The sequence below is a fragment of the Caproiciproducens puteiluti genome (genome assembly GCF_052442865.1).
GTDB lineage: Bacteria > Bacillota > Clostridia > Oscillospirales > Acutalibacteraceae > Caproiciproducens.
Genome location: NZ_CP194790.1, coordinates 1,321,037 through 1,782,409, shown reverse-complemented (window position 1 = coordinate 1,782,409; position 461,373 = coordinate 1,321,037). Strand labels below are relative to the sequence as shown.

Here is a 461,373-nt window from a genome sequence, read left to right as displayed (position 1 = left end):
GAGTTTTCCGGAACTCTCAGCATCGGATTCTTTCAATTAAGATACCGTGCGAAAGGGACCGTAGAAGGGGATATCATCAAAGCTGTTGCCACGACCGATTCCGGAACATTCCAGATAAACGGAACACGGGCGGCATAAGAAAACGCGCGTATAAAAAGACTTCTGAAAACACTGAAAATCCAGAGTTCACAAAAACCGGCACTCTCAGCCTTAAAAGCTGAGAGTGCCGGTTTTCCCTACATTTACAAAAAGGTGAGTCCGGATATTAGACAACAATCTTGGCATATTATTTTTTAAAAGCAAGGTTGGTGTATGTACTTTGACACTGAATATCATCATCGGATTTATTATCCCCTGGATAACAGCGCTGATCTTCATACGGGAAAGAAAGGTACTGTTTCTAATCGCCCCTTTTTCAGCCGCCATGGCCTTTTTGATCAACGATATCGGATTCCTTTATTACTGGAAGCTGTATCCCTTTTATTTAGACAGTCTCGCGTCACTACCGTTTACGCTGGGATTATTCTGCCTTTATCCATGTTTTGCGATTTATCTCATACGTAAATATCATTTTCCCGATCATGCCGTCTTAATCCTGTCCAGTCTTCTGCTGACTTTGGCGGAGGGCTGCGGATTCCTTTCAAAAAGAGTTTATTATCTGAACCAATGGAATATTATAGCGACTTTCCTGTCTTACTATATCGCGATTCTGGGTTCCTATCTATTTTATCGAATACTGAAGAGAAACGGATATCTATAACGGCGGGCTGCATGAACCCGCCCTTATACGTTCTCCCGAAAGAAGCGTTCCAGAGCCGCAGCCGCTTCGGCTTCATCAGGGCCTTCTACGGAAACGCGGATTTTTTCTCCCTGTTTGACCGCAAGCTGCATAACCGCGAAAAGCTTTTTTAAATCGGCGGAGCTTTTGTCTCTGCTGATAGTAACGGAAGAGCTGTATTTTTTTGCTTCCTTTGCAAGGATGCCTGCCGGACGGGCATGGATTCCCATCTCGTCCTGAACGGAATAGTAAAATTCTTTCATAGGAAATCTCCTTTTGCAGTAAAATTGCTATTCATTACAAGCAGGATCCCCGGTGAAGTTACCGCCGGGGATCCTGTGCTGTCATTCTGTAAAATTACTTTACCAGTTCGGTAATGATCGTATAGAGTTTACGGACATCCTCAATCCTGGTATCCCCCGTCTCTTGATCGATGATGGAGGAATAGACATGCGGGATGATTTTCGACACCCCGGCATCCAGAACGATCTGCAGAATTTCACCGAAGTTTTCCGTGGTGATTCCTCCGGTGGGTTCCAGCCCGAAATCCGCGTCGGCACAGGCCTTCGCTACTTCCGTGAGCTCATCCCGTACCTTCAGGCCGCCCATCGGGAAATATTTCAGCGAATCCGCTCCCTGCTCCTTCGCCATGGCGATTGCCGCGGCAACCGGCGCAATCACAGGCTCCAGCTTCCCGCTCACCGGGCCGGTTGAAATGCGTACGTAACCCGGCCTGCCACAGGGGGCCACCATCGCATTCAGGAAAGGCCCCTCCCCGGTCTTGCCACGGGTAAACCCCGTGGCCGTAAAAGTCTGATTGATATGTTTGGGAATGATCTGAGAAGAAATTTCGGCTACTGCGCGCCACTGGTTCGGGTTTCCGGCGCCAAGTCCGACGGAAATATTGTTGTCCACCGCTTTTTGATAAATTTCCATATCCTTGACCGCGCTGGCGACATCGGGATAATTGGCGGACAGAATCCCCACTACCACATGGCCGTCCGCCGCTTCCAGAATCTCCCGGGCGTTGCGTACGGAATTAGTCAGGCAATTCAGCGCGACGCGGCCTTTGTAAAATTGAATTTCGTCCATATTAATCTCCTTTGCTAAGACGTTTGATACTATTGTAGATTGTTTCAAGCTCCTGTGCAGAACGCAGCGGACGGGGATCAATGGCGATTGAGCCTAAATTTGCCTGATAATCGCGGGTATAAATGGCCGGATTCCCTTTTTTCAGCTGTTCCACAACCTCTTCGGCACTGAGTCCGAACTCTTCTCCGAACGTAATCTTGCACCGGTAAATCAGCCGTCCCGCCTCATCCTGTACAATCTGCGTACGGCATCCGGGGATGGAGCTTATTTTTTCGGCAAACTCTTTAAGCTGATCCAGATTGACCGCAGGCTGGTGCTCGCCGGCAAGATATTCTTCCATGGCCTTGAGCAGACCCATAATATTTTCTTTGCCCACCTTCATAGCCCGCCCGATTCCTTTATACTGCAGGCGCATATTGGCAGCAAGCTCTTCCGTTTTGCAGACAACCAGCCCGCTGGTGGGGCCTTCGATCGCCTTGGCCCCGCTGTAACAAACAAAATCCGCACCCAATCGCTTGTAAAGGCTTAAATCTTCCTCCGCGGCCGCGTCCACAATGCAGGCGATCCCCAGAGAATTTGCCAGCTCGATTGCCGAACGGGCATCCACCATTTCTTTCTGTACGCAGTGATGGGACTTTACGAAAAAGATCGCCAGCGTTTTTTCACTGACCGCGGAGCGGATATCTCCCAGCGTGGATTTGTTGGCGTATCCAACCTCCACCACTTTTCCGCCGCCGATTTGGATCATCTCCCCGACCGGCGCGCCGAAGTCCACATTCTGCCCTTTCAGGAGAATGACCTCCCGGCGCTGTGTGTCGGGGAGAAGCTCGTACAGATGCTGTACTTTCTCCAGACTGTCTCCGCAGATCAGGGAGGCGACCGAAAGCGCAATTCCCGCCGAGGCGCTGGAGGTAACACACGCATCCTGTGCGCCGACCATGGAACCGATTTTCTTTCCGGCATATTTCATCAGGTCTTCTATAACGACATAGTGGTCGGCTGCTTCGGCAACCGCCCGCCCCACTGCTTCGGAAACCGTGGACACTCCCAGAATGGTCATGCGCCCGGAAGCGTTGATCACCTCCTGCAGTCCGTTTTGGGTGTAAATATTTGCCATGATATCAGTTTCCCTTCTTTTATGCTTTCGTCCGTTGTATTGCGGCGTTCTTTACAGGATTCCCAGGAAAGCCGCGGCAACGGAGATCACGACGATCGTTCCCAGAATCAGGTTGTAGCGGGGGCCGCGCTTTTTCAGGTAGAAATAGATGAGGAATACCGCAAGCAGCGGCAGCAGACCGGGAACAATCAGATTCAAAATATCCTGAAGTACAATTTTATTTCCGCTCGAGAATACAAAGGTCAGCGGAGTGCTGAGCTTCACATAGCTTGCCGAAAGCGCGCCCATCATGGTAAGCCCGATGACGTTGGCGCTGAAAATAATGGACTGCATCTTTCCGCCGTTCAAAAGGGAGGTTACGGATTTCTTTCCGAGTGTGTAGCCCTGATGAATCAGAACATACGAAACACCGATCGTGATCAGCGGATAAAGAATCAGCGGAAGGAGTCCGCCCATCGGCGAACCGTTGGAAGCAAAGGGCAGGAAAATGGAAATGAGGATCGGCATGAGCGCCGCCCAGATAATGGCGTCTCCAATACCGGCGATCGGGCCCATCAGGCCGGTTTTCAAACCGGTAATCGCATCGTCCGTCACGTCTTTGCCAGTTGCTTTCTCTTCTTCCATCATAATAGCGATTCCCTGAATGACCGCGCCGAACGTACCCTCTGTATTGAAAAACACAAGATGGCGTTTGAGAGCTTTGCTGAGCTCCTCGTCCGTGTCATACAGCTTTTTCAGCACGGGAGTCATGGAAGCGCAGAAGATCAGGCTTTGTAAACGCTCATAGGAATTGGACAGCTCTGCGCCGAGGTAGTAAATCCACATCGCCTTGGTGATGTCTTTTTTCTCCAGCCGGCTGGTTTTCTTTTCGGCGGGCTCTTTCAGGGCCTCTGTTTGTACCGTCGTCATATTGTCCATTTTTACGCCTCCTCCTTAATCTTGAACAGGTTCAGCAGCAAAGCAGTGCAAATCGCAAAGATTGCCATTGCCATGGTGTCCAGTTTCAGATACTGCACGGCGAAAAAGCCGATGATGAAAAAGGGCAGCAGCTTCTTTTTTCCGATCACCATCAAGGTAATCGCGAAGCCCAGTGCCGGAAGAATTCCGCCCATAACCTCGAATGAGTGCATCAGCCAGGTGGGAACAACGGTCATAAATGTTTTGACCGCGTCGACGCCAAGATAATCGATGACAAACACGATCGGAAAACGGATGACAAATCCGAGCAGGGCTGGGAACAGGAACGCAGCCATCAGGATTCCCTTTGTGTTGGCCTGCTCCGCGTAACGGTCCGCCATATGTACCCAGATGGCGTTGGTGGAACGGCGAAGCTGGTCGACGAAAACGCCCAGAACACCGAAGGGAATCGCCAGCGAAATAGCGACCTCCGGTTTCATATTGGCTAGCACGCCCAGCGGGATCGCCACACAGCCCGCAAGCGCGGGATCGCTGGGAACATTGCCGCCGGGAGTGGAAGTAACCCCTAAATAGACCAGCTGCAGCCCCGCGCCGATCTGCATGGACAACGCCATGTTGCCTGTGAGTATGCCGACAAAGATACCGATGACAACGGGCTGGAGCAGCATGGATGAAAAAGTGTAGCCAAGCCGCAGCCGGGAGAACCAGTAATAGATACCCATTGAAATAGCAAGTGGCAAAACGCTCATTGTTGTTTCCTCCTCAAGTATTTAGTTTTGATAATACTTCTTCAAGATTCCTTCCAAGCTCTGGGGAGCATCCTCCGGGATTGTCTGAAAAATGATTTTCACACCTTTTTGCTGCAGTTCGGTAAGAATCTCCACATCCGCATCGTCCAGCGTGATGTTCTGAAAGACCACTTTCCGGTTCGGCGCTCCGCCAAGACCGCCTACCTGGATGTCGCTAACCCGGATGCCTCCGTCATAGACCTCTTTCATTGTCTTGAGATTTGGCAGCAGGAGCAGCACTTTTCCCCCGCCGAATTGGTCCGCATTCCAGCTCTCAATAACATCCTTCTGGGTATAGCAGTTCACCTTGACATCCCGCGGCGCGGCAAGAAGATAAATCTCCATCATGAAAGGATCTTTTGCAAGCTCATCACTGACCACGACGATCTTGTTCGCCCCGGACTGATTGACCCATTTGGTCATGACCTGCCCGTGGATGAGTCTGCTGTCAATTCTGCATAGTACAATTTCAGCCATTTTTTTCCACCTCCTTTTCCTGAAGCGATTTTGTGATCTTTTCAATTACATCCATAACGGAAGTTTCCCCCGTCTCCAAAACAGAATCGAAGTCTATGCTGCCTTCCTCCATCAGCCCGAGACACGCTTCGATCAGAAGCGGGGCATTCAGCCCGGAAAATACCCTGATGTTCTTTTCCCGTCCTACGAGCGCGCCGGCGTTGGTCGTGGTCCCGCCAAACATATCGGTAAGAATCAGCGACCCGTCGGGCATTGCATCGGCAGCTTCCCGGACAAGCGCAAGATATTCCTGAAAGGTAACCTGTGGTCTCAGCGGCACTTCTTTTACGAAATCGACCGCGCCGATCACCATCCTGACCCCTTCCATCAGGGACATCCCCCACCCTCCGTGAGTCAGCAGTAAAATCCGTGGTTTTCCCATAAAACACTCTCCTAACGGCTAAAAATCGAATTGTCATATACTTTATTATTCTGTAATTATTGTAGTACACTACATTACTCGCGTCAATTCACAAATCAGATAAAGAAACCCTTCTGTTTTTGTAATTTACTACAAATCGTAACAATTCAATGTAGGCAATCAAAAAAAACTATGGTATAATAAAAAAATAGTGAAGATCGGCTGCATGACAACGTTTTTAGCGTTCTCAAATAGTATTATTCCCTTTTGTTATGCCAGATCAACTGTAAAATGTTGGATTGCCGACGTAAAATCCTAATTCAAATATGGAGGTACCCATCCGCAATGGCAAAAGAGAACGATTGGTCCAGTCTGATTACACGGATGAACGCAATGTCGAACCAGTTTACAAAGACCGACTGGAAAATTGTCAATTATATTAAAAAGAAAGCGGAGGCTTTTCTGGGCTGCAACGCGCAGGAGCTTGCGAAAGCAATCGGCACATCCGACGCGAGCATCATCCGCTTCACCCAGAAGGTGGGATATTCCGGCCTGAACGAATTCAAATACGTGCTGCAGCAGCAAATTGCGAAACCCGCGGCGGAGACCGGAACGGGAGATTACGCCGCTCTGCTTCAGGACAACATAACGCTCCTGCAGCTTCTGTATCAAACGGTCAAGCCGGAAAATGTGGACTTGCTGCGGAAAAAAATGCTGGCCGCGGAAAGGATTTTTATCGTCGGCCTGGAAATCAATCAGCACGTGGCGGAAATCCTGGCATTTAAATTCGCGAAACTCGGACTGCCGATCTGCGCTGTAACAAACTACGACGTGCTGAAGGTCTACAGAAAAATTTCCACTCCCCGCGACCTGTTCATCACCATCTCTCTTTCCGGGGAGGATGAGCTTCTCTCGGAAACGCTTGCGGATTTCATTAATAACGGCAGTTATATCGTGCTGTTCTCCAACCATGAAAAATCCCTGTGCGCCGCCTACACGGATCTGCTTTTCCTGATTCCGAAGACGGACCTTCTGTCAAGCTCCAACGTAATCTGCCGCGAAATCATCCTGCTCCAGCTGGGAGACATGATTTTTCAGAATTTTCTGGCGAAGGACAGCCCCTCCTACAAAACATTTTTAAAAACGGCTTCTTACGCCGTCCCAGACGACGAAGACGATTAGCAGAAGGATTGCTATAAAAAAGATCGCTGCCCCTGTTGAAGTAAAAGGGACAGCGATCTTTTTATTCTGTTTCACGATTCCAAAGCACAAAACCCGGACTTTAAGCTTCCATCGCTTCGCTGAAAAATTTATTGTGTACCGCCGTGACGGCCTTATCCGCATCGGAGCGGTCGATCAGGACCGAAATCTTGATTTCACTGGTAGCAATCATCTGGATGTTGATGTTTGCTTCAAACAGCGCTTCAAACATCTGGGCAGCCGTGCCGGGATGCGTTTCCATCCCCGCGCCCACAATGGAGACCTTTGCGACATTTTCATCGTACACGACGCTGGTCGCACCGATCAGCTCCACATAGGGATTCAGGATATCGATCGTTTCCTTCAGATTTGCCTGGCTGACTGTAAAGCTGATATCCTTTGTACCGTTTCTTCCGACGGACTGAAGAATAATGTCAACATTAATATTTTTCGCGGAAAGCTTTGAGAAAATTTTGAAAGCGAGGCCCGGTCTGTCGGGTACGCCGATGATTGAAACGCGGGCCACATCCTCGTCTTTCGCAATACCGCTGATCAACATTTTTTCCACTTTCGTTGCCTCCTTAACAATTGTGCCGGGTTTTCTTGTCATGCTGGAAAGGACCTCAAGCTGAATTCCGTACTTCTTTGCCATCTCGACTGAACGGTTATTGAGCACTTGAGCGCCCAAAGTCGCAAGCTCAAGCATTTCATCATAGGAGATGTAGGCAAGCTTTCTTGCGTTTTTCACCTTGCGCGGGTCGGCGGTATAAACGCCCTCCACATCCGTAAAGATCTGGCACAGGTCCGCATTCATCACCGCCGCGATAGCGACAGCGCTGGTGTCCGAGCCGCCCCTGCCGAGCGTCGTCATGTCGTTGTAGCGGTTGATTCCCTGAAATCCCGTTACAATGACGATATTTCTTTTATCCAGCTCCTTCTTGATACGGTCGGGCACGACTCGTTTGATTCTCGCGCTGCCGTAGGCCGAGCTGGTATAAAACCCGGCCTGCCACCCCAAAAGCGAAACAACCGGGTAACCCAGCTTTTCAATCGCCATTGCGAGCAGTGAGGCGGATATCTGTTCGCCCGAAGTAAGAAGCATATCCATTTCTCTTTTGGAGGCATATGGATTGATTTCTTTCGCTTTATCGATCAGATCGTCTGTCGTATCGCCCTGTGCGGAAACGACGACGACAATGTCGTTGCCCTGTGAATAGGTCTTTGTGACAATGTCCGCTACATTAAAAACGCGTTCGGCGTTCGCAACGGAACTGCCGCCGAATTTCTGGACTATAAGGCTCATTCGGTTCCATCCCCCATATTAAAGTAAAAGTATTATTCAATCGATATCTGTGCACCATTTGAATCCGTATTCAGAATTTTAATCTCCCAGCCTGTAATCCCTTTTTCCTCCAGATGATTCGCCGCGTATTTTGCAAAGACATCCGTATCGGAAGCATCGATCATGGAGATAATCGTCGGGCCGGCCCCGCTGACATAAGTGCCGAGCGAACCCAGTTCATAGCTCAGACGGAATACGTCGTCCAAGTGGTCGATCAGGCTGGCCCTGTACGGCTGGTGAATCTTATCCTGTACCGCCACACGCAGGTTTTCCAGCTTCCCGGAAAAGAGCGAGGCCGCCATCAGCGCGGACCTTGAAAGATTGTAAACGGCGTCGCTTCTCGAATACTCTTTTGGAAGCACGGAGCGCGCCTTCTCTGTTTTCAGTTCAAAAGGCGGAATAAACAAAGCAAACCGGATCTTTTCCGAAACGGGAACGCTCACGCTGTAAACCCTTCCCGCTTCCATGGCGGAGGCGGCAAGGCCGCCTTCGATCGCGGGCGTGGTGTTGTCGGGATGCCCTTCGATTTCAGCAGCGAGGTTAATCAGTTCCTGTACCGAAAGAGGGCCTCCCAAAAGGCGGTTCGCGCCGGAAATTCCTGCGACAATGCACGCCGAGCTGCTGCCCAGGCCGCGCGCCATCGGGATATTGTTCAGCTGAACGATTTTAAGACCCGGCAATTTGCGGCCGCACCGCTCATAAACCTGCTTTGCGGCCCAGAAAATCAGGTTGCTGTCGTCCGTCGGCACCTGAATATTGTCTTTGCTGGAAATATCTATGGTATCGGATTCTTCCATCCAAACCTGATTGTACAGGTCCAGCGCAATTCCAAGAGAGTCAAAACCGGAACCAAGGTTTGCGCTGGTAGCCGGTACCTGAATTCTTATCATATCATATCAACATCCTAATCCCAAATAAATGAATTTACAGATCCCCTATGCGGATGGTATTCTTTACCGTCACGCCCAGCGGTTCCAGTTCCGCAAGCTTGGCGACGATTTCCTTTTCCCGCATGACCTCTGTCACAAAAGCGATTTCGCCGCGGACCGGTTTCCTGCGGGACAACCGGGTAACTCCGCCGAAAATCTGATTGATGTTCTTAAAGGCGAGGTCTTCGTCGTCCGTTTCGGCACGGACGAACATGGCAACCTCGTTCAGGAGGTAATCCTCTACATAATCCTTTGAGCCGTCTTCCCAGTAGAGATATTTTCTGGCTCGGAAATGCTTCACGCAGTCAATGACGTCCGCGACAACCGCGCTTGCGGTCGGGAGCTTCCCGGCGCCCTTTCCGTAGAACACGACATCGCCGGTCGAATCGCCGCGCACCATAATCCCGTTGAACACATCGTCAACATTGGCAAGCTGGCTTTCGCGCGAGATGAACATCGGGCAGACAATGATCTGCAGCTTTCCGCTCTCCATCATTTTGACCTGTCCGATCAGTTTGACCACTCCGCCCCAGGCAGAGGCGTATTCCACGTCCGCCAGAGCAATTTTGGTGATGCCCTCGGTGTGCACCTGATCGGGGTAGACGTGCTTGCCATAGGCCAGAGAGGACAGGATGCAGATTTTGCGGCAGGCGTCCTGACCCTCCACATCCGCGGCCGGGTTGCGCTCCGCATAGCCAAGCTTCTGGGCAAGGGCCAGCGTATCCTCAAAAGTCATCTGCTCACGAATCATTTTAGTCAGTATAAAATTGGTGGTACCGTTTAAAATACCCGCAATTTCCACCACGTCGTTTGCAGCAAGGCACTGGCTGATCGGGCGGATAATCGGGATGCCGCCGCCGACACTTGCTTCAAACAGGAAATTCAGATTGTTTTTCTGCGCGATTTTCAGCAGCTCCGCCCCTTTGGCGGCCACCAGCTCCTTATTGGAGGTAACCACGCTTTTTCCCGCTTCCAGGCAGCGTTTCACATAATCAAAGGCCGGGTTCAGCCCGCCCATTACTTCCACCACGATTTTTACTCCCGGGTCATTCAGGATTGTATCAAAGGATTTTGTGAATTTGCTTTCAAACGGACTGCCGGGGAATTCACGCAAATCCAGAATATATTTGATATCGATTCGCTCTTTGGCGCGTTTGGCGATATTCTCCGCGTGATTGGTCAAAACCTCCACCACGCCGGAGCCGACTACGCCGTATCCCATTACAGCTATTTCTACCATATGTAGCACCCCTTACTATTTCTACTGATCTCCAAAAAAACAGATAAGCACTTTAACAGTTTACCACGTTTCAGTGCGACAATCAATTTACAAATTAACCGAAATGCAGATGCCCGCGAACAGGCATCCGCATGAAAATGACAGACCGGTCAGCCGACCGCGACCACAGAATTTCCCGGGGAACGGCCCGGCTTCGACGATTTATCCGGGCGGGAATTCCCCGCGGACGACGTGTGGGACTCCGGCGTTGTGGAAGACGTCGGAGCTTCTGAGGAAGTGTCGGGGTTTTCGTGCGACTCCCCGCCGCTTGAAACGGCGCTTTCTCCGCTTTCCGTACCGGACTCAACGGGATGGGAAACAACAGAGGAAGCCGATCCGGCGTGGATACCGTCACAGATAGCCGGCATATGGCTCTTGTCGTACCAGCCAAGCTGGGTATCCTTGTCGGTAGCCGGGTTCGCCAAAAGCCCGGTCACTGTACAGAACCTGGCCGAAACCACGTTGGAATCGTAGGTAAAGGTCAATTTATCTTTATTCTTCAGATACGACGCCATAATATTCTTCCATGTAGAGGCGGCATAGGTCGTATTGGTCAGATGCGCGGGCGTCAGATAGCCTGTCCAGATACCGGCGACCGCATAGGGCGTTCCGCCGATGAACCAGCTGTCCTTTTCATCGTTGGTGGTACCCGTTTTGCCGAATACCTCCCATCCGCTGATCGCCGCGCCGCGCCCGGTCCCGTGGGCGCCCGTCACGACATTGTTGAGCAGATGATGCATGATGGACGAGGTGGTGGAGCTGATTGCCTGAACGGAAGTCTGATTGCGGTTATCCAGAATCACATTGCCGTCGTGGTCGTCCACATGATAAAAGGTATAGGGCTGATAATATTTCCCGCCGTTCGCGAAAATCTGGAAACCGGCCGTCATCTCGCGCACGGTAACACCTTCGCTCAGACCGCCGATCGCCATAGGCGCGCGGTTGTTGTCCGCGGGAAGCAGGCTGGTAAAGCCCAGCTTTTCTTTCAAGAAATTAAAGCTGACGTTTGGCGTAATGGCGTTTCCCACCTGCGCCGCACTGGCGTTGAGGGAACGCTCCAGCGCCCACTCCAGAGGAATGGGGCCCCAGTATTTTCCGCTTGTGTTCCCCGGCCCCCAGTTTTTCGGGCCGGAGCTGCCGTCGCTGAACCAGTTCGGCAGCGGATTGTCATTCACTAAAGAAGAATAATTGTATTTTCCGGATTCTATCGCCGGTCCGTAAACCGCCAGAGGCTTGATGGTGGAACCCGGCTGTCTTTTAGAGTCCGTAGACAGACTGAACAGACGGTTGCTCTTTTTCTCCCCTCTGGAACCCACCGTGGCAAGCACGCGTCCGGAATAATCCATGGCAAGGTACCCCGCCTGCATCTTGGTATTGCTTCCGAAGAGCTTGTCCGATTTGAATGTATTTTCTGCAATGTTCTGCAGATCGGTATCCATTGCGGCGTAAATCTTCAGTCCGTCGTGGTAAATCATATCCACGGCCTTCTCGCTGGAGCAGTTATAGTGCTCCATCAGGCCGCTCTTGACGTCTTCAAACAGGGTATCCACATACCAGTTCCAAATAGGAACGTTGTCTACGACATTTTCGGCTTTCTTCCCCACAAAGGTCATATGTTCCGATTTTGTCATCGCGGTGTTGTACTCCGCGTCCGTAATCATTCCCTGAGTATGCATCTCGTTCAGTACCGTCTGCTGGCGTTCCTTGTTCTGATCCGGATGGACGAGCGGGGAATATTTTGTCGGGTTCTGCGTGATGCCCGCAATCGCGGCACACTCCGCTATATCGCAGTCCTGAATATTTTTGCCAAAATAAAGGTTGGCCGCGGCCTGAACGCCGTTGCTGCCGCTTCCGAAGGGGACGACATTGAGATAAGCGGCGAGAATTTCCTCTTTAGTATATTTTTGTTCCAGATTCAAGGCGCGGAAGATTTCCTTTACCTTTCTGGTAAGACTTACATCCTTATCTCCCGTAATGTTTTTAATCAGCTGCTGGGTAATGGTAGAACCGCCGTAGCTGCTCCCCTTGGAAAACAGCGTAGTCACCGCGCCGGCCGTTCTGATCCAGTCAACGCCCTTATGATCCCAGAAGCGCTTGTCCTCAATCGCGACAATGGCGTCTTTCATGGACTGCGGTATTTTGTCGTAATCCACCCACACCCGGTTTTCACTGCTGTACAGGCTCTGGTACTGAACGGGATTGGAACTGTCGTCGTTCGGGCCGTTTACATAGATGAAGCTCGTATAATTCAACTGCAGCTTATGCAGGTCGTAATCGACGGATTCACTGCTCAGGCTGAATACAAAGGAAAGCAGCGAGACAGACACAATGATGCCGGTAATGAATAATATAGTGAAAACGGTGGAAAGACTTTTTAACAAAATCCGGCCAACAGACCTGGCTTTACCGTCTTTTTCTCCGTTTCTGGAGCCGACATATTTATTGATATCGGTTTTTCTCATCGGGAACCACCTCCTTGATAAAAATTGATTATCACAGCAAAAAATGAATAATTTTCCAATATTTTCAAATAATACCTATGAGGTGATGCTATTTGAAAAGAAACTGGATTGTGCTGCTGGGTACAACTGTTATTATAATCGGAATGTTAATGTGGGGTTTTTCTCAAACGAGAATAAACCAAATACCTGAAGTTTCAAGCTCAGATATATTAGATAATTCTACCTCAAATGAGGCTTCAAGTCAAGAAAACAGCGAAATTCCGACCATGGCGAGCCGAAGCAGCAGCTTGAACACCTACACGGTAAAGGAGTATGAAGGGCATATCGGAGTCTTTTACAACAACGAGAGCACTCCCTATCAGGAGATCGACGTTGACGTCGCATCGCTGCCACAGGCGGATCAGGTACTTTTAAAAGACGGAATCCGGGTCACGGACGTCGACCGCCTGAACAGTATCATCGAAGATTATGAAAGCTAATATAATGCTTTTCGCCGGTTTTTGTGCTATAATTTGAAGCTGTAAAATAACATTGCAATACAGGAGGCAGCTATGGATTGTTCACCCTTTGTAATCGGTGTTGCCGGCGGCACCGGTTCAGGAAAAACAACGCTTTCGACGAAGCTGAAACAGGCAATCGCCGACGACGCCATCATTTTATCCCATGATTTTTATTACCGCGCAAATTCCGATATCCCATTCGAACAGCGTGTCAAAATGAATTATGACCATCCTAACGCATTCGATACCGATTTGCTGATTGAGGACGTAAAAAAACTGAAAAGCGGCCGGGCGATCGACCACCCGGTTTATTCTTTTGTCACCTACACCAGAACCGGCGAAACCGTACACATGGAGCCGGAGCGCGTGATTATTGTGGAAGGGATTCTGATTTTTGAGAACAAAGACCTCCTGGATTTAATGGATATGAAGCTTTTTGTGGACACGGACGCGGATATACGGCTTCTCCGCCGTCTGACCCGGGACGTGAAAGAACGCGGCCGCAGCCTGGATTCTTTTATGTCCCAGTACATAAATACGGTCAAGCCCATGCATGAACAGTTTGTAGAACCCAGCAAGAAATACGCTGATATCATTATTCCCCAGGGCGGCGAAAACCCTGTCGCCCTGCATATGCTGATCGACCACATCAAGGCGCTGATCCGCAAAACGGATCAACTCGCCGTTACCCGTTAACAAAAAACGCTCCGCGGAAAACCGCGGAGCGTTTTTGTTTGATCTGTTCTGTCAGATATCGGTGGTAACAAAGCCGATGGGATTGCCGCCGGAAGCATTCAGGCGGTGGAACGAATCCTTGAATTCATGATACGGAGTCGAACCGTATTTGGCGACCATAATCACAGAGCCGGCAAGCCCTGCGATATTATCCGCCTCCGGATACCGCACTTCGGAAGGCGTATGGATAATCACATAATCGAACTTTTCGGAAAGCTCCCGGAACAGCCCGGTGAATTTTTCGGAAAACAGTACGTCCGCAGGATTCTGGGATGCTTCCGTGCCGGAAACAAGGCTCAAGCCCTTGACGGAAGTCGTCGAAACCGCCTCTTCTGCGGAGCAGGCTCCGTTCAAGGCATCCGTCAGGGAATGCTGCGATTTTACATTCAGCAGCTTTCCGATTCCGTTTTCACGGAGGTCCGCGTCAATCAGAAGCGTGGTCTTTCCGGAATAGGCCAGCGCGCCCGCCATCCCGGCCGCCACGGAGGCAGCGCCGTTGTGCTCACAGACATCGGTGACAAGGAAGCTGGCCTTTCCCTGTGCACAGTGAACCGCCGCGGCACGAAGCTTGCGGAAGCTGTCTTCCTTCTTTTCGCTTCCGCCTTTCTTCGGGACCGTTCCCAGCAGCGTGGTATCCAGCGCTTCGCTGACATAGCGGCTGTTGCGGATGGTTCTGTCCGTCAGCACGACAATGATGCCGTAGCATACATACACGATAAAACCGATGATGAGGCCAATGATACCGGCCTTGAGCATGGTGGACTTATTGGACTGCGGCTCCGCCGGAATCGCGGGGTCGGTGATGACCGCCGTCAGCTTTGGGGACGGGAACGCGCCGGTAAGCTTTTCCCCCAGCACCTCGGCCGCTGTGTTGGCAATACGGTCCGCCATGGCGGCGTTCGGGGTTTTCGCGGTCAGCTTGACGACCGGAGCCGTATTGACCTGAACCGCGCCGATCGAGGTAATTTCCTTTTCGTCGATGCCAAGCTTTTCGGCGGTCTGGGAAATCATATCCTTGCCCGTCGCAATGGCGATGGCGGTCTGCACCCTGCTGTTCAGAATGCTGGTGTACTGCAGCCGGTAGTCCGTCTGCGCGTCCTCGGGCACCTCACAGGAAATGATCATGGTGGTATCGCAGGTATATTCATTGTGGACAAATTTGAGGGGCATCAGCCCAAACACAATTCCAAAGGCAGCGACGACGATGATAAATTTCAGGATGCTCCTCTTAAAATATTCCAGTATTTCTGAAAAGCTTACGAAAAGTTCCATATTTAACCTCCAAATATCGTTGATCAATCTATATCCATTGAAGCTCCGGCAAAATCAAGGACCTGCTTCATAATGGTTTTCCAGTCATAATTTTTTTCCGCGAATTCGCGTTCCTTTTGCGCTATGGAAGGGTCCCTGCGGCAATTCCGGACAAATTCGATGACGGCGTCCATATCCACTGCCGTCCCGTCGTTGGGCAGCCTGAGCGCAAACGGCGTATCCCGTCCGATTTTCGCGTCGTCGTAGGCATACAGGAAGGGCAGCGCCGCGGCGCAGTATTCGCGCGCTTTTAAGGAAAAGCAGGCGGTCAGCCCCCTGCGGTAACAGCCGAGAGAGGATACCCCCACGTCAACCGTTTTATAAATATCGAAAAGCTCCCTGCCCTTTTTAAAGCCGCAGAACGTCACGTCCTCGGTCAGGCCAAGCCTGTCCACCAGCGCGCGGAATTCGGGCATCTCCGTGGCGTCGCCGCCGACGAGCACAAATTTCAGCGCGGGCACGCCGTCCGGCCTTTTCTTTTTATACTCGCTCATTCCTTCAAGGACCCGGTCGTAGCCCTGCCACCACAGGGTACCGGCAACCCCGAGAAACACGATGTCCTTGTCGACGTCCCCGCAGTGAGGGACGGGCGATATCCCGTCGATGTTGATGCCGTTGTCCCCGTTCATGGCTTTGACTCCGAAAAACGAGTCCGCCCGGTTTCCGTACAGCACCACCGCGTCCACATACCGTTTCAGCCTTCTGCCCGACAGACGGTCGTCCGCCGCCGTCACGGCAACCTTTGCGGCGGTCAGAGCACGGGTTTTCAGCGTTTTGGCATATTGGATGTTGCGGATATAATCCCCCAGATAAGGGTAATTGGGGATTTCGACCACAATGGTTTTTACCCGGTTTTCCCGCGCGGCCCTGCAGATTTTAAGCATGTCGGAGCTGATGCGGTCAAGGCGCAGATAAAGCACATCAAAGCTGTGCTTCTGAACATATTCAAGGGCGATCCGCGTAAGCTGCTTCATGATTCCACCGGAGGAATCAAAGCCGCTTTTCTGCGGCTCGGCGCCGAAGAACTGAAACGTACTCCCCTGCCACATGGAATAGGTCACCTGGTAGCCCAGCTTCTCAAACGCACCGACCTGGCCCTCGATTTTATTTTTCACACCCAGATACAGCGGAGCATCCTCCTGAAAAGTAAGATACATCAGTTTCATTGACTGATCTCCTTGTAAAAGTTCCGGTAGTTTTTCTGCGCATTGAATTTTTCAGCCCATATTCTGCGCGCATTCCGGCACAGACGGTCATAGTCCTCATCCGGCAGTTCTTTCAGTTTCTTCAGTCGGGACAACAGCTCTTCCGGCGAAAAATCCGATGGAAGCAAATAGCCGTTTTCCCCGTCGTACACTGCTTCCCGGGTACCGCCGACATCCGTGGCGATCACGGGAACGCCGAAGGAGCAGATTTCCATAATGGAAACCGGAATGCCTTCGCTGGCGCTTACATTGACAAAGGCGGAAAGGTCATGGGAACGGTAATACTCCATAATGGCGGCGTTGTCCATCTGCCCCTTCCATTCCGTACGGACACAGTCCGGCAGCTTCGACGCCATCCCCTCGATTTCCCCGCGCAGCGGCCCGGAACCGATATGCGTCCAAAGAATCGGAAAATCCGCTTTTTCCAGCGCCTGCACGATCAGATGCAGACGCTTGACCGGGGCTATGAAAGAACAGGATACGATATGCAGACCGTTTTCTCTGGTGCCGCGTTTTTCGCCGTGGTCGGCCGTCCCCAGAAAAGCGGGCGCTATTTTTTCCGCGTACCGGGGATACCCCTTTTGAAGGTACTCCGCGCCCGAAGCGGAACAGGGCAGCACTCTGTCGATCCGGTCCAGCAAAAACTCCCTCATCGGCAGGTAATTCATTTTCGCAAACTCACTGTAAAGGTCAAAGCGGTGGGCGCGGGAAATCTGTTTCACCTTTTTGCCCCGCCGCTTCAAGTCCTGCGCAAGCAGCGCCCCCGCGGCCGCGGCGTCAAACAGCCAGTAGCTGTAGATGGTGACTTCATCGGCAGAGACAAGCTCCGGAATCTGTGCCAGCGCCGTATAAATCTCGTAGGCACGCTTCATAAAGAAGAGCATTTCATGCGCCCTTTGCGAAGTAAATGTCCCGGACTTCATCATACGGAGCAACTCGGCCCATACAAAAGGCCTGAGCATCAAGCCGGCGTAGGCCGACTTACCGCCCGGAACCGTTTTGAGCGGAACACAGGAGATAAAATCGGGCAGCTTCTTTGTAACGGCGGAATCCGGTTTCAGGTTGCAGGGACAGATCAGTACCCGGTCGTATCCGCTGATATAATTGACCTCGTTGAGCAAAAACTCTTCCCCGTTGTCATACGGAAACGAGGTGGTAAGCAACAAAAGCAGCTTCATGGCTGTTCCTCCCATGTCAACCATCCGCCCCGGGCATGGGAAAGCGAGCGTGCGTGCGTTCCTTTCGCAATCAGCAGCGCCGCAAGGTAGATGCCCACAAAGAAGCAGATATAGGTGATGTTAAAAACCTCGGTAACCCACAGAAACGCAAAGTTGCGCGGAAGATATACAAAGTTTTTCAGAGCGAGCAGCCCGAAGGCAACAGTCACCCAGGAACGGGTCAGCAGGGAAGAGAAAAAGCGGAAGATGATGCCGACCATCGCGCTGACCAGGATGACCCCTAAAATGCCGTAGGCGACATAGGCCTCGGCCACATAGGAGGTGCCGAAACCGCCCCCGCTCAGGTAACGGTCCGGATCGACCATAAAGGTCAGGGCATGTCCGAAATTATGGGTGGTGCGGACAAATTCCGTGTTCTGCACCTCGATAATCGGGGTCAGGCCGAACAGGGTTTTCGTAACAATATTATTATGGACGAACAGTTCAAACGGATAGAATAAATACCAGTAGGCTGTGGAAGGGTTGAACAGGTCGATATGGTTGACCGTCTGGACAACGACGCGAAAGCTTGCCCCCTGGGAATCGACAAAGCTGACGAGCATTTCTCCCAGCCCCCTGTCCGTGTTCAGGCCCGCGCGAATCAGCGCCAGAAGCTGAAGCAGGTACACGGCGACAATTCCGAACACGCCCCCGTAGGCAACCGTTCTTTTTTTCAGCACTCTTTTCTCTTTTTCCAGCATAGAGTCCCGCAGGACAAAATAGGCGATCAGCATCAGCGCTTCCGTTACAATCGTATTTCTCCGCCCTGTCAAAAGGGACGCGAGCATATAGGCCCCGTACACGGCAAGCGGCAGCTTCATCTGATTTTTGCCGGGCAGAGTGGCAAGAAAAACCGCAAACGCCGGGACAAAAAACATGGAAAGGCGGCTGATGACGGAAGGAACGCTGGCCGTATTGGTGTAAGAGCTGAGATATCCGTTTCTTAATACCGCCAGACCAGAAGTGAACAGGATATAAAAGAACGGAATGGAGCTGATGTACAGCACAACCGCGCTGATCCGACGGATAATGGGATTCAGGTCGTTTTGGGCGGCGGCATGGATTCCTTTGGTCCGTATCGCGGATTCCCTGCGGTAAAAAAGCGGTCCCACGGCACGGTAAACCCCATAAACGCAAAACAGCGACAGCGCGACAATCTGAAGGGACTGAAAGAGCTTTGGAAAATCATCCGCTTCCAAAAGCATCAGCAGCTTATGGTGATAACCAAACCAGGAAGTATACACACGCCCTAAAAGAAGGATGTTGTAGGCCCCCACAAAGATCAATAACGCAAAATCGCGCCTGATATTGACAATCAGGCTGCTGATAATCGCAATATTCATCATAATGACTGCAAAAAACAGGACGTCGACCGCCGTTTCCGCCCTGCCGAAAACGGTCATCAGATTGGCGGCGAACATCAATAATATCGTAATTCCAAAAAGGATGGTATCTCTCAGAAAATCGGATGTTTTTATTTTTAGCATCGGCACACTTCCCAAACATATTATTGGTTATTATAACATGAATCTCATGTTTTTACCAATTTAATTTGCTTTGCGGCTGTCTGTAAATGCAGCATCCGGGGTAACGTAAACGGTTTTATAGTTTACATAAATAACCATACCGGGTTTTGTGCCCTGCGGCTTGCTGACATTGCGCACCTCCGTATAATCCACGGGAACCTTGGAGGACTCCTTCCCCCTGCTGTGGAAAGCCGCCAGCATGGCCGCTTCATAAATCGCGGTTTCCGTCACCGCGCGCCCCTGCGTCGAAAGGATAGTGTGGGAGCCGGGAATGTTTTTCGTATGCAGCCAAATATCGTTGTTATTGGCCTGCTTCATCGTCAGATGGTCGTTCTGACGGTTATTGCGTCCCACCAGAATGGAAAAACCGTCCGAGGAAACAAATTCGATGGGCCCCATGGCCGCAGGCTGCTTCTGGCGACCCTTCGGCGCGCGGATATAGCCCTGTTCGATCAGTTCGGAGCGGATTTCGGAAAGATCGCGTTCCGTCGCCGCCCGGCTGAGTTCCTCAAACACGGTGTCGATATAGCTGAGCTCCTGCTCAGCCTGCTGAAGCTGAGCGGTCAGCATTTCCTCGGCGGTACGCGCCTTGCGGTATTCCTTATAATATTTCTGCGCGTTCTGGGATGCGGAAAGCGCGGGATTCAGCTTGACCTTGACCAGAGGCATCGATTCCTCATAAAAATTCTGCAGCTCAACCATCGCCGAGCCTTTCGGGATATTGTACAGATTGGCGTTGATCAGGTCGCCGCAGATTCTCAGGTCGTCGCGCTCCGCGCAGTGCGCAAGCTCCGCCCGCTGCAGGTTCATCTTCCGGCTGAGGCGGTCGGAGGTGGTGGTCAGCACGCGCAGCAAATCCTGCGAACGCACCCGCATGCGGTCAATCCGGTCTCGCTCGTCGTAAAACGCGTCCAGAAGGGTGGAAAAATCGTCGTACGGTTTCACAACCGCAGTCAGACCGTACTGCTCAATATTCATAAAAGAGAAGTCCATCGGCTTTTGGACGGGGCTTACCACCATGTGCGGCTTTCCATCCACATTTTTGACCGTATCCGCCATTCTGCCCAAAAAGAATGCAAGCCGTTCCCACTGCTGGGCGGACATCGATTTCGTGCTGATGTCGCTCCCATGGCCGGTCAGATGTTCCAGCTCGCGGCAGACGATCGGAGAGACTCCCTGCAGCGTATTTAAAATGGCTTTTGAAAGCTCCGTATCCGAGGGGATCCGCTGAATTCTTTCGATTATGTCAGGAACGGAGTCCGTTAAAAGGCACAGCTTGTCCTGCGGCGGCGGAAGCTGATACGTCAGTCCCGGCAGCACTAGGCGTTCCGAAGACATTTCCGCGTCCACCCGTTTGAGGGCGTCGATGATTTTTCCCGCTTCGTCGACAAAAATAATATTGCTGTAGCGCCCCATGATTTCCATGACCAGCGTCAGGCGGATTTCGTCCCCCAGCTCGCTGACTGCGTCGAAATCCAGGCAGAGCATCCGCTCCAGTCCGGGCTGACGCACTGCGGCAAGGCGCGCCCCGGCCAGCCTTTTGCGCAGCAGCATGCAGAGCATCGGCGGGACCTTGGGATTTTCCGGGACAGAGCGCGTAAAATGAATTCTGGCGCTGTTGGCCCTAGCGGACATCAGCAGCTTCTGGGTTTCCCGATACGTGCGCAGGGAAAGAACCATTTCCTCCTTGTTCGGCTGGTAGATCTTATCCACCTTTGCGCCGATTGCGTTTTCTTCTATTTCTTTTTTGATATGATGTAAAAATGCTCCGTCAAGAGCCATTGATATTCCTCCCGTGTATATGCATTACAGATATTTCGCGGGGCTGTGCATCCGCTTTGATTCAAAGAAGGCAACGTCGGGGAATTGAATTTTCAGCTTCACCGCAAGCGGTAAAATTACAGGATTTTCCGTATAAAAATGCCCGGCGTCAACCAGAGTCACCCCCATGTTTTCCGCATCCAGCAAAATATTGTGCTTGCTTTCCCCGGTTACGAAGGCCTGACAGCCGGCCTGCGCGGCGTCATAAACCAAATCCGCGCCGCCGCCGCTGCAAAGTCCCACGCGTGTAATCGTACGTTTTCCGTCCGTAAAGCGCAGCCCGTCACAGCCCAGCGCTTCCTTGACAAAACGCGCAAAGGCTTCCGGCGTATATTCACAGCCGGTTTCCCCCTCCAGCGCTTCCGGCAGGCCGGAATCCTCATATTCCCTGAGCGTCCGCACATTCCGTAACCTCAGGCGCTCTGCCAGGCAGGTATTCACCCCGCCAGCCGCCATATCGAGGTTGGTGTGGGCGCAGATTGCCGCGATGCCGTATTGGGCCAGCAGATAGGGCGTGGAATCTGCGGAAAGGCTTTTCAGAGGATGGAAAATGACCGGATGGTGGCTGACAATCAGCTCCGCCCCGAGCTCATGGGCTTCCTGAACAACCGCAGGCGTAATATCCAGCGACAAAACCGCCGAAGACACCCCGGCTTCCCTGTTTCCGACCAGCAAACCCGGATTGTCAAAGCTCATTGCCGACCGAAACGGCGCAAAGCTGTCAATGTAATCGTAAATCTCACCAACGGAAACCATACCTACCGCTCCTCTTTCATTTTCATATCGATTTGTTCCGCCGTACGGATCAGGGCGGCGGCTTCTTCCTGCCTGCCGGAAACGGCAAGTCCCCCAGCCTTTTTTTCAAGCTGGGCGATCACCTTGCGCATGTACGCGCGGTTGTCCTCCGTCGCGGCGTCCAGCTTCCCGATATAGGGGTACAGGCTGTCCGTACCGACTTTCTCGGGAGCATACTGTACCTGCATGGCCGAATAAGCATAGCCGTCTTCCACAGCCGCCTGTTCCCGCAGAACCGCAAAGCCCTCCCCCGCAAGAAATTCACGCAGCTGGGGAACCGACGTCATCGGCTGTAAAATCAGCCTTTTTTCTCCGTCCCGCAGCCAGGACGCGTTTTTAATAATCTGTATCATCATTTCGCCGCCCATTCCGGCGATGACAATATCGTCCGCCTCTACGGAAAAGATCGCTTCCAGCCCGTCTGACAGACGCGTGGAAACAAGCTCTTCCACACGGTAGCGACGGATATTCTGCTGTGCGGACTGAAGCGGCCCCGGGCGGATATCCGCCGCAATGGCGCGGGAAACCAGCCCTTGCTTTGCAAGCCAGATCGGCAGGTACGCGTGGTCGGTGCCGATGTCCGCCAGGGCCGTACCCGGCCGGACCATGGAGGCGCAGAGCTGAAGCCTGCCGCCCAAAGTAAATAAAGGATGAAGTCCCATCCGGCACACCCCTTTGTAAAATGATATTCGCCGGCTTCCCCACGGACAGAAATGCCCGACAGCTTCCCATCGGCATCAGAGGAAACCGGGACAGGGGAACGGCAGCCCTCAAAAAGCACGCACCGTCCCCCATACTTAAGAACCGCCCGGCAACTTGATTGCCGGGCGGCCTTGTTCAGAAATTCTTTTATTTAGACGCGATGTGATCGTTCAGCTTTCTCAGCATTGAGTCCGGATCCACACCGTGAACCAGGCAGGCCTGCTCAAGGGTTTCGCCGCGGGAAGCGGGGCAGCCCAGACAATGCATGCCCATTTCCAGGAAATAAGGCGCCGTGGTTTCGTCAATATCAAGAATATCACCAATAATGGTATCTTTCGTAATAGCAGCCATTGTTAGAATCCTCCAGCTTTTCAATAGATTTCATATATATTATAATACCCGTGTCCAAGCTTTGCAATACATTTCTGATCCGGCGAAAATAAAATACCCCGGAAATCAATCCGGGGTACCTGGTCACGAATAAGAAATATTAGGCTATATGCTTATTCTTCCCTCATCTTTGCAAAGCACTCGCTGCAATATACAGGACGGTCTTCACGCGGCTTAAAGGGGACCTTTGCTTCCTTGCCGCAGCTTGCGCAGATAGCGGTATACATTTCACGCTCTGGCTTGGCAGCATTTTTACGAGCATCGCGGCAGGCTTTGCATCTTTGCGGCTCATTTACGAACCCTTTGGAAGCATAAAATTCCTGCTCACCGGCGGTGAATACAAATTCAGCGCCACATTCCTTGCAGATGAGAGTCTTGTCTTCGTACATTTAATTTACCTCGCTTTGGATAAAGATATTTGCCCATAGACGGATTTGCACCGCCGCCTTTGATTTCCAACGCTCTACTTAAGCTACCCGGGCATATGAAATTAATATACTAAACTAAAGCAACTGTTTTAATTTCAGCCGAACCCGCTGCAGAGCATTATCGACTGCCTTTGAGGAAACGCCGAGTTTCACCGAAATATCGTGATAACTGCAGCCGCCCAAATAAAGCGTCAGCACCTGCTGTTCCAGCTTTGAAAGCAACTGTTTCATCCGCAGCTGCATGGCCGCGTAGCTTTCGCTGTCCATCAACAATGCTTCAGGATCCGAGGCGCAATCTGTCATATCCATGTGCGAACCGTCGTCGCTGAGAGAAACAAAATTATTCAGCGGAAGATTTTTGCGGCTGGCCGCCGTGCGGTAAGCCATAATAATCCGGTTATTAATGCAAACGCCGGCATATGTTTTAAAACCGGCCTTCCCGGCTGAGTCATAAGTACGCGCCGCATTTAAAAGGCCCAAAAGTCCTTCCTGGCACAGATCGTCGGCTTCCAGCATCGCACAGCGAAACGGCGCCGCCTTGACCCTGATCAGCGACATATAACGTGCGGTAAGTTCCACAAAAGCATCCGAATTTCCGCTGTTCACAAGGCAGGCAAGCTGACTGTCGGTATAATCTGCCATTTTATTAAAATGGTTGTTATCAACCAAGCCCAACACCTCATGGCTCACATTAAACTTGAATTCTGCATCTATCATACCTCATTGTGTCTATTAAGTCAACAAATATTTTGCTTTTGAAGCTAAATATTTGTTTTATTTAGTTAAATTTTATAAAAATACCTATTTTGTCGGACAATGTCTGATTTGACCTCCGCAAGATTTTTGATTTACATAGATCAAGCCCTGTTTGTAAAGCAAAAATCCCGATCGGCTAAAATCATCTGACCGCATCAAAAGCACCCGGCATACGGCAGCTGCGCCTGCAAACGTGTTTTGCCCGGAGGTTCCCTCAGAGGGCCTCAAAGCGAAGTGTGCAGAAAACCGTATTGAATGGCCGTAGCCGTGGGTGACATAGGCGGATAGACGCTTTGCATCCGAAAATCCATCGATTTTTTATTTACAAACAAGGCCTGATAAAGGAACATTTTCATTATATCATAAGAATTGTAAAACATCCAGAAAAATCTTAATCAACGCTTTTCCCCGCCCCCCGTTGGAAGCGGAAGCTTTTCCATCAGCACGGCGCGCTTAACGGAGGCTTTTCCGTATTTGTTTCTGACATGTTCCATACGGCTTTCCAGCTGTTCCATTTTTTCATCGCACAGGATACTGTGAAACAGGGATGTCTGCTGCATTTCCGACTCCGGCAAGAGGCCGAAGCCGCTGATGCCCAGCGCCCGCACGGGACAGGGCCATTCGTAGCCCTTCTGAAACAGCTCTTTCGCCGCCCGAGCCAGGTCCATCGTCAGCCGGGTGGGAACCTCCAGCTGCATCTGATGCTGCGAAACATGCAGGCGGTTATCCTTGATGGAAAGCTGAAGGCCCGAAGCGATCACCCCGGCGTCCCTCATGCGGAAAGAGATCTTTTCGGCAAGATACAGCAGTACCGGCCAGACCTCATCGAAGTCGAAGAGATCATGAACGCAGGTGATGCTGTTGCCAATGCTTTTCGGCGCGGAGGAAACCTCGCTTGAGCATACTCCGGAATCATCCAGCCCGTTCGCGTTCCTCCACATATCGTATCCTATTTTTCCGAAGGAGGAAACGATATATTTGGAATCGGTGCGCGCCAGGTCGCCGATCGTTTTAATTCCCAGTGAATTCAGACGTCGGGCGGTCACCCTGCCCACTCCCAGAAGGGAATCCGTCGGAAGGGGCCATACCCTTTCCCTGAAATTTTCTCGGGTAATCACGGTAGTGGCGTCCGGCTTTTTCATATCGCTGCCGAGCTTCGCAAAAATTTTGTTGAAGCTGACCCCGATGGAAACGCCCAGCCCCAGCTCCGATTTTGTACGGTCCCGTATCTGATCCGCTATCTCCGGCCCGTCTCCGAACAGCCGGGTGCTTCCGGTAACATCCAGCCAGCATTCGTCGATGCTGAAAGCCTCCACCTGATTCGTATAGCTGAGATAAATCTGCTTTACCAGATCGGAGAAATACAGATACCGGTCAAAATGAGGTGGAACAACCAGCAGGTCCGGGCATTTTTTCTTCGCCTGCCAGACGGGCTCCGCCGTTTTCACGCCGAAGCCTTTGGCGCGCTCGTTTTTAGCCAGCACGATCCCGTGGCGGTCCTCCACACTGCCGCAGACCGCGACGGATTTTCCGCAGAGTTCGGGATGGTCCCTGCATTCCACAGAAGCGAAAAAATTATTCAGATCACAGTGTAAGATAACCCGCTCCACAACCTATTCCTCCGCATACCGTTTTTCAGTATCCCCAGCCCTATCTTAAATAGGTATTGGGAAATCCGCTTATTTTAATTGTAGAATCAATAGAACACAGAGTATCGAAAAACCTGTCATGCGCCTGGAAATGATGTCAAGGCGCAGCCAACACAGGAACCAAGATGATCCCCAAATTTTGCAGTCGATTTTGTCGACAGTTTCACAGAACAAACGTTTGATATTATTATATACCGAGGAACGGATTCTGTAAAGCGGCCATTTTATTCCAAGTCAGGAATTGCCAACAGAATTCGACAGGAGTATAATCATTTTAAAAGAATAAAGGGAGGAATGGGGATGGTATCACGTTCCTACAGCATGGGGCTGTATGGTCTGGACTCCTTTACCGTGGCTGTCGAAGCCGACATCAGTGTCGGCCTGCCCGGTTTTGACGTGGTCGGACTGCCGGATGCGTCAGTGAGAGAATCCCGGGACAGAGTGCGCTCCGCAATGAAAAACTGCGGGTTTCAATTTCCCGTACATAAAATAACAGTAAATCTTGGTCCAGCCGACAAGCGCAAGGAGGGACCGATTTACGACCTGCCCCTCTTTGTCGCGCTGATGAAGGCAAGCGGCCAGCTTGACGCCGGAGTGGAGGACAGCGTGTTTATCGGCGAGCTGTCGCTTACGGGAGAGGTACGTCCCGTAAAAGGCGTACTTCCCATGGCGATCAGGGCAAAGGAGGCGGGGTTTCAAAAGCTTTATGTGCCGGAAGCGAATTCCGCCGAAGGCGTGGTCGTGGAGGGAATCTCCGTTTACCCTGTCAGGGACCTGACGACGCTGATGAAGCATTTTGCCGGAGGGGAAGAAATTCTCCCCGCCTCGGAAGTACCGGCATCGCGGCAAAATCAGCCTCCTTTGCCGGACTTTTCAGAGGTGCGGGGGCAGAACGAGGCGAAACGCGCGCTGGAAATTGCCGCGGCGGGCGGGCATAACGTTCTCCTGATCGGTCCTCCGGGCTCCGGCAAGAGCATGCTCGCGAAACGGATTCCATCCATTCTTCCCGACATGGCGTTTGAAGAAACCATTGAAACCACCAAAATCCACTCCATTGCGGGTACCCTTCCGGACGGAATTTCCCTGATCACCTCCCGCCCGTTCCGTTCGCCCCACCACACGGTATCGCCCGCGGGTCTGTCCGGCGGTGGAAATGTTCCGCACCCCGGAGAAATTTCCCTGGCGCACAACGGGGTGCTGTTTCTGGACGAGCTGCCCGAATTTTCCCGCGGAGCGATGGAGGTCCTGCGCCAGCCGATTGAGGACGGCAAAGTGACGATTTCCCGCGTCAACGGAACCATCTCCTACCCCAGCGCCGTGATGCTGGTAGCCGCCATGAATCCGTGCCCCTGCGGTTACTTCGGGCATCCGACCAAGGCGTGCACCTGTTCCTCCGGCGCGGTCTCCCGCTATCTTTCCAGAGTTTCCGGCCCGCTGCTGGACAGGCTGGACCTGCACATAGAGGTCCCGCCGGTGGAGTTTGACGAAATCAGCTCTCAGGAAAAAGCCGAAAGCTCCGCGATGATTAAAGAGCGCGTAAACAGCGCCAGAAAGCTGCAAAATGAGCGTTTCAAAGGCACGCCCGTTACCTGCAACGCGAGAATCACGCCGGATATGCTCCAGGAGGTATGCCGGCTGAGCGAGCCGGGACGGGAGCTGCTGAAAAAAGCGTTTGAAAAGCTCGGACTTTCGGCAAGGGCCTATGACCGGATTCTGAAGGTTTCCCGCACGATTGCGGACCTGGATCAAAGCGAAGAAATCGAGCCGCGGCATGTCGCCGAAGCGGTACAGTACCGCAGCCTTGACCGAAAATACTGGACAAAAGAACTCTGACCCCATGAAAAAATCCCTGCAGCCGAGTTTGAACCGGCTGCAGGGATTTTATAATATTGGAATTTAATACTTACTGCTCTGACCGCTTTCGGAAACGGACCCGGCATCAAACGAGGAAGCCGTGCCTCCCATTTCGTCCGGGACGCTGTCAGCGGTATCCCTCAGCTTCAGGAACGCGAGGGATTCTTTGAGCTGCTGCGCCTGTGCGCTCAGTTCCTCGCTGGTCGCCGCGCTTTCCTCCGCAGTGGCGGAGTTGGTCTGTACCACGGCGGAAATCTGATCGACACCCATCGTAACCTGATTGATGGAAGAAGCCTGACCATCCGAGGACTTTGAAATTTCTCCGATCAGGTCCGTGGTCTTTCTCGTGCTTTCAATAATTTTATTGAGAGACTTGGCGGTCTCATCCGCGATCTTTGTACCGTTTTCTACCGCTCTGATCGAGCTTTCAATCAGGTCTGTGGTATTTTTCGCGGCTTCCGCACTCTTGCTCGCAAGATTGCGGACCTCATCCGCGACAACGGCAAAGCCTTTCCCCGCCGCGCCGGCACGTGCCGCTTCCACCGCGGCGTTGAGCGCGAGAATATTGGTCTGGAAGGCGATATCCTCAATCGTCTTAATAATTTTGCCGATCTCCTGGGAAGTTCCACTGATCTGCGCCATGGCTTCCACCATCTGCTGCATATGCTCGTTCCCGACCTCTACTTCGCTGGACGCCTCCAACGACAGCTGACTCGCCAAACGGGAATTGCTGGCATTCTTATTGACCTCGTCCGCAATTTCCGTAATGGAAGCCGAAAGCTGCTCAATGGAACTCGCCTGCTCCGTAGCGCCCTGTGAAAGCGCCTGCGAGGCGGAGGAAACCTGGCCTGCACCGTTCGCCACCTGATCTGCCGATCCGTTGATACCGGAAAAGACATTATTCAGGTTGTCGATAATGGTGTTCAGGGACGTTTTGATCGATACAAAATCGCCCTTATAGTCCTCTGTTACTTCAATCGTACAGTCGCCCATGGACAGGCTGTCCAGAACGACGGCAATCTCTCCTATGTAGCTGGTCAGTGTATCAATCGTACTGGAAAAGGTCTCTGCAAGAGTGCCGATTTCATTCCTGCTTTGAATCACAGGCACTTCGGAGTGGAGATCGCCTTCCGATAGTTTCTCGATACGCTGCACAAGGCTTTCGACCGGCTTGGCGATGGGTCCGGCGATTCTGAAGGCAACCAAAATAGACAGCAAAATGAAAAGAAGCATTAAGCCGACGGTGATGGCGACCGCGGTATAGCATCCGCTCATCATCTCATTGGAATCCGCGCTGACCGCCATGGACCAGCCGTCCGTACCGCTAATCGGAGCATACCCTATCAACTGCTTGGTGCCGTTTAACGTAATGGTCGCGCTTCCCGTTTTTCCTGAAGTCATATTCTTTACGACAGACGCGGCACCCGCGTAGGAACCGTCTTCTTTCGCCTTATTGATATAATTGACGAATTCAAGAACATTTTTTCTGTCCTTATGGGCAACGATCGTACCCGATTTATCAACGATAAACCCGTATCCGGATTTACCGACGGAAATATTGTCGAGCATCTGGCTGAAAGTGTCGCTGCCCAAAGCCGCGTAAACGATGTCGCCGCGATTGCTTCCGTTGTTCACTTTAGCTGCAACATACAGCACAACATTGGAATCGGTCTTTCTGACCACTGGACTGGAAACGTAGGTAGTCCCTGTTTGCTGTGCTGTCTGAAAATAGTCGCTGTCACTGATGTCGGTGCCATCCAGCGTCCTTCCGCTGGAATCCGCAAGACCGACTTCTATGAAATTATACCGCTGGCAAAGCGTCTGCAGCACTGCTTTTCTGGAAGAAACAGGCAGCGTCTCATCCGTGATCTGCTGATTAATGGCGATGGATTCCGCCCTCAGCTTATACATATTGATCGCCTGCTGCACGGCCTGATTATAAGCAACTGAATTGGTGTTGATCAGGGAAACCATATTGCTGCTGGAATTAGAGTAAAGCAAAAAAACGTTTGTCACGCCGCAAACGATGCTGATTGCAACCGCCAGACCTACCATTCCGAGAAGAAGAGTCTTTTTCAAGCTGGTCTTCTTTCTTACCTTGATCTTCTTTTTTCTTTCTTTTTTCACTTAATACCACGTACCCTTCTGAAGTGCTTTTTCTGGAGTGCTTTTCGCTACAGCTCAAGCACGAAAAGTAACGCATTCTCACACACAACCACAATCAAAGAATGCTTTTCCCTATTCTATATCGACAATATTTTGTAAAATTTAATCAATTTAGACAAATATTTTCATTATAAATATTATTTATTTAATTTTTGGATGATTAACCTTGCAATGGAGGAACAAGGCGCCTGTTTTTCAACCGCGCCGATCTCAAACGCCACCATCGGCATTCCGTAGACAACGGAGGACTGTTTATCCTGTCCGATGGTATAGGAGCCCTTCTGCCGCATTTCCAAAAGCCCGTTCGCTCCGTCCTTGCCCATACCGGTCAGGATAATGCCCATGGCGTCCTTACCGGCCGTTCGGGCCACCGAGCGGAACAGGACGTCCACCGACGGGCAATGACCGCTGACTTTTTCCCCTGCGGCGCACTTTACATAATAGCCCTTAAAATCCTTCTCCAGGGTCATATGCCTGTCCCCGGCGGCAATCAGCGCCTGACCCTGTACGACCCGGTCCCCGTCACTTGCCTCCTTGACCGTAAATTTGCAGATTTTGTTCAGCCGGTCCGCATACATTTTGGTAAAACCCGCCGGCATATGCTGCACCACCAGAATCGCCGGTATATCGGCGGGAAGCTGCTGCAGAATTTCGGCGGTAGCCTCTGTGCCGCCCGTGGAGGCTCCGATGGCGATAATATGTTCCGCCGGGTCCTTGCCTGACAGAACGAGCGGGAGGGAAGCGATCAACGCAAGGGAGGGTGTGTGTTTCACCTTTGCGGAAGAAGCGATTTTGATTTTGACGCACAGCTCCTGACAGAAAATAGAAAAGTCGTTGCTGTCGCGCAGGTTCGGCTTTAACACAAAATCAACTGCTCCCGCACTTAAAGCCTCAAAAATTCCAATATCGAGCGAACTGACCAGAACCACCGGAACCGGATGGACGGGAATCAGTTTTTTCAGAAAATCCGTCCCCTTCATATCCGGCATTTCCACATCCATGGTCACGACGTCCGGAGACAGGTCCATGATTTTTTTCTCCGCTTCGGCCACATTGGATGCGCTCCCGATGATTTCAATATTCGCGTCGCTCAGCAGCGCTTTCTGCAGCGCTGTTCTGAAAAAGAGAGAATCGTCTACAATGAGGACCCGGATTCTTCGATTCATCGGCATATTGATACTGATCCTTTCTGATAAACTGACGGTTCAATATATAAAAATTTCGAGGTATCTCTCTGCACAGTCTCGGAATGTCCGATAAAAAGATAACCGCCCGGCTTCAACACGTCGTAAAACTTGTTAATCAGCGCATTTTTGGTCGGCTGGTCAAAATAGATCATGACATTTCTGCAGAAAATCAAATCAAACGGCTGCTGGAACGAAAACGGTTCCATCAAATTCAGCCGTTTAAAAAAGACCTGATTTCTGACTTCTTCCTTCAATTCAAAAAGATTTTCGCCCCGTTTGATAAAATACCTTTGTTCCCATGTCTTTGGAATATCCTTCAGGGATTCCGTTCCGTACAGTCCGTGTTTCGCCGCTTCCATGGCTTTCAGGGAAATGTCCGTCGCCAGAATCCGGAAATCCCAGCCGGCCCTTTTCAGCCCAAAATAATCCATCATCGTCATGATGGCGGTATACGCTTCTTCCCCCGACGAGCACCCGGCGCTCCAAATGCGGATGTCCCTGCGGGCGTTCGTCTTTTCCTGCATCGGCAGGATGGTATTCTTTAAAAAATTGAAATGTGCGGGTTCCCTGTAAAAATAAGTATGGTTCGTCGTAAGCTTATTCAGCATTGCGGTAATTTCGTCGGATTTATTCTGCTTTATCAAATCGAAATAGTCCGAAAAATTATCAATTCCCTTTCCGAGCAGAATGGACTGCATCCGCGATTCTATCAGCTGTCTCTTGTTGGTAAGATTGATCCCGTAATTGCCTTTTATGTAAGCTACGATATCGTTGAACTCTTTATCGGTCAAACGTATCATCGTTTTCCTCCGCGAATTTCATATCTCCCCTGAAACATCAGTTATTGTTGTAAAGATTGAGGATATCCAGAATCAGGCTGATGCTGCCGTCCCCCAGAATGGCGCATCCGGTGATGCCGGTTTCTTTTACATTGTACTGGTTAAGGTAAATCGGCAGGGATTTGACGACCACCTGCTGTTCGCCCAAAAGAGCGTCCGCAAAAATGCAGTACGCCTTTTCGTGCGTCTCCACAAGAATAACGATGCCGCTGTCGATATCGGTGATTTCGCTCTCAATCCCGAAAAGCTTGTGCAGCCTCAGGACCGGATAATACTGGTTGCGGACCATGATGATCTCGTTCATATCGGTGTCATAGTGGAGGCTGGACTGGTCCACCTTGAACGATTGGCGGATATTGTTGATCGGAATCGTGAACACCGTCTCGCCGACAGAGATTTTCATGCCGTTCACAATGGCCAGCGTAAGCGGGATTTTAAAGAGAATTTTGGTCCCCTTCCCGACCTCGCTGATCAGGGAAACGTCTCCGCCGACCTTCTCCACATTCTTTTTTACAACGTCCATTCCCACGCCCCTGCCGGAATATTCCGTCACGACGTCGTTGGTGGAAAATCCGGGCATGAGCAGAAAGCTGTAGATTTCCCGGGTGGAATATTCTTTTTCCGGCTTTTTCAGAAGTCCCTGTCTTTTCGCTTTCTGCAGAACGTATTTCTTGTCGATGCCCTTTCCGTCATCCTGCACCGAAATCAGGATCTCGCCGCCCGTGTTCTGAGCGGAGAGCGTAACGGTCCCTCTGGGCGATTTGTTCGTCTGCGCACGTTCTTCCTTTGTCTCGATCCCATGGTCCATGGCGTTACGGACCAGATGCATGATCGGATCGCCGATATTGTCAATGATGGTTTTGTCCACTTCGGTATCCTCGCCGATCATGACCAGCTGGACATCCTTGTCCAGTTTTTTGCTCATATCGCGCACGATACGGTTCATTTTCTGGAATACGCCGGAAATCGGCACCATCCGGATAGACATTACGACTTCTTGAAGCTCGTCCGTCAGCTTGCGCAGCTGGCGGGACGCCTTGTTAAAGTTATTGTCTACACCCGCGCCGCTCTGGGCGGAAGGAGTCGTTGTCACCATGGACTCGGTAATAACGATTTCCCCCATCAGATCCATCAGGCTGTCCAGCTTGGAAAGATTGACGTTGATCAAATTCTGCTTAACGGAGCCATGATTGGTTCCCTGGGTTTCCTGACCGGCCGCGCTGTTCCCCGAAGCGGTTTTTTCAGCAGATTCTGCTTTTGACGCATCTTCCGGTTTATTCAAAACGGTATAATTTTTGGTATAGACAAAATTTTCTATAATTTTCAGCACGCTTGTCAGGCCCTGCTGCTCTTTAAAGGAAATTAAAAAGCCGTTCCTGATGATTTCTTCGGCGCTGGCGGGATTCCTGTCAATATCCTGCGGAAAATACCGGATATCTTGATAAATATCCCTGATTGCATTCACCAGAATGATTGCGCGAAGGTTTTCCATCTCTGTTTCTTCATCGAAAAACACTCTGACGGAATAGGGATAATCAGGGTCTGCCTGGGCGGGAGCGGCAGATGCCTGAATCTGTTTGGAAGCTTCTTCTGCGGGGATGGCTTTGGACAAAACCGCAGGCTGTTCGGGAACCGGTGCGGGGGCCGGAACCTGAGGCTGGATTTTGGCCTGTTCGGGTTCTTTTTGAGAAATCTTTTTAAGAAAATCGTTAATTTCCTGCTCAAAAGTGCCGATATCTGTTGTGAGCGGCTCATTGTTTTCCATCTTGGATATTTCGTCCTTGATAAAGTCGCTGGAACGGAACATCAGCTCGAAAAGCTCCGCGTTGTGCTTTTCGTCAATGCCGTTTTCGCGTACATAGTAAAACAAATCTTCCGCCTTGTGCGAAATCGTCATCAGACTGTTGAACTGCATCATTGCGGAAGAGCCTTTAATTGTATGCATGATCCTGAAAATCTCATTGATGCTGTCGGTATCGAAAGCATTCGCCTTCTCGCAGTTAATCAGAATTTCATCAAGGTGCTCAAGCAGGTCGTTTGCTTCAAATAAATATACTTCCAGCATGGATTCCATATTGTTGTCCATTAATTTTCACCGCCTAATAATACTTTGTAATATATATATCGTAACAAATTTTATAAAATTAACGCCAATTTATATTTTCGAGGTGATTTTATGCCCGATAACCTAAGAATTACCACACCCGTTACCACAAATGAAAGCCTCCCGAAAATTTCATCCACAAAACAGCCGGAATCCATGGTGCCCATCGACCCTACGAAGGTGCTTCAGCCAAATACCGACAAACAGGGCAACCAGAACAGCAACTTTGATCTGCTGCTGAACCGGAATTCCGTTTTCAGTAAATTTCTGCAGCAGTTGGGCGAAACGCCCGCGCTTTCACAGACTTTGCAGAAAATCGTATTTGAAACCTTCAGCCGCTCGGAAAACGTCCATGACAACAGGCCGGTTTCCCTGCTGATGAAACAGCTCTCCGCCGCAATGAAAATGCAGCCGGACGACATGTTGAAGAACCTCATGTTTCAGGGAAGCAATCATACGAAATTTTCCGGTCCCGTATTCGACGTTCTCCGAAACCTGATGAACGAATATACGGAAAGCGGCCTGGAAAAGCCTCTGGCCGATTTTCTGAAGGCGTTCGACGGGTATTTTTCAATCTCGGAAACCACATCGGCGATCACCCAGAGCCTTGACACCCTCGCCCGTCAGATTCCCGGCGCCTACGGCAAACAGCTGCGGGAGCTGGCAGATCAGTTAATGACCGAGCAGCCTGTCAACAGCCTGGATAGGAACCTCAGCCTGCTGAAGGAGAAAGTTCTTCCCCTTTTAAGCAAATATGTCGCTTCCACCAACGATTTCGGCGCGGCAAGGGACACCATTACCCTTCTGGTCCATCATACCGCCCGCCTGAATACCAGCTCCCATCAGGAAGTCGTGGAGAAGCTTACGGCACTGCTCGACTACTGCAAATACGAGCTCAATCTGCCCGATGACAAAATGAGCCAAATCCGGGCTATGTTTCTGAAGAGCGTCACCAACGCCGCCCAGAAGCCGGAAAACCAGCTGTACGATTCCCTGATGAAGGTCCTTTCCGAAAATCTGCGCCAAGGCCCTTCCGGCGCAAGCCAGTCGGTATACAAGGACACGGTTCTGTCTCTTCTGCTGGACAACAGCGTTTATATGCCCTTCACCCATCTTCTGCTGCCGCTGAATTACAACGGTCAGTTCCTGTTTTCAGAAATCTGGATCGAAAAAGACGACGACAGCGGAAAATCTTCAAAAAGAGGCCGCGGGGAACCGAAGCCGGTCCGGCTCTATCTGTCGTTCGACATCAAGGCTCTGGGAAATTTTGAAGCTTCCATTGTCCTTTCCAACGGAAAGGCCGACATCCAGATGCGCTGCCCGCCCGCTTTAATGAAAAACAGCCGGGAAATCGGCAGCCGGATTTCCGAAATATTTTCTAAAAACGGCCTGTCCGCACAGAGCGTTGAGTTTCTGCAGGAAGGCAGCCCAAGCATAGAAAAGCGGGTTTTAAAAAGAATCTACGAAAGGAAGAATGTCATCGATGTCACAGTATGACCGGACGAATCACGCCGCCGCCCTGCGGTATTCCCAGGATTCCCCGCACAGCGCACCGGTTGTCGTCGCTTCCGGTTCCGGCTATGCGGCGCAGAAAATCATAGACATTGCGCAGGAGAACGGCGTGCCGGTTTACCACGACGACTCCCTCGCTTCCCTCCTTTCCCAGCTGGAAGCGGGAACGGAAGTCCCCCCCGAACTCTATCAGGCCATCGTCGACATTTATCTGTACTTTTTAAACTACTCCTTCGACGCCTCGGGGAAAGGGACGGCTTCTTCGCAGAACAGCCCCGTACCCGCTCCGGAAAAAAGTACGGAAAAACAGATATTTTCCGAGCTGTAATACTAATTATTTTAAAATTAAGCCGATATATATTTATAGGATTTTTTATGTGACCTGATTAGAGTGCTGCCAAAATAATGCCGGGATTGGCAGCACAAAAACTCTTACCGAAACGGCAGCGGTAGAAAAGGTGAAACAATATGGCAGAAACAGCAGTAAAAAATAGAATTACGACCTCGGCCAATGAGAATATGACGACGGAAAAATATCTTACCTTCTTTATTGAAGGACAGCTGTTCGCAATTCCGAGCAGTCAGGTGGTCGAGATCATCCGGATGCAGCCCGTCACCTTCATCCCCAATTTGCCGCCTTTTATCATCGGCGTTATTAATCTGAGGGGGAAAATTGTTCCGCTGGTGGATATCAGGCTGAAGTTCAACAAGACTCCGAAGGAGTATGACGACCACACCAGCATCATCGTGGCTGAGACCGGCGAGCTGAGCGTCGGATTCATCGTTGACAGCGTAAACGACGTCACAAACGTTTCCAAGAACCAGATCAGCGAGACCCCCCGATTCGCAAGGGACACGGCAAACCATTATGTAAAGGGAATTGCTACCCTGAACGAAAACGCGGTAATGCTTCTGGATATTGAAAAAATTCTTTCAGACGGCGAGGAAATCCAGCTCCCCGTTAAGTAATTTTACCGAATATGTTTTGTTTTGGAGGTCCTTTCCATGTATCCGCTTTCTGAACAATATCAGCACTCGCCCTGTGAAATCAAGACTCTTACCAACGAACTGCTCGCTACCGGAATCCTCAGCGAAATCCGTAAGGACTCCGTTAAAATTCAGAACAGCTTTGACATTTTGCCGACCCTGCACTGCAATATGCCTGTGAAAATCAATATTTACAATGAATCTCTGGGCTTCAAAGTACTGATTGGGAAGGTTTTTCTCTCCACCTCGGAAATGATGACGATTACGGACCTGCAAAGCCTTGCCGAATTTGAACGAAGAAGCTTTTTCCGCCTGAAAGTCAGCATTCCGACGCGGGCTTTCCTGCTTCAGGAGGATTCCTCGCCTGAAGAGGAGGAAACGAAGCTGTTCGGCGTAACCGTGACGGATCTGAGTCTGAGCGGCGTATTTATCACAACAAGGGAATATCTTGATATTGGCCAGTCTTTTATCATGACGCTGGATCTGTATGATATGGAGGTCACATTCTGCTGTCAGGTTCAGCGAACCGAGCCCGTGAATTATGCGCTGAACGGGTACGGCTGTTCTTTTCTGGATAATTCAACCCGCCAGTTTGACCTTTTGTGCAAGTTTATTTTTGAAATGCAGAGGGAACAAATCAAAAACTCACGCGAAGAAAAAGGCGAGTCGAAATAAGATACTCATATTTTTATATTGATGATAGGGTGGTAAAAAATGGAGAATGAAAAAAATCTGGCATTATCGGATGAGGAAATCGAAACCAATGAGATGAAGGGCAAGTACCTGACCTTCTGGACCGATCACCAGCTGTTCGGCGTTCCGATCGCGGACGTGGTCCAGATCATTGGCAAACAGGAAATCACACCCATCCCTGACTCCCCCAGCTACGCCAAGGGAGTCATCAATCTCCGCGGCGATATCATCCCTGTGATAGACGTGCGCCTGAGATTTAAGAAAGAAGAAGTGGAATACGACGAGCACACCTGTATTATCGTAACGAAAATTGAAGAGACCCACATAGGGTTCATCGTGGATTCCGTCGATGAGGTTACAACCATCGGCGACGAGAATATTTCGCCCGCCCCAAGGATGTCCAAGGATCGTACCACGGCATACCTGACCGGTATCGGGAAGGTGGACAACAAAGTCGTCATGCTGCTGGACACCAGCAAAATACTGAACGAAGAAGAAATTGAAATTGTCAGTAACGCTGCAAAAACAGAAGCAGAATAAATACATAGAGGGGAACTATAAAAATGCGATTGGATAATATAAAAATCTCTAGGAAACTGATGTTTTCATTTGTCGCGGTGACGGTGCTGTCCATCGTCTGTAGCGGGGCCGCAGTTTATCTGTACCTGAAATCCAGCGCCCTTTTCCCATTGGCCATTGTATTGATTGTGGCAGCCTGCTTTACATCAATCCTTGTTGCCAAGCTTACCTCGGCCAGAATCCGCCGCCCGCTTGCGGAGCTGACACAGGCCGCCGAACAGATGGCCCAGGGAAATCTGAATGTGGACATCCAGTACCAGTCAAAAAATGAAACCGGCAAACTTGCAATAGCATTTTCCGATACCGTCTCGGAGCTGAAACAAAACATCAATGAAATCACGGAAGCTTTAGGCGAAATGGCAAACGGCAATTTTGACATCCAAATTTCCCGTGATTTTCAGGGCGATTTCTTAAAAATCAGGACAGCGCTTGAAAATATTTCCTCCAAACTGAACACCTACATGGTTCAAATCGACCGTTCCGCCGATCAGGTCACGAGCGGCTCCGTACAGGTTGCAAGCGCGGCTCAGGCTTTGGCGCAGGGCGCTACCGAACAGGCCAGTTCCATTCAGGAACTGTCGGCCTCCATCACCGAAATTTCAGAGCAGGTAAAGCAGAATGCCGCCAACGCGGCGGAAGCGAACAGGGCTTCTACCGAAGCTGAAAATAAAATCCAGGGTGTTTCCCACGAAATGAACCAGATGCTGCAGGCGATGAGCGAGATCAGCGAGTCGTCCACCAAGATCAGCAATATCATCAAAACCATCGACGATATTGCGCGCCAGACCAATATCCTCGCTTTGAACGCCGCCGTGGAAGCAGCCCGCGCAGGCGCGGCCGGCAAAGGCTTCGCCGTTGTCGCGGACGAAGTCCGCAATCTTGCGAGCAAGAGCGCGGACGCGGCCAAAGACACCACCGCCCTGATTGAAAATTCGCTTTTGGCAGTCGAAAAAGGCAAGAAAATTACGGACGCCACTGCGGCCACCCTGAACGATGTTATTCAGGCGACCCTGAAATCCACCAATCTGATCACCAGCATTTCAGAGGCTTCCAACGCACAGGCGACCGCGATCAGCCAGGTCACTCTGGGTGTGGATCAGATTTCCGCCGTGGTCCAGACCAATTCCGCCACCGCCGAACAGAGTGCTGCCGCAAGCGAAGAAATGTCCGGCCATGCACGCAATCTGAAAAAGCTGGTCGGCCAGTTCCACGTCAAAGCCGATGCGGACGGCGACATTCCGGAATCCGCCGATACACAGCCTGTGCTGGATATGGCCGTCGGACAGGATTTTTCATTCCCGAAATACTAAGCGATTCCGCTTTCCTGATACAGAGAGGGCATCAGACCATGGTCTGATGCCCTCTCTGCTTTTTGTTCAATAATTTTCCGCCGTTTTTACATCACAGATATTTTCAACAACAATATTCTGTACGTCGCGCTGCATGCATAAATCCATCAGGACATCCGGCTTATTGAAAAGGCGGATCACCGGCCTGGACGGATTATAATCGTTTTGTTTGACAATAATTGCGAGCTCTCCGTTGCTCAGCTTGACGCAAGAGCCAATCGGATAAGGGGCGACCTTGTTCAGAAACGCCCGTACAATGGCAAGGTCGAACGCGATGCCGCTGGAACCCATGATATATTCAATCGCTTCCGCCGGGGTCGACGGCTTTCTGTATGGTCTGAACGAGGTTAAAGCATCATAAACATCGGCCACGGAGATAATCCTTCCGAACAAAGGAATATCGTCGCCGGAAAGGCCGTTGGGATAACCGGTCCCGTCATATTTTTCATGATGCGTAAGCACACCGGCACAGATGACATTGTTGGCCAGATGGTGCTTTAAAAAGAATTCCGCCCCCTTGGCGGGGTGCTGCTTGACAATATTGAATTCCTCCGCCGTCAGCTTGGAGGGCTTTGCAATAATGGAAATAGGTACCGCCATTTTTCCGATATCGTGAAGCAGGGCGCACAGACCAAGGTCATACAGATCCTGTGTTTTCAGTCCCAGCTCCAGTCCAATGGCAATGGAAAGAATGGAGACTCCCAAAGAATGGTTATATGTATAATCGTCATACATCTTCAGGTTTGCAATACTGATTTTAGCCTCTACGTTACATCTTAATGAGTTGACAAGCTTTTTAGAAATATTCATCGTCTGGTTGATGCTGCTGACGTTAATTTTCTGTGCTACCTGGTTGAACATGTCGTATACCTGATGGATATTGCTGAGGGCTTCCTGCCGCAGTTCCCTTTTGACCGGCTGCCTGGCATGTGGCTGCGCCGTGGTGATCGTTCGTTCTTTCTCCTGATCGGTATGAATATAAGCGCCAAGAATATCGAATTCATGCAGTTTTTCAATATATGCCTGTGTTAACATCTGCCCGCATCGCAACATAATGATTTTTGAAGTGATGCTGTTAAACAGATAAATATCTCTGTCCAGGATCATTCCCGCCTTCAATTTGTCAATCGGAACAAAAGTCATATTCTATACCATCCCCTTTATATCTTCAAATTCGGATCAATTGTACCTATGCATCCATATCATACCATATTACAATATATATCGTCAAAAGAAAGTGCTTCTTTAAAGATAATTTTATGATCTTTTATGCTTTTGCTAATTTTTTAGGCTTTTCATACGATATATAAGACAAAGAGGTTGATGTAGAAGGCATTTTCTGTCAGGAGGTAAATTTATGATCAGTACAGCGTCATCGAGTCTTGCATCTTCACTGAATGCAACGGCAACTTCGTCCAAGCGTATGAGCGGTTTGGTATCCGGGCTGGATACGGACACGCTGGTCAAACAGCTGACGTCGGGAACGCAGAGTAAAATAGACAAGCAGGGACAATTAAAACAGATTGCCCTTTGGAGACAGCAGTCCTATAGGGAAGTCACCACAGCTCTGCAGGAATTCCAATCGAAATATTTTTCTTCGGCCACCAGCAGCTCCAGCATTCTGAACTCGGCCTTTTTCAATTCAACATCCATCAAGAACACCTCTTCCTTTTTAAATGTGAGCGGAAGCGCAAGCACCGCTAAAAATATGGTCGTGACCGGCATTACACAGCTCGCACAGCAGGCCGGTTTTGCTTCGAAACACAAGGTGTCGGATCAGACGATTTCCGGCGCCGTAAACGAGGTCTGGCGGCCGAGCACGGTTGCGGGCTCCTCCATTACGGTCAATTATGACGGTAAGGATTATCAGCTTGCCCTTGACAGTGATTTTACGCTGACAAGCGGCGATAGCGCCGCTCTCAGCAAGGTTACGGATGCTCTGAACGCAAAGATCGCCAAAACCGACAAGCTTGCCGGTAACGTAAAATTTACCGTTAACGAAGACGGAAAAGTCACCCTGACGAAGACAGGCTCTTCCAGTGCGGATATTAAAATAACAAGCGGAAGCGACGGCCTTTTAAAAGGCCTTGGCTTATCGAAGGATACCTCCGGCAGCACCGCGATAGAGGGCGGCGATACCGATACGGACAGCTTCTTTAAAAGCACGCTGGCTGCAGGCTCCACGCTGGATATCAAAATCGGGGAGAATACCTATACGCTCAGTATCCCCTCCAACACGTCCATCTCGTCGGACGATTCGCTCGGCACCATGTCTGTGAAAGCCATTCTGGAGGAAGCGATCCGCTCCAACTCCGCTTTAAAGGATAAGCTGAGCGTGGACATTACTGACGGGGTCGTTTCTTTCAGCAGTTCAGCCGGGGATTTAATCATCACAGGCGGAAGTCAGAACCTGTTGCAGGGCCTTGGCCTGAAGCAGGAGGACGGTTCCATCGCCGCCTCCGGTACCTACAACCGTGAAAAGCTGGTAAGCAGCTATCTGGGCGATTCCCTTTCCGGTTCCACCCTGACGGTCAGTCTGGACGGCGTCGACAAATACATCACTTTCAAGGAAAGCGAAAAGAGTCAGTATTCCACGCCTGCCGATTTAGCCACCTATATTCAAAAGAGCCTGACGACCTCCTATGGCAAAGATGCCGACGGAAACAACAAATTTCAGGTTTCTTATGACGACACCACAAAAAGCCTGAATTTTAAAGCGGCAAGCGGTACCTCTGTGATTGCGATTGAATCGAGCGACGTGTCCGGCGTTTTGGGAAAAACCGGAGCGCTGGGGATTTACGCGGGTGAAACGAACCGTCTCAACACCAACAAGGACCTGGAAGACGTACAGGAAAATCTGAACGCTGAAACTCCTTTGAAAGCATCTTCAGACGGTACTTACGGTATTACCATCAACGATAAGACATTCACCTTTAAAAGCACTGATACCATTGACACGATTATGAAAACCATCAATAACGACGCGCAGGCCAACGTAACCATCACTTACTCCAGTGTCAACGATACGTTCAGCGTAGCCGCCAAGAACGGCGGCAGCGGCAGCCGCGTGGACATTGCAAATGTCGGAGACGGCAACCTTGCCACTGTGCTTTTCGGGACTGTGCCGACAAAAGACGAAAATGGAAACTACGTTGAAAATACCAGTGAATACACTCTGCAAAAACCACAGGATGCCAAAATGACGATCAGCTTTGACGGCAACCCGGCAAACGCGATTGAAATCACAAGAACGGAAAACAAGTTCACACTGGACGGCGTCGACTTTGAATTGCTGGCAAAAACGGACACCACCGTTTCCGCAGAAAAACCCATTACTTTTTCCGTCAACAACCAGACGGATGATCTGTACGACAAGATCAAAAGCTTTGTAGAAGATTACAATGCGATTATCAAGCTGTGTAACGATAAGGTCAGCGAGCGCAAGGATACGGACGAAACCTATAATCCTCTGACGGACGCGCAGAAGGCGGACATGAGCGAGGATGAAATCAAGAACTGGGAAGCAAAGGCGAAAAAAGGAATCTTAAACGGCGATTCCATTTTGAGCAACCTCAGCACCGATTTGCGCAGCTCCATGACGGATCAGGTCGCGTCGATGAAAGCGGCTCTTTATGAAATCGGTATCGCGACCAAGGCCAACGATTATTCCGCCAACGGCCAGCTGACAATCGATGAAGACACTTTGAAGAACGCTTTAAACAACAATCCGGACAAAGTAGCCTCCCTGTTTACCAGCGAAGACGGCATTGCGGCCCGGATGCAGAGCGTCATCGACAAAAACATCAAAACCACCGGCGGCGACGGCATCTTAATTGCAAAAGCCGGTGTGGACAACAGTACAAAGGTAGACAACAGCACCCTGACAAAAGAGGTAACCGATTATAACACGAAAATCAAGGAGCTGAAAACGCTTCTCGCAACGCAGCAGGAGCAATATTACGCGAAATTTACCCGTCTGGAACAGTATCTGAGCAACATGAATTCCCAAGCATCTTTGTTCCAGACCAGTACCTCAAGCTGACAGCCTCGATAGAATCAAACCCGCAGGAGGATGAAAATCATGCAGAGCAATCCCATTATGCAGTACAAGGAGCAATCCATCAACACCATGTCCAAGGGAGAACAGCTGGTTACTTTGCTGAACGAAGCGTTAAAGAACCTCCATTACGGTTCGATGATGCTGAAGGACAAGAACTACGCCACGGCTGAAAAGTGTACCGGAAAAAGCAAGAATATTTTCAGCTACCTCTCTTCCGTATTGGACTGGAATTATGAAATCAGCCATGATTTATATGATCTGTACTATTTCTTCAATCAGGAGATCATCAAAGCGGAAGTCAGGCGCGACGCCGCTGTGCTGGATGAATTGGTACCGCTGGTGGAACAAATGAGGGATACGTGGGAAGAAGCGGAAAAACTGAGCCATATCAATAAAAACAGCGGGGTTTGACACCCTTGCCCTGCGGAGGACTTATGTCAACAGAAAATATCATTGCCTGCCTTGACCAAAAAGTGATCTTACTGACTCAAGTCTGGGACCTGACGAAACAAATTGAACTGCGCTGCATGCAGGACGATATTCAGCTGGACGGTCTTTTGGAACAGCGCGGCGTGTTTATTGAACGGATCAATAAGTGCAACGACCTGATTGACCGGCTGACCGCAGAACTCCCGCCGGAGCAGCGGGAACGCATGACAAAGCTCCTGAACGGGAACATAACGCAAGCGGACTGCGGCAACGAAGAGGAACGGCATATCCTGGAGCTCTCCAAAAAGTATCATTTCATCCTGCAGAAAGCGGCCGTGCTGGATCAGTCCGCCCGCGATAAACTCCGGAAGCAGTGTGACGAACTTAGAGAAAAAATCAATCAGGGCCGCCGAAGTGAAGGACAGGACGGCATATTTCAAAACATCAAATAAATATTAAAAAAACAAAGGTTTTCTTTCAATCCGCCTGGAAGAAAACCTTTGTTCTTTTGTCCATGATGTTCCTTCGCATTAATATGTCTTGATCCCATTGGAGAAGGATTTGACCACCATTCTGCCGTCCTCTGTATAAAAATAGACTGTCCTTCCGTAGTTCAGTCCCGTATCTTCCGCACAAATCCTGATTTGCAGCTTACTCAGGGTATTTTTGACCTCCGAAATATTGCGCTGGCCAATATTGCCGAAACTGGAATCATCCGCAACCTCAAACATCTTTGCTCCCCCGGCAATCTTAGCCGTTATCCGCCGGCGGTTGCAGCCCAGCTTTTCCATTTGAAGGAGCATTTCCGGAATACAGGTGTCCGCAAAGCGGAAGCGATTTTCTTTGGGATTGTTAACCGGGTAGGTTGGAAGCATGATATGCCCCAACCCCCCTACTTTCATCACCGGATCATATAAACAGATTCCTACACAGGAACCAAGCGCGTAAGTCACAAGCGAGTCCATACTTTTGGCAACCTTCATATCCGATATCCCGATCGTAAACGTTTCACTCATAGTTGAATACCTAACTTCTCCATTAATCTATTCAGGGACTCGATAGAAGGCACCAGCAGCATGTTTGCCGTAACATTGTCGTTGCCGCTTAAGAAGTCATCTTCAATAAAGATAATTTTATCTGAAACGGAACCCATTTCTATGGCCGGTACGCTGAGGATAGCGCCGACCATATCCACAGTGATCGCGGGCACAGTGGTTTTCAGGTTCATCTCCGAAAGCGTTCCGATAGAACCCGTATACGCCGCGATCATGATATTTCCAATCTCAGAAATGGCGGAAAGCTCCATATCGGATAGCCGGTCACAGCTGACCTCCTGAACGCCCAGCAGGGAAGTCAGGATGGACTTTCCGAAATCCTGCTCAATGATGAACATCATGATTCCCTCGATGTCACCCTTCAGCTTTGACAAAATGCCGATGACGACGTTTTCCGGGCCGCCCAGCAAATTCGCGGCTTCTGAGATATCCAGAATTTTGACGACCGGCGTCATCATGTTTACTTCCGTGTCCAGCATTTTCGCCAGGGATGTAGCGGCATTTCCGGCCCCGATATTGCCGATTTCTTTTAAAACGTCAATGTGCATTTCATTCAGCTGTTCAAGCTTTTGAATGGACATCATAAACCTCCTACCGCCGCACTTCGGCCGTAGCAAAAAATAAGCATCCAGTATGCGGTTTTTATTTGGAAGCTTATAGCGGAAAAATCAGGGCAAGTCTGAAGGAAGAACCGGCGCGAAAACAATGCCATCCGAACCCGCATAGAATTTTGTATTGCTGTAATCATTATTGATATTCATATTAAAAGGCCCAATCGTTAATTTTGTTCCGGTATAAATAATGCTTATTCCAACAATCTTGTAGTCCGACAACTCATTTTTTGCCTCTTTTAACTTTTGAATTTTCGTATCAATGGCTTTTACCGCTTCACCAAGCTGAAATTTTCTCATCATGGCGGCTTTTACCATCAAATTTTCCCTGTTGGGATCCTTTCTGCTTCCTAAAGAAGCCTGAGCTGTTAACTCCGCAAATCTCTTTTGAAATTCTTCAAACTCATTCTGAGCCTGTAATCGTTTCTGTTCCAATTTCTCCACGCTGTCCTCTTCTTTTCCGATTACAAGTTTATCATTAAGCTGTTGGGACTGAAGCGATACCGACGTAGTCGTGTAGGACGGCGCTCCGACATTTTTGACAACCATTTTTTGTCCAGCCTGATAGCTGCCGCCAATCAGCGATGCTCTGCGCCCTTTCAAAATAATGGAGCCCTGCGCGGTCGCCTTGCAGTTCATCAGGATATCTGCATAAATATCGTTCTCAGAAATTAAAATCGCATTTTCAAAATACTTGCCGACGATATTTCCGCCCGCCTTCAAGGTCCCCTTCCCCATTCCGTTCATCCCATTGGAAATAGAGATGGTCCCCTGCGCCTCTATCAAGGCTCCCTCGGCCATCCCGCGAATGGAAATGTCTTTTCCCGCTTTGACGGAAAAGCCCTCTCTTACATCGCCCATAACCACTACCGAACCAATCGCGTTGATGTTGCCGGAGGCGCTGTCCACATCGCCGCGTACATAAAAGACCTCACTGACATTGACCGATGATTTGTTGTACTCAATACAACCATCCACACCGGCAATCAGGCTCAGGCCATCCTCCGAAACAACCGTGTTATTTCCCGTGGGCAGAACCGGAAATCGGCCTGCCGTAAACGGAACGGTATGGCCAAAAATATCCGTACCGTCCGTGCCGCCCTTCGGCGGCGTAATCGTACAGAGAACGGTATCCTTTTGAATATTTTTTACAATATCCAAATCACGGAAATTAATGGTCCCGTCTTCCCTTTCCTTCGGCTTATACTCTTTACTGGTGTCGAAGAAATAATCAATAAAGCCATCGGTGCCGTCAACGGGATAGATACCCTTCGCACAGAGCATCTCGGAAAAGAATTTCCCTTCTTCACAGAAAAGGCGGATCTTCTCTTCATAGACACCATATGTGATCCCCCGCTGAACCAGAACGGCGCTGACATCCTCGTAGGAAACCTTCTGTCCCGGAAACGCCGGTTTGATTTTCAGGTACGCCGCCATATTGTCCGTCGATACTCTGACATCAAACTGGGGCGGCTGTTCTTCCTTGATCTGGTTTTCTTCCAACTGGTTTCCCTCATTCTCGCGCTCAGCAATGACTTCTCTTCCGTTAAAATCAGATTCCGTACTCATTTTAACGACTCCTCCCCCAGATTTTTTTGTGTAGACAGTTTTACCGCAAAGAATTCACAGTCTGCATGATTTCATCCGAAAGCTGTACCATTTTGGAATTAAACTGAAAGGCTCTCTGCATTTCAATAACGGAGGTCATCTGATCCGCGATATTCACTGCAGAATCCTCCAAATAGTTTTGTTTCATTTCCGGGTCGGTGACCGCAGCGGCCGCGCCGGAAAGGTTGCTCAGCTGAAAACAGGTATTCCCGGACCGGACAAGCCCGTCCTCATTTTTCACGGAGAAAACCCCAATGGCCGGAGTATCCTTTTCACTTTCCATGGCGATACGGCTGCCGTTGGCATCCAGCACATAACCGCCGTCCGAAGATACCAGATAACTGGTTCCGTCTTCCACCGAAAGATGGAAATTTCCGTTACGCGTATATTTTACTTCCCCGTTGGACTCCACCGCAAAATAATTGTTGGAGTTTACCAGCGCGTAATCAAGGGCGCGTCCCGTCTGTCGAAGGCCGCCCTCGTTAAAGAGGGTGTCGGTTTTTTCCAGCTTTGTGCCGTGGCCGCTCTTCAGCTGACTGTCTGCTCCCGGTTCCGCGTGGATATTGGTATAAATCAAATCCGCAAAGGAGGCGCTGGAAGGCTTGTAGCCAACCGTAGACACGTTTGCAATGTTGTTTGCCGTGACATCAAAGCCGGACTGCAGGTTAATGGCCCCGGTAGCCGACGTATAAAAAGAACTGATCATCGTTCATCCACCCTTCTGATAGCAAATTATATTTTGGCGATATTGGTGACGGCATCCGATAAAACCTGGTCGTACATTTTGATCGCCTGAGAACAGTTCTGCAAGTTGCGCTGAGCCGAAAGAGCGTCCGTCATTTCCTCGGCGGCATTTACATTGGAACCTTCGATCGTTTTCCACATGATATCCGGATTTTGCACCAGCGCTGCATTGGTACCCGTGAACATTCCGTCACCGGATATCCTAAGGTTATTATAATCGTCAAAATTATAAACGGAGATTTTGTCGACAACATTACCCCCGACCGTCAGGTTTCCCTGCGCGTCGGCGGTAAACTGGTCGGTACCGATCTGAATGGGCCCGTTCTGGCCCATCACGCGGCCGACATTGTCCAGTACAAGATAGCCTTCCGCATCCACGTTAAAGCTGCCGTTGCGCGTATAGACCGTTCCGTTGTTCCCCTGTACCGCAAAGAAGCCCTCCCCCTGAATGGCAAAGTCCAGCGGACGCTCCGTACTCTTGAGGGTACCCTCGGAATGGATGACGTTGGTTTTATCCGCCGCCGTAATCAGGCTCATGGTGCCGATGGGCGTTTTCTGCGAATCGACGCGGTTAATCACCATGCTGCCGAATGTGGAGGTGGTGACTTCCTTCTTTTTATACCCCGGCGTTTCGATATTTGCTAAGTTGTTGCTGACGCCGGTCAGGATCCTGCTCTGTGTCAGCATCCCGGAACCAAGCGCGTAAAATCCTCTGACCATGGCTGTTTCCTCCTACATTCTATTGATTCAGGTATTCCGCCAGAGATTTTTTCAGCTTTCTCAGCGCGCTGGAATGAATCTGCGACACTCTGGAATCGCTGATTCCCATCACGCTGGAGATTTCCTTGATTTTCAGCTGTTCCTTGTAATACAGCGAAATAACCACCTGTTCTTTCTCATTGAGCAGTTCGATATCCCTCGCAAGCACGGCTTGAAGCTCTTTTTCCGCCACAACCTGCTCCGGCCCGTGAATAGAGTCCCCCGACTGGCTGACCTGAATATTTTCAACGCCCTTTTCGTAGATCATCTCTTCAAAGGAAAGCATATTGAGCACGCAGGTCTCCGCCTGCATCTTTTCATAGTCCGGCAGGCTGATCTGCAGAAAATCCGCAATCTCCTGATCCGTAGGATTGCGCCCCAGCCGGTGGTTGAGCATGTTTTCCGCCTCGCTGATATTTTTGGCAATACGTTTGAGCCTTCTGGGGAAACAGTCCTGTTTGCGTATGTAATCAATCATGGCGCCGCGCACTTTTATGGAGGCATAGGTTTCAAACTTCACCTTTTTTTCAAAATCAAATTTCTCCACAGCATCCAGAAGAGCGATCAGGCCTTCATTGACAATATCATCCATATAGTTGAAATACTGGTAGCGACCGACTGTTTTCAACGCTATGCACTTCACGATGTAGCTGTACTGAACAACAAGCATATTCCGCAGCTCGGTGTTTCTTGTCTGACGATACCTGGTCCATAACTCCACTGCTCCTATCTTCTCCGTTTCCGTACTCTTCACTGCAGTCGCCCCCTCCTTTCAAGCTTAAAATTTATCATTGAATCTTTTATTTATTCCAAAGTAACATTGGCAACCGCCTGAATCTGGACATTGGAATTCAGTTCGTTAAACGAAAGGACCACGGCATTGGGATAAAACTGTTCCAGCATTTTGCTGAAATAAATCCTGACCAGCGGGGAGGTCAGCACAATCGGGATATTGATCGCATCCTTCACCTTTGTGATACACTCCATCAGCTTGGAGATGATCTTCTGCGTGGACTGGGGGTCGAGCGAAAGATACGTGCCCTGATCGTTTTTGCTGATGGAATTGATAATCAGCCTCTCAACCTCGCTGTCCAGCGTAATCACCCTGATCTGGCCGCCGTCGGACCATTTGCGGGTGATCGTGCGCTTCAAAGCCTGCCGCACATATTCGGTCAGGACCTCAAGGTCGCGGACAGTGGAGGCGTTGTCCGAAATCGTTTCCAAAATTGTTTCCATATCCCTGATGGGAACGCCCTCCTTCAGCAGATTGCACAGGACCTTTTGAAGGCCGCCGAAGGTAATCTGGTTCGGGATGACATCGTCCACGATGGTGGAACCGGTTTTTTTGATGTTTTCCAGCAGCTGGTTCAAGTCCTGTCTGGAAAGCAGTTCATGCGCATATTTCTTGACGGTTTCGGAAAGGTGCGTTACCACCACGGATAGCGGGTCAATCACGGTATAGCCGTAAATTTCAGCCATTTCCTTTTTGTCCCGGGTGATCCACTTGCTTGGGATGCCATAGGCCGGTTCAATGGTTTCTATGCCGTCGATGGTCCCGGTAAGGTTGCCCGGGTCCAAAGCAAGATAATAGTCAACCAGAATCTCGCCGCGGCTGACCTCCTCGCCCTTGATCTTGATCACATACTGGTTTGGATTCAGCGTACCGTTGTCCCTTAGCCGCACGGCCGGAATGACGATTCCCATTTCCACAGCAAACTGCTTCCGGAAGGTAACCAGCCGTTCAATAAAACTGCTGCCGCTGTTTTCGTCGACCAGCGGAATCAGGCTGTAGCCGAATTCCATTTCGATGACGTCGATTTTCAGCAGGTCGTAGATATTGTCGATGTTTTTGAAATAATCCGTGTCGTCCGCCTGCTGCTGTGCCGCTGCGTGAGCCGTTTCGGCATTGGCGGCCACAGCCGCCGCAAGCTCTTTCCTTTTCCGGAGGTTGAATCCGGCAAACAGCATACCGACCGCCACAATCAGAATCTGCGGGACCGGCATACCGGGGATAAAGCAAAGGCTGATCAGGGTACAGCCGCTGATGATCATAACGACGGGATGGGAGAAAAACTGCCGCGAAACGTCCATGCTCAGGCTGGAATCGGACGCCGCGCGCGTAACGATCATACCGGTCGCGGCGGAAATCATCAGTGCGGGAAGCTGCGATACAAGCCCGTCGCCGACGGTCGCAATCGAATAGACATTCAGCACCTCCTGAAAGGTACTGCCGCCCTGAACCATGCCGATCACGGTACCGGCGATAAAGTTGATAAACGTGATGATGATGGAGGCGATCGCATCGCCCTTTACGAATTTGGTGGCGCCGTCCATGGCCCCGTAAAATTCCGCCTCGCGCTGGATATCCGTCCGGCGCTGACGTGCCGTCGATTCATCGATCAGCCCGGAGCTCAGGTCCGCGTCGATCGCCATCTGTTTTCCCGGCATTGCATCCAACTTGAACCTTGCGGAAACCTCGGAAACACGTTCCGCGCCCTTGGTGATAACCAGGAAGTTGACAATGACGATAATCAGAAAGATGATGAAACCGACGATGACATTTCCCTTCAGTACAAAGCTGCCGAAGGTTTCAATCACCTGTCCGGCTTTTCCGGACTGGGTAAGAATCAGCCTGGTCGAAGAAATGTTCAGCGCCAGACGGAACAGCGTGGTTATGAGCAGCATTGACGGAAAGACGGAAAACTGGAGCGCGTCCTTCACGTACATGGTCATCAGTAAAATCATAATGGAGATCGTAATATTTATGATAAACATCATATCCAGTAAAAAAGGAGGCAATGGAATGATGATAAATCCGACTATGAGGATGACAAATATTGCTACGACATTATTGAGGACCTTCAATATCACCTCATCTCCTTTTTCAATGAATATACCCAAGCCATAATTTCAGCAAGAATCACATAATATTCCTCCGGAATTTCCCGGTTGACAGCAACCGTTTTGTATAAGGCCCTTGCGAGCGGCACATTTTCAGTCATCGGGATATGGTTTTGCTCTGCAATCTCTATAATTTTCAGCGCAACGTAATCCTGCCCTTTGGCAACCACAATCGGGGCGCTGTTTTTTTCGATATCATATTTAAGGGCTATGGCAAAATGGGTCGGGTTCCTGACGATCACATCCGCAGTCGGCACCTGCTGCATCATCCTCTGCATGGAGATTTTGCGCTGCCGTTCCTTGATCTGTCCTTTAATCTGCGGGTCGCCTTCCATCTGTTTGTACTCTTCCTTGATTTCCTGCTTGGACATTTTGATATTCCGCTCATATTCCCACCACTGGTACAGATAGTCGAAGGCGGCGATCAAAATAAAAACCATGGAAAGCTGTATGACAATGTCCATGATGGAATTCAGGATGAACTGCACGGCATCGAAAATATCTTCGAACATCAGCTTCGTAAAATATTTTGCAATGCTCATGAACGACGAGTACAGGATATAGAAAATAACGGAAATTTTGAGCATGGCTTTGACCAGTTCGGTGACGGAACGGATGGAAAACATCCGTTTGATTCCCTGCAGGGGGCTGATCCTGGAAAACTTCATTTTCAGGTTCTCTTTGGACACCTTAAATCTGGTCTGTGCCCCGGCAGCGATCACCCCGACGGCTATGGCGGTGAGCATCATCGGCCCAGCCAGTAAAAAAAGAGTAATCAGCGCATCTTTGGCCACATCCATTGCAAATTCGGCCGAAAGCGCCGGAATCGTCTTTATATAGGCAATGTACCGGGAAAGGAAAAGGGAAAGGGAATGATACATAAAGGGAAAAAGCATCTTTAAGATCAGAAAAAGCGACAGAATGGACAGTGCGCTGACTACGTCGCTGCTCTGGAAAATATTGCCCTTTTTTCGTTCGTCTTCCCTTTTTTTGGGGGTTGCTTTTTCGGTCTTGCTGCTGTCTGGCATATCATCCCCCCTAAAATCAGATCCGAACGGAACCGGAAGCTACAGCAATGACTGAAACACCTGATTGATATTGTCAAACATCAGTAAAATCAGTTTTTCAAGAAAAGATGCCAGAGGCGGCGCCATAATGATGATGATAACGAACCCGAGGATTACTTTCAGCTGGATATTGATGACGAAAACGTCAATCTGGGGAACAGCCCGCATCACCAGGCCCACGGCGATCTCGGTAATCAGCTCCGCCGCAAGGACGGGCAGAGACATTTTCACCGCGTACACCAGGATGAGGGAGAACATGTTGATTAACGGCTCGTACATGGCCGGCTCAAAATGGAGGGAACCGTAGGGAACCATGACGCACAGCTTCACAAAAATCTGAATCAGTGTCAGATGGCCGTTTACAGCGAAAAAGATCAGAATAAACATCGTATTGATAAACGACGCGGAAAGAGGCATGGACACGTTGCTCTGCGGGTCGTAAATCTTCGACATGGAAATACCGATCTGCATGTCCATATTTTCGCCGCTGATGAGCATAACCGACAGAAACAGCTGGATGATATACCCCACCATATAACCGATCAGCAGTTCTTTCAGCAGGCTGACGGACAGGACCAGAAAAGAAGGGATTTCCAGCGTCTGGGCGGGAACAAGGTGGTAGGAAAAAACCGAAAGCATCAGGGTGAGACCGACTTTGAGAACAACCGGAAGATTTTTTCTTCCCAGAATGGGATTGAACAGAATGCAGCCGGACATTCTCATGAAAATGAAAAGCAGAAGAGTAAAATCATAATTCAATTCCATTTTTCGTTTATGACCACACCTTCCTGCCGTTCTGGAAAAGAGGCTGCTTCAGTTTAATTTTGTTATTAAGCTAAATATGTAGATGGTAAAATCATTCATGGTCTCCATCATCCACGGTCCCAGAATTACCAGAATCAGTGCGATGGCCACCAGTTTGGGAACAAAAGTAAGGGTCTGCTCGTGAATCTGCGTGGCCGCCTGAAAGATGGACACGATCAGTCCCAGTAAAACACTGGCAATCAGAATGGGCGCGGACAGCTTGAGCGCCGCAACCATTGCAGCCTGTATCACTTCCGTGATTTGCGATGTTGTCATGCCTGCATCCTCCCACAGTTATTTGAAAGCCAAGCTACATATTGAAGCTGGCCGCCAGCGTTTTGAACAGGAGTCCCCACCCGTCCACAAGCACAAAAAGCAGCAGCTTAAACGGCAGCGAGATCATCGCCGGAGGAAGCATAATCATGCCCATCGACATCAGCGTGCTTGCCACAATCATATCGATAATCAGGAAAGGAATAAAAAGCAGGAATCCGATTGTAAACGCCCGTTTCAGTTCACTGGTCATAAACGCGGGAATCACTACCGTAATCGACAGCTCGTCGACCGACTTGACCTCCTTTGCTTTGGAAAGATTGATAAACAGGTTCAAATCCTCTTTTTTTGTCTGCTTGAGCATAAATTTTTTCATTGGGACGGCCGCCTTATGCAGGAATTCCTCCTGCGTGATTTTCTGTTCTTTGTAAGGCTGGTACGCCTGCGTATTCACTTCATTCAGCACGGGATTCATGATAAAGAGCGAAAGAAACAGCGCGATCCCGATCAACACCTGATTCGGGGGCGTCTGCTGCAGCCCCAGCGCGTTGCGAAGAAAAGACAGAACAATAATAATCCTGGTAAAGCACGTCGTCATAATCAGAATGGAAGGCGCAAGGGCAAGAACCGTAAACATTTCGATAATTTCCAGAGTGTCCATCCCTTTGCCGTTCACATCGACATTGACAGACGCCGCGGAGGCGCCGACCGGGAGCAGAAACATCAGCGCAAGAGAGATCGTAATCAGAATCAGAGCCTTTTTACTGACCTTACTTTTTTTCTTTTTTATCTTCGGAGTCTTCAGTTTTATCGGCTCTTCTGAATATTGCATCGCCTATTTTCACATCCCATCTGCTTTTCAGCGTCGAATTCAAAACATCAAGAAAGGTATCCTTCTGCAAAGATCCGGGGATGTTCAATTCCGTTTCATCCAGTTCTTTCAGAATCTCGATATTGTTGTTTGCAAACCCCACCAGATAGTACCGTTTGCAGACTTCAATAATGACAAGCCCTTTGTCCTGCGTCAGGGCCACCCGCTCCAGCACCTTGATATTTCCCGATTTTGAAACGTTGTTGACCCTGTTTGCCATGAACCTGCTGAATGCATAGCAAAGATACAGCACAAAAACAATCGCAATCAGGGAAAACAGGAGCGGCAGGATATCTGAAAAAAAGCTGAGCAGCGGCAGAGCACCCCAAGCAAAGTTCAACACGGTTCCTCCTTTATTCAGCCGTCGGCGGCATCACCCTAAAATACCGTTGACCGTTTTCATAATGCGGTCCGGCTTGAACGGCTTTACAATAAAGTCCTTTGCACCCAGCTTCAAGGCTTCAACAACCATTGCTTCCTGACCCATGGCGGAACACATGACCACTTTGACGTTTGCGTCCAGCTCCTTTAAATGCTTCAGGGACTCCAGACCATCCATGACGGGCATTGTGATATCCATGAGAATCAGATCCGGCTTTTCCGCGGCGTAGACGGTAAGGGCTTTTTCCCCGTTTTCCGCTTCGAGAATCTCCGTATAACCATTTTGCTGCAAAGTATTTTTAATCATCATTCTCATAAAAGCCGCGTCGTCTACCAACATAATTTTCTTGCTCATTTCTGTTCCTCCTAAAATTACACCTAACGGCGTTTTATATTAATTTCATTATTTCATTATTGCTTAGCACTTCTGTAATTCTTACACCGTAAAAGTCGTCTACCACAACGACATCGCCTTTGGCGATCGGCTTGCCGTTCACGAAGATATCGACCTGAGAACCGGCCTGCTTATCCAGTTCCACAATCGTCCCCGAAGTGAAATCCAAGATATCTTTGATGGGCTTCCTGATGCGGCCGATTTCTACGGTAATTTGAAGGGGAACGGACATAATCATGTTCAGGTTACTGCTCTGATCGCTGGTAAGAATCGAATCGGCTTCGTCAAAGCTTTGATAGGACATTCTTCCCACATTGTAATTCTGTTGATAACCCTGCTGCGGTTCCGGTTTTTCAGCGGGTTCCGGCACCGCCGTTTGTACCGGCTCCGGCCTTCTCGGCGCCGCCGGTGGCTGGGGGGCTCTGGGCGTTTCCGGCTGCGGGACAGGTACCGGCTGCTGCTGCACCGGCTGCGGGCGTTTTTCCTCTGGAGCCGACGAACCGAGGCTAAAGGATGAAATAATTTCTTTCGCGAGGTTGACTGTCATCAAGCTGATAAATTCACTGTTGACCAAGTCCCCGATCATCAGGTTGAATTTAACGGCAACAACCAGTTCATCACTGTTGAAATATTTGCTTTTAAACTGTTCGGAATTATCGATCTGAAAGGAATTTGGCGGGGAAATATTGATCGCCATGTTCAGGAATTGGGAAAGCGCAGTGGCGGAGGCTCCCATCATCAGGTTCATTACTTCACAAATAGCTCCGATACTCATCTCATCCATAACGAATTCCTGATCGGAATAATCGGTATGAAGCAGAAGCCCCACAATTACCTTTACATCCGACTCTTTCAAAATCAGGATGTTTTTTCCGCTCAGGCCGCTGACATAATTGATTTCGACCGCGACGGCCGGCTCCATGGATTCAAAATGGACCTCGGAGGAAGGCTGTATTTCAACATGCGGCGTCGTTATATTGACTCTCTGTTCCAGCATCTCCGAAACGGAAGTCGCAGACGAACCTAAACTGATATTCAGTATCTCCCCTATCGCATCAATTTCCATAGGAGAAAAAGTTTCTTCATTATTCGGCTCCATAGAAATCACCTTTCATCGTTTATTGCAGAGATTTGTCAATTTTAACTGCGTATTTTTTCTTTTTGGTTCCTATTACGCCGGTAAACCACGGCAAATTCTCCACTTCCAGGACAATAGAATCTTTATTTACCTGAGTGTTGAGAGGAATCACATCGCCTACCTGCAGATTCAGCAATTCTCTCAGGCTGATTTCCGTTTTGCCCAATATTGCACACACTGTCAGCGGAGAGCTTTTCAGCCCATGCATAATCGCCGATTTACGCTGGTGCTCCACCTCAGGGTCGTCTTTTTTCGGCGGCTTGACATACTTGGAATTGAAAAAGCGAAATACTTCTTCCAATGAGGAAGCAGGCAAACAGATATTCATATTTCCCTTCAGGTTTTCAAGGGTTATTTCGATTGCAACAATCGCAACCGCTTCATCCGGCTGTATGAGCTGAATTAACCGGGAATTGGTTTCAATCATATCCAGGGTATGATCGATTTCCATATAATTGTTCCAGGCATTATTTAAAAGAGGAGTTACCTGCTTAAACAGATATTCAAGCAGAGAAAGCTCAATGTCCGTATAATCTCTTTCTATCTCGTAGCCCGTTCCATTGCCGCCGAGCATGCGGTCCATGATGGAGAAGGAAATGGGACGCGACAGTTCGATCAATATTTGCTTATCGTCTATTTTATTTTCGGCATTGTGCATTCCGAAGATGGCGACCAGTATGGAATCGCCCAAAGCGTTGTTGAACTCCCGATACTCTTCCTCTTCGACCTGAAGGATTTCCATCTGACAGGTCGACCGGAGCATTCCACCAAGCTGAAGGCTGAACATCCTTGAAAAATTATCGAAAACATTATCCAAAAGCTTCAACTGTTCCCTTGTAAATTTTTTAGGCGACATAAAGTCGTACTCTTTTACCTTGGAAGCCGTCGTCTGTTCTTCTATTTCATTAAAATTAACATGACCACTCTGCAAATTGCCCAACAATTCATCAATTTGCTTCTGTGATAATACTTCTGCCATAAAACCTCCCATTCCCCGCACACAAGGCATACGGAAAATTTAATACTGTCAAGCTAATCATTTACTGCTTACAGCACCTTTACTGTCAGCAGACCCAATGTCCTTATAAACCTCATCCAAAACGGAACTGACCTTCCCCGCTTTGGAAATATAAATTTCGACCCTTCTGTTTTTTGCCCGGGTGGCTTCCGTCCCGTCATGCGGTACGATCGGCCGGTATTCTCCGTAGCCCTCTGAAACCATTTTGGCCGGGTCAATTATATTTTTCAACTGGACATACAGCAAAACATTTTTTGCTCTGTCGGATGACAAAGCGCGGTCAAAAGCCTGTGCGGTGGTGGTGGTTGAGTTACCCGCGCGGGCGGTATGGCCATAGAAACGGATTTCGCCGATCTGATCCGGAATATTCTTAATTCCGTCACAGACAAAGTCCAGGATTTTTTTCCCATCATCCTGCAGTTCAGAACTGTCTCCGTTAAAAAAGATACTATTCTGAAAAGTCATAAAGGTATAATTATCCCCTTTATGTACTTGAACAGAATCCTGAAGCCCATTTTTGTTGACATAATCATTTAAATATTTGTACAGGCTGTCAAAGTCCGTGACCTGGGCGTCGCTATTCCCCGCATTAGAGCTCGCACCCTGTCCGGCTTGGGAGCTCATACTGCTGGTGTCGGCATCAAAATAAGCGCCGCTGTCGGAATTCAGGGCATCCGACTGTATGGCCTGTTCCATAGCCGCGGTCGCCTGCTTATTGGTAGAGAAAGCTTTTACAAGCGTTTGCCATTTGGTAGCGTCAACCGTAGACATAGCAAACAGCATTACAAAGAAAGTCAGCAGCAGCGTTACCATGTCCGCATATGTATCCAACCAGTTCGGGCCGCCGCCGCCGGGATCCGCTTTTTTTCTGGCCATTTTTTCACACTCCTGCATTTATATAATACGCTGAAACTCAGCTTCTGTTTTTTGAACAAAATTACTTCTTCTTATTGCGTTTTAGCTTTTTCCCTTCAGGTACGCCGGGCGTGCTTTGGGAAGGACTCTGTCCTCTGCCGCCGGCTTCGATTCTCTTCTTTTCGCATATGTAAGCGTTTAGTCTTTCCTCAATATGTTTCGGATTATCCCCCGCCTGAATCGCCATAACGCCTTCCACAACAATTTCCTTACACACCATTTCTTCATCATGACGCATATGCAGCTTATGAGCAAGCGGCGTCAATAACAGGTTGGACAGCATGGACCCGTAGAAAGTGGTTACCAGTGCCGTAGACATTCCCTGCGCCATTTTTGTCGCGCCGCCGTCCGCATTCATGTCCAGATTGGCAAGCATATTGATCAATCCAATTAAGGTACCGATCATACCGAATGCCGGGCCAAAGGTGGAGAACTTTTCGTAGAACTGCCATGCATGGGAATGGCGGTCCTCCAGCCCGTCCAATTCGTCGTCCAGGATTTCCTTTACCTTTGCCGGGTCAATGGCGTCGACGATCAGCATCATGCTGTTTTTGAGGAACGGGTCCTGCTCCTGATTCGCCTTATCTTCCAGAGAAAGCAGGCCCTTTCTTCTGGCCTCCTGCGCATAGTCCACAATCGTATCGATGTACTGCTGCGGATCGTACCTGTTCCGTGAAACAACAATTTTCATATGTTTCGGGATATCTTTGAAATAACTAATCGGGAATGCAATAACAGTGGCGGCAATCGCACCGCCAAAAGTAATTGCCATGCTTGGTACGTCGACGAAATTCATGATGGTAGACCAGATGACTCCGGCGGAAGGATCGAAAACGATTCCGAAAATAACCAATCCTAGACCGGCGATCAACCCTATGATACTGGTAAAATCCACATAAACACTCCCTTGAATAAGATGCCTATACGGGAATATCCCGTTGAGGTTAATCCATTAGTTTAACTGTGTTTTGAAATATTTGCCGATTATAATGAATGATTGCATCAATGACATTCTGTCTTTCCTCCGCGACAAGGAAATACTTTCCTGTGGTCAGGGTAATTTTTGTCTCCGGTATATTTTCTATTGTTTCAATCAGATTTGGGTTCAAGGCAAACGAAACACCATTTAGGCCGGTTAGATTTATCATCTCAATTCCCCTTTTTTAACTAACTGACCGTTTCTGAGGCCGCAGTTGACCTCAGAAACGGCAGTCATTAAATTATCTCTTTAAATTGACGAGATCCTCAAGCATTTCATCGCTGACCGTGATGATTTTTGAGTTCGCCTGAAATCCGCGCTCGGTGATGATCATCTGTGAAAACTCATTCGCCAAGTCTACATTGGAGGATTCCAGTGCACCGGTAACCAAGCTTCCGGTTGCGCCGCTGCCCGGAGCATAATAAGTGATTTTTGGGCCGGTTCCCGAACTTTCCGCATTGCTGACCGATTTTAAATAAGAACCGCCCTGAAGGGTAAGACCGTCTGGGTTCGGGATATTTGCCATCGCAATGGTGCCAAGCGTTGTCACGGTACCGTCCAGTTCTCCGGTGATTTTTCCATCGCTGCCGATGGTGATATTTTTATACTTATTGTAATCAGTAATCGTAATTATATCGGGTTTAGCAATTGCATTTGCTTCCTGATCAGTAGCGCCAGTGACTCCACAGATTAATTTCTGATTCCCGTCTACTAGATTGCCTTCACCATCAAACCCGATGGAACCCACCCTTGTGTAGAGGTAACCGTCTCCGTCCTTAACTACAAAATACCCTTCGCCGTCGATATAGCAATCTTTATCGTTCCCCGTGGTCGCCATACCCGAACGGGTATTAATGACATCCACCGTTGCGGCGGTAGAACCGTAACCAATCTGGGCAGGGTTTCCGCCACCGACGCTGCTGGCAGTGTTCGCGTTGGAAGAACCCGAAACTGTCTGATAATAAACGTCCCGGTAGGTTGTTTTGGAAGACTTAAATCCGTAGGTGTTGACGTTGGCGATATTGTTGCCGATGACGTCCATACCGGTCTGGTATGCTTTTAATCCGGCTACTCCGGAAAACAATGATCTCATCATAAGTTTGATCTCTCTCTTTCTTTTTGAAACCGCATGAGCTTCTCTGTCAGTCAAAGCTCAATAACTTCCTCAAGAGGTCCAGTTATAAAATTACGGCTCCGTCAATATTTGTAAATACGTTTTCGGTCATTTCCCGGCCGCTCATGGTGGTTACCACCGTACTGCTGGGAACATTCACGATAAATGCAGTCTGCCCGTTTAAAATCAAAGCGTCCTTGATTCCTTTGGATTTTGCTTTTTCTACCGCACCGTTGATCTGGGAAACGAGCTGCGGGGAAACCGGAATATTTCTGGAATCCATGCGCTGCAGTGCGTGTTTGGAAAAGGTAAGCTGCTGCTGTTCCACAGTCTTGCGGAAAAGCTGCCCGAATTCGCTGCTGCCCGGATCAGCCGCGCCGGTCTTCTGCGTATTCGTGCTGACGGGAGGCACCGTGTAATTCGGATTGATAAACGAGGAATAATTCTTTTTAAATTGAATGTCATCCATGACTGTGCTCCTAACTGTTTCACCCTGTAAAAAGCGGGTTCAAACCGATTCTCCGCCCGTATCCGGTACATCGGGAGTATCCGGATCATCCGGATCGTCCGGCGTTTCGTCGGGTGGTGTTGCGGCATCCGGATTGACGACTTTCATGACGGAGGAAATATCATATGCCTTGCCGTTGACCACAAGGACATTGGAACCGGTAGCAAAGTTGACACTGTCTACAATGCCGGTATCTTCCTGATACTTTCCGTTCGTGTCATAACTTGCGACCACAACCTTTTTGCCGACAAGGGACGCCCCGTATTGCGTATAAGAAATCTGCGAAAGCTCCTGCATTGCCTGCAGAGCGGAAAACTGAGCCATCTGGGAAATATACTCCGTATTGTCCGTCGGGTTCATAACATCCTGATTGGCAAACTGGGCGGCCAGAAGCTGCAGAAAATCATTCAGACCCAGCACAGATGAGTTTTTAGAAGCAGAGGTTTGCGAAGTGCCGGAAGCGGAATTGGTACCGGAAGTGGAATTCGTGCCGTAGGAATAGGCATTGATCTGATTGATTGCCAAACGAAGTCCTCCTTTCATTAAATTTTACAGCGAATAGGCCTGCTGCTTCAGCAGCTGCATAACGGAAAGAAAATCGCCGGTGCTGGTATCGTCGTCCCGTAAACCGACCCGGTGGAGCTGCTGATTGTGCTGCTGTTCTTCCTGTTGCTGCTGCGCCTGATCCTGCCGGCTCTGCTGATCCTGCTGGTACCACGCCTTTTCCTGGGCGGGTTCTGAAATCTGCACCGGCTGGGTGACGGTTGTCTGCAGAAGAGTACGGATGTCGGAGCTGTTCTCCATCAGCATGCTCTGGGTCTTGGGATTCGACGCCTGAATGGAAACAGTCAGCACACCGCTTTGCATTGCCAGCTTCACCGACACTTTTCCCAGATCCCGGGGATAGAGGTCCATCTGAAACTCCGGTTTGCCCGCCTTATAGCTGACAAGGATCTGGTCGGCAACCTGCTTACTGGTTGTCCTGGCGGTATCCGACGGAGCGTCGGAAATTTTGATCACCACATTGCCCGTCCGGTAAAGGTCCGAAAATTGCGCCGTGTTCTGGCTTTGACCGTCTGACGGAGTAGCATCCCTGTCATCAGCAGGAGAAACATTCTTCGGCTGAATTTCAAGCGTTGGATCAGAAGCAGAGAGCGTTTTCTCCGCACCGGGTTTTGCCTGCACCTCTGAAAGAGTCTGCTGCGCCGATAAACTCTTTTCCTGCGGCTGTGCTGAAGACTGGGCAGAAATGGCGGTTGCCGCGTCCGGAACCTGCTGAGAAGAATTGACATCCGGCTGACGATTCATCAGCGGTGCCGTCTGTGCGGGAGCATCGGTACCGGCGATAGTGGGAACCGGAACGGATTGTGTTTGCACGTTTTGGTAGGAAGTCGCCTGTGCGTCGGCTGCGCTTACGGACGAGGCCGCATCTGCCGTCATCTGCTGAGACGCATTGCCGGGCACCGGGATATTCGCTGCCGTCTGCGGGAGGGCATCCGCCGTCAAAAGCGGGGTAGCGGTTTCTGCCTGTGGCTGGACTTGCTGAAGGAGGCCGGAACCGGCCGGCAGCTGCTGAACGGCATCCGCACTCAGAATCGAGTCTGCGGTCATTGCCTGCGGCAAAACCTGTAACGGCTCCGGTAGAACGGACGGGAACTGTCCGGATGGCAGCAGCTGGCTTAAAAGAGAAACATCCGCCGGATTGAAAACCGGTAAATTTCCCTCGGAAACAGCTTTGCCGCCTTTCGCTTCCTCTTCTCCGGGTTCAGTGTCTGTCTGGGCCGTACTTTTCAGCTCCCTGCCAAGGGTCGCCAGCTGCATGAAAGTATCAAAGGCGTTCGTGGGGTTCTTTGTCTGGGATGCTTTGGAATTTTGCGGTACGGTGGAACGTGTGACTTGCTGTATCGTTTTTATCACCTCCTTATCAGAATATTTTATAAATAAAATATTTATAAGCGTTTAAACGGCGCCGCGCGCCTGACCGACATATTCATCTATTGCGAGCTCCTCGCTTTTCTGAATCTGCTTGAGATACTCCGTCAGCTGTTTGTCGCGAAGCTTTTCCAGTCCCGAAATTTCGCTGTTAACGGCCACAATGTCGGCTTTTTTCTGTGCGATAATATCTAAAAGCTGTTTTTTCTGATCAATCAAATGTAAAATTTTCTGATTCAGGGTATTGAAATACGTTTTATATATAAGCATGTCGCCGGCACTCAGCCCATTTTGCAGCTCCTCAAGCATTTTGCGGTTGGTAGCCGTGAACTGATCGTTCAGCGCATAAATTTCTTTTTCCAGTTCGGTCAGCTTCATCTGCAGCAGTGCAAGCTCGTTCTTTTTGACATCGAGCGTCTGCTGTTTAAAGCCGAGTACTTTTTCAAGCGAAAATGCAAACTTTTTCATATCTTACAACTCTTTCATCCTGTTCAGGGTTTCTTCAAACGAAAAGCTCTCATCGGTTCTCTGACACAAAAAAGCATTGATCGCATCTATTTTCTTAACCGCCTCGTCCAGCCTTGGATTCATCCCCGGCTTATAAGCGCCGATCGAAATCAAATCGTAATTCTGGTAATAGACGGACAGAAGGTTCCGGACCTTCGCAGCGGCCTGTTTATGTTCCTCCGACACAATATCGTTCATCAGTCTGGAAACGCTCGCGTTCACATCGATCGCAGGATAGTGGTTTTTATGGGCAAGGGAACGGGTCAGAACGATATGACCGTCGATGATACCCCGGACGGTGTCGGAAATCGGCTCGTTGGTATCGTCTCCCTCTACCAGCACCGTATAAATACCGGTAATGGAGCCTTCCTTGAAGTTTCCGCTTCGCTCCAGAAGCTTGGGGAGCTCGGCATAGATGGAAGGCGTATATCCTCTGGCAACCGGAGGTTCCCCGGCCGCCAGGCCGATTTCCCTCTGTGCCATTGCAAATCTGGTCAGGGAATCCATCATCAGCAGGACATCCTTGCCCTGATCTCTGAAATACTCGGCAACCGCGGTGGCGACCGTAGCGCATTTCACGCGGTACATAGCCGGCTGGTCGGAGGTGGCAACCACCAGAACGGAGCGCGCCAGCCCTTCCTTCCCCAGATCCTTTTCAATAAACTCGGTAACTTCCCTGCCTCTTTCCCCGACAAGAGCGATTACGTTGATATCCGCTTTGACATTTTTCGCAATCATTCCCATAAGAGTGCTTTTGCCGACGCCGCTTCCGGCGAAAATTCCCATTCTCTGCCCCTTGCCGATGGTCAGCATCCCGTCTATCGCCTTGATGCCGAAAGTCAGCTGCTCGCTGATTCTGGGTCTTGCCAGAGGATTGGTGTAAGTGGAATCGACATCGTAATACTGCCGGATATCAAATTCGCCCAGTCCGTCAATGGGCCTGCCCGCGGCGTCGATGGTCCTGCCCACCAGGAAATCCCCCACCGGAACGCGGAGCTTGCTGCCGGTGGAACGCACCAGGCTGCCGGGGCCGATGCCCTTGATATCGCCGTAAGCCATCAGCAGGATATTGCTGTTTTTAAACCCGATGACTTCAGCCATGACTGTTTTTTCATCGTTGGAATTGCGGATGGTGCAGATATCCCCGACATTAGCCTTCAGGCCGGAGGTCTCAATCATCATGCCAACGATATTTTTCACCTTGCCGATATAACAGAGCGGATTCAATTTTTCCAAAACATCGTAGGAATCCTGAAAATTCAACATTTTTCGCTCCATCTTTAAAAATTGACTGCAGTGCTATACTTGGAGTACCTGTTTGATTTTTTCCATCTGCGTATTCACGCCGGCATCGACCATCCGGTCGGGCATTTCTATAATACAGTCGCCGTCGTCCATATCGGGAGAGACTTCAATTTTAACGCTGTCCGAGACATCGCTGAGCGCCTCAACAATGGACTTATCCACCTTCTGAAGCAGCGTTTTCGTGTTTTTGGAGACGAAGATTCTGACCCATTCCTGATTGCGGTAGGCATCCACAGCGTTGATAATCATAGATTGCATCGCTTTTTCATTCATGCTCAGTTCCCGCCGAATGACTTTTTCCGCAATCGAGACGGCCAGCTTTTTAAGATCGGCCTCATATCTCTGCAGAATTTCGGCCTTCCCGGTTTCCACGGTATCCAGCATCCTGGAAAGCTCTTCGGCGGCCGCCCGATTCTCTTCTTCGGCTTTTTGCAGACCGGCCCGGCAGCCTTCCTCATAACCGTCCCGGTACCCGAGCTCCCGTCCCTCTTTTTTTCCTTCGGCAAAGCCCCTGCCGTAGCCTTCTTCCCTGCTTTGCACCAGAACCTGAGCGGCTTCCTGATTCATCTGCTGGGTGGATTCCCGCACCTTGTTCACGGTGTAATTCTGGGCGGCCTCTATAATCTGCTGAGCTTTCTGAAAGGCTTCATTTACAATCTTTCTATGCTGATCCTCTTCCGGAGGCGGATCAGGCGCTTTCGGAACGCTTCCGTTGTTCGCCGGAAAGGCGGTCCCGTTTTTAACCGTAACATACTGGGAAGCTTTGATAACGTTAGGCAATAACCTCATCCTTTCCGCCCTTGCTGATGACTAACTCGCCCTCGCTTTCAAGCCGCCGGATAACACCGACAATACGCTGCTGTGCTTCTTCGACATCTCTGAGCCGGACGTTGTGTGTGAATTCCAGATCGGATTTGATGGTTTCGGTTGTACGGTTCGACATATTTTTGAAGATGACGTCGGAAACCTCCTGATTGGCTCCCTTGAGCGCGAATACCAGATCCTTGGAATCCACTTCGCGCAGGAAACGCTGAATGGACATATCGTCCAGAACGGTGATGTCTTCGAAGACGAACATTCTCTTTTTGATTTCATCGCAGAGCTGTGCGTCCTTGCGCGTCAGTTCATCAAAGATATACTTTTCGTTGGCGCGGTCCATATTGTTCATAATGTCCGCAATATAATTGACGCCGCCGAATTCCATGAAGTCCATAGACATCAGCGTAGAGACCTTGTTTTCAAGGTTGCTTTCCACAATTCTGATAATTTCAGGGGAAGTGCGGTCCATGGTGGCAATCCGTTCCACGACGTCAAGCCGCTTGTCTTTCGGAAGATCCGCAATAATCATGGCCGCCTGATCCGCTCTGGCATAGGAAAGAATCAGGGCGATCGTCTGCGGATGCTCGTTCTGAATCATTGCCATCAGATTTTTGTAGTCGGTTTTCCGGATAAACTCAAAGGCCTTGGTTCTCAGCGACTTGGTGACGCGTTCCAGAAGAGACGACGCCGTCTGGGCGCCATACGCCTTTTCCAGAACATTCTTTGCGTATTCCATGCCGCCTTCCGTAATGACCTTTTGGGTCAGGCAGACCTGATAGAAATCTCCGAGGACATTTTCAATTTCTTCGGAGGGCATGTGGGACATTCTAGCGATTTCATACGTCAGCTGTTCCACTTCGTCTTCTTTCAGATATTTATAGACCCTGGAAGCATTTTCCGCTCCCAACGAGATAATGACAGCGGCGGCTTTCTGCTGTCCGCTCATCTGCTTATCTGCCATTGCCATCGTCCCCTCTCAGCCAGGATCGGATCAGTTGAGCGGCAATTTCAGGATTCTGTGAGGAGAAGTCCTGAATTTCTTTCGTCAAAGCCTGTTCCTTGGACGCTTTTTCAGCACGTGCGTCTTCAATTGCCTGCAATTCAATCTCTTCCTCTTCTTCCTCCGGCTGCTGCTCTTCCTCCTCTTCCAGACGGTCTTTCAGAGAAGCTTCTTCCTGGTTTTCTTCCTCTTCCAGCTGGGCCAGCTCAAGCATCTTTTTCTTCTTGCGTCCGCGCGCAACCATCGCCGCAACAAGGATGACGATCAGCAGGGTGAGCAGCACAACACCGCCGATAATCAGGATCTGGTTTAACGGGAGGCCCGTGGGCGACGGGCCGCTGGTCTGCTGAGCCCCGTCCGGGAAGACGGCGTTGTATACAGCCACCTTATCCGGCTGTATGGCAGCGGCGTAGGCGGCAAGCTTTGCAATCTCCTGCTTCTGGGTGTCGTCCATCATTTCCTTATTGACGGCGACGGAAATCGTCATGTCCGCAACGCTTGCGGCATCCCCCTGAATCTGCTGTTTCACCTGACTCACAAGATATTTGTAGCTTTCGCTGTCTTTCGTGTAAATCGTATCGCCGTTCACGGTCACGCCCGGATAGGTCGTGGTTTCCGTATTGGATTCGGTCCCGGCGGCTCCCCCGGTTGTCTTCTGGCCGCCCCCCGTTTCCTGCTCCTTCTGCGTTTCGGATTCGCTGATAACACCTTTATTGTCCTGTGACGGATTATAAGTGATAATCTCCTGTACCTTTTTGTCCACATCCATCACGCTTTTGGCAGTCACTTTTACATTGTTCTGGCCAAAAAGCGGCGTCAGGACCTTCAGAACGCTTTTCTCAATATCGTTTTCATATTCCTTTTCAATTTCAAGCTTAAACTGTGAAACGTTGACCTGGTTCGTTCCGTCTGTGTCGGAAACATTTAACTCATTGCCGGTGGCCGTATCGATGACCGCCACGTCGTCCGTTTTTAAATTCGGTACGCTTTTCGCGACCAATTGTTTGATTCCGTTGATCTGGGACGATTCCAGCGTTTTCCCCGTCGCCAGCGTTACCGTGACGGAAGCGGTCGGCGTTTCGGAATTTTCATCCCACGCATAGCTGCTGCTGTCGGGAATGCTGATGGTCACATTGGCATTTTTGATGCAGTCCAGTGTTTTGATAACAGCCTCCAGCCTTTGGTTCAGCTGATATTTTTCTATGGTTTTCTTTTCAAAATCAGTGGACATGATATCGACATTATTGGTAAAGAAATCATAGTTCGGCGCCGTCTTCGGATATCCCTCGTTGGCCAGTTCCATCCTCAGGGCATTTTCCTTGTCCTTAGGGACCATGATGGTACCGTTGTCCTCTTTATAACTGATATCCCGATCGCGGAGTTCATTCATAACCTCAACGGCCTCTGTGTGATCCATCCCGGGATAAAGCACGACAAAGGGCTGCCTGTTCAGCAGAATCCCCACAATTACAGAAAGCAGGACAATTCCGCCCAGAACGCTTACGATGATTATTTTTTTCTTCTTTGTTAAATTTGCCCAAAAAGATTTAATTGGGTCAATATATTTTTTAATTTGTATATTCATTGTTTAACCCGCAATCACCCTTCCAGTATACTTTGGCCTAAACACTTATCCTCATGACTTCATTATATGCGTCAAGGGCCTTGTTGCGGAGCTGAACCAGCATCTGCACGGAAAGGGTTGCTTTTGTAGACGCAATGGCGATATCATGCAAATTGTCGGACTGGCCGGTGGTCAGCTTGTAAAGCTCCCCGTCAAGGTCGGCATTGGTCGTTTTTACATTCTGGACAGCATCCTGAAAAAGATCCTGAAACGGAACTCCCGCGGTATTTCCGGAAGAAGATACTTTTCCAGAGCTTTCAGGATCAATGATGGAATTGATTTTTTCGATCGGCGTTATCTGCAATTTACGTTACCTCCCCAATTCCAAAGCCTTTACCGCCATTCCCTTTACGGCGTTAAAGGCGGTCAGATTTGCATCGTACGCTCTGGTGACCGACATCATGTCCAGCGTTTCCTTGATCGGGTCCACGTTCGGCATCATCACATAGCCCTGTTCGTTCGCGTCCGGATTGGTAGGGTCATAAACAGGGGTAAAATCGCTGGGATCTTCCGCAATTTCTGAAACCTTTACCCCTTTGGGTGTCTGTTCCGATTCATTTTCACTCATTTTTCTGTCAAGAATGTGCCGGAAAGAATTTTGTTCCGCCGGTTCATAAACGACGACTTTTCTGCGGTAGGGTCCCCCGTTTTCCGTTTTGGTGGTGGAGGCGTTTGCGATATTCTCAGAAATAACATCCATGCGAAGCCTGCTCGCAGTAAGGGCAGAACCGCTGATATCCAGCGAATTTAAAAAGGCCACACGAATTCCTCCTACTATTTCATTTTAGGAAAGCCCATCAGGACTTCCCGTCCGTAATGGCGTATCTCAGTCGTGAAAAATAATCCGAAAGCTCACGCAGAGAATAATAATAGTTAATCTGCGACCTCGCCAGCTCTATATTCTCTTTTTCCGCGTCCACGTTATTTCCATCCAGCCGTAAGGATTCGTCATCCGATACGCTGGTCTGCGGCGTTGTGCTTTCAATCCGGCTGATCAGATCGCCGCTGTTTTCGCCGCCCTCGGCCATCAGATTTTTCAGCTGGTCCTCAAAGCTGACGGACTTACTCTTATACCCCGGTGTTTCAATGTTGGATATGTTGTCGGAGATTTCCCGCTGCCTCGTCCACAGGCCGTCCAAGTCCTTATTCAATAACGCGGCGGAAACACTGTTAAACCAATCCAAAGCAATCCCTTCTTTCATTCATTAAAGTCATTAAAGTGCGGTCACGAATTTCTCTGAATATTCAGTAAATAATTTCAAAGATATAAATTCGTGACCAAACTTATAAACAATAATAATTGTTTTATATCATATATTTTACCTAATTATATATGCAAATAATGACAAAAGTCAACTGAAATTCGCTTAAAATTCTCTTAATTCGAAATATTTCGATTGTATTTTTTATTTCATAATCATGCAATGATAAATATACTAAAAAAGTATTTATAAATTAAGCTTTTTTTTCTAAATATTTGATGAAACATGCCGATAATTTCTGCAGAGGTGAGTATTGATGATTATTAATAGTGCTGACCATAATTTCAATTATATAACCAGCCAATATCCCGCCAAACAGCCGGGCAGGACCGACACAGACGGCACAGCGGCCGGGCCGGCGTTTTCCGGCAATCTGAATAAGGCGGTAAATGCTTCCAAGATGGATAAAATTGAAATATCGCAAGACGCTGCGCGCCTTTCAAATAACAGTCAGTTTCTTTCGGAAACCAAAGATAAAATCATCGCGGAAATAAATGGAGACAAGGATACGGAAGCCATCAGCAGAATTAAGGAACAGCTGAATGTCAGGCAGTATGCCGTAAACCCTGTGGAAATTGCGAAAATACTTTTGACGGACAATAACGAATGAATATACAAAACAGATGCAAAAAATCAAAGGGCGGGTGAACAGAGAGAATGATAGACAAAGAGCTTGCAGAAAAACTGCTGAAATTCCTTCGCGATTACCTGAATTTTTATAAAAGCTTTCTGGAGATCGAATCTGAAAAATACAACGATTTAGCAAACAACAACGTCACGACCCTGGACGCGCACGTCAGAAAAGAAGAGGCGTTCATGCTCAAGGCCAGGGGGCTTGAATTGGAGCGTGACAAGCTGATCGCAAAAACCGGGAGCCCAGAGTCGACCTTCCGGCAGCTGATCCCGATGTTCGAGCCTTCCCTTCAGCCGCAGGCAAAAAGTATTTTTGACGAACTCTCACAGGTGACGCTGAATCTGAAGGAAATCAACCTTCGCTGCAATCAGCTCACCGAGTTAAAACTGCACAGAGTCGAAAAAGAGATCGGTAAACTGAAAAACAATCCCGAACTGCAACGGATATACTCCTCAAAAGCGGAAGAGGGATCCACTCCCCCAAGCATTCTGTCCAAAAAGGTTTAAGGAGGTATTCCCATGTCGTCAACTTTTTCCGGGTTCTATATTGCCAAAAGCGGAATTCAGGCAGCCCGGGCCAATCTGCAGATAACCGGCCAGAATATGACCAATGTAAATACCACAGGCTACACAAGGCAGCGGGTGGACTCCTATTCGGTCGGTCCGACCGGCAGCAACATGCGTTATTCGGGCGGCAATCTTGCCGTCGGCAACGGCGTGTACTGCAGCGGAACCAGTCAGATCAGAGACCCCTATCTGGATATCCGCTACCGCGCGGAACATGCCTATGTGGGCAAAACCGGCGTCCAGCTGGATACCCTGAGCGACCTTGAGGATATTTTCGACGAATCCTCCAAGGACGGACTCAGCGCACAGTTTTCGGACCTGATCACACAGCTGAATACTCTCGCGTCTTCCCCCACCTATTCCAGCGAGAACATTGTCAAGAACTCTGCCATGCTTCTGACCAAGGCGTTTAACAGCGCATCCCAGCAGCTGTCGAAAATCCGAAAAGAGCAGACAAAGTCTTTGCAGGACGACGCGATTACAAAAGTAAATAATCTTCTAAAAAATATAGCGCACTTGAATCAGGAAATCAAAAGCTCGGAAATTTCCGGCACCTCCGCGCTGGAACTGACCGATCAGCGCAATACCATGATCGACGAGCTGTCAAAGTACGCCAATATTGAGGTTTCTACAGAAACTGTAGATGTCGGCTCCGGACGGTCGGTTTCGGAACTGCATATCGACCTTGTGTCCGGCGATCAGAAATTCAGCCTGGTGGCGAACGGGGATTACAGCGAGTTCAGCATGACAACGGACAGCGGCACGGGCTACGTCACCATGGCGCTGAAAGATACCGCCGGAAACGCCGTCCCGGCAAGGGACTCCGACGGCAACATCATCAAAGATGCCGATGACAACCCCATCGCTATGACCAACGCGGATCTGACGGAAGGAGCGTTTGGCGGATATCTTTCCATGCTGAACGAAAGCGGGGAATTTGACTCCGCCTCCGCGGAACGCGGCCTCGGCTATTATGAGAAGATGCTGGACAAGCTCGCCGTGGATTTCGCGGACACGATGAACCAAGCAAACAGTACAAATGCAAGCGGAGATTACAACAAGCCGCTGTTTACCACCACGGACGGCACGTCTACCGCCGGTATCACCGCTGGGAACATCAGTATTTCCACCGCGTGGAGCACCGCGACCAGCTCTTATATCACCGCCACCAAGCAGACGGGCGACGTGGATACTTCCAGCAAAGGCGACAACGTGCTTTACATGATCACCCAGCTTGGCAAAGACAAAACTTACACGACCAATGCCGACAACACGGGAGGCACGACCCTGTTCACCACATCAATCGATTCCTTTATATCGGACTTATCGGTTTCTGTGCTCGCCCTGCAAAAAAGCGACATCAACCGGCAGAACACTACCTATAATTCCACCCTTACGGAAATCGACACGCAAAGAGCCTCCGTATCCTCTGTTGACATCAACGAGGAAGGCATCAACCTGATTATGTACAACCAGTCCCTCACCGCTTCTTCCCGGTTTATGACGACTCTGGACGAGGCGTTGGATACGATCATCAGTAAAATGGGAATAGTAGGAAGATAATCCCTACGGTTTAAAAGGAGGACGGAAGCTATGAGAATCACCATGGGAATGGTCATGAAGCAATATAACACAAACCTTAATCGCTCACTGAATGCACTGAACGCGGCGAACCAGCAGGAATTGACGCTGCGGAAGTTCGACAAAGCGTCGGAAGACCCGTTTTCGGCTTCCAAGGCATTCGCGCTCCGGCGCGAATATCTAAGGAACCAAAGCTATCAGAGCGAGCTGAACGACGCGGCGGATAAGCTTACAACCGCAAACTCCACCTTTCTGACCGTAAAAAAGGTCCTGACAGAGGCGGGGTCGGGCGAGTGCCTTCAGGCCATCAGCGACACCACTTCCGACACCGGACGGAGTGCAATCGCGAAAACGCTCCGCGGGTATCAGCAAACCATTTTAACACAAATGAACACCCAGTTCGGCGACGGATACCTTTTTGGCGGAGCCGATACCAACGACCCTCCTTTTTCCGTCGGCGAAAGTGGGAATCTGCTGTACCGAGGCATCGATGTCAACACAGGCAAAATTGAAGCAGGCTCAACTCTTAGCTATAACGGAGCACAGATCACGCTGGGCGATACGCAGTTTAACGGCTACAAAATTCAGGTGAACACCGCGGATGGAGCCACTCCTTCCGTTTCGGCGGATACCTCTTCTAAAACATTAACTGTTACTCTGCCGACCGGTGCGAAAAACAGCGATATCCTGACGGCGCTGAAAGGTTCCTCTCCCTTGTCAGCCTCGGATAATCCCTCTGTGACTTTCGATCTTTCAAAAGCCGCAATCTCAGGCGATATGAACTGCCCGGTAGACACTTCGGCCCAGACAGCCACGGCGACGGATACCATCGGGGCGGAAGGCCTGAAGAAGCTTGCCAATGAGCAGACCTTTATCAACATCGGTCTGGGGCTCAATACGGAAAGCGGAAGCACGGCAATCAACAGCCAGAGCGTCTATAACTCCGCTATACCCGGCATATCGATTATTGGCTATGGTACATCGGACGGTACGGAAAGCGGCATTTCCAACAATCTTTACACCCTTCTCGGGCAGATCGCCGACAAGCTTGACGGCGGTGAGAATGCCTCTAATTTTACTTATTCTTACGATGAAATAAAGCCCCTTCTGGACAATTTCAACGACCAGAGCGACGCTGTAATCGACAAAATTGCAGAATACGGTTCAAAATCCACTTTTCTTTCGACAACACTGACTAACCTGACATCCATCGGCGATAAAGTCCTTGAAAAAATCGACAGCACCGAATATATTGATTTTGAAGAAGCCGTTACGGCACAGCTCTATCAGCAGTCTTCCTACAACGCCGCTTTAAAGGTAGGCTCACAGATTCTTCAGCCGACCTTTTTGGACTTTATGGATTAGTAATCACGCAGCAGGCGAGGTGAGTTAAAATGGAACAGCTTTTGGATATCATTCATGTTCCCATTTCTTTTGAAATGAAAGTCCACAATGCGAAACTGGAAATATCGGACGACACTTTTTCCCAGCAGGGGATTGTGGATTTTACGGATTTAACCCCTTACACGTCCAGGCTGTATTTCGATACACATGAGTACAAATACAAAGCAAGATCAACCGCCGCGCAAAACCAAACCGACCAGGTTTCCTACGAAGATCAGATTCTGATGTCCATGAGCGGCACCGCCGATCTTGCAAAGGAAGAGAAATCGCTAATGGAGACACAAAGCAGCACAAGCACATTGAGCTCTCTTGCTTTTCAGCATATTCAGCCTACCATCCAAAGCACAATCGGGATTCCTGCTTACCCTGCCGATTTTGACTGGGACACGCAGAGTCTTTCCGTTCAATACGAAACGGACAGGCAGAATTACGAGTGGCTGTCGAAAAACAGGCCGAAGCTGAAATTCACCCCCGCAAGCGTTGAATTTGTCGTGAAGGAATACGCCCGTGTGGAATTCAAATATCTGGGCAAGCCCCAGTACGTTCCTCCGTCGGCCAGCCCCGACTATCAGCCGCCGAAGATGAATGTGACCGCATAATGCAAAATGGATACAGCCCCCTTCGGGAGGCTGTTTTTTCTGACAGCTAACAAGGAGGAAATTATGGACACGAATCAGGCAGAATTACAGAACACGGAAACCGGAGTTCAAAATATCATTTATTTTGAAGAAGGGATCTTAGGCTTTGAGGATATCAAGGAATATCTTCTGTACCATGAAGAGGAAAATGGGATTATCTGGAGCCTGCAGGCCGCCCACAGCGACATTCCCTCCTTCGTGGTGGTGGATCCCTACCCGATCGTCAATGACTACAGTCCTGTTTTCCCCCAGTCGGAACTGGATTATTTCGGAGAAACGGACGCAGAAAACCTCTGTGTTCTGGTAGTGGCGGTCATCAAACCGAATTTGAGCGAATCCGTCATTAACCTGAAAGCGCCGATTGTGATCGACGTCAACACCAAAAAGGCGAAACAGATTATTTTGGAAAATTCAGATTATCCCATCCGCTATCCATTATTCAGCGACAAAAGATAGGAGGCGTTTCCGATGCTCGTCATCAGCCGAAAAGTCTCCGAATCCATTATCATTGGAGACAACATTGAAATTATTGTATCCGAAATCAGCGGCGACCGCGTCAAAATCTGCATCAACGCGCCAAAGGAAATTCCGATCATCCGCAAAGAGCTTTGGGAGACCCGCGCCATGAATGAGGAAGCCAGCGTGGCGCCTAAAAAGCAGGCCCTTGATCAGCTGAAAAAGGCTTTGCAGAAAAAGCCTGAATGAACTCCCGAACTCCTTCCGTCGCGCCCGGCGCGACACCTCCCTCAAAGAGGGAGGCAAAGGAAAGGAGTCACGAGTTAAGAAAATTTTTCGAAATTCTGCAAAATACCCTAAACTTTTCCAGATTCATACCGAAATATCAGTTGTAAGCAAAAATTTACAATCGCATCTTTTTTCTGCCGCGACAGGGCCCGTCGGGGCAGAGATCCAACCGCACAGCAAAGAACATGGACGTTCTTTCAAAAAGGCGTGACCGGCTTTTTGCCGCACGTACTAAACAAAATTCAGGAGGAAAAAAATTATGCGTATTCAACACAATATTGCAGCCCTAAATGCAAACAGAATGCTGGCCAGCAACAACAACGCCGTCAGCAAGAACCTTGAGAAGCTGTCTTCCGGCTACCGCATCAACAGCGCCGCCGATGACGCCGCAGGCCTTGCGATTTCCGAGAAAATGAGAAGCCAGATCCGTGGATTGGATCAGGCCGAAAACAACGCAAACGACGGTATCTCCCTTGTACAGACTGCTGAAGGCGCTCTGAATGAGACCGCTTCCATTCTGCAGAGAATGAAAGAGCTGGCCACTCAGTCCTCTAACGGTACTTACCAGAACGACGTCGACCGTGAGAACATCAGCAAAGAAGTTACTGCTCTGTCTAAGGAAATCGACAGAATTTCTTCTTCCACTAACTTCAACAAAATCAACCTGTTGGACGGTACTCTCGGTACATCGGAAATCACAGAAACTTCCTCAGTAGCAACAGTTGCAACCGTTCCGGCTACAAAAGGAACATTTACTGTAGTTGCTGCTGCAGCAGCTACAAAGGATTTGGAAACATCTTATGTTGTCAACTATCTTGATTCCAATGGCAAACAGCAAACCACTACTGTTAAGTACACCGATGATGGTTCTCTGGGAGGAACACCGGGTACTCCTGATGCAGGGTCAACCGCACAGACAATTCTCGCCGCTTTAAACTCTAATACAGATATTTCGTCTAATTTCAATGTAAGCATTGATAGCAATAATAAAGTAATTTTTGAGGCAAAAACGGCCGGCGAGGATAAAGCCACTATCCTATCCGCTAAAAACGCTTCTACTGATCTTACTGTTACAAATAACAATACTGATAAAAATGAATCCTCTACCATCACATTTTCTGGCACAGCTGTTGCTGGCGATACTATTTCTATCGCCGGTAAAACCTATGAATTCCAAGCAGAAAGTAATATTTCCAAGGTCAAGGCTGGTAATATCGCTGTTGTTCTCGGTACTAGTGCCACTGATTCAGCAACAAATCTCACAGCTACTTTGAAGGAATACGGCATCAGTTCTGCAAGCAATCTCGCTGGAGTTGTTACGATTGCTGATATGACAGAGGTTGGCGGCAAAGGCCTTACTCTCCAAATCGGCGCAAGCGCTTCTGAAGATCAGCAGGTTTCGCTGAACATTGCTAGCATGAGTTCCAAGGGCTTAGGCATTGACAAGATTTCTGTTGCTAATCAGGATTCTGCAAATGCAGCTATCGACACCATCGAAGCCGCTATCAACACGGTTTCCGGCACAAGAGCCGACCTTGGTGCACTGCAGAACAGACTTGAGCACACTGTAAACAACCTGGGTACCACTAGCGAGAACCTGACTTCCGCTGAGAGCCGTATCCGTGACGTTGACATGGCTGCTGAGATGATGGAAATGACCAAGAACAACGTTCTTGCTCAGGCCGCTCAGTCCATGCTTGCTCAGGCAAATACACAGCCTCAGAACGTTCTGAAACTCTTACAGTAATTCATTCATTATTCCTACAGCATATTACTTCATTTACAAAGCGCCCACGGACAATGTCCGAGGGCGCTTTTCGCGTTGCAGTGTAACTCCCTCCGTCACGCCGGGCGCGACACCTCCCTCTTTGAGGGAGGTGAAGAAAAGGCCCCCTCTCCGAGGGGGCTGGCAGGCGTAGCCTGACTGGGGAGTCTCCGAAAAGAGTCAGCAAAGCCGCTCCTTAACTTTCCTATCAATTGCCTGACATACGCCTTCAAACTGCTTTTGTACCTCCCTATTGGAAAAGCGGAGGACTTCCAGAGAATATGCATTTAAAACGTTGGTTCGAACTTCATCATACTCCATTCCTACTGTGGTATAATGCTGTCCTCCATCCAATTCGATCACTAATCCCGCTTTGTGACAATAGAAATCCGCAATGTAGCCGTCGATGACCTTTTGGCGTTGAAATCTGACCGGATACATCCGCAGAAAATCATACCATAATCTGTTTTCTGTCTCCGTAGCGTTTTTGCGCAAGTCCCTTGCCGCTTGTATCAAGTGATGCTTATAAGGCAAGGACATTAATTTCACCCCGTTTCAAACTCTGTACTCCTTCCGTCGCGCCGGGTACGGACCTAGCTCCCGAACTCCTTCCGTCGCGCCGAGCGCGCCACCTCCCTCAAAGAGGGAGGCAAAGAAAAGGCCCCCTCCCAGAGGGGGCTGGCAGGCGACAGCCTGACTGGAGGAGTCCCCACCTAGTTCCCGAACTCCCTCCGTCGCGCCGAGCGCGCCACCTCCCTCAAAGAGGGAGGCAAAGAAAGGCCCCCTCCCAGAGGGGGCTGGCAGGTGCAGCCTGACCAGGGGGAGTCCGTTCCAAACCTTTAGCTCAGTCCCGCCGCCGCGTTGGGATAGGTGTAATTGTAACGGTTGAACTTCACCGCTTCATAATCGCCGTAATTGTATACGTTCGCTTCGCCGAGCCTTCTGTAGAACAGGCCGGCATAGAACTTGCCGCCCGCCTGATTCCAGCGGATCAGGTCGGAACCGAACGCGTTGGCGTTGGTGTAATTAAGGTCATGGGTCAGGGAGTCGGAGTTGGACAGGTTGATGTATCCGGAATTGACCCAGCCGGTGCTTCCACTGGAAAGCTGTACCTTATACCAGCCGTCCTTCGTGTTGGCGAAGTTGCATTCGGTCACATTGAGCGAAGTACCCGACAGCACACTGCAGACCTCGTTCCCGCTGATACTGGGCTGATCCCTGACGATAGTGTCTTTTGTCACAGTCGCCGCAAGCGTTTCCCCGGAGAAGAGCGCCGGCGGAACCACCGCGTTTTTCATAATCCTTCTGAAATCCATCTCCGCGCTGCTGTTGAAATAGCCTGCGCCGACATTATAGGCAAAGCTGATTAAGCAGTCGGCCTGATTCTGGCTCATCAGGAAATGATTGTTCTGAATCATTTTATTCAGTTCGGTGGTGTAAGAGGAATTATTGATCTTATTGACCAGAAGCGACCATGCTTCCGTCTCCGTCATATTGTTGTAGAAAATCGCATTTGCCCCGAAGGTGCAGCCATACCCGATTGTAGGCACCTGATTCGAAGTCAGCTGGTCGGCGTACACGGTCGAGCTGTAGCCCTCCCATTTGGCAATCAGAGAAATCATCTGGTCGCTGGCCCTGCGCTCCTCGCTGGAAGTCGTAACAAAATCCTGCTGGTTGGAAATATACGCGTTGGTGGTGTAGCCCGCAGAACTCATGCTTCCGTTCAGCGACGAATAAGCGGTAAAGGAATAGGTTCCCGCCGCGCTGAAGGTCGTCGTAGCCGTCCATTTTTTCGTATAGGTGTTCTGTTTGGATTCATCCGTGCAGGAATCGGCATTCAGCGCCTTTTTGCTGCCGTCCGGCATCGTAATGACGAACTGTACGCCGTCGCGCGTGGTATCGGTTACCGCGGTCAGCGTTACCGTCGCGCCCGTACTCGCAATATTCGGAGATGCAAACGCGGTCTTTACCGGTTCCGCATCCGTCACGGTGACATTGCAGGTCGCCGTATAGGTTCCCGATTTGGCCGTGATCACGGCGGTACCGTTGGAAACGGCACAGACATATCCGTTTGAAACCGTGGCGACATTCGGATTGCTGCTTGTCCAGCTGATATAGGTCCCGCTCGGGGAAATGCTGGCCTGAATATACAGCGTCTTCCCTACCGGGATGCTCTGGGCTGTGGTGGAAAGCGAAAGCGCGGTAGTGTTCGTTACGTCGTCGGAATAATGCAGCTGAATGTACTCCGAGCTGACATAGCCCGCAACCCCGCTGGCGGTCTGCACCTTGGTCCAGGCCGAATTGGAAGTATCCAGCACCGTCAGGCTCGTCCCCTTCGGCAGGTTTGCCAGGATTTTAGCGCTTGTATCGGGCGATTCCCTGAGCCGCAGCATATCGGCCGTTACGCTCGCACCCGTAACGGTGTGGGAATCGGAGCCTGTATTATCCCCGGTACCGGTATCCGTTCCGGGGTTCGTATTGGTATCCGTGCCGTTATTGTTGTCCGTTCCGGTCTGTGTGGTGGAGATATTCAGGAATTCCTTGCTGCAATAGCCTTCCTTCCCATCGGAAGTCTTGATTTTCGCCCACGATGCATTGGAATTATCCGTCACCGTTACGGTAACACCCTTGGCCAGCGTAACAACGATGCTGTAGCCGGTCCCCGCGCCGCTGCGTACATTCAGGGAAGCGGTCGTCACCGCCGTGGCAGTGCCGGTGGTTCCCGTGGAAGGCGGGGTATTAGTATTCGTGTTCGTTCCGGTGGAAGTACTGATATTCAAATACTGCTTGCTGCAATAGCCTTCTTTCCCATCCGAAGTCTTGATTTTTGCCCAGACGGAATTGGAATTATCCGTTACTGTAACGGTAACGCCTTTTGCCAGCGTGACAACGATCCCGTAGGTAGTTCCCGCACCGCTGCGCACATTCAGGGAAGAATTGGTTACCCCCGTAACAGTGGCGGTTCCCGTTCCCGTGGAAGGAGGGGTATTGGTATTCGTATTCGTTCCGGTGGAAGTGCCGATTTTCAGATACTGTTTGCTGCAGTACCCCTGTTTGCCGCTGGAGGTCTCCACCTTTGCCCACTGGGCGTTGGAGTTGTCCAGCACCTTTACGGTCGTCCCCTTGCTGATGGTCAGTATTACCTTATAATTGGCACCCGCGCCCTCACGCAGGTTAAGATAGTCCGTAGTCAGCGCAGAAGCCGACGACGCAGTGGAACCGGTATTGGCGGAGCCCGTATTTGTCGTTGTACCGGAGCCGGACGAGGAGGACACGTTTAAAAATTCCTTACTGCAATACCCCTGTTTTCCGTCCGTCGTCTGCACCTTCAGCCAGGAGGGATTGGAGCTGTCAATCACCTTGATGGAAGTCCCCTTCGGAAGGGTAACGATAATTTTGCTGGTGGTGCCCGCGCCCTCGCGCATATTTAAAGACGCCGTGGTGACCGCGGTCGTCCCGGAAGACGAAGACCCGGAATTGGAAGCGGTACCGGAGATGCTGAGATACTGCTTGCTGCAGTACCCCTGTTTGCCGCCGGAGGTCTGCACCTTCGCCCATGTCGCATTGGAGGAGTCAAGAACCGTGACGGTGACTCCTTTGCTGAGTGTCAGAATCACTTTTTTATCCACACCCGCGCCTTCGCGCAGATTCAAATAATCCGTTGTTTGTGCGGTCGCAGCAGCCGCTACGGAAACAGCCGGCGGCAGGGTGATCATAACACCCGCGGCACAGATCAGCGAAACCGCTCCCGCCGCAATCCGCTTTTTCAGACTTTTCAATTCATTCACTCCAATTATGTAGTATTTATAATACAGACCGGCAGCAGGCCCCGACAGGGAAGGATTTTTCCTTCCTATAAAATACACGCGCTGCCTTATCATCAAATCAGCTCTGGCATCCGTTGACATTACTGGTTCGATTATACCCTAAAAACTGGCAATTATCAAGTTAATATGCCAAATGTTAACAATTTCCGCCCCTTTGGAACGAACGATTTTTTCCGGCTGCCGCATCCAATTTTTTAATCTTTTTTTAACAGAAAAAACCGGAAGATATCGGATCCGTCAATTGACATTTTCAGTAAATTGTGATACTTTTAATGAAAGGCAGTTAGTTTTCGCTAACTGAGATGAAAAAACCATAAGGGGGCAATCAATATGTCTGACTATCGTATTAAAAATATTGTTGCAAGAGAAATTCTGGATTCCAGAGGCAATCCAACGGTTGAGGCGGTTGTAACGCTGAACGACGGCACCGTGGGAACGGGTTCTGTCCCGAGCGGAGCGTCCACAGGCTCGTTTGAGGCCCTTGAGCTTCGCGACGGAGATTCTGCCCGCTACGGCGGAAAAGGCGTCTTGAAAGCGGTCGATCATATCAATACAATCATAAACGAAGCTCTCAGCGGATGGGACAGCACCCGGACCGCGGCCATTGACCAAAAGCTGATTGAGCTTGACGGCACGAAAGAGAAGTCCAAGCTGGGGGCAAACGCCATTCTGGCGGTTTCCCTTGCGGCGGCAAGAGCGGCGGCAAACGCGCTCCATCTGCCGCTGTACCATTTTATCGGCGGCGTAAACGCCGACACTCTCCCCGTCCCCATGATGAACATACTGAACGGCGGAGCGCACGCGGCAAACAACGTAGACATTCAGGAGTTCATGATTATGCCCGTAGGGGCGCCGTCTTTCCGGGAGGGGCTGCGCTGGTGCGCGGAAGTGTTCCATAAGCTTGCGTCCATCCTGAAGGAAAGAGGGTTGTCCACCTCCGTCGGCGACGAGGGCGGCTACGCGCCCAACCTCGACACGGACGAAGAAGCGATCGAACTGATTCTGGAAGCGATCAAAAAAGCGGGCTACCAGCCCTCTACAGATTTTGTTCTCGCGATCGACGCCGCCTCCAGCGAGTGGAAGTCCGGCAGCGGCTATCTGCTTCCGAAGCACCATACCTCCTATACGACGGACCAGCTCATCGCGTACTGGAAGACCCTGAGCCAGAAATACCCGATCCGCTCCATTGAAGACCCGCTGGGCGAGGACGACTGGCAGGGCTGGGAAAAGCTGACGGCGGAGCTGGGCGATTCGGTTCAGCTTGTCGGCGACGATCTGTTCGTTACCAATACGGAAAGGCTGAAGAAAGGGATCAATCTGCACTGCGCAAATTCCATCCTGATTAAGCTGAATCAGATCGGCTCCCTGACAGAAACAATGGACGCCGTGAAGATGGCGCATAAAGCCGGCTATACGGCGATCATCTCCCACCGCTCGGGCGAAACGGAAGACACCACCATTGCCGATCTGGCGGTCGCGCTGAACGCGGGCCAGATTAAGACCGGCGCCCCGAGCCGCAGCGAGCGTGTCTCAAAATACAACCAGCTGCTGCGGATTGAATCCGATCTGGGAGACGGCGCCTGTTTCCCCGGGAACAGCTGCTTTCATTAACAGCTGTTATTCTTCATAATTGATTTCCAGGATGAGACACGAAGCAAACGGATAAAAGCTGTTCCAATAGGTCCGTCCGACGGAATTCACCTGATATCCTAAGCCTCTGAGAAAATTCGCGGCTCTGTATCCAACTTTTTTATCAAAGAATCTGATAATAACCGTTTGCATGCGATCACCTCAATTGAAAAGAATGGATCAATATCAGGATATTCCATAAGCCGCCGTCTGTTTCATAAATTCCGAAAGTAAATAGCGGGAAAGCTGTTGACAAGCAAACCCTTCCCAAAAAATCAGCAAAGCAGGCAGAGTGGACCACTCTGCCTGCTTTTTATAAAATTGAACGACTTTTAATGCATTTGCTTCTTCAAGGGTGACTGCCGTAAACCGACCGGACAGATTTTAATCCGTCCCCTTCTTTAAGCGGAATTTTCCGACAAGCGACCGCATGATCTGCACCTGCGTGGAAAGCTCCTCGCTGGCGGCGGCATTTTCCTCCGCAGTCGCCGAGTTGGTCTGAACCACCGCGGCGATCTGATCGGCACCCTGTGTCACCTGACTGATGGACTCCGCCTGACGGCTTGACGCCTCTGTGATCTGCGCAACTGCATCTGAAACGGATTCTACGCTCTCGACCACCTGAAGAAGGGCTTTCGCGGTCTGGTCCGCAATTTTGGTACCGTTCTCCACCTGCCTGGTGGAATTTTCGATCAAAGCGGTGGTGTTTTTCGCCGCCTGCGCGCTTTTGCTCGCCAGATTACGGACCTCGTCCGCCACAACGGCAAAGCCCTTGCCCGCGGCCCCCGCTCTTGCCGCCTCAACAGCCGCGTTCAAAGCGAGGATATTGGTCTGGAAAGCGATATCCTCAATGGTTTTGATGATTTTCCCGATTTCCCCGGAGGATTCATCGATCTGGGCCATCGCGGACACCATTTCACCCATATGCCGATTGCTGGCTTCTATTTCGGTCCGGACAAGGCTTACATTTTTATTTGCTTCGGCAGCGTGCTCCGCATTCTGTTTGACATGGGTGGAAATTTCGGTAACCGTGGCCGCAAGCTCTTCGACGGAACTTGCCTGCTCCGTCGCGCCCTGGGCCAATGCCTGCGCCCCGTTGGCGATCTGGGCAGAGCTGGAATCCACCTGTGCCGCGGAGCGGCTGATCTCCGTCAGGGTGCCGTTCAGAGAATCCGTGATCTTTTGGATGGAGGCTCTGATAGAAACGAAATCGCCCAGGAATTCCTGCCTGAGCTCAAAATCAAGCTGTCCGTTCGCAATGTTCCCCAGCGCGGCATCAATTTCCGCAATATAATTCTTCATATTCTCTACCGTGTAAAAAAGGGAATTTGCCAAAACCCCGACGTCGTCCTTTGTTTTGACGGAGGGAACTTCGGAGTGAAGGTCGCCGCGGGAAAGCAGTTCCAGCCGCTGGCTGAGTTTTTTCAGCGGAATCTGGATCGCGTCCGTAAATTTCCATACGGCAGCCAAGCCGATCAGCAAAGTCAGGAACGCAATCAAAAGCACGGCGGTGGAAATGCTGAAGCTCGCGGCGTCAATCTCCTTCTGGGGAATCATCGCTATGACCTTCCAGCCCGTATTGGGAGAGGTGTAAACATTGGTAAGGAATTTCTCCCCGTCCAATCCGGTGCTCTTTACCCCATCGGTTATCTTCCCCGCATTCTCCAATCCCGTAATTTTCAGCTCTTCGATTTTCTTTAGGTTATGCTCCTTGTCCATGGAGTCGGAAATAACGGTTCCGTTCTGATGGACGAGGATCAGATATCCGCTCTTTCCGATCTTCACCTGATTGAGCATTTCCGTCATGGAATTCAGGTTGACGTCAATTCCGGAAACGCCCAGAAGATCATTGCCGTCGTATACCGCTTTGACCAGGCCCAGGATAATATTACCGTCGTTCTCGTACGGCTCCGTATACACATATTTCCCCTTGCCCGTAATCGCGGTCGTGTAAAAAAGCCGCTGTGTGGGGTCGTAATTCGGCACTACCGCCCCGCCCTCCGGGCTCTGCATATATTCCTTGCTTTCCAGCCCGTAATAGACATAGGTGACATAGGGATGCGCCTGCCGGAAGGAGTCGAAGGACTGGAAAATTTCCTGCTCCATCCCGCCCGCTTTGGACGACCGGAGCACCCTGTCGTCGTTTTCCCCTTTGTTCACATAGCTGGTCAGATGCCCCTTCGACGCTTTCATCAGGCTTGCCGGCGCCATATAGTCAAGATTGTACTGAATCTCTGAAAAAAAAGTCTCCATGTTCTTATCGGCCAGCTTCAGCTGCTGGCTGCTGGACTCGACGTACTGCGACTGAATCTGGTTGGGCAGTATAAACAGGGACATCACTGCAAAAGGAACTGCAATCACAATGGCAAAAATGATGCTGAGCTTTTTCTTCAAACTGGATTTTTTAACTGATTTGTGAGATTCTTCCCGAACTGTTGCGGAACGTTTAAAGAAATGAAACATTCTACTTTTCAACCTTTCATCAATATACTTTTCCGGAAAAGGGCTTTCAGGAAAAAAATACCAAATCGGGAATGCATAAAAAAAGAGGCGGTTTATCGCCGCCTCAATCATCATTTCCCGTTTTGCATTCCTCAACTGTTGGCCAAAGCCTTTATAAATGAAAATTGCCGCGTTCCTGCTGTGTGCCTGTCTTCTTCTCCGGATTCTTTTAAACCGCTGTCATATTCCAGGTCATTGGCGTAATGGAAATTGCCTTATCTATGTAAACGGCATAGATATCGCTGTCCGGCTCCAGGGTATCCATATTGACGGACAGCCGGGATTTCAGTTCAAATCTCTTTGAAAAATCCCGCTCCCCCGGCCGTATAAAACAGAAATAGTTCTGATGGCTCTGCCGCGTAATATGATAATGCCCCGCATCCCGCAGCTGGTCGGGAATATTGATATTCAGGACGGTGGCTTTGTTGGGCATGCCGTCTTTCAGCACGGACTGCGCCGCTCTTCCGGTGATTTCCGCCGCGGCGCTCCAGTCCGCCGGACTGTAATCCGTTTTTCTCTGCAGCTGCAGCGGGATTTGCAGGGAGGATGCAATGGCGGGAATTTCATGGGAATTCGCTTCAAACGCGGCACCCAAGGTTCCGCTGCAGGTAACAATGGTGCCGAGGTTTTCCCCGTAATTGATACCGCTGACGCACAAATCCGGTTTGCGGTTTGCAAGCTCCAGCACGGCATGAGCCACCGCGTAGGCGGGCGACCCGTGCACGGCGTAGGCTTTTGTCCGCACTCCGCAAATCATCAGGGTGGTCGTTTCAATGATCCCCAGGTCTTCCGTGCGGGGAAAAGCGCGGCCCATGCTGGTCTGCTGGCGATGCGGCGCAACAATGAGCAACTCGCCCAAATCGGCAACCGCTTCCGCCGCCGCGCGCAAACCCGGAGAATATATTCCATCGTCGTTCGTGATCAGAATCAAAGGTTTCATATCGTTCCCCCGCGCTTAGCCGAAAGTGGGCAGAAATACTGCAGTCGCTCTGCAGTATTTCTGCAATGTCTGTTAAAATCGGTTAACTGAAAATTTCATAGGAGCGCTTCAGGAGGTCATCCGTACATTTTGTAATGTCGCGATAGACCGCGTTCGCCCTCGTATATTTCTCGGTATTCTGCAGATCGGGCCGGAAGGTGTCGCGCATGCGGACCATATGGGCCACAGCCTCGTCAAAGGTTTTGTAAGCCCCGACTGCGACGGCGGCACAAATTGCCGAGCCGACCGCCGCGGAACCATTCACCACGTTGCGCGACGCGGGAATCCCGAAAACATCGGAGAAAATCTGCATGAACAGATCGCTGTTGGAACCACCGCCGGAAATAATGATATTATCCAGCTTAAGGTTAAGCTCCTCGCACATCTCGTCCACACGGCTCTTCATGGTCATGGCAATGCCTTCCAGAATGGAACGGTACATATGCGCGCGGCCGTGGCGCCCGTCAAAGCCGATCATGATTCCCTTTTTGAACGGCTGGTCCGCGGGAGCCAAAAAGTCGAGAACGGTCATCAGGCCGTCGCTTCCGACGGGGACCTCTTCCGCTTCCCTGCTCATCAGCTCTTCCGCAGACATGCCCATGGATCGGGCTTTCTCCGCGTAGCTGTCGCCCAGTACGTTCTTGAACCAGCTGACCGTCCACATGCCGCGGCGGATGCCGTTGCTCTCATACAGGTACTGGTTTGGAACGGAAGCGAAGTTGCTCCAGAAATTCACGGTATTCTTTGGATTGTCGTGGCCCTGAGCCATTGCGGCAATGTAGGTGCCCAAGGAGATCAGCGCCGTCTTTTCGCCGGTGCAGCCCGCGCCCAGCGCCTCAACCGCCTTGTCGTTCGCGGTTGCCACGACCGGAAGCCCTTCCGGAATCCCGGTCGCCTCGGCGGCTTCCTTCGTCACATAGCCAAGGATCGTGCCGGGCATCTGCAGATGGAACAGCATGTCGCGGGTAAGATTGTATTCGGCAATCTTCTGATCGTCCTCATACCACTGCCATGTGTCCGTATCCATCGGCCAGACGCCCTGATAGTTGGCGGCCGTATCGTTAAAATTGCCGGTAAAGCGATGGGTAATATAACCGGAGGAAGTGGTGACATAAGCGATTTCGTCGCTGACCTGCTCATGTACGCGGGAAACGCGCTGATCCATCCAGCTCATCACCGGGGAATACAGAGAACCGTCCTTTTTCAGGAGCGCCCGGCAGAACCGGATGGTGCAAAGCCCGACCGCCATGATGTCCTTGACGTCGCCGTCAAATTTCGCCAGCGTCTTTTTGCTGGCAACCGCAATGGAATCCCACAGATCGTCATCGGGATGCTCTACGATCCCCGGCGACGGCAGATTGACCGGCCTGAGGTTTTCTTTCTCTTCGCAGACAATATTCCCTTCCAGATCAAAAATTACGATTTTAGAACTCTGAGAACCGCCGTCGACGGCTAAAATGTATTTTTTACTCATACCAAACCTCTACTGCCTTTCGGATAGTGTTGGGGCGGGGAGAAAACCCTCTCCCCACCGCGCTATAAAAACCGGTCAATCAGCGAACCAGGTAGCCGCCGTCGACAACAAGCAGCGTGCCGGTAACATAGTCGGACGCGTGGCTGGCGAGGAACACGGCGGTTCCCATCAGATCCTGTCTTTCACCCCAGCGGTTGGCCGGAATATGGTCAAGCACTCTCTGGTTGGTAACAGGGTTGCTGCGGGTTTCCACGGTGATGTTGGTTGCGTAGTAGCCGGGAGCAATACCGGTAACCTGAATGTTGTATTTGCCGAGCTCGTCCGCATACGCTTTTGTCAGACCCGCAATACCGTGCTTCATAGCGGCATAGGCCGGTGAGCCGAGTCCGCCCAGATAGGAGAACAGCGAGCAGATGTTGATGATCTTGCCGCTCTTCTGCGGGACCATGTATTTGGCGGCCTCATGGCTCAGTTCAAAAGCCGCGGTAAGGCCGGTCGCAATCATCGGATCCCAGTCGGCACGGTCGAAGTCCAGAACGTCGTTCAGTTTGCAGATACCGGCACAGTTTACCAGAATATCGATGCTGCCGAACTGTTTGACACAGGCTTCAATGACTTTCGCGGGAACGCCTTTCTCAGTAAGGTCGCACTTCATAAAGCCCATCTTGCTGCCGGCTTCCTCAATCAGCTTCTGCGTGGTTCCGTCGTCCTCCAGAAAGCTGGCGACGAACACATTTGCGCCCGCCTTTGCCAGCGCCAGTGAAAAACACTGTCCAAGGCCGCTGTTGCCGCCGGTAACGACCGCGTTCTTCCCTTTCAAGCTGAAGAAGTCCAAAGAAAAATCATTGATATCGTAGCTCATAATGTTTACCTCCATTGTTTATGTATTGTGTTTGTGAGACGAAGAGCCGCACCGCCGAGCAATATCTGCACACTATACTGTTCCCGATACTTTTTTCCGTACGCGTGAAATAAAATAAACATTCACGCAACAAAAAAAGCAGCTTCAAGACAGCATAACGCTGTGTTGAAGCTACTTTCTCTTCATCTCTTAGTAACTGTGTTCAGTATAAAGAATATACCTCTGTTTGTCAATGCTATTTTGTGCGAATTTTTTAGCATATTTTTGTACAATTTGCAGAACCGGTCTCTCTAAAAGAGGATGTGTTCAGTCACGCCAGATTTCCTGATTGGTGGTGGATATGGCGATCGCCCCTGCGCTGAGCGCGCCGATCACGTCGTCCTTGTCGAGAATCAGCCCGCCCGCAATCACGGGACGATCTATCTCAGCACACAGGTACCGGATGACCTTCGACAAACCCGCCGGAAGCAATTCCACCACATTCGGATTGGTGACACGGACATGCTTGACCACATTGGCATAGGTAATAAAATCAATCATAAAAAAACGCTGGATCGTGAACAGGCCCAACTCATTGGCACGCTTGATCAGAAACGGCTTTGTACTGATGATGCCGTCGGCCTCCGTGTATTTCTGGATAAAGTCCACACAGATCTCTTTGCTGGCGAAGCCCGTAATGAGATCAACATGCACAAAAACGATTTTCTCCATTTTCTTCAGTTCTTTGACGATATCGGCAATGGTGCAGATATCCCCGAACAGAACGTTGACCATCTTGCAATCCACGCTTCCGCACTTCTCTACGGCTTCCCACTTGTTGACTGCCGCTATTACCGGACAGATTTCCGTGTTTTCCAAGAACTCTTCCGTTGTTAATTTCATATTGCACCTCTGCTTGTCGATTTGGATTTCCATTCGGCAACTGGTTTTTCAGTTCGGTTTATTATACCACGGCCCCCCTGTTTATACAAATTTTTCACAGCAGTCCTTTGCTCTTTAAGAAGTTGAGCGCTACGTCCTCCGGGGACTGGCCTCCCTGATCGACAAGGTAGTTGAGGTCCCGCATGGATTCGTCATCCAGAAGCCCCGTCATCAGGTCGATAACATCCTTGACCTCCGGGTATTCCAGCAGGACCGATTCGTTGATCATCGGGATGGCATAATAGGAAAGAAGGGCGTTTTTGTCGTCCTCAAGGACCTTGAGCTGATAGGTTTTCAGCAGGCCGTCCGTGGCGTAAGCCGTCAGGACGTCGCATTTCTTACTCGCAATGGCCGGGTAGCCCAGCCCGCCCTCCATGGGTGAGGACTCTTTGAATTTCAATTTATCGTAAGCGGCATATAAGGCGGCAACCCCGTCCTGTCGGTTGTTGAATTCGATGGTAGGCGAAAAAATCAGCTGGCTGCTGGCTTTTTCCAGATCGGAGATGGTATTCAGACGATATTTGTCGGCCGTCTCCTGACGGACCGCCAGCACAAACGAATTGCTGAATCCGATGGGGTCCAGTACCTCGATGCCCTGCTTGGCCATCAGCTCCTTAACGGTGGTATAAATATGCTGCTTGTCGGTGGACGAGCCCTGTTTGAGCAGGCTGCCGTAAGCGGTGCCGGTGTACTCGATATACATGTCGATATGACGGCTTTTCAGCGCGTTATAGCAGATGTCGGTGCTGCCCAAGTTCAGGTCCCGAACAACCTTGATATCCGTTTTGTCCTCGATCAGATCGGCATAGATATTTCCCAGAATCAGTTGTTCGGTGAAGTTCTTGGAACCGACGTGGATCACCTTCCCTTCGGCCTTATTGATGGGAGCAACCGAACCGATAATGATCGCAACCATAACGGCGAGCGCCGCGGTGGAAACGATCCAGCGCTTTCTCTTGTGGCGCCGGACTTTTTCCTTATTCATATCGACCGTCGGATGAATCAGGTTGACCGGGGTCACGACCTTTTCAAGGAAACCGACGACGAAGTCGACCACCAGAGCCAGAATGCACGCCGGGATAGCGCCGCTTAGAATCAGATAAGTATTGCTGGTCTGGATACCGGAGTAGACCAGATACCCCAGCCCGCCCGCGCCGATAAAGGCCGCGATGGTCACAAAGCCCACCGCGTTGACCGCGGCGATACGGATACCGGCCATAATCACCGGGAGCGCAAGCGGGAGCTGGACCCTTCCCATGACCTGTCCCTGGGTCATACCGATGCCCTTCGCCGCCTCCAGCGTGTCGGGGTCTATATTGTTCAAACCGATACAGGTGTTTTTCACAATGGGCAGCAGAGAATAAATCACCACGCAGAAAATGGCGGGAGCCGTACCGATGCCGAGATACGGAATCAAAAATCCCAGCATGGCAAGGCTGGGGATCGCCTGCACAATATTCGTCATCCCAAGCACCGGCTTTGCAAGCCTTGGCGAATGACTGATGAGAATTCCGACGGGAATACCGATCAAAACCGCGATTCCCACGGACAGAATCGTTAAGTGGATATGGTCGAGCAGCAGGGACAGGACCTGTTCGCGGATGTTCCAGAAGCTCGTAAAAAATTCCGTCATCGTTCACCCTCCGTATCGACAAATTGCTGACTTAAGACAGTCATCAGATTCTTGGATGTAATCAGGCCGATCAAGCGGCTCTCCCCGTCCACAACGGGCACGAAATCCAGCTGGCGCTCACGGATATAAGCGAGAATTTCCAGCAGGTTTTTTTCGGGAGCCGTCGTTGGGAATTCCGTTTTCATGATTTTTCCGACCGGCTGGGTACGGTCGGCCTGCTTCTGAATATCGGTTCCGTACGCGATTCCTACCAGACGCTTTTCCGAATCGGTAACCGGCATCGCGTTGATTTCGTTGGCTCCCAAAAGCTCCGCGCATTCCTCCAAAGAGGTATCCGGGGTGCAGCTGACGGGATTCGCCATCATAATATCCCTGACGCGTATCAATTCCGGGGTGTTCCAGATTCTCTTCTTCCCCACAAAGCTGGAAATATAGTCATTTGCCGGATTCTTCAATATATTTTCCGGAGTATCGTATTGAATGATGCGCCCTTCGTCAAGAATGCAGATGCGGTCGGCTATTTTGATCGCTTCGTCCATGTCGTGCGTGACAAAGACAACAGTCTTTTTCAGCCGGGTCTGCAGCCCGACAAGCTCGGACTGGAGTTGCGCCCGGGTAATCGGGTCCAGCGCGGAGAACGGCTCGTCCATCAGAACGATTTTCGGATCGGAGGCAAAGGCTCTGGCAACGCCGATTCTCTGCAGCTGGCCGCCGCTCAGCTGCGAGGGGTAGCGGTACAGATAAGCCTCCGGGTCCATACCCACGATTCTCATCATCTCGGAAGTGACATGGTCTCTTTTCTCCGCATTCATTCCTTCTATCTGCAAAATGATCTCTATGTTATCCTTTACCGTCATATGGGGAAAAAGACCGGTCTTCTGAATGACATAGCCTATCTTCCTGCGCAGTTTCACAGTGTCCAGCTGGGCAATATCCTGATCGTCGATCAGGATCCTCCCGGAAGTGGGGCGTGTCAGTTTATTGATCATTTTCAGCGTTGTGGTTTTCCCGCATCCGCTCGGCCCGACCAAAACGACCATTTCCCCATCCTGAATTTCAAAGTTCAGGCCCTTGATTACTTCCCCCTGTTTAAATGCCTTCGTTACGTTTTCAAATCGGATCATAGGGGCACCTCCTCCACAGATTTTACGATTTGCAAGCGCCAAACGCTTGTCCGCCTTTTCAGTTCCGGCTCAGGCAACGTTCTCTATTCCAGCCGGTCAATCCTCTTGGGAATCATTTCATACAGATCTTCCATCATAAAAATATAAAAACAGCAAATCAAGGAAGGATCAATTCCTATTGTCCCGCCATTTTCATTTCCCTATACTGCGTGTACAAGGTGGTTTTTATCAAAACATATTGCCGGGATTCCAGAAACCCTCCGGATCATACCGTTTTTTCAGTTCGCGCATCCGCAAAAGCGCGGCGTCATCCGCCGGAATCCAATGCCGTTTAACTTTGCCGACACCGTTTTCCCTGACAACACAGCCGCCGAAAGCAGCCGCCTCATGCAGAATCCAGCGCATCCATGCCTCGCACTGCCGCTGCTCTGAAGAATCCTTCGGAAAGAGGTTGCAGTGCACATGATTTTCCCCGATATGGCCAAAAATGCAGTGCGCGGGCCTGAGGTCTCTCAGACAGTCCCCATACCACTCCATCACCCGGGTAAACGGCTTTCCGGGAAAGGAAATATCGGTGGAAAGCTTGGTGATTTCCGGATGGTTCCGGTGGTTTTCCCCCACCACGAGATTGACCGTTTCCGGGATTGCGTGACGAAAGTCCCGCAGAGACTCGATTTCCTTTTCACCGGATACCGCCCATGCGCGGTCCGGGTCGCTTCCGCACTGCATCGCCCGTTCCATCAGGGCTTCCGCCACAGCCTCGATTTCGGATTCCTCCCCCGCAATTTCCAGATAAATCATCGCGTGAAAGGCCGGATCGACGGGTGGAATACTGTCGAGACTGCCCAGCAGTTCTTTTTTCTGCTCTATGAGCCGGAGGGAATCCCCGTCAATATACTCCGCCACGGTCACCCGCGCTTTTTCCGACCCCACCGGGTCGCTCTGCAGCTCGTCGGCAAAGCGCCACGCGTCGCGCGGGCTTTCAAAAAAGAAGGCGATGCCCCACTGCTCCGCGGGACAGGGCATCAGGCGGAGAGTCAGAGCGGAGAAAACGCCGAGCATCCCCTCGCTGCCGAGAAACGCGTCCAGCTCATCGAGCCGTTCGCCGTTTACTTCTAGAAAATGTTCCCCTCGGCGGATATCCCGCACGGTACCGTCGGCCAGAATCACGCGCGCCGCTTCAAAGTACTGCCTGGCGTCCCCGTAAGCATAAGCACAGATTCCGGAAGCCGCCATTGCGGCTGCGCCGCCGACCGTCGCGGTGGCCTCCGTCGGTTCTGGCGGCCAGAAAAGACGGACGGGTCCTCCCAGCCTTGCAATCGACTGCTTCAGCTCCGACAGGCGCAGACCGGGCTCCACCGTCAGCAAATATTTTCCGTCCGTTTCGGAATATTCCAGTACCCGGCTGCAGTCGGCCACATTCATCAGATGTCCGCTCAGCGGCACTCCGCTGCCGACAATGCCGGTTTTGCCCCCCTGTACCGTCACCGGAATCCGCTGCTCGCGCAGTTCGCCGAGGATCGCACAGATTTCTTCCTCGCTGCGCGGAAACGAAATACTCTGCGCGCCTCCGGAAAACTGGGACTCATCGCGAATATATTCCGTATACGATTCGTCCATAGGAAAAATTGGACGGCTGTTCATGAAATCATACCCCACTATCAGATTATAATCATTCTTGGTTCTTTCGGGTTGCTTTTAAAGGCTTTTCGGAAATCTCGCTGAGATGCTGTAAGACCTTGTGCCAGTCGTCCACGATCGCAACGTTGGATTTTCGGTGAATCGGCGCCCGCGGGTCCGAATTGACGGAAACGATAAACCCGCTTTTTTCAATTCCGGCATAAAAGGCCGGCGCGCCCGAAACACCCGCAGCAATGCAGATTTCCGGCTTTGTCATGACACCCGAAACGCCGATCAGGCTGCTCATGGGCGCCCACGCACTCATGGCGACCGGACGGCTGACCCCGAATTCAGCCCCTATCTTTTCCGCGGCCTGCGCCATGGCGTCGACGCCCTCCCGGCTTTTTGCCCCCCATCCCGCGGCAAGAATAAACGGCGCGGTTTCCAGATTTTTTTCCTCTTTTCCGGGAATAAAAGCATAGTCCTCGGAGAAGCCGTTTTCCGGACCTTCCCGGACCGTTCGCTCCTCTACGGCCACGGCGGACCGGCCGGTCTCTTTTGCCGGTTCGGCACAGGACCGGGAAACGGAAAGGCAGTACGGCGCTTTCTTCAGCGCAAATTCCGCCTCCATATGCCCGCCGTATACGGATTTGGTGACGGTAATTTCCTCCCCGGCGCACTGTACGCCGTCGACCGCCGCCATAAACGTGCCCCCGCAGCGCTGCCCCATCCGCACCGCCAGCTCCGACCCAAAGCAGTTCCCGGCAAACAGATAGACTGCTGTTTCCCCGCTGCCTCCCAGCTCGGCAAGCTGATTCAGCATGGTTTCCGTCCGCGCCTGCGGAAGGCCGATCAACACGGCTTTTGGCACCGGGACCGCGCAAAGCAGTTCCTCACGATCGGCTTCTTCCCTGTGAAACACAACGGCCGTGTCCGCCTCGATTCCATTTGTGCGCTGCTCTAGGAATCCCGCAAGCAGCCGGCACTGGTCCGGGTAATCGTTCGTGCAGGCGTTCAGCACCAGTATTCCTTTCATAAGCGATTCAGCCTGCCTTTCAGATAGTCTCGGTACAGAATTTCCGCCTTTTCCTCCGGCGTATCCGCCTCGATCAGGACGCCTTCCCGCTCCTTCCGGATGGGAACCAGCGAACGCAGCTCCGCGTTGGGGCTGGACAGCAGGGCTTCCGCTCCCGGAAAATCCGACAGCTTCAGCAGGGTAATGGGCTTCTTCCCGTAGGCCATCTTGTCCTTCAGCGTCGGAACGCGCAGATAGGTACACGGAGCGTCGCCGATGCTCAGAACGCAGGGCGCGGAAACCGTCTGTACCGACGTTCCCCCGTCAACCGCGCCGGTAACGCGCAGGCGGTGTTCGTCCGCCGGCCCCAGCGCAGTCACCTGTGTTACGCAAGGCCACCCCAGCAGTTCCGCCGTCAGAAGCGGTGTGCAGGCGTTGTCGCCGACCTGTGTCTGCCGGCCCATCAGAATAAAATCAGGATGCGCCTGTGTCTGCGCAAAGTCCGCGATGAGCCGGGCGACCACCTCGGGCCGGAACCGTAAATCCGCGTCCCCGGGGTCGACCCGGACAAGCTCGTCGAATTTCAGCGCGGCCAGCGTTTTCAAAAACCGGTCACTGGGCATTCCGCCGACGGTCAGCACACACCGGTAAAAGCAAAAAGAGCCTGCAGCTCCGTTGTAGGATAGCTTCAGGCTCATTTCCAGCGCACTTTCATCAAAGCTATTCCAGTCCAGCGGCGTGAACGACGTATCAACTTTTAAATCGGGCTGGAGGGCCCAATCCTCTTCGGAAAGGGCCTCCAGATCCGGGGTAATGGAAAAAGGAAGTAAGAGTTTCATCATTTTCTGAGTGGAATCAGCGTTCCCATATTCATGATGCCGTTCGGGTCGAACGCCTTCTTGAGGGTATCCAGCATATAGAAGGAAGAACCGTACTCTTCATGAACATAGCGCGCTCTGGCTTTGCCGAGGCCATGGTGGTGAGCGATGGACCCGCCGTACTGAACGACCTGTTCGCAGATGATCCGGTTGATGAGATTGTGGTATTTGTTGATCTCCTCTTCCGGCGGGCAGTCGACGATATTGTAATAGTAAACGAAGTACATATTGGTGCCGTTGATATAGCTGTGGGAGGAATGGCCGCCGATCAGCGTGATGTCCGGCACTTCTTCCATAATGCGCCTGCGGGCGGTGTCATAGATTTCATAAATGCAGTCCCAGCAGCCGGAAACCTCTGTGGTGATACCGATGTTCTGTGTTGCCTTGATTTCCTCGCGCTCCTGTGCGATCTGCTCCGGACCCCAGTTCAGGTGGCTGAACCACTTCTCAATATATTTCGGGTCGACCGCTTCGCACTCGTCATAGCGTACGACGATTTCCTTGATACCGGCTGCCGTGGCCTCGGCGATCGCCGCAGGGCCTTCCGTCGTAAAGATCAGCACGCATTTTCCGGGAGCGGCGAAATGAGAGAAGCTCATGGCGCCGTCGGCGGGGTCGTACAGACGGGCGATGGACGGCTTGTAGCCTTCCACCATCACTTCACGAAGCACTTCAAAGCCGGTTTTCATATTGTCCAGCGTGTAACCCATAAATTGATTATTTTCCGGACGGTACTTGAATATTTTGACGGTCACTTCCGTAATGTAACACAGGGCGCCTTCGTTTCCGATGATGATATTTCTGATATCAGGACCGACGGAGCGGCGCGGAACGTTCTTGATGCGGCAGATTTTTCCGTTTGGAAAAACCGCTTCCAGGCCGACGACCATGTCTTCGATGCCGCCGTACAGAGTGGAGAACTGGCCGATGCTGCGGGTGGCCACCAGGCCGCCCATCTGTGCCAGAGGCTTGGACTGCGGGGAATGTCCGGTGGTATAGCCCTGCTCACGGAGCATATCGTCCAGGTCCTGTAAGGGAACGCCGCACTGGCAGGTAACCTGCATATTGTATTGATCCACCTTCAGAACCTTGTTCATTTGGGAACCGTCGACAACAACCGAGTTTTCCAAAGCTGTTTCCAGCCCGCCCTCGATTGCAGAATGACCGGTACGCGGCACAATATTAATTTGATATTCATTTGCGAATTTCAGTACATCAGCGACCTCTTCCGTGCTGTGTACATAAACAACTGCCGCGGGGATCGGCTGTGTATATACTTCGCAGACCTGTTCATATTTTCTGTAACGATCAAGGCTGCTTTCTTTCAGAACCTGTTCATCCGTGATTACGTTTTCTTTTCCAAGAATTCGGATCAGGCCTTCCACGATGCTTTGTCTTTCAATTAGTGCCATGCTGTTTACTCCTTTTCTTCATCTCATTTTGACCAATAAAAAAAGAGAAAGCAACTTTCAAATGGGTATACGCCCATTAAAAAGTTACTTTCTCTTACTCTCTTTGGTAACTGACTTCAGTATAACGGCTGGTACTTTATTTGTCAATTGTTTAATTTGACCAGTTCTGCTGAATTTTATTTAGCGTTTTTGTTTAATGACAACTCGCAATATTTGCTGTATACTGTCATCAGTTACTATCAGAGAGATTGAGAGATTGAGTAACTTCAACCGATCCGCCGTCCATGCGGATGGGTTGAAGTTACTCTTTTTTTTCTCTAAAATTATTGTGCACAGATAATTTCAGGGCGTCTCTCGTCATCCTGCAGCTAAACAAAAAAGAGGAGGAAATGTTAAATGAACAAAGCATTTATCAAAAAATACGGCACTCTCCTGCTGCTTGCCGCAGGTGCAGGCATCATTTTCCAGTTACCGTACATCCGTGAAACCTTCTATGTTCAGATTCAAAACGCAATGCAGCTTACCAACGAACAGATGGGGCTTCTGTCGTCCGGTTATGCTTCAATGGCCCTGTTATCCTATTTCGTTGGCGGTATGATCGCCGATAAATTTTCCGCAAGGAAACTGCTGACTTTTTCATTCATCACAACTGGTATTTTGGGACTCTGGTTCTCCATGTTCCCCGGCTACAACGTCTGCCGCATCATCTTTGTTCTGATGGGTATTTCCACCATTATTACATACTGGTCGGCGTGCATCAAAGCGACCCGTATGCTTGGTTCCAGCGAGGAACAGGGCCGCTTGTTCGGCCTTCAGGAAGGCCTTCGCGGCATTATGAACGCTCTGTTGGTATTCGGTATGATGGCGGCCTACAATCATTTTGCAGATAAGGTTCTGGGCGCACAGTGGGCCATCCGTGTCTGCGCGATTGTCGTTATTATTATCGGTGTCCTCAACTGGTTCTTTATTGAAGACACAAAAAGAGAAGAAAACTCCGAGGGCATCCTCGACATTGCAAAAGGCATGCTGCACGCCATGAAACTGCCGCGCGTATGGGTTATCTGCGCGATCGTCTTTACCGCATACAGCATTTATGGGATGCTGGGCTATCTGAACACCTACTGTGTGAAGGTTTACGGCGCTCCGGAATCCGTGGGCACAACGCTCGGCGCCTTCCGCTACGTCATTCAGGCCATCGGCGGCGTCCTCGGCGGATTCCTGGCTGATAAGATCGGCTCCCGTATCAAGGTCATCATCGGTTCTGCCGTACTGTTCATCGCGTCCTTCCTCGGATTCCTGGTCCTGCCGGAATCTGCCGCGGTGCTGAACGTCGTTATTGTCAACTTCATCTTCGGCCTGTTCATCATCTATGTTGTACGTTCCATGTACTTCGCCATCATCGACGACGCACATCTTCCGGTCAATTCCACCGGCCGTGTTTCCGGCTTCGTATCCTTCCTGGGCTATTCCCCCGACATTTTCATGTACACCATGATCGGCAGCTGGATGGACGCGAATCCCGGCAAAGCGGGCTATAACATGATGTTTGTCTATGCCCTGGTAATGGCCGCTCTTTGCTGTGTCTTTGCTTTCGTTCTGTTCCGGATTGTCAAAAAGGACGAAAAGAAAGCGGGCAGCACCGAGACTGCCTGAGCTTGCTAAAAACTCTGTTTAACCCTTGCTCAACAAACGCTCCGAAAAAGGGTCCTGCCGCCGAACACAGCGGCAGGACTCCTTTTGCTATTATTGATCCCCATCAAAAAACCATTTTTCTCGCTTCTTTTGATTTTACGCCTTGCCATGATTTTACAAATCTGCTATAATAATTTCGTTAAAAATATGTTGTGTGGCCCGGTAGTTAGATAAGACTAACTTGTTTGAAGGCAACATGAAATGAAACAGATAAAGGAGACGAACAAGAATGGCAACAAGAAGAGGCCCCCGTTTCAAGGAATGCAGACATTTGGGGGTAAATATCTGCGGACACCCAAAAGCGATGAAGAGGGCAAACGCACCGGCCTTCAGTAAGAGAAGGAAGGTTTCGGAATACGGCCTGCAGCTGATCGAAAAGCAAAAAGTCAAGGCATACTACGGAATTCTGGAAAAACAGATGATGCGTTATTATTCCGCGGCGGAAAGGGCTCCGGGAAAAACGGGCGACGCCCTGCTGCAAACGCTGGAACGCCGTCTGGACAATATGGTATACCGGATCGGCTTCGCCAATTCCATCCGTTTGGCGCGCCAGCAGGTAACGCACGGGCCATATTCTGGTAAACGGCCAAAAAATCACAATTCCATCCTATACGATCCAACCGGGCGACGTGGTTTCCCTTCGTGAGAAATCCAGAAGCAACGAAGCGTTCCGCGCTAATTTTCTGGAGGGAAAGGGATTTGCCGTGCCTTATGTGACACGGGATTTCAACGCTTTCAGCGGCACGCTTCTCCGCCTGCCCCTCCGGGACGAAATCCCCGTGGAAATCGACGATCAGCTGGTCGTCGAGCACTACTCGAGGTAACCGCCATGCCCGGCCCGTCCTGCAAATATCGGCAGCCCGGCTATTGGGAATGGACTTTAGGAAAACAGGACGTGTGGAACGACCTGTTCGTTCCGCCGGAGCAGCTGGAAACTCCCGTTTTTATCAATGCCTGTGCGGTGGACGGACAGCGTCTCCTGCTGGACAGCAACTGGGCTTGCCATCCCGGTATCGAATCGGTGCTGGGTTTTGTGCAGTACGTCTTTCTCCCCACCGTATGTTACTATGTTCTTCATCCCGAAAACGGCCGGCTGATGACCCCGGTCCAGTCTCCCCCGGAGCTTCTGGAAACAATCCGAAGGTCCGACTCTCCGCACCGGCTGGCCATGAGCGGTTTTGTCTATGAACTGAGCGCCGTATGGCGCCGTTCCGCGGAAACGCAGTGGGCTACCCTGAGCAGCTTCTGTGACCGTTTCAACCGCTACTGGGAATGCCAGGACGTCCTGTTCAGCCTGAACGTTTTCCCCAACGTGGAAAAGGTTGTTTTTTATCTGAAAGAGCAGGTCTGGTGTGAAGAACTGTTTCAGGAAGAATTCGGATACACCTATTCCCAATTGGATGAATTATGCCGCCGGTTCGAAACGGAGCCGTTTGCGAAATATCTGTTTCTTAACTGGCTCAATACCAGGGCCGGCTGTCTGGTTTGAAGAAGGCCCGCGTCGAATTCAAAAAGCGAACTGCCAATAGAATGATTCTCAATAAAAGGCTGCCGCCAAACGACAATTATCGTTTGACGGCAGCCTTTATAATTTAGATTATTCTTTTATAATACACCCATATACGGGTGTAACCCTTTGTCCGCGGATATTTTCGTGATACGCCAAAAGTCGCCGTCTTTGACGACCGTCAGCGCAGCGTTATAGTCCCCGGCGGGACCGCTCGATGTTGCCGTGGAAAAAGAAAGCTGAATCGCATATTGATCGCTTCCCGTCTGCGTTTGGTTGGTGATTTTATAGCTTTCTATCCAGGGACTGGACATTCCCGTTACCCAATTGGGATTGTATTGGCCGAGCTGTTTGACATACTCTTTTTTGAGTCTGGAATCCATTACGGAATATTGCATCGCCCCGCTTCTGCTTTTCAGACCGTCAGCCCATACCACGGCGGCTGCTTCCGGCGCGCATACCCCTACCCGGTCCATTGCATCCATCAAAAGCCCGGTCCTTACTTCGTATTGATCCACCTCGGCTACCGCTGCCGCAACGCTGATATATTTGCAGTGAAAGAAGTACCCCGCCGTATTAAAAAGCGCCGCAACCAGCAAACAAACGACAACTACAAGCCCAACGAACCTTTTTACCTGCTTTGAGAAAAGCAGTTTCATGCAAACTCCCCCTATCAAGCATTTCTATAAAATCTATGACGCGTAATGGAGAAATAGGCAAATTTCCGCTGTTGGTCAATGATTAATATTCTGCGTTAGTTCAAATCCGGCGGTCCTGCCGCCTTAATCCTAATTAAAAATCCCTCCCAGCCGCCCAAAAGCAGTTGAGAGGGTGTCCCAAATTGTGAATTGAGCTAATTATTGTATTATAGATTCGTGCACAAACCTATCCCCCAAAATTATAAAAGCTCAATTTTAATTGTATTATAGCAGAATGTTTAATGATTTTCAAGAAAAAAACTTACCAATTAATTCGGCGTGGATTTGTCTATGAAGCTGTTAACAGAAGCATCCCGGCTATTCGGGAAGAATATTATTGTACAATCAGGAAAAAGTGAAGTATAATAAAATAAAGCAGGTGATATTATGAAGGGAAAAATGATTCGGAACTTAACGGATTATAACGGAAAACCGGTTTGGGTGGAATTTGAAAACCCGGATGCATGCAGCTGTGCAAACTGCGGAGCTTGCCGGTCAAGCGATGCCGAAGCGCATCTTTACACCAGCGGCGTATATCGTGCCGAGGGTCATTTTCTCGTTTCGCTTACGAACGAAGAGCATCGTTTTCATGAGTTTACGCCGCGTATCCTCGCCATTTACGAGTGGCAGGAATAGAGAACGGCTATCGGATATCATCCCACATAAATTTTAACTTCTCAGAAATAATAGTAGAAATAAAATCTGCAGGAGTTAATTTATGGGGATTGTAAATATGAATAATAAAAATCAAACCTGCATTGACCAATGCAACAAATGCGCACAGGCGTGTTTGGAATGTATGAAAATGTGCCTTGACGAACCCGACGCAGCAAACAGGAAAAAGTGCATTGCCAAGCTTTATGAATGTGCTTGTATCTGTAGGGAAGCATCCTCCTTTATGGCGGTGGATTCCTGCCATGCGATGGAATTATGCAAGCTATGCGCGATGATTTGCAATGAGTGCGCTCAGGAATGCGGAGCATTTAAAGACGACCACTGTGCGAAATGTGCCGCAGAATGTAAAAAATGCGTGCGGGAATGTCAGTCCATGCAGTAATCGACGGCGGGATTTGTATTCAATATTGTTTTTCATATTGACATTTTTCATTGGATTTGCTATTCTAGGAAAAGCTTTATAGGGTTCCGCAGTTAACAGCTGGTCTGCACCGAGATAAAGCGCGCAGGATACTGCGTTCACGGAAGGACAAAAGCCTGGGAGATATTTTTATATCTTCCATGGCTTTTTATTTTTTGTACATTTTTAAAAGGAGTGAAAAACATGCATTGGTTACTGTTGGCAATAGCAGGGATTTTCGAGACATGTTGGGCTGTCAGCCTGAAATATTCACAGGGCTTCACAAAGCCTGTTCCGAGTGTGATAACGGTGGCAGGGATGATCGCAAGCTTTTATTTTTTATCTCTGTCTTTAAAAAATCTGCCCCTCGGAACGGCTTACGCCGTATGGACCGGAATCGGTACGGCGGGAACGCTTATTTTAGGGATCGTTCTCTTCCATGAACAAATCAGCATCCCCCAAATTTTCTGCGTTGCTCTTATCGTAGCGGGAATTATCGGTTTAAAATTGCTTTCCCCTCAATAATGCGTCAGCGGCTTGTTTCCGGGACGGCGGGTCCGGGCCTAGAATTTTAAAACCGTACTATACTGCATACAGACATAAGGGGACTTGACGGGAAGAGTATAATAATTCCATACAATGAAATATTTGAAAGGATGACCCCTTATGAATGTAATCGCTGTGAATGGAAGTCCGAGAAAGAAGTGGAATACGGCTACCCTGCTGCAAAACGCGCTGGACGGCGCGGAATCGGTCGGGGCACAGACCGAAATGATCCACCTGTACGATCTGCAATACAGAGGCTGCATCAGTTGTTTTGCATGTAAAAGAAAAGGCGGGGCACTGGGCCGCTGTGCAATGCGGGACGATCTGACTGACGTACTTGAAAAGATCATCCACTGTGATGTACTCCTGCTTGGTACACCGATCTATTTTGCGAATATAACGGGTGAAATGCTCTCATTTCTCGAACGTCTGCTGTTCTCTGCCATGACTTACAATACCGGGCATCCCTCCACCTTTCAGGGAAAACTGTCATCAGGCTTTATCTACACAATGAATGTCCCGAAAGACGCTATGGAAAAGCTTGGCTACAACGTACTATTCGACCGTTATAAAGTTCTGCTGGAACGTTTGGGCGGTCCATCCGAATTTATCGCCAGCAATGACACCTATCAGTTTAATGACTATTCCAAATACGAGGCATCCATGTTCAGCGAGGAACACAAGGCCCGCGTAAAAGCGGAGCAGTTTCCAATTGACTGCCGGAAAGCATTTGAAATGGGAGCCCGTCTTGCAGGCAAATGACGTAATGGAGGCCATCGTCGCCGGTAAGATCATCTTTTGAATAATATTTGCGGCTCTCGCTTCACGGTGAGAGCCGTTTTTGATAAAACCCAGGCGATTGGACAGGCTAATTTCCGAAAGGAGATTGAATTGATGAAAGAAAAATTGCTTGTGCCTGATCCGGACTCGGTTTCTCCCGCACATATTCCAACCGTTCCGGCTCCGGTACCAATCCTAATGCCGACCCCCAGAGAGGATAAGGAAACTGCGAAACCTGCTCAAAACGGAAGCAGGAAAGACAGCGACCCATCCATGTAATTCTCTTGCCGTCCTCAACGGGCGGCATTTTTGCACCCGGAAAGCCGCTCTCCGGATAAATGGGTTTCCGTGCAGGCACAATGGTATTGGACAGGACACATTGGATCGATTCTGTCGGGAAAACAGAGGACTTTCATGGATCAGCCTGCTGAGGACGCGCCTGACGGCTGCACGGCAGAAATGATAAATTCCTGCGGGCCCATGAATCCGGGGGCAATTTCATATTTGTCGAACACAACGACCGCCTTTCCATCCGCGTTAACATAAAACTTCTGGTCCTGACGAATGCCCTGAAACCCATCGGACCCGGTAAAATACATCCAGTCGCTATGCTGTGCGGTGCGTTCCTTCATTTGCTTACGAATACTGTCATCCACCACGGTTTTGTAATCCCTGCCGAGCAGATTTTCGAGTGTCAATGCAGCCCCGGTGTTAGGGTCCAGGTTGTAAAAAAACTGTTCCAGCGAAGATTGTGCCCTATCCCATGTGATGTCCAACACAAAGGAGAGCATTTTGGTATTGCTGTATTTTATAGAATATGTGATGGATGATTTGGCGGGAATGTAATCTTCCGCCTTGCCTCCTGTCTGAAGGAAGGCTTCCCGTTCCTGCTCGCTTCTCTCTTCCAGCATTTTCTGCGCCGTCTCCACCTTCGTCTGAATGAGGAGATTGATTTGATTCTGATTGGCGTTATTTTTCAGTCCGGAAATTTTGGGCTCCCTGACGGTAAGCGTCTGACCTGGATCCTGCTTGAAATCCTCGCGAAACGTAAAGACTCGGGCAATGTCGCCCACCACCGGGATTCCGTGAGTCGAACGGGCAAACACCGGGCTGCTGTTGAGCAAAATAACAAACACTGCGAACATGCTCGCCGCAGACACCGCTATCCACCGCAAAACGCGCATTTCCCTGGCAGTTTCCGGCCGGAACGAGCGGTATGCAGCTGCAATTCTGTCCTGCAGCTCCGCCGGGGTTGGAATTTCACGGTAGTAGACTTTTGATTCTCTGAGATAATCTTCCAGCATCATAAGAAACCCTCCTTATAGGTATTTTCTAATCTGGTCCAAGCCACGCCGCAGCCGGGATTTCACCGTATTCAATGGCGTATGCGTAATTTTCGCGATGTCTTCCAACCTCATATCTTCATAATACCGAAGGATTATGACGGTTTTCAGTTCTGGATTCAACGCCTGTACGGCCCTGTAGACATCCAGCGCCTCGGCGACTTCCGCCGTTCTGTCCTGTAATGGTACCTCGTCCTGCTCAGAAAGCGATACCGTACGCCTGTTCTTCCGATACCAGCTGACACTCTCATTTACCAGTATGCGGAAAACCCAGTTCTTCATTTTACAGGGATCCCGTAACGTATGCGCCTTTTCCAAAGCGTGCACCACCGTTTCCTGAATGACGTCCAGCGCCGCTTCCCTGCTCTTCGTATAACTGTACGCCAAGCGATACATGCTTTCTCTGTTCTTTTCGATACATTCTTTTAAATCGTCCGGTATTTGTTTGCGCATCGTTTTTCTCCCGCTTTCCCATCTGTTCGGTCTCGTTAATAAAGACGCACCAGCAGTGCAAAAAGTTCTTGATACCGAAACTTTTTTTATCTCTCCATGCTGCAATAAACGGTCAGAAGGCCCTCCATGTAAATTTAAAAAAGCCCACCGGTTAGTCCGATGAAGCTTTCTCTTGTCTATGAGGCTGATGGTACGACTTCTTGGCCATAGCTGCCTGTTTGGTCTTCCGGAAAATCAACCTATTAATATAAGGAGTTTCTGAAATGTGGAGTCAAACCAAAAAGAAATTGGAAAATTTCACTTGTGATTCGCTGAAAGATAGAGTAAAGTTTTTCAGTTCGAACTACCGTATGCATGATGGTATCGGCAGAACTTATATTGCCGTTGACGGAGCCGAAGTCTATAATATGTGCACGCTAAAACGAGACTATTACAGACACCCGAAGCCTGGATGTTACTCGCAGGTCGAGAAGCCCATTGAGGCTTTTATGCAAAAAAAGGACCCGGAAAGCCAACATTCATGCGGCCTTCCGGGTTTTATTGGTGCGCGAGATGGGACTTGAACCCATACGTCATACAACACACGCCCCTCAAACGTGCCTGTCTGCCAGTTCCAGCACTCGCGCGACTCAGCGAGAGTTATTATATCATTCTATTCATCCCATTGTCAACCCCAAATTACGAATTTTTAAAAAGTTTGTCAATTAAACTGCAAAATTCGTCGTAAGTCATAATGCTGTTCAGAACGCCGACCATCGAATTTACCGCCAGATGCTCCGGCAATGCCAGCTCCTTTAAAAATGTCCTTCTTTTCTGCGCGCTGTTTTCCCCGCCGGACAGGCCGGCAAGATAAAGGTCCGTTTTGGCAATCTTCCGCCCCGCGGGAGCTTCGTCCTCGCTGCAGGTAACGCCGGCGCGCCGCAGGGCGTCAACGATTGCCTGTACAGGCACCCCTTCCACCCCGAGCTTTCCTTCCTTGGAGGGTTTATCCTTGCGGCCCTCTTTTCCGAAAATATCGGGAATATAGGCATGCTTGATTTTATCCGGGCTGACCGCGCCGGAAAGGTAGTTCCGGATGAGGAATCCGGCGGAGTCGCTGTCCGTCAAAACCAAAATTCCGCGGTTGTCCGCCAACCGGCGAATCATTTCCATTTGTTCTTTATCGCGGAAAATCCGGAATCCCCGCGTCTCTATAATTAAACCGTCAATGATCGAGGAAAGCTTGATCTTATCGTATTTCCCCTCTACTATGACCGCTTCCTTTATTTTAATCAAGCCGTTTTCTCCCTTTCCGCTATGAGTAAAAGCTGCGCGATCAGCTTTTCCATAATGATGCGCCGGTCGCCGCGCGCGCTTTTCAGCGCGGTATCTGCCCCCAGAAGCGCCTGAAGACTCTGGCGCAGCATGGGCGTGGTCAGTTTCTTCGCGTCCCGCTCCGCGTTGGTGAGCCTGAATTCCTTGCGGGCATAGTCAAAGTGCTTTGCGGGCTCCGACGCGGTGAATCCGCTCTGAATGGAAGCCCTGACGCGGTACATGTCGATATACGCGGAGGAAAGCACCGCCAGAACGGAAACGGGCTCCTCATTCTGATAAAACAGGAGGTCCAGAATCCCGTAGGCTTTGTCGTACTGGCCCGCGATAACCGCCTTGGACAGATCGTATACCCGGGTTTCCAGATTCTTCACCACCAGCGCGTCAATCGTCTGCGCGGTGATCGCGCCTTCCTTTACAAAAGCGCATAGCTTTTCCAGCTCGTTAAACAGCGTCTGCAGGTCGTTTCCGCAGTAACCGACAATACGCCCGGCGTTCTGCCTCGAAAGCTCACAGCCCCGTTTTGCCGCCGCTGCGCACAGGGCTTTTTCAAGGTCCGGCCCGGAGCGTTTTTTCAGGTGGACCGTCACGCCCGCCTGATTGACCGTATCCATCAGCTTTTTCCATTTTTTATCTTTTTTATAATCGATTTCCGCGGACGGCAGATAGAACACCAGCACAGTTGTGTCCGGAACGCTTTTCAGAAGCTCGTCCAGCTTGGCCGCTTCCTGCGCGCGCAGGCCTTCCACATCCAGGTCGGAGACCGCCACGCATTTGCGCTCCGCCATGAAAGGGAGCGCTTCCACAGCCGCCGCGATCTGATCAATCGTGGCGGAATCGTCAAAGCGCTGAAAATTAAAATCTAAAAACGCGGTTCCCGCGGCTTTGGCAATCAGCTTTTTCGCATAGAAGCCGACCAGATACTTTTCTTCTCCGTGCAGAAAATAGAGGTTTGCAAAATCCGCTTTTTCAATTTGTTTTTTCAGTTCCGCCTCGGTAATTTCGGGCATATTACTCCCTCCTTAATTGTAAAGTCCCGTCGTCCTTTATCTGCAGCACAATATTTCCGGCGCCGCCCGTCACGATCGGGTTCAGCTTTTTTATCTGTGAAACGTCCTGCCCCATCGTTTCCCCATCCGCAGAAAGGATGGTAACCAGGGGATGAAGCAGGTTTGCGTTTTTCGGAACGGACTCCGCCGCTGCAAAATCGGAGACAAGCCATTCCTCCGGCAGGCCGTCAAGCTTTGCCCCGGCGGGGCAAACCAAAACCGACACGCCGCCGGCCGTAATCCTTGCCGCGGCAGCAGTGCCGTCAAACCGCACCTGCACCTCCGTATTCTCCCACAATTTCGTGTCGGCGGAAAGATCGTATGGAGCCACGCTGCCCGCTTGCGTAACCGCCTTACGGATATACGTATCGACCATCCCGTCCTTTGGGATCACAAGCCTGTCCGGCGTAAACGCATTCATCAGCTCTGCCGCATTTTTTGCTTCCTCCGCCGTCAGGGTCAGCGGCTGAAGGACATCCAGCTTCGTTACCCCCTGGCTGCGCAGATAACTGCCGACGGTTTCGGAGCGAAAGCCCCCGCAGCCGATCACCGCCGCGCGGCCGTTGCGCGTAAGAACGACGGACCCGGCGCCGTCCAGAACGGCAAGGCGCGTCACGTTGCGCATGGAAAGCTGATAAGAAAAAATACCGGTCAGAAGCAACGTCAGCGAAAGCAGCGCGGTGACCCGGAACAGCTTCCGGCTTTTCATCATCAGGACGGTCGCTGCAATCAAAAGGACCGTACCGGAGAGCCAGACCGTCACAAATCCGTAGGACGCCGAAACAGAGGCGAACGGAGTTTGCGCAAGCCAGTGCGCGCAGGCAAGCATATATTTCGCCAGCAGCCCCGAAACCAGCGCAAACGGCATGGCAAGGAAGGACTGCGGGGCAATCAGATTGATTACGGCGGCAATAGCCGCAAAATTCATCATCAGCGTAGAAGGGACCAGCTCCAGAAGATTGGCAATCGGCGCGGCAAGCGAAACACTTTGAAAAGAAAGGATGACGATCGGCAGCGTAAAAAGCACCGCCCATACGGTGGTCCCCAGAATTCCGTTGACCCCGCGCACAAGGGGACCGATCTTCTTTATTTTATCATATTTCCGGTTCAAATAGCCAGCCGTCTGTCCGGAAAATAAAATCAGCCCCAGTGTTGCGGAAAACGAGAGCAGCAAGCCCACATCCGCAGCGGCGTACGGGTTCGACCAGCCGATCAGCAGCACGGAAATGCTCAGGGAATTCAGCGAATCCGGATGACGGGACAAAAGCATGCCCGAAAGGTAGATCAGGCACATCACCCCACTGCGCGTAACGGATGGGACAAAGCAGGTAACTGCCATAAAGCAGACGACGCCGACACCGGCCAGAGCCGCCGCGGGCTTCTTCGGCACCCTGAAAAACAGGAGCAGCATCAGGATCAGTTCCGCCATCGTCGTCATGTGCAGCCCGGAAACAGATAAAATATGGGAAACACCGATGGCCCGGAAGTCGGCGGTCACCTGCGGGGAAAGGCTGGTCTGATCGCCAAAAAGGACCCCGTTGACCAGCTTGGCCTCACTGGGAGGCAGCATGGAGCGGATGGATTTCAGCAGCGCGGACCGAAGCTTCAGCGCGTAATAGTACGGCGGCTTTCGCGTAGGGGGGCTCACCCGCACGTTTTCATATTCATAAAGGTAAGAAAACAGGGTGATTCCCTTGGAAGCGTAGTAGGAGCGCGAGGAATAGCCCTCTCCGCCCGAAGGCAGGAACAGATGTACCTTCCCTTTCACATGGGAATACGGTTCCACGTTCAGAGCGCCCTGTGACGAAATCCGTATTTTCAGCGGCCTGGGGGCGTCTTTCAGAGAGATGTCATTGACTTCCACAATATAATAAAACCGGTTGTACGCCTGATAAGGAAGCTCACAGACAGTACCGTCGATCACCGCATCCCGACCGGCAAGCAGCTCCGCCGGTTCCACCTGGGACTGATGATACGCGTAAAAACCACCGAATGCCAGCGACACCGTAAGCAAAGCGGCGGGAAACACGCCGACAGCACGCGTTTTCGGTGCCAGCGCGGTAATCAGGAACCCCGCAAGGGAGGCACAGGCAAGAACCAGCGACAGCTCCGGGCCAAAATAAACAGCGGCCGCCAGTGTCAGCAGATAACAAAAACCCACCAGCACAAGCGGCCGCTTCATCATAACTCCCCCGAAATGAAAATGTCCGGATTATTTAAAAAACAACGGCAGAGGCTCCAGATAAATAATATCGTCCCTGTCCTTGGCATCGCCCTCGGCGAGCACACAGGCGCGGCCGACAATCTTGCCGCCGAACTGCCTGACGAGGTCCTCCATTGCAGCAAGGGATTCTCCCGTGCTGATCACGTCGTCCACAATCAGGACGCGCTTGCCGTTCAGTCCCTTATAATCGTCTTCCGCAAGATAAAGCTTCTGCACATGATCCGTGGTGATGGATTTCACCTCTACGTGAATGGGGTTGCGCATATACGCTTTTACGCTTTTACGCGCGACAATGTAACGGCGGCAGCCCTGACGGGCCATTTCGTAGCAGAGCGGGATTCCCTTTGTTTCCGCCGTGACGACGACATCATGCTCCGGGCATTTCTCGAGAAGCGCGGCCGCCGTTTTCTCAGTGATCTCCACGTCGCCGAGCATGACAAAGCCCGCGATGTCAAGCGTGTCGCTGATCGGACAAATCGGCAATTCGCGCTCGCAGCCCGCGATTGTCATCTTGTAATATTCACCCATTATTATTCGACCTTTCCGATTGAAATAAAACGCTGTTTATCAGCCCGGAGGCCACTTCATGGAACGGCCCCCAAGCAGGTGGAAATGCAGGTGCGGCACACTCTGACCGCCGTCCTTTCCCACATTGCTGACAACACGAAACCCTTTTTCCAGATTGTTTTCCTTTGCGAGTTTCGCCGCCACTTCAAAAATATGGGCGACGATCGCGCTGTTTTCCTCCGTGATATCTTCCACAGACTGAATATGTTCTTTTGGAATAATCAGAATGTGCACGGGCGCCTGGGGATCCAGATCATAAAACGCCAGCACACGGTCATCCTCGTACGCCTTTTTACTGGGAATTTCGCCGTTCGCTATTTTGCAAAACACGCAGTCCACGCTGAGACCTCCTTTGTTCTAACAATGCAACGCTATTATTATAGTATCATTTGAGCATATTGGCAACAATTTTCTCAACTTTCGCCAGAGCGCCGTCCAGCTTTGACAAATCCTTCGCACCGGCCATGGCGCTGTCCGCCCTGCCGCCGCCGTTGCCGCCCGCAAGCTGTGCGACCGCGCGCACGATCTGACCGGCGTTGACGCCCTTCGCCAGTGCTTCCTTAGCGACACACGCGGCGATGTTGGCCTTTCCGTCCCGGGTTCCGGCAAACACGGCAACCATGTTCGGGGCATGGTCGCGCGCTTTGTCACAGAGGGCGCGCAGCTCGTCCGGCTCCGTTCCGGGGAACACGGCGGTGATGACCTGAACGCCGCCCACCTGCTTCGCGCCGGCAATCAGGCTGTCGATCTGAATTCCCGCCAGCTTGGAGTTGAGCGCCTCTATGGTCCTGTCCTTTTCCTTCAGCTCCGCGGAAAGCTGAGCCGCTTTCTGCACCAGCTCGGAAGAATTGTTCAGCTTCAATGCGGCGGCCGCCTCGTCGATCTCGCCGATAGTACGGTTCATCAGGTCGAGCACGCCCGTGCCGGTAACGCCCTCGATCCGGCGCACGCCGGCGGCGACGGAGCTTTCCGACAGGATTTTAAACAGGCCGATTTTCGCGGTGTTGTCCATATGGGTACCGCCACAGAATTCACGGCTGAAACCACCGACGGTGACAACGCGGACGATATCGCCGTATTTTTCACCGAACAGGGCCATCGCGCCCAGCTTCTTTGCCTCTTCGATCGGCATTTCGCGGCACTCCACGTTTCTTCCGCTCAGAATCACCTGATTGACAAGCTGTTCGACCTTTCCCAGCTCTTCCTTTGTCAGAGCGGAAAAATGCGTAAAGTCGAAGCGAACATGCTTTTCATTGACCAGCTGTCCGGCCTGTTCCACGTGGTCGCCCAGCACCCTGCGCAGCGCGGCCTGAAGCAGATGCGCGGTCGTGTGGTTGCGCATGACGGCGAGGCGTTTTTCCCGGTCTACGGAAGCTTTGACTTCTTCATCGACGCTGATCTGCCCGGCCGTCACAACGGCGTGATGCAGATAATTTTTCGCATGGTTCTTGGTGGTATTTCTGACCTCCAGCATCGCATCGGCGGACTCGATGGAGCCGGTATCGCCGACCTGCCCGCCGCTTTCCGCGTAGAAAGCGGTCCTGTCGAGCACCAGGGCAACCTCGTCGCCCGCGGTTGCGGATTGTACGCGTTCGCCGCCGCGGATAATCGCAAGGACCTTCGCCGCGGTCTCCATCTGCCCATAGCCGAGGAACCCGGTTTCCGGAACATTTTCCAGCAGATCGCTCTCGCCTTCCCAGGCGTCCGCTCCGGCGTTCTTTCTCGCGGCCCGCGCGCGTTCGCGCTGCTCCCGCATCAGGCGCTGGAATTCTTCTTCATCAACGGTCATGCCGCGCTCCGCCAGAATTTCCTTGGTAAGGTCGATCGGGAAGCCGTAGGTATCGTTCAGGCGGAACGCGTCCGCGCCGGAAAACACCTTGTTGCCGCTGTTGTCAATATAGCCGCTCAGAAGCTGAAGCCCCTGATCGATCGTTTTTGCAAAGCTTTCTTCCTCCACACCGATGAGCTTTGTGATCATGGCGCGTTTTTCATCCAGTTCTGGATATGCGTTTTTATTCTCGTCGATGACCGTCTGCGCAACCTCCGCAAGGAACGTGCGGCTGATCCCGAGCAGGCGCCCGTGGCGCGCGGCACGGCGCAGCAGACGGCGCAGGACGTAGCCGCGGCCCTCGTTGGACGGCATGACGCCGTCGCCGATCATAAAGGTGGTGCTGCGGATATGGTCGGTGATGACCCGCAGGGAAATGTCCTTTTTCGGATCGTCGCCGTATTTGACGCCGGAAATGCGGCAGATATGCTTCATGATGTTCTGGACGGTATCCACAAGGAACAGGTTATCCACGCCCTGCATGATGCAGGCAAGGCGCTCCAGCCCCATGCCGGTGTCGATATTCGGATGCTCCATCGGCGGGTAGTTGCCCTTGCCGTCGCTGTTGAACTGGGAGAACACCACGTTCCAGAATTCGACGTAGCGGTCGCAGTCACAGCCCACGCCGCAGGTCGGCGAGCCGCAGCCGTACTGTTCGCCGCGGTCAAAATAGATTTCGGAGCAGGGGCCGCAGGGGCCGGAGCCGTGCTCCCAGAAATTGTCCTCTTTTCCCAGACGGACAATGTGCGACGGATCGACGCCGACTTCCCTCGTCCAGATTTCGAACGCTTCGTCGTCATCGGTATAAATGGTGACCCAAAGCTTATCCACCGGCATTTGCAGCACTTTGGTACAGAATTCCCACGCCCACGCGGTGGCCTCGTGCTTAAAATAATCACCGAAGGAAAAATTGCCCAGCATCTCAAAATAGGTGCCGTGCCGGGCGGTGATGCCGACACGCTCAATGTCCGGCGTGCGGATGCATTTCTGGCAGGTCGTCACTCTTTTGCGCGGTGGAGTTACCTCTCCGGTAAAATATTTTTTCATCGGCGCCATGCCGGAATTAATCAGCAAAAGGCTGTTGTCATCCTTGGGAATCAGCGAAAAGCTCTGCAGGCGCAGATGCCCCTTCGATTCAAAAAACGACAGATATTTTTCACGCAGTTCATTTAACCCTGTCCATTCCATTACAATAACTCCATTCCGCCTGTCAGGCAAAAATAATTGACTTTGAAATTGAGGCGTACCGCAAAAAAATAGACTTCACCGTCCACAATGGGACGGAGAAATCCGTGGTACCACCCAAATTGCGCCTGAGCGCCGCTTGAACCCCCTTAACGCGGGGAAAACGCCGCGGTTCTTCACCGCGGGGCTGCGGGTTGGCTTCGGTGACAGCAGCTACGGAAATCTTTCAGCCGTGAATTTCCTCTCTTTTGCAGTGCCCGGCACCTTCGTACCCTTCATCGCCTTTATTCCTGTGCCGGGGTTCCCGGCACGATTCACTTTATTCCGTTTTGATTATAAACTGAATCCCGCGGCTTGTCAATCGAATTGTCGGTTATTGACCGATTTTATCGGCCAGCGCGTCGGCAATCTGCTTGAAGACCGGACCGCAGGTCGCGCCGCCGCCGGTCCCGTCCTCCGCAAACACTGTGATTACGTACTTCGGGTTTTCATACGGATAGAATCCGGAAAACCAGGATTCCACCGCCTCCACCCCGTTCACATACCGTCCCGTCTGCGCGGTCGCGGTTTTCGCGCCCGCCCCGCCCTTGGCCGGTCTGCCCTTTTTGCTGGTTCCCGTCTCAATGGATTCCTTCATAAAATCCCGGAGCAGGTCCACCGTGTTCTGTGAAATCACCTGAGTACTTTCCTGCGCGGGCGCTTTTGCCGTGTAATTCAGATTTTCATCCACAAGGCCCTCATACAGATAGGGCTGGGTATACTCCCCTCCGCTTGCAATCGCGTTCACCATCGCCGCAATCTGCAGAGGTGTGGCGGTCAGATCCCCCTGCCCGAACGAAAAGTTCGCCAGAGCCCTCGGGATATTGAGGCTTTTTAGGCTGGGAAGATTGCCCGAAGCCGACGAGACGCCCGGCGCGATCTCAAAGGAACGGCCAAAGCCCATGCTCTGTGCCATCAGCAAAAACTGGGCCTGGGGCACCTGCTTCATGAGATTGATAAAATAGGTGTTACAGGACTGCGCGATCGCCGATTTCATATTTTCGGCGCCATGGCTCTCCCCGTTAAAGCAATGGAAAATGCCGCCGTCCACGTCGATCGAGCCGGTACAGGTGTACTGGGTGTCCGGCGAAACGCCGTATTCCAGAGCGGCAGAAGCGGAAACGAGCTTGAATACGGAACCCACATTATACGCGGAAAGGCAGCGGTTGACGAGCGGAGAGCCCTCCGCTTTCAGCGCCGCCGCGATGTTGTTCGGAGAAAAGTCGGGCAGGCTGACCATCGCGCGGATTTTGCACGACGGCACCTCCGTAACGATCACCGCACCCTTTGTCAGATATTTCCCGGCGGCTTCTTCGGCGATCTCCTGAATATTCTTATCGATTGTCAGTACCACCCCGCTGTTGTGCAGATACGAGGAATCGCTGATCTTTTTGTCCTCTCCCGCCAGCACACGGTTGACGGCGTCCACCTTGTAGGTGACGGAAATCTGTCCCTGATTCTGCGTAAGCTGCTTATTGAACGCTTTTTCTATCCCTGCGGCACCCGCGCCGGAGCCGTCCAGATAGCCTATGGTGTGAACGGCGGTCTGTTTGTCGGCGTACCTTTTGTCAACGGGGAATACGTCGATCCCGTTCGCGGTAATGCTTTTCGGCAGCTTCAGGGCAAACGGCTTGCCCGCGGTCAGGGACGGATAAACACTCTCCAGTTCCTTTTCCGTCAGCACCTTGCTGAGTGCCGCCGCACCCTCCACACTCGGCGCAATGGCGGCGGCGTACTCCGTATCCGCGCCGGTCAAAGAGACTTTATTGCAGTCGTAAATGGTTCCTCTTGTTTTTGCCACCACCAGCTTATAGCTGCTTTGGTTGGCGGCGGTCGCGGCAAGCTGAGCGCCGTCCGACACCGTGTACAGGCTTAAAACGCAGAGAAACAGACAAAGCATAAACACACCGAAAAAAGCGGCTGTTCTTTTTTCCATAGAAACACTCCCCCATACTGGTTAGGATTACCAATATGGAGGAGCTTTAATCATGATTTTCTCTGTCAATGCATGGAATCTGTACGATATTGGGTTAGATTCTTGCCTTACGCAGGATTGCGCCCTTTTGAATGGGCCGGTCGGTTTTGAGAAATACGGTCATTGTGGCGTGGGGCGCCGAATCGATCGGGATCCAGTCCTTATCATATAATTCGTTCAGCGGAAGAAGGAACGGACGGTTCCCCGCCTCCAGCACGTCGGCGGTATCGCCTTTGAAAAAGCGGTTGCGCTGGGAAAGCGCCGCCACGCCGTTTTCATAGCTTTCACAGACGGCAATCACATCGTATTCCCTCACATAGCCGCCGTTTCCGTACACCTGCCCCGGTTCGGTCCCGAAGTAAAAGCCGGTGCTGTACTCGCGGTGGCTAATCTTGTTCAGTTCCTCCACGATCCATGGGGAAACCTTTTTTCCCGGGTCCGCGTAGTATTCGTCAATGGCGTTCCGGTAAGCGTTGGTCGCCACCGAAACATAGTACGCGGACTTTGCCCTGCCTTCTATTTTCAGGCTTGTCACGCCGGTTTTCAGAATTTCGGGAATATGTTCGATCATGCACATATCTTTAGAATTCAGAATATAGGAGCCATGTCCGTCCTCAGAAACCGGCATGTACTGGCCCGGACGTTTGGCTTCCATCAACGCGTATTCCCAGCGGCACGGCTGCGCGCAGTCGCCGCGGTTCGCGTCGCGCCCCGTCAGATAGCTGGAAAGCAGGCAGCGGCCGGAAAATGAAACGCACATGGCGCCGTGCACAAAAACCTCCAGTTCAAGCTCCCGGGGCGTTTTGGCGCGGATTTCCGCAATTTCCCCAAGGCTAAGCTCGCGCGCCAGCACAACGCGGGAAGCGCCCAGATCGTACAGCTCGCGGGCGCTGACATAGTTCGCGACGCCGGCCTGTGTGGACATGTGGATATCCACCTTCGGCGCGTATTTCTTCGCCATCGCCATGACTCCGAAATCCGCGATAATCAGCGCGTCCACCCCGGCTTCCTGCGCAAACCGCAGAAATTCCGGCAGACGCGAAAGCTCGCCGTTGTGCGGTACGGTGTTGCAGGTCAGATAGACCTTACCATTTTTGCCGTGCGCGTATTGCACCGCCCGAACCAGTTCTTCGTTTGTAAAATTGGACGGCGCCGTGCGCATGCCGAATTCCTGTCCGGCGAGATAAACCGCGTCGGCGCCAAAGCTGATTGCCGCACCGAGCCGTTCCCTGTCACCAACGGGGGAAAGCAGCTCAGCACGTTGATTCGTATCCGTCAATTTTTGTCCTCCAAAGCCTTCTATTTCAGTCCCGCCTTTTTCAGATTCGCTTCATGCTGCGCATTGGTAGCGGCATAATACGCTTTTCCGTTCTTATCATGGCAGAAGTAATAATATTTGGTGCTTGCGGGATTTAAGGCCGCGTCGATCGCATCCGTGCCCGGATTGCAGATCGGCCCCGCGGGCAGGCCCTTGATGGTATAAGTATCGTATTTGCTCTTATAGGTTTCGCGTATATCGGACGGTACGGCCGCCTTGGTACGATACGGATAATAGGTGGTCGGGTCCGAGCGCAGGCGAAGCAGGTCACCTTCTCCGCCGCTGTTCAGGCGGTTGTGGAAAACGGAGGAAATTTTGTACATATCGTCTTTGTCCGCCGCTTCCGCCTGAATCATGGAAGCCAGCGTCATCATCTGGTCAATCGTCATATTCTCTGCTGCCGCCTTATTGCGGATCTGCTTGGTCAGCTTCTTACTGCAATTGCTGATCAGCTTTTCGACCGCCTGCTCGGGGTCCTCGTCCTTATAAAATTCATAGGTGTCCGGGAAAAGGTAGCCCTCAAGCTTGTAGTAGCGGTCCGGCTCGTTTGTGATTGCCTGAAGCATTTCATAGCTTTTATCAAAGGTGTCCGAATTCACAACGGAAAGCACGTCTTTGGAGGAGCAGACCCCGTTTTTCTCCATCAGGTCTGCAATTTCAAGGATGTTGGCGCCCTCTTTGAAGGTAATTTTCACGGTATCCACGCGGTTTATATTGGACTGAAGGTTATTGATAATGGCCTCATAGTCCATATTGGTATCGATTTTATAGCTGCCGTTGCTGTAATGGCCGTCCGCCTTCGTCAGCCTGGAATAAACCTGAAAGAAGCTCACGTCGCGGATGATACCGGCGCTGTTCAGAACCTCCGCAACCTGTCTGCCAGAGGCGTTCTTCGGTATTTCGACCGTCACGCTCACCTTTTCCTTGCCGATCGCGAGCATATCGTTGATTCCCGTAATCAGAAACTGTGAAAAAAGGATGGAAGCAAACAGAACCATAATGATCCAGATGAACCGGAAAAAGCCCTTGTTTTTTCTGCCCTTTTCCTTGTTGCGGAGCTGGTGCGCCTTTTCGGCTTTGATTTCCGCTTCATCCTGCATGGACTTTGCCTTCTGCGCCTCTCGGGGATCGCTGTAGCTGCTGATGACGCTGTTGGACGCACCGTCGTCCGCATCGCGCAAATCGGAAGAAAGGTCCGTACCCGGCAGATCGCCCAAATCCTCATCGGGAATATTCAGCTTAAAGCTTTCCACCTTTTTCTGGTGGTACTCGTTAAGGTCCCTGTCATCGTTCATGGATACGTCCTCCTGTTTTAAACATCAGGATGGCTCTTTCAGCTTTTCTGATTTGCCATTCTCCTGATGTATTTCTCTGTAATCAGAATGTCGACCGGCTTGTCGTAATAGCCGTGGGGCAGATTCCACTGGACACAGCCGGAATAGCAGATTCCGACGGTGGCCCCCCCGAACTCCGCCAGAAAGCGGTCGTAATACCCCTTGCCGTAGCCGAGGCGATACCCCTGCGCGTCAAAGCTGAGTCCCGGCACAATGCAGAAACCCCGGGAAAAATCGGTCACCCTGCGGCACTTCGATACGATCGGTTCCAGCACGCCGAAGCTGCCTTTTTCCAGATCGTCAAGAGAGGTGATATAGAAGAACTCCATATCGTAGGTGTCCGGAACGCAGCGCGGTGCGGCAACCAGCTTGTGGTTAGCCAGCGCGGCCTTGATCAGGGCAATCGTGTCCACCTCGATCGGCTTGCTGACATACGTGAAGACCGTGTCCGCCGCGGCGTATTCCCGCAGCGCGAGCAGCCTGCTCTGGATTGTGGAATCCAAGCTGATTTTCCGGTCCTCACCCAGCTTTTCGCGGAACTGGCGGTAGCGCGCGCGCAGATTCATTTTGATTTCCCGGATATTTCTTACATACATTGCATCGACTTCCTAAGCATCTTTGATTTTTCAGCGCCAAACAGCACTTCCACAATTTGAAGTGCAAATTCGACGGCGACGCCGGCGCCCCTCGCCGTGATGATCTTTCCGCTGACGCAGACCGGTCCTTCGGACACGGTTTTTGCGTGCAGCTCCTGCTCATAGCCCGGGAAGCAGGTCGCCGTATGTTCTTTCAGCAGATTCATATGGCCTAAGATGGAGGGAGCCGCGCAGATCGCGCAGATATATCGGCCGTTTTCCGCGCAGTAACGGATGACGGCTTTCACAATCGGGGATTTTTCCAGATTGAGCGTACCCTGCACTCCGCCCGGCAGCACCACCATATCCAGCCCGTCCGTCACCGCTTCCTTTTCCTCTATGTCGGCGGTCACTTCAATCCGATGCGCCCCGGTGATTTTTTTACCGCCGACGCCGACCGTAACCAGGTCGCAGCCGGCACGCCTTAAAACATCGACGGTCGCCAGCGCCTCGATTTCCTCAAATCCATCTGCCAGAAAAAGATAAATCATTTTAATACCTCCAAAATTAATCCAGCGGCAATCCGAGATACGGCGCGGCCGAAGCCTGGCGCACCGAATCCAAAGCAGCTCCTCCGAGGGGCTTCAGCATCCCGAAATCGGATATTTCCCCCTGCTTTCCCAAGAGGGTCTCCCAGACGGGCAGACGGAACGTATACCGTTCAGCCGGCAGCCCGCTGATGATGTTCGCCGCAAGATCGCGAATGGTATCGCCGTCCGCCATCAGTTCCAGAACCGCGCAGGCGTCGGAATCCGTCCGGCGGCACAGGGCGTACGCGAATTTTTCACCGGTACGGGAGCAGATCATTTTGTCTCCGTAAATTTTGCCCATTCCGGCGGCAAAGGCAAACGCTTCGTCGCTCCAAAGCACGGAACCGGTTCTCCCCGCCAGCTTTCCCCCGCGGAGTCCGTTCATCTGGCCATACGTCAGAAGGGTTCTGGCGGAAACTCCCGAATCCGCCAGCGAACACATTTCCTCCAACGACAGAGAAACGGTGCCGACCTGAAAAAATTTCGTATAGTCGGACTTTTCATAAAGGCTGTACAAGCCCGGTTCGGCGGGAAGCACCGCGGAATACTGATCCCCCCGGTTGGCCCCTACCAGCGCGGCCGCGGCCAGAAGCGCCGCCATACAGCCGTGCCCGCGATACTGCGGCAAGGTAGCCGCCGCATAAATGTAGTGCGTCTGCACGGCCGCCGGGCCGGCAAGAATCCGGGCGGGCAGCAGATAAACAACGGACGCGGTTTTCTCCCCCATTTTATAAACCAGACAGTTCTCGGGCTTATAATAATTATTCAGGAAATATTTTGCCGGACGCACCGGCTCGTGAAAGCAGCTTGCCCAGATTTCTGCAAGCTCGCCGCGCATTTCCCAGTCAGCAAAACAAATCATACCAAACCGTCCTTCTCTGTCGTAAGGAAGCCGCGGGCTTACAGCACGCCCGCCGCAATCTCCATAACTTCACCGTGAATCTGTTCAACCGTTTTCAGGCCCCCGCTGTCCGCGCACTCAACTGTTTTCCAGTTCAGCCTCTGCACCGCGTATTCCGCGCTGACACGGCATGCGCGCAGATACTCCGCATTGCTTTCGTGGATATCCTTCTTTTCCTCGTTTCCATGGTACCTGCCGCTCAAAAGCTTCTGGGAAACCTCCAGCGGCATATTGAGGTAAATAGTCAGATCGGGACGGGGCAGTCCCAGCTTGTCGTATTCATAGTCCTGCACCCACTCCACAAAACCGGGCCACTGCTCCCGCGGCAGCTTGGAAAGCTGAAACACAATATTGGAAGTAGAATACCGGTCGGCAATAATCAGGGAGCCGTTACGGTAATCCTGCCGCCAGTGTTTTTGATAGCTTGCGTAACGGTCGACCGCGTAAAACGAGGAAGCGGCGTATGCGTTCACATCGTCGGGATCGGAGCCGAATTCCCCGTTCAGGTACATCTTGGCCAGAACGGAGGACGGCTCATTATAGTCCGGAAAGGAAACGCGGCGCAACTTCACGCCCCGTCCGGCCAGTGCTTTGCAGAGCAGCTCGGTCTGCGTTGCCTTTCCGCTGCCGTCCAGGCCCTCCATGGTAATTAATTTTCCGCTCATCAGTTTTCCCCTATTCCATTAAAAAACTCGCGCACCTCGTTGATTTTGCCGCAGGACATTTTCCCCTCCGGGCATGCACCGCGCAGGCAGGGCGGCCCGCAGTGCTTGAAAAGGTGCGGCGCCACGCCGCGGACAAGCCGCAGCATCTCCACCGCGACGGCGCGGATTTCCCACTGGGCGCGGTTGCAGCAGCGGTGGGAAAAGAAATTATACAGCGAGCGGGCGTTCATCGTGCACACCATCTTGGTGTCGCAGGCATTGGGCAGGACAAACCGCGCGTCCTCAATCGCCTGCTTCTGCGCGGCGCGCCCGGCGGACTTGTCATCCTTTCCGGCGTCCATCAGCGCTTTTTTATGCTTCTCCTTTAAAAGAGACGTCAGCTTTTCATAGTGTTTCTGGTCTTCCTCCATGGCCAGAAGGAACTCAGCCTTCGCCTCGGGAATCGCTTCAATCTCCGGCGGAACCACGTATTCAAAACAGGCTTCCGTCACATAGCGCTGGCTCTGCACGCTGTAGGAGGCGATGCGGTGGCGGGTCATCTGCGCCAGAAAGGAACGGGAAACCCCCTCGATCCCAAAGGTGAAGGACGCGTGCTCAATCGGGCTTTCATGCCCGATTTCGGCCAGCATATCCACAAAGGACGCAACCTTTTCGTCGGTGAGTCCTTCCGATATATCTTCTATGGAAGCAGGCGAGTAACAGAGCTTTGCCGCCTGCGCAACTGTTTTTTCCGGTTCGGGAGTATAAGCAATCAAAGTAACCTTTGCCATGAAAAATCCCCTTTTAAAATTATGTCATTATTAAAGATATTATAGCAAACTATTGGGTGCGGTTCAATATGCAACTTTCCCGTCATTTTTGCCGCAAAAAATAAAAAGCCCACCCGTCAAAAAAGGTGAGCTTCAAAAAGGCAATGAACTTAGGTGTTGGAAATAATAATCTGTTCTACGATGTCGGCGACGTCTTCACAGTAATCCAGCGAATTCTCCATGGTATTGTAAAGATTCTGGAGCCGGATCACATCGATCATTTCCATTTTGTTTGCCGGATCGAACAGTTCTCTCATTGCTTCGCTGAAAATAGCGTCTCCCTCTTCTTCCAGATGGTTAACATAAACAGACATTTGCTTAATACTTTTCAGATTTTTCTTAAACTGCTTAAAGTCGGCCATTAAAGTACACAGGCCCTCGCAGCTTTTGACGATCAAATCCACCAGCTTGACGGTCGTTTCATTCGCCTCGGAAATATGCATCATATAAATCTGATTCCCGATATCGTCGATGCTGTCCGTAATAGACTCGATCGCGCGGACCATATCCATCATATCCGAACGGTCGATCGGTGTGATAAAAGCGTCCGCAATGAGGTTGGAGCAGTAATGAACGTGCTTGTCCCCGTCATGTTCAAGTTCTTTCAGCAGGGTGATTTCTTTTTTGTCGATCATCCCATCCGTAAACGAAGTTTGAAGCACTTTTGCAGCGTGACAGGAAATACCGATTCCCTTTTCAAACAATGAGAAGTAGTCCGGCCCTTTAGCAAAAAAATTACTCATATAGTTCCCTTACCCTTCAAATACACAGATTCTTTCCTATAGACATATTCTATACCGTCTATACCATTCTAAAAGATCAGTATAAACAGTTTGGTCATCGCATAACCAAGAATCAGGCAGGCAGGGAAGGTCAGTACCCACGCCATTACCATTTCTTTGGCAATTCCCCAGTTTACGTCGGAAAAACGCCTGGCCGCGCCCGCACCCATCATAGCGGTGCCCTTTGTGTTGGTGGTGGAAAGAGGAATTCCGGAGCACACGGTCGTAACCAGCATACAGAGAGACGCCACGATTTCAGCGGAAAACCCCTGATACTTTTCCAGTTTGACCATATCGATCCCCATGGTCTTGATGATGCGGTACCCGCCGATCGAGGTGCCGATTGCCATGACCAGCGAGCAAAGCAGCATAATCCAGATATCTATATGTACCGTTGCCGGAATAGGCTGATTGTTTGCAAGAAGAATTACAAGCACAAAAACGCCCATAAATTTCTGACCGTCCTGTGCGCCGTGACTCGTAGCCATTAAAGCGGCGGAAGCAATTTGCCCCAGGGAAAAGAAGCGGTTCGCTTTGGAACGCTTGACCCTGCGGAATAAAAAGCCGATCGCCTTGGTGACAACATAGGCTGCAAAAAAACCGACGACCGTTGAGATGACAATTCCCCACAGCACCTTCTGAAACTCGGCCAGCTTAAAGGCGGAAAAGCCGTTATACGCGATTCCGGAACCCATCAGCCCGGCAATCAGCGCGTGGCTTTCACTCGTGGGGATTCCGAACTTCCAGGCCGACACCGACCATATTACTATGGAAAGCTGAGCCGCACAAATGGCGATCAAAGGGTTGGAGCCGGTCCCGACATTGACGAGATTGGCAATGGTGCTGGCAACAGCCGTGCCGAAGCACATGATGCCCACCAGATTAAACGCCGTAGCCATTAAAACGGCTGCCCGCGGGGAAAGCACTCGGGTCGAAACAACAGTAGCGATTGCATTCGGCGCGTCCGTCCAGCCATTGACAAAGATGGAAGCGCACACAAGGAGAAGTGCGATCATGAGCGCAAGTGACATGTAATTAACCTCATTTCGTCCTGTCGAGGGATGAATTCTTAGCTTTGATTAACATCTTACATTCATTTAACACAATTATAACAGAATATTAATAAAATATAAATAGAAAAGATTTTATAAAAGGACGAATTAATCAGGACGAAATAAGCTAATTTTGTATTTATTGCTTATTTTTTGCAGATTTTTACTCTATTATAATGATTAATATTACTATGTATTTATTATTTTATATTATTTGTTTAGTTTTTCGAAATTTTGAAAAATCTGACTTATAATAGGAAAATATTTCTGTAACACAATGAAACAGCCGCCATAAAATGGTATTGAGAAACAAAGGTTTCACTAAATGTGTTAGGAGGATTATTTTATGGATGGAAATAGCACGGAAACATCTGCGAATGTGCAAAACACAGGAAATTTTAACGAAGCTGTATGCATAGACGGACTGCGCGTATATGATTCATGCAGTGAAGAACAGTAAACACGTTTGATACATACGGACCCGAACGCCCGGCCCTTCTTTCATCGCCCTTCGGAATAAAAAAGGAAAATTCTGCATGTTTCGGAAAAATAGTCATACACTATTCCAGAGGTGATTGGCTTGGACTATACAGGATATTACGAATTCCCGTTTCCGTCGAATCTGCCTGAGCAGGACAGCAAGGTAAAGGATTTCTTTTTCTCCCTGTCGGATGATCTGCAGCTGAAGCTGCTGAACGGAAGCACTTCCTACGAGCATTTTCACGACCGCGTTGCAGAGTATATGGGAAAACAATAGGAAACACTGCCGCCCCGTGTGGGGCGGTTCTGTTTTTCTTCCCGCTTTATTTGGAAATCCTGGCGAGCCGGCGGAACAGCGTTTCATCCAACTGCCGTTCCACGTTCCGTTCAAAAGCACGTTTATAGGCGGAACAGAAACGGCGGCAGATCCTGTTGTCAGCCCTTCTCTTACATTTTGCACATGGCGCGCAGATCATTTTTTGCTTTCCCCCTTTTTCAGACTCTTTGCACGCTCTCCCCGGTTAAACGCTTTCAGTCCGGCCCACGTCGGTTTCCATCCGTAATAACGGCACAGGGCCATATATCCCTGAAGGACTTCGTATTTCATGGGTACTTCCCCTTTCCTTTTATAGGGCTTTTCTCTGCCGGCACGTCCCAGTCAATGGTCACTTTCACGGCAGACCCGTTTTTTTCACTGCAGATCTGTTCCGTTACATACCTCAGATTTTCCCTGTTGCGTGCGATCTCTCCGGCCGTTCCCGATAAAATATGCACGGTGACAGCCGGTTTTCCTGTGTCGCGCATATGCATCACCTCAGTAAAAATATGAATTCCGGTGTTTGTCCTATTCGTGCTAAAGCGTTTCCGGCACGGTAATTCCGAAATTATTCAGAAACGGAAAAGGCCTCCGAATCCCAAAGGATTCGGAGGCCGGAATATTCATGGAACTCTTCCATAAATATAGGAAGAGAAAGCGGGTGATAAAATGAATACAGCCGTCTACCTGCGGAAAAGCCGTGCGGAAGAGCTGAGCGACACGGTTGACGAAACACTAAAGCGGCACAGGGAAACCCTGCTGGAATTCGCCTCAAACAGCAATCTGACTGTGGTAAAAATATATGAGGAAGTGGTTTCCGGGGAATCGCTGTACGCCCGTCCCCAGATGCTGCAGCTGCTGGCCGACGTGGAGCACGGTCAATTCGACGCCGTACTCTGCATGGATATCGACCGCCTGGGGCGCGGCGCCATGAGCGACCAGGGGGTCATTCTGGAGACGCTGAAAAACGCGGACACAAAGATCATTACACCGCGCAAGGTATACGACCTGAACAATGAGATGGATGAGACCTATTCGGAATTTGAAACCTTTATGGCCCGGCAGGAGCTGAAAGCAATCAAACGCCGGATGCAGAGGGGAATCCAAAAAACCATTGCGGAAGGGGGATACATCGCCAACGCCCCTTACGGATACGTGAAAACGACGGTCGGCAAGAGGCCGACGCTCGCGGTCCTGGAAGAAGAGGCCCGGTTTGTGCGGATGATGTTCGATCTGTACGTCGACAAGGGGATGGGCTGCCAGCAGATCGCCGACACGATAAACGCCATGGGCGCAAAACCGCACCGTTCCGAAAAGTTCGGTCGGTCTTCCGTCATGAAAATCCTGCACAACCCGACTTACACAGGCAAAATTGTCTGGAACCAGAAAACGCAGTTCCGGAAAGGCGCGAAAGGCGGCAGCAAACAGATCACCGTAAAAAATCCCCGCGATCAATGGACCGTCGTACAGGGAATCCATCCGTCCATCATTGACAGGGAGCTCTTTGAACAGGCGCAGAAAACGGCGGCGTACCGCTCCCATCCTCCGGCAAATACGGGCAATGTGGAAAATCCGCTCGCCGGTCTTGTCTACTGCGCTCACTGCGGCTCTTTGATGCAGCGGCAGGTAACCCGCCGCGGCGGAACCTATCTGCTCTGCCAGAAGCCCGGCTGCATGGTATCCTCCTCCCTTCCCCTGGTGGAAAACGCGGTGCTGGACACGCTGAAGCACAGCATGAACCGTTTCACAATCACACAGGAGGATTCTGCGATGCGGCAGCCCGGCAGCAGAGAAATGCTCAGTGCCCTCGAATCGGAAATCAAAACCACCGACGGCCAGATGGAAAAGCTGCACGATTTTCTGGAACAGGGAATTTACGACCCGGATACGTTTCTGACACGTCAGGCCTATTTAAAAGCAAAAAGAAGCAAGCTGGAGGAAATCAGAGACAAGGCCATGACCCGGCATCCCGGCAGCTGCGATATCGCCGGCAACCGAATCGGTACCGTGCTGGAAGCTTACGCTTCGGCCTCTCTGCAAAAAAGAAATCTTCTCTTAAAAGCGATGGTGGACAGAATTGTCTATTGCAAGGAAAAGGGAGCAAGGCCCGCGCAGTTCACACTGGAGGTGTATCTGAAACCGTTTTATCCGTAGCCCAACCCTTTTTCCGGGCATTTGACGCATCCGGACGCGGCTTTTCCGAAATGGGAAAAGACTTCAGAAAATAAGGCCCGCACATTGACAAAGTGCCTTTGGAAATGGCATACTACAAGAAAAAGGAGGGCTTATATTGGAATTGAAACAGGAACGAAACCGAATTTTTGCCGAAAACGAATCCGGCAGTATTGTTGCAGAGGTCACCTTCCCTGACATTGACGAACAAACGGTCAATATCGACCATACCTTCGTGGATGATTCCCTTCGGGGCCAGGGAATTGCCGGCAAACTGATGGAAGCGACTGCTGCTTTGCTGAGGCAGCAAAACCGAAAAGCGCGTCTTACCTGCTCCTACGCTGTGAAATGGTTTGATAATCATCCTGAGTATAACGATATTCGCATAAACAAACTATAAATCTAACTACTTCGACAGGAAGCATTCAAATATTATTTTTCTCACAAGTCAAAATAGTCTTATTTCTACAAAATAGCATCAAAAAATTCATAAAAAATCTATCATATCACGCTACATTTTGTTTATTTATCCTATTTTTTTTCATTCCTTAAAATTTCTAAAATTGCGACTTTTTTCGCTATTGCAATTTTGAAACATTTCCTCTAAAATTACAACATGTTGCGCAACGAATAAAAATAAAGGATGTTTTTGAAATGCAAAGAATTAGCGTAAATCTCAAGCTTTTGAAAGAAAAAATTATGGAAATCGAAAAAGACGGAATGGGCTTAATTGAACTGCATATTGTTGCAAGCCAGATCGACGACAAATTGATTCACCCCACCTTCCTTCATCTGGAAGGCATTTCCGATACCGGCGAATACAAAGACTATGAAAGTATTGACGAATGCCCGGCTAAACAGTACCTATTGAAAAACATGCCTGCATAAGCGCATTTCTTCATGTAACGATACATAGCACCTGCCGGGTATCCTGGAATTGATGATATCATTATGAATATAGTAATAAATAGAATAATAAATACCAAACCTGCTTTCGCACTCGAACCTGACCTCCAGAGTGTACTTATAGCCCGTATACTCTTCTGATAAAGATTGCCTTGAAGATTTAAGGGTTTATTTCCCACCGGATAAGCACGACCTGATTGAGCATGCGACAAACGTCAGGCTCAGAAGCGCTGATGTCATTACCGTGTTCCTTGATCTGGAGCCGGTACCATTTAACAGGGGCTTTTATTCGGTAGATATGACCTTTTTCTTCGATGTATGCGTAGACGTATTCTGTCCGTTAGCCACAAACCCCTGCATTGTAAATGGTGTATCCATATTCAATAAGAGGGTAATTTTGTACGGCAGCGAGGGCAACGTAAAAATGTTCAGTTCCGATTGCACGCAGGACGACATCGACAGCCCATCTTCTATGTGCGGCAACGTGCTCCCTAAAGCAACCTGTCAGATTGCGGAGCCGATCTGCCTGTCCGCCAGGATCTGCGACTGCCAGTCGCATTGCAAGGAAAGCTGCTGCCGGATTCCCGACTCTATCTGCAGACATTTCGGGGGGCAGCTCGACTTTGCTTCCGATCGTACTGTTTATGTTACACTCGGCATTTTTACAATCGTCCAAATCGTCAGGAATGTACAAATGCTGATTCCTGCGTATGACTTCTGCATCCCGGAAAAAGAATGTGTCACTACATCAGACAATCCATGCGATATGTTCCGCCGCATTGAGTTTCCGACCGACGAGTTTTTCCCGCCCAAAGTTACTGAATGCAGCTGCAACGACCGTTCCCGCAAAGCATAAAGTCAGACAGCAGTCTGCCGAGTACAGATAAAGCCCGCCTGTTTTTTCAGGCGGGCTTTGGATTTATATCGCTTTGATCAGGCTTTTTGCAGGCGGGCAAAATTCGCCATCAGCTTTTTTGTTCCGGCTTGTTCAAAAGCAATCTCCAGCAGGGTATCGTTGCCCATAGGAGAAACGGAAAGGATCATCCCCGTCCCAAACGTTTTGTGAACCACGCTGTCCCCCACTTTGAACCCAACCTTCGGCGGCTCGCTGTGAATCAGGTTCGACGGGCCGAAGCTGCGCGCCGATTCGGTTGTAACCACCCGTGCCTCAAAAGCAGAAGTGGGAAGGGACATGCCCGGGGACGGCTTTTTCCATTCTCTTGTGCGGCTGCGGACAACCAGTTCCTCGGGAATTTCCTCAACAAAGCGGGAGGGCTTGTTGCGGGAGGTGCTGCCGAAGATCATGCGGCTCTCCGCGTTGACAACATACAACTCCTCTTTCGCTCTTGTGATGGCGACATAAGCCAGACGGCGCTCCTCCTCGATTTCCAGAGGATTGTAGATCGCCTGCATTCCCGGAAAAATCCCTTCTTCAAATCCGGGCAGGAACACGACCGGAAATTCCAGACCCTTTGCCGAGTGGATGGTCATCATGACCACGCTGTCGGAATTTCCGTCAAAGTTATCGATATCGGTCAGCAGGGAGACTTCCTCGAGGAAGCCGGAAAGAGTCGCCTCTTCGCCGTTATCCTCCTCGTACTTGATCAGGTTGGACGCAAGTTCGTTGATATTGTCGATCCTGTCCTGCACGTCGTCGTTTTCGGACGCCTTCAGGCTGCCGATATAATCTGTTTTGTCAAGAATCAAATGGTAGAGCTCATTCAGGCTCGTATGTTCATCGTTTGCGGCGTCAATCAGCTGCTGCATGGTCGCGGCAAACTGCAAAAGCTTGGGCGCGGTCCGCTTCAGGGGCTCGTACTGATCGGCGGTTTTAATCACGTCGAACACGCTTTCCCCCAGTGTGGCGGCGATTTCCGTAGCCTGTGCAATCGTCTTGTCCCCAATGGAGCGCTTCGGCTGGTTGATGATCCTGCGAAGCCGGATTTCGTCGTAAGGGTTGTTGATGACGCTCAAATACGCAATCATGTCCCTGATTTCCTTGCGCTCATAGAAGCGCAGACCGCCGATAATGCGGTAAGGGATGCCGGATTTTACAAAGATTTTTTCAAGGATATTCGACTGGGAATTCATGCGGTACAAAATCGCATGGTCGGAAAATTTCCGGCCGGCCGCAACGCCTTCCAATACCTTCTTTGCGATAAAATCCGCTTCGTCCTGCTCGCTGAAAGCGGTGTGTACGCCGAGCTTCTCCCCTGCGGGGTTGTCCGTCCAGAGCGTTTTTCCTTTACGCTCCCTGTTATTTTCAATGACCGCGTTGGCCGCATTCAGAATATTTTTGGTAGAACGGTAATTCTGCTCCAAGCGGATCACCTTCGCGTTTGGAAAATTCTTTTCAAAGCTCAGGATGTTCTCGATGGTTGCGCCGCGGAATTTGTAGATGCTTTGGTCGTCGTCGCCCACAACGCAGAGGTTTGCGCTCTTCTGGGCAAGCAGCTTGACCAGCAGGTACTGCGCGTGGTTGGTGTCCTGGTACTCGTCCACCATAACGTATCTGAATTTGTTCTGATAATACTCCAGTACGTCCGGGTTCTGCTGAAGCAGGTACACCGCGTTGCAGATCAAGTCGTCGAAATCCATGGCGTCCGCTTCCTTCAGCTTTGCCTGATAAAGCTTGTACGCCTGCCCGATCATCCCCAGCCTGCTGTCATTGCCGGCCTGCTGCAGGTATTCCCCGGGCAGGATCATGCTGTCCTTCGCGTGGGATATCGCCGAAAGAATGGATTTATAAGAGAGGATTTTATCGTCGATGTTAAGGGTCTTCTGACATTCCTTCATCATCCGGCGGGAATCGTCCGTGTCGTAAATCGTGAAATGATTGGAATAGCCAAGCTTCTCCCCGTCGTGTCTCAGCATACGCGCACAGGTGGAATGGAATGTGGAAGCCCAGATATCATTTCCTTCTTCCCCAAGCATGGCAATCAGCCTGTTTTTCAGCTCTCCCGCAGCCTTATTGGTGAAGGTAATGGCAAGGATCTGCCACGGGCGGCAGGGCTCCACGGCGAAATGGCTTTTCACCTGCGGCGTCAACGGCTCGTCCGTACTCAGATATCGCCTGGCCGCTTTCAGGTCTTCCTCCGTCAGATAACTGGAAATGGTTTTGCTTATGTAGGCGTTTCCGTAACGGATGATATTGGCGATACGGTTCACCAGCACGGTGGTTTTACCGCTTCCCGCGCCGGCAAGGATCAGCAGGGGGCCGTTTACACAGAAAACCGCTTCCCTCTGCCTGTCATTCATTCTGAAAAATTCCTTATTCAGAACATTTTTCCTGATCTCCATCACTTGATCCGCTGTAATATTGTTCATGAATTCACCGCCAGAACTTGATAATTTGGGCGGAAACCGCCCATAGGTTTCTTATTGCATAAGTTTAATTATACAATATTTTGAATACAATAGCAAACAGGAATTGGGAACATACAAATACCCGCACTAAACCGAGTGCGGGTATTTTGTAAAATATATTTCGTAATCGTCAAAATGTCATCCAAGGATGCTGATCAGCACGCCAGCCGCAACCGCAGAACCAATGACGCCGGCCACATTCGGACCCATTGCATGCATCAGCAGGAAATTGCCGGGATTTTCTTCCTGGCCAACCTTCTGCGCCACACGGGCCGCCATAGGAACGGCAGAAACACCGGCCGACCCGATAAGCGGATTGACTTTTCCGTGCGTCGCCCAGCACATGAGTTTACCGAACAGCACGCCGCCGGCAGTGCCAAAGCTGAACGCCAGCAGTCCGAGAACAATAATCTCAATCGTCTGCAAAGACAGGAAAACCGTTCCCGTCGCCGTTGCACCGACGGTAACACCGAGAAAAATCGTAATGATATTCATCAGTTCATTTTGAGCCGTATTGGAAATACGCCCCACCACTCCGCTCTCACGGAACAAATTGCCGAGCATCAGCATCCCCACAAGAGGGCAGGCATCCGGCAGCAGCAGGGAAACGATCACCGTTACAATAATCGGGAATAAAATCTTTTCCAGCTTGGAAACCGGGCGAAGCTGCTCCATAACGATACTGCGCTCTTTTTTTGTTGTCAGCGCTCTCATAATAGGCGGCTGAATAATAGGGACCAGCGCCATGTAGGAATACGCGGCGACCGCAATCGGACCCAGCAGTTCCGGAGCAAGCTTTGAAGTAACAAAGATGGCGGTCGGGCCGTCCGCCCCGCCGATAATTCCGATAGAACCCGCCTGTTTTCCCGAAAAACCGAGAAAAATTGCGCCGATGAAGGTAGTAAAAATCCCAAGCTGGGCAGCCGCGCCCAATAAAAAGCTTTTGGGGTTGGAAATCAGCGGGCCAAAATCCGTCATCGCACCAATGCCGAGAAAAATCAAAGGAGGATAAATACCGAGCTTAACGCCTTGGTACAGATAGTAGAACAGTCCGCCGACCTGTGTGACCTGATAGTATTGCTGACCATTTAAAACCACAATCGGGTAATTTCCCACCGCGCCGCCGTGGGCAGCCATATAATCGGAAACAAGCTGCATGGTCGTCTGCGGCGGAACCATAATAGCGGGAAAAAGATTGACAAGCAGCATACCAAACGCAATCGGCAAAAGGAGCAGGGGTTCAAACTGCTTTTTGATGGCGAGATAGATCAAAACGCAGGCAATCCCTATCATAATGTAGTTACGCCAGTCGTTTACGGAAAATCCGGACGCTTGGAAAATTCCTTGTACGGATTGTAAAAATTCATTCAGTATCAATACCGGATCAGTCCTTTCTGTTTTTCAATTTAAAAAGGGCGCGTATTCTCCAATAATCCCGCCATTCCCCATGCGGAGCGGCTGGGCTGCGAAGAGCGGCGGATACCGGTCACCCTCCCGGCGGAGGCGCCGTATAAAGCGTAAACAGCGGCGGAAATGACCGCTACCGTTTCTTCGGGAATACCGGCCTGAACAGACAATAGCTGGACAGGGGCAGCAGCAAGCGGTGCAGAGGTTTTCTTTTTGTCGTCTGAGTTGGTTTGCAGTCCGCTGAGCACCCTGCCATAGCCTTTAATAACATAGGTCAAAAAGATCAGCACAATAAAAACGACGACCAGGCCTGTCAGCAAAACGATGACAGAGAGTTGAATTTTTTGGTCAAGACTCATAATTTTATCCCCTCGCTTCTGAAAATTTAATTCTATGAAGATGAACAAATAATTAACGATTGTTTATAATTATAAACGAAGAAGGTATTTATTTCAATTATATTTTACTACTTTTTGATTTTTATTGCATAAATGTGACATGCGAATTATAATAAATTCAGAAGAAATACTGGAAGGAAGGGTGGATTCCCTGATGACAAATGATGAATTCAGGCGCTCTTTCCGGGTGCCCTTTCACAACAGCCTGGGGCTGGCCGTCTACAGCTGCGGAGTTCAGCGCTGCGGCGCGTGCCATTCCTGGGGACCCGCCGTACGCGACCATTACCTGATTCACTATATTTTGTCGGGGCACGGCGCTTTTACCAGCGGCGGACAGGAATACCATCTCTCGACGGGGGACGGCTTCCTGGTGGAACCGTCGCATGTCGTTCATTATGTTGCGGACCGGGAAGACCCGTGGGAATACTGCTGGGTCGGTTTCAACGGCAGCGACGCAAAAAGGCTGATGGGCCAGACAGGCCTTCTCGACCGCAGCCCTGTTTTTCACTACGAGGAGGACCGGCTTTTTGAAGAGCTTCTGCTGAAAATCTGCAATGCCTCCGGTTCCAGCCCCAGCGACGAGGCGAGAATGGAGTCCGGCCTTCTGCTGTTTCTGGCCGCGCTGATGGACAAATTCGGGGTTCCGTCCGCACAGCAGGCAAACGGGTACGAGTATGTGCAGAAAGCGATCAAGTTTATCGAATACAATTATTCCAGCGATATCGGCATCACCGATATCGCTTCCAGCGTGGGAATCAGCCGCAGCCACCTGTACCGGCTGTTTATGCAGCATATTTCCCTGTCGCCGAACGAGTATCTGATGCGCTACCGCATCAGCAAGGCTTCCGAGCTTCTGGAGTCACGGAATCTTTCGGTCGGCGAAGTCGCATATTCGGCAGGTTTTTCCGATCAGCTGTATTTTTCCCGCGTATTCAAAAAATGTATGGGCACGCCGCCAAGCCGTTTTACCTGCTATGAGCGTGCGGCAAAAACGAAGGAGGACTCAAAATGAGCGAAGCAGCCGAACAAATCTCGAAATGGGCGGAGGAAATTGGAGAATACAGCTCGGTGGACTGGGAAAGGCTGCCGGAAATTTATTTATATATGGACCAGGTGCTGACCTATATGAACAAACAGCTCAGCCTTTTTGAACGCAATGAAAGCACCGGCCTACTGACGTCGAGCATGATCAACAACTATGTAAAGGACGGGGTTCTTCCCCGGCCCGAGCAAAAAAAATATTCCCGCGAGCATCTGGCGATGCTGATGGTCATCTGTATGCTCAAGCAGGTTTTATCCATTCAGGATATCTCTTCCCTGCTCAAAACCCTTTTGGAGGACGCTTCCAAAGACGAGATGTACCGGCGTTTCTGCGAAGCACACTCCGTCGCGCTGAAGGAGGTCGGCGACCGCGTCCGCTCCACTGCAGGGGAAGGCGACGCCGAACTGACCAGGCTGGCAATCGAGCTGTCCATCGAGGCCGCCGCGCGCCGTACGGCGGCGGAAAGAATCCTGAGCGAGCTGGCTGCCGAACAGGAAAAGATAGCGAAAGCGGAAAAAGGCAAAGGCGAAAAAAAAGAAAAATAAACCAAATCACACAAATCGGAAATCCAACCGTCCCGCCGTCATACGGGGCGGTTTTTTTCATTCCCCATTCCACATAAAAGATGCGGATCTGTTAACCATAATGACGGATGAGCATAATATAAAAAAGACAAAGAAAGCGAGGGATTACTATGTGTGGAATTGCGGGATTCTGTGATTATCATGACGATTTGAGCGAGGAAGCGCTGTTCTGGCGCGCACTGGCAAAAAGAATGGGAGCGAAACTCAATCACCGCGGCCCGGACGACAGCGGCGTTCATGTTTCGGCCCACGCGGCGCTGGCCCACACAAGGCTTGCGGTTGTGGATATTGAGGGCGGCAAACAGCCGATGACCGCTGTGGCGGACGGGTTCCGCTACACCATCGTATACAACGGGGAGCTGTATAATACCGAGGAGCTGCGGTCGGAGCTGAAAGCGCACGGCTATACGTTTGAAACCAAAAGCGATACCGAAGTCCTTCTGAAATGCTACATCGAATTCGGATTTACCTGTGCTGAAAAACTGAACGGCATCTTCGCCTTTGCGGTAGACGACGAAAGGCGCGGCTGCTGCTATTTATGCCGCGACCGTTTCGGCGTAAAGCCGCTGTTTTATTCCATAGAAAACGGGCGGCTTGTGTTTGCCTCAGAAATCAAAGCGCTGTTTGAATATCCGGGAATCAACCCTGTGATTGACCGGCAGGGGCTGTGCGAGATATTCGGAATCGGACCGGCCAGAACCGCCGGAGTCGGCGTATTCAAAAACATACTGGAAATCAAGCCCGGCTGCATTGCCGTGTTTGACAGGCAGGGTTTTGAAACATATCCCTATTTCAAACTGAAAAGCTATGAGCATCCCGACAGCTACGAGGACAGCGTAAAGCGGGTACGGTACCTTGTGGAGGACGCCGTTACCAGACAGCTTGTTTCCGATGTGCCGCTTTGCACCTTTCTTTCCGGCGGCCTCGATTCCAGCATCATCACCGCGCTGGCGGCAAGGAATTACCAGGCGGCGGGCAAAACGCTTTCCACCTATTCTTTCGATTTTACCGGGAACGACAAGTACTTTAAGCCCACAGCCTTCCAGCCCGGCGCCGACAAGCCTTGGGTCGCCAAAATGGCGGAACTGTTTCATACCGACCACCACTATCTGGAATGCGACAACGTGATGCTGGCCGACAAGCTTTATGACGCCGTTGAGGCGAAGGATTTGCCGGGCATGGCGGACGTCGACTCTTCCCTGCTGTATTTCTGCAGCCTGATCAAGAAAAATCATGTGGTGGGTATCAGCGGAGAATGCGCGGATGAAATCTTCGGCGGTTACCCGTGGTTCCATAAGAAAGAGGCGTTTGAAGGCCATTGTTTCCCGTGGTCGCCCGACCTGTCCATCCGGACCGGACTGCTGATTCCCGAAATCGCCGACGCGCTGCACATCGGGGAATATGTGAATATGCGGTATGAAGAATCCATTGACGCCGTCCCCGTCCTGGAGGGTGAAAGCGCACAGGAAAAGCGGCGCAGGGAAATTTCGTTCCTGAACATCAACTGGTTTATGTCCACCCTGCTTGACCGCAAGGACCGGTCGAGCATGGCAAGCGGGCTTGAGGTGCGTGTCCCGTACGCCGACCACCGGATCGTGCAGTATGTGTTCAACACTCCCTGGGAATACAAATGTCATGACGGCGTGGTGAAAGGCCTGCTGCGCGACGCGGCGCGGGAATGGCTGCCCGAAGATATCCTGATGCGCAAAAAGAGCCCCTATCCCAAAACGCATAATCCGGCCTACGAGATGCTTGTGAAGCAAAGGCTGACGGAAGTCCTGTCAGACGGGGAAGAACCGCTCCACAAGCTCATCAGCCAAAGCGCCGCCGCGGAACTGCTCAGTGAAAAATCGGATTACGGCAAGCCGTGGTTCGGTCAGTTGATGGCTGGTCCCCAGATGATGGCCTATCTGCTTCAGATCAACTACTGGCTAAAAAAATACGATATCGCAATTGAACTGTAATTTCCTGTCCCAATGAAAGGATCTCCCGGTTGCAATTTGAAAGCTCCTGTTATACAATAAAACAAATTTCAGATCAGAAAAATAGATCCTATCAAAATTGCAAGGGAGTATCCATCATGACTTTTTCCAAGCGCATCCTTGTTTTTCTTCCCATCGAAGCACAGCATCAATCGCTGCTCGAACAATCCGCTCCGGACTGCCGGTTTACGTACAGCTCTTACAGAGGCGTTACCAAAGAACAGGTGCAGAACGCCCAGATTATCATCGGAAACCCGCCGGCGGAGTACCTGAAGGATTCCCCGAATCTGGAGTGGCTGCACTGCAGCAGCGCCGGAGTGGACGCCTACCTGAAGGAAGGCGTCCTTCCCAAAGGCACGGCTCTGACGAATTCGACGGGAGCGTACGGCCTTGCGGTTTCCGAACACATGCTTGCCATGCTTCTGGAAATCATCAAACGCCTTCATACTTACCGCGACGCGCAGAAGGTGCATGTCTGGAAGGGTCAGGGCAAGGTGAAATCCATTCATGGTTCCACCGTTCTGGTACTCGGCATGGGAGATATCGGCGGTGAATTTGCCCAAAAGGTAAAAGCGCTGGGCGCGTACGTCATCGGGCTGCGCCGCACCGTCGCAGAGAAGCCGGAGTACGCCGACGAAATGCATTTGACCGCGGAGCTGGACAGTCTTTTGCCCCGCGCGGACATTGTCGCCCTCTGTCTGCCCGCCACAAAGGAAACCGATCACCTGTTTTCGCGCGAACGTCTCGCCCTGCTCAAAGAAGGCGCAATCCTCCTAAACGTCGGACGCGGCACGCTCATCGATACCGAAGCGCTCTGTGACACACTGGAAAGCGGGCGTCTCTTCGGAGCCGGCCTTGATGTGACGGACCCGGAGCCTTTGCCGGAAGGCCACCGGCTCTGGGATATTCCCAACGCCGTGGTTACGCCCCATATATCGGGATTTTACCATTTGCAGGAAACCCTTGAGCGCGTGGTGCGTATTGCCGCGGAAAACCTGCAGCATTACGCAAACGGCGAACCGCTCAACAACATCGTCGATTTTGCCGCCGGCTATCGGGTAAAAAAAGAATAAAGAGATTCAAAATTCTCAAAGATAAAAACGCTGCAGCTCCGCAAAAATGTGGAACTGCAGCGTTTTTATTGTCATTCTGTTTTTTCATTCCCTTAACGTATAAAATGATAAAAATATCGCAAGATATAACGAAAAATTTCATACAGAAAGGAATGTTCCATATGGCACAGCTAAATCAAATGGAATTGCAAAACTTGCGGCATATGTTGGGAGCACACGATACCGCGTGTGAAAAAATGCAGACCTATGCTCAGCAGGCAACGGACCCCCAGGTAAAATCTTTCTTTGAAAAGTCCGCTCAGGATGCAAAGAGCACCAAACAACAGCTTATGACTTTTTTACAGTAGGAGGTGTAAACGATGCAGGATAAAACAATGGTAAACGACGCTCTGTCCATGGAAAAAAGCGACCTGACTTTTTATGCCAACGCAATTTCCGAATGCTCCAACCAAAGTCTGAGGTCAGCGCTTCAGCAAATCCGCAACAAGTGCGAAACCTCGCAGTACGAGCTGTACAAGCTCGCTGAGACAAAGGGTTTCTACAAGCCCGCCGCACAGGCGAACGAGCAGGAGATTCAGCAGATCAAAACGCAGCTGCAGGGCTGATCTTCCAGAGACGCCCGGTAACTCGAGATCATTTCTATCAGTTCAGAAGCCCCCGAAGGAGCGGATTCTTCCGTTCACTCAGGGGCTTCTTTCTATTCGCCGGCTGTTTGCTTCTTTCGCCCCTATCGGGTTCCAGATTCTTGGGGTCATCAACGCAAAAACAGGGAATGCCCGAAATGGGCATCCCCTGTTTTGTCTAAGGGCGTAACGTTTGATACAATTTAGCAATGCCTATACCTTTCGCTAAAATGTATAGGAATCGCTAAAAAGTATAGTATAAATCATGAGATAAGCGAAATACAGTTAGCCGCCTAAAATTCAATCCAGGCGGCTGCTGCTAACAATACAAAAGTTATTAATCTTTCTTGGGTGCAGAATAAGGTTCCTGCCGGGTTGCAGCCTTTAAATTAAAAACCATAGCTTTGGCATCTTTGTAATAGATACCCTTTATGCGATAAGAATCTTTTTCTGACCAGCTGTCAGCCATCAAATCACGGATAATATTTCTAATGGCTATAATGTGGCAATAAACTGGCTTTTTCTGTTCGCCCTTTGGTTTTGAAAATCTGTATGCATTTTCATCAGTCTGTTTGCAAGCCTGAATAGCGAAAACTTTGTTTTCATTGTCAATCATCATGCGTACATGAGACGGAAAGCCCATTTCTTCAATGACGCCCCTGCTGATGGTGATTCCTTTTGTATTGATAAGTATGTCGGACTCGCCTTTAAGAGTAACATCGATAACATTAAAACTAAACTGATTAAATTCTTTAAACATTGTATTGACCTCTTTCATTTTTTAATTTTTTGTAAAAACAGAGCTACTTCACGGTTGTCCCATTTTGGATTGATTATTGCAAATCCACGAAGCAATCCACCCTTGACACGATGAACATAAAACTTCTTTTCAATGGGAACTTCTTTCTTTTGGGAGGAATGCCTCCGATGTTTTAGCTGTTCCTGCACCAGAAGCCAGTCATCACGGGGCACAATGGCAGGATGATGGTCGCGCAGCCTGTATTGCGGAACCTGACCCGTATTTTTTACCGCTTTGTGCGTGAAACAATCGACCGTATAGGTCTTTTGCATCAGTACATCTCCGCAATATTTTTCATTGCGCAATATGCTTAATACCGCGCTTGAACTCCAGACTGCATTGTTTTTTGCTGTGGGTACATGGGATTCTGTTAGGGCATTTGCGATTTCACGAGCATTCAAGCCATCCAGATAACAGGCAAATATGTATTTTACAGCCTCTGCTTCTTCAGGAATAATGAACAAATTGCCGAATTTATCTTTGTCATAGCCTAATAAGCATTGCGTTGGAATTATGGGTATTCCTTTTTTAAAGCGCTGGATAATAGACCACCGTATGCTTGCGCTTTTTTGCTCTGATTCTCCTTGAGCGACAAGGCTCATAATGCCAAGTGTAAATTCATTTTTGCTTTCAGCAGTATTAAAGCCTTCTGTTTCAAAAAATACGCCAACCGGAGGATCAAGCGCTTTTAGCTTACGCACATTGTCCAGACAGTCCAGTGTGTTTCTTGCAAAGCGGCTTACACTTTTTGTAATGATCATATCTACTTTTCCAGCATAGCAATCATCAATCATACGCAAAAAATTAACACGCCTTTTTGTTGAGGTACCTGAGATGCCCTCGTCAGCGTAAATATCCACCAGCTCCCAATCTGGATTATTCATTATCATCTCCCGGTAGTGCTGAAGCTGTAGTTCATAACTGCTGGCTTGGGCATCTTCATCCGTACTAACTCTGCAGTATGCAGCTACCCGTAAGCGTTTCATGTTATCTGATTTTTGCTCCGCTTTTGCGGGGATCACCTCAACCGTAGTGCCGTTTTTGTAAGCCTCCCGGATTCGTTCCTTTTGCGCTTGCCGTTTTTCATTTGCTTTTGATGATTTTTCCCATTTCTGAATGTTGCCTATTTCAATTTTTCTTTTCGTAATTATCACCCCCTTTTTACCGTTGTCAGATGCTCACAGCTCGTGCGGTGCATGCCTGCACCTTAAGTTTCCTCAAATAAAGGCAACGAGAAATTATATCATTTATATATAGTGTAACGAAGCAATAACCACCACATGGTTTCAATTGGTAAATCCCCATAAATGACAAAAACTCCCGCAAGGTTGACATGACTGCCAGCCCTGCGGGAGTTGTATTTTTAAAATCTTAAATTATCCACGGCAGCTCGGTACCGTCTTTGAATTGAAAAGCAATCTCATGCTCGGACTGAACAATAACTCTGTCCACTGTTGCGTACCATAGTTCCTCATCAAATGCAGTGAGGAGAGTAGCGCTCTTTTTCAGTGTTTGGATAAACCCAGCCATTTTCTCGCGCTTTACTGTACGCTCCTGCCGCTGTTCATTCACCGCTTCAAATTTGCCCTTTGCGGTTTCGTAACGTTCAATCAGCGCGGTATATCGTTGCTGGTAATCGGACTGGTCGATGGCGCTGTGGGCGTTTTCATCCACGCATTTTCGTATCAGCTCCATCACCACATCGCATTCCTCTTGAAGGGCGGCGCTTTCGGCATCCAGAGCGGTATTGTCGGTCAGAGACTGAATAATGGTATCATAACCGTCCAGAATCTCACTTTTGTTTTGAATCAGGCTGTTAAAAGCATTCACGAATGCCTGCTTCAGTGTGGATTCATACAGGTGGGGTGTCTTGCAGGGTTCCGCATTTTTGAATTTGTTGTTACACTGCCATATTGTGCGGCGATATTTGCTGGTGGAGTGCCACACCTTGCTGCCGTATACGCCGCCGCATTCGCCGCAGATGATTTTGCTGGAAAAGCACCCCGTACCGCTTTGATGGCCTGCCGTGGATTTGCGCCGCTTCATTTCATTTTGCACCAAATCAAACAACTCTGGCAAAATAATGGCCGGGTGACTGTTCGTTACATAATACTGGGGCACTTCGCCTTCGTTTACCTTCATCTTCTTAGTAAGGAAATCCACTGTAAATGTTTTCTGAAGGACAGCGTCACCCTTGTACTTTTCATTGGTTAAGATGCTCTCGACCGTGCTGGATGACCAGTTGGTTTTCCCGGATGGAGTGGGAATACTGCTTTTTGTCAGGTACTTGGCAATACCGGACGGCGTTTTGCCTTCCATAAATAGCTTGTAAATCGAGCGTACCGTTTTGGCTTCCGACTCCACAATCTTCGGTAAACCGTCTTCGCCTTTCTCATATCCGAGGAAGTGTTTGTATGGCAGGCTGACTTTGCCGTCGGAGAAACGTTTCCGCTGCCCCCAGGTGACATTTTCGCTGATTGACCTTGATTCTTCCTGCGCAAGGCTGGACATAATGGTAATCAGTAGTTCACCTTTGCTGTCAAGCGTGTAAATATTTTCTTTTTCAAAATATACCTCAACGCCCTTCTCTTTTAGTTTTCGAACGGTTGTGAGGGTATCAACGGTGTTTCGGGCAAACCGGGAAACCGATTTTGTAAGAATGAGGTCTATTTTTCCGGCAAGTGCATCCGCAATCATGCGTTTGAAGCCGTCACGTTTTTTGGTGTTGGTGGCCGAAATGCCCTCATCGGTGTAAATCTCCACGAAATCCCATTCTTCATTATCGTGGATATATCGGGTATAGTAGTCAACCTGTGCCTCGTAACTGGAAAGCTGCTCTTCATTGTCGGTGGATACTCTGGCATAGGCGGCAACACGCTTTCGGGCGGTACGGTTCTCCGCGCTGAATGGAATCCGGTGAATAACCGTAGGCTGTATGACGGTTACTGCTCTTGCTGTTGCTGCCATGGGTTATTCCTCCTCTCGTTCATTTCACGCGCCTTTTGCCTTGCCGCGTCGTCCCAACTATCGCGTCGCGATTTATTTTGCCATGTCTTTTCTACTTGCCGCCCATCATGAAAAATAAAAAGCATCTTATCCGGGCCGCGCATGATAATCTGCTTGATTTTTGCGGTGAAAACTGCCTCGTCAAACTCGGAAAGCCCCAAGACATCCGCCGTCACTGCCATTAGAATCTCTTCGGGAATTTGCTTTGAGCCGCAGGCTTCCTTGCCTTTTGAATTAAAGGTCGAACATATCCAAACTGGGCTGGCATATTTGCTCCCGGCGTTGGCGATTTTTCTTCGGTAGTTTTTTCCGCAGCAGCCGCATTGAATCTTTCCTGTAAAGGGGTAGACTTCCTTATTAATAGAAAGGCAACCTGCCGCCCGGCGCTTCCGCTCCTTTTGAACACGTTCAAACGTTTCCCGGTCGATAATCGGTTCATGGCTGTCTTTTACAAAATACATAGGAAGCTGCCCGCGATTCATGCACTTTTTCTTTTCCATATAATTGGAGCTGTATGACTTCTGCAAAAGCAAATCTCCCGCATACTTTTCATTGTCAAGAATTTTTGCAACGCCGCTTTCACACCAGACACCGCCACGTTTTGTAGGTATGCCGCTTGTGTTCAGCTTCTTCATAATCGCGTTTTTGCCCATGCCGCTGAGATAATCGGAAAATATCATGTGGACGGTTTCAGCTTCCTCCGGTATCACCTGCAGGGTTCCGTCTACCCATTTGTAACCGAGCATGGTCGTGCTGCCGGGCCTGCCATTCGCAAACTGCCTGCGAATCCGCCATTTGCAGTTTTCGCTGACGGAGCGGCTTTCCTCCTGCGCAAAAGAAGCGAGGATAGTAAGCATCAGCTCGCCGTCCCCGCTCATAGAGTAGATATTTTCTTTTTCGAAAAATATGTCGATGTTCAAAAGCCGAAGTTCGCGTACGGTTTCCAGCATGGTTACGGTGTTTCTTGCAAACCTTGATATGGATTTTGTGATCACCATGTCGACTTTTCCGTTCCGACAGTCTGAAAGCAAATGCTGAAATTCCGCTCTGCCGTCCTTTGTACCGGTCAGTGCTTCATCAGCATAAACGCCGATGTATTCCCAGTCACCATGATGCTGAATGAAATTACTGTAATAACTGACTTGCGCCGACAGGGAATGGAGCATAGCGTCTTTGCCGCTGGATACTCTGGCATAGGCGGCGACTCGCTTTTTGCGAGGTAACCCGGGCGCTGAAATCTTCACTTTTGTTATGATTCGTTCCATAAAAGCGCCTCCTTTCAGCACACATGTTACCTCTGTACGCCTATGCAATCAAGCAATTTAGCCGCATAAGCAGCCCAATAATGGACGATATTTCTGCCGTAAAATTGTATCAATTTTTCCGTAGTCCTGCTCAGACAAAATCCCGGCTGCAAGCATCCTTTTTGCCACAGCAAGGGATACTCTGTAATTTTTCTCCCGTTCAAACTGCTCGTGGGTCATGATGCCTTCTCCTCTCCGAACCGGTCTTTAATATAGCAGGCGTGGCTGCAGTATTTGCGCTTTTTATTGCCGTAGCTTTGGAATGAAGTGCCGCAGTGTGCACAGGTAAGTACATAAACCGCCTTTTTATGCAATCGGTCTTGGTGGTCTTTCCACCATGCACGGCGGCACTGATCGGAGCAGAATTTTTTAGGCTTCTGTTTTTGCTTCTGATACAGCCTTTTTCCGCATTGCTGGCAAACAGTGCCATCACCCTTGGCTGTTTGCGAAAGGTTGCCCTGAAGTCCACTCCTGCGGCAATAGGATTTTATGGTATTCAGAGAAATTCCAAGCGAAGCGGCAATCTGCGAATAGCTGAATTTTTCAGCCCTCATTTCATGGATGGATTTTTTTTGCTCACCGGTCATAAAGCTCATCTCCCCAGTGCGCTTTATTCATACCGGATAAATCCGTCAAAACCTGCCGCCTTGATTTTTGCAAGCATTGCGTCGGCGTTTGCCTTTACAGCGTATGCGCCAACCTGCACATGATAGAGTTTTCCGGAAGGGGCAGGCAGCGTTGCCGGTTGCGCCTGCTTTTTTGCAATGCCGAATGTCTGGACAATTGCTCCGGCACAGGCCCTTGCAATTGCATCTTTGCTGTTGATGATCCATTGGGCGGTTTTCGGATTGTCATGAAAATCGACTTCGACCAGCACAGCCGTCAGGCCATACTGCGTAGGAGTGCGAATCTCACCAAGCCCCTGCCCATCAAAAAGGCTCATGCCATTCTGAACGGGAGAAGACCGGTTTGACTTGACCGGGCAGACTGCGTTTAGTTTGGCAACAAGGTTTGATGCCAGACTTTTACCGGCTGCGCTGCTCGGATGATAAAACGCGACCGCACCGCTTGCAGTCCCGCCGCCCCCGGCATTGGAATGAATGGCAAGATAGATGCCGCAGCCTTTGTTTTTGGCATCCAGCGGCCTGCCGCTCGTACCGATTCCAAGCGATAAATCTGCCATAATCGTTTCACAGGAGTATTCGCTGTCGAGAATCACTTTGAGCCGCTGCGCCACAGCTTCCATTTGCGCTTTTTCCGTGGTGCCGCCCACACAATAGCTGTTGTTATCCTGATTGGATGGAGATAAATAAATTTTATTCATGGTCATTGCCGTCCTTTTCTTTTAATTGTTCCAGAATGTCCTTAAGCTTCTGTGGGATTGGAAGCCCAATAATACTGGCGTTTTCGAGAATTGAAATCCCTTCGTTGGATAAATAGAAAAAGATGACTGCGGTGCGAATCACGCTGCCATCTTTCAGTACATAGGCATCAATAATACTGCCCACGCCTACAAGAATAAAAATGAGTATCTTTTTAAAGATGCCTCTGAAGCCCACCTCGCTGGATAAATTTTTCTGAATGACTGCAGCCATCACGCCGGTGAGGTAGTCGATTACAATGAAGGCAGTAAGGGCGTAGAGAAACCCGTCCCATCCTCCAAGGAATACGCCCAAAAGGCCGCCCAGTGCGGCACAGGTTGCTTTGAACCAATTTAATGTATGTTCCATTGCTTTTTTGCTCCTTTACGTATATGAAATAATCAGAACATCGAGGTTGAAAAATACGGTGCTGTCGTCTGCCAAGGTCGCGGTAAGCACTGCGGTATGCCCGATATAAGCGGTATTATCAAGCGCGGCCAGTTTGCAGGCCGTGCCCGTCATATCAGACAGCGTCGTCATACTGTCTCCGGTGTAGTCCTTGTTTTTTACCGACCACGTCACCGATTTTGTGGTAATGGCCGTGCCGTTTTCATAGACAACAGCGGTAAATGGCTTTGGAAAACCGCCAACTTTTATTTGAGCAGTGTTTTTAAAGGTAATGGCAACCGAGTAACTGGGAGTTACCGTACCGGTCACCTTTGCGGATATTTTGATTGCTGTGTCCGGGTATCCGGTAATGGCAACCGTAATGGTTGCTTCACCGTTTGCAACGCCGGTGATCAATCCGGTATTGCTTACCGTAGCGATGGCCTCGTTGCTGGAAGTACAGGTAAAAGCGGGCAGTGTGGATATGGCAGCTCCGTTGTCGGTCACCGTGAAAATGAGCTGAGTGGTTCCACCCAGCACTACCTCAACAGGCTGCTGATTCGAAATACTGATAGCATAATGGTGTGCGTATTTGTAATAGTCCGCAATTTCATGCACCATATCGTCATCAGCGGTAGTTACCGTCAATTCGCAATATAGCCGCATCAATCCTGGCTTCGTTCGATCAATACCGGTTATTTGCCAAGCTCTGCCGGTATTGATAAAGCGCTGGTTTAAAGCAACTTTTGTGGATTGATCATTTTCCTGTACCCAAACGATGATGTTTCCCTGTGGCAGGGAGATCACTTTGCCTTCCTCGATGTCAAAAACTTTTGCTTCTATAAATACATCAAACCACTGCACATCGCCTTTGTAGTTAAAAGCGATGTGGTGGTTGCAGCGGCGGAGTCTGGCCGCGTAGGAATTCGTTTTCTTTTCCACCTGAGAAAAGACGAGGTGTTTGCCACCCTGATATTCCACGACATCTCCCGTTTTGAATGCGGATTTTACCATGATGTTTTTGTCATCGTACTCACCGAGGCTCTTATCAGCGTCCAACACTACTGCGGCACTGCTGGCCCCATTTATGGTAACAGGGGCACCTGCATCAAACAGAAAAAATTCAAATAGTCCATCAATGGTGTTTGTCACGTTTTGCCTCCTCATGCGGTAAAGCCGAATCTCCATATAGCTGTCCCATTCGATTGCGCAAATTGGTTTATACAGCTTTTCACCGATTCGAAAGTACACGTCTTCTGTAAATTCTGTAAAAGGGCTGCAAAATACACGTTTTGAAAGTTCCAGTGTTACCCCATAATCAAAAGCCGCAGAACCGGAATAACCCTGCATATCCGCAAAGATGGTTTTTACAATGTTGAATTTGCTATCCAGTACCGTAATTGGGGTGTCGTTAAACATTGCCGCACACCCGAACTCTTGGCAGGGGCAGAGCCGCTTTGATATGATCTGGAATACCACCGGTTACATTATAGGTAACACTGCGCTCACCCTCGGTTTTCTGTGAAATGCCAACGCTGTCCCGGTTTTTATACAGATACACCGCAAGCTCTGCAATTGCGGAATCATATTGCTCCGGCAAAGAATCTGTATTGCAATAGGAAACAGCGATCTGCTGTGCCAGCGAGATATAGTAACTGAGGATTTTGTCCTTGGATGTATCATCGTTCGCCAGATCAAGCAGCATTTTCATAATTTCAAGCATATTTCTCACCCCTTAACGCAAAGAGGACGCACTATACAGTACGCCCTCTCTTTACAGAAATAATTAGCCCAGCATCCTACAGGCAAGTTGAGGATTTAAGGTCTTTACGCCGCACAGCATATCAATGGACACGACATCCTTTTTGAACTGGCTGTTGTAGTCGTAGATGACGCGAAGCCCAAAACCGTCGTAATTTACAAGGGCTTTCTGCCCGTCTGCCAGCCCTTTCGGCAAAGCCAGTGGCCTTGTTACCAGAGCAAATGCATTGCGGTGAAACGCGAGATTCGCCGTATGATTGGCAAGAAGGGTAACGTCGACATTGGCGGCAGCATCAGTCAGGAGCGCTGGTGCAATTTTCACCGTAATGGTATTGGAAGCAGCTGCTGCATCTTCCGTTACGACGTAATTGGCACCGCCAATGGTCAGTATATCGCCCGCCACTACTGTTCCGGTAAGTGTTGCCGCCGTGAGATTGATACTCGCGGCACCTTTTGCCGTCGCTGCCGCCACCTTTGGCTTTCCGCTGCCTGCCGCAAGGGTACCGCCTGCGTGTTTCAGCACATTCTGGTCGGTGTAGATGTCAAATCCGAACTTTCTGCCGAGAGAAGCTTCCCTCAAAGCAGTACCGCTGTCGCCGACTTTTTCTGCCTCATGGAACGTCGGAATCTGCAAAAAGCCGTTTTCCGCTGCGGAATCAATCACCAAACGCCGGTTGATAAGCGGTACCTTATTCTCATTCAGCACCTGACGGGCATCGGTAATGGCAGTGATGGAATTGGGAGCTGTACCCGCCGTACCGGAAACCGCCGGAATATTCTTGTATAGTCCAAGCAGGTACAGGTCGATTTTCTGCGCAAAGCTCTGCATGGCAGGCTGCAAAAGCTGTGTGGAAAAATCGGCGATATCCATGGTCAGCTGTTCGGACGTCACCTCAAAGGAAACATCGAGCAGTTTATCCAAACAAATGGTATCGCTGCCTTCGGTGGCATCCTGAATATTGATGCCCGTTGCGCGGTTAAACTCTTTTGCTTCAAAAGTTGCAGGCTTGCGAATGGTTACCGTGTCGCCGACACCCGCCACGAATTCATTGGAATAATCTCGGTGAACCAAACCGGCCATGACGGTATTGGCGCGGAGCTGCATCATGGCTTCTTTTGCAATAATGCCGGGGGTTAAAAATGTATTAGACATAAAGTATCAAATCCTTTCCTTAGTCCTTATTTCTTGCTTTGATATACTCATCCATGGACAAATCCTCAAGCGACTTTCCGCTGCCGCCGCCCGCAGGCGGAGTATAGCCGTCAGTTTTCAGCCTTGCCTCAAGGGCGTGTTGAACGGAAGAATTGTAGGTATCCTCGAATGTTTTGAGATTCGAGGTAGTGCTGTTTTCATCTGCTCCAACAAAAAAGCTCACCAAGTCCAAAGGCAATCCTTTGTCACCGGCAAGCTTAATGGCTTTATTTGTGAGGGCTTCTTTATCCTTTGCGGATTTCATCTGCTCAATTTCATGCCTGAGTTTTTCCATTTCCAGGTCTTTCGGGTCTTTCTCCGGGAACCGCTTTTTGATTTCTGTTTCAAGCAGCGCCTCAAGGTTGTTGGTTTTCCATGTTTCCAGACCTTTCTGTAAATGCTTATCTTTTACGGAATCCAACCACGATTTGCCTTCCGGCGTTTCCATGAAACTTTGCACCCTTGCAACGGTGATCGGGTTCAACCCCTGCAAATATGCGGTGATTTCACTGGTTTTCCCTTCGGGGCTTTCCAAAAATGCCTTTAATTCTGCCAAATTCATAATGTTATGTCCTCCTTATCGGCCCCGTCCACTTTTTACGAAACGGACGACGCCTGTTCTTGTTTGAATTTTTTGATTTCACCAGCCGGGTTTTCGATAAAGGGCAGCAGGGTAAGCAACGTTTCCTGCGAACAGGTATCTTTGAGTTTCACAATGATATCTGCCAGTCCGGTAAGGTCGGTCGGCAGGTTCCGAGTAAATTTCACCACGATATCCCGGTAATCATAGGTGACGCCTTCCTTTTTCGCAATGAAAACAAACAGGTTGCGCAGCCGCTCTTTGATTACCCGCTCCATAAAGGCTTCTCGCATGGATACCCGGTTTTCCAGATTGAGCAGCTTATTGCGCAGTGCGAGGGAAGAAGTATTTGCCGCCCAGTTTTCATTGAAATTGACCTCATCCATCATGTCATAAATTTTGCGCTCGATATTTTCCAGTTCATTCTGCACAAAGCTATCGTTAATGTCCTTGGTGAGCCAAGAAACCTTGCCGCCTTTTGGCACCTGAATAATGCCCATTTTCTTCATTTTGAGCAAATCTTCATCTTCCAGTTTGGCATTTTCAATGACCAGATACGCATTGCGGTGATCGGCAATTTCATTTACCAAATCTGAATTGATGGCATTATATGCGTCAAAAAGGGAAACTACATCCTCAAAACCACTTTTGCGTTCGGAGTTGGCAGGGCAGATGATCACCGGCACCCGTTCAAAAATGTGCGGATGCTTTCCGGTATAGGTAAGCACGTCTTCTTTCAGTTCATAATGCAAGATTTCACTGTCGGTATAGACATCAAGAAATTCTACATCATCCACAAAAGCCTTACTGAATTTGTGCAGGGCAAGTACAACATTGCGCGCAGCAGTTCCATCCTCCAGACAATAGCAGTTCAGCGGGGTAAGCACCGTTCCGCAGAATTCGCCGTCGGGATTGACATAATCGAGCTCGTAGCTTTCTCCATAAATCTCCGATTGTTTTCTCAAATTGATATTGTGTTCTTTATCCCAGTGGGAAATGTTGCGGTCAATACAGTCCACAGCCGCCTTGTTGTCGGTTTTGGATATAAAATTAACCGGCTTACCCAAAAGGTACCCGGTTTCGTTATCCACAAACTTTCGCGGAAAATTAAATATTAACTTTCGGTTGCTGCGGCTGTCCTGCATATCGTAATCGTGCAAAATGCTATGGTCGCCGTTGTAGTAATTCTTGTATTTTTGCTTTTCAGCCGACTGAGTTTCAAACTCATCAAGACACAGCTTGATGAGGGATTCCGTTACTTCCAATTTGCATCTCCTCCTATATTCGGGTATGAAAAAAGCCACCGGTGAAGGTGGCTAAAAGGTTTTTTGCTATTTTCCCGACACACAACAGATGGTATCAATTGCATTGAAAAGTCTTAAGCAATCTTCTTGATTAACATTATAAGCCGATCTACCATGCAAAAGCCAATGTCTATTGATAAAGGTCGGCTCATTATTAGAAAACTCAGTGCTATAATATAATTTGTTTGTGAAATTTTTATATGAATTCCAGACATGTTTTTCAATTATATGCTCACTTGATGAAAACTTTTCAACTTGTCTTTTGCAAACAGCTTTCATCTTTGTATTTGTTTTATCGGGATAAAAAGAGGACAATATACCCTCTATCACAGTAAGTAATGTCACAACACAAATGATGTACTGGTTATTTTCATAAGCAAATACACATTGATTTATTGCAGGTTTAAACTTTTCATCAATATTGGATGTTTGTATATTGTGAATTAGTTTTTCAAATGAACTATGATTATCACCAGTAAAATACCATACAAAGAACTTGCTAACATCGGAAATCTCATTAGTTTGTCCTAATACATTTATTGGATATATGCCCATCTCCATTGGCAATGTCCAACCAGCATCACTGATTTTTTGAACCACATTATTCAGTGTTTTATCAAATTCTTCCGCTCTTTTTTTAGATTCTTCTTCCATCTTTTTTTGAAACTCGGGTGGTAATTTCAAAAATAGAGGATCGAAAGTATTTTGCGTATTATTATTGGACACCTAACTGCACCTTCTTAAGTATAGTCTTTTGTTTCAAATCAATTAAAACAGCAGCCCTCGGTCAAAGAACTTCAAACTCTGTACGCCCTGTACCAACTGCACAGCACCGTAAAGGCTGTCCGGTGCGTCGTCGTGTTTTGCGCCCTTGTTATAATCCTTTACTTGATTATTATACGCCATATTTGCAGGATTGAAAAGAATAAATCCGCGTTTGATATCTGGCTCCAAAGTAATGATGCGCTCATGCTTTTGCCCTTTAGAATTGACTTCTTCCACCGGTGTAAAGATACGCTTCTCCCACAGGCTTTCTTCAAATTTTTGCTTCATATAGCTTTGCGCCTGCGTTGCTTCAAACCCGACTTTTTCAATAGGGAACTGCTGCAGTTTTTCAATGGCTACCTGAAAAAGGTCGTCTGGCAGCAGTTTATAAATGCTGCCGTCCAGTACATACATCTGACCGGTTTTCTCCTGCCTACCTAATATTGTAATAGCAGAGTAGTCATTGCGTTTCCCGGCTTTGATGGCAGGATCAACATACATAACGACCTCCAAATCGGTGTAATCCGGGAGGCTCTCCCACATGGAGATATTCTGAAAAATGTAATCATCGGTGGAGCGCGGGTCATTCTGCAATTCTTTGTAAAAACTTTTATCACCCATGGACTGCTTTTTACACATCAGATAATAGTAATCAAGATATTCATGCCACAGAATTTCGGTGCCTTCCAACATTTCATCCTGATGATTTTCATAATAAGTGCGGGCGGTGTCAATCCTTTCCGGGTCAGAAAGATTGTTGTACAGCCGTTCCCATTCTCCCCAAAGGTCGTCGCGTTCTGAAAAGGATAGAATTGCCGCCTTGCGAATGGAACGAACCCCGGAGATTTTGCCTTTGAGCAGTTCGGCCATCAAATCTTCTTCGTGAAGAACGGTACCAACCACAAGGATATTCGTTTCTTTTGTACCAATTGGAATCACAACATCGGTAAAAGTGGACTTCACCTGCTCACGCTTGGTTTCAGATTTTGCGGTATCGTCTTTCAGCAAATCATCGAGAAGCACAAGTTGTGGACGGTACTGCTTAAAATGGATGCCGCGCAGGGAGCCGTCAATGCCACGAATCATGATGCAGGCATCAATGCCGCGACCTCGAATCCATATTTCATTGTTGTTCCACCGGTTGCCCTTTTCAATGCCGAAATCCTCAATCAGCAATTTGTTATTTTCCAGTTCATCCTTGATCATATCGAGAAACGGCAAAGCAATCTGCTCTGTTGCCGAAATAATCAATGTAAACTGCGACTTATTATATAATGTAGAATAGAGCGGAAACAGAAATGAGTTAATGGTACTTTTTCCATGCTCACGGGGTAGGCCGAACGCTTCAATCAGCCCGCAGTTTCCCAGCATATATTTCAGTTCGGAAAACAGTTCCTTATGAAAACTACCAAATGGTCGGTCAAAATACTTAGGGAAATAGCACAGAGCGAAAAATTCAATGTCCATTTCACCGAGCAGTTTTCTAAGCTCTGAAAAAGTAAACTCCTGAATCAATTGCTTTAATTTATCCTGCGGGAAATACCGGTTTAAGTATTCAATCAGCAAAGTATTTTGCCGTTGTGCCTCCTCCTGCATAATCCCGCCTCCCATAAGCAATTATTTCTGAAAAATGTACTGTAAAAATTTTCGGAGCTTCAGCTGTGGGGCGCTTTTTTGCAGATAGAAGCACCCCTCCCAACGAAAAAAGCGACACTGTTTCCAGCATCGCTCGATATATTCTGTTACGTTTACCAAGCTAAGCCCTGCAAAGCGTCAGCCTTGTCCTGCTCGGTGGTCTGCGTGTAAAGGTTCGTGGTGAGAATACTCTCATGCCCGAGTATCTGCTGGATAGTCGTCATGGGAGTGCCAGTTTTAATTAGCCGATAGGCGAGCGAATGGCGAAGCATATGCGGTGTGACCTTAATTCCAAGTGCCTTGCCATAGTTACATAGGATAATCTCAACGGCACCTCTGCCCAGTGCGCCGCGCTGCCCCAACAGGAGCCGCTGTGTCCTGCTCTCTGGTCGTACTGCAAGGTATTGTACCAGTGCTTGCTTTGCTGTGGCATTGAGGGGAAGTGTGCGGTTGACCATTCCTTTGCCAATCACTCGGATATGGCTGCCAGTATCGCTTATGGTAATATCGTTAAGGGTCAGACCTGTCAGTTCACTCACACGAACACCAGTCCCAAACAACAATTCGATGATACAAATATGCATTGGATTCCCTTTTTGCAGGATTGTTTTATGCAGTGCAGTCAAGTCCTGCTCCGAAAGGCCTTTGTAATTGCGCTTATCTCGATTCTTGGTGAGTTTTGCGGCATAGGCTTCTGGCAGCAGGCGCTCATCATACAGGTATCGGCAAAAAGCGTTGACACTGGCGAGCTTTCGGTTAGAAGTAATGACTGTTTTCTCTTTTGCAAGCAGATATTTCTTGTATGCAATCAAATCATACTCCGTTATCCGCTCCAGTTCCTTGTCATACCAATCAAAAAAGCCTTTCACATCGCGCAAGTAGCAGGAAATTGTGTTTTCACTGCGCTCCTCGCGCATCAGGTATAATCGGAAATTCTCGAGATTCATCATAATGCAGCACCATCCTTTGGTACTACCATTAATCACTCTTGTAGGGTGCTAAGTCAAGACAAATCTCATAACATAACACTAATTCCGTAATGAGTTTGAAATTTAACCATCATCGTTAAACTCGTCATCGGAATCATCATCCGCTTCGGATGGGGCATCACCGGAAAGCATTTGCAGAAACAGCTGCTTGCGCGCCTGCTCATTTTGGGTGGTATCAAGCACCAATTGCTTTTTATCAGACCACTCTTCGGGACAGCGGTTGCGCAGAAAAAATGCGATGGCCTGTGCGGACGGCGGCTGGTGCCGTTTGGTTTTTTCCAGCTTGGTGCGCTTTTTGCCAGACCTGTCTTCTTCGACGATGGTCTTTAATTCCTCAAACTCATAACCGGTGCAGAGCTTCAAAAGCGATTTTTCCACGTCCTGATTGAGCAGGCTCCTGCCCATATTTACAAGTTCCGAAAGTGTTTCGTGCTCTTTGCAGTACCGATACCAGGTATCGGGAGAGATGGATAGTTTGTGACAAATATCACGAACTGAGTCACCCTCGGCAATCCAGTCTTTTATGTCCGAAAGGCGGGGCAGAATGTCCGTTTCATATTTACTGTTTTTGTTTTGGATTCCCTTGCGGCTCATGGCATACACCTTCTTTCATTGCCCCACGTTTTGCCCGTGTGGGCATTATTTTATAATATCAAGCACATTCACGTACCATGAGAAAAAGGGGTTGTTCGCCCCAGTTCCTCGTTATTCTTCAATCATATCCGCAATAAAATGCAGGAGAAACGGAATCTCATATGAAGTAAATGTTTCCGGCAGCTCTCCAGTTTGCATTAATTCTTCAATCCGCTTGGAGTCAGCCATATCAGTGGGCAATATTTGCGGCATCAACACTTTTTTCAAACCATTCTGCTCAGCCTGCTGTGATAGGCTTCTGAGCGTATCAACTAATTCCTGTCTTTCCATAAAAATCCTCCTAATTTTGAATTTACAACATTCATCACTCAGGAGGAAGAATTAGTCAAGTGGCTTTTGAACCTGTTCATATGGAATTTTCTCATTTCCACGTAATAAGAAAACTTCATTGGCAACCCCGACTTTATCAATATACCGATTTACGATAACATCAACATATTTGGGGTCAAGTTCCATCATGAAACAGGTGCGACCAGAATTTTCGCAGGCGATAAGGGTCGTACCGCTGCCGCCGAACTGATCAAGCACAAAATTACCGTGTTTGGAACTGTTTTCGATGGTACGCTGCACCAGTTCCACCGGTTTCATGGTTGGGTGCTCTTCGCTCTTGCTTGGGCGGGGAATATCCCAAACATCGCACTGCTGACGGTCGGCGAGCGGGTGAATTCTGGGAGCACCGTCTTTCCAGCCGTACCAAATCGGCTCGTACCGGGTGTGATAATCTTTGCGGGAAAGTACCAATCGGTCTTTATTCCAGATAATTGTGGACGACCAGTGAAAGCCGTTATCCGCGAGAGCGGGCATGAGGGAACCCCATTCCTGCGCGGACATCACAACATAAACCATACCGCCGACTACAAGTGATTCTGCCATGCAGGCGAATGATTTTGACATAAACTCTTTGAAATCTTCTTCCGACATGCAGTCATTTTTAATGGTGCGCTGTTTCCAGCTTGGATGGTCGGTCGCACCGTAATTTACGTTCCAAGGCGGATCGGTGAAAGTCATCTCCACACGCTTGCCTTCGGTCAGTGTTTTCATATCGTCTGGGATGGTGCTGTCACCGCACATCAGCCGGTGTCTGCCCAAAAGCCAGATGTCGCCTTTTTGTGAAATCGGCTCTTCGGGAACAACGATGTCATATTCGTCATCTTTGGAATTATCCTTATCTTCATCCAGTGTTTTAAGCAGCTTTTCCGCTTCATCCCAGTCAAAACCGGTAAGCTCAATATTGTAGCTCTCTTTGTCAAGCTCATTTAAAAGCTGCGCGAGGGATGCAGTGTCCCAGTCACCGGTAATTTTATTAAGTGCGATATTCAGCGCTTTTTCCTTGGTTTTATCAACTTCAATAATCACACAGTCAATTTCGGTATAGCCTAAAGCCGACAGCACCTTCACACGTTGGTGACCGCCAATAATTGTCATATCTGAATTAACAATGACCGGTTCAACATACCCGAATTCTTCTATGGAGCGGCGTATCTTCTCGAATTCCGGGTCACCGGGTTTTAAATTCTTACGTGGGTTATATGCAGCCGGGATAAGCGTACTGATGGGAAGTTTTTTGAATTCCAATATTGTCACCTCAACGAAAAAAGCTCCCGATATTACTCGGAAGCTCTTAAGTATTCTTTTACTCTTTTATTATAGCAGATGGAAAGCGGACATATCGGACAGGTTTTTTGCCGCTCACTTTTATTTACACTTTCCACGCTATTATTGTAGCATATCTAAAGCGGACATTTCGGACAAGATTTGTTTTTTCGTAAAAACCGATCATGTGCTTTCCTTACGCTGTCCTCGGTGGCATAAATGCTGATGCTGGCGGCTACCTGATTCCAACTAAGGCCGTTAATGTATCGCAGGGAAAGAATCTGCCGCATCTCGCTGTCGTCAATGCTCTGTATATACCGATTCAGACGGCTGAGTTCATAAAAACATTTTTTCAGGTTCAGGTCTAGCAGACTTTTGAGGTCTGCAATTTCTGCGGCATAATCCCCGACTTTATCGGATACGCCCTTCACATGAGGCATACCGGTAATATGTGCGGTGCAGGAAGTTGCGGCTTCTTCAAGCTCTGCCAGCCTACGCTGTTGCTCTTCAATTTCGCGGTTGAGGTAATACAGCTGGGACAGCTCTTTCTTTGTCATGCAATCCTTCCTTTCCCCACAGGTTTGCTTTGACCGCCGCAATTAAGGCAGTCTGTGTTATTTCCTTTTGACTGAGCGCCTGCAGTACATTTTCATCAATAGTGCCTCTGGTGACAATATGGTGGATAACCACTCTTGAATCCGGCTGGCCCTGCCGCCATAACCTGGCATTGGTCTGCTGATATTCCTCAAGGCTCCAAGGTAAACCGAACCAGATCAGAGTGGAACCCCCGATTTGAAGATTTAGGCCGTGGCCTGCAGACTTGGGATGTATGATAGCCACAGGTATCCGACCGGCATTCCAATCAGAAATATCTTCAGAAGTATCAATTTTTCGGGCATGGAACCGCTGACAGATTCGGGTCAGATCGTGCTTGTAGCTGTAGGCAATCATTACCGGTTTTCCATTGGCTGCTTCAATCAGATCTTCCAGTGCATCCAGTTTCCGGTCGTGGATCTGCTGAACGCCGCCGTTTTCGTTATAAACCGCTCCATTTGCCATTTGCAGCAGTTTATTGGTCAAACCGACCGCACTCTTGGCATCCACATCCCCGTCAGCAAAGGAAAGCACCAAATCCTGCTTAAGCCATTCATACAGTGTGCGCTCTGCACTTGACATCGTAACCAACACATTATTGAAAATGCATTCCGGCATTTTGAGAAAATCAATGCTCCTCATGCTGATGCAGATATCAGAAATCTTTTCATAAATAGCCTTTTCTGAACCTTCACCGGGCTTATAGGTAAAAATGGTGGTCTGATTGCGCTTATCGGGTAGAAAGTAAGTATCCCGGAACCTACCAATGAACCGTCCAAGCCGCCGGCCCATATCAAGAATACCGATTTCGGCCCATAAATCCATAAGACCGTTAGGGGAAGGCGTTCCGGTAAGACCGACCATTCTTTTTACCGATGGTCTTACCTTTTTAAGATATTTAAAACGCTGTGAACTGTAGGACTTAAAGGACGACAGCTCATCAATGACCACCATATCATAATCAAAAGGAACGTCGCTGTCACAAACCAGCCACTTTATGTTCTCCCGGTTGATGATGTAGATGTCAGCTTTTTTCATAAGCGCTTCCGTGCGCTGTTTCTCTGTACCGATAATTGTGGAATACCGAAGCAGGCTGAGGTGATCCCACTTTTTGATTTCAGCAGGCCAGGTATCTCTTGCAACACGCAGAGGAGCAATGACCAGCACCTTTCGGATTTCAAAACTGTCAAACATCAGATCATCGATGGCGGTGAGTGTTATAACGCTTTTGCCAAGGCCCATGTCAAGAAATATCGCCGCGATGGGATGATTCAAAATGAAATCAGTGGCATAAAACTGATATTCATGTGGTTCGTATTTCATTCAGTATTCCTCCAATCTGCTCCATTCTGTCTATGCAGTAAACCGGAAATCCTAACACTTCCAGTTGTGTTTTCCGCTTTACCTGAAGCGGGCGCATCTTTTTATTTGGTGCTTTCAACTCAATAAAGGCGAATTTTTTATCGGGGAGAAGCACCAGCCGGTCTGGCACTCCATCGAAACCCGGCGATATGAACTTAAGCGAGAGTCCTCCCATGCCGTAAACAGCTTTATTCAGAGCCTTTTCAATTTGTATTTCTCTCATAACTGACACCTCATTCGCGTTCCCATGATACAAAAATCCCCTATACGCGCGCATATACGTGTTTGCGTGCATATGTCCTATCTTTATTATCCATTTTAAATACATATAGAAGTCTTGGAACAATGGAACAACACTGCTTCTTTTGTTAGCTGCCAGTGGGGCCGCCGCCCGTTCCGATGGGGTGTTCCGACAGGGTAAGTTTGGAGCATCGGAACGGAAAGCGACTGTTCCTGCAATCATGTATCGTTCCCGGTGCTCCGAGAATCTGAGCCTTTCGGAACATATAACCACTGGCTTCCATAGTTCGGAATACGCTCTTTTTTCACCAAACCTGTCCATCCTCCAATGCGAGCCATAATGGCAGAAATCTCATTGCTGTCCGCCCTTTTGAGTACCGTGCGGTCTTTGCTGAAGCATTCACACCATATTTCAATGTTCGAAACGGATTCACGGCGGTAGATTCCTTTGCGCTTGGATTCGCCAAACTCGCTGCCATCCAGGAAGTTACGTCGCTCAAAAACATCCATCTTGCTCCAGTCCTCCGGGAGCAGGGTGTCAAGGTAATCGCGAACTAACCCCTCACGCTCGTCACTTTCCATAGCTTCGCGCTGCTCGTTTTTGGCTTGTTCTTCCATAGTGCTGTCGAGGTAAAGCTTTTCTCCGGCTTTGACGTACACCAGTACCTCGGCCCAGACTTGCAGAATCTCCTGCTCCGTGAGCTGCCATGACATCCGTGCTCCACCGCCTGGGGTTTTGACCGGCCAGAAGCGGCGGTTCCCGGTGGTATCACGCAGGTACCCTTTTTCCGCGTTGGTCGTGCCGAAGAAAACGCACTGACGCAGATGCGGCGTGGCGCGCTTACCAAAACTGGCACGATAGATGTCGTTTTGCCGGGAGAGAAAACTGCGGAGCGTTTCGACCTCGGCCTTCTTCAGACCAGCCAGTTCACCAATCTCAAGAATCCAGTACCCTTGCAGCTTTTCAGCTGCGGTTTTATCTTTTGTATCCGAAAGATTGAGGCTGTCGGAAAACCATTCGCCTGCCAGTTTGGAGATAAGGGTACTTTTGCCAACACCCTGCGGGCCGTTGAGTACAAGCATGGAATCAAATTTGCAGCCTGGATGTAAAACGCGGGAAATAGCTGCACACAGCGTTTTGCGGGTGACTGCCCGGACATAAGGCGTATCTTCCGAACCAAGATAATCCACCAGCAATGTGTCGGCACGTTTAATGCCGTCCCATTCGGGTAATACACTGAGAAAATCACGAATTGGGTGGTAAGAGCGGTCGTCGGTTACTTTCGCGACGGCAATATCATAGTTGCGTGAGGAAAAGGTACCGTAGCGCCTGTCAATATAACTGATGAGCTGTGCATCATCGGCATCGCGCCAGAACTTTGCGGGATGCTGCCAAGGGACCTCACCCATTATCTCCATGCCGTCACTGAGCTGGTTAAATACAATGGTTTTTAGATTCTCATCGTTTTCAAGAATAAGAATCAAATTCCGCAGAATGTTTTTCACGCCACCCTGCTTATCAAGTTCAAGCTGCGTTTGCCAGTCGCTGTCTGCTCCGGAAAATTCAGATTCCGCTGCGGCTTTGCGTTCTTCTGCGAGAAGGAGCCTGACGCGTTCATCCTTAACGGCGAAATCCTGCATTGCTTTATAGGATGGCAAATTGCCCGGCGCGGTACCATCCGCTACGCTATCATCCAAATCATGAAATTTATGAAAGCGCACAAGGTCAAAAGCATTCAGCAATCTGCCGCAGGCCGGGTCGGTAGCATGATGGGAATAAGCAAACTTACCATCATAAACTACCACGCCTGCAGTGGAGTCGGCTGGAATATAATCGTAACGACCCTGCATAACACTGGGTTCATACACATCTGAAAGAAAAGAATCAATCGCATCTTCAATGGAGTAGGCTCGGCAGAAAACACCAACCATACCCGGCTTTGCCAGCGGATCGGCCTGCTTTTCAAGGCTCGTGCGGACAACCTCCGACTGGCGGGTAGAGGTAGGCCATGTTGAAACATCACGCCAATCTTTATAACGGGAAAGGTAATCGTCCGGGTTGAGCAGCGGGCCTTCACGGTGCTTGAAAATAAATTCTCCGTCAGATGGAGTAGAGGGCCAGTACATGAGACGCGCTGACTCATATGTGGTATCATCAAACAGATCAATCCCGATTTCTTTTGCAACCATTCTGCCAAGAGCAGGGTATTCATCCTCGCTGACATCACGAGCCAGCGAAATAATCAGGCGCAGGCGCTGATTTTCCGGTGTATGTTTATGGGTAGAATACATGCAGCACTGCCAGTCGGAAAGCATCGTGATCTCATCCCAAATATCCGATGTGGCATAGTCCATATCCAAAGTTAGCATGGAGCGGCAGAGTACGTTGCCGTTTCTGCGGCGGCCTTCCTTGAGATGCCCGCCAACAAAACCTCCGACATCCTTGATTGCGTCCTGCTTTCCCTTGTTCAGTGTACGGTATTCGGAAACTGTCTCAGTTGTCCGGGTAGTCTGACCCACACGGGCGAGAAATTCTTTCCAGGAAAGCTCTTTGTTTTTCCATTTCTTATCCATTCGGCTGTTGCCGATTGCAATCTTCATTTTTGCTGCACCTCCTCACAATTTTCACTGAAATAATGAATGACCATATTACGGCTTTTTGCTTTCTCAAGTTCCACCGCCATACCTTTGGAAATATAACCGCCGAACACCCACACCTCTGCACACTTTGCCATAAGCACCATACCCATGAAAAGTGCAAGGTCGCGCTGGGCCTGATTTGCATCGTTCATAAATTGAGGGAAAAGCAAATGCGGCGCTATGGGGATACAGCCTTTTGACACTGCAAAGCGGCAATACTCCTGTGCTTTTGAGATATTGCACGCTACATCTCCAGCAAAAGGGGAAGAAATGAAAACCATTGGTCTGAAGAATGTCTTTTTCGCTTCCTGTTCGATACGGGTCAATGCCTCAAAAGCGGTTGGATCTGAATACCGTTCCGAATTAAATTTGTTTATATTCATAGTCACCTCAGTCCTTTTTATAAAAATCGCAAACATATCCGTCTGCCCGCAAAAGTAGCCCTTTGGCCCATGCAGGTGTTTCGCTCATTAATGAGCAGAGTTTATCAAGTGATGTATCGGGCGGCGCTTCCACGACAACCTCATCGTGGACATGCATCACGATTTTGTATCCATGAGAGTTCAATCGGCGCATCGCGTCGGTAAGAATGTCACGGGATGTGGCCTGCACGATATTTTCCACGAATTTCGGGCCATAGCTTTCAATGCGCTGCCACTTTTTCGATTCTCCGACACCTTCATAGGTCACCGCATCGCGGTCATACCGGTTCTTTTCAATACGGGGTTTTACATAGGCAAGCCATCTGCCAGACGGTAACCGGATAAACAGGATTCCGCTTTGGTACTCAAAGTCCAGACCCTGAAGCTGTGTGTGGGTTCTTTCTCTGACTGCTTTTTGAACGGCGCTGTCCACATCCCACCAGAAACGCACAATGTTCGGATTTGAGTTGCGCCACGCCTTGACCAGAGGGAGCAGTTCCTCTTCTGGAACGCCCATTGCCAACGCGCCCATCGCGGTCAGTGCCCCAACTGAACCGCCGTATCCAAGCGCCAGTTCTGCAATTTTTCCTTTCTGTCGCAGATGCCCATTGATGCCGTTTTTCTCAACAGGCATATGAAACATCTGAGACGCCGAAGCGCAATAAATATCACCGCCGTTTGCGAAAACGTCCATGCGCCAATGCTCACCAGCCAGCCACGCTATGACGCGGGCTTCAATTGCCGAAAAGTCCGCCACGAAAAATCGACAGCCGTCCTTTGGCACAAAGGCTGTGCGAATCAGCTCTGACAATACCATCGGAACGGAGTCATAGAGCATCTCCACTGCTGAAAACTCACCGGAACGGATAAGTTCTCTGGCCTGTTCCAAATCAAGAAGATGATTTTGTGGAAGGTTCTGTACCTGAATGAGCCTTCCGGCAAAACGGCCAGTACGGTTTGCTCCATAAAACTGGAGTAACCCATGGGCACGACCATCTGCGCATACAGCATTTTGCATTGCTGTATATTTTTTCACGCTGCTTTTGGCAAGTTCTTGCCTGAGCTGCAATACCTGCTTTGTGGCTCCACTGGCTTCGGATAGCAAATCGCTGACAGCAGCTTTATTTAAAGAATCAACTTGTAACCCGTTTTCCTCAAGCCAGCCTTTCAGCTGCTGGGTCGAGTTGGGATTTGCAAGCCCCGTCAGAATTTGCGCCTTTGCAAGATGTGTTTTTCTGAAACTTTCATCACACTGGATGGCCTGTTTCACCAATGCCATGTCCAGGCGGATACCCCGATCATTGATCTTCTGATCAAGCATATAATTTTGCCATTCGGTTTCTGATACAGGAAACTTGGAAAGTTTATCCTTGATGCTCATTTCTACTTCGACATCACGGATATTGTAGGTTTTGAAGGCAGTCCATTTTTCCGGTGCGTCACTCGGGAAATTACGGGTTCTCTGGCCGTTGCTCTGTGTCGGTTTACAGGGAACACTGAAATACCGGATAAGGTCTTTGCCTTCTCTGATTTTTTGCTTTTCCAGACCGAGTACGGCACCAACACCATCAAGGGAGAGGGGGAGCCCCAAAGTTGCGGCCCATATCATGGTGCAATGCCATGATGCCGGGGACAACCACTCACCAAAATAACGGGATAGACACACCCTTTCAAACTGTGCATTAAATGCCCACTTGATAACTGCGGGGTCAAGAATAGCAAGCCGGACTTCATCAGGAAGCTGTTCTCCGCAGGCAAGGTCGACTACTTTGATGGGGCCATTGTCCGCAGAATAGGAAAACAGCGAGATTTCAAAACCGGGAGCCTCGCTGTACCGGTAGACACCGGCCTTGGCGAGGTTTTCCGACGAATAGGTTTCAATATCGATACTTAGATTTTTCATATATCAGGACAGAAAGTCATCGTCGACTGCGGTTGCGAAGTCATCATCCGCACTGCTTCTGCCGCCGAGAGGTTCGCCGTCGCGGATTTTTTGGATATTGCCCAATCCACAGGCCACACCTTTCGAGCCATTTGAGTTAAAAGAATAGAACGTCATTGAAACTCTGGCATAAACGCCACTGTACACTTCATCTTTGTCGATAATGGGATTGAGTTCCCGGTCGACAATCTGCGGAGCAACCTTGGAGTTGGCATTTACAAAATAGGCGTTTTTATAGGCTTCATCATCACGTTCGGAATCTCCGTCACGCAGCGGAAGTTTGAGGGAAGCCTTATTTGGAACCTTGCCGCCGAACTTGGACGCACCTTCCTTAATAGCGGTGTCTATAGCACTGCTGATGGCATTAAGCGTTTTGGTGTCGCTCTTGGGAATAATGACACTGACGCTGTATTTTTCAGCACTCCCGTTGATGGACTTTGGAGCCCAAATATTAGCGTAAGACAACCTGACAACACCAGTTACAACCTTAGTAGAAACATTTTTATTCATTTATAAGTCCTCCTTAAAATCATTGTGAACATCTGATATTTCAATTGCCTGACGCTTATCCGAATTTGGGACAAGAGTCAGCTTGCCGGGCGGTTTTTGAATGAGGCCACCCAAGACCTCGGCGAATTGCTCTTTTCCCATCAGGCGTTCCATTTCGGTCAGTGTGATGAGGCTCTGTTTGTAAATATCCATGTAACCTGCAGCTTGGGCAGCTTCGGCAACGGCAGTATCGTCTGTGTACTTTCTAACTGACCGGCCTTCGACAACTTTGTAACCAGTCCACTGCTTGCCATGATTGATGGCAGAATCTGTGGCGTAGGCCATGATATCGCTTGCCCACTTTGCAAGGTCATCCAGTTTTGAGAGAATTTCTTCTATCTCATCGTCTGTCAGCAGGGGTGGAAGGGCAAATTCATATTTTGCGAGATTCAATTTTGCTTCAGCGCGAGCGCGGCATTTAACCGCCGCTTTGCAAAACTGGCACCATTCACCGGGACAGTAATCACCTTTGCCGTTGTAGGCGAGGATGGCACGCGGTTTCAAAATTTGTTCAGCCCACTCTTTTAGGGCAGCAATGGAAATCGTCCATGTACTGACATTTTCCCGACGCGGCTGGTAAATGGTCATAGAAATTTCGTCTATGTCGTACAGGTTTCCGAAAAGCTCCAGAGCGCCGAGCGCATACAGTTTCATCTGCGGATTATCCTCTGCATCCACGAGAATTCCCTGGCCGTACTTGAAATCGATGACATGTAATATGCCGTCTCCGACAATGAGGGCATCCCCAGTACCAAAGCCTTCCGGGACATAACATGAAAAATCCAGATGTTGCTCGATCAGCACTATGGGGTCTTTGCACCGCTGTTTTGCTTGAGCCAGTGTTTCAAGGACAAAATCCACATAGCCGTCTGTGAACGCATCCATTTCATCACAGTCAAAACGTGAAATCGGTTTCTTTGACCGCATTTTTAATGCCCGCTTGAGTTTGTGTTCACACAGAGCATGGGCGGCGGTACCCTCAGCAGCCGCTTCGCTTTCACTGTCAGCAAACTGTTGTTCCAATTTTGCAGACGGACTGCAGTTGAGCCAGCGATGGGAACTGGAAGGGGAAAGAGCAGCATGCTGACCCATTACAGTTCCTCCGCTGCCTGCAACAGTGCAGGGTACTTGTCCGGCTCAATTTCACTGAGCTTTGCGGCCCCGAACTCACCAAGCAAGTCTCTGACTGCAGCCGTTTTACCCGAGCGGCTCTTATCGGCAAGTACTGCACGCACCTGCTCAATCGTAACGGACGATTCTTTAGGCGCGAGTGGTGATACCTTTTCCTTGACAGGTTTTGTTTCCGGCGCTGGTTCATCCTGATCAGTAGCACTGACCACGGCTTGCAGGCTGTCTGCCAAGCTGCGCAGGTCAGATGCAACATCGAGCAGTAGTTTGATTCGACTCATGGATCATACCTCCTTGTGGTTCAATTTCTTTGATTGACAGCGATTCTACACTGTCGCCGGGAATTAAAACGATCAGCTTTTGCTTTTCGCCAAACAGGCGGCGAAGCACATGCTCACGCAGGGTCACATTACGACATCGGACGATGCCTCCGGTCTGTGGCTTCTTTGAAACGCTGATCTTAAGTTCATGTTTCACACCGTTCACCTCTTTCTGAAGGAATGTGTTTTGTTACCCTTCATTACTTAGGCCAGCGCAGGGGCCTGACCCCTACACTTTTTCAAGAATTTCTTTGAGAGCCTGTTTTGCTCTTCTGGCATTCTGTTGAACGCTGGTTTCAGCAATGCCAAGTTGCCTGCCATATTCAGCCTGTGAAACCGGTTTGTCCGACAAATACAAAGCATAAATCAGGTCGCGCTGCTTGGGCTTGAGCTGTTCCACGGCGGCACGCACCATTTGGGCGGTTTCCTTTTGCTCCAGCAGGTGTGGAATGTCGATGTTATCAGCAAACAGCTTTCCTTCAAAATCGAGGCCGTCCAATGAGGTGTGGCGGCGGGTTTCTTTGTGATTGACGTTGTACTCCTTGCGGTCAAGGTCAATCAGAATTTCTCCAATTTCGTCAGATACTTCAATTGCGGTTACTTCACCAGTTGCAAATTTGTACGTGATTTTCATGTCATTAGCTCCTTGAATTTTTTAATTTCAAGAGCTAATACACAACTGCTTAAAAACACGTCTGTTTGCTTATCTTGGACGTATCTGCAATACTTTTTATAGCTCTTGAATTTTTTCAAGAGCATGACAAGCAGCTGAAAACAAAAAAAGGAGTCTGACGCATAGCTTTACAGCTACTTGTCAGGCTCCTATCTCGGTTTATCGGATGGTGCTCTGTACGAAGTATGTTTCTAATTTTTACTTGTCATAACAATTGCAATGTCTTTTTTGCATTTCCAGCACTTAACATAAAAATCTGCGAGCTTTTGTTTGTTCCTTTCTATTTCATATGTGTTGCATTCCGTTGTTACCGACTCATCAATCAGGCGGCTTCCGCAGCAAGGGCATAGTACAGGTTTTCTTTCCATTTAACACCCCTCCAAAAATCATAGTAATACCTAACAAAGAAATATATTTTAAAGCAAATAAAAAAGGCACGATCAACAGACCGTGCCTTAATAGAACATCATAACAGTCTGTACGAAAAGACTTATAAACTTAGGCTCTTTGCTGCGTTTTCGAAGTTCGCCGCAAGCTTTAGTTTGCAGGAATATTCAATTTTACATTTATCAATCAAAAATATACATTTTCTGAAGTAAATCATTTGCTTCAGATTTCAGCAAATCAATTATATTTTTTTGCCAATACTCTACAGAACTGAATTTTTGTTGGATAACTTTTAAACTTTCTCTAAAGCCATCACTCCAGGAACAAAAGTAAAATGCTTCTTCAAACTCTTTGCTAAGGCAGTCATATGAAAGTTTTTTTGCCATCCGCTCGATAATATTCCACCAATTATCTTGCAGCAAATCCTTAAACCTGCTTGGAAATTGGGACTTAACTTCATCTGTTAAACCAGAATTATATAAATAATCAAATGAAATCGATAAATTATTAATAAGGTCATTTACAGGAATAACTTCTCTTAACCAACGGGCTACCATGTTAGTTATATAAAGTCGAAAATCTGCATAAACAAAAGCCCTCGTTTCATGTCCCTCACCATAACTGAGTTTATTTCGGAAGCAATTTACAGAACGACCATGATAGATAGCATCAGCTGATTTAATGTATTGTTTGTATTGATTACCATTTTGGCTATCTTTTGCTGTTAAAGCTAGTGCAATAGTTTTTGATAATGGCTGAGCAGTACAGATAACATTTAGAGGATAGTGAATTAGGTCTTTGCTTTGTAACCATGGTCGAGAATAGCCACCGGCATAAATAATATCAACCTGTTCAGCAATATTAAGCAAAATATCAAATATTCTTGTAGGACTAAGTTCTCCATTAAGATGCTTGTCCATGGTTGCGGAAAGATCCGGGGCCAAAGAAAGATATTCAATTTTATGCCCACCTACTTCCTTACCAATTTGCTCCTCTCCTAATGAAGGGTTATTAATATATTCATCTAAAAAAGAATCAAACGCCTCAGTTACATACCTTTCATATTCTGGACTGTCGAGCGGGATAGCATTTCTACCGGTATCTTTACGCCAATTATTTATCATTTTATTTCGTATAACAATATCTGCTTTTGTGCGACATATGGTAACTGGTTTGTTTTCTAACTTTTTATTTTTTTCAAGTAAAAGTGAAATGCATGTTTCATATACGGACGGTTGTTCATCCGAAGCACAAAGAAAAAGTAGGGCGTTGCTTTTTCTATTAAGAATTTTGTCTATATTATCGCTGATAATCTCTCTGTCTTGGGAAGATTGCGTTAACCCTACAGTGTCAAGAATATTAATTTTAACAGTTCTACCTGGATAAGCAGCATTACGATCCAAGTATGCTTTTTTAAAATCTTTTGATGGGCTAGTGGCATATCTTACTTCCTCGAAGACAAGCGAGCAAGCGCTACTTGAGCCATATAATTTTTCCATCAATTGCGTTGCGGGGCTACTATCTGAAATATCGTCCAGCAAAGTATATTCTGTTTCATATGTCCATAATGGCTGCAAATCTGCTAATATCATATTTATAAGGATTTTATACCATGATAGTAAATTGTCAAGGAAATCTTTGTCATTAGATAGGCGTTCATCCACCAGATGTTCATAAGCTTCTTTCTTTTTTGCTGTTTGATCTTTTAGCCTGAGTTGTTTGTATAGGCTTTCCGCAGCTTTAAGAAGTGGTTCTGGCATTTCAATAATAGTTTGGCAAGCATCGTTTAGAAGTTCAGTGAGTCTCTGAGTTAGCTCCTGCTCTTTGGCAAATTGATATGCATGATATGATCTATTGACTGGGTTAAGTATTTTTTTTATAATAACTTCATTAATCGAAAAATCGTAAAGTTCATCGCGCACCTCGTAAAGCGAGTCAGTAATTACTGTTTTTAAATTCTCAAGTAAATCCGGGTAAGCAGATTTATTACGTGGAATACACTGTATTAGCACTTCATTTTCACAAAATCGGCTATTGAGCATGAGAAGAGTAGGAATCAATGTGGTTTGAGCGGTGTCTCCAACATTTTTGCTAAGAAGCATGTTACTTACTGGTGGCAATAGCTCTGTTGTTATGGTTGATTTAGCACTACTGGTAGGTCCCATAAGGGTAGTAGTTTCAACGCTCTCTTGCCTTAACATAAATGCCTTTACTTTGTTTTTTCCACTGAGCATTTCTTCATAGTAGGGTGAATTCTCCATTATAAGCCTCCTGAAAATAAAAAAAGGTATGATCCACAAACAGATCATACCTAACATAATACTTTATAGGTGTCACTGTCCGTGCGAAGAGACATGTCATATCCATTTTTACTACGTTTTCGAAATTCGTAGCCAATGGCGTTTGACTGAAAGGGAAATTTTAGTAATTATTTTTTATCATTGTAGTGCAAAACATTAGAGTTGTCAATACGAAAATTGCACTTTAAATAAGTTTTTTCTTACTCTTTTATATCATTTGAAAAAGTTACAGCTCTAAGCTATTCAAAATATCCCGCAGTTCCTTGATTTCTTCAACAGTCAACGTGACCCCTTTGCCCATTTTTGCATGACCTTCAGACCAGTCACGGATATCATACTTGGGCTCGCGGTCATTCCAGCTGATAAGATTCAGCTCTTTTTTCCAGCCCTTGCCGTTTTCAGATAGCATTCCGATTTCTTTGATTATTTCATATTTAATCTCTGGCATAATTATTGCTCCTTGTGTAAAACAAATAAGCTTTTCGCTATATCATCCGATTTTGAATCTTGACCATATTCAATTTTTGTCATTAATCGATTTAATTTTTTTGTCAATTCTATCACATTGTGCTGCAATGAACCATCCATACTGGACTTATTCCCATTTAATCCATATAATCTTCCATCATACAATCCCTGTAAGATATAATTTATTTCTGAAATTTCTTCATCATATCTTCCCGATATATCAATTTCCTTATCCATATTTTTCTCCTCTTTTTATATAAGATTTACTTTAGGATATGATAACTTAACCTCTCCTGTTTTATTAGTAAAATCCAGCTTATAACTACGAACATAGTATTCTTTAATCATTTCCTCTTTAATTTCTTCTTTCAAAATATTTTTTCTATCACAATGAAAAAGTTCATCATTACAAAACTTGAAATTTGCATCTTTGCAGTTTAGCATTAGGATTAATTCACTGTCACTAACTTTAATGCTAATAACGGTCTCTTCCTTGACAACTTCTCATTTATAATTTATTCTCTCTTCACTATTAACTTTTTCGATAATAAACTTTATGTTCCATGTAATCATTTAGTTTCACTCCTTGACTATCTTTCATATTTCGGCACCCCGTCACGAACATCGTACTTTGGATCACACTCATTCCAGCTGGCAGGTTTACTTTTTTCCACACTCGGTATTTCTGATAAAACCCAGTTGTTTCGTTATCTCATATTTTATACCTGGCGTAGTTATTTTGCTCCTTCATTAAAAAATGCTATTTGGCCATTGTCTGTTGTATTTTGAGTTAATTTTGCGTATTCAAGAATATCTGAAGCTGAAGCGCCATTGTTTTTGAATTGATAAAACAGCGAGTCGCTTACGAGAACGTACTCCCACTTGCAATTAATGCGGTCTTGTGGCTTTAATTCATTTATTTTCCTTATCCAGTCAAGCGCAGATTTTTCTTTGCTGCGCACATTGACATTACTTGTATCCTTCTGCGCTTTGGTTTCAATAAGATAAATTTTATCGCCGAGTTTGACCATAAAATCTGGGAAGTAGTGCGAAATCATACCATCATCTCGAATGTAATTTAAATACGCAAAAGTATGATAATTTTCTTTAATTTTTATTAAAGATTCGACTTGAGAATCGTTGTCGCAATATTCCATGAATGCTCTCTCATATTCACCCTTATTGCTTGGATATGGCAGCCTTTCATAAATAGATTTTGCGACCTGAATAGAATAATTCTCACGCATTTTCATGGGACCAATTTCTGAAAAATATTTTTTTAATATAACTGCATCTTTTACTTCAATGTTATTCTGCATCTCATAAATTGCCTTGCTAACTTCTTTAATAATATGCTCCACAATCAAAGACTTTCTAAGCAACAGCACACGCCAATTGTTATCTTCAAAAGGGTTGAAAGGCTTTCCAAACAATTTAGTACGAATATAGGTATCAATTATTCCGGCAAGTTCGGCAGTATTTATCTGCATAAAGGGAAAGCTTTCTTTTCTACGTATACCCACACGTTCAATGGACGTTGAAATTGCTCCAATGATTTTTGCAATAAAATCATTATAGCTCTTTGCATCAAATACCTGTGCACTGACAATGTAGTTGCCGAACCTTGTTTTAACCGTTATTTCTTCCGAGTAAAAAGTATCATCTTTCTGAGATGTAAATTTTTTAAGAGTATCGAAAGAAAATGTATGATAGCTTTCCATTTTATCCACAGACAGTTTGCCGCTGACTATGGTTTCCTCTTTATCTTTTATAATGATTGGAAAAAAGAGATCATACTGTTTATAATCAGATTTTAAAGGCACATCGATAATATCTCCGACAATGCTCTTCTTATCGTTTTTCATTTCATCGACTTCTATAACAGAGCCATCATCAATTAAGTCATTATAGAAATCAATAAAAGCAGGATGCTCTACAATGCTTAGAATATCGAAATAGTTCGTTGGGGATTTCTTTTCTTTGAGTAAGCGGATTCTGTTTTCCTCTTTAATATCCTTATAATCAGGTTCACGCCACATAAGCCGTAAGCCCCTGCCGACTGTCTGCTCCAATAGAATAGAAGCCGAATTTGCACGCAGAGGTACAATTACGCAGATATTGTTTACATCAAAACCCTCACGCAACATGAGAACGGAAACAATAACCTTAGGCTTTGATAAAGCATCAATATTGAAAAGCTTTTGTTTGATTTCGTTCCACTCATCAGGAGGAATATTACCCTTCTTATCCGAATCAATCTGCAGTATATCGTTTCCCGTCAAGCCCTCATAATTTTTGAGGTAATCCACGACAAAAGGGGATACCTGTGTGTTTTCACACATGACGAGCATTTTAGGATATTTCTTTTTATCAGCATATTCCAAGAACTGCTGCTCAAGAATTTGCAATTTTCTTAAGCCAGCGCGAATCATCACTTTTTGCCCTTGCGAAAGTCCAATAACTGTATTGCCGTTCCGTTCAGCCCTAAAATCCAGCTCCGCAAGATCCTGTGATACAATTTGATTGCGCTTATCTAATACAATTGTCTTAACAAGCCCTTTCCGAATGGCAGTTTTTAAATCAAAATCTACCACAATATGCGGAAAATAATGCTTTGTCCGATTCTTACCTCCGCCTGTTTCATTATAGGGTGTAGCAGAAAAGTCCACCTGTATATATTGGTCACCTTTATATTCAGCAATCTTCAACAGGCTTTGCTGCCACTTAACTTCTATCTCTTCGCCATTTACTTTGTTTTCATGGATATGATGCGCTTCATCGTTAAATACGACAATATCCTTAAGGCTTGAAAGATATTCAATTTCACTTCCGCTAAAATAGCGGTTGTCAAGCGATTCAAGGGTGTGTCCGGCGGTTGTACCCGGCGTTATTGGTAAAAGATCTTTTATGATAGCAGCGGGATTAACAAATGGATCATCATTTTCGTCTTCAGATTCTTCATCCTCGCCAGCTAGCAAGTGCCAGTTTGTAATTGCAACCATTCCTTCTCCGGTTATCTTTTTACCAATTTCCTCTTTTTTAACCACATTATTCTGAATAAAAGAAAATAAAACATTTTTGTAGGCATCCGGAATAAACAGTTGCTGAAATTTATAAAAGTCCGAAGTTTCAAAGTTCCGAATTCCATCCTCATTTTCTTTACCAAGATAAGCATCTAACAACCGCTCATATACTATCAAGCCCGGAGCTACAAGTAAAAAATTTTTTGAATATCGGTCTGATGGCATGTCCTCATGTTTCGAATTCAAATACTGCCAAATCATAAGTGCGTGCATAACCCATGTTTTACCAGTACCTGTTGCCATTTTAACAGCATATTTTGGACAGTTATATTTTTCAGCGCTGACTTCCGCAACACCAAGCTCTGCAAGCAATTCATCATCTACCATTTCGTACATATCAAATACGTTTTTTGCCTTTAGAATTTCATGCACATAAATGATATTTAAAATTGCTTGCCGCTGTCCAATATGAAAATTATATTGCCGAGTTTCAGTAAATGCAGGGTTAAACCAATATCTAAGTAAATCTTTTGTTACCGCAGTAACTTTTTCAAGCATTTCGCCTGATTCATACGATTTATTCACAATTTGCGTCAATCGTGCTGCAAACTTGAGAGGGATATCGCACGTACCTGTGTTTTTCATGTTGGGCATATCATTGCACCTCCTGTGTGGCAATGCTTTCAAAACCAAAGATATCGACAGCTTTTACGCATACCGTGCGCTTTCCTTGTTTTTTCGGTAACGTAAGTGTCGTTTGATTCAAAACCTTAAACGGGTCACTGTCTGTATCCTGATTTTCTCTATAATCTTGCCATACACTTACAAAGGTTTCTCCGTTATAATCGGGGTCAATGCTCCAATATTCAATTAGCGAAAGCGGATCATTTGCCATGGTTTCCTGTAGAGCCTGTTTGTATTTTTCCTCTAGTGGCAGAGCGTCTGGTGACAGAAGAATGTAATTATCGAGTATGATTGTGAGTTTCTCTGTGTCCTCTCCGTAATCAATCTTTTGTACTGGTTTAATTGTAAGATACTGTAGACTTGAAAAACGAATTTCACCGCTTTTGACTAGCTTTTCATATCCTGACTTTTTTGTCAGCTTCTCAAGTAAATCTGAAGGAATAACCTGCACTTCAATGCGATTATCTTTATTTTGCAATTCTTGCATTATACGTCCAATATCGAAGCTGAAATTCCAACCAAGCACAATGACTTTATCCCACCCACCAAGATAAGTTTCACGTAGTTCTTGAGCCTTTTTAATGCTGGAAGCACCCGTCAGTTTATTAGGAGAGTCGACGATAACAAGTGTTCTCCCACCTTTTATGTATCCAAGATTACGCGAAGGACACTGTTCCTTTGTAAATGGTATTGCTCCATAAAGGCCCAGAACTACAGTGGCCAAATCTCCCACACGTTTATAAATCTTATTGGAAGCAAATACTTCTTTCTGGTATTCACCCACCACCTGATAAAGATACGGTTTCGCATTCTGGTCAACAAGTCTTTTTCTCATAATCATACAGGCTGGCTTACCTAAATCTGACATAATCCAGCGTCTTCCGAGTTTTTCAGCAACTGCACCTGTTGTGCCAGAACCAGCAAAAAAATCTGCAACTATAGAATTTTCCTTTGAAGAAGCTTTGATGATACGTTCAAGTAGAGATTCAGGCTTTTGAGTGGAATAATTTAATATTTCTTTACCTGTTTTAGGAGGTAGGATATCATTCCAAATACTTTGCAACCTTCTGCCTTTTTGAACATACTCATCCATATATTGCTTCAAATATGGGGTCCCTGTAGAAGAATAGTACAGCATATTTCTACTTTCTAAATCGTCGATGTTTTCTTGAGAATAACTCCAATGTCTACCGGGTGGTGGCAATATTTCTTTACCCTTAAAAATTCTAGCTGGACCATCACCTGGTGCAGTAATAGGTCCAGCAAAAAATCTTCGACCCGTCTTTTTTTCGGTTAACGAAAACCGTGTGGAAATATGTTCATCAGTTAAGCTGATATATTCCATCTCAAAATAATAGTTCTTTGTTTTAGTATACCAAAAAATAGTATCATGTATATTACCATATTTACCCGCATCGTTGTGTGCACCCGTTCTTTGCCAAATAATTTCATTTTTAAAATTATCCTTATTAAAGATGTCATCAAGAATTACTTTTAGATAATGACCAATATGCCAATCGGAATGTACATAAATGCTACCGCTTGGCGAAAGTAAATCCTTCATTAGTGCCAACCTAGGATAAATCATTTTCAAATAGCTTATAGTCCCATCTTTCCATGTATCCGAATACGCTGCCTGCTCAATTGTTGATGGCTTTTGCTCTAGATTTCCATTTGGAAGCTTTATTTTTGTATGATAATCCGTTTTGCTATCAAAAGGTGGATCAATGTAGATCAAATCAATTTTGCCGCGCATGGAAGGAAGTCCACTTTCTTGATCACCAGCAAGCAGTGCCTGCATTGTTAAAAAGTTATCTCCATAAATCAGACGATTTGTCCATTCTTGCTGCTCCTGTGGGTATTGTATCACATTAAATAAGTCACCCTGTGCTTTTGATGGAACAACATATTCATTTGTTTGAAGTCCAAGTTTATAGGGACTTTCCAAACGCTCCATGATTTGCTCCACTTCTTTTTTTCCGTCTGCGACGATTTTAGGAAGCATTTCTATTAAAGATTCCGGCATATCATTTCCTCCACACTCAATTAAATCTGTCATACTATCCACGGTTTTTATATCTAAGTAATCTACCATCGGCAGGTTTTTCTGCATTTTTTGGTATAAGCCACAAATTTGCCATTTTTATAGCCCCTCCGATTCGTCCATTAACGCATAGAATCTGGACACGTCGCCTTGTAATATTCCACTTATCAGCAACTTCTTGTGCTGTAATATATTCCATTGTTTTACCACCTTGTACCAGTATACTGTTCAGTATATTCTACATGTCGAACAATTGCAAGAATATGTTTCCACTTTCCAATTATATCACCCGGTCGGTACCTTAAAAAGGACTTTGCACACGCTATAACAAAAAACGCACACCCCATCAGAGGTGTGCAAAAATCAGACAAAAAGATTGTGTTCGGCAGCGGAAAACAAATATCTCACCTGTAGGAGCAAACGCTGTTTTAGAATCAAAAGTGCAAAAAGCCCAGTAAAATAGCCATAAAAACAACGAAGCCACCTTTTTCAAGGCGGCTAACATTGTATCACTTTTTGAGTGATGATTTGGTGCTGGTGATCGGACTTGAACCGATACGGTGTTGCCACCGAGGGATTTTAAGTCCCTTGCGTCTGCCGATTCCGCCACACCAGCAATTTAACAGTTGCTATTATAGCATAGCGCAGCGGCAAAATCAAATAGAATTTTCCTTTTAATACTGAATTTGAATCTGATTTTTTCGGGAATATTCTTTTGTGGCGCTGTCACGCACCACTTCGGACTGATTTTGACGCAGCAGCTTGCACAGCTGATACACATCCACCCAGATTTCGTTGACGCTTTCCTTCTGACTCTCGTCGAAAATCAGCTGAAGACCAAAGTGCAGATGGCTCACCTTAATATTATTGACATTTTCCTTCGTACTATAACCCGTATGGCCCACATATCCGATGACGTCGCCGGCGGTCACCGTCTGGCCGACTGCAAGGTTGGCGGCGTAAGGACGGTTCTGCCTTAAATGTGCATAATAATAATAGCGCTGTTTGTCAAAGCTGCGGATCCCGATGCGCCAGCCGCCGTACTGGTTCCAGCCCAGCGCCTCCACAATACCGGATTCCACCGCGATGATGGGCGTACCGGTCGCAGCCATCATATCGTGACCGAGGTGCTGCCGCTTGTATCCGTAAGTCCTGGATGCGCCGAAGTCGTCGTATTCCTCATACGGAAAGGTTTTGGCAATCGGTGAAAATCCGATCAGGCCGTATTTTTCCTCCCCGCTGCCGTCGGTATAGGTGCCGAGAAGTCCGCCCAGAACCGCCGTGTACGCCTTAGAATAGTAGGTATAATATTTCATGTCCTTTGTCAGGTCCGCCATGCTCTGCGTTTCCAGCTTCGACATCAGAACGTCCAGATCATTGCTCTTATAGTGTGAAAAATTTCCGCCGTACTTCGCGGCAAGATAGGCAAGCAGTTCGATCCAGCTTACCTTCTTCTCCTCTTTCTGAGAGGCGATATCCAGATTCATTGCTTTTTTGAGCGCAAGATACGGCACGTTGAACTCAACGTACTTTATGTAATCACCGGAGGAAGACGATGCCGAGCTCTCCATCTGCGCATCCGCGGGCATACTTTCTCCGTAACGGCCTGAAGCGGCGGCAATTCCTGCCGCCGCCGCAAGGACAAGGATAAAAGCAATCAGCCTTTTTCTCTTCATAATCATACGATTCAACAAGCAATCACCTACTGTCTATCCATTATTATGAAGGAAGGGCTGAAAATATTGCAAAAAATTCAAAGGTCATCCGCGTCCTGATCCGGTTTTTCACCGTCTCTGGCCGTGCCGGTATAACTGCCCAGCACATCGGTCGGAATCTCGCTTTTGCTCATATTGGGAAGCGTAGCCGCCATTTTGTCTACATCCGTATATTCTTTATTTTCTTTTTTCCTGTTCTTCCGCCAATTCTCAAACATAAAAAATCACCTCATGCTTATTATAAACAAGCAGAGGTGAAATATGAATCCGCCTATTTCAGCACCGCGCCGACGGTCCGAAACATGATCTTGATGTCGTTCAGCAGGGAAATATTTTTCATGTATTCCAGATTATATGCCATTTTAGGCGGTAAAATCTGTTCCACATACACTTTTTCCGGGTCTTCGGCCGCATTGAGCAGGCTGTCCTCATCCTTGAACGCAATGCTCGAGGTAGCGGTAATGCCGGGCCGGATCAGCAGCGTCGCCATATATTCCGGGGCATAGACATCCACATATTTGCGGACCTCCGGCCGGGGACCGACAAGGCTCATGCTTCCGCCAAGGACATTTAAAAGCTGTGAAAACTCATCGAGCCGCAATTTCCGGATGAACCTTCCGACTTTTGTCACGCGCGGGTCATCGCCCACCGTCAGCGGAGGCCCAATTTTATCGGCATCCTGTACCATTGTTCTGAACTTGAAAATTTTAAAGTCCTGATTGTAGCGTCCGACGCGAACCTGCCTGTAAAACACCGGTCCTCTGGAGTCGATTTTGACGGCCAGCGCCAAAAGAAGAAAAAACGGCGAACAAACCGCAAGGATCAGCAGCGATACCACGATATCAAACGCACGCTTCGCGCCGAGCGAAAACCTGCGCCTGTTCAGCAGAGTGAGATATTCCTTCGTATATTTGTTTCTCATTCCCTTGGGGAGTGCTTTAAAATCCACGGCATGATCTCCATTCCAAATTTTGTATCTTTCATATTATAGCACAAGTTTTCGCTTCATAACAATTTTTTGTATTGCAGAGCACAATATGTTTACAATTCCCATGCGATAATGCTATACTATTCACATATTACAGCAGATTAACGAACGGCGGGCGCCTGAAAGAACCGCGCTTTTGTTGGGAAATTGCTGTACTTTGAAATAACGGACGAAGGGGATAAAAAATGTATTATCTGGGAATTGACCTTGGGGGAACCAACATTAAGGTTGGCGTCGTCGACGAAAACAGCCAAATCATTGCCACGGCGAAAAGAAAGACCGTCGTACCCTGCCCTCCTGACGATATGTGCGAGCAGCTTGCTTCCACCGCAATGGAAGCGCTGCGCAATGCAAACCTCACCCTGGACGACGTCCCGTGGGTGGGCGTCGGCACCCCCGGCACCGTCAACACGGACACCGGTGTGGTGGAATTTTCCAACAACCTGTATTTTAACCATTTCGAGCTCAGAAAATTTCTGGGAGCAAAAATGAATAAAAAAGTCATCGTGGAAAACGACGCGAACGCGGCGGCCTACGGCGAATATCAGGCCGGCGCGCTCAAGGGCGCGAAAAACGCAATGGCGATCACGCTCGGTACCGGAGTGGGCAGCGGCATCATCATCGACGGTAAAATTTATTCCGGCTCCAATTACGGCGCGGGAGAAATGGGACATACCGTGATTGTCTTTCAGGGAAGGCACTGCACCTGCGGCCGCGACGGCTGCTGGGAAATGTACGCTTCCGCCACCGGACTGATCCGCTCCACCAAAGAGGCGATGGAAAAATCCGCCGACCGCAGCAGTCCTATCTGGAAGCTGGCGGACGGCGATCTGAACAATGTGGACGGGCGTACCGCCTTTGACGCAATGCGCGCGGGCGACCCGATCGGAGTAGCCGTTGTGGACGAATACATCGAATACCTGGGCTGCGGGCTGGCCAACTGCATCAACGCATTCCAGCCGGACATCCTCTGCATCGGCGGCGGCATCTGCAACGAGGGAGAAACCCTTTTGAAGCCGCTGCGCGAATATGTCGCCAAGGAAGCCTATTCCCTCAGCTCGCAGGGAGAGACAAAGATTTGCAGGGCGCTGCTGGGAAACGATGCGGGAATTATCGGCGCGGCACTGCTGGGCAAGTAATTCCTCATCACCAAATATGACAGAAGAAGGCTGAACGATGAGCATTGAAAAATCTGTATTTGGGAAACTGCCGGACGGCACCGTAATCGACAGCTATACCCTGCGCAATAAAAGCGGGATGACCGCGCAGGTGATCACCTACGGCTGCCGCATTGTCAGGCTGCTGACCGCCGACAAAAAGGGCAATTTCGGGGACGTGGTCCTGGGACACGACACGCTGGACGAATACCTTGAAAAAAGCGACGTTTTCGGGGCCGTCGTCGGACGCTACGCCAACCGGATCGGCGGGGCGGAATTTGAAATCGGCGAAAAAAAGTACGCGCTTGCGGCAAACGATGGAAAAAATTCTCTGCACAGCGCCCCGGGCGGGTTTCAGGACCGGGTCTGGCGGCTGAAATGCAGCGACAATGACGACGATGCGCCGTCCGTCACCTTTGCTTACCTCAGCGAAGACGGGGAATGCGGATTTCCCGGGAACCTGAACGTAACCGTTCAGTACACCCTCAGCACGGACAACGCGCTGATCATCGATTACGGCGCGCAGACCGACCGCGAAACGCCGGTCAACCTTACCAACCATTCTTACTTCAACATCAGCGGGGACGTGGGAAACAGCATTCTTTCACAGGAGCTGCAGATCAACGCGGACGCAATTACCGCGGTCGGAACCGACCTGATCCCTACCGGCGGGCTGACCCCGGTAGCCAGTACGCCGTATGATTTCAATAAGCCCAAAACCATCGGACAGGACATCCGGGCAAACGACAGCCTCTTGAAAAGCTGCGGAGGCTACGACCATAATTTCGTGATTAAAGGCGCGGACGGCATGAAAAAAGCCGCGGAGCTGTACGACCAGCTGAGCGGCAGGGCGATGCTGGTCTTTACCGATATGCCCGGGATACAGATTTACACCGCGAACAGCTTTGCCCCCGGCGCAGCCGGCAAGGCGGGAATGAAGCATCTGGCGCACCATGCGGTCTGCCTGGAAACACAGTTTTTCCCCGACTCGGTCCATCACCCGGAATTCCCGTTCCAGAATCTGAAACCGGGCGAGAAATACAAGCACACGACCATTTATAAATTTACGGTAAGATAACAGGAACCCCGGCTTTGCCGGGGTTCCTGTTTATTTCCGCTAATCCGCGACCGCGAACTGGCTGTTGTAAAGATTCGCGTAAAAGCCCTGCTTTTGCAGAAGCTGTTCATGTGTTCCCTGCTCGATAATGCTTCCCTTGTTCATCACCAGAATCAGGTCCGCCTCCTTAATGGTGGAAAGGCGGTGGGCCACGATAAAGCTGGTTCTCCCCTTCATCATTTCGGTAAACGCCTTTTGAATACGGATCTCCGTTCTGGTATCGATGGAACTGGTCGCCTCGTCCAGAATCAGAATCGGCGGGTCGACCAGCATTACCCGGGCAATACAAAGCAGCTGCCGCTGTCCCTGCGAAATATTGCCGCCGTCCTCCGAAATCAGGGTGTCGTACCCATTCGGCAGGCGCATGATGAACGAGTGGGCGTGCGCCGCCTTTGCCGCGGCGATGATCTGTTCCTCCGTCACATGTTCGCTTCCGTACGAGATATTGTCGCGCACCGTTCCGGAAAAAAGCCAGGTCTCCTGCAGGACCATTCCGAACATTTTCCGAAGGCTGTCGCGGGTGACATTCTTCACATCGGTCCCGTCAATTTTTATGGTGCCGCTGTCCGCGTCATAGAAGCGCATCAGCAGATTGATAATGGTGGTCTTTCCGCACCCGGTCGGACCCACAATCGCAATCCGCTCGCCCTTTCTCGCTTTCAGGTTCATGTCCTGAATCAGCTTGGCTTCCGGACGGTAAGAGAAATACACATGCTCCACGTCCACATTCCCCTCGCTGTCCGTCAGAGCCAGCGCGCCGGGAGCGTCGGATGTTTCCTCCTCCTCGTCCAGCAGCCGGAAAAGGCGGTCGGCAGAGGCGAACGCCGTCTGAATCTGGGTGATGACCGCGGTCACTTCATTAAACGGCTTGGTATACTGGTTGGCATAGGCCAGAAACGAGGTGATCTGTCCGATCGTCAGCGGGCCGGGGCGGCCCGTAATCGCGCAGAGCGACCCGATTGCCGCGACCGCGGTGTACACAACACCGTTGACAAACCGGGTACTGGGGTTGGAAAGGGAGGAATAAAACTGCGCTTTCACCCCGCAGTTGTAGAGCCGCTGGTTAATCTCGTTGAATTCTTCTTCCGAACGGCTTTCATAGAGGAACGTCTTTACGATTTTCTGGCCGCTGATCATTTCCTCCACATAACCGCTGAGCTCGCCCTGGGTCGCCTGCTGTTCGATAAACTGCCGGTGGGAAATCCGGGCGATAAAGCCCGCCACAAACAGCGAAAGAGGCGTAACCAGCACAACCACCACCGTAATGACAGGGCTGATGGTCAGCATAAAAACCAGCGTTCCCAGAATGGTCACGACGCCGGTAAAAAGCTGGGTAAGCCCCTGCAGCAGGCCATCAGCGACCTGATCGACATCGTTGACGACACGGCTGATGATATCGCCGTGCGCGTGGCCGTCAATGTATCGGAGCGGCAGACGGTTGATCTTCTGATAAGCCTGTGCGCGCAGGTCGCGCACCGTATAATAGGTGATTTTATTCGTACAGTACGCCATTACCCATTGAAACACCGCGCTGACCACAATGGTTCCCGCAAGCATAACGAGAATAGGAATCATGTCCCTGTGGCCGACGTTGGAAGGCCCGATGATGTGATCGACCGCTTGGCCGATCAGGATCGGCCCGTAGAGGGTGAGCGAAATATGAATCAGCGCGCTGACGAGCGCACCGGCCAAAAAGCCGGAATACGGTTTCGCGTAGCGGAACAGCCGCTTTAGTGTGGAACCTTTCATTTTTTGCTCACCTCGTCCCTGCTGAGCTGCGACAGGCAGATTTCCTGATAGACCTGGCAGCTTTCCATCAACTGTTCGTGCGTGCCGATTCCGGCGACCTCGCCGTCGTCCAGCACGATGATTTTATCCGCGCGCCGGATGGTGCTGGCGCGCTGGGAAACCATCAGCACGGTTATGCCGGAGGTTTCCCTTTGAATCGATTTTCTTAACGCCGCGTCCGTCGCGAAGTCCAGCGCACTGGCGCTGTCGTCCAGGATCAGAATCCGCGGGCTTCCGACCAGCGCGCGGGCAATCGTCAGCCTTTGCTTCTGGCCTCCCGAAAAATTCTTGCCGCCCTGATTGACCGGGCTTTGGATTCCCTGCGGCAGAGCGGACACAAATTCATACGCCTGCGCGATCTTCAGCGCCTTTTCCATTTCTTCCTGTGCCGCGTCGCGGTATCCGAAGCGCAGGTTGCTCTCAATGGTGCCGGAAAACAGAACGGCCTCCTGCGGCACCATGCCGATCTGGCCGCGCAGGGCGGAAAACGGATACTCGCGCACATTGACCCCGTCGATCAGGATTTCCCCCAACGATACGTCGTAAAAACGGGGAATCAGATTGACCAGCGTGCTCTTTCCGGAGCCGGTGCCGCCGATAATGCCGACGGTTTCCCCGGGCATAATCGAAAAGTCGAGATTCTTCACCGCGTATTTGTCCGGCCCGTCGTAGGAAAAGCTCACATTTTCAAACTGAATTTTCGGCGTATCGGGCACAGGGGCGACCGACGCCCCGGCGGGATCCGGAACAGAGGAAACGGTGTCAAACACTTCGTTTACACGCGAAGCGGAAGCGGAGGCTTTTGTAAAGGTCACCACCAGATTGGCCACGACGATCATTGCCAGCAGGGTCTGCGACATGTAGTTTACAAACGCGATGACCTCCCCCTGCGTCATCGCGCCGGAATCGACCCGCCAGCCGCCGAACCATACGATGGCGATCACCGCGAAGTTCATGATCGTATAAGTAAGGGGGTTCAGCAGTGCGGAAAGCTTGCCGACCCGGATGGCGGTCGCCGTCTGGTCGTCCGCCGCCGCATTGAAACGCTCCTCCTCGCTCTTCTGCTTGGAAAACGCGCGGATAACCCTCACGCCGCTCAGCCCCTCGCGGGTGATAAGGGAAATCGTGTCCAGCTTTTTCTGCATGACCCGGAAGAACGGCACGGAACGCGTCATAATGATATAAAGGACAAGGGCGATCAGCGGAGTCGCGATCAAAAACACGACGGAAAGCGGAAAATCCACCAGAATCGCCATAATGATCGCGCCCACCGCGAGAAACGGTGCGCGGATGACGAGGCGGATCAGCATCGCGACCGCGTACTGAAGCTGGTTGATATCGTTCGTCATGCGGGTGATGAGGGACGGAGTCCCGAAACGGTCGATTTCCGAATGGGAAAACGTGTTGATATGTTTGTAAAGCTCGCTGCGCACCACGGTTCCGAAGCCCTGTGACGCGATGGAAGCAAGCTTCTGGCAGATCAGCGCGGAACACAGGCCGGTCACGCCGAGCAGGAGCATGATTCCGCCCATGCGCCAGACATAGCCGACGTTGCCGGTCCGCACGCCGTTGTCGATCATCTTTGCCGTGATAATCGGCACAATCAATTCAAAGATTGCCTCGATCAGCTTAAAAATCGGCCCGACAATGACCTGCTTTCGGTATTTTTTCAAGTATTTCGCGAGCTTCAGCATTTTTTGAATCATTCCTCTGTTCTATCTTGTGAATTTCGTGTATTATTATAGCATATTGATACCCATATGAATAATATTGATTTTGTCTATTTCCCATACTGATTTCATATAGATTCCGGAGGAAAAAAGGATGGATTTAAAACGTCTTGAATATTTCGTGGCAATCTGTGAGGAAGGCAGTATCAGCGCGGCCGCGAAAAAGCTGCATATCTCCCAGCCGCCGCTGAGCCATCAGCTTCAGCTTCTGGAAACGGAGCTGGGCGTCAAGCTGGTGGAGCGCGGTGCACGGCACGTCACGCTGACGGACGCTGGAGTTATTCTTTACAAGCGCGCGGGCAATATTCTGGAGCTGGCCGACGCCGCAGCGCGCGAGCTGGGCGAGTACGGGGAAAAGATGAAGGGGACTTTGCGGCTGGGTGTCACTTCCTCTTCCTTTCTCCCCCTGCTTGACCCGCGGATCACGGAATACGCCAAGCTGTATCCGGAAGTGAATTTTGAGCTTCACGAGGGGAACACCTTTCAGATGATAGAGCTTCTGGGGGGCGGCGTCATTGAAATCGCGGTCATCCGCACCCCGTTTCACGCGGAAAACACATCGTGGTACAGCCTGGAAAAAGAGCCGATGATCGCGGTCGGCGATCGAAAATATTTCAGCAGTGCACAAGACAGCCGGATTTCCCTTGAAGCCCTGAAAGGCAAACCGCTGATTATTTACCGGCGCTATGAAAAACTGATTGTATCGGCCTGTAAGGCGGCCGGATTCCAGCCGGATATTTTCTGCCTGAACGACGACTCCCGCACAACCCTGATGTGGGCGAACGCGGGATTGGGCATCGCCGTCGTCCCTTATTCGATGGAGTCGTTTTACCGCAGTCCCGCCTGCCCGTGCAAAATCATCGACAGCCCCGTGATGGAGACCCAGATTACGGCGACCTGGCGAAACGACCGTGTGCTTTCCGCCGCGGCCAAAAGCTTTCTGACCGTATTTAAAAAGCAGCGGTAATAAAAAGAACCCATCCGGAAACCGGACAGGTTCTGAGAAAGCTTTTGTTATTTTCTTCTGAACGCCGACTTCGGCGCGCCGCAGATGGGACAGACCCAATCGTCCGGCAGCTCCTCGAAGGAAATGTCCGGATCGTTGTATACGTAACCGCAGACGGTACAGATCCAGCTTTCCCCGTCGTTATTGTCGTCAGCCGGCTGCTCCTTCTGATAGGTCGGCGCGTTTTTCGGCGCCTTGCCCTTAATCACCTTGTGGTAATAATCGTAGGTCATCGGCACGCCCCTGGACTCGTCGCTGCCGGCGACCACTTCCGCGACAAAAATCGTGTGGGTCGGCGACTCCGCGCTGCTTACCACACGGCAGAGAAGCCAGCAGCAGATATTTTCCTTGATGACTGGCACGCCCTCCGCCAGAATTTTATGATGAACGTTGTTCAGCTTATCCGTATCGCGGCCGGAATTGAAGCCCAGCGCGCCGATGACGGCGCCGGAAGTATCCTCCGATAAAACGCATACGGTAAAAAGCCCGCTTTTGACGATACAGTCATGGCTGTAATTGTCGTGGTTCATACTGACGGCAATCATGTTCGGTGTGTTACACACCTGAATGACCGTATTGACAATGCAGGCGGAGGCCTTTTTTTCGTCCTTTACGCCGATGGCGTACATTCCGTATGTTAAATTAAAGAGAACCTCATTTTTCATATTGATACGCCCCCCGTTTCCTTTGTCTCAATCATATCACTCTCATGCGGCCGATACAAGCGCAAACTCCTGAATTCAGACACAATTCACACAATTTTCAGGTATTATTCCCCTTTATTTTACTCCAATACTGCAGGAAAGCCTGCTCCGTTTTATTTTGTCCGTACTCATAATAATGAACGTCCTTCAACTCGTCGGGCAGGTATTGCTGGGCAACCCATTTGTTCGGATAATCGTGGGGATATTGATAGAACTGCCCCTTGTGCGAGTTGTCCTCCCCATCATAATGTTTATTCTGGAGCTGGCGGGGAATATTCCCGATTCTGCCTTTTTCTATGTCGGTAATGGCGGCGTCGACGGCGCAATAGGCAGAATTGGACTTCGGCGCGCTGCACACAAGGATGACCGCGTCCGCAAGCGGGATCCTCGCTTCCGGCAGCCCGACCTGGATCGCGGCGTCCACCGCGGCTTTGACGATCGGGATAATCTGCGGGTAGGCCAATCCGACGTCCTCGCAGGCGCAGACCATCAGCCTCCGGCAAATGGACGGCAGGTCGCCCGCCACAATCAGGCGCGCCAGATAGTGGACGGCGGCGTCCGGGTCGGAGCCGCGCATGGACTTCTGGAACGCGGAAAGGATATCGTAGTGCTCGTCCCCCGCGCGGTCATACCGGAGCGCGCTGCGCTGGGTAAGCTCTTTGGCAAGCGGAAGCGACACACGGCAGACGCCGTCCTTTTCTTCGCCGGAAAGCACGCAGAGCTCCACCGCGTTCATCGCCTTGCGCACATCCCCGCCGCAGGCGGAGGAAATGTACTCTTCCGCTTCCTGCTCAACGGAGATGGGCCTCCCCTGCTCCTGTTCCATAAAAGCAAACGCACGCCGGACAGCCGGGAGCACGTCCTCTTTTTCCACCGGCTTGAATTCAAACACCGTCGACCGGCTGAGAATGGCGTTGTATACATAGAAATACGGATTTTCCGTCGTAGAGGCAATCAGGGTGATCTGTCCGTTTTCTATGAATTCCAGCAGCGTCTGCTGCTGCTTTTTATTAAAATACTGAATCTCGTCAAGGTAAAGCAGAATCCCATTCGGGGCGGCCAGCGTGTCAAGCTGTTCGACCACCCCGCGGATATCCGCCGTGGAAGCGGTCGTACCGTTCAGCTTGTAAAGGGCCCGTTTCGTCTGCTTTGCAATAATGGAGGCGAGCGTGGTCTTCCCGATGCCCGACGGCCCGTAAAAGATCATATTGGGGATTTCCCCCGAATCGATTATCCGGCGAAGGGCCTTGCCCTCCCCCAGAAGATGGCGCTGGCCGACAAGGTCGTCCAGCTTCTGCGGGCGCAGCCGGTCCGCCAAAGGCGCTGCCATATTGTAACCACCCCACCTGACTTCAATAAATTATTCGTACAGCGGATACCGGTCGCAGATTTCCGTGACCATCCCGCGGATTTTGTCCTCGCTTGCTTCAAAATCATGGATCGCAAGGCTGATGCATTCGGCGATGATGTCCATATCCCCGGTGTTCAGCCCGCGTGTCGTAATCGCCGGCGTGCCCAGACGCACGCCGCTGGTAACGAACGGGCTGCGCTGCTCGTTCGGCACCGTGTTTTTGTTGGCCGTGATGTACACGGAATCAAGGCGGTGCTCCAGCTCTTTGCCGGTCAGCTCCAGGCCGCTCAGGTCCACCAGCATCAGGTGGTTGTCGGTTCCGCCGCTGACCAGCTTCACGCCGCGTTTCAGCAAGCCGTCCGCAAGAGCGGCGGCGTTTTCCACGATTCTGCGGCCGTAGTCCTGAAACTCCGGCTTGAGCGCTTCGCCCAGACAGACCGCCTTGCCGGCGATCACATGCATCAGCGGGCCGCCCTGCGTTCCGGGGAAAATTGCCTTGTCTATTGCCTTCGCGTACTCCTCGCGGCACAGAATCAATCCGCCGCGCGGGCCGCGCAGGGTCTTGTGAGTCGTTGTGGTGACGATATCCGCCCACTCCACCGGGCTCGGATGCATGCCCGCGGCGACAAGGCCCGCAATGTGCGCCATGTCCACCATCAGATACGCCCCGCAGGCGTCGCAGATTTCGCGGAAGCGCCTGAAGTCGATGGTGCGCGGGTACGCACTCGCACCGGCCACAATCATTTTGGGCTTTTCTTTGACAGCCGTTTCATAGAGCTTGTCGTAATCGATCCGTCCTGTTTCGGAATTAACGCCGTAAGGAATGAAGTGAAAATATTTTCCGGAAATGTTGACCGGAGAACCGTGAGTCAGATGGCCGCCTTCGGCAAGGCTCATGCCCATGATGGTGTCTCCCGGGTTCAGCAGCGCGTAATAGACGGCAATGTTCGCCTGAGCGCCGGAATGGGGCTGCACATTGGCATATTCCGCATGAAAAAGCTCGCAGGCGCGGTCGCGCGCAAGGTTTTCCACGACGTCGACATACTGGCATCCGCCGTAATACCTTTTCGCGGGATAGCCTTCGGCATATTTATTCGTCAAAATGCTGCCCATTGCGGCCATTACCGCAGGTGAAACAAGATTTTCAGAAGCAATCATTTCAAGATTGCGCTGCTGGCGCTTCAATTCCTCTTTCATCGCCGCGCCGACTGCGGGGTCTGCCTGAGAAACAAAGCCGATGGAGTCCATCATATCACTGTACATTTTCTTCATTCCCTTTCCCAGAGTATTTTATTGTTCATTATACACTTTCGTGTGTTAAAACGCAACCTTATGCACTAAATACAGTATCAGCAGGTGCACCGGGTAAAAAGCATAAAAGAAATATTTCCAGTTCCATTTTCCCCTTTTACCGTTGTAAGCGAGAATCGGAAACCCCGCCAGCGCGGCATAGAGTTTGATCGTACCGGTCAGCAGGCTGTAGCCGGTATTGAAAACGGTAAAAATCAGCATGCCCCTCGTGCTGTAGTTTTTAAAGCAGTAGAAGATGATAACCAGGACCACACCGAACCATCCGTAATCCGTATGCAGCACTTCGGCAAGCAGCGCGCAGGCGACGGCAAGGAGCACCGCCGGGGCCGGCCGGGCGATGAGATAAGTGTGAAGGATCGCAATTGCCGCGAGGCCAAGAAAAAGCGTAAAAAATACATTCTGGCTCTGCGGGTAATACACCGTTCCGTGAAACGCCAGATCGTACGGAACTTCGGAAATCAGCGAAAAGAAAAAAAGACGCGTCAGATAGCTCTTAATACTGGAGGTGTAAAGGAGTCCCTCCGAGATAAAAAAGCAGAAAAGCGGAAAGGAAAGCCGCCCGATGATGCGGAAAAGCGGAACGGACGGGAAAAAGATTGCGCCGACGTGATCGATCAGCATGGTAATCACTGCCAGCATTTTCAGCTGCGACCTGCTCATATTCTCTCCGCCTTCCCATATTACAGCATTTCCAGTTGATTCTGCAGCAAGGCTGCGTTCCTCCCCCGCCTTTGGCGGGGGAGGAACGTGTTTTGTCTTGCAAACTGAATGGAATTGCTATAAGATTCATTTATAACATGATATTTGATAATCCTGTCCTTGTCAACTTGTACTTTTGCGATATTTCCTATAAAATAAAAGAGGATCAGGCATCGTGACGATCACGAAACAGGAGGGATTCACTATGACAAAAAAACAGCGTGCCGCTTTGGCGGTGGAAGCACTAAAAAAAGAGTATCCGGGGGCGGTCTGCTCCCTGACCTATACCAACCCGCTGCAGCTTTTGATCGCGACCCGGCTGTCCGCACAGTGTACCGACGCGCGGGTCAACCTTGTAACCCCCGCGCTGTTTGCGCGCTTCCCGACCCTTCAGGCCTTTACGGAAGGCACCGTGGAGGAAATCGAGGAGCTGATTCATTCCTGCGGGCTTTATAAGACAAAGGCGCGCGACATCTTCGCCATGTGCCGGATGCTGAAAGAGGAATACAACGGCGTGGTGCCTGACAGCATCGAGGAGCTCACCCGCCTGCCGGGCGTGGGCAGAAAAACCGCCAATTTGGTCGTCGGGGACATTTATCACAAACCCGCCGTGGTTACCGATACGCACTGTATCCGCATCTGCGGAAAAATCGGCCTCAGCGAAGGCAAAGAGCCCTTCAAGGTGGAAAAGCAGCTGCGCGCCATCCTTCCGCTGGAGGAATCCAACGATTTCTGCCACCGGCTCGTCCTGCACGGCCGTGCGGTCTGCACCGCGCGCAGTCCGAAATGCGAGCTGTGCTGTATGAAGGAATTCTGTAAATATGCCCTCTCCATGGAAAAAACGCCCTCTAAAAAATAGTTTCAGGGAAGTATTGAACGAAGACCGCAAAAACTATATAATAATGGAAGAATATAGCAAATTTTGCAGAAGGGCGGTATGTTTTTTATGGCTATGGGATGGACGGAAGATTTATCCGTAGGAGTAGACGTAATCGATCAGCAGCACAAGATTTGGTTTGAAAAGGCAAACCAGCTGTTTGACGCCGGCAAAAACGGCAAGGCGAAAGAATTCATCGCACAAATGCTGGATTTCCTGGATGAATACACAAAGATGCATTTTCGTGACGAGGAAAAATACATGCTGAGCATTCATTATCCCGAATACGAAACGCAAAAGAAACTTCACACCAACTTTATCGCGGAACTGGCGAAGCTGAAAGACGAATACGCCAGGTCCGGCGGAAATATCGCCGTTATTATCAACGCCAATCAAATGGTGATCAACTGGCTGATTCAGCACATCTCCACACAGGACAAAAAAATAGGCCAATACGTAAGGAGCCATAAAGCCTGAAATCAGGGTTCAGGCCATTTTCAGCAAGTTTGATTGGCAATAAGATCAAATAAAATTAAAAATAACAGTTGAAATCGCCCCGCCAACATGATATAATAGCTTTCGTTGTGGGGGCGTAGCTCAGCTGGGAGAGCGTACGGTTCGCATCCGTAAGGTCGAGAGTTCGATCCTCTTCGTCTCCACCAATATAGAGAACCAATGATTGATACAATCATTGGTTCTCTTTTTAAACGCGAAAAGAGCCGAGCAATACTGGGCTGAACTGCACCCCATTTGTATTCAGTATATCGTACTGAATACAAATGGGGTGATTTTTATGGTTTTCACTATTTCAAATTTTCCTCGCACTTGAGCATTCGTTCTTCGTAGCCGTCCAGCTTCCAGTCCAGCCTCTCCAGAACCGTATTCAGTTCCGCGATTTTGGCGACAATCTGTTCCCGCTGCTCCAGAAGGAGCTTTTTCCGGGCGGGAATGGTTTCCTTCCCCCTGTGAAAAAGCGTAACATATTCAACGAGCGTTTCCACCGAAACGCCTGCCGAACGCATACACTTGATATATTCGACCCAGCGGCAATCTTCCTCGGAATAATTGCGGACACCACTGGAAGTGCGCGCAATATTAGGCAGAAGGCCGATGCGTTCATAATAACGCAGGGTATCCGGAGTCAATTCGTATTTTTTCGCTACTTCCGCAATAGTCACTGGCTTTCACATCCTTGCTCATTTGAGTTTATTATACTCCTCATCGGTAACGGCTTCCAACCACTCATTAGAGCCGCCCTCTGCAGGGACCTCTACCGCCAGATGAGAAAACCAGCTATCCTTTGCCGCACCGTGCCAATGCTTGACCTCGGCGGGAATCTCGACCACGTCGCCGGGATGCAGTTCCCGTGCAGGCCGGCCTTCCGCCTGATACCAGCCGCGCCCCGCGATCACCAGCAGAATCTGGCCGCCCTTGTGATGGATATGCCAGTTGTTGCGGCAGCCCGGCTCAAAGGTTACATTGGCAATATTTATCGCTTGTGTCAGCGGGTTCAGATGTGCCTGACCGATAAAGTATTTGGAAAACATCTTCGGCAGTGGCTGTCCCAGACCAAAAAGATTCTGCTTATCAAATTCCGCGTTGTTCATCATTCTGTACGACCTTTCTCCTTTATGCCTGTTTGCCCATTTCGTAAGCCTGCCGCATGGCCGGGCTGCCTTTGATTTCGCCGATCTGCCACGCGCCGGTGCCGTAAATGATACCCTTTTCATACGCGTCCGGCAGACAGTCCTCGGTGAAACCGCGGAAGCCTTCGATGGTACGCTCCAGCATGCTTTTATCCGTATCCGCGGCAGTCACAATGAAATAGAAATCCTTGTCCGCAATCTCTGTATAGCGCGGCACGGTTCGGTCAATCAGCGTTTTCATTTGTGCATCCATGGCGTAGAAGTAAACCGGCGTCGCCAGAACAATGACGTCGGTCTTGACCATCTTATCAAGGATGGATGCCATGTCGTCCTGCTGCACACATCTGTGCGTGCTGTTGCAGACGCCGCAGCCGGTGCAGTAGCCAATCTTTTTGCCGTGCAGAAACACCTTTTCTGCTTCGTTTCCGGCTTCCTGTGCGCCGTGAATAAATTCGTCGCACAGCGTATCGGAGTTGCCTCCCTTGCGGGGGCTTGCGGAAATCACAAGAACCTTTTTGCTCATCATCGTATTCCTTCCATTTTCTGTTGTATTTTTACTCCTGCATTCTTCTTACAGACACATTTTGAAAATATTCTCAATATCATTCTGGTTCAGCGGCTGGAACCCGGGCAAAGTGCTGCCTCCGCACGCTTTCTTTGCCATGACCGCAAAGTTTTTATCGTCGATACCGATTTCGCGGAAGCTGCTTTTCAGACCAAGCGTCTTAAAGAAGAAATCGCTCAAAAGCGCAATGCTCTTCTTTGCCACATCCATCTGCGGCAGGGAAGCGTTGATACCGAACACGTTTACGCCGAACTGGTAGAATTTCGATACGGTGGTTTCGTCCAGCGTATATTCCATCCAGCGTGGGGTAAGAATGGCAAGACCGAGACCGTGGGTGATATCGTAGATGGCGGAAAGCTCATGCTCCATGGGATGGCAGCTCCATGCCTGACGCTTGCCGCCGTTCACAAAGCCGTTGATTGCCCAGGAACTCGTCCACATCAGATTGGCGCGAGCCTCGTAATTGTCTGGCTGCTTCATGGCAATGGGAGCATACTTGATGATGGTTTTCATCAGCGTTTCCATAATGCCGTCCAGCATCTGTAAATCCTGGTTCATGTTGAAATAGACTTCTATGATATGTGACATCATATCTGCCGCGCCGCAGGCTGTCTGGTATGCGCTGACTGTGTAGGTGTTGGTGGGATCAAGAAATGAAACTTTTGGAAGCATGGGCGGGGCCAACCGGCCAATTTTATCATTCGTTTCCGGGTTGCTGATTACGCCGCCGCAGTCCATCTCCGAACCGGTGGCTGCAAGTGTGAGAATGGTGACGACCGGCAGCGCCTTTTCAATCGGCGCCCATTCACTCAAGAACTTCCATGGATCGAAATCCACGCAGCCACCCGCCGCCATATACTTTGTCGCGTCCAGCGTGGAACCGCCGCCCACGGCAAGAAGGACATCAATTTTCTCTTTCTTACAGATTTCCGCGCCTTCCCGCACGGAATTGATATGCGGGTTCGGGGCAATGCCGCCGAGTTCGAACAGTTCCAGACCGGCGGCCTTGATTTCCGCTACAACCTTGTCATACAGCCCTGTCTTTTTGATGGAGCCGCCGCCATAGGTCAGGAGCACGCGCTTGCCGAAGCGGGAAAGCTCCGGCCCGAGATTGGAAAGTTGATTTTCTCCGAAATAAACCTTCGTGGAGATATCATAAATAAAGTTGTTCATTGTGTTTTCTCCTTTAAATTTTATAATTCCGAGGCATATCCCGGAAACATTTCTTCGTGATACTGCTTTGCTTTGTCTGTAATCGCCATATTGCTTTTCTCCTTCAAAAGCCGCCTCATATTTACAGCCCGGCTTCTCAAATCCATCTTTCCAATGGAGGGTCCGCGTGACCGGCATCACTCCCCCGAATGGCAAGGCCGCGTTTTACCTCTGTCCATAAGCCTATCACCTGGAGTCAACTCCAAGTCAAGTAAATTTTAAAATATTTTTTAATTTATACCTATGAAGGTGTAATAGCACTAAACTACAGTGCCTTTCATGAACACATTCTCACTTCAGCATCTTCTGTTATATCAACAAAAAATGCAGTATGGGCAGGTCGTGAGTTCGATCCTCTTCATCTCCGCCAAAATTTTTATCAAAACAAGCCGATTTCTGTAAAAGAATTGACTTCTTTTTTTATATGATAAAATGAGAATAGATTCGGCCCCGACGTGATTGAGCGGATCAAGGGGCTGACCGGCACTGGCTTTCGAGCCGCAAGGGGAGGAACTTATTCATGCGTAAAATTTTCACTTTTGTTCTGGCTTTGGGTATATTATTCAGCTTGTGCGGATGCAACAAACAGAGTCCAAGCACAAATGATTCCGGCTCGTCCCGGACGATATCGCAGCCCGTGTCAAGTTCTGCGGATTATTCTAATTATCAATCTTATACGGTGGACGATCATGGCAATATCTTAGACCCCAAAACCGGAAAGGTCATGACCAATGACATATTAGCCGTGGACAGCAGCGGAAACATTGTGCTGAAAGAAAACCAACAGGTCGTTGTATCATCAGAGCAAGTCCAGGAAAATAAAAAGCTGTACAGTTCCTCACAAAACACTTCCTCGCAAAGCAGTTCCCAAAGCGCATCAAAGACCGAAGAAGCGAACCGTTCCTCTGCAAGTAAAAAATCCACTTCCTCGGCATTAAAGCCTGCTGCTTCGTCAAAGCCTGCGCCGCACAGCGAGCCGGTTCCCATGGACAAAGCAAAAAACTGGGATTCGCTATACGGCCAAAAGGAATGGACATTCTTTAACACGGAGGCGGGCAGGCAAAAGTATGACGGCTCCTCTGCTTTTGTATGCAGGTTTTCCGCGGGGCAGGATTCTCACGCAACGATTTCTGTGGAATCTTATTGTCTGTTAGACGAATGGAAATATCCTTTGAACAATGACAATGTAGTACGAACAATAAACGGTCAAAAATATGTTCAGACTTTTTGGAGCGGGTATAAGGGAGACCTTTATACTTTTGTCGGCGGCGAAGATACCGTTACACTTGAACTGAGATGCTACGATGCTACCGGTCATAACTGGCTGTCCGATGAATTGAAGTTTAAACGTACAGACAATAACTCTTTACAGCTGATAAGCGGCGATTATAATGAGTTCGGACTGAAAAACGGTGATGTTTTTGTACGATAATCTGCGCCTTGGCAGCAATATAGGTTTATCTCACTTCTTGCAAACGGGTTTTGTGCTGGACTGCGGGCGCCGCATTTTCCGAAGTCTCAAGAGTCCGAGAAAAAATAAAAAAGAACAGGGATCTGAACCAAAAAGGTTCAAAGCCCTGTAGGTTGTATTAAAAGATCAAAGTCAGCGGTTAAAAAACAAAAAAGGCGGGATTAACATGGACAAAGAAAACATCGGGCAAAAAATAAAGATCACAAAAGACGGCCCGTATATCGTTTCAGGAAAGGTACCGATTCATGAAAAAATCATCGTCCAAAAAGGCAGAGAATATGAATTGAACGAGGGACGGGAGCTCCCGCAGTCTGAAAGCTACGCGCTCTGCCGCTGCGGAAAATCGAAAACCGCGCCGTTCTGCGACGGGACACATCTGAAAGCCGGTTTTTGCGGGAAGGAAACAGCCTCCAAGAGCGAATACCACAAGAGAGCCGAGCTGACGGAAGGCTCCGGCATTGACCTTCTTGACGACGGCCGATGCGCCTTTGCGCGCTTCTGCCACAGAAAAAACGGGAACGCCTGGGACCTGGCCGAAAACTCCGACACGGAGGATAACCGGGCGGAAGCTATTCAGGCGGCTTGCGACTGCCCTGCGGGGCGGCTGACGGCTGTTGATAAAGACGGGACAGAGCATGAACCCGTCAGCGAACCGTCAATCGATATCGTGCAGGACCCTGGAAGGGGTGTCAGCGCGGGCATATTTGTCAAAGGCAGTATCCCGATTGAATCAGCCGATGGAACCATGTACGAAACCAGAAACCGGGTTGCGCTTTGCCGCTGCGGGAAATCGGAAAATAAACCGTTTTGTGACGCCAGCCACGTAGTTCAACGATATCTGGATAAATAATGGAACCGCTTTATCCTTCTTCATAGCTAATGATGGGGGTCCCTACTTCTATATTTTCAAAAATCGTTTTCGCCAGATAGAACGGGGCATTGATGCACCCGTGAGTCCCGTTCCTTTTATAGATTTCTCCTCCAAAGGAATATCTCCAGCTGGCGTCGTGTAATCCTGTATTTCCGAAAAAAGGCATCCAGTAAGTGACGTTGGCTTCATATCCCTGGCCGCTTAAAACGGCGCCTTCCTGTTTGTAATTGAGCATGTAAACCCCGGTTACAGTGGACCATCCCCGATTGGGGTTGCCGGTTACCACGGAACCGTTGGCCAGAAGCTTTCCGTCCAAATAAAACCATACATGCTGTTTTGTGATGTTGATTTCCAAATAGGTATTGCCGATTTCATCTTCCCCTCTGAATAAAGCCTTCTGGATATAGACGGGTTCTTTTTCCACTACCTCACCGCGTGTTATATTTTCCAACAGCGCTTCCGCTTCGGCATCCCGGTCGATTTTCCATCCGTAAAGACCGCCTTTCACCGTAACGGTTTTCCCCACAGATGTTTTGAAATTTCTTGCCACTCCGACCGTATCGTATTTTCTGCCCAATTCGTTTATATATTTTTGAACTGAGGTTTTATTGATTACAACATCTAAATCTTCACTGACAGTAAGCCATTTATGGATGGTATCCCCATTTACTGTTTCCTTTTTATCGTCGAACTGATAAGTAATATTTGCCGATACATACCTGTTCAGCAGGTTCTCGACTATGTGCGTTTTATAAGAGCTTAAGGTATACTTTGGCTCTTTGTAGCAATGCTCTTCCTCTAAATTTAAACCTGTTTCTCCCTTTTCAATACTCGCTTTTACGGCCTTGTTCAATTGATCCCGAATGATTGTATTTCCGTATACTTCTTTAACCGCTTCGTATAACCCGCTGGAATACTTGAAATTGACATTTTGCGGTTCCGCGGCAGTCCTATTTAAACAATTTAATTGGTCAATTTTATTTTTTAAAAGGTCCTGATTGTAAACATATAGATCGCTGATCGTATATTTTTTACCTTCGAATAACGAGCCCATCCATTGAAACGGTCTTTGCAGAGAATAAATTCCAGAAATCCCGGCTTTTTCATTATACTGCAAACCGATATCGTGTCCTGCTATCTCCTCTGCTTCCCCATTTCTTTCCGTTAACTCCAGTTCGTAGCCCTTCATATACTCTTTTATCGCCTGAGCCGCAGTACTGTGCGCTTTTAACGAGACATTCGCCCCATTTATCTCCGTATTGAAAAAGAAATGACTGCAGAAGTACAGCGAAATCAATGAATAGATCAATGCAATGGAAGCCGCCGAAATGGCAATATCTATCGCGAGCCCGCTTTTCAGAAGCTTTTTTATATCAATATGTCTCATATGGCTATCCCTACCATCACATTTATAATCAATCCTATCATATGTGCGCATTTTTGCTTTTAAAACTCAAACTCCTTGCTTTAAGTTCTTTTGCGTTTACAGATTTTAGCTGATATAATACTGATAGCAATTCCATTTCAGTTTGCAAGACAAAACACGTTCCTCCCCCGCCTTCGGCGGGGGAGGAACGCAACCCTGTTGCTAAATTAACTGGAAATGCTGTAAACTGTAACAGTACGTTATTCATAAAATGCAAAGGATGGATTCCACTATGATTTTATCGGATAGAACCATTATTAAAATGTTAAACGACAAAACATTGTTGATAGAACCGATCGGAGAAGAGCAAATACAGCCTGCAAGCGTAGATATCCGTCTTGGAAACACATTCAGTATTGTGGAGGACTCACCCGACGGAATCATTACCTTACAAAATGAGATCAGATATAAAACCATTCAAACGGATAAGTATCTTCTCCTCCCCGGGCAGTTTGTCCTTGCCACTACATTGGAGTATTTTGTAATGCCCGATAATCTAACCGCGTTTGTTGAGGGAAGAAGCTCCCTTGGAAGATTGGGCTTGTTTATTCAGAACGCCGGATGGGTGGACCCTGGATTTGAAGGAGAAATCACCCTTGAATTATTTAATGCGAACCGCTGTGCGATAGAACTGCAATCCGGCTGGAGAGTGGGACAGCTTGTATTTGCCCAAATGGACGATATCGCCCTCAAGCCCTATCAGGGGAAATATCAGGGGCAAAAAGGTGCTACGGGTTCAAGAGTGTTTATGGATAAAGAAAGTGACATTTCCGTTCTTTAAGACAGAGAAGCAAATTGAAAGCCGGATTTATACGTGATCTATTGAATCAAGAGGACAATCCATGTCAAACAAATCAAATTGGATTTACAATAAGCTGCTGGAACACTACGGAGATCTCGGTTGGTGGCCGGGGAATTCCTATGAAATTATGGTTGGAGCCGTTTTAGTCCAGAATACGGCGTGGGGAAATGTTGAACGGTCGCTGGCAAACTTTGGTGACAGGCTTACCCCTGAATATATCGAAGCCCTGCCGCTGGATGAATTAATCAGGCACATCTATCCCAGCGGGTTTTACACTGCAAAGGCGGTCTGTTTGAAAAATATAACCGCGTGGTATAAACAATATGGATATTCCGTGGAAACGGTTCAACAACAGCCGCAGGACAAAATTAGAAAGGAACTGCTTGCCATAAAGGGAATCGGACAGGAAACCGCAGATGCCGTCCTGCTCTATGTCTTTTACTTCCCCACATTTGTAATCGACGCTTACATAAAAAGGCTGGCAGAGAGGCTGTCCGTCCCTGTGAAACTGGAATACAAACCGCTGCAGACATATTTCACAGAGGGAATTGAGAAAGACGCCGTATTATTCGGCAAATACCATATATTGATTTTGGAGCATGGGAAAAGGCACTGCAAAAAGAAGCCTAAATGCGGTGGCTGTCCATTCGTAAACGAATGCAGCTTTCCGAACCAGCAAAAAAGCACGCCCTTGCAGTAATGAATTCTGTAACCAAAGCACGTCGATAAGCTGCATTTAATGAGCATAATGTGTCGTCTTCCCTCCCGTTCGAGCTTTACATTATGTTTATGATAAACAGCCTGTTATGTTATATAAATACTGTGTATGTTATCAGGTCATGAAAGGGGTAATTTAATGAATCGATGTGATTGGTGTAAATCAGATGACCAATATATCAAATATCATGATGAAGAATGGGGAGTTCCGGTCTACGATGATAGAAAGCAATTTGAATTTTTAGTACTAGAATCTGCGCAGTCTGGGCTAAGTTGGCTGACCATACTTAGAAAAAGAGAAAATTATCGAATAGCTTACGATAATTTCGAACCGGAAAAAGTTGCAGCATATGATGACAAAAAAATAGATGAGCTTCTCTCAAATCAAGGAATCATTAGGAATAGAAGAAAAATTGAAGCCTCGATCAACAATGCACGTAAATTTTTAGAAATTCAAAAAGAGTTTGGCAGCTTCAACAGCTATATCTGGAGATTTGTAAATCAACAGCCAATTATGAATAGCTACCAAAATATATCACAAATTCCTGCAACTTCAGCTTTGTCAGATGTGATCAGCAAAGATTTAAAGCAAAGAGGGTTCCGCTTTCTGGGCTCAATTACAATCTACTCTCATATGCAGGCAACAGGTATTGTGAATGACCATGTTGACTCTTGTTTCAGGAAACACAGTTGCACAAAATAATCTATCGAATCTTATTATTTAAATTACATGAAGTTAACGAGTTCCTCTAAACTTCGTATAAGACCGGCAATGTGTGTCGGAGAGTGAAAAACGAGCTACGCATTATGTTTACGACATTCATTGAGAACATTTTCTAATTATTTAATACAACAGTGGGTGATGATATATGGGGCTGATGTCTAATTTTTTATATGATTTTAGCACCAACGCATTTGCCAACCGAAAACATCTTCAGCTTATTCCAACAGGACGAGTTACTAAGAATATATTCGCCGTCAGGACAGGCTCAGTCAATTTATTTATATATAAAAAAGGCTCCGATCAGATTGCGATAGACTCCGGTTATGGAAAATCTATTTTGAGACGGGAGCTTTCGTCTCTGAATATTAATCCGGACACAATCACTAGTCTATTTCTAACACATACCGATTTTGACCACGCAAGAGGATTGTCTGTCTTTCAAAATGCTCAAATATATCTCTCCTCACATGAGGAACCCATGATAACAAGGAAAGTTTCAAGAAAATATGGCATTATTTATAACAGAAAAATCAACAAACCATATAAACTACTAAAAGACAATGATGAAGTTGCGATTGGAACAATCAAGGTCAGAGCGATTGAAACACCCGGTCACACTCCTGGATCAATGACTTATCTGATTGATGATAAATTTTTATTTGTAGGTGACGCTTTTAGGTTGATTGACGGAAAAGCGCATCCTAACAGTTCATTTTATTGCATGGATACAGAGGAACAAGAAAAATCCATCAAAAGACTGGCTAAATTAAAAAATGTACAATTAGTTTTCACAGCACACGGTGGACAAAGTAACGATTATGATTACGTAATGGCGAACTGGATACATATGAAATAACATATTCTTTATTAATTCAGATTCAGCAAAATCTGATTGCTACAGGTAAGCAGAATAAAGAGCACAAATTCGGATTATTTTATCTAAGCGAAGGAGAACTTGGATTATGATTACTATTTATGATTGGTTTGGCTATGAAATGTCAATACAGGAGCGTTACCGCTCGATAAAACAAGCCGGGTTTGATGGTGTTTTAATGTGGTGGAGTGAAGGCTTTGGTCGGAATGATTACCGTAGCGGTCCAAGAATTGCGCGAGAAGCGGGGCTTTTTATAGAAAATATCCACACGCCATTTCAAGTCAAAGAGAACCTTTGGCTTGACAATCTGAACGGGGAATCCGCAGCCGATTGCTATTTACAATGTGTTGCAGATTGCGCCGAATTTGAGATTCCGACAATGGTGGTACACCTGCCGGACGAAGACAATACAAATAGCACATTGGTGCTGGATATAATTAACAGAATCGCTGAAAAAGCGGAACAACTTGGCGTCAATGTTGCGCTGGAGAATTTATGGAACTTTACCACTTTGGCATATATACTAGGGCAGGTAGATTCTCTGCGTATCGGATTCTGTTATGACTGTGCACATCACTACCGGTACTGTCCGGGCGATGACTTATTATCCATGTACGGTTCCCGGTTGATGGCACTGCATTTACATGATAATTGCGGAGATGCCACACACCGGTTGCCCTTTGACGGTACAATTGATTGGTCTGTGGCCATGAAAAAGATCACCGAAACTGGTTATTCTGGTCCGACCGCAATTGAGGCCATGAATTGGGGTTATGAGGATCTATCGGCGGATAAATTTTTATTTGAAGCGTTTGAACGAGCAAAAAGGCTGGAAACACTCAGACTCACTAAATAATAAAAAATGAGTAATCTTCATCGTTTCTCGAAACAAGCAATTGGTTAGCTCAGAAAGTTTGAGCTTCGTATAATTGCTTTGACAATCATTGAAAATACGGTCTAATTATTTTTATGAGAGGAATTTAAAAATGGAGATTATATTTACAAATGGCGATGATGAACGATTTGTTGATTTGTGCCATAAATTAGATGAACATCTAAATGATGTCGTTGGTGGGGAAAAGCAAAGAAAACAGTATATTCAATATAATACACTGGAAAACATACATGACGTTGTTCTGATTATTGAAGATGGCAAAGCAGTTGCATGTGGTGGATTTAAAGAATATGAACCTGGCACTGCAGAAATCAAAAGAGTATTTACAGAAAAGGGCTGCAGGAATCGTGGTTATGGTAAGTCTATAATGAATGCACTTGAAGAGAGAGCACTCAATAAGGGATATACAAAGTTGATATTAGAAACAGGATTTTTACTAAAAGAAGCAATGAGAATGTATACCTCGATCGGATTTCATGTTATCAAAAATTATGGCCAGTATATCAATATGCCAGAATCCGTATGTATGGAAAAGAAACTGTTTTAAATACGGGTTTTGAAAAACAGGAAAGAAGAACAGGCTATCTGAAAACCTTTCCGAAATCGAAATGAAGTTCACAAATGAGCCCGATAGGGAATTCGCACTGTTTATATAACATGCAAACAGACAGGAATTCCTGCATCGACAGGAACCGTCACAGAAAGAAGGTCATGCTGCAATGGTAATATACTACAGCTCAACTGGTAATTCAAAGCATGTTGCTGTAAAACTGCACGAAACATTTCAAGGAGATATGGTGGATGTTTGTGACTTTGAAGAGCCTGCCGTATTTCACTTAAAAGACGGGGAGCCTCTATTTCTGACGACATTTAATTGTTTTTGGGGAATTTCAGACCGGATGGAAACATTCATCCGAAAAAGTGAATTTATAAACGTCAGTAAAATAGTCGTTATTGTCACATGCGGCGGGTATTTGGGCGGAGGAGACGCTGTGATAGAAAAGCTTTTTCTGGAAAAAGGACTTCCTAAACCAACCGTCTACTCTCTCGTCATGGTCACAAACTATTCGATATTGCATGACATACCATCCTTGGAGACGCAGAAAAAGAAATTGATTTATGCAGAAAAAGTTCTTCATAAGATCATTCAAGGGACCCAAAAGCCTTATCGAAGCAACTGGCTCATACGCCGATTAACGCCCGGCATTCACACTCATTATGAGAAAGCCCGAAGCACCTCCCCCTTTACTGTGAACCATTCTTGCATTCGTTGTGGGCTGTGTGTGAAGAATTGTCTGGTTCATGCGATAGAAATGAAAGAAAACAAGCCGTTCTGGGTACTTCCGAAATGCGATAATTGCCTGCGCTGTCTTCATCATTGTCCGGCTGCAGCAATCAACTATGGAGATTCCACCCGGAATCGTGTGAGATATACTTACGAATCTTGTCTGAAGGGTCTTTTATAATTTACAAAATATGATCGGTCTGATTATGAGCATTACAGCCAATTCGGATTATCGTACTATTAAGGAGTTTAACATGTGGGAATATACAACAGTGACTTTCAACAGCCTCTTTGACACGGTGAAAAGCTTAAAGAGGAAAAGCGATGCGGTGCTGGAACGGTACGGCAAAGACGGCTGGGAGCTTGTGAACTTTCAATGTGCCGGCGGTCTGGGTTCTATGATGATCTTTGTGTTTAAAAGAGAAAAGAAATAAAAGGGTACAAGAGAAAAACCACCTCAATTAAGAACAAAGGAGAGCAGAACCATGGAGAGCAAAATTGCAAACGCAGTCAGCCTTCGTTACTCGCCCATAGCCGTTCTTTTTTCCGACAGCAAGCCGGAAGGCGCTTTGCAATTCGCACAGGGCCGTCACGGCTGCGTGGCGGCAATGCTGATGTCCGCGGCGAAAGGGAGAACCGCCGCTTTTGACCGTCAGACATTTGGCTGTCTGGGCGGGGGAACCGGCCTTGGCTTCGGCAATCAATACACCAAATTTCCCGGTGGAATCGAATATTACCTTTCGACGGGCAATCAGGAGTTTGCCCGCAGCGAAGCCGCCAAAAATTTTCATACCTCCACCCCGCTGGACGTAGGGGAAAGATATTATAAGACCCCGGAGCTTGCAAAAAAGTTCATCGACTCCCTGCCTATGACGGACGTCCCGACCGAATACGTCCTGTTTAAGCCGCTGGAACGGGTGGACGGGATCGAAACGCCCGAAGATATCGTATTCCTGGCAAATCCGGACCAGCTTTCCGCGCTGATCGTCCTGGCCAACTACGACCGGGAAGCCGGAGAAACGGAAACCGTAATCGCCCCCTTCGGTGCCGGATGCCACAGCGTGTGTATCCTGCCGTTTGCCCAGGCAAAAAAGGAACATCCCAGCGCGATTATCGGTATGACGGATATCTCTGCGAGAAAATACATCGATAAGGACCTGCTCTCCTTTGCCGTCCCCTATCAGATGTTCTTACAGATGGAAAATAACGTGCAGGGCAGCTTCTTACAGGGCGCGACCTGGGCCAGGGTATTGGAGAGAAACCAATAATTTTCAGTACAGATAATTCTATATACAGATAAGCGGCGGACAAGATTTTATCCTGTCCGCCGCTTTCCTTTTATGCTTATTTGCTTTTTGTATCGGTGTAGACGAGAACCGCGTCACGCAGAAACGCAGCCAGCCCCGGCTGGTGCTTATCATAATAGGCGGTGAAGCGCGGATCGTCCACATACATCTGTGCGACCCCGGCGTGTGCTTCCCTGCTGTAGCTGTCCCAATAGAAGGTCAGCCACTGACGGTGCAGGTCCGCCGCCCGCTGCGCAAGCTCCCCGGCGGGGTCCCCCGTCCGGTAGGCGCTGAGAAGCGTCTGCATGATTTCCTCACCCAGAGCGGTAACCCGGTCGTACTCTTCCTGCGTCATATTCTTCAGCTTCCGGTTGCTTCTGTCTACCGCTTCTTCTCCGTACTTCTCATGGATTTCCGCTCCGTATTTCCGTTCGTTTTCGTCAACGAGCTTCTGCTTAAAGCCTTCAAATTTTTCCTGATCGGCCATATCTGTCTCTCCTTTCGCGTAAGCCAGTGTTTTTTCCACATTGGCGATGAGCGCGTCGAGCCGCGCCCTTCTGGCAAGGAGCTTCTCACGGTGGGAACTCAAAGCGTCCTTCACGGTAAAATCCGGTGCGCTGAGGATTTTCCCTATTTCCTCCAGACTGACGTCCAGCTCGCGGTAAAACAGGATCTGCTGCAGGCGGTCGACCTGATCCTGCCCGTAGATACGGTATCCTGATGAGTTGATCCTCGCCGGCTTGAGAATATTGATCTCATCATAGTACCGCAGCGTACGTGTGCTGACACCCGACAGCCGCGCCAACTTCTGAATCGTGTATTCCATGAAATCCCCTCCCTGCAAAAAGATCATACACCTTTCCGTTACGTCAATGTCAATAGCCTGTTTTTTCCAATCGATTTTTTTCTACAGCATCTCCAGTTAATTCTGCAATAAGGTTACGTTCCTCCCCCGCCTTCGGCGGGGGAGGAACGTGTTTTGTCTTGCAAACTGAAATGGAATTACTATAGTTTTACCGCTGCGCTCTTTTGGGCAGGAATACGCCGGAATTTCCTCACATATACTGGTAGAAAGCGATTCTGCGCAAAGAAAGGACAGCCGCTTTACCGCCATTTTTATAAGGAAAAGGTGTGATGGATTTGGTGATACATATCGTGCGGCAGGGGGACAGCATCTATTCCCTCTCCAGACGTTACGGCGTTTCCATACAGAAAATCATTGCCGACAACAGTCTGGAAAACACGGAACGGCTGATGATCGGGCAGGCGATCGTGGTGGACGCGGACAGTGTCGACCATACCGTGGCTTCCGGAGAATCGCTGTATTCCATCGCCCGGCGCTACGACACCACGGTGTTCCGCATTCTGAGCGCGAATCCTTCCATCACCGACCCCTCCAGAATCAGGGCAGGTCAGGTCATTACGATTCCCCTTTCCACCGAAAAGCTGGGAACCATCGATGTAAACGGATACGCTTTCCCAAACATCAACACCACTACGCTTGAAAACACCCTGCCCCATCTCACCTATCTCAGCATTTTCAGCTATCAGGTCCGTCCGGACGGCAGTCTGGCCCCCATACAGGACACCCCGCTGATTCAGGCCGCTTGGAATCAGAATGTCGGTCCCATGATGGTCATCACTAACATTCAGGAGGGAGCCAGCTTTAACAGCGATCTGGCCCATACCATTCTGGCGAATCCGGATATTCAGAATACCCTTTTGGAAAATATCGTAAGGACGCTGAACGCAAAACAGTATTACGGGCTCGATATCGATTTTGAATATATCTTTCCAAATGATAAGAACAACTATAACAGCTTTATCAAAAAGGTCGTCGACAGGCTGCATCCGCTGGGCTATACCGTTACCACCGCTCTCGCGCCGAAAACCAGCGAGGGACAGACGGGGCTGCTGTACGAGGCGCACGACTATGCCACGCACGGCACCCTTGTGGACCACGTTATCCTGATGACCTACGAATGGGGCTACACCTACGGGCCGCCCCGCGCGGTCGCCCCGGTCAATCTGGTGGAGAATGTGCTGCAATACGCCGTTTCCGTCATTCCCAGCAAAAAAATCCTGATGGGGATTCCCAATTACGGCTACGACTGGACGCTTCCCTTCGTTCAGGGCAGCGCCGCCCGCTCGCTGACCAACCCCGGCGCCGTCAGCCTGGCGTCCAGAGTGGGCGCGCAGATTATGTTCGACGAGGAGGCGCAGTCCCCCTTCTTCAATTACTATGAAAATGGAAAACAGCACGTCGTCTGGTTCGAGGATGCCCGAAGCATTCAGGCGAAGCTCAGGCTGGTGGATCAATACAATCTGGGAGGTGTCAGTTACTGGACCATCAACAGTTTCTTCCCCCAGAACTGGATCGTGCTGAACTCCATGTACAATGTCAGAAAAGTAAGATAAGCAGAAAGAAGGGTCTGAGCGGGAAGCTCAGGCCCTTCTTTTCGTTACAGCCACGAATGATTTTTTCTGATATAGAGGGACTTGACGATCTGCGCAAGCAGGGTATATCCCAGCACAATCACCGCCAGCCAGCCGAAATAGGGAAGCGGCAGAGCTGCCAGCCCAAGATATTCGCCGAGCGGCGTAAACGGGATCGCTACGCCGATCGCCATAATCACCGTAGTCAGAAGGACAACGGGAGAAGCCGCGCGGCTCTGGATAAACGGCAGCTTCGGCGTGCGGATCAGGTGGACGATCAGCGTCTGCGAGATCAGGCTTTCCACAAACCAGCCGGCGTTGAACAGCGCGACCAGCGCCGGATTGGAGGCCGTATTGCAGCCGAACACAAACCACATCAGCAAATAAGTCGCGATATCGAATACGGAGCTGACCGGCCCGATAAAGATCATGAATTTGCCGATGCTGGAAGCCTCCCATTTGCGCGGCACGCGCAGGTAATCCTCATCCATATTGTCCCACGGGATGGAAATCTGGGAAATGTTGTACAGAAGGTTCAGTACCAGAATCTGTACCGGCATCATCGGCAGAAACGGCAGAAATGCGCTGGCAACAAGCATGGAAAACATATTGCCGAAATTGGAGCTTGCCGTCATCTTAATGTATTTGATAATATTTCCGAATATTTTTCTTCCCTCGATCACGCCGTGCTCCAGCACCATCAGGTCTTTTTCCAGAAGGATGATGTCGGCGCTCTCCTTGGCGATGTCCACCGCGGTATCCACGGAAATCCCGACATCCGCCTTGCTCAGCGCCTGCGCGTCATTGATGCCGTCACCCATAAATCCGACGGTATGGCCCAGCTCCTGCAGCGCGTTGACAACGCGCGCCTTCTGAACGGGGGAAAGCTTCGCGAAGACAGTGGTATCCTCCACCTGCTTTAAGAGTTCGTCCTCGCTCATTTTCTCCAGTTGGGAGCCGAGCAGGATTTTGTCAACCGACAGGCCGACCTCGCCGCAGATTTTTTGCGTAACCCCTTCATTGTCGCCGGTCAGCACCTTGACCTGTACTCCGTACTCCTTCAAAGCCCGTATGGCGGTGGCGGCGGATTCCTTCGGCGGGTCCAAAAGGCCGAGATAGCCCATCAGCGTCATGTCGCTTTCGTCCTTGACGCCGAAAACGCCCTCCACTGCCGGATTCTTTTTTTGCGCGACCGCAATCACTCTCATTCCCTGTGCGTTGAGCTCATCCGTCATGCGCACGACCTGCCGGCGCAGCTCTCCGGTCAGGGGGACAACCTTCCCGTCGTATTCGCAGAAGGAACAAATCTCCATGACCTCTTCCACGGCGCCCTTGGTGATCACCTGTGCCTCCCCAGTTCTGTTTTTCAGCACAACGCTCATTCTGCGGCGGGAAAAGTCAAACGGAATCTCATCGACCTTTGTGTATTCATTGTTCAGATAGGTGACGCTCTCTTCCCCGGCCTTTTCAATAACGGCCAGATCGATCAGATTTTTCAGCCCGGTCTGGAAATAGCTGTTCAGGTAGGCGTGCTTCAGCACGCGGATGTCTTCCTCCCCCTGTACGTTCAGATGGCGCTCGATAATGATCTCGTCGCGCGTCAGCGTACCGGTCTTATCGGTGCAGAGGATATCCATCGCGCCGAAATTCTGGATGGAATTCAGGTGCTTGACCACCGTCTTCTGGCGCGACATGCTGACGGCGCCCTTGGCAAGGTTGGTGGTCACGATCATCGGCAGCATCTCCGGCGTCAGGCCGATGGCGACCGAAATGGCAAACAGCAGCGCTTCGATCCAGTCGTGCTTCGTGATGCCGTTGATCAGGAAGACGACCGGCACCATCACCAGCATGAAGCGGATCAGAAGGTAGCTGACGGCGTTGACGCCCTTGTCAAAGCTGGTGGGCGCGCGGTCGCCCGAAAGCTCCCTTGCCATATTGCCGAAATAGGTGAAATCCCCGGTGGCGAGCACAACGGCGGTAGCGGCGCCGCTGATGACATTGGTCCCCATAAAGCAGATATTCCGCAGATCGAACAGATTATGCCCCTCCGTGGTCTTATCCGGCTCCGGATATTTCTCCACCGGTTCGGCTTCGCCGGTAAGCGCCGACTGGCTGACAAACAAATCCTTTGCCTTTAAAATCCGCACGTCCGCGGGAATCATATCCCCGCCGGACAGCACAACAATATCGCCGGGCAGCAGCTCCGCCATAGGGATCTCTTCCCGCCCGTTTTCACGGCGGATCACCGTCGCGGTCGTCTTGACCATGGATTTCAGCCCTTCCGCTTCCTTTCCGGAACGGAATTCCTGAAAGAAGCGCAGCCCCCCGCTTACCAGGACCAGAAAAAGAATGACGATCACGGCCGCCGGGCTTTTTTCGTCCGGCTTCGCAAGGACCACCTCCGTCAGGAAGGAAATCGCGGCAATGATCAGCAGAACAAGGGTGAACGGGTTGACAAAGGCTTTAATCAGCTGCACATACCATGGCTTTGGCTTCTCATGGGAAATCTCATTGCTTTTGTACTCTTCGGAAAACATTTCCACATCGACAATGTCCAGTCCCTTTTCTCTCGTTTTCAGGGCGGAGAGCAGCATATACTTCTCCATTCTGGAGTACTCCGCCAGCTTTTGCACAATGGCCTGCGCGCTGATTCCGTTTGCCTGCAGTTTATTCTTTTTCATTTTTTGCACCTCTCTTTCAGGAATGAATCAAGCATAGAAATCCCCCTGCCGGATTTTGTGAGGCAGGGGGACAATAAACCGTATTGCTATCACATACTATTCAACTACAAGCAGATGATAGTCTCTTTTCTTCGATAAGTCAAGACCAAACCGAAAAATCAGTTTTTCAGGTAGACAGGCTGTGCCTTGACGTCCTCGGCGTAGTCCGGAATGAGCGAAGGCAGACGCAGCTTTTGTTCGAGGTACTCCGACCCGATACCCGTCGACGAGAACATCAGCAGGAACAGCATCCCCGTCTGAATCCAGAAAATCGTAACATCGGTAAGGCCGTGTACGAAGACCGCAACGACGGCGGCAAGGACAAGAATATTCATATCTCTGCCCAGATTGCTCTTAAACCGCAGAGCCAGCAGTTTCAGCTGCATAGCCACATAAAAACCGATTGCGCCAAACCCGATAAAACCGAAATTCAACAGGGTGTCCAACAGCAGATTATGGCAGTGGTAGGTTTGGTACCCGCCCAGCTGCTCACAGATCATCTGATAGGACAGTGCTCCGGTTCCCAAAAACGGATGGCGTACAATTCCCCTGATAGCGGTTGTCCAAATTGAAATCCGCTGTCCGCAGGTGCTGTCGATCGCTTCAAGACCCCTTGGGAAAATCGACGGAAAAATGAGGCTGACGGAAAGAAAAGCAACGGCCAGCAGCACCAGCCCGCCAGCCAGCCTGTATCTCTTTTTGTAAAGCAGGACGGTCATAATCGCGCACGCGGTGGCGACGAAGGCCGAAAGGCTCGCCGACAGATAAAGCCCGACCAGATTGATGCCGATAACGCCCAGATAAAAGTTTTTGTTTTTTGCCTTTGTAAAAATCCGATAGATGGCAATAATGATAATAAATTCAATCATCATGCCGTAGCAGTTCGCGTTGTGAAACGCGGAAACCGGGCGGTACCGGGGCGCGGCGCCGTAAGCGGTGATCTTCTGAAAAACCGCGATCAGCGCACACCAGATACTCGCAATACAGGACACATCCATGACCTGATCGAAAAGCTGGCGCGTCATGACGCTTCTGACATAAAAGGCACAGGTCGCGGCGGCCAGAATCACAATGGCATAGAGCATGCCCCAGTAATTGTTATAGGTGGCGGACACAAAAAAGGGAATGATTAAAAAGCCGAGCAGATATTTGGAGTACGGAGACGAAAAAGCTTTCGTCCTTTTTTTGCAGTTCATCATCGTCATCACTGCGATCCCGCAGGTTACGGCAACGCTGAAATAAAAGGGAGTAAAAATAGAGACTGTCAGCAGCAAAACGAGCAAACTGTCAAAATCCCGGACAGGCAGCTTTGTCTTCTGAAAATCAATGTTTATCATGCTGATAAGGGCCAGACCCCTTTCTTCACATATTCCTACATTGTTAAACGGTGGACCCAATTTATCCACGATATTTCATACCGCTTAATTATACTCATAATACAAATACGAAACAAGGTAAATTATCAATCGAATATCCCGCTTGGCCAAATCACAATTTGGTGATTTCGACGGAAATTGTTGCGAAATTTTGAAGTTTTTTTCAAATATTTATTACAATGACAAAAAAGCGGCTGACTATAGTATAATGAATTTCATTAAGATTAATACACGGACGGGGATAAATTCATGATGGATGCAAGCAAAATTTCCGGGCTTTCGGAAGAAGAAGTGGAAGCGCGGCGCCGGCAGGGTCTGATAAACGGCACAGAGGAAATAAAAACCAAAACGGTCGGACAAATTATTCACGGCAACCTGATCACGCCCTTCAATATATTAAATGCAATTCTCGCGGGCTTGATTTTAATGGTGGGTTCCTACAAGAACCTGCTGTTTATGGGTGTCATTTTTTCGAACATCCTGATCGGAACCATTCAGGAAATTAAGGCAAAAAAGACGATCGACCGGCTGAAGCTGATCGCTGCGCCGAAAGCGCATGTCCTGCGCGGCGGTGTCAGGCAGGACCTTCCCGTCAGCGAGCTGGTGCTGGACGACATGATGGTGCTTTCCTCCGGAAATCAGGTCTGCGCCGACTGTGTGGTCGCGGACGGCGAATGCGAGGTCAACGAGGCGCTGATTACGGGCGAAGCCGATCTGATCGTCAAAAAAAGCGGCGACCATCTTCTGAGCGGAAGCTTTATCGGGAGCGGAAGCTGCCTTGCACAGGTCGAACATATCGGTGTCGAAAATTACGCGGCAAAAATCACGCAAAGCGCCAAATATCTGAAAAAGCCGAATTCCGAAATCATGACATGGATCAATAAAATCATCAAATACACCGGGTTTTCAATTATCCCGATCGGCCTAATGCTGTTTTACAAACAAATCTATATTTCGGGACAACCCTTCAACCGCGCGGTCGTCAGCACCGTGGCCGCGCTGATTGGCATGATTCCGGAAGGGCTTGTCCTTCTGACCAGCGTCGTGCTGGCGGTGAGCGTGCTGCGCCTGGCCCACCACAAAGCATTGGTGCAGGACCTCTATTCCATTGAGACCCTCGCCCGCGTGGATACGCTCTGTCTGGACAAAACAGGAACCATTACGGAGGGAACTATGCAGGTGGACGCCGTTGTCCCCCTGTGCGACATTTCCAGGCAGGAGGTCGAAGAAGCGATCGCCGCGGTGATGAAGGCGGTCAATGACGACAATCCGACCTCCAACGCCTTGAAGGCGCTGGACCGCAAGCCCCCCGCGTGGAAATGCACAAATACGGTCGCGTTTTCTTCCGCCCGAAAATGGAGCGGGGCGAGCTTTCAGGAAGCAGGCAGCTTTCTTGTGGGCGCGGGCGAGTTTGTCCTGAAGGACGGCTTTGAGCAGATCAGGCCGGAGGTTGAAAAATATTCCTCCCGGGGGCAGCGCGTGCTGCTTCTGGCCCACAGCAAGCACCCGCTGGACGGCAGCGGCGTACTGCCCGCCGACATCTCCCCCCTTGCGCTGATCCTCCTGAGCGACAGAATCCGCAGGAACGCAAAGAAGACCCTGGAATACTTTTCTTCCCAGGGCGTCGATCTGAAAGTGATTTCCGGCGACAACGCGGTCACAGTCGCCAATATTGCCAAGAAGGCCGGGCTGAGAAAGGCCGACAGCTATATTGACGCGACCACGCTGAAAACCTATGAAGAGCTGAAAGAAGCGTCGGCGAGATACGCCGTGTTCGGGCGCGTTACGCCGCAGCAGAAGCTCGACCTGATCAAAGCGTTAAAAGAGCGGGGACGCACGGTCGCCATGACCGGCGACGGTGTGAACGACGTGCTCGCCTTAAAGGAAAGCGACTGCAGCATCGCGATGGCCTCCGGCAGTGACGCTTCCAAAACGGTTTCGCAGGTGGTTCTTCTGGATTCGGATTTCGCAAGCATGCCCCGCATTGTCAACGAGGGGCGCCGCTCCATCAACAACCTGCAGCGCTCGGCCTCCCTGTTTCTTGTAAAGGCGATATTTTCCGCGATCATCGCGGTGCTGTTCATCTTCTGCAGCTGCGACTACCCTTTCCAGCCGATTCAGTTTACGCTGATCAACGCCGTGACCATCGGCTACCCGTCGTTTATCCTGGCGCTCGAACCAAACCGGGAGCGGATCCGGGGCAGGTTTATTGTCAACGTGATCAAAAAAGCGCTGCCGGGCGCGCTGACAATGGCGCTGAACATCGTTCTGCTCGTACTTCTTTCCGGCTTCCTGAATTTTACACAGGAGCAAATCTCCACGCTTGCCGTGATCATTACCGGATACACCGGACTGATGACCCTGTTTAAAGTCTGCATGCCGTTCAATCTGAAGCATGCCGCGTTATTTTCCGTCATGACCTCCGCTTTTATCATCGCGCTGGTTTTCTTCCAGCCGTTTTTTGCCGTGGTGGACCTGACCCTGCCTATGCTGCTGGTACTGGTACCCATGTTCCTGGTGGCCACAAGCCTGATGACCGCCATCCTGCATATGATCGAAAAAGTGATCATGAAAAAAATCGGAAATTAGTCCTCAGTCGAGTTTGATTTTCCGGAAATACGCCTCCGTCGTTACTTTACCGAGCCGAAGGTACCTGCCGAGCCCATAGAGGCATTCCGGATCCTCCGTAATGTAGTTCATCCGGCTCTCGCAGGTCAGGCTGGCCTGAAAGCCGAGCTTCCGGATGATCGGTACCGACGCGCCGCTGATGGCGCCGAACGGATAAACAAACGCGGTGGGAGTATCGCCGGTATGCTCTTTTACTTTCTCCTGCATTTTGCTGAGGTCCTCCGTCAGAAGCGATGTGTAGCTGCTGACGCTTTCTCCCCGTTTCATTCCCGCCCCGAGCCGGCCGTTTTTGTTTTCATGAAGATTATAGGTATGATTCTGAATTTCCACCCGGCCGGATGCGATCATTTCATTCAGTTCATCCCAGGTGCAGTGTGAATAATTGGCGTGCTCCGGGCTGACGCTGTCGGAAAACAGGTCGGTATAGTAGCCGATTGGGGAAAGCACCATTTTCATGTTGTATTTTTTAACGAGAGGATAAGCGTAGAGATAATTGTTGTAGTACCCGTCGTCAAATGTAATCATCACTGGCTTGGACGGCAGCGGCTTCTTCTGATTTACATAATCCAGCAAATCCTGTACGTCAACCGCCGTATAGCCTTTTTTCTGGAGATACTGGAGATCTTTTTCAAAGATATCCGGTGAAATGACATACACACCCTGATAGGATTTATCTTTCAGCATACTGTGGTACATCAGGACAGGCAGCTTGATCCCCTTACCGTTATCCGTCGCTTTGGCGGGATTCACTGCGCCGAAGGCGATGATCAGTACAATGGCCGCCGTGGTGAATAACATCAGGGACAGCTTGCGGTTCATGCGGACAGTTACAAACATAGGAATTCTCCTCCTATGGAAATATATGGAGCGCGGCCGGCAGATATCACAAAAGGACAGGGCAAAGTGTCGGCTTTGCCCTGTCCTTTTCCTTTTGGAGTTTATTCTTTTGTTACGGACAGAAGAAATTTCTCTATCTCACCATAAACTTCCTGTTTATTGGTTTCGCTCAGAAGCGCGTGACGCGCCCCCGGGTATAAAACCAAGCGGACGTCGTGGCCGGTCCTCCTGAGCCTTGCGGCAACCTGTTTGACCCCTTTGCCAAAATCGCCGACGGGGTCTTTTTCGCCCGACAGCAGCAAAATGGGGATTTTCGGCATCCTCTTAAACCAACGGGAGGAACTGATCTCGGCCTGCAGATAAACGATATCCCGATAGCCGGAAACAGTCAGGTCAAACCCGCAGAGCGGGTCTTTCGTATATTTCTCCACCTCGGCCTCATCGCGCGAAATCCAGTCGTTCGGCGTCATAAACGGCGCAAAAGCCTTGTTGTATTTTACGGTGGAAAGCTTTGCAAAAAGCGGATCGTGGCTTTTTTCGCCCTTCTTCTTGACAATGGCGTCGCCGAGCCGTTTCTGGGCGGTAAGCACCCCCGAGCCGGGACTGCCGCAGGTGCCCATATAAATGACCCCGTCCAGTTCCTCACCGTATTGGGCGGCGTAGGAACGGGCCAGAAAGGAACCCATGCTGTGTCCCATCAGCACATACGGCACATCGGGATAGTCCTTGCGTATCAGGGCATACAGCTTATGCATGTCTTTTACAAGGTTCTGACAGCCGCCCTTGCCGAAATAGCCGTATTCCCCGCCTGCCGAAACCGATTTTCCGTGGCCCAGGTGGTCGTTGATAGCCACGGCGTAGCCGCTTTCAGCCATTTGGCGGGCAAAATCCATGTAAAGAAGGCTGTGCTCCGCCATTCCATGAGCAATCTGCAGCACGGCCCTGACATCCGCCTGATTGGCAGGTTCCATAACCCGTGCAAAAATCCTTTCGTCATCTGCACAGGAATCAAAAGACATCTGTCTTTCTAAAATATCCAATTGCGTCACCTCTCCATGCTGCGAGTGCATTCTGTGTATTCATTATATCGCAGAAAAAGAGGAAAATGTGATACGATTTGTAAACAAATTTATACGGAAATATGATAAATGACCAAATAATGAAAAATAGTTCCTCCAAGTACAAACAAATGCCACACGGAGTGCATATATTTGACTTTTTTCCCCACTCCGTAAATCACCGCGCCGACCGTGTAAAACACACCGCCCGCAATCAGGTTAAAAATGGCGCCCGGGTCAAGGTGCGTGAGCAGCGGCTTGAAAAAGAAGATCACAAGCCACCCGAGGGCCAGATAACAAACCATGGAAAACGTTTTGAAGCGCTTGAGATCAATCGCGTTGAGCACGATGCCGACAACGGCCACCGTCCAGACAATCGAAAACATCACCCAGCCCGTGACCCCGCCGAAGCACAACAGTGAAATCGGCGTGTAGGTTCCCGCAATCAAAAGAAAAATGGTGCAGTGATCGAGTATCTGGCAGATTTTTTTCCCCGGGCAGACCCCGAGCGCGTGATAAAGCGTGGAGACCGTATAAAGCAGGATCATGGTTACGCCGAAAATGGAATCCGCGGCAAGCGTCAGCGTATCGTGACGCCCGTTGATCAGAAGCGCAGCAAGGCCCGCGATCGCAAGACCGTCCCCGACCCCGTGTGTGGCGGCGTTGATCACTTCCTCCGCCACGGTATAGCTGGGAAGCTCCAGCTCTTTGCGGCGTGTGGTCCTCCATTCGGATTTGCTAATACTGTTATCGTTCATAATATCAACTTCTATCATAAATTATTTTATGTAGTATTAAAAACTATATAATAGTTTACAATGAAGCTTCCTGTTTGTCAAGAGCCTATCAGTCCGAAACCCCTTCCAGATTAAAAGGAGGAATAAAGTTCCGGCTGGCCGATTCCATTTCCTGCACAAAGCCGTCCAGATTCAGACGGAACAGATGCTCCTGGACCTTTTGGTATTCCCGTTTTGTGATTCTGCGGTTGATTTCGGGGTAATCCGCCGCTTTTCCGCAGGGCACATACTGCGCCATCAGGCTGACAAGCGCCCCGTCCGGCAGATTTTCGTCCAGCCAGTCCAGAACGGCAAGAGAGTTGCGCGTATTACCCGGCAGAATCAGGTGCCGCACGATCGTGCCGCGCGTCATCATCCCATCATCATCAAATTGGGCCGGGCCGGTCTGTCGCGCCATTTCCATCACGCAGGCCTTCGCGCGTTCCGCGTAGTCCGGCGCACCGGAATATTTCAGGGCAATCGGGTCGTCCGCGTATTTCAGATCGGGAAGATAGATGTCGATCAGGCCCTCCAGCAGCTTCAGCGTTTCCAGACTCTCGTAGCCGCCGGAATTGTACACGACCGGAATCCGAGATTTCCGGAGCTTCAAAGCTTCGATGACAGCGGGGACAAAGTGTGTGGGGCTGACCAGATTGAGGTTGTGCGCGCCCTGTTCTGCAAGTCGGTCGAAAATATCCGCAAGCTCGCGAACACCGACCGGTTTTCCCACCGCCCTTTCGGTGCTGATTTGATAGTTCTGGCAGAACACGCATTTCAGGCAGCAGCCGGTAAAAAAGACCGCACCGGAGCCGCGTTTTCCGCTGATACAGGGCTCCTCCCAAAAATGCAGCGCCGCGCGGGCGACGACAGGGTCCGTCCCCAGCCCGCAGAACCCGGCTCCTTCGGTTTCCGTCCGTCTGGCTTTGCAGGCGCGCGGACACAGCATACAACACTCCGTTGTCATGCTTTTTCCCCCTTCAGGCACATCATTGCGGCAAGGCCCCCGCGTTTTCCTCCGCTGGCCCGATGGGACCAGAGCCACTGCGCGTTGCATTTTGTGCAGAGCTGAGCCACCTCGATATTCTGTGAAGGCACGCCTGCTTCCATGAGGATTCGCCGATTGGCCTCCCATAAATCGATGATATATTTTCCTCCGCCTTTCTCAACGATGAATTCGTGCGGACGGATTTCGGTCAGCGCGGCAAATTCCCTGTAGACGGGAGCATCCACCTCAAAGCAGCACGGGCCGATGGACGGCCCGACGGCGGCAAGAAGCTCCTTCGGGCTGCTGCCAAATTCCCGGGCCATGGCTTTGACCATTTCGGCCCCCATTTTGGCAACGGTACCGCGCCAGCCCGCGTGGGCAAGGCCAATTGCGCGGCGCTCCGGGTCGAGAAAAAACAGCGGAACGCAGTCGGCGTAAAAAGTGGTCAGGGTCACGTTTTTTTCATTGGTGATCAGACCGTCCACACTGTTCCTGTCCCTTGGCTTCCAGATACCCGTTCCGCGGTGTTCCGGCCCCACCCGGCGCACAACCGTGTGGTGGTCCTGGGCCGACGCGACCAGCGTGGAGTAATCGAAGCCCGCCGCGGAGCAGAACCGCTGAAAATTCCGCACCACGTTTTCGTCGCTGTCGCCCCGTCCGAAATTCAGGTTCATCGAAGCATATATCCCTTCGCTCACACCGCCGGTCCGCGTGGAAAAGGCGTGACTGACGAAGCTGTATTTTTCTAAAGAGGGAAAGGTCAGAAAGACAACGCCGTCCCTTTCCTGCCGATTCATATTCTTCGCGTTATAACTCATAAAGATGCCTCCCAGGTTGATTGTATTGATTCTAGCATAACAAAAATGGGAATGCAAATCCGCGCGTAAAAAAGAGGAGAGCTTTCAGCTCTCCTCTTGAGGCCCTTCGTCCTCCGTTTTATCCTTTTCGGCATTGACCGGAAGGATCGTCTTTTTTACAACCATGCCCTCGTATTTCAGCTTGAACTGCACCCGGCCGTAAAACCTTCGGTGACAGTGCCAGCAGATGAACTCCGCGCGGTAGCTCTTGTTCTTGAGCTGCCATTCGCTCGTCCTGTGCGCCCGCCCGCCGCAGAGATCGCATTTGAAATGCATATCGCTCCGTTTGATCAGCGGATTGCTCAGGTCGCAGACGATCAGCGTCTTGAAAAGAATCCGGTTGTAAAAATCGTCCGTTGTCGCGTCCTGAATAAACGGTTCCAGCTGCCCGGGGGTATACAGCTTCTGAAAACATCGCAGAGACAGCAGGCTGTCTCCCAAAGCACGGTGATGGTCAAAGCCCTCCTCGTCGATATCCAGCAGCTGCGCGGAAGTGCTCAGGCCCATTTGCTTTGCCGGGTCGTAATCGAGCATCTTTTCGCAGTAGGCCTGAAGGTCCACATAGCGCTTCAAAAAGGGGATACGCTCGTTGCCGCAAAAGTAGCGGCAGTTTTCAATCAGCGCAAGGACATCCGACGTACCCCACGTCATGAACACCGCGTCGCCGGCCCATTTCCGGAACCGGCTCACGACCTGCATAAACTGCAGGCCGTCCTTCAGGTCTTCATTGGTAATACTGGTCAGCGTCTTGATCTTCCCGCTGATTTTCTTGCCGACCTGCGGACGGATCAGGGCCTCAAAGGTATCGATCACGTTCAGGTCACGGTCTACCTTCACCGCGCCGAACTCAATGATCTCGTTCATAAAGCCCTTGAGCCGGCGGTTGTAGGTTCCGTTCCATTCCAAATCAAGTATTACAAAGCTCATATCATTTATTTTTACTCGCCTGTTTCATCCGAAGCTCTTTACTCAGTACCATCTTACGCATGCGGATGCTTTTTGGCGTCACCTCCACCAGTTCATCGTTGCGGATAAACTCAAGGCTCTGTTCCAGGCTTAAAACCGTGTGCGGAGTAAGCTTCAAAGCATCGTCCGAACCGGAGGCGCGGGTATTGGTAACATGCTTTTTCTTGCAGATATTGACGACGATATCGTCGGACTTCGGGCTTGCGCCGACAATCATGCCTTCGTACACCTCGATGCCAGGCCCGATGAACAGGCGGCCGCGGTCCTGCGCGTAGAAAAGGCCGTAGCCGGTGGACTCGCCGGTTTCGTGCGCGATCAGCGAACCCTGCGCGCGCGTCTGGACGTCGCCCTTATACGGCTCGTAGGAATCAAACACATTGTTCATGATTCCGTTGCCGTTGGTGTCCGTCAAAAATTCCTGACGGTAGCCCATCAGGCAGCGGGCCGGAATCTTGAACTCAAGATGGGTCATGCCGGTGTCGCGCGTCCCCATGTTGAGAATTTCGGCCTTGCGGTTGCCCAGCTTTTCCATGACTGCGCCGACATAGCTGTCGGGCACTTCGATCATGAGCAGTTCCATCGGCTCGCATTTTTTCCCGTCGATGATCTTATAGATCACGTGCGGCGCGGAAACCTGAAACTCGTAGTTCTGGCGGCGCATCTGCTCGATTAAAATGGAAAGGTGCAGCTCGCCGCGCCCGGACACTTTAAAGGTATCCGCGGAATCGGTCTCTTCCACACGCATGGCGACATTGGTTTCCACCTCTTTAAAGAGGCGGTCGCGCAGATTGCGCGAGGTGACGTATTTGCCCTCTCTTCCGGCGAACGGGCTGTTGTTGACCATGAACATCATCGAAACAGTGGGCTCGTCTATCTTAACGAAGGGCAGCGGCTCAATACAGTCCGGCGCACAGGCGGTTTCCCCGATATTCAGACCGGTGATGCCGGAAACGGCGACCAGATCGCCCAGTCTGGCTTCCTGCACTTCCACCCGCTTCAGGCCCTCAAACTGATACAGCTTGGCAACCTTTACATTCTTCTGCTCGCCGTCGCGGCAGCAAAGGACAACGTTTTCCCCGCTGTGAACCTCGCCGCGCTCCACGCGCCCGATCCCGATCCTGCCGACGTAGTCGTCGTAGTCGATATTGGAAAACAGGACCTGTGTCGGCCCGTTTAAGTCGCCCTGCGGCGCGGGGATATACTGAAGGATAGCGTCGAAGAGCGGAGTCATATCCTTCCCCGGCACATCCGGGTCCATAGTAGAGTAACCGTCGCGGCCGGAAGCGTAAACGACCGGGAATTCCAGCTGGTCGTCATTGGCGCCCAGCTCAATAAACAGATCGAGTACCTCGTCCACCACCTCCGCCGGCCTCGCGCCCGGACGGTCGATCTTGTTGACGACCACAAGAGGCTTTTTGCCGAGGCCGAGCGCCTTTTTCAGCACGAAGCGCGTCTGCGGCATACAGCCCTCAAACGCGTCCACCAGAAGCAGGACGCCGTCCACCATCATCAGGATGCGTTCCACCTCGCCGCCGAAATCGGCGTGGCCCGGAGTGTCCACGATATTAATTTTGACGCCGTCGTACATGACGGCCGTATTTTTGGAAAGGATGGTGATGCCGCGTTCGCGCTCAAGGTCGTTGGAGTCCATGACTCGCTCCGCAACATTCTCATTGGCACGGAAAATGCCGCTTTGTTTCAGCAGCTGATCGACCAGCGTGGTTTTTCCGTGGTCGACGTGCGCGATAATTGCAACATTTCGAATGTCATTTCTTAAATCCATAATCGATATTCCCTCTTTAATCTAAGTTCACAAAACTTTAATATTATATCACATTCCCATATGTTTGTGAATAAGCGCCGCGAATAAAACACGGACCTATCCGACAAAAAAGCGCCGGCAGAATACCGGCGCTTCGCAATATTGGAGCGAACGACGAGGCTCGAACTCGCTACCTCCACCTTGGCAAGGTGGCGCTCTACCAGATGAGCTACATTCGCAGATTTGGTGCGTGAATAATTATATGACAAAACCCGACCTTTTGTCAAGGGGATTTTCAAAAATATTCTCCCCCTTTTTTCAATTCCCTATTTCGCATCCTTATGCTATAATAACAGACAAGACAAAAAACAAACCGAATTGTTAGGAAAAGGTGACCCTCTATGAGTTATTCCATTAATCTCGGAGACTGGAACTCCGTTTTCGCGGTGCCCTGCTCCGTAGTTGATCAACATATCAAGCTGGCCGGTTCCGTTCAGCTGAAGGTGCTTTTATGGGAGCTTCGCCACGCGGGCGACTCCTTTGAAGCGGCGGATATTGCGAAAGCGCTGTGCATTGACAAGGCCGACGTTGCCGACGCCATGCTCTACTGGCAGCAAACGGGGCTTTTCTGCGAAAAGAACAAAGAACTGACGCCTCCGGAAAAAACGGAGGCCGTACCTGAAAATAAAGAAGATGTTTTGAAAGAAAAAGAACCGGAAAAGCTGGAGGGTGAGCCCGCCGAAAAACCGCATAAGCTGCTTTCCCGCCCGCAAAAGCCCGACAACGCCTTTGTCGCGAAAAGGATCGGCGAATCGACGGAAATCGCCTGCCTGATGCAGGAGGCCGAGCAGATTCTGGGAAGGCTGATTTCCAACGGGGATTCCGCCATGCTTCTGATGCTGCACGATGATTTCGGGCTGCCCGCGGACGTGATCATCATGCTGTTGCAGTATGTGGTCAGCATCGGTAAGGCAAACACCCGTTACATAGAGAAGGTGGCCATGAACTGGGCCGACGAGGAAATCTTCACCCATGAAAAGGCGGAGGAAAAGCTGCGCAGGCTGGACGAAGGCCAAAAGGCGTGGCGCGTGATCGAGCAGGCGGCAGGTATTCCCCACCGCGCGCCCTCCACCAAGGAGCAGGCATTCGCCTCGGTCTGGGTCACACAGTGGAAATTCACTCTTCCGCTGATTCACGAGGCGTATGAACGCAGCGTGGACAACACCGGAAAATTCAGTATCAGCTACATGAACAAGATTCTGGAGCGCTGGAACCGGGAAGGCATCTCTACGCTGGAGCAGGCGCAGAAGGACAAGGAGGAAAGGGCGGCCGCGCGCAAAAGCACCAAGCCTCAAAAAACCTCCTATGACATTGCAGAATACGAGCGTTCCAGCGTTTTTGACAATTTTGACAGGAAGTGATCGCATTGGGCTACAGCAGGGAGATTTACGAAAGCGCGGAACAGATTCTTTCCGAACGCCGTAAAAAAGCGGAGGACATGGCCGCGCAGCGAAAGGCGGCGTTTTACGGAATCTGCCCGGAAGCCGCCGAAATCGAGTCCGTCCTGTCGCGCACTGCAATCGCCGCGGCAAGGGCCGTTTTGGGCGGCGGCAGCGCCAGAGAGCAGCTCACCCGGTTAAAAGCGGAGAACCTGGCCCTTCAGAACCGATTAAAAGAGAAACTGAATTCCCTAGGCTACGGCGAGCATTATCTGGAGCCGGAGTATTCCTGCAAACTCTGCGGCGACACCGGGTACGTTGACGGCAGGATGTGCGAGTGCATGAAGAAGCTTCTCCGCGCGCAGGCCTATGATTCCTTAAACGCCCTTACGCCGCTGAAGCTTTCCACCTTTGAAAGCTTTTCGCTGGATTTTTACCCGGACAAGGCCGAAAGCGACACGGCAAGGTCCCCGCGCAGCATGATGGAGAGTGTGTACCGCAACTGCCGCAGATACGCGGACAGCTTTTCCCCTTCGTCCCCCAGCCTGATAATGCAGGGGGCCACAGGACTGGGCAAAACGCATCTGTCGCTGGCCATTGCCAACACGGCCATTCAGAAAGGCTTCGGCGTGGTTTACTGCTCCGTCAACAACATGATTACCAAGCTGGAACGGGAACATTTCGGCCGCGACGAGGGAAACACCGGCCATATGATTCTGGACTGCGACCTGCTGATTCTGGACGATCTGGGCACGGAATTCCGAACCGCGTTTTCCTGCGCCGAAATCTACAACATCGTCAACACGCGGCTGATGACCCAGAAGCCAACCATCATCAGCACAAACCTTTCCATTCAGGAGCTGCAGGAACGGTACACGGAACGTTTTGCTTCCAGAATCATGGGAGATTACGTGCGCGTCCTTTTCAGCGGAAGGGATAACCGGCTGCAGAAGCTGTTAAGAAGTCAGTGCTAAAACAAAACGGGGCTGCGTAACGCAGCCCCTTGCTTATTTTATTCGATATTTTCGCCGAGAGCGTCAAGGCTCTGCGCTTTCAGATAGGCGTTGATAAAGCCGTCCAGATCGCCGTCCATCACGGCGTTGATATTGCCCGACTCAAAGCCGGTGCGGTGGTCCTTTGCCAACGTATAGGGCATAAAGACATAGGAACGGATCTGAGAGCCCCACGCGATTTCCTTCTGGACGCCCTTGATGTCCTCGATGCGCTCCAGATTTTCGCGCTCCTTGATTTCGACCAGCTTGGATTTCAGCATCCTCATCGCCACGTCGCGGTTCTGGTACTGGCTGCGCTCCACCTGACAGGATACCACGATTCCCGTGGGGATATGGGTCAGACGCACCGCGGAGGAGGTCTTGTTGACCTTCTGGCCGCCCGCGCCGCTCGCGCGGTAAACGTCCATTTTGATGTCCTCGGGGTTGATCTGGACCTCCACGTCGTCGTCGATTTCCGGCATTACTTCCAGAGAGGCAAACGAGGTGTGCCTCCTGCCGGAGGCGTCGAACGGGGATACGCGGACCAGCCTGTGCACGCCCGCCTCGCTCTTTAAGAAGCCGTAGGCGTTGATGCCCTCGATCAGGATACTGGCGCTTTTCAGCCCCGCTTCCTCGCCGTCCAGATAGTCCAGCGTTTCCACCTTGTAGCCGTGGCGCTCGCCCCAGCGGCAGTACATGCGGTACAGCATTTCCGCCCAGTCCTGCGCCTCGGTGCCGCCGGCGCCCGCGTGGAACGTCAGAATCGCGTTCTTGCCGTCGTATTCCCCGGTCAGCAGCGTGGAAAGGCGCTGCGCTTCCAGCTCATCCTGAAACTTTTTCAGTTCCTCCTGCGCTTCCGGTAAAAGGGATAAGTCCCCTTCCTCATTGGCAAGCTCTATTAAGGCCAGCGTATCGCCGTACGAATTTTTCAGCCGTTCATACGCAGCAGCCTTATTTTTCAGCATACTGGAACGCTGCAAAACCTTTTGAGAGGTGCTCATATCGTCCCAGAAACCGGGCTGAGCGGCTTTTTCGTCGAGCTTCGCAATCTCTTCGCGCATGCCTTCAAGCCCAAGCGCTTCCGCCAGATCGTTCAGATCGGGTTCCAGCTCCTGCAAAGCAAGCTTCATTTCTTCAAACTGCAGCATACTATCATCCTTTAAATAAATTATTCCATTACAGGACTTTCAATCGGTTTATCGCGTAATTCCGTGTTCCCTCCGACGGAACCGGAAGGGAAACACAGTCGGGTCTTTCCGTAAAAAATGCAATGATTGTTATTAATTATAAATTATTCCGTGTATAATGTAAAGATGAAATTACGGAACAAAGGCCCCGCACACCGCGCCGGACGTAAGCCTGACGCGCGGTCAATTATGAATTAGGTGAAAACTTATTGAATATATTATTGAAGTTTCTTTTGAAATTATATACAATAGGTTAATATAACAGGATTGATATCTACATTATGGGAGGATAAACTATGATTGACTATACAGGTTTAAACTGCCCTGTCTGCGGAAAACCTTTTGCACGGGACGACGATATCGTCGTCTGCCCCGAATGCGGCGCGCCGTATCACCGCGAGTGCTACGCGCAGGCGGGCAAATGCGTTTTTTCGGACAAACACGGCACCCCTGCCGCGTGGACTCCCCCGCAGAAGGAAGCCAAGTCCGCCGACACGGCGGCAAACGGGGCGGAAAACAGAACCAAACGCTGTCCGCGCTGCGGCAGTCTGAATTCACAGAACGCGATGTTCTGTGACCACTGCGGCCAGTCGCTGACCATGAACCAGCAGGATGTCACCGGTTTCCCCAAAAGCGGCGGCTTTCCTCAGAACGGGTTCCCTCAGAACGGCTTTCCCCAGGCAGGCGGCCCCTTTCCGTCGGGCCAGCCGGGTCAGCCGGGCCAGCCCGTGCCGTTTATCTTTGACCCGATGGGCGGCGTGAACCCCAACGAGCCGATCGGCAGCGTCCCGGCGGGAGACCTCGCCAAGCTGGTACAGGGCAATACCCAGTATTATCTGCCGGTATTCCTCAGTCTCAAGCGTTTTCACAGAAACCGTTTCAACTTCAGCGCGTTCCTGTTTTCGGGCGGCTGGATGCTGTACCGCAAACAGTACAAAATCGGTTCCGTGATTACCGCGGTCATGACCGTCCTGTATCTGATCTCCACCTACGTGTCCCTTAATTTTTCCATGCCGCTGCTGGAATCGCTGATGCAGCAGCAGGGAATTTCCATCGATACGGTTTCACCCACCTATTCCCAGCTGCTGCAGGTGTCGGAGCAGCTGGCACAGCAGCCAGTCCAGCAGATTCTTTTGTTCTGCGTGCCGACCATCATTGCGCTGATCCAGATCGTCCTCATGCTGGTAGTGGGATTTAACGGGAACAAGTGGTATTTGAATCACTGCATCGATAAGATCGAGCAGATCCATCATCATACGCCGGAGGCGACCCTTGCCGCGATTCAGCTGCAGGAGCAGGGCGGCGTGAACACTTCTCTGGCAATCGGCCTTCTGATCTGTTATATGATTGTGTTTTATCTGCCTCAAATATTCTAGATATTAGGAGTGTAAAAATGAAAGTAACAAAAGCTGTCATTCCGGCCGCCGGGCTGGGAACCCGCGTGCTGCCGGCAACCAAATCCATGCCGAAGGAAATGCTGCCGATTGTGGACAAGCCCGCCATCCAGTATATTGTGGAGGAAGCCGTCCGTTCCGGTATCACGGATATCCTGATTATCACCAACCGCGGCAAGGGATTGATTGAGGACCACTTTGACCGTGTGCCGGAGCTGGAGGCCAAGCTGACCAGCGGCGGCCCGGATAAGGAAAAGATTTTAAAGGAAATTATCGACCTTTCCCACGAGGCGAACATTTACTTTGTCCGTCAGAAGGAAACCAAGGGCCTTGGCCACGCGGTGAACTGCGCCCGCTCCTTCGTCGGCAACGAGCCGTTCGCGGTCCTGTACGGCGACGACGTCATCATCGGCGAGGACCCTGCCTGCGGCCAGCTGATCCGGGCTTACGACGAGTTCGGAAAGGGTGTTCTGGGCGTGAATCAGGTGACTGCCGAAGCAATCACCAAATACAGCTCCCTGAAGGTGGAGCCGATCCACGACAACTACTTCAGCTGTACGGATATGATTGAAAAGCCGTCCCCGGACAAAATCATGTCCCTGTATTCCATTCTGGGCAGATGCGTTCTGACGCCGGATATCTTCGATATTCTGGATCGGACCCAGCCGGGCGCCGGCGGAGAAATCCAGCTGACCGACGCCATGTGCGCTCTGGCCCGTTCCGTGGGCATGGTCGCGGTGGACTTTACCGGAAAGCGCTACGACATGGGAAACAAGCTGGGCATCATGCAGGCACAGGTGGAGGTTGCGCTGAAACATCCGGATATTGGGCCTCAGTTCAGGGCGTACCTGAAGGAGCTTTGCAAAACACTGTAATTTTTATCTTGACTTCATAATGCCGTGCTGATATAATTACTCTGTTAAGCCGCAGTTTTCGGCTTACTATCCTTGCTCCGGATTTATTTCGGGGCCAAAGTCCAAAAGGAGGTGCAAATAATGTCAGATGTAAAGAATTCCTATGAAACCGTATTTATCCTTTCCACAAAACTCGGTGAGGACGCGATTGCCGCTCTGGTTCAGAAGTTCAAGGATTTGATCGAGGCAAACGGTACCATCGACAGCATTGATGAGTGGGGAAAACGCAGACTTGCGTACCCGATCATGAAGCAGGAAGAAGGCTACTACACCTTAGTGAACTTCACAAGCGCTCCCGAATTTACGGCTGAGCTCGACAGAATTTACAAGATTACCGACGGTGTCCTTCGTTCTCTCATCATAAAGAAAGAAAGCTAAGAAGGAAGAGTGATTTGAATGCTCAATGTCGCTGTTTTAATGGGCAGACTTGTTGCCGACCCTGAACTTAGGCATACGCCGAATGATGTTTCCGTAACAAGCTTTACAATTGCCGTGGACCGTTCCTACGTGAAATCGGGAGCGGACCGTCAGGCTGATTTTATTGATATTGTTGCGTGGCGCAGCACGGCGGATTTTGTGTGCAGATATTTCCACAAAGGCCAGCTGGTTGCGGTACAGGGTTCCATCCAGACACGTACCTATACCGATAAGGACGGAAACAAGCGCAAAGCGTTTGAAGTCGTTGCTGACAATGTGCATTTTGCAGAGTCAAAACGCGACAGCGCAGGAGCGCAGGGCAGCAATTATCATTCAAAAACGGATATTACCGCTGAGCAGCCGGTCCCCGCTTACACAAGCGGCGACACCGGCGATTTTGAGGAGATGCCTTTAGACGACGACCTGCCGTTCTAAGCATTCCCTCTGCAATACTGATGAGAAAAGGAGGCTTATTGCCATGGCTGATAGAAACGACAGAAACGACAGACAGGACCGCCGCCCCGGCGGACGCAAGACCCGCAAGAAGGTCTGCGGCTTCTGCGTCGACAGAGTGGAATCCATTGATTACAAGGATGTTGCAAAGCTTCGCCGCTTTATTTCTGAGAGAGCCAAGATTCTGCCCCGCAGAGTAACCGGCACCTGTGCGCATCACCAGCGTGAGCTGACCATCGCTATTAAACGCGCGCGTCATCTTGCACTGCTTCCCTTCAGCAGCGATTGATTCCGCTGGCTGCAAATTGAATTTTCAGAGCGGACGCTTATGCGTCCGCTCTTTTGTTTACCTCTGAAAGGATAAAAAAACAGAGACGGAAATTTCCGTCTCTGTTTTTTTATTTCACATTGTTTGATTGTTTGATTATTCGGCGGGAGCGGGGCGAACGGGCCTGTCGTCGTCCTGAATCCTGATATCCCCCAGCTGGCCGCTGAAAATTTCCAGCTTGCCCTGAAGCTTGGCGCCGTTGTTCACCGTAACCGTGCCGGCTTTCAGATCGCCGATCACAATTGCGTTGCTCTGACAGACAATGCTGCTCTTGGCCTGAATATTGCCCTGAAGCCTGCCGTTGATCGTCAGGTTCTTGGTCCTGATGTCGCCGATGACAACGGAATCGCTGTCTATGTTCATATCCTCGGTGGCGGTGACATTGCCGCGGACCGTACAGGCCGAAAGCGTAATGCTGGAGCCCTGAATGTCGCCGACCTGCTTTCCGTTGATCTTGATATTGCCGGTGGTCGTAATTCCGCCTGTGACCGTTCCGTAAATTTCAAGATTGCCCTCCGATTGAATATCGCCCGTAATGACGGTACCCTTTGATATCACCGTGGTCTGCTTGGATGAATTGAAATCATTGGCGGTAGGAAGTTCATACGGCTTCTGGGGCTGAAAATCCGGTTTCAGCGACTGGAATTCGGGTCTGCCCGTTTCAATCGGTTTGGGCGCGCTGAACTGCAGGTCCTCCGGCTCATCTTCTTTTACTTCGAGCTTGAATTCCTCGACATTTTCTTCACGGGTATATTCTACCATTTTGGATTTGCCAAACTGCATGGAAGAAACCTCTTCCGCTTCTTCATAATCCGGGCCGTCCCAGATTCTTTTCAAAATACTGATAAACCTGCTATTATCGTTTTTTCTGACTGCTTCCATCGTCCTGCCTCCACAAACGTAGTATTATCATGATATAAAAAAATATATTCCACCACTTTCTTTAATAATAATCTATTTTTTCAAATTTTTCCAGTATTATTTGCAAAATTTTTAACTTTTTTGTAATAAAATATATAAATTCGAGATTTTATGATGATTTTGCAGGAATCATACAGAAAAATTTCACATGGCACCCGTTTGGGCATCGGACAGATTTCTTAAAAAATCGTAAAAAAACTGCACCTGGAAGAATGATAATGCGTACATTATATCAATCAATTTACACTTTTACGGTTACTGATATTCATCACGCTGTCCCATTGAACGGAAATGAGCAAATGGTACCGCAAAAAATGCCGGATGGTAAAACGAAAAATTCATTTTGCTTGAATTCTATATATTAGCATGATATAATCATAAAAAGTTTACACAACGTTCACAGGCGTCCCGGATGGGCCGCAAAAATAAATTGAATTGACTGAGGAGGCAACTTAACATGAAAAGAATTGCAGCACTGCTGCTGGCATTGATAATGACAGCAACAGCATTTTCTGGATGTAAAAAAGTGGACACCGCGTCCGGCTCCGCGGCAACCGGCAGCGACACCATCAAAATCGGTGTATTTGAACCTTTGACGGGTGCAAACGCCGCAGGCGGCGAGGCCGAAGTCGAAGGCATAAAAATCGCCAACAAGCTCTATCCTGAAGTTCTCGGCAAAAAAGTGGAAATTGTTGTTGCGGACAACAAATCCGACAAGGCTCAGGCCACCACGGCTGTCGCCCGTCTGATTGAAAAAGACAAGGTTTCCGCTATCATCGGCTCCTGGGGTTCCAGCTTTTCCATGGCTGCCGGCGATCTGGTAAAGAAAAACAAGGTTCCCGCGGTGGGCGCTTCCTGCACAAACCCGCTGGTGACAAAAGGAAACGACTATTATTTCCGCGTCTGCTACCTTGACCCGTTCCAGGGAACCGTCATGGCAAACTACGCCTTCAAGAGCGGCGCGAAAAAGGCCGCCATCGTTCAGGAGGTTTCCAACGACTACGCAGTCGGTCTGGCTACATATTTCAAAGAGGCGTTTATCAAACTGACCGGCGACCCGAACTCCGTGGTAACGACCGTTAACTACAACACCAACGATCAGGAATTCGGCGCGCAGCTTTCCACCGTAAAAGCCGCCAATCCGGACGTGATCTTTGCTCCCGGCAACTTTACGGAATCCGCGCTGGTCATGAAGCAGGCCCGTCAGCTGGGCATCACCGCCCCGTTCCTCGGCGGCGACACATGGGATATTGACGAATTCACCTCCGTAGGCGGCACCGACGTAGAGGGCGCCACCATTTCCACTTTCTTCGACGATTCCGCTCCTGTAACGGAAGAGGGCAAGAAATTTGTCGAAGCCTATAAGAAGGAATACCCCGACAAGAACATGGCCGCAGTCAGCGCGCTGGGCTACGACGCCTACCTCGTCATCATCAAGGCGATTGAGGCCGCCAATTCCTCCGATTCCACCGCTATCCGCGACGCTTTGGCAAAGACAAAGGATGTAGAAGGCGCAACAGGAAAGCTGACCTTTAACGAGGACGGAGATCCCGATAAAGATTCCGCCATCATCAAAGAAGTGAAAAACGGAAAATTCACTTACAAGGATACGGTTACGATCTCAAAATAACGAATAATTTTGATATAGGGATGTTGTGCTATGACACTGGAACTGTTTTTACAAAATCTGGCAAACGGAATTGCGGTGGGAAGCCTGTACGCCCTGATAGCCGTCGGCTATACAATGGTTTACGGAATTCTGCGCCTCATTAACTTTGCCCACGGTGATATTTTCATGATGGCGGCCTACTTTACCTTTTTTGGTGTTGCGGCCTTTCACCTGCCGTGGTATTTCGCGTGTATTTTTGTCGTCGTGCTGACCGCCGGGCTGGGTATGCTGATCGAAAGAGTGGCCTACCGCCCGCTGCGCGACGCGCCGAAGGACTCCGTCCTTGTTTCGGCAATCGGCGTTTCCTTCCTTCTTGAGAATCTCGCCACCTATATTTTCAGCGGAAAACCAAAGGCTTTTCCGGATTTTCTGGGATTGATGTCCACCGTTTCGCTTGGAACGGTCTCCCTTCAGAAGGTCGCGCTCGTTGTGCCGCTTGTCCTGGTTGTGTGCATGTCGATTCTTCTGTTCATCACCAACAAAACCAAGCTCGGCATGGCGATGCGCGCCGTTTCAAAGGACTATGAAATCGCGCGCGTAATGGGAATCAACATCAATCTGGTAATCGCCGCAACCTTTGGCATCGGCTCCGGCCTGGCCGCTGTCGGCGTGATTCTGTGGGGAATGAAATACCCGCAGGTGTCTCCCCTGATGGGGGTTATGCCCGGACTGAAATGCTTTATCGCCGCGGTCATCGGCGGGATCGGCAACATTAAGGGTGCTGTTCTGGGCGGCTTTATTCTCGGCCTGATTGAGGTTATGCTGGTTGCGTTCTTCCAGCCGCTGACCGGTTACCGTGATGCATTCGCCTTCATCCTCCTGATTTTAATCCTGCTGGTAAAACCGACGGGACTGATCGGGGAAAAGACAACGGAGAAGGTGTGATATGATGAAAGATACGAAAAAGCGCAACATCATCTGCACCGCGATTCTTGCGGTCATTGTACTGGCACTGATTTATTTCGCGAACAACTATCTGGACGCGTACATCGTCAGGATTCTGAATCTGTGCGCAATTTATACCATTATCGGCCTTTCCATGAATCTGATCAACGGCTTTACCGGCCTGTTCTCTCTCGGCCAGGCCGGTTTCATGGCGATCGGCGCGTATACGGTGGCGATTTTTACGCTTCCGCTGGATATGCGTTCCACCATCTTTTATATGGAACCCATGAATCCGGCCATTGCCGGGATTCATCTTCCCTTTGTCCCGGCGCTGCTTCTGGGCGGCGTGATCGCCGGAGCCGCGGCCTTTCTGATCGGCGCGCCGGTGCTGCGGCTGCGCGGCGACTATCTGGCAATCGCAACGCTGGGCTTTTCGGAAATCATCCGCATCCTGCTCACCAACCTGCAGAGCATAACGAACGGAGCGCTCGGAATCAACAAAATTCCGGATAACGCGAACAACATGTGGTGGTCGTTCGGCGTCGCCATCGTTATCCTGATTCTGACCGCGCTGCTGATCAATTCCAGCTACGGGCGCGCGTTCAAGGCGATCCGCGAGGACGATATCGCGGCCGAGGCAATGGGAATCAACCTGTTTAAACACAAGGTCCTGTCCTTTGTCGTGGGCGGCTTTTTCGCCGGCGTCGGCGGGGGCCTTTACGCTTCCCTGCTCGGCACGGTGGACCCCAAGCAGTTCTATTTTACGCTCACCTACAACTTTCTGCTGATTATCGTTCTGGGCGGCATGGGCAGCATCAGCGGCACCGTTATCGCGTCGTTTATCGTAACCTGCGGGCTGGAGCTCCTGCGCACCTTCGACGAGCCGCTGACCGTTGCCGGCTACGAGGTTTCGCTGTTCCGCCCCGGCTTCAGCATGGTGATCTTCTCCCTTCTGCTGATGATCATCGTTCTGTTCTACAGCAAGGGCTTAATGGGCAGAACGGAACTGACCTGGGACAGGATTTTTAAATTCTTTGAAAAGCACAGGTCTAAAAAATCCCCGAAAAGCACAGAAGGGGGCAGCACGAAATGACACCGGACAACAAAAGCATCAATGAAACAATCGATAAAAACATCGTACTCAGAACCGAAAATATGACCATGCAGTTCGGGGGCGTCGTCGCTGTCGACAATCTGCACCTGACGATCCGGGAACACCAGATCGTGGCCCTGATCGGCCCGAACGGCGCGGGAAAAACGACCGCATTCAACATGATTACCGGCGTGTACACTCCTTCCAGCGGCAAAATCTTTCTGCACGGCGAGGATATCACGGGCATGAGCCCGGACAAAATCACCCGCAAGGGCGTGGCGCGTACCTTTCAGAATATCCGCCTGTTTAAGGATTTGTCCGTATTTGACAATATCATCATTGCGAAGCACTTTTCCATGAAAAGCAATCTTTTCAGCGCGACCCTGCGGCTTCCGGGTGCGGTCCGCGCCGAGAAAAGGATGCGTGAGGAAAGCGAAGAGCTTCTGGAAAGGATGGGGCTGGCCGACGTGAAAGACGCCGTCGCAAGCTCCCTCCCCTACGGACAGCAGCGCCACCTTGAAATTGCGCGCGCGCTGGCCACCAAGCCGGAGCTTCTTCTGCTCGACGAACCCGCGGCCGGGATGAACCCGCAGGAAACCGAGGACCTGACCGCTTCTATCAAGCAGATTCAGCAGGATTTCAACCTGACGGTTTTCCTGATTGAGCACCATATGGATCTGGTGATGGAGATATCCGACCGGATTTATGTGCTGGACTTCGGTCAGACGATCGGCAAGGGTACACCCGCCGAAATACAGAACAACCCGCGTGTGGTCGAGGCTTATTTGGGGGTGGACGAAGATGCTGAAAATTGAGAATTTGTATGTTTCCTACGGCGGTATTGAGGCGGTCAAGGGCATTTCCTTTGAAGTGCCGGACAAGAGCATCGTTACGCTGATCGGCGCAAACGGCGCGGGCAAAAGCACGACCCTGCGCACCGTGGTCGGCCTGGTCAAGCCGCAGAGCGGCAGGATCATTTATAATGACGAAGACATTACCGGAAAGCCTTCGGAGGAAATCGTACGGCACAGAATCACGCTGGTTCCGGAAGGCCGCCGTATTTTCCCAAACCTGACGGTTCTTGAAAACCTGAAAATCGGCGCATACATGAGAAAAGACGATTACTCGGAAGATATCAAATGGGTTTACGAACTTTTCCCCCGCCTGAAGGAGCGCTCCTGGCAGCTTGCCGGAACCCTTTCCGGCGGCGAACAGCAGATGCTGGCCGTGGGCCGCGCGCTCATGAGCAAGCCGGAGCTGATTATGATGGATGAGCCCTCGCTAGGTCTTGCCCCGCTGGTAGTCAAGGGCATTTTTGAAATCATCAAGGAGATCAACAAGCTGGGCGTCACCATTCTTCTGATTGAACAGAACGCCAATCTGGCGCTCCGGGTGGCGGACCAGGGGCACGTGCTTGAAACGGGACGCATCAAGCTTTCCGGCAAGGGACGGGAGCTTCTGGAGAACGCCGAAGTCAAAGCCGCCTATCTGGGCAACAAGAAACACGAGCTTCCGGCGCAATAAGCTGACAACAGAGAGCAAACAGGGTCCATGACAATGTCATGGACCCTGTTTTTATTTGGTATGCAGTTTTTTTGCGTTCGTTTTCTGCTGTACAGGAGCGCTTTTTTCTTTGATATAAACCAGCCTGTTGTAGCCGTCGCTGTTCCGTTCCGAGAAAATATCGAAAATTTTCAGCGACTGGAGCAGCGGGGTCAGCTTTTTAAAGCCGTAATTTCTGACGTCAAAATCGGGATAGCGGCGAACCAGCATGTTCCCGATTTCACCGACGAAGGCCCTTCCGTCGTCGTCGGATATTTCCTGGACGATCGTCCGGACGGCGCTTTTAATCGTTTCCAGGGGCGTCATTTCCGGCGCAACCGTTTCCGTCGCTTCCCCTTCCTCGGGCTGATCGTTGGACGCTGCCGTTTCACGCGCCAGAACCTCCAGATAGCGGAACTTATTGCAGGCGGATATAAACGGTGGGGGCGTCTTCTTTTCCCCCATACCGACCACGTTCATACCGGATTCGCGCAGCCGCACCGCAAGGCGCGTAAAGTCGCTGTCGCTGGAGACGATGCAGAATCCTTCCACATTTGCGGAGTACAGGATGTCCATCGCGTCAATAATCATCGCGGAATCCGTCGCGTTTTTCCCGGTGGTATAGCCGTACTGCTGAATGGGAGTAATCGAAAATTCCAGCAGCACGTTTTTCCACGAGCCGAGCGCGGGCTTCGTCCAATCGCCGTAAATCCTTTTGTAGGTCGCAACGCCATCATTGGAGACCTCATCCAAAATGTATTTGATATATTTCTCCGATACATTGTCCGCATCAATCAGTACTGCAAAACGGTTGTCCTGCGGCATTAAAATTACCTCTCTTTTCTTTTATATATCAGTAGGGATTCAAACCTCTTTTTTATCTCATTACTTAGTATAAATCATATGGAAGAAATTATCAAACGGTACGGTGATTGGTTTATTCAAATGGATAATGGATGCCCCACTCCGCGCGGAGCTGGTCCATCAATCCCAGAAGGCGAAGCGTTTCCCCGTGCGGCATCTCGTCACAGGCCAGCTTTCCGCTGCCGATCGCTTTGACCGCGGCGCGCACCTCGTATTCATAGCCCGTAAAATCATGGGGCAGGCTGACCGTTTTAGGTTCTTTTTCTCCTTTGCCGTATATCTCAACGACCTGTGCCATATAAAACTTGTCCAGCACGATATGCCCCTTATCACCGTAAATGACCGCCCTGTTTTCGTAGGGGCAGAGGAAGGTAAAATTCAGGACCGCCATACGGCCGTTTTGAAAGACAAGCGTCACGCTGTCCTGAGAATCCACCCCTCTGGCCGTTTTGACGCAGGCGGACTGGACCTGCGAAAGCTCGCTGCCGAAAAACATCGAAGCAAAGGTCAGGGGATAAATCCCCATGTCGAGCAAAACGCCCCCGGCCAGCGCCGGATTGACAACGCGCTCGATATGCCTTAAATCCTGCCCGAAGGAAACCGTCATCGTGAGAGGTTCGCCGATGACACCGCTGTCCAGGATCTCGCGCAGCTTGTCCGCAAAAGGCATGAAGCGCGTCCACATCGCTTCCGACAGAAACAGCCCTTTGCTTTCCGCAAGGCTGAACAGGTCCTCTGCCTGCTTCTGATTGACGGTGAGCGGCTTTTCGCACAGGACATGCTTGCCGTGCTCCAGACAGAGCCTGGCGTGCTCATAATGATGGGAATGCGGAGAAGCAATATAAACGAGGTCGACCTCCGGATCGCTCACAAGCTCCTCGTAGGAACCGTAGGCTTTCTGAAATCCATATTGATCGGCCATGCCTTGTGCCCTGGACAGCTCCCGTGCCGCAACCGCATACGGGGTTACTTCGTTCATCTGTGAGACCGTTTTTGCCATTTTCCCGGCGATATTCCCGGCACACAAAATGGCAAAGTTCAGTTTTTTCATACGTTTCTTCCTCCACTGTCTTATTATCATAGGGTTAGTGCTTCTGACTGTCAAATTCCCAAAGGCTTCCTTTCTGACTTTTATTATGAAAATCCCATAATTCATAACATCCGTATACATAGAATACTATAAAATCTGCCTGGTTTCAACAGCTATCCCGGTTGCTCAGGATAAATTTTACGCTTATTTTGCCATCTATTGAGGTTTGAGATTTCTGCCGCACAATGTTAGTATAAGGATAAAATGATCGAAACATGGAGAATTTATGAAAAAGAGTTTCTTCCTTCACAAGTTCTTATGCGCGGCAATCGTTTTGGTTCTTTTGGGCGCTGTGATCGGAGCGGGCGGCACCAACCCGGGTATGGGAACCGGCAGTGTTCCTTCTTCCCCCGGCTCTGCAGCCGACCGCACGGACAGCTCATCGCCGCTGCCCGGGTCTTCGGCGGCCGGGAGCACGGCTTCGGCAGGCTCGTCCGGCGGCGCATCGAAAGCGGGCTCCTCTTCCCCATCGAAGAAATCGGCCCCGTCCTCTTCACCGGCATTCCAGCATCCCGCAAAAATGCTGGTCGGATACTACGGCGGCTGGTCGGCACATTCCGGATTTTCTCCCGATAAGATCAGCGCTTCCAGTCTGGATGTTCTGAATTACGCGTTCGCGAAAATCGGAACGGACTTGAAGGTAACCGTAAGCGATTCCTCAATAGACTACTCGAATTTTAAGAAGCTTAAGAATTTGAAACGTACATATTCCAAGCTCAGAACCGTCATTTCCATCGGCGGCTGGAGCGACTCCGGCCGGTTTTCCGACGCCGCGCTCACGGAAGCCTCCCGAACTGCTTTCGCGGACAGCGCGGTCCGCTTTATGAAGGCCAACGGCTTCGACGGCATCGACATCGACTGGGAATATCCCACCGGGGGCGGGCTTGCCTCCAACGTTACGCGTTCCGCGGACCGAACCAATTTCCGCCTTTTGATGAAGGCGCTGCGCGGCAGGCTGGATGCGCAGGGAGCCAAGGACCAAAAGCACTATATCCTCTCCTTCGCCGGCGGTTCGGACAGCAGCTACGCAAGCCGGATCGGCCTTTCCGCCGTTGCGCAGTATGTGGATTACGGAATGATCATGACCTACGACCTGCACGGCTCCTGGGAGCCGTATACGGACTTCAACGCCCCCCTTTATCCCACGGCGGGGCAGTCCCCGCAGGCAAAGTCCAGCGTGGACGCGGCTGTACGCAGCTGGCTAAACAACGGCTTCCCTTCCGGCAAGCTGATTCTGGGCGTACCGTTCTACGGCTATCTTTATCAGGGAACCGTCGGCGCAAACAACGGGCTGCATCAGAGATTCTCTTCCGCGGCTCCCATCGGCTACGATACCGTTCAATCAAAATATCTGAGTAAATCATCATTCAGGAGATACTGTGATTCTTCTGCGCAGGTCCCCTGGCTGTTTGACGGCAGCACTTTTATCAGCTACGACGACGCTGCTTCCATTCAGAAAAAAGTGCAGTATTCCAATTCAAAAAAGCTGCTGGGCGTCGGCGTGTGGGATTTGGGGTTCGACAAGACGGGCACCTTGATTAAATCGGTCGGACAGGCGCTCAAATGATAAGGCAAATATCTGGAAAATAAGCTGTTGCAAAATAGCCCCTCAACAAAATAACGCACAAAAAATGCCCCTTGAACGGACTTCAAAAACCCGTTTTAAGACGCATTTTTTTGTTATGGAAGCCGTTGCTTTCTGCAATTTTCAACAGCCCCTTTTTTATGGCATGGATAAATATCGGCCGGCACCCCACGCAACACCGCGGTCGCACTCTTCCTTTGGAACAACCGCAAAGCGGTCGGGCATTTCCGGGACCTCGCACCCGCGGGGAATAAACACGGAGCTACCGGCAAACTCCAGCATCGGCAGGTCGGTTTCTCCGTCGCCCATGGCCAGGACCTCCTCCGGCCGGAGTCCCAGTCTTTCACAGACATAAGCGAGTGCGGCGCCTTTGTTCGCTTCGGGAGGGTTGATTTCTCCCACATAGGGATAGGAACGGCCCGTAGCCAGATGGGAAATTTCTTCAGGCCAGGTTTGGAACACTCTGTTGATGGACTGCTCGCTGCCTACGAGCATCACTTTGTTTACCTGCTCCAGCGGCAAATCCTGAAAAGTGGGCACCTCGGCCCTTTTAAACAGCTGAAAAGAGTCCATCACATCGGAAATCCACTGTTTATCCATATCCTCCGGAATCCACAGCCGGATGATATCCGGCTGAAAGGCCATTACTGAGATATTTCCGACCGCCGCGCCCTGCCGATAGACCGTTTGCAGGTCTTTGACGGACAGGCAGGTTTCCGCCCACACCTCGCCACCCGACACAATCAGAGAGCCGTTTACCAGAATCAGCGGGCCTGTGATGCCCAGTTCCGAACAGATGGCCTCCACTCCCTGCAGCGGCCGGCCCGTGGCCAGAACGACCTGAACTCCCCCGGCCGCCGCCGCTCTTACGGCGTTGGCGTTTTCCGGACTGATTTTCCCCTCTTGATCGGTCAGGGTACCGTCTACATCCAGTGCCATGAGTTTGACAGACATATGGTTAACCCTCTTTCAAAATCAATTCCTTTTTGCCCAAAAGGCAGACTTATCTCTTTATTGCTTCTACTTGTATTATAAAGAAGAAAATGGTAAAAATCAACCTTCCTCAACTGCCGCCGTTTCTCTGGCAGATCGGCACGATGTCTTATCTCTCTGCCCCGGTTTTAAAGCAAAATAAAAGGACCTGCGTGTGCAGGTCCTTTTTATTTTGCCTTCTCAGCTGAAGATTTCCTTCAGCTCTGCGCGGCTTGCGTCGTCGGTCAGCGCCAGTATATCGTCATCCTCCAGAATTTGGGTATCTCCCTTGGGGATCAGCGTGGAGCTGTCGCGCGTAATCGCGATCAGCACTGTTTTCTTCGGGATGGATAAATCTTTCAGAAGCTGATTGGCGGCCTTGGAATTCGGCTGAACCTTCATCTGGACAATCGAATAATCTCCGCGGTTGAGCTTCAGGAGCGTGAACATATCCTTCATGTTCATTTCTTCCACTACGAAGTGCGCCATCAGCTCCGCCTGATTCACACCGATATCCACGCCCATGCCGCTATTGAACAGCCACGCGTTTTTAGGATTATTGACTCTGGCTACCACTCTCGGCACACCGAATTCCATTTTAGCAAGGGTGGAAACAACCAGATTGATTTCATCCGCACCGGTAACGGCAGCGACTACGTTTGCAGAAGCGATGCCCACGCTTTCCAGCACTTCCGGATCCGAGCCGTTGCCGAACACCAGGGCTTCGTGAGGCAGCTCTTTCTCCAGCTTATGAAAAACACTTTCGCGGTGCTCAATCACCCGTATTTCGTGACCGTTGGAAAGCAGCAGGGTGGCAAGATAGGAACCGACCTGTCCTCCGCCTATAATAATGACTTTCATTTCAATTCCCCCTTTTTATGCCAATCCCAGCATCGATTTCAACTTGTGGGCAGCGGAGGCAGCCACCGTAATATAAAGAATGTCTTCCGCTTCCAAAGTGGTACCGGTCGTTGGAATAAATGTCTTGTTGTATCGGCTGACACCGGTTACATGGATTTCTCCGATCGCCGTTATCTCCTTTACCGTATGGCCGACCAGCAGGGGCGGAACCTCAATGCGCACCACATTCACATTTCCGTTCCCCATTTCAAACACACTGTCCATCTGGTGGTACGTCAAAAGTTCTGTCGCCCTTTCAATGCCCCACGCCGTTGTGGAAATGGTCTGGATTCCGATCCGACGGTAAAGATCGGCTTTAGTTGAATCATAAAGACGCGCAACCACACGGGGAACGCGGTAAATATTTTTGGCGATTCGCGCGATCACAACGTTCGCTTCATCGCTCGCCGTGCAGGATACCACAGCATCTACCTGATCTATTCTGGCTTTGTTCAGTACGTCCCGGTCAAAACCGATACCGATCACTTTGTTTCCGCTGAAACCTTTTCCAAGACTCTGAAAAGCTTCCGGATTGGAATCAATCGCCGTTACCTGGTGTCCTTTTCTCATCAGATTGAGAGCCAGTCCCGTCCCCATTCTTCCTAAACCTACTACGATCACTTTCATGCCGTTCACCTCTCTGTTCTTTTTTCATAACGCTTGGCAATTTTCTTTCTCAAAAATGCCTTTCTTACTTCTTCAATTACCAAAATCAACGGGGGCCAGGCACATAGAATCAGAAAATCCCGCAAATCAAGCGGAGCCGTGTGGAAAACGGACTGCAGAGGCGGCAGGTAAACCAGAGCAATAATCAGAATGATTTCAAAGACAATCCCGAAATTCACCTGCTTGTTGCTGAATAAACCGACATGGAAAACAGACTGTTTTTCCGTACGGCAGTTAAACGCGGCACCGATCTGGGAAAAGACGATACCGGTAAGCGCCATGGTAGTCGCCTTGATATAGACCGGATCCACTCCGCCCGCAAGCGGCACAGCGGGCCACCCGTTTTGCAGATTGACAAAAAAGTAAGAAAATGCCGAAGCAATAGACCCTAATAAACCATACCACAAAAAAGCCTTGACAACCAGTTTTTTGGTCAATAAAGATTCTTTTTGATTGCGCGGGGGCTGGTCCATGATGCCTTCCTCCGGTTTTTCCGTTCCCAGACCCAGTGCCGGCAGCATATCGGTACCCAAATCGATGGTGAGGATCTGCATGACCGTCAGAGGGAGCGGAATAGCTCCGCGGGAAAACAGGAACATGGCGGAAGGAACCGCCTCCGGCATGTTGGAGTTCAAAATATAAAGCAGGAATTTCCGGATATTGCTGTAAACCGCACGGCCTTCTTCAATAGCATGGACAATCGAAGCAAAATTATCGTCCGTCAGAATCATATCCGCCGCTTCCTTGGCCACATCCGTACCGGCAATGCCCATGGCTACTCCGATATCGGCCTTCTTGAGCGCCGGAGAATCGTTCACGCCGTCGCCCGTTACGGCGACGACTTCACCCATTGCCTGCAGATTGGACACAACACGGAGCTTCTGCTCCGGCGCCACACGGGCAAAGATGATTTCATCCTTCAGATATTCCCTTAACTGGTCATCCGAAAACTCTTCCAGCTCCAGACCCGACACAACGCGCGGGTTCGGGCTTTTCACAATGCCGATGCGTTTTGCGATGCTCTCGGCCGTCAGACCGTAGTCTCCGGTAATCATAATGATGCGGATACCGGCACGGTGGCATTCCTCGACGGCGGCGGCGACCTCCGGACGCGGAGGATCGGCCATGACCACCAGTCCCACAAAAATCAGGTTCTGCTCAATCGTTTCGGGCGTGTAGGCGCTCATCGCTTTCGGGATGTTGTCCTCTTTATGCAGAAGACGATACGCAACCGCCAGAACGCGCAGACCCTCGTATGCGTATCCGTCGTTTGCCTCCATGACCTTCTGGCGCATCTCTTCCGTCATCGGCTGAACCTGACCGTTCACACGGATAAATTCGCTCAGCTTCATGACCTCTTTCGGCGCACCTTTCACATAGGCGATGCGCTCGGTCCCCTCTATCGCTTTCTGCAGCTGATGGATCGTCGTCATTCTTTTACGCCGCGATTCAAAGGGCAGCTCCCTCAAGCGCGGTGTCAGTTCCAGCTGTTTATGGACGTCAATACCGGCCTTCTGAGCCACCACGCCCAGGCAGGCTTCCGTCGGGTCGCCCAGCACCGTGTAGCGGGCCGATTCTTCGTTTGGCGGCAGCAAACGGGCATTGCTGCATAAGGCCGCACCCGTCACCAGCAGTTTCAGGTCCTGATTTTCGCTGGCAGTGACCTTTTTCCCACCCTCAAGGATATCTCCTTTGGGTTCATAGCCGACGCCGGTGACGTCAAATTCTTTTTCCGCCAGCCATAAATGGCTGACCGTCATTTCATTTTGTGTAAGTGTGCCGGTTTTATCCGTACAGATAACGGAAGTGCTGCCCAGCGTTTCCACCGACGAAAGCTTCTTCACCAAAGCGTTCCTCCTGGACATGCGCTGTACAGCCATGGCAAGAGACAAGGTAACGGTGGGAAGCAGTCCTTCCGGAATAAAAGCGACGATCATTCCCAGCGCAAAGACAAACGATGCGGCAAAGGGCTCGTTTACAAAAAAGTACGACGCCAGGAAAAACAGAATACCAAACAGAATTGCAATAATAGAAATTTGCTTTGTCAGACGGTTCAGCTCTTTTTGAAGAGGGCTTTCCTCTTTTTCCATGTTCTGAGTCAGGTCCGCAATTTTACCGAACTCGGTTCCCATGCCGATCCCCATAACAACGGCTTTTCCGTTGCCCTCCGAAACATTCGTGCCCGCAAAGATGAGGTTCGGCGTTTCAGCCCGTGTCAGATCGTCCTTCAATACGGCGTCCTTAAGTTTGCGAACCGGGTTTGATTCTCCCGTCAGTGTGGACTGGTCCACCTGCAGGTCGTTGCATTCGACCAGACGGGCGTCCGCAGATATTTTATCCCCTTCTTCCAGAAGCATAATATCCCCGGTAACCAAATCCTCGGCCAGAATTTTCTGCTCTTCACCATTCCGGATCACCCGTACATACGAGGGCAGCATGTTCTTCAGGGCCTCTGTGGCCTTATCGGCACGGCTTTCCTGCCAGAAGCTGAATACGCCGTTGATGACATTGACCAGCCAGACGGCTACGCCCAGCTGGGGCATGCCTGCAAAAAAGGCCACCGCACCCGCCACCCACAGCAAAATTGCCATCAGATGGGTGAAGTTGCCCAAAAAAGTAAGAACGGCTGATTTTTTCTTTTTGGAACTGATCAGGTTTTTGCCCTGTTCCTTCTGCCTCTCCTGCGCCTGTGCCTGTGTCAACCCCAGAGGAGTTGTTTTCAGTGCTTCATAAGCTTTATCTACGGGGAGTTTATAAATGATTTCTTTATCACTCGATGTATTCTCCATGGTACTCAATTGTTTGCCAATCCTTCTTTCTGTAAGAATAAAAGTTTCATTTGCTGGAAAAGAACGTGAAGAATAGTGAGAACAGGGAATTGTTAATAAAATATGTATTCCCCATTGATAGAGAATCATTATAAACCTTTGTGAACCAATCTACAATTTGTACAGCCAAATCTTAATACAATATTAATATGCGTAAAGCGACAAAACGTGACAGGTATTTCGGCGGCGAGTCCGCCTTCCCGTTGAGCTTATTTACCTTGCTGTATTATTGGTGCAATAGTAAAGCTTTGCCCCGCAATCTGCACAGTAAGAAACACCCTGTGTCATATAAAAATGGACGCACTGGTTGTAAGCGGTGGGTATGTTTTCAATATTTTGTTATAAATAAACTTCGGGCCAACTTGGCTCGAAGTTTATGGTTATCGCTCCGAGCCAATCGTTTCATAAACTGTTGATTAATGATTTTGCAAACTGCTCGGCGTTTTTTAGATCATCAGCATTTGGACGTCCCTTACGCAAAATCATATAGTGGCCGGGACAATGATATTCTGCATTTGAAACGGTAAGTCCCTGATCTTGAAGACACTTTTTAGCCTTTTCATAGGCAGACTTAACAATAGCCGCTGTGCTGAATACTACAACCATTTTGATATTCGCCGGATTTAGGTTCGAGATATATTCCTTTAGTTCCGGGTCAATGTCAAAAGCATATATGCCTGTTCCTAAAAATAATACATCGATTTCACCTTGTATTGGCTCATGGATTGACTTTGCGGATACCCCTACTTGTTTAGCAATAGCATTTGCAATTTTCTTTGTATTACCTGATTTTGAATAATAACGCACTTCAATATTCATAAAACGTCCTCTTTTCAGCTATTTATTTTACTATCAACGGTGCAAATCTACCAATAATCGACTTTATGACAATGCAGCCAGCAACTACAAAAAGTGCAATTTGGGGGTCATAAAGGATAGGGATTTTCCATTTGAATATTTGTGCTGCTGTTGTAAGTAATGCGATTGTTCCAAAGATGTACCCCATGATGGTGAGCGGGTGAGCAGGTGCATTGCTGATAAATTTGCCGATTGTCGGCATAATCATGCACATTGCAAATCCGATTGCGCCCAAAGCAATAACAGCCGATCTCGGCCCATTGATGAATAATATTTGTTTGCCGGATAATCCTGCATAAACAATCAGACCAGTTATAAACCACTCCGCTGCCAATACCCCCATTCCTTTCATTGTTTATCGCTCCTTAAATAGGTTTTATTGAACATCGTAATATGTCTTTCTAAAAAAGATAAAGCTTCTTCATATTTTTCGGGCTGATTGTCGTATTTGGATAACAGCAAATACAAAGGTGAATAAAACTGCAAAGCCATTACCATTGGGTCAGCATCAACATAAACTCCATCATTTATTAAATTAGTAAACACGCCTGATATATAATCTAAGCCCTTGTCTATTATCAATTCCCGAAAAAACTTGCTTGCCTCCGAAGTTCTATACTGTTCCATTGTCAACATTCTACGCAGTTGCGAACCATACTCTGTTTTGAGATAGAACTGGAACATCGTAACGCTAATACGGAATAATTCCTCTCTCACATCACTTTCTCCTGAGAGAATGTTGACCATGCTTTTAGGGGGAATAAAAGTAGAAACTTCCTCTTGATAACGACGCTCTATGTCTTTGAGAATTGAGTCAAAAATGTCTTGCTTTCCGCTATAATGTTTGTAAAGGGCGCTCTCCCGTATTCCGATTTCTTTTGATATGTCACGGATACCAACCCCATCATAACCTCTTTCAGAAAACAATTTTAGTGCAACTGTCAAAATAACTCCCTTTGTATCCCGTGTTTCGTTTTTTGGCATAATAACCTCCATCAATAAATACAGGTGATCGATTGTTCACTATTATTATAGTGAACAATCGATCACCTGTCAAGAAGGGAACCAAATTATATTTTCACGTTGTTATTATGAGCCTTTCGAGCCTCCCAAAACGCGGCTATGTTGCGTCATTTTACTGTCGCTCATTCCTTGTTTGACTTTGGACCAACTTGGAAAGAAGTCCTAAAGTGCAACCAGTTTTGCAAAGTGTTCCAAGAGCCTTGAATACCGTTTCCATAGTTCGACGTAGCCTGTTTGCAGTTCCTCAATTTCAGCTTGATAAGCATTATGAACCTGTGCATATCTGGCAATCGGGGAAAGATTGTTTACACAGCGCCGTAGCAAGGAGATAAGTTCTTTTACAGGCGCGAGCCCAACATTTACAGCATATCCATCAAGGGCCAACTTGCGGATAAAGGCACTCTGATTTGACTGTTCACTTCTGCCATGCCTTCCCGTATGGCGGCTAATTCCTCATGCATTTTACTGGTTCACTTATTAGGACAGAAAAAACAAAAAACAAGTATATCGCCCATTGTGAACGATACACTTGTTTACACATTTTACTTGGCAGTGCCCATAAACAGTTCAAGGTTTCATACTGTCTTATGCAGGACCGCCTTACGGCACTTTTGTTTTCCATCATAAATAAACCTTGTCCGTGACCGTGTGAATTGACGGGTATGATCCGTTAAAAATCCACTTTGATTCCCAACCCGTACTCCTCGGATAATTTAAGCCGGGGGCCGGTGCAGGTGAATCCGCCGCGAATTTCCGGACTTTCTTTAAAATAGAAAAAGCTGTCAAGGTCTCCATAAATAAAATTAGGTCTGGAGGCGACAAGAGCCGCGCCCGCCGATATGCTGATCCGGCTTTCCATCATACAGCCAAGCATACACCGGACTCCGTTCGTCTCTGCTATGGTGTTAATCTGTAAGGCTCTGTACAGGCCCCCGCACTTCATGAGTTTAATATTGATGATATCCACCGCATCCTTTTTGACCAGTTTTGCGGCGTCCTGGGGAGAAAAGCAGCTCTCATCCGCCATGATGGGAATCGGCGATTTGGAGCGAATATAGGCAAGTCCGTCAATATCCCATGCGGGAACCGGCTGTTCCACCGCTTCCACGCCCAGCTCAGCCATTTTTTGGATGATCCGGATGGAATCCCCGGCGGACCAGCCCTGATTCGCATCAATTTTCAGATGGATGTGCGGCCCCACCGCTTCCCTGATCCGGCGCACCGCCTCCACATCCTCTTCCGAATGAAGCCCCGCCTTTATTTTGATGTGGTGAAACCCTCTTCCGACGATTTGAAGGGCCTCTTCCGTCATCTCCTCCGGTGTGCCGATCATAACCGTCAGATCGGTTTCCATTTGGTCCGCGATTCCTCCGAGCAGGCGGTACAAAGGCATTTTCGCGTGCTTGCCCATGATATCGTAAAGCGCAATATCGATCGCCGCTTTCGCGGACGCGTTATGGATAAGCGTCCTGTCCATCACACTATGGATATGGTCGATTGCAAACGGATCCAGTCCTATCAGCTCATTTTTCAGAACTCCAACTGCGCTCAGGATGGTGTCGACGGTTTCTCCGGTTACGAAGGTAACGCCGATGCCTTCCCCATATCCGACAATTCCTTCCTCCGTTTCCACCTTAACAACAACCGTCTCGCAACTATGGATGGAACCAATCGCCACAACGACCGGATGCAGCAATTCCAGATTTACCTTTTTTGCTTCAATTGTTTTGATGATCATAATGCACCTTCGTTACTTTCCGAAAACTTCGCTCTGCTTCTGCATATTTTCAATAACCACGTCATAAATCGTGCCGAACTGTGAAAGGTATTTCATTACCTCCCACGGTTCATTCGTGTGGAAGTGTATCCGGAGCAGTTCCTCATCACCGACGACCAACAGGCTGTCACCGGGCGGCGTTTGTTCCAGATGCTCTCTGATCTCATCGGCGGGGATTCCCTCCCCTTCCACCAGCATTTGCGTGTCAAAAACAAATTCTATTTTTTCCATGTATGACCCTCCTTGATAGGATACCGTCCGGTCTTCCTCCGGGCAAAATCGGGCATTCTGCCATTGAATGCCGCCTTTGCCCGGAGAAATTTATGACTTCTCCTATCCAATTATTTGAAATATATCCGGCCGCCGCTTAACGAAAAGGGCCCGTATTCCGGTACTTCTGTTTTTTTAGGACGTTCCAGTTCTGTGCCGTAATGCCGATATGACCGATACCCAGAACAATAGCGGCAGCGCCCAGCCAGACCGTCCGCGCATAAACGGACAAAAAGAACACCGCAGCCACCGGTAAAACAGCCAGCGGCAACGGGATTCCCCAAAAAGGCCTGTAAAAATCCACAGATACATGCTTACCGGTAAAATACCTTCCCCAGCACATCAGATATAAGAGCATGAGAAAACCGGCGGCGCCTAACCATATCGTCCAAAAATCGATTTTCCGTATATTGAGGTCATCAAAAATCAATACCAGCGTGGTAGTCAGGACCTGGCCGGCTCTCTCAAAAACCAGCAGTATTTTGTTTTCCTTTATTTCCTTAAAATCCACCGGCAGATTTAACCCATAGAAAATATTGGGAATAAACAGACAGCATAAAAAAATCAATCCGATATAAGAAAATCCCAATCCTCCCAAGCTGTTTCCTCCCTGTCTTGATATTCATACGGGTCCCGTCTATCGATGAGAAAACTTTCCCCTGCTTTTCCATCTGTCCAATCGTACTGGCGGCTATAGCCAATCCTGAGCTTACGGCACACTGCACGGACTGCCGCCCGATGAAAGCAGGAATCATGATCTTTGATTTCATTATAATCTATCAACGGATCGTGTTCAACTCCTTTTTAGCCGTCATATTACAACATTTCCAGTTAATTCTGCAACAAGGATTGTGTTTTGTCTCGAAAACCGAATTGGAGTTGCTGTAATCATAATACATAAATAAGCGCAAAAACAGTTTTCTATTCTGAATTACGCAATTTTGGAACAGCATCTTTTTTAAACTATGCTATACTGGATTTACCGTACGGTTAGGGGGAACGCTGATGGATACTACAGAAATACTGCAGGACATTCTGGAATACGTCGACGGACATATTACGGATGATCTCGGCACGGAGCTTCTGGCGGCGCATGCCGGTTTTTCCACATGGTATTTCTGCCGGATCTTCCAGTGGGGTACCGGATATCCGGTAATGGGCTATGTGAGAAACCGTCGTCTCGCTTTTGCCGCGCATGAGCTCAGTTCCGGTCAGCGAATCCTCGACATCGCTCTGAAATACGGATTTGAAACGCATTCGGGCTTCAGTAAAGCCTTCCGTCGCTATTTCGGATGTTCCCCGGAAATTTACCGGCTGCACGCCCACTGCAGCCAGCCGGCGCTTCCCAGTCTTCTCTGTATGAATAAATATCTGATTGGAGGAATTCTTTTGGAACCGAAATTTGTTTCCCTGCCCGCCGTCAAACTCGCGGGCTTCGCCCTGAAAACGACCTCCACTGACGGCGAAAACAGCAAAGCGATCCCAGCCTTCTGGAGCGACTATATGAGTGACGGAAGGATGGAGAAGCTTCACTCCGAAAGCTTTGTCAAACAGCATGACGAATATGGCGCATGCTTCCCGGCGAACCCGGAAAGCGGAGAATTTGAATATGTGATCGGCGTAGAGCCGAAGGAAGGCACGGTGATTCCAAACGGCTACCATACCTGCGAACTGCCGTGTGCAACCTATGCCGTCTTTTCGACGCCTCCCTGTGACGCCTCAAGCTTTGTATCCACCATTCAGGGAGTATGGCAGTATATTTTCAATGAGTGGTTCCCGAAATCCGGATACGAATACGCGCCGGAATGTGCGGATTTCGAACGGTACGACGACCGCTGCATGTCCGAATCCGGAAAAGTCTGCGATATCTATATCCCCGTGGTAAAAAAATAAAAAGCAGTCCCTCGCTGTACTCAATATTCCGTGATTTTTATCCTCCGTTGTCCTTGCGGACAATCGGAGGATTTTTTATAAATCAGACTTTATCGAATGCAACCGGTCGGAGCAGATTCCCTATGCAGATCGGCTGGGTGCTGTATTGATAATTCCAAAGGCAGGCCGTCGCAATCTGGGGATTGCGATACGTTCTGAAAAAATATTCGCAGGTATTTGTATTTATAAACGCGATATATTTGGTGTAATCGTAAGTGTCGCGGCTCGTCGTCACAGCACCTTTTGGAATTGTGACGCTTTCCATAATGTGAAAGCATGTTATGGCCGCTTCCGTTCTGTCCTGGGGCGTCTGCACATGAGTCTTCAGGTATGCGGCTCTCACAAATCGCTCCGGAGAGGTATACCCTCCCGGGAGCAGCATGGTTCCCGCTGCCTGACCAAACGGTTTTAGCTGGATTTTCCCCCAGTAAGCTTCCTCGGCCTGTTTTGGAGATACCTCTGCATAATTTCTCAGGTTTGTCATATGCCATGAAAAGTCGGGACTGTTGGCCATAACCCCGATCGGATTTGAGAATATTTCCAGACCCCTTTCGGTCTGTTCAACCACGGCGCATTGCCCGTCTTTATCTGTGGCAATCCAATGAAGCGGCGCGACAGTCCGTGTTACGGGGTCCTGCAGTCCAATAAGGGAGATATGAGGGATCAGCCTTTTCAAGTCCTCCACGGACCCGCATCTTCCTAACATATAATGCAGAAAGTCCAGGGACGCGACGGGCTCTTTTCCAACCTCTTTTATTTGCGAGTCGAACTGCGCATAACCGGCGAAATACAACGCGGCTGCCGCAAATCCCTTTTCATTGACGCCGTCGAAGAACCCAAGCATTCCGTCCGTTTCCTGGCCGATTCCCATAAAGCTGTAGCGGTTATAAAAGTGATTTCCGTTGAGGACATTGCCCCACAAATAATTCTGGGGCATAACATAAAGCTTCGGTTCAATATCATAAGAAAAATCCATCGTACGCCCAAAAAAGTTTTCCATCTGTTGAGACTGTAATGTAATAGCCGTACACATCTTTCCATACTCCCCCTCTGCAAAATTCACCCTGACGGGCAGGATGCATCATGGTTAAATGTCTTCTCCATAAATATGGCCGGGGCAGGCAAGGTGTGAAAAAAGCCCTCCCAACCGCCAGAAGGCAGCTGAGAGGGTCGCCAATGTGAATTGAGCTAATTATTGAATTATAGGTCCGTGCACAAACCTATTCCCCCTGTTATAAAAAGCCCAATTTTAATTATATTATAGCATAATGATTAATGATTTTCAAGAATAAAATCAATAAATCGATATCTTATTTTATTCCTGATGGTCTCTGTGGACCGCGTACGCAATTAATCCGGTGATTACTGCCAGTACAGCGACTGCCGCTACGACGGCGACCAATGAAAACATTGAATTACCCCCCACCTCTTTTTTTCCGCCAGAGTGTCTATTCTTTTTTATCCTCTTCCGTATGATACCGCTGATTCAGCAATTCTAATTTTGTTTTTGCCTCATCAAGGAAGGTAAACCAGTTCTTTCTGTATTTTTCATCGCTTCTCAGATATTCAAATTTTTCTCCCTTGAGCAGTATGCTGTATCCTTCATCTGAGCGGACATTAAAGCCCAAACACTTTTCCTCTAAAAGTACGTATTTGCAATTTTGCATATTCCATCCGAAAGAGTATATCGTGTCCCCTACACGGCATGGGAATAATTTTGATAATTCAGCCATAATACCTCCATTCATTCATATGGTTTGCAGCGATCATATATTGTATTTATGATTCATTTTCTACAATATTGAAAAGATTATCCGTTATTTATATAATGAGAATTAATCGTACGATAGATTATTCGGTGAACACAGATCATTTTTTGGGGTAGCTAGATAAATCATTCCATATTCTGCTGAAATGCCCTGTATAATTTAACCCGCTTATCGTAAACTATTTATGAGGTGATTTTTATGGCTCAGGGTTTACAGGATCTTTTAACATCGAACCAGGATATTAGTCAGTACTTTTTATCGCTGCCTACCAATGTACAGAACGCAGTTACCGGCAGCGGTGAAGAAATCTGCACACTGGAAGATCTTCTTCGCCTCATTCAATCAATATCCGGAACTTGCTGAAAATGATGCGAAAAACAAATCCCCTGACGGACGTCAGGGGATTTTCCTTATCGTAAATTTTCGTTTCATGCGCACCGGACCGCGTACGTCCGTTCACACAGGGCGCTGTAACGAACGGGTTTTCCCGTTACCGCTTGATAAAGGTTCCCCGGTCTAACTCGTCAAAGGCGAGATTCAGCTCCTCACGGGTATTCATTACAATCGGGCCGCCCCAGGCAATCGGCTCGTGCAAAGGCTTCCCGGAAAAGAAAATCATACGCAGCGCAGAGTCAGGCTCTGCCGACACAGAGAGATAGTCCCCTTCCTCAAACAATACGGCCGATTTTGATAAAATCAACTGACCGTCAATAACGGCGTTCCCTTCGATCAGGAATACAAATACGGTTTCATCCTTTTTTGTGGGGAGCTCAATTTTTCCTCCCTCCGAAAGTGCTATGTCATAAATCGTTGCCGGTATATGGGCCGGAGTCACCCCCGCTGCATCCTCAAAACTTTCTGACAGGACACGGATATCAGCTTTCTCTTTTGTAGCATGACCCATCATTTCCGGCGTAATGCTCAAATATGCCGGGGCGGTCATCTTTTCCGCGCGGGGCAGATTCAGCCACAGCTGAAATCCGAGCATTCTGCCGTCGTCTTTCGGCATTTCCTGGTGCAGAATGCCGCTTCCCGCTGTCATCCACTGGCTCTCTCCCGCATGGATGGTTCCTTTATTTCCCAGACTGTCTTCGTGTTCTATCTTTCCGGAAATCAAATAAGTAATGGTCTCGATCCCTCTGTGCGGATGCATGGGAAACCCGGCGATATAGTCCGACGGGTCTGTAGAATCAAAGGAATCCAGCATCAAAAACGGGTCGAAATCTTCCACGTCATGGTATCCGATCACACGGACAAGCCGCACTCCGGCACCATCCGTCGCTCTTTGTCCCCGGATTATTTTTTTAATCGTGCGTTTTTTCATATCCATTTTCCTTCCCAGCGTTTTATATGGAAATCAGAACTCTTCCTGCTCCCTATTGAAACGCTGTTCATCATACATATCGGTAAACTGTTCTGTAATTTGCAGTATAGCATAAAGAGAAAAATTCAGCAAGCGCGAGCCCTCAAAAGCCATATTCGGTGTTCAGCCAGCCTTCGGTATTCCCGTCCCTGCCGGCAAAGGGAAATGCCTAAAAATGTTCCCCCTTTGCATTCCTGTTTCCCATATTGACAAGCCATATTTGAAAATCATAGTATGTAACAACTCCGATCGAAAGGTGGAACCAAATATGTGTTGGCTAATACCATTTCTGATTTTAGCGGGATGCGGCTGTAGGCGTGGCTGTTGCTGCCGTAGATGTAAATAGCAGATCGTGGCGCTCACTGACAGTGGGTGCCATCATACATAGAAAAGCGCCTTGAAGATCGTCTCTGAACACAAAAGTAATCTGCCTCCGAATTTCAGCATATGATTCTGTGAGGTGAGAATATGAACGACAATGCCAGCGGCGCCTATCTGTCCGCCAGGGTCGACGAACCATATCCGGTTGTAACTGTTACTGAAAAAAATTGCAGATATGCGTCAATCATTTCAGACGGATATGCGGGAGAAGGGTCCGAATCAACCGCCATCGCCCAATATGGGGTACACCGTCTGTATTTAAAGGATTTGGCAAATTCATATGAGGCATACGGGGCAATCATACAAGTAGAAATGATTCATTGGAGATTGCTAGGCGATCTCGTATTACAATTGGGTAACGCCCCGCTGCTCCGATCATGCTTATCCGGAAGGTACTGGAGCGGGAGTTTCCCCATGTACCGCAATACCTTTGCACAGATTATTCAGTCCGACATTGAAGGAGAAAAGGCCGCCATTGCGCATTATCAAAGAATGATCCGGCAGATCGGAGACACCCAAATCCAGAATTTATTCAAACGGATCATCCTTGATGAAGAAAGGCACATTGAAATACTTACCGGGCTGAGGTCGGCCGCAAAATAAAACACCCGGCTTTGAATAATTTGGTTTTTCCTGCCAATCCTTCTATCAAACTTCTTTTCTGTTTTTTTCTCTATCTGGCCGCTCTGTAGCAGGAGCGGCCTTTTCAAATTAGTAGAATTTTAACCCAATCTTCACGCCGATTTCACATTGGGCCATTATACTTTAATCATTCCAAACAGCTTACAAGTCCTATATGAGGAATCATATACTTCTTTTTCATTAATACCCCTCTGTTGCCGCTCCTTAATTGGAGCGGCTTCTCTATTTCCAAAAATTACCTTTGCAAAATAATTACAAATTTGTTACTATTTAATTGTCAATTACACAATTGGCATTCCTCCTATTTTTTCTTTGGGCCGCCCAGGCGTTAGGGCGGCTTTTTTAATATTAACGTTCGCTTTTTAAAAAAATAATGCTATAATAAAATATATCAAATATTTTTAAGGGGTGACCTAATATGAGCAAAAAAGCAATTGGCGTCTTTGTAGGAAGTCTTCGAAAAGATTCTTTCAGCAAAAAGATCGCTCAAAATGTCATTGATTTTATGCCGGAAGATTTTACTGCGCAAATCATCGATATCGGAGGTCTTGAACTATATAATCAGGACTATGACGATACTTCCGCTCCGCCTGCTTCCTGGACTGAATTCAGACAAGCTGTCGGCAAATTGGATGCATTTCTGTTTGTAACGCCGGAATACAACCGTTCCGTCCCTGCCGTATTGAAAAACGCGCTTGATGTAGGCTCCCGTCCATATGGGAAAAGCGTCTGGGATGCAAAGCCCGGAGCAATCATCAGTGTATCCCCGGGGAAACTGAGTGCCTTCGGCGCAAACCACCATCTACGTCAGTCTTTGGTGTTTTTAAACGTTTACACGATGCAGCAGCCGGAAGCGTATCTTGGAAATGTAACGGACGTTCTGGGACCTGATGGTAAACTGACTTCAGAAAATACCAAATCGTTTCTGAAAAGCTATGCGGATGCTTTTGTAACATGGATAAACCATTTCTAATGGTTCCATTCGGCTCCTGCCTTACGGCAGGAGCCTCTTTTTTTGTTTGTTCCGCGGTTTCCGCAGGATATCCGGCGTTTATTACGCTTTTGGTTTCTTTCTCACTTTGTCGAGGTATTCCTCCGGGTTTCTTCCGGCATCCTTCGCGGCCGCGAACAGCGCTTCGCGCAGCTCTTCTTTCGTCCAATCCTCATATGGCACATATTTGTGCAGGATAATATTTTCTTCGTCATCCGTATAAAACTCGATCGGATCTCCGTCCTCGATTCCGTTGATTTCGCGAAGCTCTTTTGGAACGACAATACGCCCCGTGTTATCAATTTTGCGGACAATTCCTGTTGCCCTCATAGATTTTGCCTCCCTTAAATTTCCCTATCTCATGTAAAACGGAAATACCCGATTTTCCGTCATGGTCTTTTCATCAATAGTATATCAAACAATACACAGAATCTGCTATTTAAAATCCAATCTGCCAGGGAAAGACGGGGCGGTCCGGTACTATGTATTAATATTACAGGTTATTTATGGTACCGCTGCACTAATATAGTGCAACGGTAAAATTTTTGTTCCGGACATAAAAAACGGCGGCTGATCTTGGGACATTTCAAAATGTTCCAAAATACCAACCACCGTTCATTTGCCGATTTGCTTATTTTAAGACCTGATTATTTTGAAAAAAATCTTTCCAGGGGTCATTGCCGCCGATCCTCTGGAGTGCATCCTCCATAGTAATGCCGTCGGGGGCAACCGTTTCAAGTTCATCCCAAGCGATCGGCATGGACACTTTGGCCCCTTCTCTCGCTCTTATGGAATAGGGTGAAACACTTGTAGCGCCTCTGCCGTTTCGGATCCAATCGATAAAGATTTTGTTTTTCCGTTTTTCCTTCCGGATATTGCTTGTATAACGGTCGGGCCACTTCTGTTCCATCACTTCGGCAATGCGTTTCGCAAAGTCGTGGAACACATCCCACGAAGCAACGGGTTTAAAAGGGACGACCACATGGTACCCTTTGCCGCCGCTGGTCTTTAGATACGACTTGAGCGAGAGCTCGGCAAGAATGCTTTTGACATCTTTCACCCCCTGGCGCACCGTTTCGAGGTCCATTCCTTCGTCAGGATCGAGATCGAATACCATTACGTCGGGGTTTTCAAGCTTGTCAACCCTGCTCCCCCAGGTATGGAATTCCAGCGTGCCCATCTGCGCTTCGGATATCAGTCCGGACGCATCCTCAATATAGAAATAATCTTCCGTTTCCCCATCGTTGGTGGGGATCGATACTGAAACGACCCCTTTACTGTCCGAACCGGGATGCTTTTTTAAAAAACAGCTCTGCGATATTCCCTTGGGACAGCGCACGATGCTTAAAATTCTGTGGGATACATAGGGCAGCATGCGCGCCGCTGCTTTTTCATAATACCGGATCACATCCGCCTTGGTTATGTCAGGATCGTGAAACATGATCTTTTCCGGGTGGGTAATCTTAACGCCTTCTATGATAAGGTCATCGTCAGCTGCTTTCATGGGTTTCTCCACATTTTCGGCGGATGCCTGAGGCTGTGCCTCATCATCCGCTTCCTCCTTTTTGATATCCTTTGGATTTTTATCGGTCCGCAGGCCCTTGAAGCTTGCCTGCCGCAGCAGATTTTCTTCGGTCCACTGTGCGAACTTGATTTCCGCAACCAATAGGGGTTCAAGCCAGGTGATTTTTTCGTGAGTTCTTTCCTGGGGCGCCTGGCTGAAAGGAGCCGATCCTCTTTCTAAACTTTTAAACTGATGCTCAAGCTCTGCCGCGCTGCGGGCGCTCAGGCCCGTTCCGGCCCGTCCGGCATAGACCAGTTCTTCTCCTTTATAAACGCCAAGGAGCAGCGAGCTTACCCCGCTTGTCTTTTTATCGGACAGAGTATATCCTCCAATGATGAATTCCTGCCTTTTATCACATTTAAGCTTGATCCAGTCACCGTTTCTGGTCCCGCTGTATACGGAGTCGGCTTTTTTACCTACAATTCCTTCCAGATTCGCCTGGCCGGCCGCCGCAAAGCTTTCTTTTCCATTGCCTTTGATATGCTGGCAATAATAAAGGTTTTTCGGTGAACTCTTCATAAGAGTCCCAAGCGCTTCTTTTCTGTCAATCAGGCGCTGTCCCCTTAGGTCCGCTCCGTCCAGGGCCAGAAGATCAAAGACGATATAAATGCAGTTTTTACCTTTCGGAGCTTTCATATAGTTTTGCAGGGCCTGAAAATCTGTTCTGCCGTGGACGTCCGTGACCACTATTTCACCGTCCAGAACCATTGCCCTTCCGGCGGCCAGATCGATAAGGGAATTGGCGACTTCGGGAAACCGGTCCGTATAATCGTTGCCGCTGCGGGTTTGCAGCCGAACGTTGTTGCCTTTCAGGAAGGCCAGAATCCTGTAGCCGTCGTACTTTACCTCGTAAAGCCAATCCTCGCCTTCGGGAACCGTGCTGACAAGTCTGGCAAGCTGTACATCCGCCTTTTCAAAAGGATTACGGGTGAATTTTTCGCCCTCGCCTTTTTCAATTTCCTCTAGGGTGCGTCCAGTCCGGACGCTTGTGGTGAACTCGGAAATTCCATCGCCGGTTTTGCTGTAATCATCTTTTTCTTTGAGCAGAAGCCAGTTGCTCCGGGTCTCATCCCCTTTTGCTTTCATTCGGATCAAAGCCCATTTGCCCTTCAGTCTTTTGCCTTTCAGGATAAACTTAAGCGAGCCTGTACGGAGTCCTTCCGCTGCATCCGCCTGAGGTTCCCAGAAACCTTCATCCCAGAGCATTACGACTCCGCCGCCGTATTCCCCCTTGGGAATCAGCCCTTCAAAGTTTCTGTATTCCAGTGGATGGTCTTCCACCTGTACGGCAAGCCTCTTATCGTGAGTATCATAGGAAGGACCCTTGGGTACCGCCCAGCTTAAAAGTACCCCGTCCCATTCGAGGCGGAAATCAAAATGATCCCTGCGGGCAATATGATGCTGAACAACAAATTTCAGGCGGTCTTCGGGATTTTCCGATTCGCCCTCTGGTTCTTCGGTTTTTTCAAAATTTCTTTTCCGATTGTATTCTTCCAGCTTTGTAACCATTGATACGCACCCTTTTGACAAGCAGTTCCATCAGTCCGAAACCTGCGCTTTTCGTTATTATCCGCCGGTTCCCTGATATTTATCCTATTGAGAAATCATACGAGCCGATTTTCAATTATTTGCCGGTACTTTTGGTTATACTAAATCCGGAGGTGACATTTTTATGCCAGTAGCACATCATTCCGTTATTTCATTTGGACTTGTGGCGATTCCTGTGGCTATGTACACAGCCACTCAGGATAACGATATTCATTTTAATCAGCTGCATAAAGAAGACCAGAGCCGTGTACGGTATAAAAAGACCTGTGCTCATTGCGGAAAAGAACTGAAAAGTGAAGATATTATCAAAGGCTATGAGTATGATAAGGACCAGTATGTCGTTGTATCGGACGAAGAAATAGAAAAAATCAAAACTGAAAAGGAAAAATCGATCCAGATCCTGCATTTTGCGCAGTTAAACCAGATTTCGCCGGTTTATTACGATAAGACGTATCAGGTGATTCCGGATAAGGGCGGAGAAAAAGCTTTTGAACTTCTGAGGTCCGCTCTGATGAAGGAGCAGAAGATTGCAATAGGCAAGACCGTTATGGGAACAAAAGACACTTTGATGGCGATCATCCCGCGTGAAAACGGGGTGTTGATTTCAACCATGTTTTATCAGGATGACATTAAGGATCTGCAGAAGTCTTACGATATTCCACAGCCAAACGAACAGGAATTAAAAATGGCTCAGGCTCTGATTGACACAATGGATACGCCTTTTGATCCGTCTCAGTATAAGGATGAATACCAGGGAAGGCTCAAGGAGCTCATTGAAGCAAAAATCGCCGGAAAGGACGTTGTCGCTGCCAGTTCTGAGGAACAAACCGGAAAAGTTATCGATCTTATGGATGCACTGAAAGCCAGCATTGAGAAGCAGAATGAGGATAAAACAAAGAATGAGCCGACAAAAAAGAAGGCAAGTAAAACGAAAGGTGCGTAAAGCACTTGATACTAATATTTATTTTTGCTCTGGAATTATACAAGGACTGACAGTCATTGAGAATGCTGCTTCCTGCCTGCGCCGGAGTTTGCTGTGGGCACCCCACAATGAAAAGAGGCACCCTTCACCGGGTGCCTCTTTTCATTGGTGGAGATGACGAGAGTCGAACCCACGTCCTTAGCTTGGGAAAAAATATTGTTTGCTAAACCTGTCTTAGGAATATCCACCAGAACACATCGTTTGCTGTATCTCTTCCGCAATGCAACGCTTCTGGGCAGGTTTTATGCGTTTTTTGCAAGTACGTTCTTTAGAATATGATTACCCAGAGTAAGGTTTGCCACCAGCTCTTTTAATTGGCGGTTTTCTTCTTCCAACTGCTTCAAATGCTTTGCTTCGCTGACATCCATCCCGCTGTATTTGCTTTTCCAACGGTAAATTGTGTTCAGAAATATTGTATTCTCGAACAATATCTGTAGCTTTTTTTCAGATTCATGCTCTTTTAGAAACCTGATGATCTGTTCCTCGCTGAACCGTTTCTTCATGTTAATCACTTCATCTGCATTTTATCATATTGTGACTAACTTTTCTATTAGCTAAAACCGTCTGCTTATTTCTTTATTCAATCGTTAAGCATTACCACGTCAGAATAACTAGAATTAAAAATGTGTGCGTTTTAAAAGGCGGACAATATCATCGACAGTCAGGGCAAGATCATTTTGGCTGCGCATTTTAGCTTCTTTAAAAGGGACTGCGACACGGTTAATGCTAAAAATGGAAGTGACCCCCATATCATATGCTGTTTCAATATTATCTCCGATGTCACCAACAACCGCTATAACCGGAACACCGGCTGCTTTTGCACGGTGAGCAACGCCGATGACAACTTTGCCGCGAAGACTCTGCGTATCCATTTTTCCTTCGCCGCTGATCACCAAATCGGCGTCGGCTACAATCTCATCAAACCGCACGGTGTCCAGTACGGTTTCGATTCCCATCTGAAGGCTGGATCCTAAAAATGCCACCATACCCGCCCCCATTCCACCGGCGGCTCCCGCCCCCGGAAGATCGGCTATGTCTGTTTTCAGGTCCCTGTGAATTACTTCGGCAAGATGTGCAAGATTCTGATCCAGCATCTTAACAGTGTCTTCATCGGCGCCCTTCTGCGGCCCGAATACCGCGGACGCGCCCTGCGACCCACATAAAGAATTGTCGATATCACACATGGTGACAATCTCCACGTCTTTCAGCTCGTGACACAGGCCGGACATATCGATGGTCTGAATCTGATCCAGAGTTCCGCCTACCGGTACAAACGAATTTCCATTATAATCCAGAAAACGAATTCCCAAAGCGGAAGCCGCTCCCGTTCCCCCGTCGTTCGTCGCGCTGCCGCCCAAACCAACAATAATTTTCCGACAGCCGGATTCCGCGGCGTGGGCAATCAGCTGGCCGACACCGTACGTAGTGGTCCTTTCGGCGTGCTTATTGTCGCCGACCAGAGGCAGACCCGCGCACGAGGCCATTTCAATGATCGCCGTGCGGCCGTCATCGACCAGACCGTAAAATGCGTGCAGGTCTTCGCGGTATGGGCCTTTCACGGTAAGAAACACCTTTTCGCCGCCCATCGCAGCTAAAAAAGCGTCCACCGTACCTTCGCCGCCATCCGCCACCGGAATGGAGACTGTTTCCGCTTCAGGATAATAGGTTTTAATTTGTTTTTCCATAATTCCGCATATAGCAGCGGAATCCATGGTTCCTTTGAATGAATCAGGAATTAATATGACTTTTTTCATGTTATTTATCTCCTTGTTATTCTACTCTATTGAACTTCCCGAACTGACGTAAACGCACTTCTTTGCAATACAGTGTGCACAAATACACAGTTAGGGCACGTTCCATTGCATTGACAACAACAGAACGCGCCCCCGCTGTAGAAAAATTAAATCAGGAATATCAAATTGATTTTATTTGCCAATCTTCGTCCCAGAGACCTTTGCATAGTAATTTGCCAAACTGCTGTGATCTTCCTGACCACGTCCGTCTGCATGGAGCGTCTGCAGCATTTCCATTACCGCGGCTGTCAGCGGCAGAGGGGAACCGACACCGTGTCCGGTTTCGAGTGCATTGTTCAGGTCTTTGATATGCAGGTCAACTTTAAAGCCAGGTTTGAAGTTGCCGTCGATCATCATTGGAACCTTTGCATTCATTACGGTGGAGCCCGCAAGACCGCCCTTAATTGCTTCAAAAACAAGCTGCGGGTCTACACCGGCTTTTTTAGCCAGCGTAAATGCCTCTGCGCATGCGGCTATATTGCAGGCTACAACAACCTGATTAGCAAGCTTGGTAGTATTACCCGCGCCGATTGCTCCGCAATATACCGCCGAAGCACCCATCTTCAACAAAATGTCGTTTTTGACACTCTCAAATATTTCTTTGTCGCCGCCAACCATAATAGAAAGCGTACCGTCGACCGCTTTAGGCTCACCACCGGATACCGGCGCATCGATCATTTTGACTTCTTTTGCAGCACAGGCTTTGGCAATTTCCTGGGAAGCGAGCGGTGCAATGGAAGACATGTCAATGAGGACGGTACCGGCCTTTGCACCTTCCAATACGCCATTTTCGCCCATGACGACCGCTTTTACATGGGGAGAATTAGGAAGCATTGTAATAATCAGGGAACACTGTTCCGCAACTGCTTTTGAAGAAGCAGCAGATTTTGCGCCGGCCGCCACTACATTGTCAACATTTGCCTGCACTACATCGAACACGATTAATTCATGTCCGGCCTTCATGAGGTTTTTTGCCATGGGTTTCCCCATAATTCCAAGTCCGATAAATCCTATTTTCATGAAATCAGTTCTCCTTTTTGATAATCATTACAGCAGATTCTTTGCCTTATCTACAATATTTTCTGCAGTCAGTCCGTAATGCTCCATAAGTTCCGGCGAGCCATAGGCCGATTGCCCAAAAACATCTTGTACTGCGACATAATCCATGGGTACGGCGGATGTCCGCAGGGATAGTGCAACGGCAGAAGCAAGGCCGCCGATGTAATTATGTTCTTCAGCGGTTACCACCGCCTTGACAGTTTTCGCGATTTCTGCCACACCGGCATAATTAAATGGTTTCATTGTGGAAACATTGACCACTTTTGCAGAGATGCCCTGAGCTTTTAAAAGTTCGGCAGCCTTCATAGAAGCGCTGACCATGGAACCTTGCGCAAAGATTGCAACGTCGGAACCCTCGTTGAGCACACGCAGTTTTCCAATTTCAAATTTGTCATCTTCACTGATATAATCGGGAAGATCATTTCTGACAACGCGGAGGTAAACCGGGCCGTCGATCTCTGCTGCCAAACGAACCGCCTGACGCGTTTCTGTAGCGTCACAGGGGGTCAACACTGTCATATTCGGAATTGCGCTCATCAGTGCGACATCTTCAATATCCTGATGGGTGGAACCGTCGCCGAAATCGGAAAGGCCGGAAGAGGATCCGCAAAGTTTTACATTCAGCTTCCCAATGGAGATCGTCTGCCGAATCTGGTCATAAGCTCTGCCGGTAGCGAAAACTGCGAAAGTGCTGCAAAACGGAATTTTTCCGCTGGCAGCCAGTCCGGCTGCTGTAGAGAGCATGTCCTGTTCTGCAATACCCATTTCAAAGTAACGATCGGGATATGCCTGCTGGAACAGGCAGGACATAGTGGATTTACCAAGATCCGCTTCAAGAGCGACTACGTTTGAATTTTCAGCGCCCAGTGCGACAATTTCTTCACCATATGCTAAACGCTGGCTTTGTGTCTTACTCATATCTGACACATCCCCTTTCTTATAAAGCTGAGAACTGGGAATCCAGTTCCTTCAGCGCGGTTTCATATTGTTCTTTCGTCAAAGAGCCATTGTGGAAACCGACCACGTTTTCCGCAAATGGAATGCCCTTGCCTTTGACAGTATGTGCGATGATAACAGTCGGCATACCCTTAACGGTATCCGCTTCATCAAAAGCAGCGAGAATCTGTTCTACATTGTGACCGTCAATTTCAATGACATGCCAGCCGAAACTTTTCCATTTTTCCGACAGCGGATCCGTATTGAAGCGGTCGGCGCACGCGCCGGTAGCCTGTAAGCAGTTTTTATCAATGATGCCAACGATGTTGTCAATCTTGAAACTGGCGGCCGCCATAGCAGCTTCCCAGATCTGGCCTTCGTCCATCTCACCGTCACCCATGATGCAGTAAACTTTATTATCTTTTTTGTCAAGGCGCATTGCCAGTGCCATACCATTGGCAATGGAAAGGCCCTGGCCCAGTGAACCGGTGCCCGCCTCAATGCCAGGGGTCTTGCAGCGGTCAGGATGGCCCTGTAGACGGGAGCCGAGTTTTTTGCAGGTGCTCAACTCCTCAACGGGGAAATAGCCGGTTTCTGCGAGCGCTGCGTACTGTGCGATAGCAGCGTGGCCTTTACTGTATATAAATTTATCGCGGCCTTCCCACTGCGGATTCTTCGGATCAAATTTCATTTTATGTCCGTAAAGCGCAGCTACAATGTCGGCGCTGGAGCAGGAACCGCCTAAATGGCCGACATGCCCTTCTCCGCCAATCATGTTGACAACATCACGACGGATATTTATTGCCAGTTTTTTAATTTCTTTCACTGTATCCTGATTTGTCATAATAATAATTACCTCCTATGTTCAATTATGCGACTAGAATCAACAATTTTACCTAAGCCGATAGAGCTACCCCGACGAAAGAACAACAGACTCCCTGGCCTTTATGCCCGTAACCACTTTTATCCCAAACGACTAAAAGTTTGTATCATAATCCCACGGCTGACCACCGCAGACGCAACCGCCGTCAACACGGTATTCGCAGCCTGTGATGTAGGATGAAGCGTCCGAAGCGAGGAGCAGACACACGCCCGCAATATCCTCGGGATAACCGGGACGGTTAAGCGCGATGCGGTCGAGTAGGTACTTGCTGCGCGTCGGGTGCGCCCAAGTAACAGTTGTAAGATCCGTTTTGATATGCCCGGGACTGATACAGTTGGCGCGGATATTGTATTTCGCCCATTCCACCGCCATAGAACGCGTCAGCGAAAGAAGCCCGCATTTTGTTGCGCCGTAAACGGAACATCCACCTAGGATAGGTCCCGTATTATGCGAGCCAATATTGATGACGCTTCCGTATTTTTTCTCTTTCATATAAGGTGCAACAGCCTGCGAAACAAAAAACGCTCCTTTGAGATTAATCGCCATAATTTTGTCGTATGTGGCTTCATCAACGTCGACAAGTCCTTCGCGCTTGTTGATTCCCGCACAGTTTACGAGAATATCTATCTTCCCGTATTCAGCAACGACAGTCTTTACCGCTATGTCAATGCTCGCGCGCTTTGTAACGTCAAGAATAACGGCAGATGCTTTGCCGCCCGCGTCTTCAATAAGTTTTTTGCGCTTGCCCAAAGCATCGGCGTTTATATCGCACAGCGCGACGGACGCGCCCGCTCCCGCCAGCGTAGAGGCAAGTTCACCGCCAATACCGCCACCCGCTCCCGTGAACAGGACTGTTTTTCCCTCAAGTGAAAACATTTTAAGTAAATTTTCAGCTATACCCATTAAAAATTCCTCCTCTTTTGGATATTTCATTAAAATCAACACCAATTTTACATTTCACAGACATTTTTGCCGCAGAGCCGTTTAAAATTTTGCAATCGTGCGGAAGATCGCATCGCCGCAACGCGACTCATATATTCACAACTGTCAAATTCCCAAATACGCCTTGCGTATGTCGGGGTTGGCGAGCAGTTCCGCGCTCTTGTCGGCCATTACGACTTTGCCTGTTTCTAAGACGTAACCTCTGTCGGCAATTTGCAGCGCCTTGACGAGATTCTGCTCGATAATAAGCATTGACGAACCGTTTTCTTTCATTTTTTTCAGGATATGGAACACCTCGTCCACGACGATGGGCGCGAGCCCGAGCGACGGCTCGTCGAGGATGAGAAGCTGCGGTTCCATCATCATCGCACGCCCGATGGCAAGCATTTGCTGCTGCCCGCCCGACAGCGTACCGGCAAGATGGTTTTCTCTCTCTTTGAGAATCGGGAATGTATCAAAAACTGTTTTCAGCAGTTCCTGCCGCTTTGATTTTGTGCGCTTTGTGTAAGAGCCGAGAATCAAGTTATCCTTAATGGAAAGATTGCTGAGTATACCGCGCCCCTGTGGGATGTGGGCAATGCCCATTTCGGCGCGGGAATAAGCGTGTTTTGACGCTAGATCGCCGCCCAACCAGGAAATCGATCCGGACTGAATTTTCACCTCGCCCGATATTGTGCGCAAGATTGTTGTTTTGCCCGCACCGTTTGAACCAACAAGTGCCACAACTTCGCCCTCATTTACCGAGAGGTCGATGTCAAAGAGGATTTTCAGGTCGCCGTAACCGGCGCAGACCTTTTCGAGTTTAAGCATCTCCATTATTTGTAATCCTCCCCTAAGTACGCTCTGATAACCTCAGGCTTTTTCATAACTTCAAGGGGATCGCCCTCTGTCATAAAGTGACCTTCCTCCATAACGACCACACGGTTACACAGTTTAGTCACGGCAGACATAACGTGCTCGATAAATAGAACAGTTATGCCCTGCTTGTTGATTTTGCGAACCATATCAAGGCTTGTTTCCATCTCGCTGGGTGTAAGTCCGGCGAGGCACTCGTCAAGCATCAGGACTCGCGGGCGTGTTGCAAGCACGCGCGCCATATCAAGCCATTTTCGCTTTTCGATAGGCAGTTTGGTACATTTCTGCTCCGCGATATCGTCGAGCTGCACAAACTTCACAATCTCTTCCGCTACCTTATTCGCCTCTTTGAGCGTACGGTTATACAGCATAGCGATCGTATAAATATTTTCAAACACGGTCAGATCCGCGAAAGGTTTGGGGGTCTGAAAAGTCCTCCCCATACCCAGTTTTGCCCTGTTCGGAACAGACTGTTCTTTAAGCGCAACAGAACTGCCGTCGGCGTTATAATAAATAATTTCTCCTTTGTCATGGAGATAAACGCCTGTCATAAGGTTGACGGACGTGCTTTTACCGCAGCCATTCGGTCCGATAAGCCCAAGGATTTCCCCCTCGTATACAGAGAAACTCAAATTATTGATGGCGTGCACGCCACCGAAAGACTTATCCACATTTTTCAGTTCGATTATCTTTTTACAGTTTTCAGGCAATTCTGTCACCCCCGACCGTCTTTTTAGCAAAGAACTTCGCCTTGATATCTTCAACAAGCGAAACGATGCCGTTCGGCTTGAACAGAACCATAATCACGATAAGTAGACCGTAAAGCGCCCAGCCCGCGCCGCCGCCTCCCAAATCCTGCAAATAGGCATTGGAGAGTTCCAGCAGGGGTATCGAGATAAGTGCGCCGACCAACGGCCCCCAGATTGTGCCCATACCGCCAAGTATTGCCACGATGCCGATACGCACCGACATATCCTGCGACGCAAGCGTGTTCGGATCGGCAAAACCGGTCTTGAAAACGTAGAGCATTCCCGTAAACGCCATCATCGCTGAACTTATAATGAAAGCCTGCAGTTTGACGTTCTGCGATTTCATTCCCAGCGATTCCGCTGCGTCCTGATCCTCACAAATAGCCCTCAGATAATACCCGAGTTTGTGTCTGTCAATATACACTACAATAAGCGTGGTGATAATCATCCATATAAACGCCACGAAATAGTAAGGCAAATCCGTGTCGAAATGCAGCCCCCAAAGGGTGTTGCCACTGCGGATTTTGAAAGTAAGTCCGAGCGATCCACCTGTGAAACGCTCAAAGTAAATCAACAGCTGTCGAAAGATTGTTGTGCATGCAATGGTCGCTATGGAGAAGAAGACTCCGCGAAGCCTGAAGCATGGCCAGCCGATGACAATGGCGAGCAAAACGGCAAGCGCGATTCCGAGCCATACGCTTATCCAGGGAGAAATACCAAGCGCGGGGATAATTTTTCCGCCCGCCTGTCCCGAACCGGCAAACAGTATAATTGTTGTATACGCGCCGATTGAGAAGAAAATTGATGAAGCCCACGAGGTCTGCTTTCCGTATCCGCCGATAATATTCCAGGCGTTTCCAAGCGCGGCGAAGAAGAATACTTCCATAAGCACACGCGTAAAATAAGTCCTGCTTATCACAAACGGGAAAATCAGGCATATTACAATAAATGCCAGCGCAACTGAGTGCTTTTTAATGGTCGCTGGGTTGAAAATATTCTTAATCATTACGACGCACGTCCTTTCTTCCCGAAAAGTCCGTATGGCCTGATTATCAACACCAGCATCAGCACTGCGTTGATTGCCGCCTGAGAGAGAAGCACACCGGCATAGGAACTTGTCATCGATTCAACCAGCCCGATAATCAGACCGCCGATCAGCGCGCCCTTGATGTTACCCAATCCGCCGAGAACCATTGCAGACATTGCTATGATAGAAAACTGGGATCCTACTTTAGGCGACAGCAAAAATATCGGAGAGATGAGCAATCCCGAGATTCCCGCAAAAACTGTTCCTAAAGCGAACGCCGTTATAAAGACTATGCTCGTCTTTATTCCGAGAGATTCTGCTATTACGCGGTTTTCGCTCGTCGCCCTCATAGCCCTGCCAATGTCGGTTGAGGCGAGGAACCAGTTGACGAACACGGCAAATGCCGCAGCAGCAATAAACGCGATAACCCTCGCTGTAGAAAGTGATACACTTCCGAGCGCAAGTGCCCCATTACGGAGCTGGTCAGATACTGCCACACTCTTAAAGTCGGGTCCGAAAATTAGCTGTATAACGTTCTGTATTATATAAGACAGCCCTATCGTCAGCAAAATATAATTGCTGTCGCCCTTGCCGATCACCTTTTTGATGGTGGTGGAAAAGAAAATACAGCCCGCGAGGTACATCGCTGCGCCCACCGGAACAAGAAGCCAGTAGGGCAGGCTTCCCTGCGGCATCAGCGAATACATCGCGTAAGTAAAATAAAGGCCCATAGCCAAAAAATCGCCCTGTGCGAAGTTGACTATTTTCATAACACCGTGAATCATCGTTATGCCCACGGCAACCAGCGCATAAACACCGCCGATTAACAGCCCGTTAATTATAACCTGAAGCATTTTTTATCATTCTCCTCTTTACGGGGGTGATTTCCAAAGTACGCGATGCGTAAATGAAAGGTTAAGGACGGACGTGCGGCGCGTGCCGCGCGTCCGTAACCACTCAAGTTTTTATTTCTTTTCAAAAGGTTTCATTGTGTCTGGGTTAAGCAATTCGCCTGTCGCGTATTCCGGCGGATATACGCTTGTAGGTTTGCCGTTCTGCCATTGCATGATGATAGCGCGGGAACCGGTGTTAAGACCTGTTGTGTCATCGAAATCGCCGTTGCCGTTGATGACGCCAAACCATTTGCTGTTGTCTTTGGTGAGCTTGCGAAGTTCGTCGCGAACCGTGACGGGATCGTCGGATTTCGCGTTTTCAACTGCCTCGTAAGCAAGCATGATGGAGAAGAGAGTCGGGCCGCCCTGACCTGCGAGGAATTCTTTGTTTTTCTCTTCATAGTGGGCATTCATTTCCATCCAGCCGGTGTTTTCCTTTGCGCCCTTCTGATCCCAGCACCAAGAGTCAACAGAAGTGAGCCCGTTTACTTTATCGCCAAGATCTTTATAGAGTGACGGCCAAGTCATAGCTGCACCGCCGCCGACTACGAGCGGGTGGTAGTTCAGCGTATTCATTGCCGTAAAGATCAGTTTGAGGTCATTCGGGTATGCGCTCGGAAGGATAACGTCAACGCCCGCGTTCTGGATCTTGGTGATCAACGGGGTCGCGTCTGTAAACGAACTGCCCTCATAACCTTCGTCGGAAACGAGTTTGAGTCCGCGCTGCGAAACCTGTTTGCGCGTATTGTTGGACTGGTCTGTGCCCCAAGCATCATTGGAATAGAGCAGACCGAGCTTCAGATCTTTGACGTCTTTGCCGATGCGCTTCGCGTATTCAGCGAGGAAGTCAAGCTGTGTAGGAATGAACGAACTTGATGTAGCCGCCGGCTGGAACACGAAAGAGCATCCCTGTTCGGAAACAGCTTTGTTCGCCGCTGCGCCTGTGACTGTGGGCACCTTGTATTTTTCAAGTATCGGGAGCATAGTCAGTGCGATGGACGAGTTGGAGTTGCCAATAACGCTCGTGTAGCCGCCTTTGGAAAGAGCACGTTCAAGCGGCAAAGTCGCCGTAGCTGCATCGGATGTAGAGTCGAGGACTTCAATTTGGATGGGGCGTCCACCCAAAGATGGGAAACCGCCGAGTTTTTCGTTAATGTACCATTGCGCCGTTTCAGCTGCGAGTGTGCACTGACGACCCGATTCGGACGTGCCGCCCGATACGCAGGCATAAACGAGGAACTTGACAGGATCGCCTGATTTCCCCGTATCAGTGGAAGCTGCTTTGCTTGACGTTGCGGGAACCGTCCCACTTGACGTTGATGCTTTGCCGCCAGAACATCCTGCCGCAGCGGAAAGCGCTATAATCGCAGCAAGAATAAGTGCCAGTTTCTTTTTCATAATGCATCCCCTTTTCAATTTCGCCATAATATCGTTAAGCGCCAAGGCGCATTAACGCCGAATCAGAGTATCTAACATTTAAATCTAAATCCTTGTTATTTCCCTCTTAACAGAATTTTCTCGTTTGACGCAATAAGTTCATACATAAATCTACGCGCTTTTCCGCGTCTCCAGCTTCGAGCGCGTCCACAATTATGGCGTGGTAATAGCACTCAGCCTCTCCGCCGATAGCCCGCACTACCCGTTTCATATGCGCTGCATAAACCTCGCTGATAATTTCGTATGTCTTGATGATCAGGCTATCGCGCGATATTGCAGCTATGCGGTAGTGAAACTTCAAATCAGCATCAGCGAGCGCCGAACGGTCGTTTTGCAAAGCGAGCATTTTCGCGAGCATGTCCCGCAAATCTGCTATATCTTCCGTTTCTGCGCGCCCCGCCGCGATTGCGCAAGCGCCGGACTCAAACTCGCGTCTGAATTCAAGTATGTTTTCGATGTTTTCCTCTAAGTACACAACCGGAATTAAACTGTTCAGCCCGCTACTTTCGTCAATTCGAGCAACATATGACCCATCACCGAGGCGCGTTTCAATAAGCCCTAATCCAACAAGTCTATGCAGCGCGTTACGTATCGTCACCCGCGAAACCCCGAACATCGCGCTCAAATCGCTCTCTGACGGCAGTTTGGACGCCGACGGCCATTCGTGTGAACGTATCCTCAGTTTCATCTGCTCCAGCACCTGACCTCTCAGACTGATATGCTCAATGCGCTCAATCACCACATTTTTCTGATTGTTTGTGTTTAACTATGCTGCTCATATGACAGCTGCCTGTATTACAGGCTTACTGCTAATATTATATAACACCATTTTGCAATGTCAATGTATAAAAATCACAGACATTTATGGAAAACTTTTGGTGAATATATCTAATCAAAGGGAAAAACCGCGAAATATCATAGGTAAAAAATAGTTTTAGTACATCTTATAAGGCCGTTTAGTAGCCTAACAGCATTCTTTCAGTTTCGCACATAAATCGGACACATGCATAGCCCCTTTGTCCCAATCAACGGAGAGAACCAACCCCTAGGTATCATACTACTTAGACCCGCACCAATGCAGCTGCGGCACATTCCGCATGATTGCAATGGCCGGCTTTTAACGTCTTCCTTCACATCCATTAAGTATTGTCCTTTCTGTGCGTTGCATGCTCCCGGCATAGCAGACTTTTTTAAGAGTGATAGCCTAATATTATGTTAATTGCTTTTGTAAAAAGCATAGAAAAGAATATCGGTAAGCACAATATTGTAAAGGAATGGACGATGTATAACTGCAGTACGGCCTGCAAATTCCGCATTAATTCGATTCTATCCGGAGGATAATAAAGAGGGTTAAAAAAAGTCAGATTGTAACTAAAGACAATAAATAGAAGAAATTGCTGTACATATTGACAAAATTTAAATATAACATTGACTTTTAAATAAATAATATTATAATATGCATGACAGGCAGTATTACAGGCTGCCAGGTAGGCTGTTCAATAGGATACATCCCTGGGAAGGCGGTGTGAAGCATCAACTGTGGCAATCAAGCAATGCTTTTATGGAATTTAATATACTCTTTCTGAAATTGGTACAAAGCTTTATTACGGGTGTTGACAACATAGTGACAGGAGATGTGCGGATCAGTTTCCATGACGTCTCCCGGACCTTTAAAAACGAAAGGATAATTGCATGAAAGGTATTGTATACGAGGGACCAAATAAATTGAAACATCAGGATGTTCCTGATATTTCCCCAAAACAGGGCGAAGTCAAGCTGAGAGTCAAAGCCTGTGGTATCTGCGGCAGCGACGTACATGGTTATCTGGGCTTGACCGGGCGGCGGCTTGAGCCTATGATGATGGGTCATGAGTTCGCCGGCGAGATCGTAGAGTTGGGTACGGGTGTATCCAGTCGTAAGATTGGCGAGAAGGTAGCGGTTTATCCGGTTGATTTCTGCGGAGAATGCGAAATGTGCAAAAAAGGTGATGTTCATCTGTGTCTGCACAAACGCGCGTTTGGTGTTCTGGATGTGGACGGTGCATTTGCCGAATATATCTGTGTACCTGAAAAATGCTGTTTCACAGTAAAGGACAATGTTCCTTATGCAATAGGCAGTTTAATGGAGCCGCTGGCTGTATCTTATCGCGGAGTGGGGCACGCCGGAGATCTGAGCGGAAAAAATGTTCTTCTGGTGGGAACGGGCACAATCGGCCTATTGGCGCTGGCCTGCGTAAAGATGAAGAATCCCCGTAAAATCCTCGTTTCCGATTTGAGCGATTCCCGTTTAGAGATCGCCCGCAGCATGGGAGCAGACGTGCTTATCAACCCCAGCAAACAGGATTTTAAAGAAATCATTTTGGCCAACACTGCCGGCAAAGGTGTGGATGTGGCGATTGAAGCGGTGGGCGCGACCCCGACCGTACAACAGGCAATGTCAGCTCTGGCTTTTGGCGGAACGGCTGTCTGGATCGGCAATAACAAACCGATGGTAGAGATCAACATGCAGGAGGTCGTTACACGCGAACTGACCGTTCACGGTTCTTTCCTTTACGGTTACGAAGAATTCAAAACAGTCGTCGGACTGCTCAATGAGGGAAAACTCAATGTTGCTCCGCTTATTAGCAAAGAAATCACGCTGGCGGAGGCTCCGGACTATTTCTATAAACTGGCGCATGACCCAGGTGAGTTGATCAAGGTGGTTGTTGTGGATTCTTAAGCTGCAGTGCATAGTTTTTTGGCCTAAATCGATATTGACATTCGGTAGCGTTGTTATGAAACAGCCTGTTGTAATATGTCGAAACAAGCAGTATTATCATATATATAATGTAATATTAGCAGATACGCAGGAGGGTATAACAATGAAAATTAAACCGATTGTCTACCAGAGGATAAGCGATCAGGTGTTTGAGCAAATGAAGCAGCAGATTTTACAGGGCGCCTGGAAGCCTGGACAAAAACTGCCCTCTGAAAATGATTTGGCGGTCAGTTTTGGGGTGAGCAGAATTACGGTGCGGCAGGCAATGCAGAAATTGTCCGTGCTCGAACTGGTTGATACCCGTTCCGGCGAGGGTTCCTATATTAAAGAAGCAAGGCTCTTCCCCATCATGAATGGTATTATACCAATAGCCTATTTAGGCGATAACGACATTCGGCAGGTACTTGAATTTCGGCAGATGGTAGAAGTCGAAACCGCGGGCTTTGCCGCTGAAAAGGCGACGCTGGAGGAAATTGCACAGCTGAAAGAACTCTACAATGAGATGCGGAAAATTGAAATAGAAAAAGACCGGCAGCAATTTGCCAAGCTTGATTTAGATTTCCATTTTAAGATTGCTGAAATGACCAAGAACGAACTGATTATTGCCACCCACAATATTTTAAGAGAAATACTGAGCACTGCTATGGAACAGATTGTAGAACATCTCGGAAGCGATATTGGCATCTATTATCATGGAAAGCTGCTGGAAGCAATAGAAGCACGGGACGTTAAACGGACAAAGGACATTATGAGGGAACATTTGCAGAAAACATTGGAGAGTATGTGTAGTGATAAATGACTGTTGTTACCGGCAAATTATATAAAACCATAAAAAGTTTAAGTTATGGGCAAAAATAAAGCCCCCCGATATATTAAAGTTATGGTCTGCCAACCTAACAAAAATTCTGCCAACCTAACAAAGATATCGAGGAGATCTTTACAATGAAAGACATAAATTCACACAAACCCAGTTGCACTTCCGGTCTTATTAAGATGAGAAGCCCAGCCGTTACAAAACCAACTATGCAGCATTAAAATATACATTAATCATCACCAATTATTCTATAACACGATTTTCTAAGAGAGTAAAGTTTACTGCTTTCCAAATAATGATTTCTAAGTAAAACAAATGTTCTGACTTGCATCTTTTCTATTTTTAGGTGTTTTAGTGACAAAACTTCAAAAGCAAAACCGCATCAAACAGCCAGAAAATGGTTATCTGATGCGGCTTTTTGATTGTGTCATTTGCTCAAATTAGATGCAGGTTCTGATTATGCTCCAGACTGTGTGAAAACGCGGCCCGAAATAAAAATTTAAGCTTAAAGTGGAGAAACAGACATGGACTTTCAATAAAGTTGAGCGACTTCTCCACAAATATGGGCATAAATACGTTCAAAGTGGTGAATACAAATTCTCACTTTTTATTTTCACACAGTCTGGCTCATAATCTCAGTTCATAAGAAATTTGAACTGAGTATACCATAAAAAGCACCAAATAAATAAACAAAACTCCATATGTCAGTTCATATCCTGACACATGGAGTTTCTATGGTGGAGATGACGAGAGTCGAACTCGTGTCCGAAAATCACTTACCAAAGCTTTCTACGAGTGTAGCCGTTGATTTTACATTTCCTCCCCGCAGCGCCCAAAGGCAGGCTCTGCGGCTCAGTAGCCTTTTGGTCATGACCGGGGTAAAGGCGTTCCCCGGTTCACGTTCACCGCTAATCGACGCCCTTATCCGGGCCGCGGTGTACCCGGTAAGGACGGCAGCCTAATTAGGCTGCGTAAGCAACAGTATTGTTGTCGTTTACTTTTAAGTTTGCGGCTTTTAAAGCGGTTCCGCGCCGCTACTCGCTTACTAAGGCTCACAATCCCCGTCGAAACCTTTACATCCCCATATTAACCGACAGATAAACTTGTTTACCTGATCCTATTATACACGCATTCCAAAGAAAAAAATACAAGAATATTTTTCTTACCGGTTCTTTTCCTTCATCGCGCGGTCAATGTCTCGCTTTGCGGATTTCGCCGCCATATCCGCGCGTTTGTCATAAAGCTTTTTGCCTTTGCACAAACCGACCTGCACCTTGACCATGGACCCCTTCAGATATACGGACAGCGGTATCAGCGAATAACCGTCCTGCTTGACCAGCCCGAACAAACGCATGATCTCACGCCTGTGCATTAAAAGCCGGCGCACCCGCATAGGGTCCTGATTAAAAATATTGCCGTGCTCATAGGGACTGATATGCATTCCGTTGATCAGAAGTTCTTCCTTTACAATGGAACACCACGCATCCTTCAGGTTTACCTGCGCCTTGCGGAGCGATTTGACCTCTGTTCCGCGAAGCTCGATGCCCGCTTCCATGCTTTCTTCCACAAAGTAGTCGTGAAAGGCTTTCTTATTTTGCGCCAGCGTTTTTAAATTGTCTTTTGCCATCTAAAAAAGCCTCCCGTCCACGATGTTGGTATATGAGCATATCATACTCGTTGAAAATTGTCAAGCATTCTGTCAGCTACATCTCGCTGCGACCCTCGATCGCGCGGGTCAGCGTTACCTCATCCGCGTACTCCAGATCGCCGCCCACGGGAATTCCGTAGGCAAGCCGCGTCACTTTGACGCCGAGAGGCTTCAAAAGGCGCGAAATATACATGGCGGTGGCCTCGCCCTCAACGGTCGGATTGGTCGCCATAATGACCTCTTTCACTTCGCCGTTGTTCACGCGCGCCAGAAGCTCCTTGATGCAAAGCTGGTCCGGACCGACGCCGCTGAGCGGGGAAATGGCCCCGTGCAGCACGTGATAGGTCGCATTAAACTCGTTGGTACGCTCCAGCGCGATCACGTCGCGGGGGTCCTCCACCACACAAATGACGGATTTGTCCCGCGCCTCGTTGCGGCAGACGGGACAAAGCTCCTGATCAGTCAGATTGCAGCATATTTTGCAATAATGTATTTTTTCGTGAGCGTCCATAATGGCGTCTGCGAAATTCTGCGCGCCCTCTTTGGAAAGGCCGAGTACATAATAGGCCAGCCGCTGCGCGCTCTTATGTCCGATGCCGGGCAGCCGCTCGAACTGCTCAATCAGGCGCGACAAAGGCGCCACGTTATAGGATGGCATCGTTAAAGCATACCCGGCATATTGATGCCGCCGGAGATTTTCTCCATGCGCTGGCTCTTGTCTGCTGCGGCGGCCCGGAGCGCCTCGTTGACCGCGGCAAGAACAAGGTCGGAAAGCATTTCCACATCCTCGGGGTCGACGACCTCGGGCTTGATATCAATGGTCTTTACCTCCATCTTACCCGTTACCGTTGCCTTTACTGCATCCCCGCCGGCCGCTGCGGTATATTCCTTTGCTTCCAGCTCTGCTGTCGCCTGATCCATATCCTCCTGTATCTTCTGGGCCTGGCGCGCCAGCTGCTGCAAATTGGAAGCTCCGCCTCCGCCGTATCCCTGCGGCAATCTTGCTTTCATATAAAATTCCTCCTGTAAATCCTTTTATTTTTTAATAACCTGAATCCCCTCGCTCTCAGCCAGCCCGGCCAGCTGCGCGAGCGGATCCGTTTCCTTTTCGCTGTTATGGGTTTTGTAAGGGCCCAGCTTATAGGTTCTGCCCGTCACCTGCTGAATCGCCTTGCGCATATTTTCACGCTGCGAGGGCTCTCTCAGCAGCCGGAACGCCAGATCGTTCGGCGCGTCGATCAGCACATAGGCACCGCTGATATATGCGGCGGAGCCGTTGAACGCGGCTGCAATGGTATGGGAATAATTTTTCAGAATCTGAAGGATCTCCGGCCATTCGGAAAGGCGCTCCGCGTCCTTCTGCAGCTCCCCAATCTCTTTTTTCGGTTCCACAACGGGGTCGTCCGGCCTTTCAAAGGAAGGCTCCGGAGGTTCCTCCGGCAGCATTTGTTCAGGCGGGCTTTCCGGTACCTTCTCTTCCGGCTTTGGTTTCTTTTCCGGCTCCGCCGCCCTGACGGGCTTCGGCTTAGAAACAGCCGTACCGCGCTCAAGGGCTTCTATCCTGCGAATCAGCGCGTCCGGCGTGGAATCCAGTTCCGGCGAACACAGGCGGATCATCGCCATTTCAAATTCGATACGCCTGTCCCCTCCCCGGTACATCCGCTCCAGCGCGGACTGCATGGTATCCAGGCCGTGCAGAATGGCAGGCAGCGGCGTGGAAAGCGCCTGTTTTGTCAGGCTTTCATACTCCGCATCGGGTACGGCGATCATGTTGTGGGCATCCTTCGTGGTTTTTATCAGCATCAGATTCCGGAAATGGGACGACAGCTCCTCACAGAGCCTCGCCATATCCTTGGAAGAATTGTGCAGCCGATCGATCAGCTCCAGCGCGGCGCCGGAATCATGTTCCTTCATGGCGCCGGTCAGTTCAAAAAGATGTTCCCGCCCGACCAGACCGGCCGTTTCGTTCACCACTTCCACCGTGATGTTTTTACTTCGGCCCAGGCACTGATCCAAAAGGGACAGCGCGTCGCGCAAAGCGCCGTCCGCCAGACGCGCAATCAGAAGCGCGGCCTGCGGGTCGAGCTCCGCGTTCTCCTGCCGGGTAACATAAGTAAGACGCTCCGCGATTTCCTTGGGCGGAATGCGGCGAAAATCAAAGCGCTGGCACCGTGACAAAATGGTCGCGGGCAGCTTGTGTACTTCCGTTGTCGCAAGGATAAAAATGACATGGGCGGGCGGCTCTTCCAGCGTTTTAAGCAGCGCGTTGAACGCTCCCGTGGAGAGCATGTGTACCTCGTCAATAATATAAACCCGGTATTTTGCGGCCGCCGGGGTAAAATTGGCCTCTTCCCGCAAAGAGCGGATATTATCCACGCCGTTGTTGCTGGCGGCGTCAATTTCCACAATGTCCATCAGCGAACCGGCATCCGCGGCGCGGCAGATTTCACATTCGCCGCAGGGGTCGCCTTCCACCGGGTTCAAACAGTTGACCGCCTTGGCAAGAATCTTCGCACACGTAGTTTTCCCCGTTCCCCTGGAACCGGTAAACAGGTACGCATGGGCTATGCGGCCCGCCGTCAGTTCATTTTTCAGCGTAACGGTGACCTGCGGCTGGCCGACAACATCGGCAAACACCCTTGGCCTCCATTTCCTGTACAGAACCTGATACATGCGAACACCACCCCCAGACAAATTGAAAGCAAGACAGACCGTCATAAAACGGTTTATCATGCATCAGGATATGCAGACGAACAGACCGCCTGTATCGCGCGGGACAGTCCACTTAATGCTGCTCGGTTCCCCGCCTGACATGGTTCATGGCGTCCCGCCGTACAGAGCCCGCCCGCCTGCATATCCTATTGCATGCATTTCTGCCTTGCTTCTCATTTCTGACTATCTTATTATAAACGATCCCGTTAAAAAAGACAACCTCTATTTTTTGAATTCCCCCGCCCGCATTGCTGAAAATCCATGTTGACAACGGAAGGAAACGTGCTATTATACATTTAGATAAATTTCTAAATGAAAGGAACTGATGCTGTGTCGTTCCCTGAAACGTTTAAGGCTCTTTCCGACCCGACACGCAGGGAAATCCTGAATATTCTGAAGAGCGGGGCGCTGCCTGCCGGGGAAATTTCAGAGCACTTCCCAATGACCGGCGCGACGGTTTCCCATCATCTGTCCATACTGAAGGACGCCGATTTGATTACGGACCGTAAATCCGGCAAATTTATCTACTATGAATTGAATCTGTCCGTCTTTGAAGAGGTTCTGAACTGGTTCCAGGGTTTTTTAGATAAGGAGAATGTATGCGATGAAAAATAAAATTGGTAAATATCTGTATTGGCTGGCCGCGGTGTTTCCCTTCCTTCTTTCGGCAGCCTTCTATTCCCGGCTGCCGGAGACGATGCCCACGCACTGGGACATACAGGGAAATCCCAACGGCTATTCCTCCCGCTTTTTTGCCGCGTTCGGGTTACCCGCCATCCTTCTGATTTGCACGGTATTTGTAAATTTCAGCATTTCCGCCGACCCGAAGAAGCAAAATATCGACCGCTCCCCGCAGATGAAGCTGATCTCCAGATGGCTGATCGTCATCGTCGCCAACGTGACGCAGGCTTCCGTCATTGCGAAAGTGCTGTACAAGGACTTCAATATCAGTGTGCTGATCACCGTCCTTGTCGGTATTGTGATTGCCGTCTTAGGCAACTATCTTCCCAAATGCAAACCGAACTATACGGTGGGAATCAAGCTGCCCTGGACGCTGGCCAGCGAGGAAAACTGGAGAAAAACGCACCGGTTCGCCGGTTTTGTCTGGATTGTGGGCGGAATTATGATCGCCGTTTCCGCGTTTACCCCATACAAATGGCTGATGCTTGCGGCTGTTGTTCTGCTGAGCGTTATTCCGGCCATATACTCTTATTACCTCTACCGAAAGGGCAATGTCTGACATGCCCTTTGAGAATTCCCTTCTGACCGGCGACAATGCTGGTCTGAAGGGAATTCCTGCTTTATCCGCCAAACACGGCGTATGCCTTAAAAGCACAGGGAAGGCGGAAACAAACAAAAAAACAAATAATTAGGTCACATTCTCTATATTTCGTCTTTGAAATTACGATATTTAAGCTAATTTTTCTAAAATATCCGACGGATGGTCCGATATACAAAATAATGGGAATTTTTAGCTTGTAGGAGGTCTTTCAATGAAGAAACCAGCCGTTTCCACGATAATTGGATTTGGGATCGGAATCTTTTGTATTATTTCTTCCATCAAAATGTCGGGGAATTTCAGTTCCTTTTTGAACTGGCCCTCTGTTTTTATCACGGTAGGCGGCACAACAGGCGCCGTTGTCGTTTCGTTTCCGCCGCGCAAATTAAGAACGCTCGGGCATGTCATGAAAAAAGCCTTCAAAAAAGAGCAATATGATTTTGTAAAAGACATCCAGACAATCGTGTCACTCAGCGAGATTGCCAGAAGCAAGGGGCTTCTGGCCCTTGAAGACTCTGCCTCCAAGTATGCCGACGACGAATTCCTTCAGAAAGGAATCCTTCTGATTGCCGACGGCGTTGGCGAGGATGTCCTCAAAAAAGCCCTCCGGTCTGAAATATATTTTGCTAAGAAAAGGCATCAGGACGGGCACGCCATGCTGGATATGATTGCAAACACCTCGACCTCCCTGGGCCTGCTCGGAACGTATATCGGCCTGATCCCCATGCTGGAAAATCTGGAGGACCCGACTAAGCTGGGCCCCCTGATGGCGATCGAACTGGTCACTTCCTTTTACGGCGCTTTTATCGCCTATGTCGTTTTTATGCCGATGTCAAAAAGGCTCAAGGTAATGAGCACGGATGAAGCGCTGAGAAAAGAATTTCTGCTCGAAGGCTTGACTTCCATTATGGAAGGAAAAAATCCGAGGACTATTCAAGAGAATATGATTTCCTGCCTGACCAAAAAGGATGTCAAAAAAATGGGCTCGGTCAGTAAGCAGATACGCGAATTGAAGATGAAGGGGGTTGCATAATAATTCATGCCGGAAGATGAAAGATATTTCGATGAGGACGAGCCGGAAGGCGGAGATGATGATGAAGCTCCCGCATGGCTGACCAGTTACAGCGACATGATGACCGACCTGCTGGCGATCTTTGTAATCCTATTTTCCTTCGCTATGATGGCCGTATCCCAGCAAAATTACAGCATCAGGACCGAATTGGAAAAAAGCAAACAAGCCGCCGCCGGCAACGCATCCGTTGCTCAGGAGACGGTAAGCGGGACGGCAGGCCAGGCAGAAAATCAAGCGGCAAATAACGATTTTGACGGGATTTACGAATCCATTCAGAAAAAAATCAATCAAAGCGGTTACTCCGAATCTATTTTGCTTGAAAAAGGCGAGGGATTCATTAAATTCCGTTTTAAGGACAACGTGCTGTTCTATCCGGACAGCCCCACGATGAGAGAATCCAGCTTCGATATCCTGCAATATATGGGCGGTCTTCTTTTGAGCGTGGACGACAAGATCGGTTCCATAGAGATCAGCGGACATACCGCCATGGCGGGAGATGAGTCCCAGAACAACTACTTTGCGTGGGAGCTTTCGTCCGACCGCGCCATTGCGGTACTGAAATTCTTTTCCAGCAAATGCAATCTTCCTCAATCCAAAATGATTGTTTCGGGGTACTCGTACTACCATCCGGTAGCCGGCAACGAAGCGGAGGAAGGACGGTCACAGAACCGGCGCGTGGAAGTAAAGATTAACCAGATCGGTTCCTCTTCGGATAAAATGGCGGGCTTCGCCGAAGATGAAACCCATTAAGCCCGGAGCTGCAATAAACTTTTTCCCCGCAGAACAGTTCTCCCCTGCCGCAGCGCGTATGACGGTAGGGGAGATTTTTCGTCTTTTCCGTAAAATTTTCCGCACAACAGCATTCGATTTCGCGATATTCATGCTATAATAACTTTACGGCGCAAGCCGAAGCAAAGCTTCGGGCGCCTATAGAGAACATGGAAGCAGGACAGGCGCCATCCTGCCCGTGCGGCGGTTGTCATGCTGTCATAAAAGAGGATTCAAATAGGAAGGTGGATACCGCATTGTTTGATAACTGGGAAGAACTGAAATCCGCTTGTCTGGAATGCCGTAAATGCGATCTTTGCACCGGGCGGACGAATGTTGTGTTCGGTGTCGGAAACGAGAAAGCCGGCGTACTTTTTATTGGAGAGGGCCCCGGCGAAAACGAGGATTTGCAGGGGGAACCGTTCGTAGGCCGGAGCGGGCAGCTGCTCGACAAAATGCTGGACGCCGTCGACCTTGACCGGCACAAAAATATTTACATTGCGAATATCGTCAAATGCAGGCCGCCGCAGAACCGCGACCCGCTTCCGGAAGAGCAGGAGCGGTGCGTCGACTGGCTGCGCAACCAGGTGGCGCTGATCCGCCCGAAAATCATTGTCTGCCTGGGCCGCATCGCCGCTATGAAGATCATTAAGCCGGACATCAAAATCACCAAGGAACACGGCATTTTCTTTGAACGGAACGGCGTTCTGATGATGGCCACGCTCCACCCCGCCGCGCTTCTGCGCAACCCAAGCAGCAAACCCGACGCGTTTGACGATTTCATCAAGCTGCGCGACAAAATCAAAGAGCTCGGACTATAAAAGAGGGCAGCCGGATCGGCTGCCCTCTTTGACATTGCTAAAAAGCAATCAGCTATTTTGTTTTGGGTTCATAGGGCATGGAAAATACGTCGAGAAATTTCTGCGACAGCACGTCATACTCATTGTTCTGCAGGATGTATTCCCTGCCGCGGCGGCCCATGGCGTTAAGCTCTTCTTTGGAAAGGCCGGCAAGCTTCTTCGCCGCCTTTGCAATGGCCGAGCTGTCTTCCGGCGGAATGGAGATTCCGCATTTGGCGTCCTTCACCATGTCGTTTCCGGCCTCAATCGCAAAAATGACCGGCTTCGCAGCCATCATATAGTCCATCAGCTTGTTCGGGCTGACCCCGAAACGGAACAGCGGCTGCCGCTGCAAGCCGACGTAAAGGGCGTCCATCTGACCCAGCAGCTCCGGGATCTGGTCGCGCTTGACCGGCTGCAGCATCTCGACGACATCGCGCAGGTTGCTGTCTACCACCTGCTGTGCGAGACGCTCGCGCTCGGGGCCGGGGCCGACCATGATCAGCTTGATTTTTTTGCCGCGGAGCTTCTCTCCCGCCTGGACAAAGCTGTCCAGCGCGTTGGCGATTCCGTGCGCGCCGGTGTAGCCGATCAGGAAATATCCCTCGTCATGGAACTGCTTCAAAAGCTCATAGTAAACCGGCGGGTCCGCCATCGGCTTTTCCCAGTCGGCTTTGACGATCCCGTTGGGGATGCAGATGTATTTTTCCGGCTCCAAGCCGTGCTCCACCATATGTTCCTTCGCGTTCGGCAGAAGCGAAACGACATAGTCGCTGTGTTTATAGCAGTAATTCTCCGCCGCCTGCATCAGCATGATGTAGGGGTGGCGCGGACTCATGCCGCCGAGCTCGATCGGGCTGAGCGGCCAGAGGTCGTGTACCTCGTAAATCAGCATCGCCCCGTATTTCTTCGAGAGCCGGTGCGCGGGATAAATGTCCAGCGGATACGTGGAGGACGCGATGACCGCGTCGGGCTTTCCCTGCGCGGCGATCTGATCGGCGTATTGGTAAAGACCGTGCAGAAAGGACAGCATATTTCTGATTCGTCCCACGCCGTTGCCGTGGTACTCGGGGCCCTCAATCCAGAAATAGCGGACGCCGTCCAGCGTCTCCTCCATCGTCTTTTTTCCCTGCAGATCCGGATTCACGGTGCGCAGATGGGAATAGGAGCTGGCGACAACCGTCACATTGTGACCGGCTGCAGCCCAGCGCTTCGCCATAAAATACGGACGGAACTCCATTCCGTGCCGGTCGGAACCGGCGTAATGATTGATATAAATAATATTCATAAATTACCTTTTCCCCTTTTACAGGAATTGCCTTGGTTTACGGACGTGCGGCGCCTGTTTCCCGTGACAGAGCATCCGCGATCTTCTGCGACGCGTGACCGTCGCCGAACGGCATCTGTTCGTGCGCGGCTTCGTCCACGACGGTGTGCATCGCTTTCCGGTAAATGTCCTCCGTGGTGAGCGCGGAAAGCACGTTCCAGTTTCCCCTGAGCGTCTCCACCCATTCGGTTTCCCCGCGCAGCGTAATGCACGGCACCTTCATAAACCACGCTTCTTTCTGCAGGCCGCCCGAATCGGTCATGACCTGGCAGGCGTTGGAGGTCAGCAGCAGCATTTCCAGATAGCCGACCGGATCGATCAGTTTGATATTCCGGAATCCGCACTTTTCAATCGCTTCCTGCGCGAGCGGCCTTGTCCTTGGGTGAATCGGCAGCACGACCAGCTGTGGAAGCCGCTCGAAGGCCTTAAAGATCGCAATGATCGCGTCAAGCCCGCCGTCGGTCGTTTCCGCGCGGTGCAGGGTGGCAAGCCGGTAGTTTTTCGGCTCGATGCCGAGCTGGGCAAAAACGGCGGTTTTGGATGGATTGTTTTTCGCGACCTGCAGAAAATGCAGCACGGAATCCAGCATCACGTCCCCGCAGACGGAAACGCCCGCGGTAACGCCCTCTTTTTTCAGGTTGTCCGCCGCGGTCTGCGTCGGGCAGAAAAGCCATCTGGAAATATGGTCGGTCAGAACGCGGTTCTGCTCCTCCGGCATGCGCATGTTGTAGGAGCGCAGCCCGGCTTCCACATGGGCGACAGGAATGTGCAGCTTGGACGCTGCCAGAGCGCCTGCCAGCGTGGAGTTGGTGTCGCCGTAAACAAGCAGGATATCCGGCTTTTCCTCCAGAAGGACGTCTTCGATTTTCATCAGCATTTCGCCGGTCTGGTGTCCGTGGGAACCGGAACCGACCCCCAGATTGTAAGCCGGCCTGGGAATGGAAAGCTCCTCAAAAAACACGTCCGACATATTGCGGTCATAGTGCTGACCGGTATGGACCAGCACCTCGGTGCAGACCGGCTTTAAGGCCGCCGATACCACCGACGCCTTGACAAACTGCGGCCTCGCGCCGACTACGGTTACAATCTTCATCTTCCGTTCCCCCGGCTCAGCGGCAGCGGACGTCGGAATCGTCCATGTCGAGCGTGGAGAAGCTCAGGCCCTCAAACGGGACCGCCTGACCCGTTTTCTGGGACTTGTAGGCGGCCAGAATGATCTTCATGGCCTTGATTCCCTCTTCGCCGCTCACAAGCGGGTCGGTGTGCGTATTGACCGCACGGATATAATCGGCGTAAAGCAGGTTGTGGCCGCTTCCGTAGACATCCTTCGGGTCCGTGCCGGCCAGCGCGGCAATGCGGGAATCCTGTTCCGCCGGGGTCTCAAAGTTCCAGGTTTCCACACGGTTGACGGCAATCCCGCCGATGACCGCGGTACCGGTGCCGCCCAGAATCGTCAGCGTTTCCTCCAGATTTTTGGGGTATACGCAGGTGGTGCCTTCCACAAGGCCGATCGCGCCGTTTTTGAAGCGGATCAGAATGGCGCCGAAATCCTCGGCGTGAATATCGCGCAGGTAATTTCCGGTCATAGCCATAACGGTCTCGGGTTCGCCGCCGAGGTTCCACTGGAGAAGGTCGATGTCATGGATGCACTGGTTCATCAGCGTGCCGCCGTCCTGTTCCCAGGTGCCGCGCCACGGGGCCTGCTCGTAATACGGCATCCCGCGGTTCCAGAAAACGCAGGCCGTGCCGCTGACCAGCTTGCCGAAACGCCCGTCCCCGATCGCTTTGTGAAGCTCCTGAATCGGCGCGTTGAATCGGTTCTGGTGGCAGACGCCGAGGGCAACGCCCTTTTCCTTCGCCTCGCGGATCATCTGCTCCGCGTCGGCGGTGCTCAGCGCCATCGGCTTTTCAATCAGGACATGCTTGCCCAGACGGATGCAGTACAGCGCGATTTCCGCGTGATAGCCGCTCTCCGTGGCAATGGCGCAGCAATCGATTTCCTGCTCATCCAGCGCCTTTTTATAGTCCGCGTAAACAGCCGGTTTGACGCCGGTCGCTTCCAGATAATCCCCGGCTTTTTTCTCGGCGTTTTCCAGCACCGGGTCACAAACCACGGCCAAATCCATGGTTTCGGCGTTTGCAATCGCCGCGGCGATATGATTTTTTGAAATGCGGCCGCAGCCGATCAAAGCAAAACGAAGTTTCTTCATCATCATTCTCCTTTATTACATTATTTTCCAAAACGTCCCTGTTTATTCCACACAAAATTCCCCCGTCACTTTTCGGAAACGGGGGAGAATATTTTATAAAAGCTCAATGTTGGAACGGTCTTTTACATCCTTCATGGCGTTTCTGGTATCAAAAACCTCTTTGGAGAGCTTTTGAATCCGGTCATAATCAAAGCAGGCGTGCGCCGTGCAGATGATGGCGATATCCGCGCTTTTCAGCAGGTCGTCCGTCAGCTCCTTCGCGCCGGTGTACGTAACGCCCTTATGCCTGTATTCCGGAATATACGGGTCGTAGTAAGTGGTATCCGCGCCCTCGCCGATTAAATGCTCGATGACGTTCAGAGCCGGGCTTTCGCGGTAATCGTCGATATCCGATTTATAGGCGACGCCGAGAACGAGCACCTTGGCGCCGTTCATCGCGGTCTTATTGCGGTTGAGGACCTTCATGGCGCGGTCGACAACATACTCCGGCATGCCGGTGTTGATTTCGCCGGAGGTCTCGATCAGGCGGGTGTGATAGTCGAACTCGCGGGCTTTCCAGGCAAGGTAAAACGGGTCGAGCGGAATGCAGTGGCCGCCGAGTCCCGGTCCCGGATAAAACGCCTGAAAGCCGTACGGCTTTGTTTTGGCAGCGTCGATCACGTCCCAGACATTGATGCCCATGCGGTTGCAGATGATTGCCATTTCGTTCGCGAGGCCGATATTGATATTGCGGTAGGTGTTTTCGAGAAGCTTTTCCATTTCGGCAACGGCCGGGGAGGAAACCTCGTATACGCCGCCCTCCAGCACATTGCGGTACAGCGCGGCGGCAACCTCCGTGCCGTCTTTTCCGACGCCGCCGACGACCTTCGGGGTATTTTTCGTCTTATACTGCTTATTGCCCGGGTCCACGCGCTCCGGCGAGAAGGCAAGGTAAAAATCCTCGCCGCATTTGAGGCCGCTTGCCTCAAGGATCGGCTTTAAAAGCTCCTCCGTGGTCCCCGGATAGGTGGTGGATTCCAGAATGATCACCATGCCCCTGTGCAGGTATTTGGCGACGGATTCCGTGGAACCCTTCACATAGCTGATATCCGGCTGCTGGTATTTGTCCAGCGGAGTGGGAACGGCGATTGCCACCGCGTCCACGCCCTTGATGAAGGAAAAATCGCTGGTCGCGGAAAGGGTCCCGCTTTCCACCACATGTTTCAGCGTATCGCCCACAATGTCGCCGATATAATTTTTGCCCGCGTTGACGAAATCGACCTTCTGGGACTGAACGTCAAAGCCGATGGTCCGGTAGCCGGCCTTTGCAAATTCCACGGCGAGAGGAAGCCCGACATACCCCAGGCCGACAATGCCGACGACGGCGGACTTGTCCTGAATTTTATTCAACAACTCAGTTTTCACGTTTGACATTTAAATTCTCCTCATAAATCAGATATTTTGCAGCGTCGTGCAAATATAATCGATAACTTCTTCTGTGATATAACCATGCATCGGAAGGCTGAAAACCGTTTTGCTGAGCTTTTCGCTCACGGGCAGATCGCCCTCCCGGTAGCCGAGCGGCGCGTAAACCTTCTGCAGATGCAAAGGCAGGGGATAATAAACCATGGTGGGAACCCCCGCCGCCTTCAGCCCGTCTGTCAGCTTTGAACGCTGCTCATCGCTTTCCGCTTTCAGCGTATAATATCCATAACTGGAGAAAAATCCGTCCTTTAAGACCGGAACCCGGAATTTGCCCTTCAGAAGCTCGGCGTAACGGGAAGCGGCCCAGTTGCGGTGCTGTGTCTCTTTGTCAAACTCGTGAAGCTTCGGCAGCAGAATGGCCGCCTGCAGGGTGTCCAGCCTTGCGTTCAAACCGATACGCACGTTTTCATATTTAAAAGAACCCTTGCCGTGTACGCGGATGGAGACAAGCAGCCGATACATTTCTTCGTCGTCCGTAAAGACCGCGCCGCCGTCGCCGTAGCAGCCCAGCGCCTTGGCCGGGAAAAAGCTCGTCGCGGAAACGTCGCCGAAGCTGCAGGCCTTTCTGGAGCCGATCGCGCCGCCAAAGCCCTGCGCCGCGTCCTCTATCAGGAAAAGGCCGTACTTTTTGCAGAGCGGTTCCATTTCCGTAAAATCGGCGGGCTGGCCGAACAGGTCGACCGCGATCACGGCCTTTGGCTTTAGTTTGCCCTCTTCCAGCACCCTTTTAATCTGTTTTTCAAGGGATTTGGGGTCCATGTTGAAGGTGTCTTCGTCCACATCGCAGAAAACGGGAGTCGCCCCCAAAAAGCTGGCTACCTCCGCCGTAGCGAAAAAGGTGAACGCGGGAACGAATACCGCGTCACCCTCGCCGATCCCCTTTGCCATCAGCGGCATCAGAAGCGCGTCGGTGCCGTTGCTGGTGCTGACGCAGTATTTGCGCCCCGTATAGCGGCAGAGCTCTTTTTCCAGTTCCTCCGTCTGGGGGCCGGAAATAAAATGGCATCCGTCGATCACATCGGCAATGCCTTTATCAATTTCATCCTTTAAATGGCGGTATTGCGCGCCAAGATCGTTAAAAGCAATCTTTTCCATTTATTCTGTTTCCTCCTGAAGGCCGTTTTCGGCCTGCACATATGTTTTCCCGCATTTTGGGCATGCCAAATCCTCGCCCAGTTTCTCCCCGCATTCACAGGCCCATCCGTGCTGACGGGCGGGATTGCCCATCATGATCGCATAGTCGGGAACGTCCTTTGTCACGACACTGCCGGCCGCGATAAACGCGTTTTTGCCGATTCTGTGGCCGCAGACGATGGTGGCGTTCGCGCCGATGCTGGCACCCTCCCCAATGGGGGTATGGGCGTAAAAGGCCGCGCCGCGCTGGGGATATTTGCAGCGCGGGCGCTGAACATTGGTAAACACCATGGAAGGCCCGCAGAACACATAGTCGCTCAGCTCCACGCCCTCATAAATGGATACGTTGTTCTGGATTTTGCAGAAGCTGCCGATCTTTACCCCCGGGGCCACAAACACATTCTGCCCGATGGAGCAGTTTTCGCCGATTTGGGAACCGCCGCCGATGTGGCAGAAATGCCATACTTTTGTACCGTTTCCAATTTTCGCGCCGTCATCCACACACGCGCTGGGATGTACAAAAAAATTTTCCTTGCCGTTCACTTTAACACCATTCTTTACAAACTGCGGCAAAATTTTTTCATGCTTTCGCCCGGCCCGACAGGCCGCCGCAGTTAAAAATTATTCTGCTATAACTTGTATATTATATAACCAACGGGGCTTTTAGTCAATATTTCAGGGGGCAATATAGTTGACATTAACCATCAATCGTATTATCATTTACTTTGATTTATTGGTAAAACTGATACTGCAACATTTCCAGTTAAGTTGTAGAATTGATATCCGTTTCTCCCCGTTTTTGGGGCCGGAAGCGTATCCCGTCTTACAGCCGCAAACGGATTTGCTGTGAAAAGGGAAAATCAACTGAAAAAAGAGGATGACAAGTATGAGTCAGTTCGTGAAACGAGAAAAATTCATTCCATACAATCTGCCCAACATCACCGATCTGGAAATCAACGAGGTCGTCGACACGCTGAAATCCGGCTGGGTGGCCAAAGGTCCCCGGACCAACGAATTCGAGAACGAATTCGCCGCATATCTGGGCGCGAAGCACGCCATCGCCATGAATTCCTGTACGGCGGCGCTGCACGTGGCGCTGCTGACAAAGGACATCGGCCCGGGCGACGAGGTCATTACCACGCCGATGACGTTCGCCTCCACCGCGAACACGATTCTCCACACGGGCGCGACCCCTGTCTTTGCGGACGTGGATTTTAAAACCGCCTGCATCGACCCGGATGAAATCGAAAAGAAAATCACGCCGAAAACCAAAGCGATCGTTCCGGTGCATTACAGCGGACAGGTCTGCGACCTTGACCGGATTTATGAGATTGCCGACAGGCACGGCCTGTTTGTTTCGGAGGACGCCGCGCACGCCCTCTGGAGCCGTTACAAGGGCAGGCTGATCGGCAGCAGGCTTCCGGGCGCCGCTTCCTACAGCTTTTACGCCACGAAGAACCTGTGCACGGGCGACGGCGGCATGCTGGTCACCGACGACGACGAAATCGACCGCAGAGCACGCATCTTCGCCGGACAGGGCATGAGCAAAAACGCATGGAACCGCTACGCCAAGGGCGGCACCTGGAAATACGACATCTGCGAGCCCGGCTTCAAGTACAACATGTTTGACATTCAGGCGGCGCTCGGCTTAAAGCAGCTGTCCCGTCTGGAGGAGATGCAGGCGGCGCGCCTGAAGATCGCCGCGAAATATCAGGAGGCGTTCGGCAAAATCGACGCGATGGACCCGCCGTACGTTCCCGACTACACGACGCACTGCTGGCATCTGTACGTCGTGCGCATCGTCCCCGAGCTGCTGACCATTGACCGCGACCGGTTCATCACCGAGCTGAACGAGCGCAACGTCGGAACCAGCGTGCATTTCATCCCGGTAACGTATATGAGCGCCTACACGGACCGTTACGGCTACAAAGAGGGCGATTTCCCGAATGCCGAAAAGCATTTCGACCGCCTGATTTCCCTGCCGCTCTACCCCACCATGACGGACGAGGAAGTCCAGTATGTCATCGACGCCGTCAAAGATATTGTGGAAACCTATCACAAATAACCGCCGATATTCCCGACGGGACCGATCAAGCATATCCGAATAGAAGAAGGCGCTGTACCAGGACGGTCAGCACTTCGTTTAAGTAAAAAAGATAACCGCGGCTTTGGACGAGCGGTTATCTTTTTTTGCATACAAAAAACGGAGCCGTGTAACGCTGCACGGCTCCGTTTTCCCTACGGGTCTTTATTTGTTATCCTCGTAAATGATCCTGAGGCCTTCGAGCAGAAGCGTGTCGCAGAAATGGATGCTGCGTTTACACAGCGGAACGATTTCACGCGAAAGGCCGCCTGTGGCGACGACCTCGCATTTCTCCCCAAGCTCCGCTTCCATACGCTCGATCATGCCGTCGATCATACAGGCGGTTCCCAGCAGAATGCCCGAACGCATGCTCTCAATCGTATTGTTCCCGATGACGCTCTTTGGCGGATCGAGACTGATGCGCGGAAGCTGCGCAGTACGGCGGGTCAGCGCGTCCAGAGAGATCGCGACACCCGGAATAATGGCGCCGCCCAGCATATTTTTATCCCTGTCCATCACCTCAAAGGTCGTCGCGGTCCCCATGTCCAGAACAATACACGGACCGTCGAACATTTTGCCGGCGGCGACACAGCCGACAACGAGATCCGCACCGGTCAGTTCGGGGTGTTCGATTTTGTTTTGAATGCCGGTTTTTGTCTTCGGCCCGACACAGATCGGTTCCACCCCGGTCAGGTAGCGGATGGCGCGTACGATATACGTGGTGAGCGGCGGAACCACCGAGCTGATCGCCGCGCCCGTAATATCGCACAGCGAAACGCCGTGGATGTCCAGAATATCCCGCAGTTCTATGGCGTACTGGTCCTCCATACGGGAGCAGTCGGTCGCCATACGGGAGACAAAAAGCAGCTTTTTATCGTCGTAAACACCGATTGTTATATTGGTATTGCCCATATCCAATGTCAGAATCATCCTCTTAACTCCCCATCTTTTTCAGATTCTCAAATTATACCAACTATTTTTTTAATATGCAATGCTAAATTGATAATAATTTAACGATTATTGCAAAAGAAATTCTTTCCCTGTATAATCTAATTTGCGCGATTTTTGTCTTACCGTGTTTTTCCAGGGAAAAAAAGGGGAAAACCGACCTAACTGCATAAAAATGCCTCGGCAGAGATTGCCGGGGCTTATTTACGGAATAAATTCTGAATCAGAACAGCGCACTGATAGAACATTGCGGACCAGTACCAGGCCGTAACCAGCTGGTAAATTGCCGTAACGGCCGTCCATTTCAGGCTGCCCATCTCCCGGCGTACGGCGGACAGCGCCGCGACGCAAGGGGTGTAAAGCAGCACGAAAATCAAATAGGAGCACGCGCTCAGCGTGGTGAAGTTCGCGCGCAGGGCGTCTGTCAGGCTGCCCGGATACAGCACGCTCATGGTGCTGATGACGGACTCCTTCGCGACAAGCCCCGTCAGAAGCGCGACCACCGGTTTCCAGGTGCCGAAGCCGCAGAGCGTAAAAACGGGGGCAATCGCCCTGCCCACCACGGCGATGATGCTGTTTGAGCTGTCGCTGGTCATCCGCAGCCCGACGGTAAAGGACTGGAGAAGCCATACCGCCACCGTCGCAATAAACACGGTGGTCCCGGCTCTCTGCAGAAAATCGCCCACCCGGCGGCGGACGTGAAGCCAGACCGTCCGCACCGTGGGCAGCCGGTAATCCGGCAGCTCCATGACGAACGGCGCGGGGGGCCCCTTCAGGATACTGTTTTTGAACAGCAGCGCGGACAGAAGGCCGATGAGAATGCCGAAGGAGTAAATCAGGAACATGGCAAGCGGTTTGCTGCCAACGAAAAACGCCGCGATAAACAGGGAATAAATCGGAGTTTTCGCGCTGCAGGACATGAACGGCGTAATCAGGATGGTCAGCCGCTTATCCTTTTCGCTCTCCAGAATCCGGGTTCCCATGACCGCCGGAACGGTACAGCCGAAACCCATCAAAAGCGGTACGAACGCGCGCCCGGACAGCCCGATGCGGCGCATCGGCGCGTCCATGATAAAGGCGGCGCGCGCCATGTAGCCGCTGTCCTCCAGCAAGGAAAGCAGCAGGAAGAGCAGCAGGATCTGCGGCAGAAATTCCAGCACCGCCCCCACCCCCGCTATGATCCCGTCCACAATCAGGCTGCGCAGCCAGGACGAAGCACCGGCGGACACGAGCGCTGCGTCCGCGTTCGGAGAAAGGCAGGCTGAGATAAAATAGTCAACGCCGTGGACCAGATAAGAGCCCACGGAACCAAAGGTAATGTAAAAGACGAAAAAGATCAGCAGAAAGAACACGGGAATGGCCAGAAAGCGGTTGGTCGCAATCCAGTCGATTTTTTCCGAGACGCTTCTGACCGACGCGCTGTGCTTTTTTACGGCTTTTCGCGTTATGGCCTCTATGTAACGGTACCGCGCGTCGGCCAGCGCCGTATCCGGGTCTTTGCTGTCCTTCCCCGGTTTGGGAACAGGATGGTAGGCTGCCGGCTTTCCTGCCGCGCTGTCCGCGGCTTTCAGAAGCCCGGACAGCCCCTCCCCCTTTGACGCCGAAATCGGTACAACCGCAATGCCGGTCAGCCGGGACAGCAGCGCACAGTCCACCGAATCCCCGCGTTTTTCCACTACATCCATCATATTCATCGCGATGACGAGCGGGATGTTCAGCTCCATGAGCTGCGTAGTGAGATACAGATTCCGCTCAATATTGGACGCGTCGACAATATCGATAATCAAATCCGGCCTTTCCCGTTCAAGGAACCTTCCGGCGATCGCTTCCTCCGGCGAGTACGGCACGAGCGAATAAATACCCGGCAGATCCACGATTTCCAGCGTATCGTTCCCATACCGGGCGCTGCCGCTTTTCTTTTCCACGGTTACGCCGGGCCAGTTTCCCACATAAGCGGTGGAGCCGGTCAGGGCGTTGAACAGAGTCGTTTTTCCGCAGTTGGGATTTCCCGCAAGCGCAACGACATAATGATTTGTTGTTTTACGATCATTCATAGGCAGTCCTTAATGAAAAAACAGTCTGACGGTCAGCGCCGAAACCACAAAAGCGGTCAGGTCGGCGGTTACCGCCGCGGGAATCGTATGACGCGTTTTTTTGACGCCGACCGAACCGAAATACACGGCGATAGCGTAAAAGGTCGTCTCGGTGGAGCCGGACATCACCGACGCCACGCGGCCCGCAAAGCTCTCCGTGCCGTTGTTCTGAAAAATCTGTGCCAGAACCGCCGTCGCGCCGCTGCCGGAAACCGGCTTGATGAGCGCAAGCGGCATCACCTCCGGCGGCAAACCCAATAAACGGGCGGCGGGCGCCAGAAGCGAGGAAAGGATATCCAGAGCGCCGGAGGCGTTCAGCATGGATACCGCCATCATCAGCCCCACAAGGGAGGGAAGGATGGAGATGGAGGAAGAAAAGCCCTCCTTTGCCCCGGCGACGAAGGTGTCGAACAGGGGCACGCCGCGCATCAGCCCGAACAGCACGATCAGGAAAACGACCACGGGGATGGCGTACACGCCCAGTTTATCCACTTTTTCTTCCCTCCAGCAGCTTTGCGGCCGTAACCCCCACGGCAAGCGCGCAGACGGAAGTCAGCCACACCGCCGGCAGAATGTCAAACGGGGCGGGTGAACCGTACTGAGCCCGCAGGGTCCCCATAAAGGTGGGGATCAGCTGAATGGATGCGGAATTGATCACGACGAACATGACCATGGAATTGTCCGCGGTCTGTGTCGGGTTCAGCTTCGCCATTTCCTTCATGGCGGCAATTCCCAAGGGCGTGGCGGCATTTCCGAGGCCCAGCAGGTTTGCGGTAACGTTCATGCAGATCGCTTTTTCGGCGGGACTCCCTTTTTTCAGATTCGGGAAAATCCGCCGCATCAGCGGGTCAAACAGCTTGGACAGCATCAGTGTAATCCCGCCCGCGTCCGCGATTTTCATCAGACCGGTCCAGGCACACATCATGCCCATCATGGTAATGACCAGTTCCACCGCGCCGGCCGTCCCGCTCATAATTCCGGCGGACAGCTGCGGCATCCGCCCCGTAACGACGGCGCAGATAACGCTCAGCACAATCAGCCCCGCCCAAATATAATTCAGCAGTGCGCTCACCCCTTTCCGGATTGTTCCGTATTATATGTATTCATAAAATTTTCCGCTTATCACATATTTTTTTGCTTTCCAAACATGCATTTAATTGACATTTTTGGAAAAATATACTATAATTTTGTCGTTAAATTGAATAATCAAACACTGATTTTAAAGTGAAAGGTGATGAATAAAATGAAGTCTACCGGTATTGTGCGCAAAGTTGACGAATTAGGGAGAATTGTGTTGCCAAAGGAGCTCAGAATAACCCTTAACATAAACGAAAAGGACCCTCTGGAGATTTTTGTTGATGAGGATGGCAAGATCATTCTGAAAAAATACGAGCCTGCCTGTATTTTTTGCAACAGCATGAATGACATTGTTTCGTTTAAAGGCCATAATGTCTGTCACGAGTGCATGAAGAAAATCGCAAACAGGCTGGAGGAATAACGGCGTTAAAGCCGCCCTGCGCTGCAGGGCGGCTGATTTTTTTCATTTCCCCTTGCCATGAATGAAGAAAAGAATTATGATAAGAATAATTCCATAGTAAATACGGAGATGGCAAAATGAAATTATCCCAGAGTGAAAGACAGTATTTTACGGACTGTTCCCTGGAACTGCTGAAATCCGAGATCGTTCAGCGGATGGGGACGTTTATTCAGCACGCCAATGTTTCGTGCCTGGAGCACAGCATTTCCGTGGCTTATTACAGTTACTGGCTGTGCAGAAAACTGAATCTGAACGTAGACTGCCGGAGTATCATCCGGGGCGCGCTGCTGCATGATTTCTTTCTGTACGACTGGCACGTGACGAAGAACCCCAAGGGCCTTCATGGCTTTAAGCATCCTCTGACCGCGCTGGAAAACGCCGAGGAGCACTTTTCACTTAACGACTGTGAAAAGGAGATCATCGTCAAACACATGTGGCCGCTGACGCTGACCCCGCCGAAGTGCAGGGAGGCGCTGATCGTCAGCCTTTCGGACAAATTCTGCTCCATCATTGAGATTTTGAGAATCTACCCCGCGCTGATTTCCCGATAGCGCGGCTGATTGTCCCGCATCCATTCTGACACGAAAACAGGACGGAGGAATCAGATGATTAAACTGAGCGACAGAGTCTATTACACCGCGCACAATGACGAGACGGACAGACCGGTTTTGGGCTATGTGCAGGGCGACCGGTACGCGTTGATGGTGGATGCCGGCAATTCCTCCAAGCACGCGGAGCTTTTCCTGCAAAGCCTTCGGGAGGAGCGTCTGCCCTACCCTGATTATGTGGCGATCACGCACTGGCACTGGGACCACATTTTCGGCATGGACACGGTTCGGGCCAAGGCGATTACAAACACGCTTACCGATCACCAGCTGAAGAAAATGCAGCTTTGGAAATGGGACGACGCTTCGATGGATCTGCGCGCCGCAAACGGAGAGGAAAGCCCGGTCTGTAACCGGAATATCCGGAAGGAATTGCCCGACCGGTCAGGGCTGACGATTAAAAGCGGTGATATTGTCTACGACAGCCGGCTGACCGTAGATTTAGGCGGTGTTCACTGCGAGCTGATCCGTGTCGGGGGCTGTCACAGCGAAGACTGCTCCGTTGTTTTTGTGCCGGAGGAGAAGGTCCTGTTTATCGGAGACGCGGACTGCGGCGGCAGTAAAACGGAGAATCCCCTCGAAAAGACCGAAAAGCTTCTTGCTCTCTTTGAAAGCCTTGATTTCGAGCTCTGCGTGCGCGGACATACTGAGCACGAAGGCAGGCACGATTTTCTGGCTTCCCTCAGGGAGGACATTGAACAATACCGCAGGGAAAGCGATAAGCGGTCCGTGTAATAAAGCATACATATTGATGATCAACCTGCAAAAAAAGCCCGGAGAAGCGTCTGACGACGCCAATCCGGGCTCTTTTACTTCTTGTCAGTAATTCTCTCCCCGACGTTACGGCGAAAGCGCCTATAAAAGCCGGGTATCGTTGATAATCAGCTCAAACTGCAGGCCGAGGTAAATCGCCGCCTGACGGCAAAGCACCATGCGGGTCATAAAGATTTCAAAATACTCCATGACGGGGCAAATCTGCGTATCGATCTTAATGTCGAGCATAGCGGTCTTTTTTTCGGCGTCCACCTTGGTGGACGCCCGTTCCACGGCGTAATTGACACGGTCGTGGATATCCGCGCCGACGGTTTCCTTGTCGCGGACGCGGGTGCGGCGCACATCTCCTTTGTCGGAAAGGATCAGCGCCGCGGCAATCGGATTGACGGCGGCCGCGGTCCCCTCGTCGTGATTGCCGATGGCGGCGACGATCAGGGCCACTTCGTTCGGGGGCATCCCGAGCCGGTTCAAAATCTGAAAGGCCATCAGCGCGCCGCTCTGGGCATGGTCGACACGGTTGACCACATTGCCGATATCGTGCATGTATCCCGCAATGGCCGCCAGCTCGCAGGTACGGTCGTCGTAGTGCAGGGTGCGCAAAATATAGCTTGCGTAATTGGAGGAACGCTTGGCGTGGGCAAAGCCGTGCTCCGTATAGCCGATTACCCCCAGATTCTCGTTGCCGTTGGTGATATACGCATTGATTTCTTCATTTTTTAAGATGTCTTCGAGATCGACGTGATTATATTTTTCCATTTATTCTCCGTTTACTGCGTCAGCATCCGATACATTGCTTCCAGGCACACCTGTGCGTGAACCATGAAGCGGTCAATGTCAATATTCTCATTCGTGTTGTGCAGGCGGCGGTCGGGTTCGTCGGGGAAAAACGGGCCAAACGCGACGGCGCGGCCTTCAAAGGCGCGCGCGTAGGTTCCGCCGCCGGTGGCGTAGAGCTCCGCCGGTTTGCCGGTAACCGCCGCGTAGGCATCCTGAAGCAGGGTGATGAACGGACTGCTTTCCGGAAGGAAGAGCGGCTTATTTTCCTGACTCAGCGTAGTTTCCAGTCCGTACTGCAGAGCCTTTTCCGCGATGGAAGCAAAGATATCCTTTCCCTTTGCGGTAACCGGATAGCGGATATCGATTCCGACAGACGCGGAACTGTCATAAATGCCGGCAAGCCCGAGGTTCAGCGTCAGGGGACCGGATTCCTCGTCGCTTACGTAAACGCCGAGAGATTCGCCGTGCAGCTCAGTCCCGATATTCCGGTTGACAAAGCTGATCAGCCCGCCGAGCTCTTCCTCGGAAAAGATTTCACCCAGCAGTTTCATCAGATGGGTCGCGGCGTTGAAGCCCTCCTGCGGCTGCATGGCATGGGACGCTTTGCCGATGGACGTAATTTCGGTCCCGTCCTCCGTTTTTTCAAAGCTGAAATCCCCTTCCATACGGGAAGCGGCGCTTTGGAGCCTTGCAAGGACTTCGTCCGTACACATCACGACCGCCTTCGCCTTGGCGGGAACGGCGTTGACGACGGTACCGGCGGAAAATTCGCGGACCACCGCCGAGCTGTGCTCCCGTGAGGAGACAGCCAGACGCATGATCCCCTTTTCGCGGTTGCAGATACCGTACTCGGAATCCGGGGTGAACGCCATAACGGGCATCTGCTCCGATTTCAGGTACATTTCAAGATCGTTGCTCGCGGTTTCCTCCCCCGCGCCGAAAATAACCCGCAGGCGGCGTTTCGACTGAATATTTTCATCCTTCAGAGCTTTTAAGCAATACAGGGCGACCACCGCCGCTCCCTTGTCGTCCGCCGTGCCGCGGCCATAGTACAGGTTTCCCTTTCTGGTGAGCGTAAACGGGTCGGTATCCCAGCCCTCACCCGCCGGTACGACATCCATGTGGGCGACCACCGCGGCGACCTCGTTCCCCTCTCCGTACTCCGCGTGACCGGCATAGTTTCCGACATTCTTTGTGGTAAAGCCCATATCGGCGGCCATTTGCAAAACCCGGTTCAAAGCCTCTGCGGGCGCCTTGCCGAACGGCATTCCCTCCACGGCCTCGCCGCGCACGGACGGGATGGCAACCAGCTGTGTCAAATCATGTATGATCGCATCCTGGTATTTCAAAATTTTGCTTCCAAAACTCACGGATATTCTTCCTTTCCTGTTTATGTCGCTTGTTATGTTGCTTTTATAGTCGATTAACTTTAAAAATGGCTAAGGATTTGCGAGGACATTTTTCGTGCTGTAAGGCAGACGACGAAGTCAGGCTGGCGCCTGACGAGGAGGATAACGCAACAGCACGGAAAATAGACCGCAAAGACTGGATGGTTTTGAAGTTAATTGACTATATTATAGCACAAAAAATACCAAAAAATAAGGGTGAACCGAAGCCCACCCTGTAAAATCGCTATTAAATTTATCCGATCGCAGAGGGATACTTGCCGCGGATGACCGCAAGCGCCTCTTCGTCCGCGACAACCGTCAGGTCGTTGTGGAGCTGAAGGATGGACGCGGGGACTTCCGGGGTAATCGGCCCGAAGAGTGAACGGCAGAGGATCTCTGCTTTGCTGGAGCCGTTGGCAACCAGAAGAATCTTTTTCGCCTGCATGATCGCTTTGATGCCCATCGTGAGAGCACGCTGCGGCACTTCCGAGGCGTTTTCAAAGAAACGCGCGTTTGCATCGATGGTTTTCTGTTTCAGCTTCACACAGTGCGTCGTTTTGTCAAAGTCGTCGTCCGGCTCGTTGAACCCGATGTGGCCGGTGTGCCCGATGCCCAGAAGCTGCAGGTCGATACCGCCCAGGCTGGTGATGACGTTGTCGTACCGTTTACATTCCGCGTCGATGTCCTTTGCAAGCCCGTTCGGGACATTCGTGTTCTCGATCGGAAGATTGACCTGGCTGAAGAAATTTGCATTCATATAATAACGGTAGCTCTGCTCATGCTCGCCCGACAGCCCGCAATATTCGTCAAGATTGACGCTGTGTACCTTTGAGAAGTCGATATCGTCTTTTTTATACCATTCTATCAGCTGCTTGTATACACCAAGCGGTGTGGAACCGGTGGCAAGACCCAAAACCGAATTTGGAAACAGAATAACCTGTGCGGAAATAATGTTGGCCGCTTTCCGGCTCATGCTCTGATAATCCGGTGCGCTGATAATTTTCATAAAACTCTTCCTTTCCTGTGGCGGCTGAAGCTCGCAAATAAAAATTATTTTTATTTGCGGCGGAAATTATAGAAAATTTCTTTTCTAAATCAAATTATAGCACAAAAAGCAAAAAAAACTACGGGGCAAAATCAATCAATCTTACCCCGCAGTATGTCCATTATTTATGCACTCCATCCAACAGTGCGATCGCTTTCTCCCAGGGTACCGGCGGACTGATGAAGTACCCCTGAATCATCCTGCAGCCGCAGCTGTAAATACAGTCGACCTGGGCCTGCGTTTCCACGCCCTCCGCAATGACCTCCAGATTCAGCCTTTTGGCCAGCCGGACAATCATGTCCACAATATCGCGTCCCACCCGGTCGGTTACCACCTCATCGATAAAGCTTTTATCGATTTTCACCGAATGGATGGGGAGATTTTTCAGATAGGTCAGCGAAGAAAATCCCGTCCCAAAATCGTCAAGGTACACGGAAATGCCGTGGCCGCTCAGAATTTCGAGCTTTTTAATCACCCCGTCGAAAGATTCTATGAGGGTGGATTCCGTTACCTCGATCGCCACGCTGCCGGGAGCCAGCCCGTAGTAGCAGAAGCGTTCCAGCACATAATCCACGTAGTCCGCCTGCAGGAGCTCCACAGGGGAGGTGTTGAAGGAAACCCTTAGCCCGCGACCCTGTACTTCCTGTGCAAAAGCAAACGTCCGGTCGACGACAAACCGTCCCAGTTCCTTGATGAAGCCGGTGTTTTCCGCCATCGCGATAAACGTAACCGGCGATACCATCCCGAATTTGGCGCTGTTCCAGCGGGCCAGGGACTCAAAGCCGACAATCGCCTTTTTCTCATAATCGTACTGCGGTTGAAAATAACAGCAGAGCTCGCCATTGTGAATGGACAGCTTAAGCTCCCGCTGCATCTGATGCTGGCGGTCAATCGTAATTCCGAATTCTTCGTTGAACAGGGCATAGCTTCCCTTCGACGAGCTCTTCGCTTCATGCAGGACAAATTCGCCGCGATTAATGATTTCGTCAAACCTGTCTTCCTCGATAATTTCACGGCAATTAAACAGGATAGCGCCGATGCTGCACGTCAGCTGAATGATGTTATCATGAATCAGAAACGGCTCCTCAAACAGACGCAGAATATTTTTAGCGTAGCTTTCAAGCTCTTCCGAAGTATTCACATTGGAAATCAGCAGGGTGAACTCATCCCCCCCGATTCTGCCGACCAGCATGTTTTCTCCTTCCACAGAGGCCAGACGGGCCGCCGCCGAAGCGAGGAAAGAGTCCCCGATGTCACTCCCAAAGGTATTATTGACCGACTGGAAGTTGTCGATGTCGAGAAAAAAAGCCGCTCCGTTTTTGCTTTCCGCACGGCAGAGCCCGATCCATTCGGAAATATTCTTTTTCACTCCCTTGCGGTTCGGCAGATTCGTCAGAGGGTCGGTGTAAGTGTAATAGCTGATGTCCTCTTTGCGCCGCATATTCGCTTCATAGCTGCTTTTTTTAAATTTAAAAAAGCCGATGGAGGCAACGACGAATTCAAGAATCAGCAGTCCGAATAAAATTCCGCTCATGATCAGGATCTGATTGCCCGGAGCCATCATTTTATTTTTTTCCACCGTGACCACAAACATCCAGCCGTCCGTTCCCCGAATGCCGCTGTATCCAACCAGCCTGTCGATTCCGTTAACCTTACAGACTCCTTTGCCCGACTGTCGGGACAGAAAGTCCTCCTTCATTTTACTGATCTCCGTGTGTGAGGACTGTGCTCCTATGTATTGAAAGAAGTTGCTGAACTGATCCTGGCCGCTCCGGTTGGAAACCACCGTTCCGTCATGGGAAATAATATAAATGGAATAATCCGAATCAACGGCAATATTATCCATGATGTTCAGCTCTTCATCATCCGGCGTCGTCGCGACCAGTACGCCGACAATTTTTCGTGTACGGATCACCGGCACCGCATACGCGATAATTTTGTTTTGGGGGGCAAACAGATCATAGAGTTCCCCCGAAATATTGGCGTGACCGGCCAGTGCCTTCTGAAAGTATTCCCTTTCTTTAATCATCATCGTCTTGCCGTCGTTGGTAACCGCCCGGCCCGACCTGTCGACATAAGCCACCCGCACGAAATTCTTTCTTCTGGCTTCATCCGAAAGGACCTTCCTTTGCTCGGCCTCGCTCTGGGTAAGCCCGTTCTGCTCCGCAAGGGCGCTGAGTACATCCAGATTACCCACAATCGCCGCGCGAACCGCATTTGAACCCTGTTCCGATATTTTTTGCAGGGAGGTCTGCGTATTCGCTGTTAAAATACCGCGCACACCAAAGACAAAACCAAGCCCCAACGCAATCAATATTGCGACAATCCCGACAATAATCGGAACCATTTTATTTCTCTGGTATTTCATTTAGCCACCCATTTCGACAGATTTTGCGTAATTGAATAAGTGAATGGTTCTAAATCTTTTATGAAATGATTTTAAAATATTTTACAAACTTTTAACACTATTTAACTATAATATCGGACCTTCCTTTTTAAATTTGAGCCCGAACGAATAAATTTATTCGCCCTGCAAACAATTTCAATGAACGCAAAGTGGGGTGATATAGGATGAAAAAAAATGCGTTTCTATTTTTGACCGGAGGAACTGTGTATCCGGCGCTGGAAATGATCTGTCGCGGGAAGACGGATATTTCCATGGCTGCGGCAGGCGGGCTTTGCCTGTGCCTGATTGACCGCGTATGCAACCACACGATGAGAAGCAGACCGATTTCCGTCAAATGCTTTGCCGGTTCGGGAATTATCACTACAGTGGAATTTGCCACCGGGCTTCTTGTAAATGTCGCTCTGAAGCAGAACGTTTGGGATTATTCCGCACTGCCGCTGAACATTATGGGGCAGATCTGCGTGCCGTTTTCCCTGCTGTGGTTTGTGGTCACTCTTCCCGCCATGGGACTCTGCGGGCTGTGTGAAAAAGCCTCTTTCCTTGCCGAATAGCAGAATATCCGCCTCCCCGCATAAAACGGAGGCGGATATTTGTTTAAGAAATTTAATGGAATGCATTGACACAAGCCCCTAAAATATGATATTATTATTCTCGCACTTGTGATGGAGAGGTGTCCGAGTGGTTTAAGGAGCTAGTCTTGAAAACTAGTGATCCCGCAAGGGACCAAGAGTTCGAATCTCTTCCTCTCCGCCATCTAAAAACTTCATAATTTGTTTTGTTTTCACCAATAAGGAGAAATACCCAAGTGGTGAAGGGGCTCCCCTGCTAAGGGAGTAGGTCGGGTAACCGGCGCAAGGGTTCAAATCCCTTTTTCTCCGCCAAAGACCGACAAATTTCATTTTTGAAATTTGTCGGTCTTTTTTGTTTGTTTATAAGCTATAATAAAAATAAATGATTTATAATATGTGCATCCAAACAGGATTCTGATGAGGTAAGGGCTAATGGTCGAAAAAACTTTAAAATCCGGAATCGGTATGTCGGCGTTGTTTTGGCTTGCTTTTTGTTTTCCAAGCTTTCAATAATACATATCCTCTATTTTTTATTCTATGTTTAAGGAGGGGCAAAATGAACTACGATGCATTGATTATAATAGATATGCAGACAGCCCTTGTTGAAGGGCATCCTTATAATGAAACTATCGTTATTCAAAACATAAAGAATTTGCTGCAGGCATGCAGGAAGAAAAAAATTCCTGTTATTTACGTCCAGCACGACGGCGGGGCCGGTGATGAATTAGAGCACGGCAGCAAAGGGTGGAAAATCTACAGGGAGATTGCGCCATTGCCCGATGATAAGATTTTTGAAAAGCAGTATAACAGCGCATTCCGAAATACGGGATTGCATGAGTATCTTCAAAAAATCCATACGAAAAATATTATTATGTGTGGCATGCAAACAGAATATTGCTTCGATGTTTCCTGTAAAGTGGCCTTTGAATACGAGTACAATGTGACTGTGCCGCGAGCAACGACAACGACATTTGATAATACATTTGCAAGCGCAGAGGCTTTATCTGAATACTATGAGAATAAAATTTGGAATAATCGTTATGCTCGGGTTATTTCAATGGAGCAAACCATTTCTGAGATAGACGGCTAACTTGATATCATGGGCATAACGCGAGCCAACAGGCTGCATCTTTTATTCCTGACTTCTCAAAAGCCGCATGAATTCTGAATTCGTGCGGCTTTTCTCTAAAAGGCCTTCAGGCACTTGACAACACCGTTTCTGAATCATAGAATGACTCTGAAAAGGCTCAAAACGGAACAATACCGAAACCCACGGTGCTAGCACCGAGAGAAAACTATTGAGGCAGCGGAGCGGACAGGGGTGTTAAGTCATGTACAGGAAAAAAATCAAAGCGCAGGCTTTTGACTGCATGCAAAATTTCTATGGGACGGTACAGGAGCCGCGCATCCGTTGTTATGTCCGGTTCCATGACCATATCAGCGAAACCTCTCTTAAGAAAGCGGTTCAATTGTCTGTGGAAGCAATTCCGGAGCTTACCTGCGTATTTGATGAAAAACGGCACTGCTGGGAAAAACGGCCCTTTACCGCTGAAGACATGGTCCACCTGATAAACGTCTCAGGTGAAGGTGAAAGCTCTCCATTTCCATATTTGCTTACTGCAATCGAGCCTACCTGTGAACCTCAGATAAAAATTCTGCTTCTAAGAGACGGAAGGCATGACACGCTCTGCCTGATTATCAACCACATGGTTAGTGATGGAGCTGGCTTCAAGCAATACCTGTATCTGCTCTGTGACCTATATTCCAAGTGTGAAAAGGATGCGAGATTCAGTAAAAGTCCGGAAGCTCTCGGAAGGCGAAACCTGAATCAGCTTCTGAAAAATCTGAGTTTCAAAGAGAAACTGGCAATATTGTTTTCAAAATCGAATTATGGGAAGCCCGATCCCGCTATCGTTCTTCCGCTGACAGGGGACTCTTCCCATCCGATTATCTGCAGAACACAGATAGAAAAAGAACAATTTAACGCCATACGGCATTTTACAAATGATTGCCATGTGAGTGTAAACGACATGATCCTCACAGCGTATATCCGTGTTCTTCATCAAATAAAAGGGTGCAAAAAAATAACGGTTCCATGTCCCGTTGATTTGCGAAAATATAAAAAGGAAGGCCAGCAGTGCGGAATTTGCAACCTGACCGGAAATTACTGGTGTGACGCGGAAATAGCCCCAGGGGAAACATTTTCCGAAACCCTCCGGAAGGTGTCCGGGCAAATGCGTTCCCAAAAACAAAGCAACGATTGCCTGAAAGGACCAATGCTGTTTCATATGCTGTTCCATATACTGCCCTTTTCCGCCGTGCAGAAATCTTTTCTCAGGATTTCGCCCGTTCCCGTCACTTCCTATTCGAATTTAGGCGTCCTCGATAACGAAAGGCTCTGTTTCGGCGGGCACGAGATTGAGGACGCATTTATCAGCACGGCAGTAAAAAAGGTGCCTTACTTTCAGCTTTCAGTTTCTACCTATCAGGGACGCTGTACCTTGACGAGCAGTTTGTACGGCTCGGAGGAAGATCGAAAACTTGTCAGCGGCGTTTTAAACCAAATCGTTCAGGAAATAGGATTGAATCTTGCATAAATAGAAAAATGCCGGCAAGCCGCCACAGGCAAGACGCGTATCCGCCTATTCTACGATTTCTCCCTTTTTCTGAAAATCTTCCAGGCTGCATAACCGAAAGCAGCTATGATACACACAATCACTGCGACTGTAGAATACTGGCTGAGATAAGGCAGAGCAGATTCCCAGGCGCTTCCCAGAAAGGCGCCGGACAGAACCAGGGCAGTATTCCACACGGTACTGCCAATCATAGTCAGCACCAAGAACAGCGGAATATTCATTTCATTACATCCGGCGGGGATGGAAATCAGGCTGCGCATCAGCGGAATACAACGGCAGATAAATACGGCCTTGTTCTGATATCGGGAAAACCACTGTATAGAGCGGTTCACATATTCCGGCTTCAGATGCATAACCTGTCCGAATTTACCGGCAAACAAAGTCTTCAGGCGCTCCGCTTTTAGAATGCGCCCGAGTCCATAGAGGACGACGGCTCCAGCCAGCGAACCGAACGTGGCAAAGACAATAACCAGCAGAACATTCATGGATGTGCTGAGTGTCAAAGCCCCGCCGAACAGCAACACCACTTCCGACGGAATAGGCGGAAAAATGTTTTCAATAAAGATCAAAAGAAAAATTCCAAGATAGCCAAAACTATTAATGATGGAAATGATACCGTCCTGCATAATCGTTACCTCTGATTCCATTTAGAATGCCTTTGATTCCACAGGGTAGAACCAATATCGGCAAATTTGTAGGCAACCCAGCCCAGAATAATCCCCAGAATTGCCCCGGCAAGAACATCGCTGGGATAATGCACGTAAAGATACAGTCTGGAAAAAGCCATCAGCACAGAAAAGATGGCGATTGGAATCCACAGCCTTTTCCTGCTGAAAAACAGTGCGGAAGCCGTCGCGAAAGCAGCAGCGGTATGCCCTGACGGAAAAGAAAAATCATTTGGGCGTGGAACAAGAAGTTGAATTGCCGTGACGTCGCACGGCCTGACGCGGGCAACCCATGGTTTAAGAATCAGGTTGCTGCAGACTGCGGTCATTCCAATCGCCAGAACAATCGTAAAGCCGGCCTTCCGGTATTTGGGAATGAAGCACAGAAAGGCCGCTGTTATCAGCCAAATTGCCGCATAGTCTCCCAGTTTGGAAATGAACGGCATGATCACATCTCCAAAGCCGCTGCGTAGGTGCTGCTGGATAAAGTCCAGGAGGGAGAGCTCAAAAGAAATCAACGAATCACATCCTTTACGCATTTGGTGTTGACAGTATAACAGCAACATTTAAACTTTCGCTTTACAGCGGTTAAACAGGAGATAAACTATTACTTAAAATGCATTTGAACCCAAAGATGCCCGCCCGTACTGATTTAAGTCAGTACGGGCGGGCGTTATATGTCTCTGTTATGCTTAAGCTATCCCCCCGAAGCGGTACCCTGCACCCCACACCGTTTGAATGTAGCGTGGTCTGGCCGGGTCCTTCTCAATTTTCTCCCGCAGACGGTTGATATGAACGGCGACCGTCGCGTTATCGCCCATGGCATCCATCCCCCAAATTTTTTCATACAGTGTTTCCCGATCGAATACAATATCGACGTTCAGCATGAAAAAAAGCAACAGCTCATACTCCTTGTTTTTCAGTTCGATTTCTTTCCCATCCACATAAACACGGTGGGTATCCGTATGAACTGCAATCGTATCGATCGATACGATTGCAGGAGCTCTCCGGGAATGTGTCAGTCTGGCATATTGGGCCAGATTTGCTTTCACACGCGCCACCAGAACACCGGGAGAAAACGGCTTTTCAATATAATCGTCCGCACCGAGGCCAAGGCCGCGGATCTTATCGATATCCTCCCGGCGGGCGGTCACCATCAGAATCGGTATATCGAGCGTTTCTCTGACTTTTCGGCATACGGCAAAACCGTCCATACCCGGCAGCATCAGGTCCAGCAGAATCAGATCGAATTCTCCGCTTAAAGCCCGTTCCAGCCCTGTCATCCCATCTGCGGCAATTTCCACTTCAAAACGGTCGATTTCCAGATAATCCCGCTCGATTGCAGCGATATCTGCATCGTCTTCAACGATCAGTATTTTACTCATCGGTTCCAATCTCCTTTGGCAGCGAAACAGCAATAGTAAGCCCGCCCCCCGCAGCGTTTCGCGCTTTCACGGAACCACCCATTTGCTGCACCGCCTTTGCGACAATGGCAAGCCCAAGGCCGCTGCCCTTCTCCGGATCACGCCTTGCCGGATCCGTGCGATAAAACGTGTCAAACAGCTTCGGAAGGTCTTCCTCTGCAACGCCCGGTCCGTCGTCCGTCAATGTAACGATCGCAAAATTCTCCGTATTCTGCAAAACAATGGTCAGATGTCCCATTTCTTTGTTTTTATATTTCAAGCTGTTGTCGGCAATATTCATCAGTACGCGGTGGAGCTGTTCCGGATCGGCATTCACAGCTGCCGGTTCCAGCGCAGGCTTTACTGACAGACTCAATCCGCGTGTTGCATACTCCGCTCCAAAATTCTTGACAAAATCTTCGATCAGAGAGTCAAGGTGCAGCATTTTCATATGGAGAGGATACTCATCCAATTCCATTTTGGAAAACAGAAAAATCTGCGATACCATCCGCTCAATGTCCTCTGCCTTGGCCTTAATGGTAAGAAGATACTTTTTGCGCGCTTCCGGCGTCTTCGCAACACCATCCAGTAACCCTTCCACATACGCTTGGACGGAAGTAAGCGGTGAACGCAGGTCGTGAGAAATACCTGCAAGCAATTCCTTTTGGCTTTCCTCATGCCGCCGAGTCTGTTCCACGGATACTTTCAGTCTTGCCGCCATTTCATTGAAGTCGGCGCATACCAATGCAAACTCATCCTGATTGCCATATTGGATACGAAAGTCCAGATTGCCGTCGCGGATTTGGTGCACACCGTCCGCCAGAATATCCAGCGGACGTTCAATTTTCTGAAATACAAACTTTGTCAGAAAACGATTGGTCAGCAGGATTGAGAGGAAAATCGTAAACACCAGGATAAGCGCAACCAGTACGATCAGCATTTTTAAAGTTGCATTGGAAAATTTGGAGGAACTGCACAGTAAAAAAATTTGATAATGATCGTTTCCAACTTTAATTTGATGGGCGTAAAGGCTGCGGTTTCCGCTCGAAAGAGTCCCCTCGTTTCCAAGCGAGGCTGAAGCTTTCAAGAGAGCAGCGTCGGCGGCGTTTGCATTTCCGTATCGATAGTAATTGGAACCGTTTGCTTCAACCGTCAATGTCATTGCCTCGCGGTCAAGTAGACTGCTCAGCAAAGTCAGTTTTTCCAGACGTTCTTCCGGGGCCGCTTTTAACGCTTTTTCAACAGCGGCAGAGATTCCCTGACCTGCCTGGTAAAAATCTTCACTGTCGTCAAAGCTCAAACCCGTTCCATTTGTGGCCGAGTACCAGATAACTCCAATGCTTCCCAGTGCAATCAGCAAAGTAATGCCGACAGGGACTAGGATCATTAACAAATTAGACAGAAACAGACGCTTTTTAATGGTCATGCTGATTGCCGCCTCCAATTTATTTTATCATAGCATAAATTGATGACAGAAATGATAAACTCCAGATAAACTATTCAGGATTCCAATGTTTGTCCGGCTTCATGATCCTCAGCCTTATCTTCCGATTCCTGAGCCGGGGATTTCTTTTTTGTGATTGAGATCAGATGTGTCCTGCAGGCAAGTAATCCAACAGCGCAGACCAGAAGCACACAGGGCATCAGCGAAAAGGAAATGTTCGCGAAAAGCTGCCCAAACAGAGGGGCCATTAAAGTGTTTCCGGTGTATGCAAACGACATCTGCAAGCCCATGACCGCCTGTGCGTTTTCTTTCCCGAAATAGACGGGCGTCTGGTGCAGCATGGAAGGATAAATCGGTGCAAGCCCCAGCCCGACGAGGATAAACGCGCCGATTGCAAACAGGGCGGGTAAAGGCAGGATCATAAAAACAAAACCGACGATCAGAAAGATGGTGCCTATGCGGATTAATGCTTCGTTGCTTAATTTCATGGAAACAAACCCGCTCACCATACGCCCGACCGTTACCCCAAGGAAGAACAGCGACACCCATCCGGCCGCGCTTTCCGGTAAGACCCCCTTCATTTTCACCAGATAGCTGGCTCCCCAAAGCATCATGGAAGCTTCCATCGAGGCATTCAATAAAAAGGAAAGCATAACAAAAACAGAACCTTTTGCCCGGAGCATCGTGAGCAGGCTGTGTTTTTCTTTGCCCTGCCGTATTTCCTCCGCAGGCTCGGCTGATGGGTTTTCAAACTTTTTCCACATAGGAAGAGAGAATATCAGCAGCGCAACCAAAGCGAACTGGATAATGGATATGCTGAAATACCCGCTTCTCCAGGTGCGCCCCCAAAGTGCCAGGACGGAAATCAGTGCAGGCCCGAGCATGGCTCCCACGCCCCAGAAGCAGTGCAGCCAGTTCATATGCTTTGCCTCATAATGCTCGGCTACAAATTCATTCAGCCCCGAATCCACCGCTCCGGCTCCAAGCCCGAGCGGAACAGCACAGGCCAGCAGCCATAGAAAGGAAGGCGCCACAGAAAAGCCCAGCAGTGCAACGGCCGTCAGGGCGACGCTTACGACCGTGACTTTACCCGTACCGAACCGTCGGATCAGCCGATGCGAAAATAAGCTGGACAGGATGGTGCAGGCCGATATCATGATGGAAACGAATCCCGCGTTTCCTACCGGAACCCTGAACTCCACATTCATGATGGGCCATGAGGAACCAAGCACGGCATCCGGAAGTCCTAAACTGATAAACGCTAAATAAATCAATGCTAAAAAAATCATATGGAATCTCCTATATTCATCTGCTAAAATTGTCCCCTCAGCCCGGACTGGTAAGCGGACACCGCCTGTGCGATTAATCCGGCAGTAATATCGGAATTCAAATCCCTTCGATAAATGATCGCGGGGAATATCTCCCGTATCACCTGTGTGGGGATTTCCCTTTCAAGGGTTTCCTGAAAGGCATCGGTAAAAAAATCGCCGTACAGGACTACATGCCCCGGATTGACAATGCCGCAGAAAACGCTGATCAATCTGGATATTGCGGGACCAGCCTCCTGCGGTTTTTCATAGTCAATCGAAAGCCAGTCGATCCCCAATGGCAGCAGGGTCACTTCACCGGCGAATCCACAAGCTCCTTTCAGGATTTTGCCGTCAATCACGATTCCTGCGCCGGGGCCGAAACGCTTCGGAAAGTAGATTCCCGCAATGACGGAAACTTCCACGTTTCTGCTGTATCCAAATACAGCGGCATTGACATCATTTTCTATGACCACAGGCAAATGATATTTCCCCTGAAAATGCTCTGTGAAAGAAGCACCTTCCAACTCTGTATAGTCATTGGTCAGGATAACGCCGCCGCGCTCCACACCCGGCAGGGAGAAGGCGGCGATACTGATCGTCGGATACGCGCGCAGGGATAAATCCAGCATGGCCTCAAAGCTCGCAAGCCGCATATTCTCAAAGGATTGTTCCGTCTGCCATACTGCCTCGCCGTACAAATTTCCGACACAGGCACTGATGACATTTTTTCCGTTCCGTGTCCGTACCGACAGCGCGAGCACATGGGCGTATTCCGCATTGAAGGTATAGGCCTGTGACGGCCTCCCGCCGGTAGCAGAATGTATTTCGCCCAGGGTCACTTCCCCGCTTTCCACAAAGCTATTCAATATATTTCCAACCGTAGCAAAGCTGAGCCCCGTCCGCTGGGTCATCTCTTTGATAGTGGAGGTTTTGCAGGAACACAAATCCCAGAGAACGGTCTGTGCATTGCTTTGTTTCATATCCAACATATTGATTCCCATCAAAATCACCTTTCTTATCAGCTGACCTTATCCCGCGCTACAGCAGCCCAGCCGGACCATTGGCTTTGTTTTACCGTGAAAATCGCTTCCGCGTGTAACAAACAAGTCAAACTGTTCCGCCTTATTCAAAAACCACCGGGCGGTTTCGGGAGTGTGGTAGCTGCTGTAAGCTTCTATCCCTTTCAGCCCCAAAGGAATCAGCTGATCGATCCTCTCGAAATTGCCCCGCAGATTGACCCCCGGATGGGCCAGCACGGATTTACCGCCGTTTCGGTGTATGATCCCGATTACATCCCTCATATCAGGAAAGGTCATCCCGGCGTAACAGGGCTTTCCCTGCGAGCAGTAATCCCAATAGAAATTGACATACGGGTTATCGCTTCGGCCGCCGCCCTCCCTGTAAGGACGCAAAATATCACTCTCGAGATATTTTTCATTTTTTAGCAAGGCTTCGGCAAAAGCCTCCCCCGTCCAATGCTCGCTCCAATACCCTCCGGCGGTGATCGCTTTCAGCTCCGTTTCGGTAGGGGTAAAGCCCAGGCGGTTGATCAGCCGAAGTCTTTCTTTGGAGGCATCGACACACTGTTTTCTCACATTTTGCTCTATGGCCTCAAAATCAGGACTTTCGAGCTGAATATCATAGCCGAGGACATGAAAATTGGTATTTTGATAAGTACAGTCAATTTCGACAGCCGGATAACACCTCAGGTGTTCACGCCTTGCCAGTTCAACTGCTTCCTGAGAACCTTTCACACAGTTATGATCGGCTATTGCCATGATGGTAACACCCGCTCCCACGCACATCTGAACAAGCTTTGCGGGTGTGTATTCCCCATCTTCGCTGTAACAGGAATGAATATGCAGGTCAATATTATGAAACCCATTCATCTGTTTGCCCTCCCATCGTTAATAGCAGGCGAACATTGCTCAATATTTTCAGAGGCTGATATATTTTACAAGTTATTATAATTAATATAATAACTTGTAAAATAAGTATAAATCAGGTGATCGGGAAAGTCAATAGCTTCAAATCGCCTGAACCACTCAAGTATCTGCTAAAAATACCTGTTTGACGATTGTCAGAAATAAAAAAAGCGCCCCCAAACCTGGCGGCGCCGGAATCGCTTAACGAAATGAGATGCTGTCTTTTGAAATTCCATACTTTCTGGTTATGGCAGATTTAATTTTTTCTTCATTCAAGAAAGGGACTTTATTTATCTCATCAATAAATCTCCTCGTTGCTTGAATGTGCATATTCCTGCTGCCAACAAAGATGTCTATGTCGATCACGCTCATTCCTTCTGCCGTGCTGTTGGCGATCACGGTGACTTTGTTAGTATCCATCAAATTCCCCTCCCTATTTGTTTTTATAATAATTCCAATAATAAAAAAAGTCAACAGAGAAAATGAGGATGCGACGTTTTTTCCTTCTTCGACAAATTATGCCATAAAACAGGAATAATTCCTGTTATAATAAACATAATCCCTCATAGAACACAAAGGGTGATAAAGCGTAAGAGAAAGGATGTTCAAAATGAAAATTATGGTTGATAGAAATGAATTGGAAAAAAGACTGACGCAAGCCCGAAAGGGAAAACTGATTGAATTTTGTATTGTCCCTTCTCAATTTGATTCCGGTAGATTGAATCCGGCTCTGTTACATATCGGTACCGTATATAACGATGGTTCCTATGAAGATCTGGAAAGCATTTACGAATTCAGAAGATTGCAGTTAGTCGACGATTTCTGATTCCCGCGGCCCCTGTCTTACGGCAGGGGCCGCTTCTATTTTATTTCCAGTAATTACACTTGCAAAATGGTTACAATTTTGTTACTATTTAATCGTCCTCGAGAGACAAATAACGAAGGAGGTCGCTGTATGAATTGCCAGGAATTAATTCAACTGCTGCTCCAGTATATCAGCAAGTGTAATCAGTAAAAATGGAATATCAGTTTCTTTTCGGCTCCTGCTTATGACAGGAGCCGCTTTTTTTATAAAGCCTGATCTGCGGACACCCTAAGTCCGAAAGAAGGCAGGTTCATGAACAGTAAAAAGAACAATAAAAATTCACCGGTATCAGATTCGGCAGGGTCGCAGCAGCGGTATTTTCCTTTCACTGAATAAACCGCCGAGCATTCTCATATATATGTAGATGTATCCGAATATAGGAGGCATTTGCATGGCAGTGACCAGCAATCATGTAATCTACCGTGGATATACCGATTCATCGCCGTATCCGCCAATCAGGGTTCAAGCTCCCAACAAGGATTACGCCAACATATTGATGGATGACCTCGCCGGTCCAAAAGGGGAATTCACCGCAATGAGCATGTATTTTTACCAGCATAACATGGCAGGTAAAGATTCAGGAGATTACGGAGCCGTCATCATGCGCATAGCCATTGCGGAGCTGCATCATATGGATATTCTGACAGCGGTAATACGCAAACTGGGCGGGAATCCTCAGTTTCGCGGCAGCAGCAAATCCAACAAGCGATATTGGAATGCGAACAGTGTTTCCTATAGCCAGGACCTGTGCAAAAGCCTGAAAATTGCCTTGGAGGGGGAAAATCACGCCATCGAAGCATATGAAAACCATATACAAATTATTGAAGACCCGAATATTAAGAACATCCTTACAAGGATCGTCGTTGACGAAAAGCTGCACAAAAATTATATTACACAAATGATTGAAAAATATTGTACATAAAAGTTCAGCCACAATGGATTTCTCCATTGTGGCCTTTTTATTTCGGGTTCGCTTTTGAAAGATGAAAATGCCTGCAGAAGGCATTCCTTATTGTATTATTCCAGTGTCGCGGCTACGCGCTTCAGCTCGGATATGATGCCTATATGCTGGGGACAGACGGATTCGCACTGCCCGCACTCAATACAATCGCTGGCGGCGCTCCCCCCTTGCGTCGCCCACATATAACCGTGTTTCGCAATATCAAGGCTGCCGAAAATAAGCCGGCGGTTCATCGCATCAAAGATATCGGGGATGGCGATTTCCTGCGGACAGCCTTTCGTGCAGTACCGGCAGCCCGTGCAGGGGATGCCCGGAATCTGGTCGAACGCCTCTTTTGCTTTGGCAATCACCTGACGCTCGGAGGGCTCCAGCGGCCGGAAGGCCGACATCGTGGCAAGATTGTCTGTCATCTGTTCGACATTGGACATTCCGCTGAGCACGGTGATGACATGGTCGAGCGACGCAGCATACCGGAGCGCCCAGGAAGCGAACGAAGCGTCCGGGTTCCCTTTGCGCAGCACCTCCGCCACCGACTCGGGTGGGTTGGCGAGCAATCCTCCCTTGACCGGCTCCATGATGATTACAGGTTTGCCGTGCTTTTTCGCTACCTCGAAGCACTTGCCGGACTGTACGGTGGGGCTGTCCCAATCGGCGTAATTGATCTGCAGCTGCACAAATTCCATTTCCGGGTGCAGGGTGAGGATTTCATCGAGCGCCTCGGGCTTGTCATGCATGGAGAACCCCACGTGCCTGATCAGACCTTTCGCGCGCTGCTCGAGCACAAAATCCCACATGCCGTAATCGTCGAACGCTTTGGTTCGGTCGCCGCCGCAGTTGTGAAGCAGATAAAAATCAAAATACCCCGCCCCGGTCCTCCTGAGCGACGTGTAAAACATCTGTCTGGCTTCCTCGGCGTTCTTTGCCCCGGCCCAGGCGGGCAATTTTGTGGCCAGCTGGAATTTTTCGCGCGGATAGCGGTCCACCAACGCCGTTTTGACTGCTTCCTCTGATTTTCCGCCGATGTAACCGTAAGCCGTGTCAAAATAGGTAAAACCCGCCGCAAGAAACTGATCCACCATGGTTTTCGTCTGTTCGATGTCGACCTCCTTGCCAAGCATCGGCAGACGCATCAGTCCAAAACCGAGTTTGGGAATGTCTTTACCCAGATAATCCATTCATTTTCCTCCTTATCCTATTGACTCTTACGCTGTTTTCCTACAGTATTTCCAGTTGATTCTGCAACAAGGTTGCGTTCCTCCCCCACCGAAGGCGGGGGAGGAACATGTTTTGCAAACTGAAATGGAATCGCTGTAGAATCATTCTACAACTTAAACTTAACTTTAAGTCAAGGCTTTTTTTGAAAATATTGATACCCGCCATTGAAGCAACGGCCAAACAGGGAGATTCATCATGCGGATGCTGAGGCGCATCCGATAAATTCATCCAGCCATCACTGAAAATTCACAAAACATCAATACACTGAGAATGTTAAGGAGGCTTCTGCATTGGAAGAACTGGTTTCTCAGGTATTTCTATACATACTGAATCATCCGGCCAAAATCTGTATCGCCGCCGTAGTCTTCGGCTGTCTTCTGGGGGTAATGAAAGCAAGAAAAACATGGCCGTGAAAATCCCGGCTATTTCGGTTCCCGCCGTCGGCGGGAACCTTTTTTCTGTTTGGATTAACTGGAATGGAAGAAACAACATAAAATGGCTCAGGAGGTGTTCGTTTGTATTTAGAACCACAATTCGATCAAATGCAAAACATTTTGAAAAGTGTGCCCTCCGCATATGCCATGGTGAAAGGCGGCCCGGGGTTTCCTAATATAAATGGTATGGTCTGCTTTTATCAGTTAGCGGACGGCGTTCTCGTGCTCACACAGATCAACGGTCTGCCCCACAGCACAGGGAGCTGCCCTGCCGATATCTTTGGCTTCCATATTCACGAAGGAAATCAATGTACCGGGAACGCTCAGGACCCCTTTGCCAACGCAGGAGCGCATTACAACCCAAATCACTGCCCTCACCCCGCACACGCGGGCGACATGCCCCCGTTATTCGGGAATCATGGATTCGCTTTTATGGCGTTTATGACGGACAGATTTTCAGTGAACGAAATCATAGGACGTACCGTCATCGTCCATTCATCACCGGATGATTTCAAAACCCAGCCGTCAGGAAATTCAGGAAACAAAATAGCATGCGGCCAAATAGTGCGAAACAGCATGGAATGATTTTTCATTGTCAGGGGGTGCAGAAAGCATCGTTTCGGGCAGACGCCCGCAAACCGTGCTCAGCATCCCCTGACGACCTGCTCCGCGCACTTGATTCCGTCCACAGCGGCGGAAATAATGCCGCCCGCGTACCCCGCGCCTTCCCCGCACGGATAAAGCCCCTCTACGGCGACAGACTGCATACCGTCACCGCGCAGAATACGCACCGGGGACGAGCTGCGGCTTTCCACCGCGGTCAGAAGGGCGTCCGGATCAGAAAAGCCCTTCAGCTTATGCTCCATCAGAAGAATCCCCTGCCGCATGGAGTCGGTAATAAAGTCCGGCAGGCAGTCGTCCAGGCTGCAGGGCGTTACCCCCGGAAGATAGGTCGGCTGACAGCCGCCGATCTTTTTAGACGGCACGCGTTTGAGAAAATCTTCCACCCGCTGTACCGGCGCGCGGAAGTTCCCGCCCCCCAGCTGAAACGCCTGTTCTTCCAGCCTGCGCTGAAATTCCACACCGGCGAGCGGATGCCCGCTGCCGAAATCTTTCGGTCCGACGCTGACAAGCAGCGCCGCGTTCGCGTTTCTTCCGTTCCGAGCGAAATTGCTCATCCCGTTTGTTACCAGACGCCCTTCCTCGCTCGCGGCGGCGACCACCTGCCCGCCCGGACACATACAGAACGTATAGACTCCCCTGCCGTTTTTCAGGTGTACGGCCAGCTTGTAATCGGCCGCACCCAAAGCCGGATGCCCGGCAAACGAGCCGTACTGGGAACGGCTGACCAGTTCCTGCGGATGCTCGATCCGGGCGCCGACGGAAAACGGCTTCTGTTCCATTGGCAGCTTCAGGGAATACAGCATTTCAAAGGTGTCCCGGGCGCTGTGGCCGACGGCCAGAATGACGCGGTCCGCTTCCAGCGTATAGGACGAGCCGCCGCGCGGTTTCACCTCCACCCCGGTCACCCGGCCGTCCTTCATCAGGATATTTTGCAGACAGGTTTCAAAATGCACCTCTCCGCCGAGCGCAATAATCCGCTCCCGGATATTTTTGACCGCGCCGGGCAGCCTGTCCGTACCGATATGCGGCTTTGCCAGATACAGAATTTCCTGCGGCGCGCCCGCGGCCACAAATTCCTCCAGCACCTTGCGGGCGCGGGAATCCTTTGTCCCGGTATTCAGCTTTCCGTCCGAAAAGGTACCGGCGCCGCCCTCTCCGAACTGAACGTTGCTTTCCGTGTCGAGCTCCCCTGTTTTCCAGAAAAGGGCGACCTGCTCCTTTCGGCGCTCTACGGCGCTTCCGCGTTCAAACACGATCGGTCTCTGCCCCGCCTGTGCCAGAATCAGCGCGGCAAAAAGCCCCGCCGGGCCGAAGCCCACGACCACGGGACGGATTTCACGCGGTTTTCCTGCAGGAAGCTCATAGCGATAAGGTTCGGCTTCCGTAATTTTGGGGTCCCGGGGGCTGTGATTTTGACCGCAGTCCACATCCACCGTACAAATAAAATGTACGTCGTTCTTTTTGCGTGCATCCACGGATTTTTTATAAAGCTTGAAAGCACGGATTTGGCCGGGAGAGACTTTCAGCCGCGCGGCGGCCTCCCGCTTTAAATCCTCCTCGGTTCCATCCAGCTTCATGCTGATTTCAGAAATTCGATACATGGTTTCCCCTCTACGATTTTAATAAGGAACGCGCGGCGGCGCTTCCCGCGGTAATTCCGGAGCTCCACGCCCAGTGAAGGTTGAAGCCGCCGCAGTCGCCGTCTATGTTCAGCAACTCCCCCGCAAGGTACAGGCCCGGACACGGTTTGGACTGCAGGTTTTCGTCCGTCTCCCCCAGCGGGACCCCGCCCGCCGTCACCTGTGCGTCTTTCCAGGAAAGCGTTCCCAAAACGTCAAAGCGGAAATCCTTTACCCGGCTGGCAACGGAAACAAGCTCCGCCTGTTTCAGCTGTGCGGCACGCTCCGGCACCCGGGAAAGCGCGGCCCGGACCACTTCCCGCCCTACCAGTTTATGGACGCACCCGCTCAAAAGGTCGCCCGCCGGCAGCACTTCCAGCGCTTCTTTTCTGTCTTTGAGCATGGAAAGAATCTGCTGGACGGAATACTCCGGCAGCAGGTCGAGCGAGATTTCCGTTTTTCCTCCGGTACCGGCTTCCCCCACCAGACGGGAAAGCTCAAAAATACAGATACCCGACAGCCCGTTTTCGGTAAACTGAACCTCGCCGCTGACGGTTTTCACAGGTTCGCCGTTAAAAAGGAGGGTTGCAGCCGCCGCGCTGCGCGCCCCTTTCAGCGGTTTCGCCCGTCGGGGATCGGTTTTTACCTGAACCAGAGACGGAAACATCTTCGTAACGCTGTGGCCCAGAGAGGACGCGATTTGATATCCGCTCCCGTCGGAGCCGAGCTGGGGATAGGCCTTTCCTCCGCAGGCCAGAATCAGGCGCTTTGCGTGAATCTGTCCGGACGCCGAGGAAATTTCAAACCCGGACGCAGACTTTCTGACCGCGGCAACAGGAAAATCACAGACGGTTTCCACCTTCAGCCGCTCCAACTGCAATCGAAGGACGTCCAAAACGGCGGAAGCCTGAAGGCTGTTCGGATAAACGCGGCCCTCATCCAGTTCCCTGCAAAGCAGGCCGAACGACAGAAATCGGTCGATGATCTCCTGCGGGGGACAGGCATTGAGAATAGGGGCCGCCAGACCGGTATCCCCGTGATAATGCGCGATGCCGGCGTTCCTGTTCGTCAGGTTGCAGCGCCCGTTTCCGGTCGCGAGCAGCTTTTTGCCGACGCGCGGATTGGCTTCCAGCACCGCTGTTTTCGCGTAAATATGCCTTCGTCCGCATTCCTCCGCCGCGGCAGCGGCGGCCATCAGGCCGGATGCTCCCCCGCCGATTACGGCAATATCGCAAGAATCCATGATATCCTCCTAAAACTGCCGGACCTGCCCGGGCATTCGGCAAAAGTTACTTACAGTATAAGGCATTTTACGGGTAAATGGCAAGCTGTTTAAAGCATTCTGTTACGGGATTCTTCATTGCCGTAGACCTGTATCTGATGGATCCTGACAAAAGTTTCTCAGGATTTTCGGCAGATATTCCAAAACTTTTGGATAAAAGACGACAAAACCGGCGCGGCTCAAAAGAACCGCGCCGATTATCTATGAATATTCAGGGAAGGATAACAGCTTAGCCGAAATATCTTGCAAGCAAACCCTTGAAGCCGGCACCGTGGCGGGCTTCATCCTTTGCCATTTCATGTACGGTATCATGGATCGCATCGTAATTCAGCGATTTTGCTCTCTTCGCAAGATCGAGCTTTCCGGAGCAGGCACCCGCTTCGGCATCTGCGCGCATCTGAAGATTCTTCTTGGTGCTGTTGGTTACGACCTCGCCGAGGAGTTCCGCAAATCTGGAAGCATGGTCGGCTTCTTCCAGTGCGTATCTCTTAAACGCTTCGGCAATTTCGGGGTATCCCTCACGGTCGGCCTGACGGGACATTGCCAGATACATGCCGACTTCGCAGCATTCGCCGTTGAAGTTTGCAACCAGCCCGTCGTAAACTTCCTTGTCGATACCCTTTGCGATGCCGACTTCATGCTCGCAGGCAAACGAAGCTTCCTCGCTCTGCTCTACAAACTTCTCCTTGGGAGCCCTGCACTGCGGGCAAAAATCAGGGGCCTCTTCGCCCTCGTAAACATAACCACATACAGAACATACAAATTTCTTCATCTTAAATCCTCCATATTAAAATATTTATTCTAAAGGCGGCTGCCTTTTTAAGCATTCTGAGCACAGTCCGTGAAACTGAACATCTGTGGAATCGACAAGGACACAATATTCTCTGGCAATTGCATCTTTGACCGCCGAAGGGACAAATTCGCCGGGAATATCAATCACAGCACCGCAGGAGGAACAGATAAAATGCGTGTGCGGTTCCGTATTTCCGTCAAACCGTTCCTGACCGTTCACCGTTCCCACGCTGACAATGACCCCGTCATTTTTAAACTGGGCCAGATTGCGGTAAACCGTACCAAGGCTCAAGTCCGGATAGACCGGCTTCAGCGTTTGATACACCCATTCCGCCGTAGGATGGATGGACGTACTTTTGATCGCATTTAAAATCGCTTCGCGTTTTCTGCTGTAATTTTGTTTCTTTTCCATATCGCTCTCCATAATTAGTAATGATTACTGTTCTTGTTTTATATATTAGCACACTGTTTCCGGGTTGTAAAGGGGTTTTACAAAAATATTTTTAAATAATTGAAAATGTTGAGGCAGAAATCACAATTATCGGTTGATTTATGCCTGTTTTCTGATACAATAAGCAATGGATTTGAAAAAGAGGAATATTGGAAGAGGATTTTTATGAAATACGGGACAGTTATCAAAGAATATTTTTATATTACGGTCAGCACGCTGTTAATTGTTGTGGGTGTCTATTTCTTCAAATTTCCGAACAACTTCACCTTCGGCGGCGTGACCGGCCTTTCGGTCGTTCTCGGCAGGGTCACCCCTATCTCGCCGAGTACTGTCAACCTGATTCTGAATGTGCTGCTCCTGATTCTGGGCTTTCTGTTTCTGGGAAGGAATTTCGCCGTCAAAACCGTGTATTCCAGTCTGCTGCTTTCCCTGTGCCTTTCGGGCCTTGAGCGCTTTTACCCGATGAGCAGACCGCTCACCGATCAACCGATGCTGGAACTGGTATTTGCGGTGGCACTGCCCGCGTTCGGTTCGGCCCTGCTGTTCAACATAGACGCTTCCAGCGGCGGCACGGACATTGCGGCCCTGATCATGCAAAAACACACCACCTCCGACATTGGACACGCTCTGTTTTACAGCGACGTGCTGATTACCCTGTCCGCCTTTTTTGTTTTCGATATCAAGACCGCCCTGTTTTCCACCTTCGGCCTGCTGGCCAAATCGCTGGCCATTGACAACGTGATTGAAAGCATCAACCTCGCCAAATATTTTAACGTGGTCTGCTCCAATCCGGAGATCATCTGCCATTACATTGTACACGACCTGAAACGAAGCGCTACGGTCTGCGACGCGGAAGGGGCTTTTTCCCACAAGCACAAATATATTATCTTCACCGCCATGCGCCGTCCACAGGCGGTACAGCTCAGACGGTACATTAAAAAAGTGGAGCCAGACGCCTTCATCCTGATCTCCAACACCAGCGAAATCATCGGCAAAGGCTTTCACGGCTGAAAAGAAAATCCGGCAGAAGCGAAGCGGAAACTTTCCGTTTCGCTTTTTTATTTGACAATTCCGCCGTTTTGATCTATTATAATTTAGTAATTTACTAATTTACTAATTTATGAGGTGAGGTTATGAAAATTCCTGCGACACTGAAGCACAAACCCGTGATCGTATCGGAAAATTACGAAAACATTGACGGAAGAAGCGCTTACCATTCCGACACAAAGGGGCTTTCTTTGGGCTTGGCGCAATGGAACGACCGCGGCAAGGTGGACATTTCGGCAAAGGTATGGCGCTATACGGGCGAAAAATGGTCGCGCCAGTCGGAAGAGCTGCCGCTGCACCGCGTGATCGACCTCGCCATACTGATCTGCCGGGCAAAGCAGTATTTTTCGGAAGCCTACCGCTTTGAAAAACTGTACGACCCGGAGCATACCACCATCGACCGCATCGGGCTGCAGGGCGACGCCATGACCGTCTCCGTCTGTACGGACAACCCGATGATCGACGAGGATATCCGGCTTTTCTCACAGGCGCTCAGCAACAACGATGAATTTTTAAGCGAACGCCTGAAAACGCTCGCGCTCATTTTGAAGGACATGGGGTATTAGAGAGATGGACAAGCAAAATAAAAAGGAACTGACCGCAAGATATAAGGAACGCAAAATCACCGGCGGCGTATACGCGGTTGTAAACAGCGCGACCGGCAAAATGCTGGTCCTGTCGGCCAACGACCTGCAGGGCAGCAGAAACCGGTTCGAGTTTTCCCAGAAAACGGGCAGCTGTATCAATTTAAAGCTGCGGGACGACTGGCAGAAATACGGAAGCGCCGCCTTCCGCTTTGAGGTTCTGGAGGAGCTGGCAAAAAAGGAGACCCAAACGCCGGAGGAATTTGCACAGGATATCGATACTCTGTACGAACTTTGGACGGAAAAGCTCGGCGGAAAAGACCTGTATTGACCGGAAAATGTAAAAGAGCCTGTCAGGCATCGATAAAGCCGCGGCAGGGCCGGCGCTCAAGCGCCGGCCCTGCCGTTGTCGTATTCCTGTTCCCAAACCAGCTTTTCATACTCCCCGACCGGCATCGGTTTCGCGAAATAAAAGCCCTGGATCGCATCGCATCCCGCTTTTTTCAGGAAATCCACCTGCTGCTCCGTCTCGATCCCTTCCGCGACGGTAGTAATGTTCAACTGTTTCGTCATGGCAATAATATGATTCACGATGATTTCCGACCGCCGCTGCTCCTGTTCGTCACTGACAAGGAAAAAACCGCGGTCCAGCTTCAGCGTGTCCAGATTTAAGCATTTCAGGGTGTTCAGCGAGGAATATCCCGTACCGAAATCGTCCATGGAAAGTCGGAATCCGATCCGGTGAAGCTCGTCTATCAAAGTGACAAAGAGCCGGATGTTATCGAAAACGGCGCTTTCCGTCAGTTCGAGCTCAATCAGGTTCGGCGGAATTTCATGTTGAATCAGCGGCTGGCAGATGCTGTCCACAAAATCGGCTCGGTATAAATCCGTTCTCGAAATGTTGATGGAGACCGGCAGAGGGTCCAGCCCCAGATCAAGCCACTTGCGCTGCTGCCTGCAGACCTGCTCCAGAATATTGAGATCAAGGTCGATCACGGAACCGTTCTTTTCAAAGATGGGGATAAACTCGTTCGGCTGAAGCATGCCGTATTTCGGGCTGTTCCAGCGGACCAGAGCCTCCGCGGCGCAAACGGTCCCCTCCGGCAGCCTGTATTTCGGCTGATAATATACGATAAACTGGTTTTCCCGGAGCGCTTCCTCCATCTGCTCCTCTATTTCCCTGTTTCGCTTCATTTCCCGGCGCATGGCCTCGTCAAAGAAAGCGTAATTACCGCCGAGTCCGCCCGCAACGGCTTCGCGCGCAAGATTTGCCCGGTCGATCATTCTTCTGACGGAAATGCTTTTATCCGAAATTCTGTAAATTCCAAATGTAAAAGCCTGTTTTTCTATAAAATTCACATTGCTCAGCTGATGCGCCCTCGCGGTAAAGCAGCGGATAAAATCAAGGGCTTCCTGATCGTTTCCGCACCGCACAAACGCCAGGAACGAGCCGTCCTTGCTTCTGCAGCACAGTTCCCCTTCCTTCAAGACGTCGGCCAGCGCCCGCGCAAGACGGCAAAGAAGCTGGTCCACCGTCTGATGGCCGTAAATATCATTGATCACGGCCATCTTATTGATATCGAAAACGAGGATGCAATACTTGCCTGACGGATTCCTGCCGAGCTTATCCCCCACATCCATTTCAAATTTATAGATATTGGAGATGCCGGTAAGACTATCGTAATAAGCCATCTTTTCCAGCTTGCTCTCACTCTGCCTGCGCCCGTGATAAATATAGAGAAGAAATCCGCAGTAAGCCAGCACCGTCGCGGCGGCAAGAACCGCTTCCCGGGCCATGAGCTCTCTGGAAATCTCCCTGAGGTACGGCTGGGCGGAAGCATTCAGCATATGATAAAGACTGATCGCATTGACAATCGCGCTCAGACAGACAAACCCAATGGAAGCAGCGGCCATAAAAACAGATTTTGTATCATTTCTTCTGAATTGTTTTTTCAATCGTACACCGCCTAACAAAAGTTGGATGGGAAACCGATTTCTATTTTAGAATACTACAAAATTCCCCAAATTACAATTCAAATTTCCCATAGGAAAATTTGAAATTTTTCCGGGCTTTAAATTTTTGTAATTAAAATTATATAATCTTATTGACAAATTATATAACGTGTATATAATATTAATAAAGGAACCGAAGAGGTTTTTACCGGCGGGGTTTTCCGTCAAACCCCCTCAGTCAGGCTTTGCCTGCCGGTTCCCTCAAAGAGGACGCCTAAGGGAGCTGCATGGCCTGACCGGCTGCCTGAACAGAAATACACGTAATAACAATTGGATTGGGATGAGCATCATGGGAAGAAGCGTATACAGCCTGGTACTGATCGACGATGTTGTAGACGCCATAGACAAAATCGCGTATGAAAAGAAGACGAGCCGCAGCAATCTGATCAATCAGATTCTGGCCGAATACTGTTCGTACTCCACTCCCGAAATGCGCATGCGGGATATTTTTGAAGGCGTAGAGCAGATGATGTCCGACTGGGAAAGCTTTCAGGTACAGCTTCAGCCCAGCGACGCGATGATCTCTATCCGTAGCGCATTAAGGTACCGATACAAGCCTACTATTCGTTATATGTTGGAGCTGTATCGGACGTGCGGGCCAACGGTGGGCGAGCTGCGCGTTTCGATGAGAACGCAGAGCCGGCAGCTGATTGAAATTCTAAACGATTTTTTTGATTTCTGGTTTGCGCTGGAAAACAAATATATCGGTTCCCTGTTCCCGCACGGAGAGGTTTTCTGCGAAATTACGCCCGGAAAGTACGCCCGGCAGTTTTTGCTGCCGCAGGACAGCGTACGGCAGACAAACGAGGCCATCGCGGCCGCGATTTCAGATTATATTCATGTATTCGATGCCTGCATGAAGCTGTACTTCGCCCATCTGGACGAACCGGAAAAGGCGCTTGCGGCTCTTGAGAAAAAATATCTTCAATATAGGAAAAACAGTGTCATGATATAGCAACGATGAGCAAGGAGGTTTGATTTTATGAACGCTCAGAAATTCACCCAAAAATCACTGGAGGCTATCCAGGAAGCGCAGAACATCGCGATTGAACACAACAATATGCAGATTGAGGAAGAGCATTTGCTGCAGGCGCTTCTGACGCAGGAAAACGGCCTGATTCCCCAGCTTTTCAAAAAGATGGATATCCAGCCGGAAGCCGTTCTGCGCAGCGTGGAACAGCAGGTCGCAAAGCTGCCCGGCGTGACCGGTCCGGGACGAGAGCCCGGAAAGGTCTATGTTTCGGCGGATGTGGACGCGGCGCTGGTCGGCGCGGAAAAGGAAGCCGAGCGCATGAAGGACGAATACGTCTCGGTCGAACATATTCTGCTGGCCCTCCTGAACCACCCGAACGCCGGGGTACAGGCTGTTTTCAACAACTTTGGCATCAACAAAAACAAATTTCTTACCGCACTGTCCACCGTGCGCGGCAATACCCGGGTTACGAGCGACACCCCGGAGGAAACCTACGATTCGCTTTCCAAGTACGGGCAGGATCTGGTGGAGCTGGCGAAAAACCACAAGCTGGACCCGGTCATCGGCAGGGACTCCGAAATCCGCAACGTCATCCGCATCCTCTCCCGCAAAAGCAAGAACAACCCCGTTCTGATCGGCGAGCCCGGCGTGGGCAAAACGGCTATTGCCGAGGGCCTTGCCATCCGCATTGTACGCGGGGACGTGCCGAACAATCTGAAGGAACGAAAGCTGTTTTCCCTGGACATGGGCGCGCTGATCGCCGGGGCAAAGTTCCGCGGCGAGTTTGAGGAAAGGCTCAAGGCCGTTCTGAACGAGGTCAAAAAGAGCGAGGGCAGGATTCTCCTGTTCATCGACGAGCTGCACACCATTGTGGGCGCGGGCAAAACCGAAGGCTCCATGGATGCGGGCAATATTTTAAAGCCCATGCTTGCGCGCGGCGAGCTGCACTGCATCGGTGCCACCACCCTGAACGAGTACCACCAGTACATTGAAAAGGACGCGGCGCTGGAACGGCGTTTCCAGCCGGTCATGGTGGAGGAACCCAGCGTTGCGGACACCATTTCCATCCTGCGCGGGCTGAAGGAACGGTACGAGGTTTTCCACGGCGTCAAAATTCAGGATCAGGCGCTGATCGCGGCCGCCGTGCTTTCCAACCGCTACATCTCCGACCGGTTCCTGCCGGACAAGGCGATCGACCTGGTGGACGAAGCCTGCGCGATGGTCCGTACGGAGATCGATTCGATGCCGACGGAGCTTGATGAGATTTCCCGGAAAATCATGCAGCATGAAATTGAAGAAGCGGCGCTGAAAAAGGAAACCGACTCCCTTTCCCGGGAGCATCTGAAGGAAATCCAGAAGGAGCTGGCCGACCTGCGCGCACAGTTCAAGGAAATGAAAGCAAAATGGGAAAACGAAAAGCAGGCTATTTCCAAAGTTCAGAAGCTGCGCGAGAAAATCGAAAAGGTCAATGCGGAAATTGAAAAGGCAGAGCGCAGCTATGACCTGAATAAAGCGGCGGAATACAAATACGGCAAGCTCCCCGAGCTGACCAAGCAGCTGGAAGCGGAGGAACAGATTGCGGAACAGACGCAGGCTTCCGACTCCCTGCTGCGCGACAGAGTCACCGACGAGGAGATTGCAAAGATCATCGGACGCTGGACCGGTATCCCGGTTTCCAGGCTGATGGAAGGCGAGCGCGAAAAGCTTCTCAGGCTGGACGATATCCTGCACGAACGGGTGATCGGTCAGGACGAGGCCGTGGAAAAAGTGACGGAAGCTATTCTTCGCTCCCGTGCGGGCATTCAGGACCCTAACCGGCCGATCGGCTCGTTCCTGTTCCTCGGCCCCACCGGCGTAGGCAAAACCGAGTTGGCCAAGGCGCTGGCTCAGGCGCTGTTCGACGACGAGCACAACATGGTGCGCATCGATATGACCGAATACATGGAGAAATATTCGGTATCCCGCCTGATCGGAGCGCCTCCGGGCTACGTTGGCTACGAGGAGGGCGGCCAGCTGACGGAAGCAGTGCGCCGGCACCCGTACTCCGTCGTACTGTTCGACGAGGTGGAAAAGGCCCATCCCGACGTGTTCAATATTTTGCTGCAGGTTCTGGACGACGGCAGAATCACCGACTCTCAGGGCAGAACGGTGGACTTTAAAAACACCATTATCATCCTCACCTCCAATCTGGGCTCCGGCACGATACTGGAGGGGATACAGCCGGACGGGCAAATCAGCGAGGAAGCCAAGGCGCAGGTACACGCCATGCTCAGGCAGCAGTTCCGCCCGGAATTCTTGAATCGGCTGGACGAAATCGTCTTCTACAAGCCGCTGACCAGACCGGAAATCGACCGGATCGTCGACCTGCTGATCGCGGACCTGCAGAAGCGCCTGGAAGAAAAGCAGCTCGGCGTAAAACTGACGCCCGCCGCCAAAGAGTACGTAGTGGATCAGGGTTATGATCCCGTTTACGGCGCCCGTCCGCTGAAAAGACTGATTCAGAGCAAGGTGGAGACCTTGATTGCAAAGGCCATCATCTCTCAGGATCTAAAGCCCAAAACAACGTTGACAATCGATTACGATGGCAGTAAGCTTATTGTAAAAGAAAAGGAAACGGGGAATGAACCATCATGATGTACAGGATTTTCGGGGATACCATCGTGGCCCGAATCGACCGCGGTGAGGAAATCGTCCAGAGTCTGAAGGCTATCTGTGAGAAGGAAAACGTCGGGCTTGCCAGCGTCACCGCCCTTGGCGCGGTGGGGCACGCGGTCGTGGGCCTCTACCGTGTCGGGGAAAAGAAGTATTATTCCAACACCCTTGACGGGGAAATGGAAATGACCGCGCTGACCGGCAATGTTACGCAAAAAGACGGAGAAGTATATCTGCACCTGCATGCCAATTTTGCCGACGCGCAGGGGCATGTGTTCGGCGGCCATCTGAACGAAGCCGTGGTCAGCGCTACGTGTGAAATGTTTATCCATACTCTAAAGGGTTCCGTGGGACGCCGTCCGGATGAAGCTACGGGATTGAACTTATTTGATATGTAAAAATGATCTGCTCAGATAAAATGATATAATAAGAAATGAGGAAAATCACATGGTAAAACACATCGTCCTATGGACTCTGACGGAAGACGCCAGGAAAAACATTGACACGGTTGCGGAGGATCTGCAAAAAAGGTTCAAAGCGCTGCTGGGCGTGGTGGACGGGCTGACGGCGATTGAAATTGGCCGCAACTACAACGGCGGGACCTTCGATCTGATTCTGTACTGTGAATTCACCACCAGGGAAGCGCAGGACAACTATCAGGACCACCCCGCGCACGTCGCCGTGAAACAGGTCGTCCACTCGCTTGTGTGCGGCAGAGACTGCGTCGATTACGAAATTTAACAGGTTCATTCTTTAAAAGAAGCAGGGAAGACAGCGATCGGGCTGGCTTCCCTGCTTCTTTCGTTTCGCGCCGAATATTCGGCATCTGAATGGTACAAAAATCGTTTTCACCAATATTATAGTGTAAGAGGACTCAAAAAGAACGATATTCAGGATACAAGGAGGCTTCTGAATTGAATGAAATCAGTACGTTGAACAGCCTAAAGGTCGGCCAAACCGCTACTGTGAAAAAGCTGCGCTCAACCGGAAGCATGAGACGGCGGCTTCAAGATATTGGATTGATCGAAGGAACGCAGGTCGAATGCCTTCAAAAAAGCCCTTCAGGCGACCCCATTGCCTATTTAATCCGCGGCGCGGTCATCGCGCTCAGACAGGAAGACAGCAGCAACGTGATGATCAGCGCGAATTAATCCGGACTCAATGCAATTCTGCGAATACAAATGAAAATTTGCGCTTGCAGAATTGCTTTTTCATAAAAAACTGATAAGGAGTGATTGTGGTGGGATTGGCTGCAAACCCGACCGGGATCAAATGGATTGATTCCGGTCTTACTATAAACAGGGAAAACCCCGACGACAGGGTCATAGCGCTGGCCGGAAATCCCAATGTGGGCAAAAGCACCGTTTTCAACGCCCTGACCGGCATGAACCAGCACACCGGCAACTGGCCGGGCAAAACCGTAACGAACGCACAGGGAAAATGCTCCTACGACGGGGTCAATTATATCATGGTCGATATTCCCGGTACATATTCCCTGATGGCGCATTCCGCCGAAGAGGAGGTAGCGCGGGATTTTATCTGCTTTGGAAGCCCGGACGCGGTCATCGTCGTCTGTGACGCGACCTGTCTGGAAAGGAACATGAATCTGGTGCTGCAGACCATTGAAATCACCGATCATGTAGTGGTCTGTGTGAATCTGATGGATGAAGCAAAAAAGAAACACATCCATATTGATTTCGGCAGCCTGCAGAAGGATTTGGGCGTTCCCGTAATCGGCGTTACGGCCCGGAGCGGAAAAAAGCTCGGGAAGCTGATGGAAACGGTCGGCAGCCTGAAAACGGAAAATTTCATCAGGCCGATTCAATTAAAATACACCGCGCCGATCGAAGAAGCCATTTCCATTGTGGAACCCGCCGTGAAAGCATGCCTCAGCGAAAAGCTGAATTCCCGCTGGGCGGCGCTGAAGCTGATTGACAACGACGAAAGTCTTCTCAAAAGCATGAGCGACTATCTTGGGTTCAATCCCGCGCTGGAGGAACCCGTCGCCTCAAAAATCGCGCAGGCAAGACAGCGTCTGGAGGAAAACGGCATCAGCGGCGAAGCGCTGCGCGACCAGATCGTTTCCTGCCTGATTATTACCGCCGAGGGAATCTGCGCCGACGCGGTGACGTTTGAATCCGACAGCTACAATGCAAGGGACCGGAAAATCGACCGGATACTGACCAGCAAATGGAGCGGCTTTCCCATTATGATTCTGCTTCTGATGCTGATTTTTTACATCACCATTACCGGCGCGAACTACCCGTCCGCGCTGCTTTCGGATGCCCTGTTCCGCTTTCAGGATATTTTGCTCGCGTTTTTCAGCCGGATCGGCGCGCCCTCGTGGGTTTCCGGCATGCTGGTCATGGGCATTTACCGTGTGCTTGCGTGGGTCGTATCGGTGATGCTGCCGCCCATGGCGATTTTCTTCCCCCTGTTTACCCTTCTGGAGGACTTGGGTTACCTGCCCCGGATTGCCTTCAATCTGGATAAATATTTCAAAAAAGCCCACACCTGCGGAAAACAGGCGCTAACCATGTGTATGGGATTCGGCTGCAACGCGTGCGGCGTGTCGGGATGCCGGATCATCGATTCGCCGCGGGAAAGGCTGATTGCCACCATTACCAACTGCTTTGTTCCCTGCAACGGACGGTTCCCCACCCTGGTCGCGATTATCTCCATGTTCTTTGTCGGAACGGTTTCCGCGCCGTTTCAATCCTTTTTTTCCACCTGCCTGCTGACCGGTACGATCATTCTGGGAATCTTTATGACTTTTATCGTCTCAAAGCTTCTCTCCGTTACCATTCTGAAAGGAATCCCCTCCTCCTTTACACTGGAGCTTCCCCCCTACCGCAGGCCGCAGATCGGAAAAGTGATCGTCCGCTCCATCTGCGACCGCACCCTGTTCGTTCTGGGCAGGGCGGTGGTCGTGGCCGCCCCCGCCGGGCTGATTATCTGGCTTTTGGCAAATATCCATGTCGGCGGAGCCAGCCTGCTGCTCCACTGCTCGAATTTTCTCGACCCGTTCGCAAATCTTCTGGGGCTGGACGGGGTGATTCTGCTCGCGTTTATTCTGGGATTTCCCGCCAATGAAATCGTGGTGCCGATCATCATTATGGCGTACATGTCCACAGGGAGCATTTTGGAACTGGGAAGTCTGGAGGAACTGAAAAACCTCCTCCTCAGCAACGGGTGGACCTGGCTGACCGCCGTATGCACCATGCTGTTTTCTTTAATGCACTGGCCGTGCTCCACCACCTGCCTGACCATCCATAAGGAAACGCAGAGCTGGAAATGGACGGCTGTCTCGTTCGCAGTTCCCACCGCCGCGGGCATGGTGATCTGTTTCCTCTTCGCCGGCACAGTAAGGCTTTTGGGCCTGCTGTAATAAAACAAGGAAATGCCGTTACTGCACAGCTGGACTGTTGCAATACGGCATTTCCCTTTGTATTTTAAAAAATATTTTCTCAGTGTTCCATCATCTTGACGCCGTTACTTGTACCGATCCGGTCCGCACCGGCGTGAATCATGTTCATGGCATCCTCATAGGTCCGGACACCGCCCGAAGCTTTTACCTTTGCTTTTCCCTGTACGGCACGTTTCATCAGCTCTACATCGTGGACAGTAGCGCCCCCGGTGCTAAAGCCGGTCGACGTTTTTACAAAATCTGCGCCCGCCTCCACAGCGAGTTCACAGGCTTTTCCTTTTTGTTCATCGTTCAAAAGGCAGGTTTCAATAATTACTTTTAATAACGCCTTTGGATGTGCTTCGCGGACAACCGCCCGGATATCCTGAAGCACGGTCTCATAATCCCCGTCCAGCAATGCACCGATATTGATCACCATATCCACCTCGCCGGCGCCGTCCTGTACCGCCTGCTTTGCCTCAAAGGCCTTTCCCTGCGTGGACATTGCGCCGAGCGGAAAGCCGACGACACAGCACACAGTGACTCCGGAATCCTTTAAAAGCGTATTTGCCAAAGGGACATAATACGAATTGACGCAAACGGAAGCAAAATGGTGTTGCCTTGCCTCCGTACAGAGTGTTTCTATCTGTCCTTTGGTTGCGTTCGGCTTTAAAAGCGTGTGATCAATATAAGTTTCCAGTTCCATAATTTTTCCTCCTGTATCATTCATGAAGGGCAGGCTCCGCCCGTATTTTCACCAAAAACCGGCGGGCCGCTTCGGTACCGCGGTCCACCGGTAAAATCAGACTAATCTCTGGTCTTTACGGAATCGACGTTTTCTTTTGTAACCAGAGTGGATTCAAGGATCACGCTCTTTTCAACCTTTTCGCCTTTCAGGTATTTTACAGCGGTCTGAACCGCGTTTTTGCCCAGGAAATAAGGGGGCTCGTTGATGGTGGCCTTCATCTTATCTTCCTTAATTGCTTTCATGGTATCATCGAGGCAGTCATTGCCGACCAGTACGATGTCCTTCGTCCGTCCGGCCGCTTCAATGGCTTCGAGGCATCCGAGCGCCATCTCGTCGTTCGCCGCGTAGACGGCCTGAATATCCTTGTTCGCCTGAAGAATATTTTCCATGACCTTCATTGCTTTGGCTCTGTCAAAATCCGCGCTCTGCGTGGCAACCTTCTTGATGTCCGGATATTTCGCAATGACATCGTTAAAGCCTTTGCTTCTGTCCTGCGCAACATTCGTGCCCATAATGCCCTGAATTTCCACTACATTTCCTTTGCCTTTCAGCGTATCGGCGATAAACTGTCCCTCAAGGCCGCCCGCTTTGATCGCGTTAAAGCCCATGTGGCTGACGACTTCTCCGCCCTTCGCGGCACGGTCGATCGTAATCACCGGGATTTTCGCGTCGTTCGCTTCCTGAATAGCGGACACAATCGCGTCGCTGTCGGCCGGGTCGATGATGATTAGGTCCGGTTTCTGTGTAATCAGGTTTTCAACATCCTTCATCTGGGTGGACGCATCGTTCTGCGCGTCAGTTACCACCAGTTTGGCTCCCAGTTCCTCCGCACCTTTCTGGGCGCCCTCTTTCACGCTGACGAAGAACGGATTGGTCTGCGTATTCATCGAAAGACCGATGACGAGCTGTTTGTTTGAGCTTTGGGCGGGTGCGGCGCTCTCCGCCGCTTTTGATTCAGCGGTGCTGGTCGCGGCTCCGGTGGAGCAGCCTGCGGCTGTCGCGGCAATCATTGCTGCGGATAGTACCAACGCCAATAATTTTTTTGACCTTTTCATAAACTTCTCCCTTTCTTTCTGCCAATTTATTGATTAACTTTAGCTGACAAGTCCTTGAATTTCTTGTCGGCCAATACGGCGATAAGAATAACAACGCCCTTCACAATATTGGTGGCAAACGGGTTTACGTTCATCAATGTGAGGATATTGTCAAGAACCCCGAGAATCAGCGCGCCGATTACCGTCGGAAGAATAAAGCCCTGACCCCCCGCCAGACTGGTTCCGCCGATGATAACGGAGGCGATTGCATCCATTTCATATCCTTCCCCCGCCGTGGCGGCCGCTGTACCAAGCCTTGCGGTGAGGATGATGCCGGCAAGGCTGGAAAGCAAAGCGATGATGATATAGACAATCCATTCGTTCTTTACAACGGAAATTCCGGAAAGTCTGGCCGCCTCACGGTTTCCGCCGATCGCGTAAACCGTGCGCCCGTAAGCAGTGTGCGTAAGTAAAATATAGGCGGCCAGATAAACGAACAATAGAATAATAATCGGAACGGGGATTCCGGCAAGGCTGCCTTTTCCCACAGCCTTATAGATATCCGACTGTACGGAGATCGGCGTGCCGTTGGTATAAACCAGAATGCAGCCTCTCAGGAGGGTCATCATTGCCAATGTGGCGATAAAGGCTGGAATTCCGCACTTTGCAATAAAGAATCCATTGATGAATCCACAGACTAGACCGGTTAAAAGACCGATGCCGATGGCGAGCGGAACGGAGTCCGTCGTCTGCAGCACACCGGCGGAAAATGCGCCGGCCAGTCCCACAACGGAGCCCACCGAAAGATCAATTCCGCCTGTCAGGATCACAAACGTCATCCCTGCGCCGATAATGGCGGTAATGGAAACCTGCCGGATCACGTTCAGCATGTTTGAGGCGCTTAAAAAGGCGGGCGACAGGAATGCGGCAACAATCAGGATCAGGGCAAGAATGATGCTCGTTCTATGTACGGTTAAAACCCGAAAAGCTTTCTCTTTCGCATTCATTCACCAACACCTCCTGCAGCATAGGCCAAAATCAATTCCTGATTAGATTCATTTCTATTTAAGGACATGACAATTTTTCCTTCCCTCATAATCAGTATGCGGTCGCTCATCCCAATGAGCTCCGGTAAATCTGATGAAACCAGGATGATGCTTTTCCCTTCCTCCGTCATCCGGTTCATGATTTGATAAATTTCCGACTTGGCGCCGACATCGACTCCGCGGGTAGGCTCATCCATGATACAGATCGACGGGACCGTTTCAAGGATTTTTGCAAAGACCACCTTCTGCTGATTTCCGCCGCTTAAATTCTGTCCCAGCTGGTTGTAGGAACTTACCTTAATATTCAGGGAGCGAATGTTCTTGGTTACCATTTTCTCCTCTGCCTTATGGTTTACAAAAGAATGGCTGCATATTTTTTTCAGCGATGACAGCGAAATATTTTCCTTTACGCTCCGGATGAGAATCAATCCCTCGTTTTTCCGGTCGTCGGAAACAAATCCGATTCCGGCCCGAAGCGCTTTGCGCGGAGTGCCGCAGTCCGCCGGTGCATTCCCGATTTTTATTTCGCCCTTTTCCATGGGGATGGCTCCGTACAAAATTTTGGAAAGCTCGATATTTCCGGACCCCATCAGCCCGGCGATTCCGAGGATCTCCCCCTTTCTCAGCTCGAAGCTGACGTCTTTTACCCCGCGCCCCGTAATGTTCTGTGCTTTCAAAACCGTTTCCTGTCCGGAATACTCTCTGTGGGGATACAGGTCCGAAATGTCCTTACCCACCATCATCGACACCAGCTCCTGGTAACCAATGTCACCGATACTCTTTGTCGCCACATTTTTTCCGTCGCGGAAAACCGTGACCCGGTCAGCCAGCTTGAAGATTTCATCCAGACGATGGGATATGTAAATGATCGAAATACCTTCCTGTGAGAGCGACCGGATGATGGAAAACAGAATGTCGATTTCCTCATCGGTCAGCGCCGCCGTCGGCTCATCCATAATAATGACCTTTGCGTTTCTGGACAGGCACTTAGCAATTTCAACCATTTGCGCCTGTGCAACAGACAGCTTATTGACCGGAAGCTGTGGATCAACGTTCAGCTTCAGCCGATCCAGCAGCTCCTTTGCTTTCTGATTCAGCGTTTTCCAGTCAAACAGCCCGTTCTTCTTTTTGGGAAGAGCTTCCAAAAAAATATTTTCGGCAACTGAAAGATAGGGGATCAGGTTGAACTCCTGATAAATCATGGAAATTCCCTTGTCCCTGGCTTCTTTCGTAGAGTGGAAAGAAACTTTTACACCTTCAAAATACATGTTCCCGGAAGTATAGGGATGCGCGCCGGAAATAATCTTCATCAGCGTTGATTTGCCCGCGCCGTTTTCACCGCACAGAGCATGAATTTCGCCTTTTTTTATTTCAAGGTGTACACCGTCAAGTGCTTTTACGCCCGGAAAAATTTTGACAATGGAGTCCAGTTTTAAAATGATATCGTCTTCCGGCATTCTTTGACCTCCCTTCCTTCAGTAGGCACATGCACAAACCAAAATAACGCTTGGATAAGGGGTGAATTCCCCGGTGCGGACAATCGCCCTGGAGGATTTGGTTTTTTCTTTCAGGTCCACATGATCTACATACTCTATTGGAATATCCTTTGGAAGCACTTCCAGAATCTTCTGATGCATGTCCGGGCTGACCGTTTTCAGCTCTTTTGCAAGAATCGCCTTTTCCACCACAATGCTGCTCAGAATTTCCTTCAGAACATCAAGATACTTTGGTTCGTTCGGCTTCCACGCCAAGTCCACCTTTTCCACTCCGTCCGGAACGGGCAGACCGGCATCGCTGACAACCAGCGTATCCTTATGACCGAGATCAGCCAGCACATGGGCAAGCTGCGCGTTTAAAATTCCACCTTTTAACATTTGCATTCTCTCCTTTGACTGTTTTCAGGACGTTTGCTTTATTTATGTTCTGATAAGAACTTATCGATCTCGCCGCGCACGGGCATGGAGGGAGTCGTCCCCATCCGTGTGACGGAAATGGACGCCGCCGCGTTTGCAAACCCGCAGGCTTCCCAGATATCCTTGCCCTCCGCAAGAGACGCAACCAGCGCTCCGTTGAAGGCGTCGCCCGCGCCCGTAGTGTCAAGCACATCCACCTTGGGTACGGGAAGAATTCCGTGCTTTTGAGCTGTTGAAACGAACACGCCCCGTTTTCCAAGGGTGATGACAACGGTTTTTACTCCTTTGCCGAAGAAATACTCTGCCGCTTTCTGTGCGTTTTCCTCGCTGTCAACCTTAATGCCTGTCAGAATTTCCGCTTCCACCTCATTGGGCGTAATAATATCGACCTTTCTCAGAAGCTCGTCGCTGATCGGCTGTACGGGAGCCGTATTGAAAACAACGGTCACACCGTAACGGTGCGCCATGTCCACGACACGCTCCACGGCATCCACGTTGGTTTCCAGCTGCGTTAAAAGATACCCCGAATTTTTGACGATTTCTTCAATGGAGTCCACGTCTTCCTTCGTAATTTCGGAACATGCACCCAGCGTAACCATGATTGCGTTCTGGCTGGTCACTTCATCCACCATGATCAATGCGGCACCGGTTTCACTTTTTTCCGAAAAAAACACATGGCTTGCATCCATATCCAGTTCCTTCATCGTATTCAGTGCAATATTACCGAAGGTATCGTGCCGGATTTTTGTCACCATTGTGACATCCGCGCCGGCTTTCTTGGCCGCGACCCCCTGATTGAAGCCTTTTCCGCCGGGTCCGATCCGGAACATCGACCCTTTTACAGTCTCTCCGGGTACGGGCAGATGAGGCGCTCTGGACATCAAATCAACAACAAAGCTTCCGAATACGGTAATGTGCTGCTGTTTCATAATCATTCCTCCATTAAAAATATGTAACCGGTTCCACATCACGGCATAAAAAATCAGCTGAGCCCTTTTAATTTTTCGGAACCACGCAGAATCAGTTTCGGCATCAGAATGGTCCGCTGGATGTTATCCGTATTCTTGCCGGATTCCAGTTTTTCCATCAGCAGTGTAATGGCCACTTCACCCATGGCAAAAGTGGGACGGTCGATCACCGATATCTTGATATTGAGAATATTCAGCATTTCAATTTCATCGAACCCAAGCAATGAAATATCTTCCCCGATTTTCTTCCCGGTTTCATTCAGATATTTAATGCACCCAAGCGTCATCATATTGTTGGAAGAAAAAATAGCGGTGGGAAGCGGTGACATGGAAAATATTTTCTTCGTGATTTCATATCCGCTTTCAAGCCTGAAATCGCCGTAGAAAATCAGGTTTTCATCCAAAGGAATCTGATAGGCTTCGAGGGCCTGTTTGTACCCCCTGAGACGGTCGCGTCCCGGCTTGGAAGTCTTGGGGCCCGCGATAATGGCGATCCGCCGGTGTCCGTTCTGAATCAGCGCCTGCATTCCCTCAAAGGTGCCAGCAATATTATCAATAAACACGCCGTCAAATTTGGAATGCTTCACATCTCTGTCGATCAGGACAATGGGAATGCCGATGCTTTCCATAAATTTCAGATATTCCGCATTGAATTCATTGGCGTCTGAGGTTGGCGTGATAATGATTCCCTTCAGCTTCTGCCCTTTCAGCATTTTCAGTGAACGCCGCTCATTCTCTTCGCGCTCGTTGGTGTCGCAGAGCAGAATATTCAGGTTGGACTTCTCCGCTTTCACTGTAATTCCCTTGATGACCTCGCCAAAAAACGGATTGTTGATATCCGGTACCACAACGCCGATGGTATTTGTTTCATTTTTACTCAGATTTCTTGCCAGAACGTTGGGGACATATCCGTTTTCGCGGATAGTTTCCTCCACAATGGTTCTGGTTTCCATCTTTACATAGCCGCTGTTATTGATAACTCTGGAAACCGTTGCAGGGGATACTTTTGCTATTTTTGCAATGTCTTTTATTGTAAGCAATGGCCAATACACCTTTCGCAAAGATTTTGCAGAAAATTTATAAAACTGGTTTCATAAAATTGTAGATTAATCAGTTCATCTCTTAGTGTGGCTTTATTATATCTTAATAATTTTTAGATATCAATTATAATATTATCCAATAATATAAAAAATAATTAAGCAATTTAAATAATGGAAGCGATTTCATTATATTTGTTTCATATCTGAAATCAGGGCTTTAATATCAGATCCATTTAAAGAATCCTGACATAAAAGGAGAGCTTTGTCAGGCACAAAGATCAACCAGAAGAGCAAAATTTCAATGAATTCAAACGCTTTTATGGAATCCCTTTCATATATTCAGGGACCAAACAGGTCTCTGCTGATCCATAGCAAAAGGGCTCAGAACAATGATTGTTCCGAGCCCTTTTGCTATCATCGGTTTGAAAGGCAGGCGATTGTATGCCGTACATAAACCCCTGCCTTTCAGGAAATCCATTCAATTTTGTGAAACGGATAAATGGTGCCTGCGGTAATAAAGCAGAGCGGCCAGCACCACCAGAATGCAGAACGCCGCGTACAGGAAGAAAAGCTTGCTCTGCAGGCCGCCCGAAAGAATGAAGAGGGAGCCGAGCGTCGCCAGAATGGGAACGGCGACCCCGCGGAAAGCACTTTTGATTTCTCCCGCGCGGTAAAGCGCAAACACCTTGTAGTACAGAATAATATAAAAAATATAGCTCATAACGATAGCGATTTCAGAAACATCCGAATTGGGGAGCAGTGCGAATTTGACGGTGATAAAATGGATTGCCGCCCAGAATGTGGTGATAACATAGCAGAAGATTGCGGAATTCACCGGCATCCCGTGTTTTTCGTCCAGCTTTGAGAGCTTGTCCGAAAGCGGGAACATCCCTTCCCCCCGCAGGGCCATAGAGTACGGAAGGCGGATATAACCCAGAATAATGCCGTTTGCCGTACCCATTACCGCAATAATAACGAAAATCAGCACCAGCTGCGCGCCGAAACCGCCGAACAGATTTTTGGCGACCGTATAGACATGGGCGTCCTGCAGCGCGACGATTTTCTGAGGGTCCAGCAGGCTGGAAACGCCGATAAAATATGCGACATAGGTAATCAGGATAATGACCGGCGCAATAATCAGCGCGCGGGGCAGGTTCTTTTTGGAATCGCGGATTTCCGGCGCAATGGAAGTGGAAATGGACCAGCCGTCAAAGGAATAGGCGATCGGCCCAATGGCGGAAAGCCAGGCCGCTCCCCCCAGGGTACTGGGGGCAATGCTTTGAAACCCTTTGGCGGGATTGCCGAAAAACAGGCCGCATACCGCAATGACGGCCAGAGGAAGCATCTTGCTGATGGTGGAAAAATTCTGGAACCCGCCGCCCAGTCTGGCGGACAGGGAATTCATCATAAAGTTCAGCGTATAAAAGAGAAAGCCGATCAGCATTTGATTTTCCAGTGTGCCTTCCCATCCGAACAAAAGGCAGATGTAAATGCCGACCACCCACGAAACAACCGCGGCAATGGTGGGCAGATACACAAAAATCTGGAACCACCCCATCCCGCAGGCGAGCCTTTCGCTCGCGAATTCCTCCACATACGTGATGACCCCGCCCGGGCGGTCGGTGCGGGAGGCCAGCTCGCTGATACAGAGCCCCCCGAAAATGATGCTGGTCGCACCCAGCACGAAAACAAGCACACCAAGCGGGACGCTTCCTCCGGTAGCCGCCAGAATATTGTCGCTCTTAAAGAAAATTCCAGAGCCGATGCAAATACCGATAATCATGGTTACCGTAGTAAATAGTCCGTAATGGTGCCTTGTCTGTTCCATATATTATTATCTCCCCAAACCAATTTTCCTGCCTGATTGCAGCGTTTCTATTCTATCACAGCGCAATGCATTTGAATAGTGTCTGAGCAAGAAAAAATCTCTCTTTTGCCGGGAAGGCAAAGGAGAGATAAAACCCTATTTTTTATTCTTTCTGGTACAGGAATGGCAGGATGAGCACCGGCTGCAGTCGCCGCAGCATTCCTTTCTGTGCCGGTAGGAATACCGGATTGCGAACACAAGCAATACGGCGATCACCGCCAGAATCGCATAATCAATCAGCTGCATAATGCTCCCTTCCGCCGTCAGCGGCAAATCAAAAGGCCGATATGATAGACAAAAAATGCCACGATCCAGGCGACGCCCGTCTGGTAAAGCACCATGGCCACCGCATTTTTCGAGCTGTTCATTTCACGCCGGACGGCGCTGATTGCCGCAACACAGGGCGTATAAAGCAGCGTAAAGGTCAGGTACGACCACGCGGTCAGCGGGGTAAAAAGCTGGGACAGCGCCGCGGGCAGATTGGAAACACTGGTTCCGGTCAGAACCGCAAGCGTACTGACCACCGCTTCTTTGGCGGTAAAGCCGGTAATCAAAGCGGTGGAAACACGCCAGTCGGTAAAGCCGAGCGGAGCAAACAGCGGCGCGATCACCTTGCCGACGCCGGCGAGCATGCTGTCGGCGCTTGTGGCCACCACATTGAAGCGCGTGTCAAAGGTCTGAAGAAACCATATGATAATCGTTGCCACAAAGATAACGGTAAATGCACGCGTTAAAAAATCCTTTGCCTTATCCCACATCAGCAGTGCAACACTTTTCGCACTGGGAAGGCGATAGTTCGGCAGTTCCATGACAAACGGCACCGGTTTCCCGTGGAAAAGCGTGCTTTTCAGGATCAGACCGCTGATAATGCCGACGAGGATACCGGTAACATAAAGGGCAATCATCACCAGGGCACGGTGCTTCGGGAAGAACGCGACAGTAAACATCGCGTAAATCGGCAGCTTTGCGCTGCAGCTCATAAAGGGCGTCAGAAGGATGGTCATTTTGCGGTCGCGTTCACTGGAAAGAGTACGGGTCGCCATGATGGCGGGAACGGAGCAGCCGAACCCGATCAGCATCGGCACAAAGCTGCGGCCCGAAAGCCCGATCTTGCGCAGCAGCTTATCCATGACAAAGGCGACCCGGGCCATATACCCGCTGTCCTCCAGAATGGAAAGGAAAAAGAACAGCACCACGATGATGGGTAAAAACGAAAGCACGCTGCCGACCCCGGCGAATACGCCGTCGATCAGAAGCGAATGCACGACCGGGTTGATGCCGTACGCGGTCAGGCCCGCGCTGACGACTTCGGTAACGAAGTCGATGGCAAGGGAAAGAAGGTCGCTCAGCGCGCTGCCGATCACCCCGAAGGTCAGGTAAAACACCAGCATCATAATCGCAAGGAAAATCGGAATCGCGAGATATTTGTGCGTCAGGATTTCGTCGATCGCCACACTGCGCCGGTGTTCTTTGGATTCCCCTATTTTTACGACGGAATCCTTGCACAGTCCTTCGATAAACGTGTAGCGCATATCCGCCAGGGCGGCTTCCCTGTCGGTACCGAGCTCCCGCTCCATTTCCGTTACGCTGTGGCCCACCATATCCTTTTCGTTGTCCGAAAGGCCCAACGCGTTCATCATGGGATCGTCGCCCTCGACCAGCTTCGTCGCCGCAAAGCGCGGAGGTACGCCGATCCGTTCGGCGTGATCCTCCACCAGATGGGCCACGGAATGAATCGCTCTATGTACTGCGCCGGTGCAAAAGTCCTGGCGCCTCGGTTTCTGCTTTGCTGCGGCGGTGCTGATCGCCGTTTCAATCAGCTCGTCGATCCCTTCATTCTTGCTGGCGGAAATGGGAACGACCGGCACGCCGAGTTCTTTTTGAAATTTCTCTATAATAATGGTCCCGCCGTTGGCGCGGACCTCATCCATCATATTTAAAGCAATTACCATGGGAAGATTCAGCTCAATCAGCTGCATGCTCAGGTAAAGATTGCGCTCAACATTGGTTGCGTCCACGATATTGATAATCCCGTCCGGATGGTTGTTCAGTATAAAGTCTCGGGTGACAATTTCTTCACTGGTATAAGGGGAAAGAGAATAGATGCCCGGAAGGTCCACCACCGTCACGTCGCGGTGCCCGCGGATGACCCCGTCCTTTCTCTCAACCGTAACCCCCGGAAAATTTCCCACATGCTGGTTGGAACCGGTGAGCTGGTTGAACAGCGTTGTTTTCCCGCTGTTCTGGTTCCCGGCTAACGCAAAAATCATCGGCTTAACGTCCCTTCCACTTCAATCTTTTTTGCATCCTCAATCCGAATGGTCAGTTCGTAGCCTCGAAGATGGATTTCAATCGGATCGCCCATCGGCGCAACCTTTCTCACCATCACCTCCGTGTGAGGAGTCAGTCCCATATCCAACAGCCTGCGCCGCAGCGCGCCCTCACCCCTGACTTCAACAATCTTTGATTTACGGCCGATCTGCAGTTCATTTAAGGTCATAAGAGCCTCCATCATCTGATTTCTTATTTACTTGTGATGCTCCTCAAGCATTATATGTTAGCCTCTGCTAACATATAATATTTTAGTCTGTACAATGGGATTTGTCAAGGAAAGCGTGGCTAATTGTTAAATGTTTTTCAAAAACAGATTCCCGCATTCCTTCCCTCGCTTTTTTGCTTTAAGGCGCAAAAAAGCGGCCGCAACAGCGAACCGCTTTTTCATATTGTGAGACAAAACACGTTCCTCCCCACCTTCGGCGGGGAGGAACGTAACCCCGTTGCAGAATCAATTGAAAATGCTGTATTATATGATGAAATTTCCGTTCCGGAACACAGCGATCTGTTTTCCGTCCCATGTGGTACCGGTAATCTCCATATCCGCGCTTCCGAACATAAAATCGCAGTGGATTTTGGAATAGTTGGAGCCGAGCTTTTCCCGTTCCTCCCGCTTTAATTCCGCGCCGTTTTTCAGATTGTCCGGATAGGAAGCGCCGAGCGCCAGATGACAGGAAGCGTTTTCGTCAAAGAGCGTGTTCAGGAACAGAATCCCCAGCCGTGAAATGGGCGAGTCGTACGGAATCAGCGCCACTTCGCCGAGGTAACAGCTGCCCTCGTCGAAGCCGATCAGATTTTTCAGGGTGTCTTGTTCCTTTTCCGCCTGAAAACCGATTACCTTTCCGTCCTGAAAATCCAGATGGAAATTTTCGATCAGCTTGCCCTGGTAGCTCAGCGGCTTTGTGGCGTATACGCGGCCGTCCACTCTGTATTTATCCGGCATGGTAAAAACTTCCTCGGTCGGCATATTCGGATTGAAAACCGCGCCGTTTTTCGCCTTGTCACAGCCGCCCGCCCAGATGTGATCTTTCACAAGTCCAACCGTCAGGTCCGTTCCCATTCCGTTTTTAAAATGGAGGGATTTAAAACGGAACCCGTTCATTAACTCGCAGTGATGACTGAGCTCCTCATTGTGCCGTTCCCACTCGGCGACCGGGTCGTTGTCCTCCGCAATCCGGACGCTTGTGAGAACCGCGTCCCACAGCGCAGCAAGGGCCTTTTCGTCGCTGAGGCCCGGAAAGACTTTTTTCGCCCACGGGACGGTCGGAATCGCGACGATGGACCACTGGCCGTAGTTCGCCATCGTATAGTATTCGAACGGCTCAAACGCGGTTTCTTTGGCCATACGGACGGTCTGAAGCTTCTTTCCGTCAATCTTCGCCAGAAGTCCGGGAGTCGCGGACTCGACATACAGGAAACAGCATTTTTGGTCGATGCAGTTTCTCTTCTGCTCAATTTTCCACGGAGCTATCCGGGCCAGCGTTTCCGTGCGTTCATGCTGAAGGGCAAGCTTCGCCACCGCTTCGTCGTTCCAAAGGACAAGCACTTCCCCGGCGCCCGCCCGGTATGCTTCCTCCACGCACAGGCGGGTAAAATACGCACACTCGACGGACGACGTAAGGACAAGAAGCTGCCCCGGCTGCACATGGACCCCCATACAGACTGCCAGGCGCGCATATTTGCGCAATATTTCCTCTTTTACCATAAATAATCTCCCCTTCTTTATTGATGTTCAATGTTCCCGCTGCAAATCAGTTTATACCCATTGGGGCCGCAATCAATCCCATCCCTGCTGCTGCAGCTTCTGCGCGGAGGCTTTCAGCTGTTTGCGCCTCGCCGGATAGTCCGGCAAAATCTGCCCGACCAGCGCCCAGAAGCGCGGAGAATGGTTATGCTCGACGGTATGCGCAAGCTCATGGACGATCACATAATCGATCTGCTCCGGCGGTACAAGAATCAGTTTCCACGAATAGCTCAGGCGGTTTTTTCCGGAGCAGGAGCCCCAGCAGGTACGCGCCGAGCCAATCCGCACGCCCGAGGGCCGAAAGCCGGTGCGCATGGCATAATCCTCCGTCCTGCGCGAAAGGACGTCCAGCGCAATCGACTGGTACAGGCGGACAAGCTTCGGTTTCAGTGTTTCAAACGCTTCCTGCAGCAGGATGAACCCTGTCCCGTCAAAAGCGACGCGTTCCCCGGGCAGTACCGGGTATTCCTTCCCCATCAGCGGCAGCGTCGAGCCCGGGGAAACGCTGAATTCCTGCCGGGCCGCGGCGTTCGCCGCCATCTGAGAGGACTTCTCCTCTATCCATTCCTGCTTTTCACAGATAAAGCGGTCGATTATCCCCTGGGCGGCCCTCAGCGGGGCGCGGACGGTCACGTTGCCGTCCCGGTCCACACAGATGGCAATGGTTTTGCGCCGGGAACGGATCAGCTGATATTCCATTTACTTCCCCCTGCGTTTCATTCCCCGGATGACCGCTTTGGTCCGGTCGTCCACACGGAAGGATTCCACGATTTTCTGCAGCGTTTTGTTGTAGGTCCAGTCGTCCAGGCCGTCCGTGCGCAGATAAGCCATGGTCTTTTCCGGATATTTCACAAAGCAGACGGACAGCGCCCACGCTACGCCCATCTTGACATAATAGCCGTCGTGGCGCACCCGGTAGTAAATTTTCAGAACCGAATCGATGGTTTCGTCCGTAATAAAATAATCCATCAGCATGATGACAGCAAAGCGCAGCTCGTATTCGCTGCCGCTTTGCAGATACGGCTGTAAAAAGTCGAACAGCCTTTCCCAGTCCTTCGCCGCCGCTTTCAAAGTGGAGCAAAAGCCGTCGCACACCGCCCAGCTGTTGATTCTCGGGACAAAGTCCGCGATCAGGGCGAAAAGCTCGTCCTGATCCATTTTGGCATAGCCGATGAGAAACCCGCGCAGCATGATTTCTTCCATGGAGGCGTCCCGCAGCCCCGCAAGGCAGGCGCGCCAGTCGCTCTTTCCGATCTGCTTTGCAAGCGCCCGCAGCTTCGGGATACGCACGCCGAGAATATGCTCCACCCCGGGGACAATTTTATACTGCATCTCTCGGTACGGCTTGTCGGCCAGCGAAAGAAGGTGCTCCAAGAGCGAAGGATAACCGGTGTATACAAAATCGTTTTTCATATCATTTCCCCTGCTGTGATTTGGTAATTCCATTATATATTCTTTTGGGAAGAAAGACAACAGCCGCCGGTCATTTTGACCGGCGGCTGAGAGCTTCGCCTGCCAGCCTCCTTAAAGAGGGAGCCAGAAGGAGGAAAAACTACTTTTTTGCCAGCGGCTGAAAGGGCTTAAAGAAAGCTTCCACAGCCGGAAAGGAAATAAATGAGCAGCAGCTTAACCAATAAAAGAATGATCATATCAGTTCTGCCTTTGATGAATCATGCTCCTGCTGCCGAAATAGGTCGTGAGGAAATAGCCCCCGTAAATAACAAGGAAAAACACAGCGGTAATGAGGGTGTTTCCCAAAATATCCAGGTGGCCGAACTGCACCACCACCGAATTGGCGACATAGATGCCGACCGCCGAATGGACGACCGCAAGAGAAAGCGGAAGCATAAAATAGATGGCGATCTGGACAAACAGGGAATGATCGATCATCCTCTGCTCCGCGCCGAGCCGTTTCAGCAGGCCATAGCGCTCCAGATTATCGGAGGCTTCGGAAAGCTGCTGCAGAGCAAGCACGGCGGCGCTGGTAATCAGGAAGACGAGCCCGATATAGATCGCAAGATACGAAATCATCGTCTTGATCCCCGTGCTCTGATCGTAGACCAGCTGTTTGGTAAGAGATGTGTGATATGGAGCGGAAGACTCATCAGCCGATTCTTCGGGATAAACCTTTTCGACCGCTGCAACGAACTGTTCGTCGGTAACGCCGTCTTTATACTGGAGATTGAGAAAAGTGATCTCTTTTTTCAGGCCTTCCGCCAGCGCGTCCGGCACAATCAGCGTTCCGGGATCCGCCATCATCATGCTTGTCTGGAAGGCGGTATCCAGATACCGGCGGCTCTGCGCCTTTAACGTTTTCCCGTTCAGCACAACCGTACCCTTATGATTCAAAAAATACTCGATCACGGGCTTCATATCGCTGTAGTTGCAGTTGATCAGGAATTCATCATCCTTCAGGGAAACCGTGGGCCTCCCCTGCAGCTTCGCGGCAGCGTTGTAGTCGCTTTGCGAAACGCAAACCACCGCAACGTCCTTGCTTCCTTCCATCAGCTTGCCCTGTGACGGCGCACCGGGAAGGAACAGCTCGGAGTATTTCAGATGATCGGTGTAATAAACAGTCATCTGTGCGTACGATCTGGTCAGTCCGTCCAAATCGACGCCATGGGCAATCATCTGCCCTGCGATATCATCCGCCAGCGCATTGCGCTTCAATTCGTCCTCCCCATACGAATAATAGTAGGTATAGGTCGCGTCATACGGCGTAGCGCCCTTCAGGTCCTTGCTGAGCACGTCGGAAAGTCCCATCCCCGTGGACAGCGTCCCGATGGTGACCAGCAGCATGATGCAGATGACGGACATGGAGACGAAGGTCGTATTGATTTTAGAATTGATCTGGCGCAGCACGAACATGTTCAGGTTTTTGAGATACAGCCTTTTGTTCGCCTTTACCACGCGGAGCAAAAAGCCGGACAGGGACATAAAGAACAGCAGCGTGCCGACGCTGCCCAGAACAATGGCCGCCGTAAACTGGGAGTTCACCTCCAACATACCGTTATCGATAATCAGGCGATAGGCGGTAAGGATGCAGACAAGCGCCAAAAGAAACAAGATCACCGAAATCCAGAGATGCGTAAACCGCAGCTTTTGATTTTTCTTCGAAGCATTCAGCAGATCGATCAGTTTATACCGCGAGATCGCAATCGTATTGAAGACAATCACGATCAGAAAGATGATTCCGAAATACAGGACGGTCTTGTAAAACGCGTGGGCGGAAAACGTAAAAACAAACGCTTTCATGTCCACCTCGAACAGCTTCGCCGTAACAACGGAAAGCCACTGGGAGGCAAACACGCCGACCAACAGGCCCACCGCAAGCGAAAACACGCCGATAATCATCGTTTCCAGAATCAAAATGCGCGATATTTTGCCTTTCGCCATGCCGAGAGTCATGTAAACGGCAAGCTCTTTTTTCCGGCGTTTGATCAGGAACTGGTTCGCGTAAACGACCAGGAAGCCCAGAATTACGGAAATAAAAACGGACACATAGTCGATCATGGTAATCAGCGATGCAATGATTCTCGCCTGCGCCTTGCTGACCTCCAGCAGCGCGGTCTGGGAATCGATGGAATTGAAAACATAAAACAGGCTTACACCGAACGTCAGGGTCAAAAAATAGACGGTGAAGTCGCGGATGCTTTTCGTGACATTCTTGAAAGCGAGCTTAGAGAACATTGGCGTTGTCACCTCCGAGCAGGGTCACGACCTCAATAATCTTATTGAAGAACTGCCTGCGGGTATCGCCGCCGCGGACCAGCTCGTTGAAAATCCGGCCGTCCTTGATAAACAGGATCCGGTGGCAGTAGCTGGCGGTAAACGCGTCGTGCGTGACCATCAGGATGGTCGCTTCCAGATTGCTGTTGAGCGTTTCAAAGCTTTCCAGCAGCATCCGGGAGGATTTGGAGTCCAGCGCGCCGGTGGGCTCATCCGCCAGAATCAGCGCGGGCTGGGTAACGATGGCGCGGGCCGAGGCGACGCGCTGCTTCTGCCCGCCGGACATCTGGTAAGGATACTTTTTCAGGACATCCTCGATCTCCAGCTTTTTCGCGACCTGACGCACGCGCACGTCGATTTCCCCCGCCGGGGTTTTGATAATGGTCAGCGCGAGCGCAATATTTTCATACGCGGTCAGTGTGTCCAGCAGATTGAAGTCCTGAAAGATAAACCCGAGCTGTTCGCGGCGGAACCGGGACAGCCTTGCGGAGTTCAGCCGGGTAATATCCTTTCCGTCGATAATGATATGGCCGGCCGTCGGGGAATCAATAGTGGAAATGCAGTTCAGCAGCGTCGTTTTTCCGCTGCCGGAAGCGCCCATGATGCCGACGAATTCCCCTTTTTCCACCTCAAAGCTGATATCGTCCACCGCTTTGGTCAGATTGCCTTTATTTCCGTAATATTTCTCAACATTCTCAACCGTCAGAATTTTTTGCATCTGTTTTTCTCCTTTTCAAATTGTATTAACAGTATAATACAATTTTACGGAACAAACCATTGATTTCCCTTACGGCAGACTTACAGTTTTGTAAGCTTGAAAAATCATTCAAACATGTTGCTTCTCGGGAAAACGATGGAAACCAGCGTCCCCTTTCCCTCGGTGGACGCGATGGAGATGCCGAGGTTCAGCTTATTGCAGAGCTTTTTGCACAGATACAGTCCGATCCCGGTCGATTTTGCGGCGGTTCTGCCGTTTTCGCCGGTAAAACCCTTTTCAAACACCCTGCCCAGGTCCTTTTTCGAAATTCCGATCCCGTTGTCGGAAATCATCAGCGTAACGCTGTTCGGATTTTGAAGCCCGTAAATTTTGATTTCCGGCTCCCTGCTCCGGTACTTAACGGAGTTCATCAGAATCTGGCCGATAATGAAGTCCGTCCACTTCCCGTCGGTAAACACCGTTTTGTCCAGTGCGGAGGTTTCCACATGGGTCCTGCTCTCGATCAGCGCGGCGGAATTCTTTTTGAGCGCCGAACCGACCAGCGCTTTCAGCGTGGTGCTTTTGATGACGTAATCCTTTTCCACATGGTTGCTTCTGGAATAGAAAAGCGCCTGTTCCACGTAATTCTCTATTTTGGATAGTTCCTCATTTAAGCTGAGTGTAACCTCGTTTTTATTGTTTTCAATCATCAGCCTGCTGGAGGAAATCGGCGTTTTGACCTCGTGCACCCACGCCTCGATATATTCCCGGTATTCGCGGGAAGCGCGGCGGTACCCGGCGATCTCGTCGTTCATCGCCTTGCCGGCCGTCTTTACGCATTCGCAAAGCAGCTTTCCCTCAAGAAAGGACGGCTCGTCCAGCATTTCGGAAATCAGATATTTTTTGTCCAGCTTTTCAAGGTTTTGAAGCATTCCGTTATAAAATTCCCTTTTTCTGAGAAATTCCAGTGCCAGCGCAGCCGCTTCCCCCGCCAGAAACACCAGCGGAACAAAAAGGGCGGCATAAGCGCCCACTCTCAGAATGGACAGCAGCGCGGCCGCGAAAAAGGCCGTGAGCACCACAAAGAGTAAATGATAAACCTTATCCGCTAAAAAATTCTTCACACTCATACCAGATACCCCAGACCCCGTTTGGTCGTCAGATAATCGCGCACGCCGATGCCGTCCAGCTTTTTGCGCAGCCGGTTGATGTTGACCGTCAGCGTGTTGTCGTCCACGAATTCCTCCGACTGCCACAGGTCGTTCATGATTTCCTCCCGGGAAACGATACGGCCCCGGTTGCACAGAAGCACGTGCAGGATGCGCAGTTCGTTTTTGGAAAGCTCCGTCTCGTTTTCCCCGAAACGCGCGGTCCCGCGGGAAAGGTCGAGCTCCAGCCCCCGGTGGGAAAGGATGCTGACCGGTTCGGACGGATAAGCGCGCTTTAAAACGGAGGCGATCCGCGCGAGCAGAATCTGCGTATTGTAGGGCTTCGTGATAAAATCGTCCGCGCCCAGACTCATGCTCATCAGTTCGTCGACGTCGCTGTCGCGGCTGGTCACGATGATAATGGGAAGCTGGGAGCTGCGCCGGATTTCCCGGCAGATATGGTACCCGTCGTAAACCGGCAGGTTGATATCCAGAAGCACGAGCTGTGGATTTTCCTTCAGGATCACTTCCGGCATATGGGCAAAATCATCCGACGAAGCACAGGTATAGCCGTATTTTTCAAGGAGCCTTGTCAGCTCCTGTCTGATTTTCACATCATCTTCCACAATAAAAACAGAGGACACGCAAATCCCGCCCTTTCCGTTCAGTAGCATTGGTCCCATTTTTCTGATTTTCATTATAAAGCATTCCGTGTTGGGAAGCAATCGGGCGGTTTTGTAGAAACTGCGCGAAAAAGCTTGGGGAACGCCTCTGATTTTAGAGATCGCTTCATTTACTTTCTATGCTATTAATGATAGTATATTGTAAATCATGCTCATCAACATAACCGGGGTGTTACCATGAATCAATTACTGCTGATTACCACCGGGGGAACCATCGCCTCCGAACCGACGGACGAAGGGCTTGCGCCGTCGCTGAGCAGCCGGCAGCTGGCCGACTTCATCGGCGGGCTTACCGCCGAATACGACGTTGCGGTTGAAGATTTATTTCAGCTTGACAGCTCCAACATACAGCCTGAGGAATGGCAGTGCATTGCGCGCACCATTGCCCGCGAATACCGCAACTATGACGGAATCGTTCTGACCCACGGCACGGACACTATGGCGTATACCGCCTCCGTGCTGTCGTTTATGCTGCGCAATATCCCCATTCCGGTGGTCATCACCGGCTCCCAGCTGCCGATCAATCATCCCCTGACGGACGGCGCAGAAAACCTGCGCTGCGCCTTTGCAATGGCCTGTTCCAAAAGGCCGGGAGTGTTTCTTGCGTTTGACCGCAAGGTCATTTTGGGGACAAGGGCGGTGAAGGTGCGCACCACGGGCTTTGACGCCTTTGAAAGCGTCAACTGTCCCCCCGCCGCAACCGTCGACGCGGGCGGCCTAACGTTCAACCAAAGCATTCTGCCGCGAATGGAAGGCGGATTTTCTCTGGAAGACCGGCTTTGCACCGATGTTTTTCTGATTAAGCTGACCCCCGGCCTGAACCCGGAAATTTTCGACATGCTCCTGAAAATGAACTACAAGGGAATCGTAATTGAAGCGTTCGGCGCGGGCGGGCTGAATTTCATCCGCCGCGATTTGATCGCACAGCTTCAAAAGATCGTGGAGCGCAGCATTTCCGTTGTCGTATGCAGCCAGTGCCTGTACGAACGGAGCGACTTCACCATTTATCAGACCGGACAGAAGGCGCTGCAGAGCGGAGTCGTCCAGGGATTCGACATGACGACGGAAGCGGCTGTCACAAAGCTGATGTGGGCGCTGGGCAAAACAGAAAAACCCGAGGAAATAAAGCAGATTTTTGCCACAAATTTTGTGGGAGAGATCAGCCTTACATAATATTCTGCACTCTTTGCGTAATAATATTGACATATGGTCAATTATGTTATATAGTATTTAATACTATATAACAGATTTATTATAATTACAAAAGGGAGTGCTGTTATGATTCAATCCGTATGTGTATTCGGCGATTCCGTGGCCAAAGGGATCGCGTTTGACAGTGCCCGTAACAAATACACCCTGTTAAAGGACAGCTTTGTCAGCATGATTGCGAAAAACAGCCATATTGCCATCAAAAACTTTTCAAAATTCGGCTGTACCGTCACAAAGGGCGGAGAGGTACTGAAAAAGCATATGTCCGAGCTGGGCCGGTACGACTACACGGTACTGGAATTCGGCGGAAACGACTGCGATTTCAACTGGGCGGAGGTCTCGGCTTCCCCGGAAAGCAGCCATGTACCAAACACCCCGGTTTCCGTATTTGAAGAATATTATTCCCAGATGATCGACGAAGTGAAAGCGTGCGGCGGCAAACCGGTGCTGCTTTCCCTGCCGCCGATCGACGCGAAACGGTACTTTGACTGGATTTCACGTGGGCTGAACCCGGAAAACATTCTCCGCTGGCTCGGCGACGTGGAATTTATCTACCGCTGGCACGAAATGTATAACCTTGCCGTCAACCGGCTGGCGATCCTTCACCATGTTCCGCTGATCGACATCAGCAGCGCGTTTCTGAAAACCGGGAATTATCAGGATCTGATCTGCGAGGACGGAATCCATCCCAATGAAAACGGACACCGGCTGATCGGCCAGACCATTGAAAAATACGCACTTGCAAACGCATAAGACAGAAAAAAACGCCTAATCCCGTTCTCCGGGATAAGGCGTTTTTGTATTGGTCAGGCCAACCAGGTAATCCACGCTCACCCGATAATACCGGGCAAGTCTTACAAGCAGGTGCAGTGGAATTTCCCTTTCCTCCCGTTCGTATTTGGAGTACAGGGACTGATCGCACATTAAGTAGTCGGCTATCTGTTTTTGGGTAAGGTCACGGTCTTCTCTGATATCACGGATTCTCAATTTCATTTATGATCACCAAATGCATTATACTTTAGTACGATTTGATTGTCTATTGACATTATGGACTATTTGCGAACACCGTATCCCTGATCTTCTTTTCGGCAAGGCCGAGCGCCTCCGCGCTGATTTTTGAAATGATTCCCTTTTGCACTTCGTCGTAATATCGTTTCGCGCGGGCCAATTGTTTGGCCGCCTTTGCGACTTCCGCCTTATAATCCATCATGATGGCCGTGATTTCCGTGCGGTATTTTTCGTCTGTTTTCTCCGCGACTGCGGCTTTGTAGATATCGATGACCTCGTCGTCCGGACGGGACGGAAAATATTCGTGCGGGGAAGTGCTGTCAAACAGGACCACACTCAGCTCCCGCAGAATCACCATATCCAGGCTGTTCGGGTCAAACGCGCAGTGGTAAATTTCCGTATCAAATCCCGCCGCTGCGGCATACTCCGCGATTTTCCCCAGAAAAGTCGACTTTCCGGTGCCGGGCCGGCCTTTCATAAAGTAGCGTTTTTCAAGGTCCTCCGTCAGATTGTCAATGTAATCATAAGCGCCGTTCACGGTTGACGCGCCGAAGTAGCGGTGAACCTGCGTCCCCTTTTTTCCCAATGTTTTTTCTCCGATTACTTTTTCAATTGTCCGGGCCGTCAGCCTGTTGGCGGCGTCGAAATCCATATTGGAAACGTAGATTTGCTCCCATTTGTCATGGATGGCGCGTGCGGCGGAAAAATGCCGGACCGCGCCCGCCAGGCAGGCATGGGTCTGGCTTAGATTGTCGTCATTGAGAATTGCCGCCACGGGATATTCCTCTTCCCCGTAAAGCGGAAAATTGATCACTCCCGCGTTTTTTTCCGGGATAATGACCCCTTCCATGGAATTGTCCAGACAATTGTGGATCAATTGCGCATGACAGCCGCTGTCACGGGCGGCGGAGCAAAGCCCGCTCACAATGTCCGACACGACGATGGACGGATAACCGCTGAGACGGACAACCGTTTTCAGGCGGCCGAAATTCGATTGAAAAAAGCTGACATATCCCCTTGAGCTGTTGGAAGCGATAAAATAGTTCAAAGAAAAATCCGGCAATGAAACGTCCTCCCCCCAATATTGTTTATCACATTATATGATTGGATTTTTAAGACATGCATAAAAGCGGCAAACCCGCCGGAGGGGTTTGCCGCTTTCCAAACTTTTAAAAAAATCAGTTTTGCTTGTTCGCGATATCCCGCGCAACCACAACGCCGGTTACGGAAGCCTGCATCAGCCCGCGGGTAATACCGGCGCCATCGCCGATGGTGTACAGATTTTCGATTTCGGTCTCAAAATTCTTTTTGACCGACACCTTGGAGGAATAGAACTTGACCTCCACCCCGTAAAGCAGGGTATTCTTGGAGTAAAGTCCCGGGGCCAGCTTGTCAAACGCGCGGAGCGACTCCACAATACTGGTCAGATGACGGTGAGGAAGCACAAAGGACAAATCGCCCGGCACCGCGTTTTTCAGGGTGGGCACCGTTGTGGACTTTTTCAGTCTGGTATAGTCCGTGCGCCTTCCCATCAGAAGGTCGCCCAGCCGCTGCACCATAATGCCGCCGCCCGTAAGCATGTTCCCCAGCTGCGCGATATACCGGCCGTACTCGATCGGCTGATTGAACGGCTCCGTAAAACGGGTGGAAACCAGCATGGCAAAATTGGTGTTTTCGCTGTGCTTGTCTTCGTCGGCGTAGGAATGGCCATTTACAACCGCGATCCCCCCGCCGATGCCGCCGTCGTAATGCTCCTCGCTGACAATGCCGCCCGGATTCATGCAGAAGGTACGCACCTTATTTTCAAACGTATCCGAATAATAAACCAGTTTGGCCTCATACAGGTTCTTGGTAAGGTGGTCCATCACCGCGTTCGGTACTTCCACACGCACGCCGATGTCGACCTCGTTGTTGGTGGTGGCCAGCTTGTTTTCCTGGGCAATGCGGGCCAGCCACTCGGCGCCGCCGCGTCCCGGCGCTGCCACCACGTAGGGTGCGCGGACAAGGGTGCGCTCGCCGGAACGGTCAACCAGCCACACGCCCTCCGCTTTTCCGTTTTCCACAAAGATGGAATCCGCCGTGGTGTGTTCCCTGAACTCGAAATTCGGTCTGCCGGAAAGGTAACGGTACATGCCCCTCAGCACTTCAAAGGAATATTCCGTACCCATATGGCGCACCGGGCAGGGAATCAGCTGGATATTTTCCCTGCGCGCCTCATAGGACACCTTTTCCGCAAATTTGTCGCTTTTTCCGAAAATCTTGTCCGGAGCCCCGTAATGCAGATAAATATCGTCGGCGTAGCGGATGAGCTCCCGCGCCTTTTGCACCGGCATATAATCCGTGATATTGCCGCCGACTTCCTCAGAAAGGGACAGCTTTCCGTCCGAAAAAGCGCCGGCGCCGGCCCAGCCGTTCATAATATTGCAGGTTTTGCAGTGGGCGCACTGCCCGGAGGTCCTCGCCGGGCAGGCGCGCCGGTCAATCGTGCTGCCGCTGTCTACCACCAGCATTTTTTTCCCGGGCGCAAGCTTATCCATCTCCAGCGCCGTAAAAATGCCGGCAGGGCCGGCACCGATGACAATCAAATCATAATCGTACATATTTTCAACCTCACAATATTCGTGTTAATCGCTATTTTTTAACCACAGCATTTCCAGTGGATTCTGCAAACAAGGTTGCGTTTCTCCCCCCGCCTTCGGCAAGGGAGAAACGTATTTTATCTCGCAAACTGAAATGGATTTGCTATATGATTTTTTGCTTCAGGCAAAACAATGGTATTATAACATATCCATTTCGTTTGTCAAATATTTTCTTCCAGCATGCGTGAAAGGACCCGCTCAAACGATTCGTCGTCCTGCCTGCTTCTCTTTTTGAACTTCCCGCTCCTTGCCCCCGCGCGGCGCATTTCCTGACCGAGCGCGCGTTCAAACAAAAGACGGTCCATATTGGAATCGTCGTAGACCATACCGTTTTGGTTCAGCGCCTTTGCGCCCTTGGCAAGCGCCATCGCCGCCACGCCGAAATCCTGAGTGACGACAATGTCCCCGCTCCCGGCCAGATTGACCAGACGGATATCCGCGCTGTCACGGCCCTTGTCCACCGTAATTACTTTGCTGTACCCGTCGTCGAGCAGATGGCTCGTGTCGGTCAGCATGATGACAGGCACCTTCTGTTTTTTCGCCAGCCGGACAATAATTTCCTTGACCGGGCAGGCATCGGCATCCACCAAAATATTCATCAAATAACCGCCGCCTTCTAAAATTTCCCAATCTCAGCGCCGGGGCTTCGTCCCGTTTTACGCTACGAGGTTATTATAGCACGAAACCGCAAAAGATGGATTGATGGATTGTATTAAAATATAACAGAATTGTAATGAATTATTACAATTTTTACATCATAATTGACTTTTACAAGCACCCGGAATATGATGTAGCTGTAAAGTTATGCCCGAATGGAGGAGATTTATGAGGAAACTGAAGCTTTTCATACCGTTACTATCGGTTCTGCTGGTTTTGCTGACCGCATGCGCGTCAAAAACGGAAGCTCCCGCCGTCATGCTTGCGGAAACCGCCCCGTCTGAAATCAGAGCCAAAAGCAACGCAAAAAGCAGTGCTGTTCAGAAATTTTATACAAACGACAAATTGAGTTTTTCACTTGCAGTCCCCGACAGCTGGGAGGATAAAAATTATACCCCGGTGGTTACTACGGAAGCCATGTCGGACGGCGGCACAAAATATACAAAAGTGGATTTTCTTTTTCAAAATGACAAAAACTGCTCACTGCTTACGATTTTCCTTGTTTCAAAGGATTGGTGGGAGAAAACAAAGGGCGAAACGCTTGATCCCAAACCCACTTATCTGGGAACAAAGGAAGACGTTGTTTACTGCTTTACTCTGCCGAAGAACTCCCCTTACGAAGTAGGAGAAAAGTCGGACCTGTTCAACAGTATGGTTCTGCCGGACAGCGACGTCCTCAACCGGTTCAAGATTCTGGACGCGAATGCTTCCTCCAGTGGTATTTCCACTGTGGAAGGAACGCTGGAAGAGATCATGACGCAGACCATTACCATCAAGACGGACGACGGCCGCTCGATCACCTTCCTCAGGGACGGAACCGATGCGGATACTTCCGGCAAGGGTCTGCAGCTGGGGCGCAGGCTGAGAATCTATTATGAAGGCGCCATAGACGGCTCCAACACCAGAAGCGTTACCATCACCAAAATCGAAAGGCTGAGCTGAACACGCGAAAAAGCTGCCGCTTGTGCGGCAGCTTTTTTATCCTTTTTTCAGGTTATCCAGCACCGGAATGACGCCGCGGAGAGTGGGGACGCACGCAAAGAGCATTTCCTCCAGCTCCGGATTTGCGGGAACCGTGTCCGGTATCATAACGGTTTTCATCCCCGCGCGGTAAGCGGATAGAATTCCGTTCGGAGAATCCTCCAGCGCCATGCACTCCTGCGGGGGAACCTGGAGCGCCTGGGCCGCTTTCAGATAAATATCGGGGTCGGGCTTGCTTTTTTCAATCATGTCGCCGCAAATGATCTGATCAAAGTATCCGGTTATCTTTGTATTTTCAAAATGGCTCATGGTGCTGCTGCGTGAAGAGGACGTTGCGACCGCGATTCTGTAGCCTTCCCGTTTCAGATAGTCCAGCAGTTCAAACAGCCCCTCTTTTACCGGGACGCCGTTCTCTTTGATATAGTCCCTGCTGTAATCCACGCTGATCCTTCTGAATTCTTCAAACGGAAAGTCGGGGCCGTATTTTGTTAAAAACAGTTCTTTTTCAGCGGCGGCGGTAATTCCCATCGCCTGTTCAATCAATTCCATCACATTGCCGCACCCGAGCGCCTCGCCGGCTTTCTTCCATCCGTCGATCGAAAGGCGTTCGGTGTCGAACATGGTTCCGTCCATATCCAGTACCACTGCTTTAATCATGCGTAAACCTCACTTATTCATTACTTATTCATTTGATTGGGGGAAAAAGTGCTTCCCCACCCTGCACCTTTGCGTAATTCGTCAACACACCGTCATCCGGATCAATCCGGATTTTCTTTTTCGCGGCAATTTCCAGCCGTCCGCCGAAATTCCGCAGCCGGGTAAGCTGCTCCGTCAGTCTTTCCTGCCGTTTTTTGGTCAGCCCCTCCTTTTCCGTATATTTTTCAAGCCCGGACTGCGTTTTTTTCAAAAAATCCAGCCCGCGGGCGAAGGTGTTTTCATCATAGGCATGCATATAACAGAGCGCCTGAAAAGCGCCGCCGTCAATCATCCAGTAAATCGGCCTCTTTTTATAAATACGGATATGCTCACGGTAAAATTCATTCCCGTAATAGCTCCGGATAACATCCACCGCGCCGCCGCTCCCGCCGAGCGCGGAAACGATCAAAGAGAGATTCTCTTCCAGCGTTTCTTCACCGAACACAAGCTTCACAAAGGAAACCAGCCGCACGGCAAGGTCGTTTTCCAGATACGGGGTAACAGGCAGGAGATCTGTCCCTCCCTGCGGGTCATAGCCGGGGACGGCGTACCGCCCGAACATGCAGCCCACCGCGAAGCTGAGGAAGCTGCGGATATCGCGGGAAAGCTCCGCGCGGCGTATGGTGACGTCCCCGTCCTCCACATCCGGCTTCAGCTCGTTTTGCAGACCGTAAAGGTCGATAAAAATCCGGTTGAGCTCTTCCTCGTTTTCCTTCATCCGCTGAAAGCGAAGGTCGGTAAAATCCTTCCATGCTGCAAAGGCATCGGCAATTTTACAGTTTTTTTCCTTCGTCCTGAAATGAAGCAGCGGATGAGTTCGAAAATTCCAGCTGGTTTCAAAGGAATCCCAGTCCTCCCTGGAAATTTCGATATTTTCAACGACCAGCATACCGACCCGCTGTTTCACGGTTTCATCCACCCGCAGCGGAAGCTTGGCGATATTGCCCGCCTGATAATTCAGCGTGGGATTCATCAGGTTCAGCATGGAAAAAGCACAGCTGCTGGACAAAAATCCAAGGATATAATAGAAATCGTCCTCCCGGTTCGGGAAAACGGAGGACCCGGCGATGTCGAACACAAAGCCCTTCGGATAATACCTTACGCCGAATTTGGAGGAGCTGACGAACGACCAGGACACGCTCTGCTCAAAATAAAAGCCCTGGCCGGGAAAGGAAGCGGACTGTCCCGACTTTACGCGGAACTCGCTGATCTCCTGCCCGAAATGCTGAAAATTGACCACGTATTCCTGATTGCCGTACCATTTCCGGAAATCGCCGCCCTTGTTATAGGGGTACCATTTCCGGCTGCTCTGCAGGCAGCCGGCCCGGTCGGTACAATGGAAATGGATGTTTTCAGGAGCTACCTCATACCAGAAACGCAGGAAGCGTTTATTGTCACAGGTAAAAAGCCCGTTCGTAACCGCCGCGCTTTCGGAAAGGGGCGGGACGGAGGAAAATATCTCCCCCGGCTTTTCGCCCGCCCAGTAGGCGATCGGCATACCGGGAATGCGGGCGAACTGCTTTGCAGAAGTCTCAAAGCGGTAGGAGCAGTGCGGGTTCCGCACCGCTTCCCTCACCTTTTGTTTCTGCACCTCCATGCCGCCCCGGAAGTCGGAGAGCTTCAGATACACGCCGGGCCTGCTTTCCGGCCCGTTTTTCAGAACAAAGGTACAGATCGGCACGGTGGCCTCGTCAAAAGCGGAATACTCCAGCTGAATCAGCGAGGAGATCGATTTTTCCCGGATGATGTATTCCCTTAATTTCTGATACGATTTGATGAACATCCAGACAAACGGCGACATAAACGCGCAGTAGCCGTCTGGAATGCAGAAGCCGAAGCTGCGGTAAATAAATACGGAGAACAGGTCCCCCGCATAGTCGCGGTAATGCCGATTGATATAGGATTTCAACCTTTTATTCATGCGGTTCAGATAAGGCGGATTGGTCGCAACCACCGTATATTTTCCCGCCATTGCCCGGGCCTGCCGCAGCAGCGGCAAAAGCTTATGGACGGTATCTTCCCGGTACGCGAGCGCAAACAGGCTGTCGCACGGCTGCCGCCTGATTTCCTCCACCCTGCGGAAAATCCGGTCAAAGCCGACCGGCTCCACACGGAGCAGGCTGCCGTATTCGGCGGCCCCGTGAAGGGCTGAAAGAAGATTCTGCAAATCCGCTTTGATCTGCCCGTCGCCGTCCGCCACAAAGGACAGCAGGTCCTCACCGATCCCGGACCCTTCCCTGATGACATACAGGTTCAGCGGGATTCCAAGCGTCAGAATATCCGCATTGTATCCGCGCGCCTTCATCAGCAGCGCAAAGCAGGCAAGCTGCCAGGAACGCCTGTCGATGTCAAACCCGTAAAGGTTGCGGCGAAGAATCAATTCCGCCGCGTCCCGCGGGCTCACCCCGCATTCCCGGTAAATTTCAATCAGCAGGTCAAACGCGTAGACAAGGATATGCCCGCTGCCCATGCACGGATCAAGAAGCTTCAGCTCCTGCGGTGATATGTTTTCCCGGACGGCGGCATTTTCCGCCCCAAGATAAAATTCCAGCTTTTTCCTGAGCGCACTGTCCGGATTCCGTTCCAGCCAGTACTGGCCGAGAGAATTGTCCACCATGCTGCGCACGACCCAGTCCGTGGTAAAAAACTGCGTGGCCGCCGGGACGTCCTCTTTTTTTACCCTGCCGCCGTAAAGGCTGATGACCTCGTTCCGGCGGGCGTCGTTGTAATACTGGTACAGCCAGCCGATGATCTCAACCGCCTCCCGGAAGTCCTCCTCGGCAATTCCGTCCACAAGGCTGCGGACAACTCCGTCCGCTTCCCGGAAGGACAGCTCCAGCAGCGGTTCCAGATAATCGCATTCGCTTTCAAAATACTCCGGAAGGACTTTGGCGAGGGACCGGCAGACAGAAATAAAAAGCGCGGTAAAGCGCTCGTCCGACCGGTCCTCCGGCGGCTCGGCCGCCAGGATATCCGGAAGAATCTGTCCCGGCTGTTCGGAAGAAAGGACGCGCACCTTCCCCGGCAGATAGCCGTTGACCTCCATGAACCGGATACCGATGATACGGATAAACCACGTATAGGAAACTTCCTCCACTACGGTCTGAAAGCCGGTGTTTTCAATGTCCTGCGTCAGTCCGGGAAACGGGTTCCGTTTCTGCGCCGTCAGTTCGACGGCGCGCCGGGAGACGGACGCGATGAGTTTTTCTCTGGCGCCAACCGCAAAAGCCCGGATTGCCGCCTTATTCACCCTACCATCCCCCTTCTCTTCGAATGAGACTATCATACCATATCTTCGCCAAAAAGTTAATCTTATTGACACCGATTCCCAAAATGATATATGATTAAAACCATATGAAGAAACGGGGAAGTGCTGAAACATGTTAGGAACCATTGTCAACGCGCTGTCCATTGCGCTGGGAACGGCGCTGGGACTGATTTTAAAAAGCGGTATCCGGAATAATTACCGTGAAACCATTATGGACGGGGTCGCGCTGTCCGTCCTGCTGATCGGAATGATGAGCGCCATCAAAACAAACGATCTGGTGCTGCTGATTTTCAGCCTGGTGATCGGCAGCATCATCGGCGAGGCGCTGAAAATTGAGGACCGGCTCGCGGGGCTGGGCCAGCTGATCGAAAGCAGGACTTCAAGCACGGACGGCAGCGTCGCAAAAGCCTTTGTGACCGCCAGTCTTGTGTTCTGCGTCGGCTCCATGGCGATCGTCGGCTCTATTGAAAGCGGGCTGACCGGCAATCACCAGACGCTGTTCGCCAAATCGGTGCTCGACGGCATCGTGTCCATTTTCCTCAGCTCGACCATGGGCTTCGGCGTGATTTTTTCCGCCGCAGCCGTGTTTCTCTATCAGGGCATTATCACGCTGCTGGCGTCTTCTCTCAAGTCCCTGCTGACCGACGAAATGGTACGGGAAATTTCGGCCATCGGCGGCATCCTGATTATGGCGATCGGGCTGAACATGCTGAAAATCAAAAAAATAAAGGTCGGCAACATGCTGCCGGCCATTCTTCTTCCTTTTCTGTATTATTTCATCAAAAAAGCAATCGGTATCGCATAAGGTTTTCCCGATATCGGCATATCCCGAAAAGGCCGCTGCCGGATTCTCGGCAGCGGCCTTTTCGGGTATCCTACCCTGTTTTCCCGTGGCCCAGCAGTTTTTCAAACTGCTTCAGCAAATCAGGATTGAACAGCCCTTCTTCTTTCTGCAGCTCCAGAAAGGCTTCGCTCATGGTTTTTTCTTTCTTATAGGGCCGATAAGAAGTCATTGCGTCCAGAACGTCCGCAATCATGACGATCTGGGCTTCCTCTGAAATTTGATTTTCCTTCAGCCCGTTCGGATATCCGCTGCCGTCGAGCCTTTCATGATGCTGCAGAATAATGTTCAGACAAACGGACGGGACCTCTATGCCCTGTAACATTTCCGCTCCCAGAACACAATACTGCTTCATGATCGTATATTCGTCCCTGCTCAATTTGGAGGGCTTCTGAATCATGGCTTTGGGGATTAAGAGTTTGCCGACGTCATGCAAAAAACCGCCCAGCGCAAGCTGAGTGAGGCGGGAATCGGAATACCGAAGCTCGATCGCCATCATCGTCGACAGAAGCGCAACATCAACACAGTGGGTATAAAGCCAGTCTATGTAATTTTCAAGAGCAAGCACCGCTGCCCACCACGGCATTTCTTTGGACTGAAAAAGGACGGCGGTCAGAATATCCGAAGCCTTTGACAGCAAAGCAGTGCAGTTCTGTCCCATTTTCTCCTGCATATGATCACAGCTTTTCCGTATTGTCTCTTCCGCACCGACGCCGTCTGTTTTTTCCGGTGAATCACTTTTGGGATACCGGAAATTCAGAGCGCCGATCGACTTCAGCCTTGCCTGTGCTTCTTCGGTCAGCAATTCATTTTTCGCTACCAGTAAGATTCCGTTTTTATTATAGACATCCCTGCTCGTGTATACCTTCTTTTCAGTGACCACCTTATCCATCTCCTTTATTCCGATCTGTTTCTGAAAGCCGCAAATTGGTTTGATAATTTCGGTTTCAAATCACATTGCAAAGAAAAAATGTTTTCTTGTAACTATTATGCATAATATGGATTAATATGTCAATATTAACCTATAGGTAAATATTTTCAAGATATTTACGCTATTCATTTTCTATTCCGTGTAATTTCACAAAAAGGCGGCAGACGAGTCCGTCTGCCACCCTATATTAAAGAATTTCAGCTCCTCAAGGATCTGTTTTTTCATCCTGCAGAACCTGACAGTTCATTACGCCCCTCCATCGTCCTTTATAGTAGTTCTGGCAATCCATTAACCCACGCTCATAGAACCACCGGTCAAGCCCAAAATATTTCTGGCAAAGATGGTCCGTATAATCGATCAGCAGGCTCTTTTTATCCTTCTCCAGCAGGGTCAGCAGCTCGTTAAACTCCTGATCCAGCTTGCGGTTCAGCTTAAAATCACGTTTTTCCTTTTCCTGTTTATATTTTCTATGGTGAATTTTCAGACGAAGCTTTACAAATTCCGTCAATCCTCTCTGCAGCGTTTTATCAACACTTTCAAACGATTCCATCTATTAAAATTCCTTCCTTTCATTTAAAAAAGCTCCGAAAAAAGCACACAACTTTAAAAGCCCACCTGATCAAGTCAACATCCACACCTTGATTATGTGAGCAGATTAACGAATATTTTCCGTCTGGTTTCCATTCCTGTTATGTCGACTTTTCTGGAACTTTTTGTCATTATAACATCCCATTTATTGACATACAATGAGGGTAAAGGAAACAAGCCTTTCCGAATTCATCGAAAATCGGACCGAAAATCGCCTGATTGCGTCAACTCTTAATATAGCATAAGAACCTATATGATCAATATTTACTTATATATTCCTTTATGGCATTCTTCCATACACTATACTTAAAAATATCAATTAATGAAAAACATTGGACAGGTGGATTTTATGACTATTGATTATAAGGCGATCGGGCACAGGATTAAGCAGGCACGCCGTGACAGAAATTATACTCAGGCCCATCTGGCGGAACTGCTTTCCGTTACGCCGGAATATATTTCAAGGGTTGAACGGGCCAATACGCAGCCAAGTCTGAAAATACTGGGCAAAATCGCCGACCTTCTCTCGGTCAACTTAACCTATCTGTTGGAAGGGACCTCCACCGGAAACGGCAATTATAAGCTGGAGGAATTCACGGATCTGCTGAAAGAGCTCCCCGCGGAAAAACGAAAGCTGCTTTATGAAATAGCGGTCGTGCTTCTTCGGGATGAATCCGCAGGGGAATAAAAGACCGTCCTTTTCCAGCCGTCTGGAGCCATATACTGCCGCCTTTTACGGAAAATGGGCCGGGCCTTGCGGTAAATTCCTGAAAAAGGTTATAAAAAAGCCGCCCGACGGGCGGCTTTTTCTGCTTAACAGCAGCTATTTATTGAGTGCTTCTGAGAGATGTTCAGCATTTGGATTTGAATACTCCGTCCTGATAGACCTCCGTCACGGTGTCGTCCGGGTAATAGCAAAGGACGGTGCCGTTGTGCTTGCTGACAATGATGGACGGCTCTATGGACTCGTTTTTATCGGAAATCAGGAACTGATAGTACTGATTTCCCTGATATTCAAAATTTCCGTTGATCAGGCCGATTTTGTATTTTGTATAATCCATACGGATCATATTTTTGACGGCGTTCATTGCTTCGTTCCGGTCGATGTTCTGTACCGACTGGGCGGGCTGAAAGATTTCCGGTTTCCCGTTCTGAGCCGTTCCGGCTTTTGAGCAGGCGGTCAGAATTGTCAATAAAGCCACCAAAACAATCGCAGCCGCAAACTTCCCTGTTTTCATTGAAATTCCTCCCATATCATTTTCACTTTACAAATTTATCATAGTACCCGCCGGCGGTGAAAGCAAGAAAAGCAACAAGACTGTAAGTGGTTGCTACAAAACTGTAAACGATGGCGGCGAGAAATGATAAATCTGTATTTTTTTGACGGATGGGAACAGAAAATGAATGAGGCGCTTTCCTTGTAAGCAGGCAATTTTGTGCTATAATAAATCCATCATTACAGGCTTGTCCTTCGCCGCGCTTGATACGAAATCCGGCGGCCGGCTGTAAAATCATTTCAGGTTGTGAGGAAAATTCATGAAGCAAAACAGAAGATACCCTAAGATCACTCTGACCCGCAAGGCGGAAAACAGCATTCTGTCCGGACACCCGTGGGTCTACAATACGGAGATTCTCAAAATTGAGGGCCCGTATGAAAACGGCGGTCTGGCCGACGTTTTCAGCATCCGCGAAAAATACCTGGGCACCGGATTTATCAACGACCACTCCAAAATCAGGATCCGGCTGATTTCCCGCAGCGCGAACGACGTCTTTGACGAGGCTTTTTTCGAGCGCCGCCTGCGTCACGCGTGGGAGTACCGCAAAACCGTGATGGGGGACGACGTCTCCTGCTGCCGGATCATTTTCGGCGAGGCGGATCTTTTCCCCGGGCTGACGGTGGACCGCTTTCGCAACATACTGGTCGCACAGACGCTTTCTCTCGGCATGGAAAAGCTGAAGCCCGTCCTCTTCCCCCTGCTGTGCAAAATTCTGAGGGAGGACGGCCAGAACATAGACGGCATCTACGAGCGCAACGACGTCGCTATCCGCGAGCTGGAAGGAATGCAGCAAGACAAGGGCTTCTTCCCTGTCGCCGGGGTGGAAACGCCGCAGGCAACCCGCACAACGATCACGGAGAATGGGATCGAATACGCCGTCGACTTTGAAAACGGGCAGAAAACCGGGTTTTTCCTCGACCAGAAGTACAACCGGCAGGCGGTCGCGAAAATCAGCCGCGGCAAGCGGGTGCTGGACTGCTTTACCCACACCGGCTCCTTTGCGCTGAACGCGGCGAAGGGCGGAGCGGAACACGTACACGCGGTGGACATTTCCGCCGACGCGGTCGCCATGGCGGAGGAAAACGCCACGCGAAACCAATTGCAGGAAAAAATGAGCTTCCAGACGGCCAACGTGTTCGACCTGCTGCCGCAGATGCCGATGGGCAAAAAGGACGGCTACGACCTGATCGTGCTCGACCCGCCGGCCTTTACCAAATCGCGCCAGACCGTCGACCACGCGATGAAGGGGTACAAGGAAATCAATCTGCGCGCCATGAAGCTGCTGCCGCGCGGCGGCTACCTTGCGACCTGCTCCTGCTCTCATTTCATGACGGAGGACCTCTTTTGCAGCATGCTGCGCAGCGCGGCGTTTGACGCCCAGGTGTCGCTCCGCCAGATCGAAGCAAGGCAGCAGTCCCCCGACCATCCTATTTTATGGAATGTGCCGGAAACCAATTACCTGAAGTTTTACATTTTTCAGATTATCTGAACCATTGTGCGCCCCGGAAAATCAGGAGCTTTCGGGCCTGATACCGGGGCGCTTTTTTAGAAAAAAGCCCTTGACATTTCTCTTTTAACGTAGTACTATGTCAACAATATATATTACTAATTTGATATGAATTGTAATATTACATAAAAGGAGGAGCCCTATGAACACAAAGTCCCACTCTTTTCACAAGCTGAATCGTCCCTTCTTTCTGTATGACCGAATGTGCACCTCCTATTGTTGTAACAGGAAATCAATTTTGTGATTTCCCGGGATACGAAACACGGAAATAAATATACAGAAGGAGTAACGACAATGAGTGAAAGAAAATACAGGTTTGAAACCATACAGGTACACGCGGGGCAGGAAAAGCCGGATTCCGCAACGGATGCGAGAGCGGTTCCGATTTACCAGACCACTTCCTTTGTGTTTAAGGATTCCGCGCAGGCTGCGGGCCGCTTCGGCCTGACGGAAGGCGGCAACGTCTACGGCAGACTGATGAACCCCACCTCCGATGTATTTGAACAGCGCATTGCCGCTCTGGAAGGCGGCGTAGCGGCGCTGGCCACCGCGTCCGGCGCGTCCGCCATCACCTATGCGATTGAAAATGTTGCCCACGCGGGCGACCATATCGTTTCCGCCAACACCATTTACGGCGGGACCTACAATCTGCTGGAACATACGCTCGCGGCTTTCGGCATTACCACCACGTTTGTCGACCCCGACGTGGAGGGAAGCTTCGAAAAAGCGATTCAGCCGAATACAAAGGCGATTTTTATTGAGACTCTCGGCAACCCGAACTCCAGTATTATCGACATTGACGCGGTCGCCGCGATCGCGCACAAAAACGGAATTCCCCTGATTGTGGACAATACCTTTGCGACGCCGTACCTTCTGCGCCCCATTGAGCACGGCGCGGACGTCGTCGTCCATTCCGCAACAAAGTTTATCGGCGGCCACGGCTCCTCTTTGGGCGGAGTCATCGTCGACGGCGGCAACTTCGACTGGGAGGCCTCCGGCAAATTCCCGTGGCTGAGCGAGCCCGATCCGAGCTACCACGGCATCAGCTTTACAAAGAATGTCGGCGCGGCGGCTTTTGTGACCAGAATCCGCGTGATTCTGCTGAGAGATACCGGCGCAACCATCAGCCCGTTTAACTCCTTCCTGCTGCTGCAGGGCCTTGAGACCCTCTCCCTTCGTGTGGAGCGTCATGTTGAGAACGCTCTGAAGGTAGTGGATTTCCTTTCTAAACACCCGAAGGTGGAGCGCGTCAATCACCCCGCCTTACCGGACAGCAAATACAACTTTTTATATAACCAATATTTCCCCAACGGCGCAGGCTCCATCTTCACGTTTGAGATCAAAGGCGGCGCCGAGGAAGCCAAAGACTTTATCGACCGTCTTGAAATTTTCTCCCTGCTGGCGAACGTGGCCGACGTGAAATCGCTGGTCATCCACCCGGCGAGCACCACCCATTCCCAGATGAACGAAAGCGAGCTGCTCCAGTCCGGCATTAAGCCGAACACCGTCCGCCTTTCCATCGGCACCGAGCACATCGACGATATTCTGTACGATATCCAGCAGGCGCTGGCGTAAGCTGTGCATTTCCGGAAAGACGACCAGTGCAATCAATGAGCCTCCCTCCGTGAGGGAGGTGGCGTGCCTGGTGTGCCGGAGGGAGTAGGAACTCCCTGGTCCGGTTTCTATAAAACTCCTTCAGTCAGGCTTTGCCTGCCAGCTCCCTCAAAGAGGGAGCTCTACTTTATCGGCAGCTTGAAAGAGCGGCAGCCCTGTTTTACAGGGCTGCCGCTCTTCATCGTTTGGACCGTACTATTATTCTCCGGCCTTTACATGGACATCGAGCTGATTGTGAGGAATCCGGATGCCCGCTTCGTCAAACGCAAGCTTTACCTTTTCCTGCATGTCAAAATAGAGGGTCAGGTAATCGTCCGTCTTGCACCATGCCCTCACCTCCACAGTGATGCCGTTTTCCCCGTGTTCACCGACTACGACCAGCGGAGCGGGGCTGTCGAGCACCATCGAATTCCGTCCGGACAGATTTTCGAGCAGGCTTTTCACCTTTCCGATATCCTCGTCATAACCGACGGTATATTTCAGGTCCAGGCGGCGGGTCGCCATGGCGGAATAATTGACGATGACGCCGGAGGTGATTTTGGAGTTCGGAATGACGACCTCTTTATTGTCGAAGGTCCTGAGCGTGGTGAACATGGTTTCGATCCGCTCGACCGTTCCTTCCGTCTCCTCAAAGAGGATGTAGTCCCCGACGCGGAACGGCTTTGTAAAGATGATCTGCGCGCCGCAGGCGATGTTGGCCATGTTGTCTTTCACGGCAAGGCCGATCGTCAGGCCCGCCGCGCCGATCGCGGCAATAATGGAACCGACGTTCATGCCGAGCTGGGCCGCCGCCGTAATGCATACGATCATTTTCAGCAGCACTTTGGCGAGAGAGCTGATAAAAGTAACGAGGCCCGTGTCCGTCTTTGAGCGCGACATCGCACGGAACATCAGTCTGACCGCCTGGTTGCTCAGCCACCAGCCGATCCCTAAAATCAGCAGGGCACCCAGGATTCTCGGCAGGGACGATTCCAGCAGCAGAAGGAACTGCTGTCCATATTTTTCAAAGCTGAATTCCAAAAAAATTACCTCCCTTAACGGTTCAGTGATCTGTTTTCCTGTTTTTGGAGATGTCAAAGAATGACGCATTCTATTGAATTACATAGAAAAAGGTTATAAAATAGTAGAAAATGATAGAATAAAAGGTGATTCAATACATGAAACAATTTCTTGCAATGCTGACCGTACTGGCAGTCTGCTTTTCTCTTTCCGCCTGTTCAAAAAACGACGGAAGCAGTGAGTCCTCCAGTCAGGCAAGCAGCGCCTCAGTCAGTGAGACGGGTTCTTCCGAACCGGAGGCGTCCTCCAGCCCGGCGGACAGCTCCGGAGTTTCTTCCGTCTCCTCCCAGGCAGTGACCTCATCCAAGGGGACCTCCTCTCAAAAGCAGAGTGCTTCTTCCGCGCCCGCTTCCCCTTCCCAGCCGGAAAAGGCCCAGACCGTGCGCGTGGTGATTCCCGAAGGATATACGCTGTCGCAGATCGGCGACCGGCTGGAAGCGAACGGCGTCTGTAAAAAAAGCGAACTGCTGAGCACCGCGAATTCCTACGATTTCAGCTATTATTCCCTGATCGGCAAGCTGGGTTCCAACGCGAACCGCTGCTACAAGCTGGAAGGATACCTTTTCCCCGATACCTATGAATTTTACAAGGACATGAAGCCGCAGGACGCGCTCGGCAAAATGCTGAAAAACGCCGAAAGCAGAATCGGCGGCAGCTACACCTATTCCGGTATGACCACCGACCAGATCGTCACCCTTGCCTCCATTATCGAGAAGGAATCGGGAAACGTAAACGAAATGGCAAAAGTGTCCTCTGTGTTTCACAACCGGCTGAAGGCCGGTATGAAGCTGCAGGCGGATGTAACGGTCATTTATGTGGAAAAATATCTGAAGCCCAACCTCACCGGCGATATCAACCGCTACAATTCCTATTATAATACCCGGAAATGCCCCGCTCTGCCGGTTGGGGCCATCTGCAATCCCGGCAAAGCCGCGCTGAACGCCGCGGTCAACCCGGCAGACACCGACTACCTTTACTTTTCCGCAGATTCCAGCGGAAATTACTACTACGCGAAAACCTATGAGGAACACAAGCAGAACCTGAACAAAGCGGGCATCATCGAGGGCGGCAGCATGCAGTAACCGCTCCGAACGGAAGGAGAATCGTATGAAAGCCGAAATCAGATATCTGTACAACAGCGGATTCACGCTGAAAACGGACCGCCATTTTTTTATCTTCGATTACTACCTTGACTCCCCAAAAGGCTGCGGGCTCGAAAAGGGCGTCATCGACCCGGAGGAAATCAAAGACCTCGATGTGGTCGTCTTTGTCTCTCACAGCCACCCCGACCACTATAACCCGAGGATTTTCAGCTGGCGCAAAACCGTCGGCAAAATCCGCTACGTACTCTCCGACGATATCAAAACCTCTGAGGACGTAATCAGGGTCGCGCCCGGACAGGAATACGACCTTGGCGACCTGAGGGTGCGCACGCTCGATTCCACCGATATCGGCGTGGCGTTCCTCATTCAGGCGGACGGCCTGTGCATTTATCACGCCGGGGATTTAAACGACTGGTACTGGAACGGGGAGCCCGACAGCGACAACCGCGAAATGACCCGCCGTTACAGGAAACAGATCGACACGCTGAAAGGCGAAGCGATCGATATCGCGTTTGTTCCCTCCGACCCCAGGCTGGAAGAACATGCGCTGCGCGGTCTGGATTACTTTATGAGAACCGTGGGCGCAGAGCTGGCGATACCGATGCATTTCAGCGAAAATACCGCCGTGTTTGAAGAGCTGAAAACCGACAGCCGTACGGAAAGCTACCGCGGCCGGATCGCGTTCTTTACCCAAAGGGGAGACATCATTCCCTATCCGAACGCCGACAAATAAAACAGGAATGCGTTCCTGACGGCCGATAACGCCGCACAGCCGCAGAATTTACGGATATTTTTACGACATCCCGGGAGGCCGAATCAAATTCGGTCTCCTTTTTTATGGATACCGTTTTCCCTGCCAGGTATCCTTTTGGACAAGCGCGCGGTCGATGCCGCCGAGCACGGCGATTTTATCCACGCCCCAGCGGGGTGCGATCAGCTGATCGTGGGCGCCGTCCCCCGTGATCCGTTCGATCACTGTTTCGGGCGGCAGAACCTCCAGTTGGGAGCAGACGACATCGAGATACCCTTCCCGCGTCATGGGGACGACTTCCCCTGCTGCGAGCTGGCGCTCCATGGGAGTTCCCCGCATGATCTGCAGAAGATGGATTTTCACCGCATCCGCTCCCAGCACGCCGACCGCCCGGACGGTGTCCAGCATCATTTCCGGGCTTTCCCCCGGAAGCCCGTTGATGATGTGCACACAGACACGGATGCCTCGGGATTTGAGCGCCTGAAAAGCCTCGATAAAGGCGGCGTAAGAATGGCAGCGGTTGATTTTTTCGGCGGTGGCGTCATGGACGGTCTGCAGCCCCAGCTCCACCGTCAGATACGTTTTTCCGGACAGTCCGGCCAGATAATCCATCGTTTCGGCTTCCAGTGCATCCGCGCGCGTGGCGATGCTGATCCCGCACACGCCTTCGACGCCCATGGCGGATTCATACAGCTCCCGCAGCCTGGTAAGCGGCGCGTAGGTGTTGGTGTGCGCCTGAAAGTAGGCAATCACATCCGCACCGGGTGTCTTTTCGCGCACCCGATCAAGCTCCATGCGCACCTGTTCTGCAACGCTCCTGTCCGCCCCGTGGGTAAAGTCCCCGCTGCCGGACAGGCAATACGTGCAGCCGCCGAGGCCCTTGGAGCCGTCCAGATTCGGACAGGTAAAGCCCGCGTCGATCACCGCCTTGAAAACCCGGCGGTCAAACAGCTTATTCAGATGATAGCTCAGCGTATGATACCGTTTATTGTCATTGGAATAAAGGAAAGGACTTTTCAAACCGCCGCTCCGTCCCGGGAGTTCAGATACATTTCAGAAAGATATTCCTTACCCGTTTCCGTTTTGAAATATTTTTGCAGAACAGACCGTGCCTGCGCTTCGGCCATGCCGTCCTCATAAAGATTGACCAAAAAATCCGCCTCGACCAGAATCTGATAATCCGGGCCGCTGATTTCCGTATAGGTGTGGTGGTGGCCGATCAGAAAGCAGACGCGGTCGATCACCGCACGCGGGATACCGGCTTCCAGAAGGATTGCTTCCGCGACCGGAGGGCCCTCCAGCTCCTGATATTTTCCGGAGGAGGAACCGTATATCCGTTCGCTGTTCCGGATTCCGATATCGTGAAGGATGGCGGCAAGCTCCAGAATCTCCATTGTATTTTCGTCCAGGCCTTCCAGCTCGCCGATGGACTTTGCAAATGCATATACCTTCAGCGCGTGCTGTACCCTTTTCGGGTCCCCCTCGTTGTAGCGGACCATGGTTTTCAGAATCCGGCTGTTTTGGCTGTTCATTTGTCTCTCTCCTTCCGTTTTCAGGTTTCTACTGTACAAAGCTTTTCAGCTTTTCCACGTCGAGCAGTTCGAAGCTGTCCCCGCGAAAGGCGAGGATTCCCTCGTCGCGCATCCGACCGAGCTCGCGGGACATGGACGGGCGGGAAACATTGAGAAAATCCGCAAGCTCATTGCGGTTGTACGGCAGAGTGAACCGCTGTTTTCCCGACTTGCGGTACTGCTCGAAAAGATAAGTGCAGAGCTTCCCGCGCATACTTTTGATCGTCAGAAAGTCGATCTTGCGGTTCAGATACAGCGCCCTGTCCGCCACAATATGAATCAGATTTTCCGTCAGCAGAGTATGCCAGCGGCAGGTTCTGCTGCACGGCATTAAAATTTTAGACGGCCTGATAAACATCACCGTGCTTTTTTCCAGCGCAAAAATCGTCGCGGGGGAACGCTGAAGATCGGACAGAGCCGCCACTTCCCCGAAAATTCCCCCGGGCTGGATTTTATTTAAAACGATCCGTTCGCCGAGCGGGGTTTCCTTCGTCACCGCGACCGCACCGTCAAGCACGATTCCGATTTCCTGCATCGGCCCCGAGGCCTGAGCGACCAAGCCGCCCTTTGCGTAATCCGCTCCGCGGGGAGAAAGGCAGTTCAGCATCTGTGCGATCTCAGCAGGTGTGATGCCCTTGAACAGCACGCATTTTTCGAGAACGCCGATGAATGTCTCAAAAATAAAACCACTTCCCCTTGAGGTGTTTTCCCTTACTGTAAACCCATATAGCCGCAGTCCTTACAACATTTCCAGTTGATTCTGCAACAAGATTGCGTTCCTTCCCCGCCTTCGGCGGGGAAGGAACGTGTTTTGTCTCGCAAACTGAAATGGAGTTGCTGTTGGGCATATTGGAAATACTTAAAATGATTATATCTTGATTTCCTTAAAAAAACAACCTGAGCGCTCTGCTTTTAGACGATCAGAGCATTGAAAAGCAGCCCGATATGAAATATAATAAACCCATAAAAGACGGAGGTGTTTTTATGAAAGCGAAATTTCTGCACAACAATCTGAATGTGTTTGATTTAGACAAGAGCATCGCGTTTTACAAAAAGGCGCTCGGGCTGACGGAAATCAGGCGCAAAACCGCCTCGGACGGCTCCTTTATCCTTGCGTTTTTAGGGGACGGGCAGACGGAGCATCAGCTTGAGCTGACCTGGCTGCGCGACCGCAAGGAACCGTACAATCTGGGCGACAACGAAATCCACATCGCGTTCAGTGTGCCCGACAAGGCAGAAGCCTATGCCCTGCACAAAGAAATGGGATGTATCTGCTACGAAAATCACGACATGGACCTGTATTTCATTGCTGACCCCGACGGATACTGGCTGGAAATTCTGGCGGAAAACAGGAACTGAACCGAAAGGCCACCCAAAACAGATATCAAAAAAACGCGCCCTGACCCGGAGCAAAAAACCCGGTCAGGGCGCGTTTTGTATGATTCAGTCATTTGTAAGCACCGAAAGCAACTCTCTTTTCGTGGAAAATCAGGCTGCTTTCTGAACGCCGCAGCGCTTTATAAGCAGCTGGGCAAAACACGCGGCCAGCACCTGCTGAAAGAGCGTCCCGATCATAACCGGGAACATGACCTCCGCCGGAAAATATGCCGCGGCAATGACCGCGCCCGCGCTGATATTTCTCATTCCGCAGCCGAACGTCATGGATACGACAAGCTCCCGTTTCAGTTTCAGCGCCACCGCAAAGGCCCAGCCCAGCGCGTATCCCAGCACGGCAAGCAGCAGAATGGCCCCGGCCACCGCAAAAAGGCGCGGCGTCATATTGCGGATAAAGGGCGCCACCTTGGACGAATTGGCACAGACCACCAGCATCAGCGCGATTTTCCCGAACGGCGCGAGCCTGGGCGACAGGGTCTGTTTGACCGTGCCCCCGGTAAGCTGATTCAGCGTCATCCCCACAAGCGCCGGGATGCCCACCATCAGCAAAAGCTCCTTCATCATGCCCACGGTGTCGACCTGCACATTCGAGCCGACGAAAAGGCGTAAGCTGAACGGCACACTGAACGGAGCGAGAAGCGTATCGATCAGCAGGAGGGCCAGCGTGAACGGTGTGCTGCCGCAATAGATGGAAACCCACATGGTGCTGACCACGGCACTCGGCACAACGAATTCCAAAACCATCCCGGTAATGATATACGGGCTTTGGGGGAAAAACAGATTCCCCGCACCGAGCGCGAGAAGCGGCAGGACCGCATGCAAAATCAAAACGGACAGAAACAGCGGCAGCGGGTGCTGCACCACCCGCCTGATGTCGGAAAACCTTGACCCCAGGCTGCCGCAAAAAGTCATAAACGCAAAAATATAAGGCACCAGAAACAAAATCCGGCTGAACTGAGACGCGAAAAGCACGCCCATAAAAAGGCAGAACGGCGTAACCAACGCCATCCATTTCTCAACAAACTCATTAAAGCTCCTCATAAACCGCACAAGAGCCCCTCCAATACTGTATTCGCCGTTATCTGCCGAATTCCGCAAGGTTCAGGCCCTGATTATGCTCCTGTGCCCAGCGGATGCTCCATTCGTTTGCGAAAATCAGAAGGCGGCTGCCCTTCAGGTCCTGAATCCGCTTGGTGTCGGACGTCAGGTTCAGCGTTTTGGGGTCAAGCCCTTCGTTTTCAATCCAGCGGATATACTGATACGGCAGCCCCTCCATACGGATGTCGACATTATACTCGTTTTTCAGACGGTATTCCAGAACGTCGAACTGAAGAGTGCCCACCACGCCGACGATTACTTCTTCCATACCGCCGCCCAGCTCCTGAAAAATCTGGATGGCACCCTCCTGCGCAATCTGAGAGATTCCCTTGACGAACTGTTTTCTTTTCATGGTGTCCACCTGCTGCACCCGGTTGAAATGCTCCGGCGCAAAGGTCGGAATTCCGCCGAACAGGAATTTTTGCGGCGGAGTGCAGATGGTGTCGCCGATGGAAAAGATGCCGGGGTCAAACACGCCGATGATATCGCCCGCGTAGGCCTCGTCAATCACCTCGCGGTCCTGCGCCATCAGCTGCTGGGGCTGCGAAAGCTTCATCTTTTTCCCGCCCTGCATGTGCATGACTTCCATGTTCTTCTCAAACCTGCCCGAGCAGATGCGCATGAACGCGATTCTGTCGCGGTGCGCCTTGTTCATATTGGCCTGAATCTTAAAGACAAAGGCGGAAAACTCGCTGGTCAGAGGATCGATCAGACCGGTGTCCGCCTCCCTGGGAAGCGGCGGTGTGGTCATGTTCAGAAATTCCTCAAGAAACGGCTCCACGCCGAAATTGGTGAGTGCCGAACCGAAGAAAACCGGAGAAAGCTTTCCGTTCCGGACGGCTTCCAGATCAAATTCGTAGCCCGCGCCGTCGAGCAGCTCGATATCGTCCACCAAAGCTCTGCGGTGATCCTCGCCGATCAGGGCTTCCAGCTTTTCATCGCTGAGTTCGACTTCCGTCGCCTCCACTTCCCGCTGGCCGTTGTTGGCGGTAAAGGCGATGATCTCCTTTTTATTTCTGTCATAGACACCCTTGAATTCTTTTCCGGAACCGATCGGCCAGTTCATGGGAAAGGTCTGGATGCCCAGTTCCTTTTCGATCTCTTCCAGAAGGTCGAACGGGCTTCTGGCTTCCCTGTCCATTTTATTGATAAAGGTGAAAATGGGGATATGCCTCAGCGTGCAGACCTTAAAAAGCTTGCGGGTCTGCTTTTCAACGCCCTTGGAAGCGTCGATCACCATGACGGCGGAATCCGCCGCCATCAGAGTGCGGTAGGTGTCCTCTGAAAAGTCCTGATGTCCCGGGGTGTCCAGAATATTGATACAGTAATCGTTGTAATTAAACTGCATAACGGAAGAAGTAACCGAAATTCCCCTCTGTTTTTCGATCTCCATCCAGTCGGAAACCGCGTGCTTCGCGGTTTTTTTTCCTTTGACCGAACCGGCCAGCGTGATGGCTCCGCCGTAAAGCAAAAGCTTTTCCGTCAAGGTCGTCTTTCCCGCATCCGGGTGGGAAATAATAGCGAACGTCCTTCTTCTCTTAATCTCATTTACATAACTTGACAAATTACTTCCTCCAACCAACTACAGCATTTTCAGTTAATTCTACAACAAGTTTGCGTTTCTTCCCCGCCGAAGGCGGGGAAGAAACGTGTTTTGTCTCACAAACTGAAATGGAATTGCTGTAAAAATACACTTGTTCATTGTAAAGCATTTACTGAAAATAATCAAATATAATTTTGCCGTTCTTCCGGGTGCGAATAAAAAAAGCAAAAGGGAATTTATCCCAGAAAGCAGGGGACAAAGCCTGGGCTTTTCAAACGCAATCCCAGAAATATTCAGGAAAACTGCCACTTTTTGCTTTCCCCGGTCTGTTTTGTTATTCTTTTGGGGGATTTTGACGCATTTTAAGGGATGGAGTTTTTTGGTGTAATTACTTGACATAATTAGTAATAAAAAATATAATTGAAATTGTATCGTTCCTGCTGTATTGTGCAGTGTTGCTACTTCAAAATCGAGAAGAAAAATGCATGCCTTTTGCGAATTTCAGTGGGTAAACATAGTGGAACAACGAAAACAATTGGAGGAAAATTATGAAAAGAAAGCTCGTCTCTCTCGTATTGGCGCTCGCAATGATTGCATCGCTCTGCACAACCGCCGCTTATGCGACGGACACCAGCACCGTTACTTCCGCAGCTATGACTCTTGACAGCACCAAGCTGGCTTTAAGAGTCGGCGAAAGCGCTTCCCTGACGGCTTCCGTTATGGGATGCATTATGAGCGACGCAGTGCTGACTTCCAGCGACCCCAGTGTGGCGACCGTCGTAGGCAACACGGTAACGGGCGCCGGTCTGGGAAGAGCGGTCATTACAGCGACAACAAGCGACGGACAGACCGCGACCTGCAATGTACACGTGGTCCTGAAAGGAATTGATGTTTCCGCCTGGCAGGGCAGCATTAACTGGAGCAGTGTAAAAAGCAGCGGCGTTGATTTCGCTATCATCCGCACCGGCTACGGCAGTGAGCAGTGGGATAAGCAGACCGACGCTTATTTTAATGCCAACTACGACGGGGCGACCGCGAACGGGATCAAGGCGGGCGTCTATCATTTCAGCTATGCAACGACCGTGGCGGCGGCGGCTGAGGAAGCGAGAATGTGCCTCAGCATCTTAAATGGCCGCAAGCTCGATTACCCCGTATTTTACGATATTGAAGACAGCACTCAGCGTGTTCTTTCGCGGGAGCTTCTTTCCAGTATCGCCCAGACCTTCTGCTCCGCGATCGAAAGCGCGGGCTACAAGGCCGGTATTTACAGTTCTCCCAGCATCTTCAACTCCAACCTCTCCAGCTCCGTTCTGGACCCCTACGACAAATGGGTGGCACACTGGGGCGTAGACATTGCCCGGTACAGCAATCCTTATACCGTATGGCAGTACGGTTCCGCGAGTGTTCCCGGGATCAGCGGCGCGGTCGACCAGGACTACTCCTACGTGGATTACTCCTCCTCCAGCCAGCCCACCAATCCGGTGCAGGACCCCTCTCAGACGCCTTCTACCACTACTTTCAAATCAGATACCACAGCGCCGTATTCTTTCGGCACCAACAGCTCTTATATCTATAAAATAACCACCACCTCATCCACTATTCCCAAGGCGGTTTCCTCCAATCCTTCGGCGGTTTCCGTAGCGTTTTATCAGAAAACAACGGGCGGTTATCTTTATAGAATCACAAATGTGAACCAGGGTTCCGCTACCATTACAACCACCCTTGGGGACCTTTCCACCAGCTTCACCGCCAACGGCAAGGCAAACGGAGTGATTTCCGACACGACCTATCCGTTCACGATCAAGCGGGGCGGAACTTATCAGTTCAAATTTACCCCGAGCGGCACCAGCGCCACTCCGACATTCACCACGGGGAACGGCAGCGTGCTCAAACCCGTCCTTCAGCAGAAGGTCGGTTCGAGCTACTATTATAAAATCAGCGGCCTAAGCGCCGGCTGCACCGGCGTTTATTCCACACTGCCCGGCCAGCAGGCGGTCCGTCAGTGTATTGTGACCGTAGCGTAATATTATTAAAATTGAGCGTATCAAAAATCGTACAAGGCAAGGCGGCGGAGAATTCTCCGCCGCTTTTTTATCGCCTGATTTTCTCATGGAAAAACGGCATGGACGGACGTCAGGCATTTACTGCCGGGCAAAAAACCGCCTGATTTCAATTTCCGCGCTTTCTGCCGAATCCGAGCCGTGAATCAGGTTCTGCCGGGTGCTGAACGCATAATCGCCGCGGATGGTTCCGGCGGCCGCGTCCTCAAAGCGGGTGGCGCCGATGATTTTGCGCGTTCCCTCAACGACGTTTTCCCCCTCCACAATCATGGCGAGCACGGGACCGGATACCATGTATTTGACGATGTCGGGGAAAAAAGGCTGGTCTGCAAGATGGGAATAGTGCTCCCGTAAAACAGCTTCGTCCAGCTGCAGCATTCTGGCATCCGCAATTATGTATCCCTTGTCTTCAATCCTTGAAATAATTCTGCCCGCCAGCCGGCGTTTCAGCGCGTCCGGCTTCAGTAAAATACAGGTTCTTTCCATCGTTTCATCCTCCTGTCGGCATTGATTGATTCCACTGATCTTTGATTCAGTATATCATAATTTCCGAAAGTTTTCATGAAAACGGATTTTTCTTTTCCTGCTTCTTCCGTCTACGGAAAAGTCCGCCAATCACAGCATTTCCATTTCAGTCTGCAAGACAAAACACGTTCCTCCCCTCCTTCGGAGGGGAGGAACGCAACCTTGTTGCAGAATCAACCGGAAATGCTGTCATTATTTTTATCAATCAATTTTCAAGCTGTTATCACGTAAATTTGCTGAATGATTCGACGCGCCGGGCGAACACTAATCCGGGAGGTGATAACAGTGGAGCTTCCGCTGGGTTTTGGCATGGCGCTCGCCCAAAATGCGCAGGCAATGGAGTATTTTTCAGCTCTTCCTCAACAGAGGCAGGAGGACATTGTCCAGCAGACGCACGCGATCCAGTCCAAACAGGAAATGCAGGATTATGTGCAGGGCCTGATAAACAAATATTAACAGTCATATCTCCGCTGTGCGCGGAGAAGATATTAGCGGCGGGGCATTTATCATCTTTATAAAAACGTGCCTTGTGCATGGATATATACCCTGTTAGGGCGAGGCCCAAACCTCGCCCGGTCTACATATTGAATTACCCGCTACATGGGCGGGGCTTTCTCTTTGGTACGCTTTGCTTTTCCCTGAAGCTCCGGAACGGGCTGAACATCATTTTTCGGGATATGCGTCTTATGGTTGCTTTCCGTTCCGTGCGGTTCCTTCGGGTCCGGCCGTCTCATCCCTGCTTTTGCCAAGATTCTTCCCCCTTAAACGTCGTTGTTTTTGATGGACTGTTTTTTGGCGTTTTTATTTTGATTCTGATTTTCCCGGGTAATCGGCGTCTGTCCGTTCGCCTTTTTCACCCGGCTTTCTTTATTGTCCGGCTGGCTGTCCTTCGGCAATGCATCCACCTCCCTTTGCCGTTATTATGTGCATGGGGAAATATCTTATGCAGTTTTAAGAGGGCGCTATTTTACATACTCGTACCCCGCGTCCTTGCCGGTCAGGTCAGAAAGAAGCATATTGTCCTCATACAGGCGGAACCGTACGCCGGAGGACATATTTTCACGGACGATCCGGGACATTTCGCCCGACTGCGGCGCAAACAGCTTGTGGGCGGGCTGGGAAAGGATGTCCGCTTCCAGCAGATATTTCCCCTGCTTCAGAAGAAATCCCTGCTCCGCACAGCGGAGTATTTGGACGCCGCAGTAGGTGGCAAAGCGGTATTCTTTGCCCTGAAAGCAGACAACGGCAATGCATCCCTGAAAACGAAACAGTCCGAACGGAATCCTGGCAATGGAAACCATTACGCTGCAGGAAGGATCGGGAAAACGGTTGCACTGCACCCAGAGATAGCTTGCGGGAAACGAAGTTCCCCAATCCTTTTCAATGTATCCGTCACCCCCGCCAAAATCGATTTTTTCGCCGTTCAGGATCATGGAACCCGTCAGGGGATGCTTCATGCTGATGACGCCGTGATTGCACTCCATAAAAGGAACAAAACGAAACGGACCCATAATGTCCGACGCAATCGGCGTAAGCGGACCGTACCGGATATCCCCCGTACAGCGGATGTCCGGGCCGGCCAGATCAATATGAACGCCCTTTTTGGTAAAAATGTTCCTGCCGATGTGTACGGAAAACCGTTTCCGGCAGACGCGGAACGCGGAATACGGATAATCCAGCTGAAAAGAGCCTTCCCGGGTAATCACCTGAAGGAAGGCCCTTTTTTCCCCCTGTGGGCTGAAGCTGACTCCCGGGATAAAGGCGACGGCGCCGTCCGCGTTTTGGTGCTTGAAATACCATCCCTCGAAGAAGGAACGGGTTTTGTGAAGAGCGTGGTAATCAGTCATGCTTGATCCCTCTTAACGCGGGATCGCCGATCAGCTCTCCCTTTGCGGTGAATCTTGACCCATGGCAGGGACAGTCCCACGTTTCCTCCTCCGGATTCCAGTGCAGACGGCAGCCCAGGTGCGTACATTTCCGTTTCGGCGGGGAAAACAGACCGGCTGTCAGCTCCACAGCGGAGGTTCCGAAGTCGGCCAGCATATTTTTCGCGGACGCCGCCGCGTGGAAGCGCTGGGGAGAAAAGACTTCCGCTTCCCCGTTCCTCCGTCCGCAGATCATATCCGTAAGGATCATGGCGGAGGCCATGGAGGTCGTCATTCCCCATTTTTGAAACCCTGTCGCAACATACAGGTTCGGGGTGGACGAAGCGTAGCGGCCGATATAGGGAAGATTGTCCCACGTCATGCAGTCCTGCGCGGACCAGTGGCAGACCTCTTCGCTTTGCGGGAAAAACTGCCTGGCTGCGCTGCGGAGCTTTTCATAGCAGCCCGTACCCGGATGCTTGCCCGTACGGTGCCCGGCCCCGCCCAAAAGGACATACTCCCCGTAGGTGCGGAACGAATAGCCGTCCGGGTCCGCGTCGATATACATTCCCTCAAGCCGGCCCGCATTTTTCAGCGCGATGACATAGGAGCGCTCCTGATGCATCCGCGCAAAGTACCAGCCGGGAACATTGACGATCGGGAAATGCGTGGCAACGACGATCTGATCGGCCGTCACCCTGCCCCGGTTGGTAATAATGGAATCGTCGCGGACGATCAGCGCCCGGGTGTTTTCATAAACCGTAAGGTCCGCCGAGATGGATTTCAGAAATTTCAGGGGATGGAACTGGGCCTGACCGTTGAATTTCACCGCCGCCGGAACCGGAAACGGCAGGTCGGTTTCCGTTGTAAACTCCGCGTCGATGCCCAGCTTTTCCGCCGCCTGTGCCTCGGACATCAGCTCCTCTTCCCTGTCGAGGGAATAGAGAAAGGCGGGTTTTGTTTCAAATTCGCAGTCAATGCCGTTCTCCGTAATGATCTTCTCAAACTCGCCGATCGCCTTCTGATTGGCAACGGCATACTGCCTTGCGGATTCTTCCCCGAAGTCCCGGATCATACTGTCATAAATCAGATCATGCTGTGAGGTGATCTTTGCCGTTGTGTTTTTGGTCACGCCGCCTGCGATCTGCTCCGCTTCGAGCACAGCGACGTTTCGTCCTTCCTTCTGCAGAAGGTACGCGGTCAGAAGTCCGGCCATGCCCGCCCCAATCACCGCGGTATCGACCACGATATCGTTTTTCAGTGAATCTCTTTTCGGAAAACTGCAGCTTTCGCTCCATATTGATTTCATTTCAGATCCCTCCGCCATTAAGGTTTACTAAAAAAAAAGCAATATGCAAAAAAGCCGCCTGTTCCCGGCGGCTTTTTTGAATGGGGAGCAATACTCCCGCTCTCAGATATTCTATTCTAAAAGATAATAGGACAAAAACTGTTATCCCTCGTTCAGCGCAAGAGGCAGACGGACGATAAAGGTGCTGCCTTTTCCGACTTCGCTTTCCACGCCGACCTCTCCGCCGTAAAGCGCGGCAAGGTGCTTGACGATGGACAGTCCCAGACCGGTTCCTCCGATTTCCCGCGAGCGGCTGGCGTCCACGCGGTAGAAACGCTCAAACAGCCGGTCAAAATGCTCCGGCGCGATGCCGATCCCGGTATCCTTTACCCGGATGATCGCCATCTGACGCTGGCGGCGCGCCGTAACGGAGACGCTGCCTCCGGACCTGTTGTATTTGATTCCGTTTTCGATCAGATTGCCGAACATCTGCTGAAGCCGGGTCGGGGAACAGGCGACAAACAGCGTGCTGTCGGCGTCCAGCATAAGTTTGATTTGATTTTTTTCCGCCAGAGGCTCAAGCCGCTCAATGCACTGCTCCAGCTCGTTGCGGACACTGCACCGGCGCACGGAGGGGTCCTCCTTCGCATTTTCAATCTGCGACAGCGCCAGCATATCGTCGATCAGCCGGTGCAGCCGTTCGGCTTCTATATCCAGTACGTCGTAGAAATAGCGGCGGGTCTCCTCGTCCCTGTCCGCGCTTTTTAAAAGCTCGATACTGCCGCGGATGGAAGTCAGCGGCGTTTTCAGCTCGTGGGTGACATTCGCCACGAACTCGCTTCGCATCTGCTCCAGCTTGTGCATCCGCGTGACGTCGGTGATGACGGCGAGAGCGGACTGCTCCTGCGGCCCCGCTATGGGAGAGACATAAACGGTAAACTGCTTTTCATTGGGCCCGCCCAGCACCGTCTCTTTTCCGGCTGACGAATTCTCAATGGCACGCTTCATCATATTTGCGATTTTTCCAATCAGCAGACTGCCTTCCAGCTTTCCTTTTTCGGCAAGGCTCTGCTTTTCCAGAAGGCGGCGCGCGCTCTGGTTCAAAAACAGGATTTCATTTTCGGCGTTGACCGCGAGCACTCCGTCGTCCATGCCCTGAAGCACGCCCTCCAGCTGATTCTGTTTGCTGACCAGCTGGGAAACGGCTGTCTCGGTGCTCTGTGCCATCATGTTGAAGGAACGGGCAAGCTCCCCTACTTCATCCTTGTAACTCCCCGTCACACGGCTCGAATAATCGCCGCCGGAGATTTCCCTCGCCGCGTCGGTCAGCTGCTTGAGCGGTTCCGTCGTGCGGTAAACAAGAACGCCGGTCACAACGCAGACAATGGCGATACCCAGAAGCATGCTGAGCGCGGCGACCATCCACAGCCGGTACAGGACTCTGTCGAGGTCCGCAGTGGGAAGCGCGGCGCGGATAAAGAAGCGGTCCTTAATATAGACGGCCTCGTAATAATAGCGCTGGTTCAGGCTGGCGCTGATGCGCGTATCGTATCCCCGGCCGTTTTTCCTCGCCTGAATGATTTCCGGCCGGCTGCTGTGGTTCTGATTGATCTCTTCCCTGGCGCTGTCGCCGGTCACCTTGCCGTCCAGACCGATGATGCTGATGCGCATTTCCTGGCCGGTTTTTTCCAGCTCGACACCGACATTGGTCGCGGCGGTCTCGGGGTCGCGCTCGATCTCTTCGAGCTGCGTGGAAAGGATGCTCAGCGCGGTGTCGAGCCGCCGGGTGAATTCAGTCTGATACTGCCGCTGGATCTGAAGCGCGGCAAGCAAAAAAGCTGCGATAAATCCGAGCACGATAATGACCGCATTGCTGAGCATCAACTTCCTTTTCATAGCCGCCTCCGATTAATTCAGATTAATTCTGTCCGCTGAATTTATATCCTACCCCGCGCACCGTCTGAATATAGGCCGGGTCGTCGGGATTATTCTCTATTTTCTGGCGCAGGTAGCGCACGTGGACGTCCACCGTTCTGGTATCGCCGTAATACTCGATCCCCCACACCTTATCCAGAAGGGTGTCGCGGGTAAGTACCTTGCCGCTGTTTTTCATCAGCATGACGAGCAGGTCGAATTCCTTCACGGTCAGCTCGATCGCGGCATCCCCTTTGGTCACACTGTGCCGGGTGATATCCACGGTCAGGTCGCCGCTTGTCAGCACCTGATCCGCCGCATTGTCCTGCCGCGCCGCCCTGCGCAGAACCGCGCGCACGCGGGCGCAGAGCTCTTTGATGCTGAACGGTTTCACTATATAATCATCCGCGCCGATTTCCAGCCCCAGCACGCGGTCGATTTCTTCGCCCCTCGCCGTAAGCATCAGCACCGGTACGGCGCGCGTACTCTCGTTTTCCCGCAGCATGCGGCAGACGGCAAGGCCGTCCGGCTGCGGCATCATCCAGTCCAGGATGATTGCGTCCGGCACCTTCTGCCGGACAGCGTTCATCAGCTGGGTCCCATCCGGAAATTCCGCGGTTTCAAACCCGCTGTCCTTCAGCCCGAAAGAAACCAGCTTACGGATATTCAGCTCGTCGTCCGCAATATAAATCAGAGCCATGTGGTCCTCCTTTAGCTTTCTTTGGTATTCAGGTCGGGATGCATCCCGGTCTCCATATAAATGACCCATTCGGCAATATTGGTGGCGTGGTCGCCCATGCGCTCAATATATTTTGAAATGAAGAGAAGGTCGACCTCGCGCATCACGTTCTGCGGATTCTGGGTAATGATGCCGCAGACCTCCAGTATGATTTTCGAGAACATTCCGTCGACGATATCGTCGCTTTCGCAGACCGCCTGAGCCGCTTCCACGTCGCGGCTGAGAAAAACGTCCATTGCGCGGCGGAACATGTCGTGCGCCGCCTCCAGCATCTGCACCACGTGCGTGATGGCCAGGCTGTTGGTGTTCAGCTCCCCGATGGTGAGAATGTCGCAGATATCCGCACACTGGTCGGCCTCGCGTTCAATATCCGTCAGGATTTTCAGGCAGGCTGCAATCACCCGCAGGTCCGTGGCGATCGGCTGCTGCATTGCAATCAGGTTCATGCACATTTTCTCGATATTGTGCTCGAGCCGGTCAATTTCATTGTCGCCGTTCGCAACCTCCGCGGCTTTTTCCAGGTCCATGGTGCGCAGGGCGGCAATTGTGTCCTCTATGCGCTGATTGACCGTGTTGCCCATATCGGTCATCTGTGTGATCAGACTGGCAAGCTCCCGGTCAAAGATTTTTCTCGGCATGATATTTCCTCCTTTATTATACAATTTCCTTTCTAAAATAGCTATAGGCAACTGACTTTTCCGGCTCCCAAATCAGCCGAAACGTCCCGTAATATAGCGTTCCGTGCGCTCATCCTTCGGATTGTTGAACATGGAAAGCGTATCGGTGTATTCCACAATTTCCCCCAAAAGGAAAAACGCGGTCCTGTCCGCGATACGCGCGGCCTGCTGCATATTGTGCGTCACAATAATCACGGTATACCTGGCGCGCAAATCGTCCATCAAGTCCTCGATTTTCAGGGTGGAAATCGGGTCCAGCGCGCTGGTCGGCTCATCCATCAGAATAATGTCCGGCTCCACGGCGAGCGCGCGCGCAATGCACAGGCGCTGCTGCTGTCCGCCCGAAAGGCCGAGCGCGGATTTTCTGAGCCGGTCCTTGACTTCCTCCCAGAGCGCCGCGCTTCTGAGCGACTGCTCCACAATTTCATCGAGCTTCTGTTTATTTTTAATTCCGTGAACACGCGGGCCGTAGGCAATGTTGTCGTACAGTGTCATGGGAAACGGGTTCGGCTTCTGGAACACCATGCCGGCGCGCTTGCGCAGCAGGGTAACGTCGGTGCGGGGGTCGTAGATATCCTCGCCGTCGATCGTTACCTTTCCCGTAATTTTGCAGTTTTCGATCAGATCGTTCATCCGGTTGATCGTTTTCAGGCAGGTGGATTTTCCGCAGCCGGAGGGTCCGATAAAAGCCGTTACTTTATTGCGGGGGATTTCCATATTGACGCTTTTCAGAGCCTGGAAATCTCCGTAAAACAAATTTAAGTCCTGAATTGATATCTTCGTTTCCATATTCTTATTCTTCTTATCCTTTCCTGAGAGTCCTGGAGAGCAGCGCCGCAAGCCGGTTGAGTAAAAAAACCAGAATCAGCAGCACGGACGCCGTGGCAAACGCGATGTGCATGGCGTCGGGCGAGTTGGCCTCCCGCGCGGTCTGGTAAAGGTGCAGGGTCAGCGTGCGTCCGCTTGCAAAGATCTGCTGGACAAATCCCTTCGGCATATTATAGGACAATCCCGAGGTAAACAGAAGGGCCGCGCTTTCGCCCACGATTCTTCCCATCGCGAGAATCACGGCGGTCAGTACGCCGGGCATGGCGCAGGGCAGCACAATCCCCATCACGACGCGCAGCTTTCCGGCGCCGAGGGCCAGAGCGCCCTCTTTATAGCTGCCCGGAACGGACAGGAGCGACTCCTCCGTCGTGCGGATGATCGTCGGCAGAATGCACAGGGTCATGGTAAGGCATCCGGCCAGAAGCGATGTCTGCAGGCGGAACAGGATACAGAAGACCGTATAGCCGAACAAACCGAAGATAATGGACGGAATACCCGAAAGAATCTCCGTGGTAAAGCGGATCGCTTTGACCAGTCTGCCCTGCTTTGCATACTGTGTCAGATAGATTGCCGAGGAAATGCCGATGGGGGCGGAAATCAGCAGAGTGATGACCACAATATACATGGTGTTGATAATCATGGGCAGAATGCCCTTTAAGTCGTCATTCGTTTCCGAATAAGGTGTGGAAATGAATTTCCACGAAAGATAGGAGACGCCGTTGGCCAGGATGTAGAAAATAATCCCCAGAAGCACAATCACCGTGACTGCCGCCGCGGTATTGATCAGTACCTTCAGGAAGGTATCGAAGGGGCGCTTCCGTTTTCCGTAAAGAGAGCTACTCGGCATCCATCTGCACTCCCTTCCTTGAAATATAGGTAAAGCTGATATTGACAATCATGATAAACACAAACAGCACCAGTCCGATGGCAAAAAGCGCCTGACGGTGCAGACCGGAGGCATAGCTCATCTCCATGGCGATACCGGTCGTCAGGAAACGCACCGTTCCCAGGAGGGACGGCATGTTGGCGACGTTTCCCGCCACCATAATGACCGCCATCGTCTCACCGATCGCGCGGCCGACGCCCAGAATAACGCCCGCGAGGATTCCGGACCGGGCGGCCGGGATGCTCACCTTAAAAATAGTGGCTGTGGGCGTTGCGCCCAGCGCAAGAGACGCCTCGCGGTAAGCCTCAGGCACCGCTTTTAACGAGGTTTCCGTTACGCTGACGATGGTGGGAAGCACCATGATCGCAAGGATCAGGACCGACGCCAGCAGGCTGTCGCCGATGGTGTTGTTCCGGAACGGCGGAAAATCGCGGATAGCCGGAACAATGACCAGCATCCCGAAAAATCCGTAGATAACGGACGGGATTCCGGCGAGCAGTTCTATCGCCGGGTGGACCAGACGGGCAAGCTGCGGCTTCGCTGTTTCCGCGAGGAAAACGGCCGTCAGAATTCCGACGGGGACCCCCAGCAGGATGGCCCCCACCGTTCCCGCAATGGAGGAGAGAATCAGCGGCAGGATGCCGAAGATGTTCGCCTCCGCGTTCCACTCCCTGCCGAACAGGAACTGCCCCAGGCCGATCTGCAGAACGGCGGGAGAACCCGCGGCGAAAATGTACACGGTAATGAGGACGACCGAGCCGACGGACACACAGGAAAAGACCAGAAAAATGGATTCCGCAAGTTTTTCCGTCCCCTGCGTCCAGAGGGACAGGACCGCGCACACGATTCCGCCGACCAGCACATAAATGGACGGCCAGAGGTAGGAAATCGAAATTTTGCTGATGTTCAGCTGCGTGACCGCCGTCTGGATGCTGGAGGTGGTAATCAGGACAATCAGGGGAGTAACCGCAGACAGCACAAACGCTGTTCCGGCCATCACCGGTTTTTTAAGGAGAAGCAAAAGGATTCCAGCGGCCGGAAGAAGCACTCCGGCAATCACCGAAATTCTGGTAAGAAGCGGAATCGTGACAAGACCGCTGAGTTCCGCCCCCTGTACGCGCATCCCTCGCACCGTCGCCAGCTGGAAAGCGCTGAGGACATATGTTGTATTTTTAAAGACAAACTGAATGTACGGAAGAAAAAACGCAAGTACGGAAATAAGGCCTAACAAAATTGCCAGGCCTTTTTTCACACTATTCTTTTTTTTGTTTTTCAGCGCGTTCTCCGCGCTGTCCATCGCTATGCTCATTTTGCCAGTACCAGTCCAGCTTTCTTAATAACATCCTGTCCTTCGCTCGATTTGATGAATTCAAACCACGCCTTCACAAGATCGCTGTCGGTGCCCTTTTTGTAGATTTCGATGAAAGGTCTCTGCGCTTTATAGCTTCCGTTTACAATATTTTCTTCATTCGCTTTGACGCTGTCGACATCGACCGCTTTTACGGTATCGTTTACCGAGTCAAGGGAAACGTAGCCGATTGCACCCTTGTCGCTGCCTACTTTGGTAACTACTTCACCGGTGGAGGAAAGCTCCGCGGCATATTTGCACTTTTTCTCTACCTTGAAGATGCTTTCAAAGCCGTCGCGCGTGCCGCTTGCCGCTTCACGTCCGAGCACTGTGATTTTGGCGTCGTCGCCGCCGACATCTTTCCAGTTTGTAATTTCGCCTGTGAAGATTTTGGAAATCTGTTCGGATGTAAGACCGTTCACCTTGTTGTCCTTATTGACCGCAATGGCGATACCGTCGATGGCGATCTGTACGATTTCATAATCTTCCGGTTTCTCTTCGTCCTTCATTTTTCTGGAAAGGTCGCCGATCAGGGCCGTACCCGCGCTGACTGCCTTTGCCGCGTCGCCGGAACCGGTTCCGCTCTTTTCAACCGTTACGTCGGGGTATTTCGCCTGGAAAGCCTCGCCCAGAGCCTGGCAGACCTTAGCCATGGAAGTGGAACCGTTGAGTGTCAGCTTGCCGCTCAACTGCTCTGTGGCAGACGACCCGCTCTCGGATACCGCTGTATTGGATGTATCTGCGGCGGAAGCTGCGGAAGAAGTTCCTTCCACTTCCGAACTACACCCTACAAATACAGACCCCAGAATCGCAGCTGTTAAAACAGCAGATATGATTTTCTTCATTTTGGACAGTCCTCCTACAAAATTATGTTTTTCGGTTTCTTTAACACATTGCTATTTTACGAATTCAATGTTAAATCCCTGTTAAGCTTAGTTTAGATTGAATTTAAATAAATATGCCGACTGTAACCGGCTTTGAAATTCATTTTGCAAACTATATTTTCTCCTCTTTTTCTCCTCTGTATCATTATAGAAATTTCATTGCAGCTTGGGGGAGAAACGCAAACTTGTTGCAGAATCAACTGAATGCTATAAATCAGAAGCGTTTTTCAGCCATCGGGAATGATTTTGATCAATTTACCATAACCCGCCGGCATATTTTGTGAAATTAAAGATTGACGAACCGAAAAAAATATTGTAAAATTAGTAAATCAATTTAAAGCGATAAAGTATTTATAGCTTTAAAGCAATAAAATCCGAAATAGGCGAGAGGATGGGTATTTCATGAAAAAAACACTCGCATTGCTGTTGGCCGGGGTGATTGCGCTTTCCGCGACGGCTTGTACTTCCAGTACTTCCGCTTCTTCTGCCGCAGGCCCGGCGGCCGGTTCGCAGGCGGCTTCCGGAGCGGCTGAAAAGAAACTGAAAATCGGCATTGTACAGCTTGTGGAGCATCCCGCGCTGGACGCGGCGTATAAGGGCTTTGTCGACGGGCTTGCGGAAGCAGGCTATGTTGACGGGAAGAACATTACGCTGGACTATCAGAATGCGCAGGGCGAGCAGCCGAACTGCCAGACCATAGCAAGCAAGCTGGTCAACGACAAATCCGACCTGATCCTTGCGATCGCGACCCCGGCCGCTCAGGCGGTCGCAAACACGACCAAGGACATTCCGGTTCTGGTAACCGCGGTGACCGACCCCGCGGACGCAAAGCTCGTCGCTTCCAATGAGAAGCCGGGCGGAAACGTAACGGGTACCTCCGACCTGACCCCGGTGGCCGAGCAGATGAAGCTGTTGAAACAGCTTCTGCCGAACGCGAAGAAGGTTGCGATGCTCTACTGCTCCAGTGAAACCAATTCCAAATTCCAGGTAGACATCGCGAAGAAGAGCGCGGCCGAACTCGGGCTGGAAGCGGTGGAAGCGACGGTTTCCAATTCCAACGAGATTCAGCAGGTAGTCCAGTCGCTGGTCAGCAAAGTCGACGCGATCTACGCTCCGACGGACAATATGATCGCCGCCGGCATGGCGACGGTTTCCATGGTTGCGCAGCCCGCGAAGCTGCCGATCATCGTGGGCGAATCCGGCATGGTGGACAACGGCGGACTTGCTACATACGGCATCAATTACTACGACCTCGGGCTGCTTACCGCGAAACAGGCGGTAAAGATTCTGAAGGACGGCGCAAAACCGGCGGATATGCCGATTGAGTATTCCACCAACTGCGACCTGACCATCAACAAAGAGGTTGCCGAAAAGATCGGCGTGACCATCCCGCAGGAGCTGCTGGATAAAGCGGGTGCCGCAAGCACTGCCAGCAAATAAACACCAAAAACAGAATAGCACGGCGATAGGGGGAAATCCCCTATCGCTCATGTTGCGTTAAGGAGAATTTACAATGGGTCTATTACAGGCAATGCAGGGCGCGGCGGCGCAGGGTGTTCTATGGAGCATTATGACGCTGGGCGTTTACATCACCTTCAAGGTACTGGATTTTGCCGATCTGACGGTCGACGGCAGCTTTGCCACCGGCGGCGCGGTCACGGCGATTCTGATTTCTCACGGAATGAATCCTTTCCTCTCGCTTTTATTTGCTTTGGCCGCCGGTATGGCCTGCGGCTTTATCACCGGCTTTTTACACACCAAACTGGAGATTCCGGGGATCCTGGCGGGGATTCTGACCATGATCGCCCTCTACTCCATCAATATCCGCATCATGGGACAGGCGAACATTCCCCTTCTCGGCATCTCCACCATCATCACTACGGTTTCCGGGCTGTATCCGGTGCTCAGCGTGAACATGATCTCGCTGACGATCGGCCTGATTTTCACCGCCGCGGTGATCCTGTTCCTGTACTGGTTCTTCGGTACCGAAATCGGATGCTCGATCCGCGCGACCGGCAACAACGAATACATGGTCCGCGCGCTGGGCGTCAATACCGACAAGACAAAAATCCTGGGGCTGGTACTGAGCAACGGCCTTGTCGCGCTGTCCGGCGCGACGGTGGCGCAGAGCCAGGGGTACGCGGATGTCGGCATGGGCACCGGCACCATCATGATCGGCCTTGCGTCCGTCATCATCGGCGAAGTCCTGATGGGCAACCGCTTCTCATTCGCCTACAAACTGATTTCGGCAGTCGTCGGCTCCGTGATCTATCGCGTGATTATCGCCCTTGTGCTGTGGTTCGGCCTGAAATCCACGGACCTGAAGCTTCTCACAGCGGTCATGGTTGCGGTGGCTCTGGCCATTCCGGTTGTAAAACGGAAGTTCCCTGCCTTTTTTAATAATCTGGTGGAAAAATGGAAGAATTTCTTTGGCCGCTTCAGGAAAGGCAAAAAAGCATCTGCCGCGAACGGAGGGGAAACAAGATGATTCAACTGACAAATGTGAGCAAGACCTTCAATGCCAACACCATCAACGAGAAAAAAGCGCTGGTCGATTTGAATCTGACCATTGAGACCGGCGATTTCATTACGGTAATCGGCGGAAACGGCGCCGGAAAATCCACGCTGCTGAACCTGATCGCGGGCGTTTTCCCCTGTGACGGCGGGCAGATTTTGCTGGACGACATCGACCTGACCAATCAGCCCGAATACCGCCGGGCAAAGCTTCTGGGCCGCGTGTTTCAGGACCCGATGATGGGCACCGCCGCGGACATGGGCATTGAGGAGAATCTGGCCATGGCGTACCGCAGAGGAAAGAAACGCGGTTTGGGCTGGGGAATCAAAAAAGGAGAACGGGCCATCTATAAAGAAAAACTGGAAACGCTGGAGCTCGGGCTGGAAACCAGGCTTTCCAGCAAGGTGGGTCTGCTGTCCGGCGGCCAGCGCCAGGCCCTGACTCTGCTGATGGCTACGCTTCAGAAGCCGAAGCTTCTGCTTTTGGATGAGCACACCGCGGCGCTGGACCCCAAAACCGCGCGCAAGGTGCTGGAGCTGACCGACGAAATGGTCAGCCGGGACAGCCTGACCACACTGATGGTCACACATAACATGAAGGACGCCATCCGGCTGGGCAACCGCCTGATCATGATGCATGAAGGCAGAATTATTTTCGATATCAAGGGCCAGGAAAAGAAAAGCCTGCAGGTAAAAGACCTGCTTGAAAAATTCGAGACCGTGAGCGGAGACACCATGGATAACGACAGAATGCTCCTGTCATAGCTCACTTAAGAACCCGCCGTGCTTCAGGCTGCTGAAAGCCGCACCGCCTTTTGCGGCTCCCTCAAAGAGGGAGCCGGCAGGCAACGCCTGACCGAGGGAGTTTCATAGAAGACTGACGGGGTACTCCTTCCGACGCGCCGAGCGCGCCACCTCCCTCACAGAGGGAGGCTCATTCGGTCTGCACTTGCTTTTTGAACGATTCATCGAAACCTGACAGTTTTGGGACATTCCTGAGCGCGGCAAAAGACCTGCCGCGCTCTTTCTATGCCTTTGTTCTTTTTCAATCGGTATGTTTTGTCCATATCGCGGTGAAAGAAAGCGGGATTTCCGGTCATCCTTCGTACAATATCCCCAAATTTTAAAATACCCCTTTACTTTAGCGCGCTAATAAGGTAAAATACTGATATTGGAGAGTCCAATGAGAAGAGAAGTGGGGTATTTAAAATGAAAAAAATATTATCTTTATTATTAGCGGCGGGCATCGCCCTTTCCTGCGCCGCCTGCGGCAGCACCGCTGCCAGCAGCGCCGGCAGTACCGGTACCGCGTCGGCCGCGGACGAATCCTGGACCAAGGTTGAGAAAGCGGGCAAGCTGGTGCTCGGCCTTGACGACGCCTTTCCCCCGATGGGATATGTGGACACCAAAACAGGCGAGCTGGTCGGCTTTGATATCGACCTTGCCAAAGAAGCCTGCAAGCGCCTCAACATTGAGCTGAAAACACAGCCGATCGACTGGGACAGCAAAACCGCTGAACTGAACAACGGCAACATCGACTGCCTGTGGAACGGTTTCAGCAAAACCGACGAGCGCGAAAAGGAATTCAGCCTGAGCATTCCCTATATGAAAAACGAGCAGATCATCCTCGTCAAAACGGATTCCAACTATCAGGGGCTTGAGTCCCTGTCCGGAAAGACCATCGGCGTGCAGTCGGATTCTTCCGCGGAAGTCGCCCTGAACGGGAATGAGGATTTTAAGAAAACCTTAAAATCCGTTGTACAGATCGACGACTATTCCAAAGCGGTCATGGAGCTGCAGAACGGCACCATCGACGCGATCAGCATTGATGAAGTGGTTGCGCGTTACTACCTGACCAACAACCCGAACGCCTATAAGGTGCTTCAGGACAAGGACGGCAAGGACGCTTCTCTTGCCACCGAGGACTATGTCGTCGGCTTCCGCAAGGCGGACAGCGCGCTGACGGAAAAGATCAACGGTGTTTTGAAGGAAATGGCGTCGGACGGCACGATGGCGACGATTTCCCAGAAATGGTTCGGCGAGGATGTTACCACCGTACAAAAATAAAACGATTTCACGTTGCATTCTGAGGGATAACTGTAACCGAAGAATCCATGTTATAACTGTCGTCTGGGACACTCTCTTCACTCAGAAGGACAGATTCAGATTTTTCCCCTGCGCGGCATAGAGCCGGACTCTGTCCGGTTCTGTGCCTTTGGCTTTTTTACACAAACACTTTATGGAGGTCGCGTTCATGAATTATCAGGCGCTTTTGACACAGATGCTGGAAGCAACCCTTATGTCACTGCGTATCTTTTTCGTCACCCTTATTTTTTCGCTGCCGCTGGGCCTGCTGGTGGCCAAAGGACGCATGACGAAGGTCAGGCTCATCAATTTTCCGGTCAGGCTTTACATACTTCTGATGCGCGGAACACCGCTGATGCTGCAGCTTCTGTTCTTCTTTTACGCCCTGAAGCCTTTGTTCGGGATTCAGCTTGACCGCGTTCTGGCGGCGGAGGTCGCCTTTGTCCTGAACTACGCGGCGTATTTCGCGGAAATTTTCCGCGGGGGGATCGAGGGGATTCCCCGCGGCCAGCACGAGGCGGCAAAGGTGCTCGGTTTTACGCGCGGCCAGACCTTCTTTCGCATCATCCTGCCGCAGGTCGTCAAGCACATTATCCCGCCGATGGGAAACGAGTTCATCACGCTCGTGAAGGACACCTCCCTGGCGCAGGTGATCGGCATTGTAGAGCTGCTCAAGGTAACCTCCAACTGGGTTTCCTCGGCGGTCAACATGACGCCGCTGGTGATTGCCGGCGCGTTCTATCTTGTGATGAACGGCGCGGTCACCAGATTCTTTACGATGGCTGAAAACCGGCTGGACTATTATCGTTAGGAGGATGGAAATGCATATCTTAACCGCTAAAGACATCTGCAAAAGCTTCGACGGCACAAAAGTGCTGAACGGCATTTCAATAGAAGTAACCAAAGGGCAGGTGCTCGCGATCATCGGGCCGTCCGGCTCGGGAAAAAGCACTCTGCTGCGCTGCGTCACCCAGCTGGAAACGGTGGATTCCGGCGAGATCACCATCTGTGGAGATACGCTGGTGAAAAACGACGGGAACGGCAAGGCCGTCTATTCGGACAAGGCCGCATGCAGCAAAATCGGGCTGCATATCGGGCTGGTTTTCCAGAATTTCAACCTTTTCCCCCACCTGTCCGTGATGCAGAACATTACGGAAGCGCCCATCCGCGTACTGCGCCGTTCAAAGACGGAGGCGGAAGCCGCCGCGAAGGAGCTTCTCCAGAAAATGGATCTGGCGGATAAGGCGGACGCCTACCCCTGCCAGCTTTCCGGCGGACAGCAGCAGCGCGTGTCCATTGCCCGCGCGCTCGCAATGAATCCGGATATCCTGTTTTTCGACGAGCCGACCAGCGCGCTCGACCCGGAGCTGACAGGAGAAATCCTAAAGGTCATCCGCGAGCTTGCGGCGGAGCATATGACGATGGTGGTCGTCACCCACGAAATGAAATTTGCCCGGGACGTAGCCGACTACGTAGTCTTTATGGACAACGGAACGATTGTCGAACAGGGAAACCCGGAACAGCTTTTCGGCAATACGCAGAATGACCGCACCAAAGCGTTCCTGTCCCGTTTCAATGAAAATTAAAAGGGCACTGTAAACGAAGCGGAATGAATGATACAAAGAGCTTCCCAAAATGAAAAAATGCGCCTTGAGACGGCTTTTGAAAGCCCAATCAAGACGCATTTTTGATGTACTATGATACTGTTTTTCAACAGTTTCTTTGCTTTATCCCTTTTTAACCGGCTGAGTATGGTCCTTCAGCCACTGTAGCTCTTTTCCGGAAAGGCCCGGGGAAAGCTTTTCACAGACCGTCCGATGGTAGTTGTTCAGCCATTCCAGCTCGTCGTCCGTCATCAGCTCGGTCAGGATTCCCGCGGTATCGATCGGGAAATAAGTAATGGGTTCAAATTTTAAGAACTGACCGTACTCGTTATTGACAAAATCGGTGACAAGAAGAATGTTTTCGGTGCGGATTCCGTGCTTGCCCTCTTCATAAATACCGGGTTCGTCGGTGATGGTCATACCCTTTTTGAAGACGACATTGTTGCTGATCCTCAGGTTCTGCGGACCCTCGTGCACTCCGCTGAACATCCCCACGCCGTGGCCCGTTCCGCAGCGGTAATCGATACCGTGCTTCCACACCTGTTCGCGGCTGAGGATATCGATGTTGCCGCCGGTGCAGCCCTCCAGAAATACGGCCGCAGCCAGCGCAATATGCGCTTTCAGCACGTAGGTGTAATGCTCCTTTTCCTCCCGGCTGAGCGGCCCTAAGACGAAGGTACGGGTGATGTCGGTCGTCCCCTCCAGATACTGTCCGCCGGAATCGATCAGCAGGAAGCCCTGATTTTTCAAAATGCTGCAGGTTTCCGGTTTCGGGCTGTAATGCATCATTGCGGCGTTCGCGCCGTAGGCCGCGATCGTGCCGAAGCTCTCGCCCTTGTTGTTCGGCTGATTTGCCCTGCACTCCCGCAGCATATCGCACACGGTGCATTCGGTGACGGTCTCCCCGTTCTTCATCCTATCCTCGAATTGGACACAGAATTCAACGAGCGCGCGGCCGTCCTTGATATGCGCCTCTACAATATTTTTAATCTCCGTTTCATTCTTGACACCCTTGAGGGCAATGACGGTATCGCCGCCCTCTTTGACGGTCACATGCCGGTTCTGCTTCAGCAGCTGATACAGGTCGTAATTCACGTTGACCGGGTCAACCAGAATCGTCTTATCGGAACTGATTTTTTCCAGAGCGCGGTCGATTTCCTCGTATTCTTTTACCGTGACGCCGTTTTCCTTCAGGTAGGCAAGCGTTTCCGGCAGAACGCGGCCGGTATTGATAAACAGGTAAGCGGAATCGGAATAAACCATCGCGTAGGAAACCGCGAGCGGATTGTATTCGATGTCGTCCGCACGGATATTCATCAGCCAGGCAACGCAGTCCAGCTTGGTAAAGATCTCCCCGTCGGCATGCTGCTTTTTCAGCTCCGCGCGGACCTGTTCCAGCTTTTCTTTGCAGGTATAGCCCGCGTACTTTGCGTCGTGAACAAACACCTTGCTTGCGGGCATTTGCGGCCTGTCCGTCCAGATATCCTTAATGAGGTCTACCGCCTTGATTTTCAGCTTTTTCCCGGCGAATTTCTCACGCATTTCCTCGACGGCGGCAGCGGAAAGCATTTTGCCGTCAAATCCAACCGTTTCGCCCTCGTTCAGCTCCTCGGCCAGAAATTCGGTATAGGTCGGCACACCCTTGACCGCCATGCGGTACAGGGTAATTTCGCTGCCCTCCAGCTGATGCGCGGCCTGAATAAAATACCGCCCGTCCGTCCAGAGCCCGCTTTGCGTTTCCGTAACCACCAGCGTTCCCGCGGAGCCGGTAAAGCCGGAAAAATAGCTTCTTGCCGCCCAGTGATCGGGCAGGTACTCGCTCATATGCGGGTCGGCGGAAGGCACGATACAGGCCTGCACGCCGTTCTGCTTCATCTGGCGGCGCAGCGCGGCAAGCCTTTCATTTACGCTGTTCATGATTCATTTCTCCTTCTATCTTAAAATGGCATCTTCCCTGAATCTGTATTACAGATTTCCAGTCGATTCTGCAACAAGTTTACGTTTCCCCCCGCCTTCGGCGGGGGGAAACGTGTTTTGTCTCGCAAACTGAAATAGAACCGCTGTAGTGCGAATATAAAAAAGTATAGGCTCAATCATAGGGATTGTCAAGCCGATTCCCCGCGGGCCACTTCACCTGTCCGGAAGTTTTCCCGGGACAACAAATGCCGTCCGGGTGCTGACTCGGACGGCATTTTCTTTCATTTTGATTCGGATTTCTTTCCGTCCCAACTGACGACCGGCACGGCCCCGTTCACGGCAGCCTGCTCCATCAGCTTGAGCATTTCCAGGGCGCTGCGGAAATGAAGCGTCTGATTCTGCTCAACCCAGGTAATCGTACCCTGCCAGGTGGCATTTTTACGGTACTGCACGTTTACGACAAAAGTCGCCGGTGTTTCATTCTTGATTTTATTCATTGCCTCTTCCACAGCGTAATCCACCTTTTTTATTTTTGGCTTTCCCCTTTTTATATCAAATTCCCGTTCCTGAAAAGAAGCCTGAGGAAAGGAAATGCTGTCAAACAGATCATCCATTCCGCGCAGAAGCTCGCATTCATTGCGAAACGGCATGATCCTGTTGTAGTACTCACTGTAGACATGCCCTCTCAGCATTTCGTTTTTTATGGGATTCAGATAGATAATGCTTCGGGAGTTGGCAGGAGCCTGTCCCCTTTGCCCGTTTTGCATCTTTATCACCTGTGTTTCAAATATGTTCTGTTCCGCTCCCGTTGTCTTCCTGTAAACCCGGAACACAGCCGTCTGCCGGCATTCATTCAGGCAGGAGCAGTCAAGGCTATTTTAACATAATCATGTAAAATAATCAAAGAGTTTTCAGTGTTTTTTGATAAAGCCGTACATAAATCAGGATACTCGCCGCCATTGACACCATTTCAGCGATTGGGAAGGCGTACCAGACGGATGGAAGATTGATTTTTGAAAGCAGAAACGCTGCGGGAAGCAGTACGATCAACTGGCGCAGCACGGAAATAATCAGACTTTTTAAGCCGCTGCCCACCGCTTGGAACACCGTTGAAAACATGATGCCGAGCGCCGCCGGTACAAAACAGATACTGATGGTTCGCAACGCGGGTATGCCGATTTCAAGCATAACCTGAGAGGCGTTGAAAATCAGCAGGAGCTTCCCTGTTTCCGTCCAGAACAAGATCGTCCCCAGCGCCATAATCACCGCCGCAATGACGGAACCGATCCTAACCGCGGACAAAAGGCGGCCGCGATTGCGCGCGCCGAAATTGTACCCGATAATCGGCATAACACCCTGCATCAGGCCAAACACAGGCATAAACACAAAAGACTGCAATTTAAAGTAAACGCCGAACAGGGCGACGGCCGTTTCGGTAAAGCCGATTAAAATCGCGTTCATCCCGACTACCATGACGGAACCGATCGCCTGCATAATGATGGAGGGAAAACCAACCGAATAAATATTCTTTATCGTGGTAAAATCCAGCCTGAAATTCCGGAAGCTGATCACTACCTGATGATCTTTTTTCGCAATGATATAAATAAGAAACAGCATCGCGAAAATCTGGCCGATCACCGTCGCAATCGCCGCCCCCGCGACGCCCATTTTAGGGACACCCAGCAGTCCGAAAATAAAAATCGGATCCAGAATAATATTTGTTACTGCGCCCAGAATCTGCGACAGCATGGGATAAATCATATTTCCGGTAGCCTGAAGCGTCTTTTCGATGTTGATCTCGATAAAAACGCCGACAGAAACGATACAGACAATGCTCATATATTGAGTACCCATTGTCACAATCTCTTGATTTGCCGTGAAGCTGCGAAAGAAGGGCTCTGAAAAAAGCAGCCCTACCAGCGCAAAGACGACCCAGTTGAATGCTCCTAACAAAATCCCGTGCGTAGCGGCGGAATTGGCCTCCTCCTGCTTTTGTTCTCCCAGCCGGCGTGCTACCAGCGAATTGATTCCTACGGAAGTCCCCACCGCCAGCGCAATCAACAAAGTCTGAACGGGAAACGCAAGCGAAACCGCAGTCAGCGCATTTTCACTTACTTTTGCTACAAAAAAACTGTCGACTACGTTATACAGAGCCTGTACCAGCATCGACAGCATAGCCGGTACCGACATGGACACAATCAGTGGAAATACCGACACCGTACCCATTTTATTTTCCGTTTTTTCCAAAAACTCCACTCCTTTATTCATCGTTCCCATTTTACACGATCATTCAGCCTTTTTCAACACTGTTTACGGAAATAAAAGGGCCGCAAAACCTGCCGGACTTGCAACGGACAGGCGCCCCGCGGCATATAATGGCAAACGACAATATAAAGGAGTGGTTATATGCTTGGTGCCGTACTTGGATTTGCGCTCTCCGGACTGCTGTTTTTTATTCTTCACGTCACAGGCTCGGGTTCCTTTCCCAGACCGCTTACGGCACAGGAAGAGCGGGACTGTCTGGAGCGGCTGAAAAACGGGGACATGAAGGCTAAAAATGAACTGATCGAACACAACCTCCGCCTGGTCGCCCATATCATCAAGAAATACTACGCCAACTCAAACGATCAGGACGACCTGATTTCCATCGGAACCATCGGTTTAATTAAAGCGGTAAACACGTTTGACAGCAGCAAGGGAATCCGCCTTTCCAGCTACGCGGCCCGGTGCATTGAAAATGAAGTGCTGATGTTCTTCCGCTCTTCCAAAAAAACCGCGCAGGATATCTCCATCAACGAGCCGATCGACACCGACAAGGACGGAAACGCACTGACACTGATGGACGTAATGGCTACGGAAGACAACATCATTGACAACCTTGACTGTAAAATCAAATCGGAGCAGCTCAAACGGTATATCCGCGAGGTCCTGTCCCCCCGGGAGCAGACCATTATTGAGCTGCGGTACGGTCTGACCGGCCGCAGTCCGCTGACACAGCGGGAAGTGGCTCAGAAGCTGGGCATCTCCCGTTCGTATGTATCCCGCATTGAAAAGAAGTCGCTTGGCGCTCTGTATAAGCGCTTTACAAAATAGCCTGGATGAGACTACATAACAGCTTCTTATTTATGATACCTCCGGGCAATCATGCTCCGTTTCTCTTGCGCACTGTAAAGATTCTCCCTACAAAACAAGAAAGAGGAAGGGCCGGGATGTTAACATCCCGGCCCTTCCTCTTCTGGTTTCCGCCTGATTAACAAAGATTTTTGAGTGTGAGAGACGGACAAGAAGTCAAAACCGGCAATCCCTGATGCATAGCAGCGGACACCGGCCTTAGAAATCGAGCATCGTTTTCCCGGTTCCTGCCAATTGATAGAAGTCCCTCCGGAAATCAGCGTCCGCCTTATCGGTGGCAGGATGCCGGATCAGCATCTCCATCACGTCGGGAGCCGCCGTCACCGCCGATACCCCGGCCGCGCACAGCTCCGTAATCTGGCGGGAATTTTTAAAGCTGGCGGCCAGAACCCCGCAGTCCATTTTTTGTTCGGCAAAAATGGTTTGAATCTCTTTTACCGCCTGCACGCCATCCACTCCCATGTTATCGATCCGGTTTACATAGGGGGCCACATAGCTTGCTCCGGCTTTCGCTGCAAAAAACGCCTGCATCGGCGCATGGACGACTGTCGCGGTAACAGACACCCCTTCCTTGGAAAGAGCCTTCATGGCTTTGATGCCCTGCGCGGTTACAGGTATTTTTACATAAATATTTCCGCCGATCGTATTGACAATATGATGCGCTTCTATGACCATCTTCTCCGCACTTTCGGACAGGAGCTGCACATGAAGCTGTGTGTCTGAAGGCAAAATTTCTCTGATTTTCTTCAGATGTCCCATGGGACTTTGTTTTTCCCTGCTCAGGATGGTGGGGTTGGTAGTAACCCCGTCAATAGGAAACAGGTCGCATAATCTTTTTATTTCCTGCAGATCGGCCGTATCCAACAATAAAAGCATTCGTTTTTTCCTCCATTTCAATATGATATATGATTATTACAGGCATTCTCTGTCGATTGCCCTTACCGTTTTTCTCAAAGGCAGAATCCGTGAGGCGGAAACGGACAGTTCATCGATTCCAAAGTCCAGAAAAGTCTGTGTCAGCTCCGGGTCCGCGCCAAGCTCCCCACAGATACCGACCTGAATCCCATGCCTGTGTGCGCTTTCCGCTGTCATCTGAATCAATTTCAGTACAGCGCTGTGATGCGGATGATAGAACCGCTCCAGATTTGGATTCTGGCGGTCCACCGCCAAAGTATACTGGGTAAGATCGTTGGTCCCGATACTGAAAAAATCCACCTCGGCAGCCAGTTCGTCACTGACAAGCGCTGCTGCGGGCGTCTCCACCATAATTCCCGTTTTTACATCCGGACGAAAGACCAGCCCCTCTGCCAGAAGATCACTTTGCACTTCCTGCACGATTTTCTTGCAATCGCGGACCTCTTCCACCGAAGTGATCATGGGAAACATGATTGCAAGATTGCCGTAAACTGAAGCGCGGTACAGCGCGCGCAGCTGCGTGCGGAAAATTTCCGGTCTGGTCAGGCAGATACGGATGGCCCGGCAGCCCATGGCCGGATTTTCTTCCCTGGGCATCTGAAAATAATCCACCTGTTTGTCGGCGCCAATATCCAGCGTCCGTATGATGACTTCTTTTCCTTCCATCTTCTCAACGGCAGTTTTATAAATCTGGAATTGCTCCTCCTCCGCAGGAAAGTCGCTGCGTCCAAGATAGATAAACTCGCTGCGGAACAGGCCGATTCCGCCCGCGTCATTTTCCAGCGCCGTTTCCACGTCGGACAGGCTGCCCACATTCGCGTATATTTTGATTTTCCTTCCGTCCTTTGTAATATTTTCTTTCCCTTTTAATTGCTGAAGCTCCGACGCGGTTTCCAGCTGTTCCGCCTTTGCCTCTCCGTAAACACGGAGAGTTTCTGCATCAGGGTCCAGATAAATGGTTCCGGAGGCCCCGTCGACAACGGCCTGCCGTCCGCCGCAGTCCGGATTCAGGGACTCGCCCACGGCTACGACGGCGGGAATCCCCATACTTCTGGCCAAAATGGCCGTGTGTGAATTCGACGACCCCTTCGCTGTGATGAAGGCAAGGATTTTGGATTTATCCAGTTTTATTGTCTCACCCGGAGTAAGGTCGTCCGCGGCGAGAATTACCGGCTGATCAGATTGAATTTCCTGCGCCGCCGCACCCGAAAGAATTTTCACAAGGCCGGAAAACACCTCTCGGATATCCGAGGCGCGCGACCTGAGGTATTCGTCCTGCGAGCCGGCAAGCACCCGCTCCGCGGCGGAAGCGGCCTGATGAACAGCATACTCGGCGTTGATTTTCTCCGTCCGAATGATTTCTTCAACCGACCGGAAGAAATCTTCATCCTCCAGCATCATCTGATGAATCTGAAAAATCCGGGCGTCTTTTTCCCCTACCTCCTCTACGGCTTTTTTAAACAGCGTTTCCAGTTCCGCTGTTTCCTGCCGTACGGCCGCATAAAAGCGTCCGATTTCCTTTTCGATGTCTTCTACATTGTATTTTTCGATCTGTTCCTGATGGAATGTAAAGTAGCGGATTGTTCCTATTGCGATCGCGCTAAAAACGCCTTTACCATTCAAAGTTATCAACGTCGTTTCCTCCTTTAAAAGCCTGATGAAGCAGACAGGGGTAATTGCTTCATCAAAATTCATCCCCGAAAAGAAGTCTGATCCACCGGATGATAAAAGCCGGTGGATCAGGCGTTATTCTCCCAGTCCGGATTCGATTGCCGGGATGATCGCATGCAGCGCTTTGATTTCATCCTCACCGGTACATCTGATCTGAATCTCCGTACCGTTCTGGATACCGGCGGCAAGCAGCCCCATGATGGATTTGGCATTATACTCTTTTTCGCCGATGACCACTTTTATATCCGACGCAAACTGCTGCGCGATTTTCGCCAGCACACCGGCCGGTCTGGCGTGAAGTCCGAATTTGATTCTGATAACAATTTTCTGATTAACCATAAGATTGTTCTCGCTTTTCTGTTATTTTTTGAATTTTATGGTGGACCGTTATTCGGATTTATTTGTTGTTAAATACTTTCATCGCTCTTTTTGCGTCCTCTTTCATTCCTTCCATTCCCGCGAGGACAATGTCATGGAAAAATACCTTTTCGTCCTCTTTTTTGCCTCTTACATGAGCGGCGACGGCATCCCCTCCCGCCAGGGACATATAGGTGTAATAATTGATCTTGGCAATGCCGCGGCTGATGGCTTCACGGTATCCTTCATCCGATACCCCGGAGCCGCCATGCATGACAAAGGGCATATCAATCTTGTCCTTCACTGCCGTAATGCGGTTGAAATCCAATACCGGCTTGGTAAGGTAAACACCGTGCGTCGTCCCGAAGGCAATGGCCAGCGCGTCCACGCCGGTTTTTTCCGCAAATTCCTTCGCAAGGTCCGGATTGGTATAGCAGTCGTCCAGACTGGCGTAGCTGGAGGAATCCACCGCGCCGCGGCCTTCGCCGCCGCCGATCGCGGAGGTGAAAATATGGCCCAGCTCTGCTTCCACCGAAACTCCCACGGAATGGGCAATCCGGACAATCTCCGTCGTCTCCGCCAGATTTTCCTCATAGGTTTTGCCCGAGGCGTCATACATGATGGAGGTAAAGCCCAAACGAATTGCCTGTATGCATTTGTCAAAGGAAACGCCGTGATCAAAATGGACACAAACGGGAACCTTTGCCTTTTTTGCAAAATCCAGCATAATGGGACCGATGACATCCATTGGTATGTACGAGTCGTGCAGCTCGGCGTGCGCTAAAATAACGGGCACATCCAGTTCCTCGGCCGCGCTCACCACCGCCATGACCGCTTCCAGATTCGGAACATTGAAGGCCCCGACGGCATATTTCTTTTCTTTTGCGTCCCGCAGGATTTCATTGAGTGTAACTAACATCTTCTGCATCTCCATTCTGTTTTTAGTCGAGAATCAAATTCTTCTGCCGTATGTATTCACAGACAATTTATTCCGTATGTCGAATATAAATTTTCAGGCAGGCTCCCTCACATTTTTAAAACGACCCTGAATTTGTCTCCCTTGATTGCGGACTCAAGCGCGCTCTGAATATCTTCAAACTCGTAAACCTCGCTGACAAAGGGCTTTACATTTACAACGCCTTCCGAAAGCATGCGGGTCGCCCTGACAAAATCGCGTTCATTGGAATTGGCTGTGCCGAGAATCTGCACCGCCCCCTTGTGAAGCCAGTCCGGGCTGAATTTGACCGGGGTGTCCGGATAGAATGAGCTGTACAGGACGACTTTTCCCATCTGCCCGGCGCATTTGATCGCGTCTTCCGCGACAGCGGCGATCGGCGTCGTATCGAATACAACCTGCGCCCCGATTCCCCCGGAAATTTCTTTCACCCTGTCCCGCAGATTTTCTTCGGACGGGTTCACCGTATAGGCCGCGCCCAGCTCCTTCGCGAGCTTCAGCCGCTCCCCGTTTACGTCGGACGCGACAACAACCGCTCCTTTTCTGACGGACAGCAGCACATGGAGCAGCCCCATAATGCCGCAGCCGATGACAAGCACCGTGTCCCCGAACTGGACGTTGGCGGTCTCCACGCTGTGCAGGACACACGAAAGAGGCTCCGTGATCGTGGCTTCTTCGGGTGAAATTTTGTCATATTTAAAAAGGTTCTCAGAAGGGACCAGTAAATATTCGCTGAATCCTCCCATCCCCTTTTCGGGAAGGCCCTCCAGATGCTTGCTGTGGTCAAAGTATTCGCAGCTCTGCGTATTTCCCGTTTTGCAGAAGTAGCAGTTCTGGCAGGCAAGCATGACGCCCACCGCTACCCTTTCCCCGACTTTCCACTGACGTTTGTCCACCCTGGACCCCATTTCAACAATCCGGCCCACCATTTCATGTCCGCCGATAAAGGGAAATTCCACTTTTTTTACGCCGGTATAAACTCTCTGCTCCCACGTACAAATCGCACAGGCGTCAATTTTTACCAGCACATCTTCCTTTCCCACCTGCGGAATCGGGCATTGCCGAAGCTCTACTTTTTTCGGGCCTGTGAAAACAGCCGTTTTCATCGTACCATCCATTTCTTCAACCTCCAATTTATATAACATTTACTAAAATGTTTGTTGTCTGTGTAATATCGGTCATATTTCTATGGCCGGCGATTTCCCATAATTCAGATGGAACAGTTCGTGCAGAAGGACACAAAAGAGTCCCATTTTTTCACATAAGCCACATGCCTGACCAGATAATACCGACCGCCCGGCAGAGTTTCCGCAGGCGGCCGGCATACTATCAGAATATTCCAAACAGGCCGCAGACAGCGCCCAATGCAATCAGGATAAACAGGACGGTCGTAGACTTCATCCGTCTGTTTTTCAGCAGGAACAAGGTGCCCAGGGTAATAAGCAGCGGAATGATGCCCTTGAACAGCTTATCAAAAACGTCGGCCTGCAGGGACAGCTTCACCGCGCCGATCTGGATGATCAGGGGGGAAGAGACCGCCACAAACGAGGAAGCCAATGCACCCAGGACGATCGCCCCCATTGCCGAAGCGCCCGTGATAATCATTTTCAGCTGATTTCCACCCAGCAGGGACTCCAATCCTTCTTTGCCAAGCTGATATCCTTTCATCCAAACAATGTAGGCAATCGGCAGCATGATGCCGAACATCAGAAGGCCGTAGAGCACCGGGCCCATCAGGTTCCCCTGCGCTCCCAGGCTGATACCGAATGCAAGCAGGATCGGCGTGAGCGTGCCCTGCCACAGTGTGTCGCCGATTCCCGCGAAGGGACCCATCAGGCCGGTCTTTACACCGTTGATCGCCTCATCGCTGATGTCCGCGCCGTTCGCCCTTTCTTCCTCCATGGCGATGACGATTCCGTTGATGACCCCGCCGAAATGCGGTTCCGTGTTGTAAAACTGCATATGGCGAAGGATCGCCGCTTTGTACTCTTCGGGATTGTCGCCGTACAGTTTTTTAATGATGGGAGACATCGAGTAGACCAGTCCTGTTGCCTCCAGACGTTCGTAGTTGTAGTTGGCATGGGAGAAAAAGGTCCATCTCCAGAATGCCTTTACTACGTCCTTTTTCGATAATTTTTTTGCCTTTACGGCATTGTTGTTCGTTTCTGCCATTCTATTTCACCCCTTCTCCGTTATCCTGCAAGGCTGTTGCCCGCAGAAGAGTTTCCTTCCGTCAGTTTCGTATAGAAATATGCGACAATGCCGGCCATAATGGCGATGGTAATAACATTCAGACTGGTGTACGTCTTCAGAATGAAGCCAAGGATAAAGAACAGCAGGGTCCCGGGCCGGCTGATGGCACGAAGATTCATCGCGATTCCAATAGCCGGAAGGATCTGGCCGATTACCTGGAGTACGTGCAGCGGAGTCCCCGTCAGCGCCTTGATCATCGGGGAAATATAGCTGACGCCGAAGTATGCGCCCAGCGTAACCGGAACCACACAGATGAGGAACATAAAGATCTGCGGCGGAACAATATGTAGGAAACAGATTTTCTTCAGATCGCTTTCTGCGGCGGCTTTATCCGCCATATGGACAAAGAACACATCCACCGTCATATGGAGAACCCAGATCAGTGTTCCCAGAAGGCCCAGCGGAATCGCGACCGTTGTGGCAACGGCCGGCTGCACATTCGCGGCCAGTGCCAGAGCGGTTCCAAGGCTTCCTGCAAGGCCCGGGTCCACCGGGACGGTTCCGCCTGCCGAAATAAACGCAATGTACGGCAGATTGATCGCGGCGCCGATGATACATCCCTGTACCGGGTCCCCCATAATGAACCCGACAATGGTACCTGCCACCAGCGGTTTGTACATGAAGCTGATACTTCCCAACAGAGTCAGCCACGGTGTACCGACGGTGCCAAGGTAATAAACCACGCCGATCAGAAACGCTTGCAATAAAGTAATATGCACTGTTTTTTCCTCCCCTTTTTTAAATATATAAATGCTGTACCTACAGCAATTTCGATATATCCGTTGCCTTGTCTTCGGCAATGATCTGGATCGTTACAGTACATCCGGTCGCTATTATTTTTTTGAAGATTTCCTTTTCTTCCTCCGAAACCGCGATATTCTTGTAAAATTTCTTTCTGGTTCCGCTTACGCCCATTCCGCCGACATTGACCTTGTCAAGAGTCACGCCGTTTTCCATCATCCGCCAGATGGTGGCAGGTAATTTGGCCAGGATAATGACCTTATCCTTCGGTGAAAATCCTTTTTTGATTCTTTCACTCGCATCGGCAATGTCATAGATTTCGAGGGATATGTTGGCGGGCAGCACGGTGGCCAGCACGCTTTTCATAAACATATCCTTTGCGACGCCGTCGTCAACGATCATGATTTTGTTCGCGCTGGTGTAATTCAGCCATGATGTCATTACCTGTCCGTGAACCAGTCTGTCATCGATTCTTGTCAAAACGATTTCGCTCATGATTCTTTCCACTCCTTCTTAATTCCCCGATCGATTCATCAGGGATCTGAAAATTTCGTGAAGTTCAATGAAGCTGCTTTCCCCCGCCGCAATGCAGTTTTTCTCCAGCTGCTCCACTGTACATCCCTTTCTCATGGTGAGCGCCTCGACCATCATGGGCATATTTACCCCCGCAATACACAGGAATTCACTGGAGCACATGCATTTCAGAACAAGGTTTGCCGGGGTGCCTCCGTAAAAATCAACCAGTACAAGTACCCCTTCCCCTTCATCCAGTTCCTTCACCGCATTGAGGATATCTTTTTCAAGTTCCTCCGGGGCGTCTCCGTGGTGCAGACCCAGCGCCCTGACGTTGCTCTGAGGCCCCGCGATCAGTTCGACTGCTTCCACACACGCTTTTCCCAAATCGCCATGGGTAACAACCACCACTCCGATCATTCCTTTTCACCTCCTTCATTGTCATACCGAATTATTATACCAAATGTTATTATTATTAAAATACATTTGGTACCTATCTCTCGTGCTTTTAATATAGCATGCCATGCTATTAGTGTCAATAATATTTGATGTATTTAAATTAATTTGTATATTAATTACATATAGTCTTAACTATATTCTTAACATTGCACAAATAAACTTCAAAATAAATTTATATATAGGCATTAAGTCCAAACCATTGGCATTTAATTAACAAGCAGCTTTTCTTTAAAACGAGCTCGTTATTAAAAATACAAAAGGTCTTCTACTTTTTTATAAATCTGCCCTTTCCCTTAAATATAGTATCCATTGGCGCACATTCTGTTCTATTGGAAGAATCCGCGCCGTTTTGCTCGAAAAAACCACTATATCTGTATAAAGATGGAAGAAACAGCGCATTTTAGAGATATCTTTTTATTGTAATACCGGAATTTATCGAAAAATGCTTTTCAAAAATAAATACCACTTGTATTTTAAATAAATCAGTGCTATGATAATATCAGGTTTTAAAAGCAAGCCCTATTTCACAGAACTGGGGGAAGATGATCGTGCGTACGGTACAGCGAAAACCATTTTACATATCCGCCTCCGTATCCTGCATGGACCTGTGCAACCTGGAAAGTCAGATCAAAGAGGTTGAACAGTCATCCGTGTCCTTTTTCCACTTTGATGTTGTCGACGGACGTTTTAACGATTGCTTTATATTGGGACAGACCACACTGGAAAAAATGCGTCCGGTGACCGCACTTCCCATTGAAGCGCACCTCGCAGTCTACGAGCCTGAGAAATACATAGAGTCCTTTGCTAAGGCGGGCGCGGACTATATTTCCGTCCATTACGAAGCCATGCAGAACCCTCTTGCGACCTTCGACCTTATCCGAAAGTACGGTTCTCAGCCTGTTCTAGCCTATAAGTGCACGACCGAACCCGGCGATGATTTTATATCCCTCTCAAGGGAGGTCCCCATGATTCTCAAATTAACCGTAAACCCCGGATTTTCCGGCCAGAAAATCCAGATCCAGGCGATAGAGCATATCCGCCAAATGCGCCGGATGCTGAACAATGCCGGGCTTACCGCGGATATTCAGGCCGACGGCAACATAAACATCACAACGATACCACTTGTCACACAAGCGGGTGCAAATGTTCTTACGGGAGGAACCTCCGGACTTTTTACAGGCAAAAAGAGTATTTCAGAAAACGCACTGGATATGCTCCGAGCCATAAAACCCCATATTCCTGCTTCCAAGGAAAAGAAAATGTCTCATTAACAGTATTCGGGAGGAATTTCCAATGGTAAAAAAAGAAGCAGACGGCGAGAGCAAATCGCTTTATCTGCAAATTAAAAACGATATTCTGGAATTGTTTGGCGACAAGGACTATTTTTTCAGTCTGCCGAGCGAACGGGAGCTGTGTGAAAAATTCGACGTCAGCCGCTCCACCATCAGAAAGGCGATGGATTTGCTGGAAGCGGACGGAAAGATCATCCGGATGCGCGGAAAAGGGGCCTTTTTCACAGGCAATCAGGCAGACAGCTGCCACCGGCTTCACAGTGGGATCGGTTTTTATAACGACGAACTGGATCAGGGCAAAATCACAAAAAGCAAGGTGCTCCTTCAGAATGTGGAGCATGCGTCGTCCCAGATCGCGGAAAAGCTGGGGATTGCACAGGATGACGACGTCTTTCATCTGCTGCGTCTCAGATTTATCGACGATCAGCCCGTGACCCTGACGGAAAGCTATATTCCCCTGTACATTTCCCCCGATCTGATAAAGATCGATTTTACCGATAAGTCGCTTTACAATACTTTCCGGGAGCATGGGATTAATCCCGACGTGGAATATCAGGCCATTGAAGTCCGTCCGGCAAACGCCTATCAGGCCATGCACCTGCAGATCGACCCGGGAGACCCGCTGATGATCCTTTTCGCTCTGGCGCATGACAGCGACAACAGAATTATCGAATACGTCACAACAAAGGTCCCTGCCTATAAAACCCGGTTTGAATTCAACAGGGACGCACATACCCGGTAATCCGTTTCCGCACAGCACATCTGCTCTGCAGAAACCGCTTATCAGATGGAAGGGAAGGAGTAATAATCATGAATCCTGAAACTTTTTCTATTTCCGATTACTTAAATCAGACCTTTCCCTGCGACTGTGGAAAAAGCCATAGCACAAGCCTGAAGGATGTGGACATATCCTCCGGAGCCGTGGAAAAGCTTCCATATTACATCCAAAAGAACGGCCACCGCAGATCCTTTCTTGTCTGTGATGCCAATACTTACAAGGCAGGCGGAAAGAGAGTCAAAGAAATACTGGATAAGGCCGGATGCGAAAATTCCTTGTATGTTTTAAATCAGGAGGACGTTGTTCCGGACGAAGAAGCCCTCGGTGAAGTAATCGCCGCTTTCGACAGGAGCGCGGACCTCATCATTGCCGTCGGCACCGGAACCATCAACGATCTCTGCAAATTTATCAGCTATAAGCTGGGGCTCGACTATTTTATCGTCGCGACCGCACCCTCCATGGACGGTTTCGCTTCCGACGGCGCCCCTTTGATTATCCGGCATTTAAAAACGACCTACCCCACCCACATCCCACAGGTCATCATCGGGGATCTGGACATTCTCTGCAAAGCGCCTATGAATATGATTACGGCCGGACTGGGCGACATTCTGGGGAAATATACCTGTATTACCGATTGGAAAATTTCGCATATAGTAAACGGAGAATATTACTGTAAAAACATTGTCAAGATGGTGGATATCTCTATTCAAAAGGTGATCGGCAATATTGAACTGGTAAAGACCCGCGACCCGAAGGTGATCGGAAACATTATGGAAGCGCTGGTGCTGACGGGCATGGCAATGGGGTTTGCCGGAAATTCCCGTCCCGCCTCCGGCAGCGAGCATCATATTTCCCATTTCTGGGAGATGAAATTTTTATTTGAAGGGCGCAGGCCCGTGCTTCACGGAACGAAGGTCGGGATCGGAACAGTCGCCGTTGTTTATCTTTATAAAGAGCTCGCAAAGATGTCCGTCGATTTTGAAAAAGCGCACCGTACCGTCCAGAATTTTGATTACGGTCAATGGGAGAAAAAAATTACGGCTACCTTCGGCCCGGCCGCCCCGGGCGTCATCGAGTTGGAAAAGAAAGCGAAAAAGAACGCGCCGGAAACCCATGCGGTGCGCATCCGGAGCATTGAGCAGCACTGGCCGGAAATTCTGGAAATCATTTCGCGGCTGCCGTCTGTGGAGAAAATAGAAAAGATGCTGTCCAGACTGGACGCGCCGATCAATCCCCGCCAGGTGTGCGTGGATGACGAAACGGTGGTGGACAGCATTCTTGTCGCCAAGGAGGTGCGCGACCGCTACACGCTGCTGCAGCTTTTATGGGATCTCGGTATTGCGGAGGAAATGGCCCTGAAAGCAGCCGATTATTTTAAAAGCCTACAGCCGAAAGACCGGGCCTCCTCTGTTTAGATGTTTGTATCTCCCGTTCCGGTTTTTGCCTGTTGACTTGACACGGCAAAACGGGCATGATATAGTAAGAACGATAAAAATAAGAACTGGAGTTGAAAAGATGCGCAATTTTTCTTGCTGACTATGAATTGAATAGTGTACTTCAAAAGAAGCAGTGTTCGCGCTGTTTGTTTTGCTGTGCGTAAGCAGGAAAGTTGCAAGTTTCATACCCCGGAATTCGGAATAAAGTTCAGAACATCTCCATGCCTTTGTGCGTGGAGTGTCCGGCGCTGTATTTTCGGTCTGCAGGAATTGACTTTCCTGCAGACCTTTTATTTTTACCGGAGGTGTATGCTTATGTCGCTGATTCAGATCAGCAACCTGACCTTCTGCTATGACGGAAGCTATGATACCATATTTGAAAACGTCTGCTTCCAGATCGACACCGACTGGAAGCTTGGATTTACGGGCCGGAACGGGCGGGGAAAAACCACGTTTCTAAATCTTCTGATGGGAAAATACGAGTATGCCGGAACGATCTCGTCTTCCGTGCCGTTCGACTATTTCCCCTTCGACATTCCGGACAAAGCGCAGGACACGCTGGACGCGGTCAACAGCGTCTGCCCTCAGGCGGAACTCTGGCGGCTGAACCGGGAGCTGTCCCTGCTGGACGTTTCTCAGGACGTCCTGTACCGCCCATTTAAGACACTGAGCAACGGGGAGCAGACCAAGGTTCTGCTGGCCGCGCTGTTTCTGAACGACCATCATTTTCTGCTGATTGACGAGCCGACCAATCATCTGGACATGGAGGCCCGCAAAATCGTCGGCGATTATCTGAACGCAAAAAAGGGATTTATTCTGGTTTCCCACGACCGTGCGTTTCTGGACCGCTGCATCGATCACGTCCTGTCCATCAACAAAACCAATATTGAAATCCAGAAAGGGAATTTTTCTTCGTGGCTGCATAACAAAGAAATGCAGGACCAGTTTGAAACCGAGGAAAACGCAAAGCTGAAAAAACAGATCGGCCAGCTTTCCGCCGCCGCGAAAAGAACCGCCGGATGGTCGGATAAAGTGGAAAAAACAAAAATCGGCAGCCTGAATTCCGGCCTGAAGCCGGACAAAGGCTACATCGGCCACAAGGCGGCCAAAATGATGAAGCGGGCGGGTGCGATTGAAGCGCGCAAGGAAAAGGCGGCGCAGGAAAAGGCACAACTTCTAAAAAATATCGAAACAGCCGAAAGCCTGTCCGTCAAGCCGCTGGAATACCCCAAAAACGGGCTGGTCGGACTCGAAAACCTCTCCGTGCTTTACGGGGACAAAAGGGTCTTCGGCGGTCTTTCCTTTACGGTCAGCCGGGGCGACCGGATCGCGCTGTGCGGCAAAAACGGCTGCGGAAAATCCAGTATCCTCAAGCTTTTGACCGGGGGAGAAATCAATTTCACCGGCAGCCTGCAGATGGGGAAAAATCTGATCATTTCCTACGTTCCCCAGGATACCTCCTTTTTGCGGGGAAATTTAAAAGACTACGCGGAAGAAAGCCATATTGACGAAAGCCTGTTCAAGGCGATTCTGCGCAAGCTGGACTTTTCAAGGGTGCAGTTTGAAAAGGACATGGCGGATTTCAGCGGAGGCCAGAAAAAGAAGGTGCTCATCGCGAGAAGCCTCTGCGAGCAGGCGCATCTGTATCTTTGGGATGAACCGCTCAACTTCATCGACGTTCTGTCCCGTATGCAGATTGAGGAGCTCCTTCTGAAATACCGGCCGACCATGCTGTTTGTGGAACACGACAGTTCGTTTGTCGACTCCATAGCAACCCGCCGGATCCTTCTTTGAGCTTTGAAACATAATAACCAAAGTCAGCCGTGTGAAACTCTTGAATTTAATGGATTATTTCGCTTGTAAAACAAAAAAATGGTGTTATAATGATAATGTACACTAATTTAGTATACATTAAGTTTAAAAGAGGTGTAATGCGGTGTCACTGTTGGAAATAAAAAATCTGCGCGTCAGCGCAGATGACAAAGCGATATTAAAAGGGATCAACCTGTCCGTAGGCCAAGGGGAGATCCATGTGCTGATGGGACCCAACGGCGGGGGAAAATCCACGCTGGTCAATACGGTTATGGGACATCCCCAATACCGTGTGGACGAAGGTTCGATCGTGTTCGACGGCAAGGACATCACCCGGGAACCCACGAATGAGCGCGCAAAGGCGGGGCTGTTTTTATCGTTCCAAAATCCGGAAGAGGTTCCGGGGGTCACGCTGGAAAACTTTATGAGGACTTCACGCACGGCGATTACCGGCAAGCCCGTGAAGCTGTTTGCCTATCAGAAAGACCTAAAAGGAAAAATGGAAGAACTCGGTATGGACGGGGAATACGCTTCGCGCTACCTGAACGTGGGGTTCTCCGGCGGCGAAAAGAAAAAGTCCGAAATCCTTCAGATGCTGATGCTGAACCCGAAGCTCGCCATTCTTGACGAAACGGATTCGGGGCTGGACGTGGACGCGGTAAAAATCGTTTCACAGGGTGTGGAGAAATTCAAGAACAGGGACAATTCCCTGCTTGTGATTACGCACAATACCAAAATTCTAGAATACCTGAACGTGGATTATGTCCATGTCCTGATGGACGGAAAAATCGTGAAAACCGGTTCCCGCTCGCTGATCGACCAGATCAACGAAGCCGGCTTTCAGCAGCTCGCCGCGGCCGCCGCGGGCTGACGGAGGAGGAAACCGAATTGAGAGATACAGGTGTCAGAAAGACCTATGTGGAAGATATCGACCGCAGTATTTACGATGTGAAAGACAAGGTCAACGCTTCTTTTCAGGTCGAAAAGGGACTGACCGCAAAGATCGTCAACGAAATTGCAATCAAGAAAAACGACCCGGAGTGGATGCGGCTTTTCCGGCTGAAATCCCTTCAGGTTTACAACCGCCTCCCCATGCCCTCCTGGGGCCCGTCGCTGGACGGACTGGATATGGAGCAGATCATCACCTATATCCGCCCGGATACCCGAATGAGCGCCAAATGGACGGAGGTCCCGGACGATATCAAAAACACCTTTGAACGGCTCGGCATTCCGAAGGCGGAACGGGATTATCTTTCCGGCGTCGGCGCACAGTACGATTCCGAGGTGGTTTATCACAACCTGCGTGAGGAAGTCAGCCGCCAGGGCGTGATTTATACCGATATGGAAAGCGCGATTCACGACCCGGTGTACGGGCCGATGGTGAAAAAGCACTTTATGAAGCTGGTTCCGCCCGAGGACCACAAATTTGTGGCGCTGCACGGGGCGGTCTGGTCCGGCGGGTCGTTCGTATATGTGCCGCCCGGAGTCAATGTGGAAGTACCGCTGCAGTCTTATTTCCGGCTGAACGCGCCGGGAGCGGGACAGTTTGAGCATACCCTGATTATCGTGGGCGCGGGCGCAAGCCTCCATTTTATCGAAGGCTGTTCGGCTCCCAAATACAACGTCGCCAATCTGCACGCGGGCTGTGTGGAGCTGTACGTGGGCGAAAACGCGCATCTGCGCTACTCGACCGTGGAAAACTGGTCGAAGAACATGTACAATCTGAACACCAAGCGCGCGCTGGTCGAAAAGGGCGCCAGCATGGAATGGGTTTCCGGCTCGTTCGGCTCCCATGTATCGTATCTGTACCCGATGAGCATCCTAAAGGGTGAAAAAGCCCGCATGGAATTCACGGGCATCACCTTCGCCGGCAAGGGGCAGTCGCTCGACACCGGCATGAAGGTCGTACACGCCGCGCCCTACACCTACTCCAATATCAGCACCAAATCGATTTCCAAGGACGGCGGGAACTGCACCTACCGCAGCTCCGTCAAAATCCTGCCGGACGCGCACGACTGCAAATCCTCCGTTTCATGCGAATCCCTGATGCTGGACGACCGCTCCCGCTCGGACACCATCCCGGTAACGGATATCCAGAACGACAATGTCGACATCGGGCACGAGGCGAAGATCGGGCGCATCAGCGACGACGCGATCTTCTACCTGATGAGCCGGGGGCTGTCCGAAGAGGACGCAAAGGCGATGATCGTCACCGGCTTTGCGGAGCCGATCGCCAAGGAGCTCCCGATGGAATACGCGGTGGAAATGAACAACCTGATCAGACTGGAAATGGAGGGGTCCATCGGCTGACGCCGGTGCAAAGGAGACATCCATGAATACAACTTTTCAGAAAATAAACAGCCTGCCCGCTCCCACCTGGGGCTGGCTTGGCGTAAACGGCACGGATGTTCCGGCGGAAATACCGGAAATCGTGCCCTGCAAAAAAGAAAATAAAATTGTCCGGGTTCCGGACAGCGTGAAACTTTTCAGCGGCGTGCTTCCCGTCCCGGAGCTGGAAACAGCGTTGGGGACCGATGCCGCAAATTTTGTCCAGGACCATTGGAATTGCGGCATCACCGCCGTCGTTCCCGCGGGGACCCGGCCGGAACAGCCGATTTTCCTTTCCTACCATATGGATGAAAGCAATCCGGCCATTGTAGACAGGAATACGTTGGTGGCGGAGGAGGGAAGCGAGGTCACGGTGGTCATGAGCTATCTCTCCAAAGAAGGGGTTTCCGGCTTCCACAGTGGGCTGACGCGCCTGTTTGCGGGAAAAAACGCCGTCATCCATCTGGTGCAGGTTCAGCTGCTCGGCGACACCTGCGTAAATTTTGACAATATCGGCGCGGTAACGCAGGAAAACGGCGCGGTCGATATTGTACAGGTGGAATTCGGCGCCAAGAACTCGTACGCGGGCTGCAGGGCCCGTCTGCTCGGAAAAGGCAGCCGGATGGACTACAACACGATTTACTTCGGCGATCAGGATCGTTCCCTCGATATGAATGTCGTTGCGGAACACGCGGGCCCGAAAACGAACAGTGAAATCAGTGCCTCCGGCGCGCTGCTGGACGAAAGCAGCAAGATTTTCCGCGGCACCATCGACTTTCTGCGGGGCGCAAAGCAGGCGGTCGGCCACGAAAGCGAATACAGCCTGCTGTTCAGCCCGAAGGTGCGCAGCCGCACCGCGCCGCTGATTTTATGCGGAGAAGAAAATGTCGAGGGACAGCATGCCGCGACGACCGGAAAGATCGACGAAAACAAGCTGTTTTACCTGATGTCGCGCGGGCTGGACGAACTCGCCGCCAAAAAGCTGGTGATTGAAGCACAGTTCCGTCCGGCAACCGAAAAAATTCCGGACGATGCGCTCAGGCGCGCCGTATCCGAATTTGTGGAAAAGAGGCTGAATAAAATTGAATCCTTATCTCAATGATTTTCCCATTCTGCAGGAAAAGGTGAACGGCAAGCGTCTGGTCTATCTGGATAACGCCGCCACCACCCAAAAGCCTCTCTCCGTTTTGAAAGCCGTCGAGGAATACTACCGTTGTGAAAACGCCAATCCGTACCGCGGGCTGTACCGGCTGAGCGTCCAGGCGACGCAGGCGTATGAAAACGCGCGCCATACGGTCGCCGAATGGATCGGGGCCGGGGACGACAGCGAGATCATTTTTACGCGCAACGCTACGGAGTCTCTCAATCTTGTGGCGTACAGCTACGGACTCCCCTTCCTGCGCGAAGGAGACGAAATTACCCTCTCCGTTCTGGAGCATCACAGCAATCTGGTGCCGTGGCAGATGGTCGCCAAGGCAAAGGGCGTCAAATTAAACTTCCTATATCCCGACGCGTCCGGGCACCTGACCGACGAAGAGATCGAAAAAAAGATCACCCCGAACACCCGTGTGGTCGCGGTGACGTATGTTTCCAATGTTCTGGGCACGGTGAATCCGGCCGCGAAAATCATTGACGCGGCGCACCGCGCCGGCGCCGTCGTCGTTCTGGACTGCGCACAGAGCGTTCCCCACTTTCCCCTGAACGTCGGAGAGCTTGATGTGGATTTCGCCGCGTTTTCCGGGCATAAAATGCTTGCGCCGATGGGCATCGGCGTCCTGTACGGCAAAAAGGCCCTTCTGGAAAAAATGCCGCCCTTCCTCACCGGCGGCGAGATGATTGAATATGTGTATGAGCAGGACGCGACCTTCGCCGAGCTTCCGCAGAAATTCGAAGCCGGAACCCCAAACGTCGGCGGCGCTGTCGGCCTTGCGGAGGCAATCCGCTATCTGCAGAAGGTCGGCTACGATACGATTCAAAAGACGGAGGCCGAACTGCTTGCGTATACGCTTCAGGGACTCGCGGCCATCCCCCACGTGTCGGTATACGGAGACAAAGCCGGCAGCCGGGACCGCTGCGGCGTCATCTCCTTCAATGTGGACGGGGTGCATCCGCACGACGTGGCCACGATCCTGAATGAGGACGGCGTGGCAATCCGCGCGGGCCACCACTGCGCCCAGCCGCTGATGCGGTATCTGGGCATCAACTCCGCGTGCAGGCTGAGCCTGTATTTCTACAATACGAAAGAGGATATCGATCTCTTTCTCGAGAGCCTAAAAAAGGTCAGGGGGTGGCTCGGTTATGGAGCTTAAAGAGCTTTATACACAGATTCTTACGGAACACAACAATTCCAGCCGCAACAAACACCATATTGAAAATCCCACAACGGTGCTGAAAGGGGTCAATCCCAGCTGCGGCGACGAAATCGAACTCGAACTGAGAATAAAAGACAACGTCATTGAGGACGCCGCGTTCACCGGGGTCGGCTGCGCGATCTCGCAGGCGTCTGCCTCCATCATGATCGATCTGATCAAGGGCGAGCCCGCCGACGAAGCGTTAAAGCTTGCCAAGACTTTTCTGGGAATGATCAAAAACGAAATTACGGATGAAAAACAGTTGGAAGCGCTGGACGAGGCGATTGCCTTCCGCGATATTTCCCACATGCCTGCGAGAGTAAAGTGCGCGGTCCTGGGCTGGCACACGCTGGAGAACGCCGTGGAAAAAGACAAGGAAAAACACGAAGCAAATTAAAGGACTGACCAAAGGACGCCCGCCCGGTATAAAACCGGACAGGCGTCCTTTTTATAGGAAAAGATTGGAACTTATTTGACAGGGGAAGATTTCCCCTGATTTGCCACGCGTTCCATTTTGGCTTTCAGCAGGGCCTGATCGCCCAGATAGTATTTGCGCAGGACATGGAATTCCCTGTCGAACTCATAGACGAGCGGCACCCCCGTCGGGATGTTCACTTCCATGATTTCTTCTTTGCTCAGCCCGTCAAAATGTTTGACCAGCGCGCGGATGGAGTTGCCGTGCGCAGCGATCAGGACCCTTTTGCCGTCCTGCATATCCTTTTTGATCGCAGCCTCAAAATAGGGCAGCACCCTGTCTATGGTATCCTTCAGGCTTTCGCAGAGGGGAAGCTCCTGTTTGATTTCGTTTCTGTACGCGGGGTCGAATTTCGGATTGCGCTTGTCGTCCTCCGCGAGCTCCGGCGGCCTGACGTCAAAGGAGCGCCTCCAGATTTTCACCTGGTCCTCCCCGTACTTTTGGGCGGTCTCCGCTTTGTTCAGCCCCTGCAGCGCCCCGTAATGCCGCTCGTTGAGCTTCCACGATTTTACAACCGGCAGCCATTCGCGGTCAAGCTGCTCAAGCGTCAGATTCAAAGTCTGAATCGCCCTTTTTAAATAGGAAGTATAGCATATGTCAAAATCATAGCCCTCCTGTTTCAGCAGAACGCCGGCTTCCGCCGCCTCGCGCCTGCCGTTTTCCGAAAGGCCGACATCCGCCCAGCCCGTAAAAAGATTTTTCTGATTCCACTCGCTTTCCCCGTGCCGGACCAAAACCAGTTTCATTTTATGTCCTCCTTAACCGTCCGGTCTTGCTTAAACCGCTGGCGGACGGTATCATCTATTATTGTCTACCATTTTAGTATACGATACTTTCTGCCAAAAATCAACAGCAATCCTGCATGGCATGCAAATTCTACAGCAATTCCATTTCAGTTTTTTAAATAAATCGCGCTCTTCTCGCGCCTTCGATGGGGGAGGAACGCAGCCTTGTTGCAGAATCAACTGGAATGCCGTAATTGCGGCTGCGCGGGTTTACCGACAGCAGAAGAGCGGCGAAGAAAATCCTCGCCGCTCTGTATGCTTACATGCCCGCTTCAAGCGCCTCCGCCCTGACGAACTGGCTGTTGTACAGGTTTGCATAAAATCCGTTTCTGCCGAGCAATTCCTCGTGGTTGCCCTGCTCCACAATATCGCCGTCCTTCATGACCAGAATCGTGTCGGCGTCGCGGATGGTGGAAAGGCGGTGGGCGATGACGAAGCTGGTACGGCCCTTCATCAGATGATCCATCGCTTTCTGGATCAAAAGCTCGGTACGGGTATCCACGCTGCTGGTCGCCTCATCCAGAATCAGAATCTGGGGGTCGGCGAGAATCACGCGGGCGATGGTCAGAAGCTGCTTCTGGCCCTGAGACACATTGCTGGTATCTTCGTTGAGAATCATATTGTAGCCGTCCGGCAGCGTCCGTACAAAATGGTCCACCTGAGCGGCCTTCGCTGCGGCGATGACCTCCTCGTCCGTGGCGTCCAGCCTGCCGTAACGGATATTGTCCGCAATGCTGGCGTTGTAGAGCCAGGTGTCCTGCAGGACCATGCCGAACAGGGAGCGCAGATCGTTGCGCTTGAAATCTCGGATATCGTAGCCGTCAACCAGAATCGCGCCCTCGTTCACGTCGTAGAAACGCATCAGAAGCTTGACCATTGTGGTTTTTCCGGCGCCCGTCGGGCCGACAATGGCGACCTTCTGCCCCGGCTGGATATTTGCCGAGAAATCGTTGATGATGATCTTATCCGGATGATACCCGAAGTGGACGTGTGCGAACTGGACACTTCCCTGAATGTGTACGTTCAGCTCCGTATCCGGACTGTCGCCGGTATTGACGCTGATCGGGAAGCTGCTTTCCGGAACTTCCTCCGGCTGCTCCAGAAACGTGAACACACGCTCCGCCGCAGCCGCGGTCTGCTGCAGGACGTTGGAAATATTGGCGACCTGCGTCATCGGCTGAGTAAACTGGCGGACGTACTGAATGAACGCCTGAATATCGCCGACGGAAATCCTGCCGTTTGCGGCAAGATATCCGCCTAAAATGCAGACCGCAACATAGCCCAGATTGCCGATGAAGCTCATAACGGGCATCATCATGCCGGACATAAACTGGCTTTTCCACGCGGAGGAATACAGCGTATCGTTGTATTCCTCAAAGGTTCTGGTCGACTCGGCCTCGCCGTTAAAGGCTTTGACCACAACATGGCTGGCGTACATTTCCTCAATATGGCCGTTGACGTGTCCGAGGTAAGTCTGCTGGGCCATAAAATGCTTCTGTGATTTTTTGACAATGGTCAGGATGAAGGTCATGGAAGCGGGGATAATGCAGAGCGCGACCAGCGTCATCTGCCAGCTGATGGACAGCATCATAACCAGAATTCCGAGGATGGTCGTTACGGAAGTGATAATCTGCGTGACGCTCTGGTTCAGGCTCTGGCTGATGGAGTCGACATCGTTCGTGATGTGCGAAAGCACTTCGCCGTTGCTGGTCGTGTCGTAATACTGAAACGGCAGCTTCTGGATTTTGGCGGCGATCTCACGCCGAAGCTGATAGGTTACCTTCATGGATACGCCGGTCATAATGTAACTCTGGATATAGGAGAACAGCGCGCTGATCAGGTACAGGCCGACCAGCCACAGCATAATGCCCGCGATGTAGCCGAAGTCGATGCCGGTCCCGGCACCGGTGATCTGGCTCATGATGCCGGTAAAAAGCGCATTGGTCGCGTTGCCCAGAATCTTCGGGCCCACAATGGAAAACACAGTGGACGCCACGGCGAAAACGAGGACGGTAACCAGCGAAAACTTATATTTGCCCATATAGCGGACCAGTTTTTTGAACGTTCCCTTAAAGTCTTTGGCTTTTTCCCCTTGTATTGTTATGCCGCGGGGGCCGCGGCCCGGAATCGACTTGCGCGGCTGGGAGGTTGTTTCACTCATGCCAGTTCCTCCTTTGAAAGCTGTGACGACGCAATTTCATAATAAGTCGGGCAGGACTTTAAAAGCTCCTGATGCGTACCGATTCCTACAATTTTTCCTTCGTCCAGTACAATGATCTGCTCGGCGCTCATAATCGTGCTGACACGCTGCGCCACAATCAGAACGGTGCTCTCGCCCGTGTGTTTTTTCAGCGCGAAGCGCAGAGCCGCGTCGGTTTTATAATCGAGTGCGGAAAAGCTGTCGTCAAAAATATAGACAGGCGGTTTTTTCACCAGTGCGCGCGCAATGGAAAGGCGCTGCTTCTGTCCGCCGGAGACGTTTGTGCCGCCCTGCGCGATCTCCGAATGGAACCCTTCCGGGTTTTCAGAGATGAATTCCATTGCCTGGGCAACTTCCGCCGCGGTGCGGACATCTTCCTCTGCCGCGTCTTTGTCACCGTAGCGCAGATTGGAATCGATGGTGCCGGACAGAAGGATTCCCTTCTGCGGCACATAGCCGATCTGATCCCTCAGCTCCTTCTGGGAGACATCCTTTACATTGACGCCGTTTACCAGCACTTCGCCGGCGGTCACGTCGTAAAAACGGGGGATGAGGTTGACAAGGGTCGTTTTGCCCGAGCCCGTCGAGCCGATAAAAGCGGTCGTCTGTCCCGGTTTGGCGGTAAAGGTGATATGCTGAAGCACATCCTCGCTTGCTCCGCTGTACCGAAAAGAGACGTCCTTGAAATCGACATAGCCGGTTTGTTTCCCGTCAAAGGATACGGGATGCTCCGGGTCCTCAATAGAGGGCTCCACATCAAGCACCTGGGCAATCCGGTTGCCGGACACCGCCGCGCGGGGCACCATAATGAACATAATGGAAATCATCAGGAAGCTCATGATGATCTGCATCGCGTACTGCATAAATGCCATCATGTCGCCGACCTGCATGGCGGAAGCCGCGATCTGGTGCGCGCCCACCCACACGATCAAAAGTGTGGAGGCGTTCATGATCAGCATCATCACCGGCATCATGAAGACCATGATGCGGTTGACGAACAGCGAATTCTTCGTGAGGTCGCGGTTCGCGATATCAAACCGTTCCTCTTCAAATTCCTGTGTTCCAAAAGCGCGAATGACCATCAGGCCGTTCAGGTTTTCACGCGAAACCAGATTGAGCCGGTCGACCAGCTGCTGCACAATCTTGAACTTGGGCAGGGCGACGCTGAACACGATCGCGATCATACCGACCAGCACGACGCAGGCCAGCGCGATAATCCAGCTCATGGACACCGATTTGTGCACCGCCATGATAATCCCGCCGACACCCATAATGGGGGCGTAACAGAGCATGCGCACACCCATCATCAGCAGCATCTGCACCTGCGTGACATCATTGGTGGTACGGGTAATCAGAGAGGCGGTCGAAAATTCGTCGAACTCGCGGTTGGAAAAGTTTTCTACCTTTCTGAATACCGCACGGCGCAGGTCGCGCGCCACACCGGCGCTGAGCTTTGCGGCGAAATAGCCGACCATCACGGTCGCCGCGCCGCCCGCCAGAGCGATGAGAAGCATCAGCAGGCCCATTTTGAGGATATAGGCGGTCTGGATGCCGGAGATATTCATCCCCAATTCCCGGTAAAAGCTTCTGCACATTGCCGTGCCGCTTTGCAGCAGCATGGATTCGGAATTTTTCAGCGCTTCGCTGCGCGCATTCTCAATCACGCCGGCGGGCAGCTTTTCCAGCACCGGCCCCAGTGCGTAAACTTTGCTAAGGTCCATTTCCGAAACATCGGTCTTTCCTCCCGCGGCGTCCGTCAGGCTTTTGCCGGACTGCTGCGCAAGAGTCTTCATGGTGTTGATCAGGGTCCAGGCCGATTCCCCGAACGCCCGGTCCAGCTGCGTAAGGGTCGCACTGTCCACGCTGCCGCGCACATAGATATCCTCTGTTTTCAGCAGCGGATACCGCCTGGCGGCATCGTCATAGCTGTCACCCGAACCGGAGGAAGAAACCAGAGTGTAGCTGTCCGCGACGGCCTTTTTCTGCTCCTCCGTCATAAATCCGGTTACGAATGTAAGCCCTTTGGCACTGATTGCTTCCGGAGCGGCGTCTTCGATGCCGCTTTGCTGAATGCCGATATTGACGATCTCGGACATGTAGTTGGGCAGATTCAAATCCGCCATCGCCTGCCCGAACAGCAGGGCAATCGATATCAAAATCATGAGTGTATAAGGCTTTAAGTATTTCGCCAGTTTCTTCATATTTTGTTATAATCCTTTCATCTGGTCCGCCCGGAGATTTTCCATAATACCGTGCAGCTTATTGACGAGCCGGGTAAGCTCCGCGGTATCCTCCGGCCCCAGCTCTTCCATCACTCTGTCGAACCAATAATGGAACTGCCGATGGGTTTTTTCAAGCTGTTCCGCTCCCTTTTCCGATAATTTCACATAAACGACCCGCCGGTCGCTTTTGGCCATGATCCGTTCCACAAGCTGCTTGTTTTCAAGGGAGTTCAGCATTTGGGAAACGGCGGGCCTGCTCATCTGCGCCGCCCTGCTCAGGTCGGTGACCTTCGCTCCGGGACTGCTTTCGCCCGCTTCCTGTGTCAGCCGATGAATCGTATGCAGCGTAAAATACTCGCCCCGGGATACGCCCTCCATCGACGGCCCCCACGCATGCGCCCTTTTCAGGTTGTGCATTGCTTGAATCAGTTTCTCCTTTTCCGCCTGGTCCATACATTCGCTCTCCTTTGTTCCATTCACGAATATTAAGTACATTAATAGTTAACTACATGAAACATTATTATACGCAATCTTTTCAATAAATCAAGACCCTTTTTTCATTTTTAACGCATTGTTTACAGACTATCCATATATTTACCGGATTCTGGCAAGTTATGACACATAAAAAATGCCCGCTCCAAACCAGCGACAGCTTGAAGGAAGGGCAAAAAAGAACATTGCCTCCCCCCGCCGAAAGCAGGAGAAGGCAATGGAACGAATTTCTCTGTGGGAGCCGCTGTAAAATCAGTTTGATAAGGGCAGATATTCCTTTTATACGCGACGATTAAGACTTTGCCGGCTGCTGCTCGACCGCGTCGGCGGCGGCTTCCAGCCACTGCGCGTTGACCAGTTCGACCAGCCCGGAATCGCAGTTTTTTGCGACCTCGGGGTCAAGCGGGCACTTGCCCAGGACCTTCAGACCGAATTTTGCGGCGATCTCTTCCACATGGCTCTCGCCGAAGGGCTTGATGATCCTGCCGCAGTCCGGGCACTTGACATAGCTCATATTTTCCACAATGCCGACAATCGGCACATTCATCATTTTCGCCATGTTCACCGCTTTGGCCACAATCATGGAAACAAGCTCCTGCGGGGAGGTGACAATGATGATGCCGTCCAGCGGAATGGACTGGAACACGGTCAGCGGCACATCGCCGGTTCCCGGAGGCATATCGACAAACATGTAGTCCACGTCCGTCCAGATCACGTCCGTCCAAAACTGCTTGACGGTATTTGCGATGATCGGGCCGCGCCAGACGACCGGCGCCGTTTCCTCATCCAGCAAAAGATTGACGGACATGACGTCGATACCGGTCTTGCTTTTGACCGGAAGCAGGCCGAGTTCGCTTCCCATGGCCTTCTGGTGAAGACCGAAGGCTTTAGGGATGGAGGGGCCGGTGATATCCGCATCGAGGATGGCGGTGTGGCTGCCGCGGCGGTTGAGAAGGACGGCCAGCATGGAGGTCACCATGCTTTTGCCTACGCCGCCTTTTCCGCTGACTACGCCGATCACTTTATTGATTTTGCTCATTGCGTTTGGGGCTTCCAGAAAATCGGCAGGGCCGGCAGCGCGGGAAGGGCAGTCCTCGCCGCAGGAATCGCAGTTATGCGTACAATTTTCTTCGCTCATGATAATCATCCTTCATTTCAAAATACGATCTGCGGCAAGCCGCAGAATCCAATCCATAGAACAGATATATTGTAAAATTATATACTAAATTTGTCAACTTTATCCCTGAAATATTTAAAAAACAGGCCATTCTGCCAAATCACAGGAACAGCCGGATTTTCTGTTTGCAAACCTTCCGGCATACAAAGAAAAGAGCGGGCAGGCTCCATTCAGAAAGAAGCCGCCCCGCCCTGAAAAATTCAAATTGCTACTGCCCCTGACAGCACTGACACGGAGAAACCCGTCATTTTTTGATATAGACGGTATATGGACGATCCATTTGGTACCCCAGCTTTTCCGCCAGCGCAACGGAGCGTAAGTCATGCGCGTCCCAGCTCGGATACAAACCGCGACTGAGACATTCCAAAATCAGCCTCGCACCGCAGGCCGTAGCAAGTCCTTTTCCCCGGAATTCAGACTTTGTGTCAATTTCAATCTCTATTCCGCCGTGATAAACGGTATAGGAGGAAGCCCCGGAGACCGGCTTGCCCTGATAAATTGCAGCAACGCCAAGACCTCTTTTATAATAATCACTGTAATCTATAAATTGCGAGCAGAAATCTTTCGACCAGTTCTCCAATGCGACAAGACCATAGATTCCCTCATCAAACATTTTGAGCTCATACTCTTTTCCCAAAGACTCTGCGTATTGAGTCAGCCTTTCAGTGTCGAAAGCGTCGGGCTGCTTTTTCATTGCATATCTGCATGTCTTTTCCACCCGGTCTCCCCAAACGGCTTCAATAAACGGATTCCATTTTTCGTCTTTTGGGGTGATAATCGGCGCCGCCGCCTTAGCTATAAGGCCACCGTCCGGCGTTCCCGCATAGAAGCAAAAATCTCCTACCACAATCTGAGCCGCCGACGGATTTTCCTCATCATCCGCAATTGCATATCCCATGCATCCCTGTAAGCATGACCAGATCAAGGTTTCGTCCCATTCTGAAAAGAATGGCGCAATCCTGCATATATCAAGCATCCTCTGAAATCCTTTCCCCTGCGCAGACCTCTGCCGATTTTTGGGCATATGGCAAGAAAGCGGACGGGCAGTCTCATTTGGATAGCCAATCCGGTAAACAAAGGTCAAAACTCCATTTTCAGACTGCGCAGGAACAAATCCGAAAGCACCGTTTTCGGCTCCTTTTTCCCGTTGATCACCACATCCACCGCGCGGCAGATCGGCAGTTCCACCCGGTACTCTTCCCCCAGCCTCAAAAGCGCCGTGGTGGTCGCCACCCCCTCGGCCAGCTCGCCGTAATTTTCTCCCCTGACAAACAGCTCGCCGAACCTGCGGTTATGGCTGAAGTCGGAAAAGACGGTCGCCTCGTAATCGCCCAGATGGCTGAGGCCGTAAGCGGTAATTTCATTGCCGCCCATCGCCTGGATCAGTCGCGCGATCTCCCTTGTCCCGCGGGACATCAGAGCGCCCTTCAGCGCGGTACGGTTCAGCCCGTCCAGCATTCCGCCCGCAATGCCGATGACATTTTTGGCGGCCGCGCCCACCTCGTTGCCCAGCAGGTCGGTCCCGTAATAAAAGCGGATCAAATCGCTTGAAAACGCCTTGACCAGATATTCCTTGATCTCCATGCTGTGGCTGTCAATGACCATGCAGTTGGGGATTCCCCTTACGAAATTCTGCACATGTCCCGGCCCGACCCAAATGGCACAGGGCACCTTCGGCGCGTATTCCTCCACAATCTGCGTCAGCCGCCTGCCCGTTTCCGCTTCCAGCCCTTTCATGCACAGCACAATCGTTTTGCCGCTCAGGCTGAACGCGGACAGCTCCCGCATCAGCGAGCGAAAGCTCTGCGCCCCGATGGAAACCACCAGGATTTCCGCAGTGCCCACCGTTTCGGCTAGATTTTCCGAAAGAACGATCCCTTTATTCAATGTAACCAGTCCATTGGTACGCGTCTCGAGAAGCGTGTTCATTTTCTGAGAGCCCGCGCGCCCATAGAGGGTAATACGATGATTTAATCTGTCAAGATACCATGCCAGGAAGCTGCCCCATCTTCCGCAGCCGATGACCGATATATCCATTCCATCGCCTCCTTTTTTTTATTATACCATGATCGCCCTGCTTTTTACAGCAATTCCTCTTGGAATCGGGCCCCGTTCATAAATGAAAATTGACGGATTTCAGGCGGAATAAACACGGCTCCCGATTTTACAGAAAGGGCCGGAACGAAATTCTCCCCCGCCGACAGCGGGGGAGAATGGATATTATAAAATTTCCAGCTCAAACCAGAACACGCTTCCGCTGCCCTCCTGGCTCTGCACGCCGTACGCGCCGCCGTGCATATCGAGGATGGCCTTTACAATGGAAAGTCCCAGCCCCGTGCCGATCTGGGCGCGCTTATGGGCTTTGTCTACCTTATAGTAACGGTCCCAGATATCGTTGAGTTTGTCCTCCGGAATCCCTTCACCGGTGTCGCGGACGGAAATTTTCACCCTGCCGTCCCGCACCAGCTGCGTAATTTCAACGACCTTATCGTTCCCGGTGTAGGTGATGGCATTGTTCACCAGATTGTAGACAACCTGGGAAATTTTCAGCTCGTCGGCGTTGACCGTCACGTCCTCATCGGCGTGAAAGGTAATGTTGTAATCCGTCAGCTTGGAATAGCGCTCCAGAATCGTCCGGATGCTCTGCGTCAGATTGAAATCGGCCCTGCTGAGCGGCTGTGTGCCGGACTGCAGCTTGGAAATATCGAGAACGTCGTTGACCAGCGTGGTCAGGCGTGTGGCTTCGTCGATGATGATCTGTACGTTTTCCGGGGTGTTTTCCCCGGGCAGATCGCGCATGACCTCGCTGTAGCCGGTAATCATGGTCAGCGGCGTACGCAGGTCGTGGGAGATATTCGCGATCAGGTCCCGGCGAAGCGCCTCGGTTTTGGAAAGCTCCTTCGCCGCGTAGTTCAGGGTCTGGCCCAGCTCCGATATCTCCCTGTAGCCCGTCTCATCGAAGGATACGTCGTATTTCCCGGTACCGAGGACCTTTGCCGCCTCGTTGATTTTGATGATCGGCTTCGAGATCTTTTTGGACAGGAACAGCGCGAGCAGAAGGGACAGGATCAGCATAACAACGGTGATGCAGACAAGCTGAACCCGCAGGGTGTTTACGGTGGAATCGATCGGCGAAATGGTGGAATTGAGCAGCACCATTTGACGGGTGCCGTCCTTTTTCTCCACAATCTGCGCGTAGATAATACTTTCCGCGCGCGGCGGCTCAAGCCTGCGCTGATAATTTTCCACGCTGAAATCGCGCGTCAACCGCTCAAAATAAGTACCGCCCTGCGCTTTTGTCACGGCGTAGACCTGTGCAAGATTGAAAAGGCTCAGACGGCTGATAACGCTGTTCGGCAGGGAATCTTCCTTATAGTAGATCACTCCGTTCTGGTCGGAGACAATAATGCACATCTGGTTTCTCTGCGAAAGGCTCTGCACCGTTGCGGACAGGTCGTCGGAATCGATGTTTTTTGCGATCGTCTGGGCGGACGTCCTGATTTCTCGGGTTTTAATGGCTTTATAGAAGCTGTTCAGAAAGACCACCTGAAACACCCACAGCAGGACCAGGATCACTGCCGTAAAACCGGCGAAAGAGGCAAAAATGCGCCATTTGATTCCGATGCGCTCAAAGTGTTCTTTCAACTTCAAAGCGGTACCCCACCCCTCGTAACGTGACAATGAACTTGCTGTATTGCTTCAGGCTACGGCGAAGCAGCTTGATATGGGTATCCAGCGTACGGTCGTCCCCGTAAAAATCATAGCCCCACACATTGGTAATCAGCTTTTCCCGCGTCAAAGCAATGTTCTTATTGTTGACAAGATAGAAAAGAAGGTCGTACTCCTTGGGGGACAGGTCGACCTTTTCCCCGTCCACGGTGACGATCCGCCCCGTGAAGTCGACGGTCAGGCCCTCAAACCGCTGTACCTCCTTCTGAGCCGCGGCGCTTTCCGGGCTGGCGCGCTTGATGATGGCGTGAATCCGCAGCATCAGCTCCTTCGGGGAAAACGGCTTGACGACATAGTCGTCGATCCCCAGCTCAAACCCGTGGATTTTGTCGTATTCTTCGCCCCGCGCGCTGAGCATCAGGACGGGCGTGGTGCTGTATTTGCGGATTTCCCGTACGGCGGAAAACCCGTCCAGCTCCGGCATCATAACGTCCATCAGGATGATATCGAAATCGTTGGGATGGCTTCGGCAGATGGAAACCGCCTCCATACCGTCCCCGGCCTCGGTGACGGTATGTCCCTCAAACGTGGCATATTTTTTAATCAGTTCTCTGATCTTTTCCTCGTCGTCCACTACTAAAATATGATACAAGCTGTCCGCCTCCGCTTTTTCCTTCAATTTATACATCATGATTATAAAAGATCATTGTGAAGACTTTGTGACCGTTCAACGATCGTTTGATACAATTCCCCGTGGAAAACCGCAGAACGGGATGGCTTTATTGTATCACAGATCATGCTTGCAGGAACAGTGTTTTTATGCAATAATGAAATTATAATGATAAGATGGATGGGGTATGAAGATGAAAAATCCATACGCGCCCGCAAATCAATTATTCCCCAAAAAGCGCACAAAGCTGCGCTTATTTTGCGGCGTAAAATATTATACCCTGAAAAGGTATTTCAAGTGGATGCTGAATGCCGGGCAATTCGCCCGCACGTTCAGCCGCGCCCCCCTGCCCTGTCTTTGCTTTGCTCACGCGACCCCGCTGCTGCGCAGCCTGAAGGATGTCGACATGCAGCTGCAGTATCATAAAATCTCCAACCTGAAGCTGGCCGCCGAAAAGCTGGACGGCATTCTGCTCCGCCCGGGGGAAACGCTTTCCTATTGGAAAGCGATCGGCAGGCCGACGCGCCGCAAAGGCTACCTGGAAGGCATGGTGCTGTTCTGCGGCACGGTACAGCGGGGAATCGGCGGCGGGCTCTGCCAGCTTTCCAATCTGATTTACTGGATGACACTGCATACCGGGCTGACCGTTACAGAGCGCTACCGCCACAGCTACGACGTATTCCCGGACTCCGGCCGCACACAGCCGTTCGGCAGCGGCGCGACCTGTTTCTACAATTACCGGGACCTGATGATTAAAAACGAGACCTCCGCGACTTTTCAGCTTTGCCTGCGGGTTACGGATACCGAGCTCCAAGGGCAGTGGCGCTCTTCCGCAGAGCCGTACTGCACCTACGAGGTGTACGAAAGGGAGCATCATATCACACACGAATACTGGGGCGGCTACACCCGAAACAACGTGCTGTACCGGAAAGCCTTCCGGCCCAACGGCACCCTATTGCAGGACGACTATCTTTGCGAAAACCACGCGATCATGATGTACGCACCGTTTCTGGAAGCCGGAGACAAAGAAGCTGCGGCAGACGAATGAAATCTGCCGCAGCTTCCTGGTAATGTATATGGATACTTGGGGGTATGAATTAGTCAAAAACGCCTGTGGAGAGGTAGCGTTCACCGGTATCCGGCAGCAGCGCCACAATCAGTTTCCCCTTGTTTTCCGGGCGTTTTGCAAGCTGGGTCGCTGCAAACGCGGCGGCGCCGGAGGAAATACCGACGAGCAGTCCCTCGCTGGAAGCGAGGTGCTTGGTGGTTGCAAAAGCGTCCTCATTGGCAACAGTAATCACTTCATCCAGAATGTCCGTGTTCAGAATGTCCGGAACAAAGCCCGCGCCGATGCCCTGAATCTTATGAGGGCCGGATTTGCCTTCGCTGATAACCGGAGAAGAAGCGGGCTCCACGCCGACGATCTTCACGTTCGGATTCTGGGATTTCAGGTATTCGCCGACACCGGTAATGGTGCCGCCCGTTCCGATACCGGCAACAAAAATATCGACTTTTCCGTCGGTATCACGCCAGACTTCGGGTCCGGTCGTCTCACGGTGAATCTTCGGGTTCGCCGGGTTCACAAACTGGCCGGGAATATAGGAATTCGGAATTTCTTTCGCAAGCTCATCCGCCTTCGCAATCGCGCCCTTCATGCCTTTGGCGCCCTCGGTAAGAACCAGCTCGGCTCCCAAAGCGGCAACCAGCCTGCGGCGCTCAACGCTCATGGTTTCCGGCATGGCAAGGATCAGACGGTAGCCCTTTGCCGCTGCGACAAAGGCAAGGCCGACGCCGGTGTTGCCGCTGGTCGGCTCAATGATGGTGGTATCTTTATTGATAAGCCCTTTGTCCTCCGCGTCCTTGATCAGCGCGTAGCCGATTCTGTCCTTAACGGAAGAAAGAGGATTGAAATATTCCAGCTTCGCCGCAACGGTCGCTTCCAGACCTTTTTCCTTTTCATAATTCGTCAGTTCCAGAAGCGGAGTGTTTCCAATCAGTTCGGTTAAATTTTTAGCGATAGACATAATCATCTCTCCTTAATTCATGATATTGAAGGTAACAAATTTTTTTGGGGCATCAATCTGCTTGGCAAGCTGCAACAATAAATATTGCGCCCCGCTCTAAGAAAGAACAGCCGGTTCACCAACATTCCCCCAATCAATATTAAACATATCTATTTAGTAATGTATTCGATTTGACTTTATTATAGAACCCATATATGATAATGTCAATAGGAAAAGTAATATTTTTTATTGCAACGATTGTAAAAACATAGTATCATGTTTAATAAGGAATTACAAAACAAGGAGTGGCCTATGAAACTTTCTACAAAAAGCCGCTACGCGCTGGAAGGAATGCTGTATCTGGCAGTCTTCGGCAATGAAAAGCTGCTGAGCATCAAGGAATTGTCCTCGGGGATTCAGGTTTCGGCAGCATATATGGAGCAGATCTTTTTCAGTCTGAAAAAGGCCGGACTGGTGTCCACCATACGCGGCGCGAAGGGCGGTTTTGTCCTGAATCAGCCGGAGGACGAGATTACCGTCGGCAAAATTATTCGCGCGATGGAAGGCAATATGGTGCCCGTCGAGTGCGTGAGCAGCCTGTCCGCCTGCAAAAGCAAGGTACGGTCAAGCTGTATCAGCCGGAACGTATGGGTGCGGATTTCCGCGGCAATATCCGATACGGCCGACAGTCTGACCCTGCGGGAGCTGAAGGAAAAATATATCGCGGAAAACGGAGGGCGCTCATGAAAATCTCAACAAAAGGAAGATACGGGCTGCGCGCCCTGATCGATCTTGCGATGAACAGCGGAGAGGGCTGTGTCTCCCTCTCCGGAATTTCCCAGCGGCAGGACCTGTCCCTCAATTATCTGGAAAGTATTTTCGCTTCCCTGAAGCGCGCGGGAATCGTCATCGGAATTGCGGGCGCTCAGGGCGGCTATGTGCTGGCGAAGCCGGCGGAGGAGATCACCCTGCGGGACATTATGACCGTGCTGGAGGGCGATATGTCGGTTTACGACAATCTGGGAGAAAGAACCAGCATCCGCAGCTTTCTGAACCGCAACGTCTGGGATGTGATTGACCGCAGTGTGGACGAGGTCCTGACCGGCACCACGCTGGAGGATGTGCTCAAGGATATTGAAGCCCGGCACCTTTCCGCCGATTGCTCGGAACTGTAATATCCGTCTGTAAAAAAAGAAGGAACGCCCATGGACTGAAATCAGTTCGTCGGAGCGTTCCTTTTCTTTATTTTATTGTATCTGCGTCACAGTCAGTTCCCGACCTCAATGCTGATTTCGTTGAACTTATCCGTCAGGTCCTTGATGGCCAGCTCGTTTTTCCGCTCTCCGGCGGCATCGACCACAATCCCGCCGTGGTGCATCATTACCAGCCGGTCGCCGTAATTGACGGCGAATTTCAGATTGTGCGTCACCATCAGCGTCGTCAGCTTTTTTTCACGGACAAACCGTTCCGTGAGCTCCATGACATTTTCACTGGAGCGCGGGTCGAGCGCCGCGGTGTGTTCGTCCAGGATCAGAAGATCAATCGGCGTCATGGTGGAAATGAGCAGCGCCAGCGCCTGACGCTGGCCGCCGGAAAGGCTGGCGACCGGCAGATCGAGCTTTTCTTCCAGGCCGAGCTTTAACAGCTCCAGCTGTGAACGGTAAAAATCGATTTTCCTTTTATTGACCCCAAGCTGCAGCCCGAAGGAACCGCCCTTATTGTCCGCAAGCGCCATATTTTCCAGAATGGTCAGCTCGGGGCAGGTCCCTTTCGACGGGTCCTGAAAAACACGTCCGATGAATTTGGAATGCTGATACTCTTTCAGCCGGCTGATTTCCTGATGGTTCACGGAAACGCTGCCACTGTCGACGGCGATACTTCCGCAGAGGAGGTTGAGGATGGTGGTCTTTCCGGAGCCGTTGCTGCCGATGACGGAAACAAACTGTTCCTTCTCGATTTCCAGATTGAAATCGGTAAACAGCACCACCTCGTTGACCGAACCGGGGTTGAAGGTTTTATAAATATGCTTCATACTGACGAAGCTTTCGCCCGTCTCAGATTTGGGTTGGATTGACATTTTGCTTTTTCCCCCTCCCCATGAACATATTGTTGGATATCAGCGCGACGGTGAAAAGGACCGCCATCAGCAGCTTCAGATAATTGGTCGGCAGGCCGAGCTGCATGGCGATCACGAGGCACGCTTTATAAATAACAGCGCCCAGGATCGCCGCCGTGGTGGCTTTCATCAACTTGATTTTCCGGAACAGGTTCGTGCCGATAATCACCGAGGCAAGCGCCATTACCACCATGCCCGTTCCGCTGGCCACGCTGGCGGACTCCGTCTGCTGGCTTAAAATGCTGCCTGCCAAAGCCGTACAGCCGTTGCCGATGGCAAGGCCGATGACCTTCATGGTTCCGGGGTTCCTGCCGAGAGAGGTGACATACTGCGCGTTGTCCCCCGAAGCACGGAGCAGCAGACCGGATTTGGTCTTCAGGTACCCGTCCAGCAGGAGCTTTACAATGACGCAGGAAACCGCGGCGATGACCACCACCCGGTAATTTTCCGGAAGTCCGCCCGCCAGCAGGCCGGAAAACCCGGAATTGAAAATGGTGTTTTTGTCGTAAAACGGCATTACCGCGCTGCCTTTGGTAATGACAAGGTTCACACTCCAAAGTCCGGTCATCACGAGAATACCGGAAAGAAGGTCGGTAATCCCCAGCCGCACGTGCAGGAAGCCCGTCAGGCAGCCCGCGGCGGCGCCGCAGACAAAGGCCGCCAGGCACGCCAGCCAGGGGTCGGTTCCGACGGTAATCAGCGCCGCCGTCACACACGCCCCGAGCGGGAACGTCCCGTCGACCGAAAGGTCCGGGAACCCCAGAACGCGGTAGGTGATGTATACGCCAACAGCCATGATCCCGTAAATGAAGCCCTCTTCCAGCACATTGACAACCAGGCCCAGAATGATATCCATTGAGCGTTTACCAGCTTTCTGTTATTTCGTTACCGCCGTGGCGTCGGAATATTCCGACGGCAGAGTCAGGCCGAGCTTATCCATGACCGCTTTGTTGTAGACGGGGGTGCAGTCCTTGACCATATAAACCGGCGTTTCGGAAGCTTTCGCTTCCCCTTTCAGGATTTTCGCCGCCATCTTCCCGGTTTCCTTGCCCAGGGCGACATAGTCGATGCTCTGGGATGCAAGGCAGCCATTTTTCACCTGTTCCTCTTCCGAGCCGAAAACGGGGATGCTTGCTTTTCCGGCCGCCTGAAGAACGGAGGAAAGATTGTCGACGACATTATTATCGGTAAAATTATTGATGCAGTCAACGCCCTTGGAAACGGCGGTCGCGGCCGCGGCGGCAACCTCGGAGGCGTTGGTCACGCCGACGTCGACAACTTCAAAGTTGTATTTCGGGGCAAGCTCCTTGAACTGCGCGAGCTGGGAAACGGAATTCGGCTCGCTGGTGGTGTAGAGGATGCCGATTTTTTTCGCATTCGGCAGGAACGCGCGGATCATTTTGATCTGCTGTTCAAGCGGAAGCACGTCGGACGAACCCGTGCAGTTGACTTCCGGCTTTTCGTTGGATTTAACGATTCCCGCGGCGACCGCGTCGGAAACGGCGGTGAACACAACGGGAATATCGGTGCTTTTTGCCGCGCTGTACGCGGACATGGCCGCCGGGGTGGCGATTCCCATCATCATGTCGTATTTCTTGGAAACCATGTTTTTCGCGATCAGGTCGCCGTTCGCGTTATCGCCCTGCGCGTTTTGAAAATCAATGGTGATATTGTCCCCGTCTTTGAGTCCGGCTTCTTCCAGACCCGCTTTAAACCCGGTGTAGCAGTTGTCGAGCGAGGGATGCGTCGCGTACTGAATGACGCCGATCTTGAAATTTTTCGCCGCGCCCTGGCTCTGTGCTTCCGAACCGGCTGCGCTTGCCGCGGAGCTGGCCGCCGCACCGGACGAACACGCCGTAAAGAAAGCTGCCAGCGCCACTGCAAGGACCCCCGCCATGACTTTTTTTACTGTATGATAAAATCTGTTTTTCATTGTCGTTTCCTCCTGAAAGTTAAGTTGTTTCGTTCTTGCCGCGGTTGATTGACACCGCCTCGCCATCGTATCCCGTACATTGCCATTTCCGTCACTCCTTAACCTGGATTTTAAAAATAAAAAAGCCCTTGCCCCTGAAAACAGGGACAAGAGCGTTCGCTCCTGTGGTACCACCCAAATTGACGGTTAAACCGCCCGCTTTTTCCATACACGACTTTCCATGATGTATGCTTCCTTGGTAACGGGCGAAGTTCCCGTCAAAAGCTACTGGGCAGAGCCAACTGCTCCGCTTTTCATTTTGCCCTCATAAGTCCATTCAGCCTGCCGCACTCCTCCGCAATCCCACCATCTGCGGCTCTCTACGCGAGCGATCTGCCTGCCTACTACTCTTAATCATCGGTTTGTGGCTTTTATTCTCTTTGACAGCTATTATATGCAAAACACAGAAACTTGTCAAGCACTATTTTTTTCTTTTCGCGGTTCCGGGCCTGATGAGATCGTAGCTCTGGCCGATCCATGTGTAAATTTCCTGCTCTGGAACGGAACCGTCCACCTTTACGGTATTCCAGTGAACCTTGTTCATATGATAGGCAGGCGTCACCGCGGGATAAGCGCCGCGCAGCAAATCGGCAAACATCGGGTCGCACTTCAGATTGATATTAACGGCCCCGCCGCGCTCATAAACAAAGGCAAAAGCTTTTTTGTTGACCCGGTGCCGCAGAACGGCCCACGCCTGTGCCGATTCGGGATCGTCGTCAAACGGATAATCTTCATATGCGCCGGAAAATGTCAGGCAAAATTCGATCAGCCCGTGTTTTGTCAGCATATCGCAGTTCTCCTCTTCCTTATTAGTATCATGAAATATTCTCCATCATGTATTCCAAAAAACTATTCAAATTGTAAGCGATTTTCGCGTAAAGTCAAGAGAATTCCGGCCGATATAAAGATTATATAAAGAAAAAACATTCCTTTCGCGGGGACTACATATTTATGTAATCCTGTCGATATTTAGTATAGAAGAGGTTTGATTCCTGTCGAATAATACAATAAAAGAATTATTTTAAATTGAAAAAATAAGTTCGGGAATAAGCTTCTTTACCTATTATGTTCACATGCATTTTTAAGATATCGGAGGAATTTCGTTTGGATATTTCAGTTGTTTTGGGAATTGTGATTTCGTTTGGTGCTTTGATTCTGGGATACACGTTGGAGCACGGAGTGCTGAGTTCCCTCTTTCTGCTGAGTCCCTTCGTCATTGTTTTTGGCGGTACCATGGGCGCCGTTGTACTTTCCTACAAGCTTACCGATATTCTGTCGGCATTTAAGTCCTTGGTCGGTACGTTTTCCAACAAATCGTTGGGAAATCCAACCAAGGTCATTGAAAAAATCACCTTTATGGCCGATGCCTGCCGGCAGGGAGGAATCCTGAAGCTGCAGGAGCTGATCAACGACTCTGAGCTGGACAGCAGCGAATTTCTTGTTTTAAAATCCGGCATGGTGCTGGCGCTGGACATGAAGTCCGACGAGGAAATCCAGTACGCCCTGGAATCCAACATCCGTGCCTATACGGCACAGAAGCAGATGGAAATATCCGTATTTACCAGCGCCGCGGGCTTCTCTCCCACAATGGGTGTTATCGGCACCGTAATGGGACTGATTCAGGTACTGTCGAACATGACCGACGCGGCGTCGCTCACGGCTTCCATCGGCGTCGCTTTTATCGCTACGCTGTACGGCGTCGTAATGGCGAACCTTGTGTATATGCCCTTTGCCAGCCGCCTGAAAGGTGTTTTGAAGCGGCAGCAGATTTTAAGGGAAATGATGACGGAAGGAATCTGCATGATCGCACGCGGAGAATCTTCGCGCAGCATCGAAAATAAGCTTTCCGTCTATTACCAGCTATTTCCGCACGGCGATAAAAAGTATAAGGAAGGTATCGAGAAATAAATCAGGGGGAAACATATGGCTATTAAAAAGCATGTTGCTTCAGAGCATGAAGAAGAAGAAAACAGCGAGAGATGGCTTCTGACCTATTCCGATATGATTACCCTTCTGCTCGCTTTATTTATTATTCTCTATTCCATGAGTACCATCGACGCGAAAAAAGTCGCAAAAATGGCTGAGAATTTCGGCACGGCGATGGGCAACGGTTACTCCACAACCGCTAATGCGGTAGGAACAGGTACAGGGACGGGTACTGGCACTGGCACGGACACGGGAACCGGCACAGGAACGGGAACCGGCACGGGCGGAACGGCAGTAAATCCCGACGCACTGGATCAGGTTTACGACGTGCTGGAAAACTATGTCGAGAAAAATAATCTGCAAAACTCGGTCGGCCTTGTCAATTCAGACACCTACGTAAAGATACACCTGAAGGATACCCTGATGTTTATTCCGGACAGCGCCAAAATGCTGCCCTCCAGCGAGCCGGTGCTTCACGAAATTGAAGGCGCCCTGTCACAGGTATACGACCGCATCGATTACATCACCATCAGCGGGCATACCGCGGACGTCGGCGAACATACCGTCGCGAGCGACCAGGTTTCCTGGAGGCTGTCCACGGAGCGCGCCATCACGGTAATGAACAGCTTTGTCAGCTACGGAATGAAACAGGACAAGCTGTCGATACAGGGCTTCGCCCATTTTTCGCCGATTGCTTCCAACCTCACCGAGGAAGGCCGGGCCAAAAACCGCAGAGTAGAGATCACCGTGGTCAAAAACCCTCCTGCCGATAAAACGGAAAGCAAGGCAAATTAAAGAAAAATTCCAACTGTTTTGAACTGCTGACGAAATTAGAAAGATTCCCGGATAAAAAGAACTCCGTCTTAAAAACATAGAAACTGAGTTTCTGTATAAAAGTCCCAAGCCGGTACAGAATATTAAAAAGTAATTTTTAATAAAGAGGTGCCGACCATGACAAATTTACATTGTGACGTAATGACCTGTGCCAACAACAGGGACAACTTTTGCTGCAGACCCGAAATTCAGGTCAGCGGCCGTCAGGCCCAGGACAGCGAGGAAACCTGCTGTTCTTCTTTTCTGGACGCGACGGATGGCGCGCAGAACTCTGTTGGCTGTTCCCTTCCCAATACGGCTCTGGACATCTACTGTGAAGCGGAAAACTGCCGGTTTAACTCAAACGAGCGGTGCGACGCGAATGAAATCAGCGTCCAGTCCGGAAACGCCCAGCCGCATTCACAGTCCGCAACGGCATGTGCCAGCTTTGAGAACAGATAGGATTTCGGAAATCCCCATAACAACAGACGGAATGAGCAGCGCCGCAGGGCGCCGCTCATTTTTTATATCTGGAATTGATGGGGATATCTTCCTGTCATATTTTGTAACAATTGTTGTGATACGGTCATACATATGCTATACTGTTTGTGTTAATTTTACTTGTTGATTAGAAGGTGCTAAGATGAATCATAATAAAAATGACAGCAGGAGGGGACTGGCCCTTCTGACGGCCGGGCTGCTGCTTTTATCCGGCTGCGGCGGAAATAAGCAAACCGCTTCCAGCGCCGCTCCCGCGAGTTCCGCAGTACAGAGCGAGGTTTCTTCCGCGGTAAGTTCACAGGAGGCCTCCTCGGTGGCGCCGCCCGCATCCTCTCAGCCGGAAAATTCCGATGCGGTGCAGGAAAGCGCCAAAGCCGACGCAAGCTACCTTGACGACGCGGTGTTTATTGGGGATTCCGTCTCTCTGAAGCTGAAAAACTATGTCACCGCGAAGCGCAAAACAGAGGCGGGCTTCTTTGGGAAAGCCCAGTTTCTGGCCGCCGGCAGCATGGGCAGCGGCAACGCGCTGAAGCCCCTCGGTACTTCTTCCATCCACCCGCTCTATAACGGAAAGAAGGCTCTTCTGGAAGACAACGTTGCGGCGATGGGCGCGAAAAAAGTTTACATTATGCTGGGAGCCAACGACCTGGCCCTGTACGGCATTGACGGTTCCGTAGAAAACATGTCCAAGCTCCTTGCGAAGATTCAGGAAAAATCCCCGGACGCCAAGCTGTTCGTTCAGTCCGCGACCCCCATCATCAAGGAGCAGCAGATGACAACCCTGAACAATCCGAATCTTTCCGCTTACGACGCGAAGCTGGCGGAAATGTGCAAAAAGAACGGATATTATTACATTGACGTTGCGTCGGTCATGCGTGACAGCGACGGGAACCTGATTCCCGAATACTGCAGCGACCCCAACGACCTCGGAATCCATTTTACGGACAAGGCCTGTCAGGTATGGATTGATTACATTTTGACACATACTGTAAAATAAGGGAGAATACCGATGAAAAAGCTTTTATCATTGCTGCTCGCCGCGGCAATGCTCTGTTCTCTGGCCGCGTGCGGCGGCGGCGGAACAAAACAGGCCGACCTGACCAAGGTGATGGCGGATATGAAGGCGGTCCTCTCCAATAAGGAAATGACGGAGTATTCCGCCGAGGACCTGATGCCGAATTACGGAATTGACACCGCAGACGTCAAGCAGTTTGCCGCCTACGTCGATTCGACCGGCATCAAAGGCGACGAGATCATCTTTCTGGAGGGAAAGGACGCCGACGCGGCCAAGCGGATCAAGGAAAAACTGGACGCCCGCTACCAGCAGAAGGAAACCGAAATGAAGGACTATCTGCCGGAGGAATACGCGATGCTGAAAAAATGCGGCGTCAACCAGAACGGAAATTACGTCAGCATGATCGTCTCTCCCCAATACGAGGAGCTGAATAAAATATACGATGCCGCGGTCAAGGGATAAACAGACGCGGAACGGCTTTCCTAAAAACAATGGTACAAAAGCCCGGAGGAACGTGAAATCATGTTCTTCCGGGCTTTTTTCCGCTTTACTCCCTCCGGCGTGCCGGGCACGCCACCTCCCTCGCAGAGGGAGGCAAGGATCAAAAGGCGGCAAACTTCTAATGTCACACTTTGATTTTGTCAAGCACCTCGCCGATGCTGCCCTGAATCACCAGATTGGCGTTGCGGTCCTGCGGGGTACTGGTGCGGTTGATCAGGAGCAGCCGATCCCCGCCGTAGTAGTCGATCAGGCTTGCCGCCGGATAAACCGCAAGTGAGGTCCCGCCGATGATCAGCATGTCCGCGCGCTCGATCGCCTCTACCGCGCCGTAAAGCGTGCGCTGATTAAGCCCTTCCTCGTACAGCACCACATCTGGCTTAACGGTGCCGCCGCAGGTACAGGTCGGAATTCCCGTGCTGTTCAGGATGAATTCCGCGTCGTAAAGCTTATGGCAGCGCCGGCAGTAGTTGCGGTGAACGGAGCCGTGCAGCTCGTAGACCGTTTTGCTCCCCGCCGTCTGATGCAGGCCGTCGATATTCTGCGTGACCACCGCGGTCAGTTTTCCCGCCCGTTCCAGCTCGGCAAGCTTCCTGTGGGCGGCGTTCGGCTTTGCGGTCAGGCAAAGCATCTTGGCCCGGTAAAAATCGTAAAATTCTTTCATATGCGTTTCATAAAAACTGTGGCTCAGCATCGTTTCGGGAGGATAGCGGTAATGCTGGTGGTACAGTCCGTCCACGCTGCGGAAATCCGGGATTCCGCTTTCGGTGGAAACGCCGGCTCCTCCGAAAAACACGATGCGTTTGCTCTCGTCAATCATGCTCTGCAGCTTTTCAATATTCTGTTCCATTACACATCCTCCATTCTTCGCTCTTTCTATTTTGCGCCTATGGCGGCAATTTTTCAAGAGAAAATTCTTCCGGAATAAAAACACCCGGTTTGCATAACAGATTGATTTCGACTATAATAATACAGAATATAAAGACGGGGCGGTGGCTTTGAAAATGCAGGAAAAGGCTTTGAGAATCATCAACGAGGTAAAAAAAGCAGTGGTCGGAAAAGACGTGATTGTCCGGAAAGTGCTGATGGTGATTCTGGCGCAGGGACATATCCTTCTGGAGGACATCCCCGGCGTTGGAAAAACGACGCTGGCCCTTGCCTTTTCCAAGGCAATGTCCCTTGATTACAAACGGGTCCAGTTCACGCCAGACGTAATGCCGACCGATGTAACGGGATTTTCCATCTACAACAAGGCGACCGGCTTATTGGAGTACAAGCCCGGCGCGGCGCTGTGCAACCTGTTTCTGGCCGACGAGATCAACCGTACCTCCAGCAAGACGCAGTCCGCGCTTCTGGAGGTCATGGAGGAGGGCAGCATCACGGTCGACGGAATCGCCCACCCCACCCCGAAGCCCTATATCGTGATTGCGACCCAGAACCCCATCGGCTCGGTAGGCACGCAGATGCTGCCGGATTCCCAGCTCGACCGCTTTATGGTGCGGCTGACCATGGGGTACCCCGAGCTGCGCGACGAAGTGGAAATTTTGAAGCGCAAGCAGGGCGAGGACCCGCTGGAATCGGTCCGGAAAGCCGCCGACGCGCGGGAAATCATCGCCATGCAGAACGAGACGGACACCGTTTACCTTTCAGACGATCTGTACGCATACATTGCCCGGCTGGTGGGCGCGACCCGTGAAAACGGCCTGATCCGGCTGGGCGCGAGCCCGCGCGGCTCCATCGCGCTCGTCAAAATGGCGCAGGCGAACGCCTATCTTTCCGGCAGGGACTATGTGGTCCCGAAGGACGTGCAGTCCGTCTTCACCGACGTGGTGGAGCACCGGATGATTCTGAAGCCCCAGGCGAAAATAGGCAACGTGACCGCAGCCGGCCTGCTCAGGGACATTTTAAGGGATGTCCCCGCGCCCGCCGTCGCGCAGAAATAGGGGCGCGCCATGTTCCGCTGTCGTGCCGCCTACTGCGCAGTGCTTGCCGCCGCAATTCTGTTCTTTCTCTTTTTTAAAGAATATCTGGCCTTCTTCACGCTGGTGCTGATTCTTATCCTGCCGTTCTTCTCGTGGCTGTTTCTGGTGCTCGCCGTACGCAAAATAACGGCGGAGCTTGCGGCGCAGAATGTCACCCCGTACAAAAATCAGGAATTTTCTCTGTATATTACCCTGAAAAACGCGTCCGCCTTTCCCCTGCTCCGCGCAAAGCTGCACTTCTCCTGTGTAAACTCTCTCAGCGGCGAAAGGCAGGAGCAAACCCTGTTCACGCCGGTAAACGCCCGCTCGGAGCAAACCGCGGAATACCGGATGCAGTCCCGTTACTGCGGCCGTGTCTCGGTAAAGCTGACGCAGCTTCAGTACTATGACCCACTCGGAATTTTTCGTATCAGCCGGAAACCGGACCTTCAGGCCGAATGCTTTATCGCTCCCCGGGTGCATCCGATCGATTCTTCCATCGATATGACGGCGGCCGCGGGCACCGAAAGCAATACCTACTCGGAAGAAAAGCCGGGAGACGACCCGTCTGAAATTTTCGACGTGCGTGCGTTCCGCAGCGGCGACCGCCTGCGCAGCATCCACTGGAAGCTCAGCTCCAAGCTGGACGAGCTGATGGTAAAGGAATTCGGCCTTCCGGTCGACAGCGGGATTCTTGTGCTGCTGGAGCTGCTCTCGCCGGACAGGGAGGTGCTGGACGCACTGATGGAAACAGCCGCCTCTTTATCGCATTTCTTTACGGAAAACCAGATCATCCACCGAATCGAATGGTACGGAAAAGAAGAGGACCGGCTGCATACGTCGCTGATTCAGAGCGACGAGGATCTGGCCTCTCTGCTGAACAGCCTGCTTTCCGCGCAGTCCTACCGCGAGGAGCCGTATGTCCTGAAGTCCCGCAGCAAGACGGAGCAGGACGCCGGAAGCTTTTCTCACGCCGTTTATATCACGGGAAAACTGACCGAAGCGCTTACGGAGCTTTGTGACCGGCCGAACGGGGAAAAGATCACCGTGCTGGCTGTCGGAGCAGAAACGGACGACGAACAGCTCCGGCTGGCGGACGCGCTGCGCGCGATGAACGCGGAAGTGGTAACGGTCTATCCTGAAAAAATTCAGCAGTGCCTTTCCGGCCTGATTCTATAAAGGAACAGGTGAGCCGCATGAATACTGAAAATCATCTGCCGGATTCCCCCGGCCTGAAAATTTCCCCGCCCCGCCTGAGCGGACAGACTCCGTCGCCCGTAAGGAACACGGTGTTCCGGCTGATGCTGATTCTGTCCGGCGTTTTCGGCGCGGGCTGGTGTTTTATTTCCGCCTTCGCGCTCCCCGTGTTTCCCCTGACGGTTTTATCCTACACTCTGCTGTTTACCGTCGTATTCGCGCTGATCCATTCCTTTAAACGCTTTCAGCCCCTGCTGCTGCTGGTCTTTTGTCTGGCGTACTGCGCGGCGGTCTGGTACCTGCGCCAATTGATTTTTCAGGGCTTCCTCATCACCGTCAACCGGATGATGACCGCCTACGCGGAGCATTCCGACTTTGAATTCCCCATTTACCTTGTTTTGGCCCCGGCGGCGCAGTATTCCCAGCTATGCACGCTGTTTGTGCTGTTTGTGCTGTTCCCCGTCACGGGCCTGATGAGCAACGCCGTCATCAAGCGGAAGAGCTTCTGGCTGGCCTTTTTGTCCACGTTTCCCTTTTTGCTTGCGGCGCTGGCCTTTACGATCACGCCGTATTTCCCCGCCGTGCTTCTGCTGTCTCTCTGCTGGACGCTGCTGATACTGACGCGCCTGTCCGCTGAAAAAAAGAAGCGTTCCGCCAAGGCGAAGGGCTTTTCCGTGAGAAACGACGCGGTATCGTCCCGAAGCGGCCTGCTGATGATTCCGGCGGTCCTTATAAGCTTCGCGCTGATTATGGGCACGTTTCCCCCGCAGAGCTACCGGCATCCCGAGGGGGCGGAAAAGCTGCGCACGGAGCTGATCGACACCGCGACGGACGGCACCTTTCTGAACGGCGGCAAAGCCTTTGCCGGAAACGTTTCCCATGTGGACCTGTCCGGCGCCGGAAAAGTGGAATTTACCGGAAAAACCGCCCTGCGCGTCAAGACGGACCAGCCGTATCCCCTCTACCTCAAAAGCTTTGCCGGAAGCGTCTATACCGGCTCAAGCTGGGAGCTGCTTCCGGATTCCGACTACACCGGCATCAACCAAAAGCTGGACGGACTGAACGTTCAGAACCTATCCGGGCAGTACGCCTCCCTGTCCCGCCGCGGAAACACCCCGGACTTTCAGCCGTTTGGGCTTCAGGTTCAAAATATCGCGGCGGCAAAGCAATGTATTTATGCGCCGTACAACCTGACCACTACCCCGCAGCAGATTTCGGGCGTGCGGTTTATCAACGACGCATTTATCCGCTCCGGTGCTCTTTTCGGCACCGGGCAATACAGCTTTTACGCATACGCCCTGTCGGAAGAGGCGACCCGATCCGCTCCGTGGAGTATCCTTTTCACGCTGGCCCCGAATTCCATGTTCAGAACAAGGGACGCGGCCGATTATTTAAACGCACAGAGCAGACTGGACAGCCTGAATTCCACTAATATTGCGGATTATTACAAAAGTACGCTTCCCGATGATCTCCTGAACAAACTGGATGGGGAAACCAAAACCTTTATCAGTAAGGAGCAGGAGTACCGGCTGTTTCTGTACGGCAAATATACGCAGCTGCCGCAGGGTACAAGAGAAAAGACAGTAAGCCTGATGAAGCAGGATGAGCGGCTGAACGGATTCTTTGTACAGGACTTAGCGAGTTCCTACTCTTATTCGTCTGTAGACCGCATTGCCAACGCGGTCAAAAGCTATCTGAGCGACCACTGTTACTATACCCTTTCGCCGAAAAAGCCGCCGAAGGGAAGGGACTTCGCCGACTATTTCCTGTCGGAGAGCCACGAGGGCTACTGCGTCCATTTTGCTACCGCCGCCGCTGTGATGCTGCGGGCCATGGGCGTTCCGGCCCGCTACGCGGAAGGCTATATCGTCACGACCGGGGATTATCTGAACGCGGGAAGCGACGGCTGGGCGGATATCCCCGACAGCCGGGCGCACGCCTGGGTGGAGCTTTACTCCCCGGGGCTGGGCTGGCAACCGTTCGACGTCACGCCCGGTTTCAATCCGGCCCGGAATCTGACGCAGGACAACAATCCGGTAAATCAGCCCCCGGTTCCCAGCACGGAATCCAGCAATCCATCCGCGGAAAGCGCAGTGCAGAGCGAACCGGAAACCGCTTCTTCCCAGCCCGCGCAAACCGAATCGTCTCCGTTTGCAAGCTCCGCCCCCGGCGCGGGGCCGCAGGGAACCCCGGATCTGAGCAATTCCACTTTGCCGCTTGTCCTTATCATCGCTTCTATTGCCCTTCTGCTTGCCTGTACGGCGTTAAAGCGCAGAATCGCACTAGCACACCGTTTGAAATTATTTGCGCACACAGACGTCAACAGGGCCGCAATCGCGGTCTATGCCTATCTCACAAAGCTCACGGAATACGGCGGAGAAATCAGTGAGGAAATCAGCGGCCTCGCGCTGAAAGCCCGGTTCAGCCGTCAGGGAATCACGGAAAAGGAAAGAAAAGTGATGACGGACTATGCGGAGCAAACGGCGCGCGAATGCTACGGACGCCTGCCGAGGGCAAAGCGCTTCGCATTCAAGTATGTGGACAATTTGATTTAGCTGCGCAAAACGATCGAAAAGCACCGGGAGCGGATGGATATTCCGCCCCCGGTGCTTTCGCTTGTAAAATAATTACAGCATTTTCAGTTGATTCTGCAACAAAATTGCGTTTCTCCCCCCGCCTTCGGCGGGGAAGAAACGTGTTTTGTCCCGCAAGCCGAAATGGAATTGCTGCAGTTATTTTTGTGATGGTATTAGGCCTTGTTTGTAAAATCAAGAGCCTTGTCTTATTCGGCTAAAATCGCGTCTGACCGCGTCAAAAATGCTCGGCATACGGGCAGTATTCCTGCGCTTTTTTCCTTGTCAGGCACAATTTTATCACGAAAATCCGTCGGTTTTTAATTTACAAACAAGGCCTAGTCGGTGTTTATTTTGTCATCAGGCCGCAGATCTGATTGGAAAACGCGACCGGGTCGTCGATGCTGACGCCCTCGATCAGCAGGGCCTGCGTATACAGCAGGGAAGCGTATTCCCTTAAGGTATCCTGATCCTTCTCGTAAAGCTCGCGGAGCTTTGCGAAAACCGGATGGTTCGCGTTGATTTCCAGCACCCTCTGCGCCGTGACCTTCTCATCCGTCGGCATGGCGTTAAGCACCTTTTCCATCTCGATAGAGATCGCGCCGTCGGTGGAAAGGCATACCGGGTGTGTTTTCAGCTTCTGCGACAGGATCACCTGTTTGACCTTGCCGTCAAGGGAATCCTTCATAAAGGTCAGAAGGTCCTTGTTCTCCTCCACCTGCTTTGCGGCTTCCTTCTTTTCCTCCTCGGTTTCCAGTCCCAGGTCGTCGGCGGAAACGGAGCGGAACTCCTTGTCATCATACTTCATCAGCATCCGCAGGGCGAACTCGTCCACATTGTCGGTCAGATAGAGGATTTCGTAGCCCTTGTCCTTCAAGGCCTCGGTCTGCGGAAGCATATCCACTTTATCCGTGGTTTCGCCGCAGGCGTAGTAAATATATTTCTGGTCCTCCTTCATACGGGAAACATATTCCTTGAGCGTGACCAGCTTCTTTTCGCCGGAGGAGTAGAACAGCAGCAGGTCCTGCAGGACATCCTTATGCATGCCGTAATCCTGATAAATACCGTACTTCAGCTGCAGGCCGAAATTCTTGAAGAATTCCTCATATTTTTCACGCTCGTTTTCCAGCATCGTTTCCAGCTCGGACTTGATTTTCTTTTCCAGACGTCCGGCAATAATTTTCAGCTGGCGGTCATGCTGCAGCATTTCGCGGGAAATATTCAGCGAAAGGTCCTGAGAGTCGACAAGGCCGCGCACAAAGCTGAAATAATCCGGCAGCAGGTCCGCGCACCTGTCCATAATCAGCACCCCGTTGGAGTAGAGCTGAAGTCCCTTTTCATAATCGCGGGTGTAGAAATTCATCGGCGCCTTGGCGGGAATGAACATCAGGGCATTATAGGTTGCGGTGCCCTCGGTGCTGGAATGGATCACCTTCATCGGATTGACGTAATCCATAAATTTGCTCTTGTAAAACTCATTGTACTCGTCTTCGGTGATCTCATTTTTATTTTTCCGCCAGATGGGAACCATGCTGTTCAGCGTATCGTTCTCGGAATAGGTTTCGTATTCATCCTTGCTGCCCTCTTTCAGACGGCTTTTTTCTACGTCCATTTTAATGGGGTAGCGGATGTAATCGGAATATTTCTTGACAAGGTTCCGGAGGGTATAGGAATCGAGATACTCGTCGTAATTGTTGTCGTCCGTATTCGGCTTGATCTTCAGAATGATTTCGGTGCCGTGGCCTTCTTTTTCGCAGGGCTCCATCGTGTAGCCCGCGGTGCCGCTGCTTTCCCAGCGGTAGGCCTCTTCCATGCCGTACGGCTTGCTGACGACGGTTACCTTTTCGCTGACCATGAACGCGGAATAGAAGCCCACCCCGAACTGGCCGATGATTTCAATATCTTCCTTCTGCTCGTTTTCTTTTTTGAAATTCAGAGAACCGCTCTTGGCAATGGTGCCAAGGTTGTTTTCCAGCTCCTCTTTCGTCATGCCGCAGCCGTTGTCGGTAATGGTCAGCGTACGGTTTTCTTTATCCGGAATAATCTGAATGCAGAAATCATCCCGGTTCAGTCCGGTGTCGCCGTCGCTCAGCGTCCGGTAATAAAGCTTGTCAATGGCGTCGCTGGCATTGGAAATCAGCTCGCGCATAAAAATTTCGCGATGGGTATAAATGGAATTAATCATCAAATCCAAAAGGCGCTTGGATTCCGCTTTAAACTGTTTTACTGCCATAATCAACCTACCTCTGTCCATCAATTTTAGCACTCTCTGGTTTTAAGTGCTAAAAATATTTTAATACAAGCCCTCGGAAAATGCAAGTAGGTGAATTGTTAATTTTTTGTTGCGGGCGGCACATTATGGCTCCGGAACATAGCTATGGTCGACGGTAAGGACCACAAAATAGGTCGGATCCAGCTTGTTGATCTCCTCCGTAATCCGCCGGGTCAGCTCGCTGTCGCTCACGGGGAACGCGAAGGAAACGCAGACGTCAAAAATCAGATTGGAATGGGTGGTGCCCCACACCACACGAAAATCATGCATGCTGATTTCCGGAGAAATGCCCCTGATGATCTCCATAACCTGCTTTTTCAATTGGTTGGTGCGCTCGTCGTCCGTCACAATCGGGTCAAGGTGGATCACGAGGTGGATTCCCTTTTCGCTGAGAAAGTCGCGCTCTATATTGTCGATGATATCATGACTCACCATAATATCCTGTCCGGCGGAGACCTCGCAGTGAACGGAGGCAAAGCAGCGCATGGGTCCGTAATTGTGGACGTTCAGGTCGTGTATCCCCAGAATCCCGTCGTAGCTCATGATTTTGGCGTAGATTTCATCCACCAGTTCTTTGGTGGGGGCCATCCCCAAAAGCGGATTGCTGGTTTCGACAATCAGCCGGACGCCCGTAATCATAATGAGCAGGGCAACGATCACGCCCATATATCCGTCAAGGTTAAAGCCCGTAAAATAAGTGATCAGGATACCGGCCAGAACGGACAGGGTGGAAAATACATCGTTCAGGCTGTCCGCCGCGTTGGCGGAAACGGTAGTGGAGTCGATGGTACTGCCGACCTTTTTATAGAACAGGCACTGCCACAGCTTGATCAAAGCCGACAAAATCAGCACGCCGATGGAAACCAGACTGAATTCGGCATCCTCCGGGTTCAGAATTTTATCGAAGGAGCTCTGAACCAGCTGAAAGCCGACCATCAGAATGGCAAACGACACAATCAGGCCGGAAAGATATTCAATGCGCGCGTGGCCGTACGGATGCTCTTCATCGGCGGGCTTTCCCGCCATTTTAAAGCCGACCAGAGTAACGATGGCCGAGCCGGAGTCCGACAGGTTGTTGATGGCGTCCGCGGTGATCGCGATGCTGTGAAAAAGAATTCCTGTTGTGATCTTCATAAGGAACAGCAGGATATTCGTCACAATCCCGACCGCGCCGGAAAATTTCCCGTACCGTTCCCTCACCTTGCTGTCGTCCGTTTTCTGATAATCCTTCACAAACAAGCGAATTAAAAACTGAAACATAGCTACACCTCAAAAAGGCTGCCTCCACAGCAGTCGATTGCCGTAAACAGCGGAAAATCCTCTATCTGCAGCTCTTTCACGGATTCACAGCCAAGGTCCTCAAACGCAAGGACCTTGACGGAACGGACACATTTTGCCGCAAGCGCCCCCGCGCCCCCGATCGCGCACAGGTACACCGCCTGGTTGCGCCGGATGGCGTCGACCACCTCCGGGGAGCGGCCGCCCTTGCCGATCATGCATTTCAGCCCCAGGTCCAGCAGGCGGGGCGCAAACACATCCATGCGCGAGGAAGTGGTCGGCCCGCACGCGCCGATCGGCAGGTGCTCCGGCGCTGGTGTCGGCCCGGCGTAATAAATCGCGGCGTTTTTCAGCTCGAACGGGAGCGGCTCCCCACTGTCAAGCATGGCGAAAAGCCGCTTATGCGCGGCGTCGCGCGCCGTGTAAATCGTACCGCTCAACAAAATCCTGTCGCCCGCGCGCAGTGTTTTGGCGGCCTGTGCCATATCGTTCGTATGAATTTGCAGTCTGTCCATGCTAACCTCACAACTATCAGAATAGGGAACTGTAATACAGTTCCCTACCAATTTATTTTATTCTCATTTATTATAGCATATACCGGAATCAATTAAAACATATTTTTCTTTCTCAGTATCAAATAGGCAATCCCCATACAGACCAGGGAAAGCGATACCGGGAACCAGAAATTCGTCAGCGGAATCCCGCTCACATTCATGCCGTAAACACCCGAAATAACGGTCGGGATGGAAATCAGGAGGGTGAGGGAAGCCAGAACCTTCATGACGATGTTCAGATTGTTGGAAATCACGGAAGCAAAGGCGTCCATGGTACCCGACAGAATGTTGAGGTGGATATTCGACATTTCGATTGCCTGTTTGACTTCTATCAGCACATCCTCGACCAGATCCTGATCGTCGTCGTAAAGCTTGACGACGCGGCCGCGCATGATTTTTTCAATGGTAATTTCATTCGCTTTGAGCGAAGAAGAAAAGTACACCAGGGATTTTTCAATATCCAGAAGCTGAATCAGCTCGGAATTCTTCATGGATTTGCGGAGCTCCCGTTCCACAAAGTTGCTGATCTTATCAATCTGTTTTAAGTATTGCAGATACCGCGACGCGACGCGTAGCATAAAAAGAAGGACAAAGCGGGTTTTCATGTTGGTCTGAACGCCCTTGACAACGTCCTCCGAAAATTCATTGATAATCGGATTTTCCTTGGTGGAAACGGTGATCACATTTTTTTCCGTCAGAATAATACCGACCGGCGTGGTAGTGTACGTAATATTTTTACCGGCCTTTTCAATCACCGGGATATCGATGATGATCAGCGTGCTCTCGTCTTCCTTGTCGATATGGGAGGATTCCTCTTCGTCCATGGCCGCGCGGAAGAAATCCGGTTCAATCTGAAAGTCGGCAATCAGGCTGTTGATTTCCTCGTCGTCCGGCGCCACACAGTTGATCCAGCACCCGGGTTCACAGGAAGGAATCGGCGAGATGTGACCGTTGATCGTCTTGTAATAGGATAGCATTGCGCTCATCTCCTTTATGAAATTGAATGAAATGTCGACTTAAAGGGTCAGGTTTCACAATGCCACCCCCAGTATGTTCAAATTTGGATGTCTTTATTCCAAAAGCTATTATAACACAATATCAGGAGATTACAAGAGCAATCGGGGTATTTTGAGCAATATTTGTTCAAATCTGTTCTAAAATGCTCTACATGGCTCATTTTGAATGAATTAGGGCAATTCCTACCGGATTTTATCGTGTATTTTGGATAGAAAGCAAAAAACGGCGGATACGAAAACGTATCCGCCGGAAGACCGCTATGTACTGTTTCACTTATTTGCGGTTGAAAATCGACATGATGTCGGTGAAGTCCTCGTCGTCGATCGGGTTGGGCTTGCTGACCGGCTTTGCGGGCTCGTCCCGTTTGGCGTCCTGCTCCGGCTTGTCCGAAGGGAAAACCGTTCCGTTGGTGGTGGCAAAGCCCGTGGCGATGACCGTAACGCTCATTTCGTCGTCCATGTTTTCGTCGAACGCCGCGCCCCAGATAATATTGGCATCCTGATGCGCCTGTTCGGCAATCATGGAGGAGGCAGTCTCAATTTCATCCAGACCGATGTCCGGCGAAGAGGTAATATTGATAATGACGCCCTTGGCGCCGTTGATAGCGGTTTCGAGAAGCGGGCTGGAAATCGCCATATTGGCGGCGGTTGCCGCTTTATCCTTGCCGGAAGCCCTGCCCACGCCCATGTGCGCGTAGCCGGCGTCCTTCATGACCGCGGTGACGTCCGCAAAGTCCAGGTTGACAAGGCCGGGCAGCTTAATCAGATCCGAAATGCTCTGTACGCCCTGACGGAGAACATCGTCGGCAATGGAGAATGCATTGATAAGGGTGATGCGCTGTTCGCTGACCAGCTTCAGTCTTTCATTCGGGATGACAACAAGGGAGTCCACATGCTCACGCAGGGCGGTAATTCCGTTTTCGGCCTGCTCCATACGGCGCCGGCCCTCAAAATCAAAGGGCTTGGTCACAATTCCAACGGTCAGCACGCCCATGTCGCGCGCAATCTCCGCGACAATCGGTGCGGCGCCGGTGCCTGTCCCGCCGCCCATACCGGCGGTGATGAAAACCATATCGCTGCCCCTGATGGCGGCTGCGATGGCTTCGCGGCTTTCATCCGCGGCCTTCTGCCCCATTTCCGGCTTGGAACCCGCGCCCTTTCCGTGCGTGACTTTTTCCCCGATCTGTATTTTCTGTGTGGCCTTGGAACGGTAAAGCGCCTGTTTGTCGGTATTTACACTGATAAACTCAACGCCCTGAACGCCCATAGTGACCATGCGGTCAATCGCGTTTCCGCCGCCGCCGCCCACACCGATTACTTTAATCTGCACAATGTTGTCAAAGTCATTGTCAATCTCGAAAGACATGTGCTGCATCCCCCTTAATATACGTCTATATTCGCGCCCGGCGGGCTGCCGCGGCTGCAAACATTATTATTTTTCTATAATATTAATTTAACACTTATCGGTCACAATTTCAATAAAATTCTATCTTATTCAGTATAGTATAATTCATGAATATTAATATTCATTATAAGAATTATCCACTGCTATTTTGTGAAGGCTGACTCGCTGTGGAGGAGGACGCGGGAGAGGAAGCCGAATAGCTGGGATCAAAGAAGGCGTTGTTGTCTTCCACCGCTACGGAAAGATTCAGCGTGCCCCGTTCGTTGTCCTTGATTTTTCCCGCATCGAAAATACTTTTTGCAAAACGGAGTTTATAATCCAGATCGGACGACAGGCCTAGGTTCATAATGATGCGTCCATCGTAGACAACCTGGATTTTGTATGGATTGCTGAAATCCATCTCTGTAATTTTTTCAAACTTGTTGCCGCTGATCGCGGCGCTGAGGCTCTGAAAGGTCTCTTTCTGGGAAGCGTCCGCGTAAACGACGGCTTTCCCGACCTCGGCTTTGGAAAGCGAAAGCCCCTTGATGGCGGTGCAGCTTTCCGGCATCTTTTGCGCCAGCTCAAGCACCTTGCCGTTTGCGCTGACCACCGCGTATTTTCCCTTATACTCGATTGCGCCGGAAACGGCTTCCTCCGTTACCTCGATCACAATTTTGGCGGGAAGGCGCCGGGAAACCTTCGCCTTGCCGATATACGGCAGCTTTTGCTGGATAGCGGCCGCCGCGCTTCTGGTATGGGCAAGGAAAAGATTTTCCCCTTTTTGGATTCCTCCCGCCTGCACAATCGCCTGTGCCGGATAGCGGGAGGTCCCGGCAACCTCTATGGTCTCTATTTTAAACAGGACGGTCAGAGAAACAACAACCGCCCCCACAATCACCGTAAGAAACAGGAAAATGTAAAACAGCAGAAGGAACCGTCGCCTGCGCCTTTTCCGGTTATCCGCCCTGCGTTTCGGCGAAGCGTATTTTGCGCCGCCTCGCCCGCCCGCACCCTGTTCTTCCCATTCGGAGACAGGACGGTATTCCCCGCTTTTCTTGTCGTAGACGCGCGGGATGGCATCCTTCCTGTTTTTTCGGTTCCTGTCCATTTGTAATTCCTCCGGTAGTGGGATTAAATTCTTTTAATGTCCGCTCCCAGCATAGCCAGGCTCTTTTCAATGCTCTCGTAGCCGCGGTCCAGATGCTTCAAACCGGAAATCAGCGTGGTGCCCTGCGCCGCAAGCCCCGCTACAACCAGGGCGGCTCCGCCGCGCAGGTCCGCGGCCTCCACCGGTGCGCCCGACAGCCGGCTGACTCCCTCGACGATCGCGACGCGCCCTTCCACCTTGATGTTGGCTCCCAGGCGCATCAGCTCTCCGACATGCTTATAGCGGCTTTCAAAAATATTTTCAACAAAAATACTGGTGCCGTCTGCCAGCGTGGTCATTGCCATCACCGGCGCCTGTGCGTCGGTCGGGAACCCGGGGTACGGCATCGTCCGGATGCTTTTGACTCTTCCCAGCCTTTTCGGCGCCGTTATTTTAATGTTGCGATCCAGAATATCGATCTGGCACCCGCACTCTTCAAAAACGGGGATAACGGGGGAAATATGTTGGGGGATCACACTGGCAACCGTGAGCGTGCTGCCGGTAATCGCAGCCGCCGTTAAATAGGTTGCCGCCGCGATGCGGTCGGGAATCACGTTGTGTTCACACCCGGTCAGGCCTGTGACTCCTTCGATCACGACGGTGCTTTCTCCGGCTCCCTGGACTTTAGCGCCACAGGAATTCAGAAAATCGGCCAGATCCCAGATTTCGGGTTCACGCGCCGCGTTGGTGATGACCGTAGTCCCCTTTGCGCGGCTGGCCGCGATGATAATATTCTCCGTCGCCCCCACGCTTGGGAACGACAGATTGATACAGGCACCCTGAATCCCGTTCGGCGCGCTGCATTTCAGGCAGCCGTGGTCTTCGTTGATAATGACTCCCATTTTCCGCAGTGCCAGAAGATGCAGGTCAATGGGTCTGGGGCCAAGCTCACAGCCGCCGGGGAAGGAAAGCTCCGCTTTGCCCATCCGGCTGACGATCGCCCCCAAAAAAACAATGGAAGAGCGCATTTCACGCATCAGAAGGTCCGGAATCTCATATTCATTCGCACTGCTCGGGTCAATGGTCACGTCGCTGCCGGAGCGTTCCACATGGCAGCCAAGGTATCGCAGAATTTTTAAGGATGTGTCCACATCCGACAAAATAGGACAATTATGTAGTATGCACTGGCCACTACAGAGTAAAGAAGCCGCCATAAGAGGCAATGTGCTGTTTTTTGCGCCGTGGATATGGATTTCACCCTGTAATTTATTCGGTCCCTGTATTAAAAGCTCTGACATAACAACACCCCCACATAGTCTAATCACATACTATGCGGTCTTTTGTTCTGCTGTGAATTGCTTTCTCAGGTGCCTGCCAATACCTCTTTCATGATTTTGTAAATTCGTTCATTGGTATCAAGAATCGCCATACTGTGCGCGTTTTCCCCCAGCGACCGGATGGTTTCCGGCTGCTGGAAAAGGTCGTCCACCATTTTGCACAGGGCCGGGCCGGAAAGATCTTTTTCCTCTAAAATGGCGGCCGCTTTGCGGCTGACCATGGCCATTGCGTTGTGATACTGATGATTTTCCGCCACATTGGGCGACGGAATCAGAATAGCCGCTTTCCCCTGCGCCTGCAGCTCGCTGAGAGAAATTGCTCCCGCGCGGCAGATCACAAGGTCCGCGGCGGCAAGGCATTCGGGCATATTATTGATATATTCCCGGACATCGATACGGGGATGCTCCGACAGATTCAGCCCCTTTTCTTTCAGCAGGTCGGGGAACCATCCGCCCCACTGGCCGTAGCCGTGGATATGCTGGAAACGGTCCGTCCGGGCGCTTTTGACAAGCAGGTCGGCAACGGCCTCGTTGATTTTACGGGCGCCAAGGCTTCCGCCAAACGAAAGGATCATCGGACGCTCGTCCAGGTGCAGCACTTTGCGGGATCCCTCCCGGTTCGCGCGGATGACGGCCTGTCTTACCGGGTTGCCGGTAAGCACGCATCTGGCCGTCGGGTCAAGATATTTCTGAGCGTCCAATACCGCGAGCATCGTTCTGTCCGCGTGTTTGGAAAGCATTTTATTGGTCACGCCCGGAAACGCGTTCTGTTCGTGGATGACCGCCGGAATTTTCATTTTCATCGCTTCGCGCAGGACCGGCCCGGCCACATAGCCGCCGGTACCCACACAGAGATCGGGCTGAAACTCCCGAATGATTTTGCGGGCTTCCCGGCTCGAAGTGAAAACATGGACCACGGTCTTTACGTTCTTTTTGATGTTTTTCCAGCTAAGCTTGCGCTGAAAGCCGGAAATGGTGATACTCTCAAAGTCGAAACCCGCGGCGGGAACCAGCCGTTCCTCCATACCGCCTTTCGCGCCGACGTAAAGAATCTGTGCGTCCGGCTCCTTTTCACGAAGATACCCGGCAATGGCAAGCGCCGGGTTGATATGCCCCGCGGTGCCGCCGCCGGCAAATAGAACTTTCATGGCAATACCCCTTTTATATTGACCGCCAATGGCGGGTGCTAAGTTTTTTCAATCGCCGACGTTCGCGAGATGGAAAGCACGATTCCCATCTCCGCCAGCAGGATAACCAGCGACGTGCCCCCGTAGCTGAAGAACGGCAGACTGATACCGGTGTTCGGAATGGTGTTGGTCACAACGGCGATATTCAGGACCACCTGAAGTCCGACCTGAACGACCAGTCCGATCCCGAGCAGCATGCCGAATTTGTCCTTGGCCTTGAGCGAAATGGTGATGCCGCGCCAGACCAGCATGGCAAACAGGATGATGATGATCAGCGCACCGATAAAGCCCAGCTCCTCACAGACGATCGCAAATATGAAGTCGTTCTGCGGTTCGGGCAGATACAGATATTTCTGTCTTGACTGGCCGAGCCCCAGTCCGAGCAGGCCGCCGGAGCCGATTGCGTAAAGCGACTGCCGCGTCTGCCAGGTGTCCTCCATAATCGCCTTGCTCGCCGTGGAAAAAGGGTCCAGCCAGGCGACGATACGGTCGTTGGCGTAGCTGAATTTCTGTGTGAACAGAACCAGATAAGCGACCGCCGCGCCGGCGCCGCCGAACGCAAGCCCGAACCAGCGCAGGCGAACCCCGCCGATAAACAGCATTACCCCGGCCAGAAGCACCATGATGACCGTCGCGGAAATATGGGGTTCCAGCACCAGCAGGCCGACTGTGGCGCCAAGAATCAAAATATACGGCAGAACGCCGTACCGAAAGGTATCCATCCGCTTAAAATTGAGGGAAATCAGGTGGGAAAACACCAGTATCACCGCGAATTTGGCGAGCTCTGACGGCTGGAACTGCCCTAACGGGCCCAGATCGATCCAGCGGTGAACGCCGTTGATTCGCGGCATAAAAAGCACAAGGGCCAGCATCATAAAGGACAGAAGCAGAAAGGGAATGGCGAACTTGTGCAGATGATGATAGTCGAAATACGAGATAAAAATCATTGCGGTAACACCCAGAACCGCAAAAACAGCCTGACGGCTGATAAAGAAGTAGCTGCTTCCATGGCGGTAGTACGCGTTGGCATAGCTCGCCGAAAAGAGCATCACCAAACCGATGACAAGCAGGGTGAGAATCAAAAACAAAAAGGGCATATCCATGCCTGAACGTACGGAAAAGATCCGGAACTTTTTCCGGATTCCGTTTGGTACCGACTCCCTGGTATCCTCTTCTTTTTTCCGGGCACCGCGGGGGGCGGTATGGTCTTTTTCTTTTGTTCTCGTCATGGTATCCCCCTTTTTCCATCTCAGGGTGTGCATTCCAGTCTATTTAAGCATATGCGAAACAAAATATTTGTCATAATTAAATACTGCTCACGCGCAGCGAAAATATTCGGTCAAAATCCATAATATACGAGAAGGGCGGAGCCGATGCCGAACAGCACCGTCACAAGGCCGAACACACGGCAGATTTTCAGTTCTCCCCATCCGCACATTTCAAAGTGATGATGAATCGGGCTCATTTTAAAGAGCCGCTTTCCGTGCGTTGCCTTAAAGTAAGACACCTGAAGCACAACGGAAAGAATTTCGCAGATATAAATAATACCGAGCGGCAAAATCAAAATCGGGAGATTCAGCCCGAAGCCCAGAGCGCACACGATTCCGCCCAGGAAAAGCGAGCCGGTGTCCCCCATAAAGACCTTCGCCGGGTTCATATTCCAGATCAGGAAGCCGAGGCACCCTCCCGCGGCGGCGGCGGCAAAAATACTCATGCCGTGAATGCCGATCATGCCGGAGATCAGCATGAAAAAGATACTTACGAAAAAAGTAACCGTGGCGTTCAGCCCGTCGATGCCGTCCGTGAAATTGACGGCGTTCACCATACCGACAATGCCGAGCAGCGCGATGACCCAGTACCAGACCCCCAGATCAACGCTGCCCACAAACGGAATCAGCGTAGCGGAGGTGCTTCCGGCCAGGCGCAGCGAATAGAGATAGGAGGCCGCGATGATAAACTGCAGAACGAGCTTCTGCCGCACGTTCAGTCCCAGGTTGCGCTTCTTGACAACCTTGATATAATCGTCGAAAAATCCGACCGCCCCAAAGCCGATCGCCATCAGCAGGCCGCCGAAAACCTTCGTCCTCATCATCATTTCCAGGGAATTCTTTTCGGTCACGCTGTAATAAAGCGGCACACAGACCAGAACGGCAGCGACAATCCCGATCATAAACATAAAGCCGCCCATCGTCGGGGTACCGTTCTTCTTCTGGTGCCACTTGGGGCCGACCTCACGGATCGTCTGGCCGAAATTGATCCTGTGCAGAAAAGGTACCATCCATCTGCCCAGCAGAGCGGTGATTCCAAAGGAAAGAATAACCGCGGAAATGATCCAAACCGAGTTCATATGTTCTGACTCCACCTTTTTATCGTTGTCGCCCGCACACAGAGCACGGGCATTATATTATACCATAATTCTTCTGTTTTTTTAATCCCCGATTTTAAGGCTGTTCAGCGCGTCGAGCACCTCGGCAAACGAAATCCCGCAGGCAATCGCCGCCGCGGCGGCGGCCAGCGCGGGACCGACCCAGTCCAGACTGTCGGCCGCGAGCCTGACCCGGCCGATCACGCCGACCCCGATCATTTCAAAGGCGGCAAACCCTTCCGGAAGCTTCCGGATATTTCTCGCCGTAAAGTCTGCGCTGTCGCTGACCGTGGAATAAGTAAGCGGCTTCAGGGCGGCGATTTCAGGCATGGCGGAAAAGGCGTAGTCCGCCACGCAGACCGCAAATCCGTCGGCGGCCGGGCTCTGGGCGTCGCAGAGAAGCAGAACCGTGGGCTGCACATCTTTCGGAACACTTTCCCCCACCGGCGCGAGCAAATAATTTTCGTGGCCGCAGAAAGCCAGAATATCGTTCAGCACCGAAATAGTATGCCCCTTTTTATCGCTTACAGCAATCAGCTTTTTCCCTGAATGAAAGTTTGCCAAATTTGTCATCCCCCTGCTCTAAATGATTACTTACTCCACCTGATTCGGCTCTATAAATCCGACGGTTACCACTGTTCCGGGCGCCACCTTGGTGCCCTCGGCAATACTCTGAGAATTGGATACCGGGTTGGTCCCGTTGGTCAGCGCCGCACCGGAGATACTGATATTGATTCCCGCGTCCGCGGCCTTCTTGTTGGCGGCGGAAAGGGAAAGCCCGGTCAGCTTCGGCACCGTGACCGTTTTGCTGGAACCCGAATCGTCCGTAAACAGCACCACCGTACCGTTCTGCGGAATGGTTTTGCCCGGTTCCGGAACCTGAGAAACAATTTTGTCCCCGCTTCCGTAAACCTTCGGCGTCAGCTTCATCTTGGCCAGCTCCGCTTTGGCTTCTGTAATGGTCTTTCCCACAACGTCCGGAGCGTTTACGTCAAGCTTAGCCAGCTCCGAATCGGTATATTTGCGTTCCACGCCGAGGTACGGCAGGATTTCCTCCATCGTTCTGGAGAAAACAGGGCCGGCTACGGCGGCGCCGTAGTAGCTGTCGCCGTGCGGTTCGTCAAAGAACACCAGCATGGCTACCTGCGGATCGTCCGCGGGGGCAAAGCCCAGATAGGACGCGATGTACTGCATGGTTCCGGTCTTCTGGAACACATCCATCTTCTGGGACGTACCGGTCTTTCCGCCGACGCGGTAGCCGGGCAGATAACCGTTTTTCGCCGTGCCGATGGTGGCGTTGGTCTGCAGAATTTTGCACATGCGCTGGGAAATGTCGGTGGAAATCACCTGACGCTTCGGCGTTGTATCGGCGGATTTCACGATATTGCCGTCGGCGTCGATAATCTGACTGACCACATGGGGCTGCACCATGTAACCGCCGTTGGCGACCGCGGCGGCCGCGGTAATCATCTGAATAGGCGTAATACTGAAGTTCTGACCGAAGGATTCCGTGGCAAGCTCCACGGGGTTCAGCTGCGCGGCGGTATAATAAATGCTGCGCGACTCGCCGGGCAGATCGATGCCCGTCTTGGCAGTCAGGCCGAACGCGGTAAAGTACTTAAAGAATTTGTCGGGGCCCAGCCTTTCGCCGAGCTGTACGAAAACCGGGTTGCAGGAATTGCAGAGTCCCTGCACAAAGGTTTCGCTGCCGTGGCCGTACGACCTCCAGCAGTGAATCGTTCTGTCGGATACCTTGATGGAACCGCTGCAGAAGAAGGTCGAGTTTTCATTGACCACGCCCTCTTCCATTGCGGAGGAGCCCGTCACCATCTTGAAAACGGAGCCCGGATAATAAGTGTCGCTGACCGACTTGTTTCTCCACTGCTTTTCCTGCGCGGCTTTCAGCGCGGCGGTTTTCTCTTTTCCCTCTGGCATCGCGGCAATCTGGGCGGCCTCTGTCTGGTCGGCCACGACAAACGGATTGTTCGGGTCAAAGTCCCCTTTGACCGCCATCCCTAAAATCGCGCCGGTCTTCACATTCATGACGATCGCGCAGGCGCGGTTGCCGACCTTGTTGGTGATAACGCCTTCCTCCAGATTTTTTTCAAGGAAGTGCTGCACCACCTCGTCGATAGTCAGCACAAGGCTGGAACCGTTCTGCGCTTCCACCTTCTGCTCATACTGAAAGGGCATATCCGTGCCGATGGCGTTTTTCGCGGTGACCAGCTTTCCCGGCACGCCGGTCAGATAGCTGTCGTACTGCTTTTCAATGCCGTAAAGGCCCTGGCTGTCCGTACCGGTAAAGCCCAGAACGGAAGCCGCGAACGCTCCGTACGGGTAATATCTTTTATAGTCCTCGATCAGCCGGATTCCGCTGCCGATGTCATTGTCCGCCTTGAACTTAAGGACCTCATCCTTTACATCCGTTTCCACCTTGCGCTTGAGCTCGTCGTAATATGTTTTTTTCTTGCTGCGCTCGATGATTTCATTTTTGTCCATGCTCAGAATCTTCGCCAGGCCGTCCGCGATTTTTTCCCGGTTCTTATCCGTAATGAACGCGGGCTCCAGCACTACCTTCCACACGGTAGCGCTCTGGGCGAGCGGCTTCATATTGCAGTCATAGATCGTACCGCGCTGGGCGCTGATGGAGGTATCCTTCAGCTGCTGATCGACCGCGCGGGTCTGAAGGCTTTCCCCTTCCACCAGCTGCAGTCTGGCAAGACTGAAAATAATCGCGCCGAAACCGACGGCGATCAGCACGACCAACACAAAGATCGTACGGCGCCACATTCTGATTGTCGTCCCTTTTGCCATTGCTGTTCCTCCAAAAAGACTATGTTACAAAAATGAGAGTCAAGATTTGCTCTCAACTCTCCTTTTTCGCATACCAAACCAAACGTCTCAACAAATTTGGGTAGTAATACTTATTTATCAATTATTTTTTTTATGACAATAATTGCAGGATAGAGTTCCAAAGCGAAGTAAGCCAGTTTTCATCCCCGCTCTTCTGGACAACCTGCGTTTTATCCCCCTTGGAAAGGGAGATCGGCTCCACCTGATTCTGTTCAATTTTTTTCAGGCCGAGCTGATTGGTCGCATAGTTTTCCACCGTCTGCAGGGAAAGCTGGGAGTCGGATTTCATTTGAAGCTGCGTATAGACGCTTTCGCTTTCGTTGAGCGTTTTTGTCGCGGCGTTCAGGTCCTCGGTCAGCTCGGTCAGCTGTACCTGCCCGTAAACCATGGTTCCCACAATGCCGACCATAATGGCAAAGGTCAGGAAAGTGGATACGGCGCGGAAGAAGTTGGTCTTTGTCCTTCTGTTTTGCTCCAGTTTTTCCTTGGGAAGTTCTATAATATTGCTTTTTCTGGCGGGTTCCTGCTGCTGTCGTTTTGGTTCAAACAGTGCAAAATCATACGCTTCGTTGCTGTTTGGAGAAGCCATATTTTCACTTCCTGTCCTGAAATTTATTTTGAATGGATTTTTTACAATTTAATGCAGACGCGGAGCCTTGCGCTGCGGCTGCGGGGATTCTCTTTCAGCTCCGCCTCACCCGGGGCAAGCCCTTTTTTGTAGAGCAGCTCCGCCTTCGGCTTTTTGCCGCACACACAGACCGGAAAATCCGGCGGGCAGGTACAGCCCGTACACCAGGAAGCCATGCGCTGCTTGACGATTCTGTCCTCCAGTGAGTGGAACGTAATGACCGCGAGCCTTCCGCCGGGCTTCAAGATGGAAAACGCGGCGTCCAGTCCCTCGGACAGCCTGTCCAGCTCCCCGTTGACCGCGATTCTGAGCGCCTGAAAGGTTTTTCGTGCGGGATGCCCCTGTTCACGGCGGACCGCTGCGGGGACGGATTCTTTAATGATCTCCGCAAGCTCAAGGGTCGTCTGAATCGGTTTCTGCTCCCGGGCCTTTACGATCCCCTTTGCAATGCCGCGCGCATTCCTGTCTTCGCCGTAACGGCTGATGATCTGCGCAAGCTCCTGCCACGAGAGGCCGTTGACCAGATCCGCGGCGGAAACGCCCGTCTGGCTCATGCGCATGTCGAGGGGTGCGTCTGAATGGTAGGAGAACCCGCGCTCCGGGTTGTCCAGCTGATAGGAGGACACCCCTATATCGAGTAAAACGCCGTCGGCGGGAACAAGCTTCAGGCTTGCCGCCACTTCGGCCATTTCGGAGAAATTCGCCTGATAAACAGTGGAACAGCGGTAGGATTTCAGCCTTTCGGTCACGGCTTTGACCGCGTCGGGGTCCTGGTCGATGGAAAGGAGTCTGCCCGTAGTCAGCCGGTCCGCAATGGCCTGCGAATGCCCTCCGCCGCCCGCGGTCCCGTCAATATAGACGCCGTCCGGATGAATATTGAGACTTTCAATGGTTTCATCAAATAAAACCGGCTTATGAAGAAATTCCATACTGATACCGCCCGCTTAAAGCTCAAGCATATCCATTGCTTCGGCTATGCTTTCCTCTGTCAAATTGGAATTGAAGTCGTTCCAACGTTTGCTGTCCCAAATTTCCGCCCGGCTTGACGTACCGATGAAGGTCACGTCCTTTGTAAGCTGCGCGTGGTCGCGCAGGACCTGCGGAATGAGGATACGCCCCTGCTTGTCCGGTTCGACTTCCGCCGCGCCGGAAAAGAAAAAGCGCTGAAGGCCTCTCGCTTTGGAAATCGGCATTGCCTTTACCTTCTCCTGAAGCCTTGTCCACTCCTCTGGTGAAAGCACAAACAGACAGCCGTCCAGCCCTTTTGTGATGTAAAAATGCTCGCCCAGATCCTCACGGAATCTGGCCGGAACAATCACACGGCCTTTCGCGTCTATATTATGTTGGTACTCGCCGATCAACATTGCAAGCCACTTTTCGGGTAAAAGCACGTCTTGAAAACCACTTTGTGCTACTTACCCCCACCTTTCACCACTTGTGTTTTGATTATAGCGTATTTATTTTTAAAATGCAACTGTTATTTTTTTAATTATGTCAACCAAATTCCCTTGTTTTCGCAAATAAAATCCTATATTGGTGCATCAAAAAAACCGCGGTACAACATCTTGTACCGCGGTTTATGAGTAATTGGAAAAATTTGTTTAATTTTGACCGGAACGCTGGGACGCTTTAATATTCTGCCTGGTCTGGCGAAGCTCCGCAAGGTTGGCGGCAAGACCGTCGTCCGTTCGTTTCATCAGATCGTCTATGTAATCGTTGGAAGCCTTGCGCATTTCCCGGAATTTCGCCTGCGCCTGACTAAGCAGGTCGTTGGCCTTCTGCTGTGCCTGCTTGACGATTTCATCCTGATTTACCATGGCCTTGGCGCGTTCCTCCGCCACACGGACGACGGTCTCGGCCTCGCGCTTTGCGTCGCTGATGATCTGCGCGCGGTCCGCACAGATTGCCTTTGCCTGCCGGATTTCCTGCGGAAGGCTTTCGCGGATTTCATCAAGGATTTGTTTTACCTCATCGCCGTCCAGCACCGCGCGTCCGCGGCTGAGAGGGAGGCTCCATGCCTTCTCTACCATACTGTACAGTTCGTCGATTAAATCTTCGGTGTTTAACTCACTCATAATGCGATTCCTCCCCTGCATTTAATCTTTCTTTGATGTCACTCAAAATACACTCCGGCACAAAATTGGAAATGTCCCCGCCGAAACGGGCGATCTGTTTGACAATGCTGGAGCTTAAAAACATATTTTCGGCGCTTGTGGTCAGGAACATGGTTTCCAGATTGGGATTCAGCTTTTTATTGGTAAGCGCCTGCTGAAATTCATATTCAAAGTCCGACAGAGCCCGCAGTCCCTTGACAATTGCCGTCACGTTCCGCTCGCGGGCATATTCGGCAAGCAACCCGTCGAAACCGACCACTTCCACGTCACCCATCTTACAGGTGCAGCGTTTCAGAAGCTCTATTCTTTCCTCCACCGTGAACAGTGTGTGCTTTTCCGGATTTACCAGAACGGCGACAATGGTCTTGTCAAAAACCTTGCGTGACCGGTTGATAATGTCCAGATGGCCTAAGGTAACCGGGTCGAAGCTGCCCGGGCAAATTGCAATTTTCATGATTCGGTCACGTCCTTATGTCTGTATAGGGTAAGCTGGATTTTGCCGTGGCGGTAGCTGCGGGCGCGGATAAAATCGCCCGCTGTTTCCGGCATTTCCTCGTCGCGGGGATGCTCGCAGATAATCGTCCCGCCCGTGTTCATCACCTGTGCGGTCATCGGCAGCGCCCGCTGAAGCAGCCCGGTACGGTAGGGCGGGTCCAGAAACGCAAGGTCAAAGTGCTCGCGGTTCTGCAGCAGAAAAGCGGCGAAATCCATGGTTTTGATCACCGCGTTTTCGGCAAGGCCGGTATGTTCCAGATTTTTCTCCACAACAGCAATGGAATTCCTGCTCGCATCGACAAAAACCGTCTGCTTTGCGCCCCGGCTCAGCGCTTCAATCCCAAGCTGGCCGGAACCGGCAAAAAGGTCCAGCACCCGCCTGCCCTCAATCTGAAACTGAATGACACTGAACAACGCTTCCTTGACTCTCTCCGGCGTAGGACGGACGCTTTCGCCCTCCAGTGTGGTCAACCGCGAACCGCGGGCAGACCCGGTGATTACTCTCATATATGGATCTCCTTAAAAATTACAAAATAATCCTATAACCGTTATTATCCCATTATAAAGGCGCTGTGTCAACTTTTTTCCTCTTCGGGATGGAAATAACGGAACAGACTCTGCGCGGACGGTTTCGTCATCCCCGGCGCGGCAGACAGTTCCGCCAGATCCGCATTCCGGATCGCCCGGATGGTCTTGAAGTGCTTTAACAGCGCTTTGGCGCGGGCCTGTCCCACACCCTCGATGGAGGTCAATTCAGAGGAAATTGTTGTCTTTTTACGCGCCTGTCTGTGGTATCCAATGGCGAAGCGGTGCACTTCGTCCTGAATGGAAGAAACCAGCGTAAAAGCCTTGCGGTTGGAATTGATGGCGATTTCTCCCCCGTCGGACGCAATGGCCCGGGTGCGGTGCTTATCGTCCTTGACCATACCGAAAAGCGGGATTTTCAGTCCCGCGGCTTCCAGCACGGGCCGGACCGCGCCGACATGCCCCTTGCCGCCGTCCAGCAGGATCAGGTCCGGCAGGCGTCCGAAGCCGTCGGTAATATTTTTTCCCTGTGCGTCGAAATATTCATGAAAGCGGCGTTCAATTACTTCCTGCATGGAAGCGTAGTCATCCTGCCCCTCCACCGATTTGATTTTGAATTTCCGGTAGGCGGATTTCAGCGGCCTTCCGTTCTCAAACACAATCATGCCCGCCACGTTCTCGCTGCCGGCGAGGTTCGAGATATCGTAGGATTCAATATAGAAAGGCGGCTGTTCCAGCCCCAGAAGCCGGCCGAGCTCGTCCAGGGCGGAGGCTTCCCGCACGGTCCGGCCAGTGGCCTGAGCCACCTGCTCCGCCGCGTTGTTGCGGCACATTTCCACAAGCCGGGCCTGCTCGCCCTTCTGCGGAACGGTGACCGTCACTTTTCTTCCCGCCTTCTGCGTCAGCCATTCCCCCAGAAGCTCCATGTTTTCCGCGGGGCCGTCCAGACAGACGCGCGGCGGAATCCGGTCGCGCATGGTGTAATAACGTTCTATAAATTCCCCGCGGGCGGTCTTGGGATTACCGGTTTCCCCCATTAAAAAGGTTTCGCGATCGCAGAGGCGGCCGTTGAGAAAACGGAAAACTTC

General features: G+C 50.6%; 453 protein-coding genes, 6 tRNA genes, 2 other RNA genes, 1 pseudogene and 1 riboswitch (2 of these 463 only partly in view). Of the genes and pseudogenes, 147 read left to right on the top strand and 315 right to left on the bottom strand.

Annotation, left to right across the window (positions count from 1 at the left end; translation table 11 throughout):
- Positions 1-138 carry the 3' portion of a hypothetical protein gene (locus ACRQU7_RS08575; RefSeq protein WP_243122439.1) on the top strand. 156 nt of this gene lie to the left of the window's left edge, so 138 of the gene's 294 nt are visible here — the last part of the coding sequence; its start codon lies off the left edge, out of view; it ends in the stop codon at positions 136-138.
- Between the two features lie 645 nt (positions 139-783).
- On the opposite strand, the gene ACRQU7_RS08570 is transcribed toward ACRQU7_RS08575, so the two are convergent.
- The 7 genes from ACRQU7_RS08570 to ACRQU7_RS08540 form a co-directional block, all read right to left on the bottom strand.
- Positions 784-1,041, bottom strand: a complete 258-nt coding sequence (locus ACRQU7_RS08570; RefSeq protein WP_141825089.1) for an HPr family phosphocarrier protein — start codon at positions 1,039-1,041, stop codon at positions 784-786.
- Between the two features lie 94 nt (positions 1,042-1,135).
- A complete protein-coding gene (dagF, locus tag ACRQU7_RS08565; protein WP_038323893.1) occupies positions 1,136-1,870 on the bottom strand; it encodes a 2-dehydro-3-deoxy-phosphogluconate aldolase in 735 nt (244 codons plus the stop codon).
- A gap of 1 nt (position 1,871) precedes the next feature.
- Positions 1,872-2,987 carry a DgaE family pyridoxal phosphate-dependent ammonia lyase gene (locus tag ACRQU7_RS08560; RefSeq protein ID WP_444645213.1) on the bottom strand — a complete coding sequence of 372 codons (1,116 nt, stop codon included), beginning with the start codon at positions 2,985-2,987 and terminating at the stop codon, positions 1,872-1,874.
- A 51-nt stretch (positions 2,988-3,038) separates the two neighbouring features.
- A complete protein-coding gene (locus ACRQU7_RS08555; protein WP_038323889.1) occupies positions 3,039-3,905 on the bottom strand; it encodes a PTS system mannose/fructose/sorbose family transporter subunit IID in 867 nt (288 codons plus the stop codon).
- A gap of 2 nt (positions 3,906-3,907) precedes the next feature.
- Positions 3,908-4,654, bottom strand: coding sequence for a PTS mannose/fructose/sorbose/N-acetylgalactosamine transporter subunit IIC (locus ACRQU7_RS08550; protein ID WP_038323887.1), 747 nt, complete (start codon positions 4,652-4,654; stop codon positions 3,908-3,910).
- Positions 4,655-4,675: 21 nt separating this feature from the next.
- Complete coding sequence (locus tag ACRQU7_RS08545) at positions 4,676-5,170, bottom strand: PTS system mannose/fructose/N-acetylgalactosamine-transporter subunit IIB (RefSeq protein ID WP_444645210.1); 495 nt, start codon at positions 5,168-5,170, stop codon at positions 4,676-4,678.
- Positions 5,163-5,591, bottom strand: a complete 429-nt coding sequence (locus ACRQU7_RS08540) for a PTS sugar transporter subunit IIA (RefSeq protein ID WP_444645208.1) — start codon at positions 5,589-5,591, stop codon at positions 5,163-5,165. The genes ACRQU7_RS08545 and ACRQU7_RS08540 overlap by 8 nt, the downstream gene beginning before the upstream one ends.
- 324 nt (positions 5,592-5,915) lie before the next feature.
- Between ACRQU7_RS08540 and ACRQU7_RS08535 the strand changes: the two genes are divergently transcribed.
- Positions 5,916-6,752, top strand: coding sequence for a MurR/RpiR family transcriptional regulator (locus ACRQU7_RS08535; RefSeq protein ID WP_444645206.1), 837 nt, complete (start codon positions 5,916-5,918; stop codon positions 6,750-6,752).
- Between the two features lie 100 nt (positions 6,753-6,852).
- Here the strand turns inward: ACRQU7_RS08535 and ACRQU7_RS08530 are convergent, their stop codons facing one another.
- The 4 genes from ACRQU7_RS08530 to ACRQU7_RS08515 all read right to left on the bottom strand — a co-directional run bounded on the left by ACRQU7_RS08530 (position 6,853) and on the right by ACRQU7_RS08515 (position 12,782).
- Positions 6,853-8,073, bottom strand: a complete 1,221-nt coding sequence (locus ACRQU7_RS08530) for an aspartate kinase (protein WP_444645204.1) — start codon at positions 8,071-8,073, stop codon at positions 6,853-6,855.
- A 32-nt stretch (positions 8,074-8,105) separates the two neighbouring features.
- Complete coding sequence (gene thrB, locus ACRQU7_RS08525) at positions 8,106-9,002, bottom strand: homoserine kinase (protein WP_141825083.1); 897 nt, start codon at positions 9,000-9,002, stop codon at positions 8,106-8,108.
- 34 nt (positions 9,003-9,036) lie between these two features.
- A complete protein-coding gene (locus tag ACRQU7_RS08520) occupies positions 9,037-10,281 on the bottom strand; it encodes a homoserine dehydrogenase (protein WP_444645203.1) in 1,245 nt (414 codons plus the stop codon).
- Between the two features lie 149 nt (positions 10,282-10,430).
- The gene (locus tag ACRQU7_RS08515) at positions 10,431-12,782 is read right to left on the bottom strand and encodes a transglycosylase domain-containing protein (RefSeq protein WP_444645201.1); all 2,352 of its coding nucleotides are present in this window, start codon (positions 12,780-12,782) and stop codon (positions 10,431-10,433) included.
- Between the two features lie 266 nt (positions 12,783-13,048).
- On the opposite strand from ACRQU7_RS08515, the gene ACRQU7_RS08510 reads away from it, so the two are divergent.
- Together ACRQU7_RS08510 and udk are read left to right on the top strand one after the other, a co-directional pair.
- Positions 13,049-13,261 carry a BofC C-terminal domain-containing protein gene (locus tag ACRQU7_RS08510; RefSeq protein WP_038323874.1) on the top strand — a complete coding sequence of 71 codons (213 nt, stop codon included), beginning with the start codon at positions 13,049-13,051 and terminating at the stop codon, positions 13,259-13,261.
- Between the two features lie 72 nt (positions 13,262-13,333).
- A complete protein-coding gene (gene udk, locus ACRQU7_RS08505) occupies positions 13,334-13,978 on the top strand; it encodes a uridine kinase (protein WP_444645199.1) in 645 nt (214 codons plus the stop codon).
- Positions 13,979-14,029: 51 nt separating this feature from the next.
- Here the strand turns inward: udk and ACRQU7_RS08500 are convergent, their stop codons facing one another.
- From ACRQU7_RS08500 to dinB, 11 genes are all read right to left on the bottom strand, one after another.
- Positions 14,030-15,289: a hypothetical protein gene (locus tag ACRQU7_RS08500; RefSeq protein ID WP_444645197.1), complete on the bottom strand. Its 1,260-nt coding sequence runs from the start codon at positions 15,287-15,289 to the stop codon at positions 14,030-14,032.
- Between the two features lie 23 nt (positions 15,290-15,312).
- Complete coding sequence (locus ACRQU7_RS08495) at positions 15,313-16,494, bottom strand: glycosyltransferase (protein WP_444645195.1); 1,182 nt, start codon at positions 16,492-16,494, stop codon at positions 15,313-15,315.
- Positions 16,491-17,711: a glycosyltransferase gene (locus tag ACRQU7_RS08490; RefSeq protein ID WP_444645193.1), complete on the bottom strand. Its 1,221-nt coding sequence runs from the start codon at positions 17,709-17,711 to the stop codon at positions 16,491-16,493. Before ACRQU7_RS08490 ends, ACRQU7_RS08495 begins: the two co-directional genes overlap by 4 nt.
- Positions 17,708-19,237: an O-antigen polysaccharide polymerase Wzy family protein gene (locus tag ACRQU7_RS08485; RefSeq protein ID WP_444645191.1), complete on the bottom strand. Its 1,530-nt coding sequence runs from the start codon at positions 19,235-19,237 to the stop codon at positions 17,708-17,710. The genes ACRQU7_RS08490 and ACRQU7_RS08485 overlap by 4 nt, the downstream gene beginning before the upstream one ends.
- Before the next feature lie 60 nt (positions 19,238-19,297).
- A complete protein-coding gene (locus ACRQU7_RS08480; protein WP_444645189.1) occupies positions 19,298-21,058 on the bottom strand; it encodes an Rqc2 family fibronectin-binding protein in 1,761 nt (586 codons plus the stop codon).
- Between the two features lie 24 nt (positions 21,059-21,082).
- Complete coding sequence (locus ACRQU7_RS08475) at positions 21,083-21,853, bottom strand: Nif3-like dinuclear metal center hexameric protein (RefSeq protein WP_444645187.1); 771 nt, start codon at positions 21,851-21,853, stop codon at positions 21,083-21,085.
- 2 nt (positions 21,854-21,855) lie between these two features.
- Positions 21,856-22,554 carry a class I SAM-dependent methyltransferase gene (locus ACRQU7_RS08470; RefSeq protein ID WP_444645185.1) on the bottom strand — a complete coding sequence of 233 codons (699 nt, stop codon included), beginning with the start codon at positions 22,552-22,554 and terminating at the stop codon, positions 21,856-21,858.
- A gap of 187 nt (positions 22,555-22,741) precedes the next feature.
- Positions 22,742-22,945, bottom strand: a complete 204-nt coding sequence (locus ACRQU7_RS08465) for a DUF1858 domain-containing protein (protein ID WP_038323859.1) — start codon at positions 22,943-22,945, stop codon at positions 22,742-22,744.
- 152 nt (positions 22,946-23,097) lie between these two features.
- Positions 23,098-23,373, bottom strand: coding sequence for a zinc-ribbon domain containing protein (locus tag ACRQU7_RS08460; RefSeq protein ID WP_038323857.1), 276 nt, complete (start codon positions 23,371-23,373; stop codon positions 23,098-23,100).
- 114 nt (positions 23,374-23,487) lie between these two features.
- A complete protein-coding gene (locus ACRQU7_RS08455) occupies positions 23,488-24,081 on the bottom strand; it encodes a sigma-70 family RNA polymerase sigma factor (protein WP_444645183.1) in 594 nt (197 codons plus the stop codon).
- 482 nt (positions 24,082-24,563) lie between these two features.
- Positions 24,564-25,778, bottom strand: a complete 1,215-nt coding sequence (gene dinB / locus ACRQU7_RS08450; protein WP_141825070.1) for a DNA polymerase IV — start codon at positions 25,776-25,778, stop codon at positions 24,564-24,566.
- Between the two features lie 339 nt (positions 25,779-26,117).
- On the opposite strand from dinB, the gene ACRQU7_RS08445 reads away from it, so the two are divergent.
- Positions 26,118-27,650, top strand: coding sequence for a YifB family Mg chelatase-like AAA ATPase (locus ACRQU7_RS08445; RefSeq protein WP_444645180.1), 1,533 nt, complete (start codon positions 26,118-26,120; stop codon positions 27,648-27,650).
- Positions 27,651-27,713: 63 nt separating this feature from the next.
- Here the strand turns inward: ACRQU7_RS08445 and ACRQU7_RS08440 are convergent, their stop codons facing one another.
- From ACRQU7_RS08440 to ACRQU7_RS08425, 4 genes are all read right to left on the bottom strand, one after another.
- A complete protein-coding gene (locus tag ACRQU7_RS08440; RefSeq protein WP_444645178.1) occupies positions 27,714-29,798 on the bottom strand; it encodes a methyl-accepting chemotaxis protein in 2,085 nt (694 codons plus the stop codon).
- Between the two features lie 176 nt (positions 29,799-29,974).
- Positions 29,975-31,009 (bottom strand): protein-glutamate methylesterase/protein-glutamine glutaminase, encoded by a 1,035-nt coding sequence (locus tag ACRQU7_RS08435; protein WP_444645176.1) that lies wholly within the window; start codon positions 31,007-31,009, stop codon positions 29,975-29,977.
- Positions 31,000-31,824 carry a CheR family methyltransferase gene (locus ACRQU7_RS08430; RefSeq protein WP_038323849.1) on the bottom strand — a complete coding sequence of 275 codons (825 nt, stop codon included), beginning with the start codon at positions 31,822-31,824 and terminating at the stop codon, positions 31,000-31,002. Before ACRQU7_RS08430 ends, ACRQU7_RS08435 begins: the two co-directional genes overlap by 10 nt.
- A gap of 37 nt (positions 31,825-31,861) precedes the next feature.
- Entirely contained in the window at positions 31,862-33,949 is a 2,088-nt protein-coding gene (locus tag ACRQU7_RS08425; RefSeq protein ID WP_444645174.1) for a chemotaxis protein CheW, read from the bottom strand.
- A gap of 90 nt (positions 33,950-34,039) precedes the next feature.
- On the opposite strand from ACRQU7_RS08425, the gene ACRQU7_RS08420 reads away from it, so the two are divergent.
- The 6 genes from ACRQU7_RS08420 to ACRQU7_RS08395 all read left to right on the top strand — a co-directional run bounded on the left by ACRQU7_RS08420 (position 34,040) and on the right by ACRQU7_RS08395 (position 39,048).
- On the top strand, positions 34,040-35,464 hold the full coding sequence (locus ACRQU7_RS08420; protein ID WP_444645172.1) for a hypothetical protein: 1,425 nt from the start codon (positions 34,040-34,042) through the stop codon (positions 35,462-35,464).
- The gene (locus tag ACRQU7_RS08415) at positions 35,451-35,807 is read left to right on the top strand and encodes an EscU/YscU/HrcU family type III secretion system export apparatus switch protein (RefSeq protein WP_038323845.1); all 357 of its coding nucleotides are present in this window, start codon (positions 35,451-35,453) and stop codon (positions 35,805-35,807) included. Before ACRQU7_RS08420 ends, ACRQU7_RS08415 begins: the two co-directional genes overlap by 14 nt.
- Before the next feature lie 140 nt (positions 35,808-35,947).
- Complete coding sequence (locus tag ACRQU7_RS08410; RefSeq protein ID WP_042081760.1) at positions 35,948-36,448, top strand: chemotaxis protein CheW; 501 nt, start codon at positions 35,948-35,950, stop codon at positions 36,446-36,448.
- A gap of 36 nt (positions 36,449-36,484) precedes the next feature.
- A complete protein-coding gene (locus tag ACRQU7_RS08405) occupies positions 36,485-37,141 on the top strand; it encodes a PilZ domain-containing protein (RefSeq protein WP_141825063.1) in 657 nt (218 codons plus the stop codon).
- Between the two features lie 39 nt (positions 37,142-37,180).
- Positions 37,181-37,699 carry a chemotaxis protein CheW gene (locus tag ACRQU7_RS08400; RefSeq protein ID WP_141825062.1) on the top strand — a complete coding sequence of 173 codons (519 nt, stop codon included), beginning with the start codon at positions 37,181-37,183 and terminating at the stop codon, positions 37,697-37,699.
- 59 nt (positions 37,700-37,758) lie between these two features.
- Positions 37,759-39,048: a methyl-accepting chemotaxis protein gene (locus ACRQU7_RS08395; protein WP_444645168.1), complete on the top strand. Its 1,290-nt coding sequence runs from the start codon at positions 37,759-37,761 to the stop codon at positions 39,046-39,048.
- 66 nt (positions 39,049-39,114) lie between these two features.
- On the opposite strand, the gene ACRQU7_RS08390 is transcribed toward ACRQU7_RS08395, so the two are convergent.
- Entirely contained in the window at positions 39,115-40,230 is a 1,116-nt protein-coding gene (locus ACRQU7_RS08390) for an HD-GYP domain-containing protein (protein ID WP_038323842.1), read from the bottom strand.
- 214 nt (positions 40,231-40,444) lie between these two features.
- Between ACRQU7_RS08390 and fliD the strand changes: the two genes are divergently transcribed.
- The 3 genes from fliD to ACRQU7_RS08375 are packed head-to-tail and all read left to right on the top strand — an operon-like array spanning position 40,445 to position 44,028.
- Positions 40,445-43,129: a flagellar filament capping protein FliD gene (fliD, locus tag ACRQU7_RS08385; protein ID WP_444645166.1), complete on the top strand. Its 2,685-nt coding sequence runs from the start codon at positions 40,445-40,447 to the stop codon at positions 43,127-43,129.
- Between the two features lie 39 nt (positions 43,130-43,168).
- Positions 43,169-43,558 carry a flagellar export chaperone FliS gene (locus tag ACRQU7_RS08380; RefSeq protein WP_038323839.1) on the top strand — a complete coding sequence of 130 codons (390 nt, stop codon included), beginning with the start codon at positions 43,169-43,171 and terminating at the stop codon, positions 43,556-43,558.
- A gap of 23 nt (positions 43,559-43,581) precedes the next feature.
- Complete coding sequence (locus ACRQU7_RS08375) at positions 43,582-44,028, top strand: hypothetical protein (RefSeq protein ID WP_444645163.1); 447 nt, start codon at positions 43,582-43,584, stop codon at positions 44,026-44,028.
- A 78-nt stretch (positions 44,029-44,106) separates the two neighbouring features.
- Here the strand turns inward: ACRQU7_RS08375 and ACRQU7_RS08370 are convergent, their stop codons facing one another.
- The 30 genes from ACRQU7_RS08370 to flgB all read right to left on the bottom strand — a co-directional run bounded on the left by ACRQU7_RS08370 (position 44,107) and on the right by flgB (position 69,087).
- Complete coding sequence (locus ACRQU7_RS08370; RefSeq protein ID WP_141825058.1) at positions 44,107-44,592, bottom strand: chemotaxis protein CheD; 486 nt, start codon at positions 44,590-44,592, stop codon at positions 44,107-44,109.
- Positions 44,589-45,212, bottom strand: coding sequence for a chemotaxis protein CheC (locus ACRQU7_RS08365; RefSeq protein ID WP_444645161.1), 624 nt, complete (start codon positions 45,210-45,212; stop codon positions 44,589-44,591). The genes ACRQU7_RS08370 and ACRQU7_RS08365 overlap by 4 nt, the downstream gene beginning before the upstream one ends.
- A gap of 87 nt (positions 45,213-45,299) precedes the next feature.
- Positions 45,300-46,811 carry a FapA family protein gene (locus ACRQU7_RS08360; protein ID WP_444645159.1) on the bottom strand — a complete coding sequence of 504 codons (1,512 nt, stop codon included), beginning with the start codon at positions 46,809-46,811 and terminating at the stop codon, positions 45,300-45,302.
- A 40-nt stretch (positions 46,812-46,851) separates the two neighbouring features.
- Positions 46,852-47,556 (bottom strand): flagellar hook-basal body protein, encoded by a 705-nt coding sequence (locus ACRQU7_RS08355; protein ID WP_141825056.1) that lies wholly within the window; start codon positions 47,554-47,556, stop codon positions 46,852-46,854.
- Positions 47,557-47,582: 26 nt separating this feature from the next.
- On the bottom strand, positions 47,583-48,314 hold the full coding sequence (locus ACRQU7_RS08350) for a flagellar hook-basal body protein (protein ID WP_444645156.1): 732 nt from the start codon (positions 48,312-48,314) through the stop codon (positions 47,583-47,585).
- 19 nt (positions 48,315-48,333) lie between these two features.
- Entirely contained in the window at positions 48,334-49,107 is a 774-nt protein-coding gene (locus tag ACRQU7_RS08345) for a sigma-70 family RNA polymerase sigma factor (protein ID WP_444645154.1), read from the bottom strand.
- A 50-nt stretch (positions 49,108-49,157) separates the two neighbouring features.
- Positions 49,158-51,218 carry a flagellar biosynthesis protein FlhA gene (gene flhA / locus ACRQU7_RS08340; RefSeq protein WP_444645551.1) on the bottom strand — a complete coding sequence of 687 codons (2,061 nt, stop codon included), beginning with the start codon at positions 51,216-51,218 and terminating at the stop codon, positions 49,158-49,160.
- A gap of 2 nt (positions 51,219-51,220) precedes the next feature.
- On the bottom strand, positions 51,221-52,282 hold the full coding sequence (flhB, locus tag ACRQU7_RS08335) for a flagellar biosynthesis protein FlhB (RefSeq protein ID WP_444645152.1): 1,062 nt from the start codon (positions 52,280-52,282) through the stop codon (positions 51,221-51,223).
- Positions 52,283-52,321: 39 nt separating this feature from the next.
- Complete coding sequence (locus tag ACRQU7_RS08330) at positions 52,322-53,086, bottom strand: flagellar biosynthetic protein FliR (RefSeq protein WP_038323829.1); 765 nt, start codon at positions 53,084-53,086, stop codon at positions 52,322-52,324.
- Between the two features lie 48 nt (positions 53,087-53,134).
- A complete protein-coding gene (gene fliQ / locus ACRQU7_RS08325) occupies positions 53,135-53,401 on the bottom strand; it encodes a flagellar biosynthesis protein FliQ (protein WP_038323827.1) in 267 nt (88 codons plus the stop codon).
- A 34-nt stretch (positions 53,402-53,435) separates the two neighbouring features.
- Complete coding sequence (gene fliP / locus ACRQU7_RS08320; RefSeq protein ID WP_444645149.1) at positions 53,436-54,230, bottom strand: flagellar type III secretion system pore protein FliP; 795 nt, start codon at positions 54,228-54,230, stop codon at positions 53,436-53,438.
- Positions 54,169-54,609, bottom strand: coding sequence for a FliO/MopB family protein (locus ACRQU7_RS08315; protein WP_444645147.1), 441 nt, complete (start codon positions 54,607-54,609; stop codon positions 54,169-54,171). Before ACRQU7_RS08315 ends, fliP begins: the two co-directional genes overlap by 62 nt.
- A 33-nt stretch (positions 54,610-54,642) precedes the next feature.
- Complete coding sequence (locus ACRQU7_RS08310) at positions 54,643-55,005, bottom strand: response regulator (protein WP_038323826.1); 363 nt, start codon at positions 55,003-55,005, stop codon at positions 54,643-54,645.
- A 34-nt stretch (positions 55,006-55,039) separates the two neighbouring features.
- Positions 55,040-56,143 carry a flagellar motor switch phosphatase FliY gene (fliY, locus tag ACRQU7_RS08305; protein ID WP_444645145.1) on the bottom strand — a complete coding sequence of 368 codons (1,104 nt, stop codon included), beginning with the start codon at positions 56,141-56,143 and terminating at the stop codon, positions 55,040-55,042.
- 19 nt (positions 56,144-56,162) lie between these two features.
- Positions 56,163-57,161 carry a flagellar motor switch protein FliM gene (fliM, locus tag ACRQU7_RS08300; protein ID WP_444645143.1) on the bottom strand — a complete coding sequence of 333 codons (999 nt, stop codon included), beginning with the start codon at positions 57,159-57,161 and terminating at the stop codon, positions 56,163-56,165.
- Between the two features lie 57 nt (positions 57,162-57,218).
- A complete protein-coding gene (locus ACRQU7_RS08295) occupies positions 57,219-58,076 on the bottom strand; it encodes a flagellar motor protein MotB (protein ID WP_444645141.1) in 858 nt (285 codons plus the stop codon).
- Between the two features lie 61 nt (positions 58,077-58,137).
- Complete coding sequence (locus ACRQU7_RS08290; RefSeq protein ID WP_038323820.1) at positions 58,138-59,010, bottom strand: motility protein A; 873 nt, start codon at positions 59,008-59,010, stop codon at positions 58,138-58,140.
- Positions 59,011-59,059: 49 nt separating this feature from the next.
- Positions 59,060-59,263 carry a flagellar FlbD family protein gene (locus ACRQU7_RS08285; RefSeq protein WP_038323818.1) on the bottom strand — a complete coding sequence of 68 codons (204 nt, stop codon included), beginning with the start codon at positions 59,261-59,263 and terminating at the stop codon, positions 59,060-59,062.
- A gap of 72 nt (positions 59,264-59,335) precedes the next feature.
- A complete protein-coding gene (locus tag ACRQU7_RS08280) occupies positions 59,336-60,190 on the bottom strand; it encodes a flagellar hook-basal body complex protein (RefSeq protein ID WP_141825047.1) in 855 nt (284 codons plus the stop codon).
- Between the two features lie 82 nt (positions 60,191-60,272).
- Positions 60,273-60,677 carry a TIGR02530 family flagellar biosynthesis protein gene (locus ACRQU7_RS08275; RefSeq protein ID WP_444645138.1) on the bottom strand — a complete coding sequence of 135 codons (405 nt, stop codon included), beginning with the start codon at positions 60,675-60,677 and terminating at the stop codon, positions 60,273-60,275.
- Positions 60,678-60,716: 39 nt separating this feature from the next.
- Entirely contained in the window at positions 60,717-61,241 is a 525-nt protein-coding gene (locus ACRQU7_RS08270) for a flagellar hook capping FlgD N-terminal domain-containing protein (RefSeq protein WP_444645136.1), read from the bottom strand.
- A 24-nt stretch (positions 61,242-61,265) separates the two neighbouring features.
- Positions 61,266-62,633, bottom strand: a complete 1,368-nt coding sequence (locus ACRQU7_RS08265) for a flagellar hook-length control protein FliK (protein ID WP_444645134.1) — start codon at positions 62,631-62,633, stop codon at positions 61,266-61,268.
- Positions 62,634-62,675: 42 nt separating this feature from the next.
- Positions 62,676-63,116, bottom strand: a complete 441-nt coding sequence (fliJ, locus tag ACRQU7_RS08260; RefSeq protein ID WP_444645132.1) for a flagellar export protein FliJ — start codon at positions 63,114-63,116, stop codon at positions 62,676-62,678.
- A 3-nt stretch (positions 63,117-63,119) separates the two neighbouring features.
- On the bottom strand, positions 63,120-64,421 hold the full coding sequence (gene fliI / locus ACRQU7_RS08255; RefSeq protein ID WP_038323810.1) for a flagellar protein export ATPase FliI: 1,302 nt from the start codon (positions 64,419-64,421) through the stop codon (positions 63,120-63,122).
- 33 nt (positions 64,422-64,454) lie between these two features.
- Positions 64,455-65,240, bottom strand: coding sequence for a FliH/SctL family protein (locus tag ACRQU7_RS08250; protein WP_444645129.1), 786 nt, complete (start codon positions 65,238-65,240; stop codon positions 64,455-64,457).
- Positions 65,233-66,240, bottom strand: coding sequence for a flagellar motor switch protein FliG (gene fliG, locus ACRQU7_RS08245; protein WP_141825040.1), 1,008 nt, complete (start codon positions 66,238-66,240; stop codon positions 65,233-65,235). Before fliG ends, ACRQU7_RS08250 begins: the two co-directional genes overlap by 8 nt.
- A complete protein-coding gene (gene fliF / locus ACRQU7_RS08240) occupies positions 66,230-67,864 on the bottom strand; it encodes a flagellar basal-body MS-ring/collar protein FliF (RefSeq protein WP_444645127.1) in 1,635 nt (544 codons plus the stop codon). Before fliF ends, fliG begins: the two co-directional genes overlap by 11 nt.
- 37 nt (positions 67,865-67,901) lie before the next feature.
- The gene (gene fliE, locus ACRQU7_RS08235; protein WP_243122434.1) at positions 67,902-68,207 is read right to left on the bottom strand and encodes a flagellar hook-basal body complex protein FliE; all 306 of its coding nucleotides are present in this window, start codon (positions 68,205-68,207) and stop codon (positions 67,902-67,904) included.
- A gap of 6 nt (positions 68,208-68,213) precedes the next feature.
- Entirely contained in the window at positions 68,214-68,663 is a 450-nt protein-coding gene (gene flgC / locus ACRQU7_RS08230) for a flagellar basal body rod protein FlgC (protein ID WP_038323717.1), read from the bottom strand.
- Positions 68,664-68,700: 37 nt separating this feature from the next.
- The gene (gene flgB, locus ACRQU7_RS08225; protein WP_038323792.1) at positions 68,701-69,087 is read right to left on the bottom strand and encodes a flagellar basal body rod protein FlgB; all 387 of its coding nucleotides are present in this window, start codon (positions 69,085-69,087) and stop codon (positions 68,701-68,703) included.
- Between the two features lie 334 nt (positions 69,088-69,421).
- Here flgB and ACRQU7_RS08220 point away from each other — a divergent pair, with 334 nt between their 5' ends.
- The 8 genes from ACRQU7_RS08220 (at position 69,422) to ACRQU7_RS08185 (ending at position 76,479) form a co-directional block, all read left to right on the top strand.
- Positions 69,422-69,775 (top strand): flagellar biosynthesis anti-sigma factor FlgM, encoded by a 354-nt coding sequence (locus ACRQU7_RS08220; RefSeq protein ID WP_444645124.1) that lies wholly within the window; start codon positions 69,422-69,424, stop codon positions 69,773-69,775.
- Positions 69,776-69,822: 47 nt separating this feature from the next.
- On the top strand, positions 69,823-70,305 hold the full coding sequence (locus ACRQU7_RS08215; protein ID WP_444645122.1) for a flagellar protein FlgN: 483 nt from the start codon (positions 69,823-69,825) through the stop codon (positions 70,303-70,305).
- Between the two features lie 12 nt (positions 70,306-70,317).
- The gene (gene flgK / locus ACRQU7_RS08210) at positions 70,318-71,928 is read left to right on the top strand and encodes a flagellar hook-associated protein FlgK (protein WP_444645120.1); all 1,611 of its coding nucleotides are present in this window, start codon (positions 70,318-70,320) and stop codon (positions 71,926-71,928) included.
- Positions 71,929-71,958: 30 nt separating this feature from the next.
- A complete protein-coding gene (locus ACRQU7_RS08205; RefSeq protein WP_444645118.1) occupies positions 71,959-73,311 on the top strand; it encodes a flagellin N-terminal helical domain-containing protein in 1,353 nt (450 codons plus the stop codon).
- 29 nt (positions 73,312-73,340) lie between these two features.
- Positions 73,341-73,949, top strand: coding sequence for a DUF6470 family protein (locus ACRQU7_RS08200; RefSeq protein ID WP_141825034.1), 609 nt, complete (start codon positions 73,341-73,343; stop codon positions 73,947-73,949).
- A 63-nt stretch (positions 73,950-74,012) separates the two neighbouring features.
- Positions 74,013-74,444 carry a flagellar assembly protein FliW gene (gene fliW / locus ACRQU7_RS08195; RefSeq protein WP_444645116.1) on the top strand — a complete coding sequence of 144 codons (432 nt, stop codon included), beginning with the start codon at positions 74,013-74,015 and terminating at the stop codon, positions 74,442-74,444.
- Positions 74,445-74,456: 12 nt separating this feature from the next.
- Positions 74,457-74,693, top strand: a complete 237-nt coding sequence (csrA, locus tag ACRQU7_RS08190) for a carbon storage regulator CsrA (RefSeq protein ID WP_444645114.1) — start codon at positions 74,457-74,459, stop codon at positions 74,691-74,693.
- A 298-nt stretch (positions 74,694-74,991) separates the two neighbouring features.
- On the top strand, positions 74,992-76,479 hold the full coding sequence (locus ACRQU7_RS08185; protein ID WP_444645112.1) for a flagellin N-terminal helical domain-containing protein: 1,488 nt from the start codon (positions 74,992-74,994) through the stop codon (positions 76,477-76,479).
- A 198-nt stretch (positions 76,480-76,677) separates the two neighbouring features.
- On the opposite strand, the gene ACRQU7_RS08180 is transcribed toward ACRQU7_RS08185, so the two are convergent.
- Both ACRQU7_RS08180 and ACRQU7_RS08175 read right to left on the bottom strand, forming a co-directional pair.
- Complete coding sequence (locus ACRQU7_RS08180; RefSeq protein ID WP_444645110.1) at positions 76,678-77,037, bottom strand: endonuclease domain-containing protein; 360 nt, start codon at positions 77,035-77,037, stop codon at positions 76,678-76,680.
- A 299-nt stretch (positions 77,038-77,336) separates the two neighbouring features.
- Positions 77,337-80,276 carry an SH3 domain-containing protein gene (locus ACRQU7_RS08175; protein ID WP_444645108.1) on the bottom strand — a complete coding sequence of 980 codons (2,940 nt, stop codon included), beginning with the start codon at positions 80,274-80,276 and terminating at the stop codon, positions 77,337-77,339.
- 378 nt (positions 80,277-80,654) lie between these two features.
- Between ACRQU7_RS08175 and eno the strand changes: the two genes are divergently transcribed.
- Positions 80,655-81,935, top strand: coding sequence for a phosphopyruvate hydratase (eno, locus tag ACRQU7_RS08170; RefSeq protein ID WP_444645106.1), 1,281 nt, complete (start codon positions 80,655-80,657; stop codon positions 81,933-81,935).
- Between the two features lie 402 nt (positions 81,936-82,337).
- Here the strand turns inward: eno and ACRQU7_RS08165 are convergent, their stop codons facing one another.
- The 11 genes from ACRQU7_RS08165 to ACRQU7_RS08115 form a co-directional block, all read right to left on the bottom strand.
- On the bottom strand, positions 82,338-84,347 hold the full coding sequence (locus ACRQU7_RS08165) for a methyl-accepting chemotaxis protein (RefSeq protein ID WP_444645104.1): 2,010 nt from the start codon (positions 84,345-84,347) through the stop codon (positions 82,338-82,340).
- 277 nt (positions 84,348-84,624) lie between these two features.
- Entirely contained in the window at positions 84,625-85,395 is a 771-nt protein-coding gene (gene surE, locus ACRQU7_RS08160) for a 5'/3'-nucleotidase SurE (RefSeq protein ID WP_444645102.1), read from the bottom strand.
- 82 nt (positions 85,396-85,477) lie between these two features.
- The gene (locus ACRQU7_RS08155) at positions 85,478-86,908 is read right to left on the bottom strand and encodes an FGGY-family carbohydrate kinase (protein ID WP_038323708.1); all 1,431 of its coding nucleotides are present in this window, start codon (positions 86,906-86,908) and stop codon (positions 85,478-85,480) included.
- Positions 86,909-86,987: 79 nt separating this feature from the next.
- Positions 86,988-87,770: an SDR family oxidoreductase gene (locus ACRQU7_RS08150; protein WP_444645099.1), complete on the bottom strand. Its 783-nt coding sequence runs from the start codon at positions 87,768-87,770 to the stop codon at positions 86,988-86,990.
- 306 nt (positions 87,771-88,076) lie between these two features.
- Positions 88,077-88,652, bottom strand: a complete 576-nt coding sequence (locus ACRQU7_RS08145; RefSeq protein WP_038323706.1) for a glycerol-3-phosphate responsive antiterminator — start codon at positions 88,650-88,652, stop codon at positions 88,077-88,079.
- 94 nt (positions 88,653-88,746) lie between these two features.
- Positions 88,747-90,324: an ABC transporter permease/substrate-binding protein gene (locus tag ACRQU7_RS08140; protein WP_444645097.1), complete on the bottom strand. Its 1,578-nt coding sequence runs from the start codon at positions 90,322-90,324 to the stop codon at positions 88,747-88,749.
- Positions 90,321-91,448, bottom strand: a complete 1,128-nt coding sequence (locus ACRQU7_RS08135) for a betaine/proline/choline family ABC transporter ATP-binding protein (protein ID WP_444645095.1) — start codon at positions 91,446-91,448, stop codon at positions 90,321-90,323. Before ACRQU7_RS08135 ends, ACRQU7_RS08140 begins: the two co-directional genes overlap by 4 nt.
- Positions 91,449-91,676: 228 nt before the next feature.
- Complete coding sequence (locus ACRQU7_RS08130) at positions 91,677-93,092, bottom strand: FAD-binding oxidoreductase (RefSeq protein WP_444645093.1); 1,416 nt, start codon at positions 93,090-93,092, stop codon at positions 91,677-91,679.
- 28 nt (positions 93,093-93,120) lie between these two features.
- Complete coding sequence (locus tag ACRQU7_RS08125) at positions 93,121-94,104, bottom strand: electron transfer flavoprotein subunit alpha/FixB family protein (RefSeq protein WP_444645091.1); 984 nt, start codon at positions 94,102-94,104, stop codon at positions 93,121-93,123.
- A complete protein-coding gene (locus ACRQU7_RS08120; RefSeq protein WP_444645089.1) occupies positions 94,101-94,925 on the bottom strand; it encodes an electron transfer flavoprotein subunit beta/FixA family protein in 825 nt (274 codons plus the stop codon). Before ACRQU7_RS08120 ends, ACRQU7_RS08125 begins: the two co-directional genes overlap by 4 nt.
- The gene (locus tag ACRQU7_RS08115) at positions 94,922-96,373 is read right to left on the bottom strand and encodes an FAD-binding oxidoreductase (RefSeq protein WP_444645087.1); all 1,452 of its coding nucleotides are present in this window, start codon (positions 96,371-96,373) and stop codon (positions 94,922-94,924) included. Before ACRQU7_RS08115 ends, ACRQU7_RS08120 begins: the two co-directional genes overlap by 4 nt.
- Positions 96,374-96,769: 396 nt before the next feature.
- Between ACRQU7_RS08115 and ACRQU7_RS08110 the strand changes: the two genes are divergently transcribed.
- The 3 genes and pseudogenes from ACRQU7_RS08110 to ACRQU7_RS08100 all read left to right on the top strand — a co-directional run bounded on the left by ACRQU7_RS08110 (position 96,770) and on the right by ACRQU7_RS08100 (position 99,554).
- A complete protein-coding gene (locus ACRQU7_RS08110) occupies positions 96,770-98,026 on the top strand; it encodes an MFS transporter (RefSeq protein ID WP_141825021.1) in 1,257 nt (418 codons plus the stop codon).
- Between the two features lie 268 nt (positions 98,027-98,294).
- A pseudogene (gene rpsD, locus ACRQU7_RS08105) lies at positions 98,295-98,889 on the top strand (30S ribosomal protein S4).
- 5 nt (positions 98,890-98,894) lie between these two features.
- On the top strand, positions 98,895-99,554 hold the full coding sequence (locus ACRQU7_RS08100; RefSeq protein WP_444645084.1) for a hypothetical protein: 660 nt from the start codon (positions 98,895-98,897) through the stop codon (positions 99,552-99,554).
- A 116-nt stretch (positions 99,555-99,670) separates the two neighbouring features.
- Here ACRQU7_RS08100 and ACRQU7_RS08095 read toward each other — a convergent pair whose 3' ends face one another.
- Positions 99,671-100,231: a hypothetical protein gene (locus tag ACRQU7_RS08095; RefSeq protein WP_444645083.1), complete on the bottom strand. Its 561-nt coding sequence runs from the start codon at positions 100,229-100,231 to the stop codon at positions 99,671-99,673.
- Between the two features lie 426 nt (positions 100,232-100,657).
- Here ACRQU7_RS08095 and ACRQU7_RS08090 point away from each other — a divergent pair, with 426 nt between their 5' ends.
- From ACRQU7_RS08090 to ACRQU7_RS08070, 5 genes are all read left to right on the top strand, one after another.
- Positions 100,658-100,906 carry a hypothetical protein gene (locus tag ACRQU7_RS08090; protein WP_141825017.1) on the top strand — a complete coding sequence of 83 codons (249 nt, stop codon included), beginning with the start codon at positions 100,658-100,660 and terminating at the stop codon, positions 100,904-100,906.
- An 82-nt stretch (positions 100,907-100,988) separates the two neighbouring features.
- Positions 100,989-101,327 carry a four-helix bundle copper-binding protein gene (locus tag ACRQU7_RS08085; protein WP_444645081.1) on the top strand — a complete coding sequence of 113 codons (339 nt, stop codon included), beginning with the start codon at positions 100,989-100,991 and terminating at the stop codon, positions 101,325-101,327.
- Positions 101,328-101,394: 67 nt separating this feature from the next.
- Positions 101,395-101,491, top strand: a riboswitch (guanidine-I (ykkC/yxkD leader).
- A 58-nt stretch (positions 101,492-101,549) separates the two neighbouring features.
- Entirely contained in the window at positions 101,550-101,870 is a 321-nt protein-coding gene (sugE, locus tag ACRQU7_RS08080; RefSeq protein ID WP_444645549.1) for a quaternary ammonium compound efflux SMR transporter SugE, read from the top strand.
- 141 nt (positions 101,871-102,011) lie between these two features.
- Complete coding sequence (locus ACRQU7_RS08075) at positions 102,012-102,653, top strand: flavodoxin family protein (RefSeq protein ID WP_444645079.1); 642 nt, start codon at positions 102,012-102,014, stop codon at positions 102,651-102,653.
- Positions 102,654-102,785: 132 nt separating this feature from the next.
- Positions 102,786-102,950 (top strand): hypothetical protein, encoded by a 165-nt coding sequence (locus ACRQU7_RS08070; protein ID WP_156103890.1) that lies wholly within the window; start codon positions 102,786-102,788, stop codon positions 102,948-102,950.
- Positions 102,951-103,090: 140 nt separating this feature from the next.
- Here the strand turns inward: ACRQU7_RS08070 and ACRQU7_RS08065 are convergent, their stop codons facing one another.
- Together ACRQU7_RS08065 and ACRQU7_RS08060 are read right to left on the bottom strand one after the other, a co-directional pair.
- Positions 103,091-103,978, bottom strand: a complete 888-nt coding sequence (locus ACRQU7_RS08065) for a DUF3298 domain-containing protein (protein ID WP_444645077.1) — start codon at positions 103,976-103,978, stop codon at positions 103,091-103,093.
- Between the two features lie 12 nt (positions 103,979-103,990).
- On the bottom strand, positions 103,991-104,467 hold the full coding sequence (locus tag ACRQU7_RS08060) for a sigma-70 family RNA polymerase sigma factor (RefSeq protein ID WP_444645075.1): 477 nt from the start codon (positions 104,465-104,467) through the stop codon (positions 103,991-103,993).
- 263 nt (positions 104,468-104,730) lie between these two features.
- Between ACRQU7_RS08060 and ACRQU7_RS08055 the strand changes: the two genes are divergently transcribed.
- Positions 104,731-105,030, top strand: a complete 300-nt coding sequence (locus tag ACRQU7_RS08055) for an SF0329 family protein (protein ID WP_444645073.1) — start codon at positions 104,731-104,733, stop codon at positions 105,028-105,030.
- On the opposite strand, the gene ACRQU7_RS08050 is transcribed toward ACRQU7_RS08055, so the two are convergent.
- The 17 genes from ACRQU7_RS08050 to ACRQU7_RS07970 all read right to left on the bottom strand — a co-directional run bounded on the left by ACRQU7_RS08050 (position 105,009) and on the right by ACRQU7_RS07970 (position 122,650).
- Positions 105,009-105,093: transfer RNA gene (locus ACRQU7_RS08050), tRNA-Leu, on the bottom strand. The genes ACRQU7_RS08055 and ACRQU7_RS08050 overlap by 22 nt on opposite strands.
- A gap of 52 nt (positions 105,094-105,145) precedes the next feature.
- Positions 105,146-105,742, bottom strand: a complete 597-nt coding sequence (locus ACRQU7_RS08045) for a toprim domain-containing protein (protein ID WP_141825008.1) — start codon at positions 105,740-105,742, stop codon at positions 105,146-105,148.
- Positions 105,739-106,788, bottom strand: a complete 1,050-nt coding sequence (gene holA, locus ACRQU7_RS08040) for a DNA polymerase III subunit delta (protein WP_444645071.1) — start codon at positions 106,786-106,788, stop codon at positions 105,739-105,741. The genes ACRQU7_RS08045 and holA overlap by 4 nt, the downstream gene beginning before the upstream one ends.
- A 1-nt stretch (position 106,789) precedes the next feature.
- Positions 106,790-109,009, bottom strand: coding sequence for a ComEC/Rec2 family competence protein (locus ACRQU7_RS08035; RefSeq protein ID WP_444645069.1), 2,220 nt, complete (start codon positions 109,007-109,009; stop codon positions 106,790-106,792).
- Positions 109,010-109,039: 30 nt separating this feature from the next.
- Positions 109,040-109,579, bottom strand: a complete 540-nt coding sequence (locus ACRQU7_RS08030) for a phosphoribosyltransferase family protein (RefSeq protein WP_038323689.1) — start codon at positions 109,577-109,579, stop codon at positions 109,040-109,042.
- Positions 109,580-109,618: 39 nt separating this feature from the next.
- Positions 109,619-109,957: a histidine triad nucleotide-binding protein gene (locus ACRQU7_RS08025; RefSeq protein ID WP_444645066.1), complete on the bottom strand. Its 339-nt coding sequence runs from the start codon at positions 109,955-109,957 to the stop codon at positions 109,619-109,621.
- A 46-nt stretch (positions 109,958-110,003) separates the two neighbouring features.
- Positions 110,004-112,634: an alanine--tRNA ligase gene (gene alaS / locus ACRQU7_RS08020; RefSeq protein ID WP_444645064.1), complete on the bottom strand. Its 2,631-nt coding sequence runs from the start codon at positions 112,632-112,634 to the stop codon at positions 110,004-110,006.
- Positions 112,635-113,004: 370 nt separating this feature from the next.
- Positions 113,005-114,606: a peptidoglycan D,D-transpeptidase FtsI family protein gene (locus ACRQU7_RS08015; protein ID WP_444645062.1), complete on the bottom strand. Its 1,602-nt coding sequence runs from the start codon at positions 114,604-114,606 to the stop codon at positions 113,005-113,007.
- A 94-nt stretch (positions 114,607-114,700) separates the two neighbouring features.
- Positions 114,701-115,924: a peptidase U32 family protein gene (locus ACRQU7_RS08010; RefSeq protein ID WP_444645060.1), complete on the bottom strand. Its 1,224-nt coding sequence runs from the start codon at positions 115,922-115,924 to the stop codon at positions 114,701-114,703.
- A gap of 20 nt (positions 115,925-115,944) precedes the next feature.
- Positions 115,945-117,258: an endolytic transglycosylase MltG gene (gene mltG / locus ACRQU7_RS08005; protein ID WP_444645058.1), complete on the bottom strand. Its 1,314-nt coding sequence runs from the start codon at positions 117,256-117,258 to the stop codon at positions 115,945-115,947.
- Positions 117,259-117,296: 38 nt separating this feature from the next.
- Positions 117,297-117,893, bottom strand: a complete 597-nt coding sequence (locus tag ACRQU7_RS08000; RefSeq protein WP_444645056.1) for a 5-formyltetrahydrofolate cyclo-ligase — start codon at positions 117,891-117,893, stop codon at positions 117,297-117,299.
- Positions 117,884-118,423 (bottom strand): DJ-1 family glyoxalase III, encoded by a 540-nt coding sequence (locus tag ACRQU7_RS07995; RefSeq protein ID WP_444645054.1) that lies wholly within the window; start codon positions 118,421-118,423, stop codon positions 117,884-117,886. Before ACRQU7_RS07995 ends, ACRQU7_RS08000 begins: the two co-directional genes overlap by 10 nt.
- A 16-nt stretch (positions 118,424-118,439) precedes the next feature.
- Positions 118,440-119,324, bottom strand: coding sequence for a GNAT family N-acetyltransferase (locus ACRQU7_RS07990; protein ID WP_444645052.1), 885 nt, complete (start codon positions 119,322-119,324; stop codon positions 118,440-118,442).
- 38 nt (positions 119,325-119,362) lie between these two features.
- On the bottom strand, positions 119,363-120,028 hold the full coding sequence (locus ACRQU7_RS07985) for a dTMP kinase (protein WP_444645050.1): 666 nt from the start codon (positions 120,026-120,028) through the stop codon (positions 119,363-119,365).
- Positions 120,028-120,798 carry an FAD-dependent thymidylate synthase gene (gene thyX, locus ACRQU7_RS07980; RefSeq protein ID WP_444645048.1) on the bottom strand — a complete coding sequence of 257 codons (771 nt, stop codon included), beginning with the start codon at positions 120,796-120,798 and terminating at the stop codon, positions 120,028-120,030. The genes ACRQU7_RS07985 and thyX overlap by 1 nt, the downstream gene beginning before the upstream one ends.
- Before the next feature lie 149 nt (positions 120,799-120,947).
- Positions 120,948-121,580: a DUF47 domain-containing protein gene (locus tag ACRQU7_RS07975; RefSeq protein ID WP_444645046.1), complete on the bottom strand. Its 633-nt coding sequence runs from the start codon at positions 121,578-121,580 to the stop codon at positions 120,948-120,950.
- A 68-nt stretch (positions 121,581-121,648) separates the two neighbouring features.
- Positions 121,649-122,650 (bottom strand): inorganic phosphate transporter, encoded by a 1,002-nt coding sequence (locus ACRQU7_RS07970; RefSeq protein WP_042081676.1) that lies wholly within the window; start codon positions 122,648-122,650, stop codon positions 121,649-121,651.
- A gap of 601 nt (positions 122,651-123,251) precedes the next feature.
- Here ACRQU7_RS07970 and ACRQU7_RS07965 point away from each other — a divergent pair.
- Entirely contained in the window at positions 123,252-123,428 is a 177-nt protein-coding gene (locus ACRQU7_RS07965) for a hypothetical protein (protein WP_444645044.1), read from the top strand.
- Positions 123,429-123,623: 195 nt separating this feature from the next.
- Here ACRQU7_RS07965 and ACRQU7_RS07960 read toward each other — a convergent pair whose 3' ends face one another.
- Together ACRQU7_RS07960 and ACRQU7_RS07955 are read right to left on the bottom strand one after the other, a co-directional pair.
- A complete protein-coding gene (locus ACRQU7_RS07960) occupies positions 123,624-123,758 on the bottom strand; it encodes a hypothetical protein (protein ID WP_444645042.1) in 135 nt (44 codons plus the stop codon).
- Positions 123,755-123,955 carry a hypothetical protein gene (locus tag ACRQU7_RS07955; RefSeq protein ID WP_038323678.1) on the bottom strand — a complete coding sequence of 67 codons (201 nt, stop codon included), beginning with the start codon at positions 123,953-123,955 and terminating at the stop codon, positions 123,755-123,757. The genes ACRQU7_RS07960 and ACRQU7_RS07955 overlap by 4 nt, the downstream gene beginning before the upstream one ends.
- Before the next feature lie 181 nt (positions 123,956-124,136).
- On the opposite strand from ACRQU7_RS07955, the gene ACRQU7_RS07950 reads away from it, so the two are divergent.
- The 4 genes from ACRQU7_RS07950 to ACRQU7_RS07935 all read left to right on the top strand — a co-directional run bounded on the left by ACRQU7_RS07950 (position 124,137) and on the right by ACRQU7_RS07935 (position 127,401).
- Entirely contained in the window at positions 124,137-125,621 is a 1,485-nt protein-coding gene (locus ACRQU7_RS07950; protein ID WP_444645040.1) for a recombinase family protein, read from the top strand.
- A gap of 136 nt (positions 125,622-125,757) precedes the next feature.
- A complete protein-coding gene (locus tag ACRQU7_RS07945) occupies positions 125,758-126,039 on the top strand; it encodes a GNAT family N-acetyltransferase (RefSeq protein WP_444645038.1) in 282 nt (93 codons plus the stop codon).
- A 254-nt stretch (positions 126,040-126,293) separates the two neighbouring features.
- Positions 126,294-126,527 (top strand): hypothetical protein, encoded by a 234-nt coding sequence (locus tag ACRQU7_RS07940; RefSeq protein WP_038323675.1) that lies wholly within the window; start codon positions 126,294-126,296, stop codon positions 126,525-126,527.
- Between the two features lie 415 nt (positions 126,528-126,942).
- Positions 126,943-127,401 carry a hypothetical protein gene (locus ACRQU7_RS07935; protein WP_243122432.1) on the top strand — a complete coding sequence of 153 codons (459 nt, stop codon included), beginning with the start codon at positions 126,943-126,945 and terminating at the stop codon, positions 127,399-127,401.
- Positions 127,402-127,478: 77 nt separating this feature from the next.
- Here the strand turns inward: ACRQU7_RS07935 and ACRQU7_RS07930 are convergent, their stop codons facing one another.
- The 3 genes from ACRQU7_RS07930 to ACRQU7_RS07920 form a co-directional block, all read right to left on the bottom strand.
- Entirely contained in the window at positions 127,479-129,872 is a 2,394-nt protein-coding gene (locus ACRQU7_RS07930) for an ATP-dependent helicase (protein ID WP_444645035.1), read from the bottom strand.
- A gap of 177 nt (positions 129,873-130,049) precedes the next feature.
- On the bottom strand, positions 130,050-131,282 hold the full coding sequence (locus tag ACRQU7_RS07925) for a sodium ion-translocating decarboxylase subunit beta (RefSeq protein WP_444645547.1): 1,233 nt from the start codon (positions 131,280-131,282) through the stop codon (positions 130,050-130,052).
- A gap of 35 nt (positions 131,283-131,317) precedes the next feature.
- A complete protein-coding gene (locus tag ACRQU7_RS07920) occupies positions 131,318-131,677 on the bottom strand; it encodes an OadG family protein (protein WP_038323672.1) in 360 nt (119 codons plus the stop codon).
- Positions 131,678-131,870: 193 nt separating this feature from the next.
- Here ACRQU7_RS07920 and ACRQU7_RS07915 point away from each other — a divergent pair, with 193 nt between their 5' ends.
- The 6 genes from ACRQU7_RS07915 to ACRQU7_RS07890 all read left to right on the top strand — a co-directional run bounded on the left by ACRQU7_RS07915 (position 131,871) and on the right by ACRQU7_RS07890 (position 137,002).
- On the top strand, positions 131,871-132,728 hold the full coding sequence (locus tag ACRQU7_RS07915) for an AraC family transcriptional regulator (RefSeq protein WP_444645032.1): 858 nt from the start codon (positions 131,871-131,873) through the stop codon (positions 132,726-132,728).
- On the top strand, positions 132,725-133,303 hold the full coding sequence (locus tag ACRQU7_RS07910; RefSeq protein ID WP_444645030.1) for a DUF1836 domain-containing protein: 579 nt from the start codon (positions 132,725-132,727) through the stop codon (positions 133,301-133,303). Before ACRQU7_RS07915 ends, ACRQU7_RS07910 begins: the two co-directional genes overlap by 4 nt.
- A 149-nt stretch (positions 133,304-133,452) precedes the next feature.
- On the top strand, positions 133,453-135,306 hold the full coding sequence (gene asnB, locus ACRQU7_RS07905) for an asparagine synthase (glutamine-hydrolyzing) (RefSeq protein WP_444645028.1): 1,854 nt from the start codon (positions 133,453-133,455) through the stop codon (positions 135,304-135,306).
- Positions 135,307-135,422: 116 nt separating this feature from the next.
- Positions 135,423-136,397 carry a D-2-hydroxyacid dehydrogenase gene (locus ACRQU7_RS07900; protein ID WP_444645026.1) on the top strand — a complete coding sequence of 325 codons (975 nt, stop codon included), beginning with the start codon at positions 135,423-135,425 and terminating at the stop codon, positions 136,395-136,397.
- A 161-nt stretch (positions 136,398-136,558) separates the two neighbouring features.
- On the top strand, positions 136,559-136,744 hold the full coding sequence (locus tag ACRQU7_RS07895; protein ID WP_038323668.1) for a hypothetical protein: 186 nt from the start codon (positions 136,559-136,561) through the stop codon (positions 136,742-136,744).
- A gap of 12 nt (positions 136,745-136,756) precedes the next feature.
- Positions 136,757-137,002 carry a spore coat protein gene (locus ACRQU7_RS07890; RefSeq protein ID WP_038323667.1) on the top strand — a complete coding sequence of 82 codons (246 nt, stop codon included), beginning with the start codon at positions 136,757-136,759 and terminating at the stop codon, positions 137,000-137,002.
- 355 nt (positions 137,003-137,357) lie between these two features.
- Here ACRQU7_RS07890 and ACRQU7_RS07885 read toward each other — a convergent pair whose 3' ends face one another.
- The 41 genes from ACRQU7_RS07885 to ACRQU7_RS07685 all read right to left on the bottom strand — a co-directional run bounded on the left by ACRQU7_RS07885 (position 137,358) and on the right by ACRQU7_RS07685 (position 175,790).
- Positions 137,358-137,780, bottom strand: coding sequence for a hypothetical protein (locus ACRQU7_RS07885; protein ID WP_444645023.1), 423 nt, complete (start codon positions 137,778-137,780; stop codon positions 137,358-137,360).
- A 14-nt stretch (positions 137,781-137,794) separates the two neighbouring features.
- On the bottom strand, positions 137,795-138,973 hold the full coding sequence (locus tag ACRQU7_RS07880) for a recombinase family protein (RefSeq protein ID WP_444645021.1): 1,179 nt from the start codon (positions 138,971-138,973) through the stop codon (positions 137,795-137,797).
- A 217-nt stretch (positions 138,974-139,190) separates the two neighbouring features.
- Positions 139,191-140,786 carry a recombinase family protein gene (locus tag ACRQU7_RS07875; RefSeq protein ID WP_444645019.1) on the bottom strand — a complete coding sequence of 532 codons (1,596 nt, stop codon included), beginning with the start codon at positions 140,784-140,786 and terminating at the stop codon, positions 139,191-139,193.
- Complete coding sequence (locus ACRQU7_RS07870) at positions 140,762-142,090, bottom strand: recombinase family protein (RefSeq protein WP_444645017.1); 1,329 nt, start codon at positions 142,088-142,090, stop codon at positions 140,762-140,764. Before ACRQU7_RS07870 ends, ACRQU7_RS07875 begins: the two co-directional genes overlap by 25 nt.
- Before the next feature lie 57 nt (positions 142,091-142,147).
- Complete coding sequence (locus ACRQU7_RS07865) at positions 142,148-142,309, bottom strand: SHOCT domain-containing protein (RefSeq protein ID WP_444645015.1); 162 nt, start codon at positions 142,307-142,309, stop codon at positions 142,148-142,150.
- Positions 142,306-142,716 carry an RNA polymerase subunit sigma-70 gene (locus ACRQU7_RS07860; RefSeq protein ID WP_444645013.1) on the bottom strand — a complete coding sequence of 137 codons (411 nt, stop codon included), beginning with the start codon at positions 142,714-142,716 and terminating at the stop codon, positions 142,306-142,308. The genes ACRQU7_RS07865 and ACRQU7_RS07860 overlap by 4 nt, the downstream gene beginning before the upstream one ends.
- Positions 142,717-142,739: 23 nt before the next feature.
- Complete coding sequence (locus tag ACRQU7_RS07855; RefSeq protein ID WP_444645011.1) at positions 142,740-143,453, bottom strand: N-acetylmuramoyl-L-alanine amidase; 714 nt, start codon at positions 143,451-143,453, stop codon at positions 142,740-142,742.
- Complete coding sequence (locus tag ACRQU7_RS07850; protein ID WP_444645009.1) at positions 143,446-143,859, bottom strand: phage holin family protein; 414 nt, start codon at positions 143,857-143,859, stop codon at positions 143,446-143,448. Before ACRQU7_RS07850 ends, ACRQU7_RS07855 begins: the two co-directional genes overlap by 8 nt.
- A gap of 15 nt (positions 143,860-143,874) precedes the next feature.
- Entirely contained in the window at positions 143,875-145,296 is a 1,422-nt protein-coding gene (locus tag ACRQU7_RS07845; RefSeq protein ID WP_444645007.1) for an Ig-like domain-containing protein, read from the bottom strand.
- Entirely contained in the window at positions 145,289-145,600 is a 312-nt protein-coding gene (locus ACRQU7_RS07840) for a head-tail connector protein (protein ID WP_444645005.1), read from the bottom strand. Before ACRQU7_RS07840 ends, ACRQU7_RS07845 begins: the two co-directional genes overlap by 8 nt.
- Before the next feature lie 63 nt (positions 145,601-145,663).
- Complete coding sequence (locus ACRQU7_RS07835) at positions 145,664-146,791, bottom strand: P22 phage major capsid protein family protein (RefSeq protein ID WP_444645003.1); 1,128 nt, start codon at positions 146,789-146,791, stop codon at positions 145,664-145,666.
- Positions 146,792-146,810: 19 nt separating this feature from the next.
- The gene (locus ACRQU7_RS07830) at positions 146,811-147,392 is read right to left on the bottom strand and encodes a DUF4355 domain-containing protein (protein ID WP_444645001.1); all 582 of its coding nucleotides are present in this window, start codon (positions 147,390-147,392) and stop codon (positions 146,811-146,813) included.
- A 35-nt stretch (positions 147,393-147,427) separates the two neighbouring features.
- Positions 147,428-148,675, bottom strand: coding sequence for a phage portal protein (locus tag ACRQU7_RS07825; RefSeq protein ID WP_444644999.1), 1,248 nt, complete (start codon positions 148,673-148,675; stop codon positions 147,428-147,430).
- Positions 148,676-148,741: 66 nt separating this feature from the next.
- Entirely contained in the window at positions 148,742-149,440 is a 699-nt protein-coding gene (locus ACRQU7_RS07820) for a hypothetical protein (RefSeq protein ID WP_444644997.1), read from the bottom strand.
- A 42-nt stretch (positions 149,441-149,482) separates the two neighbouring features.
- Positions 149,483-151,075: a phage terminase large subunit gene (terL, locus tag ACRQU7_RS07815; protein WP_444644995.1), complete on the bottom strand. Its 1,593-nt coding sequence runs from the start codon at positions 151,073-151,075 to the stop codon at positions 149,483-149,485.
- Between the two features lie 152 nt (positions 151,076-151,227).
- Positions 151,228-152,064, bottom strand: coding sequence for a tyrosine-type recombinase/integrase (locus ACRQU7_RS07810; protein WP_444644993.1), 837 nt, complete (start codon positions 152,062-152,064; stop codon positions 151,228-151,230).
- Between the two features lie 102 nt (positions 152,065-152,166).
- Complete coding sequence (locus ACRQU7_RS07805; RefSeq protein WP_444644991.1) at positions 152,167-152,697, bottom strand: transposase; 531 nt, start codon at positions 152,695-152,697, stop codon at positions 152,167-152,169.
- A 111-nt stretch (positions 152,698-152,808) separates the two neighbouring features.
- Entirely contained in the window at positions 152,809-153,027 is a 219-nt protein-coding gene (locus ACRQU7_RS07800; protein ID WP_444644989.1) for a hypothetical protein, read from the bottom strand.
- A gap of 51 nt (positions 153,028-153,078) precedes the next feature.
- The gene (locus tag ACRQU7_RS07795) at positions 153,079-154,332 is read right to left on the bottom strand and encodes a site-specific DNA-methyltransferase (protein ID WP_444644987.1); all 1,254 of its coding nucleotides are present in this window, start codon (positions 154,330-154,332) and stop codon (positions 153,079-153,081) included.
- Between the two features lie 155 nt (positions 154,333-154,487).
- Positions 154,488-154,907 (bottom strand): RNA polymerase subunit sigma-24, encoded by a 420-nt coding sequence (locus ACRQU7_RS07790; protein ID WP_444644985.1) that lies wholly within the window; start codon positions 154,905-154,907, stop codon positions 154,488-154,490.
- Positions 154,858-156,267 carry an SNF2-related protein gene (locus tag ACRQU7_RS07785; RefSeq protein WP_444644983.1) on the bottom strand — a complete coding sequence of 470 codons (1,410 nt, stop codon included), beginning with the start codon at positions 156,265-156,267 and terminating at the stop codon, positions 154,858-154,860. Before ACRQU7_RS07785 ends, ACRQU7_RS07790 begins: the two co-directional genes overlap by 50 nt.
- Positions 156,248-156,529 carry a VRR-NUC domain-containing protein gene (locus ACRQU7_RS07780; RefSeq protein WP_444644981.1) on the bottom strand — a complete coding sequence of 94 codons (282 nt, stop codon included), beginning with the start codon at positions 156,527-156,529 and terminating at the stop codon, positions 156,248-156,250. Before ACRQU7_RS07780 ends, ACRQU7_RS07785 begins: the two co-directional genes overlap by 20 nt.
- A 236-nt stretch (positions 156,530-156,765) precedes the next feature.
- On the bottom strand, positions 156,766-159,147 hold the full coding sequence (locus tag ACRQU7_RS07775; protein WP_444644979.1) for a VapE domain-containing protein: 2,382 nt from the start codon (positions 159,145-159,147) through the stop codon (positions 156,766-156,768).
- Positions 159,144-159,569, bottom strand: a complete 426-nt coding sequence (locus ACRQU7_RS07770; protein ID WP_444644977.1) for a DUF7768 domain-containing protein — start codon at positions 159,567-159,569, stop codon at positions 159,144-159,146. The genes ACRQU7_RS07775 and ACRQU7_RS07770 overlap by 4 nt, the downstream gene beginning before the upstream one ends.
- A gap of 7 nt (positions 159,570-159,576) precedes the next feature.
- Positions 159,577-161,511: a DNA polymerase gene (locus ACRQU7_RS07765; RefSeq protein WP_444644975.1), complete on the bottom strand. Its 1,935-nt coding sequence runs from the start codon at positions 161,509-161,511 to the stop codon at positions 159,577-159,579.
- A gap of 3 nt (positions 161,512-161,514) precedes the next feature.
- The gene (locus tag ACRQU7_RS07760; protein WP_444644973.1) at positions 161,515-162,060 is read right to left on the bottom strand and encodes a DUF2815 family protein; all 546 of its coding nucleotides are present in this window, start codon (positions 162,058-162,060) and stop codon (positions 161,515-161,517) included.
- On the bottom strand, positions 162,061-163,191 hold the full coding sequence (locus tag ACRQU7_RS07755) for a DUF2800 domain-containing protein (RefSeq protein WP_444644971.1): 1,131 nt from the start codon (positions 163,189-163,191) through the stop codon (positions 162,061-162,063).
- Positions 163,191-163,508 carry an rRNA biogenesis protein rrp5 gene (locus ACRQU7_RS07750; RefSeq protein ID WP_444644969.1) on the bottom strand — a complete coding sequence of 106 codons (318 nt, stop codon included), beginning with the start codon at positions 163,506-163,508 and terminating at the stop codon, positions 163,191-163,193. Before ACRQU7_RS07750 ends, ACRQU7_RS07755 begins: the two co-directional genes overlap by 1 nt.
- Positions 163,471-163,704 (bottom strand): hypothetical protein, encoded by a 234-nt coding sequence (locus ACRQU7_RS07745; protein WP_444644967.1) that lies wholly within the window; start codon positions 163,702-163,704, stop codon positions 163,471-163,473. The genes ACRQU7_RS07750 and ACRQU7_RS07745 overlap by 38 nt, the downstream gene beginning before the upstream one ends.
- Before the next feature lie 72 nt (positions 163,705-163,776).
- Complete coding sequence (locus tag ACRQU7_RS07740) at positions 163,777-164,181, bottom strand: RNA polymerase sigma factor (RefSeq protein ID WP_444644965.1); 405 nt, start codon at positions 164,179-164,181, stop codon at positions 163,777-163,779.
- Between the two features lie 230 nt (positions 164,182-164,411).
- Complete coding sequence (locus tag ACRQU7_RS07735) at positions 164,412-164,588, bottom strand: hypothetical protein (RefSeq protein WP_444644963.1); 177 nt, start codon at positions 164,586-164,588, stop codon at positions 164,412-164,414.
- A gap of 201 nt (positions 164,589-164,789) precedes the next feature.
- Complete coding sequence (locus tag ACRQU7_RS07730; RefSeq protein WP_444644961.1) at positions 164,790-166,868, bottom strand: GTPase domain-containing protein; 2,079 nt, start codon at positions 166,866-166,868, stop codon at positions 164,790-164,792.
- Between the two features lie 265 nt (positions 166,869-167,133).
- Positions 167,134-167,355, bottom strand: coding sequence for a YdbC family protein (locus ACRQU7_RS07725; protein ID WP_444644959.1), 222 nt, complete (start codon positions 167,353-167,355; stop codon positions 167,134-167,136).
- A gap of 2 nt (positions 167,356-167,357) precedes the next feature.
- Positions 167,358-167,612, bottom strand: a complete 255-nt coding sequence (locus tag ACRQU7_RS07720) for a hypothetical protein (RefSeq protein ID WP_444644957.1) — start codon at positions 167,610-167,612, stop codon at positions 167,358-167,360.
- 497 nt (positions 167,613-168,109) lie between these two features.
- On the bottom strand, positions 168,110-171,052 hold the full coding sequence (locus ACRQU7_RS07715) for a DEAD/DEAH box helicase family protein (RefSeq protein WP_444644955.1): 2,943 nt from the start codon (positions 171,050-171,052) through the stop codon (positions 168,110-168,112).
- A gap of 1 nt (position 171,053) precedes the next feature.
- Positions 171,054-173,177 carry a site-specific DNA-methyltransferase gene (locus tag ACRQU7_RS07710; RefSeq protein ID WP_444644953.1) on the bottom strand — a complete coding sequence of 708 codons (2,124 nt, stop codon included), beginning with the start codon at positions 173,175-173,177 and terminating at the stop codon, positions 171,054-171,056.
- Complete coding sequence (locus tag ACRQU7_RS07705) at positions 173,143-173,325, bottom strand: DNA-binding protein (RefSeq protein WP_444644951.1); 183 nt, start codon at positions 173,323-173,325, stop codon at positions 173,143-173,145. The genes ACRQU7_RS07710 and ACRQU7_RS07705 overlap by 35 nt, the downstream gene beginning before the upstream one ends.
- 330 nt (positions 173,326-173,655) lie before the next feature.
- Positions 173,656-173,742, bottom strand: a tRNA-Leu gene (locus ACRQU7_RS07700).
- Between the two features lie 58 nt (positions 173,743-173,800).
- On the bottom strand, positions 173,801-174,808 hold the full coding sequence (locus tag ACRQU7_RS07695; protein ID WP_444645545.1) for a M23 family metallopeptidase: 1,008 nt from the start codon (positions 174,806-174,808) through the stop codon (positions 173,801-173,803).
- 71 nt (positions 174,809-174,879) lie between these two features.
- Positions 174,880-175,059, bottom strand: coding sequence for a hypothetical protein (locus ACRQU7_RS07690; protein ID WP_038323665.1), 180 nt, complete (start codon positions 175,057-175,059; stop codon positions 174,880-174,882).
- 53 nt (positions 175,060-175,112) lie between these two features.
- Complete coding sequence (locus ACRQU7_RS07685) at positions 175,113-175,790, bottom strand: sugar transferase (RefSeq protein ID WP_444644949.1); 678 nt, start codon at positions 175,788-175,790, stop codon at positions 175,113-175,115.
- Positions 175,791-176,014: 224 nt separating this feature from the next.
- On the opposite strand from ACRQU7_RS07685, the gene ACRQU7_RS07680 reads away from it, so the two are divergent.
- Both ACRQU7_RS07680 and ACRQU7_RS07675 read left to right on the top strand, forming a co-directional pair.
- On the top strand, positions 176,015-176,968 hold the full coding sequence (locus ACRQU7_RS07680; RefSeq protein WP_444644947.1) for an ROK family protein: 954 nt from the start codon (positions 176,015-176,017) through the stop codon (positions 176,966-176,968).
- A gap of 37 nt (positions 176,969-177,005) precedes the next feature.
- Positions 177,006-178,064: an aldose epimerase family protein gene (locus ACRQU7_RS07675; RefSeq protein ID WP_444644945.1), complete on the top strand. Its 1,059-nt coding sequence runs from the start codon at positions 177,006-177,008 to the stop codon at positions 178,062-178,064.
- A gap of 39 nt (positions 178,065-178,103) precedes the next feature.
- Here ACRQU7_RS07675 and ACRQU7_RS07670 read toward each other — a convergent pair whose 3' ends face one another.
- Both ACRQU7_RS07670 and ACRQU7_RS07665 read right to left on the bottom strand, forming a co-directional pair.
- Positions 178,104-179,852, bottom strand: a complete 1,749-nt coding sequence (locus ACRQU7_RS07670; RefSeq protein ID WP_444644943.1) for an ABC transporter ATP-binding protein — start codon at positions 179,850-179,852, stop codon at positions 178,104-178,106.
- Positions 179,849-181,585, bottom strand: a complete 1,737-nt coding sequence (locus tag ACRQU7_RS07665) for an ABC transporter ATP-binding protein (protein WP_444645543.1) — start codon at positions 181,583-181,585, stop codon at positions 179,849-179,851. Before ACRQU7_RS07665 ends, ACRQU7_RS07670 begins: the two co-directional genes overlap by 4 nt.
- A 130-nt stretch (positions 181,586-181,715) precedes the next feature.
- Between ACRQU7_RS07665 and ACRQU7_RS07660 the strand changes: the two genes are divergently transcribed.
- Positions 181,716-182,588, top strand: a complete 873-nt coding sequence (locus tag ACRQU7_RS07660) for a LysR family transcriptional regulator (RefSeq protein ID WP_444644941.1) — start codon at positions 181,716-181,718, stop codon at positions 182,586-182,588.
- A gap of 47 nt (positions 182,589-182,635) precedes the next feature.
- Here the strand turns inward: ACRQU7_RS07660 and ACRQU7_RS07655 are convergent, their stop codons facing one another.
- The 4 genes from ACRQU7_RS07655 to ACRQU7_RS07640 all read right to left on the bottom strand — a co-directional run bounded on the left by ACRQU7_RS07655 (position 182,636) and on the right by ACRQU7_RS07640 (position 186,653).
- Entirely contained in the window at positions 182,636-183,292 is a 657-nt protein-coding gene (locus ACRQU7_RS07655; protein ID WP_038323659.1) for a flavin reductase, read from the bottom strand.
- Between the two features lie 97 nt (positions 183,293-183,389).
- Positions 183,390-184,661 (bottom strand): replication-associated recombination protein A, encoded by a 1,272-nt coding sequence (locus ACRQU7_RS07650; RefSeq protein ID WP_444644939.1) that lies wholly within the window; start codon positions 184,659-184,661, stop codon positions 183,390-183,392.
- Between the two features lie 30 nt (positions 184,662-184,691).
- Positions 184,692-185,945, bottom strand: coding sequence for a serine hydroxymethyltransferase (glyA, locus tag ACRQU7_RS07645; protein WP_444644937.1), 1,254 nt, complete (start codon positions 185,943-185,945; stop codon positions 184,692-184,694).
- 54 nt (positions 185,946-185,999) lie between these two features.
- Complete coding sequence (locus ACRQU7_RS07640) at positions 186,000-186,653, bottom strand: TraX family protein (RefSeq protein WP_444644935.1); 654 nt, start codon at positions 186,651-186,653, stop codon at positions 186,000-186,002.
- Between the two features lie 244 nt (positions 186,654-186,897).
- Between ACRQU7_RS07640 and nth the strand changes: the two genes are divergently transcribed.
- From nth to ACRQU7_RS07625, 3 genes are all read left to right on the top strand, one after another.
- Positions 186,898-187,551, top strand: a complete 654-nt coding sequence (gene nth / locus ACRQU7_RS07635; protein ID WP_444644933.1) for an endonuclease III — start codon at positions 186,898-186,900, stop codon at positions 187,549-187,551.
- Positions 187,552-187,629: 78 nt separating this feature from the next.
- Positions 187,630-188,046: a bacteriohemerythrin gene (locus ACRQU7_RS07630; protein ID WP_444644931.1), complete on the top strand. Its 417-nt coding sequence runs from the start codon at positions 187,630-187,632 to the stop codon at positions 188,044-188,046.
- Between the two features lie 109 nt (positions 188,047-188,155).
- A tRNA-Ala gene (locus ACRQU7_RS07625) sits at positions 188,156-188,231 on the top strand.
- A gap of 141 nt (positions 188,232-188,372) precedes the next feature.
- Here ACRQU7_RS07625 and ACRQU7_RS07620 read toward each other — a convergent pair.
- From ACRQU7_RS07620 to ACRQU7_RS07605, 4 genes are all read right to left on the bottom strand, one after another.
- On the bottom strand, positions 188,373-188,747 hold the full coding sequence (locus ACRQU7_RS07620; protein ID WP_141827891.1) for a MerR family transcriptional regulator: 375 nt from the start codon (positions 188,745-188,747) through the stop codon (positions 188,373-188,375).
- A gap of 18 nt (positions 188,748-188,765) precedes the next feature.
- Entirely contained in the window at positions 188,766-189,116 is a 351-nt protein-coding gene (locus tag ACRQU7_RS07615) for a cupin domain-containing protein (RefSeq protein ID WP_444645541.1), read from the bottom strand.
- Positions 189,117-189,198: 82 nt separating this feature from the next.
- A complete protein-coding gene (locus ACRQU7_RS07610) occupies positions 189,199-189,738 on the bottom strand; it encodes a flavodoxin family protein (RefSeq protein WP_444645539.1) in 540 nt (179 codons plus the stop codon).
- Between the two features lie 48 nt (positions 189,739-189,786).
- On the bottom strand, positions 189,787-190,953 hold the full coding sequence (locus tag ACRQU7_RS07605; RefSeq protein WP_444644929.1) for an iron-containing alcohol dehydrogenase: 1,167 nt from the start codon (positions 190,951-190,953) through the stop codon (positions 189,787-189,789).
- An 805-nt stretch (positions 190,954-191,758) separates the two neighbouring features.
- On the opposite strand from ACRQU7_RS07605, the gene ACRQU7_RS07600 reads away from it, so the two are divergent.
- Together ACRQU7_RS07600 and ACRQU7_RS07595 are read left to right on the top strand one after the other, a co-directional pair.
- Positions 191,759-192,424: a hypothetical protein gene (locus ACRQU7_RS07600; RefSeq protein ID WP_444644927.1), complete on the top strand. Its 666-nt coding sequence runs from the start codon at positions 191,759-191,761 to the stop codon at positions 192,422-192,424.
- A 205-nt stretch (positions 192,425-192,629) separates the two neighbouring features.
- Entirely contained in the window at positions 192,630-193,313 is a 684-nt protein-coding gene (locus tag ACRQU7_RS07595; RefSeq protein WP_444644925.1) for a CDGSH iron-sulfur domain-containing protein, read from the top strand.
- 10 nt (positions 193,314-193,323) lie between these two features.
- Here the strand turns inward: ACRQU7_RS07595 and ACRQU7_RS07590 are convergent, their stop codons facing one another.
- Entirely contained in the window at positions 193,324-194,721 is a 1,398-nt protein-coding gene (locus ACRQU7_RS07590) for a peptidoglycan binding domain-containing protein (RefSeq protein WP_444644923.1), read from the bottom strand.
- 271 nt (positions 194,722-194,992) lie between these two features.
- Here ACRQU7_RS07590 and dcd point away from each other — a divergent pair, with 271 nt between their 5' ends.
- The 9 genes from dcd (at position 194,993) to ACRQU7_RS07545 (ending at position 201,325) form a co-directional block, all read left to right on the top strand.
- On the top strand, positions 194,993-195,541 hold the full coding sequence (gene dcd, locus ACRQU7_RS07585) for a dCTP deaminase (protein ID WP_444644921.1): 549 nt from the start codon (positions 194,993-194,995) through the stop codon (positions 195,539-195,541).
- Between the two features lie 61 nt (positions 195,542-195,602).
- On the top strand, positions 195,603-196,262 hold the full coding sequence (locus ACRQU7_RS07580; RefSeq protein WP_444644919.1) for an endonuclease III domain-containing protein: 660 nt from the start codon (positions 195,603-195,605) through the stop codon (positions 196,260-196,262).
- A 156-nt stretch (positions 196,263-196,418) separates the two neighbouring features.
- Positions 196,419-196,982 (top strand): DNA-3-methyladenine glycosylase I, encoded by a 564-nt coding sequence (locus ACRQU7_RS07575; protein ID WP_444644917.1) that lies wholly within the window; start codon positions 196,419-196,421, stop codon positions 196,980-196,982.
- 166 nt (positions 196,983-197,148) lie between these two features.
- Positions 197,149-197,859, top strand: a complete 711-nt coding sequence (locus ACRQU7_RS07570) for an MBL fold metallo-hydrolase (RefSeq protein ID WP_444644916.1) — start codon at positions 197,149-197,151, stop codon at positions 197,857-197,859.
- 106 nt (positions 197,860-197,965) lie between these two features.
- Complete coding sequence (locus tag ACRQU7_RS07565; protein ID WP_444644914.1) at positions 197,966-198,733, top strand: sugar phosphate isomerase/epimerase family protein; 768 nt, start codon at positions 197,966-197,968, stop codon at positions 198,731-198,733.
- A gap of 130 nt (positions 198,734-198,863) precedes the next feature.
- A complete protein-coding gene (locus ACRQU7_RS07560; RefSeq protein WP_444644912.1) occupies positions 198,864-199,319 on the top strand; it encodes a GNAT family N-acetyltransferase in 456 nt (151 codons plus the stop codon).
- Between the two features lie 172 nt (positions 199,320-199,491).
- The gene (locus ACRQU7_RS07555; RefSeq protein WP_444644910.1) at positions 199,492-200,238 is read left to right on the top strand and encodes an EFR1 family ferrodoxin; all 747 of its coding nucleotides are present in this window, start codon (positions 199,492-199,494) and stop codon (positions 200,236-200,238) included.
- A 73-nt stretch (positions 200,239-200,311) separates the two neighbouring features.
- Entirely contained in the window at positions 200,312-200,491 is a 180-nt protein-coding gene (locus tag ACRQU7_RS07550; RefSeq protein WP_038323646.1) for a DUF4177 domain-containing protein, read from the top strand.
- A 51-nt stretch (positions 200,492-200,542) separates the two neighbouring features.
- A complete protein-coding gene (locus tag ACRQU7_RS07545) occupies positions 200,543-201,325 on the top strand; it encodes a DUF169 domain-containing protein (protein WP_444644908.1) in 783 nt (260 codons plus the stop codon).
- Between the two features lie 76 nt (positions 201,326-201,401).
- Here the strand turns inward: ACRQU7_RS07545 and ACRQU7_RS07540 are convergent, their stop codons facing one another.
- A complete protein-coding gene (locus tag ACRQU7_RS07540; RefSeq protein WP_444644906.1) occupies positions 201,402-202,169 on the bottom strand; it encodes a MerR family transcriptional regulator in 768 nt (255 codons plus the stop codon).
- 314 nt (positions 202,170-202,483) lie between these two features.
- Between ACRQU7_RS07540 and ACRQU7_RS07535 the strand changes: the two genes are divergently transcribed.
- Entirely contained in the window at positions 202,484-203,761 is a 1,278-nt protein-coding gene (locus tag ACRQU7_RS07535) for a glycosyl hydrolase family 18 protein (RefSeq protein WP_444645537.1), read from the top strand.
- Between the two features lie 44 nt (positions 203,762-203,805).
- Here the strand turns inward: ACRQU7_RS07535 and mgtA are convergent, their stop codons facing one another.
- Both mgtA and ACRQU7_RS07525 read right to left on the bottom strand, forming a co-directional pair.
- Entirely contained in the window at positions 203,806-206,460 is a 2,655-nt protein-coding gene (gene mgtA / locus ACRQU7_RS07530; protein WP_042081664.1) for a magnesium-translocating P-type ATPase, read from the bottom strand.
- 158 nt (positions 206,461-206,618) lie between these two features.
- On the bottom strand, positions 206,619-207,836 hold the full coding sequence (locus ACRQU7_RS07525) for an O-antigen ligase family protein (protein WP_052010501.1): 1,218 nt from the start codon (positions 207,834-207,836) through the stop codon (positions 206,619-206,621).
- A gap of 288 nt (positions 207,837-208,124) precedes the next feature.
- On the opposite strand from ACRQU7_RS07525, the gene ACRQU7_RS07520 reads away from it, so the two are divergent.
- On the top strand, positions 208,125-210,464 hold the full coding sequence (locus ACRQU7_RS07520; RefSeq protein WP_444644903.1) for a cation-translocating P-type ATPase: 2,340 nt from the start codon (positions 208,125-208,127) through the stop codon (positions 210,462-210,464).
- Between the two features lie 3 nt (positions 210,465-210,467).
- Here ACRQU7_RS07520 and ACRQU7_RS07515 read toward each other — a convergent pair whose 3' ends face one another.
- The 8 genes from ACRQU7_RS07515 to ACRQU7_RS07480 form a co-directional block, all read right to left on the bottom strand.
- Positions 210,468-211,340: a polysaccharide deacetylase family protein gene (locus ACRQU7_RS07515; RefSeq protein ID WP_444644901.1), complete on the bottom strand. Its 873-nt coding sequence runs from the start codon at positions 211,338-211,340 to the stop codon at positions 210,468-210,470.
- Between the two features lie 101 nt (positions 211,341-211,441).
- Positions 211,442-212,380, bottom strand: coding sequence for an alpha/beta fold hydrolase (locus ACRQU7_RS07510; RefSeq protein WP_444644899.1), 939 nt, complete (start codon positions 212,378-212,380; stop codon positions 211,442-211,444).
- Between the two features lie 89 nt (positions 212,381-212,469).
- On the bottom strand, positions 212,470-213,156 hold the full coding sequence (gene trhA / locus ACRQU7_RS07505) for a PAQR family membrane homeostasis protein TrhA (protein WP_444644897.1): 687 nt from the start codon (positions 213,154-213,156) through the stop codon (positions 212,470-212,472).
- An 88-nt stretch (positions 213,157-213,244) separates the two neighbouring features.
- Positions 213,245-214,138 carry a radical SAM protein gene (locus tag ACRQU7_RS07500; protein ID WP_444644895.1) on the bottom strand — a complete coding sequence of 298 codons (894 nt, stop codon included), beginning with the start codon at positions 214,136-214,138 and terminating at the stop codon, positions 213,245-213,247.
- Positions 214,135-214,977 (bottom strand): peptidoglycan editing factor PgeF, encoded by an 843-nt coding sequence (gene pgeF, locus ACRQU7_RS07495; protein ID WP_444644893.1) that lies wholly within the window; start codon positions 214,975-214,977, stop codon positions 214,135-214,137. Before pgeF ends, ACRQU7_RS07500 begins: the two co-directional genes overlap by 4 nt.
- Before the next feature lie 84 nt (positions 214,978-215,061).
- Positions 215,062-215,943 (bottom strand): 3'-5' exonuclease, encoded by an 882-nt coding sequence (locus ACRQU7_RS07490; protein ID WP_042081659.1) that lies wholly within the window; start codon positions 215,941-215,943, stop codon positions 215,062-215,064.
- 1 nt (position 215,944) lies between these two features.
- Positions 215,945-217,765, bottom strand: a complete 1,821-nt coding sequence (gene typA / locus ACRQU7_RS07485) for a translational GTPase TypA (RefSeq protein ID WP_444644891.1) — start codon at positions 217,763-217,765, stop codon at positions 215,945-215,947.
- A 142-nt stretch (positions 217,766-217,907) separates the two neighbouring features.
- Positions 217,908-217,983, bottom strand: a tRNA-Gly gene (locus ACRQU7_RS07480).
- Between the two features lie 162 nt (positions 217,984-218,145).
- Here ACRQU7_RS07480 and ACRQU7_RS07475 point away from each other — a divergent pair.
- Together ACRQU7_RS07475 and ACRQU7_RS07470 are read left to right on the top strand one after the other, a co-directional pair.
- The gene (locus tag ACRQU7_RS07475) at positions 218,146-219,165 is read left to right on the top strand and encodes a DnaD domain protein (protein ID WP_444644889.1); all 1,020 of its coding nucleotides are present in this window, start codon (positions 218,146-218,148) and stop codon (positions 219,163-219,165) included.
- On the top strand, positions 219,162-220,157 hold the full coding sequence (locus ACRQU7_RS07470; RefSeq protein WP_444644887.1) for an ATP-binding protein: 996 nt from the start codon (positions 219,162-219,164) through the stop codon (positions 220,155-220,157). The genes ACRQU7_RS07475 and ACRQU7_RS07470 overlap by 4 nt, the downstream gene beginning before the upstream one ends.
- 38 nt (positions 220,158-220,195) lie before the next feature.
- Here the strand turns inward: ACRQU7_RS07470 and prfB are convergent, their stop codons facing one another.
- Positions 220,196-221,323, bottom strand: coding sequence for a peptide chain release factor 2 (gene prfB / locus ACRQU7_RS07465; protein WP_141827867.1), 1,128 nt, complete (start codon positions 221,321-221,323; stop codon positions 220,196-220,198).
- 335 nt (positions 221,324-221,658) lie between these two features.
- On the opposite strand from prfB, the gene ACRQU7_RS07460 reads away from it, so the two are divergent.
- The 5 genes from ACRQU7_RS07460 (at position 221,659) to rpsR (ending at position 224,829) form a co-directional block, all read left to right on the top strand.
- The gene (locus tag ACRQU7_RS07460) at positions 221,659-222,738 is read left to right on the top strand and encodes an RING finger protein (RefSeq protein WP_444644884.1); all 1,080 of its coding nucleotides are present in this window, start codon (positions 221,659-221,661) and stop codon (positions 222,736-222,738) included.
- 17 nt (positions 222,739-222,755) lie between these two features.
- Positions 222,756-223,631, top strand: coding sequence for a UTP--glucose-1-phosphate uridylyltransferase (locus ACRQU7_RS07455; RefSeq protein ID WP_038323635.1), 876 nt, complete (start codon positions 222,756-222,758; stop codon positions 223,629-223,631).
- Positions 223,632-223,751: 120 nt separating this feature from the next.
- Positions 223,752-224,048: a 30S ribosomal protein S6 gene (gene rpsF / locus ACRQU7_RS07450; RefSeq protein WP_141827864.1), complete on the top strand. Its 297-nt coding sequence runs from the start codon at positions 223,752-223,754 to the stop codon at positions 224,046-224,048.
- A gap of 18 nt (positions 224,049-224,066) precedes the next feature.
- The gene (locus ACRQU7_RS07445; protein ID WP_038323633.1) at positions 224,067-224,522 is read left to right on the top strand and encodes a single-stranded DNA-binding protein; all 456 of its coding nucleotides are present in this window, start codon (positions 224,067-224,069) and stop codon (positions 224,520-224,522) included.
- Positions 224,523-224,565: 43 nt separating this feature from the next.
- The gene (gene rpsR / locus ACRQU7_RS07440) at positions 224,566-224,829 is read left to right on the top strand and encodes a 30S ribosomal protein S18 (protein ID WP_038323632.1); all 264 of its coding nucleotides are present in this window, start codon (positions 224,566-224,568) and stop codon (positions 224,827-224,829) included.
- A 135-nt stretch (positions 224,830-224,964) separates the two neighbouring features.
- Here rpsR and ACRQU7_RS07435 read toward each other — a convergent pair whose 3' ends face one another.
- Entirely contained in the window at positions 224,965-225,750 is a 786-nt protein-coding gene (locus tag ACRQU7_RS07435) for a bactofilin family protein (RefSeq protein ID WP_444644881.1), read from the bottom strand.
- Positions 225,751-226,246: 496 nt separating this feature from the next.
- Between ACRQU7_RS07435 and ACRQU7_RS07430 the strand changes: the two genes are divergently transcribed.
- From ACRQU7_RS07430 to ACRQU7_RS07410, 5 genes are read left to right on the top strand one after another with little or no spacing between them, the layout of a single operon-like run.
- The gene (locus tag ACRQU7_RS07430) at positions 226,247-227,419 is read left to right on the top strand and encodes an ABC transporter substrate-binding protein (RefSeq protein WP_141827862.1); all 1,173 of its coding nucleotides are present in this window, start codon (positions 226,247-226,249) and stop codon (positions 227,417-227,419) included.
- 30 nt (positions 227,420-227,449) lie between these two features.
- Positions 227,450-228,343: a branched-chain amino acid ABC transporter permease gene (locus ACRQU7_RS07425; protein WP_038323629.1), complete on the top strand. Its 894-nt coding sequence runs from the start codon at positions 227,450-227,452 to the stop codon at positions 228,341-228,343.
- Positions 228,344-228,347: 4 nt separating this feature from the next.
- The gene (locus tag ACRQU7_RS07420; RefSeq protein WP_444644878.1) at positions 228,348-229,436 is read left to right on the top strand and encodes a branched-chain amino acid ABC transporter permease; all 1,089 of its coding nucleotides are present in this window, start codon (positions 228,348-228,350) and stop codon (positions 229,434-229,436) included.
- On the top strand, positions 229,433-230,251 hold the full coding sequence (locus tag ACRQU7_RS07415) for an ABC transporter ATP-binding protein (RefSeq protein ID WP_042081655.1): 819 nt from the start codon (positions 229,433-229,435) through the stop codon (positions 230,249-230,251). The genes ACRQU7_RS07420 and ACRQU7_RS07415 overlap by 4 nt, the downstream gene beginning before the upstream one ends.
- Positions 230,238-230,960 carry an ABC transporter ATP-binding protein gene (locus ACRQU7_RS07410; RefSeq protein WP_038323628.1) on the top strand — a complete coding sequence of 241 codons (723 nt, stop codon included), beginning with the start codon at positions 230,238-230,240 and terminating at the stop codon, positions 230,958-230,960. The genes ACRQU7_RS07415 and ACRQU7_RS07410 overlap by 14 nt, the downstream gene beginning before the upstream one ends.
- A gap of 51 nt (positions 230,961-231,011) precedes the next feature.
- On the opposite strand, the gene ACRQU7_RS07405 is transcribed toward ACRQU7_RS07410, so the two are convergent.
- On the bottom strand, positions 231,012-231,803 hold the full coding sequence (locus tag ACRQU7_RS07405) for an NYN domain-containing protein (protein ID WP_444644875.1): 792 nt from the start codon (positions 231,801-231,803) through the stop codon (positions 231,012-231,014).
- A gap of 112 nt (positions 231,804-231,915) precedes the next feature.
- The gene (locus ACRQU7_RS07400) at positions 231,916-232,893 is read right to left on the bottom strand and encodes a Gfo/Idh/MocA family protein (protein ID WP_444644873.1); all 978 of its coding nucleotides are present in this window, start codon (positions 232,891-232,893) and stop codon (positions 231,916-231,918) included.
- Between the two features lie 265 nt (positions 232,894-233,158).
- Between ACRQU7_RS07400 and ACRQU7_RS07395 the strand changes: the two genes are divergently transcribed.
- The gene (locus ACRQU7_RS07395) at positions 233,159-234,499 is read left to right on the top strand and encodes a glycoside hydrolase family 18 protein (protein WP_444644871.1); all 1,341 of its coding nucleotides are present in this window, start codon (positions 233,159-233,161) and stop codon (positions 234,497-234,499) included.
- Positions 234,500-234,655: 156 nt separating this feature from the next.
- Here the strand turns inward: ACRQU7_RS07395 and ACRQU7_RS07390 are convergent, their stop codons facing one another.
- From ACRQU7_RS07390 to ACRQU7_RS07345, 10 genes are all read right to left on the bottom strand, one after another.
- Entirely contained in the window at positions 234,656-235,471 is an 816-nt protein-coding gene (locus ACRQU7_RS07390) for an HAD-IIB family hydrolase (protein WP_444644869.1), read from the bottom strand.
- A gap of 219 nt (positions 235,472-235,690) precedes the next feature.
- Entirely contained in the window at positions 235,691-236,350 is a 660-nt protein-coding gene (locus tag ACRQU7_RS07385; RefSeq protein WP_444644850.1) for a potassium channel family protein, read from the bottom strand.
- A gap of 15 nt (positions 236,351-236,365) precedes the next feature.
- Entirely contained in the window at positions 236,366-237,016 is a 651-nt protein-coding gene (locus tag ACRQU7_RS07380) for a potassium channel family protein (RefSeq protein ID WP_444644848.1), read from the bottom strand.
- A 5-nt stretch (positions 237,017-237,021) separates the two neighbouring features.
- Entirely contained in the window at positions 237,022-239,844 is a 2,823-nt protein-coding gene (locus tag ACRQU7_RS07375; RefSeq protein WP_444645535.1) for a cation-translocating P-type ATPase, read from the bottom strand.
- Between the two features lie 441 nt (positions 239,845-240,285).
- The gene (locus ACRQU7_RS07370) at positions 240,286-240,702 is read right to left on the bottom strand and encodes a flavodoxin family protein (RefSeq protein ID WP_038323621.1); all 417 of its coding nucleotides are present in this window, start codon (positions 240,700-240,702) and stop codon (positions 240,286-240,288) included.
- Positions 240,703-240,724: 22 nt separating this feature from the next.
- Positions 240,725-241,093 (bottom strand): hypothetical protein, encoded by a 369-nt coding sequence (locus ACRQU7_RS07365; protein WP_038323620.1) that lies wholly within the window; start codon positions 241,091-241,093, stop codon positions 240,725-240,727.
- Positions 241,090-241,725 carry a TetR/AcrR family transcriptional regulator gene (locus ACRQU7_RS07360; protein WP_444644845.1) on the bottom strand — a complete coding sequence of 212 codons (636 nt, stop codon included), beginning with the start codon at positions 241,723-241,725 and terminating at the stop codon, positions 241,090-241,092. The genes ACRQU7_RS07365 and ACRQU7_RS07360 overlap by 4 nt, the downstream gene beginning before the upstream one ends.
- A 709-nt stretch (positions 241,726-242,434) precedes the next feature.
- Positions 242,435-243,502, bottom strand: coding sequence for a mandelate racemase/muconate lactonizing enzyme family protein (locus ACRQU7_RS07355; protein WP_444644843.1), 1,068 nt, complete (start codon positions 243,500-243,502; stop codon positions 242,435-242,437).
- A 12-nt stretch (positions 243,503-243,514) separates the two neighbouring features.
- Positions 243,515-243,772 (bottom strand): dihydroxyacetone kinase, encoded by a 258-nt coding sequence (locus tag ACRQU7_RS07350; RefSeq protein ID WP_038323617.1) that lies wholly within the window; start codon positions 243,770-243,772, stop codon positions 243,515-243,517.
- Positions 243,773-243,908: 136 nt separating this feature from the next.
- The gene (locus tag ACRQU7_RS07345; RefSeq protein WP_444644841.1) at positions 243,909-244,409 is read right to left on the bottom strand and encodes a hypothetical protein; all 501 of its coding nucleotides are present in this window, start codon (positions 244,407-244,409) and stop codon (positions 243,909-243,911) included.
- Positions 244,410-244,816: 407 nt separating this feature from the next.
- On the opposite strand from ACRQU7_RS07345, the gene ACRQU7_RS07340 reads away from it, so the two are divergent.
- On the top strand, positions 244,817-245,704 hold the full coding sequence (locus ACRQU7_RS07340; protein WP_444644839.1) for an effector binding domain-containing protein: 888 nt from the start codon (positions 244,817-244,819) through the stop codon (positions 245,702-245,704).
- Positions 245,705-245,786: 82 nt separating this feature from the next.
- Here the strand turns inward: ACRQU7_RS07340 and ACRQU7_RS07335 are convergent, their stop codons facing one another.
- The 3 genes from ACRQU7_RS07335 to ACRQU7_RS07325 form a co-directional block, all read right to left on the bottom strand.
- Positions 245,787-246,776 (bottom strand): linear amide C-N hydrolase, encoded by a 990-nt coding sequence (locus ACRQU7_RS07335; protein WP_444644837.1) that lies wholly within the window; start codon positions 246,774-246,776, stop codon positions 245,787-245,789.
- 415 nt (positions 246,777-247,191) lie between these two features.
- Positions 247,192-247,476 carry a hypothetical protein gene (locus tag ACRQU7_RS07330; protein ID WP_141827852.1) on the bottom strand — a complete coding sequence of 95 codons (285 nt, stop codon included), beginning with the start codon at positions 247,474-247,476 and terminating at the stop codon, positions 247,192-247,194.
- Between the two features lie 526 nt (positions 247,477-248,002).
- Entirely contained in the window at positions 248,003-248,836 is an 834-nt protein-coding gene (locus ACRQU7_RS07325) for a pirin family protein (RefSeq protein ID WP_444644835.1), read from the bottom strand.
- A gap of 834 nt (positions 248,837-249,670) precedes the next feature.
- Here ACRQU7_RS07325 and ACRQU7_RS07320 point away from each other — a divergent pair.
- Entirely contained in the window at positions 249,671-249,859 is a 189-nt protein-coding gene (locus ACRQU7_RS07320) for a ferritin family protein (protein ID WP_444644833.1), read from the top strand.
- A gap of 457 nt (positions 249,860-250,316) precedes the next feature.
- On the top strand, positions 250,317-250,871 hold the full coding sequence (locus tag ACRQU7_RS07315; RefSeq protein ID WP_444644831.1) for an NADPH-dependent FMN reductase: 555 nt from the start codon (positions 250,317-250,319) through the stop codon (positions 250,869-250,871).
- A gap of 81 nt (positions 250,872-250,952) precedes the next feature.
- Here the strand turns inward: ACRQU7_RS07315 and ACRQU7_RS07310 are convergent, their stop codons facing one another.
- Positions 250,953-251,219 (bottom strand): AbrB/MazE/SpoVT family DNA-binding domain-containing protein, encoded by a 267-nt coding sequence (locus tag ACRQU7_RS07310; RefSeq protein ID WP_052010497.1) that lies wholly within the window; start codon positions 251,217-251,219, stop codon positions 250,953-250,955.
- Between the two features lie 301 nt (positions 251,220-251,520).
- Positions 251,521-253,962, bottom strand: coding sequence for a DNA ligase D (ligD, locus tag ACRQU7_RS07305; RefSeq protein WP_444644828.1), 2,442 nt, complete (start codon positions 253,960-253,962; stop codon positions 251,521-251,523).
- A gap of 163 nt (positions 253,963-254,125) precedes the next feature.
- Between ligD and ku the strand changes: the two genes are divergently transcribed.
- Positions 254,126-254,944: a non-homologous end joining protein Ku gene (ku, locus tag ACRQU7_RS07300; RefSeq protein ID WP_444644826.1), complete on the top strand. Its 819-nt coding sequence runs from the start codon at positions 254,126-254,128 to the stop codon at positions 254,942-254,944.
- 281 nt (positions 254,945-255,225) lie between these two features.
- On the opposite strand, the gene ACRQU7_RS07295 is transcribed toward ku, so the two are convergent.
- From ACRQU7_RS07295 to ACRQU7_RS07240, 12 genes are all read right to left on the bottom strand, one after another.
- Positions 255,226-255,486, bottom strand: coding sequence for a transposase (locus ACRQU7_RS07295; RefSeq protein ID WP_444644824.1), 261 nt, complete (start codon positions 255,484-255,486; stop codon positions 255,226-255,228).
- A gap of 114 nt (positions 255,487-255,600) precedes the next feature.
- Positions 255,601-256,737 (bottom strand): glycerate kinase family protein, encoded by a 1,137-nt coding sequence (locus ACRQU7_RS07290; protein WP_444644822.1) that lies wholly within the window; start codon positions 256,735-256,737, stop codon positions 255,601-255,603.
- Between the two features lie 171 nt (positions 256,738-256,908).
- Complete coding sequence (garR, locus tag ACRQU7_RS07285) at positions 256,909-257,796, bottom strand: 2-hydroxy-3-oxopropionate reductase (protein ID WP_038323604.1); 888 nt, start codon at positions 257,794-257,796, stop codon at positions 256,909-256,911.
- 27 nt (positions 257,797-257,823) lie between these two features.
- Positions 257,824-258,753 carry a transketolase C-terminal domain-containing protein gene (locus ACRQU7_RS07280; protein WP_038323603.1) on the bottom strand — a complete coding sequence of 310 codons (930 nt, stop codon included), beginning with the start codon at positions 258,751-258,753 and terminating at the stop codon, positions 257,824-257,826.
- A gap of 19 nt (positions 258,754-258,772) precedes the next feature.
- Positions 258,773-259,615 (bottom strand): transketolase, encoded by an 843-nt coding sequence (locus ACRQU7_RS07275; RefSeq protein ID WP_038323602.1) that lies wholly within the window; start codon positions 259,613-259,615, stop codon positions 258,773-258,775.
- Between the two features lie 132 nt (positions 259,616-259,747).
- Positions 259,748-260,557, bottom strand: coding sequence for a glucose 1-dehydrogenase (locus tag ACRQU7_RS07270; protein WP_052010496.1), 810 nt, complete (start codon positions 260,555-260,557; stop codon positions 259,748-259,750).
- A 144-nt stretch (positions 260,558-260,701) separates the two neighbouring features.
- On the bottom strand, positions 260,702-261,412 hold the full coding sequence (locus ACRQU7_RS07265; protein WP_038323601.1) for an ATP-binding cassette domain-containing protein: 711 nt from the start codon (positions 261,410-261,412) through the stop codon (positions 260,702-260,704).
- A complete protein-coding gene (locus ACRQU7_RS07260) occupies positions 261,412-262,161 on the bottom strand; it encodes an ABC transporter ATP-binding protein (protein WP_052010495.1) in 750 nt (249 codons plus the stop codon). Before ACRQU7_RS07260 ends, ACRQU7_RS07265 begins: the two co-directional genes overlap by 1 nt.
- Positions 262,154-263,206 (bottom strand): branched-chain amino acid ABC transporter permease, encoded by a 1,053-nt coding sequence (locus ACRQU7_RS07255; protein WP_052010494.1) that lies wholly within the window; start codon positions 263,204-263,206, stop codon positions 262,154-262,156. Before ACRQU7_RS07255 ends, ACRQU7_RS07260 begins: the two co-directional genes overlap by 8 nt.
- Positions 263,206-264,081, bottom strand: coding sequence for a branched-chain amino acid ABC transporter permease (locus ACRQU7_RS07250; RefSeq protein ID WP_038323600.1), 876 nt, complete (start codon positions 264,079-264,081; stop codon positions 263,206-263,208). Before ACRQU7_RS07250 ends, ACRQU7_RS07255 begins: the two co-directional genes overlap by 1 nt.
- 111 nt (positions 264,082-264,192) lie before the next feature.
- Positions 264,193-265,518, bottom strand: a complete 1,326-nt coding sequence (locus tag ACRQU7_RS07245) for an ABC transporter substrate-binding protein (protein WP_038323599.1) — start codon at positions 265,516-265,518, stop codon at positions 264,193-264,195.
- 106 nt (positions 265,519-265,624) lie between these two features.
- Entirely contained in the window at positions 265,625-266,257 is a 633-nt protein-coding gene (locus ACRQU7_RS07240; protein ID WP_444645533.1) for a FadR/GntR family transcriptional regulator, read from the bottom strand.
- A 992-nt stretch (positions 266,258-267,249) separates the two neighbouring features.
- Here ACRQU7_RS07240 and ACRQU7_RS07235 point away from each other — a divergent pair.
- Together ACRQU7_RS07235 and ACRQU7_RS07230 are read left to right on the top strand one after the other, a co-directional pair.
- Positions 267,250-268,275, top strand: coding sequence for a zinc-binding dehydrogenase (locus ACRQU7_RS07235; protein WP_038323597.1), 1,026 nt, complete (start codon positions 267,250-267,252; stop codon positions 268,273-268,275).
- Between the two features lie 142 nt (positions 268,276-268,417).
- Complete coding sequence (locus ACRQU7_RS07230) at positions 268,418-269,113, top strand: FadR/GntR family transcriptional regulator (protein WP_038323596.1); 696 nt, start codon at positions 268,418-268,420, stop codon at positions 269,111-269,113.
- Between the two features lie 750 nt (positions 269,114-269,863).
- Here the strand turns inward: ACRQU7_RS07230 and ssrA are convergent.
- From ssrA to ffs, 6 genes are all read right to left on the bottom strand, one after another.
- Positions 269,864-270,211: a transfer-messenger RNA gene (ssrA, locus tag ACRQU7_RS07225) on the bottom strand.
- A 79-nt stretch (positions 270,212-270,290) separates the two neighbouring features.
- Positions 270,291-270,755, bottom strand: a complete 465-nt coding sequence (smpB, locus tag ACRQU7_RS07220; protein ID WP_141827785.1) for an SsrA-binding protein SmpB — start codon at positions 270,753-270,755, stop codon at positions 270,291-270,293.
- Positions 270,756-270,831: 76 nt separating this feature from the next.
- Positions 270,832-271,434 carry a recombination mediator RecR gene (gene recR, locus ACRQU7_RS07215; protein WP_038323593.1) on the bottom strand — a complete coding sequence of 201 codons (603 nt, stop codon included), beginning with the start codon at positions 271,432-271,434 and terminating at the stop codon, positions 270,832-270,834.
- Positions 271,435-271,436: 2 nt separating this feature from the next.
- Positions 271,437-271,787 (bottom strand): YbaB/EbfC family nucleoid-associated protein, encoded by a 351-nt coding sequence (locus tag ACRQU7_RS07210; protein WP_038323592.1) that lies wholly within the window; start codon positions 271,785-271,787, stop codon positions 271,437-271,439.
- Positions 271,788-271,811: 24 nt separating this feature from the next.
- The gene (dnaX, locus tag ACRQU7_RS07205; RefSeq protein WP_444644814.1) at positions 271,812-273,449 is read right to left on the bottom strand and encodes a DNA polymerase III subunit gamma/tau; all 1,638 of its coding nucleotides are present in this window, start codon (positions 273,447-273,449) and stop codon (positions 271,812-271,814) included.
- Positions 273,450-273,524: 75 nt separating this feature from the next.
- Positions 273,525-273,623, bottom strand: an RNA gene (gene ffs / locus ACRQU7_RS07200) — signal recognition particle sRNA small type.
- Between the two features lie 195 nt (positions 273,624-273,818).
- On the opposite strand from ffs, the gene ACRQU7_RS07195 reads away from it, so the two are divergent.
- From ACRQU7_RS07195 to ACRQU7_RS07175, 5 genes are all read left to right on the top strand, one after another.
- Positions 273,819-274,103: an autorepressor SdpR family transcription factor gene (locus tag ACRQU7_RS07195; protein WP_038323758.1), complete on the top strand. Its 285-nt coding sequence runs from the start codon at positions 273,819-273,821 to the stop codon at positions 274,101-274,103.
- Positions 274,093-274,728, top strand: coding sequence for an SdpI family protein (locus tag ACRQU7_RS07190; RefSeq protein ID WP_052010492.1), 636 nt, complete (start codon positions 274,093-274,095; stop codon positions 274,726-274,728). The genes ACRQU7_RS07195 and ACRQU7_RS07190 overlap by 11 nt, the downstream gene beginning before the upstream one ends.
- A 253-nt stretch (positions 274,729-274,981) precedes the next feature.
- Positions 274,982-275,800 (top strand): MotA/TolQ/ExbB proton channel family protein, encoded by an 819-nt coding sequence (locus ACRQU7_RS07185; RefSeq protein WP_042081646.1) that lies wholly within the window; start codon positions 274,982-274,984, stop codon positions 275,798-275,800.
- Between the two features lie 6 nt (positions 275,801-275,806).
- Positions 275,807-276,589 carry an OmpA/MotB family protein gene (locus ACRQU7_RS07180; protein WP_038323589.1) on the top strand — a complete coding sequence of 261 codons (783 nt, stop codon included), beginning with the start codon at positions 275,807-275,809 and terminating at the stop codon, positions 276,587-276,589.
- Between the two features lie 275 nt (positions 276,590-276,864).
- Entirely contained in the window at positions 276,865-277,428 is a 564-nt protein-coding gene (locus tag ACRQU7_RS07175) for a uracil-DNA glycosylase (protein ID WP_444644811.1), read from the top strand.
- Positions 277,429-277,480: 52 nt separating this feature from the next.
- Here ACRQU7_RS07175 and ACRQU7_RS07170 read toward each other — a convergent pair whose 3' ends face one another.
- From ACRQU7_RS07170 to ACRQU7_RS07145, 6 genes are all read right to left on the bottom strand, one after another.
- Entirely contained in the window at positions 277,481-278,734 is a 1,254-nt protein-coding gene (locus tag ACRQU7_RS07170; RefSeq protein WP_444644809.1) for a glycosyltransferase family 4 protein, read from the bottom strand.
- A gap of 37 nt (positions 278,735-278,771) precedes the next feature.
- The gene (gene wecB / locus ACRQU7_RS07165; RefSeq protein WP_038323586.1) at positions 278,772-279,866 is read right to left on the bottom strand and encodes a non-hydrolyzing UDP-N-acetylglucosamine 2-epimerase; all 1,095 of its coding nucleotides are present in this window, start codon (positions 279,864-279,866) and stop codon (positions 278,772-278,774) included.
- 16 nt (positions 279,867-279,882) lie between these two features.
- Positions 279,883-280,983 (bottom strand): Gfo/Idh/MocA family protein, encoded by a 1,101-nt coding sequence (locus tag ACRQU7_RS07160; RefSeq protein WP_444644807.1) that lies wholly within the window; start codon positions 280,981-280,983, stop codon positions 279,883-279,885.
- Positions 280,984-281,076: 93 nt separating this feature from the next.
- The gene (locus ACRQU7_RS07155) at positions 281,077-282,396 is read right to left on the bottom strand and encodes a nucleotide sugar dehydrogenase (RefSeq protein ID WP_444644805.1); all 1,320 of its coding nucleotides are present in this window, start codon (positions 282,394-282,396) and stop codon (positions 281,077-281,079) included.
- An 18-nt stretch (positions 282,397-282,414) separates the two neighbouring features.
- Positions 282,415-283,542 carry a DegT/DnrJ/EryC1/StrS family aminotransferase gene (locus ACRQU7_RS07150; RefSeq protein ID WP_444644803.1) on the bottom strand — a complete coding sequence of 376 codons (1,128 nt, stop codon included), beginning with the start codon at positions 283,540-283,542 and terminating at the stop codon, positions 282,415-282,417.
- Positions 283,543-284,154 carry an acyltransferase gene (locus ACRQU7_RS07145; RefSeq protein ID WP_444644801.1) on the bottom strand — a complete coding sequence of 204 codons (612 nt, stop codon included), beginning with the start codon at positions 284,152-284,154 and terminating at the stop codon, positions 283,543-283,545. It abuts the gene before it with no gap.
- 313 nt (positions 284,155-284,467) lie between these two features.
- Between ACRQU7_RS07145 and ACRQU7_RS07140 the strand changes: the two genes are divergently transcribed.
- Positions 284,468-285,646, top strand: coding sequence for a DegT/DnrJ/EryC1/StrS family aminotransferase (locus ACRQU7_RS07140; RefSeq protein WP_141827774.1), 1,179 nt, complete (start codon positions 284,468-284,470; stop codon positions 285,644-285,646).
- A gap of 183 nt (positions 285,647-285,829) precedes the next feature.
- Here ACRQU7_RS07140 and ACRQU7_RS07135 read toward each other — a convergent pair whose 3' ends face one another.
- From ACRQU7_RS07135 to ACRQU7_RS07120, 4 genes are all read right to left on the bottom strand, one after another.
- Complete coding sequence (locus tag ACRQU7_RS07135; RefSeq protein ID WP_444644799.1) at positions 285,830-286,594, bottom strand: type III pantothenate kinase; 765 nt, start codon at positions 286,592-286,594, stop codon at positions 285,830-285,832.
- Positions 286,595-286,812: 218 nt separating this feature from the next.
- Complete coding sequence (gene feoB, locus ACRQU7_RS07130; protein WP_444644797.1) at positions 286,813-288,666, bottom strand: ferrous iron transport protein B; 1,854 nt, start codon at positions 288,664-288,666, stop codon at positions 286,813-286,815.
- Between the two features lie 9 nt (positions 288,667-288,675).
- Complete coding sequence (locus tag ACRQU7_RS07125) at positions 288,676-289,197, bottom strand: spore maturation protein (protein WP_444644795.1); 522 nt, start codon at positions 289,195-289,197, stop codon at positions 288,676-288,678.
- Entirely contained in the window at positions 289,190-289,738 is a 549-nt protein-coding gene (locus ACRQU7_RS07120) for a nucleoside recognition domain-containing protein (RefSeq protein ID WP_444644793.1), read from the bottom strand. Before ACRQU7_RS07120 ends, ACRQU7_RS07125 begins: the two co-directional genes overlap by 8 nt.
- 210 nt (positions 289,739-289,948) lie before the next feature.
- On the opposite strand from ACRQU7_RS07120, the gene ACRQU7_RS07115 reads away from it, so the two are divergent.
- From ACRQU7_RS07115 to ACRQU7_RS07105, 3 genes are all read left to right on the top strand, one after another.
- Entirely contained in the window at positions 289,949-290,203 is a 255-nt protein-coding gene (locus ACRQU7_RS07115; protein WP_038323577.1) for an AbrB/MazE/SpoVT family DNA-binding domain-containing protein, read from the top strand.
- Positions 290,204-290,319: 116 nt separating this feature from the next.
- Positions 290,320-290,793, top strand: coding sequence for an HD domain-containing protein (locus ACRQU7_RS07110; RefSeq protein ID WP_038323576.1), 474 nt, complete (start codon positions 290,320-290,322; stop codon positions 290,791-290,793).
- A gap of 54 nt (positions 290,794-290,847) precedes the next feature.
- Positions 290,848-291,582, top strand: a complete 735-nt coding sequence (locus ACRQU7_RS07105; RefSeq protein ID WP_444644790.1) for an MBL fold metallo-hydrolase — start codon at positions 290,848-290,850, stop codon at positions 291,580-291,582.
- A gap of 120 nt (positions 291,583-291,702) precedes the next feature.
- On the opposite strand, the gene ACRQU7_RS07100 is transcribed toward ACRQU7_RS07105, so the two are convergent.
- From ACRQU7_RS07100 to ACRQU7_RS07085, 4 genes are all read right to left on the bottom strand, one after another.
- A complete protein-coding gene (locus ACRQU7_RS07100; protein ID WP_444644788.1) occupies positions 291,703-292,377 on the bottom strand; it encodes an HD domain-containing protein in 675 nt (224 codons plus the stop codon).
- Between the two features lie 11 nt (positions 292,378-292,388).
- Entirely contained in the window at positions 292,389-293,747 is a 1,359-nt protein-coding gene (locus ACRQU7_RS07095) for a Sapep family Mn(2+)-dependent dipeptidase (protein WP_444644786.1), read from the bottom strand.
- Between the two features lie 292 nt (positions 293,748-294,039).
- On the bottom strand, positions 294,040-294,792 hold the full coding sequence (nagB, locus tag ACRQU7_RS07090; RefSeq protein WP_141827768.1) for a glucosamine-6-phosphate deaminase: 753 nt from the start codon (positions 294,790-294,792) through the stop codon (positions 294,040-294,042).
- A gap of 160 nt (positions 294,793-294,952) precedes the next feature.
- The gene (locus tag ACRQU7_RS07085; RefSeq protein ID WP_444644783.1) at positions 294,953-297,199 is read right to left on the bottom strand and encodes a bifunctional diguanylate cyclase/phosphodiesterase; all 2,247 of its coding nucleotides are present in this window, start codon (positions 297,197-297,199) and stop codon (positions 294,953-294,955) included.
- A gap of 203 nt (positions 297,200-297,402) precedes the next feature.
- On the opposite strand from ACRQU7_RS07085, the gene ACRQU7_RS07080 reads away from it, so the two are divergent.
- The 5 genes from ACRQU7_RS07080 to ACRQU7_RS07060 all read left to right on the top strand — a co-directional run bounded on the left by ACRQU7_RS07080 (position 297,403) and on the right by ACRQU7_RS07060 (position 300,404).
- Positions 297,403-297,789: a putative ABC transporter permease gene (locus ACRQU7_RS07080; protein ID WP_042081644.1), complete on the top strand. Its 387-nt coding sequence runs from the start codon at positions 297,403-297,405 to the stop codon at positions 297,787-297,789.
- A gap of 113 nt (positions 297,790-297,902) precedes the next feature.
- Positions 297,903-297,991, top strand: a tRNA-Ser gene (locus ACRQU7_RS07075).
- A gap of 38 nt (positions 297,992-298,029) precedes the next feature.
- Positions 298,030-298,119 (top strand) — tRNA-Ser (locus ACRQU7_RS07070).
- 244 nt (positions 298,120-298,363) lie between these two features.
- The gene (locus ACRQU7_RS07065; RefSeq protein ID WP_444644781.1) at positions 298,364-298,897 is read left to right on the top strand and encodes a cysteine hydrolase family protein; all 534 of its coding nucleotides are present in this window, start codon (positions 298,364-298,366) and stop codon (positions 298,895-298,897) included.
- Between the two features lie 241 nt (positions 298,898-299,138).
- Entirely contained in the window at positions 299,139-300,404 is a 1,266-nt protein-coding gene (locus tag ACRQU7_RS07060) for a hypothetical protein (RefSeq protein WP_444644779.1), read from the top strand.
- Positions 300,405-300,454: 50 nt separating this feature from the next.
- Here ACRQU7_RS07060 and ACRQU7_RS07055 read toward each other — a convergent pair whose 3' ends face one another.
- The 8 genes from ACRQU7_RS07055 to ACRQU7_RS07020 all read right to left on the bottom strand — a co-directional run bounded on the left by ACRQU7_RS07055 (position 300,455) and on the right by ACRQU7_RS07020 (position 307,610).
- Positions 300,455-301,069: a DedA family protein gene (locus ACRQU7_RS07055; RefSeq protein WP_444644777.1), complete on the bottom strand. Its 615-nt coding sequence runs from the start codon at positions 301,067-301,069 to the stop codon at positions 300,455-300,457.
- 5 nt (positions 301,070-301,074) lie between these two features.
- Entirely contained in the window at positions 301,075-301,626 is a 552-nt protein-coding gene (locus ACRQU7_RS07050) for a phosphatase PAP2 family protein (RefSeq protein ID WP_444644775.1), read from the bottom strand.
- A gap of 174 nt (positions 301,627-301,800) precedes the next feature.
- Positions 301,801-302,493, bottom strand: coding sequence for a response regulator transcription factor (locus ACRQU7_RS07045; protein ID WP_444644773.1), 693 nt, complete (start codon positions 302,491-302,493; stop codon positions 301,801-301,803).
- Positions 302,486-303,937 (bottom strand): ATP-binding protein, encoded by a 1,452-nt coding sequence (locus ACRQU7_RS07040; protein ID WP_444644771.1) that lies wholly within the window; start codon positions 303,935-303,937, stop codon positions 302,486-302,488. Before ACRQU7_RS07040 ends, ACRQU7_RS07045 begins: the two co-directional genes overlap by 8 nt.
- A gap of 74 nt (positions 303,938-304,011) precedes the next feature.
- Positions 304,012-305,244 carry an MFS transporter gene (locus tag ACRQU7_RS07035; RefSeq protein ID WP_444644769.1) on the bottom strand — a complete coding sequence of 411 codons (1,233 nt, stop codon included), beginning with the start codon at positions 305,242-305,244 and terminating at the stop codon, positions 304,012-304,014.
- 23 nt (positions 305,245-305,267) lie between these two features.
- Positions 305,268-306,266 carry an ROK family protein gene (locus tag ACRQU7_RS07030; protein WP_444644767.1) on the bottom strand — a complete coding sequence of 333 codons (999 nt, stop codon included), beginning with the start codon at positions 306,264-306,266 and terminating at the stop codon, positions 305,268-305,270.
- Between the two features lie 27 nt (positions 306,267-306,293).
- Positions 306,294-307,154 (bottom strand): PHP domain-containing protein, encoded by an 861-nt coding sequence (locus tag ACRQU7_RS07025; RefSeq protein ID WP_444644765.1) that lies wholly within the window; start codon positions 307,152-307,154, stop codon positions 306,294-306,296.
- Positions 307,155-307,391: 237 nt separating this feature from the next.
- Positions 307,392-307,610: a hypothetical protein gene (locus ACRQU7_RS07020; protein ID WP_038323499.1), complete on the bottom strand. Its 219-nt coding sequence runs from the start codon at positions 307,608-307,610 to the stop codon at positions 307,392-307,394.
- A 190-nt stretch (positions 307,611-307,800) separates the two neighbouring features.
- Between ACRQU7_RS07020 and ACRQU7_RS07015 the strand changes: the two genes are divergently transcribed.
- The gene (locus tag ACRQU7_RS07015; RefSeq protein WP_243122609.1) at positions 307,801-308,016 is read left to right on the top strand and encodes a hypothetical protein; all 216 of its coding nucleotides are present in this window, start codon (positions 307,801-307,803) and stop codon (positions 308,014-308,016) included.
- Positions 308,017-308,446: 430 nt separating this feature from the next.
- Positions 308,447-308,977: a ferritin-like domain-containing protein gene (locus tag ACRQU7_RS07010; RefSeq protein WP_444644762.1), complete on the top strand. Its 531-nt coding sequence runs from the start codon at positions 308,447-308,449 to the stop codon at positions 308,975-308,977.
- 95 nt (positions 308,978-309,072) lie between these two features.
- Here the strand turns inward: ACRQU7_RS07010 and ACRQU7_RS07005 are convergent, their stop codons facing one another.
- Complete coding sequence (locus ACRQU7_RS07005) at positions 309,073-310,191, bottom strand: aldo/keto reductase (protein WP_444644760.1); 1,119 nt, start codon at positions 310,189-310,191, stop codon at positions 309,073-309,075.
- Between the two features lie 330 nt (positions 310,192-310,521).
- Between ACRQU7_RS07005 and ACRQU7_RS07000 the strand changes: the two genes are divergently transcribed.
- Both ACRQU7_RS07000 and ACRQU7_RS06995 read left to right on the top strand, forming a co-directional pair.
- Entirely contained in the window at positions 310,522-310,644 is a 123-nt protein-coding gene (locus ACRQU7_RS07000; RefSeq protein ID WP_444644759.1) for a hypothetical protein, read from the top strand.
- Between the two features lie 102 nt (positions 310,645-310,746).
- Positions 310,747-311,250: a superoxide dismutase family protein gene (locus ACRQU7_RS06995; protein WP_444644758.1), complete on the top strand. Its 504-nt coding sequence runs from the start codon at positions 310,747-310,749 to the stop codon at positions 311,248-311,250.
- Between the two features lie 59 nt (positions 311,251-311,309).
- Here the strand turns inward: ACRQU7_RS06995 and ACRQU7_RS06990 are convergent, their stop codons facing one another.
- From ACRQU7_RS06990 to ACRQU7_RS06975, 4 genes are all read right to left on the bottom strand, one after another.
- Entirely contained in the window at positions 311,310-312,890 is a 1,581-nt protein-coding gene (locus tag ACRQU7_RS06990; protein ID WP_444644757.1) for an NAD(P)/FAD-dependent oxidoreductase, read from the bottom strand.
- A 10-nt stretch (positions 312,891-312,900) separates the two neighbouring features.
- Positions 312,901-314,151 (bottom strand): NAD(P)/FAD-dependent oxidoreductase, encoded by a 1,251-nt coding sequence (locus ACRQU7_RS06985; protein ID WP_444644756.1) that lies wholly within the window; start codon positions 314,149-314,151, stop codon positions 312,901-312,903.
- 268 nt (positions 314,152-314,419) lie between these two features.
- Positions 314,420-314,962 (bottom strand): NADH peroxidase, encoded by a 543-nt coding sequence (locus tag ACRQU7_RS06980; protein ID WP_444644755.1) that lies wholly within the window; start codon positions 314,960-314,962, stop codon positions 314,420-314,422.
- Between the two features lie 24 nt (positions 314,963-314,986).
- Positions 314,987-315,394, bottom strand: coding sequence for a Fur family transcriptional regulator (locus ACRQU7_RS06975; protein ID WP_141827742.1), 408 nt, complete (start codon positions 315,392-315,394; stop codon positions 314,987-314,989).
- 204 nt (positions 315,395-315,598) lie between these two features.
- Here ACRQU7_RS06975 and ACRQU7_RS06970 point away from each other — a divergent pair, with 204 nt between their 5' ends.
- From ACRQU7_RS06970 to ACRQU7_RS06960, 3 genes are all read left to right on the top strand, one after another.
- Positions 315,599-316,444, top strand: coding sequence for a YitT family protein (locus ACRQU7_RS06970; protein ID WP_038323486.1), 846 nt, complete (start codon positions 315,599-315,601; stop codon positions 316,442-316,444).
- 122 nt (positions 316,445-316,566) lie between these two features.
- Entirely contained in the window at positions 316,567-317,046 is a 480-nt protein-coding gene (locus ACRQU7_RS06965; protein WP_038323485.1) for a DUF6530 family protein, read from the top strand.
- A gap of 4 nt (positions 317,047-317,050) precedes the next feature.
- Positions 317,051-317,395 carry a GIY-YIG nuclease family protein gene (locus tag ACRQU7_RS06960; protein ID WP_444644754.1) on the top strand — a complete coding sequence of 115 codons (345 nt, stop codon included), beginning with the start codon at positions 317,051-317,053 and terminating at the stop codon, positions 317,393-317,395.
- 56 nt (positions 317,396-317,451) lie between these two features.
- Here the strand turns inward: ACRQU7_RS06960 and ACRQU7_RS06955 are convergent, their stop codons facing one another.
- The gene (locus ACRQU7_RS06955; RefSeq protein ID WP_444644753.1) at positions 317,452-319,020 is read right to left on the bottom strand and encodes a putative bifunctional diguanylate cyclase/phosphodiesterase; all 1,569 of its coding nucleotides are present in this window, start codon (positions 319,018-319,020) and stop codon (positions 317,452-317,454) included.
- Between the two features lie 346 nt (positions 319,021-319,366).
- On the opposite strand from ACRQU7_RS06955, the gene ACRQU7_RS06950 reads away from it, so the two are divergent.
- From ACRQU7_RS06950 to feoB (ACRQU7_RS06925), 6 genes are all read left to right on the top strand, one after another.
- Positions 319,367-320,032 carry a hypothetical protein gene (locus tag ACRQU7_RS06950; protein ID WP_444644752.1) on the top strand — a complete coding sequence of 222 codons (666 nt, stop codon included), beginning with the start codon at positions 319,367-319,369 and terminating at the stop codon, positions 320,030-320,032.
- Positions 320,033-320,059: 27 nt separating this feature from the next.
- Complete coding sequence (gene clpB / locus ACRQU7_RS06945; RefSeq protein WP_444644751.1) at positions 320,060-322,684, top strand: ATP-dependent chaperone ClpB; 2,625 nt, start codon at positions 320,060-320,062, stop codon at positions 322,682-322,684.
- Entirely contained in the window at positions 322,681-323,100 is a 420-nt protein-coding gene (locus ACRQU7_RS06940; protein ID WP_141827738.1) for a PPC domain-containing DNA-binding protein, read from the top strand. The genes clpB and ACRQU7_RS06940 overlap by 4 nt, the downstream gene beginning before the upstream one ends.
- A gap of 49 nt (positions 323,101-323,149) precedes the next feature.
- Positions 323,150-323,443: a Dabb family protein gene (locus ACRQU7_RS06935; protein WP_444644749.1), complete on the top strand. Its 294-nt coding sequence runs from the start codon at positions 323,150-323,152 to the stop codon at positions 323,441-323,443.
- Positions 323,444-323,616: 173 nt separating this feature from the next.
- Positions 323,617-323,853 (top strand): FeoA family protein, encoded by a 237-nt coding sequence (locus tag ACRQU7_RS06930; RefSeq protein ID WP_038323477.1) that lies wholly within the window; start codon positions 323,617-323,619, stop codon positions 323,851-323,853.
- An 89-nt stretch (positions 323,854-323,942) separates the two neighbouring features.
- Entirely contained in the window at positions 323,943-326,090 is a 2,148-nt protein-coding gene (feoB, locus tag ACRQU7_RS06925) for a ferrous iron transport protein B (protein WP_444644747.1), read from the top strand.
- A gap of 79 nt (positions 326,091-326,169) precedes the next feature.
- Here the strand turns inward: feoB (ACRQU7_RS06925) and deoC are convergent, their stop codons facing one another.
- The 18 genes from deoC to ACRQU7_RS06835 form a co-directional block, all read right to left on the bottom strand.
- Complete coding sequence (gene deoC / locus ACRQU7_RS06920) at positions 326,170-326,814, bottom strand: deoxyribose-phosphate aldolase (protein WP_444644745.1); 645 nt, start codon at positions 326,812-326,814, stop codon at positions 326,170-326,172.
- Positions 326,815-326,915: 101 nt separating this feature from the next.
- Positions 326,916-327,911 carry a substrate-binding domain-containing protein gene (locus ACRQU7_RS06915; protein ID WP_038323472.1) on the bottom strand — a complete coding sequence of 332 codons (996 nt, stop codon included), beginning with the start codon at positions 327,909-327,911 and terminating at the stop codon, positions 326,916-326,918.
- Positions 327,912-327,937: 26 nt separating this feature from the next.
- Positions 327,938-328,897 (bottom strand): ABC transporter permease, encoded by a 960-nt coding sequence (locus ACRQU7_RS06910; RefSeq protein ID WP_444644742.1) that lies wholly within the window; start codon positions 328,895-328,897, stop codon positions 327,938-327,940.
- Positions 328,894-330,393: a sugar ABC transporter ATP-binding protein gene (locus ACRQU7_RS06905; protein ID WP_444644740.1), complete on the bottom strand. Its 1,500-nt coding sequence runs from the start codon at positions 330,391-330,393 to the stop codon at positions 328,894-328,896. Before ACRQU7_RS06905 ends, ACRQU7_RS06910 begins: the two co-directional genes overlap by 4 nt.
- 18 nt (positions 330,394-330,411) lie before the next feature.
- Positions 330,412-330,810 carry a D-ribose pyranase gene (gene rbsD / locus ACRQU7_RS06900; RefSeq protein ID WP_444644738.1) on the bottom strand — a complete coding sequence of 133 codons (399 nt, stop codon included), beginning with the start codon at positions 330,808-330,810 and terminating at the stop codon, positions 330,412-330,414.
- A 38-nt stretch (positions 330,811-330,848) separates the two neighbouring features.
- Complete coding sequence (rbsK, locus tag ACRQU7_RS06895) at positions 330,849-331,778, bottom strand: ribokinase (RefSeq protein ID WP_444644736.1); 930 nt, start codon at positions 331,776-331,778, stop codon at positions 330,849-330,851.
- Between the two features lie 53 nt (positions 331,779-331,831).
- A complete protein-coding gene (locus ACRQU7_RS06890; RefSeq protein WP_444644734.1) occupies positions 331,832-332,857 on the bottom strand; it encodes a LacI family DNA-binding transcriptional regulator in 1,026 nt (341 codons plus the stop codon).
- Positions 332,858-333,335: 478 nt separating this feature from the next.
- Positions 333,336-334,685: an APC family permease gene (locus tag ACRQU7_RS06885; protein ID WP_444644732.1), complete on the bottom strand. Its 1,350-nt coding sequence runs from the start codon at positions 334,683-334,685 to the stop codon at positions 333,336-333,338.
- Positions 334,686-334,820: 135 nt separating this feature from the next.
- Positions 334,821-334,970: a FeoB-associated Cys-rich membrane protein gene (locus tag ACRQU7_RS06880; RefSeq protein ID WP_141827729.1), complete on the bottom strand. Its 150-nt coding sequence runs from the start codon at positions 334,968-334,970 to the stop codon at positions 334,821-334,823.
- A gap of 17 nt (positions 334,971-334,987) precedes the next feature.
- Positions 334,988-336,994 (bottom strand): ferrous iron transport protein B, encoded by a 2,007-nt coding sequence (gene feoB, locus ACRQU7_RS06875; RefSeq protein ID WP_444644729.1) that lies wholly within the window; start codon positions 336,992-336,994, stop codon positions 334,988-334,990.
- Positions 336,991-337,224, bottom strand: coding sequence for a FeoA family protein (locus ACRQU7_RS06870; RefSeq protein WP_243122606.1), 234 nt, complete (start codon positions 337,222-337,224; stop codon positions 336,991-336,993). Before ACRQU7_RS06870 ends, feoB (ACRQU7_RS06875) begins: the two co-directional genes overlap by 4 nt.
- Before the next feature lie 303 nt (positions 337,225-337,527).
- Complete coding sequence (locus ACRQU7_RS06865) at positions 337,528-338,763, bottom strand: aminopeptidase (RefSeq protein ID WP_444644727.1); 1,236 nt, start codon at positions 338,761-338,763, stop codon at positions 337,528-337,530.
- Positions 338,764-338,835: 72 nt separating this feature from the next.
- Complete coding sequence (locus tag ACRQU7_RS06860; RefSeq protein ID WP_444644725.1) at positions 338,836-339,501, bottom strand: M48 family metallopeptidase; 666 nt, start codon at positions 339,499-339,501, stop codon at positions 338,836-338,838.
- On the bottom strand, positions 339,502-340,215 hold the full coding sequence (locus ACRQU7_RS06855; protein ID WP_444644723.1) for a DNA alkylation repair protein: 714 nt from the start codon (positions 340,213-340,215) through the stop codon (positions 339,502-339,504).
- 237 nt (positions 340,216-340,452) lie between these two features.
- Complete coding sequence (locus ACRQU7_RS06850) at positions 340,453-342,492, bottom strand: FtsX-like permease family protein (RefSeq protein WP_444644721.1); 2,040 nt, start codon at positions 342,490-342,492, stop codon at positions 340,453-340,455.
- Positions 342,482-343,249: an ABC transporter ATP-binding protein gene (locus ACRQU7_RS06845; protein ID WP_141827724.1), complete on the bottom strand. Its 768-nt coding sequence runs from the start codon at positions 343,247-343,249 to the stop codon at positions 342,482-342,484. Before ACRQU7_RS06845 ends, ACRQU7_RS06850 begins: the two co-directional genes overlap by 11 nt.
- Positions 343,250-343,353: 104 nt before the next feature.
- Entirely contained in the window at positions 343,354-344,358 is a 1,005-nt protein-coding gene (locus ACRQU7_RS06840) for a sensor histidine kinase (protein WP_444644718.1), read from the bottom strand.
- A complete protein-coding gene (locus ACRQU7_RS06835) occupies positions 344,355-345,050 on the bottom strand; it encodes a response regulator transcription factor (protein ID WP_444645530.1) in 696 nt (231 codons plus the stop codon). The genes ACRQU7_RS06840 and ACRQU7_RS06835 overlap by 4 nt, the downstream gene beginning before the upstream one ends.
- 186 nt (positions 345,051-345,236) lie before the next feature.
- On the opposite strand from ACRQU7_RS06835, the gene ACRQU7_RS06830 reads away from it, so the two are divergent.
- Both ACRQU7_RS06830 and ACRQU7_RS06825 read left to right on the top strand, forming a co-directional pair.
- The gene (locus ACRQU7_RS06830; RefSeq protein ID WP_444644716.1) at positions 345,237-346,232 is read left to right on the top strand and encodes an asparaginase; all 996 of its coding nucleotides are present in this window, start codon (positions 345,237-345,239) and stop codon (positions 346,230-346,232) included.
- Between the two features lie 105 nt (positions 346,233-346,337).
- The gene (locus ACRQU7_RS06825; protein WP_141827721.1) at positions 346,338-347,021 is read left to right on the top strand and encodes an SGNH/GDSL hydrolase family protein; all 684 of its coding nucleotides are present in this window, start codon (positions 346,338-346,340) and stop codon (positions 347,019-347,021) included.
- Positions 347,022-347,036: 15 nt separating this feature from the next.
- Here ACRQU7_RS06825 and ACRQU7_RS06820 read toward each other — a convergent pair whose 3' ends face one another.
- The 4 genes from ACRQU7_RS06820 to ACRQU7_RS06805 all read right to left on the bottom strand — a co-directional run bounded on the left by ACRQU7_RS06820 (position 347,037) and on the right by ACRQU7_RS06805 (position 350,514).
- Entirely contained in the window at positions 347,037-347,261 is a 225-nt protein-coding gene (locus tag ACRQU7_RS06820; protein WP_444644714.1) for a helix-turn-helix domain-containing protein, read from the bottom strand.
- A gap of 52 nt (positions 347,262-347,313) precedes the next feature.
- Positions 347,314-348,339 carry a hypothetical protein gene (locus ACRQU7_RS06815; protein ID WP_444644712.1) on the bottom strand — a complete coding sequence of 342 codons (1,026 nt, stop codon included), beginning with the start codon at positions 348,337-348,339 and terminating at the stop codon, positions 347,314-347,316.
- 115 nt (positions 348,340-348,454) lie between these two features.
- Positions 348,455-349,876 (bottom strand): NAD(P)/FAD-dependent oxidoreductase, encoded by a 1,422-nt coding sequence (locus ACRQU7_RS06810; protein WP_141827717.1) that lies wholly within the window; start codon positions 349,874-349,876, stop codon positions 348,455-348,457.
- A 200-nt stretch (positions 349,877-350,076) separates the two neighbouring features.
- Positions 350,077-350,514: a YaiI/YqxD family protein gene (locus ACRQU7_RS06805; RefSeq protein ID WP_141828193.1), complete on the bottom strand. Its 438-nt coding sequence runs from the start codon at positions 350,512-350,514 to the stop codon at positions 350,077-350,079.
- Positions 350,515-350,740: 226 nt separating this feature from the next.
- On the opposite strand from ACRQU7_RS06805, the gene ACRQU7_RS06800 reads away from it, so the two are divergent.
- Positions 350,741-351,514, top strand: a complete 774-nt coding sequence (locus ACRQU7_RS06800; protein WP_444644709.1) for a hypothetical protein — start codon at positions 350,741-350,743, stop codon at positions 351,512-351,514.
- 36 nt (positions 351,515-351,550) lie between these two features.
- Here ACRQU7_RS06800 and ACRQU7_RS06795 read toward each other — a convergent pair whose 3' ends face one another.
- Positions 351,551-352,210, bottom strand: a complete 660-nt coding sequence (locus ACRQU7_RS06795; protein WP_444644707.1) for an HAD family hydrolase — start codon at positions 352,208-352,210, stop codon at positions 351,551-351,553.
- A gap of 28 nt (positions 352,211-352,238) precedes the next feature.
- Entirely contained in the window at positions 352,239-355,499 is a 3,261-nt protein-coding gene (gene pglX / locus ACRQU7_RS06790) for a BREX-1 system adenine-specific DNA-methyltransferase PglX (protein WP_444644705.1), read from the bottom strand.
- A gap of 130 nt (positions 355,500-355,629) precedes the next feature.
- Here pglX and ACRQU7_RS06785 point away from each other — a divergent pair, with 130 nt between their 5' ends.
- Positions 355,630-356,322 carry a DUF554 domain-containing protein gene (locus tag ACRQU7_RS06785; RefSeq protein WP_444644703.1) on the top strand — a complete coding sequence of 231 codons (693 nt, stop codon included), beginning with the start codon at positions 355,630-355,632 and terminating at the stop codon, positions 356,320-356,322.
- Positions 356,323-356,392: 70 nt separating this feature from the next.
- Here the strand turns inward: ACRQU7_RS06785 and ACRQU7_RS06780 are convergent, their stop codons facing one another.
- Entirely contained in the window at positions 356,393-357,241 is an 849-nt protein-coding gene (locus ACRQU7_RS06780; RefSeq protein ID WP_444644701.1) for an HD-GYP domain-containing protein, read from the bottom strand.
- 253 nt (positions 357,242-357,494) lie between these two features.
- Positions 357,495-357,839 carry a hypothetical protein gene (locus ACRQU7_RS06775; protein ID WP_038323437.1) on the bottom strand — a complete coding sequence of 115 codons (345 nt, stop codon included), beginning with the start codon at positions 357,837-357,839 and terminating at the stop codon, positions 357,495-357,497.
- Between the two features lie 387 nt (positions 357,840-358,226).
- Between ACRQU7_RS06775 and ACRQU7_RS06770 the strand changes: the two genes are divergently transcribed.
- A complete protein-coding gene (locus ACRQU7_RS06770; RefSeq protein ID WP_038323435.1) occupies positions 358,227-358,565 on the top strand; it encodes a helix-turn-helix domain-containing protein in 339 nt (112 codons plus the stop codon).
- A 163-nt stretch (positions 358,566-358,728) separates the two neighbouring features.
- Here ACRQU7_RS06770 and ACRQU7_RS06765 read toward each other — a convergent pair whose 3' ends face one another.
- Together ACRQU7_RS06765 and ACRQU7_RS06760 are read right to left on the bottom strand one after the other, a co-directional pair.
- Entirely contained in the window at positions 358,729-359,115 is a 387-nt protein-coding gene (locus tag ACRQU7_RS06765) for a hypothetical protein (protein ID WP_038323433.1), read from the bottom strand.
- Between the two features lie 22 nt (positions 359,116-359,137).
- Entirely contained in the window at positions 359,138-359,422 is a 285-nt protein-coding gene (locus tag ACRQU7_RS06760) for a hypothetical protein (RefSeq protein ID WP_141397585.1), read from the bottom strand.
- On the opposite strand from ACRQU7_RS06760, the gene ACRQU7_RS06755 reads away from it, so the two are divergent.
- Together ACRQU7_RS06755 and ACRQU7_RS06750 are read left to right on the top strand one after the other, a co-directional pair.
- Positions 359,414-360,643: a class I SAM-dependent rRNA methyltransferase gene (locus ACRQU7_RS06755; protein WP_444644697.1), complete on the top strand. Its 1,230-nt coding sequence runs from the start codon at positions 359,414-359,416 to the stop codon at positions 360,641-360,643. The two genes, ACRQU7_RS06760 and ACRQU7_RS06755, sit on opposite strands and share 9 nt — an antisense overlap.
- A gap of 312 nt (positions 360,644-360,955) precedes the next feature.
- Positions 360,956-362,236: an O-acetylhomoserine aminocarboxypropyltransferase/cysteine synthase family protein gene (locus ACRQU7_RS06750; RefSeq protein WP_444644695.1), complete on the top strand. Its 1,281-nt coding sequence runs from the start codon at positions 360,956-360,958 to the stop codon at positions 362,234-362,236.
- A gap of 237 nt (positions 362,237-362,473) precedes the next feature.
- Here ACRQU7_RS06750 and ACRQU7_RS06745 read toward each other — a convergent pair whose 3' ends face one another.
- Positions 362,474-363,295, bottom strand: coding sequence for a mechanosensitive ion channel family protein (locus tag ACRQU7_RS06745; protein WP_444644693.1), 822 nt, complete (start codon positions 363,293-363,295; stop codon positions 362,474-362,476).
- Between the two features lie 137 nt (positions 363,296-363,432).
- Between ACRQU7_RS06745 and mltG (ACRQU7_RS06740) the strand changes: the two genes are divergently transcribed.
- Together mltG (ACRQU7_RS06740) and ACRQU7_RS06735 are read left to right on the top strand one after the other, a co-directional pair.
- Positions 363,433-364,416 carry an endolytic transglycosylase MltG gene (gene mltG / locus ACRQU7_RS06740; RefSeq protein ID WP_444644691.1) on the top strand — a complete coding sequence of 328 codons (984 nt, stop codon included), beginning with the start codon at positions 363,433-363,435 and terminating at the stop codon, positions 364,414-364,416.
- Positions 364,417-364,441: 25 nt separating this feature from the next.
- Positions 364,442-365,170, top strand: a complete 729-nt coding sequence (locus ACRQU7_RS06735) for an MBL fold metallo-hydrolase (protein ID WP_444644689.1) — start codon at positions 364,442-364,444, stop codon at positions 365,168-365,170.
- A gap of 102 nt (positions 365,171-365,272) precedes the next feature.
- Here ACRQU7_RS06735 and ACRQU7_RS06730 read toward each other — a convergent pair whose 3' ends face one another.
- Genes ACRQU7_RS06730 through ACRQU7_RS06720 form a run of 3 tightly spaced genes read right to left on the bottom strand, consistent with a single transcriptional unit; the run spans position 365,273 to position 367,405 of the window.
- On the bottom strand, positions 365,273-366,208 hold the full coding sequence (locus ACRQU7_RS06730; protein WP_444644687.1) for a TIGR01212 family radical SAM protein: 936 nt from the start codon (positions 366,206-366,208) through the stop codon (positions 365,273-365,275).
- The gene (locus ACRQU7_RS06725; protein ID WP_444644685.1) at positions 366,205-366,720 is read right to left on the bottom strand and encodes an HD domain-containing protein; all 516 of its coding nucleotides are present in this window, start codon (positions 366,718-366,720) and stop codon (positions 366,205-366,207) included. Before ACRQU7_RS06725 ends, ACRQU7_RS06730 begins: the two co-directional genes overlap by 4 nt.
- A gap of 28 nt (positions 366,721-366,748) precedes the next feature.
- The gene (locus ACRQU7_RS06720; protein WP_444644683.1) at positions 366,749-367,405 is read right to left on the bottom strand and encodes a Crp/Fnr family transcriptional regulator; all 657 of its coding nucleotides are present in this window, start codon (positions 367,403-367,405) and stop codon (positions 366,749-366,751) included.
- Positions 367,406-367,743: 338 nt separating this feature from the next.
- Between ACRQU7_RS06720 and ACRQU7_RS06715 the strand changes: the two genes are divergently transcribed.
- Complete coding sequence (locus tag ACRQU7_RS06715; RefSeq protein ID WP_141827700.1) at positions 367,744-368,118, top strand: VOC family protein; 375 nt, start codon at positions 367,744-367,746, stop codon at positions 368,116-368,118.
- Positions 368,119-368,247: 129 nt separating this feature from the next.
- On the opposite strand, the gene ACRQU7_RS06710 is transcribed toward ACRQU7_RS06715, so the two are convergent.
- Positions 368,248-369,195 (bottom strand): bile acid:sodium symporter family protein, encoded by a 948-nt coding sequence (locus ACRQU7_RS06710; RefSeq protein ID WP_444645528.1) that lies wholly within the window; start codon positions 369,193-369,195, stop codon positions 368,248-368,250.
- Between the two features lie 37 nt (positions 369,196-369,232).
- Positions 369,233-370,816 (bottom strand): peptide chain release factor 3, encoded by a 1,584-nt coding sequence (locus tag ACRQU7_RS06705; protein ID WP_444644681.1) that lies wholly within the window; start codon positions 370,814-370,816, stop codon positions 369,233-369,235.
- A gap of 527 nt (positions 370,817-371,343) precedes the next feature.
- Between ACRQU7_RS06705 and ACRQU7_RS06700 the strand changes: the two genes are divergently transcribed.
- Positions 371,344-372,819: a GH25 family lysozyme gene (locus tag ACRQU7_RS06700; RefSeq protein WP_444644680.1), complete on the top strand. Its 1,476-nt coding sequence runs from the start codon at positions 371,344-371,346 to the stop codon at positions 372,817-372,819.
- A gap of 117 nt (positions 372,820-372,936) precedes the next feature.
- Here ACRQU7_RS06700 and ndk read toward each other — a convergent pair whose 3' ends face one another.
- Complete coding sequence (gene ndk, locus ACRQU7_RS06695; RefSeq protein WP_444644678.1) at positions 372,937-373,341, bottom strand: nucleoside-diphosphate kinase; 405 nt, start codon at positions 373,339-373,341, stop codon at positions 372,937-372,939.
- 324 nt (positions 373,342-373,665) lie between these two features.
- Between ndk and ACRQU7_RS06690 the strand changes: the two genes are divergently transcribed.
- A complete protein-coding gene (locus tag ACRQU7_RS06690) occupies positions 373,666-373,836 on the top strand; it encodes a hypothetical protein (protein WP_243122605.1) in 171 nt (56 codons plus the stop codon).
- Between the two features lie 140 nt (positions 373,837-373,976).
- On the opposite strand, the gene ACRQU7_RS06685 is transcribed toward ACRQU7_RS06690, so the two are convergent.
- From ACRQU7_RS06685 to ACRQU7_RS06635, 11 genes are all read right to left on the bottom strand, one after another.
- Complete coding sequence (locus ACRQU7_RS06685) at positions 373,977-374,129, bottom strand: hypothetical protein (protein WP_170949883.1); 153 nt, start codon at positions 374,127-374,129, stop codon at positions 373,977-373,979.
- Positions 374,130-374,141: 12 nt separating this feature from the next.
- A complete protein-coding gene (locus tag ACRQU7_RS06680; protein ID WP_275716845.1) occupies positions 374,142-374,276 on the bottom strand; it encodes a hypothetical protein in 135 nt (44 codons plus the stop codon).
- 66 nt (positions 374,277-374,342) lie between these two features.
- Entirely contained in the window at positions 374,343-375,227 is an 885-nt protein-coding gene (locus ACRQU7_RS06675; RefSeq protein ID WP_444644675.1) for a tocopherol cyclase family protein, read from the bottom strand.
- The gene (locus ACRQU7_RS06670; RefSeq protein ID WP_444644673.1) at positions 375,220-376,554 is read right to left on the bottom strand and encodes an FAD-dependent oxidoreductase; all 1,335 of its coding nucleotides are present in this window, start codon (positions 376,552-376,554) and stop codon (positions 375,220-375,222) included. The genes ACRQU7_RS06675 and ACRQU7_RS06670 overlap by 8 nt, the downstream gene beginning before the upstream one ends.
- Before the next feature lie 141 nt (positions 376,555-376,695).
- Complete coding sequence (locus ACRQU7_RS06665; RefSeq protein WP_444644671.1) at positions 376,696-378,429, bottom strand: ATP-binding protein; 1,734 nt, start codon at positions 378,427-378,429, stop codon at positions 376,696-376,698.
- 22 nt (positions 378,430-378,451) lie between these two features.
- Positions 378,452-379,147 (bottom strand): response regulator transcription factor, encoded by a 696-nt coding sequence (locus ACRQU7_RS06660; RefSeq protein WP_038323413.1) that lies wholly within the window; start codon positions 379,145-379,147, stop codon positions 378,452-378,454.
- An 11-nt stretch (positions 379,148-379,158) separates the two neighbouring features.
- Positions 379,159-379,824 carry a phosphate signaling complex protein PhoU gene (gene phoU, locus ACRQU7_RS06655; RefSeq protein WP_038323412.1) on the bottom strand — a complete coding sequence of 222 codons (666 nt, stop codon included), beginning with the start codon at positions 379,822-379,824 and terminating at the stop codon, positions 379,159-379,161.
- A 72-nt stretch (positions 379,825-379,896) separates the two neighbouring features.
- Positions 379,897-380,652 carry a phosphate ABC transporter ATP-binding protein PstB gene (pstB, locus tag ACRQU7_RS06650; RefSeq protein ID WP_444644668.1) on the bottom strand — a complete coding sequence of 252 codons (756 nt, stop codon included), beginning with the start codon at positions 380,650-380,652 and terminating at the stop codon, positions 379,897-379,899.
- Between the two features lie 13 nt (positions 380,653-380,665).
- A complete protein-coding gene (gene pstA / locus ACRQU7_RS06645) occupies positions 380,666-381,538 on the bottom strand; it encodes a phosphate ABC transporter permease PstA (RefSeq protein ID WP_141827691.1) in 873 nt (290 codons plus the stop codon).
- Positions 381,528-382,886, bottom strand: coding sequence for a phosphate ABC transporter permease subunit PstC (gene pstC, locus ACRQU7_RS06640; protein ID WP_444644666.1), 1,359 nt, complete (start codon positions 382,884-382,886; stop codon positions 381,528-381,530). Before pstC ends, pstA begins: the two co-directional genes overlap by 11 nt.
- Entirely contained in the window at positions 382,883-383,770 is an 888-nt protein-coding gene (locus ACRQU7_RS06635; protein WP_444644664.1) for a phosphate ABC transporter substrate-binding protein PstS family protein, read from the bottom strand. Before ACRQU7_RS06635 ends, pstC begins: the two co-directional genes overlap by 4 nt.
- A 441-nt stretch (positions 383,771-384,211) precedes the next feature.
- Between ACRQU7_RS06635 and ACRQU7_RS06630 the strand changes: the two genes are divergently transcribed.
- From ACRQU7_RS06630 to ACRQU7_RS06605, 6 genes are all read left to right on the top strand, one after another.
- Positions 384,212-385,249: an ABC transporter substrate-binding protein gene (locus ACRQU7_RS06630; RefSeq protein WP_141827690.1), complete on the top strand. Its 1,038-nt coding sequence runs from the start codon at positions 384,212-384,214 to the stop codon at positions 385,247-385,249.
- A gap of 73 nt (positions 385,250-385,322) precedes the next feature.
- A complete protein-coding gene (locus ACRQU7_RS06625; protein ID WP_444644661.1) occupies positions 385,323-386,297 on the top strand; it encodes an ABC transporter permease in 975 nt (324 codons plus the stop codon).
- Complete coding sequence (locus ACRQU7_RS06620; RefSeq protein WP_444644659.1) at positions 386,294-387,088, top strand: ABC transporter ATP-binding protein; 795 nt, start codon at positions 386,294-386,296, stop codon at positions 387,086-387,088. The genes ACRQU7_RS06625 and ACRQU7_RS06620 overlap by 4 nt, the downstream gene beginning before the upstream one ends.
- Before the next feature lie 444 nt (positions 387,089-387,532).
- Positions 387,533-388,390 carry a transporter substrate-binding domain-containing protein gene (locus ACRQU7_RS06615; RefSeq protein WP_444644657.1) on the top strand — a complete coding sequence of 286 codons (858 nt, stop codon included), beginning with the start codon at positions 387,533-387,535 and terminating at the stop codon, positions 388,388-388,390.
- A 187-nt stretch (positions 388,391-388,577) separates the two neighbouring features.
- Positions 388,578-389,219, top strand: coding sequence for an amino acid ABC transporter permease (locus ACRQU7_RS06610; protein WP_444644655.1), 642 nt, complete (start codon positions 388,578-388,580; stop codon positions 389,217-389,219).
- Positions 389,220-389,229: 10 nt separating this feature from the next.
- Complete coding sequence (locus ACRQU7_RS06605; RefSeq protein WP_444644653.1) at positions 389,230-389,994, top strand: amino acid ABC transporter ATP-binding protein; 765 nt, start codon at positions 389,230-389,232, stop codon at positions 389,992-389,994.
- A gap of 141 nt (positions 389,995-390,135) precedes the next feature.
- Here ACRQU7_RS06605 and ACRQU7_RS06600 read toward each other — a convergent pair whose 3' ends face one another.
- The 3 genes from ACRQU7_RS06600 to ACRQU7_RS06590 all read right to left on the bottom strand — a co-directional run bounded on the left by ACRQU7_RS06600 (position 390,136) and on the right by ACRQU7_RS06590 (position 394,206).
- Positions 390,136-391,929 (bottom strand): aminopeptidase P family protein, encoded by a 1,794-nt coding sequence (locus ACRQU7_RS06600; RefSeq protein ID WP_444644651.1) that lies wholly within the window; start codon positions 391,927-391,929, stop codon positions 390,136-390,138.
- Between the two features lie 281 nt (positions 391,930-392,210).
- A complete protein-coding gene (locus ACRQU7_RS06595; RefSeq protein WP_444644649.1) occupies positions 392,211-392,696 on the bottom strand; it encodes a hypothetical protein in 486 nt (161 codons plus the stop codon).
- Positions 392,697-392,829: 133 nt separating this feature from the next.
- On the bottom strand, positions 392,830-394,206 hold the full coding sequence (locus tag ACRQU7_RS06590) for an MATE family efflux transporter (RefSeq protein WP_444644647.1): 1,377 nt from the start codon (positions 394,204-394,206) through the stop codon (positions 392,830-392,832).
- A gap of 129 nt (positions 394,207-394,335) precedes the next feature.
- Between ACRQU7_RS06590 and sigK the strand changes: the two genes are divergently transcribed.
- A complete protein-coding gene (sigK, locus tag ACRQU7_RS06585; RefSeq protein ID WP_038323394.1) occupies positions 394,336-395,022 on the top strand; it encodes an RNA polymerase sporulation sigma factor SigK in 687 nt (228 codons plus the stop codon).
- A gap of 237 nt (positions 395,023-395,259) precedes the next feature.
- Here sigK and ACRQU7_RS06580 read toward each other — a convergent pair whose 3' ends face one another.
- From ACRQU7_RS06580 to ACRQU7_RS06540, 9 genes are all read right to left on the bottom strand, one after another.
- Positions 395,260-395,937: a transaldolase family protein gene (locus tag ACRQU7_RS06580; protein WP_444644644.1), complete on the bottom strand. Its 678-nt coding sequence runs from the start codon at positions 395,935-395,937 to the stop codon at positions 395,260-395,262.
- A gap of 36 nt (positions 395,938-395,973) precedes the next feature.
- Positions 395,974-397,608 carry a phosphoenolpyruvate--protein phosphotransferase gene (gene ptsP, locus ACRQU7_RS06575; RefSeq protein ID WP_444644642.1) on the bottom strand — a complete coding sequence of 545 codons (1,635 nt, stop codon included), beginning with the start codon at positions 397,606-397,608 and terminating at the stop codon, positions 395,974-395,976.
- A gap of 114 nt (positions 397,609-397,722) precedes the next feature.
- Complete coding sequence (locus tag ACRQU7_RS06570) at positions 397,723-397,986, bottom strand: HPr family phosphocarrier protein (RefSeq protein WP_444644640.1); 264 nt, start codon at positions 397,984-397,986, stop codon at positions 397,723-397,725.
- 58 nt (positions 397,987-398,044) lie between these two features.
- A complete protein-coding gene (locus ACRQU7_RS06565; protein WP_444644638.1) occupies positions 398,045-398,923 on the bottom strand; it encodes a class II fructose-bisphosphate aldolase in 879 nt (292 codons plus the stop codon).
- A gap of 107 nt (positions 398,924-399,030) precedes the next feature.
- Positions 399,031-400,077, bottom strand: a complete 1,047-nt coding sequence (locus ACRQU7_RS06560) for a zinc-dependent alcohol dehydrogenase (protein ID WP_444644636.1) — start codon at positions 400,075-400,077, stop codon at positions 399,031-399,033.
- 211 nt (positions 400,078-400,288) lie between these two features.
- A complete protein-coding gene (locus tag ACRQU7_RS06555) occupies positions 400,289-401,131 on the bottom strand; it encodes a PTS system mannose/fructose/sorbose family transporter subunit IID (RefSeq protein WP_141827680.1) in 843 nt (280 codons plus the stop codon).
- A gap of 20 nt (positions 401,132-401,151) precedes the next feature.
- Positions 401,152-401,931, bottom strand: a complete 780-nt coding sequence (locus ACRQU7_RS06550) for a PTS mannose/fructose/sorbose/N-acetylgalactosamine transporter subunit IIC (protein ID WP_141827679.1) — start codon at positions 401,929-401,931, stop codon at positions 401,152-401,154.
- Between the two features lie 40 nt (positions 401,932-401,971).
- Positions 401,972-402,448, bottom strand: coding sequence for a PTS sugar transporter subunit IIB (locus ACRQU7_RS06545; RefSeq protein ID WP_141827678.1), 477 nt, complete (start codon positions 402,446-402,448; stop codon positions 401,972-401,974).
- Between the two features lie 18 nt (positions 402,449-402,466).
- Entirely contained in the window at positions 402,467-402,886 is a 420-nt protein-coding gene (locus ACRQU7_RS06540; RefSeq protein ID WP_444644633.1) for a PTS sugar transporter subunit IIA, read from the bottom strand.
- Between the two features lie 587 nt (positions 402,887-403,473).
- Here ACRQU7_RS06540 and ACRQU7_RS06535 point away from each other — a divergent pair.
- From ACRQU7_RS06535 to sufU, 9 genes are all read left to right on the top strand, one after another.
- On the top strand, positions 403,474-404,196 hold the full coding sequence (locus tag ACRQU7_RS06535; protein ID WP_444644631.1) for a ribulose-phosphate 3-epimerase: 723 nt from the start codon (positions 403,474-403,476) through the stop codon (positions 404,194-404,196).
- A gap of 22 nt (positions 404,197-404,218) precedes the next feature.
- Positions 404,219-404,959: a GntR family transcriptional regulator gene (locus ACRQU7_RS06530; protein ID WP_444644629.1), complete on the top strand. Its 741-nt coding sequence runs from the start codon at positions 404,219-404,221 to the stop codon at positions 404,957-404,959.
- 68 nt (positions 404,960-405,027) lie between these two features.
- Complete coding sequence (locus ACRQU7_RS06525) at positions 405,028-406,410, top strand: sn-glycerol-1-phosphate dehydrogenase (protein ID WP_444644627.1); 1,383 nt, start codon at positions 405,028-405,030, stop codon at positions 406,408-406,410.
- 336 nt (positions 406,411-406,746) lie between these two features.
- Entirely contained in the window at positions 406,747-408,225 is a 1,479-nt protein-coding gene (gene abc-f / locus ACRQU7_RS06520) for a ribosomal protection-like ABC-F family protein (protein ID WP_444644625.1), read from the top strand.
- A gap of 142 nt (positions 408,226-408,367) precedes the next feature.
- Positions 408,368-409,114, top strand: a complete 747-nt coding sequence (gene sufC, locus ACRQU7_RS06515) for a Fe-S cluster assembly ATPase SufC (protein ID WP_444644623.1) — start codon at positions 408,368-408,370, stop codon at positions 409,112-409,114.
- A gap of 17 nt (positions 409,115-409,131) precedes the next feature.
- Positions 409,132-410,553: a Fe-S cluster assembly protein SufB gene (gene sufB / locus ACRQU7_RS06510; RefSeq protein WP_038323373.1), complete on the top strand. Its 1,422-nt coding sequence runs from the start codon at positions 409,132-409,134 to the stop codon at positions 410,551-410,553.
- A gap of 22 nt (positions 410,554-410,575) precedes the next feature.
- Entirely contained in the window at positions 410,576-411,673 is a 1,098-nt protein-coding gene (locus ACRQU7_RS06505) for a SufB/SufD family protein (protein WP_444644621.1), read from the top strand.
- A complete protein-coding gene (locus ACRQU7_RS06500; protein ID WP_444644619.1) occupies positions 411,654-412,880 on the top strand; it encodes a cysteine desulfurase in 1,227 nt (408 codons plus the stop codon). The genes ACRQU7_RS06505 and ACRQU7_RS06500 overlap by 20 nt, the downstream gene beginning before the upstream one ends.
- Complete coding sequence (sufU, locus tag ACRQU7_RS06495) at positions 412,870-413,319, top strand: Fe-S cluster assembly sulfur transfer protein SufU (protein ID WP_038323369.1); 450 nt, start codon at positions 412,870-412,872, stop codon at positions 413,317-413,319. The genes ACRQU7_RS06500 and sufU overlap by 11 nt, the downstream gene beginning before the upstream one ends.
- Positions 413,320-413,390: 71 nt before the next feature.
- On the opposite strand, the gene gpmA is transcribed toward sufU, so the two are convergent.
- From gpmA to ACRQU7_RS06450, 9 genes are all read right to left on the bottom strand, one after another.
- Positions 413,391-414,143, bottom strand: coding sequence for a 2,3-diphosphoglycerate-dependent phosphoglycerate mutase (gpmA, locus tag ACRQU7_RS06490; RefSeq protein ID WP_038323367.1), 753 nt, complete (start codon positions 414,141-414,143; stop codon positions 413,391-413,393).
- Positions 414,144-414,441: 298 nt separating this feature from the next.
- The gene (locus ACRQU7_RS06485; RefSeq protein ID WP_444644616.1) at positions 414,442-416,343 is read right to left on the bottom strand and encodes an ABC transporter ATP-binding protein; all 1,902 of its coding nucleotides are present in this window, start codon (positions 416,341-416,343) and stop codon (positions 414,442-414,444) included.
- Positions 416,340-418,583 (bottom strand): ABC transporter ATP-binding protein, encoded by a 2,244-nt coding sequence (locus ACRQU7_RS06480; RefSeq protein WP_038323365.1) that lies wholly within the window; start codon positions 418,581-418,583, stop codon positions 416,340-416,342. Before ACRQU7_RS06480 ends, ACRQU7_RS06485 begins: the two co-directional genes overlap by 4 nt.
- Before the next feature lie 6 nt (positions 418,584-418,589).
- Positions 418,590-419,057, bottom strand: coding sequence for a MarR family transcriptional regulator (locus ACRQU7_RS06475; RefSeq protein WP_052010478.1), 468 nt, complete (start codon positions 419,055-419,057; stop codon positions 418,590-418,592).
- Positions 419,058-419,388: 331 nt separating this feature from the next.
- Positions 419,389-420,234, bottom strand: a complete 846-nt coding sequence (locus ACRQU7_RS06470; RefSeq protein WP_141827664.1) for an Mrp/NBP35 family ATP-binding protein — start codon at positions 420,232-420,234, stop codon at positions 419,389-419,391.
- A 283-nt stretch (positions 420,235-420,517) separates the two neighbouring features.
- The gene (locus ACRQU7_RS06465; protein ID WP_444644613.1) at positions 420,518-421,357 is read right to left on the bottom strand and encodes a GNAT family N-acetyltransferase; all 840 of its coding nucleotides are present in this window, start codon (positions 421,355-421,357) and stop codon (positions 420,518-420,520) included.
- The gene (locus tag ACRQU7_RS06460) at positions 421,354-422,310 is read right to left on the bottom strand and encodes an NAD(P)H-dependent glycerol-3-phosphate dehydrogenase (protein WP_038323729.1); all 957 of its coding nucleotides are present in this window, start codon (positions 422,308-422,310) and stop codon (positions 421,354-421,356) included. The genes ACRQU7_RS06465 and ACRQU7_RS06460 overlap by 4 nt, the downstream gene beginning before the upstream one ends.
- 183 nt (positions 422,311-422,493) lie before the next feature.
- On the bottom strand, positions 422,494-423,924 hold the full coding sequence (locus ACRQU7_RS06455; RefSeq protein ID WP_444644611.1) for a sensor histidine kinase: 1,431 nt from the start codon (positions 423,922-423,924) through the stop codon (positions 422,494-422,496).
- Positions 423,902-424,594, bottom strand: a complete 693-nt coding sequence (locus tag ACRQU7_RS06450; protein ID WP_038323728.1) for a response regulator transcription factor — start codon at positions 424,592-424,594, stop codon at positions 423,902-423,904. The genes ACRQU7_RS06455 and ACRQU7_RS06450 overlap by 23 nt, the downstream gene beginning before the upstream one ends.
- Positions 424,595-424,799: 205 nt before the next feature.
- Here ACRQU7_RS06450 and ACRQU7_RS06445 point away from each other — a divergent pair, with 205 nt between their 5' ends.
- Positions 424,800-425,660, top strand: a complete 861-nt coding sequence (locus ACRQU7_RS06445; RefSeq protein ID WP_444644608.1) for a VanW family protein — start codon at positions 424,800-424,802, stop codon at positions 425,658-425,660.
- Between the two features lie 49 nt (positions 425,661-425,709).
- Here ACRQU7_RS06445 and cysK read toward each other — a convergent pair whose 3' ends face one another.
- Positions 425,710-426,639 carry a cysteine synthase A gene (cysK, locus tag ACRQU7_RS06440; RefSeq protein ID WP_096832482.1) on the bottom strand — a complete coding sequence of 310 codons (930 nt, stop codon included), beginning with the start codon at positions 426,637-426,639 and terminating at the stop codon, positions 425,710-425,712.
- Between the two features lie 288 nt (positions 426,640-426,927).
- On the opposite strand from cysK, the gene ACRQU7_RS06435 reads away from it, so the two are divergent.
- Positions 426,928-427,362, top strand: coding sequence for an RrF2 family transcriptional regulator (locus tag ACRQU7_RS06435; protein WP_038323359.1), 435 nt, complete (start codon positions 426,928-426,930; stop codon positions 427,360-427,362).
- Positions 427,359-427,790 carry an RrF2 family transcriptional regulator gene (locus tag ACRQU7_RS06430; protein WP_444644606.1) on the top strand — a complete coding sequence of 144 codons (432 nt, stop codon included), beginning with the start codon at positions 427,359-427,361 and terminating at the stop codon, positions 427,788-427,790. The genes ACRQU7_RS06435 and ACRQU7_RS06430 overlap by 4 nt, the downstream gene beginning before the upstream one ends.
- Before the next feature lie 92 nt (positions 427,791-427,882).
- Here ACRQU7_RS06430 and ACRQU7_RS06425 read toward each other — a convergent pair whose 3' ends face one another.
- The 4 genes from ACRQU7_RS06425 to ACRQU7_RS06410 form a co-directional block, all read right to left on the bottom strand.
- A complete protein-coding gene (locus ACRQU7_RS06425; protein ID WP_444644604.1) occupies positions 427,883-428,692 on the bottom strand; it encodes an ABC transporter ATP-binding protein in 810 nt (269 codons plus the stop codon).
- Positions 428,670-429,587, bottom strand: coding sequence for an ABC transporter permease (locus tag ACRQU7_RS06420; RefSeq protein ID WP_038323356.1), 918 nt, complete (start codon positions 429,585-429,587; stop codon positions 428,670-428,672). The genes ACRQU7_RS06425 and ACRQU7_RS06420 overlap by 23 nt, the downstream gene beginning before the upstream one ends.
- A gap of 21 nt (positions 429,588-429,608) precedes the next feature.
- Complete coding sequence (locus ACRQU7_RS06415; protein WP_444644602.1) at positions 429,609-430,664, bottom strand: ABC transporter substrate-binding protein; 1,056 nt, start codon at positions 430,662-430,664, stop codon at positions 429,609-429,611.
- A 460-nt stretch (positions 430,665-431,124) separates the two neighbouring features.
- On the bottom strand, positions 431,125-431,490 hold the full coding sequence (locus ACRQU7_RS06410; RefSeq protein ID WP_444644600.1) for an MmcQ/YjbR family DNA-binding protein: 366 nt from the start codon (positions 431,488-431,490) through the stop codon (positions 431,125-431,127).
- Between the two features lie 317 nt (positions 431,491-431,807).
- Between ACRQU7_RS06410 and ACRQU7_RS06405 the strand changes: the two genes are divergently transcribed.
- The 5 genes from ACRQU7_RS06405 to ACRQU7_RS06385 all read left to right on the top strand — a co-directional run bounded on the left by ACRQU7_RS06405 (position 431,808) and on the right by ACRQU7_RS06385 (position 435,420).
- Positions 431,808-432,611 carry a MotA/TolQ/ExbB proton channel family protein gene (locus tag ACRQU7_RS06405; RefSeq protein ID WP_038323353.1) on the top strand — a complete coding sequence of 268 codons (804 nt, stop codon included), beginning with the start codon at positions 431,808-431,810 and terminating at the stop codon, positions 432,609-432,611.
- A 15-nt stretch (positions 432,612-432,626) separates the two neighbouring features.
- Entirely contained in the window at positions 432,627-433,424 is a 798-nt protein-coding gene (locus tag ACRQU7_RS06400) for a flagellar motor protein MotB (protein WP_444644597.1), read from the top strand.
- Positions 433,425-433,580: 156 nt separating this feature from the next.
- Positions 433,581-433,904, top strand: a complete 324-nt coding sequence (locus ACRQU7_RS06395) for a DUF1540 domain-containing protein (RefSeq protein ID WP_038323352.1) — start codon at positions 433,581-433,583, stop codon at positions 433,902-433,904.
- Positions 433,905-434,085: 181 nt separating this feature from the next.
- Positions 434,086-434,940: a GDSL-type esterase/lipase family protein gene (locus ACRQU7_RS06390; protein WP_141827655.1), complete on the top strand. Its 855-nt coding sequence runs from the start codon at positions 434,086-434,088 to the stop codon at positions 434,938-434,940.
- Between the two features lie 12 nt (positions 434,941-434,952).
- A complete protein-coding gene (locus tag ACRQU7_RS06385) occupies positions 434,953-435,420 on the top strand; it encodes a DUF4358 domain-containing protein (protein ID WP_444644595.1) in 468 nt (155 codons plus the stop codon).
- A gap of 163 nt (positions 435,421-435,583) precedes the next feature.
- Here the strand turns inward: ACRQU7_RS06385 and ACRQU7_RS06380 are convergent, their stop codons facing one another.
- Positions 435,584-436,306: an NAD-dependent protein deacylase gene (locus ACRQU7_RS06380; RefSeq protein WP_444644593.1), complete on the bottom strand. Its 723-nt coding sequence runs from the start codon at positions 436,304-436,306 to the stop codon at positions 435,584-435,586.
- Between the two features lie 154 nt (positions 436,307-436,460).
- Between ACRQU7_RS06380 and ACRQU7_RS06375 the strand changes: the two genes are divergently transcribed.
- The 3 genes from ACRQU7_RS06375 to ACRQU7_RS06365 are packed head-to-tail and all read left to right on the top strand — an operon-like array spanning position 436,461 to position 441,169.
- A complete protein-coding gene (locus tag ACRQU7_RS06375) occupies positions 436,461-437,399 on the top strand; it encodes an AAA family ATPase (RefSeq protein WP_444645526.1) in 939 nt (312 codons plus the stop codon).
- Between the two features lie 9 nt (positions 437,400-437,408).
- Complete coding sequence (locus ACRQU7_RS06370; RefSeq protein ID WP_444644591.1) at positions 437,409-438,596, top strand: DUF58 domain-containing protein; 1,188 nt, start codon at positions 437,409-437,411, stop codon at positions 438,594-438,596.
- A 17-nt stretch (positions 438,597-438,613) separates the two neighbouring features.
- Positions 438,614-441,169: a transglutaminase-like domain-containing protein gene (locus tag ACRQU7_RS06365; protein WP_444644589.1), complete on the top strand. Its 2,556-nt coding sequence runs from the start codon at positions 438,614-438,616 to the stop codon at positions 441,167-441,169.
- 367 nt (positions 441,170-441,536) lie between these two features.
- Here the strand turns inward: ACRQU7_RS06365 and htpG are convergent, their stop codons facing one another.
- From htpG to uvrC, 19 genes are all read right to left on the bottom strand, one after another.
- Positions 441,537-443,420 (bottom strand): molecular chaperone HtpG, encoded by a 1,884-nt coding sequence (gene htpG, locus ACRQU7_RS06360; RefSeq protein WP_444644587.1) that lies wholly within the window; start codon positions 443,418-443,420, stop codon positions 441,537-441,539.
- Between the two features lie 123 nt (positions 443,421-443,543).
- Complete coding sequence (locus tag ACRQU7_RS06355; protein ID WP_444644585.1) at positions 443,544-444,719, bottom strand: cation diffusion facilitator family transporter; 1,176 nt, start codon at positions 444,717-444,719, stop codon at positions 443,544-443,546.
- Between the two features lie 2 nt (positions 444,720-444,721).
- Complete coding sequence (locus tag ACRQU7_RS06350; RefSeq protein WP_038323339.1) at positions 444,722-445,252, bottom strand: FumA C-terminus/TtdB family hydratase beta subunit; 531 nt, start codon at positions 445,250-445,252, stop codon at positions 444,722-444,724.
- A gap of 92 nt (positions 445,253-445,344) precedes the next feature.
- On the bottom strand, positions 445,345-446,268 hold the full coding sequence (locus tag ACRQU7_RS06345) for a magnesium transporter CorA family protein (RefSeq protein ID WP_038323337.1): 924 nt from the start codon (positions 446,266-446,268) through the stop codon (positions 445,345-445,347).
- Positions 446,269-446,581: 313 nt separating this feature from the next.
- The gene (ftsZ, locus tag ACRQU7_RS06340) at positions 446,582-447,673 is read right to left on the bottom strand and encodes a cell division protein FtsZ (RefSeq protein WP_038323336.1); all 1,092 of its coding nucleotides are present in this window, start codon (positions 447,671-447,673) and stop codon (positions 446,582-446,584) included.
- A gap of 172 nt (positions 447,674-447,845) precedes the next feature.
- The gene (locus ACRQU7_RS06335) at positions 447,846-448,802 is read right to left on the bottom strand and encodes a cell division protein FtsQ/DivIB (RefSeq protein ID WP_141827647.1); all 957 of its coding nucleotides are present in this window, start codon (positions 448,800-448,802) and stop codon (positions 447,846-447,848) included.
- 23 nt (positions 448,803-448,825) lie between these two features.
- Positions 448,826-450,079 carry a UDP-N-acetylglucosamine 1-carboxyvinyltransferase gene (gene murA / locus ACRQU7_RS06330; RefSeq protein WP_038323335.1) on the bottom strand — a complete coding sequence of 418 codons (1,254 nt, stop codon included), beginning with the start codon at positions 450,077-450,079 and terminating at the stop codon, positions 448,826-448,828.
- A gap of 65 nt (positions 450,080-450,144) precedes the next feature.
- Positions 450,145-451,266, bottom strand: coding sequence for an undecaprenyldiphospho-muramoylpentapeptide beta-N-acetylglucosaminyltransferase (gene murG, locus ACRQU7_RS06325; protein ID WP_444644582.1), 1,122 nt, complete (start codon positions 451,264-451,266; stop codon positions 450,145-450,147).
- 38 nt (positions 451,267-451,304) lie between these two features.
- Positions 451,305-452,408: a putative lipid II flippase FtsW gene (ftsW, locus tag ACRQU7_RS06320; protein ID WP_347562456.1), complete on the bottom strand. Its 1,104-nt coding sequence runs from the start codon at positions 452,406-452,408 to the stop codon at positions 451,305-451,307.
- Between the two features lie 236 nt (positions 452,409-452,644).
- On the bottom strand, positions 452,645-453,652 hold the full coding sequence (mraY, locus tag ACRQU7_RS06315) for a phospho-N-acetylmuramoyl-pentapeptide-transferase (RefSeq protein ID WP_444644580.1): 1,008 nt from the start codon (positions 453,650-453,652) through the stop codon (positions 452,645-452,647).
- Positions 453,653-453,733: 81 nt separating this feature from the next.
- The gene (locus ACRQU7_RS06310) at positions 453,734-454,234 is read right to left on the bottom strand and encodes a hypothetical protein (protein ID WP_444644578.1); all 501 of its coding nucleotides are present in this window, start codon (positions 454,232-454,234) and stop codon (positions 453,734-453,736) included.
- Positions 454,235-454,264: 30 nt separating this feature from the next.
- Positions 454,265-456,484 carry a penicillin-binding transpeptidase domain-containing protein gene (locus ACRQU7_RS06305; RefSeq protein ID WP_444644576.1) on the bottom strand — a complete coding sequence of 740 codons (2,220 nt, stop codon included), beginning with the start codon at positions 456,482-456,484 and terminating at the stop codon, positions 454,265-454,267.
- A gap of 130 nt (positions 456,485-456,614) precedes the next feature.
- Entirely contained in the window at positions 456,615-457,112 is a 498-nt protein-coding gene (locus tag ACRQU7_RS06300; protein ID WP_038323330.1) for a hypothetical protein, read from the bottom strand.
- Between the two features lie 41 nt (positions 457,113-457,153).
- On the bottom strand, positions 457,154-458,080 hold the full coding sequence (gene rsmH / locus ACRQU7_RS06295; RefSeq protein ID WP_444644574.1) for a 16S rRNA (cytosine(1402)-N(4))-methyltransferase RsmH: 927 nt from the start codon (positions 458,078-458,080) through the stop codon (positions 457,154-457,156).
- A 15-nt stretch (positions 458,081-458,095) separates the two neighbouring features.
- Positions 458,096-458,515, bottom strand: coding sequence for a division/cell wall cluster transcriptional repressor MraZ (mraZ, locus tag ACRQU7_RS06290; protein ID WP_038323326.1), 420 nt, complete (start codon positions 458,513-458,515; stop codon positions 458,096-458,098).
- Between the two features lie 237 nt (positions 458,516-458,752).
- Positions 458,753-459,226 (bottom strand): ATPase, encoded by a 474-nt coding sequence (locus ACRQU7_RS06285; protein WP_038323324.1) that lies wholly within the window; start codon positions 459,224-459,226, stop codon positions 458,753-458,755.
- Positions 459,219-459,719 carry a pantetheine-phosphate adenylyltransferase gene (gene coaD / locus ACRQU7_RS06280; RefSeq protein ID WP_038323322.1) on the bottom strand — a complete coding sequence of 167 codons (501 nt, stop codon included), beginning with the start codon at positions 459,717-459,719 and terminating at the stop codon, positions 459,219-459,221. Before coaD ends, ACRQU7_RS06285 begins: the two co-directional genes overlap by 8 nt.
- Entirely contained in the window at positions 459,716-460,267 is a 552-nt protein-coding gene (gene rsmD / locus ACRQU7_RS06275; RefSeq protein ID WP_444644571.1) for a 16S rRNA (guanine(966)-N(2))-methyltransferase RsmD, read from the bottom strand. Before rsmD ends, coaD begins: the two co-directional genes overlap by 4 nt.
- Positions 460,268-460,335: 68 nt before the next feature.
- On the bottom strand, positions 460,336-461,373 hold the 3' portion of the coding sequence (gene uvrC / locus ACRQU7_RS06270; RefSeq protein ID WP_444644569.1) for an excinuclease ABC subunit UvrC. 819 nt of this gene lie beyond the right edge of the window; the window shows 1,038 of its 1,857 coding nt (coding positions 820-1,857); its start codon lies off the right edge, out of view; its stop codon occupies positions 460,336-460,338.

Coding starts and splice junctions, on each gene's coding strand:
- ACRQU7_RS08570 (WP_141825089.1), bottom strand. CDS start 1,041: ATGAAAGAATTTTACTATTCCGTTCAGGACGAGATGGGAATCCATGCC.
- dagF (WP_038323893.1), bottom strand. CDS start 1,870: ATGGACGAAATTCAATTTTACAAAGGCCGCGTCGCGCTGAATTGCCTG.
- ACRQU7_RS08560 (WP_444645213.1), bottom strand. CDS start 2,987: ATGGCAAATATTTACACCCAAAACGGACTGCAGGAGGTGATCAACGCT.
- ACRQU7_RS08555 (WP_038323889.1), bottom strand. CDS start 3,905: ATGGACAATATGACGACGGTACAAACAGAGGCCCTGAAAGAGCCCGCC.
- ACRQU7_RS08550 (WP_038323887.1), bottom strand. CDS start 4,654: ATGAGCGTTTTGCCACTTGCTATTTCAATGGGTATCTATTACTGGTTC.
- ACRQU7_RS08545 (WP_444645210.1), bottom strand. CDS start 5,170: ATGGCTGAAATTGTACTATGCAGAATTGACAGCAGACTCATCCACGGG.
- ACRQU7_RS08540 (WP_444645208.1), bottom strand. CDS start 5,591: ATGGGAAAACCACGGATTTTACTGCTGACTCACGGAGGGTGGGGGATG.
- ACRQU7_RS08535 (WP_444645206.1), top strand. CDS start 5,916: ATGGCAAAAGAGAACGATTGGTCCAGTCTGATTACACGGATGAACGCA.
- ACRQU7_RS08530 (WP_444645204.1), bottom strand. CDS start 8,073: ATGAGCCTTATAGTCCAGAAATTCGGCGGCAGTTCCGTTGCGAACGCC.
- thrB (WP_141825083.1), bottom strand. CDS start 9,002: ATGATAAGAATTCAGGTACCGGCTACCAGCGCAAACCTTGGTTCCGGT.
- ACRQU7_RS08520 (WP_444645203.1), bottom strand. CDS start 10,281: ATGGTAGAAATAGCTGTAATGGGATACGGCGTAGTCGGCTCCGGCGTG.
- ACRQU7_RS08515 (WP_444645201.1), bottom strand. CDS start 12,782: ATGAGAAAAACCGATATCAATAAATATGTCGGCTCCAGAAACGGAGAA.
- ACRQU7_RS08510 (WP_038323874.1), top strand. CDS start 13,049: ATGGCGAGCCGAAGCAGCAGCTTGAACACCTACACGGTAAAGGAGTAT.
- udk (WP_444645199.1), top strand. CDS start 13,334: ATGGATTGTTCACCCTTTGTAATCGGTGTTGCCGGCGGCACCGGTTCA.
- ACRQU7_RS08500 (WP_444645197.1), bottom strand. CDS start 15,289: ATGGAACTTTTCGTAAGCTTTTCAGAAATACTGGAATATTTTAAGAGG.
- ACRQU7_RS08495 (WP_444645195.1), bottom strand. CDS start 16,494: ATGAAACTGATGTATCTTACTTTTCAGGAGGATGCTCCGCTGTATCTG.
- ACRQU7_RS08490 (WP_444645193.1), bottom strand. CDS start 17,711: ATGAAGCTGCTTTTGTTGCTTACCACCTCGTTTCCGTATGACAACGGG.
- ACRQU7_RS08485 (WP_444645191.1), bottom strand. CDS start 19,237: ATGCTAAAAATAAAAACATCCGATTTTCTGAGAGATACCATCCTTTTT.
- ACRQU7_RS08480 (WP_444645189.1), bottom strand. CDS start 21,058: ATGGCTCTTGACGGAGCATTTTTACATCATATCAAAAAAGAAATAGAA.
- ACRQU7_RS08475 (WP_444645187.1), bottom strand. CDS start 21,853: ATGGTTTCCGTTGGTGAGATTTACGATTACATTGACAGCTTTGCGCCG.
- ACRQU7_RS08470 (WP_444645185.1), bottom strand. CDS start 22,554: ATGGGACTTCATCCTTTATTTACTTTGGGCGGCAGGCTTCAGCTCTGC.
- ACRQU7_RS08465 (WP_038323859.1), bottom strand. CDS start 22,945: ATGGCTGCTATTACGAAAGATACCATTATTGGTGATATTCTTGATATT.
- ACRQU7_RS08460 (WP_038323857.1), bottom strand. CDS start 23,373: ATGTACGAAGACAAGACTCTCATCTGCAAGGAATGTGGCGCTGAATTT.
- ACRQU7_RS08445 (WP_444645180.1), top strand. CDS start 26,118: ATGGTATCACGTTCCTACAGCATGGGGCTGTATGGTCTGGACTCCTTT.
- ACRQU7_RS08435 (WP_444645176.1), bottom strand. CDS start 31,009: ATGCCGATGAATCGAAGAATCCGGGTCCTCATTGTAGACGATTCTCTC.
- ACRQU7_RS08430 (WP_038323849.1), bottom strand. CDS start 31,824: ATGATACGTTTGACCGATAAAGAGTTCAACGATATCGTAGCTTACATA.
- ACRQU7_RS08425 (WP_444645174.1), bottom strand. CDS start 33,949: ATGGACAACAATATGGAATCCATGCTGGAAGTATATTTATTTGAAGCA.
- ACRQU7_RS08420 (WP_444645172.1), top strand. CDS start 34,040: ATGCCCGATAACCTAAGAATTACCACACCCGTTACCACAAATGAAAGC.
- ACRQU7_RS08415 (WP_038323845.1), top strand. CDS start 35,451: ATGTCACAGTATGACCGGACGAATCACGCCGCCGCCCTGCGGTATTCC.
- ACRQU7_RS08410 (WP_042081760.1), top strand. CDS start 35,948: ATGGCAGAAACAGCAGTAAAAAATAGAATTACGACCTCGGCCAATGAG.
- ACRQU7_RS08405 (WP_141825063.1), top strand. CDS start 36,485: ATGTATCCGCTTTCTGAACAATATCAGCACTCGCCCTGTGAAATCAAG.
- ACRQU7_RS08400 (WP_141825062.1), top strand. CDS start 37,181: ATGGAGAATGAAAAAAATCTGGCATTATCGGATGAGGAAATCGAAACC.
- ACRQU7_RS08395 (WP_444645168.1), top strand. CDS start 37,759: ATGTTTTCATTTGTCGCGGTGACGGTGCTGTCCATCGTCTGTAGCGGG.
- ACRQU7_RS08390 (WP_038323842.1), bottom strand. CDS start 40,230: ATGACTTTTGTTCCGATTGACAAATTGAAGGCGGGAATGATCCTGGAC.
- fliD (WP_444645166.1), top strand. CDS start 40,445: ATGATCAGTACAGCGTCATCGAGTCTTGCATCTTCACTGAATGCAACG.
- ACRQU7_RS08380 (WP_038323839.1), top strand. CDS start 43,169: ATGCAGAGCAATCCCATTATGCAGTACAAGGAGCAATCCATCAACACC.
- ACRQU7_RS08375 (WP_444645163.1), top strand. CDS start 43,582: ATGTCAACAGAAAATATCATTGCCTGCCTTGACCAAAAAGTGATCTTA.
- ACRQU7_RS08370 (WP_141825058.1), bottom strand. CDS start 44,592: ATGAGTGAAACGTTTACGATCGGGATATCGGATATGAAGGTTGCCAAA.
- ACRQU7_RS08365 (WP_444645161.1), bottom strand. CDS start 45,212: ATGTCCATTCAAAAGCTTGAACAGCTGAATGAAATGCACATTGACGTT.
- ACRQU7_RS08360 (WP_444645159.1), bottom strand. CDS start 46,811: ATGAGTACGGAATCTGATTTTAACGGAAGAGAAGTCATTGCTGAGCGC.
- ACRQU7_RS08355 (WP_141825056.1), bottom strand. CDS start 47,556: ATGATCAGTTCTTTTTATACGTCGGCTACCGGGGCCATTAACCTGCAG.
- ACRQU7_RS08350 (WP_444645156.1), bottom strand. CDS start 48,314: ATGGTCAGAGGATTTTACGCGCTTGGTTCCGGGATGCTGACACAGAGC.
- flhB (WP_444645152.1), bottom strand. CDS start 52,282: ATGCCAGACAGCAGCAAGACCGAAAAAGCAACCCCCAAAAAAAGGGAA.
- ACRQU7_RS08330 (WP_038323829.1), bottom strand. CDS start 53,086: ATGGAATTGAATTATGATTTTACTCTTCTGCTTTTCATTTTCATGAGA.
- fliQ (WP_038323827.1), bottom strand. CDS start 53,401: ATGACAACATCGCAAATCACGGAAGTGATACAGGCTGCAATGGTTGCG.
- fliP (WP_444645149.1), bottom strand. CDS start 54,230: ATGCAATATTCAGAAGAGCCGATAAAACTGAAGACTCCGAAGATAAAA.
- ACRQU7_RS08310 (WP_038323826.1), bottom strand. CDS start 55,005: ATGAGCAAGAAAATTATGTTGGTAGACGACGCGGCTTTTATGAGAATG.
- fliY (WP_444645145.1), bottom strand. CDS start 56,143: ATGGAGCCGAATAATGAAGAAACTTTTTCTCCTATGGAAATTGATGCG.
- fliM (WP_444645143.1), bottom strand. CDS start 57,161: ATGGCAGAAGTATTATCACAGAAGCAAATTGATGAATTGTTGGGCAAT.
- ACRQU7_RS08295 (WP_444645141.1), bottom strand. CDS start 58,076: ATGGCCAGAAAAAAAGCGGATCCCGGCGGCGGCGGCCCGAACTGGTTG.
- ACRQU7_RS08285 (WP_038323818.1), bottom strand. CDS start 59,263: ATGATAAATCTAACCGGCCTAAATGGTGTTTCGTTTGCCTTGAACCCA.
- ACRQU7_RS08280 (WP_141825047.1), bottom strand. CDS start 60,190: ATGATGAGATCATTGTTTTCCGGAGTAGCCGGATTAAAAGCATACCAG.
- ACRQU7_RS08275 (WP_444645138.1), bottom strand. CDS start 60,677: ATGGATGACATTCAATTTAAAAAGAATTATTCCTCGTTTATCAATCCG.
- fliJ (WP_444645132.1), bottom strand. CDS start 63,116: ATGAAAAAGTTTGCATTTTCGCTTGAAAAAGTACTCGGCTTTAAACAG.
- fliI (WP_038323810.1), bottom strand. CDS start 64,421: ATGTTGAATTTTCAGGATTCCTACGATGTTTTGGAAAAATTGAATCCG.
- fliG (WP_141825040.1), bottom strand. CDS start 66,240: ATGGCAGATAAGCAGATGAGCGGACAGCAGAAAGCCGCCGCTGTCATT.
- fliF (WP_444645127.1), bottom strand. CDS start 67,864: ATGAATATACAAATTAAAAAATATATTGACCCAATTAAATCTTTTTGG.
- ACRQU7_RS08220 (WP_444645124.1), top strand. CDS start 69,422: ATGATTATTAATAGTGCTGACCATAATTTCAATTATATAACCAGCCAA.
- ACRQU7_RS08215 (WP_444645122.1), top strand. CDS start 69,823: ATGATAGACAAAGAGCTTGCAGAAAAACTGCTGAAATTCCTTCGCGAT.
- flgK (WP_444645120.1), top strand. CDS start 70,318: ATGTCGTCAACTTTTTCCGGGTTCTATATTGCCAAAAGCGGAATTCAG.
- ACRQU7_RS08205 (WP_444645118.1), top strand. CDS start 71,959: ATGAGAATCACCATGGGAATGGTCATGAAGCAATATAACACAAACCTT.
- ACRQU7_RS08200 (WP_141825034.1), top strand. CDS start 73,341: ATGGAACAGCTTTTGGATATCATTCATGTTCCCATTTCTTTTGAAATG.
- fliW (WP_444645116.1), top strand. CDS start 74,013: ATGGACACGAATCAGGCAGAATTACAGAACACGGAAACCGGAGTTCAA.
- csrA (WP_444645114.1), top strand. CDS start 74,457: ATGCTCGTCATCAGCCGAAAAGTCTCCGAATCCATTATCATTGGAGAC.
- ACRQU7_RS08185 (WP_444645112.1), top strand. CDS start 74,992: ATGCGTATTCAACACAATATTGCAGCCCTAAATGCAAACAGAATGCTG.
- ACRQU7_RS08180 (WP_444645110.1), bottom strand. CDS start 77,037: ATGTCCTTGCCTTATAAGCATCACTTGATACAAGCGGCAAGGGACTTG.
- eno (WP_444645106.1), top strand. CDS start 80,655: ATGTCTGACTATCGTATTAAAAATATTGTTGCAAGAGAAATTCTGGAT.
- surE (WP_444645102.1), bottom strand. CDS start 85,395: ATGAAACCTTTGATTCTGATCACGAACGACGATGGAATATATTCTCCG.
- ACRQU7_RS08155 (WP_038323708.1), bottom strand. CDS start 86,908: ATGAGTAAAAAATACATTTTAGCCGTCGACGGCGGTTCTCAGAGTTCT.
- ACRQU7_RS08150 (WP_444645099.1), bottom strand. CDS start 87,770: ATGAGCTACGATATCAATGATTTTTCTTTGGACTTCTTCAGCTTGAAA.
- ACRQU7_RS08145 (WP_038323706.1), bottom strand. CDS start 88,652: ATGAAATTAACAACGGAAGAGTTCTTGGAAAACACGGAAATCTGTCCG.
- ACRQU7_RS08140 (WP_444645097.1), bottom strand. CDS start 90,324: ATGACGGAATTTTTTACGAGCTTCTGGAACATCCGCGAACAGGTCCTG.
- ACRQU7_RS08135 (WP_444645095.1), bottom strand. CDS start 91,448: ATGATCCGATTTGAAAACGTAACGAAGGCATTTAAACAGGGGGAAGTA.
- ACRQU7_RS08130 (WP_444645093.1), bottom strand. CDS start 93,092: ATGAACAGCCGTCCAATTTTTCCTATGGACGAATCGTATACGGAATAT.
- ACRQU7_RS08125 (WP_444645091.1), bottom strand. CDS start 94,104: ATGAAAGGAATACTGGTGCTGAACGCCTGCACGAACGATTACCCGGAC.
- ACRQU7_RS08120 (WP_444645089.1), bottom strand. CDS start 94,925: ATGATGAAACTCTTACTTCCTTTTTCCATTACCCCGGATCTGGAGGCC.
- ACRQU7_RS08115 (WP_444645087.1), bottom strand. CDS start 96,373: ATGGCACTAATTGAAAGACAAAGCATCGTGGAAGGCCTGATCCGAATT.
- ACRQU7_RS08110 (WP_141825021.1), top strand. CDS start 96,770: ATGAACAAAGCATTTATCAAAAAATACGGCACTCTCCTGCTGCTTGCC.
- ACRQU7_RS08100 (WP_444645084.1), top strand. CDS start 98,895: ATGCCCGGCCCGTCCTGCAAATATCGGCAGCCCGGCTATTGGGAATGG.
- ACRQU7_RS08095 (WP_444645083.1), bottom strand. CDS start 100,231: ATGAAACTGCTTTTCTCAAAGCAGGTAAAAAGGTTCGTTGGGCTTGTA.
- ACRQU7_RS08090 (WP_141825017.1), top strand. CDS start 100,658: ATGAAGGGAAAAATGATTCGGAACTTAACGGATTATAACGGAAAACCG.
- ACRQU7_RS08085 (WP_444645081.1), top strand. CDS start 100,989: ATGGGGATTGTAAATATGAATAATAAAAATCAAACCTGCATTGACCAA.
- sugE (WP_444645549.1), top strand. CDS start 101,550: ATGCATTGGTTACTGTTGGCAATAGCAGGGATTTTCGAGACATGTTGG.
- ACRQU7_RS08075 (WP_444645079.1), top strand. CDS start 102,012: ATGAATGTAATCGCTGTGAATGGAAGTCCGAGAAAGAAGTGGAATACG.
- ACRQU7_RS08070 (WP_156103890.1), top strand. CDS start 102,786: ATGAAAGAAAAATTGCTTGTGCCTGATCCGGACTCGGTTTCTCCCGCA.
- ACRQU7_RS08065 (WP_444645077.1), bottom strand. CDS start 103,978: ATGATGCTGGAAGATTATCTCAGAGAATCAAAAGTCTACTACCGTGAA.
- ACRQU7_RS08060 (WP_444645075.1), bottom strand. CDS start 104,467: ATGCGCAAACAAATACCGGACGATTTAAAAGAATGTATCGAAAAGAAC.
- ACRQU7_RS08055 (WP_444645073.1), top strand. CDS start 104,731: ATGTGGAGTCAAACCAAAAAGAAATTGGAAAATTTCACTTGTGATTCG.
- holA (WP_444645071.1), bottom strand. CDS start 106,788: ATGCCCGAAATTACCGAGGCGGAACTGAAAAAACAAATTGAAAAAGCG.
- ACRQU7_RS08035 (WP_444645069.1), bottom strand. CDS start 109,009: ATGAAGCGGCCGCTTGTGCTGGTGGGTTTTTGTTATCTGCTGACACTG.
- ACRQU7_RS08030 (WP_038323689.1), bottom strand. CDS start 109,579: ATGGGTGAATATTACAAGATGACAATCGCGGGCTGCGAGCGCGAATTG.
- alaS (WP_444645064.1), bottom strand. CDS start 112,634: ATGGAATGGACAGGGTTAAATGAACTGCGTGAAAAATATCTGTCGTTT.
- ACRQU7_RS08015 (WP_444645062.1), bottom strand. CDS start 114,606: ATGGAAAAAAGAACAGCCGCTTTTTTCGGTGTGTTTATGCTTTGTCTG.
- mltG (WP_444645058.1), bottom strand. CDS start 117,258: ATGAACGATGACAGGGACCTTAACGAGTACCACCAGAAAAAGGTGGAA.
- ACRQU7_RS08000 (WP_444645056.1), bottom strand. CDS start 117,893: ATGTATGTAAGAAATATCCGGGAAATCAAAATGAATCTGCGCGCGCGC.
- ACRQU7_RS07995 (WP_444645054.1), bottom strand. CDS start 118,423: ATGATTTATCTTTTTCTGGCAGATGGATTTGAGGAAATCGAGGCGCTG.
- ACRQU7_RS07990 (WP_444645052.1), bottom strand. CDS start 119,324: ATGATTTGTTTTGCTGACTGGGAAATGCGCGGCGAGCTTGCAGAAATC.
- ACRQU7_RS07985 (WP_444645050.1), bottom strand. CDS start 120,028: ATGAGCGGAAAATTAATTACCATGGAGGGCCTGGACGGCAGCGGAAAG.
- thyX (WP_444645048.1), bottom strand. CDS start 120,798: ATGGCAAAGGTTACTTTGATTGCTTATACTCCCGAACCGGAAAAAACA.
- ACRQU7_RS07975 (WP_444645046.1), bottom strand. CDS start 121,580: ATGAGTAATTTTTTTGCTAAAGGGCCGGACTACTTCTCATTGTTTGAA.
- ACRQU7_RS07970 (WP_042081676.1), bottom strand. CDS start 122,650: ATGTCACTTGCGCTCATGATCGCACTTCTCCTTGTGTGCGCTTCCATC.
- ACRQU7_RS07960 (WP_444645042.1), bottom strand. CDS start 123,758: ATGAAATACGAAGTCCTTCAGGGATATATGGCCCTGTGCCGTTATTAC.
- ACRQU7_RS07955 (WP_038323678.1), bottom strand. CDS start 123,955: ATGCGCGACACAGGAAAACCGGCTGTCACCGTGCATATTTTATCGGGA.
- ACRQU7_RS07950 (WP_444645040.1), top strand. CDS start 124,137: ATGAATACAGCCGTCTACCTGCGGAAAAGCCGTGCGGAAGAGCTGAGC.
- ACRQU7_RS07940 (WP_038323675.1), top strand. CDS start 126,294: ATGCAAAGAATTAGCGTAAATCTCAAGCTTTTGAAAGAAAAAATTATG.
- ACRQU7_RS07930 (WP_444645035.1), bottom strand. CDS start 129,872: ATGAACAATATTACAGCGGATCAAGTGATGGAGATCAGGAAAAATGTT.
- ACRQU7_RS07920 (WP_038323672.1), bottom strand. CDS start 131,677: ATGAGTCTTGACCAAAAAATTCAACTCTCTGTCATCGTTTTGCTGACA.
- ACRQU7_RS07915 (WP_444645032.1), top strand. CDS start 131,871: ATGACAAATGATGAATTCAGGCGCTCTTTCCGGGTGCCCTTTCACAAC.
- ACRQU7_RS07910 (WP_444645030.1), top strand. CDS start 132,725: ATGAGCGAAGCAGCCGAACAAATCTCGAAATGGGCGGAGGAAATTGGA.
- asnB (WP_444645028.1), top strand. CDS start 133,453: ATGTGTGGAATTGCGGGATTCTGTGATTATCATGACGATTTGAGCGAG.
- ACRQU7_RS07900 (WP_444645026.1), top strand. CDS start 135,423: ATGACTTTTTCCAAGCGCATCCTTGTTTTTCTTCCCATCGAAGCACAG.
- ACRQU7_RS07895 (WP_038323668.1), top strand. CDS start 136,559: ATGGCACAGCTAAATCAAATGGAATTGCAAAACTTGCGGCATATGTTG.
- ACRQU7_RS07890 (WP_038323667.1), top strand. CDS start 136,757: ATGCAGGATAAAACAATGGTAAACGACGCTCTGTCCATGGAAAAAAGC.
- ACRQU7_RS07885 (WP_444645023.1), bottom strand. CDS start 137,780: ATGTTTAAAGAATTTAATCAGTTTAGTTTTAATGTTATCGATGTTACT.
- ACRQU7_RS07875 (WP_444645019.1), bottom strand. CDS start 140,786: ATGGCAGCAACAGCAAGAGCAGTAACCGTCATACAGCCTACGGTTATT.
- ACRQU7_RS07870 (WP_444645017.1), bottom strand. CDS start 142,090: ATGGAACGAATCATAACAAAAGTGAAGATTTCAGCGCCCGGGTTACCT.
- ACRQU7_RS07865 (WP_444645015.1), bottom strand. CDS start 142,309: ATGACCCACGAGCAGTTTGAACGGGAGAAAAATTACAGAGTATCCCTT.
- ACRQU7_RS07860 (WP_444645013.1), bottom strand. CDS start 142,716: ATGACCGGTGAGCAAAAAAAATCCATCCATGAAATGAGGGCTGAAAAA.
- ACRQU7_RS07855 (WP_444645011.1), bottom strand. CDS start 143,453: ATGAATAAAATTTATTTATCTCCATCCAATCAGGATAACAACAGCTAT.
- ACRQU7_RS07850 (WP_444645009.1), bottom strand. CDS start 143,859: ATGGAACATACATTAAATTGGTTCAAAGCAACCTGTGCCGCACTGGGC.
- ACRQU7_RS07845 (WP_444645007.1), bottom strand. CDS start 145,296: ATGTTTAACGACACCCCAATTACGGTACTGGATAGCAAATTCAACATT.
- ACRQU7_RS07840 (WP_444645005.1), bottom strand. CDS start 145,600: ATGCTTGAAATTATGAAAATGCTGCTTGATCTGGCGAACGATGATACA.
- ACRQU7_RS07835 (WP_444645003.1), bottom strand. CDS start 146,791: ATGTCTAATACATTTTTAACCCCCGGCATTATTGCAAAAGAAGCCATG.
- ACRQU7_RS07830 (WP_444645001.1), bottom strand. CDS start 147,392: ATGAATTTGGCAGAATTAAAGGCATTTTTGGAAAGCCCCGAAGGGAAA.
- terL (WP_444644995.1), bottom strand. CDS start 151,075: ATGCAGGAGGAGGCACAACGGCAAAATACTTTGCTGATTGAATACTTA.
- ACRQU7_RS07810 (WP_444644993.1), bottom strand. CDS start 152,064: ATGATGAATCTCGAGAATTTCCGATTATACCTGATGCGCGAGGAGCGC.
- ACRQU7_RS07805 (WP_444644991.1), bottom strand. CDS start 152,697: ATGAGCCGCAAGGGAATCCAAAACAAAAACAGTAAATATGAAACGGAC.
- ACRQU7_RS07800 (WP_444644989.1), bottom strand. CDS start 153,027: ATGGAAAGACAGGAATTAGTTGATACGCTCAGAAGCCTATCACAGCAG.
- ACRQU7_RS07790 (WP_444644985.1), bottom strand. CDS start 154,907: ATGACAAAGAAAGAGCTGTCCCAGCTGTATTACCTCAACCGCGAAATT.
- ACRQU7_RS07785 (WP_444644983.1), bottom strand. CDS start 156,267: ATGAAATACGAACCACATGAATATCAGTTTTATGCCACTGATTTCATT.
- ACRQU7_RS07780 (WP_444644981.1), bottom strand. CDS start 156,529: ATGAGAGAAATACAAATTGAAAAGGCTCTGAATAAAGCTGTTTACGGC.
- ACRQU7_RS07775 (WP_444644979.1), bottom strand. CDS start 159,147: ATGAAGATTGCAATCGGCAACAGCCGAATGGATAAGAAATGGAAAAAC.
- ACRQU7_RS07770 (WP_444644977.1), bottom strand. CDS start 159,569: ATGAATATAAACAAATTTAATTCGGAACGGTATTCAGATCCAACCGCT.
- ACRQU7_RS07765 (WP_444644975.1), bottom strand. CDS start 161,511: ATGAAAAATCTAAGTATCGATATTGAAACCTATTCGTCGGAAAACCTC.
- ACRQU7_RS07760 (WP_444644973.1), bottom strand. CDS start 162,060: ATGAATAAAAATGTTTCTACTAAGGTTGTAACTGGTGTTGTCAGGTTG.
- ACRQU7_RS07755 (WP_444644971.1), bottom strand. CDS start 163,191: ATGGGTCAGCATGCTGCTCTTTCCCCTTCCAGTTCCCATCGCTGGCTC.
- ACRQU7_RS07750 (WP_444644969.1), bottom strand. CDS start 163,508: ATGAGTCGAATCAAACTACTGCTCGATGTTGCATCTGACCTGCGCAGC.
- ACRQU7_RS07740 (WP_444644965.1), bottom strand. CDS start 164,181: ATGAAAATCACGTACAAATTTGCAACTGGTGAAGTAACCGCAATTGAA.
- ACRQU7_RS07735 (WP_444644963.1), bottom strand. CDS start 164,588: ATGGAAAGAAAACCTGTACTATGCCCTTGCTGCGGAAGCCGCCTGATT.
- ACRQU7_RS07730 (WP_444644961.1), bottom strand. CDS start 166,868: ATGGAGAATTCACCCTACTATGAAGAAATGCTCAGTGGAAAAAACAAA.
- ACRQU7_RS07725 (WP_444644959.1), bottom strand. CDS start 167,355: ATGCCAGAGATTAAATATGAAATAATCAAAGAAATCGGAATGCTATCT.
- ACRQU7_RS07720 (WP_444644957.1), bottom strand. CDS start 167,612: ATGGATAAGGAAATTGATATATCGGGAAGATATGATGAAGAAATTTCA.
- ACRQU7_RS07715 (WP_444644955.1), bottom strand. CDS start 171,052: ATGCCCAACATGAAAAACACAGGTACGTGCGATATCCCTCTCAAGTTT.
- ACRQU7_RS07710 (WP_444644953.1), bottom strand. CDS start 173,177: ATGGTAGATTACTTAGATATAAAAACCGTGGATAGTATGACAGATTTA.
- ACRQU7_RS07705 (WP_444644951.1), bottom strand. CDS start 173,325: ATGGAATATATTACAGCACAAGAAGTTGCTGATAAGTGGAATATTACA.
- ACRQU7_RS07695 (WP_444645545.1), bottom strand. CDS start 174,808: ATGATTATGAAGAGAAAAAGGCTGATTGCTTTTATCCTTGTCCTTGCG.
- ACRQU7_RS07690 (WP_038323665.1), bottom strand. CDS start 175,059: ATGTTTGAGAATTGGCGGAAGAACAGGAAAAAAGAAAATAAAGAATAT.
- ACRQU7_RS07680 (WP_444644947.1), top strand. CDS start 176,015: ATGTATTATCTGGGAATTGACCTTGGGGGAACCAACATTAAGGTTGGC.
- ACRQU7_RS07675 (WP_444644945.1), top strand. CDS start 177,006: ATGAGCATTGAAAAATCTGTATTTGGGAAACTGCCGGACGGCACCGTA.
- ACRQU7_RS07670 (WP_444644943.1), bottom strand. CDS start 179,852: ATGAAAGGTTCCACACTAAAGCGGCTGTTCCGCTACGCGAAACCGTAT.
- ACRQU7_RS07665 (WP_444645543.1), bottom strand. CDS start 181,585: ATGCTGAAGCTCGCGAAATACTTGAAAAAATACCGAAAGCAGGTCATT.
- ACRQU7_RS07660 (WP_444644941.1), top strand. CDS start 181,716: ATGGATTTAAAACGTCTTGAATATTTCGTGGCAATCTGTGAGGAAGGC.
- ACRQU7_RS07655 (WP_038323659.1), bottom strand. CDS start 183,292: ATGAAAAATGAGGTTCTCTTTAATTTAACATACGGAATGTACGCCATC.
- ACRQU7_RS07650 (WP_444644939.1), bottom strand. CDS start 184,661: ATGGCAGCGCCTTTGGCGGACCGGCTGCGCCCGCAGAAGCTGGACGAC.
- glyA (WP_444644937.1), bottom strand. CDS start 185,945: ATGTACAGTGATATGATGGACTCCATCGGCTTTGTTTCTCAGGCAGAC.
- ACRQU7_RS07640 (WP_444644935.1), bottom strand. CDS start 186,653: ATGAGCAGGTCGCAGCTGAAAATGCTGGCAGTGATTACCATGCTGATC.
- nth (WP_444644933.1), top strand. CDS start 186,898: ATGACAAAAAAACAGCGTGCCGCTTTGGCGGTGGAAGCACTAAAAAAA.
- ACRQU7_RS07630 (WP_444644931.1), top strand. CDS start 187,630: ATGTTTTTTATGGCTATGGGATGGACGGAAGATTTATCCGTAGGAGTA.
- ACRQU7_RS07615 (WP_444645541.1), bottom strand. CDS start 189,116: ATGTTTTCCAAATACTTTATCGGTCAGGCACATCTGAACCCGCTGACA.
- ACRQU7_RS07610 (WP_444645539.1), bottom strand. CDS start 189,738: ATGAGCAAAAAGGTTCTTGTGATTTCCGCAAGCCCCCGCAAGGGAGGC.
- ACRQU7_RS07605 (WP_444644929.1), bottom strand. CDS start 190,953: ATGAACAACTTTATTTATGATATCTCCACGAAGGTTTATTTCGGAGAA.
- ACRQU7_RS07595 (WP_444644925.1), top strand. CDS start 192,630: ATGGACAAAGAAAACATCGGGCAAAAAATAAAGATCACAAAAGACGGC.
- ACRQU7_RS07590 (WP_444644923.1), bottom strand. CDS start 194,721: ATGAGACATATTGATATAAAAAAGCTTCTGAAAAGCGGGCTCGCGATA.
- dcd (WP_444644921.1), top strand. CDS start 194,993: ATGATTTTATCGGATAGAACCATTATTAAAATGTTAAACGACAAAACA.
- ACRQU7_RS07580 (WP_444644919.1), top strand. CDS start 195,603: ATGTCAAACAAATCAAATTGGATTTACAATAAGCTGCTGGAACACTAC.
- ACRQU7_RS07575 (WP_444644917.1), top strand. CDS start 196,419: ATGAATCGATGTGATTGGTGTAAATCAGATGACCAATATATCAAATAT.
- ACRQU7_RS07570 (WP_444644916.1), top strand. CDS start 197,149: ATGGGGCTGATGTCTAATTTTTTATATGATTTTAGCACCAACGCATTT.
- ACRQU7_RS07565 (WP_444644914.1), top strand. CDS start 197,966: ATGATTACTATTTATGATTGGTTTGGCTATGAAATGTCAATACAGGAG.
- ACRQU7_RS07560 (WP_444644912.1), top strand. CDS start 198,864: ATGGAGATTATATTTACAAATGGCGATGATGAACGATTTGTTGATTTG.
- ACRQU7_RS07555 (WP_444644910.1), top strand. CDS start 199,492: ATGGTAATATACTACAGCTCAACTGGTAATTCAAAGCATGTTGCTGTA.
- ACRQU7_RS07550 (WP_038323646.1), top strand. CDS start 200,312: ATGTGGGAATATACAACAGTGACTTTCAACAGCCTCTTTGACACGGTG.
- ACRQU7_RS07545 (WP_444644908.1), top strand. CDS start 200,543: ATGGAGAGCAAAATTGCAAACGCAGTCAGCCTTCGTTACTCGCCCATA.
- ACRQU7_RS07540 (WP_444644906.1), bottom strand. CDS start 202,169: ATGGAATACACGATTCAGAAGTTGGCGCGGCTGTCGGGTGTCAGCACA.
- mgtA (WP_042081664.1), bottom strand. CDS start 206,460: ATGAAAAAGAATAAACTGCAGGCAAACGGAATCAGCGCGCAGGCCATT.
- ACRQU7_RS07525 (WP_052010501.1), bottom strand. CDS start 207,836: ATGATAAACATTGATTTTCAGAAGACAAAGCTGCCTGTCCGGGATTTT.
- ACRQU7_RS07520 (WP_444644903.1), top strand. CDS start 208,125: ATGATGGATGCAAGCAAAATTTCCGGGCTTTCGGAAGAAGAAGTGGAA.
- ACRQU7_RS07515 (WP_444644901.1), bottom strand. CDS start 211,340: ATGTTTGTAACTGTCCGCATGAACCGCAAGCTGTCCCTGATGTTATTC.
- trhA (WP_444644897.1), bottom strand. CDS start 213,156: ATGAACGATAACAGTATTAGCAAATCCGAATGGAGGACCACACGCCGC.
- ACRQU7_RS07500 (WP_444644895.1), bottom strand. CDS start 214,138: ATGACAACGGAGTGTTGTATGCTGTGTCCGCGCGCCTGCAAAGCCAGA.
- pgeF (WP_444644893.1), bottom strand. CDS start 214,977: ATGAGTTATAACGCGAAGAATATGAATCGGCAGGAAAGGGACGGCGTT.
- ACRQU7_RS07490 (WP_042081659.1), bottom strand. CDS start 215,943: ATGAGCTTTGTAATACTTGATTTGGAATGGAACGGAACCTACAACCGC.
- typA (WP_444644891.1), bottom strand. CDS start 217,765: ATGGATTTAAGAAATGACATTCGAAATGTTGCAATTATCGCGCACGTC.
- ACRQU7_RS07475 (WP_444644889.1), top strand. CDS start 218,146: ATGAGTTATTCCATTAATCTCGGAGACTGGAACTCCGTTTTCGCGGTG.
- prfB (WP_141827867.1), bottom strand. CDS start 221,323: ATGCTGCAGTTTGAAGAAATGAAGCTTGCTTTGCAGGAGCTGGAACCC.
- ACRQU7_RS07460 (WP_444644884.1), top strand. CDS start 221,659: ATGATTGACTATACAGGTTTAAACTGCCCTGTCTGCGGAAAACCTTTT.
- ACRQU7_RS07455 (WP_038323635.1), top strand. CDS start 222,756: ATGAAAGTAACAAAAGCTGTCATTCCGGCCGCCGGGCTGGGAACCCGC.
- rpsF (WP_141827864.1), top strand. CDS start 223,752: ATGTCAGATGTAAAGAATTCCTATGAAACCGTATTTATCCTTTCCACA.
- ACRQU7_RS07445 (WP_038323633.1), top strand. CDS start 224,067: ATGCTCAATGTCGCTGTTTTAATGGGCAGACTTGTTGCCGACCCTGAA.
- rpsR (WP_038323632.1), top strand. CDS start 224,566: ATGGCTGATAGAAACGACAGAAACGACAGACAGGACCGCCGCCCCGGC.
- ACRQU7_RS07435 (WP_444644881.1), bottom strand. CDS start 225,750: ATGGAAGCAGTCAGAAAAAACGATAATAGCAGGTTTATCAGTATTTTG.
- ACRQU7_RS07430 (WP_141827862.1), top strand. CDS start 226,247: ATGAAAAGAATTGCAGCACTGCTGCTGGCATTGATAATGACAGCAACA.
- ACRQU7_RS07425 (WP_038323629.1), top strand. CDS start 227,450: ATGACACTGGAACTGTTTTTACAAAATCTGGCAAACGGAATTGCGGTG.
- ACRQU7_RS07420 (WP_444644878.1), top strand. CDS start 228,348: ATGAAAGATACGAAAAAGCGCAACATCATCTGCACCGCGATTCTTGCG.
- ACRQU7_RS07415 (WP_042081655.1), top strand. CDS start 229,433: ATGACACCGGACAACAAAAGCATCAATGAAACAATCGATAAAAACATC.
- ACRQU7_RS07410 (WP_038323628.1), top strand. CDS start 230,238: ATGCTGAAAATTGAGAATTTGTATGTTTCCTACGGCGGTATTGAGGCG.
- ACRQU7_RS07405 (WP_444644875.1), bottom strand. CDS start 231,803: ATGCCGCAGGACAACCGTTTTGCAGTACTGATTGATGCGGACAATGTA.
- ACRQU7_RS07400 (WP_444644873.1), bottom strand. CDS start 232,893: ATGAAAAAACTGAACTTTGCCATTTTGTGTGCCGGGAATATCGCCGGG.
- ACRQU7_RS07395 (WP_444644871.1), top strand. CDS start 233,159: ATGAAAAAGAGTTTCTTCCTTCACAAGTTCTTATGCGCGGCAATCGTT.
- ACRQU7_RS07390 (WP_444644869.1), bottom strand. CDS start 235,471: ATGTCTGTCAAACTCATGGCACTGGATGTAGACGGTACCCTGACCGAT.
- ACRQU7_RS07385 (WP_444644850.1), bottom strand. CDS start 236,350: ATGAAAGTCATTATTATAGGCGGAGGACAGGTCGGTTCCTATCTTGCC.
- ACRQU7_RS07380 (WP_444644848.1), bottom strand. CDS start 237,016: ATGAAAGTGATCGTAGTAGGTTTAGGAAGAATGGGGACGGGACTGGCT.
- ACRQU7_RS07375 (WP_444645535.1), bottom strand. CDS start 239,844: ATGGAGAATACATCGAGTGATAAAGAAATCATTTATAAACTCCCCGTA.
- ACRQU7_RS07370 (WP_038323621.1), bottom strand. CDS start 240,702: ATGAATATTGAAGTGCGTTATTATTCAAAATCAGGTAATACAAAGAAA.
- ACRQU7_RS07365 (WP_038323620.1), bottom strand. CDS start 241,093: ATGAAAGGAATGGGGGTATTGGCAGCGGAGTGGTTTATAACTGGTCTG.
- ACRQU7_RS07360 (WP_444644845.1), bottom strand. CDS start 241,725: ATGCCAAAAAACGAAACACGGGATACAAAGGGAGTTATTTTGACAGTT.
- ACRQU7_RS07355 (WP_444644843.1), bottom strand. CDS start 243,502: ATGATCATCAAAACAATTGAAGCAAAAAAGGTAAATCTGGAATTGCTG.
- ACRQU7_RS07350 (WP_038323617.1), bottom strand. CDS start 243,772: ATGGAAAAAATAGAATTTGTTTTTGACACGCAAATGCTGGTGGAAGGG.
- ACRQU7_RS07340 (WP_444644839.1), top strand. CDS start 244,817: ATGGATACTACAGAAATACTGCAGGACATTCTGGAATACGTCGACGGA.
- ACRQU7_RS07335 (WP_444644837.1), bottom strand. CDS start 246,776: ATGTGTACGGCTATTACATTACAGTCTCAACAGATGGAAAACTTTTTT.
- ACRQU7_RS07330 (WP_141827852.1), bottom strand. CDS start 247,476: ATGGCTGAATTATCAAAATTATTCCCATGCCGTGTAGGGGACACGATA.
- ACRQU7_RS07325 (WP_444644835.1), bottom strand. CDS start 248,836: ATGAAAAAACGCACGATTAAAAAAATAATCCGGGGACAAAGAGCGACG.
- ACRQU7_RS07320 (WP_444644833.1), top strand. CDS start 249,671: ATGTACCGCAATACCTTTGCACAGATTATTCAGTCCGACATTGAAGGA.
- ACRQU7_RS07315 (WP_444644831.1), top strand. CDS start 250,317: ATGAGCAAAAAAGCAATTGGCGTCTTTGTAGGAAGTCTTCGAAAAGAT.
- ACRQU7_RS07310 (WP_052010497.1), bottom strand. CDS start 251,219: ATGAGGGCAACAGGAATTGTCCGCAAAATTGATAACACGGGGCGTATT.
- ligD (WP_444644828.1), bottom strand. CDS start 253,962: ATGGTTACAAAGCTGGAAGAATACAATCGGAAAAGAAATTTTGAAAAA.
- ku (WP_444644826.1), top strand. CDS start 254,126: ATGCCAGTAGCACATCATTCCGTTATTTCATTTGGACTTGTGGCGATT.
- ACRQU7_RS07295 (WP_444644824.1), bottom strand. CDS start 255,486: ATGAAGAAACGGTTCAGCGAGGAACAGATCATCAGGTTTCTAAAAGAG.
- ACRQU7_RS07290 (WP_444644822.1), bottom strand. CDS start 256,737: ATGAAAAAAGTCATATTAATTCCTGATTCATTCAAAGGAACCATGGAT.
- garR (WP_038323604.1), bottom strand. CDS start 257,796: ATGAAAATAGGATTTATCGGACTTGGAATTATGGGGAAACCCATGGCA.
- ACRQU7_RS07280 (WP_038323603.1), bottom strand. CDS start 258,753: ATGAGTAAGACACAAAGCCAGCGTTTAGCATATGGTGAAGAAATTGTC.
- ACRQU7_RS07275 (WP_038323602.1), bottom strand. CDS start 259,615: ATGACAAATCAGGATACAGTGAAAGAAATTAAAAAACTGGCAATAAAT.
- ACRQU7_RS07270 (WP_052010496.1), bottom strand. CDS start 260,557: ATGGGTATAGCTGAAAATTTACTTAAAATGTTTTCACTTGAGGGAAAA.
- ACRQU7_RS07265 (WP_038323601.1), bottom strand. CDS start 261,412: ATGGAGATGCTTAAACTCGAAAAGGTCTGCGCCGGTTACGGCGACCTG.
- ACRQU7_RS07255 (WP_052010494.1), bottom strand. CDS start 263,206: ATGATTAAGAATATTTTCAACCCAGCGACCATTAAAAAGCACTCAGTT.
- ACRQU7_RS07250 (WP_038323600.1), bottom strand. CDS start 264,081: ATGCTTCAGGTTATAATTAACGGGCTGTTAATCGGCGGTGTTTATGCG.
- ACRQU7_RS07245 (WP_038323599.1), bottom strand. CDS start 265,518: ATGAAAAAGAAACTGGCACTTATTCTTGCTGCGATTATAGCGCTTTCC.
- ACRQU7_RS07235 (WP_038323597.1), top strand. CDS start 267,250: ATGAAAGGTATTGTATACGAGGGACCAAATAAATTGAAACATCAGGAT.
- ACRQU7_RS07230 (WP_038323596.1), top strand. CDS start 268,418: ATGAAAATTAAACCGATTGTCTACCAGAGGATAAGCGATCAGGTGTTT.
- smpB (WP_141827785.1), bottom strand. CDS start 270,755: ATGGCAAAAGACAATTTAAAAACGCTGGCGCAAAATAAGAAAGCCTTT.
- recR (WP_038323593.1), bottom strand. CDS start 271,434: ATGCCATCCTATAACGTGGCGCCTTTGTCGCGCCTGATTGAGCAGTTC.
- ACRQU7_RS07210 (WP_038323592.1), bottom strand. CDS start 271,787: ATGAAAGCAAGATTGCCGCAGGGATACGGCGGAGGCGGAGCTTCCAAT.
- dnaX (WP_444644814.1), bottom strand. CDS start 273,449: ATGTATCAGGTTCTGTACAGGAAATGGAGGCCAAGGGTGTTTGCCGAT.
- ACRQU7_RS07190 (WP_052010492.1), top strand. CDS start 274,093: ATGAAAAATAAAATTGGTAAATATCTGTATTGGCTGGCCGCGGTGTTT.
- ACRQU7_RS07185 (WP_042081646.1), top strand. CDS start 274,982: ATGAAGAAACCAGCCGTTTCCACGATAATTGGATTTGGGATCGGAATC.
- ACRQU7_RS07180 (WP_038323589.1), top strand. CDS start 275,807: ATGCCGGAAGATGAAAGATATTTCGATGAGGACGAGCCGGAAGGCGGA.
- ACRQU7_RS07170 (WP_444644809.1), bottom strand. CDS start 278,734: ATGAATATTATTTATATCAATCATTACGCCGGTTCCGACCGGCACGGA.
- wecB (WP_038323586.1), bottom strand. CDS start 279,866: ATGAAGATTGTAACCGTAGTCGGCGCGAGGCCGCAGTTTGTCAAGGCG.
- ACRQU7_RS07160 (WP_444644807.1), bottom strand. CDS start 280,983: ATGAAGAAACTTCGTTTTGCTTTGATCGGCTGCGGCCGCATTTCAAAA.
- ACRQU7_RS07155 (WP_444644805.1), bottom strand. CDS start 282,396: ATGTCAAACGTGAAAACTGAGTTGTTGAATAAAATTCAGGACAAGTCC.
- ACRQU7_RS07150 (WP_444644803.1), bottom strand. CDS start 283,542: ATGGAAAAGATTGCTTTTAACGATCTTGGCGCGCAATACCGCCATTTA.
- ACRQU7_RS07140 (WP_141827774.1), top strand. CDS start 284,468: ATGAGTCAGTTCGTGAAACGAGAAAAATTCATTCCATACAATCTGCCC.
- ACRQU7_RS07135 (WP_444644799.1), bottom strand. CDS start 286,594: ATGATTCTGACATTGGATATGGGCAATACCAATATAACAATCGGTGTT.
- feoB (WP_444644797.1), bottom strand. CDS start 288,666: ATGAATGATCGTAAAACAACAAATCATTATGTCGTTGCGCTTGCGGGA.
- ACRQU7_RS07115 (WP_038323577.1), top strand. CDS start 289,949: ATGAAGTCTACCGGTATTGTGCGCAAAGTTGACGAATTAGGGAGAATT.
- ACRQU7_RS07110 (WP_038323576.1), top strand. CDS start 290,320: ATGAAATTATCCCAGAGTGAAAGACAGTATTTTACGGACTGTTCCCTG.
- ACRQU7_RS07105 (WP_444644790.1), top strand. CDS start 290,848: ATGATTAAACTGAGCGACAGAGTCTATTACACCGCGCACAATGACGAG.
- ACRQU7_RS07100 (WP_444644788.1), bottom strand. CDS start 292,377: ATGGAAAAATATAATCACGTCGATCTCGAAGACATCTTAAAAAATGAA.
- nagB (WP_141827768.1), bottom strand. CDS start 294,792: ATGAAAATTATCAGCGCACCGGATTATCAGAGCATGAGCCGGAAAGCG.
- ACRQU7_RS07085 (WP_444644783.1), bottom strand. CDS start 297,199: ATGAAATACCAGAGAAATAAAATGGTTCCGATTATTGTCGGGATTGTC.
- ACRQU7_RS07080 (WP_042081644.1), top strand. CDS start 297,403: ATGAAAAAAAATGCGTTTCTATTTTTGACCGGAGGAACTGTGTATCCG.
- ACRQU7_RS07065 (WP_444644781.1), top strand. CDS start 298,364: ATGAACTACGATGCATTGATTATAATAGATATGCAGACAGCCCTTGTT.
- ACRQU7_RS07060 (WP_444644779.1), top strand. CDS start 299,139: ATGTACAGGAAAAAAATCAAAGCGCAGGCTTTTGACTGCATGCAAAAT.
- ACRQU7_RS07055 (WP_444644777.1), bottom strand. CDS start 301,069: ATGCAGGACGGTATCATTTCCATCATTAATAGTTTTGGCTATCTTGGA.
- ACRQU7_RS07045 (WP_444644773.1), bottom strand. CDS start 302,493: ATGAGTAAAATACTGATCGTTGAAGACGATGCAGATATCGCTGCAATC.
- ACRQU7_RS07040 (WP_444644771.1), bottom strand. CDS start 303,937: ATGACCATTAAAAAGCGTCTGTTTCTGTCTAATTTGTTAATGATCCTA.
- ACRQU7_RS07035 (WP_444644769.1), bottom strand. CDS start 305,244: ATGATTTTTTTAGCATTGATTTATTTAGCGTTTATCAGTTTAGGACTT.
- ACRQU7_RS07030 (WP_444644767.1), bottom strand. CDS start 306,266: ATGGGAATCAATATGTTGGATATGAAACAAAGCAATGCACAGACCGTT.
- ACRQU7_RS07025 (WP_444644765.1), bottom strand. CDS start 307,154: ATGAATGGGTTTCATAATATTGACCTGCATATTCATTCCTGTTACAGC.
- ACRQU7_RS07020 (WP_038323499.1), bottom strand. CDS start 307,610: ATGGATACTAACAAAGTCACCGTGATCGCCAACAGCACGGCAGAAGGA.
- ACRQU7_RS07015 (WP_243122609.1), top strand. CDS start 307,801: ATGAAAATTATGGTTGATAGAAATGAATTGGAAAAAAGACTGACGCAA.
- ACRQU7_RS07010 (WP_444644762.1), top strand. CDS start 308,447: ATGGCAGTGACCAGCAATCATGTAATCTACCGTGGATATACCGATTCA.
- ACRQU7_RS07005 (WP_444644760.1), bottom strand. CDS start 310,191: ATGGATTATCTGGGTAAAGACATTCCCAAACTCGGTTTTGGACTGATG.
- ACRQU7_RS06990 (WP_444644757.1), bottom strand. CDS start 312,890: ATGTATCGAATTTCTGAAATCAGCATGAAGCTGGATGGAACCGAGGAG.
- ACRQU7_RS06985 (WP_444644756.1), bottom strand. CDS start 314,151: ATGGATTCTTGCGATATTGCCGTAATCGGCGGGGGAGCATCCGGCCTG.
- ACRQU7_RS06980 (WP_444644755.1), bottom strand. CDS start 314,962: ATGAAGAAATTTGTATGTTCTGTATGTGGTTATGTTTACGAGGGCGAA.
- ACRQU7_RS06975 (WP_141827742.1), bottom strand. CDS start 315,394: ATGGAAAAGAAACAAAATTACAGCAGAAAACGCGAAGCGATTTTAAAT.
- ACRQU7_RS06970 (WP_038323486.1), top strand. CDS start 315,599: ATGAAATACGGGACAGTTATCAAAGAATATTTTTATATTACGGTCAGC.
- ACRQU7_RS06965 (WP_038323485.1), top strand. CDS start 316,567: ATGAAAATTCCTGCGACACTGAAGCACAAACCCGTGATCGTATCGGAA.
- ACRQU7_RS06960 (WP_444644754.1), top strand. CDS start 317,051: ATGGACAAGCAAAATAAAAAGGAACTGACCGCAAGATATAAGGAACGC.
- ACRQU7_RS06950 (WP_444644752.1), top strand. CDS start 319,367: ATGGGAAGAAGCGTATACAGCCTGGTACTGATCGACGATGTTGTAGAC.
- clpB (WP_444644751.1), top strand. CDS start 320,060: ATGAACGCTCAGAAATTCACCCAAAAATCACTGGAGGCTATCCAGGAA.
- ACRQU7_RS06940 (WP_141827738.1), top strand. CDS start 322,681: ATGATGTACAGGATTTTCGGGGATACCATCGTGGCCCGAATCGACCGC.
- ACRQU7_RS06935 (WP_444644749.1), top strand. CDS start 323,150: ATGGTAAAACACATCGTCCTATGGACTCTGACGGAAGACGCCAGGAAA.
- deoC (WP_444644745.1), bottom strand. CDS start 326,814: ATGGAACTGGAAACTTATATTGATCACACGCTTTTAAAGCCGAACGCA.
- ACRQU7_RS06915 (WP_038323472.1), bottom strand. CDS start 327,911: ATGAAAAGGTCAAAAAAATTATTGGCGTTGGTACTATCCGCAGCAATG.
- ACRQU7_RS06910 (WP_444644742.1), bottom strand. CDS start 328,897: ATGAATGCGAAAGAGAAAGCTTTTCGGGTTTTAACCGTACATAGAACG.
- ACRQU7_RS06905 (WP_444644740.1), bottom strand. CDS start 330,393: ATGCCGGAAGACGATATCATTTTAAAACTGGACTCCATTGTCAAAATT.
- rbsD (WP_444644738.1), bottom strand. CDS start 330,810: ATGTTAAAAGGTGGAATTTTAAACGCGCAGCTTGCCCATGTGCTGGCT.
- rbsK (WP_444644736.1), bottom strand. CDS start 331,778: ATGAAACAGCAGCACATTACCGTATTCGGAAGCTTTGTTGTTGATTTG.
- ACRQU7_RS06885 (WP_444644732.1), bottom strand. CDS start 334,685: ATGGAACAGACAAGGCACCATTACGGACTATTTACTACGGTAACCATG.
- ACRQU7_RS06880 (WP_141827729.1), bottom strand. CDS start 334,970: ATGCAGCTGATTGATTATGCGATTCTGGCGGTGATCGCCGTATTGCTT.
- feoB (WP_444644729.1), bottom strand. CDS start 336,994: ATGATTTTTGCGTTAGCCGGGAACCAGAACAGCGGGAAAACAACGCTG.
- ACRQU7_RS06870 (WP_243122606.1), bottom strand. CDS start 337,224: ATGACCTTAAATGAACTGCAGATCGGCCGTAAATCAAAGATTGTTGAA.
- ACRQU7_RS06865 (WP_444644727.1), bottom strand. CDS start 338,763: ATGGTAAAAGAGGAAATATTGCGCAAATATGCGCGCCTGGCAGTCTGT.
- ACRQU7_RS06860 (WP_444644725.1), bottom strand. CDS start 339,501: ATGGAATATCAGCTGATCCGTTCCCGGCGCAAAACCATTGCCATCTGT.
- ACRQU7_RS06855 (WP_444644723.1), bottom strand. CDS start 340,215: ATGAAAAACGATTTTGTATACACCGGTTATCCTTCGCTCTTGGAGCAC.
- ACRQU7_RS06850 (WP_444644721.1), bottom strand. CDS start 342,492: ATGTTCTCTAAGCTCGCTTTCAAGAATGTCACGAAAAGCATCCGCGAC.
- ACRQU7_RS06845 (WP_141827724.1), bottom strand. CDS start 343,249: ATGCAAAAAATTCTGACGGTTGAGAATGTTGAGAAATATTACGGAAAT.
- ACRQU7_RS06840 (WP_444644718.1), bottom strand. CDS start 344,358: ATGAGTGTGAAGAATTTTTTAGCGGATAAGGTTTATCATTTACTCTTT.
- ACRQU7_RS06835 (WP_444645530.1), bottom strand. CDS start 345,050: ATGCTACTGAACGGAAAGGGCGGGATTTGCGTGTCCTCTGTTTTTATT.
- ACRQU7_RS06830 (WP_444644716.1), top strand. CDS start 345,237: ATGAATCAATTACTGCTGATTACCACCGGGGGAACCATCGCCTCCGAA.
- ACRQU7_RS06825 (WP_141827721.1), top strand. CDS start 346,338: ATGATTCAATCCGTATGTGTATTCGGCGATTCCGTGGCCAAAGGGATC.
- ACRQU7_RS06820 (WP_444644714.1), bottom strand. CDS start 347,261: ATGAAATTGAGAATCCGTGATATCAGAGAAGACCGTGACCTTACCCAA.
- ACRQU7_RS06810 (WP_141827717.1), bottom strand. CDS start 349,876: ATGTACGATTATGATTTGATTGTCATCGGTGCCGGCCCTGCCGGCATT.
- ACRQU7_RS06805 (WP_141828193.1), bottom strand. CDS start 350,514: ATGAATATTTTGGTGGATGCCGATGCCTGCCCGGTCAAGGAAATTATT.
- ACRQU7_RS06800 (WP_444644709.1), top strand. CDS start 350,741: ATGAGGAAACTGAAGCTTTTCATACCGTTACTATCGGTTCTGCTGGTT.
- ACRQU7_RS06795 (WP_444644707.1), bottom strand. CDS start 352,210: ATGATTAAAGCAGTGGTACTGGATATGGACGGAACCATGTTCGACACC.
- ACRQU7_RS06785 (WP_444644703.1), top strand. CDS start 355,630: ATGTTAGGAACCATTGTCAACGCGCTGTCCATTGCGCTGGGAACGGCG.
- ACRQU7_RS06775 (WP_038323437.1), bottom strand. CDS start 357,839: ATGGAATCGTTTGAAAGTGTTGATAAAACGCTGCAGAGAGGATTGACG.
- ACRQU7_RS06770 (WP_038323435.1), top strand. CDS start 358,227: ATGACTATTGATTATAAGGCGATCGGGCACAGGATTAAGCAGGCACGC.
- ACRQU7_RS06765 (WP_038323433.1), bottom strand. CDS start 359,115: ATGAAAACAGGGAAGTTTGCGGCTGCGATTGTTTTGGTGGCTTTATTG.
- ACRQU7_RS06755 (WP_444644697.1), top strand. CDS start 359,414: ATGAAGCAAAACAGAAGATACCCTAAGATCACTCTGACCCGCAAGGCG.
- ACRQU7_RS06750 (WP_444644695.1), top strand. CDS start 360,956: ATGAGTGAAAGAAAATACAGGTTTGAAACCATACAGGTACACGCGGGG.
- mltG (WP_444644691.1), top strand. CDS start 363,433: ATGAAACAATTTCTTGCAATGCTGACCGTACTGGCAGTCTGCTTTTCT.
- ACRQU7_RS06735 (WP_444644689.1), top strand. CDS start 364,442: ATGAAAGCCGAAATCAGATATCTGTACAACAGCGGATTCACGCTGAAA.
- ACRQU7_RS06725 (WP_444644685.1), bottom strand. CDS start 366,720: ATGAACAGCCAAAACAGCCGGATTCTGAAAACCATGGTCCGCTACAAC.
- ACRQU7_RS06715 (WP_141827700.1), top strand. CDS start 367,744: ATGAAAGCGAAATTTCTGCACAACAATCTGAATGTGTTTGATTTAGAC.
- ACRQU7_RS06710 (WP_444645528.1), bottom strand. CDS start 369,195: ATGAGGAGCTTTAATGAGTTTGTTGAGAAATGGATGGCGTTGGTTACG.
- ACRQU7_RS06700 (WP_444644680.1), top strand. CDS start 371,344: ATGAAAAGAAAGCTCGTCTCTCTCGTATTGGCGCTCGCAATGATTGCA.
- ndk (WP_444644678.1), bottom strand. CDS start 373,341: ATGGAAAGAACCTGTATTTTACTGAAGCCGGACGCGCTGAAACGCCGG.
- ACRQU7_RS06675 (WP_444644675.1), bottom strand. CDS start 375,227: ATGACTGATTACCACGCTCTTCACAAAACCCGTTCCTTCTTCGAGGGA.
- ACRQU7_RS06670 (WP_444644673.1), bottom strand. CDS start 376,554: ATGAAATCAATATGGAGCGAAAGCTGCAGTTTTCCGAAAAGAGATTCA.
- ACRQU7_RS06665 (WP_444644671.1), bottom strand. CDS start 378,429: ATGAAAAGGAAGTTGATGCTCAGCAATGCGGTCATTATCGTGCTCGGA.
- ACRQU7_RS06660 (WP_038323413.1), bottom strand. CDS start 379,147: ATGGCTCTGATTTATATTGCGGACGACGAGCTGAATATCCGTAAGCTG.
- phoU (WP_038323412.1), bottom strand. CDS start 379,824: ATGCCGAGAAAAATCTTTGACCGGGAGCTTGCCAGTCTGATCACACAG.
- pstB (WP_444644668.1), bottom strand. CDS start 380,652: ATGGAAACGAAGATATCAATTCAGGACTTAAATTTGTTTTACGGAGAT.
- pstA (WP_141827691.1), bottom strand. CDS start 381,538: ATGCCGAGTAGCTCTCTTTACGGAAAACGGAAGCGCCCCTTCGATACC.
- pstC (WP_444644666.1), bottom strand. CDS start 382,886: ATGAGCATAGCGATGGACAGCGCGGAGAACGCGCTGAAAAACAAAAAA.
- ACRQU7_RS06635 (WP_444644664.1), bottom strand. CDS start 383,770: ATGAAGAAAATCATATCTGCTGTTTTAACAGCTGCGATTCTGGGGTCT.
- ACRQU7_RS06630 (WP_141827690.1), top strand. CDS start 384,212: ATGAAAAAAACACTCGCATTGCTGTTGGCCGGGGTGATTGCGCTTTCC.
- ACRQU7_RS06625 (WP_444644661.1), top strand. CDS start 385,323: ATGGGTCTATTACAGGCAATGCAGGGCGCGGCGGCGCAGGGTGTTCTA.
- ACRQU7_RS06620 (WP_444644659.1), top strand. CDS start 386,294: ATGATTCAACTGACAAATGTGAGCAAGACCTTCAATGCCAACACCATC.
- ACRQU7_RS06615 (WP_444644657.1), top strand. CDS start 387,533: ATGAAAAAAATATTATCTTTATTATTAGCGGCGGGCATCGCCCTTTCC.
- ACRQU7_RS06610 (WP_444644655.1), top strand. CDS start 388,578: ATGAATTATCAGGCGCTTTTGACACAGATGCTGGAAGCAACCCTTATG.
- ACRQU7_RS06605 (WP_444644653.1), top strand. CDS start 389,230: ATGCATATCTTAACCGCTAAAGACATCTGCAAAAGCTTCGACGGCACA.
- ACRQU7_RS06600 (WP_444644651.1), bottom strand. CDS start 391,929: ATGAACAGCGTAAATGAAAGGCTTGCCGCGCTGCGCCGCCAGATGAAG.
- ACRQU7_RS06595 (WP_444644649.1), bottom strand. CDS start 392,696: ATGCAAAACGGGCAAAGGGGACAGGCTCCTGCCAACTCCCGAAGCATT.
- ACRQU7_RS06590 (WP_444644647.1), bottom strand. CDS start 394,206: ATGGGAACGATGAATAAAGGAGTGGAGTTTTTGGAAAAAACGGAAAAT.
- sigK (WP_038323394.1), top strand. CDS start 394,336: ATGCTTGGTGCCGTACTTGGATTTGCGCTCTCCGGACTGCTGTTTTTT.
- ACRQU7_RS06580 (WP_444644644.1), bottom strand. CDS start 395,937: ATGCTTTTATTGTTGGATACGGCCGATCTGCAGGAAATAAAAAGATTA.
- ACRQU7_RS06570 (WP_444644640.1), bottom strand. CDS start 397,986: ATGGTTAATCAGAAAATTGTTATCAGAATCAAATTCGGACTTCACGCC.
- ACRQU7_RS06565 (WP_444644638.1), bottom strand. CDS start 398,923: ATGTTAGTTACACTCAATGAAATCCTGCGGGACGCAAAAGAAAAGAAA.
- ACRQU7_RS06560 (WP_444644636.1), bottom strand. CDS start 400,077: ATGGATGGTACGATGAAAACGGCTGTTTTCACAGGCCCGAAAAAAGTA.
- ACRQU7_RS06555 (WP_141827680.1), bottom strand. CDS start 401,131: ATGGCAGAAACGAACAACAATGCCGTAAAGGCAAAAAAATTATCGAAA.
- ACRQU7_RS06545 (WP_141827678.1), bottom strand. CDS start 402,448: ATGAGCGAAATCGTTTTGACAAGAATCGATGACAGACTGGTTCACGGA.
- ACRQU7_RS06540 (WP_444644633.1), bottom strand. CDS start 402,886: ATGATCGGAGTGGTGGTTGTTACCCATGGCGATTTGGGAAAAGCGTGT.
- ACRQU7_RS06530 (WP_444644629.1), top strand. CDS start 404,219: ATGGTAAAAAAAGAAGCAGACGGCGAGAGCAAATCGCTTTATCTGCAA.
- ACRQU7_RS06525 (WP_444644627.1), top strand. CDS start 405,028: ATGAATCCTGAAACTTTTTCTATTTCCGATTACTTAAATCAGACCTTT.
- abc-f (WP_444644625.1), top strand. CDS start 406,747: ATGTCGCTGATTCAGATCAGCAACCTGACCTTCTGCTATGACGGAAGC.
- ACRQU7_RS06505 (WP_444644621.1), top strand. CDS start 410,576: ATGAATACAACTTTTCAGAAAATAAACAGCCTGCCCGCTCCCACCTGG.
- sufU (WP_038323369.1), top strand. CDS start 412,870: ATGGAGCTTAAAGAGCTTTATACACAGATTCTTACGGAACACAACAAT.
- gpmA (WP_038323367.1), bottom strand. CDS start 414,143: ATGAAACTGGTTTTGGTCCGGCACGGGGAAAGCGAGTGGAATCAGAAA.
- ACRQU7_RS06485 (WP_444644616.1), bottom strand. CDS start 416,343: ATGAGTGAAACAACCTCCCAGCCGCGCAAGTCGATTCCGGGCCGCGGC.
- ACRQU7_RS06480 (WP_038323365.1), bottom strand. CDS start 418,583: ATGAAGAAACTGGCGAAATACTTAAAGCCTTATACACTCATGATTTTG.
- ACRQU7_RS06475 (WP_052010478.1), bottom strand. CDS start 419,057: ATGGACCAGGCGGAAAAGGAGAAACTGATTCAAGCAATGCACAACCTG.
- ACRQU7_RS06470 (WP_141827664.1), bottom strand. CDS start 420,234: ATGAGCGAAGAAAATTGTACGCATAACTGCGATTCCTGCGGCGAGGAC.
- ACRQU7_RS06460 (WP_038323729.1), bottom strand. CDS start 422,310: ATGGATATATCGGTCATCGGCTGCGGAAGATGGGGCAGCTTCCTGGCA.
- ACRQU7_RS06445 (WP_444644608.1), top strand. CDS start 424,800: ATGAAGATGAAAAATCCATACGCGCCCGCAAATCAATTATTCCCCAAA.
- ACRQU7_RS06435 (WP_038323359.1), top strand. CDS start 426,928: ATGAAACTTTCTACAAAAAGCCGCTACGCGCTGGAAGGAATGCTGTAT.
- ACRQU7_RS06430 (WP_444644606.1), top strand. CDS start 427,359: ATGAAAATCTCAACAAAAGGAAGATACGGGCTGCGCGCCCTGATCGAT.
- ACRQU7_RS06425 (WP_444644604.1), bottom strand. CDS start 428,692: ATGTCAATCCAACCCAAATCTGAGACGGGCGAAAGCTTCGTCAGTATG.
- ACRQU7_RS06420 (WP_038323356.1), bottom strand. CDS start 429,587: ATGGATATCATTCTGGGCCTGGTTGTCAATGTGCTGGAAGAGGGCTTC.
- ACRQU7_RS06415 (WP_444644602.1), bottom strand. CDS start 430,664: ATGAAAAACAGATTTTATCATACAGTAAAAAAAGTCATGGCGGGGGTC.
- ACRQU7_RS06410 (WP_444644600.1), bottom strand. CDS start 431,490: ATGCTGACAAAACACGGGCTGATCGAATTTTGCCTGACATTTTCCGGC.
- ACRQU7_RS06400 (WP_444644597.1), top strand. CDS start 432,627: ATGGCTATTAAAAAGCATGTTGCTTCAGAGCATGAAGAAGAAGAAAAC.
- ACRQU7_RS06395 (WP_038323352.1), top strand. CDS start 433,581: ATGACAAATTTACATTGTGACGTAATGACCTGTGCCAACAACAGGGAC.
- ACRQU7_RS06390 (WP_141827655.1), top strand. CDS start 434,086: ATGAATCATAATAAAAATGACAGCAGGAGGGGACTGGCCCTTCTGACG.
- ACRQU7_RS06385 (WP_444644595.1), top strand. CDS start 434,953: ATGAAAAAGCTTTTATCATTGCTGCTCGCCGCGGCAATGCTCTGTTCT.
- ACRQU7_RS06380 (WP_444644593.1), bottom strand. CDS start 436,306: ATGGAACAGAATATTGAAAAGCTGCAGAGCATGATTGACGAGAGCAAA.
- ACRQU7_RS06375 (WP_444645526.1), top strand. CDS start 436,461: ATGCAGGAAAAGGCTTTGAGAATCATCAACGAGGTAAAAAAAGCAGTG.
- ACRQU7_RS06370 (WP_444644591.1), top strand. CDS start 437,409: ATGTTCCGCTGTCGTGCCGCCTACTGCGCAGTGCTTGCCGCCGCAATT.
- ACRQU7_RS06365 (WP_444644589.1), top strand. CDS start 438,614: ATGAATACTGAAAATCATCTGCCGGATTCCCCCGGCCTGAAAATTTCC.
- htpG (WP_444644587.1), bottom strand. CDS start 443,420: ATGGCAGTAAAACAGTTTAAAGCGGAATCCAAGCGCCTTTTGGATTTG.
- ACRQU7_RS06355 (WP_444644585.1), bottom strand. CDS start 444,719: ATGTTTCAGTTTTTAATTCGCTTGTTTGTGAAGGATTATCAGAAAACG.
- ACRQU7_RS06350 (WP_038323339.1), bottom strand. CDS start 445,252: ATGGACAGACTGCAAATTCATACGAACGATATGGCACAGGCCGCCAAA.
- ACRQU7_RS06345 (WP_038323337.1), bottom strand. CDS start 446,268: ATGCTATCCTATTACAAGACGATCAACGGTCACATCTCGCCGATTCCT.
- ftsZ (WP_038323336.1), bottom strand. CDS start 447,673: ATGTCTTTCGAGATTGACAATGACTTTGACAACATTGTGCAGATTAAA.
- ACRQU7_RS06335 (WP_141827647.1), bottom strand. CDS start 448,802: ATGGACAGGAACCGAAAAAACAGGAAGGATGCCATCCCGCGCGTCTAC.
- murA (WP_038323335.1), bottom strand. CDS start 450,079: ATGTCAGAGCTTTTAATACAGGGACCGAATAAATTACAGGGTGAAATC.
- murG (WP_444644582.1), bottom strand. CDS start 451,266: ATGAAAGTTCTATTTGCCGGCGGCGGCACCGCGGGGCATATCAACCCG.
- ftsW (WP_347562456.1), bottom strand. CDS start 452,408: ATGGATATGCCCTTTTTGTTTTTGATTCTCACCCTGCTTGTCATCGGT.
- mraY (WP_444644580.1), bottom strand. CDS start 453,652: ATGAACTCGGTTTGGATCATTTCCGCGGTTATTCTTTCCTTTGGAATC.
- ACRQU7_RS06305 (WP_444644576.1), bottom strand. CDS start 456,484: ATGGCAAAAGGGACGACAATCAGAATGTGGCGCCGTACGATCTTTGTG.
- ACRQU7_RS06300 (WP_038323330.1), bottom strand. CDS start 457,112: ATGGCTTCTCCAAACAGCAACGAAGCGTATGATTTTGCACTGTTTGAA.
- rsmH (WP_444644574.1), bottom strand. CDS start 458,080: ATGGAATTTCTTCATAAGCCGGTTTTATTTGATGAAACCATTGAAAGT.
- mraZ (WP_038323326.1), bottom strand. CDS start 458,515: ATGTTGATCGGCGAGTACCAACATAATATAGACGCGAAAGGCCGTGTG.
- ACRQU7_RS06285 (WP_038323324.1), bottom strand. CDS start 459,226: ATGAGTGAGTTAAACACCGAAGATTTAATCGACGAACTGTACAGTATG.
- coaD (WP_038323322.1), bottom strand. CDS start 459,719: ATGAAAATTGCAATTTGCCCGGGCAGCTTCGACCCGGTTACCTTAGGC.
- rsmD (WP_444644571.1), bottom strand. CDS start 460,267: ATGAGAGTAATCACCGGGTCTGCCCGCGGTTCGCGGTTGACCACACTG.